The sequence below is a fragment of the Antrihabitans auranticaus genome, assembly GCF_016481275.1.
Taxonomy (GTDB): Bacteria; Actinomycetota; Actinomycetes; order Mycobacteriales; family Mycobacteriaceae; genus Antrihabitans.
On the sequence record NZ_JAEMNW010000001.1, the window covers coordinates 288,357 to 749,729 of the forward strand.

At 64.8% G+C, this 461,373-nt stretch carries 417 protein-coding genes, 3 tRNA genes, 1 other RNA gene, 3 pseudogenes and 2 riboswitches (2 of these 426 running past the window's edge); of the genes and pseudogenes, 149 read left to right on the plus strand and 275 right to left on the minus strand.

Annotated elements, in window-relative coordinates:
* Positions 1–1,318, plus strand: partial view of a phytoene desaturase family protein gene (locus JGU72_RS01165; protein WP_199681925.1) — the 3' portion only. It extends 95 nt beyond the left edge of the window; 1,318 of the gene's 1,413 nt are visible here — the last part of the coding sequence; its start codon lies off the left edge, out of view; the stop codon is at positions 1,316–1,318.
* A gap of 1 nt (position 1,319) precedes the next feature.
* Here JGU72_RS01165 and JGU72_RS01170 read toward each other — a convergent pair whose 3' ends face one another.
* The 7 genes from JGU72_RS01170 to dxr all read right to left on the minus strand — a co-directional run bounded on the left by JGU72_RS01170 (position 1,320) and on the right by dxr (position 9,982).
* On the minus strand, positions 1,320–3,143 hold the full coding sequence (locus tag JGU72_RS01170; protein ID WP_199681926.1) for a penicillin-binding transpeptidase domain-containing protein: 1,824 nt from the start codon (positions 3,141–3,143) through the stop codon (positions 1,320–1,322).
* Positions 3,144–3,212: 69 nt separating this feature from the next.
* Positions 3,213–4,049, minus strand: a complete 837-nt coding sequence (locus tag JGU72_RS01175; protein WP_199681927.1) for a GNAT family N-acetyltransferase — start codon at positions 4,047–4,049, stop codon at positions 3,213–3,215.
* Between the two features lie 95 nt (positions 4,050–4,144).
* The gene (locus tag JGU72_RS01180; protein WP_199681928.1) at positions 4,145–4,981 is read right to left on the minus strand and encodes a GNAT family N-acetyltransferase; all 837 of its coding nucleotides are present in this window, start codon (positions 4,979–4,981) and stop codon (positions 4,145–4,147) included.
* A gap of 69 nt (positions 4,982–5,050) precedes the next feature.
* Entirely contained in the window at positions 5,051–6,208 is a 1,158-nt protein-coding gene (ispG, locus tag JGU72_RS01185; RefSeq protein WP_199681929.1) for a flavodoxin-dependent (E)-4-hydroxy-3-methylbut-2-enyl-diphosphate synthase, read from the minus strand.
* A gap of 94 nt (positions 6,209–6,302) precedes the next feature.
* Positions 6,303–7,541: a M23 family metallopeptidase gene (locus JGU72_RS01190; RefSeq protein WP_199681930.1), complete on the minus strand. Its 1,239-nt coding sequence runs from the start codon at positions 7,539–7,541 to the stop codon at positions 6,303–6,305.
* 68 nt (positions 7,542–7,609) lie between these two features.
* Positions 7,610–8,824 carry a M50 family metallopeptidase gene (locus tag JGU72_RS01195; RefSeq protein WP_199681931.1) on the minus strand — a complete coding sequence of 405 codons (1,215 nt, stop codon included), beginning with the start codon at positions 8,822–8,824 and terminating at the stop codon, positions 7,610–7,612.
* A 6-nt stretch (positions 8,825–8,830) separates the two neighbouring features.
* Positions 8,831–9,982 (minus strand): 1-deoxy-D-xylulose-5-phosphate reductoisomerase, encoded by a 1,152-nt coding sequence (dxr, locus tag JGU72_RS01200; protein WP_199681932.1) that lies wholly within the window; start codon positions 9,980–9,982, stop codon positions 8,831–8,833.
* 128 nt (positions 9,983–10,110) lie between these two features.
* On the opposite strand from dxr, the gene JGU72_RS01205 reads away from it, so the two are divergent.
* The gene (locus tag JGU72_RS01205) at positions 10,111–10,371 is read left to right on the plus strand and encodes a DUF2631 domain-containing protein (protein ID WP_199681933.1); all 261 of its coding nucleotides are present in this window, start codon (positions 10,111–10,113) and stop codon (positions 10,369–10,371) included.
* A 3-nt stretch (positions 10,372–10,374) separates the two neighbouring features.
* On the opposite strand, the gene rlmN is transcribed toward JGU72_RS01205, so the two are convergent.
* Positions 10,375–11,484: a dual-specificity RNA methyltransferase RlmN gene (rlmN, locus tag JGU72_RS01210; RefSeq protein WP_199681934.1), complete on the minus strand. Its 1,110-nt coding sequence runs from the start codon at positions 11,482–11,484 to the stop codon at positions 10,375–10,377.
* Between the two features lie 103 nt (positions 11,485–11,587).
* Between rlmN and JGU72_RS01215 the strand changes: the two genes are divergently transcribed.
* Both JGU72_RS01215 and JGU72_RS01220 read left to right on the plus strand, forming a co-directional pair.
* A complete protein-coding gene (locus JGU72_RS01215) occupies positions 11,588–11,905 on the plus strand; it encodes a LapA family protein (protein WP_199681935.1) in 318 nt (105 codons plus the stop codon).
* Positions 11,906–11,910: 5 nt separating this feature from the next.
* Positions 11,911–12,735, plus strand: coding sequence for an HpcH/HpaI aldolase/citrate lyase family protein (locus JGU72_RS01220; protein WP_199681936.1), 825 nt, complete (start codon positions 11,911–11,913; stop codon positions 12,733–12,735).
* A gap of 5 nt (positions 12,736–12,740) precedes the next feature.
* On the opposite strand, the gene JGU72_RS01225 is transcribed toward JGU72_RS01220, so the two are convergent.
* The 8 genes from JGU72_RS01225 to JGU72_RS01260 all read right to left on the minus strand — a co-directional run bounded on the left by JGU72_RS01225 (position 12,741) and on the right by JGU72_RS01260 (position 19,802).
* The gene (locus JGU72_RS01225) at positions 12,741–13,430 is read right to left on the minus strand and encodes a class I SAM-dependent methyltransferase (protein ID WP_199683126.1); all 690 of its coding nucleotides are present in this window, start codon (positions 13,428–13,430) and stop codon (positions 12,741–12,743) included.
* A gap of 16 nt (positions 13,431–13,446) precedes the next feature.
* On the minus strand, positions 13,447–14,430 hold the full coding sequence (locus JGU72_RS01230; protein ID WP_199681937.1) for a phosphatidate cytidylyltransferase: 984 nt from the start codon (positions 14,428–14,430) through the stop codon (positions 13,447–13,449).
* Between the two features lie 73 nt (positions 14,431–14,503).
* A complete protein-coding gene (gene frr, locus JGU72_RS01235; protein ID WP_199681938.1) occupies positions 14,504–15,061 on the minus strand; it encodes a ribosome recycling factor in 558 nt (185 codons plus the stop codon).
* A 48-nt stretch (positions 15,062–15,109) separates the two neighbouring features.
* Positions 15,110–15,844 carry a UMP kinase gene (gene pyrH, locus JGU72_RS01240; RefSeq protein WP_199681939.1) on the minus strand — a complete coding sequence of 245 codons (735 nt, stop codon included), beginning with the start codon at positions 15,842–15,844 and terminating at the stop codon, positions 15,110–15,112.
* 206 nt (positions 15,845–16,050) lie between these two features.
* The gene (gene tsf, locus JGU72_RS01245) at positions 16,051–16,875 is read right to left on the minus strand and encodes a translation elongation factor Ts (protein WP_199681940.1); all 825 of its coding nucleotides are present in this window, start codon (positions 16,873–16,875) and stop codon (positions 16,051–16,053) included.
* Between the two features lie 102 nt (positions 16,876–16,977).
* On the minus strand, positions 16,978–17,850 hold the full coding sequence (rpsB, locus tag JGU72_RS01250; protein WP_199681941.1) for a 30S ribosomal protein S2: 873 nt from the start codon (positions 17,848–17,850) through the stop codon (positions 16,978–16,980).
* A gap of 213 nt (positions 17,851–18,063) precedes the next feature.
* Positions 18,064–18,813 (minus strand): siderophore-interacting protein, encoded by a 750-nt coding sequence (locus JGU72_RS01255; RefSeq protein ID WP_199681942.1) that lies wholly within the window; start codon positions 18,811–18,813, stop codon positions 18,064–18,066.
* A 65-nt stretch (positions 18,814–18,878) separates the two neighbouring features.
* Complete coding sequence (locus JGU72_RS01260) at positions 18,879–19,802, minus strand: MBL fold metallo-hydrolase (RefSeq protein WP_199681943.1); 924 nt, start codon at positions 19,800–19,802, stop codon at positions 18,879–18,881.
* Between the two features lie 171 nt (positions 19,803–19,973).
* Between JGU72_RS01260 and JGU72_RS01265 the strand changes: the two genes are divergently transcribed.
* Complete coding sequence (locus tag JGU72_RS01265) at positions 19,974–20,465, plus strand: M23 family metallopeptidase (RefSeq protein WP_199681944.1); 492 nt, start codon at positions 19,974–19,976, stop codon at positions 20,463–20,465.
* Here the strand turns inward: JGU72_RS01265 and JGU72_RS01270 are convergent.
* The 13 genes and pseudogenes from JGU72_RS01270 to JGU72_RS01330 all read right to left on the minus strand — a co-directional run bounded on the left by JGU72_RS01270 (position 20,462) and on the right by JGU72_RS01330 (position 32,611).
* The gene (locus JGU72_RS01270; RefSeq protein WP_199683127.1) at positions 20,462–21,364 is read right to left on the minus strand and encodes a tyrosine recombinase XerC; all 903 of its coding nucleotides are present in this window, start codon (positions 21,362–21,364) and stop codon (positions 20,462–20,464) included. The genes JGU72_RS01265 and JGU72_RS01270 overlap by 4 nt on opposite strands.
* 71 nt (positions 21,365–21,435) lie before the next feature.
* On the minus strand, positions 21,436–22,563 hold the full coding sequence (gene dprA, locus JGU72_RS01275; protein WP_199681945.1) for a DNA-processing protein DprA: 1,128 nt from the start codon (positions 22,561–22,563) through the stop codon (positions 21,436–21,438).
* Complete coding sequence (locus JGU72_RS01280) at positions 22,560–24,065, minus strand: YifB family Mg chelatase-like AAA ATPase (protein WP_199681946.1); 1,506 nt, start codon at positions 24,063–24,065, stop codon at positions 22,560–22,562. The genes dprA and JGU72_RS01280 overlap by 4 nt, the downstream gene beginning before the upstream one ends.
* The gene (locus JGU72_RS01285) at positions 24,065–24,421 is read right to left on the minus strand and encodes a YraN family protein (RefSeq protein WP_199681947.1); all 357 of its coding nucleotides are present in this window, start codon (positions 24,419–24,421) and stop codon (positions 24,065–24,067) included. Before JGU72_RS01285 ends, JGU72_RS01280 begins: the two co-directional genes overlap by 1 nt.
* A 97-nt stretch (positions 24,422–24,518) precedes the next feature.
* The gene (locus JGU72_RS01290; RefSeq protein ID WP_199681948.1) at positions 24,519–24,824 is read right to left on the minus strand and encodes a DUF2469 domain-containing protein; all 306 of its coding nucleotides are present in this window, start codon (positions 24,822–24,824) and stop codon (positions 24,519–24,521) included.
* Between the two features lie 66 nt (positions 24,825–24,890).
* The gene (locus JGU72_RS01295) at positions 24,891–25,655 is read right to left on the minus strand and encodes a ribonuclease HII (protein ID WP_199681949.1); all 765 of its coding nucleotides are present in this window, start codon (positions 25,653–25,655) and stop codon (positions 24,891–24,893) included.
* Between the two features lie 2 nt (positions 25,656–25,657).
* Positions 25,658–26,413 (minus strand): signal peptidase I, encoded by a 756-nt coding sequence (lepB, locus tag JGU72_RS01300; RefSeq protein ID WP_199683128.1) that lies wholly within the window; start codon positions 26,411–26,413, stop codon positions 25,658–25,660.
* Positions 26,414–26,598: 185 nt separating this feature from the next.
* Positions 26,599–26,940: a 50S ribosomal protein L19 gene (gene rplS, locus JGU72_RS01305; RefSeq protein ID WP_199681950.1), complete on the minus strand. Its 342-nt coding sequence runs from the start codon at positions 26,938–26,940 to the stop codon at positions 26,599–26,601.
* A gap of 79 nt (positions 26,941–27,019) precedes the next feature.
* Positions 27,020–27,957: pseudogene (locus JGU72_RS01310) on the minus strand (hypothetical protein).
* A gap of 10 nt (positions 27,958–27,967) precedes the next feature.
* Positions 27,968–30,283, minus strand: a complete 2,316-nt coding sequence (locus JGU72_RS01315) for a Tex family protein (protein ID WP_374101088.1) — start codon at positions 30,281–30,283, stop codon at positions 27,968–27,970.
* A gap of 37 nt (positions 30,284–30,320) precedes the next feature.
* Positions 30,321–31,079, minus strand: a complete 759-nt coding sequence (locus tag JGU72_RS01320) for an ESX secretion-associated protein EspG (protein WP_199681953.1) — start codon at positions 31,077–31,079, stop codon at positions 30,321–30,323.
* Between the two features lie 2 nt (positions 31,080–31,081).
* Complete coding sequence (locus tag JGU72_RS01325) at positions 31,082–32,188, minus strand: hypothetical protein (RefSeq protein ID WP_199681954.1); 1,107 nt, start codon at positions 32,186–32,188, stop codon at positions 31,082–31,084.
* A gap of 18 nt (positions 32,189–32,206) precedes the next feature.
* On the minus strand, positions 32,207–32,611 hold the full coding sequence (locus JGU72_RS01330) for a hypothetical protein (RefSeq protein ID WP_199681955.1): 405 nt from the start codon (positions 32,609–32,611) through the stop codon (positions 32,207–32,209).
* A gap of 218 nt (positions 32,612–32,829) precedes the next feature.
* Here JGU72_RS01330 and JGU72_RS01335 point away from each other — a divergent pair, with 218 nt between their 5' ends.
* Positions 32,830–33,921, plus strand: coding sequence for a YfaP family protein (locus JGU72_RS01335; protein ID WP_199681956.1), 1,092 nt, complete (start codon positions 32,830–32,832; stop codon positions 33,919–33,921).
* A gap of 54 nt (positions 33,922–33,975) precedes the next feature.
* The gene (locus JGU72_RS01340) at positions 33,976–34,653 is read left to right on the plus strand and encodes an Abi-alpha family protein (RefSeq protein WP_199681957.1); all 678 of its coding nucleotides are present in this window, start codon (positions 33,976–33,978) and stop codon (positions 34,651–34,653) included.
* Between the two features lie 6 nt (positions 34,654–34,659).
* Here the strand turns inward: JGU72_RS01340 and trmD are convergent, their stop codons facing one another.
* From trmD to JGU72_RS01380, 8 genes are all read right to left on the minus strand, one after another.
* The gene (gene trmD / locus JGU72_RS01345; protein WP_199681958.1) at positions 34,660–35,343 is read right to left on the minus strand and encodes a tRNA (guanosine(37)-N1)-methyltransferase TrmD; all 684 of its coding nucleotides are present in this window, start codon (positions 35,341–35,343) and stop codon (positions 34,660–34,662) included.
* Positions 35,340–35,867, minus strand: a complete 528-nt coding sequence (gene rimM, locus JGU72_RS01350; protein ID WP_199681959.1) for a ribosome maturation factor RimM — start codon at positions 35,865–35,867, stop codon at positions 35,340–35,342. Before rimM ends, trmD begins: the two co-directional genes overlap by 4 nt.
* A gap of 7 nt (positions 35,868–35,874) precedes the next feature.
* Positions 35,875–36,117, minus strand: a complete 243-nt coding sequence (locus JGU72_RS01355; protein ID WP_199681960.1) for an RNA-binding protein — start codon at positions 36,115–36,117, stop codon at positions 35,875–35,877.
* On the minus strand, positions 36,114–36,560 hold the full coding sequence (gene rpsP, locus JGU72_RS01360; RefSeq protein WP_199681961.1) for a 30S ribosomal protein S16: 447 nt from the start codon (positions 36,558–36,560) through the stop codon (positions 36,114–36,116). The genes JGU72_RS01355 and rpsP overlap by 4 nt, the downstream gene beginning before the upstream one ends.
* Positions 36,561–36,803: 243 nt before the next feature.
* Positions 36,804–37,193 carry a universal stress protein gene (locus JGU72_RS01365; protein ID WP_199681962.1) on the minus strand — a complete coding sequence of 130 codons (390 nt, stop codon included), beginning with the start codon at positions 37,191–37,193 and terminating at the stop codon, positions 36,804–36,806.
* On the minus strand, positions 37,190–38,722 hold the full coding sequence (locus JGU72_RS01370) for a tripartite tricarboxylate transporter permease (protein WP_199681963.1): 1,533 nt from the start codon (positions 38,720–38,722) through the stop codon (positions 37,190–37,192). The genes JGU72_RS01365 and JGU72_RS01370 overlap by 4 nt, the downstream gene beginning before the upstream one ends.
* 1 nt (position 38,723) lies before the next feature.
* The gene (locus JGU72_RS01375) at positions 38,724–39,239 is read right to left on the minus strand and encodes a tripartite tricarboxylate transporter TctB family protein (RefSeq protein ID WP_199681964.1); all 516 of its coding nucleotides are present in this window, start codon (positions 39,237–39,239) and stop codon (positions 38,724–38,726) included.
* Positions 39,236–40,204 (minus strand): Bug family tripartite tricarboxylate transporter substrate binding protein, encoded by a 969-nt coding sequence (locus tag JGU72_RS01380; RefSeq protein ID WP_199681965.1) that lies wholly within the window; start codon positions 40,202–40,204, stop codon positions 39,236–39,238. The genes JGU72_RS01375 and JGU72_RS01380 overlap by 4 nt, the downstream gene beginning before the upstream one ends.
* A 93-nt stretch (positions 40,205–40,297) precedes the next feature.
* Here JGU72_RS01380 and JGU72_RS01385 point away from each other — a divergent pair, with 93 nt between their 5' ends.
* Positions 40,298–41,893 carry a sensor histidine kinase gene (locus JGU72_RS01385; protein WP_199681966.1) on the plus strand — a complete coding sequence of 532 codons (1,596 nt, stop codon included), beginning with the start codon at positions 40,298–40,300 and terminating at the stop codon, positions 41,891–41,893.
* On the plus strand, positions 41,890–42,576 hold the full coding sequence (locus JGU72_RS01390; RefSeq protein ID WP_199681967.1) for a response regulator: 687 nt from the start codon (positions 41,890–41,892) through the stop codon (positions 42,574–42,576). The genes JGU72_RS01385 and JGU72_RS01390 overlap by 4 nt, the downstream gene beginning before the upstream one ends.
* On the opposite strand, the gene JGU72_RS01395 is transcribed toward JGU72_RS01390, so the two are convergent.
* Both JGU72_RS01395 and JGU72_RS01400 read right to left on the minus strand, forming a co-directional pair.
* The gene (locus JGU72_RS01395) at positions 42,573–44,192 is read right to left on the minus strand and encodes an acyl-CoA synthetase (RefSeq protein WP_199681968.1); all 1,620 of its coding nucleotides are present in this window, start codon (positions 44,190–44,192) and stop codon (positions 42,573–42,575) included. The two genes, JGU72_RS01390 and JGU72_RS01395, sit on opposite strands and share 4 nt — an antisense overlap.
* 23 nt (positions 44,193–44,215) lie before the next feature.
* Complete coding sequence (locus JGU72_RS01400; protein WP_199681969.1) at positions 44,216–45,199, minus strand: LLM class F420-dependent oxidoreductase; 984 nt, start codon at positions 45,197–45,199, stop codon at positions 44,216–44,218.
* A gap of 83 nt (positions 45,200–45,282) precedes the next feature.
* Between JGU72_RS01400 and JGU72_RS01405 the strand changes: the two genes are divergently transcribed.
* Complete coding sequence (locus JGU72_RS01405) at positions 45,283–46,524, plus strand: TetR/AcrR family transcriptional regulator (RefSeq protein WP_199681970.1); 1,242 nt, start codon at positions 45,283–45,285, stop codon at positions 46,522–46,524.
* Between the two features lie 168 nt (positions 46,525–46,692).
* Entirely contained in the window at positions 46,693–48,525 is a 1,833-nt protein-coding gene (locus JGU72_RS01410) for an acyl-CoA dehydrogenase (protein ID WP_199681971.1), read from the plus strand.
* A 344-nt stretch (positions 48,526–48,869) separates the two neighbouring features.
* On the opposite strand, the gene JGU72_RS01415 is transcribed toward JGU72_RS01410, so the two are convergent.
* The 7 genes from JGU72_RS01415 to JGU72_RS01445 form a co-directional block, all read right to left on the minus strand.
* Positions 48,870–49,943 (minus strand): metal-dependent hydrolase family protein, encoded by a 1,074-nt coding sequence (locus tag JGU72_RS01415; RefSeq protein ID WP_199681972.1) that lies wholly within the window; start codon positions 49,941–49,943, stop codon positions 48,870–48,872.
* Positions 49,944–49,947: 4 nt separating this feature from the next.
* Entirely contained in the window at positions 49,948–51,519 is a 1,572-nt protein-coding gene (gene ffh / locus JGU72_RS01420; protein WP_199681973.1) for a signal recognition particle protein, read from the minus strand.
* 98 nt (positions 51,520–51,617) lie between these two features.
* Positions 51,618–54,059 carry a [protein-PII] uridylyltransferase gene (locus JGU72_RS01425; protein ID WP_307828257.1) on the minus strand — a complete coding sequence of 814 codons (2,442 nt, stop codon included), beginning with the start codon at positions 54,057–54,059 and terminating at the stop codon, positions 51,618–51,620.
* 134 nt (positions 54,060–54,193) lie between these two features.
* Positions 54,194–54,532, minus strand: a complete 339-nt coding sequence (locus JGU72_RS01430; RefSeq protein ID WP_199681974.1) for a P-II family nitrogen regulator — start codon at positions 54,530–54,532, stop codon at positions 54,194–54,196.
* A 6-nt stretch (positions 54,533–54,538) separates the two neighbouring features.
* Positions 54,539–55,846 carry an ammonium transporter gene (locus JGU72_RS01435; protein WP_233531372.1) on the minus strand — a complete coding sequence of 436 codons (1,308 nt, stop codon included), beginning with the start codon at positions 55,844–55,846 and terminating at the stop codon, positions 54,539–54,541.
* A gap of 271 nt (positions 55,847–56,117) precedes the next feature.
* The gene (locus tag JGU72_RS01440) at positions 56,118–56,807 is read right to left on the minus strand and encodes a hypothetical protein (RefSeq protein WP_199681976.1); all 690 of its coding nucleotides are present in this window, start codon (positions 56,805–56,807) and stop codon (positions 56,118–56,120) included.
* Between the two features lie 132 nt (positions 56,808–56,939).
* Positions 56,940–58,151 carry a CaiB/BaiF CoA transferase family protein gene (locus tag JGU72_RS01445; RefSeq protein ID WP_307828258.1) on the minus strand — a complete coding sequence of 404 codons (1,212 nt, stop codon included), beginning with the start codon at positions 58,149–58,151 and terminating at the stop codon, positions 56,940–56,942.
* Positions 58,152–58,228: 77 nt separating this feature from the next.
* On the opposite strand from JGU72_RS01445, the gene JGU72_RS01450 reads away from it, so the two are divergent.
* Positions 58,229–59,017, plus strand: a complete 789-nt coding sequence (locus JGU72_RS01450) for an alpha/beta fold hydrolase (protein ID WP_199681977.1) — start codon at positions 58,229–58,231, stop codon at positions 59,015–59,017.
* A 1-nt stretch (position 59,018) separates the two neighbouring features.
* Here the strand turns inward: JGU72_RS01450 and JGU72_RS01455 are convergent, their stop codons facing one another.
* Positions 59,019–59,882, minus strand: coding sequence for an alpha/beta fold hydrolase (locus JGU72_RS01455; RefSeq protein ID WP_199681978.1), 864 nt, complete (start codon positions 59,880–59,882; stop codon positions 59,019–59,021).
* Positions 59,883–59,985: 103 nt separating this feature from the next.
* Here JGU72_RS01455 and JGU72_RS01460 point away from each other — a divergent pair, with 103 nt between their 5' ends.
* Together JGU72_RS01460 and JGU72_RS01465 are read left to right on the plus strand one after the other, a co-directional pair.
* Positions 59,986–60,597 carry a TetR/AcrR family transcriptional regulator gene (locus JGU72_RS01460; protein ID WP_199681979.1) on the plus strand — a complete coding sequence of 204 codons (612 nt, stop codon included), beginning with the start codon at positions 59,986–59,988 and terminating at the stop codon, positions 60,595–60,597.
* Positions 60,598–60,639: 42 nt separating this feature from the next.
* Positions 60,640–61,377, plus strand: coding sequence for a GntR family transcriptional regulator (locus tag JGU72_RS01465; protein WP_199681980.1), 738 nt, complete (start codon positions 60,640–60,642; stop codon positions 61,375–61,377).
* A 41-nt stretch (positions 61,378–61,418) separates the two neighbouring features.
* On the opposite strand, the gene JGU72_RS01470 is transcribed toward JGU72_RS01465, so the two are convergent.
* The 5 genes from JGU72_RS01470 to ftsY form a co-directional block, all read right to left on the minus strand.
* Positions 61,419–62,732, minus strand: coding sequence for an MFS transporter (locus tag JGU72_RS01470; protein WP_199681981.1), 1,314 nt, complete (start codon positions 62,730–62,732; stop codon positions 61,419–61,421).
* Positions 62,733–62,887: 155 nt separating this feature from the next.
* Complete coding sequence (locus JGU72_RS01475) at positions 62,888–63,580, minus strand: phosphonatase-like hydrolase (protein WP_199681982.1); 693 nt, start codon at positions 63,578–63,580, stop codon at positions 62,888–62,890.
* A gap of 69 nt (positions 63,581–63,649) precedes the next feature.
* Positions 63,650–64,792: a TIGR03364 family FAD-dependent oxidoreductase gene (locus tag JGU72_RS01480; protein WP_199681983.1), complete on the minus strand. Its 1,143-nt coding sequence runs from the start codon at positions 64,790–64,792 to the stop codon at positions 63,650–63,652.
* A 137-nt stretch (positions 64,793–64,929) separates the two neighbouring features.
* Entirely contained in the window at positions 64,930–65,577 is a 648-nt protein-coding gene (locus JGU72_RS01485; RefSeq protein ID WP_199681984.1) for a hypothetical protein, read from the minus strand.
* A 91-nt stretch (positions 65,578–65,668) separates the two neighbouring features.
* A complete protein-coding gene (ftsY, locus tag JGU72_RS01490; protein WP_199681985.1) occupies positions 65,669–67,018 on the minus strand; it encodes a signal recognition particle-docking protein FtsY in 1,350 nt (449 codons plus the stop codon).
* Between the two features lie 89 nt (positions 67,019–67,107).
* On the opposite strand from ftsY, the gene JGU72_RS01495 reads away from it, so the two are divergent.
* Positions 67,108–67,497: a DUF2237 family protein gene (locus JGU72_RS01495; protein WP_199681986.1), complete on the plus strand. Its 390-nt coding sequence runs from the start codon at positions 67,108–67,110 to the stop codon at positions 67,495–67,497.
* Here the strand turns inward: JGU72_RS01495 and JGU72_RS01500 are convergent.
* From JGU72_RS01500 to smc, 5 genes are all read right to left on the minus strand, one after another.
* A complete protein-coding gene (locus tag JGU72_RS01500) occupies positions 67,494–68,465 on the minus strand; it encodes a glycine betaine ABC transporter substrate-binding protein (RefSeq protein WP_199681987.1) in 972 nt (323 codons plus the stop codon). The genes JGU72_RS01495 and JGU72_RS01500 overlap by 4 nt on opposite strands.
* Before the next feature lies 1 nt (position 68,466).
* Positions 68,467–69,246, minus strand: coding sequence for an ABC transporter permease (locus tag JGU72_RS01505; RefSeq protein ID WP_233531380.1), 780 nt, complete (start codon positions 69,244–69,246; stop codon positions 68,467–68,469).
* Positions 69,247–69,272: 26 nt separating this feature from the next.
* Positions 69,273–70,448 carry an ABC transporter ATP-binding protein gene (locus tag JGU72_RS01510; RefSeq protein ID WP_199681989.1) on the minus strand — a complete coding sequence of 392 codons (1,176 nt, stop codon included), beginning with the start codon at positions 70,446–70,448 and terminating at the stop codon, positions 69,273–69,275.
* Positions 70,441–71,091, minus strand: coding sequence for an ABC transporter permease (locus JGU72_RS01515; protein WP_199683131.1), 651 nt, complete (start codon positions 71,089–71,091; stop codon positions 70,441–70,443). The genes JGU72_RS01510 and JGU72_RS01515 overlap by 8 nt, the downstream gene beginning before the upstream one ends.
* Positions 71,092–71,182: 91 nt before the next feature.
* Positions 71,183–74,797 carry a chromosome segregation protein SMC gene (gene smc / locus JGU72_RS01520; RefSeq protein WP_199681990.1) on the minus strand — a complete coding sequence of 1,205 codons (3,615 nt, stop codon included), beginning with the start codon at positions 74,795–74,797 and terminating at the stop codon, positions 71,183–71,185.
* Between the two features lie 445 nt (positions 74,798–75,242).
* Between smc and JGU72_RS01525 the strand changes: the two genes are divergently transcribed.
* A complete protein-coding gene (locus JGU72_RS01525) occupies positions 75,243–76,223 on the plus strand; it encodes a polyprenyl synthetase family protein (protein WP_199681991.1) in 981 nt (326 codons plus the stop codon).
* Positions 76,224–76,226: 3 nt separating this feature from the next.
* Here JGU72_RS01525 and JGU72_RS01530 read toward each other — a convergent pair whose 3' ends face one another.
* Genes JGU72_RS01530 through JGU72_RS01550 form a run of 5 tightly spaced genes read right to left on the minus strand, consistent with a single transcriptional unit; the run spans position 76,227 to position 79,521 of the window.
* Positions 76,227–76,682, minus strand: a complete 456-nt coding sequence (locus JGU72_RS01530; RefSeq protein ID WP_233531023.1) for a DUF350 domain-containing protein — start codon at positions 76,680–76,682, stop codon at positions 76,227–76,229.
* A gap of 46 nt (positions 76,683–76,728) precedes the next feature.
* Complete coding sequence (locus JGU72_RS01535) at positions 76,729–77,895, minus strand: glutathionylspermidine synthase family protein (protein WP_199681992.1); 1,167 nt, start codon at positions 77,893–77,895, stop codon at positions 76,729–76,731.
* 33 nt (positions 77,896–77,928) lie between these two features.
* Positions 77,929–78,756 (minus strand): hypothetical protein, encoded by an 828-nt coding sequence (locus tag JGU72_RS30515; RefSeq protein WP_233531798.1) that lies wholly within the window; start codon positions 78,754–78,756, stop codon positions 77,929–77,931.
* Positions 78,757–79,035, minus strand: a complete 279-nt coding sequence (locus JGU72_RS01545) for an acylphosphatase (RefSeq protein ID WP_199681993.1) — start codon at positions 79,033–79,035, stop codon at positions 78,757–78,759.
* Between the two features lie 21 nt (positions 79,036–79,056).
* On the minus strand, positions 79,057–79,521 hold the full coding sequence (locus JGU72_RS01550) for an OsmC family protein (protein WP_199681994.1): 465 nt from the start codon (positions 79,519–79,521) through the stop codon (positions 79,057–79,059).
* Positions 79,522–79,573: 52 nt separating this feature from the next.
* Between JGU72_RS01550 and JGU72_RS01555 the strand changes: the two genes are divergently transcribed.
* Positions 79,574–80,290 carry a dienelactone hydrolase family protein gene (locus JGU72_RS01555; protein ID WP_199681995.1) on the plus strand — a complete coding sequence of 239 codons (717 nt, stop codon included), beginning with the start codon at positions 79,574–79,576 and terminating at the stop codon, positions 80,288–80,290.
* Positions 80,291–80,293: 3 nt separating this feature from the next.
* Here JGU72_RS01555 and idi read toward each other — a convergent pair whose 3' ends face one another.
* Positions 80,294–80,842: an isopentenyl-diphosphate Delta-isomerase gene (idi, locus tag JGU72_RS01560; RefSeq protein WP_307828259.1), complete on the minus strand. Its 549-nt coding sequence runs from the start codon at positions 80,840–80,842 to the stop codon at positions 80,294–80,296.
* 11 nt (positions 80,843–80,853) lie between these two features.
* Positions 80,854–81,420, minus strand: coding sequence for a polyprenyl synthetase family protein (locus JGU72_RS31380; protein WP_233531025.1), 567 nt, complete (start codon positions 81,418–81,420; stop codon positions 80,854–80,856).
* On the opposite strand from JGU72_RS31380, the gene JGU72_RS01570 reads away from it, so the two are divergent.
* From JGU72_RS01570 to JGU72_RS01580, 3 genes are read left to right on the plus strand one after another with little or no spacing between them, the layout of a single operon-like run.
* Complete coding sequence (locus JGU72_RS01570) at positions 81,350–83,446, plus strand: MMPL family transporter (protein ID WP_199681998.1); 2,097 nt, start codon at positions 81,350–81,352, stop codon at positions 83,444–83,446. The genes JGU72_RS31380 and JGU72_RS01570 overlap by 71 nt on opposite strands.
* Before the next feature lie 4 nt (positions 83,447–83,450).
* Complete coding sequence (locus JGU72_RS01575) at positions 83,451–84,053, plus strand: hypothetical protein (RefSeq protein WP_199681999.1); 603 nt, start codon at positions 83,451–83,453, stop codon at positions 84,051–84,053.
* Between the two features lie 41 nt (positions 84,054–84,094).
* The gene (locus JGU72_RS01580; RefSeq protein WP_199682000.1) at positions 84,095–84,961 is read left to right on the plus strand and encodes a DUF559 domain-containing protein; all 867 of its coding nucleotides are present in this window, start codon (positions 84,095–84,097) and stop codon (positions 84,959–84,961) included.
* Between the two features lie 72 nt (positions 84,962–85,033).
* Here the strand turns inward: JGU72_RS01580 and JGU72_RS01585 are convergent, their stop codons facing one another.
* The 6 genes from JGU72_RS01585 to JGU72_RS01610 all read right to left on the minus strand — a co-directional run bounded on the left by JGU72_RS01585 (position 85,034) and on the right by JGU72_RS01610 (position 119,760).
* Positions 85,034–85,525, minus strand: coding sequence for a hypothetical protein (locus JGU72_RS01585; protein ID WP_199682001.1), 492 nt, complete (start codon positions 85,523–85,525; stop codon positions 85,034–85,036).
* Between the two features lie 18 nt (positions 85,526–85,543).
* Positions 85,544–86,224 carry a response regulator gene (locus JGU72_RS01590; RefSeq protein WP_199682002.1) on the minus strand — a complete coding sequence of 227 codons (681 nt, stop codon included), beginning with the start codon at positions 86,222–86,224 and terminating at the stop codon, positions 85,544–85,546.
* Positions 86,221–88,740 carry a sensor histidine kinase gene (locus JGU72_RS01595; protein WP_199682003.1) on the minus strand — a complete coding sequence of 840 codons (2,520 nt, stop codon included), beginning with the start codon at positions 88,738–88,740 and terminating at the stop codon, positions 86,221–86,223. Before JGU72_RS01595 ends, JGU72_RS01590 begins: the two co-directional genes overlap by 4 nt.
* 50 nt (positions 88,741–88,790) lie before the next feature.
* Positions 88,791–90,146, minus strand: coding sequence for a lysine N(6)-hydroxylase/L-ornithine N(5)-oxygenase family protein (locus tag JGU72_RS01600; protein WP_199682004.1), 1,356 nt, complete (start codon positions 90,144–90,146; stop codon positions 88,791–88,793).
* 68 nt (positions 90,147–90,214) lie between these two features.
* On the minus strand, positions 90,215–91,225 hold the full coding sequence (locus JGU72_RS01605; RefSeq protein ID WP_374101057.1) for an alpha/beta hydrolase: 1,011 nt from the start codon (positions 91,223–91,225) through the stop codon (positions 90,215–90,217).
* Positions 91,222–119,760, minus strand: a complete 28,539-nt coding sequence (locus tag JGU72_RS01610; RefSeq protein WP_199682005.1) for a non-ribosomal peptide synthase/polyketide synthase — start codon at positions 119,758–119,760, stop codon at positions 91,222–91,224. Before JGU72_RS01610 ends, JGU72_RS01605 begins: the two co-directional genes overlap by 4 nt.
* 156 nt (positions 119,761–119,916) lie before the next feature.
* Between JGU72_RS01610 and JGU72_RS01615 the strand changes: the two genes are divergently transcribed.
* A complete protein-coding gene (locus JGU72_RS01615) occupies positions 119,917–120,858 on the plus strand; it encodes a methionyl-tRNA formyltransferase (protein WP_199682006.1) in 942 nt (313 codons plus the stop codon).
* A gap of 166 nt (positions 120,859–121,024) precedes the next feature.
* On the opposite strand, the gene JGU72_RS01620 is transcribed toward JGU72_RS01615, so the two are convergent.
* The 11 genes from JGU72_RS01620 to JGU72_RS01670 form a co-directional block, all read right to left on the minus strand.
* Positions 121,025–121,345: a DUF4179 domain-containing protein gene (locus tag JGU72_RS01620; RefSeq protein WP_199682007.1), complete on the minus strand. Its 321-nt coding sequence runs from the start codon at positions 121,343–121,345 to the stop codon at positions 121,025–121,027.
* Positions 121,346–121,515: 170 nt separating this feature from the next.
* Positions 121,516–122,523, minus strand: a complete 1,008-nt coding sequence (locus tag JGU72_RS01625; RefSeq protein ID WP_199682008.1) for a PHP domain-containing protein — start codon at positions 122,521–122,523, stop codon at positions 121,516–121,518.
* Positions 122,524–122,570: 47 nt separating this feature from the next.
* Complete coding sequence (locus JGU72_RS01630; protein ID WP_199682009.1) at positions 122,571–123,149, minus strand: dihydrofolate reductase family protein; 579 nt, start codon at positions 123,147–123,149, stop codon at positions 122,571–122,573.
* Between the two features lie 70 nt (positions 123,150–123,219).
* Positions 123,220–124,083, minus strand: coding sequence for a bifunctional DNA-formamidopyrimidine glycosylase/DNA-(apurinic or apyrimidinic site) lyase (gene mutM / locus JGU72_RS01635; RefSeq protein WP_199682010.1), 864 nt, complete (start codon positions 124,081–124,083; stop codon positions 123,220–123,222).
* Positions 124,084–124,092: 9 nt separating this feature from the next.
* Positions 124,093–124,812: a ribonuclease III gene (gene rnc, locus JGU72_RS01640; protein ID WP_199682011.1), complete on the minus strand. Its 720-nt coding sequence runs from the start codon at positions 124,810–124,812 to the stop codon at positions 124,093–124,095.
* Between the two features lie 66 nt (positions 124,813–124,878).
* Complete coding sequence (rpmF, locus tag JGU72_RS01645; protein WP_199682012.1) at positions 124,879–125,061, minus strand: 50S ribosomal protein L32; 183 nt, start codon at positions 125,059–125,061, stop codon at positions 124,879–124,881.
* 2 nt (positions 125,062–125,063) lie between these two features.
* Positions 125,064–125,624 carry a YceD family protein gene (locus JGU72_RS01650; protein WP_307828342.1) on the minus strand — a complete coding sequence of 187 codons (561 nt, stop codon included), beginning with the start codon at positions 125,622–125,624 and terminating at the stop codon, positions 125,064–125,066.
* Between the two features lie 156 nt (positions 125,625–125,780).
* A complete protein-coding gene (locus tag JGU72_RS01655; RefSeq protein ID WP_199682013.1) occupies positions 125,781–126,542 on the minus strand; it encodes a DivIVA domain-containing protein in 762 nt (253 codons plus the stop codon).
* A 133-nt stretch (positions 126,543–126,675) separates the two neighbouring features.
* Positions 126,676–127,164: a pantetheine-phosphate adenylyltransferase gene (coaD, locus tag JGU72_RS01660; protein WP_199682014.1), complete on the minus strand. Its 489-nt coding sequence runs from the start codon at positions 127,162–127,164 to the stop codon at positions 126,676–126,678.
* A 4-nt stretch (positions 127,165–127,168) separates the two neighbouring features.
* On the minus strand, positions 127,169–127,741 hold the full coding sequence (rsmD, locus tag JGU72_RS01665; RefSeq protein ID WP_199682015.1) for a 16S rRNA (guanine(966)-N(2))-methyltransferase RsmD: 573 nt from the start codon (positions 127,739–127,741) through the stop codon (positions 127,169–127,171).
* A 6-nt stretch (positions 127,742–127,747) separates the two neighbouring features.
* Positions 127,748–131,155 carry a pyruvate carboxylase gene (locus JGU72_RS01670; protein ID WP_199682016.1) on the minus strand — a complete coding sequence of 1,136 codons (3,408 nt, stop codon included), beginning with the start codon at positions 131,153–131,155 and terminating at the stop codon, positions 127,748–127,750.
* A gap of 499 nt (positions 131,156–131,654) precedes the next feature.
* Between JGU72_RS01670 and JGU72_RS01675 the strand changes: the two genes are divergently transcribed.
* The 6 genes from JGU72_RS01675 (at position 131,655) to metE (ending at position 139,082) form a co-directional block, all read left to right on the plus strand.
* Positions 131,655–132,170, plus strand: coding sequence for a hypothetical protein (locus JGU72_RS01675; RefSeq protein ID WP_199682017.1), 516 nt, complete (start codon positions 131,655–131,657; stop codon positions 132,168–132,170).
* 60 nt (positions 132,171–132,230) lie between these two features.
* Positions 132,231–133,256: a COG1361 family protein gene (locus tag JGU72_RS01680; protein WP_199682018.1), complete on the plus strand. Its 1,026-nt coding sequence runs from the start codon at positions 132,231–132,233 to the stop codon at positions 133,254–133,256.
* Positions 133,253–134,212 (plus strand): hypothetical protein, encoded by a 960-nt coding sequence (locus tag JGU72_RS01685; protein ID WP_199682019.1) that lies wholly within the window; start codon positions 133,253–133,255, stop codon positions 134,210–134,212. The genes JGU72_RS01680 and JGU72_RS01685 overlap by 4 nt, the downstream gene beginning before the upstream one ends.
* A 142-nt stretch (positions 134,213–134,354) precedes the next feature.
* Positions 134,355–134,939 (plus strand): MspA family porin, encoded by a 585-nt coding sequence (locus JGU72_RS01690; protein WP_199682020.1) that lies wholly within the window; start codon positions 134,355–134,357, stop codon positions 134,937–134,939.
* 12 nt (positions 134,940–134,951) lie between these two features.
* A complete protein-coding gene (locus tag JGU72_RS01695) occupies positions 134,952–136,424 on the plus strand; it encodes a lytic transglycosylase domain-containing protein (protein ID WP_199682021.1) in 1,473 nt (490 codons plus the stop codon).
* Between the two features lie 59 nt (positions 136,425–136,483).
* Positions 136,484–136,693, plus strand: a riboswitch (cobalamin riboswitch).
* Positions 136,694–136,799: 106 nt separating this feature from the next.
* Complete coding sequence (metE, locus tag JGU72_RS01700; protein WP_199682022.1) at positions 136,800–139,082, plus strand: 5-methyltetrahydropteroyltriglutamate--homocysteine S-methyltransferase; 2,283 nt, start codon at positions 136,800–136,802, stop codon at positions 139,080–139,082.
* Positions 139,083–139,108: 26 nt separating this feature from the next.
* Here metE and JGU72_RS01705 read toward each other — a convergent pair whose 3' ends face one another.
* Genes JGU72_RS01705 through prpD form a run of 3 tightly spaced genes read right to left on the minus strand, consistent with a single transcriptional unit; the run spans position 139,109 to position 142,637 of the window.
* On the minus strand, positions 139,109–140,218 hold the full coding sequence (locus JGU72_RS01705; RefSeq protein WP_199682023.1) for a bifunctional 2-methylcitrate synthase/citrate synthase: 1,110 nt from the start codon (positions 140,216–140,218) through the stop codon (positions 139,109–139,111).
* Positions 140,215–141,129, minus strand: a complete 915-nt coding sequence (gene prpB / locus JGU72_RS01710; RefSeq protein ID WP_199682024.1) for a methylisocitrate lyase — start codon at positions 141,127–141,129, stop codon at positions 140,215–140,217. Before prpB ends, JGU72_RS01705 begins: the two co-directional genes overlap by 4 nt.
* Positions 141,129–142,637 carry a 2-methylcitrate dehydratase PrpD gene (gene prpD / locus JGU72_RS01715; protein ID WP_199682025.1) on the minus strand — a complete coding sequence of 503 codons (1,509 nt, stop codon included), beginning with the start codon at positions 142,635–142,637 and terminating at the stop codon, positions 141,129–141,131. Before prpD ends, prpB begins: the two co-directional genes overlap by 1 nt.
* A gap of 138 nt (positions 142,638–142,775) precedes the next feature.
* Here prpD and JGU72_RS01720 point away from each other — a divergent pair, with 138 nt between their 5' ends.
* Together JGU72_RS01720 and JGU72_RS01725 are read left to right on the plus strand one after the other, a co-directional pair.
* Complete coding sequence (locus JGU72_RS01720) at positions 142,776–144,197, plus strand: short-chain fatty acyl-CoA regulator family protein (protein ID WP_199682026.1); 1,422 nt, start codon at positions 142,776–142,778, stop codon at positions 144,195–144,197.
* Positions 144,198–144,306: 109 nt separating this feature from the next.
* A pseudogene (locus tag JGU72_RS01725) lies at positions 144,307–144,729 on the plus strand (formylglycine-generating enzyme family protein); the annotation flags it as partial.
* Here JGU72_RS01725 and JGU72_RS01730 read toward each other — a convergent pair.
* The 5 genes from JGU72_RS01730 to JGU72_RS01750 form a co-directional block, all read right to left on the minus strand.
* On the minus strand, positions 144,672–146,141 hold the full coding sequence (locus JGU72_RS01730; RefSeq protein WP_374101058.1) for an HNH endonuclease: 1,470 nt from the start codon (positions 146,139–146,141) through the stop codon (positions 144,672–144,674). The pseudogene JGU72_RS01725 and the gene JGU72_RS01730 sit on opposite strands and share 58 nt — an antisense overlap.
* A gap of 276 nt (positions 146,142–146,417) precedes the next feature.
* A complete protein-coding gene (locus JGU72_RS31185; RefSeq protein WP_199682027.1) occupies positions 146,418–147,029 on the minus strand; it encodes a class F sortase in 612 nt (203 codons plus the stop codon).
* A complete protein-coding gene (locus JGU72_RS01740; protein WP_199682028.1) occupies positions 147,022–147,873 on the minus strand; it encodes a hypothetical protein in 852 nt (283 codons plus the stop codon). The genes JGU72_RS31185 and JGU72_RS01740 overlap by 8 nt, the downstream gene beginning before the upstream one ends.
* Before the next feature lie 230 nt (positions 147,874–148,103).
* Positions 148,104–150,347 carry an ATP-dependent DNA helicase RecG gene (recG, locus tag JGU72_RS01745; protein ID WP_199682029.1) on the minus strand — a complete coding sequence of 748 codons (2,244 nt, stop codon included), beginning with the start codon at positions 150,345–150,347 and terminating at the stop codon, positions 148,104–148,106.
* A gap of 8 nt (positions 150,348–150,355) precedes the next feature.
* Positions 150,356–151,993, minus strand: a complete 1,638-nt coding sequence (locus tag JGU72_RS01750) for a DAK2 domain-containing protein (protein ID WP_374101059.1) — start codon at positions 151,991–151,993, stop codon at positions 150,356–150,358.
* Positions 151,994–152,248: 255 nt separating this feature from the next.
* On the opposite strand from JGU72_RS01750, the gene rpmB reads away from it, so the two are divergent.
* The 3 genes from rpmB to JGU72_RS01765 all read left to right on the plus strand — a co-directional run bounded on the left by rpmB (position 152,249) and on the right by JGU72_RS01765 (position 153,795).
* The gene (rpmB, locus tag JGU72_RS01755) at positions 152,249–152,440 is read left to right on the plus strand and encodes a 50S ribosomal protein L28 (RefSeq protein WP_199682031.1); all 192 of its coding nucleotides are present in this window, start codon (positions 152,249–152,251) and stop codon (positions 152,438–152,440) included.
* Positions 152,441–152,522: 82 nt separating this feature from the next.
* Positions 152,523–152,999 carry a GNAT family N-acetyltransferase gene (locus tag JGU72_RS01760; protein WP_199682032.1) on the plus strand — a complete coding sequence of 159 codons (477 nt, stop codon included), beginning with the start codon at positions 152,523–152,525 and terminating at the stop codon, positions 152,997–152,999.
* A gap of 16 nt (positions 153,000–153,015) precedes the next feature.
* Entirely contained in the window at positions 153,016–153,795 is a 780-nt protein-coding gene (locus JGU72_RS01765; RefSeq protein ID WP_199682033.1) for an enoyl-CoA hydratase/isomerase family protein, read from the plus strand.
* 1 nt (position 153,796) lies between these two features.
* Here the strand turns inward: JGU72_RS01765 and JGU72_RS01770 are convergent, their stop codons facing one another.
* On the minus strand, positions 153,797–154,546 hold the full coding sequence (locus JGU72_RS01770) for a neutral zinc metallopeptidase (protein WP_199682034.1): 750 nt from the start codon (positions 154,544–154,546) through the stop codon (positions 153,797–153,799).
* Between the two features lie 104 nt (positions 154,547–154,650).
* Between JGU72_RS01770 and JGU72_RS01775 the strand changes: the two genes are divergently transcribed.
* A complete protein-coding gene (locus JGU72_RS01775; RefSeq protein ID WP_199682035.1) occupies positions 154,651–155,790 on the plus strand; it encodes a BTAD domain-containing putative transcriptional regulator in 1,140 nt (379 codons plus the stop codon).
* On the opposite strand, the gene JGU72_RS01780 is transcribed toward JGU72_RS01775, so the two are convergent.
* Positions 155,787–156,653 carry an alpha/beta fold hydrolase gene (locus tag JGU72_RS01780; RefSeq protein WP_199682036.1) on the minus strand — a complete coding sequence of 289 codons (867 nt, stop codon included), beginning with the start codon at positions 156,651–156,653 and terminating at the stop codon, positions 155,787–155,789. The two genes, JGU72_RS01775 and JGU72_RS01780, sit on opposite strands and share 4 nt — an antisense overlap.
* A 34-nt stretch (positions 156,654–156,687) precedes the next feature.
* On the opposite strand from JGU72_RS01780, the gene JGU72_RS01785 reads away from it, so the two are divergent.
* Positions 156,688–157,461: an AraC family transcriptional regulator gene (locus JGU72_RS01785; RefSeq protein ID WP_199682037.1), complete on the plus strand. Its 774-nt coding sequence runs from the start codon at positions 156,688–156,690 to the stop codon at positions 157,459–157,461.
* A gap of 11 nt (positions 157,462–157,472) precedes the next feature.
* Here JGU72_RS01785 and JGU72_RS01790 read toward each other — a convergent pair whose 3' ends face one another.
* Positions 157,473–158,339, minus strand: coding sequence for an alpha/beta fold hydrolase (locus JGU72_RS01790; protein ID WP_307828261.1), 867 nt, complete (start codon positions 158,337–158,339; stop codon positions 157,473–157,475).
* Positions 158,340–158,390: 51 nt separating this feature from the next.
* Positions 158,391–159,389 carry an AurF N-oxygenase family protein gene (locus tag JGU72_RS01795; protein ID WP_199682038.1) on the minus strand — a complete coding sequence of 333 codons (999 nt, stop codon included), beginning with the start codon at positions 159,387–159,389 and terminating at the stop codon, positions 158,391–158,393.
* A 187-nt stretch (positions 159,390–159,576) separates the two neighbouring features.
* Between JGU72_RS01795 and JGU72_RS01800 the strand changes: the two genes are divergently transcribed.
* A complete protein-coding gene (locus JGU72_RS01800) occupies positions 159,577–159,918 on the plus strand; it encodes a DUF732 domain-containing protein (protein WP_199682039.1) in 342 nt (113 codons plus the stop codon).
* 16 nt (positions 159,919–159,934) lie between these two features.
* Here the strand turns inward: JGU72_RS01800 and JGU72_RS01805 are convergent, their stop codons facing one another.
* The 3 genes from JGU72_RS01805 to JGU72_RS01815 are packed head-to-tail and all read right to left on the minus strand — an operon-like array spanning position 159,935 to position 162,115.
* Entirely contained in the window at positions 159,935–160,612 is a 678-nt protein-coding gene (locus tag JGU72_RS01805) for a uracil-DNA glycosylase (protein ID WP_199682040.1), read from the minus strand.
* A gap of 4 nt (positions 160,613–160,616) precedes the next feature.
* Complete coding sequence (locus JGU72_RS01810; RefSeq protein WP_199682041.1) at positions 160,617–161,138, minus strand: gamma carbonic anhydrase family protein; 522 nt, start codon at positions 161,136–161,138, stop codon at positions 160,617–160,619.
* Positions 161,139–161,161: 23 nt separating this feature from the next.
* Entirely contained in the window at positions 161,162–162,115 is a 954-nt protein-coding gene (locus JGU72_RS01815) for a thiamine-phosphate kinase (protein WP_199682042.1), read from the minus strand.
* 93 nt (positions 162,116–162,208) lie between these two features.
* On the opposite strand from JGU72_RS01815, the gene JGU72_RS01820 reads away from it, so the two are divergent.
* Both JGU72_RS01820 and JGU72_RS01825 read left to right on the plus strand, forming a co-directional pair.
* Positions 162,209–162,460, plus strand: a complete 252-nt coding sequence (locus JGU72_RS01820; RefSeq protein WP_199682043.1) for an Lrp/AsnC ligand binding domain-containing protein — start codon at positions 162,209–162,211, stop codon at positions 162,458–162,460.
* A complete protein-coding gene (locus JGU72_RS01825; RefSeq protein WP_199682044.1) occupies positions 162,461–163,003 on the plus strand; it encodes a DUF3515 domain-containing protein in 543 nt (180 codons plus the stop codon).
* A gap of 4 nt (positions 163,004–163,007) precedes the next feature.
* On the opposite strand, the gene JGU72_RS01830 is transcribed toward JGU72_RS01825, so the two are convergent.
* Complete coding sequence (locus JGU72_RS01830) at positions 163,008–164,105, minus strand: D-alanine--D-alanine ligase family protein (RefSeq protein WP_199682045.1); 1,098 nt, start codon at positions 164,103–164,105, stop codon at positions 163,008–163,010.
* A 52-nt stretch (positions 164,106–164,157) separates the two neighbouring features.
* Positions 164,158–165,156 (minus strand): NAD(P)H-dependent glycerol-3-phosphate dehydrogenase, encoded by a 999-nt coding sequence (locus JGU72_RS01835; protein ID WP_199683138.1) that lies wholly within the window; start codon positions 165,154–165,156, stop codon positions 164,158–164,160.
* Between the two features lie 106 nt (positions 165,157–165,262).
* Between JGU72_RS01835 and cofC the strand changes: the two genes are divergently transcribed.
* From cofC to JGU72_RS01850, 3 genes are all read left to right on the plus strand, one after another.
* Entirely contained in the window at positions 165,263–165,937 is a 675-nt protein-coding gene (gene cofC, locus JGU72_RS01840) for a 2-phospho-L-lactate guanylyltransferase (RefSeq protein WP_199682046.1), read from the plus strand.
* A 63-nt stretch (positions 165,938–166,000) separates the two neighbouring features.
* Complete coding sequence (locus tag JGU72_RS01845) at positions 166,001–168,265, plus strand: RNA degradosome polyphosphate kinase (protein ID WP_374101060.1); 2,265 nt, start codon at positions 166,001–166,003, stop codon at positions 168,263–168,265.
* Between the two features lies 1 nt (position 168,266).
* On the plus strand, positions 168,267–169,208 hold the full coding sequence (locus JGU72_RS01850) for an NUDIX hydrolase (protein ID WP_199682047.1): 942 nt from the start codon (positions 168,267–168,269) through the stop codon (positions 169,206–169,208).
* Positions 169,209–169,289: 81 nt separating this feature from the next.
* Here the strand turns inward: JGU72_RS01850 and JGU72_RS01855 are convergent, their stop codons facing one another.
* The 3 genes from JGU72_RS01855 to leuC form a co-directional block, all read right to left on the minus strand.
* Complete coding sequence (locus tag JGU72_RS01855; protein WP_199682048.1) at positions 169,290–169,973, minus strand: HU family DNA-binding protein; 684 nt, start codon at positions 169,971–169,973, stop codon at positions 169,290–169,292.
* A gap of 163 nt (positions 169,974–170,136) precedes the next feature.
* Entirely contained in the window at positions 170,137–170,739 is a 603-nt protein-coding gene (leuD, locus tag JGU72_RS01860) for a 3-isopropylmalate dehydratase small subunit (RefSeq protein ID WP_199682049.1), read from the minus strand.
* A gap of 27 nt (positions 170,740–170,766) precedes the next feature.
* Positions 170,767–172,191, minus strand: coding sequence for a 3-isopropylmalate dehydratase large subunit (gene leuC, locus JGU72_RS01865; RefSeq protein WP_199682050.1), 1,425 nt, complete (start codon positions 172,189–172,191; stop codon positions 170,767–170,769).
* Positions 172,192–172,301: 110 nt separating this feature from the next.
* On the opposite strand from leuC, the gene JGU72_RS01870 reads away from it, so the two are divergent.
* The 3 genes from JGU72_RS01870 to JGU72_RS01880 all read left to right on the plus strand — a co-directional run bounded on the left by JGU72_RS01870 (position 172,302) and on the right by JGU72_RS01880 (position 173,817).
* The gene (locus JGU72_RS01870; protein WP_199682051.1) at positions 172,302–173,003 is read left to right on the plus strand and encodes an IclR family transcriptional regulator; all 702 of its coding nucleotides are present in this window, start codon (positions 172,302–172,304) and stop codon (positions 173,001–173,003) included.
* A 31-nt stretch (positions 173,004–173,034) separates the two neighbouring features.
* Positions 173,035–173,550 (plus strand): pyridoxamine 5'-phosphate oxidase family protein, encoded by a 516-nt coding sequence (locus JGU72_RS01875; RefSeq protein ID WP_199682052.1) that lies wholly within the window; start codon positions 173,035–173,037, stop codon positions 173,548–173,550.
* Positions 173,551–173,637: 87 nt separating this feature from the next.
* The gene (locus JGU72_RS01880) at positions 173,638–173,817 is read left to right on the plus strand and encodes a DUF5302 domain-containing protein (RefSeq protein ID WP_199682053.1); all 180 of its coding nucleotides are present in this window, start codon (positions 173,638–173,640) and stop codon (positions 173,815–173,817) included.
* Here the strand turns inward: JGU72_RS01880 and JGU72_RS01885 are convergent.
* From JGU72_RS01885 to JGU72_RS01910, 6 genes are all read right to left on the minus strand, one after another.
* A complete protein-coding gene (locus JGU72_RS01885; protein WP_199682054.1) occupies positions 173,814–174,314 on the minus strand; it encodes a cupin domain-containing protein in 501 nt (166 codons plus the stop codon). The genes JGU72_RS01880 and JGU72_RS01885 overlap by 4 nt on opposite strands.
* Before the next feature lie 87 nt (positions 174,315–174,401).
* The gene (locus JGU72_RS01890; RefSeq protein ID WP_199682055.1) at positions 174,402–175,529 is read right to left on the minus strand and encodes an acyltransferase family protein; all 1,128 of its coding nucleotides are present in this window, start codon (positions 175,527–175,529) and stop codon (positions 174,402–174,404) included.
* A 74-nt stretch (positions 175,530–175,603) separates the two neighbouring features.
* Positions 175,604–175,676 (minus strand) — tRNA-Glu (locus JGU72_RS01895).
* A 75-nt stretch (positions 175,677–175,751) separates the two neighbouring features.
* A tRNA-Gln gene (locus JGU72_RS01900) sits at positions 175,752–175,823 on the minus strand.
* A gap of 92 nt (positions 175,824–175,915) precedes the next feature.
* Positions 175,916–177,388, minus strand: a complete 1,473-nt coding sequence (gene gltX, locus JGU72_RS01905) for a glutamate--tRNA ligase (protein ID WP_199682056.1) — start codon at positions 177,386–177,388, stop codon at positions 175,916–175,918.
* Positions 177,388–178,167, minus strand: coding sequence for a fumarylacetoacetate hydrolase family protein (locus JGU72_RS01910; protein ID WP_199682057.1), 780 nt, complete (start codon positions 178,165–178,167; stop codon positions 177,388–177,390). Before JGU72_RS01910 ends, gltX begins: the two co-directional genes overlap by 1 nt.
* A gap of 123 nt (positions 178,168–178,290) precedes the next feature.
* Here JGU72_RS01910 and JGU72_RS01915 point away from each other — a divergent pair, with 123 nt between their 5' ends.
* Positions 178,291–179,481: an MFS transporter gene (locus JGU72_RS01915; protein ID WP_199682058.1), complete on the plus strand. Its 1,191-nt coding sequence runs from the start codon at positions 178,291–178,293 to the stop codon at positions 179,479–179,481.
* Here JGU72_RS01915 and JGU72_RS01920 read toward each other — a convergent pair whose 3' ends face one another.
* The 5 genes from JGU72_RS01920 to JGU72_RS01940 form a co-directional block, all read right to left on the minus strand.
* A complete protein-coding gene (locus JGU72_RS01920) occupies positions 179,482–180,495 on the minus strand; it encodes a 3-isopropylmalate dehydrogenase (RefSeq protein ID WP_199682059.1) in 1,014 nt (337 codons plus the stop codon).
* Positions 180,496–180,538: 43 nt separating this feature from the next.
* Complete coding sequence (gene serA, locus JGU72_RS01925) at positions 180,539–182,134, minus strand: phosphoglycerate dehydrogenase (RefSeq protein ID WP_307828262.1); 1,596 nt, start codon at positions 182,132–182,134, stop codon at positions 180,539–180,541.
* Between the two features lie 102 nt (positions 182,135–182,236).
* Entirely contained in the window at positions 182,237–183,238 is a 1,002-nt protein-coding gene (ilvC, locus tag JGU72_RS01930) for a ketol-acid reductoisomerase (RefSeq protein WP_199683140.1), read from the minus strand.
* Positions 183,239–183,286: 48 nt separating this feature from the next.
* Positions 183,287–183,790, minus strand: a complete 504-nt coding sequence (ilvN, locus tag JGU72_RS01935) for an acetolactate synthase small subunit (protein ID WP_199682061.1) — start codon at positions 183,788–183,790, stop codon at positions 183,287–183,289.
* The gene (locus JGU72_RS01940; protein ID WP_199682062.1) at positions 183,787–185,709 is read right to left on the minus strand and encodes an acetolactate synthase large subunit; all 1,923 of its coding nucleotides are present in this window, start codon (positions 185,707–185,709) and stop codon (positions 183,787–183,789) included. Before JGU72_RS01940 ends, ilvN begins: the two co-directional genes overlap by 4 nt.
* Positions 185,710–185,986: 277 nt before the next feature.
* On the opposite strand from JGU72_RS01940, the gene JGU72_RS01945 reads away from it, so the two are divergent.
* The 4 genes from JGU72_RS01945 to uraD all read left to right on the plus strand — a co-directional run bounded on the left by JGU72_RS01945 (position 185,987) and on the right by uraD (position 190,095).
* Positions 185,987–186,481 (plus strand): PH domain-containing protein, encoded by a 495-nt coding sequence (locus JGU72_RS01945; RefSeq protein WP_307828263.1) that lies wholly within the window; start codon positions 185,987–185,989, stop codon positions 186,479–186,481.
* A gap of 10 nt (positions 186,482–186,491) precedes the next feature.
* The gene (gene ilvD, locus JGU72_RS01950; RefSeq protein ID WP_199682063.1) at positions 186,492–188,336 is read left to right on the plus strand and encodes a dihydroxy-acid dehydratase; all 1,845 of its coding nucleotides are present in this window, start codon (positions 186,492–186,494) and stop codon (positions 188,334–188,336) included.
* 199 nt (positions 188,337–188,535) lie between these two features.
* Entirely contained in the window at positions 188,536–189,465 is a 930-nt protein-coding gene (locus JGU72_RS01955; RefSeq protein WP_199682064.1) for a hypothetical protein, read from the plus strand.
* 114 nt (positions 189,466–189,579) lie between these two features.
* Positions 189,580–190,095, plus strand: a complete 516-nt coding sequence (gene uraD, locus JGU72_RS01960; RefSeq protein WP_199682065.1) for a 2-oxo-4-hydroxy-4-carboxy-5-ureidoimidazoline decarboxylase — start codon at positions 189,580–189,582, stop codon at positions 190,093–190,095.
* On the opposite strand, the gene JGU72_RS01965 is transcribed toward uraD, so the two are convergent.
* The gene (locus tag JGU72_RS01965; RefSeq protein WP_199682066.1) at positions 190,092–190,976 is read right to left on the minus strand and encodes a DoxX family protein; all 885 of its coding nucleotides are present in this window, start codon (positions 190,974–190,976) and stop codon (positions 190,092–190,094) included. The genes uraD and JGU72_RS01965 overlap by 4 nt on opposite strands.
* 132 nt (positions 190,977–191,108) lie before the next feature.
* On the opposite strand from JGU72_RS01965, the gene JGU72_RS01970 reads away from it, so the two are divergent.
* Complete coding sequence (locus tag JGU72_RS01970; RefSeq protein ID WP_199682067.1) at positions 191,109–192,281, plus strand: PQQ-dependent sugar dehydrogenase; 1,173 nt, start codon at positions 191,109–191,111, stop codon at positions 192,279–192,281.
* A gap of 3 nt (positions 192,282–192,284) precedes the next feature.
* On the opposite strand, the gene gatB is transcribed toward JGU72_RS01970, so the two are convergent.
* The 4 genes from gatB to JGU72_RS01990 are packed head-to-tail and all read right to left on the minus strand — an operon-like array spanning position 192,285 to position 196,786.
* Complete coding sequence (gene gatB / locus JGU72_RS01975; protein WP_199682068.1) at positions 192,285–193,796, minus strand: Asp-tRNA(Asn)/Glu-tRNA(Gln) amidotransferase subunit GatB; 1,512 nt, start codon at positions 193,794–193,796, stop codon at positions 192,285–192,287.
* Positions 193,797–193,821: 25 nt separating this feature from the next.
* Positions 193,822–194,853: an ATP-dependent 6-phosphofructokinase gene (locus JGU72_RS01980; protein ID WP_199682069.1), complete on the minus strand. Its 1,032-nt coding sequence runs from the start codon at positions 194,851–194,853 to the stop codon at positions 193,822–193,824.
* 37 nt (positions 194,854–194,890) lie between these two features.
* Positions 194,891–195,574 (minus strand): response regulator transcription factor, encoded by a 684-nt coding sequence (locus tag JGU72_RS01985; protein ID WP_307828264.1) that lies wholly within the window; start codon positions 195,572–195,574, stop codon positions 194,891–194,893.
* 9 nt (positions 195,575–195,583) lie between these two features.
* Complete coding sequence (locus JGU72_RS01990) at positions 195,584–196,786, minus strand: sensor histidine kinase (protein WP_199682070.1); 1,203 nt, start codon at positions 196,784–196,786, stop codon at positions 195,584–195,586.
* Between the two features lie 165 nt (positions 196,787–196,951).
* Here JGU72_RS01990 and JGU72_RS01995 point away from each other — a divergent pair, with 165 nt between their 5' ends.
* The 3 genes from JGU72_RS01995 (at position 196,952) to JGU72_RS02005 (ending at position 199,710) form a co-directional block, all read left to right on the plus strand.
* The gene (locus tag JGU72_RS01995) at positions 196,952–197,596 is read left to right on the plus strand and encodes a hypothetical protein (RefSeq protein ID WP_199682071.1); all 645 of its coding nucleotides are present in this window, start codon (positions 196,952–196,954) and stop codon (positions 197,594–197,596) included.
* Between the two features lie 74 nt (positions 197,597–197,670).
* Positions 197,671–198,960 carry an alpha/beta-hydrolase family protein gene (locus JGU72_RS02000; RefSeq protein WP_307828265.1) on the plus strand — a complete coding sequence of 430 codons (1,290 nt, stop codon included), beginning with the start codon at positions 197,671–197,673 and terminating at the stop codon, positions 198,958–198,960.
* Positions 198,961–198,969: 9 nt separating this feature from the next.
* Positions 198,970–199,710 carry an aminoglycoside adenylyltransferase domain-containing protein gene (locus JGU72_RS02005; protein ID WP_199682072.1) on the plus strand — a complete coding sequence of 247 codons (741 nt, stop codon included), beginning with the start codon at positions 198,970–198,972 and terminating at the stop codon, positions 199,708–199,710.
* A gap of 31 nt (positions 199,711–199,741) precedes the next feature.
* Here JGU72_RS02005 and gatA read toward each other — a convergent pair whose 3' ends face one another.
* Together gatA and gatC are read right to left on the minus strand one after the other, a co-directional pair.
* Positions 199,742–201,217 (minus strand): Asp-tRNA(Asn)/Glu-tRNA(Gln) amidotransferase subunit GatA, encoded by a 1,476-nt coding sequence (gene gatA, locus JGU72_RS02010; RefSeq protein ID WP_199682073.1) that lies wholly within the window; start codon positions 201,215–201,217, stop codon positions 199,742–199,744.
* Complete coding sequence (gene gatC, locus JGU72_RS02015) at positions 201,214–201,513, minus strand: Asp-tRNA(Asn)/Glu-tRNA(Gln) amidotransferase subunit GatC (protein WP_199682074.1); 300 nt, start codon at positions 201,511–201,513, stop codon at positions 201,214–201,216. The genes gatA and gatC overlap by 4 nt, the downstream gene beginning before the upstream one ends.
* A 243-nt stretch (positions 201,514–201,756) precedes the next feature.
* Between gatC and JGU72_RS02020 the strand changes: the two genes are divergently transcribed.
* Entirely contained in the window at positions 201,757–202,407 is a 651-nt protein-coding gene (locus JGU72_RS02020; RefSeq protein WP_199682075.1) for an ACT domain-containing protein, read from the plus strand.
* Here the strand turns inward: JGU72_RS02020 and JGU72_RS02025 are convergent.
* Positions 202,404–202,910 (minus strand): GNAT family N-acetyltransferase, encoded by a 507-nt coding sequence (locus JGU72_RS02025; RefSeq protein ID WP_374101061.1) that lies wholly within the window; start codon positions 202,908–202,910, stop codon positions 202,404–202,406. The two genes, JGU72_RS02020 and JGU72_RS02025, sit on opposite strands and share 4 nt — an antisense overlap.
* Positions 202,911–203,021: 111 nt before the next feature.
* On the opposite strand from JGU72_RS02025, the gene JGU72_RS31190 reads away from it, so the two are divergent.
* Positions 203,022–205,646: an ATP-binding protein gene (locus tag JGU72_RS31190; RefSeq protein ID WP_199682077.1), complete on the plus strand. Its 2,625-nt coding sequence runs from the start codon at positions 203,022–203,024 to the stop codon at positions 205,644–205,646.
* On the opposite strand, the gene JGU72_RS02035 is transcribed toward JGU72_RS31190, so the two are convergent.
* The 10 genes from JGU72_RS02035 to JGU72_RS02080 are packed head-to-tail and all read right to left on the minus strand — an operon-like array spanning position 205,632 to position 215,297.
* Complete coding sequence (locus JGU72_RS02035; protein WP_199682078.1) at positions 205,632–206,666, minus strand: S-adenosylmethionine:tRNA ribosyltransferase-isomerase; 1,035 nt, start codon at positions 206,664–206,666, stop codon at positions 205,632–205,634. The genes JGU72_RS31190 and JGU72_RS02035 overlap by 15 nt on opposite strands.
* The gene (locus JGU72_RS02040; RefSeq protein ID WP_199682079.1) at positions 206,663–207,367 is read right to left on the minus strand and encodes an SDR family NAD(P)-dependent oxidoreductase; all 705 of its coding nucleotides are present in this window, start codon (positions 207,365–207,367) and stop codon (positions 206,663–206,665) included. Before JGU72_RS02040 ends, JGU72_RS02035 begins: the two co-directional genes overlap by 4 nt.
* 57 nt (positions 207,368–207,424) lie before the next feature.
* The gene (gene ligA / locus JGU72_RS02045; protein WP_199682080.1) at positions 207,425–209,515 is read right to left on the minus strand and encodes an NAD-dependent DNA ligase LigA; all 2,091 of its coding nucleotides are present in this window, start codon (positions 209,513–209,515) and stop codon (positions 207,425–207,427) included.
* 34 nt (positions 209,516–209,549) lie between these two features.
* Positions 209,550–209,792 (minus strand): hypothetical protein, encoded by a 243-nt coding sequence (locus JGU72_RS02050; RefSeq protein ID WP_199682081.1) that lies wholly within the window; start codon positions 209,790–209,792, stop codon positions 209,550–209,552.
* Between the two features lie 45 nt (positions 209,793–209,837).
* Complete coding sequence (locus JGU72_RS02055; RefSeq protein WP_199682082.1) at positions 209,838–210,098, minus strand: hypothetical protein; 261 nt, start codon at positions 210,096–210,098, stop codon at positions 209,838–209,840.
* Positions 210,098–211,114: a methionine synthase gene (locus tag JGU72_RS02060; protein ID WP_199682083.1), complete on the minus strand. Its 1,017-nt coding sequence runs from the start codon at positions 211,112–211,114 to the stop codon at positions 210,098–210,100. The genes JGU72_RS02055 and JGU72_RS02060 overlap by 1 nt, the downstream gene beginning before the upstream one ends.
* Entirely contained in the window at positions 211,111–212,196 is a 1,086-nt protein-coding gene (mnmA, locus tag JGU72_RS02065; protein ID WP_199682084.1) for a tRNA 2-thiouridine(34) synthase MnmA, read from the minus strand. The genes JGU72_RS02060 and mnmA overlap by 4 nt, the downstream gene beginning before the upstream one ends.
* Positions 212,196–213,509, minus strand: coding sequence for a cysteine desulfurase family protein (locus tag JGU72_RS02070; RefSeq protein WP_199682085.1), 1,314 nt, complete (start codon positions 213,507–213,509; stop codon positions 212,196–212,198). Before JGU72_RS02070 ends, mnmA begins: the two co-directional genes overlap by 1 nt.
* 55 nt (positions 213,510–213,564) lie before the next feature.
* A complete protein-coding gene (locus tag JGU72_RS02075; protein ID WP_199682086.1) occupies positions 213,565–214,482 on the minus strand; it encodes a lysophospholipid acyltransferase family protein in 918 nt (305 codons plus the stop codon).
* Positions 214,482–215,297: a GNAT family N-acetyltransferase gene (locus JGU72_RS02080; protein ID WP_199682087.1), complete on the minus strand. Its 816-nt coding sequence runs from the start codon at positions 215,295–215,297 to the stop codon at positions 214,482–214,484. The genes JGU72_RS02075 and JGU72_RS02080 overlap by 1 nt, the downstream gene beginning before the upstream one ends.
* Positions 215,298–215,595: 298 nt before the next feature.
* Between JGU72_RS02080 and JGU72_RS02085 the strand changes: the two genes are divergently transcribed.
* Complete coding sequence (locus JGU72_RS02085) at positions 215,596–216,120, plus strand: hypothetical protein (RefSeq protein ID WP_199682088.1); 525 nt, start codon at positions 215,596–215,598, stop codon at positions 216,118–216,120.
* A 103-nt stretch (positions 216,121–216,223) separates the two neighbouring features.
* Entirely contained in the window at positions 216,224–216,541 is a 318-nt protein-coding gene (locus JGU72_RS02090) for a hypothetical protein (RefSeq protein ID WP_199682089.1), read from the plus strand.
* A gap of 96 nt (positions 216,542–216,637) precedes the next feature.
* On the opposite strand, the gene JGU72_RS02095 is transcribed toward JGU72_RS02090, so the two are convergent.
* Complete coding sequence (locus JGU72_RS02095) at positions 216,638–217,537, minus strand: dienelactone hydrolase family protein (RefSeq protein WP_199683144.1); 900 nt, start codon at positions 217,535–217,537, stop codon at positions 216,638–216,640.
* Positions 217,538–217,663: 126 nt separating this feature from the next.
* Between JGU72_RS02095 and JGU72_RS02100 the strand changes: the two genes are divergently transcribed.
* The gene (locus JGU72_RS02100; RefSeq protein WP_199682090.1) at positions 217,664–220,315 is read left to right on the plus strand and encodes a hypothetical protein; all 2,652 of its coding nucleotides are present in this window, start codon (positions 217,664–217,666) and stop codon (positions 220,313–220,315) included.
* Between the two features lie 69 nt (positions 220,316–220,384).
* Here the strand turns inward: JGU72_RS02100 and JGU72_RS02105 are convergent, their stop codons facing one another.
* Positions 220,385–221,341: an electron transfer flavoprotein subunit alpha/FixB family protein gene (locus JGU72_RS02105; protein WP_199682091.1), complete on the minus strand. Its 957-nt coding sequence runs from the start codon at positions 221,339–221,341 to the stop codon at positions 220,385–220,387.
* A 35-nt stretch (positions 221,342–221,376) separates the two neighbouring features.
* Positions 221,377–222,162: an electron transfer flavoprotein subunit beta/FixA family protein gene (locus tag JGU72_RS02110; RefSeq protein ID WP_199682092.1), complete on the minus strand. Its 786-nt coding sequence runs from the start codon at positions 222,160–222,162 to the stop codon at positions 221,377–221,379.
* Positions 222,163–222,345: 183 nt separating this feature from the next.
* Here JGU72_RS02110 and JGU72_RS02115 point away from each other — a divergent pair, with 183 nt between their 5' ends.
* Genes JGU72_RS02115 through JGU72_RS02125 form a run of 3 tightly spaced genes read left to right on the plus strand, consistent with a single transcriptional unit; the run spans position 222,346 to position 225,966 of the window.
* Complete coding sequence (locus JGU72_RS02115) at positions 222,346–223,140, plus strand: class I SAM-dependent methyltransferase (RefSeq protein WP_199682093.1); 795 nt, start codon at positions 222,346–222,348, stop codon at positions 223,138–223,140.
* A complete protein-coding gene (locus tag JGU72_RS02120) occupies positions 223,137–224,684 on the plus strand; it encodes a 1,4-alpha-glucan branching protein domain-containing protein (RefSeq protein WP_199682094.1) in 1,548 nt (515 codons plus the stop codon). The genes JGU72_RS02115 and JGU72_RS02120 overlap by 4 nt, the downstream gene beginning before the upstream one ends.
* 16 nt (positions 224,685–224,700) lie before the next feature.
* Positions 224,701–225,966: a glycosyltransferase family 4 protein gene (locus JGU72_RS02125; RefSeq protein WP_199682095.1), complete on the plus strand. Its 1,266-nt coding sequence runs from the start codon at positions 224,701–224,703 to the stop codon at positions 225,964–225,966.
* A gap of 10 nt (positions 225,967–225,976) precedes the next feature.
* On the opposite strand, the gene JGU72_RS02130 is transcribed toward JGU72_RS02125, so the two are convergent.
* Positions 225,977–226,720: an acyltransferase gene (locus tag JGU72_RS02130; RefSeq protein WP_199682096.1), complete on the minus strand. Its 744-nt coding sequence runs from the start codon at positions 226,718–226,720 to the stop codon at positions 225,977–225,979.
* A gap of 173 nt (positions 226,721–226,893) precedes the next feature.
* Here JGU72_RS02130 and JGU72_RS02135 point away from each other — a divergent pair, with 173 nt between their 5' ends.
* Positions 226,894–228,216, plus strand: coding sequence for an outer membrane protein assembly factor BamB family protein (locus JGU72_RS02135; protein ID WP_199682097.1), 1,323 nt, complete (start codon positions 226,894–226,896; stop codon positions 228,214–228,216).
* On the opposite strand, the gene JGU72_RS02140 is transcribed toward JGU72_RS02135, so the two are convergent.
* From JGU72_RS02140 to JGU72_RS02160, 5 genes are read right to left on the minus strand one after another with little or no spacing between them, the layout of a single operon-like run.
* Positions 228,209–229,366 (minus strand): class I SAM-dependent methyltransferase, encoded by a 1,158-nt coding sequence (locus JGU72_RS02140; RefSeq protein ID WP_199682098.1) that lies wholly within the window; start codon positions 229,364–229,366, stop codon positions 228,209–228,211. The genes JGU72_RS02135 and JGU72_RS02140 overlap by 8 nt on opposite strands.
* A 1-nt stretch (position 229,367) precedes the next feature.
* Entirely contained in the window at positions 229,368–230,369 is a 1,002-nt protein-coding gene (locus JGU72_RS02145; RefSeq protein ID WP_199682099.1) for a class I SAM-dependent methyltransferase, read from the minus strand.
* Between the two features lie 55 nt (positions 230,370–230,424).
* The gene (locus JGU72_RS02150; protein WP_199682100.1) at positions 230,425–231,204 is read right to left on the minus strand and encodes an enoyl-CoA hydratase/isomerase family protein; all 780 of its coding nucleotides are present in this window, start codon (positions 231,202–231,204) and stop codon (positions 230,425–230,427) included.
* 9 nt (positions 231,205–231,213) lie between these two features.
* A complete protein-coding gene (locus tag JGU72_RS02155) occupies positions 231,214–232,038 on the minus strand; it encodes an NUDIX hydrolase (RefSeq protein ID WP_199682101.1) in 825 nt (274 codons plus the stop codon).
* A 17-nt stretch (positions 232,039–232,055) separates the two neighbouring features.
* Positions 232,056–232,889, minus strand: a complete 834-nt coding sequence (locus JGU72_RS02160; RefSeq protein WP_199683145.1) for an ABC transporter ATP-binding protein — start codon at positions 232,887–232,889, stop codon at positions 232,056–232,058.
* Between the two features lie 30 nt (positions 232,890–232,919).
* Here JGU72_RS02160 and glgX point away from each other — a divergent pair, with 30 nt between their 5' ends.
* Entirely contained in the window at positions 232,920–235,049 is a 2,130-nt protein-coding gene (glgX, locus tag JGU72_RS02165) for a glycogen debranching protein GlgX (RefSeq protein ID WP_199682102.1), read from the plus strand.
* 110 nt (positions 235,050–235,159) lie between these two features.
* Here the strand turns inward: glgX and JGU72_RS02170 are convergent, their stop codons facing one another.
* The 7 genes from JGU72_RS02170 to JGU72_RS02200 form a co-directional block, all read right to left on the minus strand.
* Positions 235,160–235,636, minus strand: coding sequence for a hypothetical protein (locus JGU72_RS02170; protein ID WP_199682103.1), 477 nt, complete (start codon positions 235,634–235,636; stop codon positions 235,160–235,162).
* Between the two features lie 104 nt (positions 235,637–235,740).
* Positions 235,741–236,385: a membrane protein YczE gene (yczE, locus tag JGU72_RS02175; RefSeq protein WP_199682104.1), complete on the minus strand. Its 645-nt coding sequence runs from the start codon at positions 236,383–236,385 to the stop codon at positions 235,741–235,743.
* 58 nt (positions 236,386–236,443) lie between these two features.
* Positions 236,444–236,848 (minus strand): TIGR03668 family PPOX class F420-dependent oxidoreductase, encoded by a 405-nt coding sequence (locus tag JGU72_RS02180; protein ID WP_199682105.1) that lies wholly within the window; start codon positions 236,846–236,848, stop codon positions 236,444–236,446.
* 1 nt (position 236,849) lies between these two features.
* On the minus strand, positions 236,850–237,491 hold the full coding sequence (locus JGU72_RS02185) for a peptidyl-tRNA hydrolase (RefSeq protein ID WP_199683146.1): 642 nt from the start codon (positions 237,489–237,491) through the stop codon (positions 236,850–236,852).
* A 35-nt stretch (positions 237,492–237,526) separates the two neighbouring features.
* Positions 237,527–238,759 carry a phosphoserine phosphatase SerB gene (gene serB, locus JGU72_RS02190; protein WP_199682106.1) on the minus strand — a complete coding sequence of 411 codons (1,233 nt, stop codon included), beginning with the start codon at positions 238,757–238,759 and terminating at the stop codon, positions 237,527–237,529.
* A gap of 150 nt (positions 238,760–238,909) precedes the next feature.
* Positions 238,910–240,649 (minus strand): aa3-type cytochrome oxidase subunit I, encoded by a 1,740-nt coding sequence (gene ctaD, locus JGU72_RS02195; RefSeq protein ID WP_199682107.1) that lies wholly within the window; start codon positions 240,647–240,649, stop codon positions 238,910–238,912.
* A gap of 220 nt (positions 240,650–240,869) precedes the next feature.
* Positions 240,870–241,682 (minus strand): DUF427 domain-containing protein, encoded by an 813-nt coding sequence (locus JGU72_RS02200; RefSeq protein WP_199682108.1) that lies wholly within the window; start codon positions 241,680–241,682, stop codon positions 240,870–240,872.
* Between the two features lie 131 nt (positions 241,683–241,813).
* Here JGU72_RS02200 and JGU72_RS02205 point away from each other — a divergent pair, with 131 nt between their 5' ends.
* Positions 241,814–242,839 (plus strand): ABC transporter substrate-binding protein, encoded by a 1,026-nt coding sequence (locus tag JGU72_RS02205; protein WP_199682109.1) that lies wholly within the window; start codon positions 241,814–241,816, stop codon positions 242,837–242,839.
* 112 nt (positions 242,840–242,951) lie between these two features.
* Complete coding sequence (locus JGU72_RS02210; protein ID WP_199682110.1) at positions 242,952–243,533, plus strand: DUF6861 domain-containing protein; 582 nt, start codon at positions 242,952–242,954, stop codon at positions 243,531–243,533.
* Positions 243,534–243,642: 109 nt separating this feature from the next.
* Here JGU72_RS02210 and JGU72_RS02215 read toward each other — a convergent pair whose 3' ends face one another.
* The 3 genes from JGU72_RS02215 to JGU72_RS30525 form a co-directional block, all read right to left on the minus strand.
* Entirely contained in the window at positions 243,643–243,918 is a 276-nt protein-coding gene (locus tag JGU72_RS02215; RefSeq protein ID WP_233531036.1) for a VOC family protein, read from the minus strand.
* A 117-nt stretch (positions 243,919–244,035) separates the two neighbouring features.
* Positions 244,036–245,001 carry a class 1b ribonucleoside-diphosphate reductase subunit beta gene (gene nrdF / locus JGU72_RS02220; protein WP_199682112.1) on the minus strand — a complete coding sequence of 322 codons (966 nt, stop codon included), beginning with the start codon at positions 244,999–245,001 and terminating at the stop codon, positions 244,036–244,038.
* 133 nt (positions 245,002–245,134) lie between these two features.
* Positions 245,135–245,941 carry a helix-hairpin-helix domain-containing protein gene (locus JGU72_RS30525; RefSeq protein ID WP_233531037.1) on the minus strand — a complete coding sequence of 269 codons (807 nt, stop codon included), beginning with the start codon at positions 245,939–245,941 and terminating at the stop codon, positions 245,135–245,137.
* A gap of 25 nt (positions 245,942–245,966) precedes the next feature.
* Between JGU72_RS30525 and JGU72_RS02230 the strand changes: the two genes are divergently transcribed.
* Positions 245,967–246,881 carry an exodeoxyribonuclease III gene (locus JGU72_RS02230; RefSeq protein ID WP_199682113.1) on the plus strand — a complete coding sequence of 305 codons (915 nt, stop codon included), beginning with the start codon at positions 245,967–245,969 and terminating at the stop codon, positions 246,879–246,881.
* Here the strand turns inward: JGU72_RS02230 and JGU72_RS02235 are convergent.
* From JGU72_RS02235 to nrdH, 5 genes are all read right to left on the minus strand, one after another.
* Complete coding sequence (locus JGU72_RS02235) at positions 246,863–248,506, minus strand: helix-turn-helix transcriptional regulator (protein ID WP_199682114.1); 1,644 nt, start codon at positions 248,504–248,506, stop codon at positions 246,863–246,865. The genes JGU72_RS02230 and JGU72_RS02235 overlap by 19 nt on opposite strands.
* Before the next feature lie 51 nt (positions 248,507–248,557).
* A complete protein-coding gene (locus JGU72_RS02240) occupies positions 248,558–249,673 on the minus strand; it encodes a flavin-containing monooxygenase (protein ID WP_199682115.1) in 1,116 nt (371 codons plus the stop codon).
* A gap of 115 nt (positions 249,674–249,788) precedes the next feature.
* Positions 249,789–251,936 (minus strand): class 1b ribonucleoside-diphosphate reductase subunit alpha, encoded by a 2,148-nt coding sequence (gene nrdE / locus JGU72_RS02245; RefSeq protein WP_199682116.1) that lies wholly within the window; start codon positions 251,934–251,936, stop codon positions 249,789–249,791.
* A complete protein-coding gene (nrdI, locus tag JGU72_RS02250; RefSeq protein ID WP_199682117.1) occupies positions 251,933–252,376 on the minus strand; it encodes a class Ib ribonucleoside-diphosphate reductase assembly flavoprotein NrdI in 444 nt (147 codons plus the stop codon). The genes nrdE and nrdI overlap by 4 nt, the downstream gene beginning before the upstream one ends.
* Positions 252,377–252,399: 23 nt before the next feature.
* On the minus strand, positions 252,400–252,633 hold the full coding sequence (gene nrdH, locus JGU72_RS02255; protein WP_199682118.1) for a glutaredoxin-like protein NrdH: 234 nt from the start codon (positions 252,631–252,633) through the stop codon (positions 252,400–252,402).
* 404 nt (positions 252,634–253,037) lie between these two features.
* Between nrdH and JGU72_RS02260 the strand changes: the two genes are divergently transcribed.
* On the plus strand, positions 253,038–253,721 hold the full coding sequence (locus JGU72_RS02260) for a bleomycin resistance protein (protein ID WP_199682119.1): 684 nt from the start codon (positions 253,038–253,040) through the stop codon (positions 253,719–253,721).
* A gap of 529 nt (positions 253,722–254,250) precedes the next feature.
* On the opposite strand, the gene ykgO is transcribed toward JGU72_RS02260, so the two are convergent.
* From ykgO to JGU72_RS02280, 4 genes are all read right to left on the minus strand, one after another.
* Positions 254,251–254,373, minus strand: coding sequence for a type B 50S ribosomal protein L36 (gene ykgO / locus JGU72_RS02265; protein WP_199682120.1), 123 nt, complete (start codon positions 254,371–254,373; stop codon positions 254,251–254,253).
* Between the two features lie 48 nt (positions 254,374–254,421).
* On the minus strand, positions 254,422–255,495 hold the full coding sequence (locus tag JGU72_RS02270; protein ID WP_199682121.1) for a hypothetical protein: 1,074 nt from the start codon (positions 255,493–255,495) through the stop codon (positions 254,422–254,424).
* Between the two features lie 42 nt (positions 255,496–255,537).
* Positions 255,538–256,734, minus strand: a complete 1,197-nt coding sequence (locus JGU72_RS02275; protein WP_199682122.1) for a hypothetical protein — start codon at positions 256,732–256,734, stop codon at positions 255,538–255,540.
* A gap of 108 nt (positions 256,735–256,842) precedes the next feature.
* Entirely contained in the window at positions 256,843–257,412 is a 570-nt protein-coding gene (locus JGU72_RS02280; RefSeq protein WP_199682123.1) for an NAD(P)H-dependent oxidoreductase, read from the minus strand.
* A gap of 95 nt (positions 257,413–257,507) precedes the next feature.
* On the opposite strand from JGU72_RS02280, the gene JGU72_RS02285 reads away from it, so the two are divergent.
* The 3 genes from JGU72_RS02285 (at position 257,508) to JGU72_RS02295 (ending at position 260,058) form a co-directional block, all read left to right on the plus strand.
* The gene (locus tag JGU72_RS02285; protein ID WP_307828266.1) at positions 257,508–258,104 is read left to right on the plus strand and encodes a TetR/AcrR family transcriptional regulator; all 597 of its coding nucleotides are present in this window, start codon (positions 257,508–257,510) and stop codon (positions 258,102–258,104) included.
* 77 nt (positions 258,105–258,181) lie between these two features.
* Positions 258,182–259,084: a 5-deoxy-glucuronate isomerase gene (gene iolB, locus JGU72_RS02290; protein WP_199682124.1), complete on the plus strand. Its 903-nt coding sequence runs from the start codon at positions 258,182–258,184 to the stop codon at positions 259,082–259,084.
* A complete protein-coding gene (locus JGU72_RS02295) occupies positions 259,081–260,058 on the plus strand; it encodes a Gfo/Idh/MocA family protein (RefSeq protein WP_267909131.1) in 978 nt (325 codons plus the stop codon). Before iolB ends, JGU72_RS02295 begins: the two co-directional genes overlap by 4 nt.
* 7 nt (positions 260,059–260,065) lie before the next feature.
* On the opposite strand, the gene JGU72_RS02300 is transcribed toward JGU72_RS02295, so the two are convergent.
* The gene (locus tag JGU72_RS02300; protein ID WP_199682125.1) at positions 260,066–260,869 is read right to left on the minus strand and encodes a fructosamine kinase family protein; all 804 of its coding nucleotides are present in this window, start codon (positions 260,867–260,869) and stop codon (positions 260,066–260,068) included.
* Between JGU72_RS02300 and nadE the strand changes: the two genes are divergently transcribed.
* Complete coding sequence (gene nadE, locus JGU72_RS02305; protein ID WP_199682126.1) at positions 260,868–261,692, plus strand: ammonia-dependent NAD(+) synthetase; 825 nt, start codon at positions 260,868–260,870, stop codon at positions 261,690–261,692. The genes JGU72_RS02300 and nadE overlap by 2 nt on opposite strands.
* 19 nt (positions 261,693–261,711) lie before the next feature.
* On the opposite strand, the gene JGU72_RS02310 is transcribed toward nadE, so the two are convergent.
* The 3 genes from JGU72_RS02310 to moaA form a co-directional block, all read right to left on the minus strand.
* Positions 261,712–264,525 carry an NAD(P)-binding domain-containing protein gene (locus tag JGU72_RS02310; RefSeq protein ID WP_233531038.1) on the minus strand — a complete coding sequence of 938 codons (2,814 nt, stop codon included), beginning with the start codon at positions 264,523–264,525 and terminating at the stop codon, positions 261,712–261,714.
* Between the two features lie 110 nt (positions 264,526–264,635).
* Positions 264,636–264,896 (minus strand): MoaD/ThiS family protein, encoded by a 261-nt coding sequence (locus tag JGU72_RS02315; RefSeq protein WP_307828267.1) that lies wholly within the window; start codon positions 264,894–264,896, stop codon positions 264,636–264,638.
* A complete protein-coding gene (moaA, locus tag JGU72_RS02320) occupies positions 264,889–265,950 on the minus strand; it encodes a GTP 3',8-cyclase MoaA (RefSeq protein WP_199682127.1) in 1,062 nt (353 codons plus the stop codon). Before moaA ends, JGU72_RS02315 begins: the two co-directional genes overlap by 8 nt.
* Positions 265,951–266,037: 87 nt before the next feature.
* Between moaA and JGU72_RS02325 the strand changes: the two genes are divergently transcribed.
* From JGU72_RS02325 to JGU72_RS02340, 4 genes are all read left to right on the plus strand, one after another.
* The gene (locus JGU72_RS02325; protein WP_199682128.1) at positions 266,038–267,219 is read left to right on the plus strand and encodes a molybdopterin molybdotransferase MoeA; all 1,182 of its coding nucleotides are present in this window, start codon (positions 266,038–266,040) and stop codon (positions 267,217–267,219) included.
* The gene (gene moaCB, locus JGU72_RS02330; protein WP_199682129.1) at positions 267,216–268,193 is read left to right on the plus strand and encodes a bifunctional molybdenum cofactor biosynthesis protein MoaC/MoaB; all 978 of its coding nucleotides are present in this window, start codon (positions 267,216–267,218) and stop codon (positions 268,191–268,193) included. The genes JGU72_RS02325 and moaCB overlap by 4 nt, the downstream gene beginning before the upstream one ends.
* Positions 268,190–268,594 (plus strand): molybdenum cofactor biosynthesis protein MoaE, encoded by a 405-nt coding sequence (locus JGU72_RS02335; RefSeq protein WP_199682130.1) that lies wholly within the window; start codon positions 268,190–268,192, stop codon positions 268,592–268,594. Before moaCB ends, JGU72_RS02335 begins: the two co-directional genes overlap by 4 nt.
* An 86-nt stretch (positions 268,595–268,680) precedes the next feature.
* A complete protein-coding gene (locus tag JGU72_RS02340) occupies positions 268,681–269,199 on the plus strand; it encodes a hypothetical protein (protein ID WP_199682131.1) in 519 nt (172 codons plus the stop codon).
* Here JGU72_RS02340 and JGU72_RS02345 read toward each other — a convergent pair.
* Positions 269,196–270,218, minus strand: coding sequence for a CobW family GTP-binding protein (locus JGU72_RS02345; protein ID WP_199682132.1), 1,023 nt, complete (start codon positions 270,216–270,218; stop codon positions 269,196–269,198). The genes JGU72_RS02340 and JGU72_RS02345 overlap by 4 nt on opposite strands.
* Before the next feature lie 24 nt (positions 270,219–270,242).
* Between JGU72_RS02345 and JGU72_RS02350 the strand changes: the two genes are divergently transcribed.
* Positions 270,243–271,103 (plus strand): alpha/beta fold hydrolase, encoded by an 861-nt coding sequence (locus JGU72_RS02350; RefSeq protein WP_199682133.1) that lies wholly within the window; start codon positions 270,243–270,245, stop codon positions 271,101–271,103.
* Positions 271,104–271,108: 5 nt separating this feature from the next.
* Here the strand turns inward: JGU72_RS02350 and JGU72_RS02355 are convergent, their stop codons facing one another.
* The 5 genes from JGU72_RS02355 to JGU72_RS02375 all read right to left on the minus strand — a co-directional run bounded on the left by JGU72_RS02355 (position 271,109) and on the right by JGU72_RS02375 (position 274,754).
* Complete coding sequence (locus JGU72_RS02355) at positions 271,109–272,194, minus strand: N-acetylmuramoyl-L-alanine amidase (protein ID WP_199682134.1); 1,086 nt, start codon at positions 272,192–272,194, stop codon at positions 271,109–271,111.
* A 137-nt stretch (positions 272,195–272,331) separates the two neighbouring features.
* The gene (locus tag JGU72_RS02360; RefSeq protein WP_199682135.1) at positions 272,332–272,787 is read right to left on the minus strand and encodes a Rieske (2Fe-2S) protein; all 456 of its coding nucleotides are present in this window, start codon (positions 272,785–272,787) and stop codon (positions 272,332–272,334) included.
* A gap of 81 nt (positions 272,788–272,868) precedes the next feature.
* Positions 272,869–273,444, minus strand: coding sequence for a DUF6529 family protein (locus tag JGU72_RS02365; protein ID WP_199682136.1), 576 nt, complete (start codon positions 273,442–273,444; stop codon positions 272,869–272,871).
* A complete protein-coding gene (locus JGU72_RS02370) occupies positions 273,434–274,066 on the minus strand; it encodes a hypothetical protein (protein WP_199682137.1) in 633 nt (210 codons plus the stop codon). The genes JGU72_RS02365 and JGU72_RS02370 overlap by 11 nt, the downstream gene beginning before the upstream one ends.
* Positions 274,067–274,169: 103 nt before the next feature.
* On the minus strand, positions 274,170–274,754 hold the full coding sequence (locus JGU72_RS02375; RefSeq protein ID WP_199682138.1) for a sigma-70 family RNA polymerase sigma factor: 585 nt from the start codon (positions 274,752–274,754) through the stop codon (positions 274,170–274,172).
* A 220-nt stretch (positions 274,755–274,974) separates the two neighbouring features.
* Between JGU72_RS02375 and JGU72_RS02380 the strand changes: the two genes are divergently transcribed.
* Positions 274,975–275,442 (plus strand): SRPBCC family protein, encoded by a 468-nt coding sequence (locus tag JGU72_RS02380; protein ID WP_199682139.1) that lies wholly within the window; start codon positions 274,975–274,977, stop codon positions 275,440–275,442.
* Here JGU72_RS02380 and JGU72_RS02385 read toward each other — a convergent pair whose 3' ends face one another.
* From JGU72_RS02385 to JGU72_RS02395, 3 genes are all read right to left on the minus strand, one after another.
* Complete coding sequence (locus JGU72_RS02385; RefSeq protein ID WP_199682140.1) at positions 275,443–276,357, minus strand: serine hydrolase; 915 nt, start codon at positions 276,355–276,357, stop codon at positions 275,443–275,445.
* Complete coding sequence (locus tag JGU72_RS02390) at positions 276,347–277,891, minus strand: serine/threonine-protein kinase (protein WP_307828268.1); 1,545 nt, start codon at positions 277,889–277,891, stop codon at positions 276,347–276,349. The genes JGU72_RS02385 and JGU72_RS02390 overlap by 11 nt, the downstream gene beginning before the upstream one ends.
* A 174-nt stretch (positions 277,892–278,065) precedes the next feature.
* Positions 278,066–278,647, minus strand: a complete 582-nt coding sequence (locus tag JGU72_RS02395) for a C40 family peptidase (protein WP_199683153.1) — start codon at positions 278,645–278,647, stop codon at positions 278,066–278,068.
* Between the two features lie 57 nt (positions 278,648–278,704).
* A riboswitch (cyclic di-AMP (ydaO/yuaA leader) is annotated at positions 278,705–278,860 on the minus strand.
* 256 nt (positions 278,861–279,116) lie between these two features.
* Here JGU72_RS02395 and JGU72_RS02400 point away from each other — a divergent pair.
* A complete protein-coding gene (locus JGU72_RS02400; RefSeq protein ID WP_199682141.1) occupies positions 279,117–281,447 on the plus strand; it encodes a putative bifunctional diguanylate cyclase/phosphodiesterase in 2,331 nt (776 codons plus the stop codon).
* Here the strand turns inward: JGU72_RS02400 and JGU72_RS02405 are convergent.
* Positions 281,358–282,854: a sugar transferase gene (locus JGU72_RS02405; protein ID WP_199682142.1), complete on the minus strand. Its 1,497-nt coding sequence runs from the start codon at positions 282,852–282,854 to the stop codon at positions 281,358–281,360. The two genes, JGU72_RS02400 and JGU72_RS02405, sit on opposite strands and share 90 nt — an antisense overlap.
* Before the next feature lie 225 nt (positions 282,855–283,079).
* Here JGU72_RS02405 and JGU72_RS02410 point away from each other — a divergent pair, with 225 nt between their 5' ends.
* Positions 283,080–283,304 (plus strand): hypothetical protein, encoded by a 225-nt coding sequence (locus tag JGU72_RS02410; protein ID WP_199682143.1) that lies wholly within the window; start codon positions 283,080–283,082, stop codon positions 283,302–283,304.
* Positions 283,305–283,310: 6 nt separating this feature from the next.
* Here JGU72_RS02410 and JGU72_RS02415 read toward each other — a convergent pair whose 3' ends face one another.
* A complete protein-coding gene (locus tag JGU72_RS02415; RefSeq protein WP_199682144.1) occupies positions 283,311–283,748 on the minus strand; it encodes a hypothetical protein in 438 nt (145 codons plus the stop codon).
* A gap of 120 nt (positions 283,749–283,868) precedes the next feature.
* Between JGU72_RS02415 and JGU72_RS02420 the strand changes: the two genes are divergently transcribed.
* The 3 genes from JGU72_RS02420 (at position 283,869) to JGU72_RS02430 (ending at position 287,154) form a co-directional block, all read left to right on the plus strand.
* Positions 283,869–284,192, plus strand: coding sequence for a hypothetical protein (locus tag JGU72_RS02420; RefSeq protein ID WP_199682145.1), 324 nt, complete (start codon positions 283,869–283,871; stop codon positions 284,190–284,192).
* A gap of 38 nt (positions 284,193–284,230) precedes the next feature.
* The gene (locus JGU72_RS02425) at positions 284,231–285,787 is read left to right on the plus strand and encodes a metallophosphoesterase family protein (protein WP_374101062.1); all 1,557 of its coding nucleotides are present in this window, start codon (positions 284,231–284,233) and stop codon (positions 285,785–285,787) included.
* Positions 285,788–285,906: 119 nt separating this feature from the next.
* Positions 285,907–287,154, plus strand: a complete 1,248-nt coding sequence (locus tag JGU72_RS02430; RefSeq protein WP_199682146.1) for a sensor domain-containing diguanylate cyclase — start codon at positions 285,907–285,909, stop codon at positions 287,152–287,154.
* Positions 287,155–287,165: 11 nt separating this feature from the next.
* On the opposite strand, the gene JGU72_RS02435 is transcribed toward JGU72_RS02430, so the two are convergent.
* Positions 287,166–287,597 (minus strand): hypothetical protein, encoded by a 432-nt coding sequence (locus JGU72_RS02435; protein ID WP_199682147.1) that lies wholly within the window; start codon positions 287,595–287,597, stop codon positions 287,166–287,168.
* 187 nt (positions 287,598–287,784) lie between these two features.
* Between JGU72_RS02435 and JGU72_RS02440 the strand changes: the two genes are divergently transcribed.
* Positions 287,785–288,471: a TetR/AcrR family transcriptional regulator gene (locus tag JGU72_RS02440; RefSeq protein ID WP_199682148.1), complete on the plus strand. Its 687-nt coding sequence runs from the start codon at positions 287,785–287,787 to the stop codon at positions 288,469–288,471.
* Between the two features lie 5 nt (positions 288,472–288,476).
* Here the strand turns inward: JGU72_RS02440 and JGU72_RS02445 are convergent, their stop codons facing one another.
* From JGU72_RS02445 to JGU72_RS02455, 3 genes are all read right to left on the minus strand, one after another.
* A complete protein-coding gene (locus JGU72_RS02445; RefSeq protein WP_199682149.1) occupies positions 288,477–289,367 on the minus strand; it encodes a hypothetical protein in 891 nt (296 codons plus the stop codon).
* 11 nt (positions 289,368–289,378) lie between these two features.
* A complete protein-coding gene (locus JGU72_RS02450; protein WP_199682150.1) occupies positions 289,379–289,570 on the minus strand; it encodes a hypothetical protein in 192 nt (63 codons plus the stop codon).
* Between the two features lie 101 nt (positions 289,571–289,671).
* Positions 289,672–290,253: a thioredoxin family protein gene (locus JGU72_RS02455; protein ID WP_199682151.1), complete on the minus strand. Its 582-nt coding sequence runs from the start codon at positions 290,251–290,253 to the stop codon at positions 289,672–289,674.
* A 159-nt stretch (positions 290,254–290,412) separates the two neighbouring features.
* On the opposite strand from JGU72_RS02455, the gene JGU72_RS02460 reads away from it, so the two are divergent.
* Both JGU72_RS02460 and JGU72_RS02465 read left to right on the plus strand, forming a co-directional pair.
* Positions 290,413–290,877, plus strand: a complete 465-nt coding sequence (locus JGU72_RS02460) for a hypothetical protein (protein WP_199682152.1) — start codon at positions 290,413–290,415, stop codon at positions 290,875–290,877.
* 150 nt (positions 290,878–291,027) lie between these two features.
* Positions 291,028–291,339, plus strand: coding sequence for a hypothetical protein (locus JGU72_RS02465; protein ID WP_199682153.1), 312 nt, complete (start codon positions 291,028–291,030; stop codon positions 291,337–291,339).
* A 92-nt stretch (positions 291,340–291,431) separates the two neighbouring features.
* Here the strand turns inward: JGU72_RS02465 and JGU72_RS02470 are convergent, their stop codons facing one another.
* A complete protein-coding gene (locus JGU72_RS02470) occupies positions 291,432–292,199 on the minus strand; it encodes an enoyl-CoA hydratase (protein ID WP_199682154.1) in 768 nt (255 codons plus the stop codon).
* 131 nt (positions 292,200–292,330) lie between these two features.
* Between JGU72_RS02470 and JGU72_RS02475 the strand changes: the two genes are divergently transcribed.
* From JGU72_RS02475 to upp, 3 genes are read left to right on the plus strand one after another with little or no spacing between them, the layout of a single operon-like run.
* Positions 292,331–293,632 carry a GTP cyclohydrolase II gene (locus JGU72_RS02475; RefSeq protein ID WP_199682155.1) on the plus strand — a complete coding sequence of 434 codons (1,302 nt, stop codon included), beginning with the start codon at positions 292,331–292,333 and terminating at the stop codon, positions 293,630–293,632.
* Positions 293,629–294,867, plus strand: a complete 1,239-nt coding sequence (locus JGU72_RS02480; RefSeq protein WP_199682156.1) for a URC4/urg3 family protein — start codon at positions 293,629–293,631, stop codon at positions 294,865–294,867. Before JGU72_RS02475 ends, JGU72_RS02480 begins: the two co-directional genes overlap by 4 nt.
* 28 nt (positions 294,868–294,895) lie before the next feature.
* Positions 294,896–295,525 (plus strand): uracil phosphoribosyltransferase, encoded by a 630-nt coding sequence (upp, locus tag JGU72_RS02485; RefSeq protein WP_199682157.1) that lies wholly within the window; start codon positions 294,896–294,898, stop codon positions 295,523–295,525.
* An 89-nt stretch (positions 295,526–295,614) separates the two neighbouring features.
* Here upp and JGU72_RS02490 read toward each other — a convergent pair whose 3' ends face one another.
* From JGU72_RS02490 to JGU72_RS02505, 4 genes are all read right to left on the minus strand, one after another.
* Complete coding sequence (locus tag JGU72_RS02490; protein ID WP_233531434.1) at positions 295,615–295,896, minus strand: thiocyanate hydrolase; 282 nt, start codon at positions 295,894–295,896, stop codon at positions 295,615–295,617.
* A gap of 111 nt (positions 295,897–296,007) precedes the next feature.
* Positions 296,008–296,715 (minus strand): thiocyanate hydrolase subunit gamma, encoded by a 708-nt coding sequence (scnC, locus tag JGU72_RS02495; RefSeq protein ID WP_199682158.1) that lies wholly within the window; start codon positions 296,713–296,715, stop codon positions 296,008–296,010.
* A gap of 30 nt (positions 296,716–296,745) precedes the next feature.
* The gene (locus JGU72_RS02500; protein WP_199682159.1) at positions 296,746–297,585 is read right to left on the minus strand and encodes an SH3-like domain-containing protein; all 840 of its coding nucleotides are present in this window, start codon (positions 297,583–297,585) and stop codon (positions 296,746–296,748) included.
* A gap of 204 nt (positions 297,586–297,789) precedes the next feature.
* Entirely contained in the window at positions 297,790–299,010 is a 1,221-nt protein-coding gene (locus tag JGU72_RS02505) for a lipase family protein (RefSeq protein ID WP_374101063.1), read from the minus strand.
* A gap of 243 nt (positions 299,011–299,253) precedes the next feature.
* Between JGU72_RS02505 and JGU72_RS02510 the strand changes: the two genes are divergently transcribed.
* Positions 299,254–299,877 (plus strand): CYTH domain-containing protein, encoded by a 624-nt coding sequence (locus JGU72_RS02510; protein WP_199682160.1) that lies wholly within the window; start codon positions 299,254–299,256, stop codon positions 299,875–299,877.
* A gap of 36 nt (positions 299,878–299,913) precedes the next feature.
* On the opposite strand, the gene JGU72_RS02515 is transcribed toward JGU72_RS02510, so the two are convergent.
* From JGU72_RS02515 to JGU72_RS02530, 4 genes are all read right to left on the minus strand, one after another.
* Positions 299,914–302,124, minus strand: a complete 2,211-nt coding sequence (locus JGU72_RS02515; RefSeq protein ID WP_199682161.1) for a molybdopterin oxidoreductase family protein — start codon at positions 302,122–302,124, stop codon at positions 299,914–299,916.
* A gap of 127 nt (positions 302,125–302,251) precedes the next feature.
* Positions 302,252–302,324: transfer RNA gene (locus tag JGU72_RS02520), tRNA-Ala, on the minus strand.
* 155 nt (positions 302,325–302,479) lie between these two features.
* Positions 302,480–303,220 (minus strand): DsbA family protein, encoded by a 741-nt coding sequence (locus JGU72_RS02525; RefSeq protein WP_199682162.1) that lies wholly within the window; start codon positions 303,218–303,220, stop codon positions 302,480–302,482.
* A gap of 3 nt (positions 303,221–303,223) precedes the next feature.
* Entirely contained in the window at positions 303,224–303,739 is a 516-nt protein-coding gene (locus JGU72_RS02530) for a MauE/DoxX family redox-associated membrane protein (RefSeq protein WP_199682163.1), read from the minus strand.
* Between the two features lie 46 nt (positions 303,740–303,785).
* Here JGU72_RS02530 and JGU72_RS02535 point away from each other — a divergent pair, with 46 nt between their 5' ends.
* Positions 303,786–304,517 (plus strand): VIT1/CCC1 transporter family protein, encoded by a 732-nt coding sequence (locus JGU72_RS02535; protein ID WP_307828269.1) that lies wholly within the window; start codon positions 303,786–303,788, stop codon positions 304,515–304,517.
* On the opposite strand, the gene JGU72_RS02540 is transcribed toward JGU72_RS02535, so the two are convergent.
* The 8 genes from JGU72_RS02540 to JGU72_RS02575 form a co-directional block, all read right to left on the minus strand.
* Complete coding sequence (locus JGU72_RS02540) at positions 304,449–305,678, minus strand: MFS transporter (RefSeq protein ID WP_199682164.1); 1,230 nt, start codon at positions 305,676–305,678, stop codon at positions 304,449–304,451. The two genes, JGU72_RS02535 and JGU72_RS02540, sit on opposite strands and share 69 nt — an antisense overlap.
* A 46-nt stretch (positions 305,679–305,724) precedes the next feature.
* Positions 305,725–307,371, minus strand: coding sequence for a phosphoglucomutase (alpha-D-glucose-1,6-bisphosphate-dependent) (gene pgm, locus JGU72_RS02545; RefSeq protein ID WP_199682165.1), 1,647 nt, complete (start codon positions 307,369–307,371; stop codon positions 305,725–305,727).
* Positions 307,372–307,451: 80 nt separating this feature from the next.
* Positions 307,452–307,814, minus strand: coding sequence for a fluoride efflux transporter CrcB (gene crcB, locus JGU72_RS02550; protein ID WP_199682166.1), 363 nt, complete (start codon positions 307,812–307,814; stop codon positions 307,452–307,454).
* Entirely contained in the window at positions 307,811–308,263 is a 453-nt protein-coding gene (gene crcB, locus JGU72_RS02555) for a fluoride efflux transporter CrcB (protein ID WP_233531040.1), read from the minus strand. The genes crcB (JGU72_RS02550) and crcB (JGU72_RS02555) overlap by 4 nt, the downstream gene beginning before the upstream one ends.
* A 33-nt stretch (positions 308,264–308,296) precedes the next feature.
* On the minus strand, positions 308,297–308,950 hold the full coding sequence (locus JGU72_RS02560) for an LON peptidase substrate-binding domain-containing protein (protein ID WP_233531042.1): 654 nt from the start codon (positions 308,948–308,950) through the stop codon (positions 308,297–308,299).
* 20 nt (positions 308,951–308,970) lie between these two features.
* On the minus strand, positions 308,971–310,080 hold the full coding sequence (locus JGU72_RS02565) for a cytochrome P450 (RefSeq protein ID WP_199682168.1): 1,110 nt from the start codon (positions 310,078–310,080) through the stop codon (positions 308,971–308,973).
* A complete protein-coding gene (locus tag JGU72_RS02570) occupies positions 310,077–311,474 on the minus strand; it encodes an ABC1 kinase family protein (protein WP_199682169.1) in 1,398 nt (465 codons plus the stop codon). The genes JGU72_RS02565 and JGU72_RS02570 overlap by 4 nt, the downstream gene beginning before the upstream one ends.
* A complete protein-coding gene (locus JGU72_RS02575; protein WP_199682170.1) occupies positions 311,471–312,883 on the minus strand; it encodes an ABC1 kinase family protein in 1,413 nt (470 codons plus the stop codon). Before JGU72_RS02575 ends, JGU72_RS02570 begins: the two co-directional genes overlap by 4 nt.
* Positions 312,884–312,931: 48 nt before the next feature.
* On the opposite strand from JGU72_RS02575, the gene JGU72_RS02580 reads away from it, so the two are divergent.
* The gene (locus JGU72_RS02580; protein WP_199682171.1) at positions 312,932–313,519 is read left to right on the plus strand and encodes a TetR/AcrR family transcriptional regulator; all 588 of its coding nucleotides are present in this window, start codon (positions 312,932–312,934) and stop codon (positions 313,517–313,519) included.
* A gap of 70 nt (positions 313,520–313,589) precedes the next feature.
* On the opposite strand, the gene JGU72_RS02585 is transcribed toward JGU72_RS02580, so the two are convergent.
* Entirely contained in the window at positions 313,590–315,107 is a 1,518-nt protein-coding gene (locus tag JGU72_RS02585; RefSeq protein ID WP_199682172.1) for an MFS transporter, read from the minus strand.
* Positions 315,108–315,219: 112 nt separating this feature from the next.
* Between JGU72_RS02585 and JGU72_RS02590 the strand changes: the two genes are divergently transcribed.
* Positions 315,220–315,903, plus strand: coding sequence for a TetR/AcrR family transcriptional regulator (locus JGU72_RS02590; RefSeq protein ID WP_307828270.1), 684 nt, complete (start codon positions 315,220–315,222; stop codon positions 315,901–315,903).
* 67 nt (positions 315,904–315,970) lie between these two features.
* Positions 315,971–317,275, plus strand: coding sequence for a D-arabinono-1,4-lactone oxidase (locus JGU72_RS02595; protein ID WP_199682174.1), 1,305 nt, complete (start codon positions 315,971–315,973; stop codon positions 317,273–317,275).
* On the opposite strand, the gene JGU72_RS02600 is transcribed toward JGU72_RS02595, so the two are convergent.
* The gene (locus JGU72_RS02600; protein ID WP_233531044.1) at positions 317,265–318,446 is read right to left on the minus strand and encodes an MFS transporter; all 1,182 of its coding nucleotides are present in this window, start codon (positions 318,444–318,446) and stop codon (positions 317,265–317,267) included. The genes JGU72_RS02595 and JGU72_RS02600 overlap by 11 nt on opposite strands.
* A gap of 44 nt (positions 318,447–318,490) precedes the next feature.
* Between JGU72_RS02600 and JGU72_RS02605 the strand changes: the two genes are divergently transcribed.
* The 8 genes from JGU72_RS02605 to JGU72_RS02640 all read left to right on the plus strand — a co-directional run bounded on the left by JGU72_RS02605 (position 318,491) and on the right by JGU72_RS02640 (position 328,600).
* Positions 318,491–320,425, plus strand: a complete 1,935-nt coding sequence (locus tag JGU72_RS02605) for a neutral/alkaline non-lysosomal ceramidase N-terminal domain-containing protein (protein WP_199682175.1) — start codon at positions 318,491–318,493, stop codon at positions 320,423–320,425.
* A 13-nt stretch (positions 320,426–320,438) separates the two neighbouring features.
* The gene (locus JGU72_RS02610) at positions 320,439–321,500 is read left to right on the plus strand and encodes a metallophosphoesterase (RefSeq protein ID WP_199683160.1); all 1,062 of its coding nucleotides are present in this window, start codon (positions 320,439–320,441) and stop codon (positions 321,498–321,500) included.
* A 63-nt stretch (positions 321,501–321,563) separates the two neighbouring features.
* Entirely contained in the window at positions 321,564–322,322 is a 759-nt protein-coding gene (locus JGU72_RS02615) for an SDR family NAD(P)-dependent oxidoreductase (protein ID WP_199682176.1), read from the plus strand.
* A complete protein-coding gene (locus JGU72_RS02620; RefSeq protein WP_233531046.1) occupies positions 322,313–323,368 on the plus strand; it encodes an alcohol dehydrogenase catalytic domain-containing protein in 1,056 nt (351 codons plus the stop codon). The genes JGU72_RS02615 and JGU72_RS02620 overlap by 10 nt, the downstream gene beginning before the upstream one ends.
* Complete coding sequence (locus JGU72_RS02625) at positions 323,365–323,979, plus strand: TetR family transcriptional regulator (RefSeq protein WP_199682178.1); 615 nt, start codon at positions 323,365–323,367, stop codon at positions 323,977–323,979. Before JGU72_RS02620 ends, JGU72_RS02625 begins: the two co-directional genes overlap by 4 nt.
* Positions 323,980–323,983: 4 nt before the next feature.
* Complete coding sequence (locus tag JGU72_RS02630; RefSeq protein ID WP_199682179.1) at positions 323,984–325,273, plus strand: acyl-CoA dehydrogenase family protein; 1,290 nt, start codon at positions 323,984–323,986, stop codon at positions 325,271–325,273.
* Positions 325,274–326,308: 1,035 nt separating this feature from the next.
* On the plus strand, positions 326,309–327,427 hold the full coding sequence (locus JGU72_RS02635; RefSeq protein WP_199682180.1) for a ferredoxin reductase: 1,119 nt from the start codon (positions 326,309–326,311) through the stop codon (positions 327,425–327,427).
* A 42-nt stretch (positions 327,428–327,469) separates the two neighbouring features.
* Positions 327,470–328,600, plus strand: a complete 1,131-nt coding sequence (locus JGU72_RS02640) for a fatty acid desaturase family protein (RefSeq protein ID WP_199682181.1) — start codon at positions 327,470–327,472, stop codon at positions 328,598–328,600.
* A 2-nt stretch (positions 328,601–328,602) separates the two neighbouring features.
* On the opposite strand, the gene JGU72_RS02645 is transcribed toward JGU72_RS02640, so the two are convergent.
* The 3 genes from JGU72_RS02645 to ssrA all read right to left on the minus strand — a co-directional run bounded on the left by JGU72_RS02645 (position 328,603) and on the right by ssrA (position 330,646).
* Positions 328,603–329,691, minus strand: coding sequence for a GGDEF domain-containing protein (locus JGU72_RS02645; RefSeq protein ID WP_199682182.1), 1,089 nt, complete (start codon positions 329,689–329,691; stop codon positions 328,603–328,605).
* A gap of 101 nt (positions 329,692–329,792) precedes the next feature.
* Positions 329,793–330,206 (minus strand): VOC family protein, encoded by a 414-nt coding sequence (locus JGU72_RS02650; RefSeq protein ID WP_199682183.1) that lies wholly within the window; start codon positions 330,204–330,206, stop codon positions 329,793–329,795.
* A 66-nt stretch (positions 330,207–330,272) separates the two neighbouring features.
* Positions 330,273–330,646, minus strand: a transfer-messenger RNA (tmRNA) gene (gene ssrA / locus JGU72_RS02655).
* Between the two features lie 121 nt (positions 330,647–330,767).
* Here ssrA and JGU72_RS02660 point away from each other — a divergent pair.
* Positions 330,768–332,511: pseudogene (locus JGU72_RS02660) on the plus strand (N-acyl-D-amino-acid deacylase family protein).
* A gap of 44 nt (positions 332,512–332,555) precedes the next feature.
* Positions 332,556–333,104 carry a TetR/AcrR family transcriptional regulator gene (locus JGU72_RS02665; RefSeq protein WP_199682184.1) on the plus strand — a complete coding sequence of 183 codons (549 nt, stop codon included), beginning with the start codon at positions 332,556–332,558 and terminating at the stop codon, positions 333,102–333,104.
* Here the strand turns inward: JGU72_RS02665 and JGU72_RS02670 are convergent.
* The 7 genes from JGU72_RS02670 to prfB all read right to left on the minus strand — a co-directional run bounded on the left by JGU72_RS02670 (position 333,091) and on the right by prfB (position 338,461).
* A complete protein-coding gene (locus JGU72_RS02670; protein ID WP_199683161.1) occupies positions 333,091–333,951 on the minus strand; it encodes a DMT family transporter in 861 nt (286 codons plus the stop codon). The two genes, JGU72_RS02665 and JGU72_RS02670, sit on opposite strands and share 14 nt — an antisense overlap.
* Entirely contained in the window at positions 333,948–334,421 is a 474-nt protein-coding gene (gene smpB / locus JGU72_RS02675; protein ID WP_199683162.1) for an SsrA-binding protein SmpB, read from the minus strand. The genes JGU72_RS02670 and smpB overlap by 4 nt, the downstream gene beginning before the upstream one ends.
* Before the next feature lie 74 nt (positions 334,422–334,495).
* A complete protein-coding gene (gene ftsX / locus JGU72_RS02680; protein ID WP_199682185.1) occupies positions 334,496–335,395 on the minus strand; it encodes a permease-like cell division protein FtsX in 900 nt (299 codons plus the stop codon).
* 55 nt (positions 335,396–335,450) lie between these two features.
* Positions 335,451–336,140 (minus strand): cell division ATP-binding protein FtsE, encoded by a 690-nt coding sequence (ftsE, locus tag JGU72_RS02685; protein WP_199682186.1) that lies wholly within the window; start codon positions 336,138–336,140, stop codon positions 335,451–335,453.
* A gap of 57 nt (positions 336,141–336,197) precedes the next feature.
* Entirely contained in the window at positions 336,198–336,443 is a 246-nt protein-coding gene (locus JGU72_RS02690) for a hypothetical protein (RefSeq protein ID WP_199682187.1), read from the minus strand.
* Complete coding sequence (locus JGU72_RS02695) at positions 336,440–337,345, minus strand: mechanosensitive ion channel family protein (protein ID WP_199682188.1); 906 nt, start codon at positions 337,343–337,345, stop codon at positions 336,440–336,442. Before JGU72_RS02695 ends, JGU72_RS02690 begins: the two co-directional genes overlap by 4 nt.
* Positions 337,346–337,348: 3 nt before the next feature.
* Positions 337,349–338,461 (minus strand): peptide chain release factor 2, encoded by a 1,113-nt coding sequence (prfB, locus tag JGU72_RS02700; RefSeq protein ID WP_199682189.1) that lies wholly within the window; start codon positions 338,459–338,461, stop codon positions 337,349–337,351.
* A gap of 143 nt (positions 338,462–338,604) precedes the next feature.
* Between prfB and JGU72_RS02705 the strand changes: the two genes are divergently transcribed.
* Positions 338,605–339,099 (plus strand): beta-class carbonic anhydrase, encoded by a 495-nt coding sequence (locus JGU72_RS02705; RefSeq protein WP_199682190.1) that lies wholly within the window; start codon positions 338,605–338,607, stop codon positions 339,097–339,099.
* On the opposite strand, the gene JGU72_RS02710 is transcribed toward JGU72_RS02705, so the two are convergent.
* Positions 339,086–340,003 (minus strand): metallophosphoesterase family protein, encoded by a 918-nt coding sequence (locus JGU72_RS02710; protein WP_199682191.1) that lies wholly within the window; start codon positions 340,001–340,003, stop codon positions 339,086–339,088. The two genes, JGU72_RS02705 and JGU72_RS02710, sit on opposite strands and share 14 nt — an antisense overlap.
* Positions 340,004–340,035: 32 nt before the next feature.
* Between JGU72_RS02710 and JGU72_RS02715 the strand changes: the two genes are divergently transcribed.
* Positions 340,036–340,824: an inositol monophosphatase family protein gene (locus tag JGU72_RS02715; RefSeq protein ID WP_199682192.1), complete on the plus strand. Its 789-nt coding sequence runs from the start codon at positions 340,036–340,038 to the stop codon at positions 340,822–340,824.
* Here JGU72_RS02715 and JGU72_RS02720 read toward each other — a convergent pair.
* The 3 genes from JGU72_RS02720 to JGU72_RS02730 are packed head-to-tail and all read right to left on the minus strand — an operon-like array spanning position 340,801 to position 343,236.
* A complete protein-coding gene (locus JGU72_RS02720; RefSeq protein ID WP_199682193.1) occupies positions 340,801–341,421 on the minus strand; it encodes an alpha/beta hydrolase in 621 nt (206 codons plus the stop codon). The two genes, JGU72_RS02715 and JGU72_RS02720, sit on opposite strands and share 24 nt — an antisense overlap.
* A complete protein-coding gene (locus JGU72_RS02725) occupies positions 341,421–342,617 on the minus strand; it encodes an amino acid deaminase/aldolase (RefSeq protein WP_199682194.1) in 1,197 nt (398 codons plus the stop codon). Before JGU72_RS02725 ends, JGU72_RS02720 begins: the two co-directional genes overlap by 1 nt.
* Positions 342,601–343,236 (minus strand): TetR/AcrR family transcriptional regulator, encoded by a 636-nt coding sequence (locus tag JGU72_RS02730; RefSeq protein ID WP_199682195.1) that lies wholly within the window; start codon positions 343,234–343,236, stop codon positions 342,601–342,603. The genes JGU72_RS02725 and JGU72_RS02730 overlap by 17 nt, the downstream gene beginning before the upstream one ends.
* 83 nt (positions 343,237–343,319) lie before the next feature.
* On the opposite strand from JGU72_RS02730, the gene JGU72_RS02735 reads away from it, so the two are divergent.
* On the plus strand, positions 343,320–344,834 hold the full coding sequence (locus JGU72_RS02735; protein WP_199682196.1) for a molybdopterin-dependent oxidoreductase: 1,515 nt from the start codon (positions 343,320–343,322) through the stop codon (positions 344,832–344,834).
* Between the two features lie 79 nt (positions 344,835–344,913).
* Positions 344,914–345,663, plus strand: coding sequence for a tyrosine-protein phosphatase (locus JGU72_RS02740; protein ID WP_199682197.1), 750 nt, complete (start codon positions 344,914–344,916; stop codon positions 345,661–345,663).
* On the opposite strand, the gene JGU72_RS02745 is transcribed toward JGU72_RS02740, so the two are convergent.
* The 4 genes from JGU72_RS02745 to JGU72_RS02760 all read right to left on the minus strand — a co-directional run bounded on the left by JGU72_RS02745 (position 345,622) and on the right by JGU72_RS02760 (position 349,745).
* Complete coding sequence (locus tag JGU72_RS02745) at positions 345,622–346,851, minus strand: class I adenylate-forming enzyme family protein (RefSeq protein ID WP_199682198.1); 1,230 nt, start codon at positions 346,849–346,851, stop codon at positions 345,622–345,624. The genes JGU72_RS02740 and JGU72_RS02745 overlap by 42 nt on opposite strands.
* 74 nt (positions 346,852–346,925) lie before the next feature.
* Entirely contained in the window at positions 346,926–347,720 is a 795-nt protein-coding gene (locus JGU72_RS02750; protein ID WP_199682199.1) for an enoyl-CoA hydratase/isomerase family protein, read from the minus strand.
* Between the two features lies 1 nt (position 347,721).
* The gene (locus tag JGU72_RS02755) at positions 347,722–349,191 is read right to left on the minus strand and encodes a DHA2 family efflux MFS transporter permease subunit (protein ID WP_199682200.1); all 1,470 of its coding nucleotides are present in this window, start codon (positions 349,189–349,191) and stop codon (positions 347,722–347,724) included.
* A 5-nt stretch (positions 349,192–349,196) separates the two neighbouring features.
* On the minus strand, positions 349,197–349,745 hold the full coding sequence (locus tag JGU72_RS02760) for a helix-turn-helix transcriptional regulator (RefSeq protein ID WP_199683163.1): 549 nt from the start codon (positions 349,743–349,745) through the stop codon (positions 349,197–349,199).
* 238 nt (positions 349,746–349,983) lie between these two features.
* Between JGU72_RS02760 and JGU72_RS02765 the strand changes: the two genes are divergently transcribed.
* Positions 349,984–350,985 carry a glutathione S-transferase family protein gene (locus tag JGU72_RS02765; protein WP_199682201.1) on the plus strand — a complete coding sequence of 334 codons (1,002 nt, stop codon included), beginning with the start codon at positions 349,984–349,986 and terminating at the stop codon, positions 350,983–350,985.
* On the opposite strand, the gene JGU72_RS02770 is transcribed toward JGU72_RS02765, so the two are convergent.
* Positions 350,982–351,386: a VOC family protein gene (locus JGU72_RS02770; protein WP_199682202.1), complete on the minus strand. Its 405-nt coding sequence runs from the start codon at positions 351,384–351,386 to the stop codon at positions 350,982–350,984. The genes JGU72_RS02765 and JGU72_RS02770 overlap by 4 nt on opposite strands.
* Positions 351,383–352,231, minus strand: a complete 849-nt coding sequence (locus JGU72_RS02775; RefSeq protein ID WP_199682203.1) for a helix-turn-helix domain-containing protein — start codon at positions 352,229–352,231, stop codon at positions 351,383–351,385. Before JGU72_RS02775 ends, JGU72_RS02770 begins: the two co-directional genes overlap by 4 nt.
* Positions 352,232–352,319: 88 nt before the next feature.
* On the opposite strand from JGU72_RS02775, the gene JGU72_RS02780 reads away from it, so the two are divergent.
* The 6 genes from JGU72_RS02780 to JGU72_RS02805 all read left to right on the plus strand — a co-directional run bounded on the left by JGU72_RS02780 (position 352,320) and on the right by JGU72_RS02805 (position 363,814).
* Positions 352,320–353,024 carry a hypothetical protein gene (locus JGU72_RS02780; protein WP_233531049.1) on the plus strand — a complete coding sequence of 235 codons (705 nt, stop codon included), beginning with the start codon at positions 352,320–352,322 and terminating at the stop codon, positions 353,022–353,024.
* Positions 353,025–353,119: 95 nt separating this feature from the next.
* The gene (locus JGU72_RS02785) at positions 353,120–354,361 is read left to right on the plus strand and encodes an ABC transporter ATP-binding protein (protein ID WP_199682204.1); all 1,242 of its coding nucleotides are present in this window, start codon (positions 353,120–353,122) and stop codon (positions 354,359–354,361) included.
* Between the two features lie 2 nt (positions 354,362–354,363).
* Entirely contained in the window at positions 354,364–355,125 is a 762-nt protein-coding gene (locus tag JGU72_RS02790) for an ABC transporter permease (protein WP_199682205.1), read from the plus strand.
* Positions 355,126–355,390: 265 nt separating this feature from the next.
* The gene (locus JGU72_RS02795) at positions 355,391–359,194 is read left to right on the plus strand and encodes an ABC transporter ATP-binding protein (protein WP_199682206.1); all 3,804 of its coding nucleotides are present in this window, start codon (positions 355,391–355,393) and stop codon (positions 359,192–359,194) included.
* Positions 359,195–359,352: 158 nt separating this feature from the next.
* Complete coding sequence (locus JGU72_RS02800) at positions 359,353–363,078, plus strand: multifunctional oxoglutarate decarboxylase/oxoglutarate dehydrogenase thiamine pyrophosphate-binding subunit/dihydrolipoyllysine-residue succinyltransferase subunit (protein ID WP_233531452.1); 3,726 nt, start codon at positions 359,353–359,355, stop codon at positions 363,076–363,078.
* 34 nt (positions 363,079–363,112) lie between these two features.
* Complete coding sequence (locus tag JGU72_RS02805; protein WP_199683165.1) at positions 363,113–363,814, plus strand: AAA family ATPase; 702 nt, start codon at positions 363,113–363,115, stop codon at positions 363,812–363,814.
* Position 363,815: 1 nt separating this feature from the next.
* Here the strand turns inward: JGU72_RS02805 and JGU72_RS02810 are convergent, their stop codons facing one another.
* Positions 363,816–364,418: a TetR/AcrR family transcriptional regulator gene (locus JGU72_RS02810; protein ID WP_199682208.1), complete on the minus strand. Its 603-nt coding sequence runs from the start codon at positions 364,416–364,418 to the stop codon at positions 363,816–363,818.
* Positions 364,419–364,489: 71 nt separating this feature from the next.
* On the opposite strand from JGU72_RS02810, the gene JGU72_RS02815 reads away from it, so the two are divergent.
* From JGU72_RS02815 to JGU72_RS02825, 3 genes are read left to right on the plus strand one after another with little or no spacing between them, the layout of a single operon-like run.
* Positions 364,490–366,064 carry a flavin-containing monooxygenase gene (locus tag JGU72_RS02815; protein WP_199682209.1) on the plus strand — a complete coding sequence of 525 codons (1,575 nt, stop codon included), beginning with the start codon at positions 364,490–364,492 and terminating at the stop codon, positions 366,062–366,064.
* On the plus strand, positions 366,061–366,891 hold the full coding sequence (locus tag JGU72_RS02820) for an SDR family NAD(P)-dependent oxidoreductase (protein WP_199682210.1): 831 nt from the start codon (positions 366,061–366,063) through the stop codon (positions 366,889–366,891). The genes JGU72_RS02815 and JGU72_RS02820 overlap by 4 nt, the downstream gene beginning before the upstream one ends.
* A 3-nt stretch (positions 366,892–366,894) precedes the next feature.
* Complete coding sequence (locus tag JGU72_RS02825) at positions 366,895–367,815, plus strand: alpha/beta hydrolase (RefSeq protein WP_199682211.1); 921 nt, start codon at positions 366,895–366,897, stop codon at positions 367,813–367,815.
* Here the strand turns inward: JGU72_RS02825 and JGU72_RS02830 are convergent, their stop codons facing one another.
* The 4 genes from JGU72_RS02830 to JGU72_RS02845 form a co-directional block, all read right to left on the minus strand.
* A complete protein-coding gene (locus tag JGU72_RS02830) occupies positions 367,816–368,694 on the minus strand; it encodes a glycine betaine ABC transporter substrate-binding protein (protein WP_199682212.1) in 879 nt (292 codons plus the stop codon).
* A 17-nt stretch (positions 368,695–368,711) separates the two neighbouring features.
* Entirely contained in the window at positions 368,712–369,908 is a 1,197-nt protein-coding gene (locus JGU72_RS02835) for an NAD(P)-dependent malic enzyme (RefSeq protein ID WP_307828272.1), read from the minus strand.
* Positions 369,909–370,435: 527 nt separating this feature from the next.
* Positions 370,436–370,726: a hypothetical protein gene (locus tag JGU72_RS02840; RefSeq protein ID WP_199682213.1), complete on the minus strand. Its 291-nt coding sequence runs from the start codon at positions 370,724–370,726 to the stop codon at positions 370,436–370,438.
* The gene (locus JGU72_RS02845) at positions 370,726–371,586 is read right to left on the minus strand and encodes a PHP domain-containing protein (protein WP_199682214.1); all 861 of its coding nucleotides are present in this window, start codon (positions 371,584–371,586) and stop codon (positions 370,726–370,728) included. The genes JGU72_RS02840 and JGU72_RS02845 overlap by 1 nt, the downstream gene beginning before the upstream one ends.
* Before the next feature lie 52 nt (positions 371,587–371,638).
* Here JGU72_RS02845 and JGU72_RS02850 point away from each other — a divergent pair, with 52 nt between their 5' ends.
* Positions 371,639–372,697, plus strand: a complete 1,059-nt coding sequence (locus tag JGU72_RS02850) for a magnesium and cobalt transport protein CorA (protein WP_307828345.1) — start codon at positions 371,639–371,641, stop codon at positions 372,695–372,697.
* On the opposite strand, the gene JGU72_RS02855 is transcribed toward JGU72_RS02850, so the two are convergent.
* The 7 genes from JGU72_RS02855 to JGU72_RS02885 all read right to left on the minus strand — a co-directional run bounded on the left by JGU72_RS02855 (position 372,692) and on the right by JGU72_RS02885 (position 379,376).
* The gene (locus JGU72_RS02855; RefSeq protein ID WP_199682216.1) at positions 372,692–373,276 is read right to left on the minus strand and encodes a suppressor of fused domain protein; all 585 of its coding nucleotides are present in this window, start codon (positions 373,274–373,276) and stop codon (positions 372,692–372,694) included. The two genes, JGU72_RS02850 and JGU72_RS02855, sit on opposite strands and share 6 nt — an antisense overlap.
* Positions 373,277–373,312: 36 nt before the next feature.
* A complete protein-coding gene (locus JGU72_RS02860) occupies positions 373,313–374,413 on the minus strand; it encodes a winged helix DNA-binding domain-containing protein (protein ID WP_307828273.1) in 1,101 nt (366 codons plus the stop codon).
* On the minus strand, positions 374,414–375,583 hold the full coding sequence (locus tag JGU72_RS02865; protein WP_199682217.1) for an ABC transporter ATP-binding protein: 1,170 nt from the start codon (positions 375,581–375,583) through the stop codon (positions 374,414–374,416).
* A gap of 6 nt (positions 375,584–375,589) precedes the next feature.
* Positions 375,590–376,420 (minus strand): carbohydrate ABC transporter permease, encoded by an 831-nt coding sequence (locus tag JGU72_RS02870; protein WP_199682218.1) that lies wholly within the window; start codon positions 376,418–376,420, stop codon positions 375,590–375,592.
* 5 nt (positions 376,421–376,425) lie between these two features.
* The gene (locus JGU72_RS02875; RefSeq protein WP_199682219.1) at positions 376,426–377,382 is read right to left on the minus strand and encodes a carbohydrate ABC transporter permease; all 957 of its coding nucleotides are present in this window, start codon (positions 377,380–377,382) and stop codon (positions 376,426–376,428) included.
* On the minus strand, positions 377,379–378,725 hold the full coding sequence (locus JGU72_RS02880) for an ABC transporter substrate-binding protein (protein WP_374101067.1): 1,347 nt from the start codon (positions 378,723–378,725) through the stop codon (positions 377,379–377,381). Before JGU72_RS02880 ends, JGU72_RS02875 begins: the two co-directional genes overlap by 4 nt.
* A 159-nt stretch (positions 378,726–378,884) precedes the next feature.
* Positions 378,885–379,376, minus strand: coding sequence for a YflT domain-containing protein (locus tag JGU72_RS02885; protein WP_199682221.1), 492 nt, complete (start codon positions 379,374–379,376; stop codon positions 378,885–378,887).
* A gap of 92 nt (positions 379,377–379,468) precedes the next feature.
* On the opposite strand from JGU72_RS02885, the gene JGU72_RS02890 reads away from it, so the two are divergent.
* From JGU72_RS02890 to JGU72_RS02910, 5 genes are all read left to right on the plus strand, one after another.
* Positions 379,469–380,743, plus strand: coding sequence for a magnesium transporter MgtE N-terminal domain-containing protein (locus JGU72_RS02890; RefSeq protein ID WP_199683168.1), 1,275 nt, complete (start codon positions 379,469–379,471; stop codon positions 380,741–380,743).
* Complete coding sequence (locus JGU72_RS02895) at positions 380,736–381,323, plus strand: DUF1003 domain-containing protein (RefSeq protein WP_199682222.1); 588 nt, start codon at positions 380,736–380,738, stop codon at positions 381,321–381,323. The genes JGU72_RS02890 and JGU72_RS02895 overlap by 8 nt, the downstream gene beginning before the upstream one ends.
* 116 nt (positions 381,324–381,439) lie before the next feature.
* Complete coding sequence (locus tag JGU72_RS02900) at positions 381,440–382,768, plus strand: lytic transglycosylase domain-containing protein (protein WP_199682223.1); 1,329 nt, start codon at positions 381,440–381,442, stop codon at positions 382,766–382,768.
* Positions 382,769–382,886: 118 nt separating this feature from the next.
* Complete coding sequence (locus tag JGU72_RS02905) at positions 382,887–383,738, plus strand: lytic transglycosylase domain-containing protein (protein ID WP_199682224.1); 852 nt, start codon at positions 382,887–382,889, stop codon at positions 383,736–383,738.
* A 16-nt stretch (positions 383,739–383,754) separates the two neighbouring features.
* Positions 383,755–384,891 (plus strand): Mrp/NBP35 family ATP-binding protein, encoded by a 1,137-nt coding sequence (locus tag JGU72_RS02910; RefSeq protein ID WP_199682225.1) that lies wholly within the window; start codon positions 383,755–383,757, stop codon positions 384,889–384,891.
* Between the two features lie 2 nt (positions 384,892–384,893).
* On the opposite strand, the gene tatB is transcribed toward JGU72_RS02910, so the two are convergent.
* The 4 genes from tatB to sigE are packed head-to-tail and all read right to left on the minus strand — an operon-like array spanning position 384,894 to position 387,779.
* Positions 384,894–385,277 (minus strand): Sec-independent protein translocase protein TatB, encoded by a 384-nt coding sequence (tatB, locus tag JGU72_RS02915; RefSeq protein WP_199682226.1) that lies wholly within the window; start codon positions 385,275–385,277, stop codon positions 384,894–384,896.
* Positions 385,278–385,295: 18 nt separating this feature from the next.
* Complete coding sequence (locus JGU72_RS02920; RefSeq protein WP_199682227.1) at positions 385,296–386,795, minus strand: S1C family serine protease; 1,500 nt, start codon at positions 386,793–386,795, stop codon at positions 385,296–385,298.
* Between the two features lie 10 nt (positions 386,796–386,805).
* A complete protein-coding gene (locus JGU72_RS02925) occupies positions 386,806–387,135 on the minus strand; it encodes an RNA polymerase subunit sigma-70 (RefSeq protein ID WP_199683169.1) in 330 nt (109 codons plus the stop codon).
* Between the two features lie 41 nt (positions 387,136–387,176).
* Entirely contained in the window at positions 387,177–387,779 is a 603-nt protein-coding gene (gene sigE, locus JGU72_RS02930) for an RNA polymerase sigma factor SigE (RefSeq protein ID WP_199683170.1), read from the minus strand.
* A gap of 339 nt (positions 387,780–388,118) precedes the next feature.
* On the opposite strand from sigE, the gene JGU72_RS02935 reads away from it, so the two are divergent.
* Entirely contained in the window at positions 388,119–388,748 is a 630-nt protein-coding gene (locus JGU72_RS02935; RefSeq protein WP_199682228.1) for an O-methyltransferase, read from the plus strand.
* A gap of 653 nt (positions 388,749–389,401) precedes the next feature.
* Here the strand turns inward: JGU72_RS02935 and JGU72_RS02940 are convergent.
* Entirely contained in the window at positions 389,402–390,304 is a 903-nt protein-coding gene (locus JGU72_RS02940; protein ID WP_199682229.1) for an endonuclease domain-containing protein, read from the minus strand.
* 459 nt (positions 390,305–390,763) lie between these two features.
* Between JGU72_RS02940 and JGU72_RS02945 the strand changes: the two genes are divergently transcribed.
* Genes JGU72_RS02945 through JGU72_RS02955 form a run of 3 tightly spaced genes read left to right on the plus strand, consistent with a single transcriptional unit; the run spans position 390,764 to position 393,939 of the window.
* Positions 390,764–391,414 carry a TetR/AcrR family transcriptional regulator gene (locus JGU72_RS02945; protein WP_199682230.1) on the plus strand — a complete coding sequence of 217 codons (651 nt, stop codon included), beginning with the start codon at positions 390,764–390,766 and terminating at the stop codon, positions 391,412–391,414.
* Positions 391,415–392,320 carry an ABC transporter ATP-binding protein gene (locus JGU72_RS02950; RefSeq protein WP_199682231.1) on the plus strand — a complete coding sequence of 302 codons (906 nt, stop codon included), beginning with the start codon at positions 391,415–391,417 and terminating at the stop codon, positions 392,318–392,320. It abuts the gene before it with no gap.
* Complete coding sequence (locus JGU72_RS02955; RefSeq protein ID WP_199682232.1) at positions 392,317–393,939, plus strand: ABC transporter permease; 1,623 nt, start codon at positions 392,317–392,319, stop codon at positions 393,937–393,939. The genes JGU72_RS02950 and JGU72_RS02955 overlap by 4 nt, the downstream gene beginning before the upstream one ends.
* Positions 393,940–393,946: 7 nt before the next feature.
* Here the strand turns inward: JGU72_RS02955 and glgC are convergent, their stop codons facing one another.
* Complete coding sequence (glgC, locus tag JGU72_RS02960) at positions 393,947–395,161, minus strand: glucose-1-phosphate adenylyltransferase (protein ID WP_199682233.1); 1,215 nt, start codon at positions 395,159–395,161, stop codon at positions 393,947–393,949.
* Positions 395,162–395,261: 100 nt separating this feature from the next.
* Between glgC and glgA the strand changes: the two genes are divergently transcribed.
* Positions 395,262–396,437 carry a glycogen synthase gene (glgA, locus tag JGU72_RS02965; RefSeq protein WP_199682234.1) on the plus strand — a complete coding sequence of 392 codons (1,176 nt, stop codon included), beginning with the start codon at positions 395,262–395,264 and terminating at the stop codon, positions 396,435–396,437.
* On the opposite strand, the gene JGU72_RS02970 is transcribed toward glgA, so the two are convergent.
* The 9 genes from JGU72_RS02970 to JGU72_RS03010 all read right to left on the minus strand — a co-directional run bounded on the left by JGU72_RS02970 (position 396,410) and on the right by JGU72_RS03010 (position 403,616).
* Positions 396,410–397,258 carry a putative RNA methyltransferase gene (locus JGU72_RS02970; RefSeq protein ID WP_199682235.1) on the minus strand — a complete coding sequence of 283 codons (849 nt, stop codon included), beginning with the start codon at positions 397,256–397,258 and terminating at the stop codon, positions 396,410–396,412. The two genes, glgA and JGU72_RS02970, sit on opposite strands and share 28 nt — an antisense overlap.
* 69 nt (positions 397,259–397,327) lie before the next feature.
* The gene (locus JGU72_RS02975; RefSeq protein ID WP_003931055.1) at positions 397,328–397,495 is read right to left on the minus strand and encodes a DUF3117 domain-containing protein; all 168 of its coding nucleotides are present in this window, start codon (positions 397,493–397,495) and stop codon (positions 397,328–397,330) included.
* A gap of 180 nt (positions 397,496–397,675) precedes the next feature.
* Positions 397,676–398,236, minus strand: coding sequence for a DNA-3-methyladenine glycosylase I (locus tag JGU72_RS02980; RefSeq protein WP_233531051.1), 561 nt, complete (start codon positions 398,234–398,236; stop codon positions 397,676–397,678).
* Positions 398,233–398,544 carry a DivIVA domain-containing protein gene (locus JGU72_RS02985; RefSeq protein ID WP_199682236.1) on the minus strand — a complete coding sequence of 104 codons (312 nt, stop codon included), beginning with the start codon at positions 398,542–398,544 and terminating at the stop codon, positions 398,233–398,235. Before JGU72_RS02985 ends, JGU72_RS02980 begins: the two co-directional genes overlap by 4 nt.
* 45 nt (positions 398,545–398,589) lie before the next feature.
* Entirely contained in the window at positions 398,590–399,528 is a 939-nt protein-coding gene (locus JGU72_RS02990) for a glucosyl-3-phosphoglycerate synthase (RefSeq protein WP_199682237.1), read from the minus strand.
* On the minus strand, positions 399,525–400,415 hold the full coding sequence (folP, locus tag JGU72_RS02995; protein ID WP_199682238.1) for a dihydropteroate synthase: 891 nt from the start codon (positions 400,413–400,415) through the stop codon (positions 399,525–399,527). The genes JGU72_RS02990 and folP overlap by 4 nt, the downstream gene beginning before the upstream one ends.
* Positions 400,416–400,456: 41 nt before the next feature.
* Positions 400,457–402,229 (minus strand): long-chain-acyl-CoA synthetase, encoded by a 1,773-nt coding sequence (locus JGU72_RS03000; protein WP_199682239.1) that lies wholly within the window; start codon positions 402,227–402,229, stop codon positions 400,457–400,459.
* Positions 402,226–402,807: an LOG family protein gene (locus tag JGU72_RS03005; protein ID WP_199683172.1), complete on the minus strand. Its 582-nt coding sequence runs from the start codon at positions 402,805–402,807 to the stop codon at positions 402,226–402,228. Before JGU72_RS03005 ends, JGU72_RS03000 begins: the two co-directional genes overlap by 4 nt.
* Positions 402,801–403,616 (minus strand): LOG family protein, encoded by an 816-nt coding sequence (locus JGU72_RS03010; RefSeq protein ID WP_199682240.1) that lies wholly within the window; start codon positions 403,614–403,616, stop codon positions 402,801–402,803. The genes JGU72_RS03005 and JGU72_RS03010 overlap by 7 nt, the downstream gene beginning before the upstream one ends.
* A gap of 147 nt (positions 403,617–403,763) precedes the next feature.
* Here JGU72_RS03010 and JGU72_RS03015 point away from each other — a divergent pair, with 147 nt between their 5' ends.
* On the plus strand, positions 403,764–405,215 hold the full coding sequence (locus tag JGU72_RS03015; RefSeq protein WP_199682241.1) for a serine/threonine-protein kinase: 1,452 nt from the start codon (positions 403,764–403,766) through the stop codon (positions 405,213–405,215).
* A gap of 18 nt (positions 405,216–405,233) precedes the next feature.
* Here JGU72_RS03015 and dapE read toward each other — a convergent pair whose 3' ends face one another.
* Positions 405,234–406,310 carry a succinyl-diaminopimelate desuccinylase gene (gene dapE / locus JGU72_RS03020; RefSeq protein WP_199682242.1) on the minus strand — a complete coding sequence of 359 codons (1,077 nt, stop codon included), beginning with the start codon at positions 406,308–406,310 and terminating at the stop codon, positions 405,234–405,236.
* A gap of 10 nt (positions 406,311–406,320) precedes the next feature.
* A complete protein-coding gene (locus JGU72_RS03025) occupies positions 406,321–407,265 on the minus strand; it encodes an SMP-30/gluconolactonase/LRE family protein (RefSeq protein WP_199682243.1) in 945 nt (314 codons plus the stop codon).
* A 66-nt stretch (positions 407,266–407,331) separates the two neighbouring features.
* On the opposite strand from JGU72_RS03025, the gene dapD reads away from it, so the two are divergent.
* The 4 genes from dapD (at position 407,332) to gnd (ending at position 411,810) form a co-directional block, all read left to right on the plus strand.
* On the plus strand, positions 407,332–408,285 hold the full coding sequence (dapD, locus tag JGU72_RS03030; protein ID WP_199682244.1) for a 2,3,4,5-tetrahydropyridine-2,6-dicarboxylate N-succinyltransferase: 954 nt from the start codon (positions 407,332–407,334) through the stop codon (positions 408,283–408,285).
* 190 nt (positions 408,286–408,475) lie between these two features.
* Positions 408,476–409,303: a polyphosphate--glucose phosphotransferase gene (gene ppgK, locus JGU72_RS03035; protein WP_199682245.1), complete on the plus strand. Its 828-nt coding sequence runs from the start codon at positions 408,476–408,478 to the stop codon at positions 409,301–409,303.
* 28 nt (positions 409,304–409,331) lie between these two features.
* Complete coding sequence (gene zwf / locus JGU72_RS03040) at positions 409,332–410,777, plus strand: glucose-6-phosphate dehydrogenase (protein ID WP_233531055.1); 1,446 nt, start codon at positions 409,332–409,334, stop codon at positions 410,775–410,777.
* A 13-nt stretch (positions 410,778–410,790) separates the two neighbouring features.
* Entirely contained in the window at positions 410,791–411,810 is a 1,020-nt protein-coding gene (gene gnd / locus JGU72_RS03045) for a phosphogluconate dehydrogenase (NAD(+)-dependent, decarboxylating) (protein ID WP_199682247.1), read from the plus strand.
* 57 nt (positions 411,811–411,867) lie between these two features.
* Here gnd and JGU72_RS03050 read toward each other — a convergent pair whose 3' ends face one another.
* Positions 411,868–413,775, minus strand: coding sequence for a glycoside hydrolase family 15 protein (locus JGU72_RS03050; protein WP_199683173.1), 1,908 nt, complete (start codon positions 413,773–413,775; stop codon positions 411,868–411,870).
* A gap of 391 nt (positions 413,776–414,166) precedes the next feature.
* Positions 414,167–415,114, minus strand: coding sequence for a helix-turn-helix transcriptional regulator (locus tag JGU72_RS03055; protein ID WP_199682248.1), 948 nt, complete (start codon positions 415,112–415,114; stop codon positions 414,167–414,169).
* Positions 415,115–415,206: 92 nt separating this feature from the next.
* On the opposite strand from JGU72_RS03055, the gene JGU72_RS03060 reads away from it, so the two are divergent.
* Complete coding sequence (locus tag JGU72_RS03060; protein ID WP_199682249.1) at positions 415,207–415,617, plus strand: VOC family protein; 411 nt, start codon at positions 415,207–415,209, stop codon at positions 415,615–415,617.
* A gap of 1 nt (position 415,618) precedes the next feature.
* Here the strand turns inward: JGU72_RS03060 and JGU72_RS03065 are convergent, their stop codons facing one another.
* From JGU72_RS03065 to JGU72_RS03120, 12 genes are all read right to left on the minus strand, one after another.
* Positions 415,619–416,044 carry a PPOX class F420-dependent oxidoreductase gene (locus JGU72_RS03065; protein WP_199682250.1) on the minus strand — a complete coding sequence of 142 codons (426 nt, stop codon included), beginning with the start codon at positions 416,042–416,044 and terminating at the stop codon, positions 415,619–415,621.
* 12 nt (positions 416,045–416,056) lie between these two features.
* Complete coding sequence (locus JGU72_RS03070) at positions 416,057–417,457, minus strand: acyl-CoA synthetase (RefSeq protein ID WP_199682251.1); 1,401 nt, start codon at positions 417,455–417,457, stop codon at positions 416,057–416,059.
* Between the two features lie 5 nt (positions 417,458–417,462).
* Entirely contained in the window at positions 417,463–418,095 is a 633-nt protein-coding gene (locus JGU72_RS03075; RefSeq protein WP_307828274.1) for a rhomboid family intramembrane serine protease, read from the minus strand.
* 17 nt (positions 418,096–418,112) lie between these two features.
* Entirely contained in the window at positions 418,113–419,069 is a 957-nt protein-coding gene (locus tag JGU72_RS03080; protein ID WP_199682253.1) for a proline dehydrogenase family protein, read from the minus strand.
* A 2-nt stretch (positions 419,070–419,071) separates the two neighbouring features.
* Positions 419,072–420,709 (minus strand): L-glutamate gamma-semialdehyde dehydrogenase, encoded by a 1,638-nt coding sequence (pruA, locus tag JGU72_RS03085; protein ID WP_199682254.1) that lies wholly within the window; start codon positions 420,707–420,709, stop codon positions 419,072–419,074.
* Positions 420,710–420,780: 71 nt separating this feature from the next.
* Positions 420,781–422,292, minus strand: coding sequence for an ATP-dependent DNA ligase (locus tag JGU72_RS03090; RefSeq protein WP_199682255.1), 1,512 nt, complete (start codon positions 422,290–422,292; stop codon positions 420,781–420,783).
* A 36-nt stretch (positions 422,293–422,328) separates the two neighbouring features.
* On the minus strand, positions 422,329–422,589 hold the full coding sequence (locus tag JGU72_RS03095) for a hypothetical protein (RefSeq protein WP_199682256.1): 261 nt from the start codon (positions 422,587–422,589) through the stop codon (positions 422,329–422,331).
* On the minus strand, positions 422,586–423,689 hold the full coding sequence (dapC, locus tag JGU72_RS03100; protein WP_199682257.1) for a succinyldiaminopimelate transaminase: 1,104 nt from the start codon (positions 423,687–423,689) through the stop codon (positions 422,586–422,588). The genes JGU72_RS03095 and dapC overlap by 4 nt, the downstream gene beginning before the upstream one ends.
* Positions 423,690–423,692: 3 nt before the next feature.
* Entirely contained in the window at positions 423,693–424,016 is a 324-nt protein-coding gene (fdxA, locus tag JGU72_RS03105; protein WP_199682258.1) for a ferredoxin, read from the minus strand.
* 108 nt (positions 424,017–424,124) lie between these two features.
* Positions 424,125–424,847 carry a hypothetical protein gene (locus JGU72_RS03110; RefSeq protein ID WP_199682259.1) on the minus strand — a complete coding sequence of 241 codons (723 nt, stop codon included), beginning with the start codon at positions 424,845–424,847 and terminating at the stop codon, positions 424,125–424,127.
* Complete coding sequence (locus JGU72_RS03115) at positions 424,844–427,384, minus strand: bifunctional FO biosynthesis protein CofGH (RefSeq protein ID WP_199682260.1); 2,541 nt, start codon at positions 427,382–427,384, stop codon at positions 424,844–424,846. The genes JGU72_RS03110 and JGU72_RS03115 overlap by 4 nt, the downstream gene beginning before the upstream one ends.
* 45 nt (positions 427,385–427,429) lie before the next feature.
* A complete protein-coding gene (locus JGU72_RS03120) occupies positions 427,430–428,074 on the minus strand; it encodes a TetR/AcrR family transcriptional regulator (protein ID WP_199682261.1) in 645 nt (214 codons plus the stop codon).
* Positions 428,075–428,147: 73 nt separating this feature from the next.
* Here JGU72_RS03120 and JGU72_RS03125 point away from each other — a divergent pair, with 73 nt between their 5' ends.
* Positions 428,148–429,542, plus strand: a complete 1,395-nt coding sequence (locus JGU72_RS03125) for an FAD-binding oxidoreductase (RefSeq protein ID WP_199682262.1) — start codon at positions 428,148–428,150, stop codon at positions 429,540–429,542.
* On the opposite strand, the gene JGU72_RS03130 is transcribed toward JGU72_RS03125, so the two are convergent.
* Positions 429,510–430,418, minus strand: coding sequence for an oxygenase MpaB family protein (locus tag JGU72_RS03130; RefSeq protein ID WP_199682263.1), 909 nt, complete (start codon positions 430,416–430,418; stop codon positions 429,510–429,512). The genes JGU72_RS03125 and JGU72_RS03130 overlap by 33 nt on opposite strands.
* An 87-nt stretch (positions 430,419–430,505) precedes the next feature.
* On the opposite strand from JGU72_RS03130, the gene JGU72_RS03135 reads away from it, so the two are divergent.
* The 3 genes from JGU72_RS03135 (at position 430,506) to JGU72_RS03145 (ending at position 433,192) form a co-directional block, all read left to right on the plus strand.
* On the plus strand, positions 430,506–431,144 hold the full coding sequence (locus tag JGU72_RS03135) for a TetR/AcrR family transcriptional regulator (protein WP_199682264.1): 639 nt from the start codon (positions 430,506–430,508) through the stop codon (positions 431,142–431,144).
* A gap of 24 nt (positions 431,145–431,168) precedes the next feature.
* Positions 431,169–431,672 carry a PH domain-containing protein gene (locus JGU72_RS03140; protein WP_233531059.1) on the plus strand — a complete coding sequence of 168 codons (504 nt, stop codon included), beginning with the start codon at positions 431,169–431,171 and terminating at the stop codon, positions 431,670–431,672.
* A gap of 83 nt (positions 431,673–431,755) precedes the next feature.
* Complete coding sequence (locus JGU72_RS03145) at positions 431,756–433,192, plus strand: PH domain-containing protein (protein ID WP_199683174.1); 1,437 nt, start codon at positions 431,756–431,758, stop codon at positions 433,190–433,192.
* On the opposite strand, the gene JGU72_RS03150 is transcribed toward JGU72_RS03145, so the two are convergent.
* Positions 433,189–433,911, minus strand: coding sequence for an enoyl-CoA hydratase/isomerase family protein (locus tag JGU72_RS03150; protein ID WP_199682265.1), 723 nt, complete (start codon positions 433,909–433,911; stop codon positions 433,189–433,191). The genes JGU72_RS03145 and JGU72_RS03150 overlap by 4 nt on opposite strands.
* A gap of 40 nt (positions 433,912–433,951) precedes the next feature.
* Between JGU72_RS03150 and JGU72_RS03155 the strand changes: the two genes are divergently transcribed.
* Positions 433,952–436,954: an alpha-mannosidase gene (locus JGU72_RS03155; RefSeq protein ID WP_199682266.1), complete on the plus strand. Its 3,003-nt coding sequence runs from the start codon at positions 433,952–433,954 to the stop codon at positions 436,952–436,954.
* Positions 436,951–437,649 carry a uracil-DNA glycosylase gene (locus JGU72_RS03160; RefSeq protein ID WP_199682267.1) on the plus strand — a complete coding sequence of 233 codons (699 nt, stop codon included), beginning with the start codon at positions 436,951–436,953 and terminating at the stop codon, positions 437,647–437,649. The genes JGU72_RS03155 and JGU72_RS03160 overlap by 4 nt, the downstream gene beginning before the upstream one ends.
* Here the strand turns inward: JGU72_RS03160 and JGU72_RS03165 are convergent.
* The 6 genes from JGU72_RS03165 to JGU72_RS03190 form a co-directional block, all read right to left on the minus strand.
* Complete coding sequence (locus JGU72_RS03165) at positions 437,646–438,014, minus strand: hypothetical protein (RefSeq protein WP_199682268.1); 369 nt, start codon at positions 438,012–438,014, stop codon at positions 437,646–437,648. The two genes, JGU72_RS03160 and JGU72_RS03165, sit on opposite strands and share 4 nt — an antisense overlap.
* Positions 438,011–438,169 carry a hypothetical protein gene (locus JGU72_RS03170; RefSeq protein WP_199682269.1) on the minus strand — a complete coding sequence of 53 codons (159 nt, stop codon included), beginning with the start codon at positions 438,167–438,169 and terminating at the stop codon, positions 438,011–438,013. Before JGU72_RS03170 ends, JGU72_RS03165 begins: the two co-directional genes overlap by 4 nt.
* Positions 438,170–438,205: 36 nt before the next feature.
* Positions 438,206–439,084, minus strand: coding sequence for an N-acetyl-1-D-myo-inositol-2-amino-2-deoxy-alpha-D-glucopyranoside deacetylase (gene mshB, locus JGU72_RS03175; RefSeq protein ID WP_199682270.1), 879 nt, complete (start codon positions 439,082–439,084; stop codon positions 438,206–438,208).
* A complete protein-coding gene (locus tag JGU72_RS03180; RefSeq protein WP_374101069.1) occupies positions 439,081–440,796 on the minus strand; it encodes an ABC transporter family substrate-binding protein in 1,716 nt (571 codons plus the stop codon). Before JGU72_RS03180 ends, mshB begins: the two co-directional genes overlap by 4 nt.
* A gap of 27 nt (positions 440,797–440,823) precedes the next feature.
* Entirely contained in the window at positions 440,824–442,746 is a 1,923-nt protein-coding gene (typA, locus tag JGU72_RS03185) for a translational GTPase TypA (RefSeq protein ID WP_233531063.1), read from the minus strand.
* A 375-nt stretch (positions 442,747–443,121) separates the two neighbouring features.
* Positions 443,122–443,538, minus strand: a complete 417-nt coding sequence (locus tag JGU72_RS03190) for a (deoxy)nucleoside triphosphate pyrophosphohydrolase (RefSeq protein ID WP_199682273.1) — start codon at positions 443,536–443,538, stop codon at positions 443,122–443,124.
* A 16-nt stretch (positions 443,539–443,554) separates the two neighbouring features.
* Here JGU72_RS03190 and JGU72_RS03195 point away from each other — a divergent pair, with 16 nt between their 5' ends.
* Positions 443,555–443,836 carry a 4a-hydroxytetrahydrobiopterin dehydratase gene (locus tag JGU72_RS03195; RefSeq protein WP_199682274.1) on the plus strand — a complete coding sequence of 94 codons (282 nt, stop codon included), beginning with the start codon at positions 443,555–443,557 and terminating at the stop codon, positions 443,834–443,836.
* Here the strand turns inward: JGU72_RS03195 and JGU72_RS03200 are convergent.
* A complete protein-coding gene (locus JGU72_RS03200; protein WP_307828277.1) occupies positions 443,787–445,001 on the minus strand; it encodes a mannosyltransferase in 1,215 nt (404 codons plus the stop codon). The two genes, JGU72_RS03195 and JGU72_RS03200, sit on opposite strands and share 50 nt — an antisense overlap.
* Before the next feature lie 389 nt (positions 445,002–445,390).
* Between JGU72_RS03200 and JGU72_RS03205 the strand changes: the two genes are divergently transcribed.
* Complete coding sequence (locus JGU72_RS03205) at positions 445,391–446,188, plus strand: Rv1157c family protein (protein ID WP_199682276.1); 798 nt, start codon at positions 445,391–445,393, stop codon at positions 446,186–446,188.
* A 2-nt stretch (positions 446,189–446,190) separates the two neighbouring features.
* Positions 446,191–446,481, plus strand: a complete 291-nt coding sequence (locus JGU72_RS03210; protein ID WP_199682277.1) for a hypothetical protein — start codon at positions 446,191–446,193, stop codon at positions 446,479–446,481.
* Here the strand turns inward: JGU72_RS03210 and JGU72_RS03215 are convergent.
* The 3 genes from JGU72_RS03215 to JGU72_RS03225 all read right to left on the minus strand — a co-directional run bounded on the left by JGU72_RS03215 (position 446,470) and on the right by JGU72_RS03225 (position 450,280).
* On the minus strand, positions 446,470–447,195 hold the full coding sequence (locus tag JGU72_RS03215) for a DUF1906 domain-containing protein (RefSeq protein WP_199682278.1): 726 nt from the start codon (positions 447,193–447,195) through the stop codon (positions 446,470–446,472). The genes JGU72_RS03210 and JGU72_RS03215 overlap by 12 nt on opposite strands.
* Before the next feature lie 649 nt (positions 447,196–447,844).
* Positions 447,845–449,089, minus strand: coding sequence for a serine hydrolase domain-containing protein (locus tag JGU72_RS03220; protein WP_199682279.1), 1,245 nt, complete (start codon positions 449,087–449,089; stop codon positions 447,845–447,847).
* 54 nt (positions 449,090–449,143) lie between these two features.
* Entirely contained in the window at positions 449,144–450,280 is a 1,137-nt protein-coding gene (locus JGU72_RS03225; RefSeq protein ID WP_199682280.1) for a hypothetical protein, read from the minus strand.
* A gap of 122 nt (positions 450,281–450,402) precedes the next feature.
* On the opposite strand from JGU72_RS03225, the gene JGU72_RS03230 reads away from it, so the two are divergent.
* Positions 450,403–451,740 (plus strand): acyltransferase family protein, encoded by a 1,338-nt coding sequence (locus JGU72_RS03230; protein ID WP_199682281.1) that lies wholly within the window; start codon positions 450,403–450,405, stop codon positions 451,738–451,740.
* On the opposite strand, the gene JGU72_RS03235 is transcribed toward JGU72_RS03230, so the two are convergent.
* Together JGU72_RS03235 and JGU72_RS03240 are read right to left on the minus strand one after the other, a co-directional pair.
* A complete protein-coding gene (locus JGU72_RS03235) occupies positions 451,737–452,228 on the minus strand; it encodes a CHAP domain-containing protein (protein ID WP_199683176.1) in 492 nt (163 codons plus the stop codon). The genes JGU72_RS03230 and JGU72_RS03235 overlap by 4 nt on opposite strands.
* A gap of 65 nt (positions 452,229–452,293) precedes the next feature.
* Positions 452,294–452,650, minus strand: a complete 357-nt coding sequence (locus JGU72_RS03240) for a VOC family protein (RefSeq protein ID WP_199682282.1) — start codon at positions 452,648–452,650, stop codon at positions 452,294–452,296.
* A gap of 85 nt (positions 452,651–452,735) precedes the next feature.
* On the opposite strand from JGU72_RS03240, the gene JGU72_RS03245 reads away from it, so the two are divergent.
* Genes JGU72_RS03245 through JGU72_RS03260 form a run of 4 tightly spaced genes read left to right on the plus strand, consistent with a single transcriptional unit; the run spans position 452,736 to position 456,775 of the window.
* The gene (locus JGU72_RS03245; RefSeq protein WP_199682283.1) at positions 452,736–454,154 is read left to right on the plus strand and encodes an allophanate hydrolase; all 1,419 of its coding nucleotides are present in this window, start codon (positions 452,736–452,738) and stop codon (positions 454,152–454,154) included.
* Complete coding sequence (locus JGU72_RS03250; RefSeq protein WP_199682284.1) at positions 454,151–454,831, plus strand: cysteine hydrolase family protein; 681 nt, start codon at positions 454,151–454,153, stop codon at positions 454,829–454,831. The genes JGU72_RS03245 and JGU72_RS03250 overlap by 4 nt, the downstream gene beginning before the upstream one ends.
* A 13-nt stretch (positions 454,832–454,844) precedes the next feature.
* Positions 454,845–456,413, plus strand: coding sequence for a SulP family inorganic anion transporter (locus JGU72_RS03255; protein WP_199682285.1), 1,569 nt, complete (start codon positions 454,845–454,847; stop codon positions 456,411–456,413).
* Positions 456,410–456,775, plus strand: coding sequence for an RNA-binding S4 domain-containing protein (locus JGU72_RS03260; protein WP_199682286.1), 366 nt, complete (start codon positions 456,410–456,412; stop codon positions 456,773–456,775). The genes JGU72_RS03255 and JGU72_RS03260 overlap by 4 nt, the downstream gene beginning before the upstream one ends.
* On the opposite strand, the gene JGU72_RS03265 is transcribed toward JGU72_RS03260, so the two are convergent.
* Entirely contained in the window at positions 456,769–458,136 is a 1,368-nt protein-coding gene (locus tag JGU72_RS03265) for a wax ester/triacylglycerol synthase family O-acyltransferase (protein WP_199682287.1), read from the minus strand. The genes JGU72_RS03260 and JGU72_RS03265 overlap by 7 nt on opposite strands.
* A 235-nt stretch (positions 458,137–458,371) precedes the next feature.
* On the opposite strand from JGU72_RS03265, the gene JGU72_RS03270 reads away from it, so the two are divergent.
* Positions 458,372–459,733: a diguanylate cyclase domain-containing protein gene (locus JGU72_RS03270; protein WP_233531071.1), complete on the plus strand. Its 1,362-nt coding sequence runs from the start codon at positions 458,372–458,374 to the stop codon at positions 459,731–459,733.
* Positions 459,734–459,749: 16 nt separating this feature from the next.
* On the opposite strand, the gene JGU72_RS03275 is transcribed toward JGU72_RS03270, so the two are convergent.
* The gene (locus tag JGU72_RS03275; protein WP_199682289.1) at positions 459,750–460,265 is read right to left on the minus strand and encodes an OsmC family protein; all 516 of its coding nucleotides are present in this window, start codon (positions 460,263–460,265) and stop codon (positions 459,750–459,752) included.
* A 107-nt stretch (positions 460,266–460,372) separates the two neighbouring features.
* Here JGU72_RS03275 and JGU72_RS03280 point away from each other — a divergent pair, with 107 nt between their 5' ends.
* On the plus strand, positions 460,373–461,373 hold the beginning of the coding sequence (locus JGU72_RS03280; protein WP_199682290.1) for an MMPL family transporter. The gene runs 1,132 nt beyond the window's last position; 1,001 of the gene's 2,133 nt are visible here — the first part of the coding sequence; it begins with the start codon at positions 460,373–460,375; the stop codon falls past the right edge of the window.

The following is a 461,373-nucleotide window of genomic DNA, read 5'->3' on the forward strand; positions in this document are numbered from 1 at the left end:
CAAGGACGAGATCGGCGGCGGGACGCGGTCGGGCGCCGCGATCGTGCCCGGCCTGATCCACGACCACTGCTCTGCCGTCCACACGATGGCGGTCGGTTCACCCTTCCTGACGTCCATAGACCTCGCACAATACGGTCTGGAATGGTGCTGGCCCGAAGTCGACTGCGCCCACCCGCTCGACGACGGCACAGCCGGGGTGCTCTACCGGTCGATCGAGCAGACGGCAGCCGGACTCGGCGTCGACGGCGGTCGCTGGCGGCGCTCGTTCGCCCGGCCGGCGGCAGGCTTCGACGAACTCGCGGAGGACATCATGGGTCCTCTGCTACGGGTGCCGTCGCATCCGATCGGGTTGGCCCGCTTCGGCATTCCCACCGTGGCACCGGCAGCACTCTATGCGCGCCGGTTTCGGACCGAGCAGGCGCGAGCATTGTTCGGTGGCGTCGCCGCACATACTTTCCGGCCGTTGCACCTCCCACTGACGTCAGCGATCGGGTTGGGCATCATCACGGCCGGTCATCGGCACGGTTGGCCGGTCGCCGCGGGCGGTTCGAGCGCGATCACCGCGGCCCTCGCTCGAATGCTCGTCGCGCTCGGCGGAAAGATCGAAACCGGGGTGTGCGTCCGCGCCTTCGCGGAACTACCCGTCGCGGACGTCACGATGTTCGACCTCGCGCCGGAGGAGGTCGCCGACATCCTGGGCGACGCACTGCCGCGGCGGACCGCTCGGGCCTACCGCCGATTCAGGCACGGGCCAGGTGCGTTCAAGGTGGATTATGCGGTCACCGACGGCGTCCCGTGGACGAGTTCCGCGGCGCGTCAGGCCGGAACCGTGCACGTCGGAGGTTCGTTCGCCGAGATCGCGGCAGGCGAGCGCCAGATTCACGCGGGAAAGATGCCCGATAAACCGTTCGTCCTCGTCGGACAGCAATATTTAGCCGATCCACAACGGTCGGCCGGCAACGTCCATCCGCTATGGACGTACGCACACGTGCCGAACGGCTTCACCGGTGACGCCACCGAAGCGATCACCGCCCAGATCGAGCGGTTCGCGCCCGGCTTCCGGGACCGCATTGTCGGGACAGCCGTCCGTACGACGACAGAGTTCGCCGCCTACAACCGCAACTTCATCGGCGGCGACATCATGACCGGCGCCAAAGACATTCGCCAACTGGTGTTCGGTCCACGAACAACGTTGCAGCCCTACAGCATCGGCATCCCGGGCGCGTTCATCTGCTCCGCCGCCACGCCGCCGGGGCCGGGCGCGCACGGCATGTGCGGCTCCAACGCAGCCGACGCCGCCCTGCGCTATCTGGCGTGAATCAGTACTGCTCGTACTCGACCGGCAACGCCGCGAACATGTCTGTGGTGACCGCAACCGCGTTGTCGGAACTGCCGCCCCGGACGACGAGAGTCGCGAACGCGAGATCGCCGCGGTAGCCGACGAACCAGGCATGCGATCCGCCCGCGACCTCTGCCTCGCCCGTCTTGCCGTACACCTCGCCCATCTCCGAAATGCGGGTGGCGGTACCGCTCGTCACCACGAGTCGCATCATCCCGCGCAGCCCGTCGACCATCGCCGGCTTGATCAGTGGACGCTCACCCTCGATCGTCGTCGGGAAGCCCGCGATCAGCTGCGGTGTCGGAGTCACCCCGTGCGCCACGGTCGCTGCTGCGAGCGCCATCCCGAACGGGCTGATGACCACCTTGCCCTGGCCGAACCCGTCTTCGGTGCGCTGCGTCAGATCGTCAGCTGGCGGCACCGAGCCCGAGTCGGTCGGCAGGCCGACGACGTTGTAGTCCGGGCCGATTCCCATTTCGGATGCTGCGACGTGCAGCGCGTCGGGACGCATTTCGCTCGCCAGCTTCGCGAACGACGTGTTGCACGACCGCGCGAAGGCGGTCGCCATCGGGACTGTGCCCAGCGCGAATTCGTTGTAGTTCGGAATACTGCGTTCGCCGATCTCGATCCGGCCCGGGCACGGGACCAGCGTGTCCGGCGTCGCCAAGCCACCGTCGATCGCCGCAGCCGCAGTAATGATCTTGAACGTCGATCCCGGTGGATAGAGGCCGGTCGTCGCTACCGGTCCGTCGCGGTCGGCTGCTTTGTTCTGTGCGACCGCCAGGATCTCACCGGTCGATGCCTTGATCACGACCATCATGGCCTGGTCGGTCCGTGCGTTCACGGCATTCTGTGCGGCGTCCTGGATCGGCCGGTCGAGCGTGATCGTGAACGACGCCACCGGCTGCGGCGCGGTCTCGGTCAGCACATCGGTATCCACGCCGTTCGCGTTGACCGTGACGACGCTCCAACCGGCCTTGCCGTCGACGTCGTCGATGATCTTCTTCTTCACCTGACCGATCAGGTCGGGCGCGAAGTTACGGTCCGTCGACACGAGGTCGGCTTCGTCGTTGACCGAGACGCCGGGAATCGCGGCGAGTTGCAATTGGACGACGTCGAAGTCTTCTTGCTTCAGCGTGGCGACGTGGTAGTCGCCGCGCGTCGCGGTTGCCGACTCGACGATCGACTGCGCTGTCACCGTCTTGTCGAACGCACTCAGGATTCTGGCGAGCGTATTCGCCACTGCGACAACGTTTCCCGCCTTCGACGCGTCCAGCTTGATCCGGTGCACGACCCCCGGAACCAGAACGTCCGAGCCGGAATGCTCGTTGACTCGAGCGCGGGGCGCGGGCGTCGAGCGCAGCGACAGGGTCTGCGTTTCGCCCAACCGCGGGTGAACGTCGGTCGATGTCCAGCGGACCGCCCAATCGCCGTTCTTGCGGCCCATCTGCAGCTCGCCCGAGTAGGCCCACACGCGACCCTTCGGCAGGTGCCACTCGTAGGTGTACTCGACGGTCGCGGTGTCGCCGCTGACGTGGACCGAACCGGTCGAGGCGGTCAACGACTCAGCCTGCAGGTCCTCCCACGTCCGTGCGAGAACAGCGCGGGCGCGATCGGGCTGATCCGTCGTCAGCGCCGCGAGATCGAAGTCACGCTCGGCGAAGGCATCGACGAAATCGTCCGCTGCGGGCGACGGACCGGCAGGTTTGGGAGTACACGACGCCAGGCCGACTGTCAGGGCCGCCGCAGCGCCGACCACGACGACGCGCGTCGCGAACGACCAGCGGAAACGGCGGATACTCATCGCCGCCATAGTAATTCGGTGGCCTGCCCGAAACCGGGAGGCAGGGCCGTGACCGGCCCGGCAACTGGGTCAATCCAGCAACACCGTCGAGAACGTCGCGATCTGCGTGAACCCGACTCGCTCGTATGCGCGCCGCGCGCCGCGATTGAAATCGTTGACATACAGGCTCGCTGTGCGGCCCGACGCGATGATCGCGTTCACGACGGCCGCCGTCCCGGCCGCACCGATGCCGTGCCCGCGATAAGAGGGGTGCACCCAGACACCCTGAATCTGGCCGACCGTTCGCGAGAGCGCACCGACCTCGGCCTTGAAGATGACCTCGCCGTTCTCGATCCGCGCCCATGCGCGCTTGGTGGCGATCAGGTGCGCGACGCGGCGCCGGTAGGCACCGCCGCCGTCGTTGCTACGCGGGTCGACCCCGACCTCTTCGATGAACATCTCGATCGCCGCGCTGAGATACGGGTCGAGTTCCGCCGCCGTCGCGTTGCGCACCAGCGTGTCCGCCGCAATCACCGATGGCCGCGCGATGGCGAGCAAAGGTTGCGTGAAACGTAACTCACGGGCCGGACCCCAGCCATCTTCGAGCAACTCCCACAGGGGCATCGCGAGTTCGCGTCGGCCGACGATCGACGAACACATCCGCGGGCCGCGACTCGCCCGTTCTGCGAACGCGCGCAGATCATCGGAATCACCGCGCAGCGGAACGAGATTGGCGCCCGTGTAACACAGGGACTCGCTGGGACCTCCACGGCTCCACAGCTCCCCGGGGAACATGCTCGGGTTCAGCCCGAATTCCTCGACCCGGGCCGCAACCATGCACGACGCGACGGGATCAGCGTCGAGTACCCGGAGAACGTTTGCCTCGTCCCGGCTCCCCAGCTGCCTCGCACCGAGCAGTTTCAGCACGGCGAAAATCCCCAGGTCGGATCGGGCACATCACCAGCGTGCCATGAACACGGGCTGAATGGGATACTTCTGTGCCATCTGTGCTGCAGGCGTGTTCAGTCCAGCAAGATCGTCGAGAAGTCCGCCACCCGAGTGAAACCGACTCGGTCGTAGGTCCGCCCAGCCGCAACATTGGAGTCGTCGAAGTACAGGCTCGCCGTACGCCCGGACTTCACTATTGCGTCGACGACCGCAGCAGTTCCGGCGGCGCCGTGTCCTGCACTGCGGTGCTCCGGGTGTACCCACACCCCCTGTATCTGCCCGACTGCGCGCGACAAAGCACCGATCTCTGCCTTGAAAATCAATTCGCCGTCTTGATACCTCGAAAACGCACGGCCACTACCGATCAATTGCTCGATCCGCTGCCGGAAGGCATTCCCACCGTCGTGCGTAGTCGGATCCAGACCCGTCTCTTCGATGAACATGGCCAGCGCGGCAGCCAGGTAGCCGTCCACCTCTGCCGGCGTCGCGGTGTGCACCAGCGGATCCGGTGCAATTGCCGGAGCCGTGGAGATAGCCAGCAGCGGCTGCTCGAATCGCAGCTCACGCGCCGGACCCCAATGCGGTGTGAGCGATTCCCACAGCGGCATCGTCAACTCCCGCCGGCCGACGATCACAGAGCACTTCCGCGGAGTGCGAGTCACGCGATCGGCGAAGGCTCGCATGTCGCCGGCATCGCCGCAGAGCGGCATGACGTTGGGCCCCGAGTAGCACAGCGACGAACTCGGCCCGCCCCGACTCCACAGCTCACCCGGAAAGGTGTGTGGGCTCAGGCCGAACTCCTCGACCCGCGCGGCAGCCATGCACGACGCAACCGGATCGGCGCCGAGGACCCGGAGAACCTTTGCCTCGTCGCGCCTTCCGAGCTGCCTCGCGCCGAGCAGCTTCAGCATGTCTCTAGCGCTTCGCGCCTGTGCGCTGTCAGCGGGTCCGGAGGCTCCCCAACCGCGCACGGGGTCCGGTCAACTGACGCTGACAACCGGCGATCCCGCTTCCGCGTCCTCGCCGTACTCCTCCGCGATCCGCATAGCTTCCTCGATCAGCGTCTCGACGATCATCGCTTCCGGCACAGTCTTGATGACCTGCCCCTTCACGAAGATCTGCCCCTTGCCGTTGCCCGAAGCGACACCGAGGTCGGCTTCACGAGCCTCGCCCGGACCGTTCACGACGCAGCCCATGACCGCCACGCGCAACGGAATCTCCATGCCTTCGAGCCCGGCTGAGACCTCGTTGGCGAGCGTGTAGACGTCGACCTGCGCACGACCGCAAGACGGGCAGGAAACGATCTCCAGCTTGCGCGGGCGCAGGTTCAGCGATTGCAGAATCTGATTGCCCACCTTCACCTCTTCGGCGGGCGGGGCGGAAAGCGACACCCGGATCGTGTCACCTATGCCGCTCGACAGCAGCGCACCGAATGCGACGGCGGACTTGATCGTGCCCTGGAACGCGGGGCCCGCCTCTGTGACGCCTAGGTGCAGCGGATAATCGCACTTTGCGGCGAGCTGGCGATACGCCTCCACCATGATCACCGGGTCGTTGTGTTTGACCGAGATCTTGATGTCGCCGAAACCGTGCTCTTCGAACAGGCCCGCTTCCCACAGCGCGGATTCGACGAGTGCCTCGGGCGTCGCCTTGCCGTACTTCTGCAGCAACCGGGGGTCGAGCGAACCTGCGTTCACACCGATCCGGATCGGAATTCCGGCAGCACCGGCGGCCTTCGCGACTTCCTTCACGCGACCGTCGAATTCCTTGATGTTGCCCGGGTTGACCCGGACGGCGGCGCAACCCGCGTCGATCGCCGAGAAGATGTACCGCGGCTGGAAGTGAATATCGGCGATGACGGGGATCTGGCTCTTCTTCGCGATGATGGCGAGCGCGTCGGCATCTTCCTGCCGTGGACATGCCACGCGCACGATGTCGCAGCCACTCGCGGTCAGCTCGGCGATTTGCTGCAGCGTCGCGTTGATGTCGTGTGTCTTGGTCGTCGTCATCGACTGCACAGAGATCTGGTGGTCGCTTCCCACACCGACCGACCCCACTTGCAGCTGACGGGTCTTGCGCCGCGGCGCAAGCACCGCCGCGGGTGGTGTCGGCATCCCCAATCCAACAGCGCTGGTCACACGGCATCCCTTCGTCGCTGGCTCGTAGCCGATTCTATGCCAACGCGCGCGCCGCACCGCCCGGCGAGAGCCTCGCCGGGCGGTGCGAGCAGCACTATTCGCCTGCCGTTAACTTCATCACGTCGAGGAACAGCGGCAGCTCGTCGGTTCGGGGGCCGGTCGCGACTCCGGCGTCGTACTCCGCCTTTCCCCCATCGGAGATGGTGTCGATGGTGTCCTCCGACGCGAGCCTCGACTCGAGCTCGAACTCGGCGAACTCGAACGGCAAACCGTTGGCGTTCAACGGGTCCGGTCCGTCCATCACGTGGAAATGCAGGTGTGGAGCATCGGTGTTACCCGAGTTTCCGAGCAGTCCGATGACCTGGCCGGTCGACAATTGGTCGCCTACCTTCACCTTCACCCCGTCGCCCGGCTGCAGGTGCGCATAGAGCACGAAGTGCCCGTCACCGATGTCCTGCACGATGTGGTTGCCGCCATACTGATCGAGCGGCAGACCGGTCGGACTCGCCCCGGGAACCTGCTCGGGAAGATCGTTGACAACGGCGACGACCTCGCCGTCTGCGACAGCGTGCACATTGTCACCGAAGTACGCATAGCTCTCGACCTTGGTCTTGTCACCGGTGAAGAGCAGTCCGGCGTCGTCGAGCTGCACCCAGTCGATCGCAAAACGCTCGGCTACCCGGAACTGCCCGTTGATCGGATTCATCGCCGTCCGGTGCGGGGTCGGGATGCAGCAACCGTTGGCGTCGGTCCAGTGCGGTCCGTCGAGCGGAGGGGCAATCACCACCGGGGCCGTCTTGTCGACTTCGACCGGCGCGATCGTCTCGCTGAGGGTAGGCGGAATCAACGGGGGATCCGGATTCGCGATGTCGATGTCGATCACGTGCTCGATCCGATCGGGAACGTCTGCCTCGTTCTCGACGGTTGCATCGATCCACACGACGGCAGATTGCCCAGGTCCGAGCACCGCGCCCGGTGCCGTCGCGCCGTAGACACGCATCCACGTCTCGAGGTCCGCTCCGGTGATCTCTTGCAGCGTCTTCCCGCCGGCCGTTGCCTTCACCGACTTCACTGTCACCGGCGACGTATAGAGATTCGTCAGGAAAAGCTCGTACGCCATGTGCGTGCGCTTGTTCGCCCCGGTGACCGGGATAGGCGGCGCGACAACGGAACCGATCATGGGCGTGATTTCGGGTGGCTGTTCCGACGTCGTCGACGGTCCGGAGGTGGCAGTGGTTTCCGAATCGGACGAATCCGAATCCGAACAGGACGCGATGACGAGACAAGCAGCCGTGCCAAGGACGAGGGCTGCTCCGCGGAAGCTGCGATTCATCGGCCGATGCTAGCCCTGTCGGACGGCCTTCGACACGACTTCGTTCAAACTTCCACTACACGCGCGAACTACTGGAACAGCTTGATCGGATTCACGATGTCGGCGGTCAACGTGAGCAGCATGTACGCACCGCCGATGACGATCACGACGTACGTGGCGGGTAGCAATTTCAGATAGTCGACCGGAGATCCCGGCGGCAGACCCTTGCGTGCGCGACGGGTGTCACGGACCTTCTCGTACGCGGTCACGGCCATGTGCCCACCGTCGAGCGGCAGCAAGGGCAACAGGTTGAACGCGCCGAGGAAGAAGTTCAGGCTCGCGAGCAGCAGAATGAACACTTCCCACAAACCGCGCTCGGCGACCTGACCGCCGATGACGCTCGCGCCGACCACGCTGATCGGAGTCTCGGGATCCCGCTCGCCGCCGGTCACCGCGCCCCACAGGTCGACGACCTTCGCGGGCATCTGAGCGAGACCCTGGACCGTGCGAACGAACATGTCACCGGTGAATACTGCTGATGCCGGAATTGCGGTGATCACGTTGTACTGAATCGGCAGGTAGTAATCCGAACCGACGCCGACCGCGCTGACCGTCTTCAGGTACTTCTCGCCGGTGTCGTTGTCGAGGACGAGCCGCGTCACCTGCTGCGGGCGCACAGTGACCTGCAGCGGCGTGCCGTCGCGCTCGATGTCGTAGACGATCGGACCGGTCTGGCTCTGGGTCTGCTCGAGCAGCTCCGCCCACGACGACACAGCGACGCCGTTGATCTTCTCGACGACATCGCCCTTCTGCAGACCTGCCTGCTCGGCAGGACCGGCGCCGGTACATTCCGAAAGTTTGCCCTGCGCATCCTGATTCGCGACGCAGCTCGTGTCACCGAGAGCGGTCGCGGGTGGTTCTGCGAGGTTGGGAAGACCCCAGCCGACGGCGAGCACCATGATCAGGACGAAGCCGAGAACGAAGTTCATCCCGATTCCGGAGATCATGACGACCTGACGCTTCCACGTCTTCTGGCGATACATCGCGCGGTCGAGCTCTTCGGGTTCGAGTTCGTCGAGCGCGGTCATCCCCGCGATATCGCAGAAGCCGCCGAACGGCAGTGCCTTGAGGCCGTACTCGGTCTCACCGCGCCGCCACGAGAACACCTTCGGCCCGAAGCCGATGTAGTACCGGCGCACCTTCATGCCGAGGCGTTTGGCCGCCCACATGTGCCCGCACTCGTGCAGTGCGATCGACGCCGCGATACCGAGGGCGAACAGCACGACCCCCACAACGAACACCATTCGGCGTTAATCCTCCTGCTTGACAAGTTCCCGCGCTCGCGAGCGCGCCCAGCCGTCGGCTGCGAGCACATCGTCCAAGGTAGCGGGTTCCACAGACCACTGGTCGGCTGCACCGAGCACGCGCTCGACCGTGCGCACGATCGCTGGGAATCGGACCGCGCCTTCGAGGAACGCCTCGGCCGCGATCTCGTTGGCCGCGTTGTAGACCGCTGTCGAGCAGCCACCGCGCTGACCTGCCGCTCTGGCGAGGTCGACGGCGGGGAAGACGGTTGTGTCGAGCGGTTCGAATTCCCACGTTGCGGCCGTGGTGAAGTCGCAGGCCCCTGCGGCACCGGCAACTCGGCTCGGCCAACCGAGAGCGAGCGCGATAGGCAACTTCATGTCCGGCGGGCTGGCCTGGGCCAGCGTCGAACCGTCGGTGAACGTCACCATCGAGTGAACGATGGACTGTGGGTGGACCGTGACGTCGATCCGGTCGTAGGGAATGCCGAAGAGCAGATGCGTCTCGATGAGTTCGAGCCCCTTGTTCACCAGTGTCGCCGAATTGAGCGTGTTCATCGGTCCCATCGACCAGGTCGGGTGGCCGAGCGCCTGGGTCGGAGTGACGGATTCGAGCTGCTGCGCCGTGAACCCGCGAAACGGACCTCCGGAGGCGGTGAGCACCAACCGGTCGACCTCGTCGGCGGTCCCGCCGCGCAGGCACTGCGCCAGCGCGGAGTGCTCCGAGTCGACGGGCACGATCTGGCCGGGCGCAGCTGCTTTCGTGACGAGCGATCCGCCCGCGACCAGCGATTCCTTGTTTGCCAGAGCCAACCGCGCACCCGACGCGAGGGCCGCGAGTGTCGGTTCGAGCCCGAGCGAGCCGACAAGCGCATTCAGGACGACATCCGCTTCTGTGCGCTGGACCAGTTCGGTGACCGCCCCCGGACCCTTCAGCGGGGCATCGAGGCGTGCACCTGCGCCCTCGTCGGCTATCGCGAAGTTCTTCACACCGGTCGCTGCGAGCTGCTCGCGCAGCAGGTCCAGCTTTCCACCGCCCGCCGCCAGGCCGACGACCTCGAACTTGTCGGGGTTGGCGGCGACGACCTCGAGTGCTTGGGTGCCGATCGAGCCGGTGCTGCCGAGCAGAAGCACGCGGGTCCGCGCATGAACAGTCACGGACCTATTGTTCCCGATGGCGCCCGCCAACCCGAATCCCGGCGGCAGCGGGTGGGTTCCGTAGCTACGACGACCAGTCGTATGTCACGATATGGCGAGCACATTCACATGTCAGCAGAGGAGCGATCGTGGCGGGCACGGAGTTGGAGCAGGCCAAGAAGGTCAAGGCCACCGTCGATACTGTCGAGGTTCCCTCCGCCGAATGGGGCTGGAGTGGCGAGGCACCGAGGTTCTTCCGGTTCATGGGCTGGTTCGTCGCTGTGGCGCTCCTGACGATGATCATCGGCAACCACACCGGTCGCGTCGAGGACCTCTATCTCGTGGGATTCTCCGCGGCCATCGTCGTCATTCTCATCCGCGACATCGTCCGGCGACGTCGCGATACCTGAAGCTCAGTTTTCGGCTGCGAGCTGCCCGCAGGCGGCAGCAATTTCCTGACCCCGCGTATCGCGCACCGTGCAGGACACACCCTGGGCGATAACCCTGCGCACGAACTCGCGCTCGACCGGCTTCGGGCTGGCATCCCATTTGCTTCCAGGAGTCGGATTCAGCGGAATCAAGTTGACGTGGACCCGCGCGCCCAGCGCCTTGTGCAATTTCTTGCCGAGTAGATCGGCGCGCCACGGCTGGTCGTTGATGTCCCTGATCAGCGCGTACTCGATCGATACGCGACGACCCGTCTTGTCGGCGTAGTACGTCGCGGCGTCGAGGACCTCGGAAACCGACCACCGATTGTTCACCGGCACGAGCGTGTCCCGCAGTTCGTCGTCGGGCGTGTGCAACGACACAGCGAGCGTGACGGACAGCCCCTCGTCGGCCAGTTTGCGGATAGCCGGTGCCAGGCCGACGGTCGAAACCGTGACCGACCGTTGCGAGATTCCGAGGCCGTCCGGTGCAGGCGAGGTAATTCGCCGGACCGCGGCAACAACCCGCTTGTAATTGGCGAGCGGCTCCCCCATGCCCATGAAGACAATGTTCGACAGCCGTCCCGGCCCGCCCGCGACCTCGCCGTCGCGCAACGACGCGGCCGCCGCGCGCACCTGGTCGACGATCTCTGCCGTCGAGAGGTTCCGCTGCAGACCGGCTTGTCCGGTCGCGCAGAACGGGCACGCCATGCCGCAGCCGGCCTGACTCGAGATGCACAGGGTCGACCGGTCCGGGTAGCGCATCAGAACACTCTCGAGCAGCGTCCCGTCACCTGCCTTCCACAGCGTCTTGCGCGTCTCTCCAGAGTCGCAGACGACATGCTTCAGCGGCGTGAGCAGCGTCGGAAAGAGCGCGGCGCCAACCTGTTCCCGGACGGCCGCCGGGAGATCGGTCATCTTCTCCGGGTCTGCTTCCAACCGCGCGTAGTACTGGCGCGCGAGCTGGTCGGCACGAAAACCCGGCAGACCAAGTTCCTGAACTGCGGCGCGACGCTCGGCAGAATCGAGGTCGGCGAGGTGCCGTGGCGGCATGCCGCGCCGGGGAGCGTCGAAAACAAGCGGAAGCGAAACAGCCATAGTGAGGTCCAGTGTCCCACTGCACTGGGCTGCGGACCCAATCGTGACTTGTGCCTCCGCCGAATCGCTTTCGCGCGGGTCCGCCGTGCGACATGATCGTTTCATGGCGCTACCTCCCGAACCCATGCCCAACGACCCGGGTATCGGCGCGATTTCCGACCTGGGACCACCCGTCAAAATCACCCAGACGCGCGCGAGCTATGCCTGGATCGGCCTGGTGATCAGCATCGTCGCGGGCATCTTCCTGTTGATTTTCATCGTGCAGAATTCCGAAACCGCACAGGTAGATCTTCTCTTCTGGGACTTGCAGGTGCCGCTCGGAGTCGCGCTGCTGATCGCGTCCGTTCTCGGCGCGTTGATCACGGCAATCGTCGGCGGAGTCCGGATCGTGCAGATTCGCCGCGCCGCGAAGCGAATGTAGGCGTTGTGGCCGGCCATCGGATCCCAGCCGAGCTCGCCCGTTCCTGGCTGCTCGTACCCGCAACCAAACCGGAAGCTTTCGCGCCGGTACCCGAGGACGGCGTCGACGCCGTCATCATCGACATCGAAGACGCGGTCTCACCGCCGCAGAAGGCTGCGGCGCGCCGGAGCGCTGTCGACTGGCTGAACAACGTCGGCAATGCCTGGGTCAGGCTGAACGACGCAACGACCTCCTTCTGGGCCGAGGACCTCGAAGCCCTCGCCGCGTGCAAGGGCTTGGCCGGTGTGATGCTCGCGAAAGTCGAGAGCGGCTATCAGATCGAGGCCACCGCCGACCGCCTGCCCGAGGGCACACGAATTCTCGCGCTGATCGAATCTGCGATGGGACTGGAAGCCGCACCGGAGATCGCGCGCGCAAGCGGGACTTTTCGGCTTGCGTTCGGCAGCGGTGACTTTCGCCGCGACACCGGTATGAGCGACGATCCCGCGGCCATGGCCTACCCGCGTGCTCGGCTCGTCATCTGCAGTCGTGCAGCGCGACTACCTGGGCCGATCGATGGTCCGACCGTCAACCGCAACGAAAGCATCCTTCGCCGCGACTCGGCGCTGGCTGCGTCCATGGGCATGACCGGTCGACTGTGCATGCATCCTGAACAGGCGCTCGCGGTCAACCAGGGCTTGAGTCCCAGCGCCGACGACGTTGTCTGGGCGCGCGACGTGATCACCGAGTTGGGCGAAAACGGCGAGCACGTCCGCGACGGTAGCGACAAGCCGCGCCTCGCGAAGGCGATAAAGATCAGGACGCTGGCGACGGCATTCGGGATCGGCTGACCGCGCTAGAGCAGCAATCCGTGCGGCTTCTGCTTCAGGTGGATCCGGTAGCGCACGTCGAGCGCGAGCCCCTGCGTCGCTGCTTCCGCACGCGCTGCGGTCTGCTTGGTGAATTCGATACCGAGCACGGCGCGCAACGCCTCGCGGGTCGGGAACACCCACCGCGTGTCGACGCGCCGAGTCGTGAAACCTGCTGTGGTGAAGAAACTTTCGACCGCGACGGCGTCGTAGTGCGGTAAATCCGCCCGCATCCACGAACCGTAGTCGTTTGCGGTGGCGTCGAGGTCGACGATCGCCAGCCGACCGCCCGGCCGGAGCACTCGTTCGGCCTCGGCAATACCGGGTCCGCAGCGACGATCGAAGAAGTACGCGGTGCGCGCGTGGACGAGGTCGGCACTGGCATCCGGAAGCGGGAGGGCTTCCGCGGACCCGTGTAGCACCGTGACGTTCGAACCGGCTCGCTTCGCGGCGGACCTGAGCAGTGGACGATGCGGCTCGACGCCGACCACAGATCGCGCGGTCGCCCCGAACTCCGGTAGGTGGAAACCGGATCCGCAGCCGACGTCCACCACGTCCTTGCCTGCCCAGTCGGCGAGTTCGCGCAGCACGTCGAAGATGGCGCCCTCGACGTCTTGCGCACGATTCTCGAGTTCGTAGACATCGGGCCAGTGCCAGATGTTCGGGCTCGGGATGATGCCCACAGCCGAACCGTCAGACGAAAGCGGTGAGGATCGCCCAGGAGACGAAAGCCGACGGCAGCATCGAATCGAGCCGGTCCATGATGCCGCCGTGGCCCGGCAGCATGGTCCCCATGTCCTTGATGCCGAGTTCGCGCTTGACCTGCGACTCGATCAGGTCGCCCAGGGTCGCGACAACGACGAGCGACACACCGAGCAGTACACCGATCATCGAGTTCGCGTCGAGCATCAGCGTGACGGTCAGCAGACCGCCGATGATGGCGAAGACCAGCGACCCGGCGAAACCCTCCCACGACTTTTTCGGGCTGATCGACGGCACCATCGGATGCTTGCCGAACAGCACGCCCGCGGTGTAGCCGCCGACGTCCGAGCACACGACGCCGATCATGAAGACGAGGACGCGCTCGCCGCCGTTGTCCTGCAACACGAGCAACACGGCGAACGCAGCGAGCAGTGGCACCCAGGCCGCAACGAACACGGCAATCGCCGTGTCGCGAAGGAAATTCTTCGGTGCAACCTTGAGCCCGTGGTCGAAGAGACGCCAGACCATGCAGACGAGAACTGTGGCCGCAAACGCACCCAGAACGCCGATCGGACCTTGTGGCCACCCCAGCCAGATAATCGCCTGCCCACCGAGGAGCAACGGAATCCGGGGCACAAGAACGTCCGCCTCGCGCAGCCGCTTGGCGACCTCCCAGGTCGCGATCGCGACGGCCACCGCCACGACCGGAATCAGTACCTTGGGCACGAACACGAGCAGCAGCACCAACGAAACGCCGAGCGTCCCACCCACCCCGATCGCTGCGGGGAGGTTACGGCCGGCCCGGGACTTCTTGGGCTCAGGCTCGGCAGGCGGCTGCGGGTCGGCGACAGCACGCTCCTCGTGTGCTGGCGCTTCCGGTGCGGTGTCGGCGCCCACGGGTGGCTGCGCCAGATCGGTCGTCGACTCGACCCGGTTCGATACCCCGCCTGCAGTTGCCTCGTCAGTCACCGTCATTGATCCCGTCGTTCCACTCGCACCGCCACATGTCCCCCAAACGTTCCTACCGAGTAGTGTCCCGCAAACCGGGCTATACCTCGAGCAGTTCGGCTTCCTTGTGTTTGACGAGATCGTCGATCATGCCGACGTAGCGCGAAGTGACCTTGTCGAGTTCCTTCTCGGCTCGCTTCACGTCGTCTTCGCCGGCGTCGCCATCCTTCTCGATCCGGGCAAGCTCGTCCATCGCCTTACGCCGAATGTTTCGTAGCGAGATCTTGCTGTCTTCACCCTTCGACTTGGCCTGCTTCACGAGGTCGCGGCGTCTTTCCTCGGTCAACTGCGGCACCGAAATCCGGATGATGTCGCCGTTGTTGGTCGGGTTGACGCCGAGGTCCGAGTTCCGAATCGCCGTCTCGATCTGGCCGAGCTGCGACTGCTCGTACGGCTTGATGACGACCATGCGCGGTTCGGGCACGTTGATGCTCGACAGCTGCGTGATGGGTGTGAGCGTGCCGTAGTACTCGATCACGATGCGCTGGAACATTCCGGCGTTGGCCCGACCCGTGCGAATCGACCCGAGATCGTCCTTCGCCACCGAGACGGCTTTCTCCATCTTCTCCTCGGCGTCGAAGAGAGCTTCATCAATCACGGCCGTGCCTCCAGTTTTGTGGCCGGCTGGTAATCCTCCGGCTGCGAGTCATGACTTGACCAGCGTTCCGATCTTCTCACCGGACACCGCTCTGGCGATATTCCCCTCGGTGAGCAGATTGAACACGAGCATCGGCATCTGGTTGTCCATACAGAGGCTGAAGGCGGTTGCATCGGCAACCTTCAGACCCTTCTCGATGACCTCGCGGTGCGAGATCTCGGTAAACATGGTTGCGGTCGGGTCGAGCCGCGGATCGGCCGAATACACGCCGTCGACGGCTTTCGCCATCAACACGACCTCGGCGCCGATCTCGAGTGCGCGCTGCGCGGCCGTCGTGTCGGTCGAGAAGTACGGCATGCCCATGCCGGCCCCGAAGATCACGACGCGCCCCTTCTCGAGGTGCCGACGCGCACGCAACGGCAGGTACGGCTCCGCGACCTGGCCCATCGTGATCGCCGTCTGCACGCGAGTGTGCACGCCCTGCTTTTCGAGGAAATCCTGCAGCGCAAGGCAGTTCATCACCGTTCCGAGCATGCCCATGTAGTCCGACCGTGCCCGTTCCATGCCGCGTTCCTCGAGTTCGGCGCCGCGGAAGTAATTGCCACCGCCGATGACGACAGCCACCTGCACGCCGGATTTGACCACCTCGGCGATCTGCGCGGCAACGGTGGTGACCACGTCAGGGTCGAGGCCGACTTTCCCGCCACCGAACATCTCGCCACCGAGTTTGAGCAGAACACGCCCGAACCCCGGTCGTTCGTCAGCCGTGTCCAGTTCGCTCATGGAACTCCTCGCGATGCTCTAGGCGACGCCGTTTACATGAAAGGGCCATCACAGCAAGCACGCCGGATGGCTGCACCTATCCTGCCTTATCGGCGCGGAATCGATTCAACCAGGCACACCAATCCGCCGAGAGTGCAGGCCCGGTGCAACGGCAAAGCCCCACCGTCCGGGACCGGAGGGTGGGGCTTCGACGGGACTTCAGCAGATCAGCTTGCGCCGACCTCGAAGCGTGCGAAGCGAGTGATCGTCACGCCTGCCTCGTCGAGAATCGACTTGACGGACTTCTTCGAGTCCTGGACCGACGACTGCTCGAGCAGGACGACGTCCTTGTAGTAGCCGTTGACGCGGCCTTCGACGATCTTCGGCAGCGCCTGCTCCGGCTTGCCCTCTTCACGAGCGGTCTGCTCGGCGATGCGGCGCTCGTTCTCGACGACGTCGGCGGGGACCTCGTCGCGCGTCACGTACTTCGCCTTGAGCGCCGCGATCTGCATCGCCGCACTGCGAGCGGCTTCGGCAGCTGCGTCGCCTTCGCCGGTGTACTCGACGAGCACGCCGACAGCCGGCGGCAAGTCGGAGGAGCGCTTGTGCAGGTAGGTCGCGACCGGGCCGTCGAAGGAAATGACGCGACGGATCTCGAGCTTCTCACCGATCTTGGCCGAAAGCTCCTGCACCGCGGCGTCGACGGTCTTGCCGCCGAGGTCGATTGCGTTGAGGGCTTCGATATCGTTCGGCTTCGCTTCCGCGGCAGCCGCTGCGACCGAGTTGGCGAAGTCCTGGAACTCGGCGTTCTTGGCGACGAAGTCGGTCTCGCTGTTGACCTCGATCAGGACGCCACCGTTGGCGACGACCAGGCCTTCGGCGGTGGTGCGCTCGGCGCGCTTGCCGACATCTTTGGCGCCCTTGATGCGGAGCTGCTCGACGGCCTTGTCGAAGTCGCCGTCATTGTCTGCCAGTGCGTTCTTGCAGGCGAGCATGCCTGCACCAGTGAGCTCGCGGAGCCGCTTGACGTCAGCGGCGGTGTAGTTCGCCATTATTGGCGAGCCTCCTTTGGTATGGAAAAGGTGGTCTGAACCATCCTTGCCGACCCTCCCCTGGTGGGAAAGGCCGGCAAGGTGAACAACGGATCGAGCGGATCAGGCGTCGGCCGCGGGAGCCGCTTCGGTTGCTGCTTCTGCGGGGGCCGCTTCGGCTGCCGGAGCCGCTGCTGCTGCCGGTGCTGCTTCGGCTGCCGGTGCTGCCGAAGCAAGCAGTTCCTGCTCCCACTCCGCGAGCGGTTCGCCGGCGCCAGCCTCGGGCTTGTCGTCGGAAGAACCGATTCCCGCACGAGCCTGGACGCCCTCGGCGACCGCGGAAGCGACAACCTTGGTCAGCAGTGCGGCCGAGCGGATCGCGTCGTCGTTACCCGGGATCGGGTAGTCGACGAGGTCGGGATCGCAGTTGGTGTCCAGGATCGCGATGACCGGGATGTTCAGCTTGCGGGCCTCACCGACGGCGATGTGCTCCTTGTTGGTGTCGACGACCCAGATCGCCGACGGCACCTTCGCCATGTCCCGGATTCCGCCCAGCGTGCGGTCCAGCTTGGTCATCTCACGCGTGAGCATGAGGATTTCTTTCTTGGTACGACCCTCGAAGCCACCGGTCTGCTCCATGGCTTCGAGTTCCTTCAGGCGCTGGAGGCGCTTGTGGACGGTCGAGAAGTTGGTGAGCATGCCACCGAGCCAGCGCTGGTTCACGTACGGCATCCCGACCCGGGTTGCCTCGGCCGCGATGGACTCCTGCGCCTGCTTCTTGGTGCCGACGAAGAGAACGGTGCCACCGTGGGCGACGGTCTCCTTGACGAACTCGTACGCCTTGTCGATGTAGGTCAGCGTCTGCTGCAAGTCGATGATGTAGATGCCGTTGCGGTCGGTGAAGATGAATCGCTTCATCTTCGGGTTCCAACGGCGGGTCTGATGCCCGAAGTGCGCGCCGCTGTCGAGCAGCTGCTTCATTGTTACAACAGCCATAGCTGTCTGCTTCTTTCTGTTGCCGGTTGCCGCAGGATGCCCCGGTGGACTCCTGCCCTGGCGCCCACCGTCCGTCGGACCCGAAAATTCGGGACCAGCCGACGACACACTGCGCAAATGCACAGAACGCGGGCGCGCGAAGTCGGACTGTGCAAGCACAGACCGCAGTAGGCAGTGTACGGCGTCGCTCGTCGGACTCCTAATGAGGTTCGATCACGCGGCAGACTCGGCTGCAGCCAGCTCCGATTTCCACACCCGGAAACCCTCTTCCGTGCGGCCGCGCCGCCAATAACCGGAAATCGACGCCCACTCGGCCGTGACCCCCTTCTCCTTGCGCACGTACCGCCGCAAGTCGTGCATGACAGTCTGTGCCTCGCCGTGCACGAACACGTGCACACGTCCGGGCAGCCACTCGAGTTGCCGCACCGCCAAAGCCAATCCGGACGCCGACGGATCCGCGTCGCGAACAATCCAGGTCAGGTCGACGTCGCCGGCAGACTGCAACTCGACTGCATCGCGACGATCGCCGATCTCGACGAAAACCTTCGCCCGACTGCCGGGCGCCAACGCCTCGAGCGCCGCTGCGATCGCGGGCAGTGCCGACTCGTCACCTGCGAGGAGATGCCAGTCGGCGTCCACACGCGGTGAATACGAGCCGCCGGGACCGAGAACGTCGATCACCGCGCCAGGCTGTGCGGCCGCCGCCCACGGCCCGGCGATGCCTTCGTCACCGTGTACGACGAAGTCGATCGCGAGTTCGCGCGCCTCCACGTCGACCGCGCGCACCGTGTACGTCCGCATCACCTCACCGGAAGCGGTCGGAAACACCAGCTTGACGTAGGAATCGGTGAACGTGCTGGGCGCGAATGCATCGAAGCCCGGCCCACCGAGATGAACTCGGACCATATGCGAACTCAACTGCGCGGTGCACAGCACTACCAACGTTGTTCTCGACCTTGCCATGTATCGGCCCCTCACGTCCTCAATTAGGTTTACCTAACAAAGGCTACCCTAATCAGGATCTGGGCTCAGAACTCGACCGTCCTCCCCCGTGGAAGTTGAACGAGGCGCGTTCCGTATTTCGACGTCAGTTCGAGGCAGTCCTCGAGGAACACCGGCCACTCCAGGCGGGGAACTGGCTGCGGCTTGTCGTCGACCGGCTTCAAGAAGTTGTCGTGATGACACGGGATGATCACCTTCGGCTGCAACTGACGGCCGAGGCGCGCGATGTAGTCCGGCGTGCCCTGTCGTGCTGCCAGGCACGCGATCACGACGTCGACAGGTTGCTGACGCGCGAACGGTTCGTCTTCGAATCCCGCACTGGTGTGCAGATAGAACGTCCTGCCGCCGAATGCGACACGGTACGAGAACACCTGACCGCGCGGCCAGCGAAATGGGCTGCGCGGCATACCTGTACCGCGCAGCTCGAGGACATCGATCTTGTTCGCGATCGGCACGATGCCGTGTTGCGACGCAACTGCTTCGACGGTGAACGGCCCGATCGTGCGGGTCTCGCCATCCACGACGGTGTGGACCTGCCGCTCCGAAACCCCTTGACGCCGACAGATCTCCGTCGTCGTCTCGCTGCCGTAGACGACTGCGTCCGGGTTGCCGCGCGCGATCTCGGCAACGTCCATCGCGTGGTCCCAGTGCGTGTGACCGACGAATGCTGCCGCCACTCCCCCGAATGCTCGTTGCACCAGGTCGCTTTTCGACTTCGCGGGACGCAGCAACGCATCGACGACGCCCGGGTTGCTCACGAACGGGTCGAAACAAATCTTGGTGCCCTCGTAGTCGAGCACAATGCCGGCGCAGCCCGTCCACGTGATCGTGGCACCCAGCGCGTCGGGGCCCAACCAGCCCGGCGCCGGCGCCTGAGCCGGAAATATCTCAGGCCGAGCACTCGCGATCGGCGCAACCATCATCGGCCCGGTCAAGCATGCGAGACACATTCTTCATTCCCATCGCCGTTCACCCGAACAGCGCCATCGTAGGCGCCGGTCCGGACACGAAACGGCGCAATCAGCGACACCTGTGGATTACCGCCGAGTTATCCACAGCCGCGACTTTGCCGCTGGCGCGATGCGGCCGAATCGAGAAGCCTGGCGGTAAAGGGGGTCTCGATGCTGCGTCGACTGCTGCTGATCGTGTCGATCTGCGGATCCGCGTTCCTGGTCGCCCCGGGGCCCGCATCCGCGTGTGCCGACTACGACTGGCCACTCGATCCGCGGCCGACTGTTGCGCGGCCGTTCGACAGACCCGAACACAACTGGCTCCCTGGCCATCGCGGCGTCGACCTTGCCGGGCGACCGGGCCAGACCGTGCTCGCCGCAGGGGCGGGAATCGTCGTATTCGTGGGCGAAGTCGCAGGTAGGCCGGTGGTGTCGATAGACCATCCGGGCGGCTTGCGGACCACGTACGAGCCGGTCGAGTCCACCGTCGCGGCAGGGGCCCGGGTCGCAGTGGGCACAGCACTCGGCACACTCCAAGCAGGACATCCCGAGTGCGCCGCGACAGCCTGCCTGCACTGGGGCCTACGCCGGGGCCGCGAGTATCTGGATCCGCTCGGCCTGATTCATGCCGTCCCGATCAGGTTGAAACCTGTGCTGCGCTAGGCACGCGGGTGCGCCTGATCGTGTACCGCGCGAAGCCGGGCCACGCTGACGTGGGTGTAGAGCTGGGTCGTCGCGAGGCTCGCATGCCCGAGCAACTCCTGCACGACTCGGAGGTCGGCACCACCTTCGAGCAGATGCGTCGCGGCCGAGTGACGTAGGCCGTGCGGACCGATGTCTGGCGCACCAGGTATCGCGGCGACCGTCTCGTGCACGATCGTCCTCGCCTGCCGCTGATCGAGGCGTTTCCCGCGCCTGCCGAGCAACAACGCGCGCCCGGAGTCGCCGTTCGCCAGCCCGGGCCTGCCGGCATCCAGCCAGGTCACCACCGCATCTGCCGCCGGTTTGCCGAACGGAACCGATCGTTCTTTGTTGCCCTTTCCGATGACGCGCACCAGATGCCGGTCCAGGTCGACGTCGTCGACGTCCAGACCGCACAACTCGCCGACCCGAATACCGGTCGAGTACAGCAGTTCCACGATCAGGCGATCTCGCAAGGCGACCGGATCATGTTGTGCCGCACCGGATTCTGCGGCCGTCATCGCTTCGACCGCCTGCTTCTGCCGCAGCACGGCCGGTAGCGGCCGCCGGACCTTCGCCGCGGCGAGCCGAGTCCCGGGGTCGGCCGGGATCCGTCCGGTGCGGGTGAGCCAGGCTGTGAAAGTTCGCACCGAGGAGGTTCGGCGGGCCATCGTCGTCCGCGCGACGCCCTTCGCGGATTGCCGACCGAGCCACGACCGCAGCACCCGCAGGTCGATATCCGCGAGGCCTGCGCCCGGATACTGCTCGTCGACGAAGGCGAGCAGCGAACCGACGTCGGCGACGTACGCGCGCACCGTGTGCTCGGAGCGCCCCCGCTCGAGCCGCAGGTATTGCGCGAACGCGTCGACGTGCGGACGCATCTGCGCAATCGGTTCGGTCGCCATATCGCCACAGTCCCGGTCCGGCGGCGAGCGCGCAAGCTGGCGCGCCGCTACAAATCGCGGCGCCGATACCACCCCGTCTCGTCAGAGCCGACGAAGCCGGCAAGTTCGAGCATCGGAAGGGCTGCTCGCACACCGGCGATAGGGACACCCGACGCTTCGGACAATTCGCTTGGCGCACGTGAGCCGATCGCCGGCAGAGCTTCATAGACCAGCATCTGATCGCCCACAAGCCCATCCGTCGGACGGGGGCTGTCCGTCGCGTCGATCGGCAGCCGCAAAGGACCGGCCTCATCGATGACTTCGCTCGCCGTCGTGACCAGCCTGGCTTCGCCCTCCCGGATCATGTGATGACACCCGGTCGACGTCGTCGCGTGGACCGATCCGGGCACCGCCAGCGCGGGCCGTCCGAGCCTGCGCGCCCATTTCGCGGTATTTCGCGCGCCGCTTCGCCGACCCGCTTCAACGACGAGCACCGCATCGGACAGCACAGCCACCAACCGGTTCCTGGTGAGGAACTGGTATCGCGTGACCGCTGTGCCCGGCGCGTACTCGCTGACGACAAGCCCGGTGCGCGCCACTTCCTCCAGCAACTTTGCGTGCGATTTCGGGTAGGGCGTATCGATTCCACATGCCAGAACGGCGACAGTCGCGCCTTCTACCGACAGCGCTGCCCGGTGCGCCGTACCGTCGATGCCGAACGCGGCGCCGGACACGACAGTCCAGCCGCGCGATGCCAGATCGGCGGCAATGTCTGCCGCCACGTACTCGCCGTAGTTGCTCGGCGCCCGCGTACCGACCACGGCCACCGACCGGTCCGTGAGCTCGGACAGCACCCCCGCCCCACGAACCCACAGCGCAAGCGGCGCGACGCACTCCCGATCTTTTGCCTCCGCACCGCCGAACGCAAGCATTCGCCACGTGGGCCATTCTTCGTCGTCGGGCGTCACGAGCCTGCCGCCGATCCGGTCCATCAGTTCGAGGTCGTGTGCTGCGGTGTCGAGGTGCCGCCTCGCTTCGGTTCGTCTCTGCAGCGCGGCGGGCAGGTCCCACTCCCGGACCGCTCGCGCTGCTTCCTCCACACCGACGGCGGCCACCAGCTCGTTGACCGGCGCGCTCGGCCCCTGCAACACCCTGGACAGATACGCGTACGCCAACCTCCGCGCATCGCCGCTCATCGCCGCACTCCGTCGCGAAATCCGAGGGCGGTCATCACGTCGAGCGAGTTCGGCCGTTCGCCACCGCGCAGGTCGCAGAGGGTCCACGCCAACCTCATCGCCCGGTCCGCGCCTCGCGAAGTGATGTCGCCGTGGCGCAGACAGTTGTCGATCGGCGCGATGATCTTGTACGGCAACCGGAAGCTCTTGCGGACGATGGGTCCCGGTACCTCCCCGTTCGTGGTGTAGCCGAACTTCGCCCAGCGTTGCCGCGCGGCCGTCCGAGCCGCGACTACACGTTGCCGCACGATCGCGCTGCCTTCCCCGCCGTCGTCGGTGAGGGCCGACGTCGCGCCACGCATCCGAACGCGGAGATCCACTCGGTCGATCAACGGACCCGACAACTTGCCCAGATAGCGCCGCCGTGCGGTCGGCGCGCACACGCAGTCGGCCTCGCGCGCGGGCGCACACGGGCAGGGGTTCGCCGCAAGCACCAAGTGAAACCGTGCTGGGTAGCGGGCGACTCCATCTCGTCGAGCAATGCGAACTTCGCCCTCTTCGAGCGGAGTACGCAGCGCCTCCAAGGTCTTCGAGCCCAGTTCGGCGCATTCGTCGAGGAACAGCACCCCGCGGTGCGCCTGGCTGATCGCGCCCGGCCGTGCCATTCCGGACCCACCGCCGACCAGCGCGGTGACCGTCGTCGTGTGGTGCGGGGCGATGAACGGCGGGAACGTGATGAGCGGATTCCGGTCGGTCAGCAATCCGGCTACGGAATGGATTGCCGTCACCTCCAGTGCCTCGGATTCCGTCAGCGGTGGGAGCAGCCCTGGAAGGCGTTGGGCCAGCATCGTTTTCCCGATCCCCGGCGGACCGGTCAAGAGCAGGTTGTGTGCGCCCGCCGCCGCGATCTCGACCGCATGGCGAGCTTCCTCCTGGCCGACCACGTCGCTGAGGTCACCGAAGCACGGTTGCGCCTCGACCGCCTGACCGCTCGGTTCGGCCAATGCGGCGGTACCGCGCAGCCACGCGACGACCTGCCTGAGACTGCGCCCGCCGAGCACCTCGACCCCGTCGACGAGACCGGCTTCGGCGAGCGTCGCCTCCGGCACGACGACGCGGTGCCAGCCGGCGTTCTTCGCTGCGAGGACCGCCGGCAGCACGCCACGGACCGGCCTGAGCCTGCCGTCGAGGGCCAGCTCGCCCAGCAGAACCGTCTTCTCCAACTCGCCGTGCGGCAACTCCCCTGCAGCGTCGAGCACACTCAACGCAAGCGCCAGGTCGTACACGGACCCGACTTTGGGCAGAGTCGCGGGAGACAACGCGAGAATGATGCGCGAGTTGGGCCACTTCTCTTTCGAATTCGTCACCGCGGCACGCACCCGATCACGCGATTCCTGCAGTGCCGTATCGGGCAGGCCGACCAGGTGCACACCCGGCAAACCACCACTGATGTCGGCCTCGATCTCGACCAGCTGACCGTCGACTCCGCACACCGCAACCGAATACGCGCGACCGAGCGGCATCAAAACACCCCCGGCAGGTGCTCGATCACAGGCTCACGACCGAACTCGATGAGCACCGAAACCACGTCGAAGCGAATTGGAGCGTACGTTCCCGCACGCTCCGCGAGCCACAACAACGCCAGCCGCCTGATTCGGCCCTGTTTGTCCAGCGTCACTGCCTCGGCCGGAATTCCGAAGCCGCGACCGGTCCTCGTCTTCACCTCGACGAAGACGATCTCGTCCCCGATCTGCCCGACGATGTCGAGTTCGCCGTACCGGCACCGCCAGTTCCGATGTGTGATCGTCATTCCCGCCGCGGTCAAGAACTCTGCGGCAAGGCCTTCCCCATAGGCGCCGAGCGCCAGCTTGTTTCCCACACCCGCAACATTGCCCGGCGGTACGGACTACCCGATTTCCTCGACCTGGGAAAACAGATTGCCCTGTGGATAACGCAGGCCCTGTGGATAAGCAGACTTACTCCGGCAGGCGCAGATCCGGCTTTTCGAGCTCTTCGATGTTCACGTCCTTGAACGTGATCACGCGGACGTGCTTGACGAAACGCGCCGGGCGGTACATGTCCCACACCCAGGCGTCGGCCATCCGGACCTCGAAATAGACCTCACCATCGGCGTTCTGCGGCAGCAGTTCGACCGAATTCGCCAGGTAGAAGCGTCGCTCGGTCTCCACGACGTACGAGAACTGCCCGACGATGTCCTTGTACTCGCGATAGAGCGAGAGTTCCATCTCGGTTTCGTACTTCTCGAGATCTTCGGCGCTCATCTGGTCGGAGATCCTCCTGATCGGGTGTGGTCGCAGCGCGGGTTCGTCACCTGCGGTGAACAGCAATCATGTCGCACTCTCCACCGCCGCCGTCACAGGGTCCAATTCTGCAGCCGCCATGTCCAATTCTGCAGCCGCCGCGTCCAATTCTGTGCCATTCAGGCACACACTGTCCGCCACCACGGCACCGGCGCGGACGTTCTTCCAAGACATCCTGTGTTCGCTCGAAGGGCCAAGTGCCGCAAGCGCTTCCAGATGAGCGGGGGTGTTGTAGCCCTTGTGCGTTGCGAACTCGTAGCCAGGCATCTTCGCGTCGAGTTCGACCATGAAGCGGTCGCGCGTCACCTTCGCCAAAATGCTCGCGGCAGCGATGCACGCGGCCGTCGCGTCGCCGCCTATCACGGGCAACGACGGCACCGCAAGACCGGGAACGCGGAACCCGTCCGACAGCACGTAGCCGGGCTGCGTTTTCAGACCCGCGATCGCACGCCGCATGCCCTCGATATTGGCGACGTGAATGCCGATCGAGTCGATCTCCCAGGCAGGAATGGACACGACCTGCCAGGCCAGCGCCAGCCGCTTGATCACTGGGAACAGCTCTTCGCGGGCACGCTCGGTCAGCTTCTTCGAATCGTCCAAACCTGCAAGCGCCGCATACGGTTTCGGCGGCAGCAGGCAGGCTGCGACGACGAGCGGACCGGCGCACGAGCCCCGCCCCGCCTCGTCGACGCCGGCAACCGGACCGAGCCCGCTCCTGATGAGCGCAGACTCCAGAGTCCGCAATCCCGTGGATTTGCGGATGACGGTTCGCGGCGGCCACACCATAGGCATGTCTAGTTCTGGTCGATGTCCGGTGAGCTGATCGTGCCCATCCGGCCCGGCGGCAAAATGATGAACACGGCCTTACCGCGCACGTTGTCGACGGGAACCGTGCCTTGCAGTTCGTCGGACACGTGATAGCGCGAATCCTTGGAATCGAGGCGGTTGTCGCCCATCACCCACAGATTCCCGTCCGGCACCGTGATCGGCCCGAATTCCCGGCCGAGGCAGGGATTCACCTGCTTGACCGGGTTCAGGAGGCTGTTGTCGAGATACGGCTCGTCGAGCAACTTGCCGTTGACCGTCACGCCGCCCTCTGAGTTACGGCACTGGACCGTCTGCCCGCCCGTTGCAATGACGCGCTTGACGAGGTTGTTCTCGTCCGGCGGGACCACACCCAGGACCGAGCCGATGTTCTGCAAACCGCGCACAACAACATTGTCCGACCGAATCGACTGATACCCATCGTTCCAGGACGGCGGACCGAGGAAGACGACCACCTCGCCCGGCTTCGGATCCCGGAAGCGGTAGCTGATCTTCTGCACGATGATCCGGTCGCCCGTGCAGCCAGGGCAGCCGTGGAGCGTCGGTTCCATCGATTGCGATGGAATCAGATACACGCGAGCGACGAAAGTCTGGAGCAGGAAGCTCAGCAGCAGTGCGACTGCGATGAGAATCGGCAGCTCGCGAAGGAACGAGCGCGGTTTGCCCGACTTGTCTTTCTTCTTCGATGCCGCTACCGCGTCCGCGTTGCCGTCGTCGGTCGTCATCGAAGAGTCGGGTGATTCGCCTTCTGCGCCAGCCCTATCGGCTGCCGACGCGGACGTCGAATCATCCGGACCTGCTTGGTTGTCTGCCACGAGAGACAGGTTAGCCCGGCTCGAACGAGCCGGGCTTCCTGGGAACACTTACGGCGCGGTGCGCCAGAAGATCGCTGAATCGCTTACGCGACGGATCAGCGCTTTTCCTTGATCTTGGCGGCCTTGCCACGCAGTTCGCGCAGGTAGTACAGCTTGGCGCGACGGACGTCACCGCGGGTCACAACGTCGATGTGGTCGATGTTGGGGCTGTGGACCGGGAACGTGCGCTCGACGCCGACGCCGAACGACACCTTGCGAACGGTGAAGGTCTCGCGGATGCCACCGCCCTGGCGGCGAATCACAACGCCCTTGAAGATCTGGATGCGCTCTTTTGCGCCTTCGATAACCTTGACGTGCACGTTGAGCGTGTCGCCGGGGCGGAACTCCGGAATGTCGTCGCGCAGCGACTTTTTGTCCAGGAAGTCCAGGGTGTTCATATCGTCATCCTTGCGTTCGCGAGAACAGAGGAACCTGGTGAGCGAATTCGCTGCTGACCGGTTCGTGCTCAGGTCGGGGTCATGCTGCCGGCACATCGAAACGAAGAGTGCGTCCAGGCAACCCGTCAATTGTGCCAGACGCCGCCAGCCAGGCGAAATCGGCTAACGGTCCGGTGCGTGGGTTACCACGTGCGTCGGTGCAGGTGGCGCCGCGTGCACCTTCCGCTGCAGTTCCTCTTCGGCGCCCGAGAGAGCATGCTCGATGCTCGGCTTGCCCGCGATCAGGTCCTGAACGTAGATCTTTGCCCTGATCAACGGACGCCGGATCTTGCGCTCCCGTTCCAGCGCGCGTTCCATCCGTTTCGGCCGATCGGTATACCGCCAACGTGCCCATGGCGCACCCGGTCGGCTCAACCGAATTGCACCCACGACCAGGAGCGGAAGTACATAGAGCCCGAGCAGGCCGGTCCAGATCTTGCCCTTCGCAATGACGATCGCCGCGAGACCGAGGTTCACCAGAGCAGACGCGATTATCGACGCCCTGATCCACGGGCTCGGGTCGTCCCTGAACGTCGTGGGGTTGATCAGTTCCAGCGGGCGCAATCCGAGGAGCAGCAGCGCCGTGACCGCAATCGCGACGAATACGGCATCGACCGACGCACGGCCCTCTTCCTCCCAATAGACGTCTTTCAGATAGAAGATCAGCGCGAACTCGTCGAGCACCAGCGCCGCACCGGCGCCGAAGATGGCAGCCAGCCAGGCGCCGCTGGTCTGGGTGCCGTCTTCGTAGATCGCGATGATCGCGACACCCGAGATCAGCATCGCAATCAGTCCGAATACCGCGTGATGGATGTGGTGCCCATCGGCTACGACGTTGCTCGGCCACCATTTGACCTCTGCCCGGATCAGCCTGACGCTGAGCCGGATGAACAGAAATCCGACGATGAAACCGATCAGGAAGCACAGCAGCGGCAGTCGGCCGTGAGCGATGATCTCGTCTTCGAGCCACCTGCGCATGAAATATGCCCTACCGGCCGAATCCGGCCTTGCGCAGCGCATCGGCCATCGATCCCGAAGGCGCTGCCTGCGCCGGACCGGATCCACCGCGATTTCCGCCGCGACCCCCACCGGCCTGCTTTGCGGGCGGCTGCCCGGTCGGCTTTCCGCGACGCGCAGCCGCCGGTCGCCCACGGTCGGGTTGTGGCGCGGCGGCACCGACCTCGTCGTCCAGTCGCAAAGTGAGCCCGATGCGCTGCCGGGGAATGTCGACGTCGACGACCTTCACGCGGACGACGTCTCCCGACTTCACGACCTCGCGCGGATCCTTGACGAAGTTGTGCGACATCGCCGACACGTGGACCAGGCCGTCCTGATGCACGCCGATGTCGACGAACGCGCCGAAGGCCGCGACGTTCGTGACCACACCTTCCAGGGTCATGCCCGGTTTGAGGTCGGCGACCTTCTCGATTCCAGCGGCGAACGTCGCAGTCTTGAATTCGGGACGTGGGTCACGACCCGGCTTCTCGAGTTCCGCGATGATGTCGCTGACCGTAGGGAGGCCGAAACGCTCGTCTGCGAAGTCGACGGGCCGCAGCTCGCGCAGAACGCGGGTGTTGCCGATCAGCTCCTTCACGCCCTGTCCGGTGCGATCGACGATTCGACGGACCACAGGGTAGGACTCGGGGTGCACCGCCGACATGTCGAGCGGATCGTCGCCGCCCCGGATGCGGAGGAACCCAGCACACTGCTCGAAGGCCTTCGGACCGAGGCGGGGAACCTGCTTGAGCGCGCTCCGGCTGGCGAACCGGCCGCTCTGATCCCTATGCGCGACAATGCTTTCGGCGAGGGACGTCGTGATTCCGGAAACCCGGGACAGCAACGGCACCGACGCCGTGTTCACATCGACACCGACAGCGTTCACCGCGTCCTCGACAACGGCACCGAGCGACCGCGCAAGCATCGTCTCCGACACGTCGTGCTGATACTGGCCGACACCGATCGACTTCGGATCGATCTTCACCAATTCGGCGAGCGGATCCTGCAGGCGGCGCGCGATGGAAACCGCACCGCGCAGCGATACGTCCATGCCCGGTAGTTCCTGGGACGCGAAGGCCGACGCGGAATACACCGACGCCCCGGCCTCGGACACGACGATCTTGGTCGGCTTCTTGTCCGGAATCCGCGAAATCAACTCCGCCGCGAGTGCATCGGTTTCCCGCGACGCTGTTCCGTTGCCGATGGCGATCAGCTCGACGCCGAATCGAGCCACCAGCGCTCCGAGCACGGCGAGTGCGCGGTCCTCCTGGTGTAGATAGATCACTTCGGTCGCGACCGGCTTGCCCGTTGCGTCGACGACCGCGACCTTGACGCCCGTGCGGTAACCCGGGTCCAGCCCCATCGTTGTGCGAGTGCCGGCCGGCGCGGCCAGCAGCAGATCCTTCAGGTTCATCGCGAACACGTCGACCGCGTCTTTCTCGGCCGCCTGGCGCAGGCGCATACGAGTGTCGATGCCGAGGGTGACCTGCAACTTCGTCTTCCACGCCCAGCGCACCGTGTCGAGCAGCCACGGGTCTGCGGGCCGGCCGCGGTCGGCAATACCGAACTTGGTCGCGATCCGGCCCTCGTAGACCGTTCGCTCCCCCGGACCGGCTTCCACGGCGTCGGGCTCGAGTTGCAGAGAAAGCACCTCTTCCTTCTCCCCGCGCAGCAGCGCGAGAATCCGGTGCGAGGGGAGCTTCGAAAACGGCTCGGAAAACTCGAAGTAGTCCTTGAACTTCGCGCCGGCTTCTTCCTTGCCCTTGCGAACTGACGAACTCACCTGGCCTCGGTTCCACATCGTCTCGCGCAACTCGCCGACGAGGTCTGCGTCCTCGGCAAATCGTTCGACGAGAATCGAGCGGGCGCCGTCGAGTTGCTCTTCGCTGAACTTCGCGGGGTCGGCGGTCGGGTCGGTGAGCAGCTCGTCGGCGACCGGCTCGTGTCCGGCTTCGCGTGCGATCTGCGCTTTGGTGCGCCGCTTGGGCTTGAACGGTAGGTAGATGTCCTCGAGGCGAGCCTTGGTGTCCGCAAGCATGATTCGCTGCTCGAGCGCGTCGTCCAGCTTGCCCTGCGAACTGATCGATTCGAGGATCGCGGTGCGCCGCTCGTCGAGCTCGCGCAGGTAGCGCAACCGCTCGTCGAGCAAGCGAAGCTGGGCGTCATCGAGTCCGCCTGTCGCTTCCTTGCGGTACCTCGCGATGAACGGGACCGTCGAACCAGCGTCGAGGAGGTCGACAGCGGCGCGAACCTGACCTTCGTCGACTCCGAGTTCTTCGGCGATGCGGCTGTTGACCGACTTAAGCATTGTCACGGCGGGCAACATTACCGGCGGCGTGTGACATTCACGATGGGCGCAGTTGGCAACCCGACGAGGCCACGGCCATGGCCTGATCGGCGAAGCTGGAAATCTTGCCGATTATCTGGGTCCGGCCAGCGGGTTCGACCTCGACGTGCGAACGCGTGCGGACCTCTGTGTAACGGCCGTCACCGACCACGTCGAACCACCGCACCACTCCGGTTCGCGCACGCTGCTCCTCCGTCCGCACGCCCGCGAAGATGGAGACCGTCCCCTGTGCAGACCGAGGTGAACGCGCAATCTTTCGGAACTGCTCACGGTGGGAGACGGCGTCGGCGCGTCGGACGTAAGCGCCGGGCGCAGCGGCCGCGAGCGAATCGACTGGGAATCGTTGCGGCTTCGCGGATCCCATCGTTGCCTCAGGCAGTCGGTCGAGCACACGTTCCGCCAGTGCGCCCGCCGCACAGGTCCGCAGCGCTACCGTGCCACCGTCTAGACCCGGTGTCTGAGTAGCGACCACGCCTGCGCCGGACCGGGCGCAACCGATCACTCGCAACTCAGTGGCCAAATCCGGTCCGTGGAGGCCGAAAACCTCCACCCTGATCTCTGGGTCGGCGAGAACGCGCAACGCCTCCCGTAGCGGTTGATCGTCGGTGAGGTCGGCGCGCACTCGGCTCGCGAAGGCGTCGTATTCGTCGGCATACCTGAATCGACTGAGCAGACGAAACGGGAACGGCAGTCGGTCATGGGCACGCCCGTACCAGACTGCCGCGAAGTGATCGGCCGAGAGCTCCCATGCGGGCACGCCTACGCCCCCAGCACCGGCGGAATGTACGGCGGCAGCGTGCCGATCAGCTCGACGCAGTTGTCTTCGGTCACGAGATAGGACGGAATCTTGTGCTCCTCGTCCTCGTCGCGCTTACTGCGCGCTGCGGGCGGCACCATCCCACCCGGTGCGAGTGCACCGGGGCGACCCGAGACTCCGGACGCACCGCCTCGTCCAGCCGCGTTCTGCGCACCTGGCTGTACACCCGCGACCGGCGAAGCCGCGACGGGCGATCCCGCTATCGGCGTGACTGTCGAGCCGCCGCTGCCGGGCTGACTCCCCGCGCGCGGACCCGAGCTCTCGTTACCGTTCGTACCGGCCACCGGCCCTGCGTCGCTGTTCGATGCGAGCACCGTGCTCGGCAACCGGCCTGGGCTCTGTGCACCACCGTCGTCCGTGAGACCGGGTAGCGACGGTACGGCCGGCGGCACCGGAGCTGCCGGCTGTGTATCGGCGCCAGCCTGCGTGGGGATTTCTGAATCAACCTGCTCGTCCACGGTCCCGGCGGCGATGCTGTGGTTCTGCCCGGCACCGGAACCGCTGCTGTCGTTGCTGTCCGGTGCACCCGTTTCCCCGACGGAACCCGCCACCGGGTTGAAGGGCCGCGGCAGAACCGGCAGCTCGCGGTCCGCGGCACCATATCGATCGATGTAGAACGTCTGCATGACCTCGCGCGCGCGTTCTTCCTCGCGATTGCGCAGCTCGGCGGTGCGCTCGTTGGACTGCGCGCCCACCGTCACGACCTCGGGCAGGTTCGACTGAAAGTCATGGGCTGCGTTCGACGCCTTCTGGAACACATCGCCGACTGCGGCGCACGCGATGGCAAGTTCGACGACGCTGCGACCGAACTCGTCGAATCCGGTCACGGCGGCGTCCGCGGCGGTGCCGATCCACTCGCCCTCGATCGCGGACTGCACCGCCACGCTCAGATTCTTCGAGAGCTGGCCGAGTCGCGTGCCTGCATCGGCCCACGCCGCGTACACGTCGTCGTTCGGACTCAGACGGTGCGCTGCGTCGTAAATCTCTTGGTGGGTAAAGCCTGCCGGATTTTCGACAACCTTGATCCGCCCCTTGTCGATGAACCCCATCCCCCGAATCCCTTCCGCTCAGTTCCCGCCGGGCCGGCCCGGATACATGTCCTGCAAGCGGGCGCTGAACTCGTCTTCGGTCGCGGCGTACCGGTCGAAGATCGCAGCGACGATCGCCTGGACCTGGCCCGCGACGTGATGAAACTCCGAAAAGACCGCTATCGCACCGGTATCCGGCTCCGCGAGCGTGTCCCGGAAGTGGCTTGCGAGCCCGACCGCTGACGTCCATTTCGCGTCATGCTCGCCCAACCCGTACTCGGCGCCCAGCTTCGAAAGCGCGTCCCGGGCAGTGACCACGCCGGCCATGAACTCGCTGCACGCCTTGTTCAGCGCAACGAAGACATCCGGATTCATGTCGACACGCAGCGCACCGGTGGCCGCTGCGTCCGCAAGATTCCCCCACGAGACAACATCGTTGGACATGATTGTTCGCCCCTCCCCCAGAACAAATCAGCCGCAAGCATAGCCGAACAGCCCGCACCGGCGACTGTGCGACCGAGCGGCTCGAGCAGCTAAACGGCGTCCAGCGGAATTCAAGAAGAGGACTACCCATACGTCTGTCGGCGTTGTGCAATACGCTCTAGCAGTCTTGAAGTCGGCTGCTGTCCCCGCCGACCGATTCGTGAACTGGAGGCGCGCGAATGTCGCTGAGTCATCACACCGCAAAGCGGGGTCCCTTCACGGCAATCGCGCTTCTGGCGTTGCTGGCCCTCGTTGTCGTGACCGCATGCACGGCGACCACCGAGGGAACCGCTATCGGGCCGCCCCCGATCGCGTCGTATGTCACCGGCTTCAAAGCCGACGGCAAGACGGTCGAGTCGGAAATCGTCAACAAGGAACTCGGCGAAGGCGATTCGGGTGGCCCGAAGGCCGAGGTCAACGACGAAACCACAGTCGTCAACGGCGGCAGCGTCAGCCAGACGATCAAGGCCGACGTCGCCTTCGACAAGATCCGCCTCGGTGTTGCCCCCGGCAACGGCAAGGTGACGACGTCCACTCGGGAAAGGCCGACCGAGTCGTCCACCGAGACGAAGGCCGGCGGCGCGGACTCCCCTGCGACGGGTTACCAGGAGATCACGCTCGACCAGGCCGTCAAGGAAATCGACCTCGTCATCACGTTCCCGCAGTCGCTGCCCGATTCCGAGTTCGCCTTCTTCTACGCGGTCGTCGATGAGGAGGGCACGCAGGGCGCGCTCGCCAAGCAGGCCGTCGAGGCGATCGAGGTCGGCACCGGCGAGGTTCAGGTGTCGACGTCGTGGGACGCCGACAGCGACGTCGATCTGCACGTCATCGATCCGAACGGCAACGAGATCTACTTCGCCAACACCACTTCGGCCGAGGGCGGCTCGCTCGACCTCGATTCCAACGCGGCCTGCACGATCGACGGCGTCCGCAACGAGAACGTGACGTGGGATCAGGACGCGCCGCCCGGTGAATACTCGGTCCGGGTCGCCTACTTCGCGAGCTGCGACGTGCCGAAGACAAACTACGTCGTCACGATCAACGTCAACGGCCAGGAGCCGCAGGTGATCGACGGTTCGTTCGACGGCGAAGGCGACGGCGCCGGAGCCGGTGGCGGTACCGAGGTCGGAACGTTCACCGTGTACGCGAACGGCCAGTCCGGGAGCAGTTCCCCGTCGCGAACTTCGACGTCGACCACGCGCACCTCGACCACCCGAACCACATCGCGGTCCTCGGCGCCGAGCACTCCGGAAACGACCACCACACGCTGATTTCGGCATCGCAGACCACGCCGATAAACGCACGGCGCAAGGTAACGTAACCCCGTGGTCGTCGGACGGATGCTCAGAGTTTGCGGGGACGCAATAACGTGGGCTGCGGGGGCAACCCCGCTACTCGGAATCGCCCGGCGACTCCCGCTGGGCGGTCCACCGATGGCGCTGAGCGCTCTCGACCGCATGGCTACCGCACCGGTGCTCGCGCTGGAATCTGCGCCGTCCTTGCGTATGGGTATGGCGTCGTTGCTGCAGCAGGCCGTGCACAGCACGGCCGCGACCGGCGACGATCTTCTGTTCAAGAAGATCCTTTCCGATCTGTTGCCCGACGAAGCCCGGATCGTCGCGGCACTGTCGTCGGGCGAGGTCTATGCCTGTGCCGATGTGCTCGTCCGCACCGGTCGACGGGAACCGGACCGAACCGTCGCGCGAAATATTTCGACGGTGGGGCGGATGGCCGGGGTTGCCGCGCCGGCGCATACGCACCGCTATCTGACGCGTCTGGACGAGCTGGGACTGGTCGACATCGGCCCGATGGGCGGTTCGAGTCTGACCGCGCAGTACGAGCTGCTGGAGCTGGACCCGGCCGTGACCAAAGCAGGCGGTAAGGCAAAGATCGTTCGCACGACTGTCCGCATTTCGGCATTCGGCAGCGACTTCTGGGCCGCGGTCGATCCGTTCCAGCGCGACAATGCGCGCGAGTACGGCTCCTGGCCGGAGCTCGGCTGAATCAGGTCAACCCGGCGGAAGCAGGTCGGGTCGCCGTTGCGCGGTCCGCTCGAGGGCTTGCTCGCGACGCCACGCCGCCACTTTCGCATGGTCACCGGACAGCAGAACCGGCGGAACGGCCAATCCGCGCCACTCGACCGGCCGTGTGTAGCTCGGGCCCTCCAACAGACCATCGGAAAACGAATCCTCTTGGTGCGACTGCTGATTGCCGAGCACACCGGGCAGTAGCCGCACAACCGCTTCCGCCATCACAAGCACTGCTGCTTCGCCCCCGATCAGGACGTAGTCACCGATGCTGACTTCTTCCACCCGTACGCGACGAGCGGCATCGTCGAAGACCCGCTGATCGATACCCTCATAGCGGCCGCACGCAAAGACCAGGTGCTTCTCGGCGGTCCACCGCCGCGCGGTCGCCTGCGTGAAAGGCACACCGGCGGGCGTCGGTACGACCAGGAGTGCATCAACCGGGCATACCTCGTCGAGTGCATCACCCCAGACGGTCGGCTTCATGACCATCCCGGGTCCACCGCCGTACGGCGCATCGTCGACGGACTTGTGGACGTCGTGAGTCCAACGTCGCAGATCGTGCACCTCGAGCGAGATCAGTCCCTTGTCGATTGCCTTGCCCAGCAATGCTGTTCGAAGCGGCTCGAGATACTCGGGAAAGATCGTGACGACATCCAGTCTCACAACGCATCCAGGTTCAGCAGACCCTCGGGCGGATCGATCTGCACCAGTCCATCCGCTACCGACACCGACGTCACGATCGCGGCGACGAACGGCACCAGAATTTCGCGACCTTCGGGCGATGTCACGGCCAGCAATTCGCCGGCCGTCGAGTGCAGGACCTCGCGGACCGTACCGACGGGCGTGCCGTCGATCAATGCCACTGCTAGGCCTTCGAGTTCGTGGTCGTAGAACTCGTCGGGATCGTCGGATGGCTCGACCTCTGTGGCGTCGATGACGAATAGCGTGCCGCGTAGTGCATCGGCAGCTTCACGACTGTCAATACCTTGTAGACGCAGCAAGAGCCGCCCGGAATGGTCCCGGGCGGCTTCGACCGTGTATTCGGTCAGCTGCTTCTCGCGCGGCTTGTGACCACGCAATGTCGAGCCAGGCGCGAACCGCAGATCGGGGTCGTCTGTGCGAACTTCGACGACGACCTCGCCGCGAATGCCGTGCGACTTCGCGACGCGGCCGACCAGCAGTTCCATCGGTTGTTTACTGATCGGTGTCGACGACGTCGACGCGGATACCGCGTCCGCCGATTCCCGAGACCAGTGTGCGGAGTGCGGTGGCCGTACGGCCACCACGACCGATCACTTTGCCCAGGTCGTCGGGGTGAACGTGCACCTCGACGGTGCGACCACGACGACCGGTGATCAGTTCGACGCGAACCGCGTCAGGATTGGAGACGATGCCGCGGACGAGATGCTCGACGGCATCGGCGACAACAGCACTCACTCAGCGGCCTCGGCGGAGTCAGCGGCTGCGGTCTCGTCGGACGCGTCGGCCTTCTTGGCGGCCTTCTTCTTCGGGGTGGTCGCAGCAGTGGTGGGCTCGTTGTCGGCAGCTGCGAGGGCCGCGTTGAAGAGGTCCAGCTTGCTGGGCTTGGGCGCCTTGACCTTCAGGGTGCCTTCGGTGCCCGGCAGACCCTTGAACTTCTGCCAGTCACCGGTGATCTTGAGCAGGTTCTCGACCGGCTCGGTCGGCTGCGCGCCAACACCCAGCCAGTACTGCGCGCGCTCGGAATCGATCTCGATGAGCGAGGGCTCTTCCTTGGGGTGGTACTTGCCGATGGTCTCGATCGCACGGCCGTCACGGCGAGTGCGAGAGTCCGCAACGACGATGCGGTACTGCGGGTTGCGGATCTTTCCGAGCCGCGTGAGCTTGATCTTGACAGCCATGGTGGAGCCTTTCGAGTGTTGGTCACGCCGCAATTCAGCGGCCCGCGTGGAGTGCGGGCCCGGTTTTGCGGATGGGCTATACACGTTCGAGGAAAGATCGGCGCGCCAGCGCCGAGGTTTCCCGCCGTGCATATGGGGTTGTTGTGACCGCCGCGCGGTGCGTAACCGGAGACGGGCTAACAGTGTCCTGACGGACGGTTGTCCATTGTGCCAGATGCGGCGTGACCTGAGGAAATCGAGTGCCTACTCGGCCGGCTTCACCGCCAGCACCGGCTTGGAGCAGCGCAGGATCAACTGCTGGGCGACGCTACCGAGCAGCAGCTTCCCCACCGGCGTGCGGTGCCGGATTCCGATGACGAGCAGTTCGGCGTCGGCTCGTTCTGTCACCTCGAGCAGTTCTTCGACGACGTCGACTCCCACCGGCTGGGCGATTTCGTATTTCACCCCGCTCTCAGCGAGGCGTTGTTCCAGGTCCTGGACCTGATCACCCTGTGCGAACCGTTTGTCGGTGAGTGCGTCGCCTCGCGTCGCGTTGACGACGAGCAGGCCGGAACCGCGTAGCCCTGCTTCGGCAATTCCCTGTTCGAGTGCGGCGTCGCCGTACCGGTCCGCCGAGTATCCGATGACGATCATGCGGGTTCCTTCTCCTTGTGGTCGATCGGTGTGTGGACGGGGTCCGGCTCGGAACGGTGCAGCAATTTCATGACGAGCGGGAAGGCCAGAAGTAAGACGATCAGGACATAGACCACGATGGCGACCGGTTCGTTGAACAGGCTGCTCCAGTCGCCGCCGCCGAGCTGGAGGCTTTGGCGCAGCTGACGCTCGACGCGCGGCCCGAGGATCACGCCGATGATCAGCGGCAGAACCGGCAGCCCGAATCGGCGCATCATCAGACCGAGCAGGCCGAAGATCAGCAGAAGCGCAAGGTCTATCCACTGCAGGTTCACCGCGAAGGCCCCGAGGGTGGCGAAGAACAGAATGCCCGCGTAGAGGTAGGGCCGGGGTGTGCGCAGCAGCTTCGCCCACAGCGGCGCCAGCGGCAGGTTCAGCACCAGCAGAAGGAAGTTGGCGATGAACAGGCTCGCGATCAAGGTCCAGATCAGCAGCGGTTCCTTTTCGAACAGCGTCGGTCCCGGCTGGATGCCGTAGGAGACGAACGCAGTCAACATGACCGCTGCGGTCGCATTGGTCGGCAGACCCAAGGAGAGCATCGGCACGAGAGTGCCTGCGGCGGAAGCATTGTTGGCCGCTTCCGGACCGGCGACGCCCTCGATAGCGCCCTTGCCGAATTCGTCCTTGTGCTTCGAGAGCTTCTTCTCGGTGATGTAGGACAGGAAGGTCGGCAACTCGGCGCCGCCGGCCGGCAACGCACCGAACGGGAAGCCGTACGCCGTACCGCGCAACCACGGCTTCCACGATCGCTTCCAGTCCTCCTTGCCCATCCACGGCCTGCCGACCGGAATGACTTCGGCAGGACGTCGGCGCAAGTGTGCGGCGACCCATAGCGCTTCACCGAGCGCGAAGACGGCAACCGCGACCACGACGATGTCGATACCGTCCGAGAGCTGCGGGATTCCGAACGTCGCACGCGGCTGACCGGTCAGGAAGTCGATGCCGACGAGTCCGATCGCAAGCCCGAGCAGCAGTGAGATCGCACCACGCAGTTTCGAGCTACCGAGCACAGCCGTGACGGCGACGAGTGCGAGCAGCATGATCGCGAGATACGAAGGCGCACCGAGGGTTACCGCGAACTTGGAGACAGCGGGGGCGAAGAGAACGATCAACATCGTGCCGATTGCGCCGGCGACGAAAGATCCGATGGCCGCGGTCGCGAGAGCTTGTGCGGCTCGGCCCGCTTTCGCCATCTTGTTGCCTTCGATAGCCGTGATCACCGACGATGATTCCCCCGGTGTATTCAGCAGAATCGACGTGGTCGAGCCGCCGTACATGCCGCCGTAGTAGATGCCGGCGAACATGATGAAGGCTCCGCTTGGGCTGACGTTGTAGGTGATCGGCAGCAGCAAGGCCACCGTCATTGCCGGACCGATTCCCGGCAGGACGCCGACCGCGGTGCCGAGCAGCACACCGATGCAGGCGTAGAGGAGGTTCATCGGCGTCGCGGCTTGCTCGAAGCCTTGGATCAGCCAATCCAGATTGTTCATGTCAGAGAATCCCGTCCAAAATACCTGCGGGCAGCGGGATTCCGAGCCCGGAGTAGAAGCCGTAGAAGCTGGCGACCGACAGGACCGCGCCGATCGCGATATTGCGGACGTAGTGCTTGCTACCCAGAATCGTTGCGGCACCGGCGAACAGAAGGGCTCCCGTGATTGTCCAGCCGAGCGGGTTGACGAGGACGATCGTTGCGACGAACAGCACTACGAGCAGACCCACGGTCCGCCAATCGCCCGGGGACGTGAGGTCGATGTCTTCACCCTCGTCGGCCTCGCCACGCGAACCCCGCGTGATCGCCACCGCGAGAATCACCGCGCACACGAGGAGCCCTATTCCGACAATCATCGGAAACAGCTTGGGGCCAACCGGATCCACTTTCGCAAATCCACCCTCGAGTGTCATCGCGTCGAAGATGAGGAATGCCCCGACCACCACCATGACCGCGCATACGATGAACTGCGCCCAGTCCTTCTGCGGTTCCGCAGAGACGTCGGTCTTCTCGCTCATGCCAGCCCCAATTCCGAGAGAGTGGACGAGACCCGCTGATCCTGGTCTCGCAGAAACTGTTCGAACTCCGCTCCGGTCAGGAAGGCGTCCGACCAACCGTTTTTGACGAGCGCTTCCTTCCATTCGGGTGTGTCGTGCAGCTCCTCGAGCACCTTCACCATCGAGTCACGCGTCTCGTCCGAAATACCGGGCGGCGCAAGCACTCCGCGCCAGTTCGTGAAGGTGAGATCGACGCCGGCCTCGGTCAGCGTCGGCGCGTCGATTCCGGCGACACGCTCCGAACCCGATACCGCGAGGACGCGGACTGTGCCCGACTCGATCTGATCGACATATTCGCCTAGCCCGGACGTGCCCGCGGCGATCTTCTTGCCGAGCAGAGCGGTGAGCAGATCGCCACCACCGTCATAGGCGACGTAGTTCACCTGGCGTGCATCGATGCCTACCGCTCGCGCTGTCTCCATCGGGAACAGATGATCGGGGCCGCCCGGTGACGAGCCGCCGCCGATGGTGACCGACGCGGGATTCGCCTTCCATGCTTCGACGAAATCGTTGACGGTCCGGAACGGCGAATCCGCGGGTACGAGAATGCCTTCCTGCTCCTCGACGACCTTGGCCAGCGCAGTCGCGTCGGACACCCGTGCCGACGATCCATTGGTGTAGACCGCGCCGACAACGCCGAGGCCCATCATCATCATCAGGTCGTCGTTGCCCTCTTCGTTCATCAAGCGGGCCATCGCAACCGTGCCGCCGGCGCCGAGGACATTGAAGACCTGGACCCGACCGGTGATGTCGTTGTCTTCCATGATCTTCACCGCGGTGCGTGCTGTGAGGTCGTAGCCACCGCCCGGGCTGTTAGGAACCATCATGCGCAGCCGGTGCAGCCCGTTGTCCTCACCGCGCGTCACGCCGCAGCCGGCTACCACGAGCGCCGCCAGCACGACGAGCACGAGACCTCGTTTCGACATCGTTCCCCATTTCGCTTGGAAAGTGATCCTCAGCAATACTGGGCCGATACGTGACGGACGTCACGTTTTCGGAAGCAACGGAAGTAAAGTTCATTGTGGTCATCGGTCCTCCGTAGCGGGCGCAGCCTCGCAGGCCAGTTTCTGCTGTTTCAGCTGGTCGTCATCGCTGTCGTTCTCGTCGCGGTCGGTGCTGTCTCGGTCGCGCAGTCGACGAAGGAGTTCCGTGACGTGCGCGGGCAACGGATGATCGCAGTTGCGGAGAACGTCGCATCGACACCGATCGTCCGTGAGCGCTACGCCGACCCTTTCGCCTCGAGCGTCCTTGCCCCCGACGTCGACCGGGCCGTGAACCTGTCGGGTGCCACAGTCGCCGAGATCGTCGATCCGGCGCGCATAGTTCGCGCCTCCTCGGACCCGTTACGGATCGGAAGCGAAGCTCAGTTCGGCGACAGCGACGTGCTGACCGGGCGGGCGTGGTTCGGCGACGTCGATATCGACGGAAAACGTTCGCTCGTCGGTCATGTGCCGATCCTCGACTCGAGCGGCACCGTGCTCGCTGTCGTGTCGGTCGGCGAGGACTACCCGTCGCTGTGGGAACTGCTCAGCGGCGCGGGCGAACGGCTGCTGCTCTATCTCGGGCTGGGTGCCGCGCTCGGCCTGATCGGGTCGTCGCTGCTTGCCCGGCGGATCAAGAGCAAAACACGTGGGCTGGAGATCGCCGAGATCGCCAGCCTCGCCGATCATCGGGAAGCGTTGCTGCACAGCATCCGTGAAGGCGTCGTCGCGGTGAACAACGAAGGCGAGATCACCCTTCTCAACGACAGCGCGCAGGACCTACTCGGGCTCGACGACCACGCCGTGGGCAAGCCCGTCGCAAGCGTCGGCATCGATCCGACGATCCGCGACTTCCTGCTCTCGGGCGAAGACGGTCGGGACGTCGTAATCGCAACGCCCAGTCGCGTTCTCGCGCTGAATCGGCGCGCTGCGACGAGCCAGGGGCACAAGATCGGTACCGTCACGACGATGCGCGACAGTACCGAACTCGCTTCGATGCAGAGCCAACTTTCGTCGCACAAAAGCGTCACCGACACGCTGCGCGCGCAAACCCATGAGTTCGCGAACCAGTTGCACACCATCTCGGGTCTGACTCAACTCGGTGAATACGACGCGGTGACGGAATTCGTCGGGACACTGACGAGGCGCCGTGCCGCAATCAGCGATGCTGTTGCACAACATATTTCCGATCCCGCGGTTGCGGCGCTGCTGATCGCGAAGACGTCGCTCGCCGCGGAGTCCGGAGTGGCCCTCGAGCTGGCTGGCGATTCGCATCTCGCGGCCCTCGATCCCGCACTCGCCACGGACGTGATCACCTTGCTGGGCAATCTGATAGACAACGCCGTCGACGTATCCGTGGGAACGCGGGAAGCCACCACATCGGTACACATCAGCGACGCGGACGATCTTGTCATCGCGGTCGCCGACACCGGGGGTGGCGTGCCGGAAGACTTACGCGAGAGCATCTTTTCGCGTGGCGTGACGTCGAAGACCGACGTGCCGGGAGGTCGCGGAATCGGCCTTGCACTCGTCCGTCTCGTCAGCGCCCAGCACGGCGGAACGGTCGCGGTTTCGGACGCCGAGGGCGGTGGGGCGCTGTTCACCGTGCGCCTCCCCCGTACGGTACGCACATGACCGAGCACGCGACGTTCGATGTGCTGGTCGTCGACGACGACTTCATGGTCGCCGAGATCCATCGACGCTTCGTGGACCGTGCCGACGGATTTCGCGCGGTCGGCGTCGCCCGCACGGGCGCCGATGCGCTGGCGTCGGTGGCGTCCCTGCAGCCTCACCTCGTGTTGCTCGATGTGTATCTACCCGACATGTCGGGTCTCGACGTGCTGCGACAGTTGCGGGCCGACGGCAACCCCGTGGGCGTCATCATGATCACCGCTGCGCGCGAGCTGGACACCGTGAGTGGGGCATTGCACGGCGGCGCTTCGGACTACCTGATCAAACCGTTCGAGTATCCCCAGCTGCTCGCGAAGCTCGATACGTTCAAGACACGTGCACGGGCGCTCGAATCCGGCACGGGCGCAGACCAATCCCTCATCGACTCCCTGTTCGGCAGTTCGGGACAGCGCCGGGCCGAGGACGAACTGCCGAAGGGCCTCGGCCCGGAAACCGGCAAGCTCGTGCTCGATGCCCTTCGCTCCAACGACGAGATTTCCGCTGCGGAATGCGCTGACCTAGTAGGGATTTCCCGGGTCAGCGCCCGGCGATATCTCGAGCACTATCTGACGACGGGTGCCGTCGAGATCAGACTGCAGTACGGAAAAGCAGGACGACCCGAGCGGCGTTACCGCGCGAGCAGCTAACGGAGCTCGCGTTTGAGGACCTTGCCCGTCGCGTTACGCGGCAGTTCGTCGAGGAAGACCACCTCACGCGGGGTTTTGAACCGCGCAAGATGCGCGCGGACATGTTCCTTGACGTCGTCTTCACTCAGTTCCGCGCCGGCGCGCACGACGACGAAGGCCTTCAGCCGCTGCCCGTACTTCTCGTCGTCGACGCCGACAACACTGCATTCCTCGACCGCAACGTGGTCGCTGAGCAGTTCTTCGACTTCACCGGGGAAGACGTTCTCGCCACCCGACACGATCATGTCGTCGTCACGTCCGTCGATGAACAATCGGCCCGCCGGGTCGAAGTGGCCGACATCGCCGGACGACATGAGCCCGTCGATGATCTCCTTGCCGCCGCCGCCCGTGTAGCCCTCGAACTGAATCGTGTTGCCCACGAAGATGCGCCCGACCTCACCCTGCGGCACCTCCTCGCCGCTCTCGTCGAGAATCTTCACCACTGCACCGGAGACCACCCCGCCGACGCAACCAGGCTCTGCGGCGAGGTCGGCAGGCGTTGCGATGGTTGCGTACGCAACTTCGGTCGACCCGTAGAGGTTGTAGAGAACCGGCCCGAACGCGGCAAGCGTGCGATCTGCCAGCGGTGCGCCGAGTTGCGAACCGGCCACGAAAATGATTCGCAGCGAGGACAGGTCGAGGCCGTCGCGGGCCTCGTCACCGAGATCCAGCATGCGTTGCAACATGACCGGAACGACGATCATCGCGGTCGCCCGGTTGCGGGCAAGGCTCTGCAGCGTGAGTTTGGGATCGAACTTGCGCCGGACGACGAGCGTCGACCCGAAGCCGGCCGCGAGCATCGCGTGCGCGAAACCCAGTGTGTGGAAAAGCGGTGCGGGACATTCGGTGACCTCTTGCGCCTTGAACGGCACCTTGCTGAGGATTGCGCCCAGTGCCGCAAGCGATTTCGGCTCCGCACGCGGGGCACCCTTCGGCGTTCCCGTCGTTCCGCTCGTCAGCAGAATGATCTTCGGCGCAACGCTCGGTTTCGGTGGGTGCGAGGGGGATTGCAGTGCAACGCAGGCTTCGAGGGTATCCAGGCCCGGAGTGTCTGCCCAGGCCCGCCACCGACCGTGCTGGGGTTCGATGTCGGCGAGGAGTTCGGCGTACTCGTCGTCGAAGACGAGCAGATCTGTCCCCTCGCGCTGCGCTACCTCCCTGATCTGCGGACCCGCGAACTCGGTGTTCAGCAAGACAATTCGCGCACCGCACTTCGCAGCGGCAAAAACCGCATAGTGAAAACCACGATGGTTCCGGGCGAGGATCGCGACGCCTTGACCTGGCTGCAGACCACGTTCGCGCCACGCGTTCGCGACCGAATTGCTGTGCTTGTTGAGTTGCTCGAACGTAATGGAGCCGAGCTCGTCGAGAATCGCGGTCCGATCGCCGTAGCGCAGTGCCGCGATCGGCGCGAGCGCACCCAGCGGGCCGTAGCGCTGGAGGTGGGCCGCCATCAGCGCGACTTTGTGGGGCGGCATCGGCGAGACGAGGCCGGCGCCGACGGCCATCAGGCCGTACTGGGCTTCATCGAGCGCACGGCGGACGACGGTCTGCAACAGAGACAACGGTGTCTTCATGGGTTCAACCTAGCGGCCGGACCTTACTTGCCGACCAACGGTCCCAACGTCCTGCCGGCCAGATCGACGATGCCCGGCTCGTGCCCATTGGTGACCAGATTGATCACGATGCCGTCGATGCCCTGGTCCAGAACCTTTCGCTGGATCTGGTCCGCGACGTCGTCCGGGTCGCCGACGAACTGCCGGTCGGTCGCCGCGGCGCGTTTCTCCGGCGATAGGGACGACAGGTCGACTCCCTGCGCACGGAGGTAGTCGGTCTGCAGTTTGCGCGCGCGGTCGCCGTCCTCGTCGATCATCACGAACGCAAGGAAGCTGGTCTCGAGCGTCGCGGGGTCGCGATCCACCTCGGCGCAGCGCTGTTCGAGCGCCTCGACCTTTCGTGGCAACTCCGACGCGTTGGCGATGATGTTCAAGTGATCGCCGTAGCGCGCGGCGAATCCGAAAGTCTTCTTCTCTCCGCCGCCGCCGAGCAGGATCGGCAGAGTGTCGCGGATGCGCGGCTCGTTGATCGCGTCCTTCACCTGGTACCACTTGCCGTCGACGGTCGGGCGCGTGCCGCGCAGCATCGGCGTGATGATCTCGAGTGCCTCACCCAGCCGCTCGAACCGGTCTGTGAACGTGCCGAATTCGTAGCCGAACGAGTTGTGCTCGAACTCGAACCACCCGGCGCCGATTCCGAGTACCGCCCTGCCACCGCTGACGACGTCCAACGTCGTCACAGCTTTCGCAAGCATCGGCGGATTGCGATAGGTGTTGCCCGTAACCAGCGCGGACAACTGAATTCGCTCGGTCGCCGTAGCGAGCGCGCCCAGGGCCGTGTAAGCCTCGAGCATCGGTTCCTCGGGCTCGCCGATTCCAGGCAGTTGATAGAAGTGGTCCATCACGAAGGCAGTGTCGAACCCGGCCGCTTCGGCTTCGCGCGCCTGCGCGATGACGGTGGGGAACAGCTCTGCAACGGGGGTCGAATAGCTGAAGTTCGGCATCTGATAGCCAAGGCGAATGCTCACGTAGTTCGACGGTACCCCTGGATTCCGAACCCGTCGATGCGGCTGTTCTTCTGCGCCCATACGGCGTAGGCCACACTGTTCGCATGGCAATCGACAGGGAGACTGCGACCGCGGAACCACCGCGTCGCACCCGGCCACGCGACCGCAAGGTCACGATTCTGGCCGCTGCATCTCGGTTGTTCGCCGCCAGTGGCTACCACGGCACGTCCATGGCCGATATCGCCTCGGCCGTCGGCATCAGTTCCACCGCCCTGTACCGGCACTTCGCGAACAAGCAGGAACTCCTGGGCCGCGCCTTGATGGACGGCCTCGACACCACGCTCACGCGACTCGACGACGCGCGCGGCGAGCCGGATTTGCCGATCCTCCCCGCGCTGATCGAGCTTGCCCTCGACAACCGCGACTTGACGCGACTGTGGCAACGCGAGGTCCGCAGCCTGTCCGACACGGACCGTCGTGCAGTGCTGCACCGCATCGCACGGGTCCACGCGTCGATCATGACGGCGGTCTTGCAGGCACGTCCGGACCTCGCCGAACCCGAACGTGCGCTGCTGGCCTGGGCGGCGCTCTCGGTCGCGGTGAGCCCCTCGAATCACCACGTCGAGCTACCACGCGCGGCTTTCGTCGACCAACTGTTGACGATGACGACGCATGTCCTCGAAACCACTGTCGCACCAGCAGAATTCACGGCTCCGGTGCAGCAGATAAGTCCCGAGACCGACCGCGTGCTGGAACGCGGCTTCCGGACCGAACAGCTGATCGTCGTCGCCGCACGTTTGTTCAACGAGCGTGGTTACGCGGCCGTCAGCATGGAAGACATCGGCTCCGCGGCCGGTATCGCGGGTCCGAGCGTCTACCACCACTTCGCCGGCAAGTCCGAATTACTGACGGCGATCGTCGAACGTGCCGAACAGTGGATCTCGCTCTACACGGCGCAGGCCCTCTCCAGCGGTTCGTCGCCCACCCACGCGCTGGATCTGCTGTTGCGTTCCTACATCCGGATGGCGGTCGAGCAGCCCGACCTGTTCGGTGCCGCGATGACCGAAGTCGTCCACATTCCCGGCGAGCAAGGCGCGCACCTGCGGAAGGCGAGCCGCGAAGGCGTCTCGAAATGGGCCCGGTTGATGCAGAACGCGGAGCCCGACCTCACCGTCGACGCCGCGCGCGTGCGGATTCAGGCGCTGACGACCGTCGTCGCCGACCTGATCCGGCACGAACGGATCCGGCGCCGTTCCGACGCACTCGACGTGCTGGTCGCCGTGTGCAGCTCGGTCATGCGACCGACGGCCGAATTGGTCGACAGCCCGAGCGGATCTAGCGAGTAATAACATCTGCCCTGCTACGTGGGGTTTTAGCGGCAAACCCGCTCCAACCGCCCTAATGCTTATTAACTTACGGTTGCGTAGCCCGGATTCGATAGGAGAATCTGTTCGCGTTGGTGCCGGGACAACCCCGTGCACTGTCGACGCCGACAAACACGGAGGGCTTCCCAAGTGGGTCACTACAAGAGCAACGTCCGCGACCTCGAGTTCAACCTGTTCGAGGTCTTCGGTCTCGACAAGGTCCTCGATTCGGGCGCGTTCGGTGACCTGGATGCCGACACTGCGCGATCCATGCTCACCGAGGCCGCGCGGTTGGCAGAAGGCCCGCTCGCAGAGTCGTTCGCCGAGACCGACCGCACTCCCCCGACGTTCGATCCCGCGACGCACGCCGTGACCCTGCCCGAAGGATTCAAGCGTGCGGTCGCGTCCTGGCAGGACGCCGGGTGGCACAAGATCGGCCTGCTCGAGGAACTCGGCGGCATGCGCGCGCCCTCGATGCTGAAGTGGTCGATCTGGGAATTCGTCCTCGGTGCGCAGCCGGCCGCCTTCATGTACACGAACGGCCCCCAGGGCTCCGACATCCTGCACAACATCGGCAACGAGGAGCAGAAACGCTGGGCGACAATTGCGGCCGAGCGTGAGTGGGGCGGCACGATGGTGCTCACCGAGCCCGACGCCGGATCCGACGTCGGCGCCGGTCGCACCAAGGCGATCCAGCAGGCCGACGGCACCTGGCACATCGAAGGTGTCAAGCGGTTCATCACGTCGGCAGATTCCGACTTCACCGACAACATCATGCATTTGGTACTGGCCCGTCCCGAAGGTGCCGGACCCGGCACGAAGGGTCTCTCCCTCTTCTTCGTCCCGAAATTTCACTTCGACGGTGAGACAGGCGAACTCGGCGAGCGCAACGGCGTATTCGTCACGGGCCTCGAGCACAAGATGGGGCTGAAGGCTTCCGCGACGTGCGAACTCACCTTCGGCGGGCACGGCGTGCCTGCGGTCGGTTGGTTGGTCGGCGACGTGCACGACGGCATCGCCCAGATGTTCAAGGTCATCGAGAATGCTCGAATGATGGTCGGCACCAAGGCAATTTCGACTCTCTCGACTGGCTACCTCAACGCACTCGAGTACGCGAAGACTCGCGTCCAGGGCGCGGATCTGACGCAGATGACGGACAAGCACGCGCCTCGCGTCACCATCACCCACCACCCGGATGTTCGACGCAGCCTGATCATGCAGAAGGCGTACGCCGAAGGTCTGCGTGCCGTGTACCTCTACGCAGCGGCACACCAGGACGATGTCGTGGCGGCGGCAGTGTCCGGCGCCGACCGCGACGTCGCCTTCCGCGTCAACGACCTGCTGCTCCCGATCGTCAAAGGCGTGGGTTCGGAGCGTGCCTACGAAATGCTCACCGAATCGCTGCAGACCCTCGGCGGGTCCGGGTTCCTGCAGGACTACCCGATCGAGCAGTACATTCGCGACGCCAAGATCGACAGCTTGTACGAGGGCACGACGGCGATTCAGGCGCAGGACTTCTTCTTCCGCAAGATCGCCCGCGACCGCGGCGTTGCGCTTGCACATCTCGCCGGGCAGATCCAGGAATTCCTCGGTGCCGATCCCGGCGACAGCCGCATCAAGGGCGAACGCGCCCTGCTCGCAACTGCCCTCGCCGACGTCCAGGCGATGGCAGCGACGCTGACCGGATTCCTGTTTGCGGCGCAACAGAATCCGGCCGAGTTGTACAAGGTCGGGTTGGGATCGGTTCGCTTCCTGATGGCGACCGGCGACCTCGTCATCGGCTGGCTCTTGTTGCGGCAGGCCGAGGTTGCCCTCGAAGCGCTCGACGGCAAGGTCGCAGCGGCCGACAAGTCGTTCTACGACGGCAAGGTGGCGGTGGCCTCGTTCTTCGCCAGGAACGTGCTCCCCCAGCTCACCGCGGTGCGGGGAATCATCGCCGACCTCGACGGCGACATCATGGACCTCGACGAGGCGGCTTTCTAGACGGGTCGGGTTAGCCGGGGCCGCTCAACACACGTAAGCCACTCAGCCGCACCCCTTTTCGGGCCACCTCCGGCGTGTCGCCCGGCAAGTCCCGGTGCGGATCCCGAAAGTCGGTGCGGCTCAGCGAGACCTCAGCGTGTCACCCCCACGACACGCCGGGGGACGCTCAACACACGTAAGCCGCTCAGCCGCACCCCTTTTCGGGCCACCTCCGGCGTGTCGCCCGGCAAGTCCCGGTGCGGATCCCGAAAGTCGGTGCGGCTCAGCGAGACCTCGGCGTGTCACCCCCACGACACGCCGGGGCTCCTTGCCGCCCCTCCGGCAACAGCCCGGTCGGCTGAGCCCTACCGGTAAACCTGACCACGCAGGATGGTGAAGGTCGGGTTGGCCAGCACCTCCGGACCCGTCCGCGGGTCCTCTTCGTACACAAGCAAATCCGCGGGCGCACCGTGCTCGATGCCTGGGCGGCCGAGCCAGGTCCGCGCATCCCAGCACGCCGCGCCGAGGGCGTCGTTGGGCGACAAGCCAACTGCGGCAAGGGCGGCGACCTCGTCTGCGATTCGCCCGTGGACGATGGAACCACCTGCGTCGGTGCCTGCATAGATGGGCACGCCTGCGTCGTGCGCGCGGCCGACCGTGTCCGCGACGCGCCTGTGGAGGTCGAGCATGTGGTCGGCGTAGGCGGGGAACTTGCCGGCACCCGCCGCAATCGATGGGAAGGTCTCGATGTTGATGAGCGTGGGTACCAAGGCCGTGCCGTGCTCGACCATCAGCTCGATGGTGTCGTCGGTCAAACCGGTGCCGTGCTCGATGCAGTCGATCCCGGCCCGCAGCAGACCCGGCAAGGCATCCTCACCGAAGACATGTGCGGTGACCCGCGCGCCGTGACTGTGCGCGGCGTCGATCGCCTCACGCAGGATGTCATCGCTCCACAGCGGCGCGAGATCGCCGACCGACCGATCGATCCAGTCGCCGACGATCTTCACCCAGCCGTCGCCGCGTTGCGCTTGCTGCGCAACGATTTCCGGCAAGTCGCGCTCGTCGTCGACGTCGATACCCAATTCGCGGATGTACCGCTTGGGACGCGCAATATGCCGACCCGCGCGAATGATCTTCGGCAGGTCCTCGCGGTCGTCGATGAACCGTGTGTCGATCGGCGATCCGGCGTCGCGCAACAGCAGAGCGCCGACGCCGCGTTCGGTCTCCGCTTGCGCAATCGCGCCTTCGGGGGTCTCGTGCCCACCCCCGTAGACGATTCCGACATGGCAGTGCGCATCGACGAGGCCGGGCAGAATCCACCCTGATCTGCACAGCGCCTCCGCCCCCGAAACCGGCGAAAGCGAAATCAGACCGTCGGCAATCCACAACTCGAGTGGTTGCTCGTCGGGCAGTCCCAAACCCCGAAGGTGATAGGGCACGGTGCTACTTCTTCGGCGGCAGCTTGAACTTCGAGAGGTCGAAACCTTCCAGACCCGGTGGCAACTGATCGAGGCCCTTCGGCATACCGCTCAGGTCCATGCCTGCAGGCAGACCCGGCATGGCGCCCATGCCCGGCATACCACCCGGTGTCCGCGGCGGCGTCGGTCCGCGACCGCGGGCCTTGCCCTTCTTGCCTTTTTTGTTGTTGCGCTGGTTGGCGCGGCGAGCGCCGGGCATGCCCATCTGGCGACCCATGGACGCCATCATCTTCCGGGCCTCGAAGAACCTGTCGACGAGTTGGTTCACGTCGGAAACCTTGACGCCCGAACCGTTCGCGATCCGGAGCCGGCGCGAGGCATTGATGATCTTGGGGTTGGCGCGTTCTTCGGCCGTCATGCCGCGAATGATCGCCTGTACGCGGTCGAGCTGCTTGTCGTCGACCTGCGCCAGTGCGTCCTTCATCTGGCCGGCACCCGGGAGCATGCCGAGCAGGTTGCCGATCGGGCCCATCTTGCGGATCGCCATCATCTGCTCGAGGAAGTCCTCGAGCGTCAGCTGACCGGAGCTGATCTTCTCGGCGGTCGCCATTGCCTGCTGCTCGTCGAAGTGCTGCTCGGCGGCTTCGATGAGGCTGAGCACGTCGCCCATGCCGAGGATGCGACTGGCCATGCGGTCTGGATGGAAGACGTCGAAGTCTTCGAGCTTCTCACCCGTGGACGCGAACATGATCGGCATGCCGGTGACTTCACGGACACTCAGTGCCGCACCGCCGCGCGCATCGCCGTCGAGCTTGGTGAGCACGACACCGGTGAACCCGACACCGTCACGGAACGCCTCAGCCGTGCTGACCGCGTCCTGACCGATCATCGCGTCGAGCACGAACAGCGTCTCGTCCGGCTGGACCGCGTCACGGATACCCGCGGCCTGGAGCATGAGTTCTTCGTCGATACCGAGGCGACCTGCGGTGTCCACGATCACGACGTCGAACTGCTTGGCTCGTGCTTCTGCCAGCCCGGCGCGGGCGACCTCGACCGGGTCCGACGCGCTGACGCCGAGCGCGTTCTCGCCACCACCGATCGACGTACCCGGATGCGGCGCGAACACCGCCGCGCCCGCACGCTGACCGACGATTTGCAGCTGGCTGACCGCGCCCGGGCGCTGGAGGTCGCAGGCGACGAGCAGCGGCGTGTGATTCTGGTCCTTCAGCCACTTCGCAAGCTTTCCGGCGAGCGTCGTCTTACCGGAACCCTGCAGGCCGGCGAGCATGATGACGGTCGGCGGAGTCTTCGCGAACTGCACTCGACGGGTTTCCCCACCGAGGATGCCGACCAGCTCCTCGTTGACGATCTTGACGACCTGCTGGGCCGGGTTGAGTGCACCCGACACCTCGGCGCCTTTGGCGCGTTCTTTGATCTTCGCGATGAAGCTGCGGACCACGGGCAGGGCGACGTCTGCTTCGAGCAGCGCCAGCCGGATCTCGCGACAGGTCGCGTCGATGTCGGCAGGCGACAGTCGGCCCTTGCCGCGCAGGTCCTTCAGGGCACCGGTCAACCTGTCGGAAAGGGATTCGAACACCGATCGCGCTCCTGCTCAATGGGAAAAATAGCCGAAAGTTGTATCCAGCCTAGTGGCTGCCCGATTCGGCGGGTGCGGACGGCCGGTACCCGGCCGATTCAGCGTTCCTCCGGCACCGGTTCCCGCTTGGGTCGCGGCGCGGGTACCACCGCGAGTACCGCCTGCTCGATCTGCCTGCGCAAGGCCGGAGTGTCGGCCGGACCCAGCTCGAGGCAGAACGTGTCGACAACCGCGGACCCCATGGTCGCGGCCTTCGCCCACCGGACGTTCGCGCCGCTTCTCGCGATGGCTTTCGCGAGCCTGCACAGCAGTCCGAGCCTGTCTTCGGCGCGCAACTCGAGGATCGGACCGTTGTCGGTGTCGAACCAGAGCACGCGCGGCGGTGCCTGCGCGAAGGCGGTCGGGACACCTTCCGCGCCGACGCGCACCGGCGCCGACGCGATCGCGTCTCGTTCCTTCTTGTCGAGCAGCGCGACGAGGTCGAGTTCCCCGGCGCTCGCTCGGATGAGTTCCTGGCGCAGCAACCCAGCTGCGGGCGGCGTGCCGAACTTGGGCGATACGACGAACGAATTGATCGCGGACCCGCCATGGCTACCCAGAGACGCCGACAACACTCGCAGCGAATGCAGCGCCAGCACGCCTGCGGCATCCGACAGCAACCCCGGCTTGTCCGGCGCGATCACAGTCACGACGTAGGTGTGTTGGCCGCCCTCGGGTTTGAGGTCGACGTGTACTCCCCCCGCTGCCGCTCGCGCGATGTGCTCGGGGTCGATCGGATCCGGCTGCGGGAGTGCTTCGCCTGCCATGACCAGTCGGCAGCGGCGAACCAGGTCGCCGATCAGCGACGACTTCCAGTCGCCCCACACACCCGGACCCGTTGCGAGCGAATCCGCCTCGGCGAGTGCATGCAAGAGTTCGAGGAGCAGTGGATCTCCGCCCAGAGCATCGACGACGCCCTGTGTGGTCGACGGATCTTCGAGGTCGCGGCGCGTCGCGGTCTCGGGCAACAGCAGATGGAAGCGGACGATTGCGCGCAGGAGCGCGACGTCCGACGGCCACAGCCCAAGCCGATTGCCGATCTGCGTTGCCAGTTCGGCGCCGACAACGCTGTGATCGCCGCCGCGTCCCTTACCGATGTCGTGCAGGAGCGCACCGAGAATCAGCAGGTCCGGACGCGAAACCCGAGTCGTGAATCCGCTTGCGAACGCCGTCGTTTCGACGAGATGCCGGTCGACGGTCCACGTGTGCACGGCATCTCGCGGCGGCAGGTCGCGAACCGCGCCCCACTCGGGCAGAATCCGGCCCCACAGCCCGGTCCGGTCCAGCGCCTCGATCGGCGCAATGGCACTTCGGCCCGAATCGAGCAGCACCAGTAGGTCGTTGAGGGCTTCCTTCGGCCAGGGTTCGCGCAGCTCGGGTGCTTCTTCGGAGAGCCGGTTGAGAGTCGGTGCCGACATGGGCATTTCGGTCTGTGCCGACGCCGCCGCCACCCGGAGAATCAGGCCTGGGTCTTTCGTCGGCCTGGCATCGCGCGCGAGCACGACCTCGCCGCTGTGCTCGACGACGCCTTCGTCGAGTGGACGACGGACCGGGACTCGGCGCAGCCGCGAAAGTCCGCGGCGCGGAAGCGCATTGCCGGCCGTCCGGAGTCCGACGTCGACGGAGTAGCTCACCGTGCGAGCGGAGTCGCTCAGGATGCGGGCCAGGTCGAACCGGTCACCGATTCGCAGCGCGGCACCGATTTCGTCGGCATCCTGAGCGCGTAGCTGGTCGCGCGAACGGCCTGCGACGCGGTGCAATTCGGTCCGGACGTCGAGCAACCTGCGGTGGGCCTGCGCCATTCCACCGCCGGGAGCGTCGGGCCCGAGGCCAGGCATGGCGTCCGTCAGCTGAGCGAGCGAGAGCGCGTCGAGCAGCTGAATATCGCGCAACCCACCGCGTCCGTTCTTGAGGTCGGGTTCGGCCCGATGCGCGATCTCGCCGCTGCGCCCCCACCGGCTTCGGGACTGGTTCACCAATTCGTCGAAACGCGAACGGATTCCGTTTCGCCAGTCACGGCGCACGCCCCCGATCATTGCGGTCGACAGGCCATCGTCACCGACGATGTGGCGTGCCTCGAGCATCCCGAGCGCCGCCGTCAGATCGTCCCCGGCGACTTTCACAGCCTGGGAAACCGTACGCACGCTGTGGTCGAGCTTGATGTGGGCGTCCCACAGCGGATACCAGAGCTGGTCGGCGACTTCGGAGACCCGTTTCGGATCCACGTTGTCGTGCAACAGAATCAGATCGAGATCCGAGTACGGCAGCATCTCGCGACGCGCAAGGCCACCCACCGCAACCACCGCGAAGCCACTGCCCGGCGTAATCCCTAGTTCAGCTGCCTTCTTGTTCAACCAGAATTCGTGTAGATCGACGAGTGCCTCGCGTAGTGCCTCCGCATCGAGTCGTCGATTCCGCGGCCCCCCGCGGGTAAGTAGTCGTTCCCTTGCTCGGACTAGATCGGCGGCAGCGTCCGAGCCTGACTTCCCAACTCCGGCCACAACAACGTCCTTCTGAATGGAAGCAGCCCCGTTCCTGCCGGCACGGCCGGCAGGAACGGGGCCACTGGATTTCGACCTCGAGAGGTCAGTGCCATTGCGACCCTTGCGGATCGAAGCTTTCAGACCCCGCAGGGTCAGAGAGCATCGGCACCGCGCTCGCCGGTTCGCACCCGGATGATCGCCTCGACAGGTGTGACCCACACCTTGCCGTCGCCGATCTTTCCGGTGCGCGAAGCCTCGACGATCACCTCGACGACCTTGTCCACGGCGGCGTCGTCGACGACGACCTCGACGCGAACCTTGGGGACGAAGTCGACCGAATACTCAGCACCGCGATAGACCTCGGTGTGGCCCTTCTGGCGTCCATAGCCCTGGACCTCGCTGACGGTCATGCCAAGCACACCCGCCTGCTCGAGTCCGGTCTTGACGTCTTCGAGCGTGAACGGCTTGACAATTGCAGTTACGAGCTTCATTTTCGCTCATCCCTCCTTGCGGGTCGCGTGGCCAAGTGCAGAGCTTCCACCCATTGCAGCGAAATCGTATGCCGTCTCCGCATGCTCGGATTCATCGAGTCCAATCGCCTCGTTCTCTTCGCTAGCGCGTAAGCCGATCGTGAACTTGAGTGCATAAGCGATGATCGCGGTGGCTACGAGCGAGTAAAGCAGAACCGCACCCGCACCGACAGCCTGCAGCTTCAACTGCTCGATGCCGCCGCCGTAGAAGAGGCCCTTGACTCCGGCGTAGGACTCCGGCGCGGCGACGAGGCCGACCATGAGCGTGCCTGCCAAACCACCGACGAGGTGGACGCCGACGACGTCGAGCGAATCGTCGAATCCGAACTTGAACTTCAGACCGACGGCCAGGGCGCACAGCGCACCGGCGACAGCACCGATGATCACGGCACCGAGCGCGTTGACCGAAGAACAGGAGGGCGTGATTGCAACGAGGCCGGCGACGATACCCGAGGCAGCACCGAGGGAGGTCGGCTTGCCGTCACGGATCTTCTCCACGAGCAACCAGGCAAGCATCGCGGTACCGGTTGCGATGGTCGTCGTCAGGAACGTGTTACCGGCGGCAGCGGTCGAGCCGACGGCCGAACCTGCGTTGAAGCCGTACCAGCCGAACCACAGGAGACCAGCACCGAGCATCACGAACGGCAGGTTGTGCGGGCGGAACGGGGTACGCGGCCAACCGCCACGCTTGCCGAGCACGATCGCGAGGACGAGGCCTGCGGCGCCGGCGTTGATGTGGACCGCAGTACCACCGGCGAAGTCGATCGCCTTCAGGTTGTTGGCGATCCAGCCGCCTTCTTCACCCGTGTAGCCGTCGAATGCGAACACCCAGTGTGCAACCGGGAAGTACACGATCGTCGCCCAGAGCGCAGCGAACACCAGCCACGAGCCGAACTTCAGGCGGTCTGCGACGGCACCCGAGATGAGGGCGACGGTAATGATCGCGAACATCAGCTGGAAGGCTACGAACACCGACAGCGGAATCGTGCCGAAGAGCGGAACCGAGGTTTCGACGTCTGCCAGGACGTTGCCCTGATCGGCACCGCCGAAGACCGTCTTCAGGCCGAAGTACTGCGTCGGGTCTCCGATCAGGTTGCCCTTGTCGTCGCCGAAGGCGACGGAGAAGCCGAACAGCACCCACAGAACCGTAACGACACCCATTGCGCTGACGCTCATCATGATCATGTTGAGCACGTTCTTCGCGCGGACCATGCCGCCGTAGAAGAACGCAAGCCCTGGGGTCATGAGCAACACGAGCGCCGCGCTGGCCAGCATCCAAGCTGTGTCGCCGGCGTCGGGCGCGCCTATCACCGGGAATCCATCCACCTTGAGTCTCCTCCTTATAGCCCAGCCGGTTCCGGCTGACGACCTGTTGAGAAGATTGCTCACTCGGTGTTTCATCGATGGCACTGCGAGGTTTCGGCCATGTGAACGCATCGACGTTCCGTGTTGCTTCCACGTTTCGTGCCGCACAAACGTGTGAAGTGCCTGGTGTGAGACCTGCACTTGACGGGCGTTCGAGGCCGTCACACCGCCCGAAAACGGCCTACTGACGCTTGATGATTCCCCAGATGCCGACGCCGAGCAGGACGAGTCCGCCGACGAGGGTCAGGTAGAGCCCGGACCCGGTCGAGAGGAAGTCTTCGCCGAGTTTGTCGTTCTGGTCGGACACGTCTGCGATGTCGACGAGAGCGACGAGCGTGACCAGCGCACCGGCCGCTACGGCGGTGATGCCGGCCGCGCGGTGGATGCCCGACCGCTTCCGGTTCAGGCCTCGCAGAGTCGCGACCACACCGGCGATCAGCGCGAGCAGCAGCGTGATGATGCCGTCGCCACCGCCGTCGATTTCGTCGTCACCACCGATTCCCTTGACGCTGATCTCCTCGCCGAAAAAGTCGGCCGAGACCCAGGGCAGAAACGCCGCGATGATCGTCACGACAGCCGCACCGACCAGAATCCAGCCGATCGTGTTGACGATCCGGTCGACCGGCTGCTCCGGTGCGCCACCACCCTGCGACGGGTAGGCAGGTCCGCCGTACTGCGGCTGCCCGTATTGCGGCTGGGGCGCGCCGTACTGCGGCTGCCCGTACTGCGGCTGTCCGTATTGCGGCTGGGGCGCGCCGTACTGCTGCGGGTAGGGCTGCTGCTGCCCGTAATTCGGCGGGCCCTGCTGCGGCGTGCCCTGGGGTGGCTGATCTTGCGGCCCGAGGTTACTCGGCGGACCTGGGTACGACATGCGTGCTCTCCTAATAGTTCCGACGACCGTCTTCGTTGATCCCCGACCGGAAGCACGGCTCACCAACCCTGCCATATACGGCTGCGAATTTCGCCGGGATTGTGCGAGTTTCAACTAACGCGGCGACAAATTTCAGACGACGTTCCGGTCCGACAGTGCCTGCACCTGTTCGGCAGTCATTCCGAGGACCGCACCGAATACGGCGGCGTTGTCCTCCCCGGCTGTCGCACGCCCGAGCCATTCGATACCGCCCGGCGTCTCCGACAGTTTGGGCACCACACCGGGCACCGCGACCTCGCCGAATCGCGGATCCTCGCGACGCACAACCATTTCCCGTGCCTTGACCTGCGGATCGGCGACCACGTCGGCGATCGAATTGATCGGCCCCCACACGACCGAATGCTCGTCGAGGGCGGCCGTGAGGTCGCCGAAGTCGAGGGTTGCCGACCACGCCGCGACCAGTGCATCGAGTTCCTCGGAATTCTCGCCGCGCGCAATGTGAGTGGCGAAGCGCGGGTCGTCGGCGAGTTCCGGCTGACCCATCGCCTGCGTCAACCGACGAAACAGCGGGTCCGCGTTGGCCGCGATGATGAGGTTGCGACCTTCACGGGTCGGGTAGACGTTCGACGGCGCAAGGCTTTTCAGGCCGGTCCCCATCGGTTCGCGGACGATGCCGAGTTTGTCGTACTCGGGCAACGTCGACTCGAGCATCGCGAAACAGCTCTCGAGAATCGACGCGTCGACGACCTGCCCGGTACCGCCTTTCGCGTCGCGCCAATACAGCGCCATCAGCAGACCTTCGAGCGCAAACAGCGCAGCGAGCGTGTCCCCCAGGGAGATTCCGCTGCGGGGCGGCACCTGACCAGGGAAACCGTTGATGTAGCGCAGTCCGCCCATTGCTTCGCCGACGCTCGCAAATCCGGGCCGATTCGCATACGGACCGGTCTGCCCGAATCCGGAAATGCGCACGATCACGAGTTTCGGATTGATCTCGTGCAACTCTTTGGGCCCGAGTCCCCACTTCTCGAGTGTGCCCGGCCGGAAGTTCTCGACGACGGCGTCCGCCTCGCGGACCAACTCCCGGACGAGGTCCCGGCCATCGTCCTGCGCGAGATCGATGCTGACCGACTTCTTGTTGCGCGCTATGACCGACCACCACAGGCTGTTGCCGTCGAAGGCCTTGCCCCAGTTGCGCATCGGATCGCCCTTGCCCGGCGGTTCGACCTTGATCACTTCGGCGCCGAAGTCGGCCAGCCGACTGCCGACGAAGGGTCCTGCTATCAGCTGTCCCATTTCGATGATCCGGACGCCCGAAAGGGGTCCCGACCGGCGCGATTCGCTCACGACGCAAACGCTAGCGGATCGGCGGACGGGCGTAGGGTTTCCACCATTGGCAGTGTCGCTAGTGCGAGGAGAGTCCAATGCCCCACGCAGAGGTCAACGGTCAGCGCCTGTACTACGAGGAATCAGGGTCGGGTGCGCCGATCGTTTTCTCGCACGGCTTCCTGATGGATCACGACATGTTCGACGCCCAGGTCGAGGCCCTGCACGACCGTTACCGCTGCATCACCTGGGACGAACGCGGCCACGGGCAGACCGTCACGACTCCTGAGCCATTCACCTACTGGGACAGCGCAGCCGATGTCCTCGGCTTGCTGGACCACTTGGGCATCGAACGCGCGGTCCTCGCCGGAATGTCTCAGGGCGGCTATCTGTCGATGCGCGCCGCACTGACGGCGCCCGAGCGGGTCCGGGGGCTCGTTTTGATCGACACTCAACCCGGCACCGAGGACCCCGCCAAGATCCCCGCCTACGACCAACTCATCGCGATGTGGGAGGCCGACGGCGTCTCGGACCAGTTGGCCGACATCGTCGCTGGGATCATCATCGGACCGGGTTACGACCGCACCTCGGATTGGCAGGACAAGTGGCGCGCACGTGACACCGCGACTGTCCGCCAGATCTACACGACTCTCACGACGCGCGAGGACGACATCCGGTCGCGGCTCGGCGAACTCACGATGCCGACCCTGGTGATCCACGGATCCGCTGACATGGCAATCGAACTCGACAGGGCGAACGAATACATCACCGCCCTGCCGAATGCCGAACTCGCGGTGGTCGAAGGTGGCGGGCACGCATCGAACATGACGCACCCGGACAAGGCGAACCCACTTATCGAGCGGTTCCTGGCGGGTCTGTCGGGCTGAACTACTTCGCTCGTGCCCCGACGAACTCGAGGATCAGCGGGATCAACGCCTCCGGCTGCTCTTCGGACACGAACGTGTAGCAGTCGTCGATCGTGCGCAGGGTCGCGTCGGGCAGCGCTTTCTGGAGTCGTTCTGCGAGCGAGAGCGGAAAGAACTTGTCTTCGCTTGCCCACGCGAGCAGGACCGGCTTGTCGAAACTGCCGAACTTCTCGGCCGCCGCAAGCGTGTGGCGTTTGTTGATCCCGCGCAGGAACCGCCGCAGGTCGCGGCGGATCTCGGCGCTCTGCCGGCTCGGCAGCAGATAGCCGTCTATGACGTCACGCGGCAGCGGCCGTTTGGTCAGCCAGCCGAAGACGAACGGGAGTCGGTGCAGCGCACGGACTCGCAACGTGTCGGTCAACAGGCGGGTGGACCCAGGCACACGCGCGAGGATCGGGAGAAACGCGATCGTCGGCGGGAAGAACCGTTCGAAACTGTCGGACGGGGTCAGTACGACGCGGCCGATCCGTTCCGGGTGCCGGGTCATCAGGATCTGGGTGATGCCACCGCCGGTGTCGTTCGCGACGAGTGTGACATCGCGGAGGTCCAGCTTCTCGAGGAACTCGGCAATGAGATCTGCCGCACCGGGCGGCGTGAGGTCGGCATTCGGGACCGGTACCTCGTGGGCACCGAACGGCAGGTCGGGCGTGATGCACCGCAAGCCCGCAGCCGCGATATCGGGAACCACCTTCCGCCACAGGTCGCCATTGACCAGCACCCCGTGGATGAAAACCACGACCGGACCCTCGCCTCGTTCGCGGTAGCGAATCGTTCCGCCGGACAGCGCAACTTCGTGAACTCGACCCAGTTCAGCACTACGAGACATCGCCAACCCCTTGCGCCGTTTCTTGCAACGGTTATACGAACTCCCTTTACGCTATGTTGATCGAGCAGTTTTTGCAACGATTGCAACAAAAGAAGGCGCGACGTTGGATCCACGCAAGCAGAAGACGATGGATGCCCTGCTCAAAGCAGCAGAGCGGATGATCGCCGAACAACGTTCGGCAGACGTCACGGTCGACGAGATTGCCGAGGACGCCGGCGTTGCGGTCGGCTCGATCTACAACCACTTCGGCTCGAAGTCAGGGCTGTTCGCCGCGGCGATCGATCGCGCACTCGGCACGGATGCCGAGTACATGGACCGCGCCTACACACCCGACCGGTCCCCCCTCGAGCAAGTGATCGCCGCGGGCGAGGAGTACGTCCGCTTCTATTTCGACCATCCGACGTTCTTCCGGATGCTCGCCTTTCCGCCTGACCCCGGCCAGTACGCGGCCGGTCAGGAGGTCGCCGAACGGATGGGGCAGCGTGTGGCCGAACAGAATTCGCGCCTGACCGCCGCGATACAGCGCGCGATCGACGAGGGCATTGTCCGGCCGATGGACGCTGAGAAGGTCACGACGATGCTGTGGGCAGCTCTCAACGGCATCATGAGCCTGGCCTGGCGACCGGACTCGATGCGGAAGACTGAGAGCGAGCTGCGCGAGCTGATCGCCACCGTGTACGACATCTACGCATTGGGACTGCTACCCCGGGATTAAGCTCTCTACAGGGTTGATCGACGAACGAAGAGAGGGTGGTCTGTGAGCGAGCCGCGCTACGAGCTGGTCGCGCGTGAACTCCGGCTGCAAATCCTCGGTCGCGAATACAGCGTGGGCGACTCGTTACCCAGCGAGAGCGCACTGTGCACGCAGTTCGGCGTCTCCCGCGGGCCCGTCCGGCAGGCACTCGCGATGCTGAAAAACGAAGGGCTGGTGGTCCTTTCCCGCGGGAAGCCGGCGGTGGTCCGCAGTTTCGACGTCACGCAGACGTTGGACACGTTCACCCCCTTCACCCAGTGGGCCCGTCTGACCGGCCGCGATGCTGGGAGCAAGACGCTCGAGGTCGCGCGCCGCCGAGTCACAGAGCCGGCGCGGGCAGCGCTGGGAATCGGCGCCGACGACTTCGTGGTCGAGATCCTGCGCCTGCGCCTACTCGACGGCGAGCCGACGATGCTCGAGCGCACGGCATACATCGAGAGTGTCGGCTCACTGCTGTTCGACTTCGACACCGATAGCGGGTCCATCACCGACTTCCTCACTTCTCGGGGCGTTCGTTTCGAATCGATGCGCCACGTGATGGACGCCGTGTCGGCCAACGACGTCGATGCGGACAATCTCGCGATCGACGCCGGCAGTCCGCTGCTGCGCGAGCGCCGGACCTCCTGGAACGACAAGGGCGAGCCGTTCGAGTTCGCCGACGATCGCTACCGTCCGGACCGGGTCGCGTTCAGCATTGTGAACGCCCGCACGATCGATCCGCGCGAGAGCGTCCACAGCTGAAAACGCCGGGACGCGTTCGCGTCCCGGCGTCCAGAACTCTCTTACGCCGCGGCCGGCATCCGGTTCCAATGCGGGATCAGCAGCAGCATTGCGATGAAGGCAGCACCCGCGAACCCGTAGAACAACTGCTCGGTCGCGAGGTAGCCGGGGAGCAGACCACCGAGAATCGCACCGATCGAACCACAACCGTTGATCGTTCCGGCAGCCGCACCGGCATGCTTGGAGGTACCGAAGTCGACGGCGGCCACGCAGGAGATCATGGCGTCGGCGCCGTAGATGGTCAGTCCGATCGCCGCGAGGACGGCCACCATCAACCAGACGTTCCCGGTTGCCGTCATCGGTCCGAACAGTGCGAGCGCAGCGACCAGCGCAGCGAGGCTGACGACGCATGCGGGTATCCGCCGGGCCTGGAAGACCTTGTCCGAAATGCGGCCGATCAGCAGCGGCGCGACAAGACCTGCCACACCGAATGCGACCGGAACGGCAACCGCCTTGAAGTTCCCCGAATCGTGCAGGCGTTCGGCGACCATCACCGGACCCCACAGCAGGATTGCGTACCGCGCGGGCTTGAGCAGGAAGTACGACGCGCCCAGCGTCATCACCATGCGGTCCCGCGTGACCACCATGAAGGTCTCCCGCAACGAGCTCGCCGGTTCGGCAATCGGCTTCGGTTCGTCGTCGAGCTTCGGCAGTTCCTTGGCGTGGTATTCCTCGATCGGCGGCAACCCGACATCTGCGGGCGTGTTGCGCTGGAAGACGAGGACGAGGACCAGGACGACCGAAACAACCAGCGCGCCGGTGAAGAACGCGACGCGGAAGCTGTCGAACACGCTGTAGGCAACCCAGCCGAGGAACGGCGCAGCCGCAAGTCCGCCGAATGCATAGTTTGTGCTCCACAGGCCGAGCACCCGGCCGCGCTCACCGACCGAGAAGAACTGCGCGATGTTCTTCAGCGTTCCCGACCAACCGGTGGATTGCGCGAGACCCTGCACGATCATCAGCGGGAGGAGCAGGAAGAACGCGGGCAGCAGACCCATGAAAAGCGTTGCGACAACCGACATTGCCAGGCCGCCGATGAGGACGATTCGCGGACCGTAGCGATCCGACACCGAGCCCCACACGAACTGGCCGAGCGCGTACGCCGCCAGATACACCGCATCGAGGTTTGCGAGCGTGCTCTTGGTGAGCGTCGTCGAGAGCACGGGGTCCTCGAGGATGCCGAGCTTGGCCACAGAGAAGGTCTGCCGGGTGAAGTAGAACCCGGCATAGGCAATCCAGGTGATTGCGAATATTTGTCGTCGCCAGCGTTCGTAGCCGGCGATCGAAGTTTGCGGAGACATGAGTGTGTTCGACATGTTAGGCACCTAGCCATGAGTGAGGAGGCCGAAAGCTCGAATGACGTGCGGCAAACGCGAATCGCGTTGCGAGGCAACACTGGCGTGCGGACGGGGCTGTCGGCCGCACGCCAGCGGCGGTGGGGTGGATCAGGTGGTGCTGGGAAGCGTTTGGATCAGAGTGTCGAGAGCAGCGCAGGCAGCTCTGCGACACTGTTCAAGACGTGCGTTGCACCTGCCGCGCGGAGCTGGTCGGCGTTGTGGGCGCCGGTCAGGACACCGATCGACGCTCGCGCACCCGCGCGTACACCGCTGGTGATGTCGGACGATGTATCGCCGACGACCACCATGTGGTGCACCGATTCGGTGCCGGTGCGCAGCAGCGCCGTGAGTGGCATGTCCGGGTGCGGACGTCCGCGCACACCGTCACCAGGGCAGAGGACCACGTCGGCGAGGTTTTCCCAGCCGAGCGCCCGGATGATCGCCTGCTGCGTCTCGTGTGCGAAGCCCGTGGTCAGCGCGACCTTGACACCCTGCGCACGCAGACCAGAGATCGCCTCGACGGCACCCGGCACCGCGCTGCAGTTTCCTTCCTCGACGAGTTGCGCGTAGCACCGTTCGAAGGCCTTGTTCGCGGCCTGCGCCTGCTCCTCGTTGCCCCGGCTGAGGTGCCGGAAGACGACGATCTTCGACTGGCCCATCGTGTCGTGTACGTAACGCAGCATCTCGGCCCGCTCGTCGGCGTTGCCCGACAGACCGGCATGTTCGTCGGCGGCGAGAAACGACTGCTGGACCAAGCCGGTGTCCTCGACGGTGGTGCCGGCCATGTCGAATACGACCAGGGTCGGTGCGGGGTTGGCAGAACTCATGCTTCCTTACCTTTCTCGGGGTGAATCAGGTGGTGGTCGAGCGTGGGTGAATTAGGCAGCGTGGGTGAATTAGGCAGAGACGCGAATGTCGTTGCGCGCGAATGCCCGCTCGACGCTTTCTTCCGCGAGGCCCATCGATGTGGTCATGCCGATGCCGGTCGTCACTGTCACGACGTGGACGCCGGCGATCGGTTCTTCGACGAGGAACTCCTTGGCGGGCGCGGACGAGTAGACGCCCTGCCAGCGCTCGGTGACGGTGAGCGGAGCACCGAACAATTTCTCGGCCTCCTCGATCAGTACGGCGAAGCCCTTCTCCGACTGGAACGGAGAGGTCGACACGTCTTTCGCGTGGGTATCGCCGACGAGGATCGAGCCATCGGGTTGCGGCGTATACATCTGATGGAGATCGATATCGGCGTAGTCGGGATACTCGGTGCGCAGCCGTTGCAGAACAACATCTTTCGATGGCAAGTGCGCGAAACCGGAGTATCGAACCAATGACCACCCGGTGAAGAGTGGCGCCGGAAGAGCGAAGCCGAGCGGCGCCTGCGCCCGCAGCATGTGCAGTCGGCAGCGCTGCAACTCGTCACGATCGGCGTACTCGGGGAACAACCGGTCGATGTCGTAGTTGACCGTCACGAAGATTGTGGGCGCGCGCAGGTCGCCGCGCGTCGTGTGTACGACACCCGCGTCGAAATGTGTTGCAGCAGTGCGCCAGTGAAAGCTCACGCCGGACGATTCGAGCCAGCGCGCGATGCTCGGAGCCGCGGTCCGTGGGTCGACCTGAAGATCGTTGGGCAGGTACATCCCACCGGTGACGCCGTCCGGACGGATCGGCAGCCGGTCGAGGATCTCCGTCCGGTTCAGCACGCGGACTTCGCGGTCTCCCCGTTCGGCCGCGAACTCGGCGATCATCGCCTGTTCGTCATCGTGGCGAGCGACGCACAGCGTGCCTGCCGGCCGCGACCAGAAGCCGGCCTTGTGCGCCAGATCTAGCCAGTGCCTGCGACCTTTCCTGCCGTAGCGCAGCGCGGTTCCCGCTTGTGCAGTGATGCACGCGTGGCCGAAGTTCTGCACGGACGCCCCGGTCACCGAATCGGCGTGGTCGACGACCGCGACGCGCAGGCCCCGGTTGAGTGCGTGATACGCGTGGGCCAGGCCGACGATGCCCGCGCCGACGACGACGACGTCGTAGTTTTCGTTGTTTGCCATGGTGAAGATTGTGAGCGCCGTCACGGCAACTTGTCAATACAAGTCTGCGATATTCACGAACTAGTAAATATAAGTTCATCTGGCGGTGGGCACGAAAAAGCCGGCCCCGCCTCGCAGCGTGGCCGGCTCGATTTCGTTCAGCCGAGCACAGATCCGAGCGAAGGCCAGAAGATCGTGCTCTTCACATACTTGAATCCGTCCGGATTCTGCTCGCTCACCGGGACTGGGAAGCGGTGCCACATCGAGCCGTAGATCGCAGCGACGACCGGTCCCCCACCTACGTTGATGACCCGCGAGCGCATCGTCGTGTCGATCGGCAGGTCCATGTGCTGATTGAGAATGTCGGTGCCGCTCTGACCGGTCAGGAGGTTGAGCCACACGACCTCGAGCTTCGCGTCGCCCTGGTTCGGCGAGATCGTCCCCGGACCGCCGAAGAAGCCGAATCGGAAGCCATCGGCGCCCAGCGCGATGCCCGACCCGTACAGCTGGCCGGTCGCGGGGTCCATACGACCGGTGTCGGAGTATGCCGGAATTTGGAACGGCTGCGCTGGCAGCGCGACCTCCATGCGGCGCATTTCCAGCGGCGACGCGAGCAGCCGATCCATGGCTGCCGCAGCGGCCGGGTTGCCCTCGGCGACCTCACGTAGAGCCGAAGCGGCCTCGTTCCAGTCGATCTCGGGGCCGGCGGCCGGCGCTGCCGCCGTCGAGCCGGCAAAGACGACTGCTGCCGCAGCGGCCGCGGTGAAAATGGCGGTGAACCGCCGTCCGAGTCGGAGTTTCCCCATACTTGTCCCTCGCTTCCGATAGCTGCGCTTGTGCGCGGTTGGAAAGTCTATGGACTCTCTTACCGCGCACGGGGCCGCAGGGCCCGTTCGCCTATCCGACGAGCGCCGAGACGAACGCCACCGGCTCGAAGGGTGCGAGGTCGTCGGCACCCTCGCCGAGACCGACCAGCTTCACCGGGACCCCCAGCTCGTGCTGGACCTGGAAGACGATGCCGCCCTTGGCAGTTCCGTCGAGCTTGGTCAGGACCACCCCGGTGATATCGACGACGTCGGCAAACACCCGTGCCTGCATCAGCCCGTTCTGGCCGATCGTCGCGTCCAGGACCAGCAGTACCTCGTCGACCGATGCGCGCTTCTCGATCACGCGTTTGACCTTGCCGAGTTCGTCCATCAGGCCGGTCTTGGTGTGCAGTCGGCCCGCGGTGTCGATCAAGACCACGTCGACGCCGGCGTCGATTCCCTTGCTGACCGCGTCGAAGGCGACCGACGCGGGATCGGCATGCTCCTTGCCGCGGACGGTGTCCGCGCCGACCCGTTCACCCCAGGTCTGCAACTGATCGGCGGCAGCGGCGCGAAAGGTGTCGGCCGCACCGAGCAGCACTCGCCGGCCATCGGCGACGAGCACGCGGGCGAGCTTGCCGGTCGTTGTCGTCTTGCCGGTGCCGTTCACGCCGACCACAAGCAGGATCGACGGATGGTCGTCGTGCGGGAGCGCCCGGATCGAACGATCCAATTCCGGGTGCAACTGCTCGACCAGGACTTCCTTCAGCAGTGCGCGTGCCTGCGCTTCTGTCCGGACACTGCGAGCCGCCATCTGTTCGCGCAGCCGCTCGACGACCTTCGTGGTGACGGCGGTGCCGAGGTCCGCGATGAGGAGCGTGTCCTCGACTTCTTCCCACGAATCTTCGTCGAGGTCGCCACCGCCGAGCAGGCCGAGCATGCTTTTCCCGACCGCGTTCTGCGACCGGGCAAGCCGGCCGCGCAGCCGATCGAGTCGGCCTTCGGTGGGAGCGATCTCCTCGATCGCAGGAGCCGTTTCCAGACCCGCCGGGCTCTCCGGGACCTCGACAGGTTTCTCGGGCGGCGCCTGTTTCGGAGCCTCGACCGGCTTCTCCTCTACCGGCTGCTCCGGCAGTCGGACCTCGGTGATGCCACGCTTCGGCGCGTCCCGCGGAATCGCGGCATCGTCACCGACGTGCGGTTGCCCCTCGGTGTCGGTGCGCTCGCCGGCCGGCGGTTTCGGCGCTGTGTCGAGACCACCGCGGCTGAACGTGAACCCGCCACCGGCTTCGTATCCGCCCGACCGATCCTTCAACGCAGGCTTGTCCGGCGGCGGCGCGAGGGAGATCCGTCGGCGTCGCTGCAGCACAAAGCCGACGACGAGGACGATCAGCAGAATTGCCGCGATCGCTGCTATCAGAATCCAGGCTTCGGCACTCACCCGGCCATCCTGTCAGAGATCGCGGCGCGCCGTTTCACGCACCTGCGCGCCCGCGTGAAAGACGGGGCTGCGAGTGCCACGATTACGGGATGACCGAACAGAACGTCCTCGGCGGGCCGCTGGAAGAGTGCGGAACCGACCCCGTCACTGGATTTCTTCGCGACGGGTGCTGCAACAGCGGGCCAGAAGATGTTGGCAGCCATACAGTCTGCGCAGTCGTGACCGCGGAGTTTCTCGAGCACCAGGCATCGATCGGCAACGATCTCTCGACGCCACGGCCCGAGTACCGCTTCCCCGGCCTCGTCCCGGGCGACCGCTGGTGCGTCGTCGCCGCCCGCTGGCTCCAATCCCACGCCGACGGCAAGGCCGCGCCCGTCGTTCTTGCGGCGACAAACGTTCGGGCGCTGGATCTGATTCCGCTCGAGACACTGCGCGCGTATGCGGTCGACGTCCCCGACGACCTCGCAGGACTCTCCTAACCTTCGGTCACGAATCCTTCGGCCACGAGCCAATCTCGCGCGACGTCGGCGGGTTCGCGGCCCTCGACGTCGACCTGCCGGTTCAACTCCGTCATGACCTCGTCGGTGAGCTTCGCCGAAATGGGGGCCATCACGTCGACGACCTGTGGATGCGCGTCGTAGAAGGACTTCTTCATGACGAGCGCGGGGTTGTACTTCGGGAAGAAGGCCCGGTCGTCGGTCAGCAGAACGAGGTCCAGCGCGATGATGCGGCCATCGGTCGTGAAGACCTCGCCGAACTTGCACTGGTTCGCGTCGGCTGTGGCCTGGTAGATGATGCCGGTCTGCAGGATCTGGCGTTGCGCCCGGCCGGGATCGAACTCGTACTTGGCCGCCATGCCGGGAAAGCCGTCCTGGCGGACGTTGAACTCGGTCTCGACACAGGTCGTCGCAGCACCGGGATCGGTCCGTACCAGTTCCGCATAGTCCGACAACGTCTTTATGCCGGTCTGCTCCGCCGTGGCCTTGCTCATCGCCAGCGCATAGGTGTTGTTCATCGGCGCCGGTTCTGTCCAGACCATGTCGTTGGCCGCCAGATCGGCATCGCGAACCGCCTCGAACTGCGCACGCGGATCGGGCACCGGCTCCTCGTTTCCGAGGTAGTTGATCCAGCCCGTGCCGGTGTACTCGTAGGTGAGATCGATCTGGCCGTTCAGTTGCGCATCACGAGTGCTGTTCGACCCCTGGATGTTTGTGAGGTCGCGGACCTCCGCACCGGCCGCGGCGAGCGCGAACTCGATCATGTACCCGAGCGTGACCTGCTCGGTGAAATCCTTCGAGCCCACCGTGATCTTGACGCCCTCCAGCTCGGGTACCGGCTGGATGCTGCCCGGCCCGACGGAGAGCGGCAGCGCACCGCCCGACTCCAGTCCGCAACCCGCGGCGAGCGACACCGCGAGCAGAGCCGCTGCGAACCGTGGAAGCGTCATGTCAGCGCAGTCCCTTCGGCCCGAGGAAACGTTCTGCCAGTGCGCCCAACCAGTCGATCAGCAGCGCGAGCGCGACGGCAAGGACAGCCCCGACGACCAACGTCACGTTGTCGCGCAACTTGTATCCGGTGTCGATCAAGATTCCGAGCCCACCCGCACTCACCAGGAAACACAGGGTGGCGGTGCCGACGGCAAGAACGAGCGACGTTCGCAGGCCCGCGAGGATGTACGGTACCGCCAGCGGGAACTCCACGCGGCGAAGCACTCTCATGTTCGACATGCCCTGACCCTTACCGGCGTCGATGAGCGTCCGGTCCACCTGCTGATAGCCGAGGATCGTGTTGCGGAGCACCGGCAGCAGCGAATAGAACGCGATCGGGAGCACGCCGATCCAGAAGCCCGTCATTCGTGTGGCGAGGTAGAAGAGCACCAGCAGCCCGATCGCGGGCGCGGCGGCCCCGATGTTGGCTATTCCCACGAAGATCGGTGCGAGGCGGCGATACCGGTGGCGGCTCAGCACTGTCCCGAGCGGAACCGCGATGACGACGACGATCACCACGACGGCAAACGTGATCAGGATGTGCTGCCAGGTGAGCGTCGCAATATTGCTGATGCTGATGCTGCCTTTCTGCGTCGCCGTCAGCTCGCGGTTGAACGCCCAGAGCAGCACGCCCGCAACAAGGATGAGCACAAGCACCGGTTGCACCAGCAGCCGGATTCGGTCGGCACGCTTCGCCGCATTCAGCTCCGACCGGCCGACATCCTTCGGTTCGACCTCCATTTCGGGCGGTTCGACAGTCGGCGCGCTCATACCTGCGCTCCGCTTTCGTCGTCGGCATGCTCACGGCGCATATCCGAGAGATGGCCGACGAGAGTGTCGATCGTGATCAGACCTTCGAACTCGCCGCGCCGACCCGTCACGACGGTCGATGCTGTGCTGTCGGCGAGCAACGCTTCGAGCGCGTCCTGCAGCGTCGACTGCACCGACACCATCTCTCCGATCGCGACGCCGCAGCCTTCCAGCGTCTCGGCATTGGCCAGGTGTGCGGGAGAAACCCAGCGCAACGGGCGATTTCGGTCGTCGAGCACGATCGCCCACTGCCACTTGCGGCCATCGAGTTCGCGCTGGAGATCCGTGATCGAGTCACCGACCTTCGCGGTCGGGCATTTCGCGAGTTCCACGTCCCGGACGCGAGTGAGCGTGAGCTGCTTCAGCGACGCATCTGCGCCGACGAAGCCGGCGACGGTGTCGTCCGCCGGGTGGGCCAGGATCGCCTCGGGGGTGTCGTACTGCAATATGCGGGACTGGTTGCCCAGCACGGCAATTCGGTCGCCGAGCTTGACAGCCTCGTTGAAGTCGTGCGTCACGAAGACGATCGTCTTGCCGAGTTCTGTTTGCAGGCGCAGCAATTCGTCCTGCAACAGGCCGCGTGTGATGGGGTCGACAGCACCGAAGGGCTCGTCCATGAGCAGGATCGGCGGGTCGGCGGCCAGCGCACGAGCGACTCCGACACGCTGTTGCTGACCGCCGGAAAGCTGGCGTGGGTAGCGGTTCCGGTAGGTGTCCGGGTCGAGTCCGACGAGGTCGAGCATCTCGTCGGTCCGCGCTGCGATCTTCTTCTTGTCCCAGCCGAGCAGACCCGGTACGGTTGCAACGTTTTTCGCGATCGTCAGATGCGGAAACAGGCCGGCTTGCTGAATGGAGTACCCGATGCCGCGGCGCAGTTCGTCGGCGTCGATCGACAACGCATCCTTACCATCGATCGTGATCCGGCCGGAGCTCGGCTCGATCAGTCGGTTGATCATGCGCATCGTCGTCGTTTTGCCGCAACCCGACGGACCCACGAAGATCACGGTTTCGCCGGCAGGCACCGTCAGCGACACGTCGTCGACCGCGGCGTCCCGCTGACCGGGGTAGCGCTTGCAGACCGACTCGAGCACGATCTCGACGCCGGAAACGGTGGCGTCAGCTGTATCAGTCACGGATACCCCTCGATGTTGTGAGCCGGCCGATGATGACGTAGATGCCGTCCAGAACCAACGCAAGAATGACGATCAAGCCCGTTCCGACGAGCGCTTGCGGCACCGCGTTGGGACTCCCGACGCGCGAGAGTCCGCTGAAGATCAGGTTGCCGAGCCCCGGTCCTTTCGCATACGCGGCGATCGCCAGGATCCCCATCAGCATCTGCGTGCTGATGCGCATTCCGGTGAGGATCGACGGCCAGGCCAACGGCAGTTCGATCCGCGCGAGAACCTTGGTGCGATTCATTCCGACGCCTCGCGCAGCATCGGTGATGGCTGGATCGACCGAGGCCAGACCGATGATCGTGTTGCGGATGATAGGAAGCAGCGCATAAAGAACGAGCGCAGTGATCGTCGGGGCGACGCCGAGCCCAAGGATCGGAATGAGCAAGCCCAGCAACGCAAACGACGGGATGGTCAGAATGGTGCTCGCGGCTGCGGTGGCCAGCGAGGAGCCGATCGGGCTGCGATACACCGCGATACCGATCGCCACGGCCACAATCGTGGCGAGGACCACGGACTGGACGACAGCGGAAACGTGCAGGTAGGAGTCGGTCAGCAACTGCTGACGTCTATTGACGATGAACGTCCAGAGCGCATCCATGACGAGCGGCACACCTCCTCGTGCATCGTCGCCAGCGCGACGCGAGAAGGGGGTGCCCAGTAAGGGGCGCGCGTAAACCTGCAGCTAACTCTCAGGTCACTATCGGCGCACCCAGCTCCTGACCGCGCAAACGCTGGGAGATGACGGTCGTGATGCCGTCCCCACGCATGCTGACACCGTAGAGGGCATCGGCGACTTCCATCGTCGGCTTCTGGTGGGTGATCACAATCAGCTGCGACCGCTCCCGTAGCTGCTCGAACAGCGCGATCAGGCGGCGCAGGTTCGTATCGTCGAGCGCCGCCTCGACCTCGTCCATGACGTAGAACGGTGACGGCCGCGCACGGAAGATCGCCACGAGCAAAGCGACAGCGGTCAGCGACTTCTCACCACCGGAGAGCAGCGACAGCCGCTTCACCTTCTTACCCGGTGGCCGCGCTTCCACCTCGATTCCGGTGGTCAACATGTCCGACGGATCGGTCAGCAGCAAACGGCCTTCGCCACCGGGGAAAAGCGTTTGGAACACTTGCACGAACTCACGCTCGACGTCGGCGTACGCCTCGGCGAATACCTGCAGAATCCGGTCGTCGACTTCCGCGACCACGTCGAGCAGATCCTTGCGCGCGTTCTTGACGTCCTCGAGTTGCGTGGACAGGAAGGTGTACCGCTCCTCCAGCGCGGCAAACTCTTCCAGCGCAAGCGGATTCACCTTGCCCAGTGTTGTGAGGTCTTTCTGCGCGGCCTTTGCGCGGCGTTCCTGGGTGGGGCGGTCGTACGGCATGGGAGCCGGCGCGATCACCTGTTCGCCGCGCTCCTTCGCCTGCTCGTACTCGGCCAGCTCCAACGCCGACGGCGGGAGGGGCACGTGTGGTCCGTATTCAGCGACGAGGTCGTCGAGACCGATGCCGAACTGCTCGGCTATCGCCTCCTCCAACTGCTCGATCCGCAGTGCTGCCTGTGTACGCGCCACTTCGTCGCGATGCACCGCATCGGTCAGTGCCGCCAACTGGGTGGTCAGCTCCCTGACACGGACAGTTACCCGCTCGCGCAGGGCATTTCGTTCTCCACGCTGCTTGACGAGGTCGTCTCGGTGCGCGACAGCGGCAGCGACGATCCCCTCGAGGTGGCGTGCAACGCGCAGCCCCGATTCGACGACGGCTGCGGCAACCTCCGCCGCGTGCTGACGCGCGCGCTGCGAGCGTTCGGCCCGCGCGCGAGCTTCACGTTCCGCACGCGCCGCGCGACGTAGCGAGTCAGCTTTTCCGCGCACCGACTGCGCCCGCTCTTCGGCGGTTCGCAGCGCGAGGCGGGCCTCGACCTCGACAGCTCGAACCTGCGCGAGCGCAGCGGCCGCGTCTTCACGCTCGCGGCTCGCCGCAGCGCTGTGCCCCTCATCGCCGCCGGAGTCGATCTCGGACTGCTCTTCCTCGGCATGGCGCAGCCGGTCTTCGAGGTCGGCCAATGCGGTCATCGTCTCGTCGCGACCGTGCTCGGCTTCTTCGCGCTGGACCGCCAGCCGGGCCGACTCGGCGTGCGCGAGCCGCGCTGCCTGACCGAGGCGCCCCAACTGCTCATATACGGCTGCCATCGCGCGATCGGACTCGTGAAGAGCGCTGAGTGCGACCTCGGCTGCTTCCCGCCGGTCGCGTTGCTCGTCGAGCGCACCGGACAGGGCCGCGGCCAGCCCCTCGGCGTCGCGTTCGGCCGCTTGCAGTGCATTTTTTGCCGCGTCGATTGCGGCCGCGACCTCGATCTGACTTGGCGGACGGTCCGAACCACCGGTTATCCAGCCCGGACCGACCAGGTCGCCGTCGACCGTCACCGCTCGCAGCGCCGGATTGTCGACGACGAGGTCGACCGCGTCCTCGATACGCTCGACGACTGCGATGCCCGCGAGCAGCGCCGCGAGACCACCGCGAATGTCAGCAGGACACTGCACAACGTCTATCGCCCAGCGAACCTTCGCGGGCAGCACAGCAGTCGGCCCGGCCGATTCACCGACACCGAAGACGAGCGCCGCCCGACCGCCGTCCGCCTTTTTCAGCGCGGTGACAGCGTCTGTGGCGGACCGGTCGGAATCGACGGCGATCGCGTCCGCGGCCGGTCCCATTGCGGCGGCGACTGCGACCTCGAACCCCGGCTCGACTCGAATCATCTTCGCGAGGGGACCGAGCAGGCCGGCGTCACGATGGTTCTCGACGAGCCAGGCCGCGCCGTCCTTGCGGCCGAACCCCATGGACAACGCCTCGATTCGGGCCCCGAGCGACGCCACCTGCTTGCCCGCCGCGCGCTCCCGATCGTGCAGCTCGCTGACCCGGGTGTCGGCGAGTGCGAGCGCCTCGACAGCATGCTCGTGCTGGGTATCGAGGCCGAGTTCGCCCGCGTCGAGATCGCCCATCTGCTCCTGGACCTGATCGAACTCGGCCTGCGCAGCGTCACCGCGCTTGCGGGCCTCTTCGATCCCGATGGTCAGGCGCGCTACTTCGGCGTCGACGGACTGGGCACGCATCCGCAGGGTGTCGACCTGACCCGATAGCCTCGCGAGGCCCTCGCGCCGGTCGGCGATTGCGCGAACCGCCGCGAGATGTGCACGCTCGGCGGCTGCGGCCGCGTACTCCCGATCGGCCAGTTCTTCCTTTGCCGCGTCGAGAGTCGCGCGCGCTTCCTCGACGGCTGCAACCAGCTCTGCTTCCTCCGCGGCGACCCGCTCGGCGTCGGCCTCGAGTTGTTCGGGTTCTCGACCGCGGTCGGTCGCGGGTTTGGCTTCGAGGTGACGTGCGCGTTCCTTCGCGATGCGGACGGTGGCGTCGACCCGCTCCGACAACGCCGACAACTGGAACCAGGTCTGCCCTGCCGCCTCCGCGCTAGGCGTCAGGGCGGCCACTGCCCGCTCTTGCTCGGCCAGTTCGGCGGTGGCAGCTTCGAGGTCGGCTGCCACGGTCTCCTGCTGTTCACGGACGATTTCCTCATGGCTCTGCTTGCTCGCGAGCTCGGAGCGACGGGTCACGAGGTCGTCTGCCGCAAGGCGCAGGCGGGCGTCACGCAGATCGGCTTGGACAGTCTGGGCGCGCCGGGCGACCTCGGCCTGCCTACCGAGCGGTTTCAGCTGGCGACGCAGTTCTGCGGTGAGGTCGGTCAGCCGGGCGAGGTTGGCCTGCATCGCCTCGAGTTTGCGCACGGCCTTTTCCTTGCGCTTGCGGTGCTTCAGGACGCCCGCCGCCTCCTCGATGAAGGCGCGGCGGTCTTCGGGGCGCGATTCGAGGATTGCGGCCAGTTGGCCCTGCCCGACGATGACGTGCATCTCGCGGCCGATACCCGAGTCGCTGAGCAGTTCCTGGACGTCCATCAAGCGGCAGGCGTTGCCGTTGATCTCGTACTCACCGGCGCCGTCGCGAAACATTCGCCGGGTGATCGATACCTCGGAGTAGTCGATGGGCAGGGCGCCGTCGGAGTTGTCGATCGTCAAAGTGACTTCGGCGCGACCGAGCGGTGCGCGGCCCGATGTGCCGGCGAAGATGACGTCCTCCATCTTGCCGCCACGCAGCGCTTTCGCGCCCTGCTCCCCCATGACCCACGTCAGCGCATCGACGACGTTCGACTTGCCCGAACCGTTCGGTCCCACGACGCACGTGATGCCGGGTTCGAACCGAAGAGTCGTCGCTGAAGCAAAGGACTTGAAGCCCTTCAGCGTGAGACTCTTCAGATGCATCGGGCGGGCTCGCCTTTACCTGGATCAGCAGGGGGTGGGAACGTCATAGTCAGGGAAGATTACCGGGTTCGCTGTGCGGCCGACCATTGCGGCGCAGCTCAGGGCCCTGAATCATCGGCAGCCCATTACGCGGGCCTATCGAAACCCCTCCGTCGCACCCCTTTTCGGGATCCACACCGAAAATACGGCACGATTTCCGGTGCGCATCCGGAGAAGGGGTGCGTCGGAAAGGGGATCTGCTTGCGAGATCGAATGCCCGCCGACTCAAGATCGAATAATGTGTCATTCGTCTTGACTGCACCCGCGGTCGCTGACATTCTTACTCGTCATATCCGATCGCAGGGGTCGACAAGGTGCTGGGCAAATCAGGTCGAGTCTGCCGAGGGGGGCACGGTATGCGCTACACGAGCCGACATGCCTCGCCATTCCGCCGCCGGGAGTCGGCGTGAGCACTTCCGACGGCGTCGATCTCGACGATTACCACGAATTCCAGGCCGCATTGTCTGCGGCGCTGAAGCTCGAATACAGCCAATTGCTCGATCGTTTCGGGTTGGCCCAGTATTCGCCAAGTCTCTACTCGGGCCGGTACTTTCGCTCGCGCTTGGCACATCACGCCGCCGGAGTGTCGAGTCCGACTCTGATCGACCATTGCAAAGCCCTCGAAATGATGCACACCGCGACGCTCGTGCATGACGACATCATCGACAAAGCTGTGCTGCGCCGCAGTTTGCCGACCCTGACCAATTCGCTCGGGCCCGACGAGGCCCTGCTCGTGGGCAATATGATTGCGACGCGCGCCATTTCGATCGCGGCTCTCGAATCGCAGCCGTTGACGCGGAGTTTCCTCGATGCCTACGACCGTGTGAATACCGCGCAGGAGCAGGAACTGCGGTACCGCGGCTACCTCGACAAAACTGCCGAGCAGTATTACGAGATCTGCCGCGGCAAGACGTCGGCGATGCTGGAACTAGCGCTACTCATCGGCGCGGCCGAGGTCGGCGCGGACCCGGGGACGGAACCACTCGTCCTGGCGGTCCGGGAGATCGGTATCGCCTTCCAGGTCGTCGACGACTGCGAAGACCTGGTCGCCTGGCTCGAGGGTGCCGAACTGGATCGCAGCAAGAGCGCCCAGTTCGACATCGACCTCGGTAACTACACGCTCCCGGTGGTCGTCGCGCTCGAGGCTGCCGCGGCCGGCCAGTCGGCGCGTAGCTTGGCGAACGTCGACCGTAAGACGTGGTCCGACTCCGTGACGCGATCGATGGCAATCGCGTTCCACCACCTGGACCTCGCGGACAGCGAAATCGCCATTGCCCGAAAAGAATCCGACTCGGGCCTGGTTCATCGAGTCGAGGTCTGGTTCAAGCGTGTTGCCGACGCTCTGCACACCAAGAAGCTGGATCTGGTCGTGCAGACCGACCTCTGACGACTACAAAATCGCGAAAGCGACCACGAGGCCGAGTCCGAAGTGCGCCGCCGCGACTATCAGGACCTCCGGAGTGAACGTCGGTGAATTGATGACGCGACCGATGTCGACGCCGGAAACCAATTCGACTGCACGCACGGCGATGACCTGGGCGATGATGCCGACAAGGCCGAACACGAGTGATGCGATCAGGCCTTCGCTCAATTTGCCCGACGATGCATAGATCGCCAGCACCACGATGAAGGACATGCTCAGCATGCCCGAAGCGAGAGCGACTATCGCGTTCGGCTTGCCCTCACGAACGATGTCACGGAGCTTGCCCGGCGTCGTCAGGTCGATCGCGTAGAACCCGACGATCATCAGAACCAGGCCGATGATCGCGTAGCACACGATCGCACCGACATTCCTGCCGAGCATTTCCCAGTACCCCGACTCCAACGCGAGTGTGGTCACCGTCATTGCTGTCTCCGTTCGCTTTCTTCTCGGATGTATTCGGTCGGGCGGGTCAGGTTTGCGGAATGCGGTGCGGCACGAACGCCGCGCCGTCGTCTGTCACAAGACCTGACGTCTCGCGGATGCCCAGTCCTGCGGATTCGTCGCCGACGATCCAGGCGCCCAATGCCGGGCGCATGTCGTCGAACTCCGGCAACGGATCGAGAAGCTGATAAACGAAGCCCTCTTCGCCGTAGATACCACCGGTCGCAGTTTCCATTCCTGCGCCGACAATCGTGATGTTCGCACCCTCGCGACCCAGTTTCGGCTTACGCACGAATTCGGTGAGTTCGTTCGGCTGATCGAGATATGCGGGCAGCAAGTTCGGGTGTCCCGGATACATCTCCCACAGAATCGCCAGAATCGCTTTGTTGCTCAGCAGCGTCTTCCAGAGCGGCTCGATCCACATCGTTCCGGGAAGGCTTGCGACAACGCGCTTTCCGAAGTCGTCGTCGAGCACCCACTCCCACGGGTACAGCTTGAAGATCGAGTGGATCGACGCTTCTTCGAGGTCGACGAATCGTTCGAGTTCGGTATCGAAGCCGATCTCTTCGATCGCCAGCGCAATGGTGTCGAATCCGGCTTCGGCCGCGGTCTCCTGCAGGTATGCCGTCGTGACGTTGTCCTCACCGGACGCGTCCGCCGACGACCACGTGAAGTGCAGTTCCGGACTCGGTAACGTGTCGCGCAGTTCGCCCCAGCGGGCAACGAGCTTCTCGTGCAACGAGTTCCACTGGTCGTCTTCCGGGAACAGCGCGGTCAACCAGTGCCACTGCAGGATTCCCGCCTCCAACAACGTGGTCGGCGTGTCTGCGTTGTACTCCAACAGCTTTGCCGGTCGCCGACCGTCGTAGCGAAGATCGAACCGGCCGTACACGTGGGGGTCGGACCGGCGCCAGGACTCGGCGATGGACTGCCAACTCCATTCCGGTAGCCCGAAATCTCGGTAGCGCTCGGTGAGGACGACATGCTCGACCGCATTCAGGCACATCGAATGGAGCAATTCGACGTCGGCCTCGACCGCAAGGATTTCGTCCATGTCGAATTCGTAGTACACCGATTCGTCCCAGTACGGCCGGGCGTAACCCTGTGCATCGCGAGCGGGCGCGCCGTACACGAGACCCTGTGACTCCACGATCTGCTGCCACCCCTGCCGGGGTGTACTCCGTACGCGGCGCATCAGATCTGGTCGGTCGATGCAATAGAGGCGGTGTCAGGAGCCACTGCTGCCACCGATCTTGCTGCCCAGGCCGCCACGTTGAATCGTGCTGCCAGACGTGGTCTTGATCGTCGCGCCCTTCGGCTTCACGGTCGTCCCGCCCGAGATCTTCTGCCCGACGCTGCCGGAGCCACCGTAGTAGTACCGATACTGCGAGCCGGCGATGATGAAGATTCCGTTCGGGCCCGGTGTGCCGCCGCAGTAGCTCTCGGCGACGATGTCGCCGTCGTCGTCGACGCAGCGCGCCGTCACTTCGTCCGCACTCAATGCCCAATAGCCAAGCGCCACAACACCGACCAGGCCGACGACCGCTCCGGCGCCGATCAGCCTGCGCTTGGTCTTGCGCTTCTTGAGTCGATCCTCTTCGGCTTGCCTGGCCAACTCGGCTTTGCGCTCCCGAGCCTTGTCGCGCGCTCGCGCATCCGCGACGGTCTGCGGCTTCCGGCGTGCCGTCTGCGGATCTTGCCTGCGGATGCTGCCACCCTGCGGTTCGGATTCGAGTTGCGGCGGCTCCCAGCCCGGCGGCGCGGGCTGCCATTGCGGCGGTTCTTCTGCCTGCGGTGCGACGACTGGCGGCTCAGGCGTGGGTGCGGGCTCAGGCGTGGGTGCGGGCTCGGGCAACTCGGGCTCCGGCCGGACCGCACCGGCGTTCGGCCGCAGCGGTGGCGGCGTCGGAGCCGCGTTGGGCTTCAGGGGCGGGGGCGTCGCTCCGGCGTTCGGCCGTAGGGGCGGCGGAGTCGTCGGTCCCGCATTCGGTCGCAATGGCGGCGGTACCGGTGGGCGCGAGCCTTCGTCGCGCCGATCGTCGTCCTTGTCTGCCACCTAACGCTCCTCGAATCCTGTGACATCACCCTTCGCGGCGTCCCAGCTTTCCACAACGAGGTCCACTCGTCCGGGAGTGCTGCCCGACCGCAACAGTGCGAGTAGCTTGTCACACCGACTGCGAGATCCCTCGGCTATCACGTGAACGCGCCCATCGGACGTATTCGTCGCGTGGCCGGTCAGGCCTAGTTCGAGGGCACGCGAACGCGTCCACCACCGAAATCCGACGCCCTGCACGCTGCCGTGCACCCATGCGCTGAGCCTGACGATGTCAGCCATCCCGCAGCCCTGCCTTCGGAGTCAGGAATCGATCTGGAACGAGAGCGTAACCGAGGTACCCGCTTTCAGGGTCCGCCCGACGGTGCACACCCGGTCGATCGCACGCTCCACGGTGGTCAGCAGCCGTGCGCGGGCAGCCTCGTCGAGTTCACTGAGGTCGAGTTCCATCACCTCGTCGAGTTGCGGGTAGACCTCGTTCTCCCGGTCGGGCGGACCGGACACGCGAATCGTCGCGTCGTAGCTCTCGCCCAGGCGTCGCGACAGCGGAAAATCGGAGCTCATTCCGCTGCACGCCGCGAGCGCAATCTTCAGCAGCTCACCCGGTGTGAAGACGCCTTCGACGCTCTCGGATCCCACGAGGACCTCGGCACCGCGCGAGCTACGCCCGGTATACCGGCGCGTGCCGGTCCGCTCGACCCACAGGGTCGTAGCCGGCGATGAAGTCGCCGCGTCCGCAGTGGTTGATGTTTCGGTGTTGTCCGCCATGTGCACGATCCTGCCAAAGCCGTCGCGGGGTCAAGCGGGCAAGATACGTCTCATGCCGAATATCACGTTCGACGCAGCGGGCACAGAGTTACGCGCCTACCTGGCGGTACCCGACGGGGACGGACCTTTTCCCGGTGTCGTCGTCCTGCACGAGGGCGTCGTCGGGCTCAACGACGACATGCGCAAGCAATCCGACCGGTTCGCCGAGCAGGGTTACGTTGCGCTGGCGCCGGACTTTTATTCGACCGGCCCGCGGATGATGTGCATGCAGTCGACGATGCGCGACATGCTCTCGGCCCGTGGCAAGTCCTTCGAATACATCGAGGCCGCCCGGCGGTGGCTTGCGGACCGCGAGGATGCGACGGGACGCGTTGCGGTAGCAGGCTTTTGCCAGGGTGGCGGATTCGCCGTAGTCGCGGCCGCGCGTTTCGATTTCGCCGCAGCCGCGGTGAACTACGGATCGCTACCGTCCAACGTCGTCAAAGAACTGGAAGGCGCGTGTCCGATCGTCGCCAGTTACGGCAAGCGGGACCTCAGCCTGCTGGGTTGCGCGAACAAGCTGGAGTCGACCCTCGCCGAGCTCGGCGTCCCCCACGACGTCAAGGAGTACTCGGACGCGGGGCACGGTTTCCTCAGCGAGTGGTCCGCGCCTGGACCCCTGAGCATCGCGATGAAGGTGTCGCCGATGGCCTACGGCGTCGGGCGCCAGCACCTCGACGACGGTTGGGCGCGCATCTTCGCGTTCTTCGACGAGCACGTGAAAGGCTGACGCTCACCACTTTCCGGTGAGTTCGGCGATGGCCGGTCTTGCCGCGTCGAAAACGGTGCCGAACCAGCTCGAGAAGTCCATGTCGGCGCGCAGCCTGGCGAGTTCGGCCTCATCGACGAACGCCGTTTCACACACTTCGTCGTCGTCGGGAGAAAGTTCGGTCGCCACCCGCCCGACGAAAAGGTGATTGAACTCGTGCTCGATGAGTTCGGAGACCGGGTCGACGTGTCGATAGGTCACGGTGCCCGCTGCGCTCAGGCTCGTCGGCGCGACGCCCAGTTCTTCGAAGGTCCGGCGAGTCGCTGCGAGGAATGGCGGTTCGCCCGGGAACGGGTGACCGCAGCACGTGTTCGACCACACGCCCGGCGAGTGATACTTCGCTAACGCCCTGCGCTGCAACAGCATTCGACCGTCCGGCGCAAACAGGAACACGGAGAACGCCCGGTGCAGCCTACCGGGCGGCTCATGTGCGGCCAACTTCTCGGAAAGCCCGGTCGTGACGCCGTCGGCGTCGACTAGCTCGAGCAGTATCTCGTCCTGCGGTGCAGTCACCATCGATCCGTTCAGCCGAGCCGGAATTGCGGAAACCAGCCTACGGTCTGATCGATCAGCGCATGCAGTTCGGCGTTGCAAGACGACTCGCCGCCGAACGAGTCGAGCAGCGTGTGCGTCCGAGCGATCAACGGCCGCAACGATTCCGCATAGCTGTCGATGACACCGGGCGCCAGGAGCGCCTCGCGAAGCATGCGTCGCGCGTCGGCGGACCGACCTGCCTGACTCGACAGGCGCAGCAGTTCGGCTCGGCGTTCCGGCGTCGCTGCTCGCAGGGCGTGGACGAGGAGGTAGGTCGCGGTGCCGTTACGCAGGTCTTCGTCGCGTTCGGTGACGATGTCGCGCTGATCGTTGACGATCTGCCGAAGCACGCCGAGCGTCCGCCCGAAGTCACGCCAGCCGTCGACTCGTTCGGCGTCGCATTGCTCCCGTCCGGCAATCTCTACTCTCGAGTAGGCTGCCTTTTCGAACAGGCGCCCGTGCGCCGTCGAACGGAAGGCAGCATTGATGGCACGCAGACTTCTTGCCTGGCCCGCAGGCCGGAAATCCAAATGGATCGTCCTCGTCCTGTGGATCATCCTGCTTGCCGTATCGGCGCCACTCGCCGGAAAGCTGAGTGAGGTACAGAAGAACGACCTGTCCGCCTGGCTCCCAGGCGACGCCGAGTCCGCGAAAGCATTCGACGCCGCCAAAGAATTCGGCACCTCCGACGCGTTGCCCGCGATCGTCGTGTATGACCGCGAGGGCGGCGCCCTCGACACGGACTTCGTGAAAGCGACCGCCGACGCAGCCGCGTTCACAAACGTCGAAGGTGTCGTGGGTGACGTCGTCGGACCGCAACGATCGAAGGACGGCAAGTCCATCCAGACGATCGTGAACATCTCGCTCGGCGACGCAGGATGGCAGTCGGTCGCCGAGACCTACGACGGGATGAAGGTGATCACCGAGGAGAACTCGAACGGCCTGAACGCGTACGTGACAGGCCCGGGTGGTTATGCGGCGGACTCGGGCGCGATGTTCAGCAGCACCTCGGGTATCCTCGGAATCCTCACTGCACTGGTCGTTCTCGTCATATTGCTACTGACCTATCGCAGTCCCGTGTTGTGGTTCCTGCCCCTGGTCACCGTGATCGGCGCTGTCTCGGTTGCCGAGGCGATCATCTATGCACTTGCCAAGTACGCCGATCTGACGGTCAACATCCAGAGTGCGTTCATCCTCATCGTGCTGGTGTTCGGTGCGTCGACGGACTACGCGTTGCTGCTCGTCGCCCGCTATCGCGAGGAACTTCGCCGTCACGAAGACCACCACGAAGCAATGGCGGAAGCGCTGCACCGCTCGGGTCCGGCAATTATCGCCAGTGCGTCAACGGTGGGTATCAGCCTGCTCCTGCTCGCGCTCGCGAATTTGAACTCCACCAGCGGATTGGGACCGGTGTGCGCGGTCGGCATCTTCGTCGGCCTGCTTGCGATGATTACGTTGATGCCTGCGCTGCTGGTCATCTGCGGGCGCCGGGTGTTCTGGCCCCGCCGTCCCGAGTTCGGTTCCGAACAGCCCGCCGACGGCATCTGGGATCGGGTCGGGCGCGCAATCGCGATCCGCCCGCGGACCATCTGGATCGCCACCGTCGCCATCCTCGCGCTACTGAGCGTCGGTATCCTCGGTCTGAAGGCCGAAGGCGTGCCGAACCAGCAGCAGTTCACGACGGTCACGCAGTCCGTCGAGGGTGAGCGGATCCATACCGAGCATTTCGATCCGGGCGTCGGCGACCCCGCGTACGTCATTTCATCAGCGGAGAACGCGACGATCGTGCGCTCTGTAGTGGACCGTGTTCCCGGCGTCGTGCACACCGACGCTGCGCAGATCAAGGACGGCACAGCGTTCACGCTGGTGCAACTGTCCGGCGCACCGAACAGCGACGAAGCGATGGCCGCGATCGGTGCGATTCGCGACGCCGTGCATCTGGCGGCCGGTGACGAGACCCTCGTCGGCGGCGGCAGCGCATTGACCCTGGACATGCAAGACGCTGCGGCACGCGACACCCGGACGATCATCCCGATCGTTCTACTGGTCGTGCTGGTGATTCTCGGCCTGCTGCTGCGGGCGATCGTGGCGCCGATACTGCTCGTCGCGACCGTGATCGTGTCCTTCGGCGCCGCACTCGGCATCAGTTCACTTGTGTTCAACCACATCTTCCATTTCGGCGGCGCAGATCCGGCACTGCCGCTGTGGACCTTCGTATTCCTGGTGGCGCTCGGAGTGGACTACAACATCTTCCTGGTCACGCGAGTGCGGGAAGAAACACCGAAGTACGGAACGCGGGTTGCGGCGTTGCGCGGACTGTCCTCGACGGGCGGCGTCATCACGTCGGCGGGCTTGGTGCTGGCGGGAACGTTCGCGGTGCTCGGCTCGATTCAGATCGTCTTCGTTGCCGAGATGGGTTTTGCGGTCGCGCTCGGCGTGCTGATCGATACGTTCATCGTGCGGTCCGTGGTCGTAACGGCTTTGACCCTCGACGTCGGCAAGAAGATGTGGTGGCCGAGCAAGCTCGAATCGCCGGCAGCCGAACATCCCATCGAGCCAGACCTCGCCGTTGCCGAAAAGTGACGCCGTGACAGACCGGCTGATAGTCGCATACCTACGAGCACTGCTGCCGTTCACGACTGTCCTGCTGATCGCCGCCGCCGCGTTCGAGGCGTATCGCGGTGCCTATGTCGCAACGTCTTTCATCGTCGCGTACCTGCTGTGGATTCTCGGTGAATCACGGATCACGGTGAACCAGCCGCGCGAATCGTCGGCCGAACATCGCACTCTGCCGCTGTACGCGACCGCGCGCGTGGCGACGGCGCTCACCGGTGCGTTGTGGCCGGTTGCGACCACCACCTTCCGGTGGTGGCAACTTGCCCCGATCGTCGCGTTCGTGGCAGGAGTCGCGTTGCGCACGTGGTCTATTCGAACGCTCGGCACGTTCTACTCGCACCACGTGGTGACGTCTGGTGATGTTCCGGATCGTGACCCCGACGGCAGGTTGTTGCGCAGGGCATCTCGACCGATTCGGCGGCGCGTTGTGTCTCCTCAGTACTCTCATCGCATTCGGTGTGGTGGGTTTCGCCTGACTGCGCCGCCGAACGGGCCATTACGGCGGCGAAAGCCGCCCGAGACCGCCGTACGAGCCCACTCGTCGACTGTGGATAGCTTTCGCCCCTGTGGATGACGAGTTTTGGAAACCGCGGCTCAACCGGCACCGTCTGTCACATGGGGGTAAGGGGTCCGATCTCGGGTATCGACGCGGTCAGCGCTGGATTGGTCACGCGTTGGCAGCTACGCACGAACTTCGTCCGCATACACCCGGATGTTTTCGTCCACAAGGATGTCGAGCTCAATGCGCAAACCCGGGCGTTCGCCGCGGCCTGCTGGGCAAAAGGCGAAGCGACTCTGGTCGGCCACTCAGCGGCCGCGCTACACGGAACCAAATGGCTTGATCCGCAATTGCCTGCCGAAGTCGTGCTCGCCGGTCACACACGCCCACCGAAAGGGATCGTCGTATATCGCGACGTTTTATCAACGAACGAGCAGCGCATCGTTGCTGGAATCCGAGCGACGACGCCGGCTCGAACAGCATTCGATCTCGGGCGTCGACTCCCCCGCGACGAAGCGGTCATCGTCATCGATGCACTCTGCAACGCAACTGATCTGAAGCCGGAGCAAGTGCTCGACCTGGCGCTCCGTTATCCCGGTTCTCGTGGGATCGTCGGTCTCAGACGTGTCCTCGATCTCGTCGACGGAGGCGCGGAGTCACCGCCAGAGACCCGCACACGGCTCTTGCTCATCGACGACGGGCTACCGCGGCCAGATACGCAGGTCAAGGTCCGGGCACCCGATGGGACCCTCGTCGCACGGAGCGATCTAGGTTGGCCGAAATGGAAGATTCTTGTCGAATACGACGGTGAGCATCACTGGAATGATCGGATGCAGCGATCGAACGATATTGACAGGCTTGCCCGGCTGGAGGCACTGGGCTGGAGGGTAGTTCGTGTGAGCGCTGAATTGCTGCAGGACCGGCCGTATGTGGTGATCGAGCGTGTGCGGGCTGCATTACGCGCCGCGGGCGCTCCGATCTAGCACGAGCGGGCCACCACGGCGGGCGACGCCGACAATTCCCGCCACCACAGCCCACTCGGACACCCGACCCACCTACTCCACGTCATAAACCTGGTCTGCGGGGTGGGCGAGCACCTTGTCCGCCATCTGCTGTTTGAGTTGTTCGAAGCGAGCGTGTTGGTCCGGCGTGCGGTCGTGGACCAGGCCTATGAGTTCGGTCGGTACGAAGGCCTCGCGCACGATCAGGGTGACGATCTTGCCGCGGTATCGGAATTCGAACGCGAACCACTCGAGCGTCCGGCCGCGTTCGGTGCGCGCATAGCTCTTGTCGAATGTGTATCGCCCTTCGGTCACGGCGCGAGTCACCATTTCGATGCCGTCTCGCACTCCAGGGCCGGGATGTGGTGTGCGAACCTCGATTTCGCGGCGCTCGGCGGGTTCCCCGGGCGAGAGCAGTGGCAGTGCACGCTCGAGCGCTTTGTACGCGTGCGCGACTCCCCCGACCGCGCCGAAACCCGCGTAGCGCGTCAGGTCGTCGAAGGTGAAACTCAGCTCCCGGTCACCGTCGCGAACTGTGAGAGTCATGGTCCGAATTGTCCCGTGCTAGACCTCGAACCGGTACCCCATTCCGGACTCGGTCAACAGGTGCTTCGGATGTGCCGGATCGTCCTCGAGTTTGCGCCGCAACTGTGCCAGATACACACGTAGATAGTTCGTTTCGGTGGCGTACGCCGGTCCCCAGACCTCCTTGAGGAGCTCCGTCCTGCCGACCAACTTCCCGCGATTGCGCACGAGGACCTCCAGCATCCCCCATTCCGTCGGCGTCAGATGTACTTCCGTGCTTCCTCGAAGCACCCGCTTCGCAGCCAGATCCACCGTGAACGACGCCGTGACCACGACGGGCTCGTCGAGCTGTTGGGCTGCTGCGCCGCGCCGCACAGCGGCTCGAAGGCGCGCAAGGAACTCGTCCATGCCGAACGGTTTCGTGACGTAGTCGTCGGCGCCTGCGTCGAGCGCCTCGACCTTGTCGGAGGAGTCCGTGCGCGCAGAGAGCACGATGACCGGTGCACTGCACCAACCCCGAAGGCCTGCAAGCACTTCGATGCCGTCCATGTCCGGCAGGCCGAGGTCGAGGATCACCACTTCGGGGTGCGTCTCGGCGGCTGCGCGCAAGGCCGCCGCACCGTTTGCCGCCGTCGTGACTTCGTAACCTCGCACCGAGAGATTGATCCGCAGGGCGCGCAGCAACTGCGGCTCGTCGTCGACGACCAGAACCCGCGTCATGTGGGGTTCCCAGCCGCGAGTTCGAGCACCATCGTCAGCCCACCACCGGGAGTGTCGGTAGCGGTCACGGTCCCGCCCATGGCCTCCATGAAACCGCGAGTGACCGAAAGACCAAGGCCGACACCGCTTGTGTTGTCGCGGTCCCCCAGCCTCTGGAACGCGTCGAACACTTGATCCTCAGCTCCACGCGCGATTCCGGGCCCCGAGTCTGCGATCGTGATCAACACCCGCTCCCCCGCGACGGCGGCAGCTATCCGGACCGAACCCGCCGGCGCGTACCGCAACGCGTTGTCGACGATATTCGCGACCGCGCGTTCGAGCAGACCGGCATCTGCCAGTACCGAAACGTCTCCCACGTTCACGTCGACGCGAGACAACTCCTTCCCCAGTGCAATTCCCACGAGTGCACGGTGGACGACCTCCTCGAGATACACCCTGCGCAGGCTCGGCTTGACGACGCCCGCCGCGAGCCGCGACGAGTCGAGTAGGTTGCCGACCAGTCCGGTCAGCTGGTCGGCCGATTCCTCCACTGTCGCAAGCAGTTCAGCGGTGTCCTCGGGTGAAAACTCCACGTCGTCGCTCCGCAGGCTCGAGACAGCCGCTTTGACGGCGGCCAGGGGTGTGCGCAAATCATGACTGACCGCCGAGAGGAGCGATCGTCGAAGTCGGTCTGCCTCCGCCAAAGCGGTTGCCTTGCTTGCCTCTTCCATCAGCTCCCGCTGCCGGATCAACCCGACCGCCTGGTTCGCGACCGCACCGAGCACCCGCCGGTCCCTGGCGGGCAACGACGAGCCACTCAGCAGCAACCAGTAATCGCCACCACCCGATTCGACTGCGGTGTCGGCAATCTCGACCGACTCGGGCGGGTCGCCGCCAACGGAGGCGACCACGCCGTCAGCTCTGGCAACCACGCTCACTGCCCTCTGCGAATACGTCTCGCGAACTCGTTCGAGCAGAGCACCGAGGTCGTCACCGCGCAGCACGGAACCAGCGAACAACGTGAGCAACTCGGCTTCACGTGAGGCCTGCCGCGCTTCCCGCGCACGTCGGCCGGCTCGGTCGACGAGCGCCGCCACGGCGACCGCAACGAGCAGCATGACGACAACTGTGACGAAGCTGTCCGGTTGCGCGATCGTCAGGCTGTAGCGAGGCTCCGCGAAAAAGTAGTTGAGCAACATACCCGAGAGCAAGGCACTCAGAGCCGCCGGAGCCACACCGCCGAGCAGGGCCACTACGAGAATCGCGACGAAGAAGATTGCACCCTCCCCGCCCAGGTCCAGGTACGGATCCAGAAGGACGGACGTCAAAAGGCACGTGACAAGCGGAACCACGACCGCAGCGAGCCACGAAGCCAATCGACGTTGCGCCGGCATCGCCGCCGACACCGCGAACCCGCGACGCGCTTCCTCGTGCGTGACCATATGTACGTCGATCTTCCCGGAATCCCGGACGGTCGCGGCGCCTATCCCCTCGTCGAACACCCGCGCCCATTTCGATCGGCGTGACGTCCCGATCACCAACTGGGTCGCGTTGACGTCACGCGCAAACTCGAGCAGTGCCGTCGGCACATCGTCGCCGACCACGCTGTGCAGACTGGCGCCCAAACTCGCGGCGAGCTCGCGCACCTTGCCCATCTGCGGCGCCGCAACGCCGGTGAGTCCGTCGCCGAGGACGACGTGCACAACCACCAGTTCCGCACTCGACTTCGACGCTATCCGACTCGCGCGGCGGACGAGCGTTTCGGACTCCGGGCCGCCCGTGACCGCGACGACGACGCGCTCGCGAGCCTCCCACAGGTCCGTAATCTTGTTCTCTGCACGGTATTCGGCGAGCGCGGCGTCGACCTGGTCGGCCAGCCACAGCAGGGCAAGTTCCCGCAGCGCTGTCAGATTCCCGCGGCGGAAGTAGTTGCTCAACGCGGCATCGACCTTTTCCGGCGCGTACACGTTGCCGTGAGAGAGTCTGCGCCGCAGCGCTTCCGGCGTGATGTCGACCAGTTCGACCTGAGTTGCCGCACGCACGATCGAATCGGGGATCGTTTCGCGCTGCACGATCCCGGTGATCTGCTCGACAACGTCGTTGAGACTTTCCAGGTGCTGCACGTTGACCGTCGAGACGACGTCGATCCCGGCCGTCAGAAACTCCGAAACATCCTGCCAGCGTTTCGAATTACGACTTCCCGGAGCATTCGTATGCGCGAGTTCGTCGACGAGCACGACCTTGGGCCGCCGTGCGAGCACCGCGTCGACGTCGAGTTCCGGCAGCCGCGTGCCGCGGTACTCCACATATTTCGGTGGAATCGTTTCGATTCCGTCGAGTAGTTCGGCAGTCTTCGCGCGACCGTGCGTTTCCACAACGGCCGCAACAACGTCCGCGCCGCGGCCGAGCCGGCGATGCGCTTCGCCCAGCATCGCGTATGTTTTGCCGACGCCGGGCGCCGCACCCAGGTAGATGCGCAACTCGCCGCGCTCCGTGCTCACGGTGCCATCATCCACCCGAACCGCGGAACGCAGCATCGAGCACAGCCGAAAAACGGCTGCGTTGACGGTTTCTTAGCGGCTGGAGATCACCTGACGTCGTTGGTTACGGCTTCTTTCGCTGGAAATCGGGCAAGTGCGGACACCGATCGCACTCTGCCCTCCCGCCTGTCGACGACGGACTTGACGATCTCACCGGATCGAACCGCGACGTTCGAGAGCAGGGACGATGTGAGCCCGTGCGAGTCCTCGGTACCGCCCTGCAGATAGATCCCGCAGGTCACGTTGGACTCGGTGTGCATCCTGTAATCACGGGCGACCGCTGGTGTCTCGACACCGTTCGGGACGAGGTCGCCGAACATCGGCACCAGCGGCGCCGGGACGAACCCGGTCGCCAGCACGATCGCGTCGCACGCCAATGTGTCCGTCAGACCGTCCAGGTTGCTTCGCACCTCGACCTCGACGCCGTCTGCGATGTCGCGCACGCCGACGACGTCGGACGCTCGGCGCATGAACAAGCGGCGCTGGCCGCGGACACGCTCCTGATACTCGGTGGCGTACAGCTCGTTGATGAGCTCGAGATCGACGACGGCATAGTTCGTGCTGCGGTGCAGGCCGAGCAGCCGTCGGCGTTCTGCGTCTGGCGCGCGGTGCAGCTCGTCGACCGCCGACGGATCGAAGATCCGGTTGGCGTACGGGCTGTCGTCGGCCGGGCTGTACCCGAACCTGGTGAACACGCTGTGCACTTCGGCCTTCGGAAAATTCGAGTGCAGGTATTGGACGACCTCGGCCGCGCTCTGGCCCGCGCCGAGCACGACAAAGCGATTGTGCACAGGCTCAGGCAGTTTCGCGACGCGATGCAAGAACTGGTGATTGTGGAAGCAGCGCAGCGAGGTCGTCGCCCAGTCCGGAATCCGTTCCCGCAGGCCCGCACCGTAGGCCACATTGCGGGTGTAGAGCGTGTCGCCGGCACTCGTTTCGACGGCGAGAAGATCTACGACGCTGTTTGCCCGCTTGACACCTTCGACGTGCCGCACGGCGGTGCCGTAGTCGACGTCGGCACCGACCTTGTCGGCTGCCCATTCCAGGTAATCGTGGAACTCGGCCCGAGTCGGATAGAACGTTTGATGGTTGACGAAATCGACCAGGCGACCACGTGCGAACAGGTACGCGATGAAGCTGTAGGAGCTCGTCGGGTTGCGGAACGTCGCGAGATCCTTGGGGAAGGCGATCTGCATGGTCGTGCCGTCGAGAAGCATTCCCCGGTGCCAACCGAATTCGAGCTGACGTTCCACGAATCGCGCGCGGATTCGGCGGTTCGGCGGCGCGTCGGCGTTGTGTTCCTCGATGGCAATGGCGAGTGCCAGGTTCGCGGGACCGAAGCCGATGCCGACAATGTCGAACGGCTCGGCTGCCGAGTACTCACTTACCATCATCGCTCCCATGCAGGTGTGGGTAGTGAAGCCTAACCTTATTCCTACCTATGGGACAAATTCGGACACTGCTGCCCAAGTCAGCGCGACAACGAACGTCCCAGCACCTGCCAGGCACCACGGAGTGCGTCTTGCCAGTAGCTCCAGGAATGCGTGCCCGCGGGGCGAAACTCGAACGTCGCCGGAATACCGAGTCTGTCGAGGCGCTCCTGCAGTCGATGAGTGCAATAGTTGGTCGCCGCCTCGATGAGCCCGCCGATCACGATCTGATCGGGCAACGGCGGCGACGACGGCGGTCGTGGGACACCCGGAACCTCGTACGGTCCAGGCAGGCCGCTCGAGCTGGAAATGAACAGATCCAGCCCGCGGAGCCTGTCGGCATTCACGTACGCGTCGTGCTCGATCCACTCCGGGTCGTCGGGAGGTCCCCACATGTTCAGCGTGTCGCCGCGGGCACGGTCTTCGACGACTGCACGCAGAAAGAACTGTCCGACTGGGTCACTCGTCATCGCGCAACCGCTCAGCGACGCGACGCCGCGATAGAGACCGGGCGCCTGAATTGCCAGGTCTAGGACCGCCGACCCGGACATCGACAGACCACCGATGGCGTTCACACCGTTCGTACCGAGGACCGAATCGACGACCGGCGGAACCTCCTCGGTGAGGAACGTCTGCCATTTGTTGCGGCCGAGGACCGGGTCGTCACGCCGCCAATCGGTGTAGTAGCTGGCGTATCCACCGACCGGGATCACGACGTTCACGTTCTTGTCGGCAAAGAACTCCTCGACGTCCGTCTGCCGGATCCAGTTGGCACCGTCCTCGCCCGCACCAGCGCCGTTGAGCAGATAGAGCGTGGGCTGCCGAACACTCGTGTCCGGCGGCCGCAGCACCTGGAGTTTGACGACCTCGTCCATCGACGGGGAGTAGACGAAGACGTCCCAGCGCTGTGGACCGATCTGCTCGACGTGGTCCAACGTTCCGATCCGGACCGACGTGTCCCCCGTTGGGTCCGCGCCGCTCGAGGGCGCACCCGACAAAGCGACGAAGACCATGGCCGCGGTGGTCAGCAGAGCGGTGACCAGTCGCATCATCCCTCGATCTCCAATCGTCGTATCGCGTGCGGTCGGCCGAGGTAGGCGCCGATGAGTGGACCTGCGGTCACCATCGAAGCCGGCGCGCAGATCTCCCAGTGGGTGCACTCGACGACATGATTCGCGATCAACCGGCCGACGTAAGGCTGCCACGAATCCGCGGCAGCGGTCGAATCGGCGATCCCTGCCCCCGCGGTGAAGAACAGGACGTCCCCGTCATAGCGTCGCGGCACGTGGCTGTGCAGCAGAGTTGCGTTGTGCTGTGCGGCGCCGAGCAGATGCTCGATTCGGTCGCGTGACATCGACGGAACGAGCCGCCCGATCTCGGTGATCATGTCATCGAGCGAGTCGGCGGCGACCAGCCCCAGTTCGGCGTCCAGGTCACCGGCCAGCCCCAGGCCGGCGAGCAGGTCGGAAGCACTCAGCTCCTCGACCGCACCTGACTCCTGTGGCGGTGTCGCGAGGCTGTCCAGCAAGACCAGTGAGTCCACCCCGTCGCCCGCGTCGCGGAGCTGCCCCGCGATCGCGTGTGCGATGACCCCGCCGAGTGACCAGCCCAGAAGGCTGTACGGCCCTTCCGGTTGGATGCGGCGGATCTCGGCGAGGTAGCGAGCGGCGAGATCTTCGAGCGTCGCCGGCGAATCCTCACCGATCAGAGCAGTGGTCTGCAGACCGTAGATCGGGCGATCTTCGTCGACGTACTGTGCCAGACCGGTGTAGCACCAGGACAATCCGACGATCGGATGGATGCAGAAGACCGGGGCGCGATCGCCGCTCGTACGAATCGGCAACACGATGTCGAGAGCCACATCTGCGCCGGCACCGGCGGAGTTGTCGAGTTGGCGCCCGATGGACGCAGGCGTCGGGTCCGCCATGAGCCACTGCAGTGAGACCTCACGATCGGTTCGCGCACGCAGCTGCGCGACAGCACGCATGGCGGACAACGAGTTTCCGCCCAGGTCGAAGAAGTTGTCGTCCGCACCGACAGATTCGATCGCGAGCACAGCGGCGAAGACGTCGGCCACCGCAACCTCGGACGCCGTCACGGGTGCACGGTAATGCGCGCGACTCGCAAGGTCGGGCTGCGGCAGTGCCTTTTCGTCGAGCTTGCCGGTGGGAGTTCGTGGGAACGTATCGACGACGACGATTGCGGCGGGAATCATGTGCCGCGGCAGGAACTCTGCGATGAAGGCGCGGATCCGGTCCGAGTCGGGCGTCGTGTCCGGCCGAGCCACGACGTAGGAGACGAGGACCGTTTCGCCTGCCCCCGTATGCTTTCCGACGGTTACGGCGTGGTCCACGTCCGCGTGATTGACGATCGCGGCGTCTATTTCCCCGGGCTCGACGCGATGGCCGCGGATCTTGATCTGCTGATCGCTCCGGCCGCCGTACTCGAGCTCGCCCGGACCAGTGCCCCGACCGGTCCAGCGCACGACGTCACCGGTGCGGTACATCCGGTCGCCCGGGGAGCCGAAGGGATTCGCGACGAAACGCTCTGCGGTGAGACCGAGGCGCCGGTTGTAGCCACGCGCCAGCCCCGGCCCAGCGACGTACAACTCGCCCGGCACACCGACCGGAACCGGACGCAACCTGGCGTCGAGCACCAGCAACTCGAATCCGTGGACCGCGCCACCGATGGTGACCGGCTCGCCGGATCGCAGGTCGGCAACCGTGGAGATGTCGGTAGCCTCGGTCGGGCCGTAGCCGTTGAGCATCGTCCGGCCGGGTTGCCAGCGCGACACCAGCTCAGGCGTGCACGCCTCGCCGCCGACGCCGAGCACCTCGAGCTGCGTCTGGCCTGCGGGATCGATCGACGTCAGCATCGTGGGGGTGATGAGTGCGTGCGTCACCCGCTCGGCCGACAGGAATGTCGCCAGCTCGCCGCCATCCAGCAGCGGCGGCGATATGACGAGGGCACCTGCTGCCGACAGAGCCGAAACCATTTCTCCCACAGCCATGTCGAAGCTCGGCGACGTGTTGTGCAAGAAGCGCGACGAGGGCGTCATCTTGTAATGCACGCGTCGCTCGGCAGCGAGGTTCGCAAGGCCGCGATGGGTGACGACGACACCCTTCGGGACACCGGTCGACCCGGATGTGTAGATCATGTACGCCGGATTCCCCAGTCGCACATCGACACCGAGCGAATCCGGCGACTGCTCGGCCAGCAGATCGGCGATGTCGTCGAGGATCAGCCACTCCAGGTCGTCGGGCAGCGAAGGCCGATCCGCGGCGGTCGTGATTCCGAGGACCGCACCGGAATCGGCGAGCATGTGCGCGATGCGGTCCCGCGGATAGGTCGGGTCCACCGGCAGGAATGCCGCACCCGACTTCACCACGGACCAGACCGCGCGTACCGAGTCCAACGATCGCGGCAGTGCAACCGCGACAAACGATTCCGGCCGCGCACCGCGCGCAGCGAGGACGCGCGCGAGCCGGTTCGACCAGTCGTCCACCGAACGGTAGGTGTGGTCGACTCCGCGCCAGCGCAGTGCTGTACCACGCGGGTTGGCGGCGACCGCATCGCCGATCAGGTCGGCGAATGTGCGCGCCCGCGCACTTGCCGGGCCGCGAACCGGGACAAGCACATCGCGCTCCCCGCCATCGAGGAGATCGATATCTCCGACTGCCGCATCGGGTCCGGCCGCGATTTGCGAAAGCGTGCGCAGCACCCGGTCGCGCAAGCCGGTCACGAAGGCGTCGTCGAATACGGCTTGCTGGTACTTCAGCGTGAAGTTCAGTTCAGCTGCTTCGGTCACGGTGATGCTCAGTGGGTAGTGAGTCCCCTCGGCCATCTCGACACCGACAACAGACATCCCGTCGATCGACGACGCCTGGGCAATCGCCGTCGTATCGACCGGATAGGACTCGAACACCAGCAGAGTGTCGAAATCGGCAGCACCACCGGCAATCTCACGAATGTCTGCGAGGCCGAGATACTGATGATCGAGGAGCGCCGCCTGTTGCGACTGGAGCCGCGTGAGGAACGCGCCGATCGCCTCGGCAGGGTCGAGTCGCGCCCGGACGGGCAGCGTATTGATGAACAGGCCGACCATGGACTCGACGCCGTCCAACTCCGCCGGCCTTCCGGAGACGGTCGAACCGAACACGACGTCGTCGCGACCTGTCATGCGCGCCAGCACGATCGACCACGCTGCGGACATGATCGTATTCATCGTGACCCCGTGCGCAGCACCGAGCGCGGAAAGGCTTTCCTTCAATTCGATGCCGGTGGCGCCGTCGAGGCGCCCGACGCCTGCAGGCGCACCGGTCGAACGGTCGGCCGAGATCGCAACCGGCTGTTCGAGATCGGCAAGTGCATCCGTCCAAGCCTCGACCGCCGTCCGACGGTCGCGTGCCGCGAGCCACGCGAGGAACGAACGGTACGACGGCACACGCGGCAACACAGAGGCATCGCCACGCGTCGCGTAGAGCACGAGCAGTTCTTGCAGCAGTACCGGCATCGACCAGCCGTCGACGGTGACGTGGTGCAGCGTGACAACGAGCGACGAGGTATCGGGTCCTGTCGACACCAGGCAGAACCGCACGAGAGGCGGTGCGGCCAGGTTGAATCCGGTCTCGAGTTCGTCGGCACCGATCTGCGCAACCGTGCGACCGGAAACGTTCTCGATTGCCCGCCATGGTGTGTCGACGTGGTCGAGCACGAGTTGCACAAGTTCGCCCCGAGCGTCCGGAACGAACGCGGTCCGCAGGTTCGCATGCCGGTTCAGCAGGGCCGTCACCGCGGAGCGCATGCGCGTGGCATCGACGATTCCCTGCATATCGATGACGGTTTGCGTTGTGTAGACATCGCTTTCGGTATCGCCGACGAGTTGGGAATGGAATGCGAGCCCGTGTTGCAACGGCGACAGGGGCCACACATCCCCGATCCCCTGATAGTCGGCTTCCCATCCTTCGAGGTCGCGCTGAGTCACCGCGACCAGCGGCACGTCGGACGGTGTGAGACCACCTGCCGTGCCACTCTCGACGTGCGTTGCCAACGACGCGAGAGCCCGATTCCAGTGCTGGGTGAGGCTTTCGACGTCTGCGCTCGTCAGCACGCCGCGCGGGTAGGCAAAGGTCGCAGACAACTGCGCTTCGCCGTCGACGTCTGTCACGATGGCGTTGATGTCGAGAACGGCGGCGGCCGGCATGTCGGCATCGGGGGCCGCCGAGACATCGACGTCCGCGGCGGGAATCCAGCCGAGCTCGGCCACGTTCTCGGGCAACTCACCGACCGAAACCCGGCCCAGGTAGTTGAAGCTGATCTGCGGTTCGGTCAGATCACCCAGAGCCGCCGCGGTGTCGTCGTTGAGATAGCGCAACAGCCCGTAGCCGAGCCCCTTGTCCGGCAGCGCAACGAGATGTTCCTTGGTGGCCTTGATCGCGCGCCCAGCCTCGGTACCGCCGGCCATCGCAGACTCGATATCGATGTCGCGCAGATCGATTCGAACGGGGAACACAGTGGTGAACCACCCGACCGTGCGCGAGAGATCGGCACCTGGGACAGCGGACTCTTCCCTGCCGTGTCCTTCGAGTTGCAGCAGAACAGTCGGCTCCTCGATCGATCGCTCAGCGCGCCAGTGGCGAACTGCGAGGGCAAGCGCGCCGACGAGAGCGTCGTTCACGCCGCCGCGATAGGCCGCAGGCACCGTCGTCAGGATTGCGCGGGTCACTGCCGCGTCGACCGTGATGCGAACGCTGTCCACAGTCGACGCCGTGTCGATGGAGCGGTCCAACGGGCGACGTCCCAGCATCGGATCGGACGCCCGCAGAATCGATTCCCAGAGGGGTAGCTCCGCGACACGCGCCGGCGCATGTGCGGCGGCGGTCAGCGCGTGCGCCCAGCGGCGGAACGATGTGCCGACGGGCGCGAGCATGGGTGCCGAGCCGTGCGCGACCTGTGCCCACGCGCTGATCAGGTCGGGCACGACGATGCGCCAGGACACGCCGTCGACGACGAAGTGATGGACGATGACGATGAGCCTGCCGCACCCCTCGTCGGGGTTGAGCCATACGGCCTGCAAGACGACGCCCGCGCGCGGATCGAGGCGGCCCAGCGCGGCGTCCTTTTCACGCAGCGCCACTTCGGCAAGATCCTCGGCCGCGACATCGACGCGGTGCACCAATTCGTCGACCGCTACCGAACCCGCCGGCGCCACATCGAATTCGACGTCGGTGACCCACCGCGACCGCAACACGTCATGGCGGTCCACCACAGCGGTCAACGTCGCAACGACCCCCGACCGGTCGATGCCTGCCGGTAGCTCCAGCGCGATGAGGTGCGCGTACCGGTTCAGGCCGCCGCCACGACCCGCGACGAGCCGCATGACGGGAGTCGTCGGGAACGTGCCCACGCCGGCGCCCTCGAACTCGGCGAGCACGACAGCTTCGACAGCGTCCGCACTCGTGGCCACCTCGGCCAATGCCGCAACGGTCTTGCGCTCGAATACGTCTCGCGGCGTCAGGACGAGTCCGCGTTGCTTGGCTCGTGAGACTAGCTGGATCGACGCGATGCTGTCACCGCCGAGGGCGAAGAAGGAATCATCGACACCGACACGGTCGACCCCGAGCAGCTCACAGAACACCGCGGCGAGGGTCGTCTCCGCACTTGTTGCGGGGGCACGGAATCGAGTCGTTGCGGAGACGAAACTCGGCTCCGGCAGAGCGGCCCGGTCCAGTTTGCCGTTGACCGTGACCGGGAGACGATCGAGCACGACGTAGGCGTCGGGCAACATCTGCGGCGGTAACGAGTCGGCAAGCCGCGCGCGCACGAACTCGACGTCGACCGAACGCCCCTCTGCGGCAACCACATAGGCCGCGAGACGGTGCCCGAGCGGGGTGTCGTGCACGAGAACGGCGGCGTGTCGAAGACCGGCGCGACGCACGAGCACTGCCTCGATCTCACCGAGTTCGATGCGGTGGCCACGAATCTTGACCTGGCTGTCACTGCGGCCGTGGTACAGCAGTTCGCCGTCGGCGGTCCAGTGCACGACGTCGCCCGTGCGATACATGCGGCTGCCGTCGGATCCGTACGGGTTGGCCACGAAACGCTCGGCGGTCAGCCCATGCCTGCGGTGGTATCCGCGCGCCAATCCCGGTCCTGCGACATACAACTCGCCTGCGACCCCACGCGGTACGGGCCGCAACCGGTCGTCGAGCACCATCACTTCGAAGCCGTGGACGGGGTGCCCGATCGTGACGGGCGAACCGACGGTCAGGTCGGCGACCGTTGCGATGTCGGTCGCCTCGGTCGGCCCGTAACCGTTGCGCATGATGCGGCCGGGCTGCCAGCGCGCGACCAGTTCGGGCGTACATGCCTCGCCTCCGACACCGAGGACGACGAGCTGCTGATGTTCACCGGGCTCGATCGTCGCCAGCACCGCCGGGGTGATGAGCGCGTGCGTCACGTGTTGGTGTTCGAGGAGTTCGCCGAGCGCGTCGCCGGCGACCGCTGTGGTCGGTGCGACGACGAGCGTGGCCGCTCCCGATAGCGCCGATACCATCTCGCCGACGGCCATGTCGAAGCTCGGTGACGCGGTGTGCAGGAACCGCGAACGGGACTCGACGATATAGCGCTCGCGTCGCTCCGCCGCAAGGTTCGCCAGACCCCCGTGGGTGACGACAACGCCCTTGGGCAGACCCGTCGAACCGGAGGTGTAAATCATGTACGCCGGGTGATCCAAGCGGGTGCCGGTGGCGAAAGGCACAGGTGGCTGCGCACCGAGATCGAGATCCTCGACGATCAGCCAGTGCACCGAATCAGGCAGTGCCGGCCTGTGTTCGGCCGTCGTCACACCGAGTGTGGCGCCGGAATCGTTCAGCATGTGGGTAATTCGGTCCGCCGGGTAGGACGGGTCGACGGGTAGGTACGCGGCGCCGGTCTTGGTCACTGCCCACACCGAGCGAACGGAATCGAGTGAGCGCGGGATGGCCAGCGCAACAAATGTTTCCGGGGCTGCACCGTGCTCGACGAGTACTCGCGCGAACCGACTGGACCACTCGTCGACCTCGAGATAGGTGTATTCCGTTTCGAGCCAGCTGATCGCAGCGCCGTCGGGATTCGCTGCGACCGCGTGGGCAATCAACTCTTCGAGAGTTCGCGCGGGCGCCGAGGGCATGCCGCGCGCGGGCGCGAGTGCGCGCCGCTCCGACGATTCGAGCAGCTCGATATCGCCGACGGCCACACCGGGATCGGCGGCGACCGCGCGCAGAATGCGCACGAGCCGCGTCGCCATGGTGTGTATCGACGCTTCGTCGAATAGGTCGGTGGCGAAGTTGAACACCCCGACGAGTGGTTCACCCGCAACGGATTCGTTGACAGTCAGCGCAAGGTCGTACTGTGCGACGACCCGCTCGTATCCGAGCCCTGCAATACGCAGGCCAGGAAGCGCGAAGTCTTCGGCCACGCGATGCTCGTATGCGAATGCCACCTGGAACAAGGGTGAATGTGACTGCGAGCGCGGCGGATCGAGCACATCGACCAACCGCTCGAACGGAATGTCAGCGTTCTCGAAAGCATCGAGAGCTGTCGTGCGAACCGCTGCCAGGAGATCGCGATAGCTGCTCGCCGTATCGATCTCGGTGCGTAGCACGAGCGTGTTCACGAACATGCCGACCAGATCGTCCAGCGCGCGCTCACCGCGGCCGGCAATCGGGCTGCCGATTGCGATATCAGCCGTGGCGGACAAGCGCGCGAGCAGCACGGCAAACGCTGTGTGCAACACCATGAATGTTGTTGCGCCGTGCTCCCGCCCCAGCGCATCGAGAGCCGTCGACGTCTCCGCGTCGATCTCGAACGACACGTTCGCCCCGCGGTACGAGGCCGCAGGTGGCCGCGGCCGATCGAGCGGCAGTTCGAGCAGTTCGGGCAATCCCCCGAGTGCTCGCGACCAGTATCCGATCTGCGCGGCCGCGACCGAGTCCGCGTCGTCTTCGGAACCGAGCGCTGCCCGTTGCCACAGCGCGTAATCCGCGTACTGCACCTGCAGCGGTTCCCAGGCGGGCACCTGGCCGGATACGCGAGACGCGTACGCCACCATCACATCTCGGGCCAGCGGCCCCATGGAGATGCGGTCGGCGATGATGTGGTGTACGACGATGACGAGCGCAAAATCGTCTGCCGCCTGGAAAAGCCGGCCGCGGATCGGTACCTCCGTCATGACGTCGAATCCGCGCGTCACGACCTCCGCGACTCGTTCGAGTACGTCCGCCGGTGCGACTTCGATCGGTGCCAGGTCAAGCTGAACCTCGTCCGCAGGGACGATCAGCTGGATCGGCCCAGCACCGTCTTCGGGGAACCGGGTCCGGAGCGATTCGTGCCGATCCAACACGTCAGCGACGGCAGCCTGCAACGCGGCCACGTCGAGTGAACCTGTCAGTCGGATCGCCAACGGGATGTTGTAGGCCGCGGACTGTGGGTCGAACCTGTTGAGGAACCACATCCGGGTCTGAGCCAGCGACAACGGAATCCGGTCCGGACGCTCTTGCGCCACCAACCGCGCACGACCCTGACCCGCTAGAGCCGCCACTCGAACCGCAAGCGCCGCCACAGTCGGCGCCTCGAACAACTCCCGCACCGGAATGCGAGAGTCGAACGCCGCGCCCAACCGGGCAACCAGCTGAGTCGCTATCAGCGAATTTCCACCCAGAGCGAAGAAGTCATCGTCCACGCCGACTCGCTCCGCCCCGAGCACATCGGCAAACGTCTGCGCAACAACCACTTCCGACCGCGACCGCGGCGCCCGGAACTCCCGCACCGCAAACTCCGGAACCGGCAACGCCTTCCGATCCAACTTGCCCGAGGTGTTCAACGGGAACGCATCCAGCACCACAACCGCGGCCGGAATCATGTACGACGGCAGTCGATCCGCCAGACCCGCAAGGACAGCTGTCGAGGACACGTCGCCACCCGCCACGACATACCCGACCAGCTGATCACCTGTCGCGGTCGAAACGACAGCGGCGGCCGACTGATTCACACCATCGTGCGCAACCAGTGCCGACTCGATCTCACCCAACTCGATCCGCTGCCCACGGAACTTCACCTGGAAATCGATACGACCCAAATACTCCAGCACACCATCGGCCGTCCAGCGCACCAGATCCCCGGACCGATACATCCGCGCACCCGAGCGACCGAACGGATTCGCCACAAACCGGTCCGCCGTCAAATCCGGCCGCGCCACATACCCGCGCGCCAACTGCACACCCGCCAAATACAACTCACCAGGCACACCATCCGGCACTGGACGCAACTGCCCGTCCAACACAAAGACCTGCGAATTCCACTCCGGCACACCGATCGGCACCACACCGGCACCCGCAACCGCAGGCGCGTACGTGATCGACACCGCCGCCTCGGTCGGACCGTACAAGTTGTGCAACCCCGCCGAACTCACACTCGCGAAGGCCGACACCGTCTGCGGCGGCAACGCCTCACCGATCACGAACACGTGCCGTAACGACGCAATCCGCCCCGCATCCACCTGCCCCGCAAACACACTCAACATCGACGGCACAAAATCGGTCACCGTCACCCCATGCGCCGCAACCAGATCCGCAATCACCTCCGGATCCCGATGCGCGTCATGCGGTGCGACAACCAACGTCGCACCCACCTGCAACGGGAGGAAGTACCCCCACAGCGACACATCGAAGGTGGTTGCAGTTTTCTGCAGATACACATCCGACGAAACGAGCCCGTACTCCGCGCGCATCCAGGCCAACTGGTTCACGATCGCGCCGTGGCTGACCGCCACACCCTTCGGCCGTCCCGTCGACCCCGACGTGAAGATCACATACGCCGGTTGCTCCGGTTGCACAGACACCGACTCCATCGGCAACGCCGAATACAACGACCAATCGATATCGTCCAGCACCAACGTCGCCGCAGCGAAACCGTCACGCACCGTACTCAATACGCATACCGGCCGCGCCGTATCCAGAATGTGCCCGATCCGCTCCGCCGGATGATCCGGATCCAACGGTACATACGCCCCACCCGCACGCACCACCGCATACATCGCCACAACCAACTCGACCGACCGTCGAATCCCCAAGCCCACCAAAGACTCCGGACCCACACCACGCTCGACCAACACCCGAGCCAAACGATTCACCCGAGCATCGAACTCCGCATACGACACCGACTCCGACCCGAACACCACAGCAACAGCATCCGGATACGACACCACCGACCGTTCATACGCCGTCAGCAAGTCAACCTCGTCGACCAGCGCAGCCGTCGCGTTCCGGTCCAGCAAAATCCGACGGCGTTCGGCCTCATCGAGAACGTCGATATCGCCGACGCGCACCATCGGGTCGGCCACGACCGCCGCAATGACGCGCACGAACCGTTCCGCGAAGCCGCGCACCGTCGACTCGTCGAACAGGTCCGCCGCATAGGTAAACGTCGCCGACAGTCCGTCGCCGACCGAGTCGGAAATCGTCAGCTGCAAATCGAACTGCGAGAAGCCCGTATTCGCCTCGACCGGTGACACGCTGAGCCCCGGCAATTCGAAGGTTGTCTGTGCCATGTTCTGGAAGAACAGCGCCACCTGGAACAACGGATGATGCGCCGTCGACCGCACCGGATCGAGCACCTCGACCAACCGCTCGAACGGCACATCCGCATGCGCAAACGCCAGCAGATCCGACTCTCGCCCCCGCGCCACAACATCCACGAACGACGCCGCCGGATCGACCTGCGTCCGCAACACCAAGGTGTTCACGAACATGCCGACCAGATCGTCGAGTGCCTCCTCACCTCGGCCTGCAATCGGCGTGCCGATCGCAATGTCATCGGTACCGGACAGTTTCGACGCCAGCACCGCCAACGCCGCATGGACAACCATGAACAACGTCGCACCCTGCGCACGACCGACCTCGATCAACCGCCGATGCTCCACCGCACCGATCTCGAACGCGAACGACCCACCCGCATACGACTGCACACCCGGACGCGGCCGATCCATCGGCAAATCCAACCGATCCGGTAACCCCGCCAACGCCTCACGCCAGAACGCAACCTGCTGCGACGCAACCGAACCCGGATCACCCTCCGAACCCAGCACCGCCCGCTGCCACAAAGCAAAATCCGCGTACTGCACAGGCAACGGCGACCAGCCCGGAGCCTGACCGGACACTCGGGCACAGTACGCCACCATCACGTCGCGAGCCAACGGCCGCATCGACACACCGTCGGCACAGATGTGATGCGCGACGAGTGCCAGTACGTGCTCGGTAGCGGACAACTCGAATACACCGACCCGGAACGGCACCTCGACCGTTACATCGAACGGTGTGCGCGCGAATCCCCAGATGGTCGAGGCAACATCGTCGGCACTCACCGAGACCTGCGCGAGAGTCGGCACCGCGTCGGTGGCGGCCAGAATCACCTGTGCCGGACCGTCTTCGGTCTCCGGGTAGACCGTACGCAACGACTCGTGCCGCTCGATCACGTCCGCCATCGCCGCCTGCAAGGCCGCCAGGTCGAGTTCGCCCGACAAGCGCACAGCCACGGGGATGTTTTCCGCGGCCGATTCGGTGTCGAACCGGTTCAGGAACCACATCCGAGTCTGGGCCGGCGACAACGGGATTCGCTCCGGCCGCGGCCGGGCGACGAGTGTGGGCCGAGACAGCCTGTCGGCCGCTTCGACGGCGGCCGCGAGGGCGTGCACCGTCGGTTCGTCGAACAGCACGCGCACCGGCAATGCGGTGCCCGCGGCCTCGTTCAACCGGGCGATGACGCGCGTCGCGGCGAGGGAGTTTCCGCCGACCTCGAAGAAGTCGTCGTTCGCGCCGACCCGGTCCAGGCCGAGCACGTCGGCAACGACATCGGCGGCAGTCCGTTCCCAGGCTGTCGACGGTGCAACGTACGCGCGGACGGGCAGTGCGGGGTCCGGTAGTGCGGACCGGTCCACCTTCCCGTTGTTGTTGAGCGGCAAACGATCCAAGACCTCGATTGCTGCGGGCACCATGTAGCTGGGCAGCAGACCCCGCACAGCGGTAACGACGTCCGCGCCATGGACCGAGCCGGTCACGAAACCGACGAGGCGATCCGACCGGACGACGACAACCGCGTCCTGTACATCGGGGTGCGACCGAAGTGCGGCTTCGATGTCGCCCAACTCGATCCGGAAACCGCGCACCTTGACCTGGAAGTCGGCGCGACCGACGTAGTCCAGCTCACCAGACCTCGAGCGACGGACGAGATCGCCTGTGCGATAGAGACGCTCGCCGGTCCCAGCGGGGTCGGCCACGAAAGTTGCTGCAGTCAGCGAACTCCTGCCCACATACCCGCGCGCCAACTGGGCACCGGCGAGGTACAACTCCCCCACCACACCGGGTGGCACCGCGTGCAGTCGCGAGTCGAGTACGTGCACTCGCGTGTTCCACGCCGGCATGCCGATGGGCACGCTCGTACTGTCCGCGTCAGAGACCTCGTGCGCCGTGACGCTGACAGCGGCCTCGGTGGGACCGTAGAGGTTGTGCAGCACAGCGTCCGACTGGGCTCGCACGCGCGCGGCGAGGCCCGGCGCCAATGCCTCACCGATGCAGAGGATATGACGGACAGATTCGGGCAGGCGGCGATCCGACTCGGCGACGAGCAGCGCAAGCGTCGACGGCACCGCGTGGAGCACGGTGATCGACTCACGTTCGAGCACGTCGAGCAGATACACGCGGTCGAGGTGGCCAGCGATGTCGGCGAGGACCAGTCGAGCACCGTTCTGCAACGCGAACCAGTATTCCCACACCGAAAGGTCGAAGGTCGCAGCGGTTTTGACGAGAACAGCGTCGGTCGCACCGACGGGATAGCGATCGTGCTTCCACAGCAACTGATTCGAGACAGCCGCGTGCGATACCGATACACCCTTCGGGACACCGGTCGATCCCGACGTGTAGATCGTGTACGCGGTGTTGCCCGGGTGCAGGGGCCGAACCCGGTCGGCATCGGCGAACGGCGCCGAACTGTAGGCAACTAGATCGAGCCCGGCTACGTCGTCTGCCGTCAACACCAGTGCGGGGCGCGCAGACTCGAGCACCGTCCTCGTACGCTCTTGCGGATGATCCGGGTCGAGCGGAACGTACGCTCCGCCCGCGGTGACGACCGCGTACATTGCAACGACGAGCTCGATCGACCGCGGAATGTGCAGGGCAACAGCAGTTTCAGTGCCGACACCTTGCTCGACCAGCCACCGGGCCAACCGGTTCACGCGACTCGCGAGCTGGACGTACGTCAGCGTTTCCGACCCGGCAACCAGGGCAACAGCATCCGGCGTCCGGGCAGCTTGGGCGGCAAACAACTCTGGAAGAGATGCCACCGCAACAGGAACGGCGGTGGCGTTCGCGGCCTGCGCGAGAGCGAGGTCATCGGCGATCGTGATGCCGATATCCCCCACCGGGATCAGCGGATTCGCGACCACTTCGTCGAGCACGCGGACCAGTCGTTCGGCGAATACGTCCACGGTCGCCTTATCGAATAGGTCCGTCGCGTACGTGAACGTCGCCTCCAGCGGGCCGGGTCCGCTCGTCGCGTCGTGAACCACAGTGAGATGCAGATCGAACTTGGCTGTCCGAAGCGGTGATTCGAGCGCCGATACCGTCAGCCCCGGAAGCTCGAACGCGGTCGGCGCCATGTTCTGGAAGGACAGCGCGACCTGGAACAACGGATGACGGGCGTTGGAACGGGCCGGATCGAGAATCTCGACCAGTCGCTCGAACGGCAGGTCCGCATGCGCGAAAGCGGCGAGGTCCGCGGACCGGGTTCGATCGATCAATTCGGCAAACGTTGCGCCACGGTCGATTCGCGTGCGCAAGGCGAGCGTATTGACGAACATGCCGACCATGTCGTCGAGGGCCTCTTCACCGCGACCGGCGATGGGCGCACCGATCACCACATCGTCACTCGCACTCAGCTGTGCGAGCAGCACTGCAAACGCCGCGTGGAACACCATGAACAGGCTGGCACCGCTGCCTGCCGCAAGACTCTCCAGCTGCGCACGGAGCCGGGCATCGACGGCGAACCCGATCTCGTCGCCGCGGTAGGTCTGACGCGCGGGCCGCGGCCGGTCCGTTGGATGATCGATGAGATCGGGAATGTCGGCGAGGGCAGCCCGCCAATACGCGATCTGTTGCGCGATCGGGGATTCCGGCGCCCGCTCGTCGCCCAGCACGGCGCGCTGCCAGAGGCTGTAATCGGCGTATTGCACCGGCAGGTCGGTCCAGCTGGGCGCATTGCCCTGCGATCGAGCCGAGTACGCAATCATGACGTCGCGCGCCAACGGACCCAGCGACGAACCGTCCGCGGCAATATGATGCACGACGACGAGCAGGACGTGTTCGTCGGGCGACACTCGCAGGAGCGCGGCCCGAAGTGGAACTTCCACGGTGACGTCGAAGCCGCGCGCGACGAATGCGGCTGCGTGTGTGATCGGGTCGTCGACATCCAACGGGATCAATTCTGGAGCGACGGATTCGGCACTCTCGACAACCTGATGCGGCCCCGTCGAGCTGTCGGGATAGCGAGTGCGAAGCGATTCGTGGCGAGCAACGACGTCCGTGAGCGCCGTACGCAACGCGTCTGCGTCCAGCTGACCGGTAAGGCGAATTGCCAGCGGCAGGTTATCGGTCGACGACGTCGGATCGAAGCGGTTGAGGAACCACATTCGAGTCTGTGCGGGCGACAGCGGGATTCGCTCGGGGCGCGGCATAGCCACCAACCGCAGGCGATCACTGCGGACCGCCGTGTCCGCGGCGCGTGCCAGCCCGGAAACGGTCGGATCGTCGAAGATCGTTCGCACCCGGAGGTCGACGGCGAGCGCATCGTTGATCCGGGCAACCACACGAGTAGCCGACAGCGAATTGCCGCCCAGTTCGAAGAAGCTGTCGTCGGCGCCGGCGCGCTCCACGCCGAGGACTTCGGCGAATACGTCGGCAACCACCGTCTCCGAACGCGTTTCCGGAGCACGGAACTTACCGCGCCGAGCAAACAGCGGAGTCGGCAGTGCGCTCCGATCGACCTTGCCCGCAGGCGTCAGCGGAACAGCATCCAGGACGACGACCGTTGCAGGCACGAGACTTCGCGGAAGAGCCTGCGCGGCAGCTCGAAGCACGGCATCGGTGTCGATCGCAGCGCCGACGGGCACGACGTATCCGATCAACTGCTCGCCGAGCACGGGATCGGTGCGAACAGCCGATAAAGCCGCGGTAACGTCCGGATGCCGCGCGAGCGCAGCATCGATCTCACCGAGTTCGACACGCAGGCCGCGCAATTGGACCTGTGCATCCGAACGGCCGAGGTAGGTGATTTCCGCTTCGGTGGTCCACGCAACGACATCACCGGTCCGGTAGATGCGTTCCCCCGCCCGACCGGAAGGATGCGCCACGAACCGCCCGGCGGACAGCCCCGGCTGTCGGTGGTAGCCGCGGGCAACACCGGGACCAGCGATGTACAACTCGCCTGGAACGCCGACCGGAACCGGCCGTAGGCGCGAGTCGAGCACGAGCGCATGAACGCCGTCGAGCGGTACACCGATGGTGACGTCGTCACCTGGCGCGAGCGGACTGCCCATCGTGACGACAATCGTCGTTTCGGTAGGACCGTAACTGTTGAAGAACCGGCACCGGCCGCCGAAGCGCTCCACCAACTGCGGCGGGCACACGTCGCCGCCGACGACAACCGCCTCCAGGTCGGGCAGATCGGAACCGTCGACAGTTGCGAGCGCGGCGGGCGCAGTAATGATGTGCGTGATGCGTTGGGCACGAAGCAGTTCGGTCAGTTCATGACCACCGATAACCTCGGGCGGCGCTACGACGAGCGTCGCGCCCGCGCTGAATGCCTGGACCATCTCGAACACGGATGCGTCGAAGCTCGCCGACGACAATCGGAGCAACCGGGATACCGGCGACATTCCCAGTTCCGGCCGTGCGGCTGCGGTGAACGTCGTCAGACCCCGATGGGAGACCGTGACGCCCTTCGGGACACCGGTCGATCCCGACGTGTAGATGACGTAGGCGGGGTGCCGGACATCGAGGGGCGCCGTGCGGTCCGCGTCCGTGATCGGCGCTGCGGGACCGTCGAGAGGTAGTTCTTCGACGGTCAGCCAGTCGATCGAATCGGGCAGGGTCACAACCGATGCCGCATCCGTCAGGCCGAGAACGCACGCGGAATCGAGCACCATGTGCGCGATGCGTTCACGTGGATACGACGGATCGACCGGTACGTACGCGGCGCCTGTCTTCGCAACGGCCCAGACCACTTCGGCTGCAACAGCACTGCGCGGCAGCGCGATCGCCACGAACGACTCCGGACCGGCGCCCCGCGCAATCAGCAATCGCGCCAGGGCATTCGAGCGCCGGTCCAGCTCCCGATACGTCAGTTCCACCGAACCGGCCACCAATGCAAAGCCGTCCGGCGCAAGCGCCGCACCGGCGGCGAGGATCTCCGGCAACGTTCGTGGCTGCGCGGCTGGTCCGCCGGTGCGCGAACTCAGGTCGGCGTACTCGTCCTCGTCGAGGAGGTCGACGTCGCCGACCGCTACCGACGCATCAGCGAGCACCGCCGCGAGTAGGCGTTCGAACCGGACGCTCAGTCGATCGATCGTGCTGGGATCGAACAGATCGGTTGCGTAGATCCAGGTTCCGGAAAGTCCTTCGGCCCCTTCGTGGACGGTCAACTGAAGGTCGAACTTTGCCGGCAGCGAATCGACGTCCAGCGCAGCGATCTCGAGGTCCGGCAGGTCCAGCCTTCCGGCGACCTGATCCTCCAGTGAGAGTGCTACCTGGAAGATCGGCGAATGGGACTGCGACCTCGGCACATCGAGCAACTCGAGCAGCCGCTCGAAGGGCAGGTCGGCGTGGTCGTATGCGGCCAGGTCGGTGTCGCGTACCGACGCCAGGAGGGCAGCGAACGATTGACCCGGTTCGACACGGGTTCGCAGGGCAAGCGTGTTGACGAACATGCCGACCAGGTCGTCGAGCGCCGGCTCGGATCGCCCGGCGATCGGCGTTCCGATCACTACGTCGGCACTGGAACTCTGGCGGGCAAGCAACACTGCCAGGGCCGCGTGCAGCACCATGAACAGCGACGCACCGTGCGCTCGACCGAGTTCGGTCAGGCCGTCGATCACATCGGGGGCGAGCCGGAACGTCGAGGTCGCACCGCGCAACGATGCGACGGGCGGGCGCTGCCGATCCGCTGGCAGGGCAAGCAGTTCCGGTATACCCCGCAGGTGCTCGCGCCAATAGTCCGCCTGGCGGGCACCCAGGCTCCGTGGATCGGCTGCATCACCCAGCAATTCGTGCTGCCACACACTGAAATCCGCATACTGCACGGCGAGTGGCACCCACTGCGGTGCCGCACCCGCCGCTCGAGCCACATAGGCGAGTGCGAGGTCGCGGGCGAGCGGACCGGTCGATGCGCCGTCACTGCTGATGTGGTGGACGACGAGCGCGAGCACGTACTCGCTGTTCGTGCGAAACAGTGCGCCGCGGACCGGCACTTCTGCAGTCACATCGAAGCCCGCCAACAGGATCGAAGCGATGCTCGCGCGGAAGTCGTCGACGTCGCGGGGTGAAAGATCCAGTGCAACATCAGCTGTCGGCACGACGACCTGGTGCGGACCGTCCGCGCTATCGGGATACAGGGTGCGCAGCGTTTCGTGTCTGTCGAGAACGTCGCGGACAGCCGCGGCGAGCGCGTCGGTGTCGAGGTCGCCGGTCAGGCGCAGTAGCAGCGGGATGTTGTACGCGACCGATTCCGGATCGTATCGATTGAGGATCCACATTCGAGACTGCGCGGCAGACAACGGGATTCGCTCGGAGCGGGTCCGCGAAGTGAGCGCGGGACGGTTCGACTGTTCCGCAGTGCCCACGCGCGCGGCCAGCGCGGCGACCGTCGGCGCCTCGAAGAGTGCCCGGACTGCCAGTGCAACGCCGTGCTCGTCGTTGACGCGGCCGATGACGCGCGTTGCCGAGAGTGAGTTTCCGCCGAGTTCGAAGAAGTCGTCGTTGCGTCCGACGGTGTCGAGCCCGAGCACCGCACCGAAGATCTGGGCGAGACGCCGCTCGGGTTCGGATTGGGGGGCAACGTATTCGGCGGCGGCGAAGACCGGGGCCGGCAGCGCACGCATGTCGACTTTGCCTGCCGGCGTCGTCGGGACGCTGTCGAGCACAACGACGAGCGCGGGTACCACGTTGGCAGGCAACGACTCACCGGCGTGGCGGCGCAATCGGTCGACGTCGATCGTCCGATCCGGCGCGGGCACGACGTAGCTGACCAGCGTGGTATCACCAGCACTGTTATGTGCGACCGTCAACGCGAACGACACGCTGGCATGTCGCGCCAGGACGGCGTCGATCTCGCCGAGTTCGATTCGCAATCCGCGCAATTGCACCTGCGCGTCGGAGCGGCCGTGGTAGTTCAGCGAACCGGCTAGGTTCCAGGCGACGAGATCGCCCGTTCGGTAGAGCCGTTCGCCCGGCCCGGCGAAGGGGTTGGCAACGAACCGCTCCGCAGTCAGACCTGGACGAGTGTGGTAGCCGCGTGCCAGACCTGTTGTGGAGACGTACAACTCGCCGACCACGCCGACCGGAACGAGGCGCATTCGCGCATCGAGCACGAGCGCATGAACACCGTCGAGCGGGCGACCGATGGTGACGTCGTCACCTGGCGCGAGCGGACTGCCCATCGTGACGACAATCGTCGTTTCGGTAGGACCGTAACTGTTGAAGAACCGGCACCGGCCGCCGAAGCGCTCCACCAACTGCGGCGGGCACACGTCGCCGCCGACGACGACCGCCTGCAGGTCGGGCAGATCGGAACCGTCGACAGTTGCGAGCGCGGCGGGCGCAGTAATGATGTGCGTGATGCGTTGGGCACGAAGCAGTTCGGTCAGTTCATGACCACCGATAACCTCGGGCGGCGCTACGACGAGCGTCGCGCCCGCGCTGAATGCCTGGACCATCTCGAACACAGATGCGTCGAAGCTCGCCGACGACAATCGCAACATTCGCGAGTCACGGCGCGTGCCCAGTTCGGGCCGCGCGGCAGCCGTGTAGATCGCGAGGCCGGCGTGCGTGACGGTGACACCCTTCGGGACGCCCGTCGACCCGGACGTGTAGATCACGTAGGCGGGATGCCGGACGTCGAGGCTCGCAGTGTCGATCGGTGCAGAATCGCGTCTCTGCTCACTCTCGCCGGTCAACCACTCCACCGAATCCGGCAGTCCGGCAACGGTACTCACATCGGTCAGCCCGAGGATGCACCCGGAGTCGGTGAGCATGTGCCGGATTCGCTCCTGCGGATAGCCTGGATCGATCGGCACGAAGGCCGCGCCGGTCTTGGCGACCGCCCACACGGCGACGAGTACTGCGGCCGAACGCGGGAATGCGACCGCCACGAAGGTCTCGGGACGGGCGCCGAGTTCGATCAGCCTGCGGGCCAGCTGATTCGATCGGGTGTCGAGCTCCGCGTACGTCAGCTGCGTGGAGCCGTCGACCACGGCGACGCCGCCCCGCGAAGCTTCGACACCACCGCCAAGTATCTGCGGCAAGGTCTGCGGCCGGGACGCAGGCGGACCGACACGGCGCGCGAGGTCCGTGGTCTCCCCCGCGTCGAGAATCTCGATGTCGCCGACGACACTCGACGGATCCGCTACCGCAGTTCGCAGCACCGCCGAGAACCGTCGGGCGATCGTCTCGACAGTCGCGCGATCGAAAAGGTCGGTCGCGAACGTCAACTGTGCGCGCGCGGACTCGTCGCGACCGGGAGCGGTGACGGCCAGTGCCAGATCGAATTTGGCGGTCGTGGCGGCGAGGTCCAGCGGCTGCACGACGAGCCCTGGCAACTCGACCGACGGCACCGGTTCGTCGACGGAGAACGCAACCTGGAACAGCGGATGATGTGCGGTCGAACGCGCCGGCTTGACGATCTCGACCAGCCGCTCGAACGGCACGTCAGCGTTCGCGTACGCCGCGAGGTCGACATCGCGTACTTCTTGGAGTGCATCGGTGAAGGACGAGCCCGGCGCAATCTGCGTGCGGAGCACGAGCGTGTTCACGAACATGCCGACCACGTCGTCCAACTCGCGTTTACCGCGCCCAGCCACCGGAGTGCCGACCGTGATGTCGCTGCTGCCGCTCAGGCGCGCGAGTAGGACGGCAAACGCCGTGTGCAACACCATGAAAGGGGTGGATCTGGCCGAATTCGCAAGCGCGCGTACGGAGTCGTACGTCGCCGCATCGATCTCGAATTCGACCACGTCACCACGCTGCGACGCGACGGGCGGATACGCGCGGTCGGTAGGAACTGCCAGTCGTTGCGGCAGTTCGGTCAGTGCGCGAGTCCAGTATTCGACCTGCCGACCTGCCACCGAGGACGGATCGTCTTCGGCGCCCAGCGCATCGAGCTTCCACAGGGCGTAGTCCGCGTACTGGATCGGGAGCGGCGTCCATTGCGGCGCGGCTCCCGAAGTTCTGGCGAGGTAGGCGAGCACGATGTCACGAGTCAGCGGCTGCATGGACACGCCGTCCGCGGCGATGTGGTGGACGACGACCACCAGTACCCGCTCGGCGGGTGCGAGTTCGAGCAGCGCCAACCGCAGCGGGACCTGCGTCGTGACATCGAAACCGGTCGCGACCAGTTCGAAGACGTTGCCGGCGACCGCGTCCCGGTCGACGACCCGACGCTCGAGGGCAGGCTGCCACGAGGCCTGGATTGCTTGGACCGGTCCGTCGGGTGTGCTCGGGTACAGGGTCCGCAGGACCTCATGGCGGGCAACGACATCCGCAATCGCGGCGGTCAGTAGCTCGGGGCTCAGTTCGCCTGTCAACCGAAGCGCAGCAGCGATGTTGTAGGCGCCGGACGCCGGATCGAAGCGGTTGATCAACCACATCCGCAGCTGAGCAGGCGACAGTGGCAGTACCGCGGGTCGCGGTCCAGCGATCAGCGGTGGCAGTCGCCGGTCGGCTCCGACCGCCAGTGCCGCAAGTCCCCGGACGGTCGGTGCGTCGAAAAGATCCCGCACTCCGAGATCACTGCCCAGCTCGGCATTGATGCGCGCGACGACACGCATCGCGGTCAGCGAGTTTCCGCCGAGTTCGAAATAGCTCTCGGTGACGCCGATTTCGCGCAACTCGAGCAGTTCGCAGAACACTGCGGCGATGGCGTGCTCGCTCGGCGAATCCGGCGCGATCCGCGTTGCAGGCTCGTAGTCAGGCTCCGGCAATGCTTTTCGGTCGAGCTTGCCCGTCGCGCCCACCGGCATCTCGTCGAGAACCACGAACGAACTCGGCACCATGTACTGCGGCAGGCGCGCCGCCGCATGATCTGCCAACCCGGCCACATCAACGGCGCCCGTGAGATATGCGACCAGGCGTCCAGGGGGAAGAACGACCACCGCGGAACCGCTGACACCATCGGCGTCGCGGAGCACGGCTTCGATTTCGCTCAGCTCGATGCGCTGCCCGGCCAACTTGACCTGGAAGTCCGTGCGGCCCAGGTACTCGAGTTCACCGGCGGGCGACCAGCGCACGAGGTCGCCGGTCCGATAGAGCCGTCGACCCGGCGCGAACGGGTTGGCGACGAAGCGCTCCGCCGTGAGGTCGGGCCGGCCGACATACCCGCGGGCAAGTTGGGCACCTGCGAGGTAGAGCTCGCCCGCCACTGCGACCGGCACCGGCGCCATGCCCGCGTCGAGGACGTAAACCTGCGTGTTCCACACCGGTGCACCGATAGGAACCGGTCCGTCCGCTGTGGAATCCGTCGGGTGAAAGGTGACGTCGACCGCCGCTTCGGTCGGTCCGTACAGGTTGTGCAGCGGCGCATCGAACAACTCGTGCGCGCGATCGACCGTGGCGCGCGGGAGCGCTTCGCCACTGGCGAAGATGCGCCGCACCGAGCGAAGATCGCCGGGATCGGTGTGCTCCAGGAAAACGTCGAGCATCGACGGCACGAAGTGCAGCGTTGTGACGGCGTGCTCGCGTACTGCGCGGGCGAGATACTGCGGATCGCGGTGCCCGTCGTGTTCGGCGATCACGACCCTGGAACCGGCAAGCAACGGCCAGAACAACTCCCACACGGAAACGTCGAACGTTGCGGGTGTCTTCTGCAGGACGACGTCGGTGCTGTCGATCGGGTAGGCGTCCTGCATCCACAGCAACCGGTTGACGATGGCGCCGTGCGACACCGCCACACCCTTTGGGCGGCCCGTCGAGCCCGACGTGTAGATGACATAGGCGGCGTTGCCCGGCCTCGGGCGCACAGGCGTTCCGTTGCCGGACGCGATGTTTTCGACGTGCACGCATGCGACCCCGCCCGGCAGCGCGACCGCATCTGCAGCCGTCGACAGGACGAGAACCGGTGCGGCGCTGTCGAGCACGTACTCGATCCGAGCCGCTGGATGCGCGGGGTCGATCGGCACGTATGCACCACCGGCACGAACGACCGCATGGATCGCAACGAGGAAGTCGATACTGCGGCGCATCGCGACGGCGACGTGCAAGTCGGGTCCGACGCCTCGATCGGCGAGGTAGGCAGCCAAAGACTTGGCACGTGAGGTGAATTCACGGTACGAGAGTGTCTGCGCGCCGAAAGTCACTGCGGGAGTATCCGCGAACGCTCCCGCGGCGTCATCGAGCAGCTCCACCAGCGAAACGGCCGGAACGTCGTGATCGGTAGCGTTCCACCGCCGCAGGATCAGATCCTGCTCGCCCTCGGACATGACGTCGATTGCCGCGACGGGAGCGTCCGGCCGGCTCGTCATCGCGTCGAGGATCCGTGCAAGGCGTTCGGCTAGCGTTCTGATCTCTTTGGCGGCAAGCAGAGTCGGCGCGTACTCCAGATGAAGCCGCAACTGCGGCTCGAGGGTGGCGATCAGCGCGACCGGATAGTGCGTCGCGTCGGCGACGTCGATTCCCGAGACCCGCATGCCGGCGAAGTCGGTGTCAGCGGTCAGGCCCGCGCGATCGATCGGATAGGACTCGAAAACGGTCAGCGTGTCGAAGGTGGCGCCGGCGCCGACCGTCGACTGAATATCCGCCAAGCCGACGTGGTGACCGCCCAGCACCCGTACTTGGTCGGCTTGCGCTCGGGCGAGGAGGTCTGCGACGCTTTCGCCGGCGCGGATTCGCAGCCGCACCGGAACCGTGTTGATGAACAGGCCGAGAGTCTCTGCTGCGCCGGGCAATTCGTGCGGTCGCCCCGAAACAGTGGAACCGAACACGACATCGTCACGAGACAGCAGTCGGGACAACAGGATTCCCCACGCGGCCGAGACGACGGTGTTCGGCGTGACTCCGGTCAGCCGGGCAAGCTCGGTCACCGCGCCGGATTGCTTTGCCGAGAGCGGAACCTCGATCTCGGCAGGCACATGCCGACCGCTCGGATCAGCGTGCGGCACCAACAAAGTCGGCGACTCGACGCCGTCGAGGACACGCCTCCACTCATCGAGTGCCCGGCCGCGATCTTGTTTCGCCAACCACGCGAGGTAATCGCGATACTGCGGCGCCGGTCCGGGAATCTCGGCGTCCGCGGTATAGAGCACCAGCAGGTCCTTGACGAACAACGGCATCGACCAGCCGTCGAACAGGATGTGGTGATTCGTGACGACAAGAGTCGCGGTTCCCGCGTTGTGGACCAGAACGAAGCGAATCAGCGGTGGCGCGGCCATGTCGAAACGGCGGCTCCGTTCCGCGGCGGCGACGTGCTCGGCCGGCATGTCCTCGACTACCCGGAAGGGCACGTCGACCGACCGCGGAATCACCTGGGCAGCAACGCCGTCCGCGTCGTATACGAACGAAGCCCGCAACGGCGCATGCCGTGCGAGCAACCGCCGCGCAGTTCGCTGCATCCGCTCCGCGTCGACAGATCCACCGAGTTGCAGCACGATCTGCCCGACGTACAGGTCGACGTCGTCGGCTGCAAACGTGGCGTGGAAGAGCAATCCCGATTGCAGTGGTGCAAGCGACCACACGTCGTCGAGGTGGCCGTACTCGTTCTCCATGCGGTCGATCCGCGCCTGCCCGACTTCGATGAGCGACACGTCCGACGGCGTCAGCCCACCGGCGTCGGGACGCTGCACGTGTAACGCTAGGCCACGCAGTGCGTCCTGCCACAACGCTGCCAATCGAGCGACGTCAGCATGCGCGAGCACACCCGTCGGGAAACCGAAAGTAGCCGTGAGCTTTCCGTCGCTGCCGACCGCGGCGTTGATATCGAGCGAGAGCCCCACCCGCAGATCGGCCCCGCTGTAGGTATTGAGATCGACCTCGGTGATGGGCAGCCAGTCCCCGTCGGGCGAATCGGCTGCCGGTGTTGTCAGGCGGCCAAGGTAGTTGAAACCGATGTGCGGTTCGGGCAGTCCCGCGAGACTCCCCCGCTGCCGCAGCAAGCCGTAACCGGTGCCGTTGCCGGGAACAGCGCGCAACTGCTCCTTGATTGCCTTTACCGCGATCGCTGCGGCGGCTCCGCCGGAAAGTGCCTCGGCCACATCGATACTCGCAAGGTCGGTTCGCACCGGGAAGGCCGCGGTGAACCAGCCGACCGTCCGGGAGACGTCCGCGCCGGCGATCAGCTCCTCGTCACGACCGTGGGCCTCGAGCGACAGCAGCAACGAGCGCTCACCCCGCCAGGCAGCAATCGCAAGTGCCAGTGCGGCGACGAGACCGTCGTTCGCACTGCCCCTGTAGACCTCGGGCAGAGTGATCAGGACGGCGTCGGTGACATCAGCCGGCACCTCGACCGCGACTCGCTCGACTGTCGAGCCCAGATCGGTGGCAGCCAGCGGACGTGAACCCAGCTGCGCGACAGCCCCGTCGACGATGCCGGTCCAGGCCTCGAGTTCCCCATCGAGGTCGGCCTCGGCGAGCGCATGCGTCCAGCGCCGGTAGGACGTTTCGACGGGAGCGAGCGCCACCCTGGCGCCGGACCGCAGTTGCGTATACGCAACTGCCAAGTCCGGGAGGATAATTCGCCAGGAGACACCGTCGACGACAAGGTGATGAGCAACTACGAGGATCTCAGCGCGCGCGTCTGGGTATTCGAGCACCGTCAGGGTGAGCATTACCCCGGCGCGGGAATCCAGCCGGTCGACCGCCAGTCGAATCTGCTCGTCGCGGAACTCCGCGCGATCGCGGCCGACACCTGCGGCAGCGTGCAGAACACGGGCATCGGCAGAACCAACCGGACCGACCACGAGTTCACCGTCACCGAGCACGGCGCGCAGAGCATCGTGCCGATCGAGCACCGCTGCTACGGCCCCGACCAGGGTCGCAAGATCGAGATCCCCTGGCGCGGCGAGAACTACAGCTTGATAGAAGCGGTCGATATCGGAAGGCCGCCCAGCCCGTTCGAGAACGGCTGTCGCGATCGGCGGCAACGGCAGAGCGCCGACCCCGCCACCGGGCAACTCGCTGAGCCGCATCTGTTGTGCGGCTTGGGCAGTCTCTGCAACCATGGCGATCGCCGCAACTGTCTTGCGCTCGAACACATCTCGCGGCGTAAAGACGACGCCGTCGGCTCTGGCGCGCGAGACGAGTTGAATCGCGATGATGCTGTCGCCGCCCAGCGTGAAGAACGAGTCGTCGATGCCGACTCGATCGAGGCCGAGCACCCCAGCAACAGCATCGGCGATAATCTGTTCGATCGGGGTCGAGGGCGCGCGGTACGTCGCTGCAGCGGAACCGAAGTCGGGTTCGGGCAAGGCTCGCCGATCGACCTTGCCGGCGGGCGTGAGCGGTACACGGTCGAGCTCGACAACGAGTGCGGGCACCATGTGCGGCGGAAGATACTGTCCGGCAAACGAAAGCAATGCTGTGCTGTCGACGACGACTGCCGCTGCTGCTGCTGCAGGCTTCCGTCGCACGTATGCGACGAGCCGATCGTCGACGGCAACGGTCAGTGCGAAGTCGACGGCCTCATGACGCGCGAGGACGGCGTCGATCTCACCGAGTTCGATTCGCATCCCGCGGATCTGAACCTGGAAGTCGCTGCGCCCCTGAAATTCCAGGCCGGTCAAACCGCGCCGCCACCGAACGATGTCGCCGGTGCGGTACAGCCGTGCGCCGGGAACGAACGGGTCGGCAACGAACCGCGCCGATGTCAGTTCCGCGCGCCCGTGATACCCCCGCGCCAGGCCAGGACCGCCGAGGTACAACTCCCCCGGCATGCCCGGCGGCACCGGGCGCAGCCAGCGGTCGAGGACAGCGATCCGCGCACCCTGAATCGGGCGCCCGATCGGGATGTCCTGCGGATCGGTCAGCGCGTCGGAAACGGTGATGACGATCGTCGACTCGGTGGGTCCGTAGCTGTTGACGAAGCGGCACGTCGGCCCGAACCGATCGACGAGGTCGGGTGGGCAGATGTCTCCGCCGACGACAACGGCTTCCAGCTCGACAAGCTGCGTCGCATCGACCGTACCGAGAATCGCGGGGGCCGAAACAATATGCGTGACATGAGAATCGCGGAGCAGTGCAGTCAGATCCGAACCACCCGCAACATCGGGCGACGCGATCACCATCGTTGCGCCGGCCGAGAATGCGACGATCATCTCGAAGATCGACGCGTCGAAGCTCGACGACGAAAACCGCAGCACCCGTGACGATGTCGTCACCGCCAGCTCGGCACGCGCGTCTGCGGCGAACGCGGAAAGTCCGCGGTGTGTGACGACGACGCCCTTCGGCAGACCCGTCGACCCCGACGTGTAGATCACGTAGGCGGCATCGTCGGCGCCGACCTGCGCCCGCACAGGCACACTCGAGGACGCCCACTCCCCCGGCGTCGACCAGTCGACGGAGTCCGGCAGCAGCGCAGTGTGATTGCTGTCGGTGAGCCCGATGACGACACCGGAATCGGCGACCATGTGGCGGATGCGCTCCGCCGGATAGCTCGGGTCGATCGGCACGAACGCGGCGCCCGATTTGATGACACCCCACACTGCAACGACCGAATCGATGCCGCGTTCGAACGAGACTGCGACGAACGAACCACGTCGCACACCACGCTGAGCCAGATACGCCGCCAACGCATTCGAGCGGGCGTCCAGTTCGCGGTAGCTCAGTGTGGAATCGCCACAGACGAGCGCAACCGCTTCCGAAGCTGCGGAAACCCCCGCAGCGAAAAGGTCGGCAAGCACGGAAGGTCGCAGTGCCGGCGGACCCGACACCGGCGCGACGGCAGCGCGTTCGGTTGCCGTGAGCACGTCGAATTCGAAGACCCGACTGTCCGGATCCGCCTCGACGAACTGCGTGAGAAGCCTGACAAAACGGTCGAAATGATCTGCCAACTCGACGGCGGGATACAACGTCGGATTGGCTTCGAAATCGATCCGGGAATTGCCGTCGACGCTCGGATAGATATTGACCGATATGTCCTCGACGGGGCCGGTCGACAAAACGTTGAATTGGCCGGCAACGGCACCGAGAGTGACGTCGGACGGGAAATTCATGATGTTGATGGCGGGTCCGTAGAACGCACGCGTAGCACCGGTGGCACCGCTGTCGCGACGCACATCTTCACTGCGATAGCGCTGATGCCGCAGGGCACCTGTCAGTTCCAATTGAACGGCGGAAACCACGTCGCGAATTGTCGAGGCCGGACCGATGCGAACGCGAAGCGGGACGACATTGGAAACCATTCCGCCCGACCGCCGCAGAACCGCGTTGGTTCGCCCCGATACGGGCAGGCTGAGAACAATGTCTTCCGCACCGGTCATGTGCGAAAGAAACGACGCGAGTGCTGCGACTACGACCGGTGTACCCAGCGTGTCCAAGCGCTCCGCAGCGGCCGCTAGAGCGGCATTCAGTTCAGTGGCGAGCAGGCCGCCTGCCACACGCGGCAACGACACGGGAGCGGCCGTGCGCCCCGCGAGGCTGAGCGGCTCCGGGAGGTCCGCCGCCTTCGCCAGCCAGTAGTCGCGATCCTTGGCGAAACGCGAGGAAGCCCGGTATTCCGCCTCGGCGTCGTTGAGCGCTGCCAGCGCTGGAATCTGCGACGTAGATGCCGACCGCCGCGTGCGGGCTGCCGCGTAGAGCTCGGCCACCCGGTTCATGAAGAGAATTGCGCCGTAACCGTCGAGCGCGATGTGGTGGATGCACGAGTACCAGTAGAAGTGGTCGTCACCCAGTTGCAGGACTGCGGCGTTGATGAGCCGGTCGGACAGCAGATCGAGAGGCTCGGAGTAGTCGGCGAGCATCCATTCTCTGGCAGCTGTCACTGGATCGGCCGCAGACCGGAAATCGATGCGCTCGATGACGTCGTTCAGCGCCGGATCGACGACCTGGTGAGGAACACCGTCGATCTCGGCGAGTCGCAACATCCCGCTGCCGACCTCGCGCGCCGCAGTCCGGCACGCCCGGTCGAGAACGTCGACATCCAACGTCCCACGGACTTCGACGTAGTTCGCAATGACGATCGGGACTTCCGGCGCAAGGTGCTGCGCAAACCAAATGCCCTGCTGCGCGATTGTCAGTGGAAACGTGTGAGTCCCGGTACTCGCATTCCTGTTGGCAGCGGCAGCCAACGACTCTGCCGATTCCAAGTGACTCTCTCTCGCGTTCGGGGTGCAGCGTTGAGCTAAGGTTTGCATAACCTATCCGAGTCGGTCAAGCTGGATTCGGACATCCGATCGACACTCGCGAATCGAATCGCCGACCGGCCGATGCGTCGCAACAAACCGTAGAAAAGGTCAGAATCAATGCGTGTAGCGACATTCGGCTACCAAACTTGGGGGCATCGGACCCTGCAAGCGCTTCTCGATTCCAGTCACGAAGTTGTGCTCGCCGTCACACATCCGACGAGCGACCACGCATACGAAACCATCTGGTCGGACTCGGTGGAAGACCTCGCGCGCAGTAACGGAATCCCAGTTCACCTGGCGAAACGGCCCGACGCCGAACTGATCGCAGCTGTGGAGAATGCCGCCCCGGACATCATCGTGGCAAACAACTGGCGAACCTGGCTACCGCGCGAACTGTACGACTGGCCCAAGCACGGCACCCTCAATCTCCACGACTCGATGCTGCCGAAGTTCACCGGCTTCTCCCCTGTCATCTGGGCGGTCATCAGCGGGGAATCCGAGGTAGGCCTGACCGCACACCGCATGGACGAAGGTCTCGACACCGGCGATGTGCTGCTGCAGCGCGCACACCCGATCGGTCCGCACGACACGGGTACCGATCTCGTGAAGGCGACGATCGACCTGATTCCCGAGGTGCTGGTCGAGTCGCTCGACCTCATCGAGGCCGGCACTGCCACATGGACGCCGCAGAATCTCGCCGACCGGACGTTCTTCCACAAGCGCGCCGAGATCGACAGCCTCATCAACTGGAATTGGCCCGCCGAAGACATCGAACGCTTCGTTCGCGCACTGTCGGACCCCTATCCGAACGCGTACACGTTCTACCGCGGCCAGCGTCTGCGAATTCTCGAAGCGTCGGTCTCGCAGTGCCGCTACGGCGGCACCCCTGGCCGCGTCTTCATTCGCGAAGGCAAGGGCATGGTCATCGTCGCGGGCAGCGACGCCTACCTCGGTCAGCGCCGTGGACTCGTCATCGAACGACTGCGAACTGACGATGGCGTCGAGCACACGGCCGACGAGTTCTTCCCGCACGGCGGCGGATACCTCACGAACGATTAAGTATTGACCCGCTCGCGCACGCGGTCTGGTTCATCATCGGAACCCTCTACGGCATCAAGGACGGTCGAGAACGCCCGCAACCCGGTCCGGTGATCCACTCCCCCAACGACATACAGAAAACTCCGCCACGATGCAGTGCATCGTGACGGAGAATTCGTAATTCCGATCAGGAGCCGAAGCTGCCGGTGTTCAAGCCACCGAGCGGGCCCGCACCGAGCGGTCCGTTGTTGTAGTTGTTGTTGTTATTGCCTTCGAAGAAATCCAGGATGCCCGGGGGCCGCTGGAAGAAATCGAAGAGCGGGTTGCCGCCCCGGTCGTACTCGTTGTAGCACTCGCCCCGCCAGTCGCGGTCGCAGTATCTGTCCGCGTTGTTGATGCCTGGAATCGATTCCGCTGACGCAGGTGCGGCAACCATCGTCATAGGGGCCACAACGAGTGCCCCCGCGATCGCAGCCTTCGCTAGAAGTGTGCCGTAGTTCTTGATCATCCTCGGGCCCTTACTTGTGGAGAGTTTGTATGACGCAATGGGTCTGGCCGCCCGCGAGAGCCATAGACTCTCACCGATATCTATTAAACGCCTTGATCATCGATCATGTGGAAAGCTTCGCTAAATAAATGATCTGATGTGACGGGTGGGGCGTTACACACCCGCCGCAATTACTTCGTCCACGCCAGCAATTCGTCGACTGTCCAGGTGTTGATCACTCGATCCGGGTCCACGCCGTGCGCTTGTGCGCGCTCGCACCCGTAGCCCTGCCAGTCGAGTTGCCCCGGCGCATGAGCGTCGGTGTCGATCGAGAACATGCACCCGGTTTCCAGTGCCATGTCGATCAGCCGACCCGGTGGATCGCGCCGCTCCGGACGGCTGTTGATTTCGACTGCGGTTCCGAAGCGCCTGCACGCCTCGAATACGACCTCGGCGTTGAACTTCGACTCGGGCCGCGTGCCCCGACCGCCCTCGACGAGCCGACCGGTGCAGTGGCCGAGAACGTCCACGTGTGGATTCGCGATCGCGTAGACCATCCGGCGGGTCATCGTTTCGGAGTCCGCGCGCAGATTGGAATGCACGCTCGCGACCACGATGTCGAGCTCGGCAAGCAGGTCCTCGTCCTGGTCGAGACCGCCGTTGTCGAGGATGTCGACCTCGATCCCGGTCAGGATACGAAAGGGAGCCAACTCGGCGTTCAGCTCCGCGATGACGTCGAGCTGGTGGCGCAGCCGCTCCGAGCTCAACCCGTTGGCAACCGTCAGCCGCGGCGAATGATCGGTCAGTGCGCAGTACTCATGTCCGAGAGCTGCTGCCCGGCGCATCATTTCGTCGATCGGGCTCCCACCGTCGGACCAGTCCGAGTGCGTGTGCAGATCGCCGCGAAGCGCAGCGCGCAATTCGCGTCCACCGGCACCGATATCGGCAGCTTCCGACTTCAACTCGGCGAGGTACGCGGGTTCCTCGCCTGCAGCGGCTTGCGCGATGACCGCACCGGTCTTCGGGCCGACACCCGGCAGATTCGTCCAACTGTTCGCCTTCGCATGCAGCGCACGCTGGCTGTCGGTGAGGCCTTCGACGATCTCCGCCGCGCGCCGATACGCCTTGACTCGATGCGTTTCGGCACGGGAACGTTCAAGCCAGTATGCGATCTCTCGCAAGGCCTCGACCGGATCCATGCGATACATACTGTCCGATCGTCCGAACGCGTGCGACGAGTGGTCGGCTACGAGCGGCTGTACTTGACGAATGCGACGCCGTCGTCGAAGACACGGCTCGACGCGACATGGAAGTTGCGGGGCGTATCGACGCTCGCTCCCTGCCCGAACAGAGGCCTGCCGCCACCCAGGACGACCGGGTACAGCTTCAGGAAGATCTGATCCACCTCGGGAAGGAGATGGCGCGCGAGCTCACCGCCGCCGCACAACCAAATGCCCAGGCCGCGTTCCTTTTTGAGTTCGCGAACCTTGCCGATCGGATCCTGCGAAATCAGCTCGATCGCCGGATCGGGGCTCTCCGGAAGAGTCGTCGAGACAACGTACTGGCGCAGGTGCGTGTAGGGACTCGCAGTGCCGGTGCGGACGCCGAAGTCGTGAGTCTTACGGCCCATCAGCACAGTGTCGAACGTGTCGTTGCCGCCTTCCAGGCCCCTGGCTTCACGAACTTTGGTCGGCAACGTCTCGGGATACTGCGCGGTGATCGCCGGACCGTGGTCACCTCCGACCGGAAAGAAATCGACCGAGCCGTCGTCAGCGGCGATGAACCCGTCGATCGTCGACGCGACGTAGTAGGTGAGCTTGCGCATCGGTCCTCCTGGGGTCGGGCTCGGGTTCGACGTTAGCGCGAAAACGCGCCAGCGACGAGAGTTTTCGGTGCTATCGAGTGCCCCTCGGCCGAGGCTGGCAAACCGGGCACGAATACGAGGAGCGATTCATGAATTTCTCCCGCCGAATCGCGGTACCGCACCGTCGGCACGGCTCGTCTTCGCGGCCGTAAGCATCGAGGGAGCGCGAGAAGTACCCAGACTGACCGTTCACGTTCACATACAGCGAATCGAACGAGGTGCCGCCCTGTGCGAGCGCCTCACCCATCACGGCGTGCGCCGAATTCAGCAGGGTTCGCAGTTGCGGCCGAGTGAGCCGGTCAGTCGGGCGATTGCCGTGCAGCTTTGCCCGCCAGAGCGCTTCGTCGGCGTAGATGTTGCCGACGCCGGACACGATCGTCTGGTCCAGTAACGCGCGTTTGATCTCGGTGTGCTTGCCCCGCAGTACATTCACAGTCGCTTCGGCGTCGAACAGCGGGTCGAGCGGATCGCGCGCGATGTGCGCGACGGGCTCGGGCACCAGGGTGCCGTCGATCTCGACAATCGGGGCGATCGCCCAACCACCGAAGGTGCGCTGGTCGACGAATCGCAACTCGTAGCCGTTGTCCAGGACGGCGACGACACGAGCGTGCTTCTCCCGCGGAACGTCCGGGGCCTGCACGAGCATCTGGCCGCTCATACCCAGATGGACGACAAGGGCTTCACCGGCAGGCGCGAGCGTGAGCCACAGAAACTTGCCTCGGCGCAGCGCCGAGTCGATGCGCTGCCCGGTGATTCGGCCGACAAGATCCGCTGCGCCCTCGAAATGCCGCCGGACCGAACGAGGGTGCAGAACCTCCGTGGACTCGACCCTCGCGCCGACCACGTGCTTTTCCAGGCCGCGCCGAACAACCTCCACCTCGGGAAGCTCAGGCATACAGGCCCGCTACGTCTTGTCGGGCGACAGCGTCGCCCACGCCGCACTCGCGGCCTTCTGTTCGGCTTCTTTTTTCGACCGGCCGGTGCCGGTGCCGAGCGGATCGCCGGCGACGACGACGGTCGCCGTGAACTCTTTGTCGTGATCGGGGCCGGTCGAGGTGATTTCGTACGACGGGGTGCCGATGCCCTTTTCCGCCGTCAGCTCTTGCAGGCTCGTCTTCCAGTCGAGGCCCGCGCCCATCTTGGGAGCGCGCTCGAGGAGGTCGGCGAAGAGCCGGCTGACCACGCCTCTGGCGGTGTCGATGCCGTGTTCGAGGTGGACCGCGCCAAGCAGCGATTCCATGCCGTCGGCAAGGATGCTCGGCTTGTCACGGCCACCGGTCTGCTCCTCGCCCTTACCGAGCAGGATGTGTGCGCCGAGGCCGCCGGCACCGAGCCCACGTGCGACCTCCGCAAGTGCGTGCATGTTGACCACGCTCGCACGAAGCTTTGCCAGTTCGCCTTCGGACTTTTCCGGATGCGCAAGGTACAGCTGTTCGGTGATGCTCAGACCGAGCACGGAATCCCCGAGGAACTCCAGGCGCTCGTTGGTCGGAAGCCCACCGTTCTCGTACGCGTACGAACGATGTGTGAGCGCAAGCGTGAGTAGCGCTGGGCCGAGTGCTACGCCCAGCGCTTCGAGCAGATCTTCGTGATTTCCGGCGCCCACAAGGGCGTTGTCCGGCACCGACTCGACTGTATTCAGTCCACTATCGCTTTTATCGCTCGTCACAAGTGTTCTCAGCGCCGCGAGTTAGACGGCTGCAGTAACCTGGCGGCCCTTGTACGTGCCGCAATTCGGGCATGCGGTGTGCGGAAGCGTCTTCTCGCCACATCCACGGTTCGGGCAGGTGATCAGGGTAGGCACAGTGGTCTTCCACTGGCTACGTCGCGACCTGGTGTTGGAACGCGACATTCTCCGCTTGGGAACGGCCACGACTACTTCTCCTCGGCTACTTGGTCAATACGTTCATTGCTGGCGGATCCTGCTGCACTTAGTTTGGCTGCGAGCCCAGCCCAGCGAGGGTCCAGTATCTCATGACTGTGCTCGGATCCGGCAATCGCCAGGCGAACGCCGCATTCGGCGCACAGTCCAAGACAATCGGGCGAACATACGGGCTGCAAAGGCAACCCGAGCCCGACTGCATCGATCACTACGGGTTCCAGGTCGATGAAGTCATCGACGACCCGATACATCTCGTCTTCTTCGGTGGTCTGGTCGGTCGCACTGTCCGGGTACGCGAACAACTCCATCACCTGCAGGTCGAGCACGTCGTCGAACGGCTCGAGACACCGTCCGCATTCACCGACGACGTCGGCGTGGATCGTCGCATTGACGAGCACGCCCTCCGAGACTGCTTCGAGCCGAATTGCCATCTCGACGGTGCTACCGACCTCGATACCGATCAGGTCGAGCCCGATCCGCGACTCCAGCGGGATGGACCGAGCGAGCTCCCGCATCGTGCCTGGACGGCGTCCGAGCGTGCGCGTATCCAACACGAACCCGGCGTCGGTCAATCGACGGTTCGGTCGGCTGGTACGGGGTGACACGGCAGGACTCCATCTTGTTTTTTCGAGCGAACGGGAATGGGCAACCACTCCACGATACGGGAACCTTGGCCAGCCCCAAAATTGCGACGCCGAATACGGCTCGAGTCAGCGGCGCGGACGGGCCGGCTGGTAATCCGAGTTGTAGTCGGGAATGCCGGTCCCCGTGCGCAGCTGCTGGCGGCCGCGGCCGACCGAACGCACAGTCGAGGTCAGGAACTCTTCGAATTCGGCGAGCTTCGTGTCGACGTAGAGGTCGCAATCGGCGCGCAGTCGATCCGACTCGGCGTGCGCGGCGTCGATGACACGAGCCGACTCGGCGTGTGCGGCCTGCACGACCTCGGTTTGCGAGATCAAGCGATCCTGCTCGGCTTTGCCTTCGCTGACGGACAGGTCGTAGGACGCCTGACCGGCCTCGATCATGCGATCGGCCTCACCGCGGGCGCGGGTGGTCAGCGAGTCGTACTCACGCTTGCCGCTGCTGACCGTCTGATCGGCCTGAGCTCGCGCGTCCGCGACCAACTGGTCGGCGTGCGAGCGCGCCTCTGCAACCATGCGATCCGCCTGCGCCTTGGCGTCGGCGAGCAGCCGGTCCGCCTCGTCACGCGAGGTCTCGATGGTGTTGATCGCTTCGGCGTTCGCGCTGGATACCGTTTTCTCCGCGGACGTCCGCGCGTCGTTGACGAGCTTGTCGCGGTGATCGAGTACGTCCTGCGCGTCGTCGAGTTCACCCGGCAGGGCTTCACGCACGTCGTCGAGCAGGTCGAGCACATCTCCACGCGGCACCACACAACTGCGCGTCGGTGGAATTCCGCGTGCTTCCTCGACGATCGCGACCAACTCGTCGAGCGCCTCGAATACCCGGTACACAGCAATCCCCAATCCTGGTGAAACCCCGATCGCAACAACTCGTCGACCCGCGTCAGCGCGGGACCACGTACGAGTTCAGTGTGCCCGCCGAGACCGCGGTGCGCGGGTTCCGCGCGCGGTGTGTCGGCGTTTGTCAGGCCTTTTTGCGCTCGGCCAAGCGAGCCAGCAGACGGTCCAGCACCTTCGGCGGCAGCATGTCCGACACATCCCCGCCGAAGGTCGCGACCTCCTTGACCAGCGAACTCGACAGGTAGCTGTAGGTCGGGTTCGTGGCTATGAACAGCGTGTCCACACCGGACAGCTTCTGGTTCATCTGTGCCATCTGCAGTTCGTAATCGAAGTCGTTGGCACCGCGCAGGCCCTTCACGATCGCGGTGACGCCTTGTTCGCGCGCGAAGTCGACCAGCAGACCGTGCCAGGATTCGACGCGCACACCGGGCAGATGGCTTGTCGAATCCCGGAGCATCTCGATGCGTTCCTCGACGCTGAACAAGCCTTGCTTGCTCTTGTTGATCATCACCGTGACGACGATTTCGTCGAACTGTGCGGCGGCACGGCTGATCACATCCAGATGGCCGTTTGTCACAGGGTCGAACGAACCGGGGCAGACCGCGCCTGTCATGGGATCAGACGGTAGCAGCCGGGGCAGAACCGACCACTGCCAGTTCGAGTTTGGTCTCACCGTACTTGCGCGTGCGAACGGGTTCGTAACCTTGCGGCCACTCCGTGTCGGGCCCGCGCGAGGATCGCTCGAGTACGACGATGGACCCGTCCGCGACCCAACCACGCAACAGCGCACGTAAGTCCGCATCGACCACGGCGTCGGTGAGGCCGTAGGGCGGATCCGCAAGTACGAGGTCGTATGGCTCGAGGGGCGCAGCGGCGAGCGTTTTCGTCACGGTCGCATTGGCGAGCACAGCACCGGGGAGACCGACGTCGGCGATGTTCTGCCTGACGACCGCGGCGGCGCGGCTGTCGGATTCGACCAGCAGGACGTGGCCCGCACCGCGAGACAGCGCTTCGAGCCCCAGCGCACCCGACCCCGCATAGAGATCGAGTACCCGGAGGCCCTCGAAATCGATCCGGCTCACCAAGGCGTTGAACAGCGCCTCGCGGACCCGGTCGGACGTCGGCCGCGTTCCTGCGGGAGGAACGCGCAACCTACGCCCGCCGGCCCGCCCAGCGATAAGTCGCGTCACAGGACGCTATTCCGGGCTCGTCTCTTCACTCGCCGAAATTACCGCGAGCAGGTCGCCGCCTTCGACTTGCTGGACCGCTCCGATGGCCAGACGACTGACCGTGCCACCGCGCGCGGCGGTGATGCCTGCTTCCATCTTCATGGCCTCGATGGTGGCGATGGTGTCACCGGCGGTGACTTTGTCGCCTTCCTTGATGGCGAGGGTGACCACACCCGCGAACGGTGCCGGCACGTGCGACGGGTTGGTCTTGTCGGCCTTCTCCGCGGCGGGGACCTCGGCGGCAATCGACTTGTCCCGCACCGACACCGGCCGCAGCTGACCGTTCAGGATGCACATCACCGTGCGGTAGCCACGCTCGTCGGCCTCCGAGATCGCTTCCAGCCCGATCAGCAACTCCACGCCCGCGCTGAGCTTGACCCGGTGCTCTTCGCCGTGGCGCAGCCCGTAGAAGAACTGGTTCGCCGACAGTCCGGAGGTGTCGCCGTACTTCTCGCGATGAGCCAGGAACTCCTTGGTCGGACCGGGGAACAGCAACCGGTTCAACGTGGCCTGCCGCTGTTTGGAGGTGCCGTCGAGGCCGGCTTCGTCCTCGGCGGTCAACGCGGTGATCGGTTTCGGTGCGCTGCGGCCCTGCAGTGCGTTCGTGCGGAACGGTTCGGGCCAGCCACCGGCGGGGGTGCCGAGTTCACCGTGCAGGAACCCGATCACCGAGTCCGGGATGTCGTACTTGTTCGGGGTAGCCGCGAAGTCGTCGACGTCGACACCGGTACCGACGAGGGCGAGAGCGAGGTCGCCGACCACCTTCGAGGACGGGGTTACCTTCACCAACCGGCCCAGCAACCGGTCCGCGGCAGCGTATTTCGCTTCGACCTCTTCGAACTTGTCCCCCAACCCGAGCGCGATCGCCTGCTGGCGCAGGTTCGAGAGCTGTCCGCCCGGGATCTCGTGGGTGTAGACCCGACCGGTGGGGGCGGGCAGCCCGGACTCGAACGGTTTGTACACCTTGCGCAGCGCTTCCCAGTACGGCTCCAGGTCGCACACGTTGGCCAGATTCAGCCCGGTGTCGCGCTCGGTGTGTGCTGCTGCGGCCACGATCGCCGACAACGCGGGCTGGCTGGTGGTGCCGGCCATCGCGGCGCTGGCACCGTCGACGGCGTCGGCGCCCGCGGTCCAGGCGGCGAGGTAGGTCGCGAGCTGACCACCGGGGGTGTCGTGGGTGTGCACGTGCACCGGCAGATCGAAGTTGCTGCGCAACGCGGTCACCAGCGTGGTGGCCGCGGGTGCGCGCAGCAGCCCGGCCATGTCTTTGATCGCGAGGACGTGGGCACCGGCCGCCACGATCTGCTCGGCCAGGCGCAGGTAGTAGTCGAGGGTGTAGAGGTTTTCGTCCGGGTTGGACAGGTCACCGGTGTAGCTCATCGCGACTTCGGCTATGGCGGTGCCGGTTTCGCGGACGGCGTCGATCGCGGGGCGCATCTGGTCGACGTTGTTGAGGGCATCGAAGATGCGGAAGATGTCGATCCCGGTGTCGGTGGCTTCGGACACGAACGCCCGCGTCACCGCTTCCGGGTAGGGGGTGTAGCCGACGGTGTTGCGTCCGCGGAGCAGCATCTGCAGACAGATGTTGGGGATCGCCTCGCGCAGGGCGGCCAACCGTTCCCACGGGTCTTCGTGCAGGAACCGCAGACCGACGTCGTAAGTCGCGCCGCCCCAGGCTTCGATGGACAGCAGCTCCGGGGTCAGGCGGGCGACGTGGCCTGCCACGCCGAGCAATCCGGTGGTGCGGACCCGGGTCGCCAGCAACGATTGGTGCGCGTCACGGAACGTGGTGTCGGTGACACCGAGCGCCTTCTGCTCGCGCAGGGCTTTGGCGAAACCGTCCGGCCCCAACGCGAGCAACCGTTGCCGCGAGCCGTCCGGGGGTGCGGTGTCGAGGTCGATCTTGGGTAGCTTGTCGGCCGGGTACACCGTCGACGGGCGCTCACCGTGCGGCTTGTTCACCGTGACATCGGCCAGGTAGTTCAGAATTCTGGTGCCGCGGTCCGCGGAGCTGCGCAGCGTGAGCAGTTGCGGGCGTTCCTCGATGAACGACGTCGTGACCCGGCCCGCGCGGAAGTCCTCGTCGTCGAGCACCGCCTGCAGGAACGGGATGTTCGTCGAGACACCGCGAATGCGGAACTCCGCGACCGCGCGGCGCGCCCGTGCGACCGCGGTCGGGAAATCCCTTCCGCGGCAAGTCAATTTGACCAGCATCGAGTCGAAGTAGGCACCGACCTCGGCGCCCAGGTTCGCGCCGCCGTCCAACCGGACACCGGCACCACCGGGGGTGCGGTAGCCGGTGATGCGGCCGGTATCGGGACGGAACCCGTTGGCCGGGTCCTCGGTGGTGATGCGGCACTGCAACGCCGCACCGCGCAGCACGATCGTGTCCTGACTCAATCCCAGATCATGCAGGGATTGGCCGGCCGCGATCCGCAGTTGCGACTGCACCAGGTCGACATCGGTGACCTCCTCGGTCACGGTGTGCTCGACCTGGATACGGGGGTTCATCTCGATGAAGACGTGGTTGCCGCGCGTGTCGAGCAGAAACTCGACGGTGCCCGCGCAGGTGTAACCGATCTGTTTGGCGAACGCGACCGCGTCGGCGCAGATCTTGGCGCGCAACTCGGGCGGCAGGTTCGGGGCCGGTGCGAGTTCGATGACCTTCTGGTGGCGGCGCTGCACCGAGCAGTCCCGCTCGAAGAGGTGGATGACGTTGCCGTGCTGGTCGGCGAGGATCTGCACCTCGATGTGGCGCGGATCGATCACGGCCTGCTCGAGGAACACCGTGGGGTCACCGAACGCCGACTCCGCTTCGCGGGCGGCGGCTTCGATCGACTCCTTCAGCTGTGCCGGGTCGGCCACCCGGCGCATGCCGCGGCCACCACCGCCGGCGACTGCTTTGACGAAGATGGGGAACTGCATGGTCTCGGCAGCGGCGAGGAGTTCGTCGATGTCGGCCGAGGGTTCCGAGGACGCCAGCACCGGCAGACCGGCCGCCTTGGCCGCGGCGATCGCGCGGGCCTTGTTCCCGGTCAGTTCGAGAATCTCGGCAGACGGGCCGACGAAGGTGATGCCTTCGGCCGCACACGCCGCGGCGAGGTCCGGGTTCTCCGACAGGAACCCGTAACCGGGGTAGATCGCATCTGCGCCCGCGCTCTTGGCGGCCGACACGATCTCCTCGATCGAGAGATACGCCCGGACCGGATGGCCCTTCTCCCCGATCTGGTAGCTCTCATCGGACTTCAACCGATGGACCGAGTTGCGGTCCTCGTACGGGAAGACGGAGACGGTTCCGATGCCCAGTTCATAGGCTGCACGGAACGCGCGAATTGCGATTTCGCCACGGTTGGCGACCAAGACTTTCGAGAACATTGGCTTAACGTACCTGTGTCGTAGGGCACTCGCGTAAGCCGAGTCGGCAAAACCGAAACTTCACAATGAACTTCGCAAGGTGTGAGGTTTCGGAGGCGAAGATGTGTGCCCGCTGCCGATAATGCGCCGCGTCGGCGCGCAGGCCGCTCGAGGTAATTCGATGCACCGCGAATCGATTCCCAGCGCCTGGAAACCCGGTCTCGAGGCGGCAGCGACACACCTCCCCGGGCGTGTCGCACTCAGCCGAGCGACGGTGCACCAAGGCCCTGACCAGGGTCGGCACCTCAGCTAGCACACGCTTCGGCGTGGCGCCAGAGGCTTGTGACATCACTTGTCAGAAAAACGTCATTGCTCATATCAGCTTTCGTCCTATTTTTAGTCACAGAATTATTACAACTCCATTTCTATTGCGAGAACATGGGTGCAGATCTACGCTTGCGAAACCAGGCGTAGCGGACCCCCGAATCACGCCAAATCCCACGTCAGAAGGTGTATGACAGTGCGAAAATCTGTTGTTCTAGGTGCCATCGCGGCGAGCGCTGCGGCGCTGCTCCTTCCGACCGCGACAGCGAATGCCGACACGACCGTGACGATCTCGGTCGCCGCCGGCAATCTGAATATCAGCGATCCAGCCGCCGCGACGCTCACCTTGAGCGGAGCGAACTACAGCGGCTCGATCGGCGATGTTCTCGTCACCGACGATCGCGGAAATCTGCTCGCGACGTGGACGGCGAAAGCGGCGATGACCGCCTTCACCAATGCCTCCGATTCCGTCGCCGCATCCAACACCACCTACACGCCCGGATTGGCGACACCGGTCTCCGGACTCGGACTCGTCACACTGCCTGCCCTGGTCCCCCCGGCCATGAGCAGCACCCCCGCGACGGTCATGAGCCTCACCGCGGGTGTCGGCAAGAACAAGGTCAAGTGGAACCCGACCCTGACCACGCCGGCCAACCTCTACAACGTCTCGCAAGGCAGCTACACCGCAACCCTTACCCACTCGGTCGCCTGACCCGCGTCCACTGCGCGGACAACCCACCGCAGCAGCCCCATCCGGCAGGAGATTTCGCTGATGCGGTGGTTAACCGTTCTCTTGATCGCTCTGTTCGGCGTGCTGAGCACTCCGCACGCAGTTGCTGAGCCGATCGACGAGCCGACCCAACCCCAGTTACCGGGACTCGGAATCAGGCTTCTCCAAATCCCGGAGGCTCTGCAGGACGATCCCCGCGCACGGATCTACATCATCGACAATGTCGCACCCGGAACCACGATCACCCGTGCGATCGAGGTACAAAACCGGACCGGGCGCGACCAGCCCGTCGACGTCTACCCCGGTGCCGCCTTCATAGAAGAGGAAGGCGGCTTCGGAGTCGAGGACGGCGCAGCCGTCAACGACCTCACATCCTGGATGAAAACGGACCTGAACAAGATCGACATGACCGACGGCGAAATCGCAACCGTCGACCTGACGATCGATGTCCCCAGAGATGCACCCGAAGGCGAGCAGTACGCCGTCCTCTGGGCGCAGGTGACGAGCGCGGGACCCGCTGGTACGGGCACGATTCTGGTCAATCGCGTCGGAATCAGGGTCTACCTGTCGGTCGGCCCCGGCAACGGTCCCAAGCCCGACTTCACGATCGATTCACTCACACCGCGGCGCAACGAAGCCGGTTCGCACGAAGTGGTCGCCGAGGTATCGAATACCGGCGGACGGGCACTCGATCTCGGCGGTGAAGTGATCTTGACCGAGGGTCCCGGTGGCCTCTCTCTGGGACCGAAACCGGCCACGGGAACGACCGTCGCGCCCGGTCGCAATGCTCAGGTCGTCTTCGCCCTCGATACGGTCCTGCAGCCGGGCCCATGGCAGGCGACGGTGACGCTCAAGAGCGGCAACCTGACCCGAACAGTCACGGGCACACTGACATTCCCGGACTCCGGCTCGGGCGAATCCGTCGACACGACTACGCCGCAGGCGCCGGGAACGTCGTGGACCTGGTACATCGTCGGTGCCACGTTTGCTCTTCTGCTTGCACTTGTCGCACTGCTCGCATACCGGCTCTTCAAACGGTCGCCGGTTTCGAACGGCCACAAGAGATGAACAGGTCGCCAGTTCTACTAGCGCTGGCGACATGCATCGCCCTGGGCGTCACAGTTGCGCACGCGGAGCCGGCCGATCCTGAGCCTGCCCCGCCACCGCCGGTGCCCGCAGCCCCACTACCGACAGTCTTCGTCACGCCGCCGGTAGGTCCGCCGACAACCCGCGCACCCGACGCAACCGCACCGATCGGGACTGCTCCCAACGGAACCATGCCGAACGGGACCGTTCCCAACGGGACGATGCCCGAGGGCGCGGTACTGAACCCGGGAGTGCAGCAAGCCGCAACTCCGAACGCGATCGCACCCACGGTGATCACGCCGGGTACTCCGTCCGTACAAACCCTCTCCCCCGCAAACGATCCCACTCCGTTGAGCGCCGAACCGACCACGACGTCATTGGACGACGTCGCGGGCGAAATCGTCACAACAACCGCCGAACCGACCACGTCCACCGAAGCGACGACCACCGAACCGCCGCTGCCGACCACCACCGTAGAACCGACGACGACGACCGAAACGACCACGACGACCGAAACGACGACCACGGAGACCACGTCAACGACGACGACAACGACCGGCGGTGCACTGACGATCAGCACCGGAGGATTCGCGGGATCGACCGACGGCACCGACAACCCAACCGTGCACGGCACGATGCCCGTGACCGTCACAGACGGTCGCGGCGGCGAAGAGGGTTGGGTGGCCAGCGTCAGAATCTCCGATTTCGTCGGTGCCCGAACGGGAACGATTGCTCCGGGCAGCGGCCGATATACCTCGAGCTCGACGGAATGCAGCGAATCGACCGGAATGCAGCGCTTGTCCAGCTCCCTGACCGCAGTGCAATCGGCACAAACAGAATGCAATGCAAGTTGGCTTGCAGATATCGAATTGGACGTACCGCGGGACGGAGTTGTCGCCGACAAATACACGGCGACCATCGTCCACTCGGTTGCATGAATAGTTTTCCCGACACCGACAGTCGACGTCGGGACCGTGCGAGCGCACGGGACCAGAAAAGAAAGGAGTCAATCCAATGACGATCAATCGCACGTCGGGAATGCGTCGTTGCACGAGAATGGTTCGGGCAACATTATTTTCGTTGGTTGCCACCGTTGCCCTCGCAGTGGGGAACAGTACGCAGGCCGGCGCGGTGGTCGATGCATCGAACCACATCGTCGATTTCGACGGCAACGACATCAGCGTGTCGATGGTCGACACCAATTTGATGTTCGTGCCACCGCTCGACGACAGCATTTTCACCCGCGAATGGTTTCACGGTGGCCGCGCCGCAATAAAGATCACCGGCGACAAGGCAAAAGACTTTGCAGGCACTGTCAAAATGGGTTACCAAGTGGGTTACCCAGCGACCTTCACCGGTGCATTGACATTCACCTGGGATACTCCCAACTTCACGATGCAACTCGGCACCAACGGATTCGCGCCGCAGCTGACGTCGGGACTTCCGACGTTCGGCACGACGATGTCGGTCGGCAACGGTCCCGGAATCGTCGATATCGAGGTGATCAGCACATCGTTCACCGGTGACACCACCGAGATCGGGATGTCCGCGTTCCATGCGTCCGTGACAGGCGTTATCGGGCGTACCAATATTCGTCCGTGGGTCACCGTGATCAACAGCTCGGGGTTCCGGGTCACGACCATCGGACCGATCTACCGGAACTGACAGGTTAAGTAGATGCGACCGAGAATTGGTGTCGCGGCGGTGGCATTCCTGGCCATTGCCGCAACCACCATCGGTTCGTCAGCGATACAACGAGATTCGACGCATGGTTCCGCCGATCCGCAGTCGGGGGATCTCGGAGCCATTGCACTCGTCGCAGCGTTGGGCGGACCGGTGACGCCGGGAGCCGATCCCGTTCCGTCGGTCGGCATTTTGCCGTCGCGGCCGAATCCACCGCGGCTGCGTGCGTTGGGTTCGGACACCTCGTCTTCACCCGAGCGCCCAGTTCTACGGCAAACCGGCACAGGCGATCTCGCTCCGCGGGGAAGTGCGTTCGGCATCCCCGAACTGGTACTCGCGGCTTACCGCAACGCGGAGCTCGCGCTCGGTAGCACGATGCCGGGTTGCGGGCTCTCGTGGAACCTGCTCGCCGGCATAGGCAAAATCGAGTCCGACCACGCGGGAGACGGCCGCACCGACGTCGCGGGCACGACAACGACAGCAATTCTCGGACCGGCGCTCGACGGCAGTCTGCCTGGCAACGAGGTGATCAGTGCCGGTGCCGGCCAGGGCTACGTCCGCGCTGTCGGTCCGATGCAGTTCCTGCCCGAGACCTGGCAGCACTGGTCCGCCGACGGAAACGGTGACGGTGTCGCCGATCCGAACAATGTTTTCGACGCCACGTTGGCCGCAGGCAAGTACCTCTGCGCGGACGGCGTGAACCTCGACGATCCGGCAGATCGACTCGCGGCAATCTTGCGGTACAACCACTCGCTGTCATATGCCGCGGACGTGCTGAGTTGGGCGTCGGCCTATCGCAACGGAGGTGTCCCCACGCTGGTCGACGTGTCCGAGAACATCCAGGTCCCGCAGTCCTACGACGCGTCGATGTTCGTCGCTGCGGAACCGGCCGAAGCAGGATCCGCGAGCGACTCGTCGCAATCGGGTTCGCCGACAACAGTTTCCGGTCCGCAGACCATCTCACCGATTGCGGGCAGGACCAGCGCGGCAGGTCAGGGAACCGCCGCCACGCCGTCGACGGCACCGCCGCGAGTGCTGCCGATCCCGCAGCCCGTCGTTCGAACCACTGACGCAGCGCTACCGCCGACCGAGGAGCCTGATCCGACTGCGCCGGTAACGCTCGTCCCGTCTGTCATCGTGCCGACGCCCGCCGTAACGGCACCCGTTACCCAGGCTCCGGGCATCCCCGGACCCGTCGACCCGTTGCCGATCAGTCCCCAAACCATCAGTCCCCAAACCATCAGTCCCCAAACCATCAGCCCGCAAACCATCAGCCCGCAAACGCTGAACCCGCAGACCGCCGATCCGCAGCCGGCGAACCCGGGACCTGCCGAACCGCAACCCGCAAACCCACAACCGGCAAACCCGCAACCTGTGAACCCACAACCTGTGGTACCCAACGTGATTCCGAACGTGCCGACCGTCATCCAGCCACAGGTCGTTCCCGTCGTGCCCGCCACGAACTGAGATCGGCATATGATCGATATGCAGCTGGTTCGCCGGCGCGACCGATCGGAGCCCCGAGAAGGTCGCACGGCGTCGAAGCTCACGCTCGTCCGACGAGCGCGAGTGAGAGGGAACCCGGTGGAAATCCGGGACTGTCCCGCAGCGGTAAGCAGGAACGACCGCCGTCACATGCACTGGGCCCCGCGCCTGGGAAGCGACGGCCATTAGGTTCGGCCCATTCGAGTCGAGTGCCCGCGAGTCCGAAGACCTGCCGACTGTGCTGGGTACGCCGTACCCAGCGGTCCCCGCCTCGTGGATTGGGCGTGCAGACCTGCGCGGCGTCCTGACCTGTGGACCCGCCGGTGTGCCGTGCCGTCGGGTGGTGGCCATCTACGCATGTCCACAGGAGTGACAACCGTGAGTAATTCCTTCACAGCTTCGGTCCTCGGCGTTCCGCGCATCGGACCACGCCGCGAACTCAAACGCGCAATCGAGGCCTACTGGGCGGGCCGAATCGATCAGGCGGAGCTGGCTTCGGTCGCCGCCGCGCTGCGCACGCAGCAGTTCGCCGACCTCCGGACCGCGGGGCTCGACTCGATCCCCGTCGGCACCTTCTCCTACTACGACCAAGTCCTGGACACTGCCGTGCTGCTCGGTGCCTTACCGCCGCGCTTCGACGACGTCGCCGATCCGCTCGATCGGTACTTTGCCGCGGCACGCGGGAACGACGCGATCGCACCGCTCGAAATGACGAAGTGGTTCGACACGAACTACCACTATCTGGTGCCCGAGATCGCGCCGTCCACGACGTTCTCGCTGCATCCGGAGAAGGTCCTGGCCGAGCTGAAAGAAGCTCTCGCCCTGGGCATACCAGCCCGACCGGTCGTCATCGGTCCGATCACCTTCCTGCTGTTGGCGAAGGCAGTCGACGGCGCGGGCCCCCTGCTGGACCGGCTCGACGAGCTAGTACCGCTCTACACCGGCTTGCTCCGTCTCCTCCACCGCGCCGGGGCGGAATGGGTGCAGATCGACGAACCAGCGTTGGTCACGGACCTGAGCGACGAAGCATTGCACGCCGTTTCGCGTGTGTACGACGAGCTTTCCGGACTCACGGACCGACCGGCGATCCTCGTGGCGTCGTACTTCGGCGAACTTGGTCAGGCACTGCCCGCGCTGGCGTCGACAGGCATCGAGGGCCTGACCATCGACCTCGTGGCCGGCAGTTCGATCAACGTCGCTACAGTTCCCGCACTTGCCGGGAAACTCGTCGTGGCGGGCGTAGTAGACGGTCGCAATGTGTGGCGTACGGACCTGGACGCGGCTTTGACAACGTTGGGAACACTGCTCGGATCGGTCGGGGCGCTTGCCGTCTCGACGTCGTGCTCGCTGCTGCACGTTCCGTACAGCCTCGACAACGAACCCGACCTCGAGCCGAGACTGGCGTCGTGGCTGGCATTCGCCGCCGAAAAGATCAACGAGGTAACAGTTCTCGCACGCGCCCTGCGTAGTGAGCCGGTCGCTGGTGCGCTACTCGAGGCCCGCGTTGCGCTGGCGGGTCGTCGCGCGGACCCGCGTTTGCACAGTGCGGCGGTTCGAGCACGGTTGGCCACGCTGGGTCCGGACTCGAGCCGACGGGCAGCGGCCGGGTCGCGTCGCGCAAGGCAGGCCGACCGCCTCGACCTGCCTGCCCTGCCGACCACGACAATCGGCTCCTATCCCCAGACAGCGCAGATCCGAGTTGCACGCGCCGCGTTGCGTAAAGGTGAGATCGACGAAGCAGAGTACGAGCGGCGGATGCGGTCCGAAATCGCCGATGTGATTGCGCTGCAGGAGAAGCTGGGTCTCGATGTGCTTGTCCATGGCGAGCCCGAGCGCAACGACATGGTGCAGTATTTCGCCGAGCAATTCGACGGCTACTTCGCTTCGGCGAACGGGTGGGTGCAGTCCTACGGCACGCGGTGCGTCCGGCCGCCGATCCTCTACGGCGATGTCGTGCGACGCGCACCGATGACGGTCGACTGGATCACCTACGCGCAGTCGCTGACCACCAAGCCGGTCAAGGGCATGCTCACGGGTCCGGTGACGATCCTCGCGTGGTCGTTCGTGCGCGACGATCAGCCGCTCGCCGATTCGGCACGCCAAGTGGCACTTGCCATCCGGGACGAGACCGTCGACCTGCAGGCGGCGGGAATCCGCATCATCCAGGTCGACGAGCCGGCCTTGCGCGAGCTACTCCCCCTGCGCGACGCGGACAAACCCGCGTATCTCGCGTGGGCGGTCGAAGCGTTCCAGCTCTCGACATCGGGGGTCTCGGATTCGACCCAAATCCACACGCACCTCTGCTATTCGGAGTTCGGTGAGGTTATCGGCGCGATCGCGGGACTCGACGCGGATGTCACGTCGATCGAGGCGGCGCGGTCACACATGGAGGTGCTCGACGACCTCAACGCGGTCGGCTTCGACCTCGGCGTCGGACCAGGCGTGTACGACATCCACTCCCCCCGCGTGCCGAGCGTCGACGAGATCGTGACGTCTCTGCGCGCGGCGCTGCAAGCCGTTCCGGTGGAGCGACTCTGGGTCAACCCGGACTGCGGTTTGAAGACTCGCGGCACGGCGGAGGTGGAGGCATCGTTGCGCAATCTCGTTGCGGCGGCGGCGAAGGTGCGGGCAGAACTATAGAGAGTCGGTGCGCGGCTGGGTACGGCTCAGCCGCGCACCGCGCGCTGCGGGACTCCGGAGTACTCGCTCAACGGCCGGATCAGCGCGTTCGAACCCGCCTGCTCGATGATGTGGGCGGTCCAGCCGGTGATCCTGCTCATCACGAAGATCGGCGTGAACATCTCGATGTCGAACCCCATCAGGTAATACGCAGGGCCGGTGGGGAAATCGAGGTTGGGCTCGATGCCGGTGACTTCGCGCATCGTCGACTCGAGTTCGTCGTACATCGCAAGCCATTTCGCACCGCCGGTCACCGCTGCTACTTCGTCGAGCGCAGCCTTCATCGTCGGAACCCGCGAATCGCCGTTCTTGTAGACCCTGTGGCCGAACCCCATGACCTTCGCCTTGGCGTGCAACTTACGCCGCAACCAGTCCGCCGCCTGCGAGGATTCACCGATCTCGAGCATGTCGTGCATGACTGCCTCGTTCGCACCACCGTGCAGGGGTCCTTTCAAAGCGCCGATCGCAGCTGTCACCGCGCTGTACATGTCTGACTGGGTCGATGTCACCACCCGCGCGGCGAATGTCGACGCGTTGAAGCTGTGCTCCGCGTACAGAATCAGTGAAATTTCGAAGGCTTTGACAATTCGCAAGTCCGGAATCGAACCGAACGACATATTGAGGAAATTCTCGGCGAAGCCCAGATGTGAGTGCGGCGCAATCGGTTCCAGCCCGCGACGGCGACGCATGTCGGCTGCGATGACGGTCGGCAGGACGGCCATCATCCGCAACGCCTTTGCGAGATTCGCCCGGCGCGCGTTGTCGTCCACCTCCGGATCTTCACAGCCCAGGTAGCTGATCGCGGTCCGGACCACGTCCATCGGGTGGCAGTTGTCGGGCAGTTTCGCGACGAGCGACAGAAGCGACCTGTCAGCGCGCCGCAGCGCACGCTCGCGCTGCATGAACAGAGCCAGCTGACTCGGGTCGGGTAGCTCCCCATACCAAAGCAGGTACGCGACCTCCTCGAACGTGCACGAAGCCGCGAGATCCTGCACGGCGTACCCGCGATACGTCAGCGAATTCGTCTCCGGCACAACCTTCGAGATGGCGGTCGTATCGACGACGACGCCGGCCAAACCCTTCTTGATGTCGGTCATGCTGACTCCGTAACGGTGAAGTTGAAGATCCCGGTGTCGAACTCGTTGTAGTTCTCGTATTCGAGCAAGTCGTAAAGAGCTGCCCGATGCTGCATCCGATCCAGATGCGCTGCCTGCGTGCCGGTTGCAGCAATCTCGCGAAGCCCTGCCTCGACCGCGAACATCGCGATCCGCAGCGTCGTGACCGGGTAGATGACGACGTTGAACCCGAGATTCTCCAGTTGCTGCGCCGACAGCAGGTCGGACTTGCCGAACTCGGTCATATTGGCGAGCAACGGAACCTGCACGCCCGCGCGGAACTTCTCGAACTCGGATTCGTCGGCGAGCGCCTCGGTGAAGATCAGATCCGCGCCCGCATCGGCGTAGGCCTTTGCCCTGTCGATTGCCGCATCCAGGCCCTCGACAGCGCGGGCGTCGGTCCGAGCGCAGATGACGAAATCAGGATCGCGCCGCGCAGCGACGGCGGCATGGATGCGCTGCGTCATATCGCCCACCGGCACAACAGCTTTCCCGTCGAGGTGGCCGCAGCGCTTCGGATTCACCTGATCCTCGAAATGCGCCGCCGCTACGCCGGCGTCCTCGAGAACGGTCACGGTCCGCGCTGCGTTCATGGGTTCACCGAAGCCGGTGTCTGCGTCGATCAGGGTCGGCAGGTCGGTGACGCGGGCGATCTGCTGCCCGCGGGCAGCGACCTCGGTCAGCGTCGTGAGGCCGATGTCGGGTAACCCGAGATCTGCCGCCAGCACCGCTCCAGATACGTACACACCTTCGAACCCCAAGCGCTGCACGGCCATTGCAACCAGCGGGGAGAACGCGCCGGGTAAACGCTGAAGCTTTCCCGACGCCAAACCTGCCCGGAACGCCTTGCGCTTGTCGCTGGCCGACGTGGTCGCTGCTATAACCCGGCCCATCAGAAGACTCCCGTCGGTACAGCGGGCGCCTGCGCGAGAACGTCGTCGGAAACCGTGAAGGTCAACCGATCGAGTTCTCCCGCAGCAAGTTCCGCAGTTCGCGAAGCAGCTTCGAGAAATCGCTTCTGTTCGGCTGTGTCGACCACACCGTCGGCCAGAGTCCGAAACTTCTCGATGTACTGCTCACGTTCGAAAGGCCTGGCACCCAGCGGATGTGCGTCGGCGACAGCGAGCTCGTCGACGATCACCTCGCCGTTCTTCATGGTGATGACAGCGCGTGCGCCGAAAGCCTTCTCAGCGGGATCGGTCGAGTGGTAGCGGCGCGTCCACTCCGGGTCTTCTGTGGTGGAGATCTTGCGCCACAGCTCGACTGTGTCAGGACGTTGCGCGCGCTCCGGTGCATAGGACCGGTGATGGTGCCATTCGCCGTCCTGCAACGCGACCGCGAAGATGTACATGACGGAGTGGTCGAGTGTTTCCCGGCTCGCAGCCGGATCGAACTTCTGCGGATCGTTGGATCCGGTCCCGATCACGACGTGCGTGTGGTGACTTGTGTGGAGCACGATCGACGCGATCCGGTCGAGGTCACCGATCCGGGCGCGCATACGACGGGCCAGGTCGATGGGTGCCTGGCTCTGGTACTCGGCCGAGTGCTCCTTGGTGTAGGTATCGAGAATTGCCCGCTTCGCCTCACCCGGACCTGGCAGCGGCACAACGTATTCCGCACTCGGACCGCCGAGCAGCCAGGCGATCACGCCGTCCTCGCCTTCCCAGATCGGTGCGGGTGCACCCTCGCCGCGCATTGCACGGTCGACGGCTTCGACGGCCATCTTTCCGGCGAACGCCGGTGCATAGGCCTTCCAACTGGAGATCTCGCCCTTGCGCGATTGCCGCGTCGCGGTTGTGGTGTGCAACGCCTGCCCGACTGCCTGGTAGATGGTCTCGGCGCCGAGGTTCAGCAGGGTGCCGATTCCCGCGGCCGCGGAGGGACCGAGGTGTGCGACGTGATCGATCTTGTTCTCGTGCAGGCAGATTCCCTTGACGAGGTCGACCTGGATTTCGTATCCCGTTGCGAGACCGCGAATCAGGTCCGCACCCGAACGTCCTGCATGCTGCGCTACCGCCAGAATCGGCGGGATGTTGTCTCCCGGATGGGAATACTCCGCAGCGAGGAAGGTGTCGTGGAAGTCGAGTTCGCGCACGGCAACCCCATTGGCCCACGCGGCCCACTCCGGGGACACCCGATCGGTAGCGGGGTGCCCGAAGACGGTGGCGCCCGGCGTGTACGGATGCCGCAGAGCCTGCGCGCGAGCACTCGCGACCGGTCGGCGGACCAGCGCTGCAGCAGCCACAGCTGCGTTGTCGATGATGCGGTTGACGATCATCTCCGCGGTGTCTGCGGGTACCTCGACGGCGTCGGTGGCGACCTCAGCGATGTTCCAGGCCAGGTGTTCCGATCGCGGAAATGCCTCGGCCGACCGCCGGGTGCGCACTACGTGGGCCTTCATATGTCCTCCTGTGTTCATCTCCTTCGCACGCTACGCACCTGCAGCGGCAACGAGAATGCCTTGCAAAGGCCTATTTGTGTGGGGTGAAGGTCGCGAATTTGCGAAGGTTGCGAAGATGGATTCGGCTACGGTTGATGCGTGCGCAAGATGTATGCGGGAGCCCGGCTGCGTCGCCTCCGTGATGAACGCGGACTGACGCAGGCTGCCCTTGCGTCGATGCTCGAACTGTCGCCGAGCTATCTCAACCAACTCGAACGCGACCAGCGCCCGATGACTGTCGCCGTGCTGCTCAAACTCAACTCGGTCTTCGACCTGGACGTTCAGTTCTTTGCCGCAGACAAGGACGCGCGGCTCGTGTCGGACCTCCACGATGCGCTGGTCGAGTCGTCGGCAGGTGCGACAGCCGCCCTCACCGAGATCGAAGAATTGGCCGCGCGAATGCCGGACGTGGCGCAGACGATCGTCACCATGCATCGCAGGCTGCACGCTGTGACGGACCAGCTCGATCGCCTGTCCGGCACCCTGTCCGGCGGCACTTTTCCCGACCCCACGGTACCGATGCCGTACGAGGAGGTCCGCGACTTCTTCTACGACCACCGAAACCACATACCGATCCTCGATCACGCCGCAGAGCGACTCTTCGAAGACAACGGCCTCACTGTCGGCTCGATCGATCGCCAACTCGCACGGCTCGCATCCGACCTCGCCGGCGTCACTGTGCTCGTCGGCGGGGACGGTGCCGACAGCTCCATCCCGAAACGTCAGTACGACAAGGAGACTCGCACCTTGACGCTGGCGCGCCGGCTACAGCCGGGCCAACGAGCGTTTCAGATTGCGACAACGCTTGCCTTCCTGTTGCACGGCGATGACCTCGACGCCATCGTCGACGAGACGTCCCTCGTCGGCGAGTCCCGCACGCTCGCTCGCATCGGACTCGCCAATTACTTTGCGGGCGCCCTGATCTTGCCCTACGGACGGTTCCTGCGAGCGGCGGAAGAGTTGCGTTATGACATCGACCTGCTCGCATTGCGCTTCGAAGTCGGCTTCGAAACTGTGTGCCACCGCCTCAGCACCTTGCAGCGACAGGGGCAGCGCGGTATTCCGTTCTTCTTCGTACGGACGGATCGCGCCGGGAACATTTCGAAACGCCAGTCGGCCACAGCCTTTCACTTCTCGCGGGTGGGCGGCAACTGCCCGCTATGGGTTGTGCACGAAGCGTTCTCGAGTCCCGGCACCGTATTGACGCAGGTTGCGCAGATGCCCGACGGGCGCCGCTATTTGTGGATCGCTCGCACCACCGTTGCTGACGCACAGGGTTTTCGGAGACCGCAGAAGCGATTCGCCATCGGACTCGGGTGCGACATTCAGTACGCGGACCGGCTCGTCTATTCGAAAGGCCTGCAGCTCGACGACCCTGAGGCGTCCGTCCCGATCGGTGCCGGCTGCAAGGTCTGCGACCGTCCGGCGTGCGCGCAACGCGCCTTTCCACAGATCGGGCGCGCGATGGCAATCGACGAGAACCGAAGCGTCGACCTACCCTATCCACATGCAGCCTCATGAGCCGATGGTGCAGGTCCCTGGTGGCGAGGTGACCCTCCGCGACGACCGGCGCAAGATCGAGTGGACGGTCCCGATCAGGCCGTTCCTTCTGGGGCGAAGCCCAGTCACGATGTCGCCACAGCGGATTCCGCTCGTCAACGTGTCGTGGCTCGATGCGGTCGCTCTCTGCAACCGACTGTCGCGAGAGTCCGGTTTCGCGGAGTGCTATTCCGGCGCTGACGACGACGTCACCTGCGACTGGGACGCTGACGGCTACCGCCTGCCGACCGAGGCCGAATGGCAGTACGCGTGCAAGGCCGAGACCACGGGCTACCGCTACGGCGAACTCGACGAAATCGCTTGGTACAGCGAAAATTCCGGCGGCGTGCCGCACCCGGTCGAGCGCAAGGCGCCCAACTCGTGGGGCCTCCACGACATGCTCGGCAACGTGTGGGAATGGTGCTGGGATTTGTACGATCAAGAGGTCTACGGCTCCTATCGCATCTTTCGCGGCGGCAGTTGGGCGGAAGAGGCAAGGGGATGCGGCGCTTCGGTGAGACGTCGTAGCCACCCGACCTTTTCGATCGACGACCTCGGATTCCGGCTGGCGCGTTCCAGCGTCCAGTAATCGATGGGAACGTCCGCACCGAGTTTGTAGTATTCGGTTTCCCAGTGCAGCAACGGTTTCGGGAGTCGTGGCGCGGTCGATCGATACTCGTGGCCACTCGGCGTGGTGAACGAGTAGCAATGCCGCGCCGCTCGCTTCTTCGTGCGCGCGGGTTTGGCGGTCCAGCCAGCGCCCTGTTTGGCGTGGTTGCACGCTTCGCAAAGTCCCGCGCCGTTCTCGGCCGTCGTGGGTCCACCGTTTTCGCGCGGCTCGATGTGATCGACATGCCGGATGGGCGCGTCACACCACGGTGTGCGGCACACCTGGTCCCGCGTGTTGATCCAACGAGCCAAACCGGCTGGGAAACAACGAGCTTTCGACTCCAAGCCGGTCAACGCCCCGCTACCGGGGTGGGCATACACACGGCGGAGTTCGACGTGCGCCGCAGTCGAGTCGTCGGTTGCCACCTTCTTGACCCAGTCCCGCGCGAGCGCAGCAGGCACCGGACCGAACCCGGAAACGTGCGCAGTTTCGGCCCCGGCGTCGAAGAGCGTCCGATCGGAGATCACCAGGTTGACCGTTATCGGCGCCGCAGTGGCAATCGACCGTCCGGTCACGCGCTCCACCAGGAGGTCCGCCATAATCTGCGACCGCGACCGTTCGTCACCCGTAGCCACGATGGAGTCGGCATCACGACGCAACGTCGCATACACCGCAACGCCCTCCCGAACAGGCAGTAACGCACTCACATACGTCATCGTGTCCGGCGCGGGGCGCACGCTGACGTGCCGGTCCGACACTGCTTTCGCGTTGCGGCGCACGACCGCAGCAGGATCCAACGCCGCAACCGCAGCGCGCACAGCCGCGATCAGTCGGCGATCGCCCATGCCATCCACACCGGATGGGAGCGAGCATAATTCGCGATCCACCGTCGCTCGATCCGCGCGAGACAGGCAAGCTGTTTCGCGGACAATCAGGGTCGCACGCCACTCGTTGAGCACGCCGGTCTCCAGCAGCTTCAGGGTGTACGGCATTTCGTGGACCAGCGCCGTCGCCAGACCCAGCAAACGTCCGCCGCGGTACGTCGACTCCCGCCGTGCCAACGCGATCTCGGAACCGACGCCGCGCCCTCGCTGCGCTTTCGGCACGCCAGCCGCCGCGTCTGCAGCCCGGCGGTCGGCGTCCAGATCCGCGGACAGCTTCGCCTGCGCCGCCGCACACGCCGACTTCAACTCCTCCAACCATCGCAACAGGTCGATCCGGGCCGCGTCGTCCACGTCCCGATCCAACCGTCCAAGCTCGCAAAACGCGGTCGCGATTACCTCGCCGACCTGCGTCGATCCCCCCGTATCGAACATAGTTTCGATCATACCAGCGTCTAGAGAGTCACACTAGGTGTGAAGCTGAGAAGGTTCGACAATTTGGGCGGCCGCAGCATCACCGCGTCCGTGACCGACGTGTTCCACCGCGCTGGATCTTGGGGAACGTCGCAACGCCGCCCACAGTTTGCAGGCCGATCCCCCTCGACTACACAGTCCGCGGCCCTCGCACCCAAGAAGGAACGATATTCACGGCTCTTCAGCCAACGACGCCTTGACGAACCGACACGCCCGCTCGACCACCTGACCCAACCCCTACGTCAACCCCGCAATAACGACGAGGTTGTCGGAGGTGTCCAGCCCTTCGTCGGTGGTGTCGCAGGTCTCGAGGATCAGCCGACCCGGAATGTTGACGAGAAGGTCGGTCCGCAAAGCGATTTCGTCCTTCGGGACGAGCAATACCTGCTCGACCTCGTAGACCAGCGTGCCGTTAGGCGTGCCGAGAATGATCGAGTTACCGGGGGCAACCTTCTCCAGGGCCGAGAACGGCACAACCTCTCCGGACAGATCAGCGTAGTTGTGTCCGATGATGAAAGACGTTCCAGGCGAATCGGTGCCGGGCAAGTTGCTGTCGGTGCGGAACACCGGTCGATTGTCGTCGGGCATCACGACGCCGTTCACAGCACGGATCCCGGCCGGATTGAGCAGCGTCTGTGCCATCACTGCCGGCTCGATCGCGATCCACGTCGGCTCGGACTGCGGCACGAACTCGTCGGAGATCAGGGGTGGCGCCGCCTCCGGAACGACCGAAATGGCCGGTACAGGAGCGTAATCGCCCTGTACCGACCCGGTGCTGCTGATCGCGCTGGCTGTCCATGCGCACACCAGCAGCACCCCGACCGCTCCTGCGGCTCGAGCTCTACCCACGAATGGTGCTCACCCAGCGACGCACGTGTGCTGCACCGGCGGGTACCACCTTCCGCGGGTCACGCCCGATCGCCATCATGACGCCGCAGGCCAGGAGAACCATCCAGGCTGCGACAATTGTCCAGCGCCACATCAATTTCGTGCCGTCCTCGAGAATTTCGGACGCGGTCCGTCCGGTTGCGACCTCTGCAGCCGGCGTCTGGACGCTGTTTGCACCCAACCCACCTGGCATCTCCTCGACCGCGCCGAGGCCGCCGGCACCCGGTACAGCGGCCGGAACCGGCAGTGCTGCAGCCGGAATCGCGGGCACCGCAGCAAGAACGGCGGGAACAGCAGGAATGACGGCGGCGGGTATCGCCAACGCCGGCGGGACGACTCCGCCATGCGCCTGCTGGCAATCAGCGACCTCGACGAGGTACGCGTCGGCAACTGTCTTGGTATCGGTCGCTTGGCGCGCTGCCTCCGCGGAGGCGTCAGCGGTCTGCCTCGTTATCGCGACCTGGACGTCAGCGGCGTGCCGCTCTTCCAGCGGTGCCTGGTTGTCCGCGAGGGTTTTGGCGTGCTCGACAGCAGCATTCGCCGCCTGGGCGTCGGATGCCGCTTTCGCGTCGGCGGCCGTCTTCACGTCGGAGGCGGTTTGCGCGTCCGCTGCTGCCCGTTCGGCGGATACGCAGGCGTACTGCTTCGCCGGAACCGCTGCCGGGGTGCTGGGAGTGACGACGACTCCCTCACCGCCGTCGGCCAACGCGGCGCCTGCACCTGTCATCGTGCCGATCGCCAGCACTGCGGCAATTGCGCAGTTGCGTGCGAAAACGCGGCGGCAAAGGCGTGCTCTTTTGGTCATTGACGTTCCTTCATGGTCGGTGTCGACTGGTGCCGTTTTCGTGGCGACACTCTCCGCGAAGTCGATGTCACTTCGGCCTCGGGGGGAAAATCGCCGTACCCGAAGAACTTTCAACCATGTAGTTCGCGCGACACGACTCGGCTCGCGACCTACACAACACCGATACAGATCCCTTACCTCCCCGGTATGGATCCCTTATCACTCTGGTACCAAAGCCCTCTTGCGTGTCGCTAAGACTTCTGCAGGTACTCCAAACGCTCGGCATCCAGAGCCGACCGCATCATGCCCCGCAAACCCTCGTGCCGACGCAAATCCGGGTCTTCGGCGATCACCGAACGCGCGAATTCCTGTGCGGCAGCGATGATGTCGCCGTGTTCGAGCAGTGAAAGCAACCGCAGCGTCGTCGTGGTACCCGATTGCGCCGCACCCAAAACGTCGCCTTCGCGGCGTTGCTGAAGATCGATGACGGCGAGTTCGAACCCGTCCGTGGTGGCGGCTACCTGCTGTAACCGGGCGAACGACGGCGCGCCGGACCCCATCTCCGTCATGAATATGCACAGGCCAGGGTGCCCGCCGCGCCCGATGCGGCCACGCAGCTGGTGCAACTGGCTGACGCCGAAGCGGTCCGCGTCGACGATGACCATCACCGTCGCGTTCGGCACGTCGACGCCGACCTCGATAACGGTTGTACAAACGAGGACGTCGATCCGGCCGGCGTTGAACGCCTGCATCACCGCATCCTTTTCATCAGCCGGCAACCTGCCGTGCAGCAAGCCGACTCGAGCCCTGAACAACGCGCCGATCCGGAGTTCTTCGTATACGTCGAGCACCGCGTGCGTCTTCGGCTCTTTCTCGTCGTCCTTCTTGGCAACCTTTTCGTCGCCGATTCGCGAGCACACGACGTATGCCTGCCGGCCGCTCGCGACCTCCTCGTTGATCCGCGCCCACGCACGGTCCACCCAGGGAGGCTTCTCCCCCGCCGGAACCACCGACGTCGTTATCGGCGACCGGCCGCGGGGCAACTCGCGCAGCGTGGAGGTCTCGAGGTCACCGAGCGTCGTCATGGCGATCGTTCGCGGGATCGGCGTCGCGGTCATCACGAGCAGGTGCGGCGACACCTTTTCTTTCGCCTTCGCACGCAGAGCATCTCGTTGTTCGACGCCGAAGCGGTGCTGCTCGTCGACGACCACCATGCCGAGGTCGAAGAATTCCACGTTGTCCTGAATCAGCGCGTGTGTGCCGATCACGATGCCGGCCTCCCCCGTCACCGCAGCGAGCAACGTGGCGCGTTTTGCCGCCGTGGACATGGAGCCGGTCAGTAGAACAATCTGCGTCGAGTTATCGGCGGCACCGAGTTCACCGCCGGCGCCGAGCGGTCCGAGCATCGTGCGCAGCGATCGGTAATGCTGCGCGGCAAGCACTTCCGTCGGTGCGAGCAACGCGCACTGCAGTCCGGCGTCGACCACCTGCAGCATCGCGCGCAAGGCCACGATCGTTTTGCCCGAACCGACCTCGCCCTGCAACAACCTGCTCATCGGGTGGTTCTGTGCGAGATCGTGGGAAATCTCCTGCGCAACGGTCTTCTGCCCGGCCGTCAGCTCGAACGGCAGTAGCTCCTCGAACGCCGCAGCGATGCCGTCGGCGCGTGCCGGGCACGGTGGTGCGATCCGCGCGGAATTGTCTTGCCGCCGCTGCGCCATCACTAGTTGGAGCGCCGTCGCCTCGTCGAATCGCAGTCTGTCGCGAGCCTTTTCGAAGTCGGCCTTGGTGTCGGGAAAATGGACCAGGCGCAGGGCCTCGTCCAAACCGATCAGGCACTGGTCGGTGCGGATGTCTTCCGGCAGCGGGTCCTGCACCGGTTCGAGCTGGTCCAGCACCTGCCGGACGCAGTTCACGATGTCCCAGCTCTCAATCTTGCTCGTCGCGGGATATACCGGGATGAGGGCCCGATCGAAGATCGACATATCGACCCCGCCACCGGAATCCTGGGCGCTGCGCGCCATCCCGGCGAGGTTTCCGCCGCCGCGAACTTTGTCGATCGTCAGCAGATCGTCGTCGTCGTACCTATCGGGCAAAATGAGATAGCCCGGATGGCTCAAACTCCATTTTTCGCGGAAGTATTTGACGGTGCCGGACATCATTGCCCGCTTGCCGGTCTTGATCAGGTGCTTGACCTTCTGGCCGTTGAAGAAGGTCGCATCGACGCGCTGCTTCTCCGACGCGACGACGACCTTGAGCATGAAGCCCCTTCGCGACTTCATGGCGACGAGATCTGCCTTCACGATTTCGCCGACGATCGTGATGTGCGAACCCTCTTCGGGTTCCTCGTCCGTGAGTGGCAATCCTTGCGTCGCATAGCGATTCGGATAGTGCCTGAGGAGATCCTCGACGGTCTGGATATCGAACTCTGCGGCGAGGACCGCTGCGGCCTTGGCCCCGAGCAAATGATCCGTACGGTCCGACAACGTCGCCATCGTCTCTCCTATTCGACGCCCAATTGCAGCAGATCGCCCGATTGCCCACTCGGATAGACCATGACCTCGACGCCGTGGTGGACCCGCGAAATGTGATCGGACAGTGTCTTCACCAATCCCGGCGACGCTGCCGCGCCCACCAGGATCGTGACCATCTCGCCGCCGAGACCGAGCACCCGATCGAGCAGCTTACGACCGGCGTCCTCGACGTCGGATTCGACGATGACGACCTCGTTGCCGATCAGGCCGAGCCCGTCGCCGCGCTCGCATGTCCCCACCAACGTCAGCGCTCGCTCGGTGGCCATCCGCAGCGAACCCCATTTGGTCCCCGACGCTGCCTCCGACATCGCGAACGCGTCGTCGACAGCGATTCGCATCGGATCGTGAACGGCGAGGGCAGCCAACCCCTGCACCATCGCCGAACTCGGGAGGAGCAGCACGTCGCGCATTGCGTCGCGCGCCGCGACGCCCACCGCTACCAATTCGTGCGCCGAAAGAGCACCGTTCGGCAGCACTAGAACTTCGCGGTTGTCCATCGACCGGATCGCACTGAGGAGCTTGGTCGCGCTGATCGGTTCGTCACAACGCAGCACGGTCGCGCCCTCGGCGCGGAAGAGCGCGGCAGCGCCGTCGCCTTCGACGAGTGCGAGGATGCCGCGGTCGGCGATTCCGACGACCGGCGTTTCGAGCGCACGCCTGCCGCCCTCCGCGTCGAGTGCGAAACAGTTGACTCTGACCTGGAAGATTCGGCCCGCGTCGATACCGGCCTCGACGGCTGCACCGGCATCCTTGCAGTGCACGTGCGCGGACCAGCAGCCGTCGCCGTCACTGACGATGATCACGGAGTCGCCGATCTCACCGAGGCTGCGACGCAAAGCTGCAATGCGCACCTCGTCGGTCTCGCGCAGCAGGTACATGACCTCGTAATCCTGCATTGCAGGGCTCTGCGGTTTGCGCGGACTGTGTGGTGTCCGGCGCTTCTGCTCGCGTACGACGGGGCGGCGGCGGACGAACTGCGGCCTGCGCGGCGCGACGCCGGTGATCACGGCGACGAGGACATCGAGCAACACGACCAACCCGAGCCCGCCCGCGTCGACCACCCCGGCTTCGCTCAGCACCTGGAGCTGGGTCGGTGTCCGTTCGAGCGCCTCTGCAGCCGCGGTCGCCGCGGCGGTCGCGACGTCGGCGATGGGTGCGTCGGCGGGACAACTGCGCGCTGCGACTGCCGCACATTCGAGAACGGTCACGATCGTGCCTTCGACCGGAACGCTGACCGCACCTCGGACCAGCACCGTCGCCGAATCCAGTGCGTCTCGCAATGACGTCGCCGTCAGCGGCCCGTCCGAAGTGGATTCGGCCACACCACGCATCACCTGGGACAGGATGATCCCCGAGTTTCCGCGTGCGCCGGTCGTCGCACCGCGCGCCATGGCGACAGCGACATCGTGCGCCGACGCTCGCGGCGGCGCGTTGCGCGTCACCGATTCGACCGCTGCCCGCATCGTGAAAAGCAGGTTGGTCCCGGTATCGGAGTCGGGAATCGGGAAGACGTTGAGGTCGTTGATCTCGTCGCAGTGCCGAATCAGCCCATCGACGCAGGCATTCGCCCAACGCAGCAGTGCAGCGCCGTCCAACGCATCCAGCACGTACTGCACCTCGATTCGTCCGCTCCGCTCGCAGCCTGTCCGGCCTCCGGCCTCGCAAGATTAACGGTGGAGTACGACCGCTGCGTTCCGCGATCGCCAGTTTGGTGGATCGAGCGGGGTACGGCTACTCTTGCAGGGTTGCCTAGCGCTGCCTCAACATCGCTCAACGATTGTCGGGCATTCCGCACGGAATGCGTTTGGCAACCGAGCAACGTACATAACACGATCAACACCACACACAAGGAGTTCGCGACTATGGCTGCCGTCTGCGACGTATGCGCCAAGGGCCCCGGCTTCGGTAAGTCGGTCTCGCACTCGCACCGGCGTACTAACCGTCGCTGGAACCCGAACATTCAGACCGTCCGTGCCCAGGTTGCCCCGGGTAACACTCAGCGCCTCAACGTGTGCACCTCCTGCCTCAAGGCAGGCAAGGTCGTACGCGGCTGATTTCCGAACCGACGACTGTGGCCCGGTGCATTGCGCATCGGGCCACAGTCGTTTCCGAAGCGAGTGTCCCCACAGGCCGAGCGTGATCACCGAACTCACCCCTGAGCTGGTGCGCAGCGCCGCCGTATGCCACATCGAGTGCTGGCGTGAGGCCTACCGCGGGGTCGTTCCAGACCATCTGCTCGACGCCTTCGACGTCGACCGATTGGCCCTTGACTGGCGCAAACGTCTGACCGGTCCCGGCCGGACCTTCGTCGCGACTGTGGACGGTATCGTCATCGGCTTTGCTTCGGCGGGACCTGGTCCGACTGGCGCATTGCAGTTGCACAGCCTCTATGTTCGCAGCGCGTATTACGGCTCCGGCGTTGCCGACGAACTGATCGACGCCGCGGTCGGCGGCAGCGCCTGTTCCCTGTGGGTGTTCGAAGCGAATCCGCGCGCTCAGGCGTTCTATCGGCGGCACGGCTTCGTGCTCACCGGCGAGCGCGACATCGAGCGATTCAGCAATGCTGTGGAGGTTCGGATGACCCGAACCGGGAGCGATCCGGTCCAGCCCTAACGGATACTGTGCAGCCATGACTTCGACGCAAGAGCAGCCGTACATCCGCATCGCCGATGGTGTGCTGGAGATCACCATTTCGACTGCGGCACGCGGAACCTCGCTCGACTTCACCGGCGTCAACGCCGGCACCGCCGCGCTGAGCGACCTGGATCCCGCCGTCGGAGCAATCGTTCTGACCGGTTCCGGACCGAACTTCTGCGCGGGCGGTGACGTTCGCGCGTTCGCTTCGGCGGCGGAGCGCGGCGAATATCTGCGCGGACTCGCCGTCGATCTGCACGCGTTCGTGCGCGCTCTGGACGCGGCTCCCGCGCCCGTCGTCGTCGGCGTTCACGGCTGGGCAGCCGGCGCCGGAATGAGCCTCGTCTGCGGTGCCGACGTCGCGATCGGCGGCCCCTCGACCAAGTTGAAGCCTGCGTACACGGGCATCGGCTTCACCCCCGACGGCGGTATGTCGTGGTTGCTGCCCCGGATCGTCGGCCACAGCCGGGCCAAAGAAATTCTGCTGACGGACCCCGCGATCGGCGCCGAGGATGCAGTACGCCTCGGGATTCTGAGCCGTCTCGTTGCCGACGAAGAAGTGCAGGAAGAAGCGCTGCGCACCGCGGTCCGCATCGCGGCCGGACCCCGGACCGCCTATGCCGGCATCAAGGCTTTGCTGCGCGAATCCCGGTCGAGCAGTCTGGCGGACCAGCTCGACCGGGAAACGGATGCTATTTCGAACTCGGCGGACAGCCCGACCGGGCGCGAAGGTGTGGACGCGTTCGTCGAAAAGCGGCGTCCGTCCTTCAACTGAATCAGTCGGTGATCGACGAGTCGGGGTTGAACGCGTTGCAGGCCTCCAGCCCACCGGCGAAACCGAGCAGGAACGATCCGACGCGTTCACCCGGCGTGCCGTGCGTTTGGTCGGGACCTTCCATTTCGCCGATCGCGTAGAGCAATTCGCCGACGTTGGTGAGGTCCATACGCCGCTCGAGCAGGCCCTGATCGTCGATGTACTTCGTCCAGGAACCGGCGATGCAGTCGGCCTGGTCTTCGTGGCGGATCGTCAGGTTCGAGTTGTACGGCTCGGGAACTCCGGCGGCATCCTGCAAGGCATGGCCGTACTCGTGGGCCAGCCCGACGATCGGTGCTGCCGCGCCGAACTCGCTGTAGAAGAGCCATAGCGTCTCCTGGCCGATGAAGATCTTGTTGTCGACCGGGCAGTAGGCGTATGCGGTGTCGTCCGGACGCAGCTGTCCCCCATTGCCGTCGTTGCACTGTGAGCGGGTGGTCTCGCCCGATTCGATGTAGACGACCGCCGACAGTTCCGGATAGGGCTGGCCCTGGGCCGCGAGTTCCTGGAAATAGCCCTCGACGAGGTCGACTGAGACCTCGAGAAACTCCCGCATTTCCTGCTTGGAGTAGCAGTAGTCGAGGGAGCCCGCGACACACTGCTCGGTCTGCGCCGAAGCGACTGCGGGGGTGAGGGCGAGGGCGCCGACGGCAACGACTGCCGACGCGGCGGCAGCCTTGGCGGCTCTTGCGAAGCTGCGGTTCGTGAACATCGGTGGTTCTCTCTGTCGGTTCGGAGTGTTGACGCAAGAGTGCGGGCGCGCCCTTACTGTCCGCTTATTCGCGCCTTACCCGGATCGACTGGTTTGATTGTGTTATGCCAGCGGACGCCGTCGCCAGTTCACCCACGTTGGGATTTCATGTTCTCGGCCCTCTGCAGCTGACCATCGACGGCGAGTCGCAGTCACTGGGTGGTGCGAAACCTCGTGCGGTGCTGGCGAAGTTGATCATCTCCCGCAACAAGGTCGTGTCGGCGGATGCCATCGCCGACGCGGCATGGGACGGCAATCCGCCCTTGCAGTTCCGAAACCATCTCCAGGTCACGATCGCCAAGCTGCGGCGCTCGATCCAGGCGGCCGGCATAGATCCGATGACCGTGCTCGCGACCGCTCCGCCGGGGTACCGCTTGAATGTCGCGGAGCAGGCGTGCGACATCGGCAGATTCACGTCGATGAAGAAGTCCGGGCACCAACTCGCCGCGGCGGGCAAGTTCGAGGAAGCCATCGTCGCGTTCGATTCCGCGCTCGGCGAATGGCACGGCGTGGCGCTCGCAGATCTGCGTGGCCAGTCCTTTGCCGACGAGTTCGCTGTGCTGTTGGAAGACGAGTTGCTCGCCACGCAAATTGCCAGGGCGGAGGCCGAGATCGCCTGCGGGCGAGCTGATGCGGTGATCGGCGACCTGACTTCCCTGACGAACATTCATCCCCTGCACGAACCGCTCTGGGCGCAACTGATCACCGCGTTCTATCTCGCCGAACGCCCCACCGATGCACTCGACGCATTGCGCCGCCTGAAGCATGCGCTGTCGGAAGAACTCGGTGTCGACCCCGGGCCACCGATTCGGGAACTGGAACTGAAAATTCTGCGACAGGAGCCGCTGGCCGCGCGCCCGGCCGCACCGAAGACCCCTATGGCAGTGACGGTAGTCAGTTCCAACGCGAATGCGATGCGCGCGCAATTGCGCGACACAGGCAACCGAACGATCGAGATCGGGACCGGCTCCCTTCGAATCGGCCGGATGTCGGACAACAACGTCGTGCTCGAGGACGACATGGTCAGCCGGTATCACGCCGTCATTCAGCGCATCGCGACAGAGTTCGTCGTTCGTGATCTGTGGTCGTCGAACGGCGTCACCGTGAACGGTCAACGCGTAGTCGAATCGACTGCTCTCGTCGACGGCGATCATGTCCAAATCGGTTCGAGCAGTTTCCGTTTCGAGGTATTGCCGCCCACCTAGGCGAGCACGAAGTCGGCAATCAGCGACGCGACTCGTTCGGGCTGATCTTCGGCGACCCAGGTGCGCGAGTTCGCGACCGTTTCGAGCCGGGCGTTCGGAAAGTCGTTCGCGAAACGCTGGGCGTGGTCGAACGGGAAGAAGAGGTCATCGGGCGCCCACGCCACGAGTACCGGTTGCGCGATCGCCGGAAAGTGCCGGGCAGCATCGAGAGTCCTGCGATTGTCCACCGCGCGCAGGAACTTGACCGTGTCACGAACGACGCCCGCACTGTGCGCGAGGCCGTACAGGTAGTGGTCGATCACCGCCGTAGGAACCCGATCTCGGCTCAGCCCGCCGAAGCCCAGCCGCGACCGGCCGAAACTCGTCCGGATGGCATCGACGCGCAGCGCTCGGCCGACGACGGGCATCAGCCCCGGAGTCTTTGCGGCCCAGCAGAGGTAGTCGAACATGTGCGGCGGGAAGTTCTCATAGGCATCGCACGGTGTCAGTACGAGGCGCTGTAACCGCTCCCTGCGATAGGCGACGACCAGTTGGCAGAGCATCCCACCGCCGTCGTTGCCGACCAGTGTCACCTCGCGGAGGTCGAGTTCCTCGATGACGTCGGCGATCACGTTCGCGATACCGATGGGGGTGAGGTCGGCCGCTTCCGTCATCGGCAACCGATGCGCGCCGAACGGCCAGTCTGCCGTGATGCATCTGAACGAATCGGCGAGCAGCGGTACGACTTTGCGCCATGCTGCCGCGTTGGCGAACAATCCGTGGACGAAGACAATCGTCGGACCGCTCCCCCGGTCGTAAATTCGGACGGGACCCTGCGGAAGCGTAACGATCCTCGAATCACCAAGCTCTGCAACGATACTCATCTGACATTCCCTTCACGGTTCGGTTCGTGCAAGCATGGCTCCTGTGTCCGGTGGTCCGCTTCCAGAAACGTGCTGTCCTCCCGCAACGGTGTGGCTGTGGGCAGGTCATGCCGTGTATCGCGGTCCGTCGTTGCGGCTCGACGCCCACTGCGGTTCGGTGCACTGCCTGGCAATCGGTGTGGATGCGCCGTTCACGCTCAGCGCGGACGGATTGGGCGAGGTTCGTGTTCGAAGCGCACTGATTCCGCCGCGCACGATCCACCGCGTCGTCGCGCACGGTGACCAGATGCTCTTCTGCTACATCGATTCCGGCTCACCGCGCGCACACCACTGCTGGGAGCGAATGACCGACCGATCGCATGGATTCGGCCTCGGCCACCGGGCAGAAGCCGCGGTCATCGACCTCGCGGGGCGAGCCGATCTCGACCCGACAACCGTGCTGGACCTCGTATGCGGACCGCTCACGCGGCACAGTGACCCACGGATCTCAGTGGCCACGGCGACACTCCAGGCACACCCGGGCCGGTCGGTCACCGCCGCTGACTTAGCTGCGGCGGCACATCTTTCGACGTCACGCTTCCTGCATCTGTTCTCCGAACACGCCGGCACGAGCTTCAGGCGATATCGACTGTGGGCACGCATGCTGAGCGTGGGGCGGGCGATCGCCAAGGGCGTCGACCTCACGACCGCTTCCGCCGATGCCGGTTTCGCGAGCCCATCCCACTTCAGCGACGCGTTTCACGCGATGACCGGGCTGACCGCGACGACCCTGCTCGGGTCAGGCGCGACGGTCGTCGTTCTCGACTGAGCAGCCAGGACTCAGTGCACGCGTACCGCATTCGAGACGACGAAGTCGAAGATCGCGTCGGTGAACGCATCGTTGTCGTCTGCCGCAGCGGTGTGCGCGGCACCGGAGATTTCGATGACGTCGGCATGCGGCACCAGTTGGCGAAACTCTTCGGCTGCTTCGGCGCTGACGACGTCGGACAGCCGCCCACGCACCAGCAGCAACGGGATGCGCAGCCCCCGTGCCGCGTCTTCCAACTCGGCCGTCAACTCGTCGAAATCACCGCCGTCGCCCAGCATTTCCGGGTCCCAATGCCAGTACCAGCGGCCGTCTGCCCCCTTGCGGAGGTTGCGTTCCAGTCCGGCGGACGTCGAGGGACGCTGCCGGTGCGGTAGGTATTCAGCGATGGCGTCCGCCGCGTCGTCGAGCGAAGCAAAACCGTCGCGGTGCGCACCGAGGAAACCGATGACGCGCGAGACGCCTGCGAGCTCCGGCCGCGGAACGACGTCGACGAGCACGATGCCCGCAAGCCGACCGGGTTCGAGCACGGTCGACACGAGCAGCGCGGTGAGGCCGCCCATACTCGCACCGACGATGACCGCACTGCCGCCGAGCTGATCCAGCACGGCGACGACATCGGCGGCCATCGTCGATCGCAGGTAGTCACCGTCGGGTGCCCAGTCGCTCTCGCCGTGCCCGCGGGAATCGAGTGCAACCACGCGCAGCCCACTCTGGCCGAGCCTGGCACCCGTCGACTTCCAGGAATGCCTGGTCTGGCCACCCCCGTGCAACATCAGGACGAGGGGCGCGTCTTCCGGTCCCCACTGGTCGGCGATCAATTCGACACCGCCGACGCCCGTCAGCACGAGGCGAGTCGGCACATCCTTTGGTTTGCTCACAATCCGACCATGCCATACAGCGTAAAATTAGTCCACGTTCAAAACGATGGCTTAGGCAACGCTGTGCGGAACCCGCTCCGGTTCACCGCGGTAGCGCGCGGGCGCACCGTCGATGTGCAGCAGCTTCCACAGTGACCTCGTGACCGGATTCATCAGGCCGACATCCGTTGCCAGCGCACGCATATCGTTGAAATAGCCGGCCAGGATGGAACGTGAGTGCGGGCTGCGCCAGAACGCCTCGCGGAATACTTCGCGAGGAATATCGAACTCCGTGGCGAACGTTCGCGGCGGCGTCATGATCTCGCCGGCAAGCCAGCGCATCGCGAGCGGAAACGCCAACCCGCAGACGGCCCTGCTGACCGGATTCATCCGCTCGAGATGTGCCCGCAGGAATTCGTTCGCGAAGGAAATATGTCGAGCTTCCTCCGCGATATGGATCTGCATCGTGCGCAAAACCGCAGGTGGGACGTTCGCGCCCTCGCGAATCAGCGCCTTCTGGTAATGGTCGATCGGTTCCTCACCACCGAGGATGCCGATGAAAAGAATGACGTACGCATAGCCACCGGCAACCCCGACGATCGGCGAAATCGCGCGGAAGAGCGGACGCATTCCGGGCACGTCCACGCCGATGCGATTCACCAGTTCCTGGAACATCTGGATGTGATTGCACTCTTCGGTCATCTCGTGCAAGCAGTAACGGAACTCCGGCGAACCGTTGGGCAGCTTCATGATGTACTGCATCATTCCGCGGATCAGGATGCTCTCGAAGGCCGCGCCGACCTTGATCGTGTTGGCCTGCCGCCACTTTCCGATCTCGATCTGCCGTTCCAGCGGCAGGCTTTTGTACCACTGCGTCGCGCCCAGCGGATCGATCTCGGGCGAGAGCACCCACCGCGGATCGTTCGGATCGATTGCGAACTCAGGCGAATCCCACGCGATGTCCAGGTACGGATCGAAATTCCGGCGGACCGAACCTTCGGACAGGGTCTGCAACAGATCTCGATATTCCTGGTCGAACATCTCGTTTCGTGCAGAAGTTGACAGCGTCATCGATGCCTCCTTACGACGGGACGGAACCCCGGTTGGTTTACCAACTACTGGGACTTGTCGTCCCATGCAACGGGTAACTGCCGATAAGCGCCGAGTCAGCGGTCGGTAAGCGGTGCCGACAAGAGTCTGTCTCGTAAGCAAGACCAACAAGACCAACCACCCAGAGACAGAACGGATCACCACGAACATGTTCACCAACCGCATCAAGTCCGCCGCCCGCGTTTCCGCCATCGCCGCCATCGCTGGAGCCACCGTCCTCGGCGCCGCAGGCATGGCGTTTGCAAGCACGTCGGACGACGACACCTACCTGAACGCGCTCGCACAGGAGGGCATCAGCTTCCCGACCGACGCCAAGGCGATCGCGCTCGCCGACCACATCTGCACCTCGTTCGACAACGGCGCCAGCTTCAACGAGGTCGTCGCCGAGGGTCGCGACGAATCCACCCTGACCGACTACGAGATCGGGTACGTCATCGGCGCATCCATCTACGTGTACTGCCCGCAGTTCGAGAGCGTGATCCCCAGCTGATCGCGGCAGGCGTCCGTTATGGAAGCCGCCAATCGACCGGCTCGGCACCGAGCTCGTCGAGAAGTTCGTTCGCGCGAGAGAACGGCCGTGAGCCGAAGAAACCGCGGGACGCCGACAGGGGCGAGGGATGCGCCGACTCGATCGAGGGCACATCACCGAGCATCGGCTTCAACGTCGATGCATCCCTCCCCCAGAGAATTGCGACGAGCGGATCCGGGCGATCGACCAACGCCCGGATCGCCTGCTCCGTCACAGCCTCCCAGCCTTTCCCACGATGCGATGCCGGTTGCCCCGGCGCTACGGTGAGGACTCTGTTCAGCAGCAGGACGCCCTGCTTCGCCCATGGCGTGAGGTCGCCGTTGGTCGGCGGCGCATAGCCGAGGTCCTTGACGTACTCGGCGAAGATGTTGGAGAGGCTGCGCGGCAGCGGCCGCACCTCCGGTCCCACCGAGAAACTCAACCCGACCGCATGCCCGGGCGTCGGATACGGGTCCTGCCCGACGATGAGAACGCGAACATCCGCAAACGGCTGCCCGAACGCCCGGAGCACATTCGCACCTGCGGGCAGATAGCCACGTCCGGTCGCGTTCTCCGAACGCAGAAACTCACCCATCGTCGTGATGTGGTCGGCTACCGGCGCAAGCGCCTGCGCCCAGCCCGCCTCGACAACATCGGAAAGTGGTCTTCCCGGCATGGCTTCAATCCAATCTGCGGAGTGCTTCGCGGTAATACGCGCCGTTTGCGGTGTAAAGCGTGACATTGAGGTCGACATGCCCCTCAGCAACCTCGTAGTTCTCGCGAACACGCGCCGGAATACCGAGCGCCATGCGCTTCGGCGGGACCACGAAATTGAACGGGACGACGCAGCCGGCACCCACGATCGCTCCCGCCCCGATCGATGCGCCGTTCAAGACGATCGACCCCGAAGCGATCAAGCAGTTGTCACCGATCATCGCGCCTTCGATGTGCGCATTGTGACCGACGACACATCGCGCGCCGATAACCGTCGGATCTATTGGGGTGCAGTGGATCACGACGCCATCCTGGATGTTCGTCGCATCGCCGATCGTGATCGTGCCGTAGTCACCCCGCAAAACAGCACCCGGCCACACCGATGCCTTCGCGCCGAGGGTCACCGAGCCGATGACCACAGCGTCCGGATGGACGTACGCGTCGGGATGAATCACAGGCTCGCGATCGCCCAGTGCATAGACAGCCATACGGCGTACCTAACCACGCGACATCACTGTCCAAAACTTTGCCACCCCTTTGCGCCGTGCCACCGTTGACCGTCGACGGTGACTCCGTCCCCGGCCGAAACAGTCCCGATTCGGTACCAGCCGGTGGGTGCACCGGTCGTCGCGGGGAACGTTGCCGCAAGCGCGTGGTCCTCGCCGCCGGTCAGGATCCACTCGATCGGGTCGGTGCCGAGTACGCGCGCCGCAGCGGCGATTTCCGGGTCGACGGGCAGCGCTTCGCTACGCACATCGATCAGCACTCCGGACGCGGCGGCGATGTGCCCGAGATCGTCGAGCAGGCCGTCCGACACGTCGGTCATAGCGGTCGCGCCGTGCTCGGCAGCGCGCGGACCGTCGGCGTACGGTGGCGACGGAACACAATGCGCAGCAAGTAAATTCGGGAAATTCCGGTTGGCTTCCACGAAGAGGGCAAAACCCGCCGCCGACGCGCCCAGACCGCCCTTGACGGCGACAATGTCACCGTCCCTGGCGCCGGACAACAACACCGGCGACCGGCCTTCGAGGTCGCCGAGCGCACTCACCGAAATCACCAATGGATCAGACGCCACGAGGTCGCCGCCGACGATGCCCGCACCGAGGTCGACAGCCTCGAGCCACAGGCCGTCGGTCAGCCCGTCCGTCACCGATACCGGCGTATCGGCTGGACAGCCGAGCGAGACGAGAAAGCTGGTCGAGCGCGCGCCCATTGCGGCGATATCGGCACCGTTCTGGGCAATTGCCTTGCGGCCGACCTGTTCGGGCGCCGACCAGTCCAACCGGAAGTGCCTGCCCTCCACCAGCATGTCCGTGGTCGCCACGACCCGCCCATCGGCGGCGCGCACAACCGCCGCGTCGTCGCCGGGCCCGACGAGAGTCGTCGCAGGCTGAGTGCGGCCGCGCGTCGCGCGGGCGATCACGGCGAACTCGCCTATATCGCCGACTGTCGGTTCGTCGCTCACGCCCGATCCCTTCCTCACACACTTTCCGCGACGGTCGCCGAACCCGCACACGCCGGTGACTACGGTACGTTTTCTTCACGAAAGGGGTCACCTGTGGTCGATGCATATGTGCTCGTGCAAACCGAAGTGGGCAAAGCCGCCGCGATTGCACGGCGAATCGGGGAGTTGGACGGCGTTGCGTCTGCGCAAGATCTGATCGGACCGTTCGATGTGCTCGTACAACTCGGTGCGCCGACGGAAAAGGAGTTCGGCGAGGTCGTCGCCGCGGTCGGCAAGGTCGGTGGCGTCACCCGCACCCTGACGTGCCGCATCCCCCGGGTGGCAGCCGAGCAGGGGCAACCGTAAGTGCGCGAACGCCATCACCCCGCCCTGATCGCGGCAGCTATCGCACTTCCCGTCGCTCTCGTTTTCGGCGTCATCGTCGCAGCCGTACTGGCTAAGCGCCTCCCCGACCGGGAACCGGTCTCGGTGGCTGCAGTACCGGCACCTGCCGCGGGCAGCCCCGAGTGCACACAATTGCTGCCGGCCTTGCCCAACGAGTTCGGCAGTTATACGGACGCGGAATTGGCCGAACCGGCACCACCGGCGACCAAGGCGTGGGAATCGTCGGGCGGCGGGGATCCCATCATCCTGCGGTGCGGCTTGGACCAGCCGCTCGAATTCGTGGTCGGATCGTCGATCGAGCAGGTCAACGGGGTCCAGTGGTTCAAGCCGATAGCGGCCGTGCCCGGGGTGTCGTCGAGTACCTACTTCGCCGTCGACCGCGGCGTGTATATCGCTCTGACCGTACCCATGGACTCCGGACCCACACCGCTGCAAGCAGTTTCCGACGCCGTCGCGGACACGCTGCCCGCCCGCGAGCCGACGGCGATCCCGCTGCCGAACTGAGCGGTCAGCGCAGTCCGATACCGCGGGCGAGCGCGGTATCGATGAGTGTGGAGATCAAGGTCGTGTAGTCGACGCCCGCAGCGGCCCACATCTGCGGATACATCGAGATCGACGTGAAGCCCGGCATCGTGTTGATTTCGTTGATGACCGGACCGTCGTCGGTGACGAAGAAGTCGACTCGCGCGATGCCCTGGCAGTCCAGCGCACGAAATGCTTCGACCGCGAGTGCGCGGATCTGCGCGCTGACCTCGTCGTCCAACTTGGCGGGGACATCGAATTCGCAGACGTCATCGAGGTACTTGGTATCGAAGTCGTAGAACGCATCGTCGGCGCCCCGATCCGGCATCCGAATTTCCGCGACGACGCTGGCCTCCACCCTGCCGTCGGGAAACTCCAGCACGCCGCATTCCACTTCGCGACCGATGACGGCACCTTCGACGATGACCTTCGGATCGTGCTTGCGCGCCAAAGCGATCGCAGCGTCGAGATCTGCCCAGTCGTTGACGCGCGAGATCCCGATCGACGAACCCCCACGCGACGGTTTGACGAAGACGGGCAATCCGAGCGAGTCGCGCTCGGGCGCGGTCAGGGTTGTGGTTCCCGGCCGCAGCACGACCTGAATGCCGATCGGCAATCCCTCGGCTGCGAGCAGCTTTTTGGTGAACTCCTTGTCCATACCGGCCGCGCTCGCGAGCACGCCCGGACCGACGTACGGCAACCCGGCGAGCTCGAGCAGTCCCTGAATAGTGCCGTCCTCGCCGTATGCCCCGTGCAGAACCGGAAAAACGACGTCCACCGAGGCCAGGACCTCACCTGCATCCGTGCCGATCGACACGAGGGCGCCGGGCGCAGTCGGGTCGGCGGCGAGCACCAGCGCCCGACCGTTGTCATCGACACTCGGCAACGTCCGGTCGGCGATGGTCAGCTTCTGCGGGTCGGCGCTGCCGAGGACCCAGGTGCCGCCGCGCGTGATGCCGATCGGCACAGCCTCGTACTTCTCCGGATCGAGGTGCTGAAGGACGCTGCCTGCAGACACGCAGGACACAGCGTGTTCGTTGCTCCGGCCACCGAAGATGACGGCGACCTTGATCCGGTTGTTCACGACCCAAACCGTACCGCTGCGCGCACCGCGGGGCGTCGCGGGTGGCGAGCGACTACTCCGGCTTGTTGCGGCGGCCGAGTAGCTGTCCGATAGCTTCTTCGACGGACAAGCCCTCGTGGCAGACCTGGTGGACGGCGTCGGTAAGCGGCATTTCGACGTCGTAGCTCGCGGCCAGCGCCCGGACCGATGTGCACGATTTCACACCTTCGGCGACCTGGCCGTGGGCGGCCGCCTGCGCGCGTTCCATGGATCCGCCTTCACCCAGCACCCGGCCGAACGACCGGTTGCGCGAGAGCGGCGAGGTACAGGTTGCGACGAGGTCGCCGACACCGGCAAGGCCTGCGAGGGTTGCGGGCTTGGCGCCGAGCGCAACGCCGAGGCGGGTCATCTCGGCGAGGCCGCGGGTGATGATGCTCGCGATCGTGTTCTCCCCCGACCCGACCCCGGAGGCGATACCGCAGGCGAGTGCGATGACGTTCTTACACGCGCCGCCCACTTCGGCGCCGATCAGGTCCGAGTTGGTGTACGGCCTGAAATATCTTGTTGCACAAGCTTTTTGGAGGTGAATTGCGCGCGCAGAATCCGAGCATGCAATGACGGTGGCGGCGGGCTGGCGCGACGCGATCTCACGGGCGAGGTTCGGCCCGGAGAGTGCGGCGATCCGCGACATGTCGGCGCCCGTCACCTGGTTGATCACCTGACTCATGCGCAGCAGCGTCCCGCTTTCGATGCCCTTGGCCAAGCTCAGCAGCGTCGCGTCCTTGCCGATCGAATCGGCCCAACCGGCCAGATTCCCGCGCAGCGTCTGCGAGGGAACAGCGAGCACGACGATGTCGGCACCGTCGAGTACAGCCCGGAAATCGGTGGTCGCGTCCAGACCGACCGGCAGCCCGATGCCCCGCAGATAATAGGAATTCTCGTGCTCGTCGTTGATCGCGTCTGCGACCTCGGCGCGCCGCGCCCACAACGTGACGTCGGTTCCCGCGTCGGCGAGTACCTTCGCGAAAGCTGTGCCCCACGAACCCGCTCCGAGCACCGCTGCCTTGGTCATGTGTTTGCTCCATTCGACCCGTTGTTCCCGGTAGCCGACCCACACTATCGCCTGAAGCCATACCGGCGGCTGACTCCCGCGCAACGATCCTGGCAGGATTGTCGGCATGAGCCCGCTCCACGCCGTGATCGCCGTCAAGGACCTGACGCGCGCCAAGAGCAGGCTCGCCACCGATTTCGCGCCTCCCGACCGGCGCCGACTGGTCCTGGCGATGTTGTGCGACACACTCACGGCGGCCGGGCAGGTCGACGAGATCGCATCGGTCACCGTCGTCACGCCCGACGATGCCGTGATGCATGCGGCCGCGGCCGCCGGTGCCGCGGTGCTGGCCGAACCCGTCGCCGACTCCTCGGACTTCGACGCCGATCAGCGGCTCAACGCCGCATTCCGGCTCGCCGCGGCGACCGTGCGCGCCGAGCGCGGGCCCGTCGACCTGCTTGCGCTGCAAGCCGACCTACCCGCTCTGAGCGCAACCGAACTCGGTGCGGCAGCACGTGCGGCACGGCGTTTCACGAGGTCGTTCGTCGTGGATCATCGCCGCACCGGGACCGCCGCACTGCTTGTTCGTGATCGAAATACAGCGCTCACACCGACTTTCGGTGCCGATTCCGCGCGCCGGCACGCCGCTACCGGTGCCGCGTTGCTGGAGGGCGATTGGCCGGGCCTGCGGCTGGATGTCGATACGCTCGACGATCTGGAACTCGCGGCGGCGATCGGGCTCGGCAACGCAACCCGCGCCGCGTTGGCCGAAATCGGCTGGCCGAATCGGTGTCCGGGGTAAAAGTTCACCTTTATCGCGCTGAACGCGGTGTCCCGATGCTGCGAACTGAGGGATGATCGACAGGTGAGCAATCCCGAAACAGTTGGCAGGCAAACCGAAAATGGCCTCCGCGCCACAGCGACGGATCAACCGCGGGACGGTGCACTGCGCGACGGCGAACGGCCTGGAGTCACCAACTCCACACACGAACAGACGCCGGGCGGTGCGATACCGAGCAACGTTCCGACGGCGCCGCCGGCCGCAACACCCGAAGCCGCCGATCTGCTCGACGGGGACCTGCCCGAAGACCGGTACCTCAACCGCGAACTGAGTTGGCTCGACTTCAATTCGCGCGTGCTCGCGCTGGCAGAGGATTCCTCGCTGCCGCTGCTGGAGCGCGCCAAGTTTCTCGCGATCTTCTCGAGCAACCTCGACGAGTTCTTCATGGTGCGCGTCGCGGGGCTCAAACGCCGCGACGAAACCGGGTTGTCGGTTCGGTCGGCGGACGGTATGTCACCGCGTGAGCAACTCGCGCTGATTGCCCGCCGCACCCAGGAGATCGCGAACAAGCACGCCCACGTCTTCCTCGACGCGATCCAGCCCGCACTGCACGCCGAGGGCATCGACATCATCGGCTGGGCACAGCTCAACGAGCAAGAACGTCAACGGATGTCGGCGCACTTCCACGACCAGGTCTTTCCCGTGCTCACCCCACTCGCCGTCGATCCCGCGCACCCCTTTCCCTACATCAGCGGCCTCAGCCTCAATCTCGCGATCACAGTGAAGGACCACACCACCGGCGGCGAGCATTTCGCACGCGTCAAGGTCCCCGACAACGTCGAGCGGTTCGTCCGGGTCCGGCGCGAGGAAGCGCAGATCGCTGCCTTCCTGCCCATGGAAGACCTGATCGCCGCACACCTCGACGCGCTGTTCCCCGGTATGGAAATCGTTGAACACCACGCCTTCCGGATCACCCGCAACGCAGATTTCGAAGTCGAGGAAGACCGCGACGAGGACCTCCTGCAAGCTTTGGAACGCGAGCTCGCACGGCGTCGGTTCGGTTCGCCGGTCCGGCTCGAGGTCGCAGGAGACATGACCGAACACATGCTCGAACTGCTGCTCCGGGAGCTGGACGTGGACCCGGGCGACGTCATTCAAGTGCCTGGGCTGCTTGATCTTTCGTGCCTCTGGCAGGTCTACGGCGTCGACCGCGCGAACCTCAAGGACAAGCCCTTCGTCCCCGCGACGCATCCCGCGTTCGGCGAGCGCGAGACTCCGAAGAGCGTCTTTGCGACCCTGCGCGAGGGTGACGTGCTCGTCCATCATCCCTACGACTCGTTCTCGACGAGCGTGCAGCGGTTCATCGAGCAAGCAGCCGCAGACCCGCAAGTCCTTGCGATCAAGCAGACGCTGTACCGGACCTCGGGCGATTCACCGATCGTCAACGCGCTCATCGACGCAGCGGAAGCCGGTAAACAGGTCGTTGCGCTCGTCGAAATCAAGGCCCGATTCGACGAGCAGGCCAACATCAAATGGGCACGAGCGCTGGAGCAAGCGGGCGTTCACGTCGTGTACGGACTCGTCGGTCTGAAGACCCACTGCAAGACCTGCCTGGTCGTCCGGCGCGAAGGTTCGACGATTCGGCGCTATTGCCACATCGGCACCGGCAACTACAACCCGAAGACTGCGCGGCTCTACGAAGATGTCGGGTTGTTCAGTGCCGCACCGGAAATCGGCGCGGACCTCACCGACCTCTTCAACTCGCTCACGGGCTATTCGCGCAAGGAGCACTACCGCAACCTGCTCGTCGCCCCCTACGGCGTGCGCCGCGGAATCATCGAGCGGATCAAGCGCGAGATCGAGCACAAGAAGGCCGGCCGCGACGCACGGATCAGATTGAAGGCCAACGCACTTGTCGACGAGCAGGTCATCGACGCGCTGTATCGGGCGTCGCAAGCGGGCGTGCCGGTCCAGGTCGTAGTCCGTGGCATCTGCGCGCTCAAGCCAGGAGTGCCCGGGCTGAGCGAGCTGATCGAAGTCCGGTCGATTCTCGGCCGTTTCCTGGAACATTCGCGCGTGCTGCACTTCCTCGGCGCCGACGAGTCGTGGATCGGCAGCGCGGACATGATGCACCGCAACCTCGACCGGCGCGTCGAAGTCATGGCGCAGGTGAAAGATCCACGCCTGGCAGCCCAACTCGGCGACATCTTCGACTCGGCGCTCGACCCGACTACGCGCTGCTGGGTGCTGCAATCGGACGGGCGCTGGGTAGCGGGTCCAGAGCACGGCGAGAAGGTCAGGGAGCACCAGGAAGAATTGATGCGGCAGCGGCGCACGGCGGCCTCGTAGAATGTCGACGAACGACGGCCCGGTCAAGGCGAATATCTTCGCGGCCGGTGCAGTTCTGTGGCGCCGATCCCCCAAGTCGCCCACACAAATCGAGGTGGCGGTGATTCACCGTCCGCGCTACGACGACTGGTCCTTTCCGAAAGGCAAGGTCGAACCCGGCGAAACGCTTGTTCGCGCGGCCGTACGTGAGGTAACCGAGGAAACAGGTCTGACCTGTCACCTCGGCCGCCATGTCGATCGAGTGACGTATCCGGTCCCCGGTCACCGGCGGCTCAAGCGTGTCGATTACTGGGCCGCAGAGGTGACCGGTGGCGAGTTCGCGCCGAATCGCGAGGTCGACACCCTGCTCTGGCTGCCAGCCGCCCAAGTGCAGAAACAGATTTCGTACCCGATGGACCGCAGGGTGCTGCGGAACTTCGTGCGCTATCCGGTCGACACCAGGACAACGCTGATCGTGCGGCACGGCCGCGCAGGGCGCAGCGAACGATTCAAGGGCGACGATAACTTGCGTCCACTCGACAAAGTGGGCCGCGAACAGGCCGCCGCACTCGTCGAACAATTGCTGGCTTTCGGCGCCACACATATTCATTCGGCAGAGCGGTTGCGCTGCACACAGACGGTCGAACCGCTCGCGACGTTGCTCGGTGTCGATATTCGGCTGGAACCCTTGCTCTCCGAGGACACCTACGCCGAACGCCCCGACGCCGCACGGCACCGAATGAACAAGATCGCCACCAAACCCGGCGTGCACGTCGTGTGTAGTCAGGGCAAGGTGATACCGGATCTGTTGGGCTGGTGGGCCGATCGGGACGGTATAACGCTGCCGCCTGCGCGCAACCGCAAAGGCAGCATGTGGGTGCTGTCTCATGTGGGCGGCACGCTGATCTCCGCGTACCACATCGATAGCCCCTTGCCGCTGAACGAGTCTGCGGTTTCCGACTAGCCTCGCCACTCCCACCAGGTACGCGAAAGCGCCGTCCGGTCGAACCGGACGGCGCCTCGAGTCGGCTGCTGGTGCCTTGGATCAGGCTTTCTTGGTAGCCCGCTTGGCCGGAGCCTTCTTCGCGGCTGTGGCCTTCGTGGCTGCCTTCTTGGCCGGAGCCTTGGCGGCAGTGGTCTTCTTTGCAGCGGTCGCCTTGGCGGCGGTCGTCTTTGCCGGAGCCGCCTTTGCCGCAGTTGTCTTGCGAGCGGTCGTCTTTGCCGGTGCTGCCTTCGTCGCCGTGGTCTTCTTCGCGGCAGTTGTCTTCGCAGCAGTGGTCTTTGCCGGTGCTGCCTTTGTCGCAGCGGTCTTACGAGCGGTCGTCTTTGCCGGTGCTGCCTTCGTCGCAGCTGTCTTGCGCGGTGCCGCCTTTGCCGCCTTCTTCGCGGCTGCCTTCGTCGGAGCAGCAGCTGCGCCACGCTTGACGGCGGGGCCGCTCGCGGGCAGCTTCTGCTTGCCGGCGATTACTGCCTTGAATTGCGCACCCGGCCGGAACGCGGGAACCGAAGTGGGCTTGACCTTTACAGTTTCTCCGGTCCGCGGGTTACGTGCCACACGGGCGGCACGCTTGCGCTGCTCGAATACTCCGAAGCCGGTGATGGTGACGCTCTGACCCTTGTGCACGGCGCGCACGATTATGTCGACGACGTTCTCGACAGCTTCGGTCGCCGTTCGCCGGTCAGCCCCCAGCTTCTCGGTGAGAACATCGATGAGCTCTGCCTTGTTCATTGAAATTCCTCCGCAAACTAATGGCCCACCGTTGGACCGACTGCTAATACGGTAAACCCTGAATACCGTAAGAGTCCATGTGTCAGAGGAATTTTCATGAAATCTTTGGTCTTTTGCTTTGCGAAAGGACCGCCGCAGCGGTCCCGCGCACCGTTGTTCAGGCTTACTGAATGTGTGCCGGCAACGTCGTCGGTTTCCATGAAGGCCTTGCCTTTTCGAACTCCGAAATGGCTTCTACCTGCCTAAATGTCAATCCGATGTCGTCGAGACCTTCGAGCAGACGCCACCGCGTGTAGTCGTCAATGTCAAAGCGCACCACCGTTGTTCCGGCTGTGACGGTCTTCTCACGAAGATCCACAATTAATTCCAAACCCGGCTGCGATTCGAGCAGTTTCCAGAGCAACTCGACGTCCGGCTGGGCCACTTGGGCCGCCAGCAGGCCCGCTTTGCCGGAGTTCCCGCGGAAGATGTCGGCGAACCGGGAGGCGATGACGACCCGAAAACCGAAGTCCGACAGGGCCCAAACTGCGTGCTCGCGCGAGGACCCCGTGCCGAAGTCCGGACCCGCAACGAGGACGCTGCCCCTGTCGTAAGGCGCTACGTTCAGAATGAAGTCCGGATCGTTGCGCCATGCCGCGAACAGTCCGTCTTCGAAACCGGTGCGCGTCACGCGTTTTAGGTACACGGCCGGGATGATCTGATCGGTGTCGACGTTCGACCGACGAAGCGGGACGCCAATTCCCTTGTGCAATGTGAAGGATTCCATTTTCGGTTCTTCCGTTCTTTATTGGAATTAGTCGAGATCAGCCGGAGAGGACAGGGTTCCGCGCACAGCAGTAGCCGCGGCGACGAGTGGCGAGACGAGGTGCGTCCGCCCACCCTTGCCCTGCCGGCCCTCGAAGTTGCGGTTCGAGGTCGACGCACAGCGCTCACCGGCGCTCAACTGATCGGGGTTCATACCGAGGCACATGGAACAGCCCGCCTGCCGCCACTCTGCGCCCGCAGCGGTGAAAATGGCTCCCAGACCCTCGTTCTCGGCCTGCACGCGCACACGCATCGAGCCAGGCACCACGAGCATCCGAACGCCATCGGCGACGCGGCGGCCGTCGAGAATTTCCGCAACCGCACGTAGGTCTTCGATGCGCCCGTTCGTGCACGAGCCGACGAACACCGCGTTCACCGGCACCTCCCGCAATGGCGTTCCCGGCTGCAAATCCATGTACCGCAGAGCTTTCTCGGCTGCCGCACGTTCGCTCTCGTCCGTCATCTGCTCCGGGTCGGGAACCGAATCCCCCAGTGGCGCACCCTGTCCCGGGTTCGTACCCCACGTGACGAAGGGCGTCAGCGTGTTCGCGTCGATATGCACCTCCGCGTCGAATACGGCGTCGTCGTCTGTTTTGAGCATTTCCCAGGCAGCGACGGCTTCGTCCCATTCCGCACCTTTGGGCGCGTGCGGGCGATCACGAAGGAAATCATAAGTCGTCTGGTCCGGCGCGATCATGCCTGCGCGCGCGCCGGCCTCAATCGACATATTGCAGATTGTCATCCGGGCTTCCATCGACATTTTGCCGATAGCTTCTCCTCGATATTCGAGGACGTATCCCTGACCGCCGCCCGTACCGATCTTCGCAATTACGGCAAGAATGAGGTCCTTACTCGTAACGCCGGGCTGGAGTTCACCATCGACCGTGATCGCCATTGTTTTGAACGGGCGCAGCGACAATGTTTGCGTCGCGAGTACGTGCTCGACCTCACTCGTTCCGATTCCCATTGCCAGCGCGCCGAAGGCACCGTGCGTCGAAGTGTGGCTGTCGCCGCACACGACGGTCGTTCCCGGTTGCGTCAGACCCAGCTGCGGGCCGACGACATGCACGATGCCCTGGTCCAGATCTCCCATCGGGTGCAAGCGAATCCCGAACTCCGCGCAGTTTCGCCGCAATGTCTCGACCTGCGTCCGCGAGACGAGGTCGGCAATCGGCTTGTCGATATCGACGGTCGGGACGTTGTGATCCTCGGTGGCGATCGTGAGGTCCGGGCGCCGCACCTGTCTGCCGGCCAGCCGCAGACCGTCGAAGGCCTGCGGACTCGTCACCTCATGTACAAGGTGCAGATCGATGTAGATGAGATCGGGCTCCTGGGCATCCCCTGCGCCGGTGCCCTTGGCGACCACGTGGTCGTCCCATACCTTCTCCGCCAATGTGCGGGGCTTGCTTGTCATCTTCTCCACCTCATGCGCAAATCTCGGGGCTGCCGACGATTCGCTTCGTTTTGCCGAGTTCGGGTTCCCAGTATTTGGAATCCCAACATGCGAGACGCTAATATCGTTGTATGAGACAGCATAGCGGGATCGGCGTCCTCGACAAAGCCATGTCGGTGTTGCACGCAGTCGCCGAACAACCGTGTGGACTCACCGAGCTGTGCATCAAGACCGGACTCCCCCGCGCGACCGCGCACCGGCTGGCTGTCGGAATGGAAGTGCACCGCCTGCTCAGCCGCGACGCAGCAGGTATGTGGCGGCCGGGACCGGCGCTATCCGAACTCGCCGCGAGTGCCAACGACACGCTCGTCGATGCCGCCGGCGCTGTACTTCCGCGCCTTCGCGAAATCACCGGCGAGAGCGTCCAGTTGTACCGGCGCGAAGGGTCCGTCCGCGTCTGCGTCGCATCGATGGAACCCCCGACCGGCCTGCGCGACACCGTGCTCGTCGGGGCCAGGCTGCCGATGACGGCTGGATCCGGCGCGAAAGTCCTACTCGCATGGGCAGACACAGCCAGCCAGCGCATGGTCCTGCCGACCGCGTCGTTCGGCGAACGCACGCTCGCCGAGGTCCGCAAGCGCGGCTGGGCGCAGAGCGCGGGCGAGCGCGAGTCAGGCGTCGCGAGCGTGTCGGCACCGGTCCGGGATTCGAACGGCAATGTCGTAGCGGCGGTGTCGGTATCGGGTCCGATCGACCGCATGGGACGGCGGCCGGGCGCGCGCTGGGCCGCCGATCTACTGGCAGCGGCGGACGCGCTACACAAGCGCCTGTAGGGTTCGCACAGGGCGTGCGAAAGGGGTCGACATGGGCGTCAACCAACGCGGCAAGATCACGATGTCCGACGACGAGATCGCGACTTTTCTCGAACAGAGTCGCGTCGTCACGATGGCAACGAAAGGCTCTGACGGCCAGCCACACCTGATCGCAATGTGGTACGCGCTGCTCGATGGTGAAATCTGGATCGAGACGAAAGCCAAGTCGCAGAAGGTCACCAACCTGAAGCGCGACGATCGGGTCACCTGCATGGTCGAGGCGGGAAACACCTACGACCAGCTGCGCGGTGTCTCGATCGAAGGTACGGCTGAAATCATCGACGACTACGACACGTTGTTCCGCGTCATGGTCAGCGTGTGGGAGCGGTACACGGGCCCCTACAGCGAGGATGTCCGCCCGATGGTGGAGGCCGTCATGAACAAGCGTGTCGCGGTACGAGTTCGCCCGCACCGCATCAGATCATGGGATCATCGCAAACTCGGTTATCCCGAGATGCCCGTCGCCGGCACGACTGCGCAGTTTCTCGAACAGCCGAAATCGGAATGACCCGAAATTGGAATGACCCGAAATTGGAATGACGCAGTCGCGCCGTCGGGCGTAGGTTCGAACTCAATCGAGACGGAAGGGCACACAATGACCGACGCATCCGGAACCGAGGACACCAGCGACGTCAAGAAGAAGTTCCGCGAGGCCCTGGAGCGGAAGAACCAGAAGCACAACCCCACCGACGACCACAAGGACGGCCACTCGAAGATTCACGGCACCCACGGTCCGGCCGATCACAAGCGCGACTTCCGCCGCAAGAGCGGCTAACGCCGGAGCAGTCCGCCGACGAGACCCAGTACGCGGACCACGATGTCGCCGAGCGGCTTGGGTCCGCCGACCACAAGCCGGAAAAGGTCACGATGCGCCGCGGCGTGCGCGGCAAACGCAAGCGGGGCAGGGCCGGACCGGCCCTGTTCCTCCGCCTCGGCCTGCAGCCGATCGATCCCCCTGAACCATTCTTCGGTGCGAAGCGCCGGGATCGTCTCCCAGTGCGCCCGTGCAGCTTCCGTGCCCGGATTCCACATCTTGTGGACCTGGCCCCGCCGCACGGTCAGCTTGTCACCGGGCCCGAGGTCGCGCACCTCGCCGTTCAACTCGACCCGCAACGTGCCCGCCAAGACCTCGAAATTCTCGTCTTGTTGCGGGTGATAGTGCGTCGGTGGCTGACTCCCGCCGGGTAGGTAGGTCGTCTCCACGACGATGCGATCCGGCTCGCTCGCAACGATCTCCAGTGTCTGGTGCCGGCTGAGGCGCAGAGCGCTCATGAACGATGCCGTCCGCCAACTGAATTCACTACATTGCCCCCTTGGGTGTGCAACGATTTTCGGCCCCTGCTTTCGAGAGTACCTGGCCTATCCCACCGCGGCAGGTACAGCGTCGCGCTTGTAGCTGCGACGCATCCGGAGGAACGGCTGCTCGACGAAGGTGAACGTCAGCGTGGAAAGTACGAGCGTCGCCGGCAACGCGAACAGCACCGTGTTGAGCAACGCATCGACAGTCGCGCGCCCCGTGAACGCGACCGCGTAGCCACGCAGGACGATCGTCTGGATCACGACGAAATGGATCAGGTACATCGAGTACGAGATCTCGCCGATCCGGGCCAGCACGCGCGACCACAGCCCACGTGCCGAGTTCGCGGCCGCGACGTACCCGATCACGAACGCCGCGCAGGCAACGGCCTCCACAGTCGGCCAGGCGATCTTCCAGGACGCGGTCGTCGGCCAACCGCCTGCGGCGTTGTACACGTTCAGTGCCACAACGATGACGACCAAGGCCGATACGGCGATCAGCGCGCCCTTGCGAGCAGTGAGCGGGCGCGTCTTGAAGAGCCATGCCGCCCACATTCCGATCAGGAACTGATCGAGCCGGCCGACGATCGTCGAATACGTAAGGTCCTGCACATCACCACCGTTCAGCACAGCCAGCGCACGGAAGACGAGCACCACGGCGACCAGGCCCAGGACGTTCTTCGTCCACGCAGGCTTGAGAACGAGCAGGAGGAACGGGAAGAGCAGGTAGAACTGCCATTCCACCGCGACCGTCCACAGCATGACCGTGAACGGCGGCGCGACCAGCGCGCCCGGCATGTTCGCGAGTCCGAAGATCGTCTGCAGGAACGGCATCCAGGCAAAGAACTGCGGTTCCGCCGCGATACCGACGAACAAGAGCAACAGAAACAATGGATAGGTGCGGAGCAGCCGGTTGCGAACGAATCCGCGCCACACCACATCGGAATCCAGCACGCCGTACGTCAGGATGAACCCCGACAACACCATGAACAACGAGACGGCGATATGGCCCTCGATGAGCGCACCGAGTAACGGGTTGCCCGAACGCAGCCAGCTGTGCGTGTCGAACGGCCGATGAAACCGGCTGTCGAAACTGAAGAGGTGCAGCCCGTGATAGAAGAGAATGAGCAACGCCGCGAACGCGCGTAAGTGATCGACCGCCGGGAAATAGCGGATGTTGGGACTACGCATTCGGTTTCACCGCAGCAGTGTACAAAGCAAAGGCTCCTTGATCGGCGTACTCGCCGATCAAGGAGCCTTGTCTGTAGCCCCGACGGGATTCGAACCCGCGCTACCGCCTTGAGAGGGCGGCGTCCTAGGCCGCTAGACGACGGGGCCAGGAACTTTCGTTGTTGCTGTGAAGCTTTGCCAGCTTAGCTGGCAAACCGACCGCGACAAAATCGCTTCGGCTTGCTGGGGTACCAGGACTCGAACCTAGAATGGCGGTACCAGAAACCGCTGTGTTGCCAATTACACCATACCCCAATGGCCGTTCCGCGAGACTCTCGTTAGGGCCGAACAAGAGGGTACCAAAGGCGATACCGAATCCCGCAAACCGGCTGTTCAGACGACGTTTTTCAGGCGTCGACAGCCGCTCTGGCCGCCCTGAGTCTTGCCATCGTGGACCCACGGCCGAGGAGTTCCATCGACTCGTACAGCGGCGGACTGATGTGGCTGCCCGTTACGGCAACGCGGACTGGCGCGAAGGCCTTTCGTGGCTTCAGTTCGAGTCCGTCGATCAGCGCCGCTTTGAGGGCCGCTTCGAGGGGTTCTGCCGTCCACTCCTCGATCCCTTCGAGCGCCGCGATGGTCGCATCCAGGACGGGCGCCGAGTCCGGTCCGAGGTTCTTCGCGGCCGCGGCGGGGTCGACCTCGAATGCATCGTCGCCGACGAAGAGGAACTTCAGGAGGTCCCACGCATCCGACAGCACGACGATCCTGGTCTGGACCAGTTCGGCAGCAGTCGTGAAGACGGCGTCGTCGACGTCGCCGATATGGCCCTGAGCAGTGAGGAACGCACGTAGGCGGGCGGCGAAGTCGGCCGGCTCCAGCAACCGGATGTGCTCGGCGTTGATGGCATCGGCCTTCTTCTGGTCGAACCGCGCCGGATTCGAGTTCACCGTCGTGATGTCGAACGCGTCGACCATCTCGCCGAGTGAGAAGACATCGTGATCGTCGGCGATGCTCCAGCCGAGCAGGGCGAGGTAGTTCAAGAGTCCTTCGGGGATGAAGCCCCGATTGCGGTGGACGAACAGGCTCGACTCGGGGTCACGCTTGGACAGCTTCTTGTTGCCCTGACCCATGACGAACGGCAGGTGCCCGAACTCCGGTGTGAAATTCGTGACACCGATTCGCTGCAGGGCCTCGTACAACGCCAATTGCCTTGGTGTGGAGGACAGCAGGTCCTCGCCGCGCAGCACATGTGTGATCTTCATCAATGCGTCGTCGACAGGGTTGACGAGCGTGTAGAGCGGATCGCCGTTACCGCGGGTGAGCGCGAAGTCGGGAACGACTCCAGCCTTGAAGGTCGTCTCGCCACGGACGAGGTCGTTCCAGGTCAGATCATGATCTGGCATGCGCAGGCGCACGACGGGCGCCACACCCATTTCGCGGTATTTCGCGCGTTGCTCGGCTGTGAGGTCGCGATCGAAATTGTCGTAGCCGAGCTTGGGATCGCGGCCCGCGGCTTTGTGCCTGGCCTCCACTTCCGCTGGCGTCGAGAAGGATTCGTACGCCTCCCCCGCCTCGAGCAGCCGCTCGACGACGTCGAGGTGCAGGTCGCGACGCAGTGACTGCCGGTAGGGCTCGTACGGTCCGCCGACCTGCGGACCCTCGTCCCAGGTCAAACCGAGCCAATTCAGTGCATCGAGAAGAGCCTGATAAGAGTCCTCGGAATCGCGCGACGCGTCCGTGTCTTCGACACGAAACACGAAGGTGCCCTTGTTGTGCCGGGCAAAAGCCCAGTTGAACAGCGCCGTTCGAATCAAGCCGACATGCGGCGTACCCGTCGGCGACGGGCAGAAGCGAACGCGTACCTCGGACTGTGACATCACTGCACTTTCTTATCGGCGGCTGGATTGGACAGCGTGCCGATTCCCTCGATGGTTACGGAAACGGTTTGCCCGGCAACGACCGGCCCGACGCCCTCCGGGGTCCCGGTGAGAACGACGTCGCCCGGCAAGAGCGTCATCACAGCCGACACCCACTCGATCAGCTTCGGAATGTCGTGCAGCAGAAGCGAAGTGCGGCTGCGTTGCTTGACTGCACCGTCGAGCTCGGTGACGAGCTCCAGATCGGTGGGATCGATGGCGGTCTCGATCCACGGGCCGAGCGGGCAGAAGGTGTCGTAGCCCTTGCCGCGGGTCCACTGTCCGTCGTGGCGCTGATGATCACGCGCGGTCACGTCGTTGGCAACCGTATAACCGAGGATTACCTCGGCAGCCTTTGCGGCGGGCACGTCCTTGCAGGGGCGCCCGATGACGACGGCGAGTTCGCCTTCGTGGTCCACCTGACTACTGTTGCGCGGCAGGATGATCGGCGCGTTCGGACCGATGATCGACGTGCTCGGCTTGAGGAAGATCACCGGATCCTTCGGCGCCTCGCCACCCATCTCGGCCGCGTGTGCGGCGTAGTTCTTACCGATGCAGATGACCTTGCTCGCGAGGATCGGAGCGAGCAACCTGACGTCGGGCAGCGCCCATGTCCGCCCCGTGAAGGTGGGGTTGCCGAACGGGTGCTCCGCGATCTCGCGTGCAAGTTGATTGTCACCGTCGCCTTCGATGCTGACGAACGCGACACCATCGGGGCTGGCAATTCGACCTAAGCGCATATCGGGAGTCTATCGACAGGGGATTAGTCCCCGATATTCGGTCGAGCAGTCCCGGAAGTTGGAGTATCCTGGCAACGTATCCAACATTCGAGATGCAGTGCCCACATAGTGAGATGATCAAACATGACGACGACAGAACGGGACGTGACCACCGCGCATCGCTGGACGATGCTCGGCCTCGGCGTCACCGCTCAGTCGTCGAGTTCGCTCTTCGTGCACGGCGCCGCGTTTCTCATACCCGCGCTACGGGACGAAGGGCTCAGCCTCGCTCGCGCGGGTCTGTTGGTCGCCATGCCGACCGTAGGAATCGTGCTGGCATTGATCGCCTGGGGCGCAGTCGTGGACAAGATCGGCGAAAAGCGGGTGCTGGTCACCGGCCTCACACTCGTTACGGCAGCGGCCGTCGCAGGTGTCATGACGACGTCATATCTCGCGCTGGGCGCGTTCCTGCTGTTCGGCGGGATGGCGGCTGCCAGTTCGAATTCCGCGAGCGGTCGTGTGGTGGTCGGCTGGTTTCCCGCACATCGACGAGGCTTCGCCATGGGGATCCGACAGATGGCACAACCGCTCGGAGTCGCGATCGGTGCCATCACCATTCCGACAGTCGCTGCCGCACAGGGGGTTCCGGCAGCATTGCTGGTGTCCGCCGCCCTCGCGGGCATCGCCGCGATCGGCTGTGCGATCGGAATCGTGGACCCAACACGACCTTCCACGCGCGAGGCAGCCGAATCCGGTCTGCTGAACAACCCCTATCGCGCCAGCTCGACACTGTGGCGTATCCACGCTGTATCGATCTTGCTGGTCATCCCCCAGGCGACAGTCTGGACTTTCGCGCTCGTGTGGTTGACCGAGGATCACGGCTGGTCTGTCGGCGCCGCAGGCGCGTTGGTCACCGTCACGCAACTGCTGGGCGCGTTCGGCAGAATCGGTGCGGGCGCGTGGTCGGACTGGCTGCGAAGCCGAATGCGGCCACTGCGCTACGTCGCCATCGCCGCGACCGCGACGATGGCAGCGCTCGCCTTCACCGACTGGCTGGGCTGGCTGGTCGTCGCGATCCCCCTGCTGGTGATCGCGTCGGTCGTGACCGTCGCCGACAACGGCCTTGCGTTCACCGCGGTCGCCGAAATTGCCGGACCGTATTGGAGCGGCCGCGGACTCGGAATTCAAAACACCGGCCAGAACCTGGCGTCGTCGGCAGTACCGCCGCTGTTCGGCGCGCTGATCAGCGTCACCAGTTTCCCCGCCATGTTCGCGGTCACCGCCGTGATCGCTGCCGCGGCGGTGCCTCTGGTCCCCTCGGATCCTGGCGACTGACTACAGGCCGGCAGCGATCCGGTCGCCGACCTCTGTGGTGCTGCCCTGCGCGCCCGGGGTGCGGGAGGCGAGGTCGGCGGCTACTGCAGCCTCGACCCGCGCAGCCGCGTCGTCCTTGCCCAGGTGCGAAAGCAGAAGCGACACAGACAGAATCGCTGCTGTCGGATCCGCCTTAGACTGACCCGCGATGTCGGGTGCACTGCCGTGCACCGGCTCGAACATGCTCGGGTTGGTACCGGTCGCGTCGATATTGCCGCTCGCAGCCAAGCCGATACCACCGGAAACGGCTGCGGCGAGGTCGGTGATGATGTCGCCGAACAGGTTGTCGGTAACGATGACATCGAAACGCTTCGGGTCTGTGACGAGGTGGATGGTCGCCGCATCGATGTGCTGGTAGGCAACCTCGACGTCGGGGAACTCGGCCCCGACCTCGTCGACCGTGCGCTGCCACAGCGAGCCGGCGAACGTCAGAACGTTGGTCTTGTGCACCAGGGTGAGGTGTTTACGGCGCGTCATCGCCTTCGCAAAGGCATAGCGCACAACACGTTCCACGCCGAATCGCGTATTCGTGCTGACCTCGGTGGCGACCTCGTGCGGTGTGTTCGTGCGGATTGCACCGCCGGTGCCCGTGTAGGGACCCTCGGTCCCCTCGCGCACCACGACGAAATCGATCGGCGGATTGCCCGCCAACGGACCCGTCACACCCGCGTACAGGTGTGAGGGCCGCAGGTTCACGTGATGATCGAGCGCAAATCGGGCGCGCAGCAACAGCCCGCGCTCGAGCACACCGCTCGGCACGGACGGATCACCGATCGCACCGAGCAAAATTGCCTCGTGACCACGCAACTCGTCGAGCACCGAATCCGGTAGCAATTCGCCGGTCCGGTGGTAGCGCCGAGCGCCGAGATCGTATTCGGTGGTCTCGACGTTCGGCTCCACGACGCGCAACGCCTTCAGCGCCTCCGCGATCACCTCGGGACCGATTCCGTCGCCGGGAATGACGGCGAGCTTCATAGCGATTGCCTCACTTGGGGTTTGCAGCGATAGGGTGCGGCGATCAGGCCAGGTTGACGAGCTCGATCAGGTCGGCACCGACAGCGTCGGCGATCGCCTTCTCGACGGACTCGGGAACTTCGCGATCCACGCGCAGCAGAATGATCGCCTTGGAGCCTTCGGCATCCTGGCTCAGCTGTGCAGCCTGGATGTCGACGCCGGCCTCGCCGAGCAGGGTGCCGATCTTGCCGAGCGCACCTGGCTGGTCCGGGTAATGAATCGTGAGGTTGAGGCCCTCGGCGCGGAGATCGAAGTTGCGGCCGTTGATGTTCACGATCTTCTGGACCTGCTGCGGACCGGTGAGCGTGCCGGACACGTTTACGACCGTTCCGTCACCGTAGACCGCGCGAACGTCGACGACGCTACGGTGATTCGGGCTCTCCGAGGTCTTCGTGACCTCGGCAGAAATCCCACGCTCCGCGGCGAGGGACGGCGCATTCACGAACGTGACTGCGTCCTCGATCACTGCGGAGAACAAGCCGCGCAGGGCCGAAAGCTTGAGGATCTCGACATCTTCGGACGCGAGCTCGCCCAGTGCGGCGACAGAAAGGCTGACCGGCAGTTCCTTCGACAGCGCACCGAGCAGAACGCCCTGCTTGCGCACGATTTCTAGCCAGGGTGCCACTTCCTCGCCGACCGCACCACCGGACACGTTGACCGCGTCGGGCACGAATTCGCCTGCGAGCGCCAGCAATACGGACTTCGCGACATCGGTACCCGCGCGATCCTGCGCTTCGCTGGTCGACGCGCCGAGGTGCGGTGTGACGACGACCTCGGGCAGCTCGAACAGCGGGCTGTCGGTGCACGGCTCGGTCTCGAACACGTCGAGACCGGCTGCGCGGACGTGGCCGCTCTTGATCGCAGCGGCAAGTGCGGCCTCGTCGACGAGGCCACCGCGGGCAGCGTTGACGATCACTACGCCCGGCTTCATCTTCGCGATCGCCTCGGTGCCGATGATGCCCTTGGTCTCGGGCGTCTTCGGCAGGTGGACGGAGATGAGGTCGGCGCGCTGGAGCAGCTCGTCGAGCGGCAGCAGTTCGATGCCGAGCTGCGCGGCGCGCGCGGGCGATACGTATGGGTCGTAAGCGACGATGTGCGTCTCGAATGCGGCGAGGCGGGCAGCGAACAGCTGACCGATCCGGCCGAGGCCGACGACACCGACGGTCTTTCCGAAGATCTCGACACCGTTGAACTTGCTTCGCTTCCACGTGTGTTCACGTAGCGTCGCGTCAGCGGCGGGGATCTGGCGGGCGGCAGCGAGCATCAGCGTGACCGCGTGCTCTGCTGCGGTGTGGATGTTCGAGGTCGGCGCGTTGACGACCATGACGCCACGCTCGGTGGCGGCCGGGACGTCGACGTTGTCGAGTCCGACGCCAGCGCGAGCAACAATCTTGAGCTTCGTGCCGGCGGCGAGTACATCGGCGTCGACCGTCGTAGCAGAGCGGACGAGCAGCGCATCGGCTTCGGGCACCGCGGCAAGCAGTGCTTCGCGATCGGGTCCGTCGACCCAACGCACCTCGACGCCGTCACCCAGCGCCTCGACGGTGGATTGAGCAAGCTTGTCGGCAATCAGAACAATAGGGCGGCCTGGCTGGCTCACGTTAGGAAACTCCCCGGTCATAGGTAAAAGGAAAGGGCGCTGCGCGCCAGTGCGCGGTTGGAGAGTCTATAGACTCTCTAACCGCGCACGCGGCGTAGCCCCTCAGGCGGTCTCGGTGATCGGGCGATCGACCCAGCTCATCAAGTCGCGCAGCTGCTTGCCGGTGACCTCGATCGGGTGCTCGGCGTTCTCCTTGCGAAGACCTTCGAGTTCCTTGTTTCCGCCCTCGACGTTCGCGACGAGACGCTTGACGAAGGTGCCGTCCTGGATGTCGGCGAGGATCGCCTTCATGCGCTCCTTGGTGCCGGCATCGATGACGCGCGGACCGGACAGGTAGCCACCGAACTCGGCCGTGTCGGAGACCGAGTAGTTCATGCGTGCAATGCCGCCCTCGTACATCAGGTCGACGATCAGCTTCAGCTCGTGCAGGACCTCGAAGTAGGCCATCTCCGGCGCGTAACCGGCCTCGACCATGACGTCGAAACCGGTCTTGACCAGCTCCTCCGTGCCGCCGCAGAGGACGGCCTGCTCGCCGAAGAGGTCGGTCTCGGTCTCTTCCTTGAAGGTCGTCTTGATGACGCCGGCGCGCGTGCCGCCGATGCCCTTCGCGTAGGACAGCGCAAGCGCTTCGCCGGTGCCGTTGGGATCCTGGGCGACCGCGATGAGCGCGGGCACGCCCTTGCCGTCGACGAACTGGCGGCGGACCAGGTGACCCGGTCCCTTCGGCGCAACCATGCCGACCGTGATGTTCGCGGCGGGCTTGATGAGACCGAAGTGGATGTTCAGGCCGTGGCCGAAGAACAGCGCGTCGCCGTCCTTCAGGTTCGGCTCGATGTCCTCGGTGAAGATCTTGGCCTGCGCGGTATCCGGTGCCAGCAGCATGATCACGTCGGCCCACTCGGCCACCTCGGCGGGAGTGCCGACAGCAAGGCCCTGCTCCTCGGCCTTTGCGCGCGACTTCGAGCCCTCCTTGAGGCCGATCTTCACCTCGACGCCCGAGTCACGCAGGCTCAGCGAGTGCGCGTGCCCCTGGCTGCCGTAGCCGATCACAGCGACCTTGCGGCCCTGAATGATCGACAGATCGGCGTCGTCGTCGTAGAACATCTCGACTGCCACTTTTATTGGTTCCCTTCTAGTTCAGTTCTAAGTAAGTTAACGCGTTGCCGTAATGGACTTCGGTCCGCGGCCGACTGCAACGACGCCGGATTGGACGATCTCGCGAATCCCGTAGGGCTCGAGCATGCGCAGCAGCGCATCGAGCTTCGACCGTGTTCCGGTCGCTTCCACCGTCAACGCATCCGGCGACACGTCGATGACCTTGGCGCGGAAAAGCGTTGCGGCTTCGATCACCTGGGTGCGCACGGTCGCGTCCGCGCGCACTTTGACGAGGATCAGTTCGCGTGCGACCGAGGTGTCGTCGTCCTGCTCGACGATCTTGATCACGTTGATCAGCTTGTTGAGCTGCTTGGTGACCTGCTCGAGCGGCGAGTCCTCGACCGTCACGACGATCGTCATGCGCGAAACCTCGGGGAGCTCGGTACCACCGACTGCCAGCGACTCGATGTTGAAACCACGGCGCGAGAAGAGCGATGCGACACGGGCAAGGACACCCGGTTTGTCTTCGACGAGAACGCTGAGGGTGTGGCTCGTCCTCACTTGTTTCCTTCCTTGGCGGCGTGATCCATCGCGGCGTGAATGACGGCAGGTTCGGAGACCAGTTCGTCGTCGTCGAACAGTGGGCGGATGCCCCGGGCCGCCATGATTTCGTCGTTGCTCGTGCCGGCCGCAACCATCGGCCACACCTGTGCGTCGGCGCCGACGATGAAGTCGATGACGACGGGCTTGTCGTTGATGGCCTGCGCCTCACGAATCGCCGCTTCGACGTCTTCTTCCTTCTCGACGCGAATGCCGTGGCAGCCCAAGGCTTCTGCGAGCTTGACGAAGTCCGGGATACGCAGCGAGTGCGTCGACAGGTTGGTGTTGGAGTAGCGCTCCTCGTAGAAGAGCGTCTGCCACTGCCGGACCATGCCCAGGTTGCCGTTGTTGATCAGCGCAACCTTGATCGGGATTCCCTCGACTGCACAGGTCGCAAGTTCCTGATTGGTCATCTGGAAGCAGCCGTCACCGTCGATCGCCCAGACCTCGGCCTCGGGCTTGCCCATCTTGGCGCCCATCGCAGCGGGCACTGCGTAACCCATCGTGCCGAGTCCGCCCGAGTTCAGCCACGTGCGCGGCTTCTCGTACTTGATGAACTGCGCGGCCCACATCTGGTGCTGACCGACACCGGCGCAATAGACCGCGTCGGGTCCGGCGAGCCGCCCGACAGCCTCGATGACGAATTCCGGCGACAGCATGCCGTCGGTCGGCTCGTCCCAGCCGAGCGGGTACTGCTTGCGGACGCCTTCCAGGTACTCCCACCACTTGCTGATTTCGATCTTCGAACCGGTCGCCTGATCGGCGCGGATCGCTTCGATCAGCTCGACGATGACCTCTGTGCAGTCACCGACGATGGGGACATCGGCGTGCCGGTTCTTGCCGATCTCGGCCGGGTCGATATCGGCGTGGATGACCTTGGCCAGCGGTGCGAAGGAGTCCAGCCGGCCGGTCACACGGTCGTCGAAGCGCGCACCGAGCGTGATGAGCAGGTCGCTCTTCTGCAGGGCACCGACGGCGGCGACGGTGCCGTGCATGCCGGGCATGCCGAGGTTCAGCTGGTGGCTGTCGGGGAACGCGCCCCGTGCCATCAGCGTCGTCACGACGGGGATGCCGGTGAGTTCGGCCAGCTCCAGCAACTGCGGTGAGGCGTCGGACTTGATGACGCCGCCGCCGACGTAGAGCACGGGCGACTTCGCGTCCATGATCAATCGGGCAGCTTCGCGGACCTGCTTGCCGTGCGGCTTGGTGACCGGACGGTAGCCGGGCAGCCGCATTTCCGGCGGCCACGAGAACGTCGTCTGCGCCTGCAGCACATCCTTCGGGATGTCGACGAGCACCGGACCGGGGCGGCCGCTCGCGGCGAGGTAGAACGCCTCGGCGAGGATGCGCGGGATGTCGGCGCCGTCGGTGATGAGGAAGTTGTGCTTGGTCACCGGCATCGTGATGCCCGAGATATCGGCTTCCTGGAAAGCGTCGGTGCCGATCATCGCGCGAGGCACCTGGCCGGTGATCGCGACCATCGGCACGGAGTCCATGTAGGCATCCGCGAGCGGCGTGACCAGGTTCGTCGCGCCGGGCCCCGACGTGGCCATGCACACGCCGACCTTGCCGTTGACCTGCGCATAGCCGGTCGCCGCATGTCCGGCGCCCTGCTCGTGCCGCACGAGGACGTGGCGGACCTTCTTGGAATCGAACAGCGGGTCGTACAGCGGCAGGATCGCGCCGCCCGGAATGCCGAAGACCGTCTCGACCTGAAGCTCTTCGAGCGAACGGACCACCGACTGCGCGCCAGTTACGCGCTCCGGCGCGAGTTGACGACGATTTACCGTCGGCGCGGCAGTTGCCGCAGCGGTCGGTTGACCAACCGGTGGCGTCGACCTACGGGTCGTCGGTCCCGGTCGGGCGGTGGGTGCGCTCACTTTCGTGCTCCCTTACGGATCTGGATCTGGACGAACTGACGGTGGAAACAAGCGCCTAAACAGCAAAAAGCCCTCGACAGCGTGTGCTGTTCGAGGGTGGCGCGTCGTGCTTGCGAGTTTGGAATAACCGGCTTACGCAGCGACGCGCCTGCCGATTACGAGCGACTCGTTTCGTTTCACGCGCTCGACGGTATGCGCGTAGATGCACAAGAGTCAAACCTGTGACCACGCTGTCCCATTATGTGGGAGTGATCTGTTGTAATGCGAGGATGGTGGTGTGTCATCACCGCATCAGTCCGTGCCACCAGCACAATCGTCCCACACCGCGCCCGACACTCTGCACACCGAGCGCCGCGTGATCCGGTTTCCGCGACTCGGCCTGCTCGGCGCAGCGATGCTCCTGTTCTGCGTGAGCTTTCCGGTTCTCGGTTGGCCGGCACTGTTCGGTTGGCTTCTCCTCGTCCCGATCGTCGCGGCCGTATGGGTGGTCCGTACGCGCACAGTGGTGACCGACGACGGACTCGACCTGCGCACCCTGTTCGGCAAACGCCACCTCGACTGGACCGAGATCAAGGGACTGCGGATTCCCAAGCGCGGGTGGGCTCGGGCAGATCTCGTCGAGGGCGGTGAGGTGCCGTTGCCCGCGGTCAGCTTCGACCGGCTTCGCGACCTCGCGCAGGCATCCGGCGGCCGCATCCCCGACCCGTTCGCCGCCGCCCCGACGGCCGTCGCCCCGGAAAAGGATTCGGAAGCAGATACCGACCGCGGGTAGCGTTTCGGGCATGCCACCGCTTCGCTCACGCACCACCACCGTCGGCCGGAACGCCGCAGGCGCACGCGCACTCTGGCGCGCGACCGGTATGACGGACTCGGACTTCGGAAAGCCGATCGTCGCGATCGCGAACTCGTACACGCAGTTCGTACCCGGCCATGTGCACCTGAAGAACGTCGGCGAGATCGTCGCCGAAGCCGTGCGTGCTGCCGGCGGTGTCCCGCGTGAGTTTCACACCATCGCCGTCGACGACGGCATCGCGATGGGCCACGGCGGCATGCTCTACTCCCTGCCCAGCCGCGAGATCATTGCCGACTCGGTCGAGTACATGGTCAACGCACACACCGCCGACGCGCTCGTCTGCATCTCGAACTGCGACAAGATCACGCCGGGAATGCTGAATGCTGCTCTGCGCCTGAATGTTCCGACCGTCTTTGTGTCGGGTGGACCGATGGAAGCAGGCAAGGCGGTCGTCGTTGGTGGCGTCGCGCAGGCACCGACCGATCTGATCACCGCAATCTCGGCGAGCGCCAACGACAATGTTTCCGAGGACGGGTTGTCCGAGGTCGAACGCAGTGCGTGCCCGACCTGCGGATCGTGTTCGGGCATGTTCACCGCGAACTCGATGAACTGCCTCACCGAGGCGCTCGGACTTGCGTTGCCGGGCAACGGATCCACGCTCGCGACCCATGCCGCGCGACGCTCGCTGTTCGAGCGCGCCGGAACCACGGTCGTCGAGGCGGCGCTCCGCTACTACCGCGACGACGACGAGTCCGTGCTACCACGAAACATCGCTTCGCCCAAGGCATTCCGTAACGCGATGGCGTTGGACGTCGCGATGGGCGGTTCTACCAACACCGTCCTGCACGTGCTCGCCGCGGCGCAGGAGGGCGAGGTCGAGGGGTTCGACCTGGCCGAGATCGACGCGATCAGCCGCAAGGTTCCCTGCCTGTCGAAGGTCTCCCCCAACTCCGATTACCACATGGAAGACGTCCACCGCGCAGGCGGAATCCCGGCAATCCTCGGCGAACTGCGCCGCGCCGGACTGCTCGACACCGACGTCTCGACCGTGCACACGGCGAGCTTCGACGAGTGGCTCGACACCTGGGACATCCGGTCGGGCAAGGCGTCCGGCGAAGCGATCGAACTGTTCCTCGCGGCACCCGGCGGGGTCCGCACGATCGAGCCGTTCTCCACGGAGAACCGGTGGTCGTCGCTGGACATCGATGCCGCGGGCGGTTGCATACGTGATCTCGAGCACGCTTACACCGTCGAGGGCGGCCTGGCCGTCCTGCGCGGAAACCTCTCGCCGGACGGCGCGATCATCAAGACCGCCGGTATCGACGAGGAACTGTGGAACTTCCAGGGTCCGGCGCGGGTTGTCGAATCCCAGGAAGAAGCCGTCAGTGCCATCCTCGGCAAGAAAATTCAGCCCGGCGAGGTGCTCGTCGTCCGGTACGAAGGCCCCGCTGGCGGTCCGGGTATGCAGGAGATGCTGCATCCCACGGCATTCCTGAAGGGGTCTGGCCTCGGGCGCAAATGTGCACTCATTACGGACGGCCGGTTCTCCGGTGGTTCGTCGGGCATCTCGGTCGGGCACATCTCGCCCGAAGCGGCAGCCGGCGGAACGATCGGACTCGTCGAAGATGGCGACCAGATCGTGATCGACGTGGTCACGCGCAAACTCGAACTACTGGTCGACGACGACGTCCTCGCCGAACGGCGAGCGAAAATGGAAGCGGCCGAACGCCCCTGGAAGCCTGTCGCCCGGGAGCGCGTCGTCACCACCGCACTGCGCGCGTACGCGGCACTTGCCACCTCCGCCGACAAAGGTGCGGTTCGCCGGGTGCCGTAGGGCTGGCCCACGCAGGTCGCCCGGTCACGCAACGTCTTTCAGTCATACGCGACAACTGCAGTTGTCGCGTATGACTGAAAGACGCGCGTCTCGGTTCAAAACTGGTACCTCAGTACCATTAACTATCCACAGGGCGCTACTTGTCCACAGATTTGTTTTCGGACCTGACATCGATTCCGGATGACGGCAGGCTCGAACCATGGACGACGACGCATTCAAGGTGTACCTGCGGCGAGATGCATTGCAGCTGGGCGTGAACGACGCCGAACTCCGACGCCTGAGACGACGCGGTGAGTTGCAGGCGATATGCCGCGGCGCCTTCGTTCGACCGGACGACCTTGATCGGTCGGACTCGGTCACTCACCACCGCTGGCTGACGCAAGCGATCGCCCGGGCGTCGAAAAAACCGGTGGTGATCAGTCACGTGTCTGCCGCCGTGCTACACGCGCTCGCTCTTTGGAACCCTCTGCTCGCGCGCGTGCATGTCACGCTCGACGCGAAATCGGGGGGTCGTGTCTCACCACGGCGCCATACCCACATCGCTTCGCTCGAACCGACGGACGTGACGTTGGTCGACGGACTCGCGGTCACCACGGTGGCTCGGACTGTCGTCGACTACGCGCGCACCGAAGTATTCGAAAAGGCCGTCGTGCTCGGCGATTCCGCACTTCACAGGCAGTTGGTGACGCCGGACGAGTTGGCGGAATCACTCGGCGCGGTGGCTCACTTGAACGGTGCAAGCCGTGCCGCACGTGCAATCGCGTTCATGGACGGACGCAGCGAATCAGTAGGAGAATCCAGAAGTCGTGTGCTGATTCATCGCGCGCACCTTCCGAAGCCCGATCTGCAGCGGGTCATCTTCGATTCGTCCGGCGTGGCGATCGCGCGTGGCGACTTCTTTTTCGAGGAGTTTTGCACGGTCGGCGAGTTCGACGGGCACGGCAAATACACCGATCTCCTCAGGCCTGGCCAGACCACCGAGCAAGCGCTCATCGAGGAAAAGTGGCGCGAGGACGACATTCGAAGCACCGGTGCCGCTGTCGCACGCTGGAACTGGAGTCATCTGGCCGACCCCAAAATCGTTGTTGCCAAACTGGAGCGCGCGTTCGACATTGGACGCAGAACCTGAAACACAACCACTTCAGCCAGCCGCAACGACTGCAGTCGTTGCATTTGGCTGCTGACGTTGCGGCTCGTCGGCCGGAGCCTTGACAACCGACGTCCACCGCCGCACCCTCACGCTATGAATGCGAACCGCGACATCGGGCTCGAGCGGTTCAACGTTGCGGATGCCGGGGCTTCCGCCCACTCACTGGTGACGTGCCTCGACGTACCGCGTTGGGTCAACGACATCCTCGCCGCACGACCGTATGCCGACCGCGGTGCTCTGATGAAACAGGTCGACTCTGCTTCCAGCCCCCTTCGACCCGACGAAATCGCGCGTGCGCTGCAACGGCATCCGCGCATCGGGGACCGAATATCCGGCGGCGACGCCGACGCTCGTATGTCGCGATCCGAGCAGTCGGGCGTCGATGCGACGGACCCGGCCGTCAAAGATCGGCTCACAGAAGGCAACCATGCCTACGAGGCCAAGTTCGGGCAGGTGTTCCTGATCAGCGCGACGGGGCTGCACGCCGAGGAAATCCTCGCCCGGCTCGATGAACGTCTGACCAACGACCCCGCGGCCGAGCAACGCATCATCGAACGCGAACTGCGCAGCATCGCCAAACTACGACTGGCGCAACTGCTCGACGCCTAGATGAACGGGTTGCCGCCGTGCAGGAAGACCCATGTGCAGGCCGCCGCGATGATGGCGGCGACGAGCACCAGCAACGAACCTGCCGCCGGCCGGGTTGCCCAGCCCCGCCTGCCGTCGAGCGCGATCCGCCCCGGTCCGGTCAGGATCAAGCCAGCCGAGGCGCCCAGTAGCAGCGTCTCGAGCTCCACGCCCTGATCACCGCTGAACTGCAGCCCGGGCGTACCGGCCTGCTTGACCAACCACGCGTCGATGATGATTGCCAGAACCGCACCGGCCGCCAGCGGCGTTGCGAGGCCGAGGATCAGCAGGATGCTGCCGCCGAGCTCGCCGACCGTCAACAGGATCGACATCAGCTTCGGCTGGTCCCAACCACCGCTGCTGAGACCCTTTTCGACGCCGTCGAGTCCCGGACCGTTCCACCAACCGGTCAGCTTCTGCAACGCATGGAACAGGAATATGCCGCCGACCGTGAGCCGCAGAATCAGCAGGCCGAGGTCGAGTGTGCCGCGGCCCTTCGTGTCGTCCTCGATCGCGCGGGCGCGCTTGCGCGCACCGGCTCGCGCGCCTGTACCGGCAGTCGCGGCGGGCGGCACGGTGTGCTCGGGTTCGAACGCGTACTTCTGCGGCGGGCCGTCGTCTTCCATCTCCATCGGCGTCGGCACGTAGGCCGGTTGCTCGACCGGCTTGCCGAGGTTGGGGCGATACGTGGGCAACTGCGAGGTGGCGTCGATGGAAAGATCCTCGTCTGTACGTGGGACGGTCGTGCGCCCGACGGCGATCTCTTCGGTCGGGCTGTCGTACGGACTCCCAGCCGACCTGCCTGTTGCCGGCCGCGCCGCGGCGTCTGTTGCACCTGACTGGTTTTCGGGCTTTTCAGTCACGCACGCGAGCTTAGTTGCCGAATCGTTATCGACGCTCACTTTGCAACCCGACGCGCCGATTCAGTCCCAGAGCAATCCTGCACGACGACCCTTGTGAGCGCGAGTCGCCGCGTTTCCGTAACGTGAAGAACCATGACGTTGGGTGTTTCAGGGGCGCGGCCCCGCAGTGGCCGCGTGCGGCGAAGACTCGCCGTCGCAGTGTCGCTGGTGTCGCTGGCACTGCTTGTCCTGGCACTGCCCGGATGCGCCCGATTCGACGACAGTGCGTCGAGCCCGTTCAGCCCGGAACCCACGTTCTCGGGTTCGGATCGAACGTCGCCGAAGCCGCCACGCCCCACACGGCCGCCGCGCACACCCGGCCCGTGTGTCGACCCGGACGAGAGCGTCGTTGCTACCTGCCTCGACACGACGGGCGGTCTCGTCGTGTTGCCGGACGGTGTCACCGCACTCGTCGCCGAACGGCGGACCGGCCGCATCATGAAGGTCATTGCGCTGGAACAGAAGACGCTCGAGGTCGCCCGCGTCGAGGTCGACGGTTCGTTCGATGGCGGACTGCTCGATCTGGCACTGTCGCCGACCTACACCGAAGACGGAATCATCTTCGCCTACATTTCGACGCCCTACGACAACCGCGTCGTCCGGCTGACGAGCAACGGCGATCCACCGAAGGACGTGCTGACCGGGATACCGAAGGGCGAACGCGGAAACAACGGCGCGCTCGACTTCGTCAGCCCGACCGAGCTGCTCGTGCTGACCGGCGATGCGGGTGACCCAGCGGCAGCCAACGACCCCAACTCACTCGCCGGGAAGTTGCTCCGGATCGACAATCCCTCCGTCGGACCGCCGGGATCGCAGCCGCCACCGCAGGTTGTCATGTCCGGCATCGGCGCGGCCGGCGACCTCTGCCCGCAAGGCGGCGGGGTTGTCTGGGTCACAGATCGCACGCCGACCGAGGACCGACTCCAGAAGATCACCGACGGGGTGCCCGCGCCTGCTCCGGCATGGACCTGGGCGGACCGCCCGGGCGTCGCCGGATGTGCGGCCGGTGGCGGCCGCGTTGCGGTGATGCTGACGTTCGGCAGGGCTGCGGCAATTCTGACCGTCGACGAAAGCGGTGCGATCACAACGGCACCGAACCTGGTCGCCCAGGATCAGTACGGCCAACTGGGCGGCGCCGCAATCGGACCCGACGGTACGGCGTGGGCGGCGACCGTCAACAAAACCGGCGGCCAGCCGGGGCCGAACGACGACCGCGTCGTCATCATTCCGTTCGGCGGACCCGGCGGCGGCGAGGGACCGGACTAGCAGCTAGGCAGCGCCGCACGCTTCGAGAACGAGTTCACGAACGCGGGCGGCGTCGGCCTGGCCCCGAGTTGCTTTCATGACATCGCCGACGACCTTGCCCGCGGCCGCGACCTTCCCGCCGCGGATCTTCTCGGCGATGTCGGGGTTGGCCGCCAACGCCTTGTCGACCTCGACCTTCAGCGCGGTCTCGTCGCGAACGACTCCGAGCCCACGCGCCGCGATGATCTCGTCCGGTTCGCCTTCACCCGCAAGTACGTGATCGACGACCTGTTTGGCGACCTTGTTGTTGAGCTTGCCCTCCTCGACCAGCGCAACAACTTTCGCGACCTGCGCGGGGCTGATCGCCAACCCGTCGAGGGTGACGCCCTGTTCGTTCGCCTTCTCCGTAAGGTAGGAGACCCACCAGGATCGCGCGGCCGCTGCCGGTGCGCCCGCGTCGACGGTTGCAATGATCAGGTCGAGCGCACCCGTGTTGACTAGATCGCGCATTACCTCGTCGGAAAGCCCCCAGTCCTCCTGAATTCGGGCGCGCCGCAACCACGGCATTTCGGGAATCGTCGAGCGTAGGCTCTCGACCCATTCGGCGTCGGGCGCCACCGGTTCGAGATCGGGCTCCGGGAAGTAGCGATAATCCTCGGCGGTTTCCTTGCGCCGACCGGGAGAGGTCGTTCCGTCGACCTCCTGGAAGTGCCTGGTCTCCTGAATCACTTCGCCGCCGCTTGCGAGAACCGCTGCCTGCCTGCGCATTTCGTAGCGCACAGCGACCTCGACGCTGCGCAGCGAGTTGACGTTCTTGGTTTCGGTGCGGGTACCGAGTTCGGTGGAGCCGATCGGCATCAACGACACGTTGGCGTCGCAGCGCAGCGACCCCTGATCCATCCGCACGTCCGAAACACCGAGAGCCTTCAACAGGTCCCGCAGCGCGGTGACGTAGGCGCGCGCCACCTCGGGCGCACGCTCCCCTGCGCCGGAGATCGTCTTGGTGACGATCTCGACGAGCGGGACGCCCGCGCGGTTGTAGTCGAGCAGCGAGTGACTCGCGCCGTGGATGCGACCGGTCGCACCACCGACATGCAACGACTTACCGGTGTCTTCCTCCATGTGCGCACGCTCGATGTCGACACGCCATGTGGTGCCGTCGTCGAGCACGACATCGAGGTAGCCCTCGGTGGCGATCGGCTCGTCGTATTGGCTGATCTGGTAGTTCTTCGGCTGATCGGGGTAGAAGTAGTTCTTGCGCGCGAACCGGCCCCATGGCGTGATCGTGCAGTTGAGGGCCAGTCCGATGCGGACGGCCGACTCCACTGCCGCCTGGTTGACGACGGGAAGCGACCCGGGGAGCCCGAGACAGACAGGACAGACCTGGGTGTTGGGCTCGGCACCGAACTCCGTCGGGCAGCCGCAGAACATCTTGGTGTTCGTACCGAGTTCGACGTGAACTTCCATGCCGAGCACAGGCTCGTAGGTGGCGAGGACATCGGCATAGTCGAGCAGTTCGACGGTGGAAGCGGTCATGCGAAAAGAATACTGTGCGCCCTGATCACCCGAAGAAGGCCGACGCCTCCTGATACCGATCGGTGGGAACCTTCTTCAATTGCTTCACCGCGTCGGCCAACGGAACGAGTTCGATCTTCGTGCCACGCAGCGCCACCATGTTGCCGAAGTGGCCCGCGTGCGCGGCCTCGGCGGCGTGCAATCCGAAGCGGGTTGCGAGGATGCGGTCGTACGGCGTCGGCTTGCCACCACGCTGCACATGCCCGAGGACCGTGGTGCGGACCTCCTTGCCGATCCGCCGCTCGATCTCGACCGCCAATTGCTGTGCGACGCCGGTGAATCGCTCGTGGCCGTACTCGTCGATGCCGCCCTCTCGCAGCGTCATCGACTCCGGGTCGGGGTGAGCACCCTCCGCGACCACGCAGATGAAGTGCGAATCACCGCGCTGGAAGCGCTTTTTCATCATCTTGCAGACAGCATCGACGTCGAACGGCTCCTCGGGCACGAGCGTGAGATGCGCGCCGGACGCCAGTCCCGCGTGCAGCGCAATCCAGCCCGCGTGCCGGCCCATGACCTCGACGAGCATCACACGCTGATGCGATTCCGCCGTCGTGTGCAGCCGATCGATGGCATCGGTCGCGATGCTGAGCGCGGTGTCGTGGCCGAAAGTCACGTCGGTGCAATCGATGTCGTTGTCGATCGTTTTCGGTACGCCGACGACAGCCACACCCTCCTCGGACAGCCAGTGCGCCGCGGTCAGGGTGCCTTCGCCACCGATCGGGATCAGCACGTCGATGCCGTTGTCGTCGAGCGTCTGCTTGATCTGCTCGATCCCCGCCTTGAGCTTGTCGGGATGCGTTCGCGCCGTACCGAGCACGGTGCCGCCCTTTGTCAGCAGCCGATCGGTGCGGTCGTCGTTCTGCATGTAGATCCTGCGATCCTCGAGCAGACCGCGCCAGCCGTCCTGGAATCCGACGATCGAATCGCCGTAGCGACCGTTCGCAGTTCGGACGACGGCACGAATCACCGCGTTGAGGCCGGGACAATCGCCACCACCGGTGAGCATTCCGATACGCATGTGCCCCATCTTGCTACTTTGCACCGCTGCGCGCTGATCAGCCGGGAGTTACGAGGCCACTCTCGTACGCGAGGACGACCGCTTGCGCCCTGTCACGCAGGTTCAGTTTCGACAGCACCTTGCCGACATGCGTTTTCACTGTCTGCTCGGCAACGAACAGCGACGACGCGATCTCCGAGTTCGAAAGCCCCTTGGCGATCAGTTCCAGCACCTCGCGCTCGCGGGGGGTCAGCGCGGACAAGACGTTCGAATTCACCCGCGGTACGGCACGGCGTTTGGTGACGTCGGCGATCAGGCGGCGAGTGACCGTGGGTGCCAGCAGGGCTTGACCTTCGGCGACGACGCGGACGGCACGCACCAACTCCTCGGCTGGCGCATCCTTCAGCATGAACCCGCTCGCACCGATGCTGAGCGCCTCGTAGACGTAGTCGTCGATATCGAAGGTGGTCAGCATCAGTACGCGCACCGGTGGATCGAATCCCGCTGCCAGGATCGCGCGCGCGGCGTCCAACCCGTTCATTTCCGGCATCCGCACGTCCATCAGCACGACGTCGGGTCGCAACCGTTTGACCTCGGCGACGGCCACACGCCCGTCCGGAGCATCGCCGATGACGCTGATGTCGGGCTGCGCGGCGAGCAGCGCACCGAAACCTTGGCGAACCATGGCCTGATCGTCTGCGATGAATACGGTCACCGGGCGACCCAGGGAAGTTTCAGCCACCCGCCCACCCTATGCCGTCCAGCTCGCGAGACCGGGCACGGTGCTGGTCGTCACGGGCAGTTGGGCAGTCACCTCGAACCCGCCATCGTTGCGCGGTTGCGCGGTGAGCAACCCGCCGACAGAGAGCGCCCGATCGCGCATGCCCTCGATGCCGCTCCCGCCATTGCGGCTGTGCGGTGTCGCGACCACCGACGACGGTCCGTTGCTCACGTTCATCGATACGAGCGACATTCCATACTCGACGTCGACCTCCACCGGCGCCCCGGGCGCGTGCCGGGATGCGTTGGACAAAGATTCTTGGAGGATTCTGAACACTGCCAGACCTGTTGCGTCCGAGAGCTGTTCGTGTTCGCCGTGGACCGTCCAGCGGAGCGGAACGCCCGCCCGTCGGGCCGTTTCCAGCAGTTCCTCGATCTGTCCGGTCCCGGGCTGCGGCGCGTGCTCGGCTGCCTGACCGTCGCTGCGCAGGACACCGAGCATGCCGCGGATCTCGTTCAGCGCTTCGCGCGCCGTTGCGCCGATCGACTCGAATTCGGCTCGCGCAGCGGGCGATACGTCGGGAACCCGGTAGGGCGCACTCTGTGCCTGCACGACGACGAGCGACATGTGATGCGCGACTACGTCGTGCAGGTCACGAGCGATCCGGGCCTTCTCTTCGAGGATGGTCCGTCGTGTGCGTTCCAGCTCGCTGACCTCTTCCTGCTTGGCCAACTGCCGCCGCGACAACACAAGCCAGCGGATCAGCAGGCCGATCACTACGTAGGCCGTCAGCGCTACGAACCAGCCGACCACTTGGTCGGGACCCAAATTCGCCGCGAACAGAAGCACGGTCGACAGCCATGCGACACCGACGATCGGTATCGGCGCCCGCATGCTCACGACGAAGAGCAGGGGAAGAATGACGAGGAAATGTACGACCTGCCAGGGAATGTCGTTGCCGGGTTGCGACGCGAATGCGACCGGAATGATCAGCGCCGAGAGCGCCGAGATCGCCCAGCCCAGCGCAGGATTCCAGCGGATCAGCAGAAATGGGCCCGCCGCCAGTGCCGCAACGACCGGCTGCGCCGGCGCCGGAACGTCATGTGTCACGTGCAAGGTCGGCCACGCCACGGAGTACAGCGTGATCGTCACGAGCACGATTGCAATGTCGAGCCACTGACTCCACGTCACCCGCTTCACGTGCGGTTTCGCAACCCTGGCTGCCTGTTTCATTACCCGCTTGTTCCTACCCACGGCATCGACACTAGGAAGCCGCGACACCGGCTGTCGTCATACCCAGGGGTGATATCGCGCCCTGACCGCAGGGCTAGTCCCACAGGCGACCTCGGTTCGGCAGGGTGATGTGCCTGCGTAACCGCGGTACTTAGCGTGCCTCACATGCGAACAACCGATTGGGGGCGGCGCTTCGCAGCAGCCGCCGTGCTTGCTACAGCAGCCATGACACTCGCCCCGACAGCCGACGCAACCGGCGCTGCCGAGCCCCGCACCGGGCAGGCCGCGCACGCGATCGAGGCTCTGACCACTACCGACACACCCCTCGACGCAATTCCGGCCGACTTTTCGGCGGTGCTCGGCTATCGACCTGCTGTTGTCGACGGCATGCTGGCCAACCCCGAGGGCGAGTGCTCCTCACCGGTCACGCTCCCTGTCGAGTTCGACGGCGTCTGCAAGGCCCACGATCTGGGCTACGACCTGCTGCGCTATGCGGATCTGACGGGTGAGCCGCTGGGTCCGTGGGCGCGCGAGGCTGTCGACGCGAAGCTGGGCGAACGATTCGACTCCGCATGCGACACGCGTACCGGGATGGCTGCGCGCGTGGGCTGCCATGCGATGGCACACATTGCGGGTGGATTCGTCGACGTGAATTCGTGGCGACAGGGCTATTCGACGCCGGGTCCGGAGCCGGTCTGGACGTATGTCGCCGCGGGCACACTGGGTGCCGCGTGCCTCGCACTGGCGTGGGTGTTACGACCACGGCGGGCGAGCAGGTTCGCACTTGCGCTGGAACCGGGCACGGCGTGAGCGCCATTGCCGGCATTCGGTTCCGGCCACTCGACATCGATCTGACAAGAGCCCTGCCACGATCGGAAACTACCGTGGCTGTCACGCTCCTGGCGGCCATTTCCCTTGCACCAGGACTACTTCCACGCAGCGCACCCCTGCAAGCTGTGCTCACCGGCGTGCTGGTGACTTTCGGTGTGGCCTGCGCCGGCGTCGCCGGCCGGTTCCTCGGTGCACGCCGGAAGCCGGGACCCGCGCGGGCGGCCGTCGCAGCTCTGGGCGCTATCGGGATCGGGTGGTCCGTAGTTGCTGCCGACCGCTGGCAGGATGGCCTGCGGTCCGCGATGGACATGCCGCCGGTCGGTCCCGCCTACTGGCTGGAAGTCGTTGCCGGAGCATCGCTTATCGTCGCCGTGCTGTACGGCTGCTCGGTCGCGGTGGCGTGGTTCGTCCGCCGGCTCGGGCCCTTGCGGTGCGCTGCCGTTCTCGTCGTCGCTGGACTCGCGGCGTGGTTCGTCGCGATTCCCGCCGTCGTCGATTCGCGCCAGGCAGCCTACCGGACGAGCAGTGCGCTGCTCGATTCGGCTGTGGTGCAACCATTGTCGAGCAACCGTTCGGGAAGTCCACGGTCATTTGCGGCCTGGGAAACCCTGGGAGCGGAAGGCCGCAAATTCGTCGCTTCGGGATCCGACGTGGCGAGCGTCCGTGTATACGCAGGAATCGATTCCGCGCCGGACCTGAATTCTCGGGTGGCTCTTGCCATCCGGGAACTGGAACGTTCCGGCGGACTCCTGCGCTCCAACGTAGTCGTCGCAATTCCAACCGGATCGGGTTGGATCGACTCCAATGCCGTCACCGGCTTCGAGCGGCGGTTCGCGGACGACGTCGCGGTGGTCGGTGTCCAGTACTCGTATGCACCCAGTTGGGCGACGTTCCTGTTCGGGCGCGCAGAATCCGAAGCCGCCGCCCAGGCCCTGTACACAGCCGTCGCAGCTCGGATCGCTGCCATACCCGCAGACCAGCGGCCAAAGCTGTACATCTACGGCCAGAGCCTCGGTTCCGTCGGCGGCGCGGCGGCGTTGCACGCCCGTGCCGGCGAAACCTGCGGGGCATTGTGGGCGGGTCCGCCGGCGGGGTCCGTCGACACGACAGGAGCTACGGTGCTGGCGAACTCGTCGGATCCGGTCGTTCGGTGGTCACCGAGCCTCTTGTTCGAGCCGCCGGCACTCGACCATGTGCGAGTGGACGCGCCTGCACCGCAATGGCTTCCGGTCGTCAGCTTCGTTCAGACCACGGTCGATCTACTCGGCGCCCTCGACGCGCCGGCGGGCCACGGCCACCGCTACGGCACCGATCAAGGCACGGCACTGACCGGTTGCGCCTAGTGTGCAGGCGTGGATACGGCAGCGCAGCGGTACCTCGATGAACTCGTCGCCAGGGCGCGAGGGCCGAATCTGTTGGGGGTATACCTGACCGGTTCGCTCGCGCTCGACGACTACCTGCCCGGGCGCAGCGACATCGATGTCGCGATGGCGGTGCGCCGGTCGATGACCGCTGCCGAGAAGCATGCGATGGTCGAATCGTTGCGGCACTCGGCACTTCGGTGTCCGACTCGCGGGTTGGAACTCGTTGTGTATCGTGCCGACGCCGTCGGGCATGGACTGCTGGCCCCCGCGTTCGAACTCGAACTCAACGACGGACCCCACATGTCCTATCACGTGAATTATGCTGCTGCGGAACGTGACCCGGCGGACGGGCTCTTCTGGTACGCGCTCGACCGCGACATCGTCGCGCAGCGCGGTGTTGCGCTGGTAGGGCCGCCGGCGCGAGAGGTGTTCGGGCGCTTGACCGAATCCGACCTACGCGCAGCTGTCGTTGATTCGCTCCGCTGGCACGCGGAACACAGTGCGGGCCTGGACTATTCGAACGCCGTGCTCAACGCATGCCGGAGTCTGGTTCGCGTCGAGACGGGTCAGTGGTTAGGGAAATCGCTGGCGGGACAGCGTGCTATCGCCCTGGGCGCGCCAAAAGAGGTAGTCGAATCAGCGTTGGAACAACGCCGGACCGGCTCGGAAGCCGGGGCCGACGCCGGGCCGTTCATTCGCTACGCCCATGCGCGGTTGGAGAGTCCATAGACTCGCCAACCGCGCACGGAGCGGAGCACCTTCAGCTAACCGGCCCCCGCGCAACCTCGTACGCCGCGCCGACGCGGTAGAGCCGGTCGTCGGCGAGGGCAGGAGCCATGATCTGCAGCCCGACCGGCAGACCGTCGTCTGCGGACAGGCCCGACGGCACCGACATCGCGCAGTGTCCCGCGAGGTTGGTCGGTAGCGTGCACAGGTCCGAAAGATACATGGCCAGTGGGTCGTTCACTTTTTCGCCTAGCTTCCACGGCGTGAACGGGCTGGTCGGCGAGACGAGAACGTCGACCTGCTCATAGGCCTTGTCGAAGTCCCGCGCAATCAACGTGCGAACCTTGAGCGCCTGACCGTAGTACGCATCGTAGTAACCGGCGGACAGCGCATACGTGCCGATCATGATGCGCCGCTTGACCTCCGGGCCGAAGCCCGCCGCGCGGGTTGCTGCCATCACTTGCTCGGCACTCATGTTGCCGTCGTCGACCCGCAGGCCGTAGCGCATCGCATCGAAGCGCGCCAGGTTCGACGACACCTCGCTCGGCAGGATCAAGTAGTACGCCGCGAGCGCGTATTCGAAATGGGGACAAGACACTTCGACGATCTCGGCACCGAGTTCGGTGAGCACGGCGACCGCCGCGTCGAACGAGCTGATCACGCCGGGCTGGTAGCTGTCGGAGTGCAGTTCCTTCACGACGCCGACCTTCACGCCCTTCAGATCGCCACGCGCTCCTTCGAGCGCGGCAGCGACGACGGGCGGAACTTCGACGTTGATCGACGTCGAGTCCCGCGGGTCGTGTCCGGCGATGACCTCGTGCAGCAGCGCCGTGTCGAGAACCGTGCGCCCACACGGGCCGCCCTGATCGAGCGACGAAGCGCACGCGACAAGGCCGTAGCGCGAGACCGTGCCGTAGGTCGGCTTGGTTCCGACGGTCGCGGTGACGGCGGCGGGCTGACGGATCGAACCGCCGGTGTCCGTACCGATCGCGAGCGGAGCCTGGAACGAGGCGAGGGCGGCAGCAGAACCACCGCCGGAACCACCGGGGATGCGAGTCACATCCCACGGATTCTTGGTCGGACCGTACGCCGAGTTCTCGGTCGAGGACCCCATGGCGAACTCGTCCATGTTGGTCTTGCCAAGGATCGGAATTCCGGCCTTGCGTAGCTTCGCGGTCACGGTCGCGTCGTAGGGCGAGACCCACCCTTCGAGAATCTTCGAGCCGCACGTCGTCGGCATGTCCGTCGTCGTGAAGACATCCTTCAACGCGAGTGGCACGCCGGCAAGCGCAGATGCGGGTGTGTCACCGGCAGCGAGCGAATCGTCGACGATGCGAGCAGCCTTCAGTGCGTCCTCGCCGGCGACGTGCAGGAAAGCGTTGTAGTTGCCATCGACTTCGGCAATGCGATCCAGGTGCGCCTGGGTGACATCGACGGCCGACAGTTCGCGCGAATGGATGCGCGCAGCGAGGTCGGATGCATCGAGCTTGGTCAGATCTGCCGAGGTCATTCGCCCTCCCCCAAGATCTGCGGAACTTGGAACCGGCCCTCTTCGCTGACGGGAGCACCTGACAGCGCCTCTTCGGGCGTCAGGCACGGAACGACGACATCCGGGCGCGTGACGTTCGTGACCGGATTGGGGTTCGCGGTCGGCGGCACGTCGTCGGCAGCGACCTCGGCAACAGCCTTCACGTGACTCAGGATCGAATCCAGCTGACCAGCGAGCTGATCGAGTTCCTCGTCACCGAGAGCAAGCCGGGACAGCCGGGCGAGGTGGGCTACCTCGTCACGGGAAATGGCAGGCACCGCGAAGGCCCCTTCCTGAGTCGACGAACAGTTACCGAACCAAGACAGCCTAGCGATGTGGTGAACCGCACCTGATCTGTGACCGTATTTCGGCCCCGAGACAGTCGCGTATCCAGTAGATGACAACCGCTGTCGAATACATCACCAGAAGCCGCTCAGGTCGAGAATCGTGACCGGAAGATGCAAGGATTGTCGGCGTCGGGGGACACAGGTCTCCTCGTTGACCTCATGGAAAGGACGCACGTGTCGTTTTTGCTCCGCGTGCAACTTCCGGACCGGCCAGGCAGCCTCGGTTCGCTGGCCCTTGCTCTGGGCGCGGTCAAGGCAGACATTTTGTCTCTGGACGTCGTCGAACGTGGTCCGGGTTACGCAGTGGACGATCTCGTTGTCGAGCTAGCACCCGGCGCGCTCCCGGATTCGTTGCTCACCGCCGCCGAAGCGCTCGACGGTGTCCGCGTCGACTCGATCAGGCCATACGCGGGCATGCTCGACACCCATCGCGAACTGGAACTGATCGATCAGGTCGCCACGGCTCGGGACGACCGGCTGCAGACGCTCGTCGACGGCGCACCCCGAGTGCTGCGCGTCGGCTGGAGCACAGTCATCGACATGGGCCCCCAGGGTGCCTACCGCGTCGTCGGCAGCTCGGGCGCGCCCGAAACACACGCGGCGGAATTGCCGTGGATGCCGCTCGAGAAGCCTGTCGCACTCGACGAGGAAGCCGCCTGGGTGCCGAAGATCTGGCAGGACATGGGCACGAAGTTGGCCGCAGCGCCACTCGGCACGACCGGAAAGGTGCTGGTGCTCGGTCGCCCCGGCGGACCGGACTTCCGGCCGTCCGAGGTCGCGCGACTCGGTTACCTCGCGGGCATCATCGCGACGGTGCTGGGTTAGACGGAACAGGCCATTACTGTCAGCTGGACGCCCGGTTCGGGCACCCAATCTCGCTCGGGTACGTGCACGAACCCGATTTCGTCGTAGATCCGGCGCGCGTCGACCATGTCGGGCATCGTCGAAATGACGACGGCGCGATAGCCGCCGTCCGCCGCCGTCTCGAGGACACGGCGGACAAGAGCCGTACCGATGCCCGACCCGCGCGCGGTCTTCGCGACCGCAAGCATCCGGAATTCCAGCTCGTCGGGCAAGGCGAGCGGCGCATAGCGCGAACCCGGGGCGGCAATCGTGATCGTCCCGACGACCTCGCCGTCGATTTCGGCCACGAGTATGTCCGCGTGAGCCGCACGCGCGGCGGTCTGCGCAAGAATGCTCGCGTAGTCGCTACCTGCGGGGATGAAGCCGTCACCCACATAGACGTCGACTATGACCTCGGCGACCGCGTCGTACTCGTCCGGCCGCGCCGTTCGAATTGTGATCGGGGGTCGAATGTTCTTCGCCACCATCGCTTCCTTTCGTCGACGCGTCTCGTTCGACGTGCTTCTGGCAAGGTGAACGAGTGGGACAAACCCGACGTTCAAATCTACTCTCGCCGAGCGCGGGCGGGTTGTGACGTGACTCGCGCACCGGAATGGTCCGGTAGGCACAGGTGGCCGCTCGAACGCGAAGCACCGCTTCGCGAATTGCTGACCGCATTGACCGAGGCCGGCGCCGGCCGCGGCGGTATCGCGTTGATCAGCGGCGAGGCCGGTATCGGAAAGACGTCCCTCGTCCGGGCATTCCACGCGGCGATACCCGACCGCTTCCGGGTCTTGACCGGCGCCTGCGACGACCTCATAGCGCCTCGCACACTGGGCGCATTCCGCGACGCAGCGGCAGACAGCTCGGGGCCGCTCGCTCGCGGCCTCGCCGACGGTTCGCTCGATTCGGCGATGACCGGTGCCGTTGCCGAGCTGGAAGATTCGCCGCCGACCGTACTGATCGTCGAGGATCTGCACTGGGCCGACGACGCGACGCTCGACGTGCTCGCGTATGTCTCCCGGCGGGTCGAACGCAGCGCGGCGCTGCTAGTCCTCACGTTCCGCGACGACGAACTACCGATCGCCCATCCGCTGCGGCGCTTGCTGGGCATCGTTGCAGCCACCTCACCGACGCGGGTCACACTGCAGCCGCTGTCTCGCGAGGCGGTCGCGCAACTGGTCGGAAGTGGCGGACGCGACGCCTCCGCGCTGCACGCGACGACGGGCGGTAACCCGTTTTACGTCGCAGAGGCACTGACCGCCCACGCCGACGACGTCTCACCTACCGTTGCCGCGACGGTGCTTGCCAGGATCCAGCGCCTCGCTCCCGAGTGCCGCAAAGCGCTGGAACGACTGTGCGTGATTTCGGGCGCCATCGAATTCGAGCTCGCGGAGAAGGTAATTGGCCAGCCGCTCGATGTCCTACGGGAGGCCGAAGACCGCCGATTGATCGAGATCGACAGTGTCGGGTTGACGTTCCGGCACGACCTGACGCGGCGGGCGCTCGAAGACAGCTTGCCCGCGCTCGTGCGTCGCGCGGCGCATTGGGCGATCACCCAGGCCCTTCTGACCGACGCCGATTCCGACCCGGCTCGCGTCGTTCATCACGCCGCCAATGCGGGCGACGAACGGACGGTCGTCGACTTCGCGCCGGCTGCAGGTCGCGGCGCGGCAGCGAGCGGGGCCCATCGGCAAGCGTTGACGCTCTTCGAGGCAGCACTCGGCACCAACCTGCTCGAGCCGGCCGACCGGGCAGCCGTGCTCGCCGACTACGCATGGGAGCTCTACAACGCGCACCGGATCGGCGATGCCGCCGCAGCGTCGCAACAAGCGGTCGAGCTGCACCGATCGACCGGCGACCTCGCGGCCGCAGGTGTTGTGATGGTCGGTCAGTCCCACCACCTGCTGATGGCAGGCGATCATGCGCAGGCCGCGACCGTCATCACCGACGCCGTCGCCTTGCTCGACGACGTGGGGTCGGCTTCCGCACGCGCCTACGCCGCGACCTATCACGGCACTCTGCTACTGACCGCCCAGGCGCTCGCCGAAGCCAGGCCCGTTCTGGAGCGCGCTGTCGAGTTGTCGAGCGCCGCGAATCGCCCCGACCTGGTCGCGCTGTGCCAGATCTATCTCGCGGTGTGTCTGGAGACGTTGACGCCTGCGGACCGAATCAGCATGCTGCGCAAGGGAATCTCGGACGCAGCGGCGCTCGGAACGCACGAGAGCGTCGGGCGCGGCTACACCATCATGGCCGAGTTGCTTTTACGCTTCGGCGAATTCGACGAACTCGAGCAGTGCCTGACGACGGCGTCGGCCTACGTTCTCGACCATGATCTGCCGCTGTACAAGGTCCGCCTCGACATCGTGGCCAGCCAACTCCTGCTGCGGCAAGGACATTGGGACGCCGCCGAACGCGGCCTGCGCGCGGCGATGGAATCCGCCGATGCCGGCATGTTCGCTCTCCTCGCCGCAGCGAATGTGGCACGGATCCTGACGCGCCGCGGTGATCCGGCCGCCGCCGAACTGGTCGCTGACACCTTCCAGCGGGCACTCGCAGGCAGATGGCTACTCGGGCTGGCCTATTCGGGACTCGCGCTCGTCGAATGGTCGTGGCTCACCGGGCAGCCGGAGCGCTCGGCGGCGCTCGCCGGAATGTGGTCGGCGAACGCAGCGCATCCGGTGGTGTTCGGGTTGTACGGCGAGTTGCTGCGCTACCTCAAACGAGCCGGGCACCCGGTCAGCGCTTTTCCCGAGTGTCCGGAGCCGTGGGCGGGCGGCCTGCGCGGCGAGTGGCGTGCGGCGGCACAGGCGTGGTCGGCGATCGGCGACCCGTACGAACACGCTCTCGAACTCGCCGACTCCGGCGAAGCCGCGCCGACCCTGGCCGGTCTGCAGATTCTCGTCGGCCTCGGCGCCGAGGGCGCGGCCGCGATCGTGCGCCAACGCCTGCGCAAGTTGGGTGTTCATCGAATGCCGCACGGTCCGGCAGCCGAAACCCGAAGCAACCCTGCGGGTCTTACAGGGCGCCAAGCCGAGGTGCTCACCCTTGTCGGCGAAGGACTCACGAACGCCGAAATTGCTGAACGCCTGGTCCTTTCGGTTCGGACCGTCGACCATCACGTCTCTGCGATCCTCACGAAATTGGGCGTATCGACTCGGCGAGAAGCAGTCGCCCTGGCGCAGCGACTGGGTGGGGGAACGACCTCACCGCAGCAGTAGCGCACTGTCACCGAACTCGTGCCATAGGTACTCCCCTGCCAGCGCGGCGTCGTAGGCTTCACGAACGGCGCCGATTCCGACGACCGCCTCGAGCAGCATCAGGTGCGACGCACCTGGCTCGTGCCAACCGGTCACCAAGCCGTCGACCGTTCGGGTCGGCCGGTGCGCGCTGAGGACCAAGTCGGTCCACCCCGCACCGGCGTGCACCCGACCATCTTCTGCCGCAACCGTTTCCAGCGCCCGCGTCACCGTCGTGCCGACCGCGACGACTCGCCTACCGGCCGCACGCACATTGTTGACGATGCGCGCCGTAGCGTCCGGTACGAGGTACCGCTCCGGACTGGGCGGTTCACCCAACTCCGCCGACGACACACCGGTGTGGAGCGTGATCGGCGCGACAGCAATACCTTTGGAGACCAGGTCGGTGACCACACCGTCGGTGAACGGTCTACCAGCGCTGGGCATTTCGGCGCTCCCGAGGTCACGGCCGAAGGCTGTGCGGTAGTAGCGCGCCGACCAGTGCTTGCTGACGTAGGAATACGTGATCGGACGGCCGTGCCGCTCGAGCCAACGAACCACCTTCTCGGTACTGATGTGCGCCGACCACAGCCGCCGCCCGTCAGGTAACCACGGCCGCACGAGCATGATGATCACACCGCCCGGTGCCTGTATCCGCATCCCAGCCCGAAGCGTCGCCCAGTCGAACTTCTGGCCGTCGCCGGTGCGGACCTCGACGACCCAGTTACCGTCGTCGAGCCAGGTCGAGAAATGCACCACGACAGGCACATCGCCCAGACGAGCCGGCACCGCGGCCGACATCGTCGCTGACGTGTTCACGACTACCAGATCGCCAGGTCGCAAGAACGACGACAGCTCCCGAAAGTGGCTGTGCGTCAGCAATCCTCGGTCCGATACCAACAGCCGAACCTGATCACGCGCGACACCACGGGCCTCGGGTGGCTCGGTGGCCTCCCGGCCGGGTGGCAGTACGAATTCCGGATCGAGCACGGTCACAGTCATTTCGATGCTCCCGCCAGGAGGTCCGCGGCGATGTACCGTCCGCTCGGCGGGCGGTCCGCAAGCAAGCGGAGCAGCGCGGGTACAACTGTTTCAGGATCAGGTCTGTCGGAGATGTCCTCACCAGGAAAAGCCGCCTGGTGCATGGCAGTGCGCATATCGCCGGGGTCGAATGCATAGACCGCGATGCCTGGATTCTCCGCAGCGTAAATCGCCGTGAGGTGGTCTAGCGCGGCCTTGGCCGACCCGTATCCACCCCACCCCTCGTACGGAGTGACCGCGGCATCTGAGCTTATGTTTACGGCAATACCATTGCTCGCCAACAATTTCGGTGTGGCGAATTGCAGAATCGCCAGCGGTGCAACGACGTTGGTAGCGAGAATTCGCTCCAACTCGTCCAGCTCGATATCACGCAGCTTCGGCATCGGGCTCGGTCCGAGCCTGCTTGCATTGTTGACGACGAGGTCGAGGCGCGGTCGGGCGAAGAGGAGGTCAGCCAACTCCGCCCGATGCGCGGCGTCGGACACGTCGCCGTGGACGGTCGTGAGAGCCGAACCTAGTTCGTTGCCCAGCCGCGTCAGCTCCGCGCTTCCGCGTGCCGTGCCGATGACGTCCCACCCGTCGCCGACCAACGCGCAGGTAAGGGCACGACCGAGGCCCGCCGATGCTCCGGTGACGAGTGCTGTCTTTTGGTTTCGCGACATTGGATCTCCCTTGCATAGGTTGCAAGTTCCATCCTGAAACCTAAAGTTCAGTTCAGGTCAAGGAGATTCTTCTTCCGCCGTTACGGCCACACCGTCGGGGCCCAGTTCGAGTAGCCGACGGAATCCGTCTTCGTCCAGCACAGGCACCCCCAGCTCGACGGCCTTGTCGGCCTTCGTGCCCGGCGAGTCACCGACGACGACATAGGCCGTCTTCTTCGACACAGAGCTAGCGGCTTTGCCACCCCTGGACAGGATGGCCTCCTTTGCCTCGTCGCGGGAGAAGCCCTCGAGCGATCCGGTGACGACGATGGACAAGCCCTCGAGGTTCCGCGTGATCGACTCGTCACGCTCGTCCTCCATCCTGACGCCCGCAGCCTTCCATTTCTCGATGATCTCGCGGTGCCAGTCGACCGCGAACCACTCGGTGGCCGACACGGCAATGGTCGGACCGACGCCCTCGGCAGCCGCAAGTTCCTCGACACTTGCATTCACAATGCGCTCGAGGCTCCCGAATTCTGCAGCCAGCGCCCGAGCCGCCGTCGGACCCACGTGCCGAATCGACAGTCCGACGAGCACTCGCCACAGCGGCCGATCCTTCGCCGAATCGAGGTTGTCGAGCAGTCGCTTTCCGTTGGCGGACAACGATCCCGCCTTGGTCGTGAACAGCGAGGTCTTACGCAAGTCTTCTTCGGTCAACGAGAAGAGGTCGCCCTCGTCGACGATCACTTTGTTCTCGAGCAACGCGATCGCGGCCTCGTACCCGAGCACTTCGATATCGAACGCGCCGCGTCCTGCGACGTGAAAAACGCGCTCCCGCAACTGCGCTGGGCACGTTCGCTGATTCGGGCACCTGATGTCGGCGTCACCCTCCTTCTCGAAAGCGAGCTCCGTGCCGCACTCCGGGCAGTGTGTCGGCATCACGAACTCGCGCTCGTCGCCGGTTCGCAAATCTACGACTGGACCGAGGACCTCCGGAATGACGTCTCCGGCCTTGCGGATGGTGATCGTGTCGCCGATCAGCACGCCCTTGCGTTTGACTTCACTGCCGTTGTGCAGGGTCGCGCGCGAAACGGTCGAGCCGGCGACCAACACGGGCTCGGTGAATGCGAACGGCGTGACACGACCGGTACGGCCCACACCGACCTTGATGTCGAGCAGCTTGGTCGTGACTTCCTCGGGCGGATATTTGTACGCAATCGCCCACCGCGGCGCGCGTGAGGTGGTGCCGAGCCGACGCTGAAACGCGACCTCGTCCACCTTGACGACCAAGCCGTCGATCTCGTGCTCGACGTCGTGGCGGTGCTCGCCCCAGTAGGCAACCTTGGCGACGACGGCATCCACGCCCTGCACCCGCGTCGTGTGCGTCGAGACCGGCAAACCCCACGCGCCGAGCGCCACGTATGCCTCGTACAGCGAACTCGGCGAGAAACCTTCGGTGCGGCCCAGACCGTGGCAGATCATGCCCAGCCTGCGCTTGGCGGTGACGGCCGGATTCTTCTGCCGCAGCGAGCCGGCCGCAGTGTTTCGCGGATTCGCGTACGGCGGCTTACCTTCGGCGACGATCGCAGCATTCAGCGCCTGAAAGTCCTCGAGGCGGAAGTACACCTCGCCGCGTACCTCGAGCAAGTCGGGTACGGGAAACTCGTCGGTCCCGGTCAGTTCGTGCGGAATCTCCGCGATCGTCCGCGCATTGAGCGTGACGTCCTCGCCGGTGCGGCCGTCGCCGCGAGTCGCACCGCGAACCAACTTGCCTTTCTCGTAGACCAGGTTCAGCGCAACGCCATCGATCTTCACTTCACACAGGTAGTGCAAACCCGAGCCGGTTTCAACCTCGACTCGCTTCGCCCATGCGCGCAGAGACTCTTCGTCGAAAGCGTTGTCCAGACTGAGCATTCGCTCCAGGTGATCCACCGCGGTGAACTCGGTCGCGAAACCACCGCCGACGAGTTGCGTCGGGGAATCGGGCGTTCGCAGCTCCGGGTACTCCGTCTCGAGCGCGATGAGATCGTTCAGCAGTTTGTCGAACTCGCCGTCGGAGATCGTCGGCGAATCCCGCACGTAGTACCGGAACTGATGATCGCGAACCTCGTCTGCAAGAGCCTGCCAACGCTCGCGAACCTCGCCGGATGCCGCCTGATTCTCCGTCACCCCCGCAGACTAACTCAGCCCTACGACAGTCCGGCTACCACTTGAACATGGGAAGCGGAGACAGCGGATTCGTCCGAACTCGCCCTGCCGTAAGCGTAACCAACCGGACGTGAAAGCCTGCGTCGGGATACGTGCTCGCGATTCGGCGATAGTCCGCCATCGACATTCCGAAGCGCCGCACCCCGAACAACACATCGATGGTGTCCGCGCGGCGAAAGATCTCGACCGGTGAATGCGGGTCTGCGGCCGCGCGGAGCTTGTGATGCTGATCGATCATGTCGTCGACCAGCGGTACGAGGTCCGTACGGTCGCCCTTGGACAGTCAGTCACGCGCCAACTCCGCCGACGGACCCAGGTAGTCGAACGTTCCCGCGGACCAGATGCCGAGATCGTGAAACGCACCGGCCGTCAGATACTCCTCGCGCGACGACGGCACCGCACCCGACCCGCCGCCGACGGCGTAGAGGGCGTCACAGAACTCCAGTACACGCAGGACGTGATTGGTGTACGGGGTTCGATCCCCGGCCAACGCCGTGAACCACGGCTCGAGCCTGCGATCGATCTCATCCCGTACGGTTCCCATCACAACGACTCCGGTTCCTCCGCAAACGCTCTTGCTGTTTCCACACTCAGCCGTAATGCCTTGCGCGCCCAGCTGTTGGACGCCGCCGCCAGGCCACAGCCGGGCGTGACGAGAATCTGATCGCGTAACGTCGACCGCTTGAATCCGAGCCGGTCGACCAGGTTGAGCGCGGGGTTCGCGATATCCCGCCAGGTCGGCTCGATATCCGGTCCGACGGCCGGAACCAATCCCAGCGCAACAGCTTTCCCTGCTTCGAGCAATTCGCCGATGCCGTCGAGGTCAGCAACCTGCAAGAGCGCCGCGTCGACGCCGATGCACTCCGCCTTGCTGCGCCGCAGCAGCTCCAGTGGTGGCGAAGCACCGCAATTGTGTACCAGGACAGGTACTTGCGCAGCCTCGACGACGAGGTCCAGCAGGTGCAACACGTTGGGCGCGGGCAGCGCAGCGACGCGGTCCATTCCGGTTACGCCTTTGACCGTGCCCGCAATGACCGCCGGAAGCGACGGCTCATCCAGCTGCAGAACAACTTTCGCACCGAACCGACGTTGCACCTCGGCAACGTGCTGGGCCAGCCCCTCTGCGAGCGACTCCGCGAAGTCACGGACAGCGCCGTCGTCGGTGAGCACTCTGTGGCCATTGCCCAGCTCGACCTCGGCGGCTAGCGTCAGCGGACCGCAAGCCTGCAGCTTCAGTGCCTTCCCAGTGCCTACGTAACCGGCCTTCTCCCAAGCCTCTTCGAGGAGGTCCAGGTCTTCACGGAGCAACCGCAGCGAGCGCTTCGCCACGCTGCCAGGAGTCCTCGCCAAGCGGTAGCCACGGGTCGTCGTGTCGAAATGCATGTCGACGAGCAGGGCACCGGCGCGACCGATCATGTCGGCACCGACTCCGCGAGCGGGCAATTCGACGATATGGGGCATCTCGCCCAGCTCACCGACTATCGTCGCCGCAGCTTCGCGCGAGTCCGTCCCCGGCCAGGACCCGATCGCCGTCGCAATCCCGCCGAACGGAGTTGTCACCTGTGGTGGCCGGTCCGGGCGATCGTGCCACTGCCGATCACTACGTCACCCGCGGCGGCCGGACGGTAGAGCACCAATGCCTGCCCCTTTGCTACACCGGTCAACGGCTCACGCAACCTGACTTCGATTCCACTGCCGATACTTTCGGCAACCGCATCGGCTGTTCCGCCGTGCGCCCGGACCTGGACGACACATTCGACCGGACCGTCCGGCGCGCTACCGGAGGTCCAGATCGCACGGTCCGCGCCGATGGTCCACACCTGCAGCCGCTCGACCGAACCCACACGGACCGTTCCACTTTCGGGCTCGATCTCGGTCACGTACCGCGGTCGGCCGTCAGCTGCCGGACCGGCAACACCCAGCCCCTTGCGCTGCCCGATCGTAAAGCCGTGTACACCATCGTGTTCCGCGAGCACCGCACCGGAATCGGCGTCGACGACCGCACCCGGCCTGATCCCGATGCGTGCACCGAGAAACGCCCGGGTGTCACCCGACGGGATGAAGCAGATGTCGTGACTGTCGGGCTTGTCTGCGACAGCAAGCCCGCGCGCCGCGGCTTCTTCGCGAATCTGCGGCTTCGGTGTATCGCCGACAGGGAACAGCGCACGCGAAAGCTGCTGTGCCGTAAGCACTGCGAGAACGTAGGACTGGTCCTTCTCCGCATCGACAGCGCGGCGCAGCACCCCGTCGTCGAGTTGCGCGTAATGCCCGGTTGCGACCGCGTCGAAACCCAAGGCGAAGGCGCGGTCGGCCAAGGCGGAGAACTTGATCTTCTCGTTGCAACGCAAGCAGGGATTCGGGGTCTCGCCTGCGGCATACGAGTCGACGAAGTCGTCGATGACGTCTTCCTTGAAGCGCTCCGCAAAATCCCAGACATAGAACGGAATTCCCAGAACGTCGGCGGCGCGGCGCGCATCGCCGGCGTCTTCCTTCGAGCAGCAGCCGCGGGCTCCGGTTCGTAATGTTCCCGGCTCGGCGGACAGGGCGAGGTGCACGCCGACTACATCATGACCAGCGGCTACCACGCGTGCGGCAGCGACAGCCGAGTCGACGCCGCCGCTCATCGCAGCAAGCACACGCATCAGCGAATTCCTTCCGAAGACAGCTCGCTCAGTGCCGCGGTGGACCGCGAACCGGCGCCGGCGAGCCCAGCAGCCTTGGCCCGCTCGACGACCTGTGGCAGCGCCGCGATCAGGGCATCGATATCGGATCGAGTAGTTGTGTGTCCCAACGAGAATCGCAATGATCCACGGGCGGCAGCCGGGTCGACACCCATCGCGATGAGGACGTGGCTCGGGCGCGCGACGCCCGCGGTACACGCGGATCCCGTCGAACATTCGATGCCTGCGGCGTCCAGCAGCATCAACAGCGAATCGCCTTCGCAGCCGGGGAAAGTGAAGTGGGCGTTGCCAGGGAGGCGGTCATCGCCCGAGGCACCGTTCAGCACCGCGTCCGGCGCTGTTGCGCGAACCCCGGCGCTGAGGTGCTCCCGCAAGGCCCGAAGGTGCGCGGGCCGAACATCGAGTTCGTCGACCGTCGCCCGCAATGCGGCCGCCATACCCGCGACAGCAGCGGTGTCCGGTGTACCGGAGCGCACATCGCGTTCGTGCCCGCCACCGTGCAGCAACGGAACACACGGAACCTGGCGCCCCAGCAGCAGAGCACCCACGCCCTGCGGGCCACCGAACTTGTGGGCAGCGATGCTCGCCGCCGACAGTCCACTCGCCGCGAAGTCGATGGGCAACTGTGCGGCGGCCTGAATCGCGTCGCTATGCATAGGCACGCCGAACTCACGAGCGATCGCGGCAAGCTCCACGATCGGCATGATCGTGCCGACCTCGTTGTTCGCCCACATGATCGTCACGAGTGCCGCATCGTCGGCGTGCAGTGCCAATGCTGCCCGCAACGTGTCCGGCGCAACCCGGCCCTGCGCGTCCACGGGCAGCCACGTCACCGAAGCGCCCTCGTGCCGTTCGAGCCACTCGACGGCGTCGAGCACGGCATGGTGCTCGACGCAGCTGGCGAAGATGCGGGTCCGGCGCGGGTCGGCGGCGCGGCGCGCCCAGTAGATGCCCTTGACGGCGAGGTTGTCGCTCTCGGTACCACCGGAGGTGAAGATCACTTCGGACGGCCGCGCACCGAGGCATGCTGCGATCGACTCGCGCGCCTCCTCGACTCGGCGACGGGCGGCGCGGCCGGATCCGTGCAGCGAGGACGCATTGCCGACCGTGGCGAAAACAGCGGTCATCGCCTCGATAGCCACGGGCAGCATCGGCGTTGTTGCCGCGTGGTCGAGGTACACCGGGGTGGCAGCGCCGTTCAGGAGCGAGCCGTTCACAGCTGAGCCGTTCACAGCCACGCCTTTGCCGGCAGAGCCCTGGTTAACCGAGTTCATGACCTAACAAGGATAGCCCGGTCGAGCCTGAGCTTTGACCGGGCCGTTGTCGCTGCTACGCGGTTTGCGCGACCAGCGTGCGAGTTGTGTCGGGCGTTTTGACCGTATTGCGCGCGTCGGCCGATTCGAGCACGCCGTGCGCCTCGAAATCGAGCACGTCTGCACCACGAACCGCACGCTCGCACCGGGCAGCAAGATCCTTTCGATCCGCACCGGGTTGCTCGATCGGCGCGAGGACGACCTCGGCCGTGATCGAGTCGGCCCGCAGCATCCGCAACAACGAGGTCGCCATCGAATCTTCCCCGACGAAGCTTGCCGTCGTCGACAGCGAACCGTCGTCGTTGCGGTACTGCAGACGCACCGGCTGCACGGGGGTTTTCGTATCGACCGCCGACTGGAACAGCGCGGGCCGCAGGCCGCCGTACGCACGTCCGCACCACGTTGTGCCTTCGGGGAAGAACGCGATCCGCTCCCCCGCCGCCATCCGGTCGGCCATCTCCCTGATGACTCCCGGCAGGGCTTTGAGATTGCCGCGATCGATCGGAATGACGCGCATCCTGCGCGCGAGCGTGCCGAGCACCGGCCAATCCACGAGATCGGCGCGCGCGACGAAACTGATCGGCTGCACCGATGCGAGCACAAGCACGTCGGTCCATCCGACATGTCCTGTCGCGACGAGAACACCCTGTTCAGGCGCGCTGAACATGGCACCGGGTGAGTCGCTGCCGCGCTGATCGACCACGTCTACGGTGATTCCGAAGCAGCGAACGAGGACCTCCGCGTAGCGCCGCTGCACACCGCTCTTCATCGTCGCGGGCGTGAGAGCGTTCACGACCGGGAAGCTCGCCATGGCTGCACCGACCGTCAGCACGCGCTTCGCGAACGTCCCGTTGCCGACCGTGGCCGATTCTGCATCGACGCACTTCGTGCCACACGGACTCGCAGGCATCCACGAGTGCGCCTCGGCGGTCATCAGAGCGACTTTCCTTCGAGCGCTGCCGCGGCCTGCTGGAGCCTTTCGAGATAGCGCTGATTCACCTGGTGCAGTCCGAGCAGCGCAACGAAGTCCGCCACGGCGAAGTCGGGGTCGTGCGCGGGTTCGCCGGCAACGGTCGCTCCGAGTCGCAGGTAGCCCTTGAGCAGGGGCGGCAGCTTCGTGCGAGCCGGCGCTGCGATCTCGTCGAGCGTCCTGCCCTCGACGACGACCGGGTTGTAGGGACGGACCGAGTACGGCGAAGCGTGCTTGCTCAGGAGAACGTCCCGCACACCGCGCACGTTCGCGCCGGGAGCCTCGTCTGGAGCCTCCTGCATCGGTACGGAGACGCAGCCCATCACCCATTCGTATCCGGTCAGCTGGATGTAGTGCAGGATGCCCGCCCACATCAGGCTCAGCACCGAACCGTTGCGGTGCTCGGGGCGCACGCACGCCCGGCCCATCTCGACGATCTGCGGCCGCAGCGGCGCGAGTGCGGAGAGGTCGAACTCCGTGGCCGTGTAATAGCCGCCTGCCGCCTTTGCCGAATCCGGCGGAAGCATCCGGTAGCAGCCGACGAACTGGTCGGACAACTCGTCGCGGACGAGGAGATGGTCGCAGTGGTCGTCGAAGCGGTCGGCGTCGAGGCCGAGCTCGTTGGCCGGAATGTCGAATCCCGGCTCGGAGGCGAAAACGTCGTAACGCAAACGCTGCGCCGCCAACCGATGCTCCCGGTCCGACGTGACAACCAGCGAGTACCTAGGCCGCGTAGTTACATCAACACTCGGAGGGGACAGTACCGACAAAGTGGTCATGTCCGTTGTCTAACGAGCCAGTAATGCTGCGCGGGATATGCACGGTGACGTGTCGATGCAGCTTGGGTTAACGCAGGTCGCAGGGGGTGGTCGCGTTCACCGGGGGTTCACGAAGGTGGACTGGGGGCGACAGATACGCCGCATTTGTTGTTGCGCTCGCGGTTTTGCGCGTCGCTCGCGTAATAACGCGAGCGCGACGCAAAAGGGCGAGCGTGGGCGTTATCCACAGGGCTCCAGTTATCCACAGGCAGCCTATTTTCGGCGGGTCGGACGCGCAGCGGCAGGACAACATGTGTTCATGAGCGAACCGATCCGGCGGGCAGACGCCCTCGCCTACGGACAGACAGACGCCGAACTGCGCAATCTGTACACACGACAAGGCTGGTCCAAGTTGCGTCCGGGACTGTATGTCCCGCCCGAATTCGAGGAGCTGACGCGCGAGGCCAAGCATCGCGAACTCGTGGTCGCGACAGCGCCCTTGCTGTCGGCGCTCGCGTCGATCAGTCATCAATCGGCTGCAGTCATGCACGACGTACCGCTGTGGTCGGTCCCATTCGATCGCGTGCATGCGACGCGTGACCGGCCCGCTGGCGGCCGTAAGACACGTCACCTACACATGCATTGCGCACCGTTGCCCGACGAAGACGTCGTCGTCATCGATGGCGTACGCGTCACCGACCTGGCCCGCACGGTCGGCGACCTGGCACGGACAGTGCCGCTCGAGCAAGCAATCGTTGCCGGCGACGCCGCGATGCGAAAGGGTCTGACTCGCAACGAGATCGTCGACGGGTTGGCCTACGCCGAGGGGCGGCACCGGCTATAGGCGCGCACTGCTCGCGACCCAACTGTTCGACGGTCGCAGCGAGAGTGTCGGCGAATCACGAAGCCGCCTGGCACTTTCCCAACTTCGACTGCCGACGCCGCAGTTGCAGACCGAGTTCTTCGACAACGCAGGAGTGTTGCTCGGTCGCGGTGACTTCTTTATCGAAGAGTTCGGCGTGATCGGCGAATTCGATGGGAAGGTCAAGTACGGCAAGTACTTACGCCCAGGGGTGTCGCCTGGCGAAGCGGTATATCGCGAGAAACTTCGCGAAGACTCGCTGCGGGACATGGGATGGGAGGTGGTGCGGTGGATCTGGAGCGAACTCGAGCGCCGCGACGTGATACACGCCAGATTTCAGCGCGCGATCACACGCCGCAAACACGCACAGCGACCACTGGGCACCTACCGGTTGGCGGCGTGACTACAGCGCTCGCGACGGATGCTGTGCTCGCGGTTTCGTTTCCCGCTCGCGTTATAACGCGAGCGGGACGCAATAGGGCGAGCGGGAGGGGGCCGACTAGCCCAAGTACTGACCGAACCAGGCGAGGACCCGTTGCCAGGCGTCCGCGGCGGCGGTGGGGTCGTAGCGGTCGCTCGTGTCGTTGAAGAAGGCGTGGTTCGCGCCCCGTTCGGTCACGACCTCGTGCGGGAGGCCCGCGACCTCCAGAGCTGTGGTCGCGGCGTCTCGGGTGGCGTTCACCCGCTCGTCCAGTTCGCCGTACATCGCGATGACGGCCGCGTGCGAACCCGCGAAGCTCGCACCTTCCGGCAGCGGACCGTAGAACGGGGCCGCGGCGTCGAGGCGCGGCTCCCCCGATGCCAGCAGTCGCCACGTCAGCATGCCGCCCATACAGAAGCCGATCGCTCCGACCTTCTTGCCCGGCGCACGGCGCTGCATTTCGTCGATACCGGCCTTCATGTCGCCGAGCAGACGCTCGGGTGGCGCCGCCGTCAGGGCGGCGGTCGCTTTCGCCGGATCGTCGAAGGACCCCGTGCCGCCTTCTTCGGAGAGCAGGTCGATTGCGAGGGCCGAATACCCGGCGCCCGCGAATCTGCCGGCAACCGAGCGAATGTGGTCGGTCAGGCCCTTGTTCTCGTGGATAACGAGCAGCACTCCGCGCGGGTCTGCGGCCGCGGCCCAGGCACCGGTCAACTTGCCGGACGGACCTTCGAACGTAATCGGTTCCGTGGCCACCGCGCCCTCGAGACCGGGCGGCGGCGTAGTCGATGCGGTCGCACCGATGGTCGTGGTTCCGCTCTCCGATTTGTTCGACGCACACGCGGCGAGCAGGGTCGACGCCGCAGCGGCGGTAAGTCCGAGCAACCCGAGCCTGCGCAGCGCTTCGCGGCGCGGGAGCAACCCGTCAGCATGGTCGGTAGCGATTTCTTCGGCGACATAACGCTGCAACGGTGTCATCGTCATCCAATCCGCATCGGCTCCTTCGAATTATTCACCGACAAACCGAGATTCGCACGAACCTGTCGGACCCATGCGGAACTATGTCCTCGGTGGGGCAGTTCGGTTCGTCGAATTGGAGTGATGGTGTCGATAGTCAGAGGCGCGAGAGCCACAGCGGAACTGCGCAAGCGGCTTGCCGAGCATGAGCAGATCGGGGATGCGAAAGACCTTGTTGCCGACCTGCCCCCGTCGTTCGACCTCCGATCCGAGGACAATTGGCTCTGGGACCGCCGAGAGGCACCCGATCCGACCGTGGCACCGCTTCGTTCCGAGGACGCCTACGCGCTCGACCGCGCGGGGAGCCCGCCGCTCGACCTCCTGCACCGCACCCCGTACGACGTTGTCTACGAGCCTGATTCGTCTGTCAGCACCGAACTGAAGCAGCAGTACTGCCGGCGAAGCGTCGACCTGACGATGAAGGGTGGAACGACGAGCGGCGTCGTGTATCCGCTGGCGATCTGCGAGATCGCGCGGTCGTTCCGGATTCGAAACGTCGGTGGCGCCTCCGCCGGAGCGATCGGCGCGTCTGCGGCCGCCGCAGCCGAAATCGGCCGTCGCGCACAGGCATTGGGAACGCCGCTTCCGGGGGGCGGAGGCGACCCGAAACAAGGCCACGTCCGCCGTGGGTTCGTCGGCCTCGCGGACACGGTGGCGTGGTTGGCCGAGGTCGACGCCGCACCGGAGCAACGGGCGGAATACCGGCTCGCGCAACTGTTCCGGCCGACGAAGAAGTCCCTCTCGCTGTACCGGATTGCGGTCGCCGTGATGCGGCGCAACTGGTTCGGAATCGCGCTGCTCGCCGGCGGCATCCTCGGTTGGCCGTCGCGCATCGCGGCTGCGGTCGTCACCGCACTGGCACTGACCGTCGTCGCCGTGGTCTCGGCCGCACCGGGAAGCAACTGGTTAGGCGTCCTCGCGCCGGCCGCAGCCGGGCTCGCCGGGCTCGGCCTCGTGATCTTCGGCGCGGTTATGGGCGGACTGGTTGTTCGCAAGGTCGTACCCAAGAAGGACCGGACACCCGAGGACCTCAGGGAGCCGCTGCCCGATCCCACAACCAGGCGCCCTACCCGAATCACGCTGCCTGCGGTGACGGCAGTAGGCACGCTAGCGATTGGCGTCGGCTTGCTGTGGATTCCAGCCCGGTGCAGCGACCTCGTCGCGACACATTTCTGGGCCGCGTTGCCCGTGGTGTTTCTGGCGTTGGTCGTGGCCATTGTGGCGATTCATGTGCTTCGAATCGTTTTCATCGTGTCGAACGCGCAATCCGGCGCGTTCGGTCTGATCGCCGGCTCGTCCGATACATCGGTCGTCAAGGGCGGATTCCTCGGCTTGTGGGACAAGGTCGCGGGAATGGCGAAACCGACGGTCGACCGCGCTCTGGTGCCTTGGCTGTCGGAGACGCTCAGCCAACTCGCGGGAGTCGACGGCGTCCTGCGCTTCGGTCATCTCTGGTGCGGCGCCGAGTGGGACGGGAAGATGGCGCCGAATCACGAATCGATCCACAACCCGGGCGCCCGCAACGTCAACCTCGAATTGATGACGTCGGAACTCGTCCAGGGTGTGCCGTATCGATTCCCGCTGGATATGCGAGACCAGGTCGGCAAAAAGAACCGGCCGACGCTGTTCGTGCGGGAAAGCGATCTGCTCGAAGTGTTTCCCGACAGCGTCGTACGCGCCATTGCCACGGGTGCCGCAATGGAGGCGCAGGTCATCCCCACCGGGGACAAGATCGAGGACCTCTATCCTTTCCCGGATCCATGGGACCTCCCGGTCATTTTCGCGGTCCGCCTCAGCATGGCCCTACCAGGGCTTTTTCAATCGGTTCGCGCATACCGATTCGTTGATCACCTCGACGTTCGCGACGACTTCGGCCGCTTGATCACACGCGACGGGCAACAGATGATGTATCCGGGCGACGTCAAGAAGTCGACGAAGGCGATCACCTCCAGCGAGAAGGTATCCCTCGAAAAGACCATGTGGGTCGAACCACTCTGGTTTTCCGACGGTGGGATCACATCGAACTTTCCCATTCACTTCTTCGACTCACCGCTGCCGCTGTGGCCGACTCTCGGGATCAACCTCGAATCGCATCCGCGCGGGTTCCGGCATCAGGACGTGTGGCTCTCGGCGGATTGGCAGACGACCAGGTCACCCGCGAAACCGCTCGACAAGGGCTTTCTGAGCTTCGCGGCAGCGATCGTCAACACCGCGCGCGGCTGGCGCGACACCACGCAGCTGTTCATGCCGGGCTATCGCGGGCGCATCGCATCGGTGCGGCAGACGAAGGGCGAGGGCGGAGCCAACCTCTTCATGGAACGGGAAACGATTGCAGCGCTGGCACTCCGCGGCGCCTTCGCCGGTGCACGGCTGCGCCGGCGGTTCTCGTCGAATGCCTACTGGCAGCGCCACCAGTGGCTGCGCATGCGGGTCGCCCTGGAGAACATCGACCGGTTGCAACGCGAGGCGAAGGTTGCGCTCGGTCAGCCGGTGTACTCGACGCTGCTCACCCCCGGCGCACAGCCGCCGATTCTTGCCATCGATGTTGCCACCGCGGGTGGCGATGCGGCGCTCCCCGAACGGCGCAACTGGTTCACCGCAGCGAAGCCTGCGCGCTATTGGGAGGCTGCGCGTGCACTCGCCGAAGGATTAATGGAACTTCCCGACTATTCGCCCGACGCACTGAGCGACCGCAGTCCGTATCCGACGCCGGAATTGCGGCAAGTGCCACCGCTATAAAAACGCTCTGTAGAGACAACACTGCCCCGGTCACCACGCTGACCGGGGCAGAGCTGGCGAAACCGGGTGTCAGCCCTTGTGCTTCTTGACCGCGTCGGTCAGCTGCGGGGCGACGTTGAACAGGTCGCCGACGATGCCGTAGTCCGCGATCTCGAAGATCGGGGCCTCTTCGTCCTTGTTGACAGCGACGATCGTCTTCGACGTCTGCATGCCGGCCCGGTGCTGGATAGCGCCGGAGATGCCGAGTGCGACGTAGAGCTGCGGCGAAACCGTCTTACCGGTCTGACCGATCTGGAACTGACCCGGGTAGTAGCCCGAGTCGACCGCGGCACGCGATGCGCCGACGGCGCCACCGAGCGAGTCCGCGAGTGCCTCGACGACCGAGAACTTCTCTGCGCTACCGACACCACGGCCACCGGCCACGACTACGGAAGCTTCAGCGAGATCCGGGCGGTCTCCGCCCACGACGGGATCCTTCGAGAGGATCTTGACGACGCCCTCTTCCTGGGCGGGCACCTCGACGGTGACCTTCTCGCCGGCACCGGCCTGCGGGGCTGCCTCGACGGCACCCGGGCGGACCGAGATGACGGGAACATCGCCCGTGGCCTTGGCCTCGACGGTGAACGCGCCACCGAAGATGGAGTGCACGGCCGTGCCGTCCGACTTGACCTCGATCACGTCGGAAAGCAGGCCCGAACCGAGGCGCGCGGCAAGACGTCCGGAGACCTCTTTGCCTTCTGCGGTTGCGGCCACGATGACGGCGGCCGGACCGGCGGACTCGACGAGCGAGGCAAGGACGTCGACCTTCGGCGTCACGAGGTAGTTCTCGATGTCGTCGCCCTCGGCGACGTAGATCTTCTCGGCACCGGCGGCGGCGAGAGCCTCGGCGAGTGCGCCAGCCGTGCCGGCGGCACCGGTGACGACTGCCGACGGCTCGCCCAGTGCGCGCGCGGCGGTGATGAGTTCGGTGGTGACCTTCTTGAGTGCACCCTCGGCGTGCTCAACGAGCACAAGTACTTCTGCCATTGTTCTTGTCTCCTAGGAAGTTTCGCGAGCCGGTCTCAGATGATCTTCTGCGCAACGAGGTAAGCGGCAATCTTCGTGCCACCGTCACCTTCGTCGGCAATCCGCTCGCCTGCGGTCTTCGGCGGCTTCGGAGTCGCAGACGTGACCGCGGTCCCCGCGTTCGCAACGCCGACCGTGCTCGGGTCGATGCCGATGTCTGCCAGCGTCAGCGTCTGAACTTCCTTCTTCTTCGCGGCCATGATGCCCTTGAAGGAGGGGAAGCGCGGCTCGTTGATCTTCTCGTTGACACTGACGATCGCCGGCAGCGAAGCCTCGAGGACGAACACGCCGTCATCGGTCTCGCGCTCGGCGGTGATCTTGTCGCCGTCGAGGGTCACCTTGCGCACATGCGTGAGCTGCGGGATTCCGAGGTACTCGGCGATGATGGCCGGGACTGCACCGATGGTGCCGTCAGTCGCTTCGTTACCGGCGATGATGAGCTCGACGCCCTCGATCTGGCCGAGTGCGCCTGCAAGCGCCCACGCGGTCTGGATCGCGTCAGATCCGTGCAGAGCAGGGTCGTTGACGTGCACGGCCTTGTCGGCGCCCATGGAAAGCGCCTTCCGGATGGCTTCGGTCGCGCGATCCGGACCGGCCGACAGCACGGTCACTTCGCCGCCCTGTGCCTCCTTGATCAGCAACGCCTCTTCGACTGCGCGCTCGTTGATCTCGTCGAGAACGGCGTCAGCGGCCTCGCGGTCGAGCGTGTAGTCACCATCGGAAAGTTTGCGCTCCGACCATGTGTCCGGAACCTGCTTGATCAATACGACGATGTTCGGCATGGGTCTACGTCGACCTCCTGTAGTAGCGTCATCTGTTCGCGAGGCTCAGGACGAGCGCTCGCCTGTTGAGCACCGCAATAGCTGTGCCAGAGATTACCCCATGCAGAGTTACTCGCCAGTAACTTGGGTGTGAAGTGGACCACCCAACCTGCATCGATGACGCGAGGCACTAACGTCGATCGGATGAGCGACGTATCTCTGGGGACGACCGACGACGCTGTGACCGCCGATTCCGGCGCGCCACTGCCGCTGACCGGTGAGCGAACCGTACCCGGAATCCCCGAAGAGAATTACTGGTTCCGACGCCACGAGGTCGTCTACCGCGACTTGCTCGCGCGCTGCGCAGGGCGCGAGGTGCTCGAAGCAGGATCAGGAGAAGGTTACGGCGCCAACATGATCGCCGCTGTCGCTGCCAGCGTGGTCGGCGTCGATTACGACACAAGCGCGGTCGCGCACGTTCGCGCGCGCTACCCGCGTGTCCGAATGTTGCAGGGCAATCTGGCGGAGCTGCCGATTCCCGACGAGTCGGTCGACGTGGTCGTGAACTTTCAGGTGATCGAGCACCTGTGGGACCAGCCGCAGTTCATCCGCGAGTGCGTGCGCGTTCTGCGTCCGGGTGGCGAGTTGCTGATCAGCACACCGAACCGCATCACGTTCTCCCCCGGTCGTGACACACCACTCAACCCTTTCCACACGCGTGAATTGAACGCCACGGAGCTCACCGAACTCCTTGTAGACGCGGGATTCGAGGTCGAATCGATGAACGGTGTTCATCACGGCGCACCGCTACGAGCGCTGGACGCGAAGCACGGCGGCTCGTTCATCGACGCGCAGATCGAGCGCGCGCTCGCAGGCGAACCGTGGCCCGAGGACCTCACCGCCGAGGTCGCAGCAGTAAGTACAGACGACTTCGAGATCAAGGTCGACGACATCGACGCAAGCCTGGATCTGCTCGCCATCGCGGTGAAACCGCGGTGACGCCGACCACGTCACCAGGCCTGTTCAGCCTGGTACTGCACTCCCACCTGCCGTGGCTGGCCAACCACGGCAGGTGGCCGGTCGGCGAGGAATGGCTCTATCAGTCGTGGGCCGCGTCGTACCTGCCCGTCGTCAAAGTGCTGAAAGACCTTGCTGCGCAAGGGCACAGCCACGTGCTGAGTCTCGGCATCACACCGGTTCTCGCTGCCCAGCTCGACGATCCGCACTGCCTTGCGGGCATGCACCACTGGCTCGGCAACTGGCAGTTGCGTGCGCACGAAGCAGCGCTGATGCCGGACGAGCCGCATCGTGAACTCGGAAAGCGCGAGCATCGCCTTGCCGCCGCCGCGCTCGAGGATTTCGAGACGCATTGGCGCCACGGTGCTGCACCCGTGCTGCGCGAGCTCATCGACGCAGGCACGATCGAACTTCTCGGCGGACCGCTCGCCCACCCGTTCCAGCCACTACTGGACCCGCGGATGCGTGCGTTCTCCCTCTCCGAAGGACTAGCCGACGCAAAGATTCGCTGGGGATCCACCCCGACGGGCATCTGGGCACCGGAGTGCGGTTTCTCCCCCGGCATGGAGACCCAGTACGAAGCAGCCGGAATCAGGCATTTCATGGTCGACGGACCGTCTCTGCGCGGCGATACCTCGCTCGGGCGGCCCGTCTGGAACTCCGACGTCGTCGCGTTCGGCCGCGACTTGCAGGTCAGCTACCGCGTGTGGTCACCGAAATCGGGCTACCCGGGCCACTCGGCGTACCGGGATTTCCACACCTACGACCACGCGACCGGCCTCAAGGCCGTCCGCGTGACCGGCCGGAAGGTCGCGGGCGAGAACAAGGCGCCGTACGAGCCCGAATTGGCAGCCAAAGCAGTGCGCAAGCATGTGGCCGACTTCGTCGACGTCGTCCGGAAACGTCTCGCATCCGAATACGAGCGGACCGGTCGGCCGGCACACGTCGTCGCCGCGTTCGACACCGAACTGTTCGGGCACTGGTGGCACGAGGGTCCGCAATGGCTCGGCGAGGTTCTGCAGGCCCTTCCCGAAGCAGGCGTCGAGGTCGGCACGCTCGAGGATGCGCGCCAGCGCGGATACGTCGGCGAACCGGTCGAGCTACCCGCCTCGTCGTGGGGCTCGGGCAAGGATTGGCGGGTGTGGGCAGGCGATCAGGTCGCCGACCTCGTCGAGTTGAACGAGGACGTCGTCAGCGTTGCCCTGGAAACCGTCGACAAAGCGCGCGAGACAGGCGGCTCGGGGGTCGAGCTACGCGACCGCGTCAACGACCAACTGCTGCGTGAAGCGCTACTCGCCGTGTCGAGCGACTGGGCTTTCATGGTCAGCAAGGACTCTGCGGCGGGCTACGCGCGGGACCGTGCGCACCTGCATTCGCATGCCGTGCGGGAGATCGCGGAGGCGGTCGGTTCCGGCCAAGTCGCGCGAGCGGGCCGTTTGGCGGCAGGATGGGGCAAAGCCGACGGGCTGTTCCCCGGACTCGATGCACGCAGACTGCCGAGCCGCGACGCAGTGGCGACGGTCTGACCATGTCGGGAGCAGCATGAAGATCTTGATGGTGTCGTGGGAGTACCCACCTGTCGTTGTCGGCGGGCTGGGCAGGCACGTCCACCATCTCGCCGTCGAGTTGGCCACCGCGGGCCACGAGGTCGTCGTGCTGTCCCGGCGCCCGACCGGAACCGATGCCGCGACCCACCCGACGCACTCCCACATCTCCGAAGGTGTGCTCGTCGTCGCAGTCGCCGAAGATCCGCCGCATTTCGTCTTCGGCGAGGACATGCTCGCGTGGACCCTTGCCATGGGCCACGCGATGGTCAGGGCCGGCATCGCACTCGCCAAGCCCGGCATCGGCGAGGGTTGGCAGCCCGATGTGGTCCACGCGCACGACTGGCTGGTCGCCCACCCGGCGATCGCCCTCGCCGAGTTCTACGACGTTCCCCTCGTCTCGACCCTGCACGCGACAGAAGCCGGCCGGCACAGCGGCTGGGTGTCGGGTCCGATCAACCGTCAGGTGCATTCGGTCGAGTGGTGGCTCGCAAACGAATCCGATGCGCTGATCACCTGTTCGTCGTCGATGACGGACGAGGTCACCAGGCTTTACGGCACCGACCTCGCGCCGATCACGGTGATCCGCAACGGCATCGACGTCAGCACGTGGAGTTACCGCAGGCGACAGCCGCGGACCGGTCCGGCGCGGCTGCTCTACGTCGGACGACTCGAGTACGAGAAGGGCATCCAGGACGCTATCGCGGCATTGCCACGGGTCCGGCGTAGTCACCCTGGCACGACCCTGGCGATCGCCGGCGAAGGTACGCAGTTCGATTGGCTGTACGAACTTGCCCGCACGCACCGCGTGGCGCGCTCGGTGTCGTTCCTCGGCAACCTCGGCCACACCGAACTACTCGGCTGGTTGCACGGCGCCGACGCGATCGTGCTGCCCAGCCGGTACGAGCCGTTCGGCATCATCGCGCTCGAAGCTGCCGCTGCCGGAACGCCTTTGGTCACGTCCACCGCAGGCGGACTCGGCGAAGCCGTCGTCGACGGTGTCACCGGTCTGTCGTTCCAGCCCGCCGATGTCGCGGGGCTGACGTCGGCCATCCGCGAGACGCTCGACGACCCCGCCGCCGCGCAGCAGCGGGCTCTCGCAGCACGCGAACGCCTCACGGCCGACTTCGACTGGCACGTGGTTGCCGCGGAAACGACGCAGGTCTACCAGAGCGCCAAGCGTCGGGTCCGGCACCCACTGACCAGGCCGGTCATCACGAAACGTCCGCTCCCCGAACGCGATCCAGGCTCACCGCTCGTCTGAACGAGTGCGCCTAGCTCGCCCCAGCCGCCTTTTTGCGTGCGATGTCTTCCAGTGCTGCAATGTATTTGGCGCGGTCTGCCGCGCCGGCTTCCCACGCTTCCTTGCGGTTCTTGACGACACGAGCGGGCGATCCGACCGCAATGCTGTAGTCGGGGATCTCGCCACGTACAACGGCGTGGGCGCCGAGCACACAGCCGCGACCGATGCGGGTCCCGCGCAGGATGGTCACTTTGGTCGCGGTCCAGGTATCCGGACCGATCCGAACCGGCGTCTTCACGATGCCCTGATCCTTGATCGGCAGGGTGATGTCGTCCATCTTGTGGTCGAAATCGCAGATGTAGCACCAGTCGGCGATGAGCGCGGACTCGCCGAACTCGATGTCGAGGTAGCAGTTGACGACGTTGTCCTTGCCGAAGACGGTCTTGTCTCCGATCCGCAGCGAGCCCTCGTGGCAGCGCAGCGCGTTGCCGTCGCCGATATGCACCCAGCGGCCGATCTCCATGCGCGCGAGGTCCGGGGTCGCGTGGATTTCGACGCCCTTACCGAGGAACACCATGCCGCGCAGAATGATGTGCGGGTTTGCCAGTTTGAACTTGAGCAAACGGTAGTAACGAACGAGGTACCAGGGCGTGTAGGCCTTGTTGGCGAGCACCCACTTCAGAGAAGCGATCGTCAAGAATTTGGCTTGCGCGCTGTCCTTGCGCCGCGAACCGCGCCACCTCGAGCTCAGGGGTGCGCCCCACATGCTGGTCATCGCTGCGAATCTCTTACGCTGCGCTTCGAATCTCTCACTGTGCACATTCTCCCGTCACGTCACCCGCCTGGCACGCCAGCCTACTTTTGCCCGACGCGTCGCTTGCGCCGGTACCCGGGCCGATCTGCGGCCGGGATAGTCTCGTGCGAGCACAAATCCGGACGGGAGACTTTATGCGACTCGGTATCAGCAAGGTGCGCACGTCAGCCCTGCTGGTCGGACTGCTGGCGCTCGCGACAGCGGCCTGCGGCGCAGACAGCGGTCAGACTGACATTCTTGCAGCGGGCGGCTGGCCAGGGATGCATTCGGACGCACGCAACAGCGATACGAGTCGGGTGACGGGGTCGCGCGATCTTTCCCTCGCGTGGTCGCGCCCCATCGGCGGACCCGTCGCCACCTATGCATCTGTCGGCAAGACCGGGCAGCTGTTTCTCACCGCGAACACGCCCGGCGGCTGCAACCTCGTCTCGTTCGAAATCGATTCGGGTCGCAAGCGCTTCTGCAACAGGCTCGGCCCGGGCGTCATCGCGTCCACGGCGATCGTCGACGAAGCGATCAACGTCTACGTCGGTGACAACGGCTCGATGAGCTCGTTCAACGACCACGGCCAGCCACGGTGGCGTGCACCGGCCATCGGTACCCCACTGTCCGCGCAGTTCACCGGCGACGGCAATCTCTTGTTCGTCACGCACCGCGGGCAGGTCAGAGTGCTCGAAAGGCAGACCGGCAGCAACGTCACACCGCCGTTCGACCTCATCCCGCCGCCGGATCCGCTGCAGTTCCCGAACCTGCCCTTGGCGCTGGACGATGTCGGCCTCGACAAGTGCTTCGCCGGCACCGAAGAGTGCCCGGTCGCGAACACCCCCGCGATCGACATTCCCTCCGGCCGCTTCTTCGTGACGCTGTGGCGTCCCGGCGCACCGAGCGCGTCACTGGTCGCGTTGCAGTACACCGGTGGCGACAATCCCGGAATCACGCAGGTCTGGAACGCGGACATCCTGGCGGGAGGATCCGCCTCGAGCCCGGACCTCTCGGCCGACGGCAAGACCGTCTATGTGTCGGACAACGCGAACCACCTGCTTGCCGTCGACGCCGAGAACGGCACCACCAAGTGGTCCTACGATCTCGGCTTCACTCCGCTGGGTAGCCAGTCGACCTCGGACGACGGCTTGATCATCCCGTCCGGCGGCCGGAACGGTCACCTGCTCGCCGTACGCGACATGGGCGACCACGCCGAGCCCGCATGGGACCGCCGTGACCTGGTCCAGCTCGGTGTGCCTGCCCAGACCGCGGGCTCGACGGGGTACACGGTTGTACAGAGCGGCTCCGACGACGATCCGAAGCTCGTCCTGCTCACATTCGACACCGAGACCGGTGAGACGGTCGATCAGGACGAACTGCCGGGCGCGGTGGGCACGACGGTCGGCACCTCGATCGGTCCGGACGGCGAGGTCCTCGTACCGACGTTGCTCGGTGAACTGTTCGTCTTCAAATAGGCGGCGGCTCGCAGACGAACGCGACTGCCGAACGGCCGATCCGGGTGATTACCAGCGCGAGCGCCTGCGAGCCCTTCAGCTTCAGCCGTGGGCGCAGCACCGCAGGGTCGACGTCGATGCCGCGGACGAGAATCTCCAGCCTCCCGCAGTCGCGGGCGGCCAGCTCGCGGCGGAGGTCCTTCTCTGCGAACTTCAGTTGCACCAGAACGCGGAAGCCACGCGTGCCGTCGGGTACCCGGTCTCCGGTGAGGTAGGCGATCCGGGGATCGAGCTGCCACAGGCCATGCCGGGCCGCGTAGTGGCGGACCAGTCCCGCCCTGACGACGGCGCCGTCGGGATTGACGATCCACTCACCCGGCGTCCTTTCCGGGATGTCGTCCGGTTCGTCATCGGCGATTTCCCACGCCTGACCGGTTGCGCCGAGCACGGTCGCGCGCCGTCGAATACCGTTGTTCGACAACCCGTCCGACCATAGGCACGCTTCGCGAACGCCGCCGGCGAGGGACACGACTTCGACCTCCCCGGTCCAGTCCAGGCGATCGAAGTCGAGTCCGGGCGCACACTTCACCGCCAGATCCCGACCCCGGTAGGCGTCGACGAGGTCCGGCAGCGGGGGCTGCAGACGCGCGGGATCGTGTGTGCGCTTGCCGTCGGCACGGCGTGCCGGATCGGCGATGACGACGGTGCCGCGGGTAACCGGTGTGCGTGCGTCCGCGCGCATGAGCGCTACCTCGGGGAGGTTATGAGCCGCCATCCGCAGCCGGACCTCATCGAGATCACTACCTACAACGGTCGGGCACACGGCCGCAAGCTCGGCCAGCTCTGCGCCGATCGAACACGTCACGTCGTGGACCGATCGGCCCGCCAGTCGGCGCGCACGATGGGCCGCGACCACACTGGGCGTCGCCTGCTGCAGTGCGTCGTCGGTGAACAACCAGTGCGCTGCGGCTGTGAGCTTGGCGGCGGAGCGCCTGCGCAGCAACACGGTCTCCACCAGTGCCGGTGCCGCCGAACCGAACAGCTCGCGTGCCCGACCGAGGTCACGGACACGCGAGCTGTTGGAGAGGTCCAGCTGCTCGACCGTCGCCAGCGCGGCAATCCCTGCCGAACTCGCGAGGTACGCAACGTCGGCGACGGTGAAGTTGTACAAGCTAGCTTGGCTTCACACCCGTGATGAGGGCGTTGTAGAAGAACTCCCGCGGTACGACGTGCCGCAGGACCGTCTCGTCGAGCCACGTGAGGGCTTTCCAGCTTGTGAAGCCGAAGCGCGCCCAGTTCCAGCCGAGTTTCTCCGGCGGAAGTGCGTACTCGAGAGTGCGCAACGGCCAGCCCAGGAGAGCGGCGGCGAACTCTTCGGTCTTTGCGTGTGCGTCCACAGCTCCCGCCGCTTCGGCGATACTCTCGAGTTCGCCCGGTGCGAACGTGTGCAGGTCGACGACGGCTTCGAGTGCCGCCGCGCGCGAGGACTCGTCGAGCTCGGCCTGCGGGCGTCGCCAGCTCTCCAGGAACGACAGCTTGGTGATGCGGGTCGTGGTCTCCCACGTGATCCGCCCGAGCCAGCGCGCGTAGAAATCGCCGACCGTGGTCGGCTCACCGGCGAACACGAAACGGCCACCGGGCTTGAGCACGCGCAGAACCTCGCGCAATGCCTTCTCGACGTCCGGGATGTGGTGCAGGACAGCGTGACCCACGACCAGATCGAACGTGTTGTCCTCGTACGGAATCGTCTCCGCATCGGCAACGCGGCCGTCGACCTCGAGGCCGAGATGCTCGGCATTGCGCAGCGCGACCTTCACCATGCCCGGTGAGAGGTCGGTGACCGATCCGGTCTTCGCAACGCCGCCCTGCATCAGGTTGAGGAGGAAGAACCCGGTACCACACCCCAGTTCGAGCGCACGCTCGTACGGCAGGGGCTGCTCACCGGCGACCGCGTCGAAACGACCGCGCGCATAGTCGATGCAGCGCTGGTCGTAACTGATGTGCCACTTGTCGTCGTAGGACTCCGCTTCCCAGTCGTGGTAGAGGACCTGCGCGAGCTTCGTGTCCTTCAGCGCAGCCTCCACCTCCGCCTGGGTGGCATGCGGGTTCGGCGCCGGATCGAGGTCCGGCACCGCCGCGAGATGGCGTGTGGGCTCGTTGGGACTTGCAGTCATGAAGGGCAGCCTACTAGCTGGTACGGGGTGAACCACTTCCTAGCTGGTCTGAGCGCTACTCACCCGTAAACCGCGCGCGGCCCGGACCGTTCTCGATGAACGACCGGATTCCGACGGCGGCGTCCTTCGTACCGAACAACGAGGCGAACTCGCGACGTTCCACTTCCAGCCCGGCGTTGAGGTCGACTGCCAGGCCACCGTCTATTGCGGCCTTGGCTGCGGCAAGCGCCTTCGCAGGTCCGTCGGCGAATTGAGCCGCCCAGCGGCGCGCCGCGTTGTACACCTCGTCCGGCGCGACGACCTCGTCGACGAGACCGATGGCGAGCGCCTCGTCGGCTTCGACGAAGCGCCCGGTGAAGACAAGATCCTTCGCCTTGCTCGCTCCGATCAAGCGGGCAAGTCGTTGTGTGCCGCCACCGCCGGGAATCACTCCGAGCAGAATCTCCGGCAGCCCCAGCTTCACGTTGTCGCCGATGATTCGACGGTCGGCGCCCAGCGCGACTTCGAGGCCACCGCCGAGCGCATAGCCGGTAATGGCCGCGACCGTCGGTTTCGTGATGGTCGCGATGCAACCGAGCGCTGTCTGGATGTCGCCGGCCAGCAATGCACCCTGGCCGGCACTGAAATCGGCCATCTCCTTCACATCGTCGCCTGCCGCGAAAACCTTCTCGCCGCCGTAGACGACCACCGCGCGAACGTCGCTGTCCGCCTCGGCCTCCCGCGTCGCAGCCATCAACTCACGATGCACCTGCAAGTTGAGGGCATTCACCGGCGGCCGCGCGATGCGGATGGTTCCGATGCGGTCGGAAACGTCGAGCGTCACGAATTCAGCCATGCCGCAACGCTACGCGGGCGATCGTCCTGCCCACGGATGCGGCCCTGCCGCGTAGTAGCCCGCATCGCCCGGAAAGTCGATCCGCAGTTGGCCGTCGTCGAAGTGCAGATTCGGCTCGATCGGGGTGATCTCGGGTTCAGCTTTCAGCACGTCGACGCTGTTGCCGAACTGTTCGAGGCTGTGCAACTGCGACCATGTGGGAGGCAGCAGGATCGACTCGCCCGCCTTCCAGTCCGCGATTGCCGCGCCCGGGGTCCGCCACACGACCGCTGCGGCCTCCGAAGTCTCGCCGTCCGCGATCTGTCCTTCGGGCACGACCGCCACGAAGAACCGCGTGTCGTATCGCCGCTTCTCCCCCACGGGCGTGATCCAGTTCGACCACGGCCGCAGGAGGTCCGCGCGCAGGACGAGCTTCTCTCGCTTCAGAAACGCGCTGAACGTCAGCTCGCGGCGCTCCAGCTCACCGCGTGCGTCGCGATAGCCGGAAGTATCGGCGACCACCGTCTCGTGCGTCGGCCCGGCAAGCAGGACCCCGCACTCCTCGAATGTCTCGCGGACCGCGGCACACACGAGCGCCTTCGCCTGCTTCTCCGCGACGCCCCACCGCTGCGCCCACCACGAGACCGGCGGACCTGCCCATTCGATGTCGGCGTCTGCATCCGACGGATCGACGCCGCCGCCGGGAAACACGGTCATTCCGCCGGCGAACGCCATCCCACCGACTCGGCGGAGCAGAAACACCTCGAGCCCGGGTGCCCCGTCGCGGACGAGAATCACCGTCGACGCGTCTTTAGGGGTCGGTACATGCTCTGCGCTGACATCCGCTTGGCTCACATCGTCGACCGTACCGCTCAGCGATGGCGGTGCCGCCCGGGCAGTCGGCTGCGCCGTGCGAAGTACCGGCCGTCGACCTTGTCGAGGGCGATCGACTGGCTGAAGGCCTCGCTGAGGTTCTCGCTCGTCAGGACGTCTCCGAGCAGACCCTGAGACACGACCTCGCCCTCCTTGAGCAACAGCCCGTGGGTGAAGCCCGGCGGGATCTCCTCGACGTGGTGGGTGACGAGGACCGTCGCGGGACTGTCGGGATCTTCGGCGAGATCGGTCAGGCGGGCGACCAGTTCCTCGCGACCGCCGAGATCGAGGCCTGCCGCGGGCTCGTCGAGCAGCAGCAGTTCGGGATCGGTCATCAGCGCTCGCGCGATGAGCACCCGTTTGCGCTCACCCTCGGAGAGGGTTCCGTACGTGCGGTTCGACAGGTGTTCGGCCCCGAGGCTTTCGAGCATGTCGACCGCACGGTTGACGTCGACCTTCTCGTAGCGTTCCCGCCACCGGCCGAGGACCGCGTAGCCGGCGGAAACGACGAGATCGCTGACCTTCTCGTCCGCGGGTACGCGGCTCGCCAGCGCCGAAGAGGAGAGGCCGATCCGTGGCTTGAGTTCGCTGATGTCGACTCGGCCGAGCACCTCGCCCAGCAGATGCGCGGTTCCCGACGTGGGATGCATCTCTGCGGCGGCAATGCGCAGCAACGACGTCTTGCCTGCACCGTTCGGTCCCAGGACGACCCACTTCTCGTCGAGTTCGACCTGCCACGTCACGGGCCCGACGAGCGTGACCCCCGAACGACGGATCGTGACGTCGGTGAAGTCGATGAGCAGGTCTGGATCCGGTTCGGGCACGTCCCCCATCTTGGACCACATTGATGCGGCTTTCACGGCATGATCGACACCGTGTCGCCGCAATCGCCGTTTCCACTGGGCGCAACGATCGTCACGGGAGGCACGCAATTCGCAGTGCACGCCCCAGAAGCAACGCGCGTCGAGCTGTGTCTCGTCGACGGCGAGGGTGACGAACGCCGCATCGATCTGCCCCACCAGACGTACGGAATTTGGCATGGGCTCGCCGAGGGAATCGGTGCGGGGCAGCGGTACGGCTACCGCGTGCACGGTCCGTGGGAGCCGATTCGCGGCCGGCGCTGCAACCCGCACAAATTGCTCCTGGACCCATACGCCCGGCAAATCACCGGCAGGGTCGGCGACAACAGTGCGCTGCTCGGTTACGCCGACGAGGCGTTCGGAGAGCCGTCGACCGTCGATTCGCTCGGCCACGTTCCGCTGTCCGTTGTCACCGCATCACGCACGACCGGTGTCGGCGAACGGCTCGAAACGGCGTGGGCCGAAACCGTTCTGCTCGAGGTTCACGTCGGTTCCTACACCGCGCGTCACCCAGGGGTGCCCGTGGCCGATCGCGGTAAGTACCTGGGGCTCGCGTCGCCTGCCGTCGTCGACCACCTACACGAAATAGGCGTCACCGCGCTCGAACTCCTGCCTGTCCACGCCTTCATCACCGAACCTTCCGTCCGCGCTCGGGGCATGCGCAACCACTGGGGTTACTCGACCGGTTCCTACTTTGCCCCGCACCCCGGCTATGCCTCGGCGCCAGGCGAAGAGGTCGCCGAATTCCGATCGATGGTCGACGGATTGCACGCCGCGGGAATCGAAGTCGTGCTCGACGTCGTCTACAACCACACCTGCGAGCACTCCGTCTGGGGACCGACGATCAGCTGGCGCGGGTTCGACGCACCGGGTTACTACATGCTCGACGACGACGGCTGCGACATCGACCTGACCGGCTGCGGAAACACTGTCGACGGCTACTCACCTGTCGTCGCCAGAATGGTCTGCGACAGTCTGCGGTACTGGTATTCGGACCTGGGCGTCGACGGTTTTCGCTTCGACCTGGCATCAGCACTCGCGCGAGATGGCCTGGGCCCCTTCGACTCTCGCGCGCCGCTGCTCACGGCAATCTTCAGCGATCCGACACTGGCGCGCGCGAAGCTGATCGCGGAACCCTGGGATGCCACAGCCGCCGGTTATCAGGTCGGCAACTTCGGCAGCCAGTGGTCGGAATGGAACGACAAGTTCCGTGACGATGTGCGCCGGTTCTGGCTCGCCGACCGTGGCGTGCGCGACTTGGCTTCGCGCATAGCAGGTTCCGAGGATCTGTTCGGGACGGTCCGCCTCGACCGGCGGCCGTGGGCGTCGGTCAACTTCGTCACCGCGCACGACGGGTTCACCGTCGCCGACGTCGTGTCCTACGAGAACAAGCACAACGACGCGAACGGCGAGGACTCCAAAGACGGCGCCGACCACAACGCCTCCGCCAACCACGGTGTCGAAGGCCCGACGGACGATCCCGCCGTGCTTGCCGCACGCGGTCGGCATGCACGTGCGCTGCTCGCGACCCTGCTCGTTTCGACCGGCACGCCCATGCTGCTGGGCGGCGACGAACTCGGCCGCAGTCAGGGCGGCAACAACAACGCATACTGCGTGCCCGAAGAGGCATCGCCACAAGATTCGTGGGCCATCGACTGGCCTGGTGCCGACGACCCGTGGGTCGCATTCGTCAGCGCACTCACCCGGTTGCGACGATCGGCGCCGGCACTGCGGCAGCCGGAGTTCTTCGACGGTCGCAACACTCCGACGGGCCATCCTGACCTCGTCTGGTTCGGCGCCGACGGCGTCGAGATGACCGTCGACGCGTGGCACGACGACTCTCGTCGCACATTGCAAGCGTGGATCGACGAATCCGACGTTCGAATCGCAGCCGACGGCGAGGATCCGAAGCGCGACTCGAGTTGGCTACTGATATTCCACTCCGGCGGCCCGGCGGACCTCACCACCGGGCGCCCGGAATGGTTCGACGGCGAACTCGAGCCCGTCTTCGACTCGTCCGATCCACTGGGGACACCGGCAGACATGGGGACGTTGGCGGCCGGCGCCGTGGTCTCGGTGAGCGGTCAGACGGTGTTAGCGCTGCGGTCGCGCGCACGCACGGTCGTCGAATAGCGGTCGAGGCGCCAGCTGTCGACGGTGCCTGCCTGCGATTCTGCCCAGGGCGATTGCGACTGGTATCGATGCCGCAACCCAGAGGATCAGCGCCGCCACCAGTAGCGAGTTCATGACGCGGCCTTGGTGTCGTCGAGGTATTGCCGGCTGTTCGCGACCCGAATCGCCTCGGTCACGGCTTCCACGGTAGGTAGGCCGGACGACGGACGCGGCGGGACCACCCACCGCACCGGACCCGACACGACAACTGTCGGCGGTAGCGGTATTCGCAACCCCGACCAGCGAACCGTCGCACGGGCGGCACGAAGGGCGCGGAGGTCGGCGTCACCCTTCGGGGCGCGAGCAAGAATCACGAGTCGCCGATTCCCAGGCAGGTCCAGCGTCGGCCACGTCATCGACCCCTGGTACATGAGCCGGAGCAACTCGGCGACGCGGTCGCCGAAGAGTTCGATCCCGCACAGCGAATCGCCCGCGACGACCGACAGTCCGGTCGGCGTCTGCGCAAGCGGCCAACCCATCTCGCGGTACTCGGCCTCGAGTTCCGCGAACCGCGGATTGTCCACAGCGCGTCGAACGGTGATCTGCACAGCGCCTCCTCCGCGATTCGTTGTGTTGATATGCGCATGCGGGGCGATTCCGTTAACTACTCGGGGATCGAATACCCGACGCTCCGGGCCCGCAAACCGCGTGATCAGGTCGCAACCGGCACCGGTGCATGCTCCCGCTGCGGACCGTGTGCGGCTGGACTGTCGAAGCCTGGCAGGTACCGCGAAATGGCCGGAATGAACAGCTGAATCAGCGGACCGATACCGAGCGCGTAGACCACGGTGCCCAGCCCGACCGTTCCGCCGAGCAACCAACCGGTGGCCAGGACTGCAACCTCGATCAGGGTGCGGACCAATCTGACCGATCGACCGGTCCGCCGGACAAGGCCAGTCATCAGGCCATCGCGTGGACCTGGACCCATTCCGGCTCCGATGTAGAGAGCCGATGCGAGCGCGTTCAGGACCACCGAAGCAATCATCACCGTTGCCTGGACCCACAGGCCGTCGACCGCCGGCAAAACCGCGAGGCCGATGTCCACCGAAATCGCGATCACGACAATATTGCTGATCGTGCCCAAGCCTGGCCTTTGCCGCAACGGGATCCACGCCATAAGCACTGCTAGACCGGTCAGAGCAGTGACAGCCCCGAACGATAGCGGCACACGGCCAGCGACACCCTGATGAAACACATCCCACGGATCCAGGCCGAGACCGGCGCGGATCATCATGGCCATCGAGAAGCCATAGAGTGCAAGGCCGAAGTAGAGCGCAATCAGACGCCGAATCAACATTCTTCGATGATGCCTAGAACTGGCTATCCAATAAATAGCCAAGTCTGGACAACTGGCCTTATATCTGTGCAGACCAAGCGCTCCAACGCAGACCACTCACGACGATTGCCGGGCCTTCCGGCCGCGCCCCGGAGTACTGCGCATACTTCGCGACCAACGCGTCGATTGCAGCAACGCCCGCGACAGAATCTGCATCGACGACACGCGCTGTGCCGTCCACCCGAACCCACCAGAGGGCGGACCAGTCCTCGTCGTACCGGTCCACGATCAGGCTCACGTCCGGATTCGCGGCGATGTTGGCGAGACGCCGAAGTCGCCGGGTGGTTTTCGGCTTGTGGTCGATGGCCAGGTACACACAGTTGGCTCCGACAGCGAAGACCACAGGCACGATATGCGGACCGCCCGGACCGATCGTTGCCAAGCGCGCGACGCGTTCCGCCGCGAACCTGCGCTCGGCGTCCATGTCAGTGACCGGGTACCGCGACGACGGTCATCGACCCGGGCGCCACCTCGGTGAAGCCCGCATCGCGGACGGCGATCGCACGTCGCGCGGCAACGAGGTCGGCTACCTCCCGCCAACGCGACGGTGTCGCTTCACGGACAGCGCAGGCCCAGCCGGCCGCCGACCATGCCGCTCGAGCATCGGGAGTCATAGCGTCGGCGAGCATCATCGACGCATGTCCGACCTGGGCGGCAGACTTACCCAGCGTCATATCGAGCGACGAATTCACCCACAGCACAGGCAACTTCGGGTCTTGCGGTTCGCCTGGCTCGTCGTGCTCGAGGTCCGTGCCGCCCACCTGAAGGCGCTTGATGCGCGGATCCAGTTCATCGACGAGACCGGGTACCAAAGCCCGGGCCTGTGCTCCGTCGATCTCGACGGTCACACCCTCGACCTCCTGAGCGGCCAGCCAATGCGCACCCCGAGCACGACGGGCAACCTTGCGGATCCTGCCGTCCACCCAGCTCCGGAAATCGGCTTCCCACGGACCGCCCGGCGCGACGCGTTCGTCGTAACACAGCGTGACGACCGCGACCGCTGCCGCCTCGAGCACCGCCGTCCGCAGTGGTGGATCCGCCTTCGGCAGGTGCAGGACCATCGGCATGGCCCGCACAGGACCCGGCTCGACGCTTGGGGCGCTCACTGTCCCGGCAGCGGCACCCGGCGGAACATGCCGTCTATCGCGTCTGCCGCCTCGACCTCGTTCCGCGTGACGCCGAGAATGAACAACACCGCATCGAGAAACGGGTGCGAGAGCGCCGCGTCCGCGACCTCACGCAGTGCCGGCTTCGCATTGAAGGCAATGCCGAGACCGGCTGCATTGAGCATGTCGATGTCGTTGGCGCCGTCCCCCACCGCGACAGTCTGTTCCATCGGGATCCCCGCTTCGGCAGCGAACTTTCGAAGCGCGACGGCCTTGGCCTTACGGTCGACGATCTCGCCGAGTACCCGGCCCGTCAGCTTCCCGTCGACGATCTCGAGTGTGTTCGCCTGGACGAAGTCCAGTTCGAGTTCATGCGCCAGACCTTCGATGACCTGCCGGAAGCCACCCGAGACCACGCCACAGTGAAAACCGAGTCGGCGCAGCGTCCTGATCGTCGTACGCGCGCCGGGCGTCAGCTCGATGGTCTCGCTGACCTCCTCGATGACGCTCGCATCGAGGCCGGCCAACGTCGCAACGCGTTGGTGCAGCGATTCCTCGAAGTCGATCTCGCCACGCATCGCCGCTTCGGTTACGGCCCGGACCTGCTCCTCGACTCCGGCCCGTGCCGCAAGCATTTCGATGACCTCGCCCTGGATGAGCGTTGAATCGACATCGAAGACGATGAGACGTTTGGCGCGCCGCGCCAGACCGGCGCGTTCGACCGCGACGTCGACGTTCTGCAGGACCGCGACCTCGGAGAGTCCGGTCCGCAGCCGGGCGTCGGCGTCGGCACCCGTGTTCGAGGCCGTGACAAGAAGTTCGAGACCGGTCACCGGGTAATCGGCAATGCCCCGGATCGAGTCGATGTTCGCACCCTGCTTGGCGAGGTTGCGGGATATCTCGCTGAACGCACGCGCCGTGACGGGGCTGCCGAGCACGACGACCGCATGGGTCGACACACCGGCACGCCCGACGGGATCTGCACCGATTTCGACGTCGACGTGCACCCCGACCGTCGTCATTGCCTCCTCGAGCTCCTCTTGCAGAGCCTCGGGGTCGTTCGGGCAGAACAGCAGCACGCCGAGCGTCAGACGTCCGCGAATGACGACCTGTTCGACGTCGAGCAGACTCACCTCGTGCCGGGACAGCGCCGCGAACAGAACCGATGTGACACCCGGCCGGTCCGGGCCGGTGACGGTTACGAGCACAGTGGTGTCGGATGAACCCACCAAGCATCTCCGTTCGTGTGAGGCCGAAATGCCGGCCGTTCGCCGACCATTGTGTCAAGTGCTCACGTGCGGCGGTCGCACAGACCCGCCATAAGTCGACACTGAACACGCGAAAGGCCCCCTCGTAGAGGGGGCCTCATCGCTCGGGTTCTACTTTTCGAGAGCAGCGTCCTTCTCGTCCACCGGCGTCGAGTGCCCGCCCGAACCCCAGCCGACGTGCGCTTCTGCGCGCATTCGATCGACCATGTGCGGGTAGTGCAACTCGAACGCGGGGCGCTCGGAACGAATCCGGGGCAGCTCGTAGAAGTTGTGGCGCGGCGGCGGGCACGAAGTCGCCCATTCCAGCGAGTTGCCGTAGCCCCACGGATCGTCGACCGTCACGACCTCGCCATACCGGAAACTCTTGAAGACGTTCCAGACGAACGGCAACGTCGAAGCACCGAGGATGAAGGCACCGATCGTAGACACCGTGTTGAGCACGGTGAAGCCGTCGGTCGGCAGGTAGTCCGCGTAGCGACGCGGCATGCCCTCGTTACCGACCCAGTGCTGAACGAGGAACGTCGTGTGGAAACCGACGAGCGTCGCCCAGAAGTGCCACTTGCCGAGCCGCTCGTCGAGCATCCGGCCAGTCATCTTCGGGAACCAGAAGTAGATCCCGGCGAACGTCGCGAACACGATCGTGCCGAACAGCACGTAATGGAAGTGCGCGATGACGAAGTACGAGTCGGTCACGTGGAAGTCGAGCGGCGGGCTGGCCAGGATGACGCCCGAAAGCCCACCGAACAGGAATGTCACGAGGAAACCGACAGACCACAGCATAGGAGTTTCGAAAGTCAACTGACCTCGCCACATTGTGCCGATCCAGTTGAAGAACTTCACACCGGTCGGTACCGCGATGAGGAACGTCATGAAGGAGAAGAACGGGAGTAGGACCGCACCGGTGGCGTACATGTGGTGCGCCCACACCGCGATCGACAGCGCCGCGATTGCAAGCGTCGCGTAGACGAGCGTGGTGTATCCGAAGATCGGTTTGCGACTGAAGACAGGGAAAATCTCCGACACGATCCCGAAGAACGGCAGCGCGATGATGTACACCTCGGGGTGCCCGAAGAACCAGAACAAGTGCTGCCAGAGCAAGACACCGCCGGTGGCAGGGTCGTAGATGTGCGCGCCGAGATGACGGTCGGCGGCCAGGCCCATCAGCGCCGCGGTCAGGAGCGGGAATGCGAGCAGCACGAGGATGCTGGTCACAAGGATGTTCCAGGTGAAGATCGGCATCCGGAACATCGTCATACCCGGGCAGCGCAGGACGATCACCGTGGTGACCATGTTGACGCCGCCGAGAATCGTGCCGAGGCCCGAAACAGCGAGTCCCAGAATCCAGAGATCCGCACCGACACCCGGGGAATACAGTGCGCTGGTCAACGGCGAGTACGCCGTCCACCCGAACTCGGCCGCGCCGCCGGGCGTGATGAAACCTGCGGTCGCCATCGTCGCACCGAACAGGTAGAGCCAATAGCTGAAAGCGTTGAGGCGCGGGAACGCGACGTCGGGTGCACCGATCTGCAACGGCAGCACCACGTTCGCGAAACCGAAGACGATCGGCGTCGCGTAGAAGAGCAGCATGATCGTGCCGTGCATGGTGAACAGCTGGTTGTACTGCTCAGGCGAGAGGAACTGCAGACCTGGCACCGCTAGTTCGGTGCGGATCAGCAGCGCCATAAGACCACCGATCAGGAAAAACCCGAGCGACGTGGTCAAGTACATGATGCCGAGCACCTTGGGGTCGGTGGTCGTGAGCATCTTCCACAGGTACGAACCCTTCGGTCCGACGCGTGGCGGATACGGCCGGGCGGCTTCAAGCGCAGGCTTGGGCTCTACGGCAGTCACTAATCCTCCTGATATGCCTTCGGTCGCTCCGCAGGCCCCGCTCCTCATGTCCGCCGTCGGCGGTGGAGACACGATCCTCGGGCTTGCGTCTCGAATCGTAGCCGCTTCGATACCGCCGGGCGGACCCGGTCCTACTCTGTGTCGTAATTAAACTCCCCTACCCGCCGTCAGGGCACCCAATGCCCGGAAGTTGTCGGAATTCTCCTGCCCGAGACGGCCTTCAATCGCGAGGCGACCACGGGGTTCTGGGACGCTGCAACAGAACTCCGTCGACCGTCATGTCGACGCGTTCCTGGTAGAAGCACACCAGCCCCGCAACCTGAGTGAGCTCCGGCGGCGGGTTTTCATAGCTCCAGGCGATGTCCGCGCCGGCATTTCCAAGCCCGCTCACATGCCAGTGTGTCGCGTGGCCCTTGTAGGCACACACGGTGTCGGTAGCGCTGCGGGTCAACTCGACCCGAACATCGTCGCGCGGAATGTAGTAGCGGGCGGGAATCAACGATTCGAACAGCAGCAGCGGTCGCGTCGTCTCCGCGAGCAGCCTTCCTTCGAGCTCGATACGGAGATTGCGCGCACTCTGGCGCAGGTCGATGCGGCTGAAGGGATCGCGTGGATGACCGAAGATCGGCTCCTCTTCTTCCAGCCAGTCGAACGAGTCGAAGTCGAGCACGATCAGGTGGGCCAAGTCGGCGTCGTCGAGCCGATAGCCGAGACCGTTCCCGACCTGCACCGCTGTTCCCGGACTCGTATGGAATCCGAAGCCCGTGCTCGGGTCGAGGACCGGCGGTCCATCGCCGAGCACGACGGGATTTTCCGCGGCAACCGCGCTCTCGGTCTCGCGGATGTCCACGCGAATGTCGGATTCCGGCACCGCGTACGACGCAACGACTCGTCGGGGTTCCCAGATCAACGTCGCACCGCGCGTATCCGCAACCACGGTGCCGCCCTCGAGCACGCGTACGCGCTTCTCCGTGGGCTGATGCCGCAGCAGCGCCACGTCCTGCATGATCTTTGCGGCCACGTGTACCGACATCTCCGGACCTCCCGCCTTCGCCTGCCTCAATTGTTCATCCGGAACTGCCGAGGTGCGACGGTGCCGACTGCCTATTTCTGGCTGGTATGCGTTACGGAGGCGGCAATCGATGCCTAGTAACGTCACCGCACATGCCGGTCCGGAAGATGTCTGCCCTCGCCGTGTTGTCGATCGTCTGCGCACTGGCCGCCTGCAGTAGCCCCGCAGACGACTCGGTGTCGGTGATCAAGACAACGACCAACGTGGCCGGTGCAGCTGTCCTCGGGATCGAGCGCGACACCACCACTGCCTGCCCACTACCGGCCGCGCCGGACGACGCGGACGGTCCGACCCGCACGGTCGCCCACGCCGGCGGCGAAACGATCGTCCCGGCCGACCCGCAGCGAATCGTCGTGCTGAGCACTCAGGCTCTCGACAGCGTGTGCGGCCTCGGATTGTGGGAACGGGTCGTCGGCGCAGCCACGCTGGACGGTCCAGTGGCACAACCGAACTACCTCGGCACCGGCATTGCCGCGATTCCGGGCATCGGGCCGGTCGGCGCGCCCGACCTGAACAGGATCAGGGAACTGCAGCCCGACCTGATCCTGGGCTCGACCAAGCCCGACGACGCCACCGCCGCGGCCCTGTCTGCAATTGCGCCCACTGTGTACGACGGCGTAGACGGCGGCTGGAAGCGCCAATTCGGCGTTGCCGCACAAGCTTTGGGCAGGGCGAGCGCATCGGTCGGGGCGGTTCTCGATTATCAGCGCGAAGCAGAGGATGCGGGTGTCGCGTTGAACTCCGGCCAGACGCAGGCCTCGGTCGTGCTGTTCACCGCAGATTCCATCTTCATCCAGGGCCCGGACACCTTCGCCGGGAACGTCATGACCGACACCGGGGTTCGTCGGCCGGGTTACCAGCAGGGCGGGTCGGTCGAAATCAGCGCCGACGACCTGGCCGACGCCGAGGGCGACATCATTTACGTGATGTTCGAGGGCGATGCAGGCAAAGAGCACGGCATCGACGTCATGAAAAGCGATGAGTGGGAAGACCTCGGCGCAGCAAAGGATCGCCGCGTATTCAACGTCGAAGACACGATTTGGAACGGCAACGGGGTCGTTGCGGCCCGCACACTGGTGTCCGACCTACTCGGTTCATTGAACGGCTACGTCTCCTAGCCGCGGTCATCTGCTTGCATGACACGCCCGAAATGACCCGGACCAGCACGTATTGCGCGGTACTGTGCTGTGAAGTCGATCACACCGGATCGACCGACGAATGGGGAGAATCGTGAAAATCAGGAAGCTCGCCGCAACTGCCGTGCTGGCGGTTGCAACCCTAGGACTTGCGGCTGGGACAGCGCACGGTGAACCGGCTGGACTGACAGCTCCGGCCTACTCAGGCGCAAGCCACGGGTTGGCCTACGAGACCGCGCTGACGAACGACGGCACATCGATCTCGACGACGCTGGACTCCGGCACGTTCGCGATGAACGGCGATGCCGTGACGATCGCAGATGCCGCCGGCAACGTGATCGAGCGACTGCCACTCGTCTTCCAGGTCCGCGGTCAGGAACTGCCCATTGCAGCGCAGATCGCCAACGACGGCCGGACCCTGACGATGACCCCGACCGGCGTATCGAACCCGGCGATCCACGATGTCGGCTCACAGCAGTGGTTCATCAGCGAACTGCAGCGGGCTGCCGTACCCGGCGCGCTCGTCGGCGCCATCATCGGCGGCATCATCGGTTTCTTCTTCTTCGGTATCGGTGTCATCCCAGGAGCCATCATCGGTGGCCTGATCGGCCTGTTCGTCGCAGGCGGCCAGCCTCTGATCGACTCGGGATTCGCGTACTTCAGCGGCCAGCCCTAGTTTCGCCCGAACCCGGGACTTCACCGAACCCGGGACTTCACCACCCGGGACATTGTGCACCGCACAGTGTCCCGGGTTTTCTTTTTGTGGTCCGCGGTCGTTTGCCGCCTCAGGCGTTCTGCCAGAGTCCGATGACGTTGCCTTCGGTGTCCTTGAAGTAGGCCGCGAATCCCATTTCCCCCACCGCCATTTTCTCGCCTACGGTCGAGCCGCCGAGTTCCCCGATCTTTGCGAGCGCCGCCGTTATATCCGGCACGTCTACCGTGATCACCGGCCGCGTCGGCTCGTCCGCCGTTCGCTTGAACAAGCCACCGTTGATGAAACCCGGTTCACTGGGCATCCCCGACTCGTCGCCAGGTCCGGTCGAGACAACTGTGTACTGCATCTCCGGCATTTCGTTGGCATTCCAGCCAAAAGCTTTGACCCGTTTCCGCCGGTCGAGCTCTTCGAGGTCGTCGACCAGATGGGAGTCGTCAGCTGGGCGTAGGTCACCGTTTGCGACTCAGAAGTCCCAATCGTCGTCTTCTGTGTTGACGGCCTTGCCGATGACGTAGCTCGAACCCGATCCCGAGAAGAAGTCGTGGTTCTCGTCGGCGTTGGGCGAAAGCGCAGACAGGATCGCAGGGTTGACGTCGGTTTCGTCCTTAGGGAACAGCGCTTCGTAGCCGAGGTTCATCAAGGCCTTGTTCGCGTTGTAGCGGAGGAACTTCTTGACGTCCTCGGAGAGGCCGACCTCGTCGTAGAGGTCCTGCGTGTACTCGACCTCGTTGTCGTACAGCTCGAAGAGGAGCTCGAACGTGTAGTTCTTGAGTTCGTCCTTCTCCGCTTGCGTAAGCAGCTCGAGGCCACGCTGGTACTTGTATCCGATGTAGTACCCGTGCACTGCCTCGTCGCGAATGATGAGGCGGATGAGGTCGGCAGTGTTGGTGAGCTTCGCGCGCGACGACCAGTACATCGGCAGGTAGAAGCCCGAGTAGAACAGGAAGCTCTCGAGCAGGGTCGAGGCAACCTTGCGCTTGAGCGGTTCGTCGCCCTTGTAGTAATCGAGAACGATCTCGGCCTTGCGCTGCAGGTTCGGGTTCTCCTCGGACCAGCGGAACGCGTCGTCGATCTCGCGTGTCGAGCAGAGCGTGGAGAAGATCGAGCTGTAGCTCTTGGCGTGCACCGACTCCATGAACGCGATGTTGGTGTACACCGCCTCTTCGTGCGGTGTGAGGGCGTCGGGGATCAAGCTGACGGCGCCGACCGTGCCCTGGATCGTGTCGAGCAACGTCAGCCCGGTGAAGACTCGCATCGTGAGCTGCTGCTCGGACGGCTTCAGTGTTGCCCACGACGGAATGTCGTTGGAGACCGGCACTTTCTCCGGAAGCCAGAAATTTCCGACGAGGCGGTCCCACACCTCGGCGTCCTTTTCATCGGGCACCCGATTCCAGTTGATCGCCGATACCCGATCGATCAGTTTGACCATCTCGCCTCGCTCCAAGTAGCACCGCTTTGATACGTAGACGCTACCGCTTGTGGCCGACAAATAGCGGCAGCACTAGACCTTGTGTCTCGACGCGTCTTGGATCCGGTCGGCCGCTGCCGCGCAGACCCTCGTTCTACGCGTCTGTGACAGTGTCGGAGAAGTCGAGTCCAATCTCGTGCAAAGCGGTCGCGAGGCGATCGAGAGCGATGGGCCCGACCCCGTGCAGCGCCGCAAGGTCAGCGCGTCGCCACTGGCTGACCTCTTCCAAGGTGTGCGCGTCGACCGCTCGTAATGCTCCGGTGGCGGGAGCTCCGATACTGCGCGGGAGCGGAGTGCCGGTCCGGCGCGGCGCACGCTCACGCGGCCCATCGATGTGATCGAGCACCGCTTCCCCGCGCGGAGCGAGGCGGTAACCGATAGCGAGCGATTCGGTCAGCCCCTTCTCCTTCAATTTGCGTACGTCACGCTTGAATTCGGCCGTCGGTCGGCCGACCCGCTCGGCCAGCTCGGGTGCGCGCACTTCGGCGTTGGTATCGATCAGCCGCAGCGTGTCGCGAGTCCACGGCCCGATGGGAGATGCGGCGTCGAGGCGGTCCAGGCGAGCGATGAGGTCGGCAATTTCGTCCGGCGTCGGCAACGTCTCCCGAAGTGCCGCACGCGGATCGGATCCGGCGTAGCGCAACTCGACCCGAAAAATCGGTCGATCCGGACGCGCCGACAACGCCTCGTGCAGCGCCTTGAGCGAGGCAGCGCCGCACCGTCGGGCATCTGCCGCGCGCAGGCTGGAGGCAGGTACGGGCGAGACCGCGACCACCTCGACCAGACCGATGCTGGTCCGCAACGCGGTTCCTACCTTGACGCGTGCGCGATCCCAGCGCCGAAAGGCCAGATCGATATCGCCGCGCTTGATCGCCTCCAGCTCGGCCGGTCGAATCATCATGGTTTCGAGTATCTAAGATTGCCCGGTGCTCCGGATCGCGACGGTCAATATCAACGGCATCAGAGCCGCAGGGCGGCGAGGATTCGGTGACTGGCTGACCCACCGCAACTGCGATGTGGTGACGCTGCAAGAGGTGCGCTGTCAGCCAGAAGACCTGCCCGACAATGCTTTCGGTGGCTACCACGCATCCTACGACCCCGGTGTGATCGCCGGCCGCAACGGCGTCGCTGTCCTCACCCGAACACCACCGGTCGCGGTGCGAAGCTGGGCGGCTCCTGCCGTGGATAGACCATTTCCGAGGGCGCTGCGGCGCCACTCGCACGAGGGCCGCTACATCGAGGTCGACCTCGCCGACGCGCCCCTCACCGTGGCCAGCCTCTATCTGCCCAAGGGCGGCCTGCCAGCGCACCTGCAGGACCCAAAGCGCATGCGGGAAGCGCCCGATGGAGGCGTGAAGTACGAACGGAAGATGGCCTTCATCGGCGGCTTCGCTCGCCACCTGGTCACCGCACGGCGGGCGGCGGCGATTGCCGGACGGGAGTATCTACTGACCGGCGATCTCAACATCGCCCATTCCCGTGCCGACGTGGCCAATTGGCGCCGGAGTCACCAAACGGAGGGCTTCCTACCCGAGGAGCGGGCGTGGCTCGACGAGCAACTTTCGCCGCGCACGCTCGTCGATGTCGTACGACGTCTTCATCCCGACGTCGAGGGTCCGTACTCCTGGTGGAGTTGGCTCGGCAAGGCGTACGAGAAGGACGCCGGCTGGCGCATCGATTACCACCTCGCGACGCCAGCCCTTGCCCGGACCGCCCGGCACGCCTTCGTCGACCGGGAACACCGCGGGACCCGGCTCAGCGACCATGCCCCGGTCGTCGTCGACTACGACGTCGCGGCTCTCGATGGCGCAGGATCGGCCCGCTACCGGTCGGCTGGGTGAACAAGCCGGTGCTCGAACGCGAACGCGGCGGCGGCCGTCCGCGAGGTGACGCCGATCTTGGTGAAAATGTTGGAAAGGTGCCGGGCGACAGTCTTTTCGCTGAGGAATAAAGTTGCGGCAATGTCGGGGTTCGTCTTGCCCACGGCCACCAATCGGAGTACCTCGGCTTCCCTGCTGCTGAGTCCGCCTGGCAAGCACGGGTCGAGCAGTGCAGCGACGTCGCGAGCGTCGGGTGCGGCACCGAGCGCGGCGAATGTTTGCTTGGCAGAGCGTAATTCCACGATCGCCGAGTCCTCGTCACCGAGCGCGCGCAACGCCCTCGCGAGCAGGACGGCGCACCGCGCCGCCTCGTACGGAGCGGCGAGCTCGTTCCAGAGCCGACACGCTCGGCGCAGTTGCGGCGTTGCGTCGGCGTGGTCGCCGCGGGCCAGTGCCAGGTGACCGGCTGCGGCGTTCGTCATGGCACGCAAAGCAACACAACCGAAGCCGGCTGCGATCTCCGACAGCTCCTTGCTCGCTTCGGCAGCCAAGTCCGTTTCACCACCGGCGATCAGGATTTCGATTGCCGCGGGCAGCAATTGGGACCGGTGGACCGGGTCTCGCACTTCGGCCAGCAGGCGCTTGATCGCAGCGACTGCAGCCCCCTCGCGACCAAGTGCCAGCCAGAGCAACGCGAGACCCGGCTGCGGCTCGTGCCCATACCCGAGCGCCTCGTTGTAGGCGGCGTCGGCGGCGGCGTACTCGCCGCGCACGCGGAACACGTCGCCACGTTCGGCCAGCGCAAGCCCGGCGGCAGCCAAAGTGTCGGCGGCGACGTACCGCTGTACGGCTCTGGCGAACTCCTCCAGTGCGGCGTCGAAGGCGCCGCGCAACCGCATGATCTGGCCGCGGTGTACCGCGCACTGGCCGGTGAACGAAATCAGCCCAGGCTGCCCGTCGCACCACGTGGTCAACGCGACGGTCCATTCGGCCGCCCGCCCGAAGTCGGATACCTCCTGGCAACCCTCGATCATCGCGCAGTAGACCTGGCCTGCGAAGATCGGCGAGACCCGACCCGTCGCGATATAGACCATCGCTTCGTCCATGAGGGCAAGCCCCTCGGGGACTCGCCCGCTGTACATGGCGAATCGACCCTGCGCGGAGATCCCCATCGCGAGGAGATCCGGATCGCCGAAGCGGCGGCCATAGTCAGCTACTTCGATCGCATGCTCCTGCGCGGCGCCGAACTCGCCCGCCGCTATGTGCTGGAACATCACAGGGATACGTAGGTAGCCACGCTCGACGACATCGTCTGGAACGTCGTCGAGCAACCGCTGCCCTCGCGCAGCCCACCCGCCGCCGATCGCCGGTTCGCCAGTGGTCGCGAGGACCGTCGCCAGCCAGAACGCGCACCGAATCGCCGCCAATGCGTCGCCCGCGTCGACGTGCAATTGGTAGGCGCGCTGCAGCGCCTGAACGCAATCGTTTTTTCGCCCGGTGAGATACGCGGCTGTCGCGAGCTTGACAAGATCTGCACCGTCGGCGGAGCCGTCATCTCCCAGCCGGGAGAGGGCGTCGTACGCCTGCAACCACTCGCGACGTTCGTAAGCGTCGCGAGCCTGCAGAAGATCCTCCACGACTCCCACCGCGCATCACCTGGTATGAGAGTACGCGCGCGTGGTGCCGTCAGGGGGTGCTCATGATGCGGCCGCTTGCTCGATCTTTGTCCGGATACCCGCCCGCGAAGCGATCGCGCGCGCCACGTACTGCGCGTCCCGTCCCACCCCCGGAAACACCATCGAACTGAACGAATACTGGAAGCTCAACCCGCAGAAGAACAATCCCGCCGCCTCGTCGCACACGCCGCGATATTCGCGGGGCCACCCGTCCACGCCGAACACCGGCACGTCGATCCAGTCGAACACCTGCTTGAAACCGGTCGCCCAAACGACGTTTTGCACGTCGAGCACCGTGCCGTCGTCGAGCACCGGCTGTCCGTCGCGCACCCCGGCCACCCGCGCGATACTGCGCCGCACCCCGCGCGCGGCGAGATCGTCGCGCTTCACCCGGAGCATCGGGCCGCCGTGGAACCGAATGTGCGACATCGCTTTCCGGCCGATCGGGGTCCTTCGCGTGACGATGTGCCGCCATGCGAACACGAGGATCGGGAACCCGATGCGAATGCGCCGCGAGTCCCACCTGATCGGGATCTGTCCGCAGTCGCGCCCGCACAGAATTGTTTCGTAAGTTTGTGCCGTCTCGTAGGCGATGTCGGTGCCGGAGTGGGAGGCGCCGACGACGAGCACCGCACCGGACTGCAGCTGGCCGGGTCGTCGGTACTTGCTCGAATGCATTTGCCGGATGGCGGGATTCAAGTCAGCAGCGAAATCCGGCACATTCGGAGTGCGGCCGAATGTCCCGGTCGCAGCCACAACGTTGTCGCACGTGATGGTGTCGTCGCCGATGATCGCGGCGTAGCCACCGCCCGCTCGCGCCGTCAACCGGTCGACGCGCGTACTCAACCGAACCGGCAGGTCGAAATCTATGGCGTAGCGCTCCAGAAACGCAGCTACTTCGTCGCGTGCCGGATAGCTCCACGGGTCCGCGGACGGAAACGGCATGCCGGGCAGACCGTCGTACTTGGCGGGCGAATAGAGGCGCAGGGAATCGTAGTGCTGCCGCCAATTGTCGCCGAGGCGCCGATTCGCGTCGACGATCAGAAATTGCCGACCCATTCGCTGCAGGTGGTATCCGGTGGACAGTCCGGCCTGGCCGGCCCCGACTATCAGTGTCTCTATGTGCTGTGTTGTCATACTCCACAACGCTAAGGACCACAGCGGCCGTGCCGCATCGGGCGATCGACCCATCCACGTTTAGCGCAATGGGTGGATCGATCGCCGCTCTGCGTTGTGGAACGCGTCTACCCCACTACAGCATGCAGGAGACGCAGCCCTCGACTTCGGTTCCCTCCAAAGCCATTTGGCGGAGCCGGATGTAGTACAGCGTCTTGATGCCCTTGCGCCACGCATAGATCTGCGCCTTGTTGATATCGCGAGTCGTTGCTGTGTCCTTGAAGAACAGGGTCAACGAGAGGCCCTGGTCCACATGTTGGGTCGCGGCCGCGTAGGTGTCGATGATCTTCTCGTAGCCGATCTCGTACGCGTCCTGGTAGTAGTCCAGGTTGTCGTTGGTGAGGTACGGCGCCGGGTAGTAGACGCGCCCGATCTTGCCTTCCTTGCGGATCTCGATCTTCGACGCAACCGGGTGGATCGATGACGTCGAGTAGTTGATGTAGGAGATCGAGCCGGTCGGCGGCACCGCCTGCAGATTCTGGTTGTAGATGCCGTGTTCCTGAACCAACGCCTTCAACTCGCGCCAGTCGTCCTGCGACGGGATGTGGACACCGGCGTCGGAGAACAGCCGCGCTGCAGCCTCGGTGGTCGGCGCCCACACCTGATCGGTGTACTTGTCGAAGAACTCCCCCGACGCATACTTCGAGTCCGGGAAGCCCTTGAAGTAACTACCGCGTTCCTGCGCAATGAGATTCGACGCGCGGAGTGCGTGGTAGAGCACCGTGTAGAAGTAGATGTTGGTGAAGTCGATGCCTTCTTCGGAACCGTAGAGCACCCGCTCACGAGCCAGGTAACCGTGCAGGTTCATCTGGCCGAGGCCAATCGCATGCGAATCGTTGTTGCCCTGCTCGATCGACGGCACCGAGAAGATGTGCGTCTGATCGGACACCGCGGTCAACGCGCGGATCGACACCTCGATCGTCTTCGCGAAATCAGGCGAATCCATCGTCTTGGCAATGTTGAGCGAACCCAAGTTGCACGAGATGTCTTTGCCCACATGGGAGTACGAGAGATCGTCGTTGAAGATCGACGGCGTCGACACCTGCAGAATTTCCGAGCACAGGTTCGAGTGCGTGATCTTGCCTGCGATCGGGTTGGCGCGGTTCACGGTGTCCTCGTACATGATGTACGGGTAGCCGGACTCGAACTGCAGCTCCGCGATCGTCTGGAAGAACTCGCGCGCCTTGATCTTCGACTTGCGGATGCGCCGATCGTCGACCATCTCGTAGTACTTCTCGGTGACGTTGATGTCCGCGAACGGGATTCCGTAGATCCGCTCCACGTCGTACGGCGAGAAGAGGTACATGTCCTCGTTCTTTTTCGCCAGCTCGAACGTGATGTCCGGGATGACGACGCCGAGCGACAACGTCTTGATCCGGATCTTCTCGTCGGCGTTTTCGCGCTTCGTGTCGAGGAACCGGTAGATGTCGGGGTGGTGCGCGTGCAGGTACACCGCACCGGCGCCCTGACGGGCACCGAGCTGATTCGCATAGGAGAACGAGTCTTCGAGCAACTTCATGATCGGAATGACGCCGGAGCTCTGGTTCTCGATCTTCTTGATCGGCGCCCCGTGCTCACGAATGTTGCTCAGCAACAACGCGACTCCGCCGCCACGCTTCGAGAGCTGCAGTGCCGAGTTGATCGAGCGACCGATCGACTCCATGTTGTCTTCGATGCGCAGCAGGAAGCACGAGACGGGTTCACCGCGCTGCTTCTTGCCGGAATTGAGGAAGGTCGGGGTGGCCGGCTGGAAGCGGCCGGAGATGATTTCATCGACGAGCTCGGTCGCGAGAATCTCGTCACCGGCGGCAAGAGTCAATGCAACCATGCAGACGCGGTCCTCGAACCGCTCCAGGTAGCGCTTACCGTCGAACGTCTTCAACGTATACGAGGTGTAGTACTTGAACGCACCGAGGAACGTCGGAAAACGGAACTTCTTCGAGTACGCGTGGTCGATCAGGTTCTTGACGAAATTACGGGTGTACTGATCGAGAACCTCACGCTCGTAATAGTTTTCCTTGATCAGGTAATCCAGCTTCTCGTCCATGTTGTGGAAGAAGACGGTGTTCTGGTTCACGTGCTGCCGGAAGTACTGGTGGGCCGCTTCGCGGTCTTTGTCGAACTGAATCTTCCCGTCGTCACCGTAGAGATTCAGCATCGCGTTGAGGGCGTGGTAGTCGAGTTCTTCGCTCGATTCGGCGGCGCGCTGAGGCGTGCGGTTCATGCGCCCAGTTGTGATCGAGTCCGTAATTGTCGGTGCCAAAAGACTTCCAATCCATCGCGGACGCGTTCTACGTCCTCAGCAGTACCCATGAGTTCGAAGCGATACAGGTATGGCACCTGACATTTCTTCGAGATCACATCTCCGGCAAAGCAATACGTGTCGCCGAAGTTAGTGTTGCCAGCGGCGATGACTCCCCGCAGCAGCGACCGGTTGTGCGCGTTGTTGAGAAACTTGATGACCTGCTTTGGAACATGCCCGGCGTCGCGGCCGGCGATGTGAACACCGCCACCGTAGGTCGGAACGATCAGTACATACGGCTCGTCGACCCGGAAAGTGCTCTCCCGATCATGGAGCGGTATCCGGGCGGCGGGTGTGCCTAGCTTCTCGACGAATCGGTGCGTGTTCTCGGACGCACTCGAAAAGTAGACCAACGAAGGCATCGAATACCCACCGCCCTGAAGCGTCAGGCCGCGCTTGTGACGAGCGACTTGATCCGGTCGGGACGGAAGCCGGACCAGTGCGAGTCGCCGGTGACGACGACGGGAGCCTGAAGGTAGCCGAGCGCCATCACGTAGTCACGCGCATCGGCATCGACGGAGATGTCCACGACGGAGTACTCGATGCCCGCCTTGTCGAGCGCGCGGTAAGTGGCGGTGCACTGCACGCACGCTGGCTTGGTGTAGACGGTGATGGTCATTTATGTCCCTCTCTACGGCCTCGAACTAGTACCCAGCTGCCAGAATTTTCGATGCTGAACGACACCTGCGATGGCGTCTCCCGGCTCCGAATTGGACCCATCTGCAGCCCCTCGGCGGTTCGACTCCGTTGTGGTCTCCCAGCAACCAAGACACTACACCTAGTGTCCGACATGTTTGCGAAACACGACATGTTGCGAACAACATCTATGAAATTCCCTGCAGGTAACGCCTGGCGCACCCGAAAGTTGCCATTTTGTCGGCGTGTCGCAGTTCACAAAATCCCGCGTGTCGTGCTGGCAGACGTGCCGACAGTGCTGACGCTAGCCGGGAGGTCCGACAAGTTCCGCAGCTCCACATCGGTGCCCCTATGGCGTACGGTGTACGTAAAATAGGAGGAGCCACCGTGACCGAGAAAATGATCCCGATCCTGCCGTGCCGATCGATAGCCGAGATCCTCGACTTCTATGTCGCGCTCGGCTTCGAAGCGACGGCCGTTCAGAAAAGACCCAATCCCTTCGCGGCCATCGCCCGGGGCACGTTCGAGTTGCAGTTCTACGGCATCGGGTCCCACGACCCGGCGACTGCCTTCAACACCTGCTACGTCATCACCGATCAGGTGGACCAGCTCTACGACGAGTTCCGGTCAGGTCTGCGCGCGGCGATCGGCAAGGCACCGTCGCGCGGCTTGCCGCGCATCAACCCGATCAAGGACATGAGTTACGGAGTCCGGCAGTTCATCGTCGTCGATCCGTCGGGCAACCAGATCAGGGTCGGACAGCCGATCGATGGGCCGTCGACGCCCGCGCCGCGAACGCGACTGGAGAAGGCGTTGGTCGCGGCGACCTTACTGGGCGATTCGAAGGGCGACGCCGAAACCGCGGCACGAGTGCTCGACGGCGCACTCGGCAGCGAGGGTGAATCGGACCTGACGCGACTACGGGCTCTGGTTACCCGGGCCGACTACGCAATTCGCCTAGGAGCGGTCGGCGAGGGCGAGGATTTCCTGGCTGCGGCTGACGCCATCGACGTCGACGATCCCGACAGTCGCCGGCGAATCCGGGAACTACGCGAGGAACTTCGGGGGTGAGGGTGCGCGGCGGCCGGCGTGTCGCCACCAACCCCGCGCCCACCAGGCTCTTGTCGTGGCCGCTACTCGCGTTACGCCCCCGCAACAGCCCGTTCGCCATGCCAACCGGCGCGGCGCCCGGCGTGTCGCCACCAACGGGCTCCCACGGCGGAAACCTCGCCCAATCCCGCCCACCAGAGTCTTGCCGCGGCCGCTACTCGCGATACGCCCCCGCAACAGCCCGTTCGCCACGCGAACCGGCGCGGCGCCCGGTGTGTCACCACCAACGGGCTCCCACGGCGGAACCTCCCAAATCTCGTCCACCAGAGCCCACTCGGCCGACATTCACCGACCGCGCCCACCAACCCCGCACCCACCCAGGCTCTTGCCGCGGCCGCCACTCGCAATACGCCCCCGCAACAGCCCGTTCGCCACGCGAACCGGCGCGGCGCCCGGCGTGTCACCACCAACGGGCTCCCACGGCGGAAACCTCGCCAAATCTCGTCCACCAGAGCCCACTCGGCCAGCGCTTGACACCAACCCCACCCCGTCAGCCCTGGCGCGCCTTGAACCTGGGTTCCTTCTTGTTGATGACGTAGGTCTTGCCACGCCGCCGCACGATCTGCGCGCCGGGCTTGTCTTTGAGTGAGCGCAACGAGTTCCTTACCTTCATTACTCCACTCTATATGAAAACGACAATCATTCCCATTCACGCAAGAACTTACGCCATCGCCGCAACTCGATCGGCCACTTTCTGAGCACCCCGCGCATTGACCTGGTAGGTCAGGATCGCCAACGTGAACAGGCCGACACCGAGGTTGAACAGTGCGGCAAAGCCTTCGGTGGCGAAGTCGACGAGTGCGTTGAGCATCGTGAAGATCAGCGCCGCATTGCGCAACCACTTCAGGGGCCAGAGGTTGTCGGTGCGGCGCAACGCGATCATCGCCGGGAACGCCAGCAGGAAGGTGAGCCCGGCGCTGATCAGCAACAGAACGGTCGCAACGCTGACGCCGGCAAGTTCCAGGGTCACATGCTCGTCCTCGTAGAACCACCCGCCGAGTGCGACGCCGACCGCGCCGAACACCAGACCGAAGAACGCGAAAAAGACCATCGCCCACCCGACGATCGGAATCCAGCGCGGGCTGCGGAAAAAGTTCGGAATCAGCCGCGGCGCAAAGTCCTGCATCTTCTTCAGCCGCGCCGGCGTCGGCGCCGCATGATCCAGCAACCCCTGAATGTGCTCGACGGCAACGGGATCGGCCCCTCGGGTCGCCGCACTCTGCAGAAGTACGACAGCCCATTCCTTGCGGTGTTCAGGTAGCCCGTGGGCGACGCCCTCGGCCGCGATCGCAGCGGAATTCGCGAGGCATTCGGCCGCGGTCGGCGGCCGGATATCACGCACGATTCGCTGCAAAACAAGGAGAAGCACGACAAGGACGTACATCATCTCCGCGGACGGACCGTAGAAGTAATCGTTGTCCTTCGTGACGAACTTGCCGACCTCGTCGAGGAACAGACCGAATCCGATGCCGCCGAGCACAACGCACCACACCCGCGAGGCGAACCCGACGAACGTCCACCCGATGAGCAACGCGAGCATCATCAGCGCACCGCCGTACAACGCGTGCGCGATATGCAGGGTCTTGCCGCCGACCTGTGGGTATCCGGTGAGGTGCAGGTAGCCCCTCGTAATCAGAATCGTGGCGATCGCGATGATCATGAACGCTTCTGCCGATGAACTTCCGTAGGTATCGCGCAACACGCGCGATCCGCGGCGGGGCAACGTCTCGGGCATCGTGCGATTATCCGTCGACTCCGGACAAAACGGTATGACCTTCTACGTGCCTGTCGCGCCGCGCGCGGTGAGCGCCAGGATGTCGTCGTACAGCAATGCCTGATAGCTCATGAGGAGTTGATCGACACCGTCGAACTGATCGCCGACGAAATGTGTATTCGCAGCGGAGAGTTCGCGGTTACCCGAGCGGGCGATGAGGTCGTCGATCCGTGCATCGAGGCTGATCGTCTGTTGCACAGCGGCGACCGAGCGCAATTGGCTCTCGGCCTTCGAGAGCAGATCACCGATGCGCGCGAGCGCTGCGACCCGGACGACCAACTGGTCCCAGACCGGGACGAGCGCAGCCTTCCTCGACTCGACCTGGTTGCGGGCCGATTCGAGGAGGATGCCGCTGAGGACCGCCTCCAGCTCGAAGTCGATGTCGCGCAGAGCAACCGTGTCGACGGCGATCTGGATCAACTCGTCGGCAAGATCGAGTTGCGATCGCTGCACAGCGAAGTGGTCCGACTGCCAGACCGACGATCCTTCGACGCGATCGAACAACGCACCGGCGAGATAGAGCAAGGTGTCGTACCGGTCGGCGAACTTGCCGTTCTCGGTCGTCGCCGGCCCTGCGAGCGAGTCGGCTACCCGCTTGCCGCGTTCGCCGATTCGGAAGTTCTCCGAGAGCTTCGCGATACTTCCGGCTGCGGCGCCGAAGGCCACGCGCCGGACCTGATCGATCGGAGTCAGCTGCAGGGGCGTCGGCGTGTACTGCAACGCTTCGAACAGGCGCTCGCGCTGCAACGGATCCAGATGAATTCCCGCTCGCCGGTCGCGGCGAATGGTCCGCAGAGTGTTGGCGTAGTGAACGCTCGACGTCACGATAACATTCCGCAAGCCCTGCAGCCGCTTTGCCGCATCGGTCGCGCGCAGGTTGTACACGGTTTGCACTGCACCGCCACGCTGGGCCGCCGCCTTTTCTTCCAGTCGACGACGTTCGTCGGCCAGTCTGCGCAGTCCCGCGAAACCCCCGATCGACGGGATCGAACGATGCGTGCGCCGCCGGTTCGCGAGGATTTGTTGCGTCGGCTCGTCGAGGTATGCGGCTGCGATCAACACCGCGGCATCGTCGGACAGCTCCGCCAGCGGACGACCTTCGATGTGCGCGGTGTCGCACCACACCCGGACCTGATTCAGTATCCGATCCCGGCGTTGAGCCTCGGTCTCGGGCTCACCACCCCGCGCATCGTCCGGCACAGTCGCCTCCTCGAAACCTTCCGGACCTCTACTGTTCCAGAAAATCGGCAGCTGCGCAGAAACGACCTCGGCCCCAAAAATCCCTGGGGCCGAGGTCGGAAACACGTGTCAGGCAGAGAGCAGTTCGCCCCGCGACGCGCTGACGAGTTCGGTGACGATGCCCGCGATCTGACCGGCAACCTCGGCGTTCTCGCGCGGATGCTTGTCGCCGAACTTCGCACCGGTACCGCCGACCGAGATGGAGACGTCTTCGAGAACGCGACCACCCGCGACGCCGACCGCCTTGCGGGTATCGGCGTGTGCCCACTGCGCGCCGTTCTGGCTGGGCGAGCTGCTGATCACTGCAACCGGCTTGCCTGCGACCGCGCCGTTGCCGTACGGGCGGGAGATCCAGTCGATCGCGTTCTTGAGAACCGCCGGGATCGTGCCGTTGTACTCCGGCGTCACGAGCAGCAACGCGTCGGCAGCGCCGGCTGCCGAACGCAGTGCCTCGACCGCAGGAATGGGCGCATCGGCGTCGTCGATATCGGGGTTGTAGAACGGAACGTTTTCGAGACCTTCGAACACGACGACCTCGGTACCGGCCGGCGCGACATGGCTCGCGGTATCGGCGAGCTGCCGGCTGACGGCGCCTGAACGAAGGCTTCCGACGAGAGCAAGTACACGGGACTGGGTCATGGCTGAAATTCCTTTGGTTCGGATGTTCTGCATCAGGTATACCAGCCTAAACGGACCGTAGTCCACTTTCATTCCCGCCGAGTAGAATCCTTTTCGTGCCAGATCGAATGCTCCATACTCTCGGGGACGAACCAGGTGAGCGGTCCGACGCCGCCCGGAACAGGCGGTTGCTGCTGGATGCGGCCGAATCCCTTGTCGCCGAAAGCGGTCCGGACTGCGTGACGATGGACGCCGTGGCGGCCAAAGCCGGTGTGGGCAAGGGCACAGTCTTCCGGCGCTTCGGCAGCCGCTCGGGACTTATGCGCGCACTCCTCGACCACACCGAGCGCCAGTTGCAGAACGATTTCATGTTCGGCCCGCCGCCGCTGGGTCCGGGAGCGGATCCGGTGGAGCGCATCGTTGCCTTCGGCCTCGCGCGCCTCGCGCAGGTCGAGGTGGAGGGCGAGGTCCGGCGAGCGGCCGACGCTTCCCAGGAGTTGCGGTACAGCCACCCAGCACACATGTTGAGCCATGCACATGTTGCGATGCTGCTGCGTCAGGCACACATCGCGGGCAACATCGACCTCCTGGCGGACTACCTCCTCGGCGCGCTGGACGCCGGATTGGTGATGCACCAGACGAAGGAACGCGGCGTCAGCCTCGGACAGGTTTCCAACTCCTGGGAGGACCTCGTCCGTCGAGTTACCAGGTGATCTTCGCCAGGTATGCGAACTTTATGGCAGTCTCGCGAGAAGATAGGTGCAGGCACCAGATCGTCAGGAGCTGATACGTGACGGCCGACAAGCTCAGTAGCGAGTACTACCTACCGGCAGGCGCTACCGCCGACGGGACCTGCACCGTGTCGATCACACCGGAATCGGCGGGGTGGCGCGAATCCAGTTTGTGGGTCATCGAACTCGCAGCGGACGAGGGTATTTCGCTCGAATCCGAGGCCGACGAGATCATCGTCGTGCCCCTGCGCGGAGCTGCGAGTGTTTCCAGCGGTCGCCAGCGGTACATGTTGCGCGGCCGCAAGTCCGTGTTCGACGGACCTACTGATTTCGCCTACGTCGGAATCGATTCCGAATTCTCGATCGACACCGAATTGGGCGGCAGGTTCGCACTGCTGGGCGCGCGAGCCAATCGCGCGTTGCCCTTCCGGTATATCCCTGCCGAAGACGTCGCGGTGGAATTGCGCGGAAGTGGTTCGTGCAGTCGGCAAGTCCACAACTTCGCGACGCCCGAGACATTCGACGCCGACGCGCTCATCGCATGCGAGGTGATCACCCCCGGCGGCAACTGGTCGTCGTACCCACCCCACAAGCACGACGAGACCAGCGCCGACGAGGCCGAGCTGGAGGAGATCTACTACTTCGAGATCGCCGACAGTGCTACCGGTACACCGGGATTCGGCTACCACCGCGTGTACGGCACGGACGCTCGACCGATCGACGTCACGGCCGAGGTACGGACCGGCGATACCGTTCTCGTCCCGCACGGCTATCACGGGCCGTCGATCGCGGCTCCGGGATACGACATGTACTACCTCAACGTGATGGCCGGTCCTGGGCCGGACCGCGCGTGGAAGATCACCGACGATCCGGCACATGCCTGGATCCGGGAGACGTGGCCCGACACCCCGGTCGATGCCAGGTTGCCCCTACCCCGACGTCCCAGACTGGAAAAGTCTTGACCGAAAGCGTCACTCACCCACAGTCCCCCGTGCGAGTCGCCGTCATCGGTGTCGGCAGGATGGGCGCCGACCACGCCCACCGCCTTGCCGAGCGAACTTCCGGCGCAACGGTCACGGTAGTCCACGACGCCGACCTCGCCCGCGCAGAAACGGTCGCGACCGAAATTTCGGGCGCACGCGTCGCGACCGACGCCTTCAGCGCGATCGCCGATCCGGATGTCGATGCGGTCCTGCTCGCCTCACCCGCACCTGCGCACTACGAACAGGTGCTTGCCTGTCTCGCAGCGAACAAGCCTGTGCTGTGCGAGAAACCGCTGACCACCGCGGCGGCCACTGCACTGGACGTCGTGCGGCGCGAGTCCGCACTCGGCACGCCGCTCGTGCAGGTCGGTTTCATGCGCAGGTTCGACGACGAGTACGTCCAACTGCACAAGCTCATCGCCGCCGGCGATCTCGGCACTCCGCTGCTCATCCACTGTGCCCATCGAAATCCCTCGGTACCAACCTATTTCGACAGCGAGATGCTGATCAAGGATTGCCTTGTTCACGAAGTCGACGCGACGCGGTTCCTGCTCGGTGAAGAGGTTACGGCAGTGACCGTGTTGCGCCCAACCCCGAACCCGAGTGCGCCCGCAGGACTGCAAGATCCCCAGTTGGTCATTCTGGAAACAGCCAACGGCAGGATCGTCGATGTCGAATTGTTCGTCACGTCGGGCCGCAGCTACGAGGTCCGCGCGGAGGTGATCGGCGAATCCGGCAGTGCGACGGCAGGATTCGGCCGCCGGAGTGCGGACTTTCTCGAGCATTTCGTGCAGGCATACGACGCCGAATTGCAGAGCTGGATCGATGCGGTGCGCGCGGGCCGCAACGTCGATGGACCGGGCGCATGGGACGGCTACATGGCTGCGGCCGTCTGCACCGCGGGCGTCGAATCGTTGCGGACCGGTCAGCGCGTCGCCGTCGCTTCACATTGATCCCCACTCACATCGACCGCAACACCGCCAACGCAGCGTCGTGCAGCGCCCGGCCATACCCGGGGCCGTAGCCAGCTGCGTGCACCGCGAGTGGATGCAATTGGTGGAGATCGACCCGCGCGCGCCAACCGTCGCGTAATGGTCGAACCTCCTGATACCCGTCGACGACGACGTCCAGATGCGGGCAGCCGAATAATGCGAGCATCGCCAGGTCGGTCTCCCGATGGCCACCGTGCGCTGCCGGATCGATGAGTACCGCGCCGCCGTCCGTCCACATGACGTTGCCGTTCCACAGGTCACCGTGGATGCGAGCGGGCGCCGCGCCGTCGTCGAATGCGCCACCGGCGACGACGTCACACGCGCGCTCGATGTCTCGAAGTTGCTGCGGCACGACGCTGTGCGCGTCGACGGCGATGCGAAGGAACGGCAGCACCCGCTCGACCACGTAGAACTCGCCCCAGCCGTCGTGCTCGACGCTGCTCATCGGGCGACTTCCGATGAACAGTTGGCCGTCGAAACCGGCAGGCGGACAACCGAATCCCCCACCGTCGACGCCGGCGTCGTGCATGCGAGCGAGCGCCGCACCGAGTGATCGTGCAGCGGCAGCGGTCGGACGCGCCGACTCGAGCCGTGCCAAGTCGATGTAGTCGCGACCTGCACCGAGTACACGCACGACGGGGGCACCCGCCGAGCCGAGCCACCGCAACCCTGCTGCCTCTGCGGCAAAGAAATCGGGGTGGGCACCGGGTCGCGATTTGTGGAACGTGCTCACCACGCATGCCTCCAGGTCACTGGCTAGAGTTGCAGACATGGCGAATCTACGCGAGCAGATCATTGCCGAGCTGGGTGTCCAGCCGACTATCGACCCGAAGGCGGAGATCCGGCGCCGGGTCGACTTCCTGAAGGACTACCTCCAGTCGACGCCGGCAGGTGGGTTCGTCCTCGGCATCAGCGGTGGGCAAGACAGCACACTCACCGGCAAGCTCAGCCAGCTTGCCGTCGCCGAACTGTGCGACGAGGGTCGGCAGGCCGAATTCGTCGCGGTACGACTGCCATACGGAACGCAGGCCGACGAGGAGGACGCCCAGATCGCACTGCAATTCATTCAGCCGGACCGCACCGTCGTGGTGAACGTGAAGCCCGGCGCTGACGCGACAGCGTCCGAAGCCGCCAAGGGCTTGGGCGACGGCGAACTGCGAGACTTCGTGCGCGGCAACATCAAAGCCCGCGAGCGCATGGTCGTGCAGTACGCGCTCGCAGGCCAGCTCAACATGCTCGTCGTCGGTACGGACCACGCCGCCGAAGCTGTGACCGGATTCTTCACGAAGTACGGCGACGGCGGCGTCGACATCACTCCTCTGACCGGCCTCACCAAGCGCCAGGGTGCGGCGCTGCTGCAAGAGCTTGGCGCTCCACCGAGCGTATGGGCGAAAGTCCCGACCGCGGATCTCGAAGACGACCGGCCCGCCCTGCCCGACGAGGAAGCACTGGGCCTGAAGTACAGCCAGATCGACGACTACCTCGAGGGCAAGGAGGTCGGCGAGGACGTGTCGTCGAAGGTCGAATCGATCTTCCTGGCCACGCGGCACAAGCGCACGGTGCCGGTGACACCGCTCGACGACTGGTGGCGATAGGGGCCTCGCGCACAGGCATTCAGCTGTGTGAATAGAGCTCCGGCTCGAAGTTTCGCGTCTTGTACCAGTACTCGAACGTGAAGCTGGGCCACAACGTGCGGTTCTTCCCGAATTCGTCGAGATACCAGCTCTTGCAGCCACCCGCCGACCAGACTGCGTCGTCGAGACGTTCCTGCAATGCATCGTTGAATTCGCGCTGCGCTTCGGGTTTGACGTCCAGCGAATCGAGTCCGTCTTCGCCGAGCATCGAAATGCCCTGCAGCGCATAGTTCACCTGCGACTCGATCATGAAGATGATCGACGTGTGCCCTAGCCCGGTGTTCGGTCCGAGAAGCAGGAAGAAGTTGGGGAAGCCGTTGACGGAGACGCCGAGGTAGGCCTCCATCCCCGTGTCCTTCCACGAATCGCGGATCTCCACGCCACCCTTGCCGACCACCTGCATCGGACCGATCGGGTCCGACACATGGAAACCGGTGCCGTAGATGATGGCGTCGGCGTGCCGCTCGATTCCGTCGTCGGTAACGATGCCGTGCTCGGTGACTTCGGCGATTCCGTCCGTGATCACCTCGACGTTGTCGCGGTTGAGCGCTGGGTAGTACTCGTCCGACATCAGAATGCGCTTGCAGCCGAGCGTGTAGTCGGGCGTCACTTTCTTGCGCAGCTCCGGATCGTCGATCGAGCTGTCGATGTAGCGCCTGGCAAAGACTTCCGCCAGTTTCATCGCGCGCGGATCGACCGCAAGACCGAGCACGCGCGCTTCCATCCACACATAGATGCCACTACGTGCGACGCGTTGCGCGAGCGGGACCGCCGACAGAATCTTCTGCTCCAGCTTGCTCATCTTTCGGTCGGGCTTGGACATGACCCAGGGCGGCGTCCGCTGGTAAAGATTGAGCTGCTTGACCTTCGGTGCAATCTGCGGCACGAACTGGATCGCTGACGCGCCGGTCCCGACCACCGCGACCGTCTTACCCTCGAAGTCGTAGTCGTGGTCCCAGCGCGCCGAGTGAAAAGCGTTGCCCGCAAACCGCTCGACACCCTCGAGCTTCGGATACGCGGGGATGCTCAGGGCGCCGACCGCGGAGATCACCGCCTTCGCGGTGGTGACCTGCCCGTCGCGGGTGGTGACGCGCCAGTACTGGCGCGCATCGTCCCATTCGATTCGAACGACCTCGGCGCCGAGCCGCAGGTGCGGCCGCAGCTGATACTTGTCGGCGCAATGCCTTTGGTACTCCCAGATTTCGGCTTGCGGCGCGAACATGCGGGACCAGTTCGGATTCGGTTCGAAGGAGAACGAATACAGGTGCGACGGCACATCGCAGGCGCAACCCGGGTAGACGTTGTCGCGCCACGTGCCACCGATCTCGTCGGCCTTCTCGAACAGAACGAACTTGTTGACGCCCGCTTCCTTCAGCTTGATCGCGGCGCACAGGCCCGCAAACCCGCCACCCACGATGGCTACCCGATACTCCGCTTGGATCGGTGCCGACACCGTCAACTCCGGTCGGCTCTGCGTTGCCGCCGGCTTGTTTGCGACGGCACCGAGCTGGTCCAGCAGGAGGTCTGTGAATTCCTCCGCAGCCTCGGCGTCGAACTGCTCGAACAGGAATCGCACGGCGAGGTGCAACGACCCCGCGACCGTCACCGCGCCGACGCTGACGCCGATCGGCAACGCGGCGGGTGGTGAATGGTAGATCTCCGTTGGACCCTCGCCGTCGAAGTACGGTGCAACCGGGATCCGGCCGAGGTTCGACAGCACCGAACTGTCGACCAGTCGATTCCCGGTCAGTGGCAACAGCGACGGCAGCGCCCGTTTCAGACTCACCGGCACGCGATTTCCGATGTTCACGAGGTCGAACAATCCGGCCGCCTCCTGCGCACGACGGACCGGTTCGGTCTGTACCGCGACCGCCGCGGTCGCCATCGCGAGGTCCTTGCGATCGCGCGCATCGGTCGAGATCGAGGACATCGACGTGTAGTTGCCGACGCCGTCCCAGAACCAGTCACTCGGGCGCGTATTCACCGGCGCCATCACGGAGATCCGCCCGGATTCCTTGCCGTGGGCGGTATTCCAGCGATCGATCGTCACGTGCAGTGCTGCGATGAGCACGTCGTTCAACGTTGCCCGATCTGGTCGGTTCGCCTGCAATCGCTCCGTCTGCTCGGCGCTCAATTGGCGGGTGACGACGCGGCAGCCCGGCCGCTCCGACTCCCCTTGCGCCGCAACGCGAGAAGGCCCCCGCAGGCCGTCGGCCAGCCGGGACGCACTGCGCAGAGCACGGGTGGTCCACTCGCGCCAATCCGTCGCCGAAAGATGACGCTCGAGCGCACGCGCGTCCTCGATGGCCAGCGAATCAGCAGGATCCTCCACGCCCCGATAGAAATTCGCGACCGACTGAACGAACCGATACGCGGCGATGCTGTCGAAAGCAACATTGCTGAAGCTGAACAACACCGTGTCGCCGCTGTCTCGCCGCGCAAGCACGACCCGGAACGACGGCGAAAGGCTCAACGGGATGGGCGCACTCAGCAGATTGGTGCGGATCTCGGCGAGACGCTCGTCGTCGGGACAATCGACCGCACTGACCGGATCCAGGTCGACCGTGTCCGGGACGAGCCATTCGTAAGAACTGTCGAGCCGTCCCCAGTCCTGCAGGCGCGCGCGAGCGAGTGGATGGCGGGCCGCGGCGGCCGAGGTGGCCGAATCGAGCCGGTCGAGATCGAGCGAACCCGTCGCACCGACTTCGAACTGTATGTTCCACGGGCTCGTCGCGCGCTCGAGGTGATAAACGGCCTCTTCGAACTCTCTGAATCGAAATGTCTTCGTCGACATGAGTGGCCCTTCGATCCGGTACTCGGATCTCGGACATTACGCCGGAGAGCTCGACCCTTTGCGCTGATCAGAAACAAAATGTTGGCGCCGTGGATGTTTCGGTACGACGGTCAGCCGCCTGCAAACGGCGGCAGGACGTCGATCCGGGCACCGACCGGATAGCTCTCGTCGCGGGTCAGATCGTCGCCGACAAGGTAGGCCGCGACCTTGAGCACGCGATCCATGCCGGCGCCGTGGCGCGCGCTCAGCACTCTCGTCACGTCCGCGACCGTCGCACTTTCAGGAACTTCGAGCACTTCCTTGACGCAGCCGGCGGCGTCGGCCGCGGCAGCGAAGTAGCGCACCTCTAGCGCGCGCAGGTCGTCAGCCACCTATTGCTCCCATGCTGCGCTCAGGGGGCACGAATCCGTCCGCGTTGATGCCGTGGCCCGCCCATTTGTTCCACATCGCGCCGCGCCAGAGCTGTGCGATCTCTTCGTCGGATGCGCCGAGCCGAAGTGCCGAACGCAGATCGACTTCGTGGTCGCTGAACAGGCACGAGCGGATCGTGCCGTCGGCGGTCAGCCTGGTGCGGTCGCAGTCGCTGCAGAAGGATCGGGTGACCGAGGCGATGATCCCGACAGTCGCGGGTCCGCCGTCGACGAGCCACTCTTCCGCAGGCGACGACGGATCGTCACGGCCGACTTCGGCAAGGTCGAATCGGGTGCCAAGCACGTCGAGCAACTGTGCCGCGGTGACCATGTTGTTGCGCGCCCACTCCTGATCGGCGTCCAGCGGCATCTCTTCGATGAACCGGAGCTCGCACTCTTCGGCCAGGCACCACGCCAGGAGGTCGACGGCGCCTGCGAGCGTCTGCGGCATCAGCACCGCGTTGACTTTGAGCGGGGACATTCCGGCCGCCCTGGCCGCGCGGATGCCCCGCAGCACCGAAGGGAGCCTGTCCCTGCGGGTCAGCTGAGCGAACTCGGCACGGTCGACGGAATCGAGCGACACGTTGACGCGGCTGAGGCCGGCTTCGGCCAGTCCCGCGGCCCGATGTTCGAGGCCGACCGCGTTGGTCGTCATCGACAGCGGGATTCCCGGCACCGCGCGTGTGCAGCCCGCGATCATTTCTTCGAGGTCGCGGCGCATGAGGGGCTCGCCGCCGGTGAAGCGGATCTCCGTGACGCCGAGCCGGTGCACAGCGATCCCGACCAGCCGAACGATTTCCGACGACGTCAACAGCTGGTCCTGGGGAATCGCGGGCAAGCCTTCTTCCGGCATGCAATACGTGCAGCGCAACGAGCATTTTTCGGTAATCGACACACGCAAGTCCTTGGCGACCCGGCCGAATTTGTCGAGGAGGTAGGGCACCTCCGGGCGCCCGTCCAATGACGGCACGGCACCACGGCGCACCGTGGGGATGCCCATGCCGATCACTGTCATACCTTCATTATGGCGGCTGCGCCGCCTGTGCGCGTTTAGCGAGTCCCTGGAGGTTCCAACCGCGCACAGGTGCGTAGCCTTTTTCCCATGACCCGTCGAACAGTGGCCGAGTACGCGAGCCACATCACTCGACTGCTACGTCCGCTCGAACAGCTGCCGACGGAGGACGTGCCACTCCGGTCCGCGATAGGCCGGCTGCTGGCGGCCGACGTGACGTCGCCGCTCGACTTACCGCTGTTTCGCAACTCGCAGATGGACGGCTTCGCTGTCGACGCAGCGTCGGTGGTCGAGGTTCCCGCACGGCTCACCGTTCGCGCCACGATCGCGGCGGGCGACGCCGGACTCGGCGCGCACGTGCCTGGTACCGCGACCCGAATCATGACCGGTGCGCCGATGCCACCTGGTGCGGACTGCGTCGTTCCGGTGGAGGACACCGCGGCCGATGGCGACACGGTCGTCATCCGGCGTGGGCGGGTCGCAGGCGAGTTCGTCCGGGAACCAGGAACCGATGTCGGTGCCGGTTCACTACTACTTCCCGCGGGTGCGTTGCTTGCGCCTCGCCACATCGCAGTGTTCGCAGCGGTCGGCATCCAGACGGTGACGGTCCGGCGCCGGGTGCGCGCAGCCGTCATCACGACGGGCACCGAGCTGATTCCCGCCGGAAACACATTGGGCCCCGGCCAGATCTACGACTCGAACGGCATCGCCCTCGCTACGAGTCTCGAAGCGAACGGTGTCGAGGTCGTTTCGGTCGGGCACAGCAGCGACGACCCCGCCGAATTTCGCAAGTTGCTCGACGCCGCAACCGAATCCGCCGACCTCGTCGTCACGTCCGGCGGTGTGTCGATGGGCGATTTCGAGGTCGTCAAGGATGTGCTGGTTCCCCTCGGCGGCGAATTCGGCCATGTCGCAATGCAACCCGGCGGGCCGCAGGGCTCGACCGTCGTCGACGGCATTCCCGTCCTCAGTTTTCCGGGCAACCCGGTCAGCACGCTCGTGTCGTTCGAGGTCTTTGCCCGGCCGATTCTGCGCCGCTGCGCCGGCCTGCCGCCGATCGTTGCCGAAGAACTTGTGCTGTCGCATCCGGTGACATCGGTTGCCAAACGGCAGTTTCTGCGTGGCCGCCGGTTGGGCGACAAGGTCGAGGTGGTTTCGGGTCCCGGATCGCATCTGATCGCGGCCATGGCATGGGCCGATGTCCTGATAGACATTCCGGCGGAGGTACTTTCGGTCGACGCCGGATCCGAAGTGAAGGTGTGGGCGCTATGACCGAACTGTCGCACGTAGACGGGGAAGGGCGCGCCCGGATGGTCGACGTCAGCGCCAAAGCCGACTCGGCGCGCACCGCGGTAGCGGCCGGTGAGTTGCAGACGACAGCCGAAGTCGTTGCGCTGGTGCAGGCCGACGGGATGCCCAAGGCGGACGTGCTCTCGACCGCGCGCATCGCGGGCATCAGCGGGGCCAAGAAGACGTCGGAACTGATTCCGCTCTGCCACCAACTCGCACTGTCGTCGGTGCAGGTCACCTTCGGGTTCACGGCGACCACGATCACGATCGAAGCGACCGCAAAGACCAAGGGTCCCACAGGCGTCGAGATGGAAGCACTGACCGCAGTTGCCGTCGCCGGCCTCACGTTGCACGACATGGTGAAGGCGGTCGACCCGGCTGCAACCCTGAACGGAGTGCGACTCCTCACCAAAGATGGTGGTAAGCGCGGACATTGGACGCGTGCGACGGCTGACGTGGCCCCACTCGATCCACGCTCGGCGGTGGTTCTGGTCGCTTCGACGGGCACGGCGCGCGGCACCAGGACCGACACGACCGGTCCCGCAATCGCCGAATGGCTTACAGGACAAGGTTTCTCGGTGCGCGGACCCCTCGTCTATGCCGACTCCGATATTGCCGAGGGCCTTGCAGATGCATTGACCGGCGGGCCTGCATTGGTTGTCAGCACCGGCGGCACCGGCGCCTCCCCTACCGACCGGACCCCCGAAGCGACACTCGCCGCCCTCGATCGCGAGTTGCCGGGCGTCGCCGAGGCGATTCGCCAACGCGGCACAGCGAAGTTCCCGAACGCAGCACTGAGCCGCGGGGTCGCAGGTTTGGCCGGCCGCACGGTCGTCGTGAATCTGCCCGGCTCAACCGGCGGTGTCCGGGACGGACTCGCCGTTCTCGAACCAATCCTCGACCACCTGCTCGAGCAGGTCGCTGGACGGGGCGCGCACGAGGAGGTCACGCCGTGATTGCACGCATTTCGTCGGAACCATTGGATCCCGCAGTCGTGGACGCCGCAGTCGCCGGGCCCAAGTACGGCGCCGTCGTCGTATTCACCGGCGTGGTCCGCAATCATGATGGTGGTCAAGAGGTTTCGTTGCTCGAGTACTCCTCGCACCCTGATGCGGAGAAGTTCCTCACGAAAATCTGCGCAGAGGTTTCCGAAGCGACCGGGCTTCCGGTCGCCGCCGTTCATCGGGTCGGCAAGCTGACCGTGGGTGACCTTGCAGTCGTTGCCGCAGTTGCGTCGCCGCATCGCGCGGAGGCCTTCACTGCGTGCGCCGAACTCGTCGAGCGCATCAAACACGAAGTTCCCATCTGGAAGCGACAGCACTTCGCGGACGGCGTCTCCGAATGGGTCGGGCTCTGAGCGCGCGTCAGCGATCGTTAATCGCCCGCTAAGCGGGACAACCGATGCTTTCTCCAACAGTTCAGCCACCTTGGAGAGAAGCCCACATGACCATTGCTCGCACCATCGCCCGTTCCGCACTCGCCGCCACCGCCATCGGCATATCCGCGCTCGCCACCGTCAGCCTGGCGGCCGCAACACCCGCGGGACCGTGGGGCAACGAGCAGTCCGTCATCGACGCATTTCCTGAGCTTCTCCCAGCCACACCGACCGAGTACGGCTACCACCACGCGTTCTGTGAGGCCCACACCGATACCAACAGCTACGGGGAGGCGGGCGTCTCGTGCTACGACCAGGGTGGAATCGCCTTTACGGTCGACGAATACACAGATCCGTCGCAGATCGACTTCCTCGTTCGCGCACTGGGTTCCGGTTCCTCGACAAACGGTGAACTGCGAGACGGCACTACTTTCACGGCATACAACGGGGAGTCCGACGGCCAAGACTTCGTGATCGTCACCTTCGACTCCGTCAAGCTGGACAACTTCACCATTTTCGCCGCAGCGATCGGCGGCGCGCCGGGAGACGTCGAGGCATGGCTCGCGGACGCCCCGATCGGAGGCTAAGCGGACACGTATCGCCACAAACCGAGAAGGGCGTCGTCACCCAGCGGATCACCGGAGTGCACGACGCCGGCAAGTCGCCCTTCGAGAGCGTCCATATCGATTCCCGCGCCGATCAACACCAGATTCGAGACCCGCTCCTCGCCCTTCGACCACCGCATCGGCTCGACGCGAATGTGCCGACCGACCGCGTGCACGACGAACTTCCGTCGCTCGCCTGAGACTGCAAAGGCAACAACACCTTTGGCACGGAACAGTCCGGTCGGCGGGTTCTCGAGGAGGTCCAGCAATTTGCGTGGGTCGAGGGATTGCACCGATGTGAAGGACACGCTGTCGTACTCGTCGTGCAAGTGCCGATGCTCGCCGGCGTGGTCGTCCTCGAGTAGCAACTGATCCAGAGTGAGCTGAGCGGCCACTTCCCGCTCGGGCGGATCGAACAGCAGCTGCGGATCGACCCGCGCCTCCGAGGTCGGGAGGATGGGCACGTCGCCGACAACCTTCCGGACCGACGCGATCAACTCCGAAAGCTTATCCGCAGCAACCGCATCCACCTTGTTGACGACGACCAGGTCCGCGAGCCGAAGGTGCTGGTCCACCTCCGGGTGACGTTCCCGCGTCGACTCGAACTCTGCCGCGTCGACGACCTCGACCAGACCGCCGTAGGTGATGTGCGGATTGGTGCTACCGAGCACCAGCCGGATCATGTTCTTCGGCTCGGCGAGCCCGCTCGCTTCGACCACGATGACGTCGATCGCCGAGCGCGGATGCGCCAGGCGTGCGAATAGTTCGTCCATGTCGCTGACGTCGACGGCACAGCAAATACACCCGTTGCCGAGCGAGATCGCCGAGTCGACCTGACCCGCGACCAGCATGGAGTCGATATTGACGGCACCGAAATCGTTGACGACGACACCGATGCGCGTCCCGCCGTTGTTGCGCAGCAGGTAGTTGAGCAGGGTCGTCTTCCCCGAGCCCAGGTATCCGGCGACGATCACAACGGGTATCGGCACGCCGACCACCATAGGCCGTGCCCCTAGGGTTCTCTCATGCAACCGACATTGGCCGAGTGGCTCGCAGGCGGATCCCAGGTACAGGTTCTGAATCGATCCGTGTTCGTCCGACAGGACGGACCGCAAGGCGGTCGTCCGGTGACCCTGCTCCACGGCTTCCCGACGTCATCGCACGATTGGGCCCTGATCATTCCCAGCCTCACCGAATCCGGCTGCCGAGTGACCACTCTCGACTTCCTCGGTTTCGGCGCGAGCGACAAACCGGTCGACCACGACTACCTGCTCACCGAGCAGGCGTCGATCGTCGAAGCGGTCTGGGAGCAGCTCGGGATAGGCGAGACGGCACTTGTCGCGCACGACTACGGCGTCAGCGTCGGGCAAGAACTTCTCGCCCGCGACCCGGCTCGCGTGACTCGCATGGCGTGGATGAACGGCGGTCTGTATCCGGACCTGCACCGGCCCATCCTGGTTCAGCGCCTACTCTACGGTCGATTCGGCGGGCTCCTCGCACGCGCCGCATCCGAACGCACATATGCGGCGTCGTTGCGAAAAATCCTGGGTCGGCCGGTTTCCGACGACATCATCCACGAACTCTGGGCGTCGACCTCCTCGGGCGATGGGAAGAAGGTCCAGCACAAGCTACTTCAGTACATCGACGAACGCCGCGTGCACGCGGACCGCTGGCGTACCGCACTCGAAACGTATCCGGGCCCCACACTCTTCGTGTGGGGCCCAGTCGACCCGATCAGCGGCGGGCACGTCCTGTCACGGTTGCGCGAACGGCTCCCGTCCGCGCAGTTCGTCGAGCTCGACGAGCCGCCGGCGACCGGGCACTACCCGCAGGTGGAAAATCCGGACGCCGTTGCGGCAGCGTTGATTCCGTTCTTGAACAGCTGAATCAACTATTTGGACAGGGCAATTCCGATCATCTGGCTCGCGAGATCGGTGACCATCCCCACCATCTCGTCGTCGACCAGCGATCCGACACTGCCGAGGCCCAACTCCTCCAGCAATGGGCTGAGCAGGCTCATCGCCATCGACGTCAGGCCCTCACCCGCACTGCCGGAGTCCAGGGCGCTCAGCGGTGAGCTGTCTTCCTCGGGCGCCACGACCGACGGGCGCGAACGCTGTGTCGTGGTGTCCGGCGAGGTCCTGCGCGGGGTTGTGGAGTCGCCGGTCGTTGGCGGCGGCGTACCGCGAACCGGCGTCACGACGGTGGTCTGGCCGAGCAAGTAACTCACGACTCCGGTCGTGATCGCGATCGCGTGCTTGAGCTGCCCTTCACCGGTCTCGAGCAGTTGCGCGTCTTCGGGATTCGCGCCGTTGCCCATCTCGACGAACACCAGCGGCACGGTCGTCAGCGCCGGTCCGGCAACATCTGCGCGCGTCTGCAGGCCGTCGACCGCACCCGCATAGTTCGCAGGCGAGAATCCCGAACGAACGTATGCGTCGCGGACGTCCTTCGACAATTGCGCTCCGCCGCCCGACTGCGCCTGATCTGCTGCGGCATTCGGAATCGGCAACTGCGGAACGATGAGGTGGAACCCGTGATCCGCCGGCGGTGCGCCGTCGGCGTGGATGCTGACAGCGACGTCAGCGCCGGAGGCGTTGGCCGCCGCAGCGCGCTCATCGATGCAGCCGCCCCAACCTTCGTCGTCGTTGCGGCTCATCACTACCTTCGCACCCAGGCTCTCGACAGCGGCCTTGACCAGCTGCGACACCTTCCAGTTGATGGTGTGTTCGGCAACGCCGTTCGGTGTCGTCATGCCGGAGGTCTGGCATTCCTTCGTGCCGCCGCGTCCGTCGTCGACCTGACGGGCCATGTCCTCGGTGTGATTGGTGCCCTGATGGCCAGGGTCGAGGAAGATCGTCTTGCCGGACAGCTTGGTGCTGACGTCCGGGGCGGGTTCGGCGTGCGCGGTCGTCGGCAGGATCATCGACCCTGCCACCGCGGCGACGAGCCCGGCTTTGATGATGCTCTTCTTCATTCCGGATCGGCACGGAAACATCCCGCGCCGCCTCCTTCCCACTAGTCACATGCGTCTCAGTGACTAACTGTGGCAACACGAGCGCCATCGGGACAACCCTCAGCGAAGGCCGTTACGGAACTGTTGTGGCCTTCGAGTCAGGCAGGAACGATGGAATCGCCCTGAATAGCGATCGCCACGCTCGGCAAACCCGTCCGCGCCGGACCCTTGTCCACGGTGCCGTCGAGCTTGAACTTGCTGCCGTGACACGGGCAGACGATCAAGCCGTCGGTGATCGCGTCCACCTTGCAACCCTGGTGGGGACAGACGCTGGAAAAAGCGAGGAACTCCCCTGCGCTGGGCTGGGTGACGACGACGTCGCCGACGATCTTTCCGGAGCCGACCGGGACTTCGGCAGTCGTCGCGATCGCGTCCGCAGGCGGCGCACCGTCAGTCGGCGCATCGACTCGCGTTGCGGGCTGCGCAGGTTCAGCCGGCGCGTCCGACTTCTGGTCGCCATAGGTGCTGCACGCGGCGAGCGTCGCTGCCGCCGCGACCGTGCCGGCGCCGACGAGTACGGTCCGGCGATTGATGGATGAGCCTTCGAGCTGCATGTGATATCTCCACATTCGGGATTCTGGGCGGTGTTCGGGGGCTGTCGAACGAACGAATCACGTTGGGCGGTGCTGCTGAGTTCAGAACTTAATGCCGTTGTTTTCGAAGAACCAGAGTGCAGACGTCAGCCAGATACCGATCAAGCCCGCAAAGACGAGTCCGCCGGCAACCGGGATTCCCCAACTCGGCACGCCCTTCTTCGTCAGGAGCAGCATCTTCATCGTGAAAACGCCGTAGAAGAAGCAGCCGAAGAGCGAGTGGAAAAGCACGCGGCTCGTCGTGTCTTGGAAGCCGAGCGCGTACAAGCAATGCACCGCGACCGGTACGGAGGCGAGAACCGCGAACCGACCGGACCACACGTGGGCCTGACCGATCCACGCCGGCGCCTTCACTGCTTTCCACTTGCCGTACATCACGAAGGCCGAGCCGAGCTGGAACAGCGCAAGCGCGGCGGCCAGCGTGGCGAGCCACGACTTGACTGCTGTCGGGCTGGAGAAGCCGGCAACGTTGATCGAGAAGAATTGCGCGTCGTGCACCTTGCCGTAGGCGCCGAGCGCCACGGCAACCAGTGCGCCGATCAGGACCGGAACGACGATCGTCGCCGCCGACGGACCGGCCGGAACCGGTCGCACCTGCGTGGTGTCGTCAGAAGGCATCGGTATCACTTCCGCTCACCTTTGTCGCCGCGCTCGTCAGCGCCGGTGCGGGAGACTCGTTGCCCTGCGCATCACGCTGGACCCCGACGGTCCCGGCATCGGACACGATCCAACTCTGCCGGACCCCGTCTTGATTGCTGACGTAGATGCCGTTCGGCGGAGCGACGGGTGCGGCGGTGAAGGCGTTCGCGGCCTGGCCCGGAATCCACAAGGTGCCGTTCACGTCCTGGCCCTCGAGTCGGCCGGTCAGTGTGGCGCCGTTCGCGTTTTTCACGTCGAGCGCACCGTCGATTGCGGTGCCCGTCAGCCAGGCTTCGACAGCGGCACCGTCGCACACGTAGGCAACGGCTTCGTCGCCTTCGACCGTAATCGACACCGTGATGTTCCCGGCATCGGCCTGTCCGACGTAGTCCTGCAGCGCGGGGAATTGCTCTCCCGCCGCGACCGGCGGCGTGGCCGGCGGTTCGGCGTCGTCGGCTGCAGGCGCGGAACTCGTTGCCGCAATACTGGTCTGGGCCGCAGGAGCAGGATCCTTGTCTTCCTTCGACACATTGATGAAGAGCAACCCGATTCCCAGGACGGCTGCCGCCGCAAGGGTCAGGAGTGGGCCACGACGTTTCATGACGTCCGTACCTTTCAGATGCCGACCGGCGGATGGGCTGATCCGTCGCGGTTCTCAGCTAATAATCGACCCCGACGCGGGGTTTTGGAATCGGACTCGGTGTTTACGCAGCCTGAAGATGTCCGCGCAGCGCACGCAGACCGTAATGCACTCGGCTCTTCAGGGTGCCGACCGGAACTCCGAGTTCCTGCGCGACCTCCTGGTACGGACGATCTGCGACGACGATCGCGGCGACCGCTTCGCGCTGCGACAGCGGCAGACGCTCGAGGAGCTCGCCGATGAACCACGACTCGGCAAGTGCCTCCGAGAAATCTGCCATCGAGATGTTCTGTCCGACAACATCATCGATCGCGTCCCAGTGGTTGTCCCCGGGACGCACGGCGCGGCTGCGCGCCATGTCGATAACAAGGTTGCGGTGGATCGCGAGCAGCCATGCCCGCAGCGAACCGGTGTTCTCGTCGAATTTCGCGCATGCTTTCCAGCCCCGCAGGAAAGTCTCCTGCACAGAATGCTCGGCCAGACCCGAGTCGCCGAGACTGTTCATTCCACGCCACTGCAGCAAGCCGCGCTCGCTGCGCATGGCTGCGGCCATACCGTCGTCGGTGCAGAGGCGGGCGCAATGGGGGGCGCAACGCTCGTTGTCCGCAACCAGGCGGAGGCGAGCGGAGAAGGCGGTTGCTGTGGTCATGTGAACAAGAGTGCGGTAGCGGACCGGGGTCCCACATCGGGGACAGTTACCTAGTTGTCAGGGCATAGGCACCAGGTAGCTACGGATATCGTTTCGCCACCCTAGGGTGGGTTTACTTCGGTGCCGCTTGGCTTTTCACTGGCGGATACGCTGCGGTGACCTATGGTGGATACGGACGGAAGAGACATTTCCGACACGGTCCCGCGAGAGGCAAAAGACGATGTCCCACCCCGAAATTCGGCTCAGCAAAGCCATCGACGCGCCACCCAGTGCAGTGTGGCATGTGCTCACCGATCTCGACAACGCCGACGCCACTTTGCGCGGCGTCCGCAAGGTCGAACGACTCGACGGCTCGGGCTACGAGGTCGGCACGCGCTGGCGTGAAACCCGGACCATCATGGGCAAGACTGCGACAGAAGAGATGTGGGTCGCCGAAATCGAGCCGGAGCGCAGAACGGTCATCAGGGCGTCGTCGGACGGTGCCGACTACATGACCGAGTTCCTCCTCGAACCGAAAGGCGCCGGCACCGAGTTGGCCGTCGCGTTCTCGGCCGACGCGGCGCGGGTGGGCGCAGTGGCGAAGATGCTGATGACCGTTGTCGGTGGCATCGCACGCAAGGCGACGGAAAAGGCACTCAGGCAGGATCTCGACGACATCGCGACGGCAGCGCAGGCGCTGAGTAGTTGATCAGGGGCACGTGCCGCCGGGCAACTCGGCGGCGTGTGCCGCCAGCCAATTCCCGATCTTCGTCAATATCGCGGTGCCGTCGGTGAAACTGCCGGAATCCGGCATCGCTGCGAGCGCGACCGCCGTCTGCCCCGCAGGGGTCGTAATGACGCCGAATTGGCGAACGAGATATCCGCCGCTCGCCGAATCGGGCCCCCAGCCGCCTTTGAAGCGGGCGCCCGGAATCGCGGCCAGACCCCACTGCTGATCCGCCGTCACCGAACCCATGAGCTCGAACACCCGCTCCGACATCGGCAGGCACGGTAGGTCCGCGGCGAACCCGACTTGGTCGGCGAGAGCCCAATCGGTCTGCCCGAAGGCCGAGAACTCGGGCCGGACCTTGCGGGTCTCGACGACCGTCGCCGTGTCGCCCGCCTCGGCCAGGACCCGTTGCACAGCAGCGCCGGCCGTGACGGGGGCGCCGAGGAGCTCCCAAAGCTGTTCGGCTGCATCATTATCCGATCGCGTGATCGCTGCGACCGCGTATTGGTCAGCGGCAGAACCACTCTGACGGAACGCGGCGACCGCGAGCGGAACCTTGATCGTCGACCACGCCGAGCCGTGCGACCAGTCCCCCAGCGCCGCAGGCGGTGCGCCACCGCCGACCGGTGCGTAGGCGATCCCGACCGAACCCGCGAGCGATGACTCCAACTCCGCGAAGCTTGCGCCAAGCGCCGTCGGAGTGGCCGAGATCGGTGGTAGCGAGGTCGCCGACGGCAGCGTTATCGACGCGATCACGGTCGATGGACCGGTCGAGCCTGTATTCGTTTCCGCCGACGGAACATCGCCGCCCGATCCCGGCGAGCAACCGGCAATCGCGAGCATCACCGAAACGACGAGGGCCCACGCGACCGGTCGCATGCGATCAGTAGACATACACGACCGCATTGTTGCCACCGGTGCAGGTGACCAACCGCCCACCGGCCGCGCAACTCATCGTGTAGGTCTCCCCGGTGCGCGGACTCGTCGCGACCGCCTGCCGCGACTGTCCCGGCGCCCCGCCGCCGGCGTACGCGGCACGGACCTCCTCCGCGAACTCGCAGGAGGTGATTTCCGTGCCCGTCGCCGACGTCGTGTAGTCCGAGGTCGGGCCGTAGCGAGGCGGGCATTCTGTTGCCCCCGGGGGCAATTGGACCGGGCCGGTCGGCCGCGCGGTCGTAGTCGAACTACGGGTGCTGCGTGTCGGCGACGACCCAGCGCTGGTCGGTTCGCCCGACGCACCACTTGTAACCGTCTTCTTTGCGGAATCCTCACCGTCGGAATTGGACAGCTGCACCCAGCCGATCGCAGCACCCAGTCCGACGATCGCGAGGATCAGCACCGCGATGGCAACCTTGACCGCCGTCGACCGACCACCGCTCGGCGGCGCCTCGTAGACCGGATAGGGCGGCGGAATGTGTTGTTGCGGTTGATAGTTCGCAGGCGGCGGAAAAGGGTTTGTCGGCGGTTCCTGCCACTGCTGCCCACCGGGCGGCGGGTAGTGCGGATTGCGTCCCTGGTGGGGCGGCCGCGGGAAGGCGAAGGTCGGGACGTTCGAAGAATCGACGACCGCCGTCGGATCCTCTTCGGTCCCGCCCGGCGTGACGCCCTGCTGCGCGGCACGCGCGAATTCTGCTGCCGTCGCGAACCGGTCTGCGGGATTCTTGGCAAGCCCGCGTGCCACAGCGGCGTCGAGCGCCGGAGTGACGTCACGTTGCACGGCGCTCGGCTTCTGCGGCACGTTGTTCATGTGCGCAAGCATCAGCACGCTCACGCTGCCGCTCGGGAAGGGCGTCTGGCCTGTCAGGCATTCGTACAGAACGCAAGCCAGCGAGTAGATGTCGGCCCGCGCAGTCACGCTCGTGCCCTCGAACCGCTCCGGTGCCATGTACGCGTAGGAACCGATCGCCGTTCCCGCGGACGTCAGGCTCGGCTCGGTGGCGTTGTTGGCGATACCGAAGTCGACCAGATAGGAAAAGTCGTTCTCCGTGACCAGGATGTTCTCGGGTTTGACGTCGCGATGCACGAGGTTGTCGGCATGCGCGGCATCGAGCGCGGAGGCGATCTGAGTGATGATCCCGACGGCGCGGCCCGTGCGCAGCGTGCCTTCACGGTTGAGGACCGACCGCAGGTCCGCTCCCTTGACCAGACGCATATCTATGTAGAGAACGCCGCCGATCTCGCCCCAGTCGTGGATCGGGATGACGTGCGGCTCCTGCAAACGCGCTGCGGCGCGTGATTCCCGGCGGAATCGCTCCTGATAACCGGCATTTTTCGCGAATCGTTCGTGCAGCAGCTTCAGCGCGACAGTACGGTCCTTGACAGTGTCGTAGGCCTCGTAGACCGCACCCATGCCACCTTTACCGAGCAACGGTCCGATCTGGTACGGACCGAACTGCGTGCCCGAGGCGGGCCCCCGGTCCTCGCTCACCCGCTACCCCCTTCGCTCCCCCTGCGAAAAATATCGCTCCCCGGCGAATATCGTCAGCCCATCGTAGTCATCGAACGTGCGTCGGCACGGCGGGACGAGGGGTCGGGTCCGGACACGCGAAAGCAGGCGACCACGTCGGTGGGGCCGCCTGAGTTCTGTGCTCGTCAGGTCCGCTCAGTAGCGGCGCGCCGCGACGAAACCCTGCGAGTCGAGCGGCGAGTACTGCACCGGTTGGCCGGCGACGCTCGCGTGCACGATCTGTCCGTTGCCCGCGTAGATGGATGCATGGCCGCCGCCGTTCGAGATGACGACGTCACCCGGCTGCAACTCGTCGCGCGATACCGGTACACCACCCTGCATCTGCTCATAGGACGTGCGCGGCACGGACACTCCGGCCTGATTGAAGGCCCACTGCACCAGGCCCGAGCAATCGAATGCCGACGGACCCGAAGCGCCCCACACGTAGGGTGCGCCGACCTTGGTCTTCGCTGCGTCGAGCGCAATCTGGCCGTGCGTCGTGGGTGCACTCGGCATTCCGGGCAGGCCGGGCACGCCTTGGAATTCCGGAAGCACAGGCAGTTGCGGAAGTTCGGGAAGCGGCGGCAGAGCCGGTAGGGCAAATTGCGGTGGAGCAGGCATATCCGGAACCGCGATGTCACCGAGGCCGGGGATATTCACCGTTGCCGCCGTTGCTGGAGCAACAGCCAGCGTCGCGCCGCCGACCGTTACCGCGCCGACGACAAGCACGCCACGCATCGAACGGCTTACGTTCGATTCGCGCTGCAGTCTGTGTTTGGCCACAGAAAGGTATCTCCTTCTTCCGTTGGTCCGCCGACCGAGTTAGCTGACGGGTTCGGACCGGGAAGTGCGGTCCTACCTCCGAACCGCAAGCGGCGCAAGAGGATTCACCCCAGAGAACGTGGTTCCCCGGCTCGGTGCCCGAGGGCGCCGATTAAGCGGTCCTCACAAGGCTGCGTTTTGTATAACGCGGAGTTACCTTGCGAGGTCACGGAAAGATTACGGAGGTGCCACCCTCCTGTCCAGCCGTCCCAGCGGCGTGGCGTGTTGCGGAAGCGTAAAAGGATCGGACATACCTGGACAAATAGGACAATGTGACGCCCACTAATTCGGCCCCGGAATGCGATATTGGTCACACAACCGGACTCTCGAGGCGTCGACGCTGCCGTAACATCGCGAGCAACGACGCGCTGCGCCAGGAGACCATATGCGATTGGCTGGGCACCGCCCAGGGGTGTCGGTCGCGTACGCGTTCGTCGCCGTATCGAGTGTTCAAGCGGCGATCGCATTGGCCGTCGGATCGCAGACATTGTGCACGATCTTCCTCGTAATCACCTCGCTCGCGTCGATCGCGGCGCTGCTCATCGGAATCCTCCGGTACAGCCCCACCTTTGCGATGCCGTGGTGGCTGATCCTCGCTGCGTGCATAACCACAGCGGTCGGCGGCGGCCTCTCCGGTGCGTTCTCACAGCCGCACGACCCACTACCGCTGGCACCACAGTCCGTCCTGCTCACCGGCTACCTGCTGCAGGCCGCGGCAGCAGTTGCCTGGTTGCGCGCCTACGCGACCGCGACGGCGCGGACTGTCGCCATCGACTCGGCGCTCGTCGGGCTGGGCGCGCTCATCACTGCGTGGGTCGTTCTCGTCTCGCCCGTCGTCGCGGGCGATTCGGACGTAAGCGATCCGCGACTTGCCGCTGCCAGCCACATCGTGGTCGGCGCGATCGTTCTCGCCGTGATCACCCACGTCGCGTACACGTCCGCGCTCGGGAGTCTGTCCTTTCGGTTTCTCTACGGCGCCGTCGTCGCGCAACTTGTGGGCGACTGCCTGCTCGCGATCGACTCGATTCGCGGGACCACCGCACCGGGCGGCAGCTTCATGGCGGCTTACATCGTGGCGTACGGACTCTTCGCCGCGGCGGCGGTGCATCCGAGCATGGTCGAGATCGGCATGGCTCCCGACTCGGAGTCGGATCGGTTTCGGCAACGCTTCGTCGAGGTCGCGGCAATCTGCTTGCTGGCTGCGGCGATTCCCGCAACGCGAACGCCTTTCGGCGTGTGGGACCAGGTTGTGCGGGCCGTTCTCATTTCGCTGCTGATCGCTGGCGTGCTTCTGCGCAGTGAGCGAGCGGTCCGAATCATCGCCGACAAGGAGGTCGACGCGAGACACCGGGCGATGCACGACGAGTTGACGGGACTGTCGAACCGCGCCGCACTGTACGAGGGGCACGCACCTTCCGAGCGGTACGGCGTGTTTCCCCCGATGAATCTACTGTTCATGGATCTCGACAATTTCAAACTCGTCAACGACAGCTACGGCCATCGGACCGGCGATGAACTGATCATCGCTGCCGCCGAGCGCCTCGCCGGGGTCGTCGGGGACAGCGGCTGGGTGCACCGGCACGGTGGCGACGAATTCGTTGTGACGACATATCTCGACCCGATCCGGACCGACGCTCTTGCACGCGCAATCCTCGACGAGTTCAGCAAGCCCTTCGTGCTGCGCCGAGTCCGGGTCACCTTGTCGACGAGCATCGGCATTTCTCGGACAACCGGAGGAAACGCGCCGCCGAACCTCGACGATCTGATCCGCGAGGCCGATTCCGCGATGTATCACGCGAAGTCGCGCGGCAGCGGTAACTATGCGGTCTTCGACGAAGAGCTTCGCGCACGGGCCGTCGAGCAGCTGAAAGTGACGACCGATCTACGCGAGAGCCTGGACGACCAAGAATTCGAGCTGTTCTACCAACCCATCGTGGACATCGCCAGTGGCGAGACCGCTGCATTCGAGGCTTTGATCCGCTGGCATCACGACGGCTTGCTGCACAATCCCGACTACTTCATCTCGATCGCCGAGTCGAGCGACATCATCATCGACATCGGCCGCTGGGTCCTCGATCGTGCCTGCGCACAGCTCGCGGCCTGGCGCCGGGCCGGCGGAACCGAGGCGGTGTCGGTCAACCTCTCGGCACGGCAGCTGCGCGATGTGGGGTTCGTCAACACGGTTGTCGGCACTCTCGCGGCCCACGACCTGCCCGCGTCCGCGCTCTGGCTGGAGCTGACCGAGACCGCGCTGATCGACGACGACGATGTTGCGTTGACGATTCTGAGCCGGCTGAGCGCGTTCGGCGTAACGATCTGTCTCGATGATTTCGGCATCGGGTACTCCGCGCTCGGGAACTTGAACAAGTACCCGATCGACGTCGTCAAGATCGACAAGAGCTTCATCGCCGCCCTGGACGCCAGAGTCGCGCACAATCCCAAGCACCGTGTCCTCGTCACCTCGATCGAGGCGATGTCGACAGCGCTCGGACTGGTCACCGTTGCCGAGGGCGTCGAATCCGAAACCCAGCTCGAGCAGGTCCGGACCATCGGGTGCCGGTTCGCTCAGGGCTGGCTGTTCGGTTCGCCGGCGCCGATCATGCGACCGTGGACCGGTCGGGCCGAATCAGTAGGCGCCCGCGCTGCCGGTGACAGCACTGAGTGTCTTCTTGATGATCAGCAGATCCTGGATCATCGACCAGTTCTCGATATATGACAGATCGAGTCGCACCGATTCGTTCCACGACAGATCCGAACGACCGCTGACCTGCCACAACCCAGTGACGCCCGGCTTGACCATGAGGCGGCGGCGCACCGTTCCGTTGTACTGCTCGACCTCGCGGCGCAACGGCGGACGCGGGCCGACAACGCTCATTTCCCCGCGCAGAACGTTCAGGAACTGCGGCAGCTCGTCGATGCTGTAGCGACGCAAGATGCGGCCCACGGCTGTGACGCGCGGGTCGTCCTTCATCTTGAAGAGCGGGCCGGCGCCGTCGTTGGCTTCGGCGAGGTCGGCAACGTGCTGGTCGGCGTCCTCGTACATGCTGCGGAACTTGATCATCTGGAACGGCTCGCCGTTCATGCCGATGCGTTCGGCCTTGTAGAACACCGCGCCACGGCTGGTCAGCTTGATGGCGATCGCGACGACAGCCATGATCGGGGCGATCACCAGCATCGCGAATGTGGCGAACCCGAAGTCGAAGACCTTCTTGCCGAGCTTGCGGGCCCGGTCGTATTGCGGCTTCTCGACGTGCAGCATCGGCATTCCTGCGACCGGACGGCTCTCCAGCCGCTGGCCGGCGACATCGACGACGCCGGGAGTCACGATCAGATCGACGCCGAGCGGGTCGAGATCCCACACGAGTTTACGAATGTCGCCTGGACCGAAGTTGTCGGTGGCGGTCAGCGCCACCGCGTCGGCGCCGGTGGCGTCGACACTCTCGAGCACGGACCGATCGGTGCCGACGATCGGAATCGTCCAATCACCCACGTCGATCGACGCCAGCTCCGCCGTAGGACCCTCTGGCGTGCACACACCGACGACGCGATAGCCGGACATGGGTTCACGGGCGAATGCGAGTGCTGTCGCGCGAACGGCGTAGTGACCGCCCACGACGAGTACCGAGGTCTGGTAGCGGTTGAGCCGCCGCATCCGGTCCGCGTTTTTGCGCCAGGCTTGCCGATTCACCATGAGACCCGCAAGGCCGAGCGGAAAGGCGATGGCAAGGTAACCGCGAGCAAGTTCGAGGTGGGCAAGAAACGAGGCGATCGCAATGACGCCGAAAAGCCGGAAGCTCGCGGACGCAATGCGCCGGTACTCTTCGGCGCCGCTCCCGATCACCTGTTGTGAGCGTGTGTTGAAGAACGACAGCAGGGTCAGCCACGCTGCGGCGATACCTACCGACACGATGGAATAGCCGAATTCGCCCTGGATGGGCAAGGGCACCTGACCGCCGTCGAGGCCACCGAAACGAACGACCTGGGCAATGGCGACGGCTGCGATAACGACCACCGCGTCGCTGAGGGCAAGCCTGCGACCGTACTCCGCCTGCCAGCGAGCGCGATCGGACGAGTGCAGGTGCCCCCGTGCGGTTACGCCCTGGTCATGGATTGCGGTCGTCATCGAACGCCTCTCGGCTGGTGCCAGTGATCTCGATTGCAGTAACTATCCAGCAAATGCAGGGATTTGTTACCGTTTGCTTGCAAATGCAAGCGGTGACCTTGGACACACGACCAACTGCGTTTCTGCCTGCGTGTCGAGCACCACGAAGCCGTGTCGGGGGCAGACACGCCAAGACCCCAGAAATCTCGGCTGCGATCGATCCACCGTTGCGGCACACTGGTTTCCGTGACCGCCGAACTTGCAGCTACCGCGACCGGTTGGCGCACGTGGCGATTCGGCTGCGACCTCTGCGACCGCACGCTGTGGACTGCCCTCGATCACCAGCGCACCGCCAGCGACATGGCACGCACGAACGGCTGGATCGTCGACGACCCCACCCTGTGCCCAGCATGCGCGATCGTTGCGCAGCACAAAGAACGCGCGGACGAGACCGACCGCCGAATAGGCTGATCCGGCTCAGGGTTCCGCAGTGTGCGATAGATGCCCCGAGGTCCGGCGGCGGGCCTTCATCTCGGCCTCGAAAACGTGGCGTCGACCGGCGAGCAAGCGCTCGCGGATCGTGCGCTCGATGTCCTTGAATGTCGTGTAGTAGTCGTCGTCGTACTCCTCGACTATCTGAAACGTCCAGCGCCCCGGCAAAACGTTTCGGCCGATGAGTTCCTGCTCGACGAGATCGGCCAGGTCGTCGTTACCAGTGCGCCGCAACAACGCCACGGACCTGTCGAGAATCGAATCCGCCCGTCCGGTCAGCCGATGAAACGCATACAGATGGCCGCGCGCGTCCTCGGTCGCCTCGAACGCTTCCGAGAGGACCCCCACTGCCTCGACGGTGTCGTCGTCGACGCCGCGGGGCCGAGCGTGCTCGCTGTCCAAAGGATCGAATGTGTCCGCCACCCCTGCCGTATACCCAGTGTGGCGGCCGACATACCGGTGACACGCCCGCTTTCGGCGGTGCCTGCGTAAGCAAGGTTGCGGTCCCAGCGATGGCCGGTACCATCGATAAGGGAGGATAACGTGAATTCAAGGCGCGCAACGGTTTTCCGTGTAGAGGACGATGGCCTGGACTCGGCGGCATTTATGGCGGGGGTCCGGCAGTTGATACTGACGCATGCGCAAACGGATTCGATCGTGACGGGTGCACTCATTCGGCACATCGATTACCTGTTGAGCACGAGCGGGGTGAGCGAGTCCGACAGCCGACTCGCAGAACGCGCTGGGCAGGTCGATGCGGCGCTGCGCGGCGTCCTCGCCCACGGCACCATGCCTGCCGGACCGAATACAGCTCAGTTCAAAGCGATCATCGCAAAGCCCGGAAAGAAGGGCGACAAAGGCAGGTAGTCCGGTCAAGCGCCGAAATTCGAGCTACTTTCGATGGGGTGAAGGCAATATCGGGGGTCGGCGCTCTGCTCGCGGGCACGCTCGTGTGCTTCGCGGGCGCTGACGCCGCGGCGCGGTGCAATTCGTCGGCCGACCCGGACAGAAAGCTCACGCTAGCGTCGCCGATTCCGGCAGTGGGCGTCTCGACCGTGCCAGCCGCTGTGTCAGCAAGCATGGTCGCAGGCGTCGCCGACACTCCGGTTCCCGACCGCTCGGCCGACATCATCGAGTCGTCGACGGCCACTGCCACGACGAACGGCTGGGACGAGTACCCGCACCTTCGGTACACACTGCGGTTTGCGCCGGGCACGCAGTCGGCCGAGATCACGTGGCGCGGACACTCGGTCAACAACAACGATCTCGCAATGCACGTTCGGGATCCCGCGGACGGCGCCTGGGGTGAACCGCTGGCGACCGGGACACCGAGCGAACCGGGCGGACCGCTGACGCTGTCGGCAGATGTCGCTGTTCGATCCGGCGTGGTCGAATTGCTGGTCGTCGACAGCCCGCGTGCAGATCGCCGATTCGCGGAAACGAACGCGGTGCCGGACCAGACCTTTGCCGACCCGGCAACCTATGACTTTGCCCTGCAACATATTTCCGACACGCAGTATGTATCGCGCGACGATCCCGCGGTCTACCGCACACAGACCCAATGGACCGTCGAGAACGCGGACCCGCGCAAGATCGCATACTCGATGCATACCGGCGACCTGATTCAGAGTTGGATCAGGCCGGGCGCCCCCGAAGACAAGGCTCGCAAAGAATTCGAGGAAGCCAGCCGGGCAATGAAAACCCTGGAGGACGCGGGGTTCCCGCACGGTGTCCTGCCCGGCAACCACGACAACATCTGGAACGTCGCGGGCCGACTCGTTCCCGGCACGCACGAAGAGAACCACGCCCTCTACAACGAGTTCTTCGGGCCACAGCGGTACCGCGACCGACCGTATTGGGGTGGTTCGGTGAGCGCCGACGACAACTCCGCGCACTACGACCTCCTCGAGATCGCCGGTGCGAGGTTTCTCTTCCTCTCCATCGGCTACAACCCACCCGAGCACGTGATGCGCTGGGCCGAAGACGTCCTGGCCGATCATCCTGACCACAATGCCGTGATCGGCACGCACTACTACCTGGACGAAGACGGCAGCAGGCGAATGATGGGCTTCGGCGACATCGGCGAGAGTTCCGGTCAGCAGATCTGGAACCGGCTCGTCGTCCCGAACCAATCGGTCTTCATGGTGCTGGCGGGCCACGTCGACGGACAGACCGTGCGGGTGGATCGCGAGGTCGACTCGACCGGCCGGACCGTCGTGCAACTGCTCGCCGACTACCAGTATTTCGAGGTCGAGGGCAAACGCAGCACGGGCTTCCAGCGTTTGCTGCAGTTCGACCTCGATGGCGGCACGATAGCCGTCAACACGCATTCGCCCGGATTGAATACGTTCAGCGTCGAAAATTACGACCCGCGCCGGCGTTTCGACGCGGCCGACGGCGAGTTCGTCACCGATTTCACCCTGCGTGCCGACGTGCCGCGCCAGGTCGCGGCAACCGGTTGACCCGGCCGGTTGCGCTGTCCGCACGTTGCCTGCACAGGTTTGCCGGAGACGTGAGCTGCGTCGTACCATTCGGCCGAATACTCCGGCGAGCGCGGGGTGAAAGGTTTCGGGTGGCGGCAATGGATCGGAATGAGGCGCTCGACCGAGCGATCTCGTGGTGGTCGGCGGTCGCGGACGGAGGCCTACCCCATCCGCGCGACGCCTATTCCGTTCTCACCGACCTGCTCCGCAACCTGTCCGACGAACTCGACAGCGAGAGGTTCTACCGCTTCGTCAGCCCGGAGGTCCGCACCGCACTTGCGAACCTGCGAGTGACCGACCCCGGCGCCTTTGCCTCCCGTTCGGCCGACCTGCTCGCGGCGCTGCCCGCACCGAACGCACCCGGCGTCGAGTTCGCGCGCACCACATTCGTCAAGATGCTGAACTCGTTCGGGAACGGCACTCGCGCTCCTTCAGGCGACGGCGACATACGGGACTCGCGCTTCCGCGTCGTGTTCGAGCACGCTGCCGTGGCGATCGGCATCGGCGACAGCGATGGGCGCATCATCGACGCGAACCCGGCTCTGGTCGCGATGCTCGGCAAGTCTGTCGACGCCCTGCGCGGCGCGTGGGCATCGATATTCGTCCATCCCGACGACGCGAGACAATTTCGGCATCGCATGGCCGACGAGCTGCCAGATTCCACGGGCGGCACGATTCGCGTCGAAGCCCGGTTCCGTCGAGCCGACGGCTCGTTCGGCTGGTCGCTTTTCGCCATAACGCGCGTGGTCGGCGATTCCGCGGCCGACAGCTACGTACTCGCAGTCGGCGAAGACGTGACGGAACGCAGGCAACTGCAACTCGAACTCGAACGGCAGGCGCGCGTCGATCCGCTTACGAACCTGCCCAACCGGCTGCGGTTGCAGGAGAGTCTCGAGACGCAGATTTCCGCAGCCGCCGACGACGATCGCGTCGGGCTGTGCTTCCTCGATCTCGACGGCTTCAAGAAGGTCAACGACGCACACGGGCACGCAACCGGGGACCGCCTACTGGCCGACCTCGGCGCTCGCCTACTGGAATGCGCAGCGGAGTCGGGATGCACGGTCACCCGACTGGGCGGTGACGAATTCGTCGTGCTCGTACCGGCACCGACCGACCTCGACAACGTCATTGCCGTCGCGAACCATCTGCTCGAGCTTGTCGCCGAGCCTTTCGACGTCAATGGCCGGCAGCTGGCTATATCGGGGAGCGTCGGCGTGTACGTGCCACTGGCCGCGAACGCGAACCTCGACGACCTGCTCGACAAAGCCGACACGGCGCTCTATCGCGCCAAGGAGCACGGCGGCGGCGTATTCGAGATTCACACCGAAGGTTCGATCGCGCCGTAAAGAATGCGACCTCAGAGTTCGTTCTCGTCGGTCATTTCGAGCACGGTCCGCGAGGACGCCACTTCCTTGACCGCACGGTAGCCGCCGCCTTGACGAGCCGAACGCTGGTGGCGGCCCTTCTGCTCGTCGAGCCAGGCGTCCGACGCCGAGGCAAGTACGACTGCATCACGGCGATCGGGCGAATCGGAGACGTCGCGGACGGGTGCAACCGCCTCGGAACGGCGTTCGGAGCGCCGCTCGGGCCGTCGTTCGGCTCGGCGTTCGGAACGGCCAGTGTCGTTGGGCACCCACCACACCTTGAATGTGGTCAGAATGCCGAGGCCGACCGTCACACCGATCACGATGCCTGCGGGCAGATCCTGCACGAATCCGAGCGCGACGACACCAACCGTCAACAACGACCCGATACCGGCTTCGATCGCCTTGTTGTATCGAGAGAACATGCACGACCACCTTCAATCAGGCCCGACCGAAGGGAACATTATGCTGCCCTCGCTTGCTTGGCCAAATTGGCGAAATTTGGACATCCGACCATTACGCAGGCGTTTTGGCGCGATCACAATGCCCTATTAAATAACTGACGCGTCAACTATGTAATTCGAACAGGGCCGCCGAAGGTAGGGTGAGCACATGGGCAGCAAGAACGGGGAACCGACGACAACGACAGCTCCCGCCCGTCGTGGCCCTGGTCGACCGGTCGAAGAAGGCCTTGCCGATCGCCGGCGCCGACAACTCGTCGAGGCTGCATTCACGGTGTTCGCCGAACGGGGCTATCACAACAGCGGAATCACCGAAATCATGCAGGAAGCGAAACTCGGGCGCGGAACGTTCTACCTCTACTTCCAGAACAAGCGCGAAATCCTCGACAGCGTTCTGGACTACATCATCGAGCAGATTCTGTCGGCTATCGGCGCACAGACGGATCCGAGCGCTCTTCGCACGAAGGCGGATTTCGAGCAGTTCTTCCGATCCGTCGCCGCCAGACTGTTCGATCTGCTCGACGAAAACCCCGACCTCACAACGGTGGTGATCCGCAACGGCACGATCGACGAAGCAATCACCGCGCGAATGCTCAGTCTCGCAGACGCTTTCGCAGCGACGATCACAGTGTTCGTTCATCAGGGCGTCGCTACCGGAGTGCTCGATCCCGACGTCGACGCAGCGGCAGTCGCGCATGGGTTGACCGGCTTTGCGATCGGCGGCCTGTTACGTGGCGTGCGAGGCGATTTCACGCCGAGCGAGCGCGAGCGTTACGTAGATACCGCGGTTGCCGTTTTCAGCGCATTCGCACGGGATACCGCCAAAGCTACTACCTAGCAGGGCTATTCGGCGGGAGCGAGTGCGCGGAGTTGCTCGCGTTCGGGTTCGAGCAGATCTGAATCGGCGATCCGCGCCGTCGTATCCGGCCCGAGTTGGACGGCGATGTCGACAACGTCGCCGACAACCCCTTCCGCACGGGCAACGACGAGCAATCGCGCCAAGCCTGGTTCGTCGAGCGAAGCGAAGAAAGTGTGTCCGTATTCGGCGGCGAGGTCGTCGTCGAGCCGGCGGAGCACCGAAACTGCCGATACCAGGCACTCCCCCGAACCGACTGCTGCGGCCGCAATCACCTGCTGCACGCGACCTTCCGGGAAGCACCGCAGGATGTCGTTCAGGCGCACGCGGAACGGAATGAGGGCGGCGGTGTGCAGCAACCCTTCGTCGTCGTCGATGCCGGTGGCGAGTCCGGCGATCAATGCGGACGGCGAATGCTCGACAAACCCTGCAGCAGTGAGAAAGTCGCGGCGACGCAACAGCTCGCGCGCGGCGGGTAGCAACACCTCGAGACCCAGAACCGGTGCAAGGGTGGGGATTACGCGCGGATCGAGGAACGGCGCAGCGTCTGCGAGGTACTGCGGTGAAATCCGCATCAGGATGTTCGGAATCCGCTTCGGATGATCCTTACCGAGGGCACCGGCTGCCATGCCCGACACAACCGGCGGCACAATCTTTTCCGCGAGTGACGCGGCGAGCGCGTCCGGCACGAGCGGCGCGAGCTTGCTCAATCGCACGAACACCGGCTCGAGCGAATCGAACATTGCCGCGGAGACCGCCGACCGCAATGCGTACACGTCGTCGACATCGAGGCGGCCGAGATAGTCGATGCGGGCGGGATCGACCTCGAGCGCGGTTGCCAGCGCGTGGAGCTGACCTCGTGCGACCGGATCACTCATCGTGGAGTTCCTTACTTGAAGAGGATCTTGCGGGCGGGAATCCGCACCAGCCGCGGAAGGTGCTCGAGCGTCTCCGTGATCGCCTCGTCGAGGCGCTCGTGCTGGCGGCGGTTGGCCGCCCGTGCCAGCGTCAGCAGGTCCTCTGCCTCGGCCGCACTGAGCCGATTCAGGAGTGCGGGGTCGAGCGTCAGTTCGTGGTGCATGCCGAGGAGGTTAGCATAAATGACTGACGCATCAACCATGTAATGTTCAGGCGTGGATGACGAGTGGATGGTCTCGCTGACCGCGCACAGGGGCGGAGCCCCTAGAGCAGGCTGAACCACCCGGGCTCGTTGCCCGGCAGCCACTTGATGTTGCAACCGATGCTTGCCTGCTGGTGGGCCGAGACCGGATCGCCGGCAACCAGCGCCTCGATCGCGGCGGCCAGATCGGCGCCCGTGATCGGCTGGCCGTTGCGCGGCGTCGAATCGTCCATTCGACCGCGGTAGACGAGCCGCCGACCGGAATCGAACAGGTAGAAGTCGGGCGTGCACGCGGCTCTGTGCGCTCGCGCGACCGCCTGGTCCAGGTCGGCAACGTAGGGGAATTGCCAACCCCACGCCTGCGCCTCCCCCGCCATCTTCTCGACCGAATCGTCGTCCCTGGATGCGGCGTTGCTGTTGACCGCAACGACGCCGATACCGGCCGCGATCCAATCGGTCGCAAACGCTCCGAAACTCGGCGCGATATGGCGCACGTAGGGGCAGTGGTTGCAGACGAACGCGACGAGCGTGCCGTGCGGGCCGGCGACGTCGTCGAGAGTCCACACCTTGCCGAATCCGTCGGGCAGCGCGAAATCCGGCGCGGCCGTACCCAACTCGAGCATCGTCGACTTGACAGAAACCATGGCTGGCAGCCTAGTCGCCCGGCGCCCCGTCCCCCGATCGGCGGACAGCAGATTCAACCACCGGTAGGCCCGTTCGGTGGACAGACGGACAGAACGCCAGGCGGGATATTTGATTCATCGCCGGAACGACCCGGCACACGCACAAAGAAAGGTCACCCGATGACCATCGCCCGCCGCACCCGCATCACCGTTTCGATTGCAGCTCTCGCCGCCGCCGGAGCATGCCTTGCCGCCGCGGGCACAGCGCAGGCGCTGGTCCCCAACTACCCCGCGACAATCGAAATGAGGATCACCAACGGTTCCGCACAGACTCTCTACCTACAGGGCTCCGACAACCCGTACGGCGACTGGATCGTCAGCCCCAAGACCGCACTCGGGCCCGGCGAGACCGAAACCGTCAGCGCATCGACATGGCGTAACGGCGGCTTCGGCCTCGACGTCACCTACGGAACCGGGGCGAACACGACAGCCGTCTTCATGGCCAACAACTACGCCGGCGCGAGCGACACCGACGGCACCCGAATCGACGGACCGAACGCGTCGCATTTCGATATCCAGTCGTCGATCGACACAGGCGCGCCCGACATGAGCGCGAACTATCTGATCCTGCCGCCGCTGCGGTGATACCGGACCTTCGTAACAAGATCGTCAGAAAGGAGATGTAGATCACAGACACCCCCTGTCTCCTGCTGGCCCAGCAGGCCGAACAGCGTTTCCGAAAGAGGGCCCCAGAAAAGAATCGGGCGCAGGGGCCCCGCGAAGGAGCTAATCGCCATGCATATGTTGGTCAAGCGATCGATCGCGTGTGTATTTGCAGCCGGTGCCGTTGCCGCTGCTCCCGTCGCCTTCTCCGGTACCGCATCCGCTGAACCTTGGGGATGCACGACCACGCCGGTCGTCGGCACTTCGGCTTTCTCCGAGTGCGCCGGCGACGGTTGGCACAGGGTCCACATCACGTGCTGGAACTGGTGGGGATCCTCGGGAGGGTTCTACGAGCGCTGGGGCAACCCCGCTTTCGGTCGCCAGCAGTCATGGTCGAGCTGTGATGTGCCCTTCAGCCTCAGGTCCTGGAACGTCACCTTCTAGCGCGCTTTCACAAGAACACAAGCAAACAGGCGACACAGTCGCGACCGGCTCGGATCACGCCGCCCATCCGAGTCGGTCGTTTGCGGCGCTAGCTACGGCGTGCTCTTCCGGAACTTCGCCACGAACTCACTGAACGCCGCACTGCCGACCGATGACGCCTGCGCCCACGACTCGAAGTCGACCGACGTAGCCAGGTCGGCAGTCGCGGCGATCCGCACCGATCGCTTGATGTTGGCGTTGAGTTCTGCACTGCGCGAAGCGAACTTCTCCGCCAGCTCGCGCGCCTTCGCCTCCGGGTCGGCGGCGAAGATATTCGCCAACCCGAGTCGCAGGGCGTCTTCCGACTTGATGATCTCGCCCGACAGGAGGGCCGCCGTCGCCTGGGCCGGGCCCATCCGTTCGGTCAAGAAGTACGAGCAACCACCGCCCGGATGCAGGCCGATCTCGGCAAACGTCGGTCCGAATCCGGCCCGCGGACCTGCCACCACAATGTCGCACGCGAGGGCGATGTTCATGCCGGCGCCGACCGCGGCACCCTGCACCGCCGCGACGGTCGGGATGGTCAGGTCTCGGATACCGAGAAACGAGCCGTAGACGCCCTTGAGGTGTTCACGCAACACATGGACCGGCCGCGAGACGTCGCCGAACAGGCCGCCGAGATCCGCACCGGCACAAAACGACTTCCCCGCTCCGGCAACGACCAATGCCCCGGCTTCACGATCGGCTCCAACGGTCGCGATCGCGGCGGCAAGCTCACGCAGGAGGTCGCCGTCGAGCGCGTTGCGACGTTCGGGCGCGTTGAGCCGGATCGTCCGGACCTTGCCGTGGGACTCGAGCAGAACTAGATCGGTGGCACTCACGCTACTCAGCCTAATTAGTCCGGGGAGCCCGACCGCAGCAGGCTCACAGCGACACCCGACATCGCAGCGGGCGAGTAGCTATGCTTTTGGATTCCGGTGAACACACCGGCCTTCGTTACGGAGGAACGATCATGTCCGCTGAAGACGTCACCGCCACACCGAATCCTGTTGGGTCGAATCCTGTTGGGCCCGAGGCCTCGTCCGGTCACATCCGCCTGACATCGCACAGCGGCGGCATCGGCTCGCTGCCGATCCATTGGGGCGCGCCGACAGCCGCGGAGCGCGGTCCGGTGGTCGGCACCACGACAAACCGCGCGTACCGCAACGTAATCGGTACGCACAGCGGTTCCTACAGCGTCTATCGAGCACTGGCGGTCGCGGCCGGCGCCCTGTCGCGCCACCACAAGGCCGACCTCACCAACACGGCTCCCACCGACATCATCGGCCCGTATCCGCAGTGGGGCGAACCAGGCAAGATCGTGAGCCTGGATCCGTGGGGCGCGATGATTGCCGACGTATTCGCGGCCGAGCTGGCCGCCGGTCACGACATGCGGCCGTCGATCGCAGTGACCAAGGCGCACGTAATCCTGCCGGAAGTCATCGAGGCGGTCCAGAGGGGACGACTCCGCCCGGACGGCAGATTCCTGCTGCCGACGGGCGCAGCGCTGGTGACGAAGGCAGCGATCGAGCCAGTGTGGCACCTGCCCGGCGTCGCGGCACGCTTCGGCTGCACCGAGGGCGAACTGCGCCGGGTGTTGTTCGAAGAGACCGGCGGCATGTATCCCGAGCTCGTGACGCGTTCCGACCTCGAGGTGTTCCTACCACCGATCGGCGGGCAGACGATCTACATCTTCGGCAATCCACGCGACCTCGCGAATCCGGAGGTCGAGCTGACCGCCCGCGTCCACGACGAGTGCAACGGCTCGGACGTTTTCGGTTCCGACATCTGTACCTGCCGGCCCTATCTCACGCACGCGATCGAAGAATGCATCCAAGGGGCGCAGCGCGGCGGTGTCGGCCTGGTTGCGTACTCGCGCAAGGAAGGTCGTGCGCTGGGCGAGGTCACCAAGTTCCTCGTCTACAACGCGCGCAAGCGTCAGGAGGGCGGAGATACCGCCGATCAATACTTCGCCCGCACCGAGTGTGTCGCGGGGGTCCAGGACATGCGTTTCCAAGAGATGATGCCCGACGCCTTGCATTGGTTGGGGGTCCGGAAGATCCACCGGCTCGTCTCGATGAGCAACATGAAGTACGACGCAATCACCGGTTCCGGGATCGAGGTCGACGTCCGGGTGAACCTTCCCGACGACCTGATTCCCGCAGATGCGCGTGTCGAAATCGACGCGAAGATGGCGGCCGGCTACTTCACGCCGGGTGCCGTGCCGGACGCCGCGGAACTGCTGAAAGCCAAGGGCCGGGGACTCGACATATGACGGTGGCAGACGCCGACCTCGAGACCCCCGACGGCGCAGCCGCGCTGCTCCGCACAACGACCGCAGTCCGGGAGCGCGCGCGGATTCTGCTGCAACGGGCGAGGGCAGGCAGCTCGCGCTGGTTCACGGTCGACAACGACGCGCTCCACAAAGCTGCCGACGAAGTCGTCGACGTGACGCGGGCGCGCTACCCCGACCTCCGCATTCCGTTCCACAGCCGGTGGCGCCACTTCGAGGCCGGCGGGGTAGACCGCAAAGCCGTATTGGACGAACAACTTTCAGGTCTCGACGCACCAGCGCGTGCCCGCGCGATGATCGACCTCGCCGTGGTCAGCGTGCTGCTCGACGCCGGAGCGGGCGCCGATTGGGGCTACGCGGAGGAGTCGAGCGGTCAGCGCTTCACCCGGTCCGAGGGCTTGGGCGTCGCGAGTTTCCACATGTTTGCGAGCGGGACTTTCTCTAGCGATCCCGACGAGCCGCTCCGGGCCGATGCAGCCGGATTGCGCGGCCTGGCTGCCGACCGGCTCAGTGCAGCCTTCCAGATCGGTCCGTCGAATCCGCTGGTAGGGCTCGAGGGCCGAGTGCAACTGCTCCGGCGACTGGGTGATGCGCTTGCCGCGCAGCCAGAGGTGTTCGGTCCGCACGGCCGCCCCGGCGGTCTCTTCGACGTGCTGGTCGATTCGGGCACGGTGGCGGCACACGATGTCCTGTCGCAACTTCTGGCGTCGCTGTCGGGAATCTGGCTGGCGGACAACACAATCGGCGACCGACCACTCGGCGACTGCTGGCACCACGACGCCGTGCCCGGTCCCGGGCTCACGCAGGGCTGGATGCCGTTTCACAAGCTGTCGCAGTGGCTGAGTTATTCACTGCTGGAACCGTTTCAGTGGGCCGGGGTGACCGTCGTCGGACTCGACGCGCTGACCGGACTGCCCGAGTACCGCAACGGCGGGTTGCTGCTCGACACCGGCGCGCTGAGCCTGCGCGATCCCGCGAGTGCCGAGCAGGAGTGGCGCGCGGGTGACGAGTTGGTTGTCGAGTGGCGCGCGCTGACCGTCGCTCTGCTCGACGAGCTCGCCCCACTCGTACGCGAGCGCCTCGACGTCGACCCCGACCAACTTCCCCTCGCCTGCGTTCTCGAAGGCGGAACGTGGGCCGCTGGTCGCACGCTCGCCCAACGCCTACGTGGCGGGCTTCCACCGCTGGCGATCGTCAGCGACGGCACGGTCTTCTGAATGTATGCACAACCGACAGGACGGGCGCATGGCTGAGGTACACCTGATCGACCACCCCCTTGTGCAGCACAAGCTGACCCTGATGCGTCGAAAGGATGCTTCCACCAACAGCTTTCGACGCCTCGCAAACGAGATAGCGACGTTGATGACCTACGAGGTCCTCCGCGATGTTCCGATGCAGGAGATCGAGATCGAGACCCCCATGGAGGTGACGACGGGTCGCGTCATCGACGGCAAGAAACTGGTCTTCGTCTCGATTCTGCGCGCCGGTACCGGGATCCTCGACGGCATGCTGACCGTCGTGCCGGGCGCCCGCGTCGGACACATCGGCCTCTATCGTGATCCCAAAATGCTGGTCGCAGTGGAGTACTACTTCAAGATGCCCGGCGATCTGCACGAGCGCGACGTAGTGGTCGTCGATCCGATGCTCGCCACCGGAAACTCCGCCGTTGCGGCAGTCGACAGGCTGAAGGAATGCGGACCGAAGTCCATCAAATTCGTCTGCCTGCTCACCTGTCCCGAGGGCATCGCGGTCCTGCACAAAGCGCACCCCGACGTGCCGATCTACACGGCCGCGATCGACCGCCAACTCGACGAGCAGGGCTACATTCTGCCCGGCCTCGGTGACGCGGGCGACCGGATCTTCGGCACGAAGTAAGGACTAGCTCGTACCGCAGCCGAATCACCTAGCGGGCTTTCTGCCCGATCTGCATGCCGAGTTCCGCGGCACACCCTGACAACGCGCGTTCACGCCTCCAGTCGGGCCCGGATCCTCGTGAGCCTGTCCTGGAGTTCCGTCTCGTCGATGACGCCCCGGACAACAAGCGAGTGCGCCAACGCAACGAGCTGGTTTTCGGGGTAGGGCAGATCGGAATAGAGGGTTGCCGAGAGCGCGTCTTCCTCGTCGCGACGTTCTTTGAAATCAGGAACATTCGTCGCGCATGCAGATTGGTCGAGGGCGTCGCAGAGACCGTCGAGGCTGGTCTTCCACGGCGGAACCGGGTTGGTCACGCCATATTTGGCGGCCATGACCGGCCAGACCTGATTGCGTTCGACGATGGTCTTCAGTGGGGCGATATCGGCATTGCCGATCGAGCCCGAATCGTCTGCCGTACTCACTAGTGGCTACTCCGGTGGCGGCTAGGTGGCGGGATGGATGGCTGGCCGGGTGTCGGTGATGACGTTGGTGGTCACACCAGCCTTGGGCAGCGCGACTCCGATCAAGCAGTCACGCGTGACGATTTCGGCGAGCTGCTCCTCGGTCCAGTCATCGGTGCCCTCCGGCCGCAGCGGCATCACCATGAACCGATGCTTCTGGTTGGAGTCCTGCACGCGAACGTCGACGTCGTCGGGCAGATACAGCCCGAACTCCGCGAGGACCTGGCGCGGCCAACGGACCAGGCGCCGCCGGTAATTCGGCGTGCGATACCACTCGGGCGAATTACCCAGAATCGGTCGCGGGTAGCAGGAACAGAGCGCACAGACGATCACGTTGTGCAATGTCGGAGTGTCCGCGAGAATTTCGAACGCCGTGAAATCACTGGGCGTGCCGAAGCCGGTGGGCTCCATCCAGTCGACACCGACCTGTTTGCTCGCGGTCATCGGTTCGGTCAGCGCGAGCTCTTTGAAATCGGGATCGAGCCACGCCTTCGCCACCAGGTTGGCGGCTGGAGTCGGACCGATCTGCTCGGCGAACTCGGTGAATCGGCGGTGCTCCTCGGCTGTGAAAATGCCCTTCTCGATACACAATTCGCGTAGGGCGATCTCGAGAACTTCGAAGTCGGTTATCTCGTCGACCATCGGTGCCACTGTGCGCTGATGGTCGTGATCGTGATCGTGGCCAGTCATGAAATACCTTTCCGGACAGGTCAATCGGTGCTAGGTGGTCGGCTGGAGCCAGCGTTCGGGTATCTCGGTGCGCAACGTGTCCGTGGCGGTACCGGTGTAGCCGTGCCAGAGTTCCGAGAGGTTGAACTTGACGACGTAGAACCACTCGGGCTTCGCGTCCGGCCGGTCCCACGTTTCGTCCTCGGGAGCGGGGCTCTCGTACGCGAGCGACGCGATCTCGCCGACCGCGCCACGAACGTATTCCGGTGTGCGCGTGTAGAACAGGGCCGGAAGTTCCCGCACCAACACGGAATCGCCGACTTTGAACCTCGCCTCGCCGGCCTTGCCCGCAAACACCTGCGGATCGCCCTTGCCGACCGCGTGAATGTGGTGGGTGTTGCGCTTGACGTTCGAGCCGTCCCCTTCGAACTTGGGCTTGGCCTCCAACGTCTTTCCGGCCAAACCGCCTTCGTAGCGGGCCTTGACCTCCATCATGCGTTCGCTCAGTTCGCCCAGACTCACGTGGTGCTTCTCGGCGAGAACCCGCGCGACAGCGAGCAGCCAACGGCCGTAGTACGGGAGGCCCAGATACATCGCGCGCCCGAGATCGACGTTGCCGATCCGGCGGCGTTCCTCCGAGATCCAGATCCCGCGCCAGGCAAGGACCTCGCAGATGACGTAAGTGTAGTGCTCCCACATCTCGTACTGCTTGTTCTCGTACTTCATCGGCGCATCCGGCTCACCGCCGACGTCGTGGTCGGTCTTCAGGTACGCCCAGAAGCGATCGTGATCGATGAGATCCGGTGTCGGTGCGTTCGGGAGCTCCGGGTATGAGGACTTCAACCGGGCTACCAGGTCGAGCGCAGCTGCACGCTCCGCCGCAGTACTCATGAAGGCTCCCTTCGTCGCACGAACTAGGTGACTAGGTTTGGCGGTCTAGTGACGACAGTCCATGCAGTTCCGGGAAGCGGCGCGCTGAGAACGACGGGGGTCGCCCTATCAGCAGGCCAGCACAGCGTCACAAGGTCAAATCTAAGCCCGATCCCTGCTGACGTATAGGTTTTCTCAGCAACACGTACGGAACGAATTATTCCGTCAGCACGTCCGTGCCGTCGGCAGCCCCTGATACTTCCGCTCGAGCCAATCCAGCGCCTGGAACATGCCGAGCGGTGCGGCGGACAGATGGTCCGGAGTCGGGGTGATCATGCTGAACAAATCCAGCCCCGCCGCACAGTAGCGGCCGAGCGTGTGGTCGATCGCATCGACCGGAATCAAGCCATCGATCGGGCTGTGCCACTCGAAGACCGGCGTTGTCGGGAGACCGGGATACAGCTCCAAACTGTTCTCGTCGAGGACCTGCCACACCGCCGGATCGTCCATGTAATCCTGCCGGTCCGTCATCTGGCCGGCGCTCTTGTAGAAGCCGACGAACATCGCTTCGTTCGTGCAGCCGTTGATGACCCAGTCGGCAAGGAAGCGGCCATAGGAATTGAGCTGGCTGGCGACGTCGATGCGGTCGGGGTACTCGCGCTCGAGCCCGAGCAAGGCAATCGCGGCGAGACCGAAGGCAATGTGCGGCTGAGTTCCGAGTGCGCGCGCCATCTTCGTGAGGCTCATCGGCACACCGCCGTACGCGGCACCGACGATCGGGAGCTCCGGCGCATAGGTCGGAGCCAACGCTGCCGCCCAGGCCGTAGCCATTCCGCCGCCGGAATACCCGCCCATTCCGACCTGGCTGTTGGTCACCATGAATTCGGGGACCTTCCGGACCGCTCGAATGCTGTCCAAGGTGATCTGACCACCGAGTTGCGCAGCGCCGTAGGACATTCGGGGTCCGAGATGGTCGGGCAGCGTGACGGCCCAACCGCGCGCGAGCGCCAGGTTGAGGCCGGGCATCTCGAGGATGAGGTTCATCGGATCCGACGTGTAGAGCTTGGACGCAACTTTGCACTTGGTACCGAGCGCATTGATGATGTGCTGATACGAGAACAGCGGCGCGTCCGGTGTGTGGTTCGACGGGAGAATGTAGGTCGTGTTGGCGGCGATCGCCTTGCCCTCCGAGTCGGTGCTGCGGAACAGCACCTCGAAGACCCGGCTCGTCGGGAAGTACACGTGCCACGGTTTCTCGCGCATCTTCAGAACGTCGCCGTTTACGTGCGCATCGAGGTCCGGTGGCGCCGCATAGAACGGGTCCGGATCAGGCCCAGGCATCAGGGGGTCGGCGGCGGCGTGGCTCGGGACCACCAGGGCAGCAGCCAGCGCCATCATCAGCCAAATTGCGGTGGCGCGCACGAACCTGCGCAGAGAAACGCCCATCGATAACACCATTCATGAACACGCGGCCGCCGGCACCTCCCAGCTACGGACCGCACACTTCAGTAACTATGGCAGATGACCAGGTTCTGCGGCTGCTGACGTCACAATTTGATTCCAAAAAACGTCAGATTGCGTGCAGAGCGGGCCGCACGCCAGTAAAACGCGCGACAATGCGGCCCGAAGTCCGCGTGTTCGTGTGGACTCCTCCCCCGATTCGGTGCTGTCACGGTCTACGGTTTGCCTATGTCTGATGCCGGCTTCGGCGATTTCGAGTTCGAGCGGAAGTTCCTGCTGGACGACCTACCGGTCGTCGCGGCCGCCGACCCGACACCTGCGCTCATCGTCCAGGCCTATCTGTTCGCAGCTGACGGTTACGCGGTTCGGGTCCGGGTGCAGGGCCCGGCCCCGACCGAACTGGACGTCGAATGCGGCGAACTGGTCGACGCGCTCGGTGAAGCGGCCATGGGAACGATGGCGGCGAAAGGCCCCGCGATCGGTGGCACACGGTACGAAGCCGAACGTGCGCTCGACGGGATGGTTGCCGGTCAGATCGTGCGGCGCGCCGACCACGTGATCGCCAAGGTTCGCTACTCGATGTGGCTCGGCGAAGACGGCTGGATCATCGACCGCTTTCTCGGCGGCAACGCTCCGCTCGTAGTCGCCGAGGTGGAACGTAGTGGCCCCGTAGTCGATCTGCAGATCCCGGACTTCTGCGTCACCGAAGTGTCGGAGGACGAGCGATTCAAGAACGAGCACCTCGCCTATCACCCGTTCGGCACCTGGGCCGAGAAGTACCGACGCGAACTCGCCCTTCTCGGACCGCAGTTCGTGCACACCCTCGGTCAAAACCGGATGGGCGGAGGCTGACGCAGAGTTAGCTGTCCCGTGCGCCAGTGGGGGCATTCACTTGGTGGACGCAGGCTCACGCTCGGGCTCGGGGATGGCGAATTCTGCGTCGGCGGGCGCAGCCGTGACCGTCACCCACGTGCTGTTGACTGCGGCATTACCCGAGAACGGATCCGTCAGACCCGGGTCGTGTAGCAGGTTCACGTTCGCGCCCGGATGCGCCGCCGCGGTGAGCCAGCCGACGCCGGGTTCGCGATGGCCCCAGCCGTGCGGGACCGCTACGGTACCGCGGCGGATCTCGTCGCTGACTTCGAGAACGACCACGATCGAGCCGATCGCCGACGCCACAACTACCCTCTCGCCGTCGCCGAGGCCGCGCGCTTCCGCATCGGCGGGATGCATGAGGGCGGTGCACCGATCGCGGCCCTTCACCATTGCGGGGATGTTGTGCAGCCAGGAGTTGTTGCTCCGCAGATGGCGTCGGCCGATGAGCTTGAGATCGAAGCCGTCCGACGGGTTCGTGACGACCTTCCCGCTGCGTGCGTCGTCGATCAGCGTCCGGGCGGCGGCGACGAAATCCGGGGGCGCGATGGCGACCAAATGATCCTTCGTTCCGATGAGCTGACGAAGTCGCGGCTGCAACGGCCCGAGGTCGATACCTCCGGCAGCGTCGCGAACTTTCCCTAGCGTCAGTCCTTTTCGGCCGCGCCGCAGGATCCCGTACGGCCCGGAAGCGAGTCCCACCGCAGCAAGCCGAAGCGGACTCAGTTGCTCCAGCACAGTGTTGAACACCCGGCCGGACAACCGCCGGACCGGCATGGGAATCAGTTCGGTTATCAACCGCGCCATGATTTCCCAGTCCTCCAGGCCGTCCGCCGGCGGCTCGAACACTCGCGCGTCGTAGCGCACGTTGTTGCGCACGCTGAAGACCGGGAACAGGATGTCGAGTTCTTCGCGTTCGAGTTGCGAGACCGGCGGGAGAATGATGTCGGCATGGCGGGTCGTCTCCGTGATGTACATGTCCACCGCGACATAGAAATCCAGCGATTCCAACGCGTCGCCCAGTGCGCCCCGCTGCGGCGTCGAGAGCACCGGGTTGCCCGCGTACGTGATCATCGCCTTGATCTGTCCTGGGCCTTCGTTGCGGATTTCGTCGGCAAGCACCGCAACCGGCAACTCCGAGCGGAACGACTTGAATTTCCCCGAACGGTCCGTCCACGACCCGTATCCCGATGGCAGGTACTTCGTGTACCGCGCGACATCGATGGGTGGTGTGGCGAACATCTGCCCGCCCGGTCGGTCCAGGTTGCCGGTCACGGCATTGATGGTGTTGACCAGCCAGTGCGTCAGCGTCCCGTTGACCTGCTGGCACACTCCGATCCGCGCATACAGCGCCGCCGACTTCGCCGCAGCATGCTCGCGCGCCAACCGCCGAATCGTCTCGGCGTCGACGCCGGAAACCTCCGCCGCCACCTCCGGGGTCATCTCCGCGACGAGTTCACTCAGTTCGTCCCAGCCGGAGCATTGCGCGCGAACTCGTCGTTCGTCGCACAATTTCTCGACGACGAGGACATGCAGCATCGCAAGCAGCAGGTACACGTCCCCGCCCGGTGCGATCGCGATATGTTCGTCGGCCAGCCGCGCCGTCTCGGTCCGCCGTGGGTCGATCACGACCACTTTGCCGCGGCTGCGGATCTCGCGGATCCGGTGCTTGACGTCCGGCATCGTGCTCACCGAACCGTTCGACACCGCCGGGTTGGCACCCATCACGACGAGACGATCCGTGCGATCGATGTCGACGATCGGCATCAGCACGTTGGAACCGAACATCTGCCACGCAGCGAATTCCTGCGGGAATTGATCGATCGACGACGCCGAGAAGAAATTCCGCGTCAGTAGCACTGTCCGCAGGAGCACACCGTAGATTGCCGACGAACTGTGCGCCGCCGGGTTGCCGAGATACATTCCGATCGCGCTGTTGCCGTGCGCGCTACGGACCGCCCGCAGCCGCCGGCCGACTTCTTCGAACGCCTCGTCCCAGCCGATCGGTTCGAACGAGTCGCCGACTCGGCGCATGGGGGTGCGCAACCGGTCGGGGTCATGGTGGATGCCGCCCATCGCGGTCGCCTTCGGGCAGATGTATCCCCGCGACAGCACGTCATCAGGATTGCCCTCGATGCGCGTGACCATGTCGTTCTCGACGGTCACGTGAATTCCACAGTGCGCTTCGCACAACGTGCATTGCCGCGCGATTGTCACAGGACTCATTTGCATCCTCCACGTCAGCGAAGCCGTTTCGCTCACTGTAGACAGGGGGCGCAGCACACGGCCAGGACCGAAACCAGAACGGCACCCTCCCGTATCCGAGAAAGTGCCGTGTACTGCGGTTATTCGGTGGAGCTAAGGGGATTCGAACCCCTGACCCCCACACTGCCAGTGTGGTGCGCTACCAGCTGCGCCATAGCCCCTTACGTGCGAGCGAAGTTCCTCTCGCTCGCACGAAGTTACACCATCGGCGCGAGGGCGAACAAATCCCGAGCACCCACCGGACTGAGTGCACACAATCGGCGCGAACTGCCGGGTTCCGGGCATTCTTCGCGATTTGTGTGCACTCAGTCCGGACTCACTCGAGGTTGGCGACCCATTCGTTGTCGGAAGTGTCGACCGACTTGCCGTCCTGCAGGACCGTCGGGGTTCCGACTCGACCGGTGTTGACCATCAGGTACTGGGCTGCGGCGGTAGCGGATTGCCCTGCGCCCTGGACCTTTTCACCGGACGTGATGCAGGCGACCGCCGCATCGTTCGCACCGGCGTCGCGGGCCATCCGGCCGAGTTCGTCGTTGGTGTGATCCGACGATCCACGCTCGGCTGGTTGGTTGCCCGGCGAGAAGAGTTCGTCGTGGAATTTCCCGTACGCCACAGCATTACCGGACTCGGCGACGCACTGCGACGCGGCGACCGCGCGGGTCGAGTAGTCACCGCTGTGTGAGACTTCGTTGAGGAAGTTCAGCATGTGGTAATCGACCGCGAGCTTGCCCTCGTCGATTTTCTGGGCGATCTCCTGGCCGAACTTCTTCTCGAATTCGCCGCAGACAGGGCACAGGGGGTCTTCGAAGACCTCGATCGTGGTCGGGGCGTTCGCGGCGCCGACCCGAATGACGCCGTCGGGCTGCAGCGCGACCTCTACCTGCGTGTTCTGGACCGATCCGTAACCCTCGTTGCGCGGCTTGTTGCGGTTGCTCTGCCACATCACACCGCCGATGACGACGACCGCGATCACGATGACCGCGACCGCTCCCAGAATGTAGGTCGTCCGATTGTTCGTCGGTTTCGGTACGTACTTCGCGTTTGCCTTCGGGCTCACCGGTTAATCCCTGCTTTCGACGGTCGTTGAGTTGGTTTCAGCTTGCCAGGCGGTGCTGAGGGACGACTGAGGGCGAGACGCCAGCCCGAGCGCAAACGGGCTGCGCGGGAACACGGTGAGCCAGGCGGCGAGTGCGAGAAACCCCAGATCACGGGCGATCTCGCGGCCGTAATCCCAACCGTCGACGTCGGCAGCACCACCGCCGCCGAAACAGCCGCAGTCGATCGACAGGCCCCGCGACCACGCCGACACGATCGCCGCGATGAACCCCGCGAAGATCAGCACCGAGACCACTGCCGACAGCCGGACCGCCAACCCGATCAGGAGCAGCAATCCCAGCGCAATCTCGACGAACGGCAAACTGTTCGCCAGCGGCTCCACCCACGATTCCGGCGCCAGTTGGTACGCACGCACCGCAACGACCGTTTGCGCCGGGTCTGCGGCCTTCAGCCAGCCCGACACCAGCCACACAGCTGCCAACCCGATTCTGGCGACAAGGCTCAACCTCGCAATCCACACAGAAGCCGAGAGTACCGATCTCGGACTGCGCGTAGATTCTTCAGCTGTGAGCACTGCATCGGCGGACCCTGGCGAACTGCCGCACGAGTTCGACCACCACCATTCGGACGTATCGGGCGGTTGGCTCAGGGCAGCGACGTTCGGCGCCATGGACGGACTGGTCAGCAACACCGCACTTGTAGCGGGCGTCGGCGGCGCAGGCGTCGCGCCACACAACGTGGTGCTCGCGGGCGTCGCGGGTCTCGTCGCCGGTGCGTTCTCGATGGCCCTCGGCGAATACACCTCTGTCGCAACGCAAAACGAGCAACTCGATGCCGAAGTCAGAGTCGAGAAGAGAGCCCTGCGCAAACACCCCGAAGCTGAATTGGCCGAGCTGACGGACATGTTTGCGCAGATGGGAATGAGTCGCGAAACAGCCACTGCCGCAGCGCAGGAGGTGCACGGCGATCCCGAAAGGGCGCTCGAGATTCACGTAACTCAGGAACTCGGTCTCGACCCGTCCGAGAAGCCGTCGCCGTACGTCGCAGCGGGGTCGTCGTTCCTGATGTTCTCCCTCGGCGCGATCTTCCCCCTGCTCCCCTACTTGCTCGGATTTTCTTCACTCACAGCGGGTTTGATCGTCGGCGGCATCGGGCTGTTGCTTGCCGGCGGCGTCGCGTCCCGCTTCACGTCGCAACCAACGATCCCCGCAGCGATCAGGCAGCTGCTGCTAGGCGCGATCGCCATCGGAGCCACCTACCTTGTCGGAGCGCTGATCGGAATCGGCATTCCGGGCTGACACTTCGGAGCGCACCAAGGTCTCCGGAACGAACAGCCAGAACACCGCCGCGGCAACGAGGATCCCGCCCGTCACTCCGAAGGCAGCACCGTACGAATAGTGCTGCGCCAGTGCCCCGGCGGCGATCGGACCGATGACCGCGCCTACGTCGGACATCATCTGAAAGGTTGCGAGGACCGGTCCGCCGCGGGCGCGCGATCCGACGATGTCGGCGACGGCCGCCTGCTGCGACGGATTGATGAGTCCCGACCCGAGGCCCGCGATCAACGAGGCGACGAAGAAGAACACCAGCGATCCGCTGAAACCCATCGCGATCGTGCTGACCCCGCACACCGCAGATCCGACGATGAGGAAGGGCCTGCGCCCGAACCGATCCGAGTACCGCCCGGCCGGCAGGAGCACCAATGCGTTACCCAGCGCGAACACGGTGAGCGCTATGCCGCCGAGTGCGATATCACGCTCCAACGCCTCGACGACGAACAACGGAATGATCGCCATACGAACACCGAAGACGGCCCAGCCGTTGGCGAAACTCGACCACAGTGCCGCGCGATACTCGATGCGAGCAAGCCCCTCCCGCAACGTCATCGCACGAACAGCCTCGCCGGCCTCGGGCGTCGCGAGCGTCGAGTCGCGGAGTGCGAAGTACACGATCGCGGCGGCGATGAGCAGCGCAACGGCGTAGATCACGAACGGCACACGGAGGCCGAACCCGAGCAGCGCACTGCCCAGCAACGGACCGCTGATGGAACCGAGCAGGAAGCTCGTCGCAAACAACCCCGACACACGACCACGCATCTGCGGCGGCGCAATTCGGATCAGCAAGCCGAGCGAGGAGACGGTGAACATCGTCGATCCGACGCCACCGAGCGACCGGAACACGAGCAACTGCCAGTACTCCTGCGCGAAAGCACATGCGCCAGTTGACAACGCGACTATCAGCAGGCCGACGAGATAGATCGGGCGTTCTCCGCTGCGTTGCACCAGCCGGCCGCTCGCGGGCGCGAAGAGCAAGCGCATCAAGGCGAACGCGCTGATGACTGCCGTCGCAGCGGTTTCCCCGACACCGAACGTCAGCGCGAACTGCGGCAGCGCCGGCGCAACGATGCCGAAGCCGAGGGCGATGACGAAGCTCGCGCTGACAAGAACCCAGATCTCCATAGGCAGCGGAGCTGCCTGTGCGCGGTTAGCGAGTCCAGGGACTCTCCTACCGCGCACGGCCGCGTAGCGCTTCCGCTACCAACTCTTTCGCCGCATCCTGCACCTGCACCAGGTGATCCGGCCCTTTGAACGATTCCGCGTAGATCTTGTAGACGTCCTCGGTACCCGACGGGCGTGCAGCGAACCACGCACTCGTCGTGGAGACCTTCAAACCGCCGATAGCTGCCTTGTTGCCAGGCGCGGTCGTCAGGGTCGAGGTGATCTTCTCACCGGCGAGTTCGGCGGCGCTAACCTGGCTCGGCGACAGATCCGCCAGCACCGCCTTCTCCGCGCGTGTGGCAGGCGCGTCGATCCGAGCATAGGCCGGGCTACCGTAGCGGCGCTCCAGATCGGCGTAGCGCGCTGACGGACTCTGCCCGGTGACGGCCGCGATCTCGGATGCGAGTAGCGCCAGCACGATTCCGTCCTTGTCCGTCGACCACACACCGCCGTCCATGCGCAGGAACGATGCGCCCGCGCTCTCTTCGCCACCGAAGGCGAGTGACCCGTTGAACAGGCCCGGCACGAACCACTTGAAGCCGACCGGAACCTCGTACAGGTCCCGCCCGAGCACCGATACGACGCGATCGATCATCGACGACGTCACGACGGTCTTACCGATCTTGCTGAGCGCGTCCCAGCCGATCCGGTTCGCAATCAGGTAATCGATTGCGACGGCGAGGAAGTGGTTCGGGTTCATCAACCCGCCGTCGGAGGTGACGATCCCGTGCCGGTCCGCGTCGGCGTCGTTGCCCGTCGAAATGTCGTAGTCGCTGCGCGCGGCGATCAGCGACGCCATGGCGTTCGGCGACGAGCAGTCCATCCGGATCTTGCCGTCGGTGTCGAGCGTCATGAACCGATAGGTGCCGTCGACGAGCGGGTTGACGACGGTCAGATCGAGGTCGTGCCGGTCCGCGATCGCACCCCAGTAATGCACGCTCGCGCCGCCCAAAGGGTCTGCGCCGATACTGATTCCGGCTCCGCGGATCGCGTCGAGATTGAGTACGTTGGGCAGGTCGTCGACGTAGATGTCGAGGTAGTCGTAGTGCTCGACCGCGGTGTCGAGCGCCTGCTGGACGGTCACTCGCTTCACGCCCTCGAGCCCGTTGTGCAGGAGCTGGTTCGCCCGCGCGGCAATGGCGTCGGTCGCCTTCGAATCGGCCGGGCCACCGTGCGGAGCGTTGTACTTGAACCCACCGTCGCGCGGCGGATTGTGCGACGGCGTGACCACGATGCCGTCGGCTTGCGCCATCGCACCCGAACTGTTGAAACGCAGGATCGCGTGGCTGACCGCAGGCGTCGGCGTGTACCCACCGCGAGAATCGATCGCGACCGTGACGCCGTTGGCGGCGAGCACCTCCAGTGCTGTCGTCCATGCCGGCTCCGAGAGCGCATGGGTATCGCGGCCGAGAAACAGGGGTCCGGTGATGTGCTCGCTCGCGCGGTATTCGGCGATCGCCTGCGAGATAGCGAGGATATGCGCCTCGTTGAATGCGGTGTCGAGGCTCGAACCTCGATGACCCGACGTCCCGAACACGACTTGCTGCGCGGGTTCGGAAGGATCGGGGATGCGGGTATAGAAGGCGGTGACCAGGTGTGCCAGGTCCTCGAGGTCCTCCGGCCGTGCCGGTTTACCGGCTCGATCGTGGGCCACTAGCGTCTCCTCTTCCGTCGGGAAATAGTCATCGGTTCGCTGGGGCGAGCCGATTTGCCGCATGTTCGCCCTTTATAAGATCACGCGACCATCCATTGCGTCGCGGCGGAACCCAGGATTGCCGCGCCGAGACCGGCCGCCAAGCTCACGAACACGTTCGCGAGTGCGTACCCGTATGCGCGTAACTCGATGAGTCGCATGGTTTCGTACCCGAACGTGCTGTAGGTCGTCAGAGCCCCGCAGAACCCGACTCCGGCAAGTGCCCCCCAGGACGTGCCGAGGCTCGCCGCCGTCAAACCGCCGAGAATTGCGGACCCGACCACGTTCACGGTCAAGGTTCCCCATGGGAAAAGCGTGTCATGTCGGGACTGCACGACTTTGTCGATCGAATAGCGGACAGGCGCGCCGAGCATGCCGCCGAGGAATACAAGTACGGCGGTCATGCGGCGTCCGCTTCGGCCGGTGTGGCCAGTGGCTTCGGTTCCGCCCGCCACACCGGCAATCGGCACGCGGCGCGGGTGCTCAGTGTCCCGAGCAGCACGGCGACCAATGCCACCGCAACGGTCCCGAACAGGTAGCTGAACGCCACAATCGGCTCACCTTCGTCGAACAGACGATGAACTTCGCCGGTGTAGGTCGAGAACGTCGTGAACCCACCGAGTATCCCGACTCCGAGAAACGGTCGCCAGAGCCGGTGCGCCGCCCACATCTCGGCCACGAGAACGACGAGGATCCCGATCAGAAAACAGCCGAGGCCGTTGATGAACAACGTCGACCACGGAACCCCGCCAGGCTTGGGTGGGTACGCGTGACTGACCCCGTATCGGGCCAGCGCGCCGACCCCGCCGCCGATCGCGATCACCCCCAGGACTGGAACATCCTGCTTGTTCAACACGACCTCCCACCGCCGGACCCGATGGTATCGCTACATCGTTCGGAAGCGCAGGCCGGCAATGACATCGTCGAGCGCCTCGGCGACTGCGCGCAACCGGTCCGCGGGACCGGGCGCGGCAAGGATCTTGTAGCGATCGGCTTCGCTCAGCGGGAGCCCGGATGCGACGGCGAAAGAGCGCTGTGAAGGATCCTCCGGTAAGTCGCCGTCGCTGAACTTCGGCACGACAGCACCGGACTTCGCCGCGAGGAGTCGCCACAGTTCGTCGAGTTCGGCGGTCTTCGCGGTGACGACGTCGAAAGCGTCGACTTCCTCGCCGCGCGGAGCGGAAGTATCGGGCCACTCCTCGACCTCCGCGCGCGGATACGGATCGTCGGGCAGCCAGCCCGTCACGCGGATGCGTTCCTCCCCCACAGCGACGACCGCGTACCGGTTGCGCGAGAACGGCGCGGTCGCGACGATGCGCGCGACGGTCCCGACGTCGGTTCGCTGCTCGCCGCCGCCGACCTCACGACCGCGAGTTATCAGGACCACGCCGAATCGGCCATCCCCGCCATCGCCCGTGCACGCGTCGAGCATCTCGACATAGCGCGGCTCGAAGATTTGCAACGGCAGTCGCTCGCGCGGGAGCAACACGGTTCCGAGCGGGAACATCGGCAGGGTCTGCACCACACCAGCATGCGGCATCGCAGCGCCGTGGGGGGCGATCAGCCCAGCGCGACCGGCAACTCGTCCAGAGCGTGGAACGTCATAGACGTCCGCCAAGCCGGTTCCGGCGGCACTGCGAGGTCCGGGAACCGGGTGAACAGCCTGGACAACGCCTCGGCCGCCTCCAGCCGGGCGAGCGATGCACCGATGCAGAAGTGCGCGCCCGCGCCGAAGGCCAAGTGGCCCTTCGGTTCCCTGCTCAGGTCCAGCCGCAGTGGATCGTCGAAGTGCGCCGGGTCGACGTTGGCCTGCTGCAGGTCCAGGTAGATGTAGCTGCCGGCCGGAACGTCGATACCGCCGACGTTCTGGTCCACCACGGCCAACCTGCCCGACCGCTTGACCGGGCCTTCCAGCCGCAACAATTCCTCGACGGCGCGCGCCGGGTCGGCGAGCAGGTGCTGCTTCTGCGCCGGCTGGTTGGCAATCGCCAGCGTGCCGTTCCCGATCAGGTTGGCGGTTGTCTCGTGCCCGGCCGCGAGCAGCAGGATCAGCGTGCTGGCGACCTCGTCGATGGAGATTCCGTCGATGGACAGCAGTTGGCTGAGGAGGTCGTCGCCGAGATTGTTCTTGCGTTCGGCGATGATCGGCGTGAGCCCGAGCATGATCTCGATCGAGGCGTCCACGCTCGCGGCGAGCTCTTCCGGCGTGGCGTCGAGCTCGAGCATCTTGACCAGCGCAGGGGTCTCGTCGAGGAAAAGCTCGGCGCCCTCGGGACCGACGTCGAGTAATTCCGCGATCACCGCGATCGGCACGAGGTACGCGAAGTCGGACATCAACTCCACCTCGTCGCCCTCGAATGCGTCCAAGGCAGCATCGACGACCGCGACAACGCGCGACCTGACGCGCTCGATGGACCGCGGCGTAAACGCAGGACTGAGCAGCCGCCGCAGCTCCCCGTGATCGGGCGGGTCCATGAACAACAAGATGGTGGCGGGCAGTTCCTGGATCTCGGCCGGCACCTGCGGGAATTTGCGCGGATCGCTGCTCCAGCCGGTGCCGCGCAGCACCGCTGACACCGCGTCGAATCCGGTCGCGACGAAGATGCCGAACTCTTCGTTCCATTCCACTGAATTCGATTGCACCGGAGCAGTATTGATCGAAATGGTCATGCTTCGTCACCCCAGAACTTCTTGTCGAGAACGCCCTTCTCCGTCGCCGCGGGACCGCCCCGATCCCATTCCCACCTGATCGCTTCCCAGGGACCGGTCGAACCGAGCGCGCACAGGACCGACGTCATCCCCAGATCGATGCGCGACAGCATGGTGTACTCGGGATCCAGCGAAAGTTGCTTGACCACATGGCCGTACGGCCCGACCGGTGAAAACTTGGTGGCAACGATGCTCTTGGCCTCGGCGGCCGAGTAGGTGTACGGCTGCGGCGACGTCAGCCCGTCCAGGCCGAGGCGGAACCACTCCATGAGGTCGTCCGGGTCGGGATGCGTTCCGGCCGGAACGAAACCCATCGCCTGCAGAACTGGGAACAGCGCCGCCGAATCCCTGTCGATTGCCGCGTTCAGCGCAGCCTGCATATGGCTGACGCGCCATACGTCCAACTTCTTGATGCACCCGAAGTCGAGAAACGTGACGCTGCCGTCGTCGTGGAAAAGGTAGTTACCCGGATGCGGATCGGCGTGGAACAGGTGCAGGCGCCTGACGCTGCCCACCGCGAACCGCATGATGACCTCGCCCCAACTGTCACGCAGGCTCTGCTCCGATGTCACGGCGTCAGCGAATCGCCGTCCTTCCACGAAATCCATTGTCAGGACCCGGCTTGTAGTGAGGTCCGGGTGAATCTCGGGGATCCTGATGAACGGGTGCCCGCGATAGCCGTCGGCGAATGCATTCTGGTTTCGCGCTTCGGTCAGGTAGTCGATCTCCTCGCCGATGCGCTCGGACACTTCGGCCGCAACCGATCGCACGTCGACGGCGATCGCGTTGGGCATGAAGCCTTTGACGACTTGGAGGAAGGTGGCAAGGAGTTCGGTGTTCTGGAGGTCGGCGCGTATCGCCTCGTCCACTCCGGGGTACTGGACTTTGATCGCGACAGCCCGGCCGTCGTGCAGCCTGCCCCTGTGCACCTGACCGATCGACGCCGCGCCGATCGGATCAGGATCGAACTCGGCGAACACCTTGTCGGGCGCGCCACCCAACTCCTTCTCGACGACTTCGGCCGCCATCTCCGCGGGCATCGGCGGCGCACTGTCCTGCAGGCGCGCGAGGGCACGCTGGTACACCGACTGACTCGAATCCGGTACGGCCGAAGCAAAATTGGTGAAGGACAGAATTTGCCCCGCCTTCATCAGCACGCCCTTCGACTTGCCGAGATGATCTGCGTAACGCTCCGCGTTGTTCGCGTGAAATTGCGACTTGTCGCGACGGCTCTTGCGCCGCAGCGACGTGACCACCGCTTCGCCCGCCGTCCGGCCCGCCAAACCCACCAGCGGAGCGGCTCGGGCTACCCGACCGCGCCGCTCGATGTGCGGTTTGTTCTCTGACGTCGTCATACCGTTGCCCCCCAAAAGATCGCGTCCAAATTGCCCATTTCCGTTGCCGGCGGACCACTTCGGTCCCATTCGCTTCTGATCGCTTCCCATGGCCCTGTTGCGCGGAGTGCACCGAGTACGGAGACGAGCCCGAGCTCGATGCGCGTCAGCATCGTGTATTCCGGATCGAAACTGATCGTGCGCAGGACCTCGCTGTGCGGTCCGACGGGCGAGAACTTCTGCGCCGCCGAGATCGCGGTCATCTCTGCGGAGTAGGTGCTGGGCTGCGGACCCGTCAAGCCGTCGAGGCCGGTGCGGAACCAGCGCAGCAATGCATCATGTTCGGGCGCAGCCGAATCCGCGAAGAAACCCATCTTCTCCATAGCGACGACAAGGGCCTCGGCATCATTGTCGATGGCCGCGTTCAGTGCGAGCTGAATATTCCGTACGCGTCCCGCATCGAGCTTCTTGATGCAACCGAAGTCGAGAAAAGTGACCGAGCCGTCGTCATGGAAAAGGTAATTTCCGGGATGCGGATCGGCGTGGAACAGATGCAACCGCCGCACACTGCCGACACCGAACCGCATGACGACTTCGCCCCATGTGTCGCGCATCGCCTGGTCGGCCTCGACGGCTTCGGCGAACCGCATGCCCTCGGCGAGGTCCATCGTCAGGACGCGGCTCGTAGTCAGTTCGCGAACGATTTCCGGCACCCGGATGTACGGGTGACCGCGGTATGCGTCCGCGAACGACATCTGATTGTCGGCTTCGACGAGGTAATCGATTTCTTCACCGATGCGAAGCGATACCTCGTTGGCGACCGATCTGACATCGAGCGCCAGCAGGTCGGGCATGAAACCCTTGACCACCTGCAAGAAGGTCGCGAGCAGTTCGGTGTTCTTCAGATCCGCGCGGATTGCTTCGTCGACTCCGGGGTACTGCACCTTGATCGCGACCGCCCGGCCATCGTGCAGCCTCCCCCTGTGCACCTGACCGATCGATGCGGCACCCAGCGGCACAGGATCGAACTCGGCGAACACCACATCCGGCGGCGCACCGAGTTCCCGCTCGATCACTTCCGCGGCCAGCTCTGCGGGCATCGGCGGCGCGTTGTCCTGCAGGCGCGCCAGCGCGCGCTGATACACGGACTGACTGCCTTCGGGAACCGCCGATCCCAGTGTCGTGAAGGACAGAATCTGCCCCGCCTTCATGAGAACGCCCTTCGACCGTCCGAGATGGGCGGCATAACGGTCGGCGTTCTTGGCGTGAAAGCTCTTTGCGGGAGCATGGATGTCCGCTGCGTCGCCACCCCTCGTTCGGCGACGCAGCGACGCAACCACCGCTTCCCCTGCGGTTCTGCCGGCCAGCCCGACCAACGGAGCCGCCCGGCCGACGCGCCCCCGTCGTCCGATGAACGCGTTGTCCATCATGGACCTCCCCAGTTGACGATTTGCTGACCTAAGTGTTCACTTAGACGCATGCAGACGTCAAGCCCCACTCGAGATCGGATTCTCGACGCGGCGATGGAGCTGTTCGGCGAGAAGGGCTTTCGCGGCACGAGCATTACGCAGATCGAGACCGCTGCAGGGCTGACGCCGGGGGCGGGCGGTATCTACCACCACTTCCGCACCAAGGAAGCGCTGCTCGAGGCGGGCCTCGCGCGCAATCTTGAGCGCGTCGCGGCCCTGCGCGACATTCAGAAGCTGATGACCGGGCTCGGCGATCTGCGCGTCGAATTGACCATTCTCGCGCGGTACGCCTTGACGGTTCTCGACGAGGAACAGGCACTGCTTCGCATCATGGCGACCGAATCACGCAGCAGGCCGGAGCTTTTCGAGAAATCTGTGAACGGCGTCCTGCACCGCAGCTTCGCGGGATTCGCGGCATGGTTGTGCGAGGAATCGGACGTGACCGCCGAGCGGGCGAATTCGATCTCGGCGGTCGCGGTAGGCGCCCTGGTGTCGATCCGTGTCTTGCCGAACCTCTTCGGCGTCGGTCCGGCAATCGAGGACGACGCCTTCGTGAAGATGTGGGTCGAAATGGTCATGGCGGCAGTCGAAAGCTGAAACGAGCAGGCTGAAACGAGAGCGGCACCCCGAGCATGTCACTCGGGGTGCCGCCGCATTCGATCGAGCGCTAGTGCGCCATCACGAGTTCACCCTCACTGGGGGCAGGAACCTCGTCGCGGAGCAGCAGCGCGGAGATCACTGCGCCGACCGCGAAGATGCCTGTCGCCCACCAGAAGGTGGCGGTGAAGCTTGCCACCTGCGCCTGCGCCAAGGTCAACGCGCTTGCGGTGCGCCCGGTCATGAAGTCCGCCGCCGCCGAAGCCGCGATCGTGGAAAGCAGTGCGGTTCCGATCGAGCCGCCGACCTGCTGCATGGTGTTCACCATCGCCGACGCGACACCCGCATCGTCGTGGTGGACGGCCGATGTTGCACCCTGGAACGCGGTCGCCATCGCGGCACCGAGTCCGAGGCCCATCAGGACGAGACCCGGCAGGATGTGCAGCGCGTAGTTGCTGTCGACCTCGATCTGGGTGAGGACCAGCATGCCGGCCGCACCGATCAGCATTCCCGACGTCATCAGAATCCGGGCACCGAACCTCGGGAGCAACACGTTGGACGACGTCACCGACGACGTGATCATCGCTGCGACCATCGGCAGGAACGCGACGCCGGTGATGATCGGCGAGTATCCGAGGATCAGCTGCATGTAGTAGGTCAGGAACAGGAAGACCGCGAACATGCCCGCGCCGACCACGAAGATCGCGAGGTAGGACGCACCGCGAGTGCGGTCCAGGATAATGCGCAACGGCATCAGCGGGTTGGCGACGCGATTCTGCAGGTATGCGAAGACACCGAGCAGGATGACGCCGGCAGTGAGCCAACTGATCGTCGACGCGTCTGCCCAGCCCTGCGACTCGGCCTGCGAGAAGCCGTACACGATGCTGAAGAGCGCCGCGGTGACCGACAGGGTGCCGGGGATGTCGAGCTTGGGACGCACATTCGAGACGTGCTTGGCGAGCAGGAGTGCCGCGCCGACCATCGCGACAGCCGCGAAGATCAGGTTCACGTACATCGCCCAGCGCCACGACGCGTACTCGGTCAAGAAACCACCGAGCAACAGACCGATTGCACCGCCCGCACCGGCGATTGCGCCGAAGATACCGAAGGCCTTTGCGCGTTCCCTAGGCTCGGTGAACGTCACCGTGAGCAGGGACAATGCGGCAGGAGCAAGCAGTGCACCGAAGACGCCCTGTCCGGCACGAGCAGCCACGAGCATCTCGAAGCTCGTTGCCGCGCCACCGACCGCGGAGGCAACCGCGAAGCCGGCCAGCCCGATGAGGAAGGTTGTGCGCCGGCCGAACAGGTCGGAGAGTCGCCCGCCGAGCAGCAGCAAGCTGCCGAACGCCAGTGCATATGCCGTCACGACCCATTGCCGGTCGGCGTCGGAGAAGCCGAGGGAAAGCTGCGCCTCGGGGAGTGCGATGTTCACGACGGTCGCGTCGAGCACGACCATCAACTGCGAAAGTCCAAGTACCGCGAGGACCCACCAGCGCATCGCATGTGAACCGCGGCCACCGCTCGATTCGACGGCCGGTTTCGCGGCGGAATCGATCGGATCCAGGGGCTCGATAGTGGTTGTCGTCATTTCCGCCTCGAATCGCTAGAATGGAGAAGGTTCCTCCACTTACGCGTTCTAAGGTAACACGAAGCGGAGGTGATGTCTCCACTTATTTTTGGGAATTGATACCATGAGCGCTGTGAACGTCGTCACGAAGAAGCCTGCCGATGCGCGGGCCACTCGCCCGCTGCGCGCGGATGCCGCACGGAATCAGCAGCGCATCCTCGCCGCGGCACGTGACCTTTTCGCAGATCGTGGCCTGGAAATCACGCTCGACGATGTTGCCGAGCGAGCCGGGGTCGGCGTCGGAACCGTGTACCGCCGCTTTTCCAACAAGCAGGAGCTGATCGGCGGCGTGTTCGAAGAAAACGTCGAGCGGATGGCCGAGCAGGCCGAACTCGCTCTCGACCAGCCCGACCCGTGGCGAGGCCTTGTCAATTTCTTCGAGTACATGTGCATGAACATGGCAGCCAACCGCGGCCTCGGCGAAGTGCTCGTCGGCCTGGAAGACGGACAGGAACGCTTCGCCTGCGTGAAGGAGCGGATGCAGCCCGCGATTGCGCGAGTCATCGATCGCGCCCGCGACGCCGGCGAACTGCGCCCCGACGCCGCGCCGGAAGATTTCTTCGCAGTAGTAAACATGGTCGATTGGGTCGCTGATTTCTCGCGTCCGGTCAACCCGGACGTCTGGCGCCGCTACTTCGCACTGCTCCTCGACGGCCTCCGCGCCGACGCCAAGAAGAGGGAACCGCTTCCGGTCCCGCCGCTGACGGACGACGAAATCCACCAGGCAAAGATGGCGTGCTTCAACAAGAGGCGATAGAACGGCCTGTGCGCGATCGAAGAGTCCATAGACTCCCCAACCGCGCGCGGGTGCTACTTTTGGTCGTGTGACCAATTCGTGGACAAATTGGGCTGGTGACCAGGCATGTTCACCGGCGGCCGTTGAGCACCCCGCCGACCGGTCCGCGGTTGCCCGACTCGTCCAGCAGGCCCATGCCGCCAATCGCACTGTGCGCGTCGCAGGCGCCGGCCACTCGTTCACCGACACGGTCCTGACCGACGGAGTCCTGCTCTCGCTCGACCGGATGAATCGCGTCCTGGATATCGACCGGTCCACGGGCTCGGTCCGTGTCGAGGCGGGCATAACCCTGAACAAACTCAGCAGCGTTCTGCACGACTACGAATTGGCGCTTCCCAACCTCGGCGACATCGATGTCCAGTCGATCGCCGGCGCCACTGCCACAGCCACACATGGCACCGGCGCGAAACTCGAGAACCTCTCGGCGGCATTGCAATCGATCGAGTTGACGTTGGCGGACGGTTCGACGATCGAGGTCGACGAGCAGTCGGACCCGGACGCCTGGCGCGCCGCCCGGGTCAGCATCGGAGCCCTGGGCGTCATCACGGCCTTCACCGTCCAGGCCGTCCCCGCATTCGTTCTCGAGGCCGTGGACAGACCGCAACCACTCGACGATGTTCTGGCGCAACTCGATTCGCTTGCCGACGGAAACGATCACTTCGAGTTCTTCGCTTTTCCCCATTCGCCCGTCGCGCTGACTCGCACGAACAACCGGACCGATCTTCCCGAGAATCCGCCGTCCGCCCTCAGCAACTGGGTGCAGGAGATCGCTCTCGCGAACTACGCGTTCGGCGCCCTATGCAGGCTCGGACGCGTACGGCCGCGCCTGATTCCGCGCATCAACCGGACAGTGACCCGACTGGCCGGCAGCACCCACCGCGTCGACCGTTCCTACCGAATCTTCGCCTCACCGCGGCGCGTGCGGATGACCGAGATGGAGTACGCAATCCCGCGTGCGTATGCGGCGGAAGCGATTCGGCAGGTGAAGGCTGTCGGCGAACGGCCGGAATTCGACGTGTCGTTTCCCATCGAGGTCCGCTGGGTGGCCCCCGACGATGCGTTTCTCTCCCCCGCCAACGGTCGGCCCACCTGCTACCTCGCCGTGCACATGTACCGCGGAATGGCGTGGGAGCCGTACTTTCGGGCCGTCGAGGAGGTCATGGCGTCCTACGGCGGTCGGCCGCACTGGGGCAAACGACACTTTCAGACCGCCGAGACACTTCGGCCCCTGTATCCGGAGTGGGACCGGTTCGCGGCGGTCCGTAAACGGCTCGACCCCGACGGTCTGTTCACGAACGGATACGTCGAGCGTGTCCTCGGACCTACGACCTGATCGAGGCAAGTTGCTGCAGGTAGGGCCGAAGACTCGCCAAAGCCGGCAACGCGAGCAGTGCCGCGACACCAGCGACGGCGAACCCGGCTGTCGGGTGGTCGACGAGCGCGCCGACGACCGAGGCGATCGTGAGCCCACCGAGATTGCCGGACATCCAGATCAGCCCGGACGCAGTGCCTTCCGCCTCCCCCGTGATCCGTTCGGTCACTTCGAGAACGAGCGGCAACGCGGGCAAGAACACGAACCCGATCACGACGAGCGCAATACCCGCAGTGCCGGCGTTCGGGAAGAACGCCATGACCATGCACCCGACGGTGGCGGTGCACGCACCGACTGCAAGGGTCCGCGCCTCCCAGCCGTGTTTCGCCGCGACGACCGGCAGTACCGCGCAGCCGACCACACCTGCGACGACATTGAGCAACAGGATGACGCTGGTCGTCTCCGCACTCACACCGGCCGGATCGAGCAGCGGCTGCGCGAACGTCGTCAACGCGATGAAACACCCGAACGGGAAGAAGACCATCAGGCACACTCTGCGAATGAAGCCGTCGTTCAGCGCACTTCGCAGTGGGCGCAGTCCCGCGGCAGGTGGCTCATGAGTATGCAGCGGGGGCGTGCGCAGTGCGCTGACCAGAACAATTGCGGCTACGACCGAGAAGACCGCACCGACCGCGACGAGTGCGGTCAGCTGCTCCTCCTCGGCCAGTACCGCACCGAGCAGAAACGCAACGATCATCCCTGCAAAGGTGCTCGCGGAGGCGACCGCAATACCGGCCGCGCGATCGCGTTCCGCCAGATAGCGGCCCGTGATTCCGATGATCGCGTTCAGCACGAGCGGTTGCGCGACAGCGATGAGCGTCTGCCCGGTCAGCACCCACGCGAAATCGTCACCCACGAGCCGCAAGATTGCCCCGAGCGCGGTGATGACCGCGCCGGCCGACAGAGCTGCGGTGAACCAGCGGTCGAGCGCGATGCCCGCAGGTATCGCAAGGACGACGTACACGAGCGGAAAAACGTTGGCCAGCCAGCCGATTGCGGATTCGGACACGTCGTAGTGCTCGGCAGTCACCGTGGTCACCGGCGCAAAAGTGAGCCAGGTCAGCTGTGTCGCCGCGCCGACGAGCGCGAACGCGGCAACCACGGACCAACGACTGGATTCCCCCACTCTCATTGTGGGCAACTTAGTCCCGATCGGTCGGACGCGAAAGGTGAGTAATGGCTGAATACTCGGTCGGCAGAGGCATTTCGGACATAACCGGCGAACCGGCCGACGCCGGAATGATGGGGTACGGCAAGGCCGAGCAACGGACGAGTGGGATCCACACCCGCCTGCGGTCGCGCGCTTTCGTCATCGACGACCGAAACCGACGGGTGCTGCTGATCGTCAACGATCTCCCCCTCGTGTTCGAGAGCATCCACAAGGCCGTGCTCCTACGACTGGCACGGCGATTCGGCGACGTCTACACCGATCGCAACACGATGATCACCGCGACGCATACGCACTGCGGACCGGGCGGCTATGCACATCACCTTCTGTACAACATGACGACGAGCGGCTTCAGACGAAAGACTTTCGACGCAATCGTCGACGGGATCGTCGAAGCTGTACAGCGTGCACACGCAGATGTTGCACCGGCATCGCTGAGGCTCGCGCACGGTCAGCTGCATTCGGCCAGCGCCAACCGCTCGCGAATCGCCTTCGAACGAAACCCGCAGGCGGACAAGGACTTCTTCCCCAACGCCATCGACCCGCAGACGACGCTGCTGGCGATCGAGCGGGACGGCGAACTCGTCGGCGCCATCAACTGGTTCGCCACACACAACACGAGCATGACCAACACCAACACGCTGATCAGCTCCGACAACAAGGGCTACGCGGCCTACCGGTGGGAACGGCTGACCGCGGGCGTCGATTACCGCAACGACACTGCGCCGCCGATCATTACGGCGTTCGCGCAGACCAACGCCGGCGACATGTCCCCCAATCTCGAGCTGAAGCCGGGGCACGGACCGACCGACGACGAAGTCGAGAACACGCGAATAATCGGCACGCGCCAGCACGACGCAGCAGTCGAACTGGTTGCGGGCGAACAGGTTCCGCTGGATGGCGCAATCGACCATCGCCTGCTCTACGTCACACTGTCGGACGTCGAAGTCGGACCGGAATTCACCGAGGACGGTCGCTCGCATCGAACCGGCTCGCCTGCCGCGGGTGCTTCCGCGATAGCCGGCGCTTGGGCGGACGGCGTCGGTTTCCCCGGATTTCGGGAAGGCCGCAATCCGATCTTCGACGGGCTCTCCCGCCACCTGCTCTACAGGGTGTCGCCGGCGATGGCGGACGCGCACGCACCGAAGGGGCTCGTCATGCCGGGCGGCCTGCTCAACCGCGTCACTCCGATCGTCGCCGAGCGGGTTCCCCTGCAGCTCATCCGAATCGGGCAGCTGTATCTGATCGGTATTCCCGGCGAGGTCACCATTGTCGCCGGCCTGCGGCTGCGCCGGACGGTGGCGGCCATCGTCGGTGCGCCGCTGCCGGACGTTCTCGTCGCCGGGTACAGCAACGGCTACATCCACTACGTAACAACGCCGCAGGAGTACGACGCGCAACAGTACGAGGGTGGCAGCACCCTGTTCGGCCGCTGGGAACTGCCTGCGCTGCAACAGGTTGCGGCCAGACTCGCGACCGCAATGCGCGACGGCGTCACCCTCGATCCCGGCGACCCCGCGCCGGATATCGCGCTCAAGAAGCGGCGCGGTCCGGGCAGCTCGCCTGCGGACACACCGCTTGCCGGGACCCTGTTCGGCGACCAACTGAGCGCTCCACCGTCGCGCGCACGGCCGGGCAGTGCGGTCCGCGCGGAGTTCGTCGGCGCCTACCCCAACAACGACCTACATCGCGGCGGGACCTTCTTCGAAGTGCAACGCGAGTCCGCCGCAGGGTGGATGTGCGTGGCGGACGACTGCGATTTCGAGACGACCTTCCGCTGGCGGCGCAAAGGAAAGTCGGGATCGATCATCACGATCACCTGGAACGTTCCCCAAACCGCAGAGCGCGGCCGGTATCGATTCGTTTACTTCGGCGACGCGCTGACCGCAGCCGGGGAAATCCAGCCGTTTACCGGCACATCGGACGAGTTTGCTATCGAATAGGGGTGTGCGCGATATGCCAGTTGTGGTCACTCGCCGATCGGTGCTCACGGGCGCTCTGGCGGCAGCCGCCGCACTCGGCGCCACACTCGTCCCGGGCGGCACTCCGGCGCGCGCTGCCGAGAGCAAGTTCCCGTTTCCGACCGGCCGAAACCTGACCGTCCTCGTTACCGGAGATGCCGGCACCGGTGCCGCCGGTCAACTCGCTGTCGCGGCCGCAGCGAAACAAGTCTTCGCGAACGAGCCACTCTCGCTCGCAATAGGCCTGGGCGACAACATCTACGAAGACGGCGCCGAGTCGCCGACCGACGACGAATTCGACACCAAGTTCGAGATCCCGAACACGGGTCTCGACGTGCCGTGGTTGATGGCGCTCGGCAACCACGACAACACGCTGATCGTCCCCGGCGACGGCAGTTGGCTCGAAAAGGGCAACAACGAGGTCGGCTTCCACAGCCGGTCCCCACGGTGGTGGATGCCGACGCGGTATTACTCGGTCGCGCTACCCGCCGACAATCCGGTTGTCGAGTTCTTCGTGCTCGATATAAATCCGCTCTGTTCCTACATTCCGCCGCTGCTGGGTTACTGGGCCGAGAACGGTCCGTACATGAACGAGCAACGCGACTGGCTGCGAACAGGTTTGGACTCGTCGTCGGCAACGTGGAAGATCGTGTGCAACCACTTCCCGTACATCAACAACGGCCCGCACGGGAATGCAGGCAACTACGACGGCATCCCGCTGCTGCCGCACGCGAACGGAACGTTTGCCAAGAGGTTCTTCGACGACATCGTTCTCGGCCGCGCCCAGCTGATGTTCTCCGGGCACGACCATTCCCAGCAGATACTGGCGCAGACGCCTGCGACACGCGGGACTCGGCAGGTGGTGTGCGGCGCCGCATCCAAGACGGTCGGCGGGCAGTCGCGAATCACCAATCCGGCTGTTTATCAAGACTTTTCGAGTCTCGGATTTATGGTGCTGAACATCTCGCCGGGCGCTGTCGCGGTGCGCGTGTACACCGTGGACGTTGCGAGCGGGAGTCCGACCTTGGCTCACCAGCAGCTGCTGGCGGGCGCCTGAAGTTTGCGAATTCACCTCTTGCGTCGCCGCACGATTAATGTAATGTACCGGTCAATACATTAAATGCGATGGAGGTCGATCGTGCCGCTGCGAGGGAAAACCGCGCTTGTCACAGGTGGTTCCCGCGGACTCGGCAAGGCGATGGTCGAAGCGTTCGCCGCCGCGGGCGCGGACGTGGTCATCGCCAGCCGCAAGCTCGACGGCTGCGAGAAACTCGCCGCCGAGATCCGCGAGAAGTACGGTCGGCGGGCGCTGCCCGTTGCGTGCAACGTCAGCGATTGGGAGCAATGCAATGCGCTCATCGACGCCGCCTACGCCGAATTCGGCCAGGTCGACGTGCTCGTCAACAACGCCGGACTCTCCCCGCTCTATCCGAGTCTCGACCAGGTCAGCGAAGCGCTCTTCGACAAGGTGATCGGCGTCAACCTCAAAGGTCCGTACCGACTGACTGCCGCGATCGGGACGCGCATGGCGGCGGGCGCCGGTGGGTCGATCATCAACATCAGCTCGATCGAAGCGATCACTCCCGACCGGCACGCACTCCCCTACGCAGCGGCGAAGGCAGGACTCAACGCCCTGACCGAAGGCTTCGCGCACTCGTTCGGACCGACCGTGCGCGTCAACGCAATCCAGTGCGGCCCGTTCGCCACCGACATTTCGACCGCCTGGACCGACGAGATTCGCGAGTACATGAAAGGCAGGCTCGCGCTCGGCCGGGCCGGTCGGCCCGATGAAATCATCGGTGCAGCCTTGTATTTCGCGACGGATGCATCGTCGTATGCCACCGGATCGATCCTTCGACTCGACGGCGGATGGCGGTGAAAGCCCTGGTTTACCAAGGGCCACAAGACATTGCGCCCGCCGAAGTCGCCGACCCGACTTTGCCGGACGAGCGTGGCGTCATCGTCCGGGTCACCGCCGCCGGGATCTGCGGTAGCGACCTGCACATCTACGGCGGCCACGGATTCAGCAGCGACATCGGGTTCTGCGTCGGGCACGAGGCGGTCGGCGAAATTGTCGAAGTGGGTCCGGCGGTCCGGCGGTTTGCGGTCGGCGAACGCGTTCTCGTCAGCGCATCGGTCGGGTGCGGACAGTGTCCTGCGTGCTTCGCGGGTCTCGTCGCGCGGTGCGAAAATGTCGCAGGTCCCCTGGATGCCTGCTATGGCCTGAGCGCGAAACTGCAAGGCGCGCAGGCGGAGTACCTTGCGGTCCCGCGTGCGGACTTCAACCTGGTCCACCTGCCCGATTCGATTTCCGACGACGCCGGAGTCGTGCTGTCGGACAACGCAGCAACAGCCTGGTATGGCGCACGGCGGGCACGGATCGCGCCCGGCGACACCGTGACCGTGATCGGACTCGGTCCGGTCGGCCTCATGGCGGTCCAGTCCGCCTTGGCGATGGGCGCCTCGCGAGTTTTCGCGGTCGACCTGATTCTCGAACGACGTTTGCGCGCAGCAGAACTCGGCGCAGAGCCTGTGGACTCCGACGAGCCGAAGAAGTTGATCCGCGAACTCACCGGTGGCGGCTCCGACGTCGCGATCGAGGCGGTCGGCGCGGATGCGACGATCACGTTGGCGATGAGCGTGGTCCGACGCGGCGGCAGGGTCGGCGTCGTCGGCGTGAGCCAGAACCCGAACTTCACCATGCACATGCCGTTGGCGCAGGTGAAGGAACTCGAGTTCACGATCGGTCTCTGTTCTGTGCAGTACGAGCTGCCGACCATTCTGCGGTTGACGGCGGCGGGCCGGCTGAATCCGGAGGCCGTTGTGTCGCATCGCCTTCCACTCTCGGACGGCGCCGACGCATATCGGCGATTTGCCGGACGCGAAGACGGCGTCAGCAAAATCGTTCTGGATCCGGCACGATGACTGCCCCTCGACGTGGCCGGCCGCCGCTCACCGACTCGGCCGATACACGCGATCGAATCGTCGAAGCCGCAACGGAGTTGTTCTACACCAAGGGTTTTCACGGGACGGGGATCGCCGAGATCAGTACGGTCTCGGGCGTGCAGCGGGGCGCGCTGTACTACCACATCAAGTCCAAAGAGGAATTGCTGTGGGAGATCATGCGCGACTACGTCGCATCGCTGCTTGCCGAAGCCCAGGTGATCGCGTCGACAAGCGACGATCCACAGACGAAGTTGCACAACCTCGTTCGCAGTCACGTCACCCTGATCATTCGGTACCGCCGCGAGGTCTCTATCCAACTGCGCGACGGCGGAGCCATGACCGGTGACCGCGCCGTCGAGTTGCAGGACCTCCGCGACCGGGTCCAGGAGGTCTGGCAGCGGGTGCTCGACGACGGCGTCGCGGCCGGCCTCTTCACCACCGCCGACCACGTCATCACCAACAGCTTGCTCGGGATGGTCAACATGGTCGCGTTCTGGTACCGACCGGACGGACCGCACAACCCCGACGAGATAGCCGACATGCTCGCGAACACAACGTTCGACGGGCTCGTACTGAAGCAGCGGAGGTAGCACGATGGCATGGGATTTCGAGACGGATCCGGAATTTCAGGAACTGCTCGACTGGGCTGACGAATTCGTCCGCACCGAGGTCGAGCCGCTGGACTACGTGTTCGCGAACCCATACGACCGGTCCGACGCGGAGGCGATGGCCTACACCCGCCCCTTGAAACAGCGAGTGAAGGACAAGGGGCTGTGGGCGTGCCACCTCGGGCCCGAGTTGGGCGGCCAAGGTTTCGGTCAGCTCAAACTCGGTTTGCTGAACGAGATCCTGGGCCGGTCGTTCTGGGCGCCGTCGATCTTCGGCTGCCAAGCTCCGGACTCGGGAAACAGCGAGATCCTCGCGCACTACGGCACTGCCGAGCAGAAGGCTCGCTACCTGCAGCCGTTGCTCGACGGCGATATCGGCTCCTGCTACTCGATGACCGAACCGCACGCCGGATCCGACCCGACGCTCTTCACCACCAGCGCCGTCCGCGATGGCGATTCGTGGGTCATCAACGGTGAGAAGTGGTTCAACTCCGTCGCGGCGTTCGCCGAGTTCTTCATCGTCATGGCCGTCACCAATCCGGATGTCAGCGCTTACCAGGGCATGTCCATGTTCATCGTGCCTGCTGGAACGCCAGGTCTCGAGATCGTCCGAAACGTGACGGTCCACGGGTTCAGCGAGCACGAAGGCTATGTCCGCTACACCGACGTCCGCGTACCGGCCGATCACCTGCTCGGCCCCGAAGGCGGCGCCTTCGTCGTCGCGCAGACCCGCCTCGGCGGAGGCCGGGTCCACCATGCGATGCGCACTGTCGCGGTGGTTCAGAAGGCATTCGACATGATGTGCGAGCGCGCGGTCTCGCGGCAGGTCCGCGGCGGGACGCTCGGATCGTTAGGCATGACGCAGGAGCGAATCGCCGACAGCTGGATCGAGATGGAGCAGTTCCGGCTACTCGTCCTCCGGACTGCGTGGAAGATCGACCATTACAACGACTACCTGAAGGTGCGCAAAGACATCGCCGCTATCAAAGTTGCGATGCCGAAGGTGATGCACGACGTCGCACAACGTGCCCTGCACCTGCACGGGGCGCTGGGAGTGTCGGAAGAGATGCCGTTCGCGCAGATGATGCTGTACGCGGAGGTCATGGGGATCGCCGACGGACCGACCGAGGTCCACAAGGCGACGTTGGCCAAGCAGATTTTGCGCGACTACCAGCCCGCCCCGGGGTTGTGGCCGACCCAGCACCGCCCGGCCCTGGAACAACAGTCGCGGGCGCACGTGGCATCCCGCCTCGAGCATCTTGTGGGGAATTTGTAAGGCTCTCGTCCTTGGTGCGCCCTCGCTCGCGAACCTTTTGCTCGTGCAGCGTGCCCCGCCGGGCGGCAGCGAACCTTTTGCTCGTGATCACCCCACCGAGCCGCGTCGTGCCCAACCATTTGCTCGTGATCACCCCACCCCACGGCGGCAACGAACAAAAGGCTCGGCCACACGGCGTGTCACGAACCCGATGCTCGTGATCACCCCACCCCGCCGGCGGCAACGAACAAAAGGCTCGCCCACACGGCGCGTCACGAACCCGTTGCTCGTGATCACCACGCCGAGCCGCGTCATACCCAACCATTTGCTCGTGCCCGCCGCGTCGTGCCCAACCATTTGCTCGTGATCACCCACCCCGCCGCGCCGTGCCCAACCATTTGCTCGTGCTCACCCCACCCCGCCGGCGGCAACGAACAAAAGGCTCCCGCACACGGCGCGTCACGAACCCGATGCTCGTGATCACCCCGCCGAGCCGCGCCATACCCAACCATTTGCTCGTGATCACCCCACCCCGCGGGCGGCAACGAACAAAAGGCTCCCGCACACGGCGCGTCACGAACCCGTTGCTCGTGATCACCACGCCCGCCCTGCCGTGCCCAACCATTTGCTCGTGATCACCACGCTCGCCGCGCCATGCCCAACCATTTGCTCGTGCTCACCCCACCCCACGCGGCGGCAACGAACAAAAGGCTCCCGCACACGGCGCGTCACGAACCCTTTGCTCGTGATCACGCCGGAAGGCCGCCTTCAGAGCACGCCCACTCAGTGAGCACGCACAGTGAACGTGTGTGCGTTGGGCCGTCGACACGCCCGGGCATGACGCAGGATCGTGTGCACGGTCCGACTTCGGTCGCCGACACGAGAACCGCGCGAACCAGAATCCCCTGTTCACAGCGTCGTAAATCCCCCCAAATGCGTGGCGCGTGTCATCTGCCACCACATGTGTAGGCCGTATCACCCTCTGTCGGATTGCTGTCAGGCTCCATTGCGCTTAGATTGTTCGGTGTACGCCTGTACACCGAAATGGAGTCGATTATGTCAGTCAACACCCAAGTCTTGAGTTCTTCACGGCTGGCTCGGCGCGTGCTCTCTTCATCGTTCGTGAAGGCGGCCACTACTCCCCACGGCATCGATCACTATCTCGAAATGATCGACCCCCTGTGGTCGCAGACCGAGATTCGCGCCGAGGTCACCGACGTCACCCGCAAAACTTCCGACAGCGTCACTCTGACGCTCCGGCCGAACGGCAACTGGAACGGCTTCCGGGCCGGCCAGTTCGTCCGCCTCTCCGTCGAAATCGACGGCGTCCGCCGAACCCGCTGCTACTCGCCGGCGGACTCGGAGTTCCGCCGCGACGGCCGCATCGAACTGACCATCAAGGTCGACCCGAACGGTCTCGTGTCGCGCCACCTGCGCGAGCATGCGCGTCCCGGCACGGTCGTCCAGCTTTCCCAGGCCCAGGGTGAGTTCGTGCTGCCGTTGCCGCATCCGCGTCGCATCCTGCTGATCAGCGGCGGCTCCGGAATCACGCCGGTCATGTCGATGCTGCGCACCCTGTGCGACAAGGCATACAACGGCAAAATCACGTTCTTGCACTACGCGTTCACCGAAGAAGACGTCATCTACAACGACGAGTTGAACGCGCTCAAGGAGAAATACGAATCGCTCCGCATTGTGCGCGCCTACACCGATCAGCCCCTCGGTGGCGACCTCAGCGGCTTCTTCAGCCGCGAACACCTCGTCAAAGCAGAACCGCACTTTGCCGAAGCCGAAGCCTACGTCTGCGGCCCGGTGCCGTTGATGGACTCGGTGCGCGCGCTCTTCGCCGAAGAAGGGCTGGAAGATCAACTGCATCTCGAGCAGTTCGCCGCGCCCGTGCGCACCGTGAGCAGCGATGACGCCGAGGGCGAGATCAGCTTCTCCGCAAGCGGTACGTCAGTCGCGAACAGTGGGCGCACTCTGCTCGAACAAGCCGAGGACGCCGGCCTCACACCCGAGTACGGCTGCCGAATGGGCATCTGCTTCTCGTGCGTCCGCCGCAAGGACACCGGCCTGACCCGCAACGTCATGACCGGCGACCTGTGCAGCGAAGGCGACACCAACGTCAAGATCTGCGTCTCCGTTCCAGTGGGCGACGTGTCGATCGATCTCTGAGCGAACCCGCCCACCCAGCCTGATCCACACTTTGGAGGAACCATGACCACCGCACACGCAAAGCTCACGCCAGAAGAAATCGAAGCCTTCGGAACGGAAATCGACGCAATCCGCAAGCGCGTCGCTGCCGACCTCGGCGAGCGCGATGCCGATTACATCCGCAACATCGTCACCATGCAGAAGCGCCTAGAGGTCGCCGGTCGTGGACTGCTGTTCTTCGGATTCCTGCCGCCGGCTTGGCTGGCCGGCGTCACCGCCCTCTCGTTGTCGAAGATCATCGACAACATGGAGATCGGCCACAACGTCATGCACGGCCAGTACGACTGGATGCAGGATCCGGCGCTGACGTCAGGCAGCTTCGAGTGGGACAACACGATCGCGAGCGACAGCTGGCGTTACACCCACAACTACATCCACCACACCTTCACGAACATCGTCGGCAAGGACCACGACGCGACCGGCTACGGCGTCATGCGCCTGACCGAGGAGACACCGTGGCATCCGGTGTGGCTCGGCAACCCGGTCTACGCGTTCCTGCTGCAGACGTTCTTCCAGTGGGGCACCGCGCTCCAGGAGCTCGAGTCGGAGAAGATCATCCGCGGCGAGAAGACGTGGGACGAAGCCAAGGAAGCATTCGGCAGGTTCACTCGCAAATCCGGTCCGCAGGCACTCAAGGACTACGTGATCTTCCCGGCGCTGTCCGGACCGTTCGCGCCGCTGACGTTCGCGGGTAACGCGACGGCGAACCTCGTTCGCAACTGGTGGGCGTCGTCGGTCATCTTCTGCGGCCACTTCCCGGAGGGCGTCCAGACGTTCTCGATCGAAGAAACCGAGAACGAGAGCCAGGCTGCCTGGTACTACCGCCAGGTGTGTGGTTCCGCGAACTTCACCGGCGGTCAGTGGCTGCAGATCCTGTCGGGCAATCTGAGCTTCCAGATCGAGCACCACCTCTTCCCCGACCTGCCCGCGAGCCGCTACGCCGAAATGTCGGTCGAGGTCAAGGAAATCTGCGAGCGCTACGGCGTGCCGTACCACAACCAGCCGATGTACAAGCAGCTCGGCAGCGTCTGGAAGAAGATCTTCAAGCTCGCACTGCCGGACAAGCTCGTCGAGAGCATCACTCCGGTCGACACCACTGATGAAAAGACCAAGGAACTGACCCGCGCTTCCTAGGGTCAGGGCTGGCGGACAATCCGTCCGCCACCGGCGCGCTTGGCTTCGTACATTGCGAAGTCGGCGCGCTTCATCATTTCGTGGAACAGTTCGCCGCGGACCGCTGCACCGATGCTGGTCAACTCCGACGTCCACACGCCGGTGCTCGCCGAGAGCGGCAACTTGTCGCGCACCGAGTGGACTGCGGCGTGCACCTTCTCCGCGAGGGCGTCGACGTCGTTCCGCGTTGCGATGACGACGGCGGCGAACTCGTCACCGCCCAGCCGCCCGAGCAGTCCGTCGGGCGGCACCGCGTGCGACAAGCGTTCGGCGATGCTGCGCAGGGCGATGTCACCCGCATCGTGGCCGTGTTCGTCGTTCAGGGCTTTGAAGCCGTCGAGGTCTATGACGATCGCGACGAGCAGCAGATCGGTCTGGGCCGACGCCGCGACCAGCTTGTCGACCCCTTCGGCGAGCCCGCGCCGGTTGAGCAGGTCGGTCAGCGGGTCGCGGTAGGACGTCTGGGCGTCCCGCTTCAAGAGTTGCAGCCCGGTCTGCATCGCGGCCGGCGGAAGCAGGACCACGCCTCCGACGACCAACGCCTGGCCCGCCAGGAAGAGTAGGTCATCTGTCGCGAGGGCGATGCGAATGCCCGCGACGGCGCCCACTGCCACCGCGAACCCGATGTGCCCCACAATGATTCGCGGACTGTGCAGCAGCGTGGCATAGAGGCCGGGAATCATGAACAACCCACAGGCGGCCAAGGCCGCGGACGGATCACGAACACCGAACAGCACCACTGCGGCAAGGGTGCAATCGGCCCAGCAGAGAAAGATCAGCGAGCGCCGCTCGGTCGGCCAGCGCACCGTCCACCAACGAATTCCGGCGTAGAACGCGCTCGCTACAAGAATTACTCCGCCCCAGACAGCGGCCACAGACGCCGGCCGCTGGTCGCTCGACAGGATGAGAACGCCGCAGACTCCCGCAACGGCGCACGTCAATGCGACCACCTGCCGAAGAGCCGAGCTCAACGACCGGCGGTCGAAGAAGTCCGGCAACCACGTGTAGTCGAAGTCGGACCTCCACCAGGCGAGAAGCGCTCTACGCGTCATGTTCGTCCAGGCAGTTCACGAGCGAGCGCCTCGTTGCCGAGCCGTCCATTCCATGCTGGAAAGCATAGGTCGCTGAGGGTTACCTACGTCGCCGGATACGGCTACTTAGGCGCAGACAGCTCGAGCGCAATGTTGTCCGGATCCCGGAACTCGAGAATGTACATCGCGCCGATGTCCTTGATGCCCGCGTGGGCAATTCCGGCGGAATCGAGCAAGGTGACGGCGGATTCGAGTTCGGACCGGTCGGCAACCGCGAACGCCAGGTGGTCGAGACCGACGCGATTCTCGTCGAAGCTGTCCGTCGCTACTGGACGCAGACCGAGCAACCCCTGCCCGACCTGATACAGCACGCCACCGAACAGGAAGCCGAGTCGCTCACGCGTGGCGTCGTCGGCGTCGGCCGGCACCTCCAGTGCAACCGGCCATCCGAAGACGGTGTCGTAGAACGCTTTCGACCGGTCGATATCGGTGACCGTCAGGCGGACATGGGAGACGGACTTCGTCGTAATCGGCACGACATCGATCCTGTCACCCGGAACACGAAAGTGGCCCCACTCGAATCTTCGAGTAGGGCCACTTCTCAGTGGAGCTGCCGGGAATCGAACCCGGGTCCTCCGCCGCATTTCCAGGGCTTCTCCGTGTGCAGTTCGCTAAGTCTCTACTTGGATCTCCCAGTCTCGCGAACAAGCCAGGATGACGATCCCAGTCGCTGTTTGATGTCCCGCACGACTCCGCGACCGAGTCGATTGGTAAATCCCTCTAGCTGATGCCAGGACCCGGGCCGAGGGAGAGCCCGAACTGACAGACACGCCCTAGGTGCTTTTAGGCAGCGAGAGCGTAGTCGCGCTGATTGGAATCGGCGCTTAATTGGTTGCAATGACGCTTACGGTGGTCTCTTGCCTGCACCGACACGCTTCCCCTGAATCAACGTACGCAGTCGAAACCGTTCAGCCCCGTACGCCCCAGCACTTTGCCGGGCTATCTAGTCTAACGCGCCCCGGCACCAGGTTCATCCCAATTACGGCGGTAAGCCGCACCTCTTGACAACTTAGCGACCAAAAGGTTTCTATGTGTGCATGAGCTTCGACACGATCATCAAGAACGGCCGCTGGTTCGACGGCACCGGCGCCCCGTCGGCTGACCGCAACCTCGGCATTCGCGATGGTCGGGTCGCCACCGTCTCCGCGGAACCGCTCGACGAGACGGACTGCCCGCAGATCATCGACGCAGCGGGCAAATGGGTGTTGCCGGGAATGGTCGACATTCACACGCATTACGACATCGAAGTGCTCGAAGGCCCGGCGCTGTCGGAATCGGTTCGCCATGGCGTCACGACCATCTTCCTCGGGTCCTGTTCGCTGTCGACCGTGCACGTCGACGCCACAGTGGCGGGCGACATCTTCGGCCGTGTGGAGGCCATTCCGCGTCGGCACGTGATCGACGCGATCGAAGCGCGAAAGACCTGGTCCACGGCGAGCGAGTACGTCACCGCGCTCGAGGACCTCCCCCTCGGCCCCAACATCGCCGCGTTCATCGGGCACTCCGACATCCGCAGCGCGCAACTCGGCCTCGACCGCGCGACGCGAAAAGATGCCCGTCCGACAAAGACCGAGCTCGACTCGATGGAAGCCGCACTCGAAGAGGCGCTCGACGCCGGCTTCGTCGGAATGTCCGCACAACAGTTGCTTTTCGACAAGCTCGACGGCGACACCTGCCGCTCGCGGACCCTGCCGTCGACCTACGCGAAAGCACGGGAGCGACGACGACTGAACGCCGTTCTGCGTCGGCGCCGCCGGGTGCTGCAAGCCGGTCCGGACATCACGTCGCCGCGAAGCATCGCCGCAATGACGCTGTCCACCCTCGGAATCGGACGCAAACGACTCAAAACCAGCCTGCTGTCGGCTGCCGATATCAAGGCCAACCCGTTCCTCGTCTACATCATGGGACCGATCGCCCGCACACTGAACAAGCTCGGCGGTGACTTTCCGCTGGCAGCATCTGCCCGTTCCGTTCGAGGTGTATGCCGACGGCATCGACCTCGTCATCTTCGAGGAATTCGGCGCGGGTGCGGCCGCTCTGCACCTCGCCGACCAGGTCGAGCGAAACGCCCTGATGCAGGACGAGAACTACCGCCGCAAGTTCCGCAAGCAGTACGACGCGAAGTTCGGCATGCGGGTGTGGCATCGCGATTTCTTCGACGCCGAGATCGTCGACTGCCCGGACGATTCGGTCGTCGGCAAAACCTTCGGTCAGGTCGGTGTGGAAAACGGCCTGCATCCGGTGGACGCGTTCCTCGACCTGGTCGTCGCCTACGGGACGAAACTCCGCTGGCGGACAACGATTTCGAACCATCGCCCGGAATTTCTGGCCAAGTTGGGCGCCGATGCCGGCGTGCAGATCGGCTTCTCGGACGCGGGTGCACACCTGCGGAACATGGCGTTCTACAACTTCGGGCTCCGCTTCCTGCGGCGGGTCCGCGATGCGCAGCGAGCCGGACTCGAATTCATGACGCTCGAGCACGCCGTGCACAGACTGACCGGCGAACTCGCCGAGTGGTACGACATCGACGCGGGGCACCTCCGCGAAGGTGACCGCGCGGACGTCGTCATCGTCGATCCCGCACACCTCGACGGCACCCTCGACGACTACGCCGAAAGCCCCATCCCGGCGTTCGACAATCTGCCGCGCATGGTGAATCGCAACGACGCCGCCGTCACCGCCGTATTCGTCGCCGGCCAACTCGTCGTTGCGGACGGCCAACCGACCCCTGAACTGGGAATTCGCCGCACCGGACAGTTCCTCCGGGCCGGCGCGAAGTGACGCAGGCTCCCCGCCGGACGCAGGCCGAGCGGAAGAGCGCAACAATGGCCAAGCTCGTCGAAGCCACGATCGAAGCGATCGAGGAGGTCGGCTACCACCGGGCGTCGGTCGGCGAAATCAGCACCAGGGCGGGCGTGTCCAAAGGTGGGTTGTTCCGGCATTTCGAGTCCCGGCTGGAGTTGGTCGTCGCCGCCGCCGAGGAGGTCGGCCGCCGGCACATGACGAACTTCAGGACATTGCGCGCGACCACGGGCCACTTGAGTCCACTCGACCTCGTCCGCGAGGCGAGGTCGGCAACCCGGCACGAGACGAACGTGGTCTGGTTCGAGTTGCTCGTCGCCGCACGGACCGAGCCGGAGCTGCGGGAACGGTTGAGCCCGGTCGCGCGCGCGTTGCTCGACGACGTGGAAAACGCGGCACGCGAAACCGTCGAGCCTGGCGTTTCGGATGAGCTCACGCAGCTTGTCGCGACATCGCTCATCCACATGTTCGACGGTGAATCGATTTTTCGGTACACCTATCCCCGGCCCGAACTCGAAGAGGCCAGGCTGCATGCCGCGGCACGCCTACTCGAATCGCTCACACAGCGATAAGGGCGACGGCCCCCAGGGCAAGCACCATGCCGACCTGCTGCAACCGGCCGACCCGCTCCCCCAGCATCACCATCGCCAGCAGCACAGTCGCGGCCGGATACAGCGAACCGATCACGCTGACCAAGGACAACAATCCGCTCTGAAACGCGAACAGCATCGCGCTCGAACTGATGACGTCGAGGAAGCTGACGTAGACCGCAAGCCGCAGCGGTTCGCCGCGTGGCGGAGAAAACAACCGGGCAGCCACTGCGACCAACCAGACGACGAGGGTCGCGGCCACGCGCGAGACGACGATCGGCCACAGGCCGCCGCCTTCGGGGATCCTGTGCAGGAAAATGAACGAGACGGCGAACGCGACGCCGGAGCCGACGGTCAACCACGCAACGGTCGCAGTGAACCGCAGTTCGCGACCGCCGGTGATCTCTTCGGTCGTCGAATCCGGCGATTCCCGGCTGACGAGCACGACCGCAACCAGCGCGAGAGCGATTCCGACGAACGCCAGGGCACCCGGTCGTTCGCCGATCCCGATCCCGACGACGACTGGAATTCCCGCCACGAGCACAGCCGTCAGCGGTGAAACGACGGCCATCGGACCCGACGCCAATGCCAGGTAGAACCACCAGACCGCCAGACCTGCGGCAATGCCCGACGCGAGCGCCCACCACACCGCCGGAGCAGTCAGCGATCCGCCGAAGAAGGGCGCCACGAGCAGAACAATGAGCACCGACAGCGGATAGGACACGATCACAATGCGGAGCGCAGCGACCCGCCTGGACGCGACGCCGCCGATGAAATCGCTGACGCCGTAGCCGACCGCGGCAACCAGCGCGAGCGCAATTGCCGTCAGCGCATGCCCTTGATCCTGCGACCGAGTTCCCGGGTCACTTCGCGCTCAGCGTCGCGCTTGGCAAGATCCTGCCGCTTGTCGTAGTCCTGCTTGCCTCGCGCAAGCGCGAGTTCGACCTTGACTTTGCCGTCGGCGAAGTACAACGAGAGTGGTACGAGCGTTTGGTTTCCCTCGCGCGTCTTACCGACGAGATGCTCGATTTCCCGCTTGTGGAGCAACAGCTTCCGGGTGCGGCGGGGCGCGTGGTTGGTCCACGAACCGTGCGTGAACTCCGCGATGTGAAGCCCGCGCAGCCACACTTCGCCGTCGTCGACAGTCGCGAACGCGTCGACAAGCGAAGCCTTGCCCTCGCGCAGGCTCTTCACCTCGGTACCGACCAGCGCGATGCCGGCCTCGTACACATCGATGATCGAATAATTGTGCCGAGCCTTGCGGTTGGTCGCTATCGCCTTGCGGCCCTTCTCTTTCATGTCCAGGCCCCTTTCCGCGCAGACTCGATCGATCGTCATCAACAGCAATAACAATAGGTGCTACAGCAATCGAATTATTCCCGCACGTACAGGCGCAGGGTGATGTAGGCCGTCAGAGCCGCGAAACCGACGCCGCCGACCGCGAGGAACGGCGAGATCAGCACGACGTCCCAACCGGTCACCTGCGCGAAAACGTTGCTCTTGTAAAGATCACCGAGCGCACCATCGATGACCAGCGGTTTCGCTATGAGCAGTCCGGCGATCGCCAGGATGAATCCGAGCATCGCGGCAACGACGGCCTCCACGAGGAACGGCAGTTGCGTGTACCACCGCGTTGCGCCGACGAGTCGCATGATCCCGACCTCCGCACGGCGGGTGAATGCCGCGATCTGCACCATGTTCGCGATCAACAGAATCGCGGCAAGCGCCTGGACGAGCGCGATCGCGAAGGCTGCGTTGCGCAGACCGTTGAAGACGTTGACCAGGCGGTCGACGAGTTCCTTCTGGTTCAGGATGTTGCCGACGCCTTCGCGACCTTCGAACTTCTCGAAGATGACGCCGTAGCGATTCGGGTCTTCCATCTTGACCTTGAACGACGCCGGCAGCGGAATCGCTTCACTCGCGAGGTCCGCCAATTCGGGCTGGGTCTTCTGGAGGTACTCACGTGCCTGCGCCTTGGTGAGATAGTCCACCGCCTCCACACCCGGTGTGTTGTGCTCCAGGTCGTCGCGCAGCGACATGCAGATCGGCTGCTCGCAATTCGGATCGGCTTCCGTCTGCTCATCGGTCAGGAAGATCTGCACCTCGACGCGGTCCAGGAAGATCGCCTTCGTGTTGTTGGCCATCTGCACCGCGAGCAGGCCACCACCGAACATCGCCAGCGAGATCGCAGTCGTAAGGATCATCGCCAGGGTCATCGTGATGTTGCGGCGCAGGCCTTGCAGAACCTCGCTGAAGATGAAACTGAAGCGCATATCGGTTCGCTGTCCTTAATGTGTCGAACTCACAGGTGTGCGGAAAGGAAGGTCGTTATCGACCGACGCCGTAGACGCCTCGTGCTTCGTCTCGGACGACCTTGCCCAGATCGAGTTCGACGACCCGCCTGCGCATCGCGTCGACAATGTGGTTGTCGTGCGTTGCCATGAGCACTGTCGTGCCGGTTCGGTTGATGCGCTCGAGCAGCAACATGATGTCCTGGCTGGTGTCCGGATCCAGGTTTCCGGTGGGCTCGTCCGCGAGCAGAACCAGTGGCCGATTCACGAACGCGCGCGCGATCGCGACGCGCTGCTGCTCGCCGCCGGACAGCTCGGTCGGCAACCGATCCGCCTTGCCTGCCAACCCGACCAGCTCGAGCACCTCCGGCACGGTGCGCTCGATGAACGAGCGCGGCTTGCCGATCACCTCTAATGCGAAGGCCACATTCTGCTCGACCGTCTTCTGCTGCAGCAGCCGAAAGTCCTGGAAAACACAGCCGATTCGTTGCCGCAGCTTCGGCACTCGGCGCGCCGACAGCTTGTTCACATGGAAGTCGGCGACCTTGATGTCACCCGACGTCAGCGACTCTTCTTTGATGAGAAGTCTGATGAGCGTCGACTTCCCCGAACCCGACGCGCCGATGATGAAAACGAACTCGCCCTTGTCGACTTCGATGCTCACCTTGTCCAACGCCGGACGTCCGGACGCCTTGTAGGACTTGGACACATTCTGGACGCTGATCACGGGGAGCCAGTGTAGCGTCAGCCACTCCTGTCCCAGCTCAGGTGAAGCCGCAGCCTGTCAGCTCGGCGGCGCCGGAGTCGTCGACTGCTGGACAGCAGTAGTGGTCGGCGCAACCGTTGTCTGCACGACGGTCGTGGGTGCAGCGGGCACGGGTTCCGACGACGTCGACGTTGGCGCTTGAATCATCGGAATGAACTCTTGGGGCTGCACCGGCGTCGGGCGCACGAGGACGTAGAGCGCCATCAGCAGAACCCAGACTCCGATAAGGATCAGCGTGGAACGGCGCGGCTTGGTGGCCTTCACGCGCGATCCCCCAAAGTGTCGTCAGGTCTGAGCATTTCCGACGACATGCCTGCCGCCGCGGTACCGAAGCCTTCGCGGCGCAGGGCCGCGGCGACTCGTATCCGCAACTCCCGGCCGACCTGAAACTGCTTGCCCGGCAACGTGCGTGCGACCATGCGGATATTGACCTGATCCATCTCGAAGCTTTCGATTCCCATCACGCTCGGCTCGTCGAGCAACAACGCCTGTAGCCGCTTCTCTTTGTATGCCTTCGCACCGACGTCACGCAGAATCTCGTTGACATGGTTGATGTCGGCAGTGGACGGAATCGGGACGTCGACAACGGCCCGTGCCCAATCCTTCGACAGGTTGGTAACTTTCACGATCTGCCCGTTCGGCACGATGACGACCTCGCCGTCGGTCGACCGCATCTTTGTGACGCGCAGAGTCACGTCTTCGATCGTTCCGCTCGCTTCGCCGCCCGCATTCACCGCGATCTCGACGACGTCACCGAAGCCGTACTGCCGCTCGGTGATGATGAAGAAGCCGGCGAGAATGTCTTGGACGATCCGCTGCGCACCGAAGCCCAGCGCCGCACCGAGGACCGCCGCCGGAGCGACGAGACCGCTCAGCGAAAAGCCCAGCCGTTGCAGGACTTCCATGCCGATGAGGATGTAGGCAATCGTCAGGACGACCCATGTCAACACCTGCGCGAGCGCGTGGCGGTGCTTCTCGGCCTCCGAACGGACGAGGGCGTCGCTGTGCTGAAAACTCTGATCGATCTGCTCGAGCACCCGATCGCGCAACCACGCAACCAACCGCCCGAAGATCACGGCGCCCAGCACGAAAAGGACGATCTCGAGCCCGCTCGACCGTACCCAATCGCTGAGGTCCGTCGTCGGCGCTATTCCCAATGTCGGCATACGTCAGGCCTGCTCGCTCATGCGCCACCGAATGCCGGACTCGATGAATTTGTCGAGGTCGCCGTCGAGCACAGCGGTCGGGTTGTTGACCTCGTAGTTGGTACGCAGATCCTTGACCATCTGGTACGGGTGCAGGACGTAGCTGCGCATCTGGTTGCCCCACGAACTACCGCCGTCGCCCTTGAGCGCGTCCATCTCGGCTCGCTCTTCCTTGCGCTTGCGTTCGAGCAGCTTGGCCTGCAGCACCCGCATCGCGGAAACCTTGTTTTGCAGCTGCGACTTCTCGTTCTGGCAGGTGACGACGATTCCGGTCGGGATGTGTGTGAGGCGGACCGCCGAGTCGGTGGTGTTGACGCTCTGTCCACCCGGACCCGACGAGCGGTACACGTCGACCCGGATCTCGCCTTCGGGGATGTCGATGTGGTCCGTCGTCTCGACGACGGGCAGTACCTCGACCTCGGCAAACGACGTCTGACGACGGCCCTGGTTGTCGAACGGACTGATTCGGACGAGTCGGTGGGTGCCCTGCTCGACCGACAGCGTGCCGTACGAGTAGGGGGCCTTGACCGCGAACGTCGCGCTCTTGATTCCGGCCTCTTCCGCGTAGGAGGTGTCGTAGACCTCGACGCCGTAACCGTGCTTCTCGGCCCAGCGGATGTACATACGCATCAACATCTCGGCCCAGTCCGCCGCGTCGATACCGCCCGCGCCGCTCCGGATGTTGACGAGTGCGTCACGTTTGTCGTATTCCCCGGAGAGGAAGGTGCGGATTTCCATCGACTCGATGTCTTCATGCAGTTTCGCGCGCTCAGCGTCAGCATCGGCGGTCGCGGCGACTGCAGCGTCACCGTCTTCGCCTTCGGCGAGTTCATAGAGGACCGGCAGATCTTCGAGTCGCTGGCGAAGCTCGTCGACTCGGCGCAGTTCCCCCTGCGCGTAGGACAGCTGGCTGGTGACCTGTTGCGCGTGCTCCTGGTCGTTCCACAGCTCGGGATCGGCAGCCTGGTGCTCGAGCTCATCGATCCGACGCCGCAGCTCCTCGACGTCGATAACCGACTCGATGGTCTTCATGCTGGTGTCGAGCTTGGCGAGATCGTCCGCAACGTCAGGATGCACGATTTTCTAGGTTACCCGTGGCAGGAGACCGACCGTAACCAGCGAGGGGTCCACCCTTCTATTCATGCTGCGCCGATGGGTCGTGTTCGCAGCGCTACGTCTACAGGATTCATATGCGTAATTCCGAATATGAGGAGAACCCTGTGACAGTCACCGATGAGTACTTGGCGAACAACGCCGATTACGCCGCGCAGTTCAGCGGACCATTGCCGTTGCCGCCGAGCAAGCACGTCGCAGTTGTCGCCTGCATGGACGCACGCCTCGACGTGTACCGCATCCTCGGCCTGAGCGAAGGCGAAGCGCACGTGATTCGCAACGCCGGCGGCGTCGTTACCGACGATGAAATCCGCTCGCTCGCGATCAGCCAGCGTCTGCTCGGCACGAAGGAAATCATTCTCATCCACCACACGGATTGCGGAATGCTGACGTTCACCGACGACGACTTCAAGCGCGGCATCCAGGAGGAGACGGGCCTCAAGCCGGCGTGGTCGGCCGAGGCGTTCCCCGACCTCGACGACGACGTGCGCCAGTCATTGCGCCGGATCGAGCAGAGCCCGTTCGTCACCAAGCACGAGTCCCTGCGCGGCTTCGTTTTCGACGTCGCCACCGGCCTGCTCAACGAGGTCAAGATCGACTGATTTTGGGGGCTGCGCCTCTGTGCGTCAGCGCCTCGACCCAGGTCACGCCGTCGACCTCGCTCGCGCCAGTCTTGTCGGCCGAGAACTCGACGGTGTGGACCACGGCCCGCGTCACGAAGTCCAACGCATGAACACGGACCGCCGCGCCCTCGACCACGATGCGCAGTCCTTGATTGAACGGTCCGTCGTGCGGCCGCTCGCCGCCGCGTCCGTCCGGACCAAAACCGGTCTGGACTGCGCCGGTATTGGCGGCGGCAAAGCCTCTCGCCCGTGTGAACCAGTCGGCGCGCGACAAGTTCCAGTGGCTGTGCCCGCTCAGGAACAGCACTTCCGGATGCGCCTCCAGCAGCGTCAGAAGCTGGTCCGCCTCCGCGTAATCGCGCGAATACATCTTCGGCGCCTGAGTGACCGGGTCGTCGTACGTTCCGGACACGGTATGCGGCAGCGGATGGTGACTCAACACGACGACCGGTGCGGAGACGTTCGTGTCGAGTTCCGCGGCCAGCCACGCCAACTGATCGGCGCCCAGGACCACGTAGTGACCGGATTTCTCGCTGCCGTCGAGCGTGCCCAGCCGCAGGACCTTGACATCGCCGATCCGGTGCGCCGAATAGAGGCCCGGCATCCCGGTGAACTGCAGAAATCGGTCGATGGAGACACGGTTGGTGCGGTGGTTGTAGAAGTCGTGATTACCGATGGTGAACAACGCCGGCGGATGCGGTGCCGCCGCCAAATGCGCGAAGAGCTCCCGGTACTGCCGAACCCGACCGTTGGCCGTGAGATCGCCGTTGACGAAAAGTGCGTCCGCCGTGCCGAATTCGGCGAGCGCCGACAGGGCGGTATCGAGGTCCACCATGTCTGCCTGGGTGTCCGAGAGAACGTCGAACGCAACGGCCTGCGCCATGGCTTCAATTGTGCAGGGCTAACGTGTCCACCGTGGCCGACCTCTCAGACGACCTTGCTCTCGCGCTGCGAATCGCAGACGACGCCGATGCCATCACGCGCTCGCGTTTCGGTGCGATCGACCTGCACATCGATGACAAGCCCGACCTGACGCCGGTCTCCGACGCAGACCTCGCGGTCGAGCGATCGGCCCGCGCCACACTCGCGCAGGAGCGTCCCGGCGACGCCGTCCTCGGGGAAGAATTCGGTGGCACAGCCGGGTTCAGCGGTCGGCAGTGGGTGATCGACCCCATCGACGGCACCAAGAACTTCGTTCGTGGCGTGCCGATCTGGGCGTCGCTGATAGCGCTGCTGGTCGACGGCGTTCCCGTGGTCGGCGTCGTGAGTGCGCCCGCGCTGGTCCGGCGGTGGTGGGCCGCCGAAGGTGCCGGTGCCTGGACGCAATTCGCCGACCAGCCCGCGCGCAAGATTTCCGTGTCGGCGATCGAATCGCTCGACGCCGCAAGTCTCTCGTTCGCGAGTCTGTCGGGCTGGCGCGAACGTGGACTCCGTGAGCAGTTCGTCGGATTGACCGACGAGGTCTGGCGTGTCCGCGGCTACGGCGACTTCTTCTCGTACTGCCTTGTTGCCGAGGGCGCGGCCGAGATCGCGGCGGAGCCCGAGGTGTCGTTGTGGGACCTCGCACCACTCGACGTGCTCGTCCGCGAAGCCGGGGGCAAATTCACCGGACTCGACGGCTCACCGGGGCCGCACAGCGGTAGCGCGGTCGCGACCAACGGACCGCTGCACGCGGCCGTACTACGCCGGGTCGGCGTGTCCTGACCTGACGCTCCGGCCCAGAACGAACTCGGCAACATCCGCGGTCACGACGCTGTGCACCGGTTCGTGCAGAAGGTCGTGGCCCGCGTCGACGTATTCGCGCAGCTCCACCCCGGTCTGCCGGTCCACCCACTCGCGGATCGGATCGATCGGTGCGAGCCTGTCGTCGACGCCGTGTACGAGGAGCGTCGGAATGACCGGCGCTCGCAGTGTGACGACACTTTTCGGCGTCCCGCACAGGACGGCGGCAGCGATTCCCGCCGTTCTCGACTGCAACGCGACAAGGGCGGTCGCTGAACCGAGCGAGTGTCCCATCAACACGACCGACCTGTCCTTACGTGCGAGTTCGACCAGTTGCCAGGCATTTTCGGCGAGGTCCGACAACGGGGCAAGCTGGTCGGGTTCACCTTCGCTCAGTCCATGTCCGACGTGGTCGAGTGCCCACACTTCGATCCCGCGGGCGTTCGATGCCCGGGCAAAACGGTGGTAATCGCCGGTGTGCTGACGGCTACCGTGCAGAAAGACGAGAACGGCCGCCGGCGTTTCCACCGCCCAGGTCCTGTAGTGGACGCGGCCACTCACACCATCGAAGAAGGGCATCAGCCGAAGCACTTTCCTTCACCGCGATACGTCGGCACCGACCGCCGAGTTCCGTCGCTGTCCACGATGTGCACCTCGTTGAACCGCTCGCACAGCTCGCCGGCTTTCGCGTGCCGGAACCAGACGCGATCACCGACAGCGATCTTTTCCGCCGCGGCCCCGGCCACCGGCGTCTGCACCTCGCCCGCGCCCTCACCACCGAGCAGCTTCAGCCCGACCGGCCATGTCGGCTTCGGAAGCCGCGACGCACCGGCCGGGCCTGACGCGATGTATCCGCCCGCGAAGACTGTCGCGATCTTCGGCGCGGGCTTGCGGAGTGCGACGGTTGCGAAGTACATCGACGGCTGCGGGACGAAAGATCGGTAATCGTCGAACAGGCCGGGAACGTACAGCCCCGAACCTGCCGTCACCTCCGTGACACCGCTGTCCGCGATGCTGACCTCGATCGAACCGCTGCCACCGCTGTTGACTATCTCGAGCTCGCCGACCTCCGCGCGGACCGCATCGACAACCAACCCGCGTCGCTTCCCGATGTCGCTCGCGGAAGCCCGCTTCATCAACCGAACGGCCAGGCTCGAATCCGGCAGGCCCGCGATCTGAGCTTCGTACGTCATGACGCCGACGACGGCGAAACCACGCTCAGTGGCGGCCCGAGCCAAGCTCGCGGCTTGTTCGGGAGTGTGGACCGGCGACCGCCGCGCGCCGAGGTGCAACGGACCTACCCGCAACGACGCGTCGACGTCGAGGCAGATCCGCGGCGTGACGAGGTCGGTGCCGATGGCGTCGCGTATGAGGTCGAGCTGTCCGACGTCGTCGATCATCAAGACGATTCGCTCGAGTAGTTCGTCATCCTGGCCGTACTCGGCGAGCGCCGACCTGTGCAGAGTCGGGTACCCCAGCAGGATGTCGCGCGCACCTTCGCGAGCGAGCCACATCGATTCGGGCAGCGAGAACGACATGATCCCGCGAAAACCGGACTGGCCCGACAGGTCGGTTCCGAGCACTTCTTCCAGCACCGCGCGGCACCGGACGGACTTGCTCGCAACTCGAATCGGCACGCCGTCGGCACGCCGCACGAGGTCTCGGGCGTTGGCACGCAGGGTCGTCAGGTCGAGGGCGGCAAACGGAGCGTCGAGGTCCGCTGTAGCCGCGGCCAACCGGTCCACGACTGCCCGCGGGTCAGGTGCGCGGCGCATCGATCGCCTTCGACGCGACGATCCCGGCGAGGTCGTCGATCTGCGCGATCAACGCTTCGCTGCTGTGGTCCACCAACCAGCGCAAAGTCAGTCCGTTCAGTAGTGCGAGGCTGAACCGCGCGATCGCCGGCAGCGGCTCCAACCACACCGTGTGCGTCCGTTTGGCACACTCGTCCAAGAAAAGGATCGCTTCCTGATCCATGATCCGATACTGCTCCGCGCCGACCGACGGCTCCCGTTCCTCACGAAGCGAATACGACGTCAGTTCGTAGGCAAGCATTTGCCGCTTCGGGGCCTTCTCCGTCATCGGCCACATTGCACTGAGTCCACTGTGCACGAGCATCCGCAGACCGCGGACGCCGTCGATGTCGCCCGCCTGCGCCGCTTCGGCGAACGCCTGGTGCATCGATTCGCTGATCTGCAGGACTATTGCCTCGGCCATCGCGGCGAGCAACGCATCCTTGTTCTCGAAGCAGTAGTGCACGACACCGAGGGATACGCCGGCATTCTCGGCAACCGCTCGAACGGTGACAGCGCCGATCCCGCCTTCCTCGGCGACACTGATGGCCGACTCGACGAGTTGCGCCCGGCGCTCGTTCGCCGGAAGTCGATGCAGCATCACTCGATGGTAGAACTCCGTTCCTGAGTGGATGTCACAGGAACGTCAGCAGACGTGGGCAGATCGCGAGCTAACGTGGGCTGATGTCCGCAACGGGTTTTCGCGCGCTCGCTGGAATCGTGTCCGCCGGAGCGATTCTCGGCGTCGCCGAAATCGTCGCAGCGCCGATCAGCGCACACAGCGCACCGTTGGTCGCAGTCGGCGATGTCGTTGTGAAGAACACACCACTCGAGTTCGAGCGGTGGGCGATCGAGCGTTTCGGTACCGCCGACAAGTTGATGCTGTTCATCACGATGATCGCCGTCAGCGTCATCGTCGCTGCTGTCGCAGGCATCGTCGAGCGACGGCGGCGCCCATGGGGTTCCGGACTTTTCGTCGTCTTCGGCATCGCGAGCGCACTCGCCGCACTGGACAACTCGAACGCGCGGTGGACCTACGCGCTGCCTGCGCTCATTGCGGTCCCGATCGGAATCGCGTTGCTGCGCTGGCAACTGCGGGCCCTCGACGGCTGGGCCGACGAGGCGAGAACGACCGATCGGCGGATCTTCCTGGGCGTGGCACTCGGGGTAGGGGTCGGTGCGGCGATTCTCGGAATCGCCGGACGCGTGTGGGGCGCATTCGCCCGCGACGTATCCGACAATCGCGCCGCTGTGCGGCTGCCCACTCCCCCGACGCCGGTCACACCCGCACCTGCCGGCGCTGACCTGAAAGTGCCCGGACTTGCCAGCTACATCACCGACAACTCCGAGTTCTATCTGATCGACACCGCGCTTGTTAAGCCGCAGGTGTCGACGGACGACTGGTCGCTCCGCATTCACGGGCTGGTCGACCAGGAAATCACCCTGAGCTGGGCAGATCTCTCCGCGCGTAAGCCGGTCGAAAAGTACATCACCCTCTGTTGTGTCTCCAATCCGGTCGGCGGTTCGCTGATCGGCAACGCAAAATGGCTCGGCTACCCGCTCAAGGACCTCCTCGAAGAGGCCGGAGTTCAGCCCGGCGCAGACATGGTGCTGTCGACGAGCGAGGACGGCTGGACGGCAGGCTCGCCGCTCGAAGTGTTGCTCGACGGCCGCGACGCGATGCTCGCGATCGGCATGAACGGCGAACCGCTGCCGATCCAGAACGGCTTCCCCGCCCGACTCGTCGTCCCAGGGCTCTACGGGTACGTGTCCGCCACCAAATGGGTCCGGTCGCTGGAAGTGACGAGGTTCGACCGCGCGGAGGCCTACTGGACGAAAGTCGGTTGGTCGGCTCGCGGACCGATCAAGACCGCGTGCCGAATCGACACGCCCACGAAGTCGTCCCGCAAACCGAGCGGGCTGGTCGCCGTCGCCGGGGTCGCGTGGGCACAACATCGCGGCATCAGCGCAGTCGAGGTTCAGGTCGACGACGGACCCTGGCAGAAGGCGAGACTTGCCGACGACGTTTCGATCGACACCTGGCGCCAATGGGTGTTCGAGTGGGACGCCCAACCGGGCAATCACACACTGCGCGCCCGCGCGACCGACGGCACAGGTGAAGTGCAGACCGCAGAGGAGCGCGACGTCGTTCCCGACGGTGCTTCGGGCTGGCCCGCATGCAGGGTGGCGATCGACTGAGGGCCGGCCCCTGTGCGCGGTGGGAGAGTCCCTGCACTCGCTAACCGCGCACGGGCGCGGAGCACCTATTGTCGAGAGCGTGCCCACCGACCAGTACCACCTCTCCGGCGCCTGGAACTTCCGCGAAGTGAGCGGCCTCCGGTCCGCCGACGGCAAGACCCTTCGTCCTGGAATCGTTTTTCGGTCGTCGCAGTTGAGCGGACTCGACGCCGACGGCCAGCGCACGCTCGTCGAACTCGGCATCACGGACGTTTTCGATCTCCGCGGCACAAAAGAGGCCGAGGTTGCGGGCGCCGACGCGCTACCCGAGGGCGTGCGTCTGCACGCCGAGCCGGTCCACGAGTTGCGCCGAGACGAACGAGCGCCGCACGAGGAGTCCGGCTCGATCCCCACTGAGGTCGCGCAGGCAGAGCTCGAGAAAGCATATGCAGAGTTTCCGACGCTGCAGGGCGCGCACACCGCACTGGTGAATCTCATCCAGACCGTTGCCGACGGTACCGGCGCGGTGCTGATCCACTGTGCAGCAGGCAAAGATCGCGCGGGCTGGTTGACGGCTGCTCTGTTGCGTGCGGCAGGAATCGAGGATGACGACGTCCTGTCCGACTATCTGCGCAGCAATGACGGCGTCGAGCCGCTGCGCGCTATGCTTTCCGCTAAATATGGTGCAGCACTGCAACTTTCGAACAAGATCCTGGGCGTAGACGAGTCGTACTACCGCACCGCGTGGCGAGTCGTCGACGAGACGTACGGCGGTTTCGACAACTATCTCGACAAGCTCGGAATCGATTCAGACACGCTCGACCGACTCCGCACGCGCTTGCTCGACTGACCCGGACTCGACGATCCTGACGTAACCGTCTCCGTCGATCTGAGCGATTTCGCCTGTGTGGAACCAGTTTCCGGTGAATTTCTCAGCCGTCGCCGCGGGATTTCGCCAGTATCCACGCATCACGTTCGGTCCGCGACACAATAATTCGCCGACGCCGTCTGCTGCGCGCGGACCGAACAACGCGAGTTCCATTCCCCCGAAGGCAATTCCGACGCTGCCGGGATGAGCGGACGCGTCGTCGTCGGACATCGTGAGGCCGACGCCACTGGTTTCCGTCGCACCCCACAGGCTCCACTGTTTCGCCGCCGGGAAGGCGGTTCGCAGCCCTCTTACCTGGTCGGGCGCGAGGCTGCCACCAGCACAACAGATTCGGCGGACCTCGCCGGCGACGCCGAACGCATCACCCGCCAGGGCCTGCCCGTACTCGACGGGAGTCGCACTGACCGCGTCGATCCGCTCGTTTCGCACGGCGCTGCGCAGTCGGTCCGGGTCGCGGTCCGGTGCAATGACGAGCGTTCCGCCGACCGCCAACGTCGGAAGAAGTTGATCGATACAGCCGTTGGCAGACGAAAGCGGGAGCATGACGAGGTTTCGCAAGCCGTCGCCGGTCAAGCCTTCTGCGGCGATGACGGACTCGATCGCAGACAGGACGTTCTCGTTGCTCAGCTCCACACCCTTCGGCAGGCCGGTTCGGCCGCGGGTGTAGCAGAGGACCGCGAGTTCGGTCAGACACGCGCCGTCGTCGATGAATGCCGTGCCATCCGGCAATTCGTCGTCGAGCACGAAGTCGACCTCGCTGTCTGCAAGTACATGCCGCTTGTCTGCACTGCTGAAGCCATAGTTGACGGGGACCGGAACTGCGCCACTGAGCAACGCACCCAGGAACGCCTGAACCCACTGCGCGCTGTTCGGGTAGCTGATTGCGACCCGGTCGCCGAAACCGATCCCCCGGTTCAGCAAGCCACCCGCGACGCGCGCCGCTGTCCCCCACAACTCGCGATACGTCAGCCTCGGTCCGCCGAGTTCGACAACCGCTTCGCGCGACGAGTAGCGGTGTACGCGGACGTCGAGAAGTTCGGTCAACGACGGTGTCAACCCGCCGTAGTGCAGTAACCCGTCGACCCGGCGGGTGACGTGGTCGCCGAGCGCCTGCACCTGTCGCGCAGGAAACTCGACGAGATAGGACACGCGGGACCTCCAACATTCGGTAGGTCGACTATATGGCGTGGATCACACTTCCGCCCGTGAAGGTCTCCCGCGAGTCAGCGTCCCGTGTACTTCGCCTTCCCCGGACCGACGTCCAGGAACGAGCGAACAGCCCCTTTGAGGTCCGAGGTGTCGAAGAGCGCGCCGGAAACATCGGGAGTGATGTCGTCCGCATGCGCTACCCCGCCGGAGCGCCAGGCTTCGATGATCCGCTTGGTCGCATTGTGGGCCTGGGTAGGCCCGTTGGCGAGTCGTTCGACGAGCGCACGCGCCGCTTGATCGACGTCCTCGTGAACAGCGTTCACGACGCCCCAACTGTGCATTGTGGCCGCGTCGTAGAGGTCGCCGGTCATGACGAATTCTCGCGCGCGACCCGACCCCGCCCGTTCGGCGAGCCGTTGCGGTCCACCCATGGACGGCGTCAGGCCGACGACCGTCTCCACGAGCCCGAACTTCGCCCGGGGTGCCGCGAGGATGATGTCGCATGCCAGCGCGATCTCGAGCGCTGCCGTGAGCGTGAGCCCGTGTGCCGCATAGACGACCGGGCACGGCAGCGCTTCGATCGGATGGATGATCTCCGCGAACAGCTTGCGCCACAGCTGAGCGCCTTCGTCGGTGGACAGACCATCGAAAACGCTGACATCGACACCACCCGACACAACTTTGCCTTCCGCGCGCAGCAGCAGCGCCCGCGGCGGGTTGGCGTCGAGGTCTGCCATATTCGCAGCAATCGACTCGAACATCGCGGTGTCGAACAGGTTCAGCGGGGGGTGGTCGAACGTCAGGACCGCGTACGTCGTCGTATCGGTCGTGATTCGCTCGAGGCGCGTGGGACTGGTCACGGACCCCACACTAGGCGGTCGCTACCGGAACCTTCGCTTGCGCGGTCTGCTCCTGGGTCCTGCGCGGGCGACCGAACAACACCGAAGCAACCACGCCGATCAGTAGGACGGCCGCCGGCAATATCAGCGATTCTGCGAGAGCCGAATTGAACAGTTCCTTGGCCTGTTCTGGCAACGGACCCGAAGCGCCGCCGCCGACGTCTCCGTCGACACCCTTTGCGGACAACCGCGACACGATCAGCGCGCCGATCGCGGCACTACCCAGCACCGACCCCACCTGTCGCGTCGTGTTGTAGATACCCGCACCTGCGCCGGCCTGCATCGGTGGCAGATCGTGGGTAGCGGTCGCTGCGAGTGGTGCCCAGATGCACGCATTCGCAATACCCATCAGGAAGATCGGCGGCATGTACTGCCAAATCGGGGTATCGACCTCCTGAATCGCGGAGAACCAGAACAAGGCGACTGAGAAGCTGGTGAAACCGATCGCAGGGATGTAACGGGGATGGGTCCGATCGACCAGTTTGCCGATGAAAGGTGCCAGCACACCGGTAACGATCGCCATCGGTGCAAAGACGAGTGCGGCCTTGGTCGGCGAGAAGCCGCGGACTGACTGTGCATAGAACATGACCGGCAGCATCATCGCGGTGATGGCGAAGGCCATGCACGTGATGGCCGCGTTGGCCAGCGAGAAATTGCGCTCCTTGAACAGCACGAGCGGCACCAAAGGCTCTGCCTTGACTCGGGACTGGTAGTAGACGAATCCGACGAGAACCGCGATACCGGTGCCGATCAGCAGCCAGACACCCCAGGCCCAGTCGTAGGTTCCGCCCTCCTGTAGGCCGAAGACCAGGCAGAACAGCCCCACTGCACTCAGCCCGACGCCGAGGAAGTCGAAGCGATGCTCGTTGGTCGGCAGAGCAGGAACAAAGCGCCACGCCAGCGCGAAACCGATGATGCCGACCGGCACGTTGACGATGAAGATCCATTCCCAGCCGAGGCTGTCGACGAGCACGCCACCCGCGATCGGACCGACCAGCGAGGCGACGCCCGCAACCGATCCCCAGAGGCCCATTGCGGTGCCGCGCTTGTCCGGTGGGAAGATCCGGGTGATGACGGCCATCGTCTGCGGCGTCATGAGCGCGGCGCCGAACCCCTGGAAGACGCGGGCGACGATGAGCATCTCGATGCTGGTCGACAGACCGCACCACAGAGACGCAGCGGTGAACAACACCAACCCGCCGAGATAGACGTGCTTCGGACCGAAGCGGTCTCCCATCCGGCCGGTGATCAGCAGCGGCACCGCGTATGCGAGCAGGTACGCACTCGTCACCCAGATGACGCTGTTTATGTCGGTGTTCAGATCCGCTTTGATCGCAGGGTTGGCTACCGACACGATCGTCATATCCAGCAAGATCATGAAGAACCCCAAGCAGAGCGCGCCGAGCGCGCGCCAGGGGTCGTACTGGGTCTCGGAGGTCATTGCAGTTATCCGTTCTGCTGGTCGGGTTCGGGTAGGTAGGTCTTCGGGCTGGTTTGCAGCCACGGGAGGGCGCCGTTCTCGATTTCGTCGACAAGCCCTCGTAGCCACTCGATTTCGGCATTCAGGACCGCGCGCGAGTATCCGACGTCGAGCCAATAGACGCGCGGCACCGCCAATTCGGCCGCACGCTCACCGAGTGCAGCGGACTCGTCGAGTTCCTTGGCCAGCCTGTCGATCCGCTCGCGCAGCAACACGGCAACCACCTCGGCGCCGATGTTGTGAGCTTCCGCCAGCGCGACAGGAAACAGCGGGTACTCCCGGATCGGGGTCGCCAGAATTTCGCTGATGCGCGCCGTCAACGCCGCGCGTCCGGAATCGGTCACCTCGTAGGTGGTGCGTTCAGGGCGATTGCCTTCGCGATTCGTGCCCGTACTCCGGACGAGCTTCCGCTCCTGCAAACGGTCGACCGTGTGATAGAGCGAACCAGGCCGAACCTTGACGTTCCTGTCCTCGCGCCGTTGCACGAGCAATTGATACATCTCGTACGGGTGCATCGGCCGCTCGAAAAGCAACGCGAGAACAGCGATGCCCAGCGGCGTCACGATGCTTGCCTTCTCCCCCACGTGCTTCACCTCCAGAACTGACACTAGAGGCCCCCTCCGACATACTCCACACCAAATATTCGGCGCGGGGTATTTGTCCGAAAATTTGACGCGACAATTGCGACAAACGCGGCACTCGGCCGGAACGACTGTGCCCCAACATGTCCGAGGCAGTGGTTACGCTGATGTCATGAGCGCAACAAGCACGAGGGAGTTCAAGCGCGATACCAACTACATCCCGACCCGCATCACCGAAGACGGGCGTGACGGATACCCGGTCGAGCCCGGTAGATACCGATTGGTGGTCGCGCGCGCGTGCCCGTGGGCCAATCGAGCGGTCATCGTTCGCCGGCTGCTCGGCCTCGAGAACGTCATCTCGATGGGCATGTGCGGGCCGACGCACGACGAGCGCAGCTGGTCGTTCGATCTCGACCCCGATGGCCTCGATCCCGTCCTGAAGATTCCCCGTCTGCAGGACGCATTCCTCGCGCGCTTCCCGGACTACGACCGCGGGATAACGGTCCCCGCGATCGTCGACGTTCCGACCGGTCAGGTCGTCACGAACGATGTGCCGACGCTGACGCTGGATTTGTCCACCGAGTGGACCGCATATCACCGCGCGGGCGCGCCGGACCTCTACCCCGCGGCACTACGCGACGAAATCGACGAGATCATCGAACCCGTTTTCCGAGACGTCAACAACGGCGTCTACCGGTGTGGCTTCGCAGGCTCACAGGACGCGTACGACGACGCCTACGACCGCTTGTTCGCTCGGCTGGATTGGCTGTCGGACCGGCTGAAACACCAGCGCTACCTCGTCGGCGACACCATCACCGAGGCAGACATCCGCCTCTTCACGACGCTCGTCCGTTTCGACGCGGTGTATCACGGCCATTTCAAGTGCAACCGCAACAAGCTGACCGAGCTGCCGGTGCTGTGGTCCTACGCGCGTGATCTGTTCCAGACTCCCGGATTCGGCGACACGACCGATTTCCCCCAGGTCAAGGAGCATTACTACGTCGTTCACACCGGAATCAATCCGTCACAGATCGTGCCGAAGGGCCCGGCGGTGAGTAACTGGCTCGATCCGCACGGCCGGGAATCGTTGGGCGGCAGACCGTTCGGAGACGGCACCGCGCCACCTCCACCGCCGCCGAGCGAGGCGGTCCCACCCGGCCATGGCGCGCACTAGGCGCCTGCGTAGGTACCGAAGCTCCAGTAGACCCCTTCCGGATCACGGCAGGTGAACCCGCGCGATCCGTAGTCCTCGTCACGCAAGCCCATGGCGACGTCAGCGCCTGCTGCGACAGCCCGTTCGTACAGTGCGTCGGGATTCTCGACGACCAGATATGCGGCGCCGGTACCGGGCAGCATCTGCCCCAGCGGCCCGTCGTCGCGATAGGAACTCAGCATCACTCCACCGCCGCCCGGCCAGCTCAGTTCGGCGTGGTCGACGCTATCGCCCTCGCCGTAGACAGCTGCCTCTTCGAACCCGAAGGCGGTGACGAGGAATCGGATCGCGGCGCGGGCATCCCGGTACCTGAAGATCGGCCACACGTTTGTCTTGGTTGCGTTCTCCGTAGAAGTGCTCATGCAGACCAGTCTCGATCTTCGTCCGAGGCGGACGCTTGGACAAATGCGAACACCTCTTTGGCACGCCACACAGAAGGCGCCATGCCCGCCAGCTCCCGCCACTCCCGTGCCATGTGCGCCTGGTCGTAATAGCCGCAATCCACGGCGATCTCGGCGAGCGAAGGGATCTCGGTTCGACGCAAGATCGCGTGCGATGCGCTGAAGCGCGCGATGCGAGCCGAATCCTTCGGCGTCACACCGAACTCCGCAGCAAACTTGTTCACCAGGTGCCGGCGGCTCCAGCCGACGTCGTCGGCGACATCGGCGACGCGACTGCGGCCGCCACCGCCGACCAGCAATCCCCAGGCCCGCTCCAGGCCGGGGTCCATCGCGAACTCGTCGGCGCGCCTGCTGAAGACATCGTCGAGCACTGCGAACCGCGTCGGCCAATCCTCTTGTAGCGCAACGCGTTCGCGCAGTTCACGAGCATCGGCTCCGAGGACTTCTTCGAGATCGACCATCCAGCCGCCGAGTGCGGCGGTAGGAATACCGAAGATCGCGCGGGCACCGAGCGGCGTCAGCGATACCTGAATACCGTGCTGATTTCCGTCGTGTGCGATCGTGCACGGCACTGGCGAGATCCCGCTCGCAAGCGTGTCCCAGGTGGTTCGATGCTGCTCCGGGACGGTCGCCCGCTCGATCGCGAGCGGATCACCGATCGTGATGATCACCGTCAGATACGGCGAGGGCATCCCGACGTGCTTGCCCGGCGCGAAACCCGCCAGCCGGTAGCCTTCGTAGCCACGAACGAACTGCCGCAGCCTCGGGGTGGGCAGGCTGAAGGCCCCCTCGGAGACTTCGGTCATATTTCCAGCCTAGGCTCCTCGCGCCGGAACAAACCAGGCTCGCTCCCTCGTTGCCATAGAGTTCACTTCCGATGAAAGGGAGGATTCGATGGGCTTCATGACAGACCGCGTCGAAAAGACGGTCGCATCGGTGCTCGACGACGGCAGTCGCCTGCAGGCACCGGCCGTGAACAAGTATGTCGACCGAGTCCGCCGCGCGCACCCCGACGAGAGTCCAGCCGAGATCATCGACAGGCTCGAGAAGATGTTCCTGCTCGCCGTGACCGGAAGTGGTAGCGCCGTCGGTGCCGCCGCCGCCGCACCCGGCCTCGGAACTGCTGCATCCCTCGCCGCGGCGGGCGCCGAAACCGCGTTCTTCCTCGAAGCGTCCGCAGTGCTGACGTTGGCGATCGCCGCTGTCCACGGCGTCGCGCCCGAGGACAAGGAGTATCGCAAGGCCCTGGTACTTGCCGTTGCCCTCGGCGATTCGGGAATGAGCATCGTCGAGCGCACCGCGGGACACGGCGCGAAGAACTGGGGAACGCTGCTGGGCACCCGAATTCCCGGCATCAAGGACATGAACAATTCGCTCCTGAAGAAGTTCATGACCAAGTTCGTCGCGAAGCGCGCCGCATTGATGGCAGGCAAGATCATTCCGGCCGGCATCGGCGCGGTCATCGGCGGCGTGGGCAACCGCGCGCTCGGCAAGGCAACGATCAACAACGCGCACAAGGCATTCGGCCCGCCGCCCGCGACGTGGCCCGCGAACCTGCGCATCGTCGAGGCCGATCCGCTGCCCGCAGTCGAGAAGTAACACGGGGCGGCCCGCGTTGGCTCCCGGGCCGGCGCGGGCGCCAAGTACCCTCTATCTCATTCGACGAAATGGAGGGGAACCGGATGTCGGTGGGCATGACGAAGGAACCGCAACAACAGGGCGCCTATCTCGAGGTGCACGGTCTCACAAAGCAATTCGGGCCGGTAGTGGCGGTGAGCAATCTCGGTTTCTCGGCGCCGCCCGGATCGGTCACCGGATTCCTCGGGCCGAACGGCGCGGGCAAGACGACGACGTTGCGCATGATGCTCGGTCTCATCAAGCCGACAACCGGCGGCGCAACGGTCGGCGGTGTGCCGTACGCGCAGATCGCTGAACCGGCACGGGCAGTGGGCGCAGTGCTCGACTCACTGAGCCTGCATCCGAAGCGGTCCGCGATCGGGCATCTGAAGATCTACGCGGCAGCAATCGGTGTCCCGGACTCGCGCGCGTACGAGGTGCTCGCGCTGGTCGGGCTGAACGATGTCGCAGACCGTAAGGCCGGTGGCTTCTCACTCGGTATGCGCCAACGCCTCGCGCTTGCGACCGCACTGCTCGGCGATCCACCGATTCTGATTCTCGACGAGCCTGCCAACGGACTCGATCCCGAGGGCATCCACTGGCTCCGAGACTTCCTCAAGGCATACGCGCGCCGCGGTGGAACGGTCTTGATTTCGAGCCACATCCTCAGCGAAGTGGAACAACTCGTCGACAACGTGGTGATCATCAGCCGCGGCAGCCTGGTGTACCAGGGCACGCTCGACTCGCTGCGGACGAGTGTGAAGAGCCGCATCCTCGTCACAAGTTCGGATCCGACCAAACTGACGGCTGCGCTCGCGGAGAAGGGCGTCGGCGACGCAACGATCCTGCCCGACGGCCGACTTGCGGTGCTGGGCACGACGAAGGAGGACATCTCCGAGGTCGCATCGACTGCAGGGGTCCAGGTGTTCGGCATGGCAGCGGAGCAGGCCGACCTGGAACAGGTCTTTCTGTCCATGACGTCGGGTCAGTTTGCGGCGCAGGCAGTTCCGCCGCCGGGCCAGGGTTACGGACCGCCGCAGCAGGGCTATGGCCAGCCACCCGGCTACGGTCCGCCGCCGGGATACGGACAACCCCAGCCCGGCTACGGGCCACCACCCGGATACGGGCCCCCGCCGGGATACGGACAACCCCAGCCCGGCTACGGGCAGCCACAGCCCGGCTATGGGCAGCCGCAGCCTGGGTATGGACCACCACCGCAGGAGTACGGACCACCGCTGCAGGAGTACGGTCCACCGCCCGGCTACGGGCCACCACCGGGATACGGCCAGACCCCGGACCAGCAGCAGGGAGGCAACTGAACATGGGTCTCTTGATTGCTGAATACCGGAAGATCGTCACGCTGCGGTTCTGGTGGGCGCTGCTCATTGCTCCACTGGTCATCGGCGTGTTCGCGAGCGCAATATCCGCCGGTGCCGCCGACGCAGCCGACGAGGTGGATCCCAACTTCCGCACAGGCCTTGCGTCCGTCGGCCTCTATGTCGCGATCTACATGATCGTGATCTTCTCCGCACTGTTCGGCGCCATCAACACAGGCACTGAGTTCCGGCACAAGACACTGACACCGACGTTCCTGACCTCCTCGGGACGCGACGGCGTGATCGGCACGAAGCTGCTGGTCACTGCGCTGTTCGGACTCGCGTACGGGCTCGTCGTCGAGGTCGTGAGCGTCGTCTGCATGCTGTTGTTCGGTGGCGACCAATTCGAACTGAACAGCACGCTGTTCAAGGTGTTGCTCGTTTCCTTGCTCGCCGTGGTCTGCTGGGCATTGATCGGTGGCGGACTCGGCCTGCTACTGGCCTCGCCGATCGGAGCAGCGATCGCACTCGTCGTCTGGTACCTCGTCGGCGAGTGGATCTTCGCGGCGATTCTGGCCGGCATCGGTCTCGAATCGGCCGGTCTGCACCTACCGTTCTTCTCCACGATCGGAACAGTCGCCGCAGGTCAGCTCGACGGCGAATCGGACTGGCCCGACTTTGCGATCTCGTTCCCGACGCTGTTGCTATGGACGGTCCTCACCGTTGCGCTCGGCTGGTACATGACGCGGAAGCGGGACGTCACGTAGTCGTCGGCAGGCATCGATCGGCCCCTGGGCGCATATCGCCCGGGGGCCGAGTTCGTTTTGGGCACGTTCAGCCCGGCCGGCGGCTTACGATTCGCGGAGTAGGACGCGCACACGCAACCTCGCACAGCTTCTCGAGACTTCGCACACGCTGCAGCTGGCTACAACCTGTGTGAGGTCGAGGGAAGTTGTGCGAAGTCGGGGGACGCAAGCTTGTCGTCCGACAGCGAATGAACGGTGTCAGACGGTCGGGCTACCGTTGCCATCGATGACGACCGAACCCGACAGCCCCGGCTGGATTGCCAGACTGTGGGAACAATGCTGGGCTCACAAGGGCGTCACCCTCGGCGCGTTTGCTGCCACGTTTGTTGCGGCGCTGATGGAAATCGGCGCGCCGCTACTGACGAAGACGGCGGTCGACGCGGCCACCAGGGGTGAGACAGACCGAATCACGATGGCGGTCATGATCCTGACTGTCCTCGCTGTCGTCCGGTTCGCATGTCAGTTCGGCAGACGCGTTCTGGCGGGCAGGCTTTCGCTGAACGTGCAGCACACATTGCGGCTGTGTTTGCTCTCCGCGCTGCAGCGCCTCGACGGGCGCCGCCAGGATCAACTCCGCACCGGCCAAGTGGTCTCGCGCTCGATCACCGATCTGCAGCTGGTGCAAGGATTGCTGGCGATGGTCCCACTGGCCTCCGGGGCACTCGTTCAGTTCGCACTCGCAATTGTTGTGATGACCTGGTTGTCCCCGCTGTTGACCGTCGTCGCACTCTCGGTCGTTCCGGTGATCGTCGCGCTGGTCTACGTCACGCGTCGAAAGTTGTTTGCCGCCACCTGGTCCGCGCAACAACGCGCTGCGGACCTCGCCCAGCACGTCGAGGAAACAGTCACTGGCGTACGAGTGGTCAAAGGGTTCGGCCAGGAAGCGCACATGGTCGACGAACTCGAACAACTCGGCCGCAAGCTTTACGCCGAACGCATCCGCGCGGCGAAAGTGAACATGCGATTCGCGCCGGGAATGGCGGCACTCCCCCAACTCGGACTGGTTGGAGTGATCGCGCTCGGTGGTTACCTGGCGATCCACGGCTCGATAACGGTCGGAACATTTCTCGCGTTCGCGGCCTATGTCGCGACGATGACGAGCACCACCCGGACGCTGTCGTCGGTCGTCATCATGGCTCAACTCTCCCGTGCGGCAGTCGAAAGGGTCTTCGAGGTCATCGACACGGAACCACTGGTCGCCGACCCGAGGTCCCCACAGCCGATTCCGACCGGTCCGCTCGGCGTCCGAATCAGGTCCGTCCACTTCGGATTCGAGCACGGACGCGACGTGCTGCGCGGTCTGGATCTCACGATCGCACCCGGCGAAACCGTCGCGATCGTCGGTCCGGCCGGGTCGGGAAAAACGACGCTTTCGCTACTACTTCCGCGCTTCTACACGCCCACCACCGGCACGATTTCGCTGACGAACGCGAACGGGGACGCGGTGGATATCGGGGACGTTCCGGCTGCACAGTTACGTGGCGCGATCGGACTCGTATTCGACGAACCGTTCCTCTTCTCGGACACTGTGGCTGCAAACATTGCGTTGGGAAAGCCCGACGCGACGGCTGAAGAGATTCGGAACGCCGCACGTCTGGCGGCCGCCGACGATTTCATCGAAGCGCTGACGGACGGCTACGACACGGTCGTGGGCGAGCGCGGACTCACGCTCTCCGGCGGACAACGCCAACGCATTGCGCTCGCCCGCGCGCTGCTGATCCAACCGCGCCTCCTGATCCTCGACGACGCAACGTCGGCGGTCGACGCCGAAACCGAAGCGGCGATCTTCGATTCGCTCGGCGCAGGTTACGGCGGCAAGGACGTTGCGGACAGCCGGACGACATTGATTCTCGCGCATCGAAGTTCGACGTTGGCACTCGCCGATCGAGTGGCGGTGCTGTCCGACGGCAAGATCGAGGACATTGGAACGGTCGACGAACTGTCTGCCAGGTCGGAACTGTTCCGGTCCCTGATGACTCCGCACGATGCACCGGCGACGACGGCCACAACCACAATCGACGGCATCGACATTGCGGCACTCTGGCCGAAACAGATAGCGGTAGGTGATGATTCCGTCCAGGTGAACGAGATCGGCGGGCGGCATGCAACACCCACCGCGGGCGGACCGGTCGCCGGCGCCTTCGGCGGCATGGCCGCGACGCCGGAATTGCGGCAGGCAGTCGAGCGCCTCCCACCGGCGACCGAGAACCCAGCACAGGATGTCGCCGCGCTCCGCCGACCAGATCCCGATTTCCACCTGCGCAGCCTTCTGAGGCCGGTCCGCTGGCTCCTGGTTCTGACGGTCACCTGCCTGGCTGTCGACTCGCTGATCGGCGTCGCGTTCCCCGCCATCGTCCGGCACGCGATCGATTACGGTGTGGTTCCGAAGCAGGACTCCGCATTGTGGGCGGCGACGGCGTTCGCTCTCGTCCTCGTCGCGGCGGCATGGCTCACGGTCGCCGCAATGACATTGGTTACCGCACGCGCCGGCGAACGCATCCTGTACGGATTGCGCTTGCGGAGCTACGCACATCTGCAGCGCCTCGGCCTCGACTACTACGAGCGCGAATTGTCCGGTCGAATCATGACCCGGATGACCACTGACGTCGATGCCCTCTCGACCTTCCTCCAAACGGGACTCTCGACCGCGGTCGTCAGCGTGCTGACAGTGCTGGGCATTTCCGTCGCGCTGCTGGTGACCGACGTCAACCTCGCTGCCGTCGCGCTGGCATCGGTACCTGTGGTGATCGCTGCAACCGTCGTATTCCGCCGCATCTCGTCGACCGCCTATACGGTGTCGCGCGAACGCATCTCGCTCGTCAATGCTGACTTTCAGGAGAACATCGCAGGTCTCCGGTCGGCGCAGGCATACCGGCGGGAGGAGTTCTCCGCACGGCGTTTTGCCGAACGTGCCGAGAGCTACAGGCGCAGTCGCATGCGCGCACAGATCGCGATCTCGGTCTACTTCCCGTTCATCGCATTCCTATCCGACCTTGCTCTCGCGGTAGTGCTCTTCGCCGGGGCACGCGAAGTCGCGCGTGGGATGACAACCGAGGGCACCCTGGTCGCTTTCGTGCTTTACCTCGGCCTCCTCTTCGGACCGATTCAGCAACTTTCCCAGGCATTCGACGGGTATCAGCAGGCCGCTGTGGGGCTACGCCGAATCGGCGATCTGCTGCGCACCAAAAGTTCCATCGAGACCGCGAACGGTTCGGTCGCGGTGCCGATCGCGGGTCATCTCGACGGAGACGTGACCATCGACGACGTTACTTTCCGATATCGCACAGACGACGCCGACGCACTGCGCAACGTCTCGCTGCACATCCCCGCCGGGACGACGATCGCGCTCGTCGGCAAGACCGGCGCCGGCAAATCGACCATCGTGAAACTGCTCGCGCGTTTCTACGATCCGACCCGCGGGGAGGTCCGCGTGGACGGAACCGAACTGCGCCGATACCGCCTTGCCGACTATCGCGGCCGCCTCGGTGTGGTGCCACAGGAGGCGCACCTGTTCACCGGCGACGTGGCGAGCAACATCGCCTTCGGCAAACCGGAGGCAACCCAGGCAGAAATCGAATCGGCGGCACGCGCGGTCGGTGCCTTGAGCACCATCGCCGCCCTGCCTGCCGGGATGCGGCAACCCGTCGGCGAGCGTGGCCAAGGCCTGTCTGCGGGGCAGCGCCAACTCATCGCCCTGGCCCGTGCGGAGCTCGTCGATCCGGACGTCCTCCTCCTCGACGAAGCAACCGCCACATTGGATCCCGCGACCGAGGTAGCGGTGCTGCGCGCAAGCAAGGCGATTGCGCGAAACAGGACCACCGTGATCGTCGCTCACCGCTTGGCGACCGCCGCCCGGGCGGACGTCGTCGCCGTCGTGGACCGCGGCACGATCGTCGAACTCGGCTCCCATGACGACCTGCGAGAGGCCGGCGGACCGTATGCGCAGCTGTGGGATGCCGCACACCGCGAGCGAGGAAATAGCCTGGACGCCGGTTCTGTTGTCCTCAATGGGCCCGAAATGCCGGGATGAGCCGTGTTCGCAAGTGGAGGGATTCTGCGCGCGCGTCAACCGACAGGTCTAGCCTCATTAATAGACGTGCTTAGCGGAAATGCAGAAGGAAAGAAGGAATACCTGCCGTGAGCAGCTCCACTGCCCAGTTCGGACAAAATCAATGGCTGGTCGACGAGATGTACCAGCGGTTCAAGCAAGACCCGTCGTCGGTGGATGAGAGTTGGCACGAGTTCCTCACCGACTACACACCGGAAACCGGAGATGCCGCAAACGGCCAGCCCGAATCCGACGGAACCGCGGAGCAGTCGGCACCTTCCGCCAAGCCCGCAAGCAAGCCTGCCGCTGAGCCCAAAGCAGCTGCGCCGCAAAAGGAATCAGCTACAAAGCCACCAGCGCCGAAGGCCGAAACCAAAGCGCCAGCGCCGAAAGCCGAGGCATCGAAGCCCGCGCCCGAGCGCAAGCAGCAGAGCACTCCGTCGCCTAGCTCCAACGCCGCGAAGACCGCGCCGGCCCAGCCCGCGGCCGCAGCGCAGGGCGAAGAGTCGAAGGTCCTGCGCGGCGCCGCCGCGGCGGTTGTGAAGAACATGTCGGCGTCGCTGTCGATCCCGACAGCTACCAGTGTGCGCGCCATTCCCGCCAAGCTGATGATCGACAACCGACTGGTCATCAACAACCATCTCGCCCGCACTCGCGGTGGCAAGATCTCCTTCACGCACCTGCTCGGCTACGCGATCGTTCAAGGCGTCAAGAAGCTGCCGAACATGAATCGGCACTTCGCCGAGATCGACGGCAAACCCAACGCAATCACCCCTGCGCACACCAATCTCGGTCTTGCGATCGACCTTCCCGGCAAGGACGGCAGCAGGACACTCGTCGTCGCGGCAATCAAGGGCTGCGAGTCGATGAACTTCGCGCAGTTCCATGCTGCCTACGAAGATGTCGTCCGCCGTGCGCGCGACGGCAAGTTGACCGCCGAGGATTTCTCGGGCGTCACCATCTCGCTCACCAACCCGGGCACCATCGGCACCGTGCACTCGGTGCCGCGGTTGATGCCAGGCCAGGGCGCCATCGTCGGCGCCGGCGCGATGGAGTACCCGGCAGAATTCCAGGGCGCGAGCGACGAGCGCATCGCGGACATCGGCGTCGGCAAGCTGATGACCCTCACCTCGACCTACGATCACCGCATCATTCAGGGTGCCGAGTCCGGCGACTTCCTGCGTGTGATCCACACGTTGCTGATCAGTGACGAGTTCTTCGACGAGGTTTTCCACACGATGGGAGTCCCGTACGAGCCGATCAGGTGGCGCAAGGACATCCGCGAGCGTGGCGTCGACAAGGGCACGCGCGTGCTCGAACTCATTGCCGCATACCGCAACCGCGGCCACCTCATGGCCGACTCGGATCCGCTGCGTCTGGTCAAGGACAAGTTCCGCAGCCACCCCGATCTCGATGTGACGACGCACGGCCTCACCCTGTGGGACCTGGACCGCGAGTTCAACGTGGGCGGTTTCCAGGGCCAGGAACGGATGAAGCTGCGCGACGTCCTGTCGATTCTGCGCGACGCATACTGTCGCCACGTCGGCGTCGAGTACATGCACATTCTCGAATCGGACCAGCTGAAGTGGCTGCAGGAACGCGTCGAGAAGAAGCACGTCAAGCCGACGGTCGCCCAGCAGAAGTACATCCTGAGCAAACTGAACGCCGCGGAAGCCTTCGAGACGTTCCTCCAGACGAAATACGTTGGCCAGAAGCGCTTCTCACTCGAGGGTGCGGAAACTGTCATCCCGATGATGGACTCGGTCATCGACCAGGCCGCCGAGCACAGCCTCGACGAGGTGGTCGTCGGCATGCCGCACCGCGGCCGGCTGAACGTGCTCGCGAACATCGTCGGCAAACCGTACTCGAAGATCTTCACCGAGTTCGAAGGCAACATGAACCCGGCGGCAGCGCACGGGTCGGGCGACGTGAAGTACCACCTGGGTGCGCGCGGCACCTACATCCAGATGTTCGGCGACAACGACATCGAGGTCTCGCTTACCGCCAACCCGTCGCACCTCGAAGCGGTGGACCCGGTCCTCGAGGGTCTGGTTCGCGCCAAGCAGGACCTGCTCGACAAGGGTGACGGCGCCGGCGGCTTCTCCGTCCTGCCGCTGATGCTGCACGGCGATGCCGCGTTCGCCGGCCAAGGCGTGGTTCCCGAGACGCTGAACCTCGCGGGCCTGCGCGGCTTCCGCACGGGCGGCACGATCCACATCGTGGTCAACAACCAGATCGGGTTCACGACCGCACCGGAATACTCGCGTTCGAGCGAGTACTGCACGGACGTCGCGAAGATGATCGCCGCGCCGATCTTCCACGTGAACGGCGACGATCCCGAGGCGTGCGTCTGGGTTGCTCAGCTGGCTGTCGACTTCCGTCAGCAGTTCCACAAGGACGTCGTCATCGACATGATCTGCTATCGCCGCCGCGGTCACAACGAGGGCGACGACCCGTCGATGACGCAGCCGTACATGTACGACGTGATCGACACGAAGCGTTCGGTTCGTAAGAGCTACACCGAATCGCTCATCGGTCGTGGTGACATCTCGCTCAAAGAGGCCGAAGACGCGCTTCGCGACTATCAGGGCCAGCTCGAGCGGGTGTTCAACGAGGTCCGCGAGCTGGAGAAGTACACGGCAGAACCCACCAAGTCGGTCGAGCTCGATCAGAAGATCCCGTCGAAACTCGTTACGGCCGTGGACAAGTCGGTCCTGCACCGAATCGGCGACGCGTTCGTCAACGTACCCGAGGGCTTCAGCGTGCACCCGCGCGTGAAGCCTGTGCTCGAGCGTCGTCGCGAGATGGCGTACGAGGGCAACGTCGACTGGGCGTTCGGCGAGCTGCTTGCCTTCGGATCGTTGATCGACGAGGGCAAGAGCGTTCGCATGACCGGTCAGGACGTGCGCCGCGGTACGTTCACGCAGCGTCACAGCGTGATCATCGACCGCAAGACCGGTTCCGAGTACACGCCGCTGCACAACATGGGCAGCGAGAAGCCCGGCCGGTTCGCGATCCACGACTCTGCGTTGAGCGAGTTCGCGGTCGTCGGTTTCGAATACGGCTACTCGCTCGGCAATCCCGACGCACTCGTGTTGTGGGAAGCGCAGTTCGGCGACTTCGTCAACGGAGCGCAGCCGATCATCGACGAGTTCATCTCGTCGGGTGAAGCGAAGTGGGGTCAGCTGTCGGAGGTCGTGATCCTGCTGCCGCACGGCCACGAGGGTCAGGGCCCCGACCACACGTCGGGCCGGATCGAGCGTTGGTTGCAGCTGTGCGCCGAAGGATCGATGACGGTCGCGATGCCGTCGACCCCGGCGAACTACTTCCACCTGCTGCGCCGGCATGCGCGCGATGGCATCCGTCGTCCGCTGGTCGTCTTCACACCCAAGTCGATGTTGCGCAACAAAGCTGTCGTCAGCAACCTGAAGGACTTCACCGACGGCAAGTTCCACTCGGTGTTCGACGAGCCCACGTACGAAAGTGGCGACGGTGACCGCAGCAAGGTCACTCGCGTCCTGCTGACCAGCGGCAAGCTCTATTACGAGTTGCTGGCTCGCAAGCAGAAGGAGAATCGGGACGACGTCGCGATTGTCCGCATCGAGCAGCTGTACCCGATTCCGCGCTACCGCCTCAACGAGGCGCTCGACGGATACCCGAACGCCAAGGACTTCCGCTGGGTTCAGGAAGAGCCGGCAAACCAGGGTGCATGGCCGACGTTCGGTCTGTATCTGCCGGAGTACATGCCGGAGAAGCTGACCGGCATCAAACGGATTTCGCGTCGCGCAATGTCGGCACCGTCGTCGGGTTCGAGCAAGGTGCACGCGGTCGAACAGCAGGAGATCATCGACAAGGCATTCGACTGAGTTGACTCGACCGCTGCAGCGGAACGCTCTGCCGCTGCAGCGCGTCGAGCTGACTCCACGTTCGGAGTACGACCCGGACGCGTGGTATTTCGACATCCCCGTCATCGCCGAACTGCGCGAGGTCGGCTTCAACGTGGAAAGCCCGGTCACCGTGATCGTCGGCGAGAACGGCTCGGGAAAGTCGACGCTCGTCGAGGCGATCGCGGCGGCGTGGCAGTGGGACTTTCACGGTGCTCAGGATCGACTGTGGGGCGCCGTCGGCGGCAGCGAAGACACCGACCTGCCCCGACATCTGACGTGTATCGGCGCCCGACCGAAACCGCTCGGTGGCTGCTTCCTGCGGGCCGAGTCGATGCATGCGACATTCGCGACCGCCGACGCCGCGCGTTCGCGCGACGACGACCAAGCCTTCAACGAGTTGTCGCACGGCCAGTCGTTTCTCCGCTACGTCGCCGAACGACCGGTCGGCGTCGGACTGTGGATACTCGACGAGCCGGAGGCAGCGCTGTCGTTTCAGTCGTGCCTCGCGCTGCTGGCGGTGTTCAACGATCTTGTTGCGGAGGGCTCGCAGGTCATCATGGCCACTCACTCGCCGCTTCTCGCCGCGTTCCCTGGCGCGGACATCATCGAACTGACCGACTCGGGATCCGAACCGCGCGAGTGGGCCGAGCTGGACCTGGTTCGGAACTGGCGCGCGTTCCTGGCAGAGCCTGACCGCTACCTAAGGTATCTCTGAGTCACAGTGAGACGACGGGAGCGGCGTCGGGAACCGTCACCGGCAACGCCCCGACCAGCATGTCGATGAGTTCCTCGCGCGCGATCTTCGGTTCGGTGAGCCAGCTGATCGTCACCTCTTCGACGAACGCGATCCAGCCGCGGACGGCGAGTTCGATGCGCGGTGTGATGTCGATGTCGGCGAAGCGGCCGAAGATAAGAATCCTGTCCACGAGTTGCTTGCGGTTGTCTTCGAGAATCACGCGCAGTTCGGGGTCACCGCTACCGGGCCCACGCAACAGCGACACGTACGAATCGCGATTGTCGGTGACGTAGGTGACGTAGCGCTCCATGACGTCGCGCAGCATTTCCGGCGGGGTGAGCTCCTCGTTCGGTGTCAGCGCACCGAGAATGTCGTCGCTGCTGCGTTGCACGATCGCCAGATGAAAGTCGCGCTTGGACGGGAAGTAATGGAACAGGAGTCCGCGGGAGATTCCCGCCATCTTTGCGATGTCTTCGATCGAAATCTGCTCGAGCCCGCGCAGCGACAGCATCTTGATTCCCAGCTCGAGGAGCTGGTCGCGCCGCTCGGCGGGACTGAGTCGGATTCGTTTCACGATATCCACGTTCACACCTTACTGAATATTAGTCAATAGCCTATTGACTCCTGCTCAGTAGAGCCATTACAGTACGTTACATGAGTCCTAAGGTTACAGACAATGCTGTCTCCACCGCCGGCGCGGAAGGCACCGCACGGCGCGTGAACACCCTGATCATCGGTAGTGGATTCGCCGGCCTCGGTGCCGCGATTCGGTTGACCCAGGAAGGTAAGGACGACTTCCTCGTGCTCGAGCGCGGCAGCGATGTCGGCGGCACCTGGCGCGACAACACCTACCCCGGCGCGGCCTGCGACGTGCCGTCACACCTGTACTCCTATTCTTTCGCCCTGAATCCCGAGTGGACGCGATCCTTCTCGACGCAGCCCGAGATCCAGAAGTACATCGCGAGCGTTGCCGACAAGTTCGACGTCCGCGACAAGCACGTCTTCGACTGCGACATGCAGTCCGCCCACTGGAACGCAGAAAACGCGGAGTGGGAAGTTCAGACCTCGCAGGGCAAGTTCGTCTCCAAGGTCCTGGTCTCGGCCGTCGGCGCGCTGTGCGAGCCGTCGCTTCCCGACATCAAGGGCATCAACGGCTTCGAGGGCGAGATCTTCCACTCGGCGCAGTGGAACCATGACGCGAACCTCGAAGGCAAGCGCGTCGCGGTCATCGGCACCGGCGCGTCGGCCATCCAGATCGTCCCGGCCATCGCGAAGAGCGTGAGCCACATGGACGTCTACCAGCGGACCGCGCCGTGGCTGCTCCCCCGCGCCGACCGGCCGTACACGGCGGTCGAGCGTCTCGCGTTCAAGCACGTCCCCGGTTTCCAGCGCCTGTCGCGCGCCGGCATCTACTGGGCCCGTGAAACGCAGGTCTTCGGTTTGGCCAAGGCGCCGATCCTGATGAAGCCGCTCGAGCTGGTTGCGCGCGCGAAGCTGCAGATCGAGATCCGCGACGCCGAACTGCGTGAGAAGGTCACCCCGGATTTCCAGATCGGCTGCAAGCGCATGCTGATCTCGAACGAGTACTACCCGGCCCTGAGCCGCGACAACGTCGACCTCGTCACCGACGGCATCAAAGAGGTCCGGGCGAACTCGATCGTCACCGAGGACGGCACCGAGCGTGAGGTCGACGCGATCGTCGTCGCAACCGGCTTCCACGTCACCGATTCGCCTGCCTTCGCCACGATCTTCGGCAAGGACGGCCGCAGCTTGGCCGACGTCTTCGACGAAGGCGGCCAGCAGGGCTACAAGGGTTCCGCGATCGCGAACTTCCCGAACATGTTCTTCCTCGTCGGCCCGAACACCGGCCTCGGCCACACGTCGATGGTCTTCATGATCGAGTCGCAGATCAACTACTTGAGCAAGGCTCTCGAGACCATCGAAAAGCAGGGTCTCCGCACGATCGAGGTCAAGAAGTCCGAACAGGACGCCTACAACGCGGACCTCCAGGAACGACTCTCGAAGAGCGTCTGGATGAACGGTGGCTGCGCCAGCTGGTACCTCGACAAGCACGGCAACAACACAACACTGTGGCCGAGCTTCACTTTCGAGTTCCGCAGGATGCTGAACAGCTTCGATGTGGCGGCCTACGATACGACTGTTGCTGTGGAGACGGACGCCGACGTCGTGGCGATTTCGGCCGGAAAAGAAAAGGCGAACGCCCGATGAGCAAGTTCGATGGCAAAGTTGCCGTTATCACTGGCGCCGGCTCCGGCATCGGCCGGGCGTTGGCCCTTGATCTCGCGAAGCGCGGCGCGAAGCTCGCACTCTCCGACATCGACACCGAGGGCCTTGCCGAGACCGTTCGGCAGGCCGAGGCGCTCGGCGCAGAGGTCAAATCCGACCGCCTGAACGTTGCTGAGCGCGAAGCTGTCCTCGCATACGCCGATGCAGTGCACGCGCACTTCGGCAAGGTCAACCAGATCTACAACAACGCCGGTATTGCATACAACGGCGACGTCGAGAACACCGCGTTCAAAGACATCGAACGCATCATGGACGTCGACTTCTGGGGAGTTGTCAACGGCACCAAGGCATTCCTGCCGTACCTCATCGAGTCGGGCGACGGCGCGATCGTCAACGTGTCCAGCCTCTTCGGCCTGATCGCAGTCCCCGGCCAGGCGGCGTACAACGCGGCCAAGTTCGCGGTTCGCGGCTTCACCGAGGCGCTGCGCCAAGAAATGATCGTCAACAAGCACCCGGTCAAGGTCACCTGCGTGCACCCGGGCGGCATCAAGACAGCCGTCGCACGCAACGCGACCTTCGCAGAGGGTCAGGACGCCGCGTCGTTTGCCGAATTCTTCGACAAGCGGCTCGCCATCCACTCCCCCGAAATGGCGGCGCGCACGATCACCAAAGCCGTCGAAAAGGGCGAGGCCCGTGTCCTCATCGGCTGGGAAGCAAAGGCTCTCGATGTGATGGCCCGCGCAGGTGGTTCGTACTACCAGCGCGTAGTCGCTGAGAGTGTCAGCCGCTTCATGCCGAAGGCGCAGTAACCGGTGCGTCCACCCCAGCTCCCGTTGTCGGTAGTCGGTGCGACGCTGCGGCCGTACTACCGGCTCGCGCTGAACCATCGGCTGCCGTACCGGGCACAACGCAGGCTGCTCGATCTGGCAGCACCGATCCAGACGCTGCCACCACGTGTGCAGACACAGTCGCTGATGCTCGGTGACCGGCCGGCCGAAAAGGTCTGGGCGGACGCGAACAACGGCACTGCCGTGCTCTATCTGCACGGTGGCGGTTACACGACGGGTTCGATCGCGACTCACCGGTCCCTCGCTGCGCACATCGCGCGGCGGGCCGGAGTCGCCGTCTTCCTCCTCGACTACCGCCTCGCCCCCGAGCACCCGTTTCCCGCCGCGCCCGACGACGCCGTCGCGGCATTCGTGCAACTCGTGCGGCGGCACGGCTACAAGCCGGGCCAGATCGCGCTCGGCGGGGATTCGGCAGGTGGCGGTCTCGCGGTCGCTACCGCACGACGCCTCATCGACGAGCACGACCTCCATCCGGGCGCGCTCGCACTGATAGCACCGTGGGTCGACCCCAACGCTGTGTCGGAGTTGCGCGCGGACCTCGTCGTGACATCGAAGTGGTCTCGCAACTGCGCGAAGGCCTACCTCGGAGACGCCGACCCGCACGATCCCGGCTATGCACCGATGCTGGGCAATCTCGCCGGACTGCCGCCGACGCTGATCCATGTCGGCACCGACGAGCTCCTGTATCCGCAGGAGGTCGAGTTCGTCGAACTGTTGCGTGCAGCGGGAGTCGACGTCACGTTCGTGGAGTACCCCGAGCTGTGGCACGTCGCGCACCTGCAGGCTTCGCTGTTGCGCGAGGCAGCACACGCGACGAAGGAGCTCTCGGCGTTCCTGAAGGCGTCACTGGAGCCGAAACCCACATCGGACACCAGGGCGAGCTGACTACAAGTCCAACGAGTCGAGCCATCCTCGCGCGGCGTCGACGGCGGATTTTCCGGCGTCGACCTGCGCGGACAGCTCCGCGAGATCGCTGGTCGTCAACTCTGCGGCGACGATGTTCAACTTGACGATTCCTGCGTCCGGCAGCGCGCCCGTGCGAAGCACCGGGACGATGTTCTGCGCGGCGAACACATACTCGTCGTCGGCGAGCGCGACCAGATTTCCGTCGAACAGCGCGGTCGTGCTGCTCGGCATGATCGCGACCTGAATGTCTCCGGACGTGAGTCCTGCCGCAAGGTCAGCACGGCCGTAATTGCGGACCTCACGGAATCGGCAGCCGTACTCGTCCTGTAGCGCCTTCACGACCTTGTCGGTCAGAGCCCGCGACGTGCCGAGAGTCAGCTCACCGCAACGGGATCCGATTTTCTCCAGGTCTGCACCGCCGAGCCGCTCAGCAGTTTCCGTTGTAGCCACCACGGTGTCGCGCTCCTGGGCGGCCGCATAGTCGGTCACCGAAATACCTTGCGGCAGAGCCTGATTCAAGGCAGTGAAAACCTCGTCGGGTTTCGTCTGCGCCGCAGTCGGGTTGAGGCGAACCAGGAGGTCGCCCGTCGTCTCCGATCCCAGCTGGATCTGACCGGCGTCGATGGCTGCGAGTTCGGATACCCGCGGGTCGAGCTGGCGTACTTCGGTGGCAACACCCGCCCGCGCCAGCGCGTGTGCATAGATCTCCGCAACCAGCTCGCTGTGCACCGAATCTGCTGCACCGACAACCACTTTCGTCGCCGCCGGTCCGGAATCGAGGACCGGATCGTCGACGCCGCACGCGGCAGCCAACAACGTTGCCCCAAACGCGCACGCTGTTGCTGCGCGCCGCACCACGGTAGGAGTCGACAACGCTACGGCTTCGCGGCGACGCCTTCGGCGTGCGCGGCCGCGGCGACTGCTGCCGCTACGGCCGGAGCAACGCGCGGGTCGAGCGGGCTCGGCACGATCTTGTCGACGCTCAGCTCGTCACCGAGCACGTCGAGGATCGCGTTCGCGGCCGCAAGCTTCATGCCCTCGGTGATCCGACGCGCGCCGGCGTCGAGCGCGCCCTTGAAGACGCCGGGGAACGCGAGGACGTTGTTGATCTGGTTCGGGAAGTCGCTGCGACCCGTTGCGACGATCGCGGCATGCTTGCGAGCCGTGTCGGGGTGAATCTCCGGGTCGGGATTCGACAGCGCGAAGACGATCGCATCCGGCGCCATGCCCGCGATGATCTCTTCGGGAATCTTGCCCGCAGACACACCGATGAAGACGTCGGCTCCGGCAAGCGCCTCAGCGGCTCCGCCCGAGCGTCCCGACGGGTTCGTTCGTGCGGCGAGATCGACCTTCACGCTGGTCAGGTCGGTGCGGTCCGCGCACACGATGCCCTTCGAGTCGAGGACGGTCACGTCGGCGATCCCCGCGAGCAGCAGCATGTTTGCGCATGCGACACCGGCAGCGCCCGCGCCCGAGATCACGACGCGCAGCGGCGCCAGTTCACGCGACTGCGCCTTGACCGCGCCCATGAGGGCCGCGAGCACCACGATCGCGGTGCCGTGCTGGTCGTCGTGCATGACCGGGCAATCCAGCGCCTCGATGACGCGCCGCTCGACCTCGAAACAGCGCGGCGCGGAGATGTCCTCCAGGTTCACGGCGCCGAAGCTCGGGCGCAGCAAGATCAGCGTCTTGACGATCTCGTCGACGTCTTTGGTATCGAGCACCAGCGGGATGGAGTTGAGGCCCGCGAACTTCTTGAACAGCGCGGCCTTGCCTTCCATGACCGGCAGGGACGCGCGCGGACCGATGTCGCCGAGACCGAGTACGGCAGTTCCGTCGCTGACCACGACGACCAGCCGGTCGGTCCAGGTGTAGCGCTTGGCGAGTGTCTCGTCAGTCGCGATTGCCCGGCTTACCTGGGCAACACCGGGGGTGTATGCAATGGAGAGATCGCGTTGGGTCTCGAGCGGAGCGCTCAGCTCTACAGACAGCTTGCCGCCGATATGACCGGCGAAGATTTCTTCGTCGGTGATGTCGGTGAGGGAACTTTTCGCTTCGGTCACAGAGGACACGATGACACTCCTATTCGCAGCCACCGCATTCGGGGCCGGTTTTTAGACTATGCACCTGGGCTTAATTGCTGGTCGGGATGCGCTTTTCCCGTTGAATTGCGGTCGGCGGTCGATGTGTGAATCGGGCGCTCCAACGATCGGAGGCGGCATTGCCGAACGGTGTCCCGGGCAAGGAGTGCTGTAGTCCTACACGGTGCGATCGTGCTGCGCACGCGGGGCGGTGGCTCCGGCGCAGAGCGAGCACCAGTCTGCCAGCCGTGCAAAACGGGCCGCAATCGAGGGTGTCCGTCCGCACTACCTCCAACCGAATCCGTAGGTTGCCGCGGACGTCGACGATGACGCCGCGGCTTCCTCCAAGGGGCGCAGTCGCCGAAAGTCGCCGCAGCGCGCGGTTGATTGCGCGCTGTAGCGGCCCCTGAGATTGCTCTCACTACGCCGGTGCTCACACTAAGCGACGTTGATTACCCAAACGTAAGAACGTTCTCGCCGTTCGATTCCGCCCGCGGTGAGTTCCTGTGGCGCAACGGCTAGAGATCCGAGATGCCCGAATCCCACCATTGCGTCCAGAGCAGCAGAACGGTCGCGGCGATGATGACGATCGACATCGCGACGGCAACCACACCCCGTCGTCGATCGGCTTGCACTTGCGCCGCGACGACCAGGATCGCCGTCGCCACGTGCCAGACGATCGACTCGCTGCCGGGCCCGGGGAAGTCACGGTCCCGACCGACGACCGCCGCACCGATTACAACCAAAGTCAGAACAACTACGCCACCTGCAATGACGCCACTGAACGCCCGCAACCACCGCACCGGCATCAGCGGCCCAGCACGGGAACGCCCGTCGCGGTAGCCAGCAATCGCTCGAATTCGGCGGGGTCGGTCGTGAACTCACCGAGCCGGACCGTTTTGTTGCTGCCGTGATAATCCGACGAGCCGGTGACAGCGAGATTCAGTTCGCCCGCGAGCCCGCGCAACACCGCTTTGTCAGGCTCGCTGTGGTCCGGATGCTCGATCTCCAGCCCGCTCAGCCCACTGTCGACGAGCCTGCGGATGTGGTCGAGCGACAGCAGCCGGCCGCGCTTGCGCGCGCGGGCGTGCGCAACGACGCTGACCCCGCCTGCCGCGGTGATCATCTCGACCGCCTTGGTGAGCGGCGTATCGGCCTTCTCGACGTAATACGGACCGTTGTGGGCGAGCAGCCTCGTGAACGCTTCGTTGACGCTCTCGACCACACCTGCGGCGACGAGCGCACGCGCGAGGTGCGGACGCCCCGCGGAGACACCGGCTCCGGCCATGACGGCGTCCGGATCCACCGGCAACCCGTCTGCGGCCATCTTGTCCGCCATTCCGCGTAGCCGCGTGATGCGCTCGGCGCGCAGCCGTTCACGTTCGGCGGCGAACACCTCGTTGTCGGGATCGAAGAGGTAGGCCAGGAGGTGGACGGGCACAGGCTCGCCGTCCTCGCCGTCGCCGGTGCACGACATCTCCATCCCGCGTACCAGCAACATCCTGCCCAGTTCGGCGTGTGTCGCTTCGGCTTCCGACCAGCCCGCCGTGTTGTCGTGATCGGTGATCGCGACCACGTCGAGTCCCGCTGCAGCAGCATTGCGCAACAGTTCGGCCGGGGTGTCGGTACCGTCCGACGCCGTGGAGTGGGTATGTAAATCGATGCGCACCCGACCAGTGTTGCAGGCGTAGCATTCGGGCGTGCCGCCCAGATCGCCACTCGTGTCGTTGCGCAAGCAATCCCGTAAGCCCACACCCGAACCGCTCCGGCAGATTCCGATCCCTGCAGCACGCGCAATCGTCGACTGCGCGGTCTACGTCGACGGCGAACGGCTGCCGGGAAAGTACACGCACGACGCCGCCATCGCCGAGGTCCACAAGCGTGGCACCGGGTTCGCATGGATCGGCCTGCATGCCCCGGACGAAGGTCAAATGGCTACGGTTGCAGCGACTTTCAATCTGCACGAGCTCACCGTCGAAGACGCGGTCCACGCCCACGAACGGCCGAAGCTCGAGCGCTACGACGACACCCTCTTCTTCGTCCTCCGCACGGTCAAGTACGTCGAGCACGAGCTCCACTCGGTCAGCGAGATCGTCGAGACCGGCGAAATCATGATCTTCGTCGGCCGGGACTTCGTGGTCACCGTGCGGCACGGTGATTTCGCCGGGCTCGCCGGCGTCCGGCGAAGTTTGGAAGGCAACCCGGAACGACTCGCGCTCGGCCCGACCGCGGTCATGCACGCCATTGCCGACTACGTCGTCGACTCCTATCTCGATGTGGTCCGTCAGGTCGAGAACGATGTCGACGCGATGGAGGAAGACGTGTTCACGCCGGGCAGCCAAATCGCCGTGGAGCCGATTTATCAACTCAAGCGCGAAGTCGTCGAACTGCGCAGGGCAGTCGTGCCGCTCGCCGTCCCCCTGCAGTCACTGACGCAGCCGAACGAACTGGTGCCCAAAGAGGTGCGCAGGTACATGCGCGACGTCACGGACCACCACACGCTCGTGTCGGAGCGAATCGCCGATTTCGACGAGGCGCTCAGTTCGCTGGTCGGCGCCGCCCTCGCCAAGGTTGCCCTGCAACAGAACACCGATATGCGCAAGATCTCCGCATGGGTTGCGATCGCAGCGGTGCCCACGATGCTGGCCGGCATCTACGGGATGAACTTCGAGCACATGCCCGAGCTGACCTGGACCTACGGTTACTACGGCATTCTGGCGTTGATGTTCGTCTCGTGCGCCGGACTGTTCGTGACGTTCCGGCGTAACCACTGGCTATAGGGTCGCCGCAAGCCGGTTCGGGTCGGCGGTGTCGATGGCGGCCTCGGCCCAGGCCTCACGCAGGGCAGCGGCGCCGCGCAAGCGCACCCAGGCCGCTTCGGTCTGCGTGAGAGGCGTGACCTGAAAGAACTTGACGGGCTCGGCCGGTTCCGGCAGCGGCAGTTCGTCGATCGCGGCATGGTCCAGCAGAACGGCGGTGAAAGCGCTGTTTCGCCACAGTGGTTCGCCGAGATCGATGAGTGCGTCGGGTAGCAACACAATGCCTTCGACCGCAGGAGCGGCTGCGAGGACCGCGAGGGTCCGGTGGATGCCGGAGTCGGCGCCGACGTCGGACCGCAGCGTCAGGACGAGTTCGGCACGGGGGCCGTGCGTGTTGTCGGCGATCATGTCGCCCGGTTCACCCATCGGGTGGCGCGAGCACCCGAGCGACGCATAGCGAACGACCGTGCCGTCGTGCGGGAAGCGCAGAATGTCGATCGGCTCGAGCCCCAGGAAGGTTACCGACGCGGCGGCCGGTTCGAGTCCCCCGAACTGGGCCGTCAAGTGTGCGCGAACGGCAGCCACGACATCATCGGTCACAACGACATCTTCGCAGGGCGCCGACGCACAGGTCCGTCAGGGACCGATCCGCACCTCGTGCCGCTCGGCCTGCGGGTGAGCGAACCGCAGTAGGTCGTTCGCTTCGCGCTCCAGGGCAGCCACGTGTGTCTTGGCGATCTTCTCGAACAACTCGACCGCCACGACCGCTTCGCCCTTGGCCTTCGTCAGCACGATGTAGCCGACGGCTCGGCCATGGACGAGCACGGCAGGCTTGATGATGCCGTTGACCGTGAACAGTCGAGACTTGTACTCGCGGTCCAGGATTCGCGTCCGGTCGGCATGCGAGAGCAAGATATTGTCGAACGGCGCGAGGATGCGGACCGGCGCTGGGGTGTCCTCGGCGGGGCGGGGCGCGTCGGGAAGATCGAACAGCTCGGCCCCGGATTCTGCGGCAAACACCCGCAATCGAGGGCGCAGCCGATCGAACACCTCCCCCAGCCGCGCCAGACCCGACCATGCCTGGATGTCCTGGACCGATGCGGGTCCGTACGCGCCGAGGTAGCGCAGCACCATGTCGTCCAACGTCGGGACCACGGCCGACGGACCGAGCCAGTGCTCGATCGTCGTCAGCGCGGGTTGACCGGCTTTACCCCATAGGCCGCGGGGCGGAACCTGCAGCAGCGGAAGCAGAATGCGCAATCCGTACGCCAGCGCGGCAGGATCGCGGTCGGGCCAGAGCTCCGCGAACTTCGTCCGCAATTGCGCCGCCGTCAACGGCGAATCTTCGACGAGCTCGCGGCCGACCTTGGCAAGCTCGCCGAGGTCGATCGCCGACAACGTCGGCGTGTACTGCGGGTTGTTGAGCAGAAAGCGGTCGAGCATCGGCTGCATGAGCGTGCGCAATGACCGCGCGTCTTGCGCAGCCAGTAGGTGGACGGTCCCCCGCATCGTGACGATCCGGACCGCGCGCCGATCTGTGAGAAGGTCCGACAACTGCTGCGGGGCAAAATCTTTCAGCCGCGCCCAGAGCGCGAAGTAGGGCGCGGTCGGCGATTGCGCCTGCAACCCATATCCGTGCTCGACGAACTCGTACGCCGGCGACGTGGTGCGGCGCAGCAGGTGCTGCCGAGCCAGCGTCGCGCGGTTGAGCGCACGCTGGGACAGGAGGTCGGGCACTCAGAGGGCCAAGTTCGCGCCGCCGTCGTTGTCGAATACCGAGACTCTCTTCGGGTCGAACCACAACTGCATGCGTTCGCCACTCGCTGCCCGCGACTCTGCGCCGACGCGTGCAACCATCTGCGAGCCACCGAGATCGGCAACTCCCGCATCGGCAGCCAGTTCCTGCAACTCCGCCGACTCGACGGCAGGTCCGGCGATCGTGAAGTACACGAATTTGTCCGAACCCATCGATTCGACGACCTCGACGTCGACGTCGATCTTCGCGCCGGTGATGCGCTGGTAACCGTCGACGAGTGCTGCGTCCTCGAAGTGTTCGGGGCGGATCCCTGCCACAACTCGGTCCGGTGCGTTGCCGTCACGAAGCTTGTCGCGCACCTCGTACGGCAGCGGAATCTCCCCGACCGCGGTCGTGATCCCGTCCTGCGCCAGTTCACCCGGGATGAAGTTCATCGCGGGCGACCCGATGAAGCCTGCGACGAACAGGTTGCGGGGCCGGTCGTACAGTTCCTGCGGCGCGCCGATCTGCTGCACGAGGCCGCCACGCAGAACCACGACACGGTCACCGAGCGTCATGGCCTCGGTCTGGTCGTGGGTGACATACACGGTCGTCGTGCCGAGCCGCTTCTGCAGACGGGAAATCTCGGTACGCATCTGAACTCGAAGCTTTGCGTCGAGGTTCGACAGCGGCTCGTCCATCAGGAACGCCTTCGGACTGCGAACGATCGCGCGGCCCATCGCCACCCGCTGGCGTTGCCCGCCGGAGAGGTTGGCGGGCTTGCGGTCCAGATGCTGATCGAGGTCGAGGATGCGCGCGGCGTCCTCCACCTTGGCGTTGATGTCGCTCTTCGACATCTTCGCCAACGTCAGCGGGAACGCAATGTTTTCGCGCACCGTCATGTGCGGGTAAAGGGCGTAGGACTGGAACACCATCGCGATGTCACGGTCCTTCGGCGCCTTCTCGTTGACGCGCTCGCCCGCGATCCGCAGTTCGCCGGACGAGATGTCCTCGAGCCCCGCAATCATGTTGAGCGTCGTCGATTTTCCGCATCCCGAGGGACCCACGAGGATGACGAACTCACCGTCGGCGATCGTGATGTCCACGTCGCTCACGGCCTTCGCGCCATCGGGATACAGCTTGGTCACTTTGTCGAGCACGATCTCGGCCATCTACCGCTACCCCTTCACCGCGCCGGAGGTCAGCCCGGCAACGATCCGTCGTTGGAAGAACAACACGAAGATGATGATCGGAATTGTGATCACCATTGCCGCAGCCGCGATCGATCCAGTCGGATCCTCGAACTGCGACGCACCGGTGAACTGCGCCATTGCCGCCGGTGCCGTGATCGAACGGTCCGTCGCGGTCAGCGAGATGGCGAACAGCAGATCGTTCCAGCAGAAGATGAACACCAGGATCGAGGCTGTGACCACGCCCGGCGCGGCAAGCGGTGCAATCACCTTGCGGAACGCCTGCGCGGGCGTCGCGCCGTCCATTTTCGCCGCCTTCTCGAGCTCCCAAGGGATCTCGCGGAAGAACGCTGAGAGCGTGTAGATCGCCAGCGGCAGAGCGAACGTGATGTACGGGATGATCAGCCCGGGCCAGGTGTCGAACAGCCCGAGTGCGCGCTCGATGTCGAACAGCGGACTCACGAGGGAGATCGGCGGGAACATCGCGATCAGCAACGCGACACCGACCAGCAGCTTCTTACCCGGAAAGTCCAGCCGCGCAACGGCATACGCGGCCATCGTGCCGATGACGACGGCGATCACAGTCGCGATCAGCCCGATCCCGATCGAGTTGATCAGTGCGCTCGTGAACGCGTCGGTCTTGAAGATTCCCTTGTAGTTGTCGAAGGTCCAGGAACGCGGGATGAAATGCCCGTCGGTGATGGTTGCCGGCGACTTGAACGACAGGCTCGCAATCCAGCCGACGGGGATCAGCGCGTACGCGATCACGATCAGATTGACGACGGACCAGCTCAGCTTCTTCTGCGTGGACGCGGCCATCTCTACTACCGCCCCGCTTCCGGATCCGAGCCCGGCGCCGCGGCGCCGAACAGTTTGATGAAGATGAACGCGATGATGGCGACGCACAGGAAGATCAGCACGCTGATCGCCGACCCGATGCCGAGGTTGAACGTCTTGAACAGGTTGTCGTAGCCGAGGACCGAGAGCGATCCGGTGTCGTTGGCACCCCGCGTCATAACGTAGATGTTGTCGAAGATGCGGAAAGCGTCGAGCGTGCGGAACAGTAGCGCAACGAGAATCGCGGGCTTCATCAGCGGCAGAATCACGCGGACCAGGCGCGTCCACGAGCCGGCGCCGTCGACCTGCGCGGCCTTGAGCAGATCGTCGGGCACCAACGCCAACCCGGCAAGCAACAGCAGGGCCATGAAGGGCGTCGTTTTCCAGACCTCGGCGAGGATGATCACGCCCAGTGACGGAATCTGTTCTGCGAGTGGCGCATCCATGCCCGGCAGCAGACCCGCCAGGTAGCCGGTGCCGGGGGTCCACGCGTAATACCAGCTGTAAGCCGCCGCGACCGTGACGATTCCGTAGGGAATCAAAACGACTGTGCGCACTGTCCCGCGACCGACGAGCGTGCGATGCATGATCAGCGCCAGCATGAGACCGAGGACGAACTCGATCGCCACCGAAATGACCGTCAATGCAACCGTCACGCCGAAGGCCTGCCACCAGAACCCGTCGGTCAGCACCGCTTGATAGTTGGCGAACGCCACGAACTTTCGGTCGTCGGGAAACGCAAGGTTGTAGCGCTGCATGCTCAGCCACACCGCGTAGATCACGGGGTACGCGGTCACTGCGACCATCATGATCGCCGCAGGCGCGACAAGCAGAAGGCCGAGTCGTCGCTCAGCCTTCTTGCCCTCCGACAGCGCTACTTTCGTCTTCTTCTTCGGGGCCGCCGGCTCTGTAGCCGGCGGCGGACCTTCCAACGTATTCGTCATGGCACCAACCCCTCCGAGTTGACGGCTTTGCGCACTTGTTCGGCGAGCTCGTCGACGGTCCGTGGCGGATCGATGTCCTTCACGGGATTCAGCGTCGCCACGATCAGCGTCGAAATCGTTTGATAGACAGGGGAAACAGGGCGGACCGACGACGAATCGAGGCCTTCGCGAACCTCGCGCCACGCCGGGTACTTCTCCTGGAACGCGGGGTCGTCGTACAGCCCGGCGAGCGTGGGCGGCACACCCCCCGCGACCGCGTTGTTGCGCTGGTTGTCCCAGTTGCGCAGGCATTCCATCGCTTCGAAGGCGAAGTCCTCGTGCTCGGTCGTCTTGGCGACGGCGATGTTGAAACCACCGAGGGTGACCTTCGCGGGATCGCCCGGATTGATCGACGGGTACGGCGCGGCGAGAAAATTCCGCTCGCCGTCGACCGTCAGCACCGTGTTCCCGGTGTCCTGCGACGTCGGTTTGCCCTGCGCGTCGATGAACGCGACGCCGCCCTTCTCCGCATTCTCGATCATTCCCGGCAGCACGAACGGCCAGTTGACCTCGAACGCGGCATTACCGCTCTCCATCGAATAGCGCGCGATCGCTTCGTCGCTCTGCGAGAACGACGGATCGACCCCCTTGGCCGTCGCGACGCGTTTCATGATGTCGAGCGCTTTCAGTGCAGAGTCTCCGTCTGCCACCGTGACCGTGGTGCCGTCAGGCCCTACGACACTGCCGCCGGCACTCTCGAGCATTGTGTTGAACCACACCATCAGGCCCTCGTACTGCTTGGCCTGCACGCCGATTCGGCTCGGCCTGCCCTCGTCGGCCAATTGCCCGGCGATGTCGAGCAACTCGTCCCACGTTTGCGGGGGCTGCCCGTCCGGCATCAAATCCTTTCGATACCAGAGCAATTGCGTGTTCGTATTGAGCGGCGCCGCGTAGAGCTTGTCTTCCCACTTCGCCGATTCGAGCGGTCCCTGCAGCGTCCCCTCCGACACGGATGCAGCGACATCGTCGGGCAGTGGCAACGCCCAACCCGCCTCGGCGAACTCGGCGGTCCACACGACGTCGAGCGTCATGAGGTCCAGTGAGCGGTCGTTGCCGGTCAGGCGGCGAGCCAACTGCAGCCGCTGATCGTCGGCGTTCTTCGGCAGGGTCCGCTGCTCGATCTTGTAGCGGCCACCGGCGGCCTGCGTGCATACGTCGGCGGCCTGCGCGTACTGCTCGGCGCCGTCAGCTGCCGTGTAGAAGCTGAGGACGGTCCCGCTTTCGTCGGACCCGCAGGCGGCGAGCAGTGGGCTCGACACGACCACGGCAGCACCGAGAATCGCGAGCTTCTTTTGCAGCTGCACAGACCGCCTCCTTCGCCGGGTGCGCCGGTGCAATCGGCTGTGGACACCCCGCCCGAAGAGCGGCGAGCCGACGTCGACCTCGCACCGGTTCTCGAACATCCATTTTCAAACTATCCGAAACCGGTGCCAGACGATACGGGAAGGTCTCGCGACTCGCGCCTAAAGTGCCAGCTTCGCAAGGAGATCGCGGGCAGCCTCGGCGGTTTTCGGGTCGCACAGGACGTCGTAGCGGCCCGCCACCAATTGCATCGACGACGCGAAATCGCGTTGCCCGCGGGTAGCCGCGTACGGAATTGCGGTGGAGATGACGCCGAAAACGATGCCGCCGACGATGCCGACGGCCAACGGGCCGAACAGGCCGCCCGTCGTGAACAGGCCGAGTAGCAGGCCGAAGAACACGCCTAGCCAAGCACCCGAAACGATGCCGCCACCAATGACTTTCCCCCAGGTGAGGCGGCCGAGCACGCGCTCGACCTGCATCAGGTCGACACCGACGATCGTCACGTCCTCGACCGAAAACTGCTGGTCCGCAAGATAGTCGACCGCGCGCTGAGCTTCGGCGTACGTCGGATACGAGCCGATCGGCCAGCCCGTGGGCGGCGTGGGCAGCCCCTGGCTCACCCGATTCGGACCGCCAAGTGGATTCGTCATGACCCTATTGTGCCTGCATGACGGCGTCGCGGCGCGCCGCCAACCCCACCTGCTCGCACACCGCGCAAGCGGGGCGAACTAGCCTGACCCTCATGGCAGCGGTGAGCAAGGTGTTCGCCGCCAGGCTGGGCGGCCTGGTGGTGCTCGGCCCCGACGGGGAATCGGTCGGGCGAGTGCGGGACGTCGTTATCACCATTCGACTCGGTCGCCAACAGCCCCGCGTGATCGGCCTTGTGATCGAGTTGCTCAACCACAGAAGAATCTTCGTACCGATGCTGCGGGTCACCGCGATCGAACCGGGGTCGGTCACACTGACCACCGGCAACATCAGTTTGCGGCGGTTTGCGCAGCGACCCGGCGAGGTCCTGGTGCTGGCGCAGGTTCTCGATTCGCACGTGCGCGTCGACGATCCCGAACTCGACCAGTTGCTCGGCCACGACGTGATCGTGGTCGATATCGGGATCGAGATCACCCGGAGCCGCGATTGGGTCGTATCCAAAGTCGCCGTGCGTGGCCACCGCGCCCGGCTCGGGCGGCGGGCACCGATCCACGTCATCGAGTGGCAGCACATCCAGGGCCTGACGCCGAACGATCTCGCCCAGTTCGGCCAGGGTGTTTCCCAGTTGCTCCTGCAGTTCGAGGGCCTGCGCGCGGCCGACGTCGCCAATGCGCTGCGTGAACTACCGGAGAAACGTCGGCTCGAAGTGGCACTCGCGCTCGACGACGAACGACTTGCCGACGTCGTCCAGGAGCTACCCGACGACGATCAGGTCGAACTGCTCGGGCAATTCGACTCCGAACGCGCCGCTGACGTCCTCGAGGCAATGGACCCCGACGACGCCGCCGACCTCCTCGGCGAACTGCCGGACGCCGAAGCCGAGTCTTTGCTGCGATTGATGGATCCCGAAGAATCCGAGCCGGTTCGGCGGCTGCTCGCGCACTCCCCCGACACCGCCGGCGGCTTGATGACGCCGGAACCGGTGATCCTCAGCCCCGCAACGACTGTCGCAGAAGCGCTCGCACGGGTCCGGAACGCGGACTTGACGCCGGCGATCGCGAGCCTGGTGTTCGTTGCGCGACCACCCACCGCGACGCCGACGGGCCAGTACGTCGGTTGTGTGCATTTGCAGCGCCTGCTGCGCGAACCACCCGCGAGCTTGGTCGGTGGTGCGCTCGACACCGAACTGCCGAGACTGAGTCCGCAGGATCCGCTCAGTACGGTGACGCGCTACTTCGCGACCTACAACCTGGTGTGCGGACCGGTCGTCGACGATCAGGGGCATTTGCTCGGAGCGGTCACCGTCGACGACGTCCTCGATCATTTGCTGCCTGAGGACTGGCGCGAACACGAGGGCAGCAATGAGTGACTTCCGCAGCGCCGCGGACAAGGCGGCCTCGAACGCGCGGCAACGGCTCGAAACGCCCGTCGGGTCCCGTTGGTTTCGAATTCAATTCGACGTCGAAGCGGTCGGCCGTATCGGCGAAACGTTCGCGCGTTTTCTCGGCACCGGTCGTTATCTCGCGATGCAAACCGTGTTCGTCATCGTCTGGGTATTGCTCAACATCTTCGCCTACACGGTCCGCTGGGACCCGTACCCGTTCATCCTCCTGAACCTCGCGTTCTCGACGCAGGCTGCCTACGCCGCGCCCCTGATTCTGCTCGCCCAGAACCGGCAGGAGAATCGCGACCGCGTCGCACTGGAAGAGGATCGCGTTCGCGCCGCGCAAACGAAAGCCGATACCGAGTTCCTCGCACGCGAACTCGCAGCATTACGAATTGCTATCGGCGAGGTAACGACCCGTGACTATTTACGTCGCGAACTCGATGAACTGCGCGCACTTTTGATCGAACGAACAGCGAATTCCGGCGAAAACGTCAAACTTTCCGGCGGCTCGGGAAAACGCTCCGGAAGTGGCAAGTCACGCCGCGCCGACCAAGAGCTGTGAATTCATCCATTCGTAAGACCTGCGAATGCCCGGTATGTAGCCTGGAACACGTTGTCCCGAGCGGTCGATGGTGAGAATCGGCCGCTGACACGATTCTCCGCGGGTGGTGTTGTCGAATGCGTTTAAAGGCACCGGTCACTGTGTCCGTTCTTGTCCTAGCAGGACTGGTGTCGGCCGGATCGACGAGTGCGATCTCGAGCGGTCCTGATCCGAGGACGCCCGCGCCGCTTCTCTCTGCCGCGAGCGCGCAAGCGTTGGCGGCCAAGCCGATCGGAACGGTTGGGCTCGTCCCATCCACTCCCAAAACAGCGATGCAACTGCGCGCGGTCGTACCCGAAGGTTCACCGTTCACGGGCGGCATCCCGGTCGTTCGTGACGTCGCCCTGCCCGGCGTTCTCGGCGCCCTCGGCATCCCCGAGGTCGTGCTCGCCGCGTATCGCAATGCCGAGCTCGCACTCGCGGCGTCGCAGCCGGGCTGCGGAATCAGCTGGAACCTGCTCGCGGGCATCGGCCGAATCGAGTCCGGTCACGCGGGCGGCGGCCGAACCGATGTTGCCGGCACGACGCTGAGCCGCGTCCTGGGTCCGGTGCTGGACGGCAGCCTCGCCGGAAACAACGTGATCAGAGATACCGACGCCGGTGCGCTGGATGGCGACAACGCGCACGACCGCGCAGTCGGTCCGATGCAGTTCATCCCGGGCACGTGGCGTGTTTATGCGTCGGACGGCAACGCCGACGGCGTCGCGGATCCCAATAACGTCTTCGACGCCGCACTTTCCGCAGGTAAGTACTTGTGCTCCGGCGGCCTGAACTTGCGCGATCCCGCACAGGAAGTGCGCGCGATCCTGCGCTACAACAACTCGATGTCCTACGCCGCAAGCGTGCTGAGTTGGTCGGCCGCGTATCGAACCGGTGGCCAACCGTCCGCGGTCTCGATCTCCCCGGATCTGGTCCCACCGGGAACGTCGCCGATCGATTTCGACGCGCTCGCCCGCGAGGCAGACGCAACGACAACGACGACAACTCCGGGCGCGACTCCGTCGCCGTCCGGCACCACGACCACTCAGCAGCCGATGCTGAATCTTCCCGGCGTCGATGTTCCGTGTGGTGTGCTGTGCCCGCCCGGATTCGTGCCGCCCCCCGGAATGCTCAGGACCGAGCCATCGTCCACGACTCCGGCAACGCCGTCGGCCGAAGCCGGCCAGATGAATGCCGAGCAGGCACCCGCGGTCGATCCAGCGAACCAGCAGCAACCCGAACAGCAACCGCAGGTGCAGCAGCAACCGGCCACACCGAGCGCCGCCGAAGCACCCGTAGCGCCGCCGGTCGAAGCACCGGTTGCGCCGCAGCCTCCGCCGCCGCTGTTCCAGTTGCCACCACTGCCACCGCTGCCGTTCGTCCTGCCGACTTTCGCTCCGATCGGCGCGGTTCTGCCGTTACCTTGAAGTGATCTTTAAGGCCCATTAGATTACGGATGGATAACGACAAGCCGTCCAACTCGGGTACCCTCGACTCCGTTCTGCAAACGGAGTGCCTCGTAAGAGGCCGACGGAGGTTTTTCGAGTGGGTCGCCATAGCAAGCAAACCGTCTCTGCGACCCGGCGAAATTCGCTGATTGCACTGTCTGGGCTTGTCCCGGCTGGTTTGGTTGCCGCCGCTTCCGCCGCAGGTGCGTCTTCCGGAGTGCCGTTTCTCGCGGACACCGCCACGCACGCGCCGGAGTCGAATCCTCTTGCCGCTCAACCGCAATCGAATTCCACCTCGAATGCCCAATTGCCAATTCCGGAAATCGAACCTGCTGCCGCACCTGCAGCCCCCGCAGCGCCTGCCGCCCCGGCTCTGCCCACGAGCCTCGCCGCCGGCCCACTCGGCGTACCGGAAATCAACCAGGCCGCGTACAAGGCGGCCGCCGACACGCTCGCAACGCAGGACGCGCCGTGCGGAATTCCGTGGACGCTGATCGCCGGAATCGGCCGGGTCGAATCCACGCATGCCAACGACGGCAAAGCCGATGAGAGCGGCAACCTCCTCACACCGATCTACGGTCCGATCCTGAACGGCAGCCTTGCGGGCAACAACGTCATCCACGACAGCGACGGTGGCGCCCTCGACGGAAACGGGACCTACGACCGCGCCGTCGGGCCGATGCAGTTCCTTCCCGAGACCTGGAAGCGCTACGCGGCAGACGGCAACGGCGACGGCGTCGCCGATCCGCAAAACCTCTTCGACGCGGCGCTGACGACCGGCAAGTACCTCTGCGACGGCGGCCTCAATCTCCGCGACATTGCGCAGGAAACACGTGCGGTGCTGCGCTACAACAATTCGATGGCGTACGTCGCGAACGTCCTGGCGTGGTCACTCGGGTACGCGACCGGCACCAACCCACCAGCCGAGGCGCTACCCGCTATCCACTGATACGTAGGATCGTCCTATGCCAGTCGTTACGGAATCCGAGGTTCGCGCAGCTCTCTCCCGCGTCGACGACCCCGAGATCCGCAAACCGATCACAGAACTCGGGATGGTCAAGAGCGTTGTCGTCGGTGACGACTCCTCTGTGGACATCGTCGTGTACCTGACCACCTCCGCCTGCCCGATGCGAACCGAGATCACACAGCGCGTCACGAAGGCTGTCGCGGACGTCGAGGGGGTCGGGGTGATTCGCGTCGATCTCGACGTGATGAACGACGAGCAGCGCACGGAGCTGCGCAAATCGTTGCGCGGCGACTCCGGCGAGCCGGTGATTCCGTTCGCGCAACCCGGCTCGCTGACCCGCGTCTACGCGGTCGCGTCCGGCAAGGGCGGCGTCGGCAAGTCGAGCATCACGGTCAATCTCGCAGCCGCCATGGCCGCCAAGGGATTGTCTGTCGGGCTGCTCGACGCCGACATCTACGGTCACTCGATTCCCCGCATGCTCGGGACCGACGCTCGACCGACTCAAGTCGAGAAGATGATCCTCCCGCCGGTCGCACACGATGTGAAAATGATCTCAATCGCCCAGTTCACGACGGGGAACACGCCCGTAGTCTGGCGCGGTCCGATGCTGCACCGTGCGCTGCAGCAGTTCCTCGCCGATGTCTTCTGGGGCGACCTCGATGTGCTGCTGCTCGACCTCCCGCCGGGCACCGGAGACATCGCAATCTCGATCGCACAGCTGATCCCGAGCGCCGAAATTCTTGTCGTCACGACACCGCAACCGGCAGCCGCAGAGGTGGCCGAGCGCGCCGGGGCAATTGCTCTGCAAACCAGGCAGCGCGTGGTCGGCGTCGTCGAGAACATGTCGTGGATGGAAATGCCCGACGGCAGCCGGATGGACGTGTTCGGGTCCGGCGGCGGTCAGGTCGTCTCGGATCGCCTGACGAAGGCCGTTGGCGCCAAAGTTCCTCTGCTGGGCCAGATTCCGCTCGAGCAGGGCGTCCGTGAAGCCGGCGACGACGGCGTGCCGATCGTGCTGCGGTCCCCCGACTCACCGGCCGCGATCGCGCTGAAGTCGGTCGCCGACAAGCTGTCGGTCCGGCAGCGCGGGCTCGCGGGAATGTCACTCAGCATCGACACCACGCGGCGGCTCTGAGGTCAGGTAGCGTCCGGATCGATCGGCGGGCGCTCGCCCGCGTTGGTCGACTGCGGCTTTTCCAAACTTGGCCGCTTCGTGGCCCCGTTGGGCTTCTCGAAGGTGGTGAAGATCGAATCGTCGCCGTCGAGAATGTGCTTGGTGATCATGGTCCGCGGGGTCATGCCGCGTAGCTGGTTCAGTTCGGACAGCGGTTTGCGCAGATCGTCGAACTCGGGACCGAGTTCGTCCTTCAGCTGCTTCGTCGCGCCGCTCGCATAGTCGCGGACCTGACGTAGCGACTTGGTCACCCACATGACGGCGCCGGGCAGCCGCTCTGGGCCGAGAATGACCAGGGCTGCGACCAGCAGCACCATCATCTCTGCCCACCCGATGTTTCCGAACATTCTTGCCTCCTACAGGCGTCAATCGGAGGCGAGCGTCACCTGCACGTCGACGAGCCTGCCATCCCGTATCAACTGCACGGGGACTGTCGCGCCGATCGGCTGTTGCTGCACCGCCACAGTCAGCTCGTCCGCGTTCGCGACCGTACGGTCACCGACCTTGACGATGACGTCCTTCTCGATAATCCCGGCTTGCGCCGCAGGACCATTATCCTTGACGGCAGCGACCTCCGCGCCCACTGTCGCGTCGTTCACGACGGAACGCGCGCTCACACCGATTTCGGGGTGATGCATCACACCATCGCGAATGAGGGCCTGCGAGACGCGGGTCACGTCGTCGATCGGGATTGCGAAGCCGAGGCCGACCGAACCACCGCTCGCACTGCGGATAGCCGAGTTGATCCCGATGACCTTGCCTTCGAAATCGACCAGCGGACCGCCGGAGTTGCCCGGGTTGATCGCTGCGTCGGTTTGGACTGCGTCGATCACGGCGTCGGTATCGGTATCGGAACCCTCGCCGCCCAATCGCACTGGGCGATGCAGCGCGCTGACGATTCCCGATGTGACGGTCTTGTTCAGACCGAGGGGCGAGCCGACCGCGATAACGTCTTGTCCGACAAAGACATCCGCCGACTTGCCGAGCTGGGCGACCGACAGATTGTTCACCTCGGTCTTGAGTACCGCCAGGTCGGTCTTGATGTCGCGACCAACGATCCGCGCCGCAGCCTTGGTGCCGTCGGAGAAGAGAACCTGAATCTTCGCGTCACCGTTGTCGTCGTTGGCGGCCATCGAGATGACGTGGTTGTTCGTCGCGATGTAACCCTGACCGTCGATGACCACACCGGAACCGGTGCTGCCGTCGTCGCCGTCTGTGACCTGAATCGAGACGACCGCGGGGAGAACAGCGTCCGCGACCTTCGCCACTTGACCGTGCGCGATGTCTGTATCGTCACCGACCTGCTGCAGAGCGACCTTCTGGCTCGTCAAATCACCGCTGAATTCGGCAGTGACGCGGCCGAAGATTCCGCCGATCGCGCCGACGACAAGTGCAACGGCGGCAAGTATCGCAAGGGTGCGCGGCGCCACGCGCCCGCCGAACAGAACTTCGCGCACACCGAGTTTGTGGCCCGAAGGCACCGGCGGCGGAACCGGCTTCTGCAGAGCCGGCGGCCCCAGCTGCGCCCCGGCAGCCGGATCGCGCCACGGATCGGGAGCTTCCTGCGGCTCGACAGGGGGGACTTCGTCCGGATCTCTTTGCAGCGATTCCGTTGCACCCGGCGGCCGGCCGAAGGCCTCCGCGAGGATCGGATCCGGGGGACGGACGTTCAGTTCGGGCGAGTCCGCGACGCGACGGGCGGCGGGTGAAAACGAACCCTCGACGCCGGAGGGGCGACCGAACGCGCGAGTGAACGACTGATCGATCTCAGGCCTGTAGACAGGTCTCGGGCCGAGGACGGGCGCATCCGGGGGCCGCAGATTCCCTGACTCCGATTGCCTGTGGATGGTCGATTCCGAGGTCACCCTGCAAACTCTACTTGCGCCAGCGCAGCGACCAGCGTTTGCTGTGCTCGCCTGCGGGATAGTCGGAGCCACACAGGGGGAATTCACCTGTCGGGATACGGCTGAGTGCGCCCAGCAGCGACGAGGGCATGGCGACCTCGGCGGCACGCCGGAGCGCACCGCGGGCCTGCTGCTGCGCCTCGACCTCGTGTGCGCAGTCAGCGCAGATACCGATGTGCTGGGCGGCTCGCATATAGGCATTCATGCGCAATTCGCCGTCGACGTACGCGGCGATGGCCTCACTGGCCAGATGCTCAGTGGACCCGAATTTCCTGGGCTCGGGCTTCTCCGCCGGTGGCATCCAATCCTCCTGGTCGTCGCCGAGCGGCAATACCGACCGCGTCACCGGAGCGCGCTGCCGACCTTGTCGTCCGACTGGTGTGCCAGGTACTCGCGCAACGCCTGACGACCACGATGGATCCGGCTTCGCACGGTACCGAGCTTCACTCCCAGTGTGGCACCGATCTCCTCGTACGACAGACCTTCCACGTCACAGAGCACAACCGCGGCGCGAAATTCGGGTGCGAGGGAGTCGAGCGCCGATTGCAGATCCGGATCCAGGCGCGATTCGTGATACGCCTGTTCGGGTCCCGGACCTTCGGCAGGCACACGGTCGTAATCGTCGGGCAGTGCTTCCATGCGGATGCGATTGCGGCGCCGGACCATGTCTAGGAAGAGGTTCGTAGTAATGCGGTGCAGCCAGCCTTCGAAGGTGCCGGCTTGGTAGTTGGACAGCGACCTGAAAACGCGGATGAACGTTTCTTGTGTCAGGTCTTCTGCGTCCTGCGGGTCACCGGACAGTCGATAGGCCAGCCGGTAGACGCGGTCCGCGTGCTCGCGCACGAGGTCGTCCCACGACGGCATTGCCGCCTGGTCACCAGTGGCATCGAAAGCGGCCGTACCGCTCAGTTCTGGATCGGAATCCTGTGGCAGCCCGTCGACCATCCCCACCCGCGCATCCTCCGGGAGGCTCGAATAGTCGCGTTCCGCGTTGACGGTGTGGATGGGTGGAACCTCCTAGTAGAGACCACAAGCGCCTGTAGTCACGTCACATGCCCGTGTATCGATTTCAAACTCCCCGGGCGGTCGCTTTGTTCCCGGTACCGAGTTATTCGAAACAAACGTGCGTCGCGATGTCCTGCGCTGATGATCCGATGATCCTTCGTGGAAGTAACTGTGCTTTATCGCGTTATGCCCGTCTTATGAAGAGCCTGAGGGGAGCCTGAGAAATCTTGCCCGACGCGCCTGACAGACCGAGCGGGCGCGCGACGATAACCTCGAACCGTGGACAATGCGCAACGAACTCTTTCCTACGTCGAAGAATCCGTGGTCGAAGACGAGATTCTCATCGCCGCCAGGGAGCGAGCCGACGATCTGGGCGCTGCACCCATTCCGCCGTCGGTCGGTGCGTTGCTCAGCATGTTCGCGCAGTTGCTCGCCGCCAAGACGGTCGTCGAGATCGGTACCGGCGCAGGAATCAGCGGACTCTGGCTGCTCGACGGCATGCGCGACGACGGCACGCTCACCACGATCGACGCAGAACCCGAGCATCAGCGCGCCGCCAAGGAAGCTTTCCGGTCGGCGGGTATCGCCAGCCCGCGCACCCGGCTGATCAACGGTCGGGCCCTCGACGTCCTCCCCCGACTCGCCGATGGCGCCTACGACCTCGTCTTCGTCGACACAACCCCGGCCGACCACCCCCACTACGTCGAACAGGGCGTCCGACTGCTTCGCCCGGGCGGGTTGATCGTCTTCCACAACGCACTGCTGGGCGGTCGCGTGGCGGACGGGGGCCAGCGTGACGCCACAACCGTCGCCGTCCGGTCCGCCGCCAGGGCCATCGCCGACGACAATCGCCTGACCAAGGTCCTCATCCCGGTCGGCGACGGGCTCCTCTGCGCGTCGCGGGGGTAGTCGGGGTCCGTTCGGCGGGCGGGTCGTGATCACGAGGAAAAGGCGCACACTTGCGGCGCGTCGCTGACCCGTTGCTCGTGCTCACGACGCAGCACTCCGTTCGGCGGGTCTGATCACGACCAAAAGGCCCACACTCACGGCGCGTCGCTGACCCGTTGCTCGTGCTCACGACGCAGCACTCCGTTCGGCGGGTCTGATCACGACCAAAAGGCCCACACTCACGGCGCGTCGCTGACCCGTTGCTCGTGCTCACGACGCGCGATCCGTCCGGCGGCCGTGATCACGACCAAAAGGCCCACACTCACGGCGCGTCGCTGACCCGTTGCTCGTGCTCACGACGCGCGATCCCTCCGGCGGGCCTGATCACGACCAAAAGGCCCACCCTCACGGCGCGTCGCTGACCCGTTGCTCGTGCTCACGACGCAGCACCTGTGATCACGACCAAAAGGCTCACCCTCACAGCGCGTCGCTGACCCGTTGCTCGTGCTCACCACGCAGCACCCGTCCGACGGGCCTGATCACGACCAAAAGGCACACCCTCACGGCGCGTCGCTGACCCGTTGCTCGTGCTCACGACGCAGCACCCGTCCGACGGGCCTGATCACGACCAAAAGGCACACCCTCACGGCGCGTCGTGGACCCGTTGCTCGTGCTCACGACGCAGCGCAGACAGGGGTCCGCTCCTCCAGATGCTTCGATAGCCGCCGGACGAGTTGACTGGGCCAGCGTCGAACGTCGTCAACTGTGATCGGAACGATCAGCCAGCCATGTTCCTGCAGCCACGCGATGCGTACCTTGTCCCTGCGGACCGCTCGCGGGCCGGTATGGAAATCGTCGGAATCGTACTCGGCGCCGAGTTTGGCGGCTTCCCAAGCGAAGTCGAGGTAGAAGCGCTCGATTCCCCAATTGTCGACTATTGGCAGTTGGAGGTCAGGTTTCGGCAGGTCGGCGTCCAGTATCACGAGCCGCGTTTCGGACTCCATCGGCGAGCCCGCCCGACCGTCGGCAACCCGAATCAACGGCCGGACGTGGGCCATCCCCCGGCGCCCCGATTGGGCATCGGCTGCGGCCGTAAGGTCGTCGACAGTGCACAGTTTGGTTGCCAAAGCTGCGTCGAGGGTCGCGAGGGCACGGGGTCGCGGCAGTGTGCGCGCAACCTCGACGGCGGTCCACGCCGGCGCAGTCACGAGCTGGGCACCGACGCGTTGGATCGGCGCGTCCAATTGCTGATGGACGACGAGGCCCTTGTGGCCGTGGACATGACGCGCGCCCGGATCGAGGATGTGGACGTCGACCACGCCCTCGGTGTCGAACCCATAGATCGCTGCCGCAGAACTTCGGCACGCGGTCACTTCCTGGCCGTACACCTTGGTCAGTCCGGCAAGCTTGACGTTTATCGTCGGCAAACGGTCGGTATAGACGCCGTGCCAGAGCGCGACGATTTCGCCGCGTCGCACCAGACCGCGCATGACGCCTCGCGATGCGACGGCATAGATCTCGGGGACGGTCACCGCTCCCGCGTTGGCTTCGAACAGCTCTCGTAAGTTGCTTTCCATCCACGAATCGTCACGACCGCCCACCGTGGGGACTGCGCAAAAGCCCAGGTGACAAATTGCCCTGTGGATAACTGCGAGCCTGTGGATGGGCTGCGTCGGAGCAGGTCAGGGTGTGGACGGGGAGCTTGCCGCCTACGATTGCGTGGCGCTCGACAAGATTTCCGGATTCAGTCGCTGCCGCCACGATCACGACCATCGGGTCAGCAACACGCCGCGCGCACGAGCCCTTTCCTCGTGATCATCGCCAGCAGCCCGCTCCCCCCGGCCAATCCGCTCGCCCCCGCCACGAGCACGACCATCGGGTCAGCAACACGCCGCACGCACGAGCCCTTTCCTCGTGATCACCACCAGCAGCCCGCGCCACCTCACCCTTTCCTCGTGATCACCACCAGCAGCCCTATCCCACCGCCCACCCGCCCACCCTTGCGCCCCATTGAACACACGTTTAAACTCTTAAACATGCGTTCAGCCACCGCTGATCTCACGACTCGGGCTCGCATTCGGGACGCGGCCGTCGTCGTGTTCGGCCAACAGGGATTCTCGACGGGGGTTCGTGCCGTCGCGACCGCCGCCGGTGTGTCCCCCGGCCTCGTAAATCACCATTTCGGGTCCAAGGAAGGACTTCGGGCGGTGTGCGACGACTATGTTCTCGACGTCATTCGGACGGACAAGGCCGACTTTCTCACCGCGCCCAGCGCATCGAGCATGATTGCAAAGCTCGCCGACATCGAGCAGTATGCGCCACTCATCGCGTACATCCTGCGCAGTTTCCAAACCGGCGGGACATTGGCGGAATTACTGTTCGAGCACATGGTGACGAACGCGGAGCTCTACCTCGCGGAAGGTGTTGCGGCAGGGACGTTGCGGCCAAGCAGGGACCCCGCCGCCCGAGCTCGATATGCCGCGATCCAGGGACTGGGTGGGCTGCTGCTCTACTTTCAGCTCCACACGAACGGCGAAAACGTCGACTACGCCAAGGCACTTCGCGAATACTCGGATGCAACAACGCTTCCCGCGCTGGAGCTTTACACCGACGGCATGCTCACCGACTCGTCCCTACTCGACGGCTATCTCGAAAATCGCTCCACCACTGCGGAACAGGAGATGTGAATGTCTGGGATCATCGAAGTTCGCAACTTGCACAAGCACTTCGGCGCCGTGCATGCACTCGACGGACTGGACCTATCGGTATCCGAGGGTGAAGTTCATGGCTTCCTCGGACCGAACGGCGCAGGCAAGTCCACAACGATCCGGGTACTCCTCGGCATTCTGCGTGCGACGTCGGGCGAGGTCAGCTTGTTCGGCCGCGATCCATGGCACGACGCGGTCGACCTCCATCGCGACATCGCCTATGTACCAGGCGATGTCACGCTGTGGCCCAACCTCTCGGGCGGCGAAACGATCGACCTCCTCGCACGGCTGCGGGGTGGAATCGACACGGCTCGACGCGCAGAGCTGATCGAGCGCTATGCCCTCGACCCCCGCAAGAAGGCGCGGACCTACTCGAAGGGCAACCGGCAGAAGGTCGCGCTGGTCTCCGCCTTCTCGTCGAATGCGACGCTACTGCTGCTCGACGAACCGACCTCGGGCCTGGATCCGTTGATGGAACAGATCTTTCGCGAATGCGTTGCCGAAGCACGCGAGCGTGGCGCGACGGTGCTGCTGTCCAGCCATATCCTCTCCGAGGTCGAGGCGCTGTGCGAACGCGTGACGATTATCCGGGCCGGCCAGACGGTCGAGACGGGCACGCTCGAATCGATGCGGCACCTGAGCCGCACCTCAATCACTGCCGAACTGACTGGCGACCCAGGCGATTTGACGAGAATCGAAGGCGTCGAGGACGTGCAGATCGACGGCAGCACGTTGCACTGCCAGGTCGAGAGTGCGGGCCTGGGCGAGCTGATTCGCGTTCTCGGTGACGCCGGAGTGCGCTCACTCGTCAGCAAACCGCCGACGTTGGAGGAGCTGTTTCTCCGCCACTACGAGACCGATGGCAGGGAGAAGGTGTCGGTATGACGACCGCGACCGCGACTCGTCCCCCGCAGGCGACAACCGCCGACTTCACAGGCACGCTGTACCAGCTGCGACTGTTCCTCCGCCGGGACCGCGTCTCGATGCCGCTGTGGGTCTTGGTGTTCGGCTTCGCACCGGCGTTGTACGTACAGAGCATCGACGACCTCTATACGGACCCCGCCGCGCTGGCCGAATTCGCCGAGACGACAAAGGCAAGCCCCGCCGAAATCGCCATGTACGGACCGATTTTCAACGACAGCCTCGGCCAGGTCGGGCTGTGGAAAGCGGGAATGTACTTCACGCTGATCGGGATCGCGATGATTCTGACCGTCATCCGGCACACCCGGATGGAAGAAGAGTCGGGACGATCCGAGCTGCTCGATTCGACTGCCGTCGGCCGGTATTCGGGGTTGACCGCCGCACTGGCTCTCGCATTCGGCGCCTCGTCGGTAATCGGAATGCTGTGCACCGCAGGTCTACTCGGAATCGGGCTGCCCGTCGGCGGTTCGATTGGGTTTGGGCTGGCTATGGCCGGCTCGGGATTCGTCTTCACTGCGGTCGCCGGGGTCGCCGCCCAGCTGAGCACCAGCGCACGCGTGTCACGCGGTGTCGCTCTCGGTTTCCTCGGTACGACCTACGCGCTCCGCGCCGTCGGCGACGCAGGCTCGGGAACACTGTCCTGGTTGTCGCCGCAGGGGTGGTCCCTGCAACTTCGGCCGTTCGCCGACGAGCGCTGGTGGGTTCTGCTGTTACTCCTCGGTGCGACCGTCTCGTTCACCGCAGTCGCTTACGTTCTACTGGTCCGCCGGGACGTGGGTGCGGGGCTGATTCCGGAACGCCCGGGCGCGCCCGCGGCTTCGCCGGCGTTGAGCGGCACGCTTGGGCTCGCGTGGCGAATGCATCGCGGCACCCTGCTCGCGTGGACCGTTGGACTTTCCATCTACGGCTTGCTCATCGGTGGCGCTGCCGACAGCATCAGCGGCCAATTGGGCGATAGCGAAACGATCCGCGACATCATCACCCGGTTCGGGGGAACGGAGTCGCTCGAGGATTCTTTCGTCGCCTACGGCTTCAGCATGCTCGGCGTGGCGGGTGCCGCGTTCGCGATCTCGGCGGCTCTTCGCCTGTACGCCGAGGAGAACGCTAGTCGGAGCGAAACACTTCTCGCTGGAGCGGTCGGCCGATCTCGTTGGGCAACAAGTCATATCACGTTCGCTCTGCTCGGGCCCGCCGTAGCGATGTTTGTTGCCGGAGTGCTCGGCGGAATCGCCTACGGCGCTTCTGTCGGCGATATCGGCGGCAAACTTCCTGGAGTCATCGGGGGCGCGCTGGTCCAACTACCTGCGATCTGGCTGCTCGCCGGGATCACGGTGGCGCTGTTCGGCATCGTTCCACGGTTCACTCCTGTCGCGTGGGGCGTGCTCGCAGCCTTCGGACTGATCTTCATGATCGGCTCGATAATCGATGCGCCGCAATGGGTTCGCGATCTCGAACCGTTCACTCACCTGCCGAAGTTGCCGGGCGGCGAATTCCACGTGGCGCCGGTCGTCAGCCTCCTCGCCCTCGCGGGAGCCTTGCTCCTGATCGGGCTGGTGAGCTTCCGCAGGCGTGATTTGCGCTAGCCGACCCTCAGATCCAGACGCCCTTGCCGACGGTGACCACACCACCGTTGCTCAGGGTGAAGCGGGAGCGATCGCGTTCGATGTCGACACCGATGACCTCCCCTTCACCGACGACGACGTTCTTGTCCAGAATCGCGCGGCGAACGACGGCACCCCGCCCGATGCGCACGCCGGGCATCAGCACGCTGCCTTCGACGGTCGCGCCGTCCTGGATGACAACGTTGCTGCTCAACACCGAATTGCGGACTGTTGCGGCGGACAGAATGCAACCAGCGCCGACGACGGATTCCTGTGCGAGGCCGCCTTGCGCGAACTTCGCGGGCGGCAGATTCTCGGCCGCACCCCGGATGGGCCAGCGCCGGTTGTAGAGGTTGAAGACCGGGTGCACCGATACGAGGTCCATATGCGCGTCGTAGAAGGCGTCGATAGTTCCGACGTCTCGCCAATAGCCGCGGTCGCGGTCCGTTGCGCCCGGGACGATGTTGTCCTTGAAGTCGTAGACGGCGGCCTCGCCCGCAGCGACGAGCGCAGGAATGATGTCGCCGCCCATGTCGTGGTCGGAATCGGAGTTCTCGGCGTCCGCGCGAATCGCGTCGACCAGCGTTTTCGTCGTGAACACGTAATTGCCCATCGATGCGAACGTCATGTTCGGGTCGTCGGGCGTACCCGGCGGATGCGCCGGCTTTTCCAGAAATTGAACGATTCGCCCGCTGTCGTCGCTGTCGATGCAGCCGAACGCCGTCGCCTCGCTTCGCGGGACGCGGATACCGGCCACGGTGACCCCCGCGCCCGACTCGATGTGTTGGTCGACCATCTGCTCGGGGTTCATCCGATAGACGTGATCAGCGCCGAAAACCACGATGTACTCGGGATCTTCGTCGTAGATCAGGTTCATCGACTGGAGGATCGCGTCCGCGCTGCCCGTGTACCAGCGCGGTCCGAGGCGTTGCTGCGCGGGCACCGGAGTGATGTACTCCCCGGCGAACCCGGACAGGCGCCACGTCTGGCTGATGTGCCGGTCCAGCGAGTGCGACTTGTATTGCGTCAGCACACAAATCCGCAGATATCCGGCATTGACCAGGTTGCTCAGTACGAAATCGATCAGCCGGTAGGCACCGCCGAACGGAACTGCGGGCTTCGCCCGGTCTGCGGTCAGTGGATACAGGCGTTTGCCGACCCCACCGGCAAGCACGATCCCAAGCACATGCGGCTGGCTCCTCACACTCCAAACCTATCCGTACCCACCCGCACCCGCCAGCGGGACCTCCCGTTCCGCACACAGCGAGTCGCCTCGAGTCTGTTGGAGCGGTTACGTTTACCGAGTGCGGGTAGCGATGATGACGCGGGAATACCCGCCCGAGGTCTACGGCGGCGCCGGTGTTCACGTCACGGAGCTCGTGGCGCAGTTGCTCCTGCTGTGTGACGTCGACGTGCACTGCATGGGCGCACCGCGAAGCGATGCGGTCGTCCACGGTGCGGATCCGGCTCTCACTCAGGCCAATTCGGCGATGCAGATGTTGTCTGCCCAGATTCGTATGGCCACCGCCGCGGCGGGAGTCGACATCGTCCATTCGCACACCTGGTACGCCGGATTTGCCGGTCATCTCGCCGCCACGCTGCACGACGTGCCCCACGTCCTCACCGCGCACTCCCTCGAACCACGGCGGCCGTGGAAGGCCGAACAACTCGGCGGCGGTTACCGGATCTCGTCGTGGTCGGAGCGCAACGCAGTCGAGCATGCCGACTCGATCATCGCCGTCAGCGAGGGCATGCGACTCGACGTACTCGACGCCTACCCCGCCGTCGACCCCGCACGAGTCCACGTGGTGCACAACGGGATCGACACCGACGTCTGGTACCCCGCGGGGGCGACCGGTCCCACCGAATCGTTGCTGACCGCGCTCGGCGTCGACACCACTAAACCCCTGGCGGTGTTCGTCGGACGCATCACCCGGCAGAAGGGTGTCGCACATCTGCTGGCCGCGGCAGCGGACTTCGCACCCGAGATCCAGCTCGTCCTTTGCGCAGGTTCGCCGGATACTCCGGACATCGAAGCCGAAGCTGCTGCCGCCATTGCCGACCTCGCCGAACGTCGCGCAGGCAACGTGCACTGGGTGCGCGCCAAGATTCCGGCCACCCAGTTACGAGAACTGCTTTCCGCGGCAACCGTATTCGTTTGCCCGTCCGTCTACGAACCGCTCGGCATCGTGAACCTCGAGGCCATGGCCTGCGAGACCGCTGTGGTGGCGTCCGACGTCGGCGGCATTCCGGAGGTCGTCACCGACCGCGTGACGGGCCGGTTGGTGCACTACAACGTCTACGAACCTCGGGCTTTCGAGAAGCACCTGGCGGAGGCGGTCAACGACGTTGTCGCGAATCCCGATCTGGCGCGCACGATGGGCCGAGCAGGGCGCGAACGCGCGATGGCAGATTTCTCGTGGCCCCAGATCGCGCAGCAGACGTTGTCCGTCTACTCGGAAGCGCTCCGCGGCCGGTAGGTCGATATGACGACCGATGCGGTCGTCGACAGTTCTTCCGGCAACCCTGCGATCAGCTCGGCGCGGCGTTGCGGTGTGATGTGGTGCGCAGAGGGACCCATCGCCACAACCGCCTCCATCGCAGCGGCATCCAGCGTCATCGCGTAGTCGACGGGAACACGCTGCACGCGCTCGAAGCGGCCGGCCATGGCATCACCCAACCGGCGCGTCTTGTCGTCGTCGACCCGGACCATTCCAAGCGGATCGACGAGTTCGCGCAGGTGCCGCGAGGTCGGCGTCGCGACCACGTACACGCCATCGGCCGCGAGCACTCGACGAACCTCGTCTGCGTTGCGCGGCGCGAAGATCGACAGTGCGTGGGTGAGGCAATCGTCGAGGATGGGCAACCGCTGCCAGGCGTCCGCCACGACAGCAGCGATGGCGGGATGGATGCGCGCAATTCGGCGCGCTGCGATTTTCGATACATCCATGCCGATTCCGACCGAATCAGGAACGTTCGTAACGGCCCGGCACAAGTAGTGGCCGGTACCGGCACCGACCTCGAGGATGCGCGCCGGGCCTTGTGCATGCTCTGCAACGGCCTGCGCGACGGCATCGGCGATCGGGTCGAAGTGGCCGGCATCGAGAAACGTGGCTCGTGCTGCCACCATCTCCGCGGTATCGCCGGTGATCTTGCTGGCCGTGCCCGTCGCGAGGCTGACATAGCCCTGCCGGGCGATATCGAAGCTGTGCCCACGCGCACACAGGAGCACGGAATCTTCGTGTTCCAACGGGCCACTGCAGTTCGGGCACGCGAGGAGCGCAGCCGCTTCGGCCAGCATTATCGGCAACTGAACAACAAATGGCCCCGCGTGCCGAACGACAAACGGGGCCGACGACAAAGGACGGCGCTAGCTGGTGACACCTTTGAGCTCATCGCCGAGCGCTGCCGCTTCCTCAGGTGTGAGTTCGACGACCAGACGACCCCCACCTTCGAGCGGGACGCGCATGACAATTCCTCGCCCTTCCTTGGTTGCCTCGAGGGGACCGTCCCCAGTGCGGGGTTTCATGGCCGCCATCCCTGCTCCCTCCAGATCTGCGCCGGAACTGTTCCGCGCCGCGTACTGCACCATCAACTACCGAAAAGTGTCTTGTTACGTCGAGGACTCGCCCTTCCGAGCGAGCCTCGAAGTTCTATTGTTCCCTATCCGAAGATTCAGCGGGTACCTGAGTTCCCAAGTTACAGAAATGGCGGCCTTTCACATCCGCGGAACCCAGCACTCCTCGATGTGATCGTCGACCATTCCGGTCGCCTGCATGAGCGCGTAAGCCGTTGTCGGACCGACGAATTTGAACCCGCGTCGCTTCAGTTCCTTCGCCATCGCGGTAGATTCCGGCGTCACCGCGGGAACCTCGTCGACCCCACTCGGACGTTTGCGTCCGGCTGGCGCAAACGACCACAGCAGGTCGTCCAGATCCACGTCCAGTGCCAGGGTCGCCTGCGCATTGCCGATGGATGCCTCGATCTTCTGCCTGTTGCGCACGATCCCAGGATCGGCAAGCAGCCGTTCTACGTCGGCATCGGTGTACGCCGCGACGGTCTCCACCACGAAGTCGGCGAAGGCCGTCCGAAACGCCGGCCGCTTGCGGAGGATCGTGATCCACGAGAGCCCCGACTGGAACGCCTCGAGACACAACCGCTCGAACAGTTCGTCACGACCGTGCAGCGGTCGACCCCACTCGTAGTCGTGGTAATCGCGGTACAACTCCGACCCCGTCGACCACGAGCACCGCACCCGCTGATCCGCCACGACGGTCATTGCTTGTCGAAACTCACGCTGGTCGCGCCCTGCGCTGCATCCAATTGCTGGCGGAGGCTGTCGATTTCCCGCCCCAACCGTTCCAGCGCCCAATCGACTTCGCTGGCCTTGTACCCGCGGAGGGTCTGCTGGAACCGCAACGCAGCAACATCGGATCCGGTGACGTCGTATGCGGGCAGCACCGTCGCCGTCGTACCTCGCGGTAAGGGCGCAAGCTCTTCGCCCCTCCCGAACACAGCACTGGCCGCGAGGAAGAGAATCGCGCCGACAAGCGCGACGATGAACACGTACAGCAGCGCGGTGAGCATGGACCGAGCCTACCGAGACCCACCGACAGGCCGCCGCACGAGAACTTACGGACGCAACGTGTTCATCGGCGGCCGGTCGGTCAGCGACACCTCGGTGCTGACGGCGACGAAACGCTCACCCTCCAGCGGGAACTGGGTGAGGGCTGCCCCCGAGTCCTTGACCCCGCACCTGCCGAGCATCGTTCCGATGATCTGCCGACTCATCACGCCGAGGTCGGATAGCGGTCGGTTACGGTGCTTGCGCACACCGAGATTGACCTGGCCGATGGCGGACAGGCCACGGTTGTCGTAGGTGTCCAGCAACAGCCCGATCTCCACGCCGTACCCCGGCGCGAACGGCACGGAGGCCATGAACTCACGGGTCGCCGCATACTCGCCCCCAAGTGGTTGCAGCACGCTCGAAAGCTCGGGCCGCATCGCCGACAGCAACGGTCGGGCAACCAGTTCGGTCACACGGCCGCCGCCGTTCGATTCGACGGAGCCACCATGCTGCAGCGGCCGCCGATAATAGCCCTTCACAAGTGCGATTCCCTCGACCGTGAGCAGCGGACCGAGCAGCTTCGGGACGAAATCCGGGTCGGGATTGATCAGATCCGAGTCGATGAACGCGATGATGTCTCCGGTCGCCACCGCCAGCGAGCGCCACAGCACCTCGCCTTTGCCGGGTACGGGCTCGAGTTCGGGGACCGCTTCCTCACGGCTGATCACAGTCGCACCGGCCGCTCGCGCACGCGCCGCGGTTTCGTCGGTCGAACCGGAGTCCAGCACGATCAGCTCGTCCACGAGACTGCCGAGCAGCGGGTGAATCGTGTCGATGACGCCGGCGACCGTCAGCTCTTCGTTCAGCGCGGGCAGCACGACCGAAACGGTGCGACCGGCTTTCGCGGCGACGAGTTCCTCGACCGTCCAGCTGGGCTTTTCCCAGGTGTTGGTATCGGCCCAGTCTCTATGTGCGGGGGTATTGGTGATGTCGGAGATCGTCATGCCAAACCTCTCACGGTTTGCGCAGGCTGCCTGGTGCCCTGGATAGCGGCGACCATGTCGACTACCCGCCTTGTCGATGCCACCTCGTGCACTCGGAACATCCTGGCACCCCCAGCCGCCGCCATCGCCGTAGCTGCCAAGGTTGCCTCCAAGCGCTCGGTGAGCCCTACACCAAGAGTCTCCCCGATAAAGTCCTTATTGCTCAGCGCCATAAGCACTGGCCATCCGGTGTTTACAAGAACGTCCACGCGACGCAACAACTCGAGCCCGTGATAGGTGTTTTTGCCGAAATCGTGGGTCGGATCGATCAAGATCGCGTCCTCTGCCACGCCAATCTTCCGTGCCCGTTCGGCAGCCGCAACGACCTCGGACACCACCTCGGCAACCACGTCGACGTACCGGATTCGGTGCGGACGGGTCCGCGGTACGGCACCACCGGTATGGCTGCAGACGATGCCCGCGCCGAGTTCGGCGGCAACCTCGACCAGCTCCGGGTCGGCACCGGCCCATGTGTCGTTGATGAGGTCGGCACCCTCGCCGACCGCACTACGCCCTACCGTTCCGCGCCAGGTATCGATGCTGATCAACAGATCGGGATATTTCGCGCGGATCGCGGCGACGAACGGCACCGTCCGCCGAGTCTCCTCGGCGGCGTCGACCTCGGCACCCGGACCCGCCTTCACACCACCGATGTCGACGAGATCGGCGCCCTCGGCCACCGCCCGGTCCACCGCCGCCATCGCGGCAACATCGGTGAACGTTGCTCCGCGGTCGTAGAAAGAATCGGGCGTTCGGTTGACGATGGCCATCACGAGCGCGCGATCGGTCGCGACAGGTTTGCCACACAGCGTGGGCTGCACTGCAGTGGGGCGCGGCGGCGTATTCATGTCTCTTCCATCGTGACACGGCACACCGCTACCGGCAGAATTCAGCGAGGCTTCTTTCCGGCACCGACCTCGTCGATGTAGTCGTCGTAGAACTCCACGTAACCGTCGTCTTTGCCCGAGAGGACATAGATGTCGCCGGCCTCGTCCGTCGAGTAACCCATCTTCCGGATCTTGACCTTCTGGATCTTGTGCGTCGAGGTCTGCTCGAACTCTTCGACGACCCGGATGAACAACGGAACCGCGTACGACGGCAGATCCGAGTAGAGCTGGTCGGCCACCGCCTTACCGTCGAACTCCTTGCCCTCACGCAAGATCACCGCCGCCATACCGGCCTTGCCGTCCGCGCCCTTCACCTCGACCCCGAATACGACACCCTGATCGATGACGTCGACGTTGTCGATCGCCCCTTCGACCTGGGTGGTTGCGACGTTTTCACCCTTCCAGCGGAAGGTGTCACCGAGCCGGTCGACGAACGCGACATGCATCCAGCCCTGTTTCCGCACAAGATCGCCGGTGTCGAACCAGCAGTCGCCGTCCTTGAAGGCGTCCCGGACGAGCTTCGCCTCGGTCGCGTCGGCGTCGGTGTAGCCGTCGAAGGGTGCCCGATCCGTCACCTTGGCCAGGAGCAGGCCGACCTCGCCCTTGCCCACCTTTTTGAGCTTGCCGTCGGAGCCGCGCTTCGCCTTGCCGGAATCGTCGTCGTACTCGACGACGGCGTGCGGCAGCGGGCTCGCGCCGGCAGTGCGGTCGAGGTTCAGCGCGTTGACGAAGGCGATGTTCGCTTCGCTCGCGCCGTAGAACTCCACGATCCGGTCGATCTCGAAGCGGCTCTTGAAGTCGTCCCAGATCTCGGGCCGCAGACCGTTTCCGACGGCGAGTCGAATGTTGTTGTCCCGGTCGGCTTCACGCTCCGGCTGGTTGAGCAAGTAGCGGCACAGTTCACCGATGTAGATGAACGCCGTTGCCTTGTTCAGGTTTGCGTCCGCCCAGAACTTGGACGCCGAGAACTTCCGGCCGAGGGCAAACGTGCCACCCCCGCTGAGGACCGCGGACAGCGCGACCGTGATCGCGTTGTTGTGGTACAGCGGGAGGCAGCTGTACAACGTGTCGTCGTCGTGCAGGCGAATACCGAGCCCGCCGAGCCCTGCCATACCTTTCAACCAGCGGAAATGCGTCATCACGCTGGCCTTCGGATAGCCGGTGGTCCCGGAGGTGAAGATCAGGAAGGCCTTTTCGCGTCCAGTGATCTCGGCGCAGACGTCAGGATCCGAGACGTCGGCATCGGCCGCAAGCCGGTCCAACTCTTCGGCCCACAGGAGTGTGCCCGCATCCGGCTGCTCCGACAGGGAGTCGAGAGCTTCCTGGCATTCCTCGCCCACGACGAGCGCACGCGACTCCAGCAAGCCAAGGCTGTGTGCGAGCACGTCACCGCGCTGGTTGTGGTTGATCAGGCCTGCAGTCGCACCGAGTTTGACGATCGCAAGTGTGACGAACATGGTCTCGGGCCGGTTGGTCATCAAGACACCGACCACATCACCCCGGGTGACACCGCGTTCGGTCAGGACCGCGGCATAACGATTCACTGTCTCGTTCGCTTCGCCGTACCCGATCGACTTGCCTTCGAACCGGAGGAACGGCCGGTCCGGGTGGTGATGCGCGGCCTTCTGAAACACAAGACCGACCGAGTTCTTCGCATCGGGCTTCTTCACCAGACCGGCCGCGCCGCGCGTCATGCTGACGACATCGGTTGCCATTGCCGGTAGCCGCTTCGCGATGTCGAGCAGGCCGATTGTCGACCGTGCGCGCTCACTCATGAATTTTGCTCCTCCGCTGTGTGGGCGCGTCGTCCGCGCAGGCATTCGTCTAACGCTTCGTCCACGCTCGTCGTTACGACGAGTCGATCGAACGCCCGTTGCCCCACGAACCCGTGCTCGCGCAGGTCTCGCAACCATGCGAACAAACCGTCGTAGTGACCGCCGGGATCGAGCAGAACGATCGGCTTCTGGTGCATACCCAGGTAGCCCGCAGTCCATGTCTCGAAAAGCTCTTCGAGCGTGCCCAGCCCGCCCGGCAACGTCAGGAATGCGTCGGCGCGGTCGTCCATCACCTGTTTGCGCTGCCGCATCGTGTCGGTGACGATCAATTCGTCCGCATCGACATCCGCGACCTCGCGATGCACGAGCGTTTTGGGTATCACACCGACCGTGCGGCCACCGGCTTCCCGAGTCGCGTGCGCAACCGAACCCATCATCGATACGTTGCCACCGCCCGAGACGAGCTGCCAGCCCCGTCGGCCGATCTCTTTGCCCACCGCAGCGGCGAGTTCCAGGTACTCGTCGCGGTCGGTGCCGGAAGCGCAGTACACACAGATGGCGAAGGGTTCGGTCACCAGCGGTCCTCGGTACCGAGGGCGAAGTTGTCGGTTCGCTTCTCGCGCTCGTGCTCGGCCGCTTGGACTATCTCGACGACCTCCTCGACGCTGTCCGTGACGTGAATCAAGCGCAGGTCCTTCTCGTTGATCTTTCCGCCCGTGAGCAGAGACGTACGAATCCATTCGAGCAGGCCGGCCCAATATTCGGTTCCGAACAGCACGATCGGGAATTGATTCACTTTACGGGTCTGCACCAATGTCAACGCTTCGAACATCTCGTCCAACGTGCCGAATCCGCCGGGTAAGCAGACGAATGCCTGCGAATACTTGACGAACATCGTCTTTCTGACGAAGAAGTAGCGGAAGTTGATACCGACGTCGACCCACTCGTTGAGGCCCTGCTCGAACGGCAGCTCGATACCCAGCCCCACCGAATATCCGCCGCCTTCGCTGGCGCCTCGGTTGGCCGCCTCCATCGCGCCCGGTCCCCCGCCGGTGATGACCGCATACCCAGCCTGCGCGAGGGCGGCTCCCAACGCCCGTCCGGCGGCGTACTCGGGATGGTCGGCGCCAACGCGGGCTGACCCGAATACTGTTACAGCTCTTGGAATTTCGGCGAGCGCGCCGAACCCCTCGACGAACTCGCTCTGAATGCGCAGGACCCGCCACGGATCTGTGTGGACCCAGTCGGTCGGCCCGCGCTGGTCCAGCAACCGCTGGTCTGTAGTCGAAGTTTCGGCCTTGCGGTCACGTCGCAGCGTGACCGGTCCACGGTACTTTGCTTTGGAGTCGGGCTCGTGCCCGCGGTCCGCGGTGTCGTCGGATGACATGCGGCACAGGTTATCGGGCACAGGCACCGCAGCCGGTGCCGCCCGACGGATTGCGCGACGTGATCGACCGCACTGGGCACTACAGTCACACGGAAACCTGAGCAAGCGAAACAATTCGGCAGGACGCGAAAGGGGGGCCTAGGCGCGATGGCACTCAAGCCCGGCGAATCGATCGGCGGGTACCGCATACAGAGAATCCTCGGCGCGGGCGGCATGGGGACTGTGTATTTGGCGAAGCATCCGCAATTGCCGCGCTTGAACGCAGTGAAGGTGCTGAATTCCGCGCTGACCGACGACGCCGGATTTCGTGCTCGCTTCGAGCGGGAGGCGAATCTCGCGTCGAAGCTGGACCACCCCAATCTGATCTCGGTCCACGACCGCGGCGAAGAAGACGGTCAACTGTGGATCGCGATGAGCTACATCGACGGGACGGATGCCGCGATCGAGGTCGCAAAGGGTCCGAACGTCATGACGACGACGCGAGCGCTGCGAATCATCACCGAAGTGGGCAAAGGTCTGGACTACGCGCATCAGCGCGGGTTGCTGCACCGTGACGTGAAGCCCGCGAACTTTCTGCTCTCCGGGAGCGATCACAGCGAAGAGCGGGTCGTACTCACCGATTTCGGCGTCGCCCGCTCCGCCGAGGAGACAATTCAGCTCACCCAGACCGGAACCTTCGTCGCAACGATGGCGTACGCGGCCCCCGAGATTCTGCTGGGCCGCCACCTCGACCATCGAACCGACATCTACGCGCTCGGTTGTGCCCTCACGAAGTTGCTGACAGGTCGCGACGCCTACCCGTCGACCATCCCGGCCACGGTGATGATCGGGCACCTGCACGAGGCGCCACCACGCCCGAGCGTCATCCGCCCCGGCTTGCCACCGGCGATCGACGCGGTCATCGCCAAAGCAATGGCGAAGGACCCATCCGGTCGTTACAACTCGTGCCGCGAGTTGGCCGCGGCAGCATCGGACGCACTGCTCGGGCGCGGAGCTCCGAGCGGCGAGCACTACCCGTATTCGCCACCTGCACACTTCGCGGCGCCCGGACCGCGGCCCAACCGGCGGACAGGCGTGATCGCCGCCGTAGCCGCGGCGGCCCTGCTCGCCACCGCGGGCATCGTTCTTGCACTCAACAGCGGAAACTCCGCCGGGGACACGTCGACCGCAGCGACATCGACGACGAGCCGGCCCGACGAAACCAGCAACCCGCCGCGCACATCAGCGACACGAACACGGTCGACCACAACGACACGCACAAGCACGGCGACCACGTCCACGACCTCGCCCGGCTCATCCGGCAACGCTGCCTGCGGACCCTACGACTCGATCAAGGCGGATGTCGACGCGGCCATCTCCGTGCCGGCGCCGCAACATTCGGACCGTGTTCGCAAATACAACGACATTGCGGACAAGATCGAGCCGGCAGCCCAGCAGACACCACAGGGTGACGTCGCCGACATGCTGAACAATGCCGCCGAACGCGCCCGTGCCCTTGCCACACGCGCTGGTGAGCCGGATGCGACCGACGACGAACTCGAGGGCCTGCGAATCCAGTTCGTAGATCCGTGGGTGGCATTGAGCTTCATGTGCCTATGACGTCAACGCCCCCATACGTCAAGGCGCCTCCGACGCCAAATACTGCCGCAACACTCGGGTCACTTCCGTGATCTGCGCGACCGGAACGTGCTCTTCCGGCTTGTGTGCGAGATTCGGATCACCCGGACCGTAGTTGACCGCGGGAATGCCGAGCGCCGCGAAGCGAGACACGTCGGTCCAGCCGTATTTGGCGCGCACTTCGCCGCCTGCGGCAGCGATCAGCGCCTTGGCCGGGGCTGCTGACAATCCAGGCAGTGCACCCGGCGCGCTGTCCGTCCGCTCGATCGTCAGGTCGAGTCCGTCGAAAACCTCGAGCACGTGCGTCGTCGCCTGCTCGACAGTGCGGTCGGGGGCGAAGCGGAAATTGACGTCGAGGTGCGCGGCATCGGGAACGACGTTGCCGGCCACCCCGCCGCCGACGCGCACCGCCGACAATCCCTCGCGGTAGACGCAGCCGTCGATATCCACGGATCGGGCAGAGTATTCGGAAAGTCGTTGCAGCGCGGGCCAGAGCTTGTGAATTGCATTGTCTCCCAGCCACGATCGGGCCGAGTGCGCTCGGGTGCCTGCCGCCGTCAAGCGAACCCGCAGCGTGCCTTGGCAGCCGGCCTCGATGTAGCCGCCCGAAGGCTCACCGAGAATCGCGACATCACCGCGTAGCCACTCCGGCAACTCCCGTTCGATCCGGCCGAGACCGTTGAATTCGGCTGCGATCTCCTCGCAGTCGTAGAAGATCAGCGTCAGGTCGTGCGCGGGCTCCTCGATGGTGGCGGCCAAGTGCAGAAAGACCGCATCCCCCGACTTCATGTCCACGGTCCCGCAACCGTGCAGCACATCGCCGTCTCGGCGCGACGGCACATTGTCCGCGATCGGGACGGTGTCGAGGTGACCGGCGAGAATCGCCCGGCTCGGCAGTCCCCGATCTGTCCGGGCGAGCACAGAATTGCCCATCCGGACGACCTCGAAGCTCGTCTGGTCACGCAGCGCCGCCTCGACCGCGTCGGCGATTTCCGCCTCGTTGTGCGACACACTCGGAATATCGACGAGGGCGGCGGTCAGCTCGATCGGATCTGCGCGAAGGTCCAGAATGCTCACGCGTCCCAACTTACGGTGCGGCGGTGGTTGCGCCCGGATCGAACCCGCCGGGGATCTCGAGGATCGTCCCGTCGAAGCCGCCACGAAACAGCCGACCTTCGGCAAAGCCGCCACTACCGCGCCCGTAGGTCAGAACGCTCGACATCGCGACTCCCGACGCCAGAACGCAGTACTGGTTCGGGGCATCGACCCGAATGATCTGACCAGCCAGGTTCAACGGCACGACCGGACGGTCGCGTGCATCCAGGGTCAGCCCGTCCGGCGCCGAGAGGGCCTCCGCGCCACCGAGATTCAGCACGGACTCAGGCGCACCTGGATTGCCGGTGGGTATCCGGCTCACGCCTGGATTCGCGAAAGTCCGGGCGACATACAGAAAGGCATCGTCGGAACTCAGCACGGCGCCGTTCGCACTCGGCAGACTCGCCCAGTCCGCCTGGACCGCACCGTTGGGCGAGACCCGACCGACCAGATTGCCGAAATCGTTTGTCGCATAAATTGTTCCGTCACGGGCGACGTCCATACCGTTTGCCGCACTGAGACCACCGGCGATCGGCGTCACCGCGCCCGTGCCGACGTCGACGCGGGCAACGCCGCCCGGCCGCAATGCGTCACCGAGCAGAATGCGCGGATCCCCGAACCCGACGAGCAGTGCGCCGTCCGGAGCCCACGCGAGCGCCCCCGCGCCGGGAACCGTCGCAATCTGGACCGGCGCAGCACCGGGTGCGTCGATCCGCAAAATCCGGCCACCCGCCGCGTCGGTCACATACATGCGCCCACCTGGATCAACGGTCGCGCCCTCGATCGCGCCGGCGATCCTGCCCACAACCACCGCACCCCGCCCCGCGCCAGGGCAGATCGGAGCTGCGTTCGCCGCACCGCCACCCGTGAACACGAACGCGGACAACACGGTAAGCGCAGCGGTGACGATCGACGCGAGACGCGGGATATTCGGCATGCCGACATTCAAACACCAGCCACCGACAGGGCAGGTCGAATCGGCGGCGCAGTAAACTCTGCCCTCGTGAGCGCACAGGGAGCAACAGCAGTCGGAATCGCCAACATCGCGGCAAACGGGACCGTTCTCGATACCTGGTATCCCGCGCCGGAACTCGGCGAGCCGGGCGAATCGGGTTCGACCCGCCTGTCGGGCGATGACATTCCTGCGGACCTGCGCCCGTTGGTCGGACCGGACGAAGCCCGGGGCGTCGACGTCGTCGCCGTCCGCACGACCATCGCCGACCTCGCCAAGCCGCCCATCGACGCCCATGACGTCTGGCTGCGCCTGCACCTGATCTCGCACCGGCTGATCCGCCCGCACGGCGCCAACCTCGACGGGATCTTCGGTCTGCTCGCCAATGTCGTGTGGACCAATCACGGTCCGGCCGCCGTCGAGGGCTTCGAGTCGACTCGTACGAAGCTGCGGGCGCGCGGGCCGGTGACCGTGTACGGCGTCGACAAGTTCCCGCGCCTGGTCGACTACGTGGTCCCGACCGGAGTGCGGATCGCCGATGCGGACCGCGTCCGACTCGGTGCCCACCTCGCAAGCGGCACGACCGTCATGCACGAGGGGTTCGTCAATTTCAATGCGGGCACGATCGGCAACTCGATGGTCGAAGGCCGTATCTCGGCGGGCGTTGTCGTCGGCGACGGCACCGACGTCGGCGGTGGCGCGTCCATCATGGGAACGCTGTCGGGCGGCGGCAAGGAAGTCATCTCGGTCGGCGAGCGCTGCCTGCTCGGCGCGAACTCGGGCCTCGGCATCTCCCTCGGGGACGATTGCGTCGTCGAAGCCGGCCTCTACATCACGGCCGGCACGAAGGTGACCGGACCGGACGGCACGGTCGTCAAGGCCCAGACCCTCAACGGCAAGAGCAACATCTTGTTCCGCCGGAACTCAGTCTCCGGCGCGGTAGAGGTCGTGCCGTGGAAGGGCACCGGCGTCGAACTGAACGCCGCTCTCCATTCCAACGACTGACCACACGCATTTTCGATCGCTGAACGCACGAACGATTGAGCATGCGAACGACCCAATTCCTCGTGGCCGCCCGGTCTTACGCCGTCAGCTAAGTCTCCGCACACCTAATTGGTGTGAACGCACGTACGGATACGTGCGCAACGCCTAATGTGGGGTTCGCTTCGGAAACTCACCCGAGGAGGGCGGAAGAATGACCGAATCCCCAGCCGAATCCACCACACCTGCAGCGCCTGGGCGCACCGCGTGCGGGATAGATATCGGCGGCAGCGGCGTAAAAGGCGCAATAGTCGATCTCGCGGACGGCTCCCTGGTCGGTGAGCGGGTCCGTATCGATACGCCCCAGCCCGCGACGCCCGACGCGGTTGCGGCCACGGTCGCGGAGGTTGTCAAGCAGTTGGGCTGGGACGGGGCCGTCGGGATCACGATGCCCGCCGTCGTCACGGGCGGTATTGCCCGCACTGCCGCGAACATCGACGATTCGTGGATCGGGACCGACACGGTCGCCCTTTTCAGCGCCGCTCTCGGCGGCGTCCAGGTGACCGTGCTCAACGACGCCGACGCTGCCGGACTTGCCGAAGACAAATACGGCGCAGGCAAAGACGCTGCCGGCGTAGTCATTCTGCTCACCTTCGGAACCGGTATCGGTTCGGCGGTGCTGACGGACGGCGTTCTGGTGCCCAACACGGAGTTCGGCCATCTCGTCGTCGACGGCAAGGAAGCCGAGCATCGTGCGGCGTCGTCGGTCAAAGAGCGCGAGGACATGTCCTACAAGCACTGGGCGAAAGAAGTTACGCGCGTGCTCACCCACATCGAAGACCTCCTCTGGCCGGATCTGTTCGTCGCGGGCGGTGGCATCAGCAAAAAGAGCGACAAGTGGATCCCGTTGCTCACCAACCGGACTCCGATCGTCCCCGCTGCCCTGCTGAACACCGCTGGCATTGTCGGCGCCGCCATGGCCGCCGATTCCGCCGCGCGCGGATCGGCACAAGCGCAGATACTGGCAAGCGCGAACTCCTGATCAACGACGCATGCGCGAAGGACCACATATGCCATCGACCGCTCCAGCAGTCACCGATCCACATGTTGTCGTGTTGTTCGGCGCCACAGGCGATCTCGCACGCCGGAAGTTGATTCCCGGCATGTTCCACCTCTCGTTGTCCAAACTCGCGCCCGATATTCGGATCGTCGGGACTTCGCTCGACGACATCGACACCGAGCGGTTCCGCGAGGTCGCCAAGGCAGCGTGCGACGAACATGCGCGGCGCAAGATCACCGATGAAGAATGGGCAGCATTCGAAGAAAAGATCTGCTACGTCCCGCAGGGCGAGGGTCCGGCTGCGCTCTCGGCTGTTGTACAGGAGCAGGCCAACAAACTCGGCAACGACGCACGGATGCTGCATTACCTCAGCGTCCCCCCGAAGGCAGCGATTCCAGTGCTTCACATGCTGGAGGAGGCAGGCCTCGTCAAGCACTCCAGAATCATCATGGAAAAGCCCTTCGGCACCGACTTGGAAAGCGCCAAAGCACTCAACGCGGCAATTCACGAGGTTTATGCGGAAGAACAGGTATTCCGCATCGATCATTTCCTCGGGAAAGAGGCCGCGCAGAATATTTTGGCGTTCCGCTTCGCGAATGGGCTGTTCGAGCCGATCTGGAATCGCAACTTTATCGAACATATCCAGATCGACGTACCGGAGAAACTGACGCTCGAAGGCCGAGCTGCGTTTTACGAACCGACCGGTGCATTCAAGGACATGGTCGTCACACATCTGTTCCAAATTCTCGCGTTCATGGCGATGGAGCCGCCCACCGAACTCGCGCCCGCGGCGATCGGCGAAGAAAAGAACAAAGTATTTCGCTCGATGGAGTTGCTCGATCCCGCCAATGTCGTGCGCGGTCAGGTCCGCGGGTACCGCGAGGAACCGGGCGTCTCCCCCGAGTCGGATACCGAAACCTTCATTGCGCTGAAAGCCGAGATCGACAACTGGCGCTGGGCGGGCGTGCCGTTCTACCTGCGCACCGGAAAGTATCTCGCCGACGGCCAGCGCATCATTTCCATCGCTTTCCGTGAACCGCCCGCGAGCATGTTCCCGCCCGGTTCGGGTGTCGGTTCGCACGGTCCGAACCACCTGACCTTCGACCTCGCCGACGCGTCGAAGATGTCGCTGTCGTTCTACGGCAAGCGTCCGGGTCCGGGCATGAAGCTGGACAAGCTCAGCTTGCAGTTCGCGATGCAGGAAACCGAAAGGGTCGGCGACGTTCTCGAGGCATACGAGCGGCTGATCCTGGACGCGATGCACGGCGATCACACGTTGTTCACGACATCCGCCGGCATCGAAAGGCTCTGGGAGGTTTCGCAGCCGCTGCTCGACGATCCGCCGCCGGTCCGCGGCTACGACCCCGGATCATGGGGTCCGAACGCGATCCACCAACTAATCGCTCCACGTGCGTGGAGACTTCCGTTCGAACGCGTCTGGCGCGCCAAAAAGTAAGGATGGAGTCGTTATGCAGCTAGGAATGGTCGGACTCGGCCGCATGGGCGCGAACATCGTGCGCCGCATCATGAAAGACGGCCACACCGCCGTGGTGTTCGACATGAACGCGGACGCGGTCAAGGAGCTCGAGGGCGAGGGCGCCGTCGGCTCGTCGTCGATGGAAGATTTCGTATCGAAGCTCGAAACACCCCGTGTGGTGTGGGTGATGATCCCGGCCGGAATCACCGGCAAAGTTATCGATCAGGTTGCCGAGCTGCTCGACGAGGGCGACATCATCATCGACGGCGGCAACAGTCGTTACCACGAGGACATCAAGCGTTCGAAGGCGCTGGCGCCCAAGGGCATTCACTACATCGACATCGGCACGTCGGGTGGGGTGTTCGGTCTGCAGCGCGGCTTCTGTTTGATGGTCGGTGGGGAGACCCCACAGGTCCAGCATCTCGATCCACTGCTCAAGTCGATCGCTCCGGGGATCGGGGTCGCCGAGCGCACGCCCGGTCGCGAGGGTGAGCCGTCGACATCCGAGCAGGGCTACCTGCACTGCGGTCCCGCGGGTGCGGGCCACTTCGTGAAGATGGTGCACAACGGCATCGAGTACGGCGCGATGGCTGCCTACGCCGAGGGAATGAATATCCTGCACAAGGCCAACATCGGCTCGCGCGAAGCGGGCGAGTTCTCCGCCGAGGAGACACCGCTCGAGAATCCGGAGCTCTACCAGTACGACATCGACCTCAAGGAAGTAACCGAGGTCTGGCGGCGAGGTTCGGTCGTCGCGTCGTGGCTGCTCGACCTCACCGCGGCGGCACTGTACGCAGATCCGACCCTCGACACGTTCGGCGGTCGGGTATCCGACTCGGGTGAAGGTCGCTGGACGATCGACGCCGCGATCGACGAAGGCGTGCCGGTACCGGTGCTTGCAGCGTCGCTGTTCCAGCGGTTCAGCTCGCGCGGTGAAGCGCTTTACGCCGACAAAGTCCTGTCCGCTATGCGCAAGGCATTCGGCGGACATCACGAGCTACCGAAGAAGTAGAACGCGCGCTGTGCGCGGTGAGCGAGTCCCTGGACTCGCGCACCGCGCACAGTACGTTCAGTGGGCCGGCTGAAATTCGCCGGCAGCGTGGTCCTGCTCGGCCCGTATCACGTGTACGACCGCGTTGATCAAGGCCAGGTGTGTGAACGCCTGGGGGAAGTTCCCGAGGTGGCGCCCGGTCCTGGTGTCGATCTCCTCTGCGTAGAGTTTCAGCGGACTCGCGAAGGCCAGCAATCGCTCGCAGAGCTGCTTTGCACGCCGGAGCTCACCGATCTCGACGAGCGCGGAGACCAGCCAGAAGGAACAGATGGTGAAGGTTCCTTCCTCGCCTTCGAGGCCGTCGTCGGTCTCCTCGACCTTGTACCGCAGCACCAGTCCGTCGACCGTGAGTTCGTCCGCGATTGCCAGAACAGTTGCCTTGATCCGCGGATCGTCGGCGGGCAGGAAGCGCAGCAGCGGCATCATCAGGGCTGATGCGTCGAGTGCCGGAGCGCCGTAACGCTGCGTGAACACTCCGCGTTCGTCGATGCCGTTGGCGCAGATGTCGGCGTGGATCTCGTCGGCAATCTTCTTCCACCTGATCGCATGTTCCTTCTCGCCGTGCAGGATTGCGAGCTTGGTGCCACGATCGAGCGCAACCCAGCAGAACACCTTCGACGACGTGAAGTGCTGCGGTTCGCCGCGCACTTCCCAGATACCGCGGTCGGGCAGCTTCCAGTTCTCGATCGCCTCTTCGACCTGCTTCTTCAAGATCGGCCAGAGCGCCTCGGGCACGTGTTCGCGGGACCGCACATGCAGATACACCGAGTCCAGCATCGCGCCCCACACGTCGTGCTGCCGCTGGTCGAACGCGCCGTTGCCGATGCGGACCGGACGGGCGTAGTCGTAGCCGGACAGGTGCGGTAGTTCGAACTCGGTCAGCGTCTTCTCGCCGCCGACGCTGTACATGACCTGCAGGGTCTGCGGCGTACCCGCTTCGTCGACGGCGACATCGGACAGGAAGTGGAAGAAGTTGTTTGCTTCCCGATCGAGACCGAGCGTATGCAGACCCCACAACGCGAATGTGGAGTCGCGCACCCAGGCGTAGCGGTAATCCCAGTTACGCACGCCACCGGGGGTTTCCGGCAACGACGTCGTCGCCGCAGCCATCAGGGCTCCGGTCGGCGCATATGTCAGACCCTTGAGTGCGAGGGCGCTCTGCTGCAGATAACCGCGCCACGGATGGTCGGGGAACTTGCCGATCGTCAGCCACTGCCGCCAGCACTCGGAGGTCTGCCACATCTTCTGGTCGGCTTCCTCCTGCGTCTGCGGTGCAGGCAGGGGCGACCAGGACAACGCGACGAACGCTTCGTCGCCTTCGACCATGCGCGTCCGCGCGTTGGCGTCGGGGCCTTCGAGGCCCAACCGCATATTGGTCGTCAGTTTGAGGGTCGGCTGCGACCCGTCGGCGCTACCCTCGCACGTCGCGGTCGCCTCTTCGTAGACCTCGCCCGTGTACTCCCATTTCGTCGGCCGGCGGTGGTAGTCGAACGCGGGTTCACACGTGACTTCGACTTCGACAGTGCCGCTCACGCACTTGACGATTCGCAGCAGTACGTGCTCGGCGTCCCAGTCCGTCGGCTGCCGGCGATGCGTCTTGGAGCGCTTGTCCGTGTTGTGCCAGCGACCCATCACGAGGCAGTCCTGGACCAGCAGCCAACCGGTCTCGGTCTGCCAGGTGGTTTCGACGATGAGTCCACCGGGCCGGTAGACGCGCTGGGCCGGTACGTTCTGGCCGTAGGGTCCGACTCGAAAGTGGCCAGCGCTCCGGTCGAGAATCGCGCCGAATACGGACGGGGAATCCGGCCGCGGCATGCACATCCACTCGACGGCACCATTCGGCGCGATGAGACATGTTGTCTCGCAGTCCGAAAGGAATGCGTATTCGTCGATTGGCGGAAAAGGGCTGCGCGCAGAGAAGGGCATCCCGAGTCCGCCGTCGGGTTCGGTCTGTGACTCACTTTCGCCGTTCGCCGAAGCCAGCGACTGCACCACCACATCCGGTTCGGGGCCGGCGGAATCGGAGACCGCGCTCCCCCGCCGAGCAGTCTTCTTTTCAGTATCAGTCGCCGAAGTCGCCATCGCCGTATCTTCCTCGATCCGCACCCGACTTGTCCGCGAATTCGAGTAACGAATACCTACTCGCAGACCGAAAAGACGCATTTGTTCGGACTTCGATTCGAATGGCGTCAAACTATTTGTTTCGCAAACAACACGACCTCGCCGCTAAAGCCGAGAACGTTAGCCTAGGCATGGTTTCTGTTGTCGTTGTTGATGATTCGCAATGCAAATGAAAATCGGCCCGCAAGATTGGCTTTCACCCACCGGCGCGGTACCGCCCGGCGAGTTCCCAGCCGATCCGGCCCAGTTCGGACCGAACGGATTCCGGCTCGAGGACGTCGACCGCCGTTCCCCAGCCCGCCAGATTACGAGCGATATCTAGTGCGGTCGGCGCTGCGATTCGGACCCGCGCCCGCCCGCCTGTTTCGCCGTCGGTGTGGCAATGCCGTCCGAAATGATCACGCAGGATCGGCACGAACCTGACGTCGATCAGCACCGTCGCCCAGGTCCGCGATCGCCGTTGCTCCATCTCACCCACTATCTGTTCCCAGGCCGCGGCGAGCGTGAAGTCGTCGGGGCGCTGGGCGACCGCATCGGTCTGCTCGGCGGCCACGATCCGGTCGACGCGGAATGTTCGCTGCCCGCGGTCGGTTCCGGCAATGAGGTACCAGATGTCGTCCTTGTCGACGAGGCCCCACGGGTCGACCGTGCGCTCACTGCGCTCGCGCGCGTTGTTGGTGTAGGTCAGCCGCACCCTGCGACGACGAACGACCGCTTTCTGCAACAGGTCGACCATCTCGGGACGGTGGCGGTCACGCTCGCCCCAGCGGGTCGGATCGATCATCGTCGCCGACGCCGCTGCCTCGGCATCGGCGCGAAATGTCTGCGGCAATGCGCGCACGAGCTTGCGCAGTGCTGCCTTCGCTTCGTCCGATACGGCCGCGGCAGGGCCGACCAGGAGAAACAGCGCTTGCGTCTCGGTGGCCGACAGCCCACTGAGATCGGTGCGTGCGCCGCCGACGAGCGACCAGCCACCGCCACGTCCTGGTTGCGGGTAGACGGGAATGCCGGCCGCCGACAGGGCCTCGAGATCGCGCCGGGCCGTCGCGACAGACACCTCGAGCTCCGCTGACAACTCGGCGGCGGTAACCCGACCGCGAGCCTGCATCAGGAGCAAAGTGGCAACAAGTCTGTCGGCGCGCATGTTTCAAGTTTCCTCGGAAAAGTGCTCAGTTGATGAGCACTTTAGGCGGCAGAATAGTAAATGTCACCGAACAGGGGAAGGAACCCATTCACATGTTGCGAGGCCTCACTACCGTCACCCATTTCGCCGACGACCTGGGCGCCGCTCAGGCGTGGTACACCGAACTCCTCGGCGTCGAGCCCTACTTCGCAAAGGAGTTCCAGGGAAAGCCCGCCTATATCGAGTACCGAATCGGCGACTACCAGCATGAGCTCGGCCTGCTCGATGCAAAGTACGCCGGGCCCGGCAGGCCGTTGGACGCCGCGAACACAGTGACCTACTGGGCGGTCGACGACGTAGAAGCAGGACTCGAGCGCCTGCTCGCGCTCGGTGCAACCGAGCACGGGAAGGTCACCGAGCAGGGCCCGGGGTTCGTCACCGCATCGGTCATCGACCCATTCGGGAACATTCTCGGGGTGATGTACAACCAGCATTACCTGGACACGGTGGCAGCGCGCGCCTGACCTACCGCGTCAGGCCGTAGAACCGCTCCACGTGGACGCGGAGGACGAGTCGGTTGTCGTTCACCATGACCTGCCGATATTCGGCCCAGTCCGGATGCTCGCCGCGCAGCGAGCGGTAGTACTCGACGAGCTCGTCCGCGGTCGCATCGTCAGGATCGCGGGCGACCTCGGTGAGTTCGGCCCGCCCCTCGGCAACCGCGTAATTCCAGCCGCTGGATCCGTTGACGTGCAGGCTGACTCGCGGATCCCGGCGCATGTTCGCGGTCTTCGCCCTGCCGTCGGTGATCGAAACGACGAACACGCGCGCGGACCGGTCGTACCTGTAGCTGATGTTCGAAATCTGCGGTCTGCCATCGCGTTTCAACGTCACGAGGGCGGCGATGCTCGTGTCGGCAAACAGGTCTTCGAGCGCAACGTCGGCGGTCATGACTCGACGCTACTAGTCGAGGAGCTTCTTCTGTACTTTTCCCATCGCGTTACGCGGCAGGGATTCGCGCACGCGGATCTCGCGCGGGCGCTTGTGAACCGACAGCCCGGTCGCCACGAAGTCGATCAACGCGCGTTCCGAAACCGATTCACGCAGTACGACATACGCGACGACACGTTGCCCGAGGTCCGCGTCGTCGAGACCGACGACGGCCACCTCGGCGACAGCGGGATGTCCGAGCAACGCGGTCTCGACCTCGCCTGCCCCGATCCGGTAGCCGCCGGACTTGATCAGGTCGGTCGACTCGCGCCCCACGATGCGATGGAAGTCGTCGGCGTCTATCGCAGCGACATCGCCGGTCTTGAACCAGCCGTCTTCGGTCCAGGACTCGACAGTCGCCTCCCGCCGCCCCAGGTAGCCGTCGAACAGCATCGGTCCTCGGATCTGCAGTCCGCCGATACTCTCGCCGTCCTTCGGGACTGCGCTGCCGTTCTCGTCGCGCAACCTTGTCTCGACGCCGGCGACCGGCGTGCCGACCCACCCCGGTCGCCGCTCACCGTCCGCGCGGGTCGACAGGGTGATCATGGTTTCGCTCATGCCGTACCGCTCCACCGGCGCATGACCGGTCAGTTCACGCAACCGCTCGAACACCGGCACCGGTAGCGGTGCGCTACCCGAGACCAGCAACCGTGCGTCACGAAGCGCGCTGGCAGCGGCGGGGTCGTCGGCGATCCGTGACCAGACGGTGGGCACACCGAAGTAGAGCGTGCCGGCGGCTTCGGCGTAGGCCTTGGGCGTGGGTGTGCCGGTGTGGATCAGCGGACTACCGACTCGCAGCGGCCCGAGGACACCGAGGATCAGTCCGTGCACATGAAACAGCGGAAGTCCATGGACCAGAACATCTTTGGCTGTCCAGGACCACGCCTGTATCAGAGCATCGAGACCGGCGGCGATTGCCCGGCGGCTGAGCAGAACGCCCTTGGGCGGTCCAGTTGTTCCGGACGTGTAGAGCACGAACGCGACGGAATCGGGCGCCGGCTCTGGATAAACGTGCCACGACCGCGCATGCACCCGCACAGGTACTACCGGCAGGGAAGAACCGGTCGGCGCTTCGCCGAGCCAGGCTTGGGCGCCCGAATCCCGCAGGATGTGTTCGAGTTCGGACGCTCCCGAGTCGGGCGGAACAGGGACGACGGTCACGCCCGCAATGAGGCAGCCGACGATGGCGAGGACCGTGGTCGCGGTCGGTCGCGCCAGAACCGCGACCCGGTCTGCCCGCGCGATGCGCTCGGCGACAGACGTCGCTGCGCCGACGATGTCGCTGCGGGACAGAACGTCGTCGCCGATTCGGACCGCGTCGGGCAGGTCGTACCCGTTCGCAACGGAATAAGGATCGAGAGAACCCAGCAGCACATTGGTTACGGTACCGAGGCCAGAACACGATCCGGCGGCCACACCACCCCGACGACCGCACCGACGACGACACCGGTCAGCACCGCAACACCGTGCACGTCCTGCAGCACCAGCAATGCGACGCCGGTGAGCGACACGGCCAACGCCAACCACAGGTCGCGACGCGATGGTTCGAGCACGGATACGAGGCCGACTATCGAACTCGCGAGTGCCGCGGTCGCCGCCGAACTGCCGGCGCCGGATGTCGGAAATACGTACGTTGCCAGCAACCCGAACAGAATGTGCGAACACGCGAACACGGTGAACATCCGTGCCGTGCCCCAGATCGGATCCGCGATCACCACGACGGCGGCGAGGACGAGAAGGTTGACAGCTGTGCCGACGACGCCCTGATCCTGCACGAGAACCGACGTGACGACTCGCCACCACTCGTCGTCGTAGGTGATGAGACCCGGCGTGCGCTCGAGCCCCTTGATCAGGCCCGGCGCCACCAGTGCAAGCAACGACGGCACCGCAATCAGCGACCACAGCACGACCGGTCCCGGCCGCAGCCGCAATTCGACAAGATTCCCGGACTTCGACCGCGCGACAGACCACGCCAGCGCCAGAACCACGACGTAGAGGATCGCCTCGGCCACACCGCCTCCTGCCGTCCTCAACTGCGGGTCGCCAGCGAACGCAGGAAGAACCGCAGATTCGACGGACGCTCCGCAAGCCTGCGCATCAAGTAGCCGTACCACTGATTTCCGTACGGTACGTAGACGCGCATCGTCGCCCCCGATGCCGCGATTCGTTGTTGCTCGAGGTCGCGAATCCCGTACAGCATCTGGTACTCGAAGCTGGTCGATCCGCCGGTGAGTGCGGGCGCAGCCTCGATGATCTCGGGATCGTGCGACGCAATCATCGGGTAGCCGGCACCGTCGAACAGGGCTTCCAGGCACCGTAGGTAGGACTCGGTGATGTCGGGCCTGCTCTGGTACGCGACTGCCGCGGGCTCGCGGTACGCGCCCTTGCACAGCCGGACTCGCGAGCCGGGCCCCGCGAAGCTGCGGCAGTCCTCGACGCTGCGGTGCAGATACGCCTGGATCACCGCGCCGATCCACGGGAAATCCGACCGGAGCGACTCGATGATCTCGAGCGTCGAGTCGGTCGTCGTGTGGTCTTCGGCGTCGACCGTGACCCACGCGCCGTGCTCGTCGGCCGCGGCGCAGATGATTCGCGCGTTGTCGCGCGCGATCTCGGCACCGTCGATGGGCAGTGCCTGCCCGAGCGCCGAGAGCTTGACCGACACCTCGATCGGACGCACGCCCGGCCTGTGCAACGAATCGGGTACAGGCAACGCAGCGAGATCCCCGATGAGCGACAGATACTCCGCGACCGTCGCATCTGCGCGTGCGCGATCGGTTGTGTTCTCGCCGAGGTAATCGATGCTGACCGCGCGACCGGACGCAAGCAGTGCGCGGGCTACAGCAGCGACCTCCGGCCTGCGCTCCCCTGCGACGAAACGCCCCACAATCTTCTTCGTGATGGGCGCAGCAGTGATCGTCCGCTTCATGCGGTCGGACTTTGCTGCCGCAAGGATCGCAGGCCGGAGCGGATTGGTGAGGGTCATCGTCAGACCTGCATGTGCGGGTAGCGGTAATCCGTTGGCGGAACGAAGGTTTCCTTGATCGTTCGCGGCGAGCACCACCGCATCAGGTTCAGCCGCGACCCCGCCTTGTCGTTGGTGCCCGAAGCCCGTGCGCCACCGAACGGTTGCTGCCCGACGACAGCGCCCGTCGGCTTGTCGTTGATGTAGAAGTTGCCTGCCGCAAAGCGCAGAGCATTCGCAGCCTGGTCGATCGCTGCCCGATCATCCGCGATCACAGCGCCGGTGAGCGCGTACGGTGCGGCTGAATCCACCTCACCCAGAATCGATTCGAACGAACCGAACTCGGAATCGTCGTAGACGTGAACGCTGAGAATCGGACCGAAGTACTCGGTCGTGAACGCCTCGTCGCGCGGATTCGACGACAGGAGCACGGTCGGACGGACGAAATATCCTTCGCTGTCGTCGTATTTACCACCTACTGGTATCTCGATGTCCGCGGCGCCACGTGCACGCTCGATGGCGGCGACGCTCTTGTCGTAGGCACGGCGATCGATAAGTGCGCCACCGAAATTGGCGAGATCCGTAACGTCGCCGTACGTGAGTTCGTCGACCTGTGCCAAGAACTCGTCGGAGATCCGCGACCACACCGAGCGCGGGACGTACGCGCGCGACGCGGCCGAGCATTTCTGTCCCTGATACTCGTAAGCACCGCGAATCAGAGCGGTGCGCAGGACTGCGGGATCAGCAGACGGATGCGCAACGATGAAGTCCTTACCGCCGGTCTCCCCCACCAATCTCGGGTAGCCGCGGTAACTCCCGATATTCGCGCCGACGGTGCTCCACAAGTACTGGAACGTCTTCGTCGAGCCGGTGAAGTGGATGCCCGCGAGGCGCGGATCGGTCAGAGCGACTGTCGACAGGTCGGCGCCGTCACCGGTCACCATGTTGATCACGCCGGGCGGCAACCCTGCGGCTTCCAGCAGCTTCATCGTCCAGTAGGCCGCCAACGTCTGGGTCGGCGACGGCTTCCACACGACGGTGTTCCCCATCAGCGCGGGTGCGGTCGGCAGGTTGCCCGCGATTGCGGTGAAGTTGAACGGCGTAATCGCGTAGACGAAACCTTCGAGGGGCCTGTACTCCATCCGATTCCACACGCCCGGTGCGGAATTCGGCTGCTGCTCGAGGATGTCGCGCCCGAAGGCAACGTTGAAGCGCCAAAAGTCGACGAGTTCGCACGGCGCATCGATTTCTGCCTGCTGAACGCTCTTCGATTGCCCGAGCATCGTTGCGGCAGCGATTGTTTCGCGCCATGGACCGGAAAGCAGGTCCGCTGCGCGGAGGAAGACGGCGGCTCGATCATCGAACGAAAGTCCACGCCAGTCCGCCGCGGCAGCGGCAGCGCTGTCCACCGCACGCGCAGCTTCCTCCTGCGTGGTATTGGACAGGGTGCCCAGGACGTGGCTATGCCGATGCGGGGCAACGATATTGGACCGTTGACCAACTCCTCGGACGTGGTCACCGTCGATCACGAGTGGAACGTCGACGGGCTCTGCTGCCAACTTCGAAAGCGCGGCGGTAATGAGGGCGCGTTCGGAAGTACCCGGCCCGTAGGAATGGACCGGCTCGTTGACAGGTGACGGAACCGCAGTGATTGCGTCCATGCAGTCAGGTTAACGCCGCAATGTGGACGCGGCTACCGGCGACGCTCCAGCGCCTACCCGCTGGACAACACCTAGCCCCCGGGCAGCAACGCCCTGACGGCATCGATGGTGTCGGCGTCCTTGGGTTCCTTGTCCGGCCGGTACCTCACGACCCGCGCGAACCGCATCGCAACACCACCCGGATAGCGACGGCTGACCTGCGCGCCGTCGAGTGCGATTTCGACCACCAACTCGGGCCGCAGGTAGACCGCGTGCGCGTCGCGGTGCGATTCGTGCTTCGGGAACTCCTCGGTCTGCCATGCCAGCAACTTGTCCGTGAGGCCTTTGAACGTCTTCCCGACCATGATCGGCGGGCCGCCGTCGGGATCACGGGCACCGAGATGCAGATTCGACAGAAAACCGGTCCGGCGGCCGTATCCCCACTCGGCACCGATGACGACCAGGTCGAGAGTGTGGACCGGTTTCACCTTCTGCCAGGATCGACCCCGACGCCCGGCGGCGTACGGCGCAGCGAGCGATTTGACCATCACTCCTTCGTGGCCGTCGCGTATCGCCCCGGCCAGGTGGTCTGCGGCCGCCTCTGCTGTCGGCCGGACCAGCGACGGGATGCGACGGTCCGGCGCCACCCGCTGCAACGCCTCCAGCCGAGCCGAAAGCGGTTCTTCGAGCAGGTCGACGCCGTCGAGGTAGAGACAGTCGAAGAAGTACGGATGCAGAAGGAGCTCACCGGCGTCTGCACCGAAGCGGCTCATCGTTTCCTGGAAGGGGCGCGGCCGGCCACCATCGGTCAGAGCCAGGGTCTCGCCGTCGAGAACCACTGTTTCGCAGGCCAACGACAGAACCAACGAAACCAGTTCCGGCACAGTCGTTGTGATCTCACGAAGGGTCCGGGTGAAGATGCGGACCTCGTCGCCGTCTCGGTGCACCTGAATTCGCGCGCCGTCCAGCTTGTAGTCGACGCTGACGTCCGAACCGAGCTCTTCGAGCGCCTCGCTCAACTTGCTCGCCGGCGACGCAAGCATCGGCTGGACCGGCCGGCCGACCTCGAGCCGGAAGCGGGAAAGTTCGTCGAGCCCGCCGCGGACGGCGGCCGCAGCGGTGGCCGGCAAAGCACCACTCAGCATCGCCGCCCGCCGGACCGGTTCGACGGCCAATCCCGCCGCAGCCGCCACAGCATCTGTCATGACGCCCGCCAGCGCGCCCTGCCGCAGGTCCCCCGTCAGTAGTCGAACCAGAAAGTCCTGCTCATCGGCAGTTCCCGCGCCGAACAAGGCGCTCAGCTGTTCGCGACGCTTGTTCACCGAGCCAGTGCCTGCGAGACCAGCGAGCACTTCCAAAGCGTTGTCTACGTCGGTGATCGACAACGTCGCCTCCAGCGCGGGCTCGACCCGGGACGTCGTCAACGTCCGCCACCCGGTACCTATCCGCCGCTGGCGCGGCTCCCCCGTCAACCACGCGACCGTCGCCTCGATCTCCTCGGGCGCGAGTGCCTTGATCAGCGTGGCCAGCGCGGCAACCTTCGCCAGGCGCGAACGGGTACCACCGACCTCTGCGGATGTGGCGACGACCTCTGCAAACAGCACGCCTCGATTGTTGCCTAACCTACCGACAAGTCGGTGCTAGTCCTCGTCGAGTTCCATGAGTACATCGGCCGCGTCGGTGTTACCGCCGTCGGCAAGACGACGCAGCTCGGTCATGTCCCCACGCTCACCCGCAAGCTCGACCAGTACGTCTGCCGCGTCCGAACTCCCGCTGTCGGCAAGACGACGCAGCTCAGCGGTGTCGCCACGTTCACCGGCACGCTCGATCAGCTCGTCGACCGCGTCCGAGTCGCCGGCCTCCGCGCGACGTCGCAAGTCGGCAAGCTCAGGATCCGTCAAGTCGACAACCTACTCACACCCGCCGAGATTCGTTCGTCGCTCGCGGTCAGCGCGATTCGGACGTGCCGAGCCCCACCCGGACCGTAGAACTCGCCGGGAGCGACCAATATCCCGCGGTCGGCGAACCAGCCGACCGTGTCGCGGCACTGCTCCCCGCGAGTTGCCCAGAGATAGAGGCCTGCCTCGCTGTGGTCGATCGTGAAGCCCGCCTCGCGCAACGCCGCGAGCAACACCGCTCGCCGGCCGCGATACCGCGCGCGCTGCTCGTTTTCGTGCTCGTCATCGGCGCAGGCCGCAGCCATCGCCGACTGCACCGGGAAGGGCATCATCATTCCCGCGTGCTTGCGGACCTCGAGCAACTCCGCGATCAACGCCGGATCGCCGGTCACGAACCCAGCGCGATAGCTCGCGAGGTTCGATGTCTTGGACAGCGAGTGCACGGCAAGCAGATTCGTGAAATCGCCACCGCACACTCGGTTGTCGAGAATCGAGACCGCCTCGCCCTCCCATGTCAGGCCGAGGTAGCACTCGTCGGAGGCCACGATGGCGCCGCGTTCGCGCGCGTAAGCGACAACTTTGCGCAGGTGCTCGACCGGCAACACCCGGCCGGTCGGATTCGACGGCGAGTTCACGAAGATGAGTGCCGGCGTCTCGGGTCCGACACGCGTCAGCCCATCAGCGCGCAGCATTCGTGCGCCGGCCAGAAGCGCGCCGACTTCGTAAGTGGGATAGGCCAATTCGGGGATGACAACAAGGTCGTCAGCAGTCAGGCCCAGCAAGCGCGGTAGCCACGCGATCAGCTCCTTGGTACCGATCGCGGGCAGTACAGCGTGCGGGTCCACACCTGTGATGCCGTAACGCCGCGCCAGCGACGTCGCCACGGCTTCGCGAAGAGCGGTGGTGCCGTGCGTCGTCGGATATCCCGACACATCGGCGACGGCGGCGAGCGCCTCACGAATCAGGGGTGCAACCGGATCGACGGGAGTGCCGACGGAGAGGTCGACTATGCCGTCGGGGTGCGCCAACGCGCGCGCTTTTGCGGATGCCAGTGTGTCCCAGGGAAAGTCCGGAAGACTTGCACTGACCGGTCTGCGAGGCAATTTTCAGTCTTCGCCCATGGGCGGCAACGCCTTGACGAACGGCGGGTCGAAATCGGTCTTGCCGACTTTCGCAGCACCGCCGGGCGAACCGAGATCGTCGAAAAAATCGACGTTGGCGCTGATGTAGCCCGTCCACTGATCGGGTGTGTCGTCTTCGTAGAAGATCGCTTCGACCGGGCAAACCGGCTCGCAGGCACCGCAGTCCACGCACTCGTCGGGGTGGATGTACAGCATGCGGCCACCCTCGTAGATGCAGTCGACAGGGCATTCTTCGATGCATGCCTTGTCCAACACGTCCACGCACGGTTCAGCGATGATGTACGTCACTGCTGCTCTCCCTGTTCCCTAAGACATTTGTCCCACACTCGCGCAGGACAACCTCAACTCCACGAACAGTATCCCCGCTACTGTCCGACTCCGTCTTGCCAGCCTCCCCTAACGTGCCGCCAACCAGGCCTGACCTTCGGTTGCAGCGCGTCCGAGCGCACCGAATTCACCCAGATAGTTCGCGGCGACACCGACAACGGGGATCATCGACACGTAGCGAAACAGCTTTCGCGGGCGCGGTCGCTTGGCGAGTTCGTCATCGATCGACCGAAGGATGCGCCCGATCCGCCACAGGGCCTTGGCCAGCGCAAACGGCGTCCGATGGTCCTCGTGCGGCGCATCGTCCGGCGCAACCTCGCCCCCCGCGGGAATGGTGCGATGACACAGCACCGCCGCGAGCATTCGGACCTGCTCGTGCCGATCTGTGACATCGTGCTCACGAGCAACCGCACACAGCACTATCGCCTGGTTGCCGAACCCGAGCGCGTCCTGAATCGGCAAACCCTTCGCCAGAAGGCCGAACACACCCGGATACGCGACGATCAAGTTGTTGACCGCCCCCACGCGCGCCACCCACCAGCGGCAACGCTGGTCGACGGTCATCTCGTCCCACGCTTTGGTTCCGGGCACGTCGGCGGTGTTCAGCACCCACGCAATCGCATCCAGGGCCGTGTCGAGGTTCGTATCCGGCGACGGTTCGGTCCGCTTCGTGCGTTCCCGCAGGCCGAACGGGTCCGTCGACGCAAGCACTCGCAGCACTGGGTTCACCACGACCAGCGCACTGTTGAGCACCTCGACAACGTGCTTGTCGGTGATTGCACTCGAGGTCATGCGTACACCGTGGTCCGTTGCTTGGCGGGCCGCCCGATGTCCTCCGCGATCGCACGCAGTTCAGCGACCGATTTGGCCGACCCGTGTTGGGATCCGGCCATCCGCGAGATCGTCTCCTCCATCAGCGTTCCGCCGAGGTCGTTGGCACCGCCGCGCAGCATCAGCTGCGAGCCGGTGGTACCGAGCTTCACCCAGCTCGTCTGAATGTTGGAGATCCGGCCGTGCAACATGATTCGTGCCAGGGCGTGCACCGCGCGGTTGTCGCGGATAGTCGGGCCCGGCCGTGCCGCACCCGCCAGATACAGCGGCGAACTCTGATGCACGAACGGCAACGGCACGAACTCGGTGAATCCGCCTGTCTCGTCCTGTATTCCGCGCAGGACTCGCAGGTGCCCGACCCAATGCTTCGGGTTGTCGACGTGGCCGTACATCATCGTCGAACTCGACCGCAGCCCCACCTGATGCGCTGTGGTCACGACCTCGATCCATTCTGCGGTCGGCAACTTGCCCTTGGTCAGCACCCAGCGGACTTCGTCGTCGAGAATCTCCGCCGCGGTTCCCGGAATCGTGTCCAAACCGGCAGCGCGCAGTTCGACCAGCCAGTCCCGAATGCTCTGGCCACCGCGGGAAGCGCCGTTGACGATTTCCATCGGGCTGAACGCGTGCACGTGCATCGACGGCACCCGCGCCTTCACGGCACGCACCAGGTCGGCATACCCGGTAACCGGCAACTCCGGATCGATCCCGCCCTGCATGCAGATCTCGGTTGCACCCTCGACGTGCGCCTCCCACGCCCGATCGGCAACCTCGCCGGTCGACAGCGTGTACGCATCCGCGTCGCCCTTGCGTTGCGCGAACGCACAGAAACGGCAACCCGTGTAGCAGATGTTGGTGAAGTTGATGTTCCGGTTGACGACGTAGGTGACGACGTCGCCCACCGCATCCCTCCGCAACTCGTCGGCGAGCGCCACAACAGCTTCCAAACCAGGACCGTCTGCTGTCGCGAGCGCCAAGTACTCGTCGTCGGTGCAGCCACCGGGATCGCGTTCCGCGGACCGCAGTGCGGCGACGAGATCGGTGTCGAAACGTTCGGGCGCCTGCAGCGACAACACCTGCTCACGCACGGTTTCCCAGTCGCCGAACGCGCTGGCGAGGTCGCTGCGGGTGTCGGTATTGCGACCGTCGGTATCGATCGCCGAATGTAGATCGGTGCGCCCCACCGATTCCCACGACTCGTCGGGCTCCTGCCACGGCAGGCCAACGGGTTTCGTCTCCAGCTTCGCCAACCCGGTCGACGGGTCCGCCAACGCCCGCACATGCGCAGTGATCCGCGGATCGATCCACGGCTGACCTGCGAGCACATACTTCGGTTGCGCGGCAGTGCGTTCGGTCAACACATAGCCCGCTGCCGCCGTGAGTTCGGCCAATGTGTCCAAATTCGGCCACGGCCGCTCCGGGTTCACATGATCCGGAGTCAACGGTGACACGCCGCCCCAATCATCGACTCCCGCACCGATCAACGCCAGGCACTCGTCGTTCGACACCAGATTCGGCGGTGCCTGAATCCGCATCCCCGGCCCCAGCAGCAGACGGGCGACCGCGATCGTCGCGAGGAATTCCTCGAGACCGGCATCGGGGGCTGCGCGCATCGCCGTATCCTGCTTGGCCAGGAAGTTCTGAATGATCACTTCCTGGACGTGACCGAAAGCCTTGTGCGACTTGCGGATAGCCATGATCGACTCCGCGCGGTCGGTCAGTGTTTCACCGATGCCGACCAGAATGCCGGTCGTGAAGGGCACGCTGAGTCGGCCCGCGTCGGTGAGCGTGCGCAATCGCACCGCGGGATCTTTGTCCGGACTTCCGTAGTGGCACTGACCTTTTTCGGTGAACAGCCGTGTCGACGTCGTCTCCAGCATCATGCCCATCGACGGCGCCACCGGCTTGAGCCGCGAGATCTCCTGCCAGCTCAGGACTCCCGGGTTCAGATGCGGCAGCAACCCGGTTTCCTCGAGTACCCGGATCGACATCGCCCGCACATAGTCCAGCGTCGAATCGTAGCCGCGCGAGTCGAGCCATTCCTTCGCCTCGGGCCACCGGTCCTCCGGTCGGTCACCGAGGGTGAACAGCGCCTCTTTGCAACCCAGCTCGGCACCACGACGCGCGATCTCGAGGACTTCGTCGGGATCCAGGAACATGCCCTGACCTTCGGCACGCAACTTGCCCGGCACCGTCACGAAGGTGCAGTAATGACATTTGTCCCGGCACAGACGCGTCAAGGGAATGAACACCTTGCGCGAGTACGTCACCTGCTTCGGCCGACCTTCGGCCTCCAGGCCCGCGTCGCGCACCCGGGCGGCAGACGAACATAAATCGGCGAGGTCGGCGCCACGTGCCTGCAGCAGGACGACGGCCTCGTCGACGTTCAATGTCACGCCATCTCGGGCTCTGCGCAGCACCCGCCGCATGGCAGAGGGAGCCGGCGAGCGGGCCGGCGCGATCGGGTCGGGCAGGAAGGTCACCGTTCGATCATGCGCCACCCCGCGCGTGGCGTGCCACTGGAGGGGTCCAACCGCCGATCCTGATCACCCGCGCGGCTCGAGCACCGCGGCCACGATCGACCGTTCCAGCCAGCGCCGGTACGCCTCGAGCGTCCAGCCTCGATCGTCGACGAGCATCTGCCACACCTCGGGTGCGGTGAGCATCCAGACCGTGTCTATCGCCTCCCGCGGTTCGAATTCCGGCCCCTTGCCGACAAGGCTTCCGATGAAGCCCTCGACACCGGCCAGGCGCTCGGCGCGGGATGTCTCTGCCAGCATCCGCAGGTCTTCGTCTCCCGACCGCGCACCGGCGAGGATCAGCGCCATCAACGGACCGAGCCGTTCGACCAGCTCAGCCGACGCCCGGGCGAAGGTTGCGATTGCCCTGCGCGGATCGGGATCGGCCAGCATGCGGCGAGTTTCCGGGCGGTCGGCGAACGGAACGTCCTCTTCGTCACCGGCCACAACCACGTCGTAGACGGCCTTCATCAGCACAGACTTGGTGCCGAACGACTTGTAGAGGGTCTCGCGGGAGACACCCGCCGCCTTCGCAATGGACGACATCGAGGATGCCGCATAGCCGCGCGCGAGGAACTGGTCGCGTGCCGCGACGAGCGCTCGGTGGCGCGTCGCGACGGCCTGCTCATCGCGCAGAACGCTCTGATACGCCCTCTTGACAGATTCAGACATTGGATACACAGTATGTAAATCGATTACACACATTGTCAACCCAAGGTAGATTCCGATGACAACAGTCCATTCCGTGGGAGTACCACAAACCGGCAATCGATTCGGCGAACTCGCGGCACAACTCACCGGAACGGTCGTCACCTCAGGTGAGCCGTCGTGGAACACCGCCCGCCGCGCGTGGAATCTCGCCATCGATCAGACGCCCGCCGCGGTCGTGTTTGCCGAGTCCCCAGCAGACGTCGCAGCAACCGTGCGTTTCGCCGCCACTCGCGACCTCAGGGTCGCAGCACAGGGCACAGGACACCTCGCCGCAGCACTCCCCGACCTATCGGAGACAATCCTGCTGAAGACCGAGCGGCTGCAGTCCATCTCGATCGATCGGACTGCGAGGTCCGTCCGGATCGGTGCCGGGCTCACGTGGGGCACCCTCACCGAACGACTTCGCGAGCAAGGACTTTCAGGTCTGTACGGCACGTCCGACGGCGTAGGTGTCGTCGGATACACGATCGGCGGCGGCATCGGCTGGCTCGCCCGCACGTACGGAATCGCGTGCTCGTACATTCGCAGCGCCGAAATCGTCGATGGGACAGGCGAAGCGCGCAGCGTCGACGCACAGCTCGACCCAGACCTGTTGTGGGCCTTGCGCGGCGGTGGCGGCGGGTACGGCGTGGTCACCTTACTGACCTTCGACGTGCAACCCGCGGCCGAGGTTTACGCAGGATCGTTGTGGTACCCGCTGGAGCAGGCAGCAGAGGTCCTCGACGCGTACCACACCTGGACGGCTGACCTCCCCAACGTAGCGACGACCGCCGTTCGATTGATGCGCATCCCGGATGCGCCGTTTGCGCCGGAGCCGCTGCGCGGCAAAGCATTCACAATCCTGCAGGGATCCATCCTCGGTGCAGAGCCGGCACAACTCCTCGCGCCGATGCGCGCGTTGCGACCCAGCACCGATACCTTTCGGAGGACCACGACCGACGCCATCTCGGCCGTCCACCTTGCACCGTCCGATCCGTCGCCGACAGCGGGCGACGGTTTCGTGCTCGACGATCTACCAGCGGCCGCCCGCGCCGTGGTCGTCGAGCAGCTGGGCGCGGGCGCGGAGACGTCGCTCGCCGTCGTCGAATTCAGGCACCTGGGCGGGAAGCTCGCGCAACCGGATTCGGGCGGTGGCGCGCTCACCCACCTCGCTGGGCGCTACCTGGTCAAGACGGGAAACGTTGCTCCCGACCGACACGCGTATGCCCGCGTGCTGAAAGACTCCGCAGCGCTGAACGATTCGCTGCGGACCTGGGCAGCGCCGCGCGACTACCTCAACTTCCGCGAGATCCCGGTCCAGCCCGGCACCCTGTTCGACGACGACACCTGTGCCCGGCTCCGCAACGTCAAGAATCGGTACGACCCGGGCAGCGTGATCGTGGGGCGGCAAACCCCTTCACATGGGCCGGTGTTCCAGCATCCGCTGTAGGCGAGCCTGTTCCCGATTGGCTTTGCGCGCTTGGAAGGCGATCGGGAAGTACCGCACCCGCTCGGGCAACATCGGTACAGCCCGCGCGACTGCCCAGCCCAGTGCGCGCAGCGCGACCTCGTCGGTCGTCGACCACTTCAACCCGAGCTTGCGGCGCGCAGCATCCGGAGTGGTTCCGACCGTCACGAAGTGCTGCACCTTGCCCGGGTAGTGCATGCCCACGCGCCACAGCGGGCGCAGGGCAGGGTGCAATTGCGGCGGCGGCGGGATCCTGCGCAGAGTCGCGAGGTAGTCGTACGCCGTCTGATGGGCGACCAGTGTGTCGTTCATGACCTCGTCGAACTTCTCGAGGTATTCGTCGTAGGTCGCGGGGATCTCTTTCTCTGCCACATGGAGATTGCGCATCAACTGCACGGTCTCCTGATAGAAGGCTTCGGCCTCTTCGTCGGAGTACGGCTCCCGCGAGAAGTACTTGGCCCCGACGACGTAGGAATAGGGCGCCGTGAGCGGCACCCATGCCCATGCGTTGGACGCCAGCGCGTGGTAGGTCACGCCCTGCTCGTCTGTCGAACGCAGCTTCGCGTGCATCGCGCGCAGCCTGTCGCCCTCGGCGAGGCCTTCCTGTCCTCCGTAGATCCAGGTCATCACCGACGCAATGCTGCGGTCAGCTCGACCGATCGCGTCGGTCTTGTAGACCGAATGTTCGGCGACGACGGTGCCGATCGCCGGATGCATCGTCTGCAGTAGAAATGCCGAACCGGCAGTCAAGGAGAAGGTGATCAAACCGACGTCGTCCCAGAGCCGCATTCCCGGCTCGATTGGACGCCTGCGGGCCGGTACTTCCCGGAGGGGAACGGCCTGAGATAAAGAGGGCATGAATCTTCCTTTCACGCGTCGTTGCGTTAACCTAGCTAACAGCGCGGATCAGGACGGATACAAGTCGCGTTTGGCAGGAGGTCGTCGATGACGCAGAAGAACAGCGATCACCTGCGCAAACAACCGACCCAGGAGCGCGCGCAGGCCACCGTCGAGCGCATTGTTTCGGCATCGGGTCGCGTTCTGGCCGGCCACGGGTACAGCGGTTGCTCGACAAACCGCATCGCCGACGAGGCCGGAGTCAGCAAAGGATCGATCTACCAGTACTTCGCGGACAAGGACGAAATCCTTACCCAGCTCGCGCAAACGACGATGAACAAGGTGATGTCGGACGTCGGCGCAGCGATCGACGTCCACCTCGGCGGCGACCTCATGAAGCTCGGCCGCTGCGTTCTCGAGGCGAGCTTCGACACCATCGAACTGCATCAGCCGGTCTTGCAACCGCTCCTCCTCGAGGCCCCGCACATCGACGTCATCGGCATGACGGCGTCGATCAGACAGCGCGCCCAGGACATCGCACGGGCATACATCGCGATGAAGCCGGGCGAGTTTCGCACCGACCTCGATTCGGAAGCGATGATCTTCGTGTTGTTCACGACGCTCACCGCAACCATGGTGAGTTACCTGACCGGTACCACCGATCTGTCGCGAGAACGCATCACCGCGACCCTCACCCAGCTCGCCGCAGAGTGCCTCACAAGTCCGGGGCCCGCGCCTGCGGGGTAGCGCCGAATCGTGGACGATGGCGTCATGGTCCCCGATCCGAAAGTGACGATGGCGCTGCCGGCGAACCGTCCGAGTCCGAAGGCCAGACAACTCTGGGCGATCAACGCGGCGCTCATGTGGGTACTGCCCTTCGCAGGCCAAATCGTCTGGGCGGTAATCGCCGACGATTGGACCGGCTGGCCCCACGGGGTTCTTTTCGCCGCATCCGGCCTCGCCGCGATTGTGCACATCGTGGGTGTGCCGATCTGGCGATATGCTGTACACCGTTGGGAGATAAGCGATTCGGCGGTGTACACGCGCACAGGCTGGTTCGTGCAGGAGGCTCGGATCGCACCCATTTCGCGGATGCAGACGGTCGACACCGAGCGCGGCCCCATCGATCGACTGCTCGGCCTGGCAACCGTCACCGTGACAACGGCTTCTTCGGCAGGCGCCGTGAAGATCACCGCCCTCGACTACGCCGTCGCCGAGCGAACAGCGGCACAACTGACTCAGATCGCCAGCCTGCACACCGGAGACGCGACGTGACGGACCTCGTACCACCCGAAGCGTCCGGCGCTGTAGCCGAAGTTCTCGAGGAGAACCAGCCGTGGTTGCGACTCGACAAACGAATGCTGTTGGTGCACCCGGTTACCGAAGCCGTGAAGTTCCTGCCCGTCCTGTTGGTGTCGCTCGTGATCGGGACGCAGAGCGGCAACCACATGTGGGGCTTGATCGCGCTCGCCGTCATCGTGTTGTTCGCCCTGCAGCGCTGGTTCACGACGACGTACCGCATCGGACCGGTTCACATCGAACTGAAGACGGGGTTGTTCCAGCGAAAGTTGTTGTCCATTCCGCGCACTCGCGTTCGATCGGTCGACGTAGAGGCGCCGCTCATGCACCGCGTACTCGGTCTTTCGGTCGTCCGGATCGGCACGGGCACGGGCCGCGGCGACGAGAAGTTCGAGCTCAACGCGCTCGACGCCGCACTGGTGCCCGGCCTGCGCGCCGCTTTGCTGACAAAACCCGAAGCGGCCGAACCTGATTCGGCGCCACCCGCCACGGTGGGACTCGACAAGGCAGGACTCGACATTGCGCACTTCTCCCCGAGTTGGGTCCGGTACGCACCGTTTTCATCGACCGGCGTGGTCGCTGTACTCGCCACAGTCGGCCTGGCCTTCCAATACGGGCTCGGACGACAGCTCGTCGAGTCTGCTGCAGTCTCCGGATTCGTCGACTCGACAGCGCATTTCGGGGTGGTCGTCGCCGTCGGTGCAGCCGCGATCCTGCTCCTCGTGGTCGCGAGTGTTCTTGCGTGCGTGCGATACCTGCTCGCGTACGGCGGGCTGCGCGTGGTCGACGACGGTCGGGTACTCCACGTCAGTCACGGCCTCCTGAAGACCCGGCAGACTTCGCTCGACCGCGCACGGTTGCGTGGTTCGACACTCATGCAGCCGTTACTCGTCCGGCTCGCGGGTGGAGCGAGACTCGACGCGATCATGACGGGCGTAAGTGCCGAAAAGCGTGAGTCGTCACTGGTTCTGCCTCCGGCACCGGTCGCCGAGGCTCGCCGCGTGATGGCCGACCTCATCGGCGACAGCATCCAATCGAGCGTCGAGTTGACCCCGCACGGCCCCGCTGCTGTACGTCGACGGTTCACGCGCGCGCTACTCCCGGTCCTGGCCGTGCTTGCCGGATTGGCGATCGCCCAGGTCGCTGGTGTTCACATCGCCTGGTTTGTCTGGTCCCTGGCCGGCGTGCTCAGCGTCGCCGCGACCGGTGTCGCATGGGATCGGCAGCGCGGCCTGGGCCACGCGGTGCTGCCGGGCTGGCTTGTCACACAAAGCGGTTCGCTCGATCGCAGGCGTAACTGTGTGCAGTCAGCCGGAATCATCGGCTGGACCGTGCGGCAAAGCTTCTTCCAGCGGCGCGCCGGAGTCGCGACGATCGTCGCCGCGACCCCTGCGGGACAAGGCCACTACGACGTACTCGACCTACCGGCCGAGGACGCTTGGGCGCTCATCGAAGCAGTTCAGCCCGGCGCCGGCGATATCTGGGCGCGCCGCTAGCCGCGAGTTACGCCGGAAATCGCCGTACGGAACAGATCGCCGTCGTTGAAGCTGGCATCGCCCAACGCATTGGCGTATGCGCGAAACTGCGTCTTGCTGACGTGAATTGCATGCTCGGGCTTTGCGACGATCTGCTCGGCCAGGCCATCGACCGCGGCGTCGAGTTGGCCACTGTCCACGAGCCGATGGACGAGGCCGATCCGGTGCGCGGTCTCGGCGTCGTACCGATCGCAGAGCATCACGATTTCTCGGGCACGGGCGGCGCCGACCTCCGCGATCAATCGCGGAACCGATCCCCAGGTCATCGGAATTCCCAAGTCGACCTCAGGTAGCGCGAAGGTCGCATCAGGACTGGCAATACGGAAATCGCACGATTGCGCGAGCGCAAAACCACCTCCGAAGACATGCCCCTGCAGTCGTGCGATGGTCACTACCTCGCAGTCCGCGATGGCCCTACAGGCTCGCGATCCGACGTCAGCGCGCCAGCGCTGCTCCCGAGCCGTCTCTCCGCCGAGACCGGGCGGATTCTTGAGATCTGCTCCGGCACAGAATGATCGGCCGCGGCCACCGAGCACGATCACCTTGACGGAAAAGCGACGGGATGCCTCGTTGAACACATCGGCGAGCTCGGACAGGGTCTCGTGGTCGAGCGCATTCAGCGAATCCGGACGATTGAGCCACACCCGCAGGACGGGACCGTCCTCGACGAGTTCCAGCATTCGCGCCTCCCAGTTTTCTACCTCGAGTAGGGTCCGAATCATGCACGACGACCGCCCGCTTGTCGAAGGTCGGATCGGCCGGTTCATCGATCAGCGCATCAATCCTGCCGTATATGTATCGCGCGGCTCGACCACGGTGACCGCCTGGACCGTGCCGGACGAACCGGTCCCGTTCGACGAAGCGGCCGGGCAGAAGTTCGAACCGATCGAGTACGGCGCCGCGTGGGGCGCACCGTGGGGCACGATGTGGCTGCATGTCACCGGAACGGCGCCCCCAGAGTGGTTCGACTCCCGCGGTCGACTGCCGCGCGGAATGATTCCAGAATTGCTAGTCGAACTCGGCTTCACCGGAGGACCGGGGTTCAACGCGGAGGGGCTCGCCTACCGCCCCGACGGATCGATCATCAAAGCCGTTGCACCGTTTAATAATTGGCTTCCGATCGACCCGAAGGAACCGCTCGACATCTATCTCGAATGTGCGGCAAATCCTGACATCCCGGGATTTCAGCCTACCGACCGCGGCGACAAGGCCACAGCCGGAAGCGATCCCATCTACCGCCTCCGCGAAATCCAGTTCGTGCTCCGTGATGCCACGGTGTGGGAGTTGCAACAGGACATCGCGGTGCTGTGGAGCCTCATGCACGCGCTCCCGTTCGACCTGCCACGCAGACACGAAATCCTGCGTGCGCTCGAACGGATGACGGACACAATGGATCCCGACGACGTAGCAGGCACAGCCGCGGCAGGCCGCGAGGTGCTCGCACCTGTCCTCGCGAAACCTGCCTACGCGAGCGCGCACAACATCATCGCCGTCGGCCACGCACACATCGACTCCGCATGGTTGTGGCCGGTCCGTGAGACGGTCCGCAAATGTGCGCGCACGTTCTCGAACATGGTGGATCTGATGGACCGGCATCCCGAGTTTCGGTTCGCCTGCTCGTCGGCGCAACAGTTCGCGTGGATCAAGGAGCACTACCCCGAGCTGTTCTCCCGAATCAAGGCGAAAGTCGCTGCCGGTCAGTTCATTCCGGTCGGCGGAATGTGGGTCGAAGCGGACACGAACATGCCCGGTGGCGAGGCGATGGCACGTCAGTTCGTTGCCGGAAAGCGCTTCTTCATCGACGAGTTCGGTATAGACACCCCGGAGGTCTGGCTGCCCGACTCTTTCGGTTACTCGGCGGCCCTGCCCCAGATCGTCACGGCATCGGGCTCGAATTACTTTCTCACGCAGAAGATCTCCTGGAACCAGACCAACCGGATGCCCCATCACACGTTCCGGTGGGAGGGTATCGACGGCACCCAGGTCTTCACCCATTTCCCGCCGGTCGACAAGTACAACTCCGATCTCGGTGGCTCGGACCTCGGTCACGCACAACGTAATTACCGTGACATGGGCGCCGGAACCATGTCGCTCGTGCCGTTCGGCTGGGGCGACGGTGGCGGCGGACCGACGCGCGAAATGATCGCCGCGGCCCGGCGAACGCACTCGCTGGAAGGATCGCCGACGGTCACCATCGGCAGTCCGATCGAATTCTTCGAGAAGGCCTCGGCCGAGTATCCCGCTCCCCCGGTCTGGTCGGGCGAGCTCTATCTCGAACTCCATCGCGGAACCTACACGTCGCAAGCCAACACGAAGCAAGGAAATCGCCGCAGCGAAGGTCTGCTTCGCGAAGCCGAATTGTGGGCGTCGACCGCGGCTGTGCGCGGTGTGTTCGACTATCCCTACGACGAACTCGACGAGGTCTGGCGACTGGTCCTGCTCCAGCAGTTCCACGACATCCTGCCCGGCAGCTCCATTGCCTGGGTCCATCAGGATGCCGAACGGAACTACGCGGCTGTTGCCGAACGGTTGACAGCGGTCATCTCGGCGGCGACCACCGCACTGGCCGGCAAGGGCCGAAAGACGTTGCTGTTCAATGCCGCTCCCACCGACCGGGACGGCGTTCCAGCGCTGGGGGCAGCGGGGGCCCCGACACCGAACCACTCCCCACCGCGCAAGCACCGGCGCGGCTTCGTACTCGACAACGGCATGGTCCGCGCCGTCGTTTCCGGAAAGGGACTTGTCACGTCGCTGGTCGACGCCGCCAGTGGCCGCGAAGCGATAGCACCAGGCGCCGCCGGGAATCTGCTTCAGCTGCACCGTGATACGCCGAATGTCTGGGATGCGTGGGACATCGACGAGTTCTACCGACACGTCGTCACCGACCTCACCGCGCTCGATTCCATCACCGCCGACGGTGCCGACGTGGTGCTCACCCGCAGCTTCGGAAAGTCCCGCATCGTGCAGCGGCTTCGACTCGCAACGGACGCGCCCGAACTCCTTGTCACCAACGAAATCGATTGGCACGAAAGTCAGAAGCTGCTCAAACTGGCGTTTCCCTTCGACGTCCACGCCGATCGGAGTGCGTCGGAAACGCAGTTCGGCCATGTCTTCCGCCCGACCCACTCGAACACGTCATGGGACTTCGCGAAGTTCGAGATCTGTGCCCACAGGTGGGTGCATGTCGGCGAGTCCGGCTACGGTGTCGCTGTGGCAAACGACTCGACCTACGGACACGACGTCGGGCGCCGGACCCGCGAGGGTGGCTGGACGACCACAACGGTCCGCTTGTCGCTGCTGCGTGCACCCCGATATCCCGATCCACATGCCGACCAAGGCGCTCACACGCTGCGTGTGGCGATCCGACCGGGCGCGACCATCGGCGATGCCGTCGAATCGGGCTACCGAATCAACCTCCCCGCACGTGTGGTGAAGGGCGCCGCGGACGAGATCACGCCCCTGCTCAGCGTTGCCAACCCGGCGACAGTGGTCGAGGCGGTAAAGCTCGCAGAGGACCGCAGCGGCGACGTCGTCGTGCGAATCTACGAATCCCACGGGGGGCGCGCGACGACGGCGATCACGGCCGACTTCCCGTACGAGTCCGTCGAATTCACCGACCTCCTCGAACGGCCCGTCGACGGACCGGCACTCTCGCACAAGGGCGCTACCGCGGCTTTCGAACTCCGCCCGTTCCAACTCGTGACGCTGCGATACCGGCGATGACACCCCGAACCCTCGAGCAATTGGACAAGGCGGTCGCGGACTGCCGAGCCTGCGAACGGTTGGTCGCATGGCGCGAGCTGGTGGCCCACGAGAAACGGGCCGCTTTTCGCGATCAAACCTATTGGGGCCGAGCGGTTCCCGGCTTCGGCCCGGCGGACGCGAAGCTCCTGATCGTCGGTCTCGCACCGGCAGCGCACGGGGCGAACAGGACCGGTCGCATGTTTACCGGCGACCGCAGCGGAGACGTGCTCTACGCCGCGCTCCACGCGGTCGGGCTGGCCAACCAGCCGACAGCTACGCACATCGACGACGGACTTGTCCTGCGTGGCACCAGGATCACCGCACCGGTCCACTGTGCACCGCCGGACAACAAACCTCTGCCCGACGAGCGGGAACGCTGCAGGCACTGGCTCGACGCGGAGTTGCGGCTGCTGAACCCGCGCGCGATCGTCGTACTCGGCGCCTTCGGGTGGCAGACCCTCCTGCCGTCGCTGGGCGATGCCGGATGGACGATTCCCCGGCCGCGCCCGAAATTCGCACACGGCGCGGAAGTCGAGCTTGCGGGCAAGCCCGAACCGCTGCACGTCTTCGGGTGCTACCACGTCAGCCAGCAGAACACCTTCACCGGCAAACTGACACCTGCGATGCTCGAGGCGGTCCTCCGGCGCGCCGCCACCGCAGCCGGCCTGAGCTAGCGAACCGAAGGATGCTGCGCGAGTTTGTACAACAGCGCGGCGGGCGGCAGCAGCCCGCCGGCGAAAAGGAGCAGCGTCGCCCAATTCATCAGCAGCAGCACGTCTGCGCCCGGACCGCTCGACAGGCCGACAACGAAGCCGATCAACCACGCCACCAACGGCAGGCTCAGCAGCAACAATCGATCGGTCACTTCGCGCGCCAACAGAATGAGCGCGACATTGATGACACCGGCAATGAGAGCGGCCACCGGGAACGCATGCCCGCCGATGTAGGTCGGTAGGAAGAGCACCTCGAGAACGAACGTCAGGAAACCGTCGAAGATCAGCAGTGCCAGAACGATTTTGCCGAGCGCGGCATAGGTCACGGGACCGGCGGATACCCCAGCATTGTCAGCAGGTGGCTCTGCAGATCCACGAAGGCGTACAGGGTGTTCACGTACAGATCGTGTTGCATCTGACCCGACGGACGAAGACTGTCCACGAACGCCGCTATCGCGTTCTGCAGATCCCAGTTGTACATTTCGTTCCTTCTTCCGAGCCATGCCCCGTCCCGAGTCTATTCCGCGATCCCTGCGAACAGGTCGTGTTCGCGACCATCGTCGCCGACCGGTCCGCTGCTGCCACGCACGAGAACGAAATGTTCCTCGCTCAGCACCGGCTGCACGATGTTGTTGGACAGTGCATACTCGGTGCCCGACGGCGCGACGGTCACCTGGGTGGCGTGCGCGCGGAAAGCCGCCCGTTTCGCCGCGAGCACGTGCGACACGTCGATAACGGCGGTTACCGATTCGGTAGGCACGGCCGGCAATTCGCCAACGCCGGGTCGGCGCCACCCCGCCGGCACCTCCGCTATCGCGGCAAGTTCGCGCTCGAGCACGGCACCGTCGGTCACGGTCCAGTACAACTTCGCCGGGTCCCACGGTTCGCCGGCATCCGGGAAATCCGTCGTGCCCGCGGCCTCGAACGCCGCGCTGGCAAACCTGTGCACCTGAATGTGGTCGGGGTGCCCGTACCCGCCATCCGGGTCGTAGCAGACGACGACGTGCGGCCGAACTTCCCGAAGGACAGCGACGAGCGCACCGATCGCTTCCTGTGGGTCTGCGTTCACGAACGCGCGCGGATTTGCCGCCGCGGCGGTGCCCACCATTCCGGAATCGCGCCAACGTCCGGCTCCGCCGAGAAACCGCGGACCCGCGGCACCCAATTCGTCAAGTGCCCTCGTCAGTTCGAGGATTCGGTACCCGCCGAGCTGATCCGCGCGGTCGGCAACCAACTGCGCCCATGCAGTGCCGATGACCTCGCCCTCTTCACCGAGCGAACAGGTCAGCACCGTGACCTCGACGCCGGCGCGCGCATAGTGCGCAATCGTGCCGCCGGTCGTCAGCGATTCGTCGTCAGGATGAGCGTGAACCAGCAACAGCCGCCGTGCACTCACTCAGGCTTCCTCGTCCAGTCGTACGCGTCGCCGAAGATACCGGTCTGGATCGGGCCCACCAGGGTCACGCCGCCGACCTCACCACCGACCGCGACAACCGTCATGTCCTGCATAATCGGGAGCACCGTGTGCAATTGCCACAGTTTGGGCTCGATCTGCGGAAGCAGCTCGACGAACGGTGCCTGGCCGCGAACCGCGGTGTCGATGAGCGGTTGCAGTGTCGGATCGCAGACACCAGGCAGATTGCTCGAGCCGAGGGCGTCGGGTCCACCGTCTTCGAATTCACAGCCGAATCGTGAGGCGAGTGCGGTCGCCGGGTCGTTGCCACTGCGCACCCAGCCGACGAGGGCATCGATGTCGCCCTTGATCAACGCGTCCCCGTACAACTCGTCGGGCTGTAGTCGCACCACCGACGCGTCAAATCCCGCGTCGCGCAACTGATCTGCGACCGTGCTCGCGACGGCGCCTGCCGTATCGTCGTTCTCCGGCACACCGATTCGCACTTCGAGCTTTTTACCGTTCTTCGTGATCAGCGGCATCGGCGTACCGTCCGCCACCGGCAACACCGGAACGACGTAACCCGCTTCGCCGAGCAGTCCGTACGCCTCCTCAGGCCGCAGTCGCGGCGGCTCGGTCGGGACATAGCCCGGATCCGACGGCGAAAGCACTTGCGCACGAACATGTTCCACGTCCGACCGACTGCCCGCTCCGACACCGGCCAACAGCGTCGGATCGAGGAACGAGAGGAGACTGTGCCGCACTCGTTCGTCGGCAAGGTCGCCGTTGCGGGCATTCAGCGCAATTTCGAGTACGCGCGGCTGAAAAGTAACTGCGGTCTTGACCGCAGGGATCGCAGACAACTGCGATTCCGCAGCCTTCGAACCGTGCACGGTCGCGATCTGGGTATCCCCCGATCGCATCGAATCCGCAAGCTGCGCAGGCAAACCCGCGCGCCGCATGATGATCTGGTCGGGCTTGGCGGGGACGTCCCAGAAGCGGTCGTTGCGTTCGAGCAGGATTTCGTCACGGCCGCGGTCGATCGACTTGATATTGAAATGGCCGCCGGAAACCGGAATCGTCTCGGCAAGCCCGCGCTCGAACCCACCCGGCGCGTCCTTCACTAGATGCGAGGGCAGGAGATTGGCGAAGAGCTCGGGCCACGCAGGGTAGGGCCCCTTGAACGTGACGACCACAGTCTTGCCGCCGCCGGCAGACGCGACGTTGTCGATCAGTTCGTAGCCCGCTGGATCGACAGCGCCCGGCTGTTCGATCATCTGCTGCCACAGGTAACGGAAGTCTTCCGCGGCGATCGGCGCGCCGTCGGACCACTGCGCCTCGTTGCGAATCTGATAGGTGACGGTAAACGGCTCCTCCGCCGTCACAGCCGCCGACGCCATCACGACGTCGTCGAGAATCCACTGGGTTGCACCCGGCACGTCGGGGCGCACCGCGGGCCGGAACACGCTCGGCAGCACGAGCGAGGCCACTGCCGCAGTCGCGGGCGACTGATCCGCGAGTAGGTGCGGATTGAACCCGATGCCGATGTCGTCGATTGCTACGACGACGGTGTTCGACGTCGGTACCGCGGTCGGAGTGTTGGGCCGGTCAGTGCTTTCGATCGGCGGCGGCGGATCGGCGATACAACCCGAAAGGGTCGCTGTCGCAGCAACTATCGATACCGCTGTGAGAAACCGCCCGAATCCAGCCAGCACTGACCCTCCGTCCCGTGTCAACGCACCCTACAACGCAGCCTTGTCACGAGCCTTGCGTCGCGACAGATCGCGAGCGCGCTCGGTCGCGTTCAGCATCACCTTGCGAACCCGAATCGCGTCGGGCCCGACTTCGACGCACTCGTCCTGTGCGCAGAACTCCATGGCGCCCTCGAGATCGAGCTTGATCGGTGTCGCAAGCGTTTCCACGATGTCCGCGGACGACTGCCGCATGTTGGTGAGCTTCTTCTCCCGCGTGACGTTGATGTCGAGGTCTTCCTGGCGCGGGTTGATGCCCACGACCATTCCCTCGTAGGTCTGGACACCAGGCTCCACGAAGAACGTGCCACGGTCCGCCAACTGCGTCATCGCGTACGGCGTGACCTGACCCGCACGGTCGGAGACGAGCGATCCGGTGTGCCGGGCGCGAATCTCGCCGGCCCAGGGCGCGTAGCCGTGGAACACCGCGTTCATGATTCCGGTGCCGCGCGTATCCGTGAGGAAGTCGGTCCGGAAGCCGATCAGACCACGCGAAGGAACGATGAATTCCATTCGGACCCAACCGGATCCGTGGTTTGTCATCTGGACCATCTTGCCCTTGCGAGCGGCGAGCAACTGTGTGATGCCACCGAGGTGCTCTTCGGGGACGTCGACGATGAGCTCTTCGAAGGGCTCGTGGATCTTGCCGTCGACAGTCCGGGTGACCACCTGCGGCTTGCCCACGGTCAGTTCGAAACCTTCGCGGCGCATCTGCTCGACCAGGATCGCCAGCGCGAGTTCGCCTCGGCCCTGGACCTCCCAGGTGTCCGGTCGTTCGGTCGGGACGACCTTGAGTGAGACGTTGCCGACGAGCTCGGAATCCAAGCGCGCCTTGACCAGTCGGGCGGTGAGCTTCTTTCCACCGTTGCGGCCGGCCAGCGGCGAAGTGTTGATACCGATCGTGACCGAGATAGCGGGCTCGTCGACGGTGATGCGCTTGAGCGCGACCGGATTCTCGGGATCGGCCAAGGTGTCGCCGATCATGATGTCGGGGATTCCCGCGATTGCGACGATGTCGCCGGCCACACCCTCTTCGGCCGGATGGCGCTCGACGCCCTCGGTAGCGAGCAGTTCCGTGATCTTGATCTGCTTGACCCCGTCACCGTGCATCCACGCGACGGTCTGGCCCTTCTTGAGCTTGCCGCTGTAGATACGCACGAGCGCGAGCCTGCCGAGGAATGCGGACGCGTCGAGGTTGGTCACGTGCGCCTGCAGCGGGCCTTCGGGATCGCCCTTCGGCGCGGGGATGTAGCTCAGCAGAACGTCGAACAGCGCGTCGAGATTCTCGGCATTCGGCGCGTGGCCGTTTTCGGGCCGCTCCTTCGATGCCTTGCCCTCGCGTCCGGACGCGTACAGAACCGGCAGGTCCAGCGCGAGCTCGGCAGCCTCTGCGGCTTCGTCGTCCAGATCGGAAGCCAGATCGAGCAGCAGATCGTGGCTCTCTTCGACGACTTCTTCGATTCGCGCATCGGGACGGTCCGTCTTGTTGACCAAGAGAATCACCGGCAGCGATGCGGCGAGCGCCTTGCGGAGCACGAAACGGGTCTGGGGCAGCGGGCCCTCGGATGCGTCGACAAGCAGCACGACGCCGTCCACCATCGACAGCCCACGCTCGACCTCGCCACCGAAGTCGGCGTGGCCCGGCGTATCGATGACGTTGATGACGGTGATGGAACCGTCCTCGTGGTGCCGGTGGACGGCCGTGTTCTTCGCGAGAATGGTGATGCCCTTCTCGCGCTCGAGGTCGCCGGAGTCCATGACTCGGTCGACGAGCTCAGCCCGCGCGGCGAACGCGCCGGACTGGCGAAGCATCGCGTCGACAAGGGTGGTCTTACCGTGGTCGACGTGCGCCACGATCGCCACGTTCCTGAATGTCCGGGCAGGCGATGCGGCGGAAGATGTGGGGCTCGACAACGCTGTATTCTCCTGGCTGATTCTCCGCGCAAGGGTCTTCGCACGGCACTCTTCGCAGATCTGGCCGCCGCAACGCACAAATAATCGAACGAATCGCCATCTGGGCGCTCGCTCGGGCATTGCGGCCAGCCATCAGAGTACCGGTCCGCAGCGACTTTGAATTCCGTCGACTACCTCGAGCGTAGGCTGACGTCAGATTTCCGCGCGCAAACGAGGAGCAGCAACCGAACATGGGCAAGGTCAAAGCCAAAAAAGTTTCGGGGCTGAAACCCAAGAAGAAGTGCTGCCGCAGCAAAACTCGATGCATCAAATGCCCGGTCGTCATAATGCGAATGAAGAAGGCCGAGAGTGCCGGTGTGTGTGGCAAGGATCTCGTCAAAGCGCTGAAGAAGGCGCGCGCGGCGTAAGCGCGCACACAAGTTCTTCCAGCCAGATCCGATCGTTCGGGACCAGATCGATCTCACGCAACTGCGCAGCAGTCACCCAGCAGACCGCTGCGTGGTCGAGGGGTTGCGGAATTCCAGAGCGCACAGTCGTGCGGTAGGCCCGCAGCACGAAACCGTTCGGCAAATCGACGTCGACGCCGATCCGCTCCCCTGCCACTGCTTCGATTCCCAATTCCTCGCGCAGTTCCCGCGCGACCGCAGCCGCGGGAGTTTCGTCTGCCTCGACCTTCCCGCCGGGCAGTTCCCACAATCCGGCGAACTCCGGCGGCCTCGTGCGCTGCGCCAGCAACAACCGTCCGCCTGCCACGATCGCTGCCGCGACCACTTCTATGGGCTCGGGTTGCATGGCACCATCATGAGGTATGGCGACCTTACTTTCGGATTCTGAGATCACGGACGCACTCACCGGCCTGCCGGACTGGACCAAAGCGGACAAGGCCATCACCAGAACATTCGAACGCCCGAGCTTTCTCGACGGGATCGAGTTCGTCCGTCGAGTCGGCGAAGCGGCCGAATCGGCGAACCATCATCCCGACATCGACATTCGCTGGCGCAAAGTCACCCTCACCCTGTCGACGCACTCCGAGGGCGGGATCACCGATCTCGACGTGTCGCTTGCACAGACGGTCGATCGGCTGGCGTAGCCCCAGCCTCGCGCCAGCCACGCTCGATGATCCAGACGAAGGTCGCGAGCGCACCGGCAACGTAGGCCGTCGAGAGCCACGAGATCAGGCCGGACCGCGAGAATTCCCAGACATCGCCCTGGGCGAAGCCGAGGACCCAGGGGACGCCAACGGCTGTCACCAGCAGCCAGAACCATGCGAGCACCCGAGCGCCTGCCAGATTTCGGTACGGGCCGTGGAAGAGCCAGATCAGCAACGGAATCAACCACACCCAGTGGTGTGCCCACGAGATCGGCGAGATCAGCAACCCGAGCATCTGCACGACCAGCAAGGTTCCGAGCAGGTCGTCCGGTGCGAGCGCCCGCCACGCCAGCACGGCGAGGACCACCGCGATCGCGACCGCGGCGAACCACAGCGTGCCCGTCTCGACGTCATGTCCGAGCAGTCGGCTCAACGTCCCGCGCAGCGACTGATTGGTGACCGATCCGACCGGGCCGATCCGGTCGGCGTCGCCCAGCAACGTGCCGAAGTACTTGTGCGCCTGACCGCCGATCGCGAGATAACTCAACCCGACGGTGAGGGCGAAAACGGCAGCCGAAGCGACAACGGTCGCCCAACGACGCCGTGCGACGAAGTAGAGACCTGCGATCGCGGGTGTCAACTTGATCCCCGCGATGAACCCGAGCAGGAATCCCGACACCCACCATCGCGTACTCCGGACCGCGACGATCGCGCCGAGCACCAGGAAGACGTTCACCTGGCCGTAGTCGAGGGTCGTTCGCATCGGCTCGAGCCACATTCCACCCGCGGTCCACAGCATCGCCCACGCCCGCCGGCGAGCCGGATCCACATCGCTCACAACGAGGTCGAGGCTGATATCGACGACCTTGTAGAGCGCTGCGATCGTCAACAGCAGCCACGCGATTCCGATGAAGCCGAACGGCAAATAGTGCAGTGGGAAGAAGACGAGCGCCGCGAACGGAGGGTAGGTGAACGGCAGCGGGAACTCGGGGGTTTGGTCGGCGTACGTGCAGTCGTAGAGATCGCCGCTCAGCAGAGCCGCTGAGCAATCGACATAGACGTGGAGATCGACGAGATTCATTCCGTTGGGCGTCAGCAGAACCCACGCCAGCCGTGCGCAGACCGCGATTGCGAGCAGCATCGCCGCCCCGGCGGGGCTCGTCACCTTTGTCACGATTCGGGTGATTCGACTCACATTCCGCGAGGGGGCAACGTCGCCGGCTCCACGCTGGGCCACTGTCTCGCACCCTCCCCGTTGTTCGGCAGCTCCGCTAGAGCGGTCGCGATGAGCCTAACGGTCTAGCAGTTCACCCGCGCGATGTGTCTGATCAGTCATAACAGTTGCATCAACATTCACATTGTTTACTTCTGTAACAGGCTATGGTCACAGAGTGACGCGGCTCGCCCGTTAACGCATTTTGCTTGGGACACGATCTCATGCGAATGCGTACCGCGCTGTACAAGATTGGGGGCGCACTCCTAGAGTGACGTCCCGAGTCGGTAACAGCGGGCCGTGGGCCGGCTATTGCCTTACGCACAGAGGATGGGGACACAGTGCATCGCACCCGAACAACGCAGAAAGCAATCGCAGTCTTTGCGATTGCCGCAGCAGCCGCACTGGCCGCACCAACCGTCGTTCATGCAGAACCGCTGCTTCCAGATCTGCCCGGCGTACCTGCCGGCATCGAAATCCCGGCTCTGCCCGAGGGCGTCACAGTCGACATGCTCGCATCGGTCGCACCTGCGATCCTCGGCGCCGCTGCCGGACCCGCCGACGTTGCCGACAGCCCGCAGAGCGCGTTGCTCGAGCAGTTGACGATGTTGCGCGACACCCCCGGCCTGCCCGCGCCGATCAAGACGATCATCACCAGCGTCATCCGATTCCTGGACGGCAGCGGCGGCGGTGGCCCCGAGATCCCCGAGAACGGTGCCCCGATCATCCAGCAGTTCCTGTACCCGACAGTCGGCCGTGGTTGCATCTCGGACAGCGCTGATTCGGTCGGTACGGCTCTCGCGGTCTCGGGACCGGCACAACTCCCCCCGCCCGGCCCTCAGGCCGGCCAGGCCGGAATCGTCTTCACGGCGCTCGGTACCGCACCGCTCGCACCGGAGCAAACGACTCCGCTGACGATCACATGGTTGAACATCGACAACCGCAAGACCGAAACGCAGACGCTGAACAACTCGGCGAACATCAATCCCGAAGGCCCGGCGACGCTGTCGGTCATCTCCAACACCGGCCCGGGGCGCGTCCTCGCGGTTATCTCCGGCGGGTTGAGCACGCAGGAACCCGACGCGGCGCCGCGCACATGCACGTTCCTGCCGACTGTCGGGATGTTCACGGTCAACTGACCATGGCAGGAATTCGGTCCCTCCGATCACGAAACTCGATCCTGTCGATCGCGTCCGAAGGGTCGATCCTGTCGATCGGGTCGGTCGGGTCGGCCCTGTCCATCGGTTCGGTGGGCTCGTTCATGTCGATCGGCTCGATCGGGTCGTCGTGGTCCGCGTTCTCGTTCGGGTCGTTCGGTAGCGTCGGATCCCTACTGTCGGGCCGATCGCGATTTTCGGTTATGTCGTGGCACGGCAATCGCTCCGTGATGGCTGCGCCCGAAGGCCAGGAGCTTGCGCAATCAGGCGAGTGACCACTGACCGTAGTCAGGGACCAGGATCTCGTTGAGATCGATTCCGACGCCGTCGATGCGCCGCTTGTCGATCTCGAACTGATGTAGCGCCGCGCTGGGATGGACGTACCCCTCGGGCGTCCCCCAGTCGTGCTGCCAGTACCACGCTCCGAGACCGGCTACCCGCGACAACTCGATGGTGGGCGAGTTGGCGTACACACCGGTGTTGTGATGGCCGACGACCGATTCCCAGCCCAGCAGGTAAGGCGCGATCATCGTCGCGAACTCGACTGCATTCGGGTTGTCGTCGATCGACGCATAGATCGGCGAATTCTCGGGACCGCCTGCGGCGAGGTGCAATTCGAGCCCACGCTCTGCATGCTTCTTTCCCGCCTCCAAGCCGCCGCGCCAATCCGCGGTCGGGCCCTTTCCGAACTGATAGCAGGACACGATTTGCAGACCCATTTCGGTCAGCGCCTCGACCTCGTCGGCCAGGATGGGTTTACCTTCCATCCATTCCGCGCCCGCGCGACGGTCCGACACGTAGCGGATGACGCCGGTGTGTCCCGCATCCGCGATCGCTTCCGCGGACGGCACGCCGGCTGCATAGTCGATGAGCGTGCCAAGCTCCGTATCAGCGTGTGCGCGCGGGATATTGGTCCCGATCGCGGCCGCGCCCAACGCGACGGAACCTGCTGCTGCATAGCGGAACAACTCGCGGCGACTTACGTGCACGGAACCCTGCCTAACAATGAATGTGTTGTGACTACCGGCGCGCCTTCCCCATTTTCATGAACGCGCCGGTAGCTTCGATCGTTTACACATTTCACCATACTAACTTTGGTGACGCTAGGCACATTGGTCACATTGGTAACTCGGTTTTTGGGCATGACGGCGCGTCGCTTCGCCGAGCAGGCACTCAGCCGAGCATCACCCGACCACTCGTCGCGGCATCACCCTGCTCGGCACACGAACTGCCAGTTCCCTTCACCCGCACTCCTTTTCGGGCACACCCCGGCGTGTCACCCGGCAAGTCCCGGTGCGGATCCCTAAAACGGGTGCGAACCAACCACCACCCGGCGTGTCACCCACCGACACACCGACCCAGTTTGCCGAGCAGGCACTCAGCCGAGCATCGCCCGAGAACTCGTCGCGGCATCAGCCTGCTCGGCACACGAACCACCAGTTCGCCTCACCCGCACCCCTTTTCGGGCACACCCCGGCGTGTCACCCGGCAAGTCCCGGTGCGGATCCCTAAAACGGGTGCGAACCAACACCACCCACCGACACACCGACCCAGTTTGCCGAGCAGGCGCTCAGCCGAGCATCACCCGAGAACTCGTCGCGGCATCAGCCTGCTCGGCGAGCGGGATGACCCTGAGTACTACTTTTGCGGCGGAACGTGGTCGGGAGCCAACACCGCACCAATTTTGCGCCACAGCACATCTCCCGCGTTGGGGACCGACTCGCCCTCGAACGCCTCCTCCGCGTAGGTGACAGCGACGGCGATCGCGATCTTGTCCTGGGGGAGGTATGCCTCTGCCGCGGAATAGCCGAAGAACAGTGGATTCTGCATCAACCAGTCACCGATGAGCCACACGCCGAGACCGTAGGTCTGTTCCACACCGAACTCGCGGCACGTGAGGCACCCCGGCAGCGCAGTCGTCTTGCCGCGCAGATCGGTCGTGGCCCACAGCTTGTACGACTCGGGAGTCAGCAACTTGCCGGTGCCGAGTGCGATTGCGGTGTCATGGAGGTCGGAAATGTTGGTCGTCTGGATTGCCCCGTGATTGATGGTCCACGAGGGATTCCAGAAGGACGATTCTTCATAGAACGGCTGGTCCGCGGGGATATTCAGGAAGGACTTCCGCTCGCCGGTGAACGCGTGCAGAACAGGCTCGGGAATCTCGGCCGTCAGGTTCGGGACGGTGTTCTTCAGTCCCAGCGGGTCGAGCACCTTCTCCTGCAACAGGTCGGCCATCGTTTCGCCTGTCGCCTTTTCGAGGACCTGTCCGAGAATGACGTAATTGGTGTGTGCGTAGTTCCAATTCGTTCCGGGCTCGTAGAGCAGCGGCTTGTTCACGGCGAGCGCCAGCTGGTCTTCTGTGGTCCAAGCCTTGAACGGATTGCCGTAGACCTGTTTCCCGAACTCCTCGTTCCCAAGTACGAAATCCTCGTATCCCGAGGTCATTTGGGCCAGCTGCCCGACCGTCACCCTGTCGGCATGCGGGAGGTCCGGGAGGTACTTCGACACCTTGTCGGCCAAGCTGACCTTCTGCTCTTCAACAAGCTTCATCAGTAAGGTCGACACATACGAGATCGCGACTGCGCCATTGCGGAAATGCATGTCGACGGTCGCCGGAACTCCGGTCATGGACTCCCCGAGGGCCTGCGTCACAATTTCTTTGCCGTCGATACTCACCTTCACGATCACGGCTTTCATGTGCGCTTCCGCCATGTAGTCGCGCGCGACTTTCAGGACCGCCTCGGCCTTTTCCGGATCGGCAGACGCGACCGTGGGGGCGGCGCCGGAACTGGTCGACGATTCCGAGGACGAATCGTCCGACGTGCAACCCGCTACCAAACCCAAAGCACACGCGAATACAGCAACCCGCAGCAAAATGGACATGCGCAAACTGTCCCCGATTCGCGCCCGTTCCGACGGGTTTTCACCGGGAATTGTTCAGGCGCTCTGGATTCGCTCGGCAACGTCGACGATCCGGCCGCTCGGGTCGGCCAGTTCCTCGGCGACGACGGAGGCAACCTGCTGGGCGATCTCGCCCTTGATTCCGCCCACCATGCTCAACACGGTTGCGCTGAGCCCCTTTGCGCTCAGGTCGATCTCGATGTCCTCGGCACCCGGTGCCGGGACGTCGACGACGATGAGCAGGTAGTCGGCGGCCTTGGCCGTCAGCACGAGCGGAATCTCGATGTTCGCGGCGTAGTGGTTATCGCGGCGCAGCGAGATGACGAGGTCGAGAGACACCGGGATTCGCAGGTCGATGACGACGAAATCGCCTGTGCCACGACGAGATACGAGCGGCTTGCCGACCTTTCCCGTCGCGTTGACGTCGGCGATACCTTTCGGGCCCGCCTTCAGCGGACCGATTTCGATCTGGCGACCGTCCAGATCTTCGACGGCGCTCGCAATCCGCTCCTCGGTGACGGCGGTGCGGTAGAACTTCGCACCGAAGTCGTTGTACGTCATCCATTTGAACTTCAGGCTCGTGTCTTCGGGGGTGTCGTCGATACGCGCGGCGATGTCGAACACTCTGCCCCGCAACGATTCTGCCTCGCCGGTCATGAGGTTGATCCGGTTGGCGACCTCGCGGCGGATGACCTCACCCATCGGTTCGAGCAACCACTGCCAGGCCGCACCCAGGGCTTCGGCACGAACGACAAGTGCGACATCGCGGTGTGAGATCTGGGGGATGTCGATGACGATCCGCAGCGGTTCCGCGGCGCGCGCGTGCAGCGCCAACCGGATCTCGATGCCGACCTGAATGCGGACCTCCTGGCCGAGCCGCAGGACCACGCTCAACGACGCCGGCACGAGCAGATCGAACGCCACGTCGTCGCCGGCATGCTTGCTGATCGTCGGTTTCCCGACGCTGCCCTCTGCGACGAATCCCGCGAGCCCACCTGGCCCGAGGCCGATCGGGCCGATCTTGATGCCCTTGCCTGCCATGCCTTCGACGGCTGCGGCGATGCGATCTGTGGTTACTGCCTCGACGAAGAACCGCTTGCCGAACTCGCCGTAGGAAATCCACGTCAAATCTGTGTGTGGCGGCGCGGCAACATCGTGGTTCGACTCGGTCATATCAGCAGTCCCCTTCGCTTACGCGTCCTTGCGAGCAGCGGCTCTACGATACTCGGATTACCTACCGCACCTGAGTAGTTCTGCTCTCCTACGGCCCGGCGGGCGGCGGCAACCTCTTCTACATGCGATTACTACCCTCCGCCGCAACCGTCGAAGCGCTGACACCGAGGACCAGGGACAGGTCTCTGGACCTCGTTCGACTCGCCTCGCTGCTCGTCGTCATCAGCGGCCACGGCCTGATGCTCCTCGTGACCGTCGGTCCGGGAACGGTGTCGTTCGGCAACCTGCTCACCGGTTCCGCGACGTTGCAGGCGCTCACCTGGATTCTGCAGGTACTCCCGCTGTTCTTCTTTGCAGGCGCCGCGTCGAGCGCGATGAGCTGGCGGCCGGGCAACGCTTGGGGAGCCTGGCTGATGCGCCGTGCGCAGCGCCTGTACCGCCCCGTCTTCTACTATCTCGCCGCATGGGCGGTCGCCCTGTTCCTGCTGCGGGACGTGATGGCGCCGAACGTGAACGAACGCATTGCTGCGATCAGCACGCAACTGTTGTGGTTCATCGGTGTCTACATCGTGGTGCTCGCGTTCGTTCCCGCCTTGGCAGCCATGCAGCACGGCTGGCAGGTCGCGACCGTCGTACTCGGCCTGTACTGCGGCGCTGCCGCGGTCGACGCCATTCGCCTGGGCGGCGGACCCGAGAGCCTCGGCTACCTCAACCTGCTGGTGTGGCTCATCCCCGCGGCCCTCGGGATCGGGTATGTCCGTGGGTTGATTTCGCGGTTCACGGCCGGGATCGTCGCGATGACGTCGGTCGCTGCGAACGTTCTTCTCGTGCTCGCCGGGCCGTACGAAGTCAGCCTGGTGACCGTCGACGGGCAACGTCTGTCCAACATGACGCCACCCTCATTGCTGCTGGCCGGTCACGCGATCGCACTGTCGTGCCTGTTCATTCTCGCGTCACCCTGGTGCGGCCGCTTCGCCCGGCGACCACGAGTCTGGCGAATCGTCGCGCTCGGCAACGGTGGCGCGATGACGCTGTATCTCTGGCACATGCCGGCGCTGCTCACGATCGCGTACATCAGCCATCTCCTCGGCTTCGACCGTTCGGATCCAGCCCAACCCGGCTTCGCCGTGCTGGTCGTCGTTCAACTTGGCGCACTTTATTCGTTGACGGCGGCATTGTTCCTCGCCCTGAGTCCGCTCGAAGACCGCAAGTTGCCCTGGTGGGACGACGCAATCGGTCTCCGGCACAGCGCCGTGGTCGGGGCGGCTGTCGTCACGGCCGGCATCGCCACGTTGCTGGCGGCGAAGTGGGGATTCGTCGGGACCGGCGTGTGGTGCACCCTCATATCGCTGGCGGCCCTGGCAACCGCGCGCGTCGCCGGCCGACCGCCGAGAGGACTGGACTCATGGCCGGGTACTCCCCCGGAACGCCCGCTGGTCGGCACCTCGACCGCAGGCTAGACGGTCTTTCCGAAGCCGACGAGGCCCGGGTCGGCACCGATCGTGAACGTGCTGACCCGGATCTCGTTCCCTTCGTTGCCGCCGACCGTCGTGATCTCGGCACCGTCGACCGCTACGACGATGTTGGTGTGCTGACCGAACGGACTGGCGGCGGAATACAGTGCAACGTCGCCGATCACCGGTCGAAAGTCCGAGCCCGCCGCGACGAACCGGTCGGTGCCCCGGTAGTACTCCTCGAGTGCGGCAACTCCCGGTATTCGCCACGATCCCGAGTTCGGGTTCGCGAACGGCACCCCTGCCTCACGCATCACCCAACTGACGAAGTCGGCGCACCACGCCTCCTCCACTCCCTCCGAGTAGGTGGTGCCGGGTCGTTGGCCGTCGAATTCGGTTCTGAGAATCTCCACGATGCGCTGCTGGCCCGGACCGAGCGAAGCCGGATCGACAGCCGGGAACTCCTGCTTGTTCTTCCCGAAAAACGTCACCATCCCGACAACTATCAAAGCGACCACCACGACCGCGACGGCTCCGATTGCCGCCCAGAGCTTTTTGGTCACGCGTCAGCCGCCGATCGCACTACGCACCACTCGTTGCCCTCGGGGTCGAGGAGAACCTGGAACGACCCTTCCGAATCGCTGATGATGCCGTCGACTTTGACAGCACCGAGGCGCACAGCTTCGTCGGCACCCCACGCGACGTCGTCGACCAGAACGTCCAAATGCACGCGATTCTTGACGACCTTCTCTTCGGGCACTTTCTGGAACGCCACACGTGTCCAGCCGGGCGGGTCGATGTACCACCAGGACTCGCTGCGACCGACCGGCTCACCGCCGAGAACCTTCGCCCAGAAAATTGCCAGTTCTCGCGGCGACCTGCAATCGAACACGACTTCGTCAATCGTCCCCAGCATTTGCCCAGTTTACCGGCTGGCTCGATAACACAATCGACACGCAAGCGTTCCAAGGGCGCCATTCGCCCTGTCGACAATCGACGGCATGACATTCGCGCAACGTCCGCCAGGTCCGTCGCTCGGTCCCTCTGTCGCGGAGTATCTGGACTCCTATGCCAGCGGATCGGGCACTCCGGTCAAGACGGCAATGCGGGTGGCCGACGCCATCGCGGCCCGCGGCGACGACGGCACGTGGATTTCGACGGTCTCGCGCGCGGACCTCATCGCTGCGGCCAGGGCGATCGAAAACCGGCCCGGCGCACGAGCTTTGCCGCTCTACGGCGTCCCGTTCGGTGTCAAGGACAGCATCGACGTCGCGGGCGTCGCGACAACACTCGCGTGTCCGGATTACGCCTACGTCGCAGACACCACCGCGCCCGCCGTCGCAGCCCTGCTCGACGCGGGCGCGCTGTACGTCGGGAAGACGAGCCTGGACCAGTTCGCCACGGGGCTGAACGGAACCCGGACCCCGCACACGATCCCGCGAAGCGTCTACGGCCGCGAACTGATATCGGGCGGTTCGAGTTCCGGCTCCGCACTGGCCGTCGCGCTCGGCCAGGTGCCGTTCTGCGTCGCGACCGACACCGCAGGTTCTGGACGAGTTCCCGCCGCGCTCAACGGAGTTGTCGGATTCAAGCCCTCGCGCGGTGTGATCAGCGCCGTCGGACTCGTACCGGCATGCAAGTCGCTCGACTGCATCACCGTGATGGGCGGCTGCATCGACGACATCGATCGCGCCTTCGACGTGATGGCAGGTACCGACGAAGAGGATTCCTGGACGCGACCACGCGGACCGCGCTACGCGGGGACGCCGATCCGGATCGGCCTGCCGCCCGCGCCGGAGCTCGAATTCTTCGGCGACGAGCCCATGGCTGCAGCACATTTCGCGGTTCGTGATCGAATCCTGCGCGGCGCCGCGGACACCGTCGTTGCACCGCTGGACCCATTTCTCGCCGCCGGTGCATTGCTCTACCAAGGCCCGTGGGTCGCGGAACGACTCGTCGAGTTCGCGGGTTTCCTCGCCGAACAGCCCGAGTCGATTCATCCCGTGGTGCGCGAGATCCTGCGCAGCGGTGGAAAGTACACGGCTGTCGACGCTTTCCGAGCCCAGCAACGCCTACAGGAGTTGCGGGCAGAGGTCGGTCGGCTGTGGCGCGACATGGACGTGCTGATCCTGCCGACGATCGGCACAACCTTCACCGTCGACCAAGTATTGGCGCGGCCGATCGAATGCAACACCGTGCTCGGTCACTACACGCATTTCGGCAATCTGCTCGACCTCGTCGGGGTGGCGGTGCCGATGGGTGTCACAGCGGACGGGAGGCCGTTCAGCGTGATGATCCTCGGACCGGCCCTCTCCGACGACACCGTCCTGCACGTCGCGGCGCAACTGCTGGACTCGCCACGGGCGACGGAAGAACTTGTCCCGCAAACTCTAACCCGCATTCGACAGGAGTACCCATGACCAGCGTCGACGCACTTCCGACACCGTTCGAGCTGACGCCGGAGACCACGGCCCTGGTGATCATCGACATGCAGCGGGACTTCCTGTTGCCCGGCGGTTTCGGGGAGAGTCTGGGCAACGACGTGTCGCTTCTGCAGAAAGCCATCGGACCACTCCGCGACCTCCTCGAAGCCGCCAGGGCTGCAGGCATTTTGGTTGTGCACACACGCGAAGGGCATCTGCCGGACCTGTCCGATTGCCCGCCCGCGAAGCTGCAGCGCGGCAACCCGTCGCACCGCATCGGCGATCCAGGTGCGTTCGGGCGCATCCTGATTCGGGGCGAGTACGGGCACGACATCGTCGACGAACTCGCCCCTGTCGAAGGTGAGATCGTGATCGACAAGCCCGGCAAAGGCGCTTTCTACGCCACCGAATTGCAGGACGTCCTGACGGCTGCAGGCGTTACGCGCCTGTTGGTCACGGGCGTCACGACCGAGGTGTGCGTGCACACGACGGTGCGCGAAGCGAACGATCGGGGCTACGAGTGCCTCGTCGTATCCGATTGCGTCGGTTCGTATTTCCCCGAATTCCAGCGGGTGGGGCTGGACATGATCAGCGCGCAGGGCGGCATCTTCGGCTGGGTCGCCGACAGCGCTGCCGTAGTACCCGCACTCGCCCTCGCCTCGACCCCCGCCTGAACAGGAACCGAACATGAGCGTCGACACTGCCAAGAAGATCGAGGACACACCCCCGGCCAAGCCGGTGATCCCGTGGTGGACCCGCGGCGATACCAACGCGTTCTTCGGACTCGGGTTCAACATCCTGGTCAACGTGCTGACGTTGACCGTGTTGATGACCGTTGTCGTCAACGTGCCCGGCGACGACGTCTTCGGCACGATCCTGCCCGCGCTCGGCATCGCGCTCGTGCTGGGCAACCTCTACTACACGATGCTTGCACGCCGCCTCGCCAAGCGTGAGAACCGCACGGACGTAACGGCTTTACCGTACGGTCCGAGCGTTCCGCACATGTTCATCGTCGTGTTCGTCGTGATGCTCCCGGTCGCTATTGCAACCGGCGATCCCATAGCGGCATGGCAAGCCGGACTGGCGTGGGCGTTCATGATCGGCATCATCGTGATGATCGGCGCCTTTGTCGGACCCTACATTCGCAAGCTCACGCCGCGGGCCGCGATGCTCGGCACGCTCGCCGGGATCTCGATCACCTTCATCTCCATGCGCCCGGCAGCGCAGATGTGGGAGGTCGCGTGGATCGGATTGCCGGTTCTCGCGATCATTTTGATCGGCTTCTTCACCAATGTTCGCCTACCGGGCAATATTCCGGTCGGACTTGCCGCGCTTCTGGTGGGCACCGCTATCGGCTGGATCGGCGGGTACATGTCCGCACCCGACGTCTCGTCGGCGATCAGCGATATCGCCATCGGCCTCCCTGACTTGCGCGTCGACATGCTGTTCGACGGTCTGAAGGATCTGGCTCCGCTGCTCGGCACCGCAATTCCGTTGGGTATCTACAACTTCACCGAGGCGATGAGCAACGTCGAAAGCGCAGCCGCCGCCGGTGACGACTACAACCTGCGCAGCGTGCTACTCGCAGACGGTGCGGGAGCCGTCATCGGATCGGCCTTCGGTTCCCCCTTCCCGCCCGCCGTGTACATCGGTCACCCGGGCTGGAAGGACGCCGGCGGCCGAATCGGGTACTCGCTGGCCAGCGGGGCGGTCATCGGATTGTTCTGCTTTCTGGGCCTTTTCGGCGTGCTGGCCACGATCTTGCCGATTCCAGCTATCGTCCCGATCCTGCTCTACATCGGCTTGCTGATCGGCGCGCAGGCCTTTCAGGCTGTGCCCAAGATCCACGCGGTCGCCGTCGTCGCAGCGCTGCTGCCGAACCTTGCGCAATGGGCGACCGGCCTGATCGACAACGCGCTTGCGGCGGCGGGGACGTCCGCCGAGCAGGTCGGTTCGGCTGCGCTGAACCAGAACGGAGTCGTCTACGACGGGCTGAAGACCCTCGGCGAGGGTGCTGTTCTCACCGGCCTCGTGCTGGGCACGATCGTCACGTTCATCATCGACAAGAAATTCCTCTTCGCCGCGATCGCCGCAGCGGTCGGTGCCGTGCTCACGTTCATCGGACTGATCCACGGCGAATCCGTTGCGTGGGCTGCCAATCCGGAGGTCGCGCTCGGCTATCTGATGTTCGCGATCATCTGCGTCGGGTACTCGTTCCTGCCGACGGCAAAGCCGGTCGCTAATCTGGCGGAGTGACGACTGCACGGGTGGACAGCTGGACCTGGTCGGTCCGGCTGTTCAAGACCCGGTCCGCGGCGGCGACCGCGTGCCGGGCAGGGCACGTGCGGGTGAACGGCACCTCGGTGAAGGCCGCGCATCCGGTCAAGATCGGGGACGAGGTGCGCGTCCGGGTGTCCGGAGTCGAGCGGATCGTCGAAGTCGCGAAGATCGTCACCAAGCGGGTCGGTGCGCCCATCGCCGCAGAATGCATCATCGATCGAAGTCCGCCGCCACCGCCGAAAGAGTTACTCGCGTCGATTCCGCAACGCGATCGAGGCGCAGGACGGCCCACCAAACGCGACCGCAGAGAGATCGAGAAGCTGCTCGGCTATCAGTGATAGATCTTCTCGAGCTCGACAAGCGCCTTTTCCATGTTGTCGAGAATGACGTCGAGGTCGGGCACGGCCTGGGGGCAGCCGATGAGGCCGACGTCCAAGCGGCCCTCGGTGTTCGTGACCGCGAAGCCGAGCGCATGACCATCGCCGACGGTCGTCGTCGGATACAGGCTGTGCATCCGCGCACCTCGCCAGAACGTCGCTTCCCTGGCGCCGGGTACGTAGGAGATCGTCACGTTGAACGCAGGCCGAGCGACCGCTGACATGCCCGGCACACCACCGAGCAGACGCGGGGTCATCGTGACGACCGAGGCGGCGAGCGTCGTCGCCTGACCCATCGCGTCGGCAATCTTGCGGCCGTTCGCCATCGAGGACTTGATCGTCTTCAGCCGCTCCTCCGGGTAACGGAGGTCGGTGCCGAGCTTGCAGAAGACGGTGCCGACCTTGTCGACGCCCCGCTTATCCGTGTGCCGGGCGATCGGGACCATTGCAATCAGCGACGAGGTCGGCAACTTCTTGCGCTCCCCCATATAGGTCCGGAGGGCGCCCGAACACATCGCGATGACGATCTCCTCGACACTCGAGCGCGAGAAGTTGCGGACGTCGGCTATGCGTTCCATCGACCAGGAGCGCGCAACGAGCCTGCGCTCCGTCCCGACCGCAACGTTGAGAATCGAATTCGGCGACCGATACGGGACCGCGATGTCGCGGTCGACGAGTGCCTTGCCCATCGCGCGTGCCGAGCCGGGCACCTTGTTCGCGAGGCCGCTGACCTGCTTGCTGCCGAACCGGAACAGGGACGACACACTGAGTTCGGGGGGTGGTTCCGGCGCGGTCTCCTGCGGCTTCGGCGCGTCTTCGAAGTGGTGCTCCCAGATGGTCCGCAGCGCGGTGTCGGACTCGTCCCGCGACAACATCTTGTGGACGAGTTTGAGGATTCCCACGCCGTCCATGAGGCCCTGGTGGACCTTGACGTACAACGCGAACCGGCCCTCTTCGAGACCCTCGATCAGGTACGCGAGCCACGCGGGTTTCTTCGGATCGAGCGGCACCGCGTGCAGTTGCGACACGGTGGCGAGCAGTTCTGTCGTCCCACCGGGGGCAGCAACAGTCGTCCGCTGAATGTGGTAACTCAGGTCGACATCGGTCTCGCGCCACCAGAACCCGTCGGTGACGCCGATCGGGGCGTCCGGGTTTCGGCGGAAAGTCGAACCGACCCGGCCCGCACTGATCAGCTCGGCGTACAGGTCGTCGACGAACGACCCCTTCGACTTCGGCGGCAGATCGAAGACGAGAAGTGCACCGATGTGCGCCCGACTCTCCGACGACTCGGGAAGCATCGACGTTGCTCCGAACGTTTGCATGAGCTCTCCTTGTCCTGCGCTGCACTTATCTCGCCGCGTACTGGACAAGACCCTTTTTCGGATCGTACAGCGCATAGTCGCCGCACCATCCGGGACAAAAAGCAGCACAAAGCGGCCGGTTCACCCACTCGCCTGCGACGTTGCGAAGTACACAGGAAATCGTTGTGAACTACCCCACAACTGGTCGCCCGACCATGATGTAATTGTGGCTTCTCGATCGAGAGGAGGTCCATCCTTGGACGCTCCCTCGGGCGCGCTCACAGATGTCGCCGAGCGCTACAGACTGCTCGTCGAGCACAGTCCGGACACCATCGTCGTTCATGCGGCCGGCCGACTCGTGTACGTGAATCCGGCAGGCGTGCGGCTCCTCGGGGCCGGGTCCGAAGGCGAAATTGTCGGCAGGCCGATCAGCGACTTCCTGCACCCCGATTCGTGCGGTCCGCTGCAGGCACGGATCGACAGTCTCGACAGCGAGGGGTCGGTCTCGTGCCCGACCGAGATGGTCGTCCTCCGGCTCGACGGCCGCCCGGTCGACGTCGAAGCTGTCGGGGTGCGCACGCGATGGGCCGGCCTGTCCGCCTATCAAGTGGTGATTCGCGACCTCACAGCGCAGAAGCGGGCCGAGGCAGCACTGCGGCGCGCCGAGGAGCATTTCAAGACGGTGGTCTCGTCGCTCAACGAGGGCGTCGTCGTCATCAGCAGGACAGGGCGCATCGAGTCGGCCAATCCCGCGGCGCGCCGTCTGCTCCACATCGGCCGGCCAGCCGACGGATCGTTTATCAGCGCCTTCGACGTCCCGCTTTTCGATACCGACGGCAACCCGATTCCGCGCAACAACCACCCGGTTCGCCAAGTGCTTCGGTCGGGCGCTTCACTCGGCGGCTTCATCTACGGCGTCGAGCAGACCGACGGCACGCGAGCGTGGTTCGCCGGGTCGAGCCGCTTGCTCAACCCGAACGATCCCGATTCCGCCGTTGTCGCGTCGTTCACGGACGTCACCGCGCAGCGGGCAATCCGTGCTCGCCTCGAGTTCGAGGCGAACCACGACTCGTTGACCGCACTGCCGAATCGTGCCCACATGGTTGCCGGCTTGCGGGACTTCGTGGCGTCGGCAACGCCTGGTGAGCGGATCGCGGTCCTCTTCATCGATCTCGACGATTTCAAGGTGATCAACGATTCGCTCGGCCACTCGGTCGGCGATGTAGTGCTGAAGTTGACCGCGACACGGCTACGACAGGCGCTCGGGCCCGGCGACTTGGTCGGCAGACTCGGCGGCGACGAGTTCGTCGCGGTCCTGCCCGGCAACCTGTCCGGCTACGAGGTCGACCACCTCGTGGACCGCCTGCACGAAGCCGTCAGCGAACCGATCGAACTCGACGGCCGCACATTGCGAGTAGACGCGAGCATCGGCATCTCGACCGTCGACGCCGCCGATCCCCGGACCGCCGAAGACGTACTGCGCGACGCCGATCTGGCGATGTACGAGGCCAAGATGGCAGGTCGGGGGCGCAGCCGCTATTTCACCGTCGACCTGCGCGACCGCATGCGGCGTCGCCTCGAAGCCGGGCAAGCCCTCTTCGGCGCCACGACACATTGACCGAGGCGACGGCGACCTACCCGACGACCAGGGTCGTCCGGACCGGGGTGACGTTCTTGGTGAGGTCGAGGACCGGGCAGTGCGCGTCGACAACGCGGCCCAGTTCCGCGTAGCGGTCCGCGGATTCGGGTCCGGTCACCTGAATCTGCACGCGGACTTCGCCGAAACCGGCTCGCACGTCGTCGTCGAGACCGAAGAAGCCACGGACGTCGAGGTCACCCTCGGCGGTCGCCGAGATGTCGTCGACCGCGATGCCGAGCCGGTCCGCCCAGAAGCGGTAGGTGACGACCTGGCAGGAGATCAGCGAGGCGAGGTAGAACTCGACCGGGTTGGGCGCAGTGTCTTCGCCGCCGAGCGTCGGCGGTTCGTCGACGTTCACGGTGTACGTTCCCAGCTTGATGGCGGACCCGACCGCGCCCTGAGCTGCTCCGGCCGCACGGAACACGACGTGCGCATTGGCGACGTCGGCCGCGACCGCATCCGCTGTCGCATCGATGATTGCGCCGAGCCGGGTCGAAGATGCTGTTGTCATGTGCCGCAGCGTATTTCTGCAGGCCACCCGGTTGCAGCGGTTGAATTCGTCGTGAATCGAAGTCGATCTAGGCTTGACTCACATTTTCGCGCCGCCAGGGAGAACACATGAGTGCCTTTCTTCATCGCATCGGCTCGGCAGGTGCTCTGCACCCATGGCGGTTCATCGGTGTCTGGTTACTGCTGCTCGTCCTCGCGTTCGGCTTGGCGGCTGCTGTCGGTGGGTCGCCACACGACAACTACGACATTCCGGGGCTGGAAGCGCAGACGGGCAACGACCTGCTCAGCGAGCGGTTCCCCGAGTTCTCGGGTGCAGACGCGCGCGTCGTCGTGCATTCCGACGACGGCACGGTACCCGAATCCGAACTGGCCGCGCTATCGGAACGTTTGACGACCGTGCCCGGCGTGAGTGTCGTTGCTCCGCCACGATATTCGAGCGATCGCGACACGGCCTTGATCGACGTCAACTACAACGTGCCGGTCACCGACTTCGAGGGCTCGGAAGGCACGGACGCGTTGCGCGACGCGACGGGCCCGATCGAGGACGCAGGCTTCGAGGTCGAGTTGGGCGGCTTGGTCGCGGAGAACCAATCGGTGCCTTCGGGGACCGCCGAGGCGATCGGCATCCTCGTCGCATTGGGAATTCTCGTCTTCGCCTTCGGTTCGGTCGTTGCGGCCGGTTTGCCCCTCGCTGTCGCACTGATCGGCGTCGGCATCGGCACCGCACTCATTACGACCATGGCCGGACTCACCGACGTGAGCACTACGGCGCCGACCATCGCGACGATGGTCGGCATCGGCGTCGGCATCGACTACGCACTCTTGCTGGTGACGCGGTTCGCCGATTATCTGCGCCACGGTGTGCCCGTGATCGAGGCGGCTGGTCGCGCGAATGCGACCGCGGGCTTGTCGGTCGTCTTTGCCGGTACGACGGTCCTCGTGTCGCTGTTCGGTCTACGGCTGACCGGCCTTCCGGTGTATTCGTCGTTCGGCTACGCGACGTTCCTCATGGTCGGTGCCGTCATGCTCGCATCGGTGACCCTCGTGCCCGCACTGTGCGGGCTTGCCGGCAAGCGGGTGCTGCGTAAGAAACGCCGCGTCGTCGAAGA

What these genes read in the sequence shown, in the direction of transcription:
- JGU72_RS01260 (WP_199681943.1), bottom strand. Translation starts at nt 19,802, where the DNA reads ATGTGTCTCGCATGCTTGACCGGGCCGATGATGGTTGCGCCGATCGCG.
- JGU72_RS01855 (WP_199682048.1), bottom strand. Translation starts at nt 169,973, where the DNA reads ATGAACAAGGCAGAGCTCATCGATGTTCTCACCGAGAAGCTGGGGGCT.
- leuC (WP_199682050.1), bottom strand. Translation starts at nt 172,191, where the DNA reads ATGACAAGCAAGCCCCGCACATTGGCGGAGAAGGTATGGGACGACCAC.
- JGU72_RS01555 (WP_199681995.1), top strand. Translation starts at nt 79,574, where the DNA reads ATGCCGAATATCACGTTCGACGCAGCGGGCACAGAGTTACGCGCCTAC.
- JGU72_RS01365 (WP_199681962.1), bottom strand. Translation starts at nt 37,193, where the DNA reads ATGATCGTCATCGGATACTCGGCGGACCGGTACGGCGACGCCGCACTC.
- JGU72_RS01630 (WP_199682009.1), bottom strand. Translation starts at nt 123,149, where the DNA reads ATGCGCAAGCTCACCTACTACGTCGCGTCGACGATCGACGGGTTCATC.
- JGU72_RS02050 (WP_199682081.1), bottom strand. Translation starts at nt 209,792, where the DNA reads ATGATCGATCAGCATCACAAGCTCCGCGCGGCCGCAGACCCGCATTCA.
- JGU72_RS02875 (WP_199682219.1), bottom strand. Translation starts at nt 377,382, where the DNA reads ATGACGAATACGTTGGAAGGTCCGCCGCCGGCTACAGAGCCGGCGGCC.
- JGU72_RS03060 (WP_199682249.1), top strand. Translation starts at nt 415,207, where the DNA reads ATGTTGCGAGGCCTCACTACCGTCACCCATTTCGCCGACGACCTGGGC.
- JGU72_RS01375 (WP_199681964.1), bottom strand. Translation starts at nt 39,239, where the DNA reads ATGAGCGAGAAGACCGACGTCTCTGCGGAACCGCAGAAGGACTGGGCG.
- JGU72_RS03135 (WP_199682264.1), top strand. Translation starts at nt 430,506, where the DNA reads ATGACGCAGAAGAACAGCGATCACCTGCGCAAACAACCGACCCAGGAG.
- JGU72_RS03055 (WP_199682248.1), bottom strand. Translation starts at nt 415,114, where the DNA reads ATGCGCGCCGACAGACTTGTTGCCACTTTGCTCCTGATGCAGGCTCGC.
- JGU72_RS03265 (WP_199682287.1), bottom strand. Translation starts at nt 458,136, where the DNA reads ATGCAAACGTTCGGAGCAACGTCGATGCTTCCCGAGTCGTCGGAGAGT.
- JGU72_RS02340 (WP_199682131.1), top strand. Translation starts at nt 268,681, where the DNA reads ATGACCATTGCTCGCACCATCGCCCGTTCCGCACTCGCCGCCACCGCC.
- JGU72_RS01955 (WP_199682064.1), top strand. Translation starts at nt 188,536, where the DNA reads ATGGACGACGACGCATTCAAGGTGTACCTGCGGCGAGATGCATTGCAG.
- JGU72_RS01380 (WP_199681965.1), bottom strand. Translation starts at nt 40,204, where the DNA reads ATGTCGAAACGAGGTCTCGTGCTCGTCGTGCTGGCGGCGCTCGTGGTA.
- JGU72_RS01270 (WP_199683127.1), bottom strand. Translation starts at nt 21,364, where the DNA reads ATGCGTCCGCACGTCGACGCGTTCGCGCAATACCTGCGGCTCGAGCGG.
- JGU72_RS02040 (WP_199682079.1), bottom strand. Translation starts at nt 207,367, where the DNA reads ATGTCGCGAAACCAAAAGACAGCACTCGTCACCGGAGCATCGGCGGGC.
- prpD (WP_199682025.1), bottom strand. Translation starts at nt 142,637, where the DNA reads ATGAAGGCCCACGTAGTGCGCACCCGGCGGTCGGCCGAGGCATTTCCG.
- JGU72_RS01215 (WP_199681935.1), top strand. Translation starts at nt 11,588, where the DNA reads ATGGCGCTACCTCCCGAACCCATGCCCAACGACCCGGGTATCGGCGCG.
- JGU72_RS01885 (WP_199682054.1), bottom strand. Translation starts at nt 174,314, where the DNA reads ATGAGCGCTCTGCGCCTCAGCCGGCACCAGACACTGGAGATCGTTGCG.
- leuD (WP_199682049.1), bottom strand. Translation starts at nt 170,739, where the DNA reads ATGGAATCCTTCACATTGCACAAGGGAATTGGCGTCCCGCTTCGTCGG.
- JGU72_RS02215 (WP_233531036.1), bottom strand. Translation starts at nt 243,918, where the DNA reads ATGCAGTACACAGTTGTCTCGACCGGACCTGGCGACGAGTCGGGGATG.
- JGU72_RS02615 (WP_199682176.1), top strand. Translation starts at nt 321,564, where the DNA reads ATGCGATGGAGGTCGATCGTGCCGCTGCGAGGGAAAACCGCGCTTGTC.
- JGU72_RS02985 (WP_199682236.1), bottom strand. Translation starts at nt 398,544, where the DNA reads ATGCTCACCGCGCTGCTGTACGTGTTCATCGTCGCGCTTGTCGGCGCG.
- smc (WP_199681990.1), bottom strand. Translation starts at nt 74,797, where the DNA reads ATGCATCTGAAGAGTCTCACGCTGAAGGGCTTCAAGTCCTTTGCTTCA.
- JGU72_RS01580 (WP_199682000.1), top strand. Translation starts at nt 84,095, where the DNA reads ATGGGGGTAAGGGGTCCGATCTCGGGTATCGACGCGGTCAGCGCTGGA.
- JGU72_RS02185 (WP_199683146.1), bottom strand. Translation starts at nt 237,491, where the DNA reads ATGCCGATGGTCCTGCACCTGCCGAAGGCGGATCCACCACTGCGGACG.
- mutM (WP_199682010.1), bottom strand. Translation starts at nt 124,083, where the DNA reads ATGCCTGAGCTTCCCGAGGTGGAGGTTGTTCGGCGCGGCCTGGAAAAG.
- JGU72_RS02180 (WP_199682105.1), bottom strand. Translation starts at nt 236,848, where the DNA reads ATGGACGCCGAGCGCAGGTTCGCGGCGGAACGCGTCGCGCGCTTGGCA.
- JGU72_RS01495 (WP_199681986.1), top strand. Translation starts at nt 67,108, where the DNA reads ATGACCGAACAGAACGTCCTCGGCGGGCCGCTGGAAGAGTGCGGAACC.
- rimM (WP_199681959.1), bottom strand. Translation starts at nt 35,867, where the DNA reads ATGGAACTGCTGGTCGGCCGCGTCGCGAAGTCGCACGGCATTCGCGGC.
- JGU72_RS01775 (WP_199682035.1), top strand. Translation starts at nt 154,651, where the DNA reads ATGCCAGCGGACGCCGTCGCCAGTTCACCCACGTTGGGATTTCATGTT.
- JGU72_RS02280 (WP_199682123.1), bottom strand. Translation starts at nt 257,412, where the DNA reads ATGACCCAGTCCCGTGTACTTGCTCTCGTCGGAAGCCTTCGTTCAGGC.
- JGU72_RS01500 (WP_199681987.1), bottom strand. Translation starts at nt 68,465, where the DNA reads ATGACGCTTCCACGGTTCGCAGCGGCTCTGCTCGCGGTGTCGCTCGCC.
- nadE (WP_199682126.1), top strand. Translation starts at nt 260,868, where the DNA reads ATGGCGAATCTACGCGAGCAGATCATTGCCGAGCTGGGTGTCCAGCCG.
- rlmN (WP_199681934.1), bottom strand. Translation starts at nt 11,484, where the DNA reads ATGGCTGTTTCGCTTCCGCTTGTTTTCGACGCTCCCCGGCGCGGCATG.
- JGU72_RS30525 (WP_233531037.1), bottom strand. Translation starts at nt 245,941, where the DNA reads ATGATGATTCGACCGGCCGAGCTGGAGGCGATCAAGCGCGGCGATATC.
- JGU72_RS02450 (WP_199682150.1), bottom strand. Translation starts at nt 289,570, where the DNA reads ATGCACCACGAACTGACGCTCGACCCCGCACTCCTGAATCGGCTCAGT.
- JGU72_RS01255 (WP_199681942.1), bottom strand. Translation starts at nt 18,813, where the DNA reads ATGGCAAGGTCGAGAACAACGTTGGTAGTGCTGTGCACCGCGCAGTTG.
- JGU72_RS02790 (WP_199682205.1), top strand. Translation starts at nt 354,364, where the DNA reads ATGGGTCTCTTGATTGCTGAATACCGGAAGATCGTCACGCTGCGGTTC.
- JGU72_RS03195 (WP_199682274.1), top strand. Translation starts at nt 443,555, where the DNA reads ATGGCGACCTTACTTTCGGATTCTGAGATCACGGACGCACTCACCGGC.
- smpB (WP_199683162.1), bottom strand. Translation starts at nt 334,421, where the DNA reads ATGAAAGAGAAGGGCCGCAAGGCGATAGCGACCAACCGCAAGGCTCGG.
- JGU72_RS02110 (WP_199682092.1), bottom strand. Translation starts at nt 222,162, where the DNA reads ATGCCGAACATCGTCGTATTGATCAAGCAGGTTCCGGACACATGGTCG.
- JGU72_RS02145 (WP_199682099.1), bottom strand. Translation starts at nt 230,369, where the DNA reads ATGACTGCAAGTCCCAACGAGCCCACACGCCATCTCGCGGCGGTGCCG.
- moaA (WP_199682127.1), bottom strand. Translation starts at nt 265,950, where the DNA reads ATGACAGTGATCGGCATGGGCATCCCCACGGTGCGCCGTGGTGCCGTG.
- JGU72_RS03210 (WP_199682277.1), top strand. Translation starts at nt 446,191, where the DNA reads ATGGCAGGAATTCGGTCCCTCCGATCACGAAACTCGATCCTGTCGATC.
- JGU72_RS02540 (WP_199682164.1), bottom strand. Translation starts at nt 305,678, where the DNA reads ATGGAGATCTGGGTTCTTGTCAGCGCGAGCTTCGTCATCGCCCTCGGC.
- zwf (WP_233531055.1), top strand. Translation starts at nt 409,332, where the DNA reads ATGCCATCGACCGCTCCAGCAGTCACCGATCCACATGTTGTCGTGTTG.
- JGU72_RS02480 (WP_199682156.1), top strand. Translation starts at nt 293,629, where the DNA reads ATGACGGTGGCAGACGCCGACCTCGAGACCCCCGACGGCGCAGCCGCG.
- JGU72_RS01600 (WP_199682004.1), bottom strand. Translation starts at nt 90,146, where the DNA reads ATGGGAGCGATGATGGTAAGTGAGTACTCGGCAGCCGAGCCGTTCGAC.
- JGU72_RS02460 (WP_199682152.1), top strand. Translation starts at nt 290,413, where the DNA reads ATGACCATCGCCCGCCGCACCCGCATCACCGTTTCGATTGCAGCTCTC.
- JGU72_RS03220 (WP_199682279.1), bottom strand. Translation starts at nt 449,089, where the DNA reads ATGTCCATTTTGCTGCGGGTTGCTGTATTCGCGTGTGCTTTGGGTTTG.
- JGU72_RS02405 (WP_199682142.1), bottom strand. Translation starts at nt 282,854, where the DNA reads ATGACGACCGCAATCCATGACCAGGGCGTAACCGCACGGGGGCACCTG.
- JGU72_RS02795 (WP_199682206.1), top strand. Translation starts at nt 355,391, where the DNA reads ATGACGACCGAACCCGACAGCCCCGGCTGGATTGCCAGACTGTGGGAA.
- JGU72_RS01605 (WP_374101057.1), bottom strand. Translation starts at nt 91,225, where the DNA reads ATGATGCGACTGGTCACCGCTCTGCTGACCACCGCGGCCATGGTCTTC.
- JGU72_RS01620 (WP_199682007.1), bottom strand. Translation starts at nt 121,345, where the DNA reads ATGATCAAGAACTACGGCACACTTCTAGCGAAGGCTGCGATCGCGGGG.
- JGU72_RS02105 (WP_199682091.1), bottom strand. Translation starts at nt 221,341, where the DNA reads ATGGCAGAAGTACTTGTGCTCGTTGAGCACGCCGAGGGTGCACTCAAG.
- JGU72_RS01770 (WP_199682034.1), bottom strand. Translation starts at nt 154,546, where the DNA reads ATGTTCACGAACCGCAGCTTCGCAAGAGCCGCCAAGGCTGCCGCCGCG.
- JGU72_RS02240 (WP_199682115.1), bottom strand. Translation starts at nt 249,673, where the DNA reads ATGACAACACAGCACATAGAGACACTGATAGTCGGGGCCGGCCAGGCC.
- JGU72_RS01670 (WP_199682016.1), bottom strand. Translation starts at nt 131,155, where the DNA reads ATGTTCTCGAAAGTCTTGGTCGCCAACCGTGGCGAAATCGCAATTCGC.
- JGU72_RS02430 (WP_199682146.1), top strand. Translation starts at nt 285,907, where the DNA reads ATGGATCGGAATGAGGCGCTCGACCGAGCGATCTCGTGGTGGTCGGCG.
- JGU72_RS02975 (WP_003931055.1), bottom strand. Translation starts at nt 397,495, where the DNA reads ATGGCGGCCATGAAACCCCGCACTGGGGACGGTCCCCTCGAGGCAACC.
- JGU72_RS02780 (WP_233531049.1), top strand. Translation starts at nt 352,320, where the DNA reads ATGGGCTTCATGACAGACCGCGTCGAAAAGACGGTCGCATCGGTGCTC.
- JGU72_RS01455 (WP_199681978.1), bottom strand. Translation starts at nt 59,882, where the DNA reads ATGTCTCGTAGTGCTGAACTGGGTCGAGTTCACGAAGTTGCGCTGTCC.
- JGU72_RS02640 (WP_199682181.1), top strand. Translation starts at nt 327,470, where the DNA reads ATGACCACCGCACACGCAAAGCTCACGCCAGAAGAAATCGAAGCCTTC.
- JGU72_RS02625 (WP_199682178.1), top strand. Translation starts at nt 323,365, where the DNA reads ATGACTGCCCCTCGACGTGGCCGGCCGCCGCTCACCGACTCGGCCGAT.
- JGU72_RS02135 (WP_199682097.1), top strand. Translation starts at nt 226,894, where the DNA reads ATGCGACTCGGTATCAGCAAGGTGCGCACGTCAGCCCTGCTGGTCGGA.
- JGU72_RS01995 (WP_199682071.1), top strand. Translation starts at nt 196,952, where the DNA reads ATGCGAACAACCGATTGGGGGCGGCGCTTCGCAGCAGCCGCCGTGCTT.
- JGU72_RS02585 (WP_199682172.1), bottom strand. Translation starts at nt 315,107, where the DNA reads ATGACGACAACCACTATCGAGCCCCTGGATCCGATCGATTCCGCCGCG.
- JGU72_RS01765 (WP_199682033.1), top strand. Translation starts at nt 153,016, where the DNA reads ATGACTTCGACGCAAGAGCAGCCGTACATCCGCATCGCCGATGGTGTG.
- JGU72_RS02080 (WP_199682087.1), bottom strand. Translation starts at nt 215,297, where the DNA reads ATGACCACTTTGTCGGTACTGTCCCCTCCGAGTGTTGATGTAACTACG.
- JGU72_RS02350 (WP_199682133.1), top strand. Translation starts at nt 270,243, where the DNA reads ATGCAACCGACATTGGCCGAGTGGCTCGCAGGCGGATCCCAGGTACAG.
- JGU72_RS02455 (WP_199682151.1), bottom strand. Translation starts at nt 290,253, where the DNA reads ATGGTTTCTGTCAAGTCGACGATGCTCGAGTTGGGTACGGCCGCGCCG.
- gatA (WP_199682073.1), bottom strand. Translation starts at nt 201,217, where the DNA reads ATGACCTCGGCAGATCTGACCAAGCTCGATGCATCCGACCTCGCTGCG.
- JGU72_RS02980 (WP_233531051.1), bottom strand. Translation starts at nt 398,236, where the DNA reads ATGACCGTCGTGGCGGATCAGCGGGTGCGGTGCTCGTGGTCGACGGGG.
- JGU72_RS01190 (WP_199681930.1), bottom strand. Translation starts at nt 7,541, where the DNA reads ATGAATCGCAGCTTCCGCGGAGCAGCCCTCGTCCTTGGCACGGCTGCT.
- JGU72_RS01405 (WP_199681970.1), top strand. Translation starts at nt 45,283, where the DNA reads ATGGCAATCGACAGGGAGACTGCGACCGCGGAACCACCGCGTCGCACC.
- JGU72_RS02055 (WP_199682082.1), bottom strand. Translation starts at nt 210,098, where the DNA reads ATGGGAACCGTACGGGATGAGATCGATCGCAGGCTCGAGCCGTGGTTC.
- JGU72_RS02115 (WP_199682093.1), top strand. Translation starts at nt 222,346, where the DNA reads ATGAGCGACGTATCTCTGGGGACGACCGACGACGCTGTGACCGCCGAT.
- JGU72_RS01785 (WP_199682037.1), top strand. Translation starts at nt 156,688, where the DNA reads ATGGCTCCTGTGTCCGGTGGTCCGCTTCCAGAAACGTGCTGTCCTCCC.
- JGU72_RS02735 (WP_199682196.1), top strand. Translation starts at nt 343,320, where the DNA reads ATGTCCGCAACGGGTTTTCGCGCGCTCGCTGGAATCGTGTCCGCCGGA.
- JGU72_RS01535 (WP_199681992.1), bottom strand. Translation starts at nt 77,895, where the DNA reads ATGCGCCGCGTACGGAGTACACCCCGGCAGGGGTGGCAGCAGATCGTG.
- JGU72_RS01835 (WP_199683138.1), bottom strand. Translation starts at nt 165,156, where the DNA reads ATGACCAAGGCAGCGGTGCTCGGAGCGGGTTCGTGGGGCACAGCTTTC.
- JGU72_RS02600 (WP_233531044.1), bottom strand. Translation starts at nt 318,446, where the DNA reads ATGAGAGTGGGGGAATCCAGTCGTTGGTCCGTGGTTGCCGCGTTCGCG.
- JGU72_RS02360 (WP_199682135.1), bottom strand. Translation starts at nt 272,787, where the DNA reads ATGCAGCTCGAAGGCTCATCCATCAATCGCCGGACCGTACTCGTCGGC.
- JGU72_RS03050 (WP_199683173.1), bottom strand. Translation starts at nt 413,775, where the DNA reads ATGCCCTTCTCTGCGCGCAGCCCTTTTCCGCCAATCGACGAATACGCA.
- JGU72_RS01570 (WP_199681998.1), top strand. Translation starts at nt 81,350, where the DNA reads ATGGCACGCAGACTTCTTGCCTGGCCCGCAGGCCGGAAATCCAAATGG.
- JGU72_RS01440 (WP_199681976.1), bottom strand. Translation starts at nt 56,807, where the DNA reads ATGTCGTACCCAGGTCCGCCGAGTAACCTCGGGCCGCAAGATCAGCCA.
- JGU72_RS02620 (WP_233531046.1), top strand. Translation starts at nt 322,313, where the DNA reads ATGGCGGTGAAAGCCCTGGTTTACCAAGGGCCACAAGACATTGCGCCC.
- JGU72_RS03190 (WP_199682273.1), bottom strand. Translation starts at nt 443,538, where the DNA reads ATGCAACCCGAGCCCATAGAAGTGGTCGCGGCAGCGATCGTGGCAGGC.
- JGU72_RS02605 (WP_199682175.1), top strand. Translation starts at nt 318,491, where the DNA reads ATGGCTGAATACTCGGTCGGCAGAGGCATTTCGGACATAACCGGCGAA.
- rpsB (WP_199681941.1), bottom strand. Translation starts at nt 17,850, where the DNA reads ATGGCTGTTGTAACAATGAAGCAGCTGCTCGACAGCGGCGCGCACTTC.
- JGU72_RS03140 (WP_233531059.1), top strand. Translation starts at nt 431,169, where the DNA reads ATGGTCCCCGATCCGAAAGTGACGATGGCGCTGCCGGCGAACCGTCCG.
- JGU72_RS03080 (WP_199682253.1), bottom strand. Translation starts at nt 419,069, where the DNA reads ATGACCCTCACCAATCCGCTCCGGCCTGCGATCCTTGCGGCAGCAAAG.
- JGU72_RS03010 (WP_199682240.1), bottom strand. Translation starts at nt 403,616, where the DNA reads ATGTCATCCGACGACACCGCGGACCGCGGGCACGAGCCCGACTCCAAA.
- JGU72_RS02300 (WP_199682125.1), bottom strand. Translation starts at nt 260,869, where the DNA reads ATGTCTGCAACTCTAGCCAGTGACCTGGAGGCATGCGTGGTGAGCACG.
- JGU72_RS01705 (WP_199682023.1), bottom strand. Translation starts at nt 140,218, where the DNA reads ATGACCGACATCAAGAAGGGTTTGGCCGGCGTCGTCGTCGATACGACC.
- JGU72_RS02710 (WP_199682191.1), bottom strand. Translation starts at nt 340,003, where the DNA reads ATGGCGCAGGCCGTTGCGTTCGACGTTCTCTCGGACACCCAGGCAGAC.
- JGU72_RS01875 (WP_199682052.1), top strand. Translation starts at nt 173,035, where the DNA reads ATGGGCGTCAACCAACGCGGCAAGATCACGATGTCCGACGACGAGATC.
- JGU72_RS02990 (WP_199682237.1), bottom strand. Translation starts at nt 399,528, where the DNA reads ATGACGATCTCCGACATCACCAATACCCCCGCACATAGAGACTGGGCC.
- JGU72_RS01970 (WP_199682067.1), top strand. Translation starts at nt 191,109, where the DNA reads ATGACGTTGGGTGTTTCAGGGGCGCGGCCCCGCAGTGGCCGCGTGCGG.
- uraD (WP_199682065.1), top strand. Translation starts at nt 189,580, where the DNA reads ATGAATGCGAACCGCGACATCGGGCTCGAGCGGTTCAACGTTGCGGAT.
- JGU72_RS03145 (WP_199683174.1), top strand. Translation starts at nt 431,756, where the DNA reads ATGCTGTTGGTGCACCCGGTTACCGAAGCCGTGAAGTTCCTGCCCGTC.
- JGU72_RS02500 (WP_199682159.1), bottom strand. Translation starts at nt 297,585, where the DNA reads ATGAGTACTGCGGCGGAGCGTGCAGCTGCGCTCGACCTGGTAGCCCGG.
- JGU72_RS01170 (WP_199681926.1), bottom strand. Translation starts at nt 3,143, where the DNA reads ATGAGTATCCGCCGTTTCCGCTGGTCGTTCGCGACGCGCGTCGTCGTG.
- JGU72_RS02380 (WP_199682139.1), top strand. Translation starts at nt 274,975, where the DNA reads ATGTCCCACCCCGAAATTCGGCTCAGCAAAGCCATCGACGCGCCACCC.
- JGU72_RS02125 (WP_199682095.1), top strand. Translation starts at nt 224,701, where the DNA reads ATGAAGATCTTGATGGTGTCGTGGGAGTACCCACCTGTCGTTGTCGGC.
- JGU72_RS03025 (WP_199682243.1), bottom strand. Translation starts at nt 407,265, where the DNA reads ATGCCGAATATCCCGCGTCTCGCGTCGATCGTCACCGCTGCGCTTACC.
- JGU72_RS03160 (WP_199682267.1), top strand. Translation starts at nt 436,951, where the DNA reads ATGACACCCCGAACCCTCGAGCAATTGGACAAGGCGGTCGCGGACTGC.
- JGU72_RS01290 (WP_199681948.1), bottom strand. Translation starts at nt 24,824, where the DNA reads ATGAGCGCCGAAGATCTCGAGAAGTACGAAACCGAGATGGAACTCTCG.
- JGU72_RS03255 (WP_199682285.1), top strand. Translation starts at nt 454,845, where the DNA reads ATGAGCGTCGACACTGCCAAGAAGATCGAGGACACACCCCCGGCCAAG.
- JGU72_RS01880 (WP_199682053.1), top strand. Translation starts at nt 173,638, where the DNA reads ATGACCGACGCATCCGGAACCGAGGACACCAGCGACGTCAAGAAGAAG.
- JGU72_RS02465 (WP_199682153.1), top strand. Translation starts at nt 291,028, where the DNA reads ATGCATATGTTGGTCAAGCGATCGATCGCGTGTGTATTTGCAGCCGGT.
- JGU72_RS02695 (WP_199682188.1), bottom strand. Translation starts at nt 337,345, where the DNA reads ATGCCGACATTGGGAATAGCGCCGACGACGGACCTCAGCGATTGGGTA.
- nrdI (WP_199682117.1), bottom strand. Translation starts at nt 252,376, where the DNA reads ATGCCTTCGTTGGTCTACTTTTCGAGTGCGTCCGAGAACACGCACCGA.
- JGU72_RS03230 (WP_199682281.1), top strand. Translation starts at nt 450,403, where the DNA reads ATGCGATTACTACCCTCCGCCGCAACCGTCGAAGCGCTGACACCGAGG.
- ppgK (WP_199682245.1), top strand. Translation starts at nt 408,476, where the DNA reads ATGACCGAATCCCCAGCCGAATCCACCACACCTGCAGCGCCTGGGCGC.
- JGU72_RS02200 (WP_199682108.1), bottom strand. Translation starts at nt 241,682, where the DNA reads ATGTCGGTACACGTGGCCGCAAAGATCATGCAGGACGTGGCGCTGCTG.
- scnC (WP_199682158.1), bottom strand. Translation starts at nt 296,715, where the DNA reads ATGACTGGCCACGATCACGATCACGACCATCAGCGCACAGTGGCACCG.
- JGU72_RS03130 (WP_199682263.1), bottom strand. Translation starts at nt 430,418, where the DNA reads ATGCCCTCTTTATCTCAGGCCGTTCCCCTCCGGGAAGTACCGGCCCGC.
- JGU72_RS02720 (WP_199682193.1), bottom strand. Translation starts at nt 341,421, where the DNA reads ATGCCCTTCTTCGATGGTGTGAGTGGCCGCGTCCACTACAGGACCTGG.
- JGU72_RS03110 (WP_199682259.1), bottom strand. Translation starts at nt 424,847, where the DNA reads ATGACCTCGAGTGCAATCACCGACAAGCACGTTGTCGAGGTGCTCAAC.
- JGU72_RS02890 (WP_199683168.1), top strand. Translation starts at nt 379,469, where the DNA reads ATGGCAGCGGTGAGCAAGGTGTTCGCCGCCAGGCTGGGCGGCCTGGTG.
- rpsP (WP_199681961.1), bottom strand. Translation starts at nt 36,560, where the DNA reads ATGGCTGTCAAGATCAAGCTCACGCGGCTCGGAAAGATCCGCAACCCG.
- JGU72_RS01870 (WP_199682051.1), top strand. Translation starts at nt 172,302, where the DNA reads ATGAGACAGCATAGCGGGATCGGCGTCCTCGACAAAGCCATGTCGGTG.
- JGU72_RS01335 (WP_199681956.1), top strand. Translation starts at nt 32,830, where the DNA reads ATGTCGCTGAGTCATCACACCGCAAAGCGGGGTCCCTTCACGGCAATC.
- dprA (WP_199681945.1), bottom strand. Translation starts at nt 22,563, where the DNA reads ATGAGCGGCGATGCGCGGAGGTTGGCGTACGCGTATCTGTCCAGGGTG.
- JGU72_RS03150 (WP_199682265.1), bottom strand. Translation starts at nt 433,911, where the DNA reads ATGCTGGAACTCGTCGAGGACGGTCCCGTCCTGCGGGTGTGGCTCAAT.
- tsf (WP_199681940.1), bottom strand. Translation starts at nt 16,875, where the DNA reads ATGGCGAACTACACCGCCGCTGACGTCAAGCGGCTCCGCGAGCTCACT.
- JGU72_RS01795 (WP_199682038.1), bottom strand. Translation starts at nt 159,389, where the DNA reads ATGACGCTGTCAACTTCTGCACGAAACGAGATGTTCGACCAGGAATAT.
- glgX (WP_199682102.1), top strand. Translation starts at nt 232,920, where the DNA reads ATGATCGACACCGTGTCGCCGCAATCGCCGTTTCCACTGGGCGCAACG.
- JGU72_RS02510 (WP_199682160.1), top strand. Translation starts at nt 299,254, where the DNA reads ATGTCTGATGCCGGCTTCGGCGATTTCGAGTTCGAGCGGAAGTTCCTG.
- JGU72_RS03275 (WP_199682289.1), bottom strand. Translation starts at nt 460,265, where the DNA reads ATGACAACAGCATCTTCGACCCGGCTCGGCGCAATCATCGATGCGACA.
- ilvD (WP_199682063.1), top strand. Translation starts at nt 186,492, where the DNA reads ATGCCACCGCTTCGCTCACGCACCACCACCGTCGGCCGGAACGCCGCA.
- JGU72_RS02400 (WP_199682141.1), top strand. Translation starts at nt 279,117, where the DNA reads ATGCGATTGGCTGGGCACCGCCCAGGGGTGTCGGTCGCGTACGCGTTC.
- JGU72_RS02725 (WP_199682194.1), bottom strand. Translation starts at nt 342,617, where the DNA reads ATGCGCCGCGCACCTGACCCGCGGGCAGTCGTGGACCGGTTGGCCGCG.
- JGU72_RS02900 (WP_199682223.1), top strand. Translation starts at nt 381,440, where the DNA reads ATGCGTTTAAAGGCACCGGTCACTGTGTCCGTTCTTGTCCTAGCAGGA.
- JGU72_RS02085 (WP_199682088.1), top strand. Translation starts at nt 215,596, where the DNA reads ATGAGCGAACCGATCCGGCGGGCAGACGCCCTCGCCTACGGACAGACA.
- metE (WP_199682022.1), top strand. Translation starts at nt 136,800, where the DNA reads ATGTCCACAGGAGTGACAACCGTGAGTAATTCCTTCACAGCTTCGGTC.
- JGU72_RS03155 (WP_199682266.1), top strand. Translation starts at nt 433,952, where the DNA reads ATGCACGACGACCGCCCGCTTGTCGAAGGTCGGATCGGCCGGTTCATC.
- pyrH (WP_199681939.1), bottom strand. Translation starts at nt 15,844, where the DNA reads ATGAGCGAACTGGACACGGCTGACGAACGACCGGGGTTCGGGCGTGTT.
- JGU72_RS03065 (WP_199682250.1), bottom strand. Translation starts at nt 416,044, where the DNA reads ATGACCGCCGACGTTGCGCTCGAAGACCTGTTTGCCGACACGAGCATC.
- JGU72_RS02130 (WP_199682096.1), bottom strand. Translation starts at nt 226,720, where the DNA reads ATGACCAGCATGTGGGGCGCACCCCTGAGCTCGAGGTGGCGCGGTTCG.
- JGU72_RS02925 (WP_199683169.1), bottom strand. Translation starts at nt 387,135, where the DNA reads ATGCCACCGGCGGAGAAGCCCGAGCCCAGGAAATTCGGGTCCACTGAG.
- JGU72_RS02515 (WP_199682161.1), bottom strand. Translation starts at nt 302,124, where the DNA reads ATGAGTCCTGTGACAATCGCGCGGCAATGCACGTTGTGCGAAGCGCAC.
- JGU72_RS02160 (WP_199683145.1), bottom strand. Translation starts at nt 232,889, where the DNA reads ATGGGGGACGTGCCCGAACCGGATCCAGACCTGCTCATCGACTTCACC.
- JGU72_RS01230 (WP_199681937.1), bottom strand. Translation starts at nt 14,430, where the DNA reads ATGACGGTGACTGACGAGGCAACTGCAGGCGGGGTATCGAACCGGGTC.
- JGU72_RS02870 (WP_199682218.1), bottom strand. Translation starts at nt 376,420, where the DNA reads ATGGCCGCGTCCACGCAGAAGAAGCTGAGCTGGTCCGTCGTCAATCTG.
- JGU72_RS02910 (WP_199682225.1), top strand. Translation starts at nt 383,755, where the DNA reads ATGCCAGTCGTTACGGAATCCGAGGTTCGCGCAGCTCTCTCCCGCGTC.
- JGU72_RS01980 (WP_199682069.1), bottom strand. Translation starts at nt 194,853, where the DNA reads ATGCGTATCGGAATGCTCACCGGTGGTGGCGATTGTCCCGGCCTCAAC.
- JGU72_RS02035 (WP_199682078.1), bottom strand. Translation starts at nt 206,666, where the DNA reads ATGACTGTGACCGTGCTCGATCCGGAATTCGTACTGCCACCCGGCCGG.
- JGU72_RS01390 (WP_199681967.1), top strand. Translation starts at nt 41,890, where the DNA reads ATGACCGAGCACGCGACGTTCGATGTGCTGGTCGTCGACGACGACTTC.
- moaCB (WP_199682129.1), top strand. Translation starts at nt 267,216, where the DNA reads ATGACCGAACTGTCGCACGTAGACGGGGAAGGGCGCGCCCGGATGGTC.
- JGU72_RS02815 (WP_199682209.1), top strand. Translation starts at nt 364,490, where the DNA reads ATGAGTCCTAAGGTTACAGACAATGCTGTCTCCACCGCCGGCGCGGAA.
- JGU72_RS03015 (WP_199682241.1), top strand. Translation starts at nt 403,764, where the DNA reads ATGGCACTCAAGCCCGGCGAATCGATCGGCGGGTACCGCATACAGAGA.
- ftsX (WP_199682185.1), bottom strand. Translation starts at nt 335,395, where the DNA reads ATGCGCTTCAGTTTCATCTTCAGCGAGGTTCTGCAAGGCCTGCGCCGC.
- JGU72_RS02800 (WP_233531452.1), top strand. Translation starts at nt 359,353, where the DNA reads ATGTACCAGCGGTTCAAGCAAGACCCGTCGTCGGTGGATGAGAGTTGG.
- folP (WP_199682238.1), bottom strand. Translation starts at nt 400,415, where the DNA reads ATGAATACGCCGCCGCGCCCCACTGCAGTGCAGCCCACGCTGTGTGGC.
- JGU72_RS01315 (WP_374101088.1), bottom strand. Translation starts at nt 30,283, where the DNA reads ATGCTTAAGTCGGTCAACAGCCGCATCGCCGAAGAACTCGGAGTCGAC.
- JGU72_RS02385 (WP_199682140.1), bottom strand. Translation starts at nt 276,357, where the DNA reads ATGTCTACTGATCGCATGCGACCGGTCGCGTGGGCCCTCGTCGTTTCG.
- JGU72_RS01805 (WP_199682040.1), bottom strand. Translation starts at nt 160,612, where the DNA reads ATGCCGGGAAGACCACTTTCCGATGTTGTCGAGGCGGGCTGGGCGCAG.
- JGU72_RS01515 (WP_199683131.1), bottom strand. Translation starts at nt 71,091, where the DNA reads ATGGATGCGCTCTGGACGTTCATCGTCAATAGACGTCAGCAGTTGCTG.
- JGU72_RS02560 (WP_233531042.1), bottom strand. Translation starts at nt 308,950, where the DNA reads ATGCCGCATGCTGGTGTGGTGCAGACCCTGCCGATGTTCCCGCTCGGA.
- JGU72_RS03250 (WP_199682284.1), top strand. Translation starts at nt 454,151, where the DNA reads ATGACCAGCGTCGACGCACTTCCGACACCGTTCGAGCTGACGCCGGAG.
- upp (WP_199682157.1), top strand. Translation starts at nt 294,896, where the DNA reads ATGGCTGAGGTACACCTGATCGACCACCCCCTTGTGCAGCACAAGCTG.
- JGU72_RS01280 (WP_199681946.1), bottom strand. Translation starts at nt 24,065, where the DNA reads ATGCCGCTCGGTCGCGCGTATTCGGTTGCGGTGTGCGGAGTCGACGGT.
- JGU72_RS02440 (WP_199682148.1), top strand. Translation starts at nt 287,785, where the DNA reads ATGGGCAGCAAGAACGGGGAACCGACGACAACGACAGCTCCCGCCCGT.
- JGU72_RS03245 (WP_199682283.1), top strand. Translation starts at nt 452,736, where the DNA reads ATGACATTCGCGCAACGTCCGCCAGGTCCGTCGCTCGGTCCCTCTGTC.
- JGU72_RS02645 (WP_199682182.1), bottom strand. Translation starts at nt 329,691, where the DNA reads ATGACGCGTAGAGCGCTTCTCGCCTGGTGGAGGTCCGACTTCGACTAC.
- crcB (WP_199682166.1), bottom strand. Translation starts at nt 307,814, where the DNA reads ATGACCGCCGTACTTGTATTCCTCGGCGGCATGCTCGGCGCGCCTGTC.
- JGU72_RS01780 (WP_199682036.1), bottom strand. Translation starts at nt 156,653, where the DNA reads ATGAGTATCGTTGCAGAGCTTGGTGATTCGAGGATCGTTACGCTTCCG.
- JGU72_RS02950 (WP_199682231.1), top strand. Translation starts at nt 391,415, where the DNA reads ATGTCTGGGATCATCGAAGTTCGCAACTTGCACAAGCACTTCGGCGCC.
- JGU72_RS01295 (WP_199681949.1), bottom strand. Translation starts at nt 25,655, where the DNA reads ATGCCTATGGTGTGGCCGCCGCGAACCGTCATCCGCAAATCCACGGGA.
- JGU72_RS01910 (WP_199682057.1), bottom strand. Translation starts at nt 178,167, where the DNA reads ATGCGCTTAGGTCGAATTGCCAGCCCCGATGGTGTCGCGTTCGTCAGC.
- JGU72_RS01505 (WP_233531380.1), bottom strand. Translation starts at nt 69,246, where the DNA reads ATGGAGGTCGAACCGAAGGATGTCGGCCGGTCGGAGCTGAATGCGGCG.
- JGU72_RS02355 (WP_199682134.1), bottom strand. Translation starts at nt 272,194, where the DNA reads ATGAAGAAGAGCATCATCAAAGCCGGGCTCGTCGCCGCGGTGGCAGGG.
- JGU72_RS02435 (WP_199682147.1), bottom strand. Translation starts at nt 287,597, where the DNA reads ATGTTCTCTCGATACAACAAGGCGATCGAAGCCGGTATCGGGTCGTTG.
- JGU72_RS02770 (WP_199682202.1), bottom strand. Translation starts at nt 351,386, where the DNA reads ATGAGCACTTCTACGGAGAACGCAACCAAGACAAACGTGTGGCCGATC.
- JGU72_RS02940 (WP_199682229.1), bottom strand. Translation starts at nt 390,304, where the DNA reads ATGGAAAGCAACTTACGAGAGCTGTTCGAAGCCAACGCGGGAGCGGTG.
- JGU72_RS02325 (WP_199682128.1), top strand. Translation starts at nt 266,038, where the DNA reads ATGACCCGTCGAACAGTGGCCGAGTACGCGAGCCACATCACTCGACTG.
- JGU72_RS01680 (WP_199682018.1), top strand. Translation starts at nt 132,231, where the DNA reads ATGCGGTGGTTAACCGTTCTCTTGATCGCTCTGTTCGGCGTGCTGAGC.
- JGU72_RS01180 (WP_199681928.1), bottom strand. Translation starts at nt 4,981, where the DNA reads ATGCTGAAGCTGCTCGGCGCGAGGCAGCTCGGAAGGCGCGACGAGGCA.
- JGU72_RS01545 (WP_199681993.1), bottom strand. Translation starts at nt 79,035, where the DNA reads ATGGCTGACATCGTCAGGCTCAGCGCATGGGTGCACGGCAGCGTGCAG.
- JGU72_RS01480 (WP_199681983.1), bottom strand. Translation starts at nt 64,792, where the DNA reads ATGGCAAACAACGAAAACTACGACGTCGTCGTCGTCGGCGCGGGCATC.
- JGU72_RS31380 (WP_233531025.1), bottom strand. Translation starts at nt 81,420, where the DNA reads ATGATCCACAGGACGAGGACGATCCATTTGGATTTCCGGCCTGCGGGC.
- JGU72_RS01685 (WP_199682019.1), top strand. Translation starts at nt 133,253, where the DNA reads ATGAACAGGTCGCCAGTTCTACTAGCGCTGGCGACATGCATCGCCCTG.
- tatB (WP_199682226.1), bottom strand. Translation starts at nt 385,277, where the DNA reads ATGTTCGGAAACATCGGGTGGGCAGAGATGATGGTGCTGCTGGTCGCA.
- JGU72_RS01530 (WP_233531023.1), bottom strand. Translation starts at nt 76,682, where the DNA reads ATGACGGTGACCACACTCGCGTTGGAGTCGGGGTACTGGGAAATGCTC.
- JGU72_RS02970 (WP_199682235.1), bottom strand. Translation starts at nt 397,258, where the DNA reads ATGCTGGCCGAAGCGGCTGCGCTCCTCGCGTGCCCGAACTGCAGTGGC.
- JGU72_RS01430 (WP_199681974.1), bottom strand. Translation starts at nt 54,532, where the DNA reads ATGAAGCTCGTAACTGCAATTGTCAAGCCGTTCACGCTCGAAGACGTC.
- nrdH (WP_199682118.1), bottom strand. Translation starts at nt 252,633, where the DNA reads ATGACCATCACCGTCTACACCAAGCCAGCGTGCGTGCAGTGCACCGCC.
- JGU72_RS01595 (WP_199682003.1), bottom strand. Translation starts at nt 88,740, where the DNA reads ATGCTGCGTTCCGCGGTTCGGGTGGATGATGGCACCGTGAGCACGGAG.
- JGU72_RS03120 (WP_199682261.1), bottom strand. Translation starts at nt 428,074, where the DNA reads ATGTCTGAATCTGTCAAGAGGGCGTATCAGAGCGTTCTGCGCGATGAG.
- gatB (WP_199682068.1), bottom strand. Translation starts at nt 193,796, where the DNA reads ATGACCGCTTCCACCGTCGAACTGCTCGACTATGCCGATGTCCTCGCC.
- JGU72_RS02635 (WP_199682180.1), top strand. Translation starts at nt 326,309, where the DNA reads ATGTCAGTCAACACCCAAGTCTTGAGTTCTTCACGGCTGGCTCGGCGC.
- JGU72_RS02865 (WP_199682217.1), bottom strand. Translation starts at nt 375,583, where the DNA reads ATGGCCGAGATCGTGCTCGACAAAGTGACCAAGCTGTATCCCGATGGC.
- recG (WP_199682029.1), bottom strand. Translation starts at nt 150,347, where the DNA reads ATGGCGACGTTGTCGGACCGTACGGATCATTTGCTCGGGGCCAAGGCC.
- JGU72_RS02760 (WP_199683163.1), bottom strand. Translation starts at nt 349,745, where the DNA reads ATGCACCCGTACGAGATGTATCAATTGCTCGTGCAACGGCGCGAGGAC.
- JGU72_RS02370 (WP_199682137.1), bottom strand. Translation starts at nt 274,066, where the DNA reads ATGAAACGTCGTGGCCCACTCCTGACCCTTGCGGCGGCAGCCGTCCTG.
- JGU72_RS01585 (WP_199682001.1), bottom strand. Translation starts at nt 85,525, where the DNA reads ATGACTCTCACAGTTCGCGACGGTGACCGGGAGCTGAGTTTCACCTTC.
- JGU72_RS03240 (WP_199682282.1), bottom strand. Translation starts at nt 452,650, where the DNA reads ATGCTGGGGACGATTGACGAAGTCGTGTTCGATTGCAGGTCGCCGCGA.
- JGU72_RS02365 (WP_199682136.1), bottom strand. Translation starts at nt 273,444, where the DNA reads ATGCCTTCTGACGACACCACGCAGGTGCGACCGGTTCCGGCCGGTCCG.
- JGU72_RS01740 (WP_199682028.1), bottom strand. Translation starts at nt 147,873, where the DNA reads ATGACCAAAAGAGCACGCCTTTGCCGCCGCGTTTTCGCACGCAACTGC.
- JGU72_RS03225 (WP_199682280.1), bottom strand. Translation starts at nt 450,280, where the DNA reads ATGACCGAGTCGAACCACGATGTTGCCGCGCCGCCACACACAGATTTG.
- JGU72_RS02665 (WP_199682184.1), top strand. Translation starts at nt 332,556, where the DNA reads ATGGCCAAGCTCGTCGAAGCCACGATCGAAGCGATCGAGGAGGTCGGC.
- JGU72_RS02785 (WP_199682204.1), top strand. Translation starts at nt 353,120, where the DNA reads ATGACGAAGGAACCGCAACAACAGGGCGCCTATCTCGAGGTGCACGGT.
- JGU72_RS01395 (WP_199681968.1), bottom strand. Translation starts at nt 44,192, where the DNA reads ATGAAGACACCGTTGTCTCTGTTGCAGACCGTCGTCCGCCGTGCGCTC.
- ykgO (WP_199682120.1), bottom strand. Translation starts at nt 254,373, where the DNA reads ATGAAGGTAAGGAACTCGTTGCGCTCACTCAAAGACAAGCCCGGCGCG.
- JGU72_RS02580 (WP_199682171.1), top strand. Translation starts at nt 312,932, where the DNA reads ATGCAGACGTCAAGCCCCACTCGAGATCGGATTCTCGACGCGGCGATG.
- JGU72_RS01695 (WP_199682021.1), top strand. Translation starts at nt 134,952, where the DNA reads ATGCGACCGAGAATTGGTGTCGCGGCGGTGGCATTCCTGGCCATTGCC.
- JGU72_RS02945 (WP_199682230.1), top strand. Translation starts at nt 390,764, where the DNA reads ATGCGTTCAGCCACCGCTGATCTCACGACTCGGGCTCGCATTCGGGAC.
- JGU72_RS02490 (WP_233531434.1), bottom strand. Translation starts at nt 295,896, where the DNA reads ATGGCCGCCAAATATGGCGTGACCAACCCGGTTCCGCCGTGGAAGACC.
- JGU72_RS01800 (WP_199682039.1), top strand. Translation starts at nt 159,577, where the DNA reads ATGTTCACCAACCGCATCAAGTCCGCCGCCCGCGTTTCCGCCATCGCC.
- JGU72_RS02475 (WP_199682155.1), top strand. Translation starts at nt 292,331, where the DNA reads ATGTCCGCTGAAGACGTCACCGCCACACCGAATCCTGTTGGGTCGAAT.
- JGU72_RS03235 (WP_199683176.1), bottom strand. Translation starts at nt 452,228, where the DNA reads ATGGTGACGTTTTTCGGGAAGAACAAGCAGGAGTTCCCGGCTGTCGAT.
- JGU72_RS01325 (WP_199681954.1), bottom strand. Translation starts at nt 32,188, where the DNA reads ATGGGGTTCATCGACAAGGGGCGGATCAAGGTTGTCGAAAATCCGGCA.
- JGU72_RS02885 (WP_199682221.1), bottom strand. Translation starts at nt 379,376, where the DNA reads ATGACGAATCCACTTGGCGGTCCGAATCGGGTGAGCCAGGGGCTGCCC.
- JGU72_RS02075 (WP_199682086.1), bottom strand. Translation starts at nt 214,482, where the DNA reads ATGACCGCCGAGGCGCACTCGTGGATGCCTGCGAGTCCGTGTGGCACG.
- JGU72_RS02345 (WP_199682132.1), bottom strand. Translation starts at nt 270,218, where the DNA reads ATGGTGGTCGGCGTGCCGATACCCGTTGTGATCGTCGCCGGATACCTG.
- JGU72_RS02630 (WP_199682179.1), top strand. Translation starts at nt 323,984, where the DNA reads ATGGCATGGGATTTCGAGACGGATCCGGAATTTCAGGAACTGCTCGAC.
- JGU72_RS01195 (WP_199681931.1), bottom strand. Translation starts at nt 8,824, where the DNA reads ATGGTGTTCGTTGTGGGGGTCGTGCTGTTCGCCCTCGGTATCGCGGCG.
- JGU72_RS01450 (WP_199681977.1), top strand. Translation starts at nt 58,229, where the DNA reads ATGCCCCACGCAGAGGTCAACGGTCAGCGCCTGTACTACGAGGAATCA.
- nrdF (WP_199682112.1), bottom strand. Translation starts at nt 245,001, where the DNA reads ATGGTCAAACTGATCGATCGGGTATCGGCGATCAACTGGAATCGGGTG.
- lepB (WP_199683128.1), bottom strand. Translation starts at nt 26,413, where the DNA reads ATGACGACCGACGACGGCAACGCGGACGCGGTAGCGGCATCGAAGAAG.
- JGU72_RS02565 (WP_199682168.1), bottom strand. Translation starts at nt 310,080, where the DNA reads ATGACCATTTCGATCAATACTGCTCCGGTGCAATCGAATTCAGTGGAA.
- JGU72_RS02395 (WP_199683153.1), bottom strand. Translation starts at nt 278,647, where the DNA reads ATGCGTGGCGTGCTTGTCGTCGGCGCGGTAACGGTCGGCGGCGCGACG.
- JGU72_RS01810 (WP_199682041.1), bottom strand. Translation starts at nt 161,138, where the DNA reads ATGGCTGTCTATGCACTGGGCGATCGCGAGCCTGTGATTCATCCCGAC.
- nrdE (WP_199682116.1), bottom strand. Translation starts at nt 251,936, where the DNA reads ATGAACCGCACGCCTCAGCGCGCCGCCGAATCGAGCGAAGAACTCGAC.
- JGU72_RS02575 (WP_199682170.1), bottom strand. Translation starts at nt 312,883, where the DNA reads ATGATGGACAACGCGTTCATCGGACGACGGGGGCGCGTCGGCCGGGCG.
- JGU72_RS02570 (WP_199682169.1), bottom strand. Translation starts at nt 311,474, where the DNA reads ATGACGACGTCAGAGAACAAACCGCACATCGAGCGGCGCGGTCGGGTA.
- gnd (WP_199682247.1), top strand. Translation starts at nt 410,791, where the DNA reads ATGCAGCTAGGAATGGTCGGACTCGGCCGCATGGGCGCGAACATCGTG.
- JGU72_RS02610 (WP_199683160.1), top strand. Translation starts at nt 320,439, where the DNA reads ATGCCAGTTGTGGTCACTCGCCGATCGGTGCTCACGGGCGCTCTGGCG.
- JGU72_RS01265 (WP_199681944.1), top strand. Translation starts at nt 19,974, where the DNA reads ATGCTGCGTCGACTGCTGCTGATCGTGTCGATCTGCGGATCCGCGTTC.
- JGU72_RS01370 (WP_199681963.1), bottom strand. Translation starts at nt 38,722, where the DNA reads ATGAACAATCTGGATTGGCTGATCCAAGGCTTCGAGCAAGCCGCGACG.
- JGU72_RS02070 (WP_199682085.1), bottom strand. Translation starts at nt 213,509, where the DNA reads ATGAACTCGGTTAACCAGGGCTCTGCCGGCAAAGGCGTGGCTGTGAAC.
- JGU72_RS03000 (WP_199682239.1), bottom strand. Translation starts at nt 402,229, where the DNA reads ATGAGTGAGCGCGCACGGTCGACAATCGGCCTGCTCGACATCGCGAAG.
- JGU72_RS02205 (WP_199682109.1), top strand. Translation starts at nt 241,814, where the DNA reads ATGCCGGTCCGGAAGATGTCTGCCCTCGCCGTGTTGTCGATCGTCTGC.
- coaD (WP_199682014.1), bottom strand. Translation starts at nt 127,164, where the DNA reads ATGACAGGCGCGGTCTGCCCCGGTTCGTTCGACCCTGTGACAAACGGC.
- JGU72_RS01615 (WP_199682006.1), top strand. Translation starts at nt 119,917, where the DNA reads ATGCGTGTAGCGACATTCGGCTACCAAACTTGGGGGCATCGGACCCTG.
- yczE (WP_199682104.1), bottom strand. Translation starts at nt 236,385, where the DNA reads ATGTTGATTCGGCGTCTGATTGCGCTCTACTTCGGCCTTGCACTCTAT.
- JGU72_RS02755 (WP_199682200.1), bottom strand. Translation starts at nt 349,191, where the DNA reads ATGACCTCCGAGACCCAGTACGACCCCTGGCGCGCGCTCGGCGCGCTC.
- JGU72_RS01990 (WP_199682070.1), bottom strand. Translation starts at nt 196,786, where the DNA reads ATGAAACAGGCAGCCAGGGTTGCGAAACCGCACGTGAAGCGGGTGACG.
- JGU72_RS01330 (WP_199681955.1), bottom strand. Translation starts at nt 32,611, where the DNA reads ATGTCCAACGATGTTGTCTCGTGGGGGAATCTTGCGGACGCAGCGGCC.
- JGU72_RS02840 (WP_199682213.1), bottom strand. Translation starts at nt 370,726, where the DNA reads ATGCCGGTGCGGTGGTTGCGGGCGTTCAGTGGCGTCATTGCAGGTGGC.
- cofC (WP_199682046.1), top strand. Translation starts at nt 165,263, where the DNA reads ATGAGCCCGCTCCACGCCGTGATCGCCGTCAAGGACCTGACGCGCGCC.
- JGU72_RS02310 (WP_233531038.1), bottom strand. Translation starts at nt 264,525, where the DNA reads ATGTCGACGAAGACATTTCGATTCAGAGAGTTCGAAGAGGCCGTTTAT.
- JGU72_RS02775 (WP_199682203.1), bottom strand. Translation starts at nt 352,231, where the DNA reads ATGACCGAAGTCTCCGAGGGGGCCTTCAGCCTGCCCACCCCGAGGCTG.
- JGU72_RS01915 (WP_199682058.1), top strand. Translation starts at nt 178,291, where the DNA reads ATGACGACGACAGAACGGGACGTGACCACCGCGCATCGCTGGACGATG.
- rplS (WP_199681950.1), bottom strand. Translation starts at nt 26,940, where the DNA reads ATGAACACCCTGGACTTCCTGGACAAAAAGTCGCTGCGCGACGACATT.
- JGU72_RS01435 (WP_233531372.1), bottom strand. Translation starts at nt 55,846, where the DNA reads ATGCTGGCCAGCGCGGCGCTCGTGTTGCTCATGACCCCAGGGCTTGCG.
- JGU72_RS01475 (WP_199681982.1), bottom strand. Translation starts at nt 63,580, where the DNA reads ATGAGTTCTGCCAACCCCGCACCGACCCTGGTCGTATTCGACATGGCC.
- JGU72_RS01470 (WP_199681981.1), bottom strand. Translation starts at nt 62,732, where the DNA reads ATGTCGAACACACTCATGTCTCCGCAAACTTCGATCGCCGGCTACGAA.
- rpmB (WP_199682031.1), top strand. Translation starts at nt 152,249, where the DNA reads ATGGCTGCCGTCTGCGACGTATGCGCCAAGGGCCCCGGCTTCGGTAAG.
- JGU72_RS02445 (WP_199682149.1), bottom strand. Translation starts at nt 289,367, where the DNA reads ATGAGTGATCCGGTCGCACGAGGTCAGCTCCACGCGCTGGCAACCGCG.
- JGU72_RS02270 (WP_199682121.1), bottom strand. Translation starts at nt 255,495, where the DNA reads ATGCCCGAGACGTTGCCCCGCCGCGGATCGCGCGTGTTGCGCGATACC.
- JGU72_RS01550 (WP_199681994.1), bottom strand. Translation starts at nt 79,521, where the DNA reads ATGGCGGACAACACCGAAACATCAACCACTGCGGACGCGGCGACTTCA.
- JGU72_RS01850 (WP_199682047.1), top strand. Translation starts at nt 168,267, where the DNA reads ATGTCGACGAACGACGGCCCGGTCAAGGCGAATATCTTCGCGGCCGGT.
- ilvC (WP_199683140.1), bottom strand. Translation starts at nt 183,238, where the DNA reads ATGTTCTACGACGACGACGCCGATCTGTCGATCATTCAGGGCCGCAAG.
- JGU72_RS01890 (WP_199682055.1), bottom strand. Translation starts at nt 175,529, where the DNA reads ATGCGTAGTCCCAACATCCGCTATTTCCCGGCGGTCGATCACTTACGC.
- JGU72_RS02820 (WP_199682210.1), top strand. Translation starts at nt 366,061, where the DNA reads ATGAGCAAGTTCGATGGCAAAGTTGCCGTTATCACTGGCGCCGGCTCC.
- JGU72_RS02505 (WP_374101063.1), bottom strand. Translation starts at nt 299,010, where the DNA reads ATGGGCGTTTCTCTGCGCAGGTTCGTGCGCGCCACCGCAATTTGGCTG.
- sigE (WP_199683170.1), bottom strand. Translation starts at nt 387,779, where the DNA reads ATGGTCGACGGGCTGCCACAGGATTCCGATCCAGAACTGAGCGGTACG.
- JGU72_RS02375 (WP_199682138.1), bottom strand. Translation starts at nt 274,754, where the DNA reads ATGACCACAGCAACCGCCTTCTCCGCTCGCCTCCGCCTGGTTGCGGAC.
- JGU72_RS02150 (WP_199682100.1), bottom strand. Translation starts at nt 231,204, where the DNA reads ATGGCTGAATTCGTGACGCTCGACGTTTCCGACCGCATCGGAACCATC.
- JGU72_RS01625 (WP_199682008.1), bottom strand. Translation starts at nt 122,523, where the DNA reads ATGGATCCGGTCGAGGCCTTGCGAGAGATCGCATACTGGCTTGAACGT.
- JGU72_RS02765 (WP_199682201.1), top strand. Translation starts at nt 349,984, where the DNA reads ATGAGCGCAACAAGCACGAGGGAGTTCAAGCGCGATACCAACTACATC.
- gltX (WP_199682056.1), bottom strand. Translation starts at nt 177,388, where the DNA reads ATGTCACAGTCCGAGGTACGCGTTCGCTTCTGCCCGTCGCCGACGGGT.
- JGU72_RS02730 (WP_199682195.1), bottom strand. Translation starts at nt 343,236, where the DNA reads ATGCTGCATCGACTTCCGGCGAACGAGCGCCGGGCGCAACTCGTCGAG.
- JGU72_RS03170 (WP_199682269.1), bottom strand. Translation starts at nt 438,169, where the DNA reads ATGTACAACTGGGATCTGCAGAACGCGATAGCGGCGTTCGTGGACAGT.
- prpB (WP_199682024.1), bottom strand. Translation starts at nt 141,129, where the DNA reads ATGGGCCGGGTTATAGCAGCGACCACGTCGGCCAGCGACAAGCGCAAG.
- JGU72_RS01730 (WP_374101058.1), bottom strand. Translation starts at nt 146,141, where the DNA reads ATGTTCGATACGGGGGGATCGACGCAGGTCGGCGAGGTAATCGCGACC.
- mnmA (WP_199682084.1), bottom strand. Translation starts at nt 212,196, where the DNA reads ATGCGTGTGCTTGCTGCGATGAGCGGCGGCGTCGACTCGGCTGTCGCT.
- JGU72_RS01590 (WP_199682002.1), bottom strand. Translation starts at nt 86,224, where the DNA reads ATGACGCGGGTTCTGGTCGTCGACGACGAGCCGCAGTTGCTGCGCGCC.
- JGU72_RS02955 (WP_199682232.1), top strand. Translation starts at nt 392,317, where the DNA reads ATGACGACCGCGACCGCGACTCGTCCCCCGCAGGCGACAACCGCCGAC.
- JGU72_RS01920 (WP_199682059.1), bottom strand. Translation starts at nt 180,495, where the DNA reads ATGAAGCTCGCCGTCATTCCCGGCGACGGAATCGGTCCCGAGGTGATC.
- JGU72_RS02095 (WP_199683144.1), bottom strand. Translation starts at nt 217,537, where the DNA reads ATGACACCGTTGCAGCGTTATGTCGCCGAAGAAATCGCTACCGACCAT.
- JGU72_RS01485 (WP_199681984.1), bottom strand. Translation starts at nt 65,577, where the DNA reads ATGGGGAAACTCCGACTCGGACGGCGGTTCACCGCCATTTTCACCGCG.
- JGU72_RS02895 (WP_199682222.1), top strand. Translation starts at nt 380,736, where the DNA reads ATGAGTGACTTCCGCAGCGCCGCGGACAAGGCGGCCTCGAACGCGCGG.
- pruA (WP_199682254.1), bottom strand. Translation starts at nt 420,709, where the DNA reads ATGGACGCAATCACTGCGGTTCCGTCACCTGTCAACGAGCCGGTCCAT.